Source organism: Achromobacter sp. D10, from assembly GCF_035282245.1.
Classification (GTDB): domain Bacteria; phylum Pseudomonadota; class Gammaproteobacteria; order Burkholderiales; family Burkholderiaceae_B; genus Achromobacter; species Achromobacter insolitus.
Genome location: NZ_JAYJLE010000006.1, coordinates 1 through 330,855, shown reverse-complemented (window position 1 = coordinate 330,855; position 330,855 = coordinate 1). Strand labels below are relative to the sequence as shown.

Here is a 330,855-nt window from a genome sequence, read left to right as displayed (position 1 = left end):
GCCGATGTTGCCCAGGCCCAGCACCGCGGTGCCGTTGGTGATCACGCCCACCAGGTTGCCGCGGCCGGTGTACCGGTACACATTGGCCGGATCGGCCACGATTTCTTCACAGGCTGCCGCCACCCCGGGCGAATACGCCAGGGCCAGGTCCCGCTGGTTGACCAGCGGCTTGGACGCCACGACGGAGATCTTCCCCGGGGTGGGGAACTCGTGATAGTCCAGTGCTGCCTGGCGGTCCGATTGCGTATTCATGGGGCAGAGCCTCCTAGTCTTGATATAGGAAAAATTCTAGGCTCCAATACATAATCAGATCATTCAACTTTAATATTGTTCCATAACCTTTATCTTATGCATTGCCTATGACAGCCTTTGATCCGGACCTCGTCATCCGGAAACTGACCTCGCGGCTGAAAATGCGCCATCTGGTCTTGCTGCTGCAGATCGAGCAGCACGGTTCGCTGACCCGGGTGGCCGAGCACATGGCCACCAGCCAGCCAGCCGTGACCAATGCCCTGGCGGAACTGGAAAGCATGTTCGACGTGCCCCTGTTCGAACGCTCGGTGCGCGGCATGACACCGACGCCCCTGGGCGCGGTGGTGCTGGCGCGGGCCCGCGCCCTGGTCCACGATCTGGGGCACCTGGTCCAGGAAATGGAAGCCGTCGCGGCCGGCCACGCGGCCCATCTGCACATCGGCGTCATTCCTTTCGTATCCGGGCAGATGCTGTCGTCCGCCATCGGGCGCACGCGGCCGGCGGGCCGCCGGATCACCGCCACCATCCACGAGGGCCAGGGGCCGGCGCTGCTACGCCAATTGCGCGACCATACGCTGGACATGGTGGTGGGCTGGGCCACGCCCTCGGTGGACATGGACAACCTGGGTTTCGAGGTGCTCTACCACCAACAGCCGCGCCTGATCGCCAGCCGCCGGCTGGCTGCCCGCCTGGGTCGCTCGCGGCTGGAATGGAACCGGCTGGCCGACCTGGACTGGATCCTGGGCACGCCCGACAGCCCGATCCGCGAACAGGTTTCCGAGATCTTCCTGCGCGCAGGCCTGGCGCCCCCGACGCCCTCGGTACAGAGCGACTCCTCCAAGCTGATCGGGGAAATGATCGTGGCCAGCGACCGAGCCGTCGCCATCCTGCCCGCCGACATCGCCGACGAACTGGTGCGCATTGCGGGAGCGGCCATCGTGCCGTATTCCTTTGACTGGACCCTCCCGCCTATCGCGCTGTTCACGCGCGCGGACGGACTGCGCCGCAACGTGGACGCCCTGTTCGCCGCCGCGCTGCGCGAGGCCTATACCAAAGGCGCGCGCCCGCCCGCCTGAACCGCGCCAGCGCCGGGAAAATTGCCAACAAATGCAAATGCGCTCGCTCTGCGGCCGCACGCCCTCCTATACTTCCCGCGCCAAGCAACAAGCAGGAGGGCACGCAGTTTGTTCACACTTCCGCCTATCAACCCGGGCCGCGGCGCGATCGCCCTCGTCATGTTCGCCGCGCTCGCCGGATTGTCCGGCTGCAATTCGCTGCTGAACGAAGGCACGGGCGCCGCGGCCGGTATCGCCGGCACCGCCATCGCCAACAAGGTCACGGACAACGCCACGGTCGCCACCGGCATCGGCCTGGGCGTGCAAGCCGGCGCCAAGGCCGCGCTGGCCTACGCGCAACGCAAGACCCGCGGCGAAGAGCAGGATGCCATTGCCATGGCGGCGGGCCCGCTGGCGGTAGGCAAGGTGGCCAACTGGCAAGTCAAGCACCAGTTGCCCATCGAAAGCGACGCCCGGGGCCAGGTCACCGTCAGCCGCCTGATCGGCGGGGTGAACCTGGAATGCAAGGAAGTGGTCTTCTCGATTGATACGCCCGCCGACAAGGCCGGCGCCGATCCCCAACGCGAGTTCTACGTCACCACCGTCTGCCGCGACGGCGAGCACTGGCGCTGGGCCAGCGCCGAACCCGCCACGGCCCGCTGGGGCTCGCTGCAGTGAGGCGCGCCGCGAGTCTGCTGGCGCTGGGCGCCTGCCTGGGTCTGGCCGGCTGCCAGAGTTCCTCGATCGGCGGGGCGACCGGCGCCGTGGTCGGCACGGTCAGCGGCGCCGCCACCGCCAATCCGGTAGCGGGCTATGCCATCGGCGTCACCGTGCAGGCCGCCGTGGACGCCACCGTGAAATACGTGCTGCGCGAATGGAAGAACGACCAGCAGAACGTCATGGCCAACGCCGCCGGCGCGCTGGCCGTCGGCGAGGTCCGCCAATGGGAAATCCGCCATGCGCTTCCAGTGGGCAACGAGCGCGGCAGCATCCAGGCAGTGCGCGACATCGCCACACCGCTGGCCCATTGCCGCGAAGTGCTGTTCACGGTGGAGCAGAAGGATGCCCCCGCGCCCGCCTACTCCAGCATGATCTGCCAGCAGCCGGGCGGCCAGTGGAAGTGGGCCGCGGCCGAACCCTCGGTCGCTCGGTGGAACGGGCTGCAGTAGCCTGAACGCCGACCGGCTTGATCCCCCCGCGATGCGCGGGCGATACTGCATGCCAGCCCCACCCCCATTCCCGCCCATGAATCCAGGCCAGTTCGTCATGCAACGCAGTGCGCTCGCCGGCGTGCAGGCCGTGGCCGCGCACAGCCGACATGCATTCGCGCGCCATACGCATGAGCAATTCGGCATAGGCGTAATGCGCCTGGGCGCCCAGGTCTCGCACAGCGGCCGCGGGCAGGTCGAGGCCGGCCCCGGCCACGTCATCACGGTAAACCCCGGCGAAGTGCATGACGGCGCCCCCATCGGCGATCACGGGCGCGCCTGGCAGATGCTGTACCTGGATCCCGAGGTCATTGCCCAGGCCGCGGCCGAACTGGACGCAGGCAGCCAGAGCTACGAATTCGAACATCCCGCGCAAGACCGCCCGGCGCTGGCGCGCGACGTCCTGGCGCTGTATGCCGAGGCCACCGCCGGCGCCGCGCCTCTGGCTTGCGAAGCGCTGCTGCTGCGCATCCTGGCCCAGGCGCGCGACCGCGACGCGGCGCGCCTGGCCCCCCGCCCACGCGCCGCGCCCGACGCCATCCGCCACGCGCGCGCCCTGATCGACGATGACCCGGCCGCCTTGTTGACGCTGGCCGACCTGGCCGCAGCCTGCGGGCTGAGCCGCTATCAGGTGCTGCGGGCCTTTGCCCGCGAAACCGGCCTCACGCCCCACGCGTATCAGATTCAGCGCCGGCTGCTGCTCGCCCGCAGCCTGATCCGCCGGGGCTCGTCCCTGGCCGACGCCGCAGCCACGGTCGGTTTCGCCGACCAGAGCCATATGACCCGCCTGTTCGTGCGCGCCTATGGCGTGTCGCCGCGCCGCTACGCGCTGGCCGCCGGCTGAGCGCTGCAATTTCGTTCAAGACCCGCCCCGGACCGGTCGCTTAGCCTGTGCGCCTTACTCCTATCGGGCGCGAATCGGGTCATGAACAATCGCATGCAGGGCTATTGCTATCTGGCGGCGGCCATGGTGCTGGTAGGCAGCACGGTGGCCGCCAGCAAGATCATCGGATCGGGCTTGCCGCCCTTCACCGCGACCGCCTTGCGCTTTGCCATTGCCCTGCCCTGCTTCATTCTGCTGATGGCATTCACCGGCGCGCGCCTGCCACGGCTGTGCTGGCGCGACTGGCTGCTGCTGGCGGCCCAGGCCACCGCCGGCAGCGTGGGCTACACCACGTTGCTGATCGCCGGCCTGCAACGCGCGTCGGCCGTCGATGGCGGCATCATCCTGGGCACCCTCCCGCTGGTTTCCGCCGCTATCGCCATCGTGCTGCTGGGCGAACGTCCGGCCAAGGCCACGCTGGCCGCCATTGCCGCAGCGGGCTTGGGCGTCTGGCTGATGATGCGCCATTCAGCCGATACGGGCGGCGCGCACTCGTTATCCGGCAATGCGCTGATCCTGGGCGCCGTGCTGTGCGAAGGGTTGTTCATCCTGCTCAATAAACGGCTGCGCCAGCCGGTGGCGCCGCTGGCCTTGTCCACGCTCATGACGGGTTTCGGCCTCGCGTTCTCGGCGTTGGCAAGCGTGGCGGAAGCCCCCTGGAACCTGTCCTTGCCCCTGCCGGCCCTGACGGCGGTGGCCTACTACGCGCTGGTGCCCACCGTGGGCGGCTTCCTGCTCTGGTACGCCGGCGCGGCCCGCGTGCAGGGCGCCGAGGCCGCTTTGTTCACCGCGCTGGCGCCGGTATCGGCCGTGGCGCTGGCCGCCGGACTGCTGGGTGAATCCTTGGCCTACGCGCAGGTGGCGGGCATGGCCTGCGTGCTTGGCGCAGTGATGACGCTGGCCGGGTCCGGCATCCGTACACGCAGCAGACAGGCCGCCGCCGCAGCGCAGGCTCGTCACGGCGATGGAGCCCGCGCGGATCCTAGCCGCGGCTGAACGCCAGAGCGAATTCGTCGGAAAAGATATCGGCCAGAGAACGGCGCAGCGCGGCCGCCCGCTCGGGGCCGTAGGCCGACTCGAAGCGGCGCTGCGCCTCCTTCCACAACCGCCGGGACTCCGCCAGCTTGGCGCGGCCGGCATCCGTCAGGGCCACCCGCCGGCTGCGGCCATCCAGGGGATCGCGCGACATCTGCACGTAGCCATCGCGCTCCAGCGGCTTGAGGTTGTGCGCCAGCGCCGACCGGTCCAGCACCATGATCCGCGCCAGGTCCGTCATGGACGGCGTGCCTGCGCGCGCGATGTGCACCAGGATGGAATGCTGCGACACTTTCAGGCCGCAGGGCGCCAGCACCGTGTCGTACAACTGGGACACGCGCCGTGTCGCCTTGCGCAGCGCGGCGCCGTTGCAGACGAGCGGGTCGGGCGCAATGGAGGCGGCGGGGACGGAAGGCTGTTCGTCGGACATGACAGGCGCAATAAGTGTTGGGCGGCAAGGACTAAACGCTACCGCCGGGCCGGGTTCCAGTCTAGCCCAATCTTGACTTTTATTGGCATATGCACGTAAATATCCGGACGCCATCCTCAGGCTTCCTGCCATGTCCGCGTCCCCGCCTCCCCGCCCCGTCAACGCGCGCCTGCACGCCATGCTCCATGCACCCATCGCGCCCACGCTGGCGCGGCTGGCATGGCCGAATATCCTGATGATGCTGGCGCAATCCTCCACCGGCTTGATCGAAACGTGGTTCCTGGCCCGCCTGGGCACGCCCGTGCTGGCGGGGGTCGCCCTGGTGGTGCCCGTGCTGATGCTGATGCAGAACATGTCGCAAGGCGCAATGGGCGGCGGCATCTCGGCTGCGGTGGCCCGGTCCCTGGGCGGCGGCCGGCAACGCGAGGCCGACCAGCTGGTGCTGCATGCCGTGGTGCTCAACGGCTTATTGGGCCTGGGCTTTTGCGCGCTGTTGCTGCTTGGCGGTCCGCGCCTGTACCGAGCGCTGGGCGCGGAAGGCGAGGCGCTGGAGGCGGCCTTGGCCTATTCCGACGTCATCTTCGGCGGCATCGTCCTGATGTGGCTGATGAATGCGTTCGCCAGCGCCATCCGCGGCACCGGCAATATGCTCGTGCCCGGCGCCGTAATCTGCGGCGGCGCCCTGCTGCTGATCCCGCTATCGCCCTGCCTGATCTTCGGCTGGGGACCGTTTCCCGCCTTGGGCGTGGCCGGAGGCGGCTGGGCGCTGGTCATCTATTACGCCCTGGGCACGCTGATCCTGGGGCTGTACTGCGCCAGCGGGCGCAACGCGGCGCGCCTGGTGCCCAGCCGCCTGTATCCGGGCCTGATGCGCAACATACTCAGCGTGGGCGCGCTGGCCACCATCAACCCGCTCTTGACCAACGCCCTGGTGGCCCTGACGGCAGCGCTGGTTGGCGCATATGCCGGCACGGCCGCGGTCGCCGGCTATGGCATCGCGGTCCGCCTGGAATACCTGCTGATGCCCATTGCCTTCGGACTCGGCGCGCCCATGGTGGCGATGGTGGGATCCAACATCGGCGCGGGCCAGCCCGAACGCGCGCTGCGCATCGCCTTGACCGGAGGCGCCATGGCCTTTGTGCTGGCCGAGACCATCGGACTGGCGGCGGCGTTCTTCCCCGAGGCCTGGCTGCGCCTGTTCGGCGCGCAGGACCATATGCTGGAAGCCGGCGCCAGCTACCTGCGCACCGTCGGCCCGGTCTACGGCTTCTTCGCCCTGGGCTTCTCGATGTACTTCGCTTCACAAGGCGCGGGCCGCCTGAAATGGCCGCTAATCGCGGGTTTCCTGCGCTTGCTGCTCGCCATCGGCGCCGGCGCCATCGCCTTGCGCCTGACGGGATCGTTGAGCCTGTTCTTCGCGATTGCGGCCGTGGCGATGTGCGTCTATGGCCTGGTCATCCTGGGCGCCATCGCTTCAGGCTCCTGGTTCGATCGCGCGCCTTTGCGCAAGCGCGGACTGTTCGCGCGCCCCTAGCGCGCTATGGCGCCGGGGCGTCGCGCAGGGCGTACGCCACCAGCTCGGCCGCGTAGGCCGGCAGGGTGTCGCGCACGCACAGCACCAGGTCGCGCGTGGCCCAGTCATCGGCCAGGGCTACACGCCGCACGCCCGCCGTCCGGCCATAACGCGCCGCAGCCACGCGGGGCACGATGCCTATGCCTACTCCCTGCCCCACCATCCGGCACACGGCGTCGAAGCTGCGCAGCCGCACACGGTACGACAAGGCCTTGCCGCCTCGGCGCGCGTGATGCGCAATGTGTTCCTGCAAGGCGCTGCCCTCGACCAGCCCGACAAATTCCTGGTCAGCCACATCAGCCAGCAGCACCGACGGGCGTCCGGCCAGCGCGTGGTCCGGCGGCACGATCAGCGTCAGCGGGTCATGGCGAAAGGTTTGCGTGGTGAGGCCGTGCAGGTCGGCGGAATCCGCCAGCACGCCGATGTCGCAGGTGCCCGCGCGCAACGCGTCGGCAATCTCATGGCTCAGGCGTTCCTCCAGGTCCACTGAGACGCGGGGATGGTCCTTGAGAAAAGCGCCCAACACCGGCGGCAGGTATTCGCTCAACGCCGTGGTGTTGCACAGCACACGCACATGCCCCTTCAATCCCTGCCCGTAGTGGTCCAGTTCGCCGCGCATGCGGTCCATCTGCGCCAGCACCACGCGCGCGTGGTGCGCCAGTGTGCGGCCCGCCGGCGTGGGCTCGACCCCGCGCGGCTCGCGCAGCAGCAGCGGCACGCCCAGCGTGTCCTCCATGCCGCGTATGCGTTCGCTGGCCGAGGCCAGCGTCATATGGGAACGCCTGGCCCCCGCCGTGATGGAGCCGGTTTCCTGCACGTTGAGGAACAGCCGCAGATCGGTGAGATCGAATCGCATGCCCAAAGCGTAGCACGCGGACCCTCAGGCCCAACCATAGGGTCGCTATGCAATTTCCCGATATGAGCTTCACTTCCGGGGAAGGACAATGAATCCCAAGCACCTATTTTCCGGGGAAAATCCATGAAAACCTTGAATCCGCGCTCCGCGTTGGCGCACCGGTCCGCCCTGGCCCTGCTGGCGTGGGCCTTGCATGGCTCAGGCATGGCCGAAGCCAGCAGCCTGGACCCGCACACAACGCCGGCACAGAAATACGCGCTTGCGTTGGAGGCCCAGACCGTGGGCGACTACGCCGCCATGGCGCAATGGCTGCGCGCAGCCGCAAGCGACGGCCACGCCGCCGCGCAGCGCATGCTGGGAATTGCGCTGCTCGGCGGACCGGCGTTGTACGGGGAATCGGTGCGCGCCGACCTGTGCGAAGGGCGACGGTGGCTATTGCTGGCCGCACGCCAGGACGGCGCCGCTACGGACGACGTAGCCTATGCGCTGTTCGGCCGGCCCCGCACGGGCCTCACCGCCCACTGCGAGCCAGCATGAATTTTCCTGATCTGCTTCCCGGCGGCACGCCAGCGTTGATCGCGATCACCCTATCCGTGTTCATACTGGCCGGCGTGGTCAAAGGCGTCGTGGGCCTGGGCTTGCCCACCATCTCGATGGCCATGCTGGCGCTGGTCATGGCTCCGGCCCAGGCCGCGGCGCTGTTGATCGTGCCCTCCCTGATCACCAATCTCTGGCAGGCCCGGCCGTGGCCCACGCTGCCGCGAGTCTTGCGCCGCATCGGCGCCATGCAGGCGGGTGTCTGCGCAGGCACCATAGGCGGCGCGCTGTGGCTGGGACCGCCTTCGGGCCAGTGGGCAAGCGTGTGCCTGGGCCTGGCACTGGTGGCCTATGCAGCCTGGGGCCTGTTCGGCTCGCCCCCCAGCGCGCCGCAGCGTTACGCAGGACTGACGGGTCTGGCGGTCGGAGCCGTCACCGGCCTCATCACGGCCGCGACGGGGGTGTTCGTGATTCCCGCCGTGCCCTATCTGCAAGCCCTGAACCTGGGCAAGGACGGCCTGATCCAAGCGATGGGCATTTCGTTCACGGTGTCCACCGTGGCGCTGGCCGTGGGCCTCGCCATCAACGGTGGCTACTCGCCCGAGGCGGCCGGCGCATCCGTGCTGATGCTGTTGCCCGCGCTGGCCGGCATGGCGCTGGGCACCTGGTTGCGCGGCAGGATGTCGCCGCAGGTATTCAAGCGCTGCTTCATGGTGAGCCTGGCGCTGCTGGGCGCCTATCAGGCCGCCCAGGGCTGGGCCGCCTGATACCGGCAATCACGCGGCCAAACGCCTTTCGTCCACGAAGCCGATCGACACGGACATCTCGCGCCAGCGCGCCAACTCCTGCTGCACCGACTGGATCTTGGCGCGGGCCTGATCGAAGGCATCGCGTCCCAGGAACAGGTGCAGGGGCGCGTACTGCGCTTGCGCCGCGTTGATCAGCGCTCGCGCCACCTTGGCGGGGTCGCCATCCGAGTCGCGCGCCGGTGCATTGCGCGCCGCCTGTTCGGGCGCGTCGCCCCCTCCCGCGGCCGCATGCATCGCGCCCGGATACACCAGCGACACCCGGATGCCGAAAGGCTCGGTCTCCGCCGCCAGCGCTTCGGTCAGGCCGCTGACCGCAAACTTGGCTGCGCTGTAGGCGCCCCAATCGACGCGGCCGCCATCGAATCCGAGAATGGACGAGATGTTGAACACATGCCCGCTGCGCTGCGCGCGCATGTGCGGCAACACAGCGCGGATCACGTTCAGCGTGGCGAACACATTAATGTCGAAAGTGCTGCGCAAGTCTGCATCCGGCAAGCTGTCCAGTGCGCCCCGCAACCCATGGCCCGCGTTGTTCACCACCACGTCCAGCCCGCCGAAAGCCGCAACCGTGGCGTCCACGGCGCGCCGCAGTTTGCGCTCGTCCGCCAGATCCACCGTCAGGGGCAGGAACTGGCCTTCCAGCTTGACTCCTACCGCGTCCAGCAGCGCATCGCCGTCCCGCGACGTCGCCGCCACCTTGTGGCCCAAGTCCAGCAGCATCTTCACCAAGACCAGGCCCAGCCCTGAGGATGCGTCCGTCACAAACCAGATTTTTTCGGTATTCATGCGATTCCTTCCCTTGCGTGCGCTGCCGCCTACGCGCCCGGCAGCGTGGCGGAGGCGGCGCGTCCGCCATGGACGCACCGCCTCGACCTCGGAAGAGATGGTAAGAATCGCAAGCCGGCGCGTACAGGCTCGTTCTTGCGTGAAACCTGCCTATTCCTGCAACGCTGTGTTCCGCGCTCAGCCCAGCGCGCTGCGGTAGTGCTCGCTATCGAAGGCGGGCGCGCTCGCGGTCCGCGGCGCGGCCGGCTGCTCCACCGCCGTGCCAGGCGTTTCCACGCCGAAGAGCGAGAGTTCCGCGTTGACGAGTGCCAGGATGAAATTTGCCATGATGATTCCTTGGATATTGCGTCCAGACCCACGCGGGCCGCGCAGGTCTTATATGAGGACATGCCTGCCATGGTGCGGGCCTGGGAGCACGCCGTCCATTTGCTTTGTTCAATGGCGGCGATTGACGGCATGCAAGCCTGGAGGCGCCCAAGGCGGGAATGACGGATAATTCGGATGTTTTCCGCGACACTGCGGGAAGCGGCACTGTTTTTTTGGGCCTTGCGCCCGCCCGCATTCGGAGTCAGTCATGCATCGCGGTATCGAGGCGATCGAAAAATTCATGGAATCCGTCGGCCTGGCCTGGCACCCCGGCTCGACCGAACGCGCCGAGCTGAAAGTCAGCTACCGCATCGGCAACACCCGTCCGCTGGGCATCGACCGCACGTTGGTCGAGTTCCATTGCGACCCCAAGCGCGCCAAGGTCTGGGTGCCGGAATTCTCGCGCACCAGCTTCCACCAATGGTTCGAAGTGCCCTACCAGGAATTCGAGTTCACGCCTGGCGGCTCGATGCTCAAGATCAAGGCCCCGGCGCGGGGCAATGCTCCGCCCTACACCGTGGGCATCAAGCCGCTGGCCTGACCCGGCCGCCGTCTGGCGGCGCCTACGACAGTTGCTTGTACATGATGGTAGTTCCGTCCAGCTTGGCGGCGTCATGCGGATCGCGGCTGAATCCCGGTATCACTCCCACCGTCTGGTAGCCCTGGGACGCGTACAGCGGCTCGGCGCTATCACCTGTGCGCGTGTCCAGCGTGAGCAGGCTGCGGCCCTGGCACCGCGCCATGGATTCCGCCTCCGCCAACAAGGCGCGCGCAATGCCGCGGCGGCGGAAATCCGGATGCACCAGCAACTTGCGCACTTCGGCGCGGTGCGGCTGATTGGGCGGTGTATCCCAATCCAGCTGCACCGATCCCGCCACGCGTCCGTCCTGCCGCGCCACCCACAGCGCCGCCTTGCCCCCGGCGACCGCCGGCAGCACCTTGGCGCGCCAGAAAGCCTGCGCGTCCTCGGAGGAGTACGGCAGCACGAAGCTGACGCTGGCGCCACCCTGCACACAGGCACGCAGCAGTTCGGCCAAATCGGGCACGAGGGCGTCGGCGGACTGCGCCGACAGCAGTATCAATTCGGGATTCGGATAGGACATGGCGGGCTCAGACAATAAAGAGCAGATAGCGGGCGCCGCAATGCGGCGGGGTTGAGAATTCGCTGGCGCCGAACAGCTGGTAGCGCAGGCAGTCGCCCTGCGACAGGCTGTGCGCCTGCCCGTCGACGGTGATGGCCAGTTCGCCTTCCAGCATCAGCAGGTGATGTTCCAGTCCCGGCCGGGGCGAGCGCTCGTATGCGATGCGCGCGCCGGGCGCCAATTCGCACGCCAGCACCTCGCCCGCCAATTGCTGCGCGGGCGGGGACACCGAGCGGCGGCGAAAGCCGGCGCTGCCGTCGACCCACACGGTTTGCGCCTGCTGGGGCACCAGCGGCACGAAGTCATCCTCGACCATGAGCATCAGGCGCGACATGGTCAGGCCGTAGGCAGAGCACAGCTTGCCCAGGGCGCTGGCGGTGGGACTGACTTCCGCGTTTTCCAGGCGGGACAAGGTGGCGCGGCTGAGGCCCGCGCGAGCGGCCAACTCGTCCAGGGACCAATTGCGTTCCTGGCGCAACGCCTTGAGCCGCCCTGCGATGCGGCGGTCCAGATCGGCTTCGGATATCGGGTTGTTTTCCATATAAGAGAATTTCTCTCAAATACGGAAAATCGTCAAGATCATTGTGAGTAGGCGCATTGGACAGGGCCAAATCGAGCCCGCGCCCCGATTTCGGCACAATACGGGTCATGCACCTGGCCAAACCCCTGATGATGACCACTCTTTGCCTGAGCCTGCTGAGCGGCTGCGGCTTGCCGCCGCTGGACAACCGCAGCGTATCCCGCGCCCTGACGCCCGAGGCATCGCAAGATACCGCCCTGGGCCGAGCCATCGCGCCGCTGGCAGCCGGGCATCCCGGCAAGTCCGGCATCCATCCCCTGCCCGACGCCTATGATGCCTTCGCCGCCCGCATGCTGCTGGCGCGCGCCGCCCAGCGCAGCCTGGACGTGCAGTACTACATCTGGCACAAGGACATGACGGGCACCATGTTGCTGGAGGCGCTGCACGAAGCCGCCGACCGCGGCGTGCGCGTCCGGCTGCTGCTGGACGACAACGGCACCTCCGGACTGGACGAAGAACTGTCCGCGCTGGACGCGCACCCGAACATCGAGGTGCGGCTGTACAACCCCTTCGTATTGCGCTGGCCCAAGCCGCTGGGCTACGTGACGGACTTCCGCCGGCTCAATCGCCGCATGCACAATAAGTCCTTCACGGCCGATAACCAAGCCACCATCATCGGCGGCCGCAACATCGGCGACGAATACTTCGGCGCGGCCAGCGGCGTGCTGTTCACCGACCTGGACGTGCTGTCCATCGGCGCCGTCGTCAACGATGTATCGGTGGATTTCGACCGGTATTGGGCGAGCGACTCGGCCTATCCGGTAGACCGGCTGCTGAAAAAGACCGACCCGGGCGAACTGGACGAACTGGAACAGGCCGCGGCGCGGGTCGAGCGATCTCCGGAAGCCGCCGCTTATGCCGAAGCCATGCGCAAGCTGCCCTTCATCCAGCAACTGTTGCGCGGCGAACTGACGCTGGAATGGGCCGATACGCGCATGGTCAGCGACGATCCGCGCAAAACACTGGGCACCGCGCCGCCCGAAGCAATGCTGCCGCATCAGCTGCATGAAATCCTGGGCACGCCCACCACCGATCTCGAACTGGTGTCGCCCTATTTCGTGCCCACCGCCGTCGGCACCGAGTCCTTCGGCCAAATGGCGCGTAGCGGCGTCAAGGTCAAGGTCCTCACCAATGCGCTCGAAGCGACGGACGTCGCCGTGGTGCATTCCGGCTACGCCAAGCGCCGCAAGGACCTGCTGGCCAGCGGCGTGGAACTCTACGAAATGAAGCGCATGGGCGCCGAAGTCGAACGCAACAAGAGCATGGGCCCCTTTGGCAGCTCGGGCTCGAGCCTGCACGCCAAGACCTTCGCCGTCGACGGCAGGCGCATCTTCGTCGGTTCCTTCAACTTCGACCCGCGCTCGGCCAAGCTCAACACCGAGCTGGGCTTCGTCATAGACAGCCCCACGCTGGCGCGCCACATCGCCGACGCCTTCGACAAGGACATCCCCAGATCCGCCTACCGCGTCTGCCTGGACGACAAGGGCCAGCTCTATTGGCTGGAACAGCGCAACGGCGACACCATACGGCACGACACCGAGCCCGGCACCACCGTGTGGCAACGCCTGTCGGTCTGGTTCGTGTCGCTGCTGCCGCTGGAACCGCTGCTGTAGGCTGGCATGACTACCAACCTGGACCTGTTTGGCGAAGACGGCGACGACGGCGCCGTACAAGGCGGACGCGTCGTGCTCGGTCCGCAATCCTTGGTGCTGCGCGGCTTTGCCCTGCCCATGATGGACGCGCTGCTCGCCGGAGTCGATGCGGTGGCCGCGCAGGCGCCCTTCCGGCACATGGAAACCCCCGGCGGCTACACCATGTCAGTGGCGCTGACCAATTGCGGGCAGCTGGGCTGGACCAGCGATGCGCGCGGCTACCGCTATACGCGCACCGATCCGCTCTCCGGCCAACCCTGGCCCGCCATGCCCCCGGCCTTCATGCTGCTGGCGCAGGCCGCCGCGGCCGAGGCCGGCTTTGCCGGCTTCGAGCCGGACGCCTGCCTGGTCAACCGCTATGAGCCAGGCTCGCGCCTGTCGCTGCACCAGGACAGGAACGAACGCGACTACGGCGCGCCCATCGTCTCCGTATCGCTGGGCATACCCGCCATGTTCCTCTTCTGCGGCGAGCAGCGCGCGGACAAGGCCAGCCGCACACCGCTGTTCCATGGCGACGTGGTCGTGTGGGGCGGGGTCGACCGGCTGCGCTACCACGGCATCATGCCAATCAAGGATCTGCCGCATCCGCGGCTGGGCAGCCAGCGTATCAACTTCACCATCCGCCGCGCCGGCTGAGCGCGGCATGAGGGTTCCCCGCGTCTGGCCGGGCGCAAGCGGCGGCTCTACTATTGCGCACCCCTCATGCTCCGCCTACCGGATTCCCATGCGCACACGCACCGCCCTGGCTTTGCTCTGCACCCTCGTATCGGCGCCTTCCTGGTCGGATGAACCGCCCGCCCTGATCGAAAATTCACTGGGCATGACCTTTGTCCGCGTGCCGGCCGGCAGCTTCCAGATGGGCAGCGACGAGACGCCCGAGGCGCTGGCGCGCGACTATCCGCTCTACCCGCCGGACCGCTACGCCCAGCTATCCGATGAAGCGCCAGTGCATACGGTGCGCATCACCCGCCCGTTCTACCTGGAACGCACCGAGGTCACCGTGGGCCAGTTCCGCCGCTTCATCGAGGCGTCCGGCTACGTGCCGGAGTCGGAGGCCGACGGCACGGGCGGCTATGGCTACAACCCGCAGTACGACCCCGACAAATCCGAGCGCGGCGATGCCTTCGAAGGCCGTGACCGCCGCTACTCCTGGCGCAATCCGGGCTTCGCGCAAGGCGACGACCATCCCGTGGTCAACATCAGCTGGAACGACGCCACGGCGCTGGCGCGCTGGCTGACCCAGACCGAAGGCAAGGTCTACCGCCTGCCCACCGAGGCAGAATGGGAATACGCCTGCCGCGCCGGCACACGCACCCGCTACCAGAATGGCGACGATCCCGCCGCCATGCCCGACGTCGGCAACGGCTTCGACGCCGACGCCGCGCCGCTCTGGCCCAAATGGCAGACGCATGCCTCCGCCCGCGCCGACGGCCATGCCTTCACCGCCCCGGTCGCCAGCTACGCGCCCAATGCCTTCGGCCTGTACGACATGCACGGCAATGCCTGGGAGTGGGTCTCGGACTGGTATGGCGAGGACTACTACGCGCATTCCCCTGTGGATGACCCCCAGGGCCCCGCCAGCGGCAACGTGCGCGTGCGGCGCGGCGGCTCCTGGCATACCTGGGCGCTCTACACCCGCGCCTCCTACCGCAACTGGAACACCCAGGAAACGCGCTATCCTCTGGTGGGACTGAGGCTGCTGCGGGAGGCCGATTGAAACAAGACTGGATACTGCGCGCCGCGCCCTCGGGCCAGCTGGAGCGCATCGAGGCCTATTTCGGGGGCTCCGGCTATGGCATGCACCGCCACGACACCTACGCCATCGGCCGCACGCTGTCGGGCGTGCAGAGCTTCCACTACCGCCGCGGACTGCGTCACAGTTTGCCCGGCGGCACCATCGTGCTGCATCCCGACGAAGCCCACGACGGCCAGGCAGGGACAGAGGCCGGTTTCCACTACCGCATGATCTACGTCGAGCCGGCACTCATCCAGCAGATCCTGGGCGGACGGCCGCTGCCGTTCATCCCGGGCGGCATCTCGGCCGATCCGCGCCTGTACGCAGCCAGCGCCAGCCTGCTGCGGGACACGCATGATCCGATCGACCCGCTGCAGGAAGACGACGCGCTGTACGAGCTGAGCCATGCCCTGTACGCCGCGGCCGGTGGCAAGCCCGGGCGCCGCAGCGCCGACTACGCCGCCGCCGAGCGCGCCCGCCAGTACATCCACGCCTCCCTCGAACAGTCCATCACCCTAGACCAGCTGTCAGCGGCCGCGGGCAAGGACCGCTGGAGCCTGTCGCGCGACTTCCGCGCGCTGTTCGGTACCAGCCCCTATCGCTACGTGATGCTGCGCCGCCTCGACCAGGCGCGGCACCTGATCGCCGCCGGCATGCCGCTGGCGCAAGCGGCCGCCGCGTCGGGCTTCACCGACCAGAGCCACCTGACGCGCCGCCATGCCCAGACCTACGGCATGGCGCCCGACCGCTGGCGCCGGATGCTGCGCCGCTGAGCCGCCAGCCCCCACGCGCAAGGCTGCACGATCGTACAAGACGGCGCCCGCCCGGCCTTCTATCCTGGGGTCTGCTCAACCCCGCCCGCAGGCCGCCCCATGCCCGATATCCTTCCCATCAACTTCGCCGAAAAACTGGCGCTGTTTTCCGAACAATGGATGCCCAAAGTCGTCGCGGAGATGAACGACTACCAGTTCAAGCTGGTGAAAATACAGGGCGAATTCGTGTGGCACAGCCACGCCGACACCGACGAAACCTTCATCGTCATCGAGGGCCATCTGCGCATCGAACTGCGCGAGGGCCACATCGACCTGGGCCCCGGCGAAATGGCCGTGGTCCCCAAGGGCGTGGAGCACAAGCCCTGTGCGCCCAAGGAAGTCAAAATGCTTTTGATCGAGCCGCGCGGCGTACGCAACACCGGCGACCAGGGCGGCGATCGCAGCGCCCCCAATGACGTCTGGATCTGAGTCCGCCGCCATCTGCTAAGGTGTAAGCCCATCAGGAGCAAACCATGTCCAAGATCATGCTCGTCACCGGCGGCGGCCGCGGCATCGGCGCCGCCGTCGCCAAGCTGGCTGCCCGCCGCGGCTACGCGGTGGGCGTCAACTACCATTCCAACGCCGACGCCGCGCGCGCGGTGGTCGAGGAAATCGTGCGAGGCGGCGGCCGCGCCGTCGCGCTGCAGGCCGACGTCTCGCAAGAGGACCAGGTGCTGCGCATGTATGGCGAACTGGACCAACAGCTGGGCCGCATCGATGCGCTGGTCAACAACGCCGGCATCCTGGAGCAGCAGATGCGCGTGGACCAGATGAACGCCGACCGCCTGCTGCGCGTGCTGTCCACCAATGTGATCGGCGCCTTCCTGTGCGCCCGCGAAGCCGTGCGCCGCATGTCGACGCGGCATGGAGGCCAGGGCGGCGCCATCGTCAACGTGTCGTCCGCGGCGGCTCGCCTGGGCTCGCCCAACGAGTACGTGGACTACGCCGCATCCAAGGGCGCCATGGACACGATGACCATCGGCCTGTCCAAGGAAGTCGCGCCCGAAGGCATCCGCGTCAACGGCGTGCGTCCCGGCACCATCTACACCGATATGCACGCCAGCGGCGGCGAGCCAGGCCGCGTCGACCGCCTGAAGGGCGTTATCCCGCTGCGCCGCGGCGGCACGGTGGAGGAAGTGGCGGGCGCCGTCATGTGGTTGTTCTCGGACGAAGCCGGCTACACCAGCGGCTCCTTCATCGAGGTGTCCGGCGGCAATTGAGACGCCGCGCCAGACTTATTTGTTGTCGGTGGCAATGACGCTGGCCTCCTTTCTGGCGGCAATGCGCGCCTCGACGCGCCGCAGCACCGCCAGCACGAATAGCGCCATCACCGTGCTGACCACGGCGGTCGCTTCGCGCCCCATGCCCGCCGCCACGCCAATCGCGGCCGTCATCCAGATGCCGGCCGACGTCGTCAGCCCGCGGATCTCGCGCTCATCGCTCAACTTGATGATGGCGCCCGCGCCCAGAAAACCGATGCCGGCAATCACGCCCTGCAGCACCCGGCTCAGGTCGCCGACCTCCATGCCGCCCTGCAGCGGCACCAGCACGAAGATCGCGGCCCCCAGCGCCACCAGCATGTGGGTACGCAGGCCTGCGTCCTTGCCGCTGCGTTCGCGCTCGTAGCCCAGCATGCCGCCCAGCAGCATGGCCATGCCCAGGCGGAGCACGATGCGGGTCGCCTCCCCGACATCCGGAATGTCGGCGAATTCGCTGCGCACCGTGGACCAGATTTCCAGCCAGATTTCCGTCATCGCCGGCTCCTCGTGGGAAAGAGTCGGGCCAGCATAGCAGGCGCCACGACGCTGCCGCCATGCTGCGCACGCACTGGCACATGTAGGCACAACTGGTTTACAACCGAGCTGGCGTCACGCGGCGTCGCGGACGAAACTGACCGGAGGGTTTCATGGATTTGCAGCTAGGCGGTAAACGCGTGCTCATCACGGGCGCATCCAAGGGCATCGGCCTGGCATGCGCCCTCGCCTTCGCCCGCGAAGGTGCCGAACCGATACTGGTGGCCCGTGACGACGCGGCGCTCGGCGCGGCGGCCCAGGCAATCCGTGAACAGACCGGCAAGCAGGCGCGAGCCGTCACGCTGGACCTGGCGCAGGCCGGCGCCGCCCAACGCCTTGCCCAGGAAGCGGGCGACATAGACATCCTGGTCAACAACGCCGGCGCAGTGCCCGGCGGCGCCCTGGACCAGGTGCAGGACGAGCGTTGGCGCGCCGGCTGGGAACTGAAGGTCCACGGCTACATCGATCTGGCTCGCCTCTATTACCCGCGCATGCGCGACGCCGGAGCGGGCGTGATCGCCAATATCATCGGCATGGCGGGCTCCGCCCCGCGCGCCGACTACATCTGTGGGGCGGCGGCCAATGCATCGCTCATCGCCTTCACGCGCGCGCTGGGCGGGGATGCTCCGCGCCACGGCGTGCGGGTCTTCGGGGTGAACCCCTCGCGCACCCGCACCGACCGCGTGCTGACGCTGGCCAAACAGCGGGCTCAGGCGCGCTGGGGAGATGAAAACCGCTGGCAGGAAACGCTGTCGGACCTGCCTTTCGGCCGGCTGATGGAACCCGGCGAAGTGGCGGACATGATCGTGTTCGGCGCGTCCCCGCGCGCGGGCTATCTGAGCGGCACGGTGATCGATCTGGACGGCGGCGAACAGTACGCGCGCTGAGCGGAGGCCGGCGCGCCCGGACCTAGGCCGCCGCCCGCCAAGCCGCCAGCAACCCCGGCAGCGCGTTCATGTCGGTGAACACGTGGGCCACGCCCACGTTGCGCAAGGCCTCGGCGCCGCTATGGCCGTTGGCGTCCGGGCTGTAACCGAATACGGTGGCGCCAGCGGCAACCCCGGCCGTGGCGCCCGTCACCGTGTCTTCCACGATGGCACACCGCCTGGGATCGACGCCCAGCGCCTGCGCGGCCGCCAGGTACACGTCCGGGTAAGGCTTGCTGCGCGGCATTTCATGGCCGCTGAAGACCCGCTCGCGGAAGCAGTGGGCAATACCGACCTTGGCCAGCTGCAGTTCCACCTTGCGGCGGTCGGCTCCCGAGGCAACGGCAATGCGGCCGTCCAAGGCCACATGCAGGGCCCGCACCGCATCCGGCGCGCCGGGAATCTCGACCAGGTCCCTGTCCAGCGCCTCGTTGCGGCGTTGGCGGAACTGGTCGAACCACTCCGGCGTGATCGTGGCGCCCGTGCGGGACTCGATCAGCGGCAGTTCGTCCCTGACGGCTTTGCCCGTGAAGATCTGCATGGTTTCCGCATGCGTGATGCCCCAGCCCAGTTCATTGAGCATCTCGGTCAGCACACGGCTGGTGATGGGTTCGGAGTCGACCAGGACGCCATCGCAGTCGAACAGCACGGCATCGAAGGGAAAATCAGTCATTGCAGAGGGCTTTGGGGTGTCGAGGAAGCCGGTAAGCATACTTGAACCAGCTTCCGTGCCCTTCACTTATATTGCATTTTAAATAGTCAAAATGCAAAATAAGCGGCATGACCATTTCCGCCACGCCCCGCCACGCCGCCTTCACCCTTGATGGCATCCGTTACACCTATCTCGACCTGCCCGGCATGTACGGGGCGGAATACTTCCGGCTGCCGGTAGTGCTGCGGCTGCTGCTGGAAAACGCGCTGCGCAATATGGGGGACGCGGAGCGCGACGCGGCGGCCACGGCGTTGTTCGGGTGGCTGGAGCGCGGCACCAGCGAAGCGGAAATCGCCTTCCTGCCCGGACGGGTACTGATGCATGACACGACCAGCACCCCCGCGCTGGTCGATATCGCCGGAATGCGCGATGCCTTGGCCGAGGCCGGCGTGGACCCCGCGGCGCTGAACCCGGTGCTGCCGGTGGACGTGTCGGTCGACCATTCGCTGGCCGTGCAATCCTATGCCCGCCCCGACGCGGCGGCGCTGAACCTGGACCTCGAACTGCAGCGCAACGCGGAGCGCTACCGGTTCCTGCGCTGGGCCTCCAAGGCCTTGTCCAACGTGCGCATCCATCCGCCGGGCACGGGCATCATGCACACCATCAACCTGGAACAACTGGCCACCGTGGTCTGCGGACAGGAGGGCCCCGATGGCGTCGCGCTGCATCCGGACATGATGATAGGCACCGACAGCCATACGCCCATGGTCAACGGCATCGGTGTGCTGGGCTGGGGCGTGGGCGGGCTGGAAGCCCAGACGGTGATGTTCGGCATGCCCACCCTGCTGCGCATTCCCGATGTGATCGGCGTGCGCCTGACCGGCGCATTGGCGGCCGGGGTCAGCGCCACCGACCTGGCGCTGACCGTGACCCAGCGCCTGCGCGAGATCCAGGTTTCCGGAGAATTCGTGGAGTTCTTCGGTCCGGGCGTGGCCACGCTGCCGGCGGGCAGCCGCTGCGTGGTCGCCAATATGGCGCCGGAATATGGCGCTACCACGGGCTATTTTCCTATCGACACGGAAACGCTGGCCTATCTGCGCCAGACGGGCCGGCCCGAGTCGCTGATCGCACAGGTGCAGGCCTACGCCGAACGCGTCGGCATCGCCTTCGATCCAGCCGCCGAACCGCGCTATAGCCGCATCATCGACATCGCGCTGGAGCAGGTGCAGATGCATGTAGCCGGGCCCCGTCGGCCGCAGGACCTGCATCCCTATGGCCATACCAAAGCGATCCTGGCGGGACTGGCGGACACGCCAGCGGCGTCCGCCGGCGCCTTGCCTCGCCACGCGGTCGCGATTGCCGCCATCACCAGCTGTACCAACACAACGGACCCGCGTCTGCTGACGGCGGCCGGCCTGCTGGCGCACAAGGCGCGCCATGCCGGCCTGCGCGTGCCCGCCTGGGTCAAGACCTCGCTGGCGCCGGGATCGCCGGCGGCCGCGGCCTATCTGGCGCGCGCCGGCCTGCTGGAAGACCTGTCCGCCGTGGGCTTCGACATCGTGGGCTACGGTTGCACCACTTGCATCGGCAATTCCGGGCCCCTGCCCGACGCCGTGCGCGAGGCGATGGCGGCCGGCGCGGTCCACCCGGTAGCGGTGCTGTCCGGCAACCGCAACTTCGCCGGCCGCATACACCCGGACCTGGACCTGGGCTTCCTGATGTCTCCAGCGCTTGTCATCGCCTTCGCGCTGGCGGGCGATGCCGAACGCGACCTCAGCCGCGACCCCGTGCAGACCGCGCCCGATGGCCGTCCCATCCACTTGCGCGACTTGTGGCCCGGCAACGCCGAGATCGAGGCCGCGCTGGCGGCGGGCCAGCAGCCTGCCGACTACCGCGCGGCGTTCCAATCGGCCAGCGCCAACCCGGCATGGCAAGCGCTGGACTCGCCGGACTCGCCGCGCTTTCCCTGGAACCCGGCCTCCACCGCGTTACGCCGCCCGCCGTTTGCGCGCACCGAAGAGGCCAGCCAATTGGGCCGCTACACCGCGCATCCCCTGCTGGTGCTGGGCGATGACGTGACGACCGATCATCTGTCTCCCGCCAGCGCCATTCCGCCGGACAGCCTCATCGCCGACTTCCTGGTGGAGCGCGGCGACGACCGCAACGACCTGAACGTCTTCGCGTCGCGCCGCGGCAACTGGCAGGTGATGCTGCGCGCAGCCTTCTACAGCAAGAGCCTTGTCAATCTGCTCTGCCCCGGCGCGCCGGTGGGCCACACGCTGCACGCCCCAAGCGGCCGGGTGGAGCCGATCTGGGAGGCCGCCGGCCGTTACGCCCGGGCCGGCCAGCCCGTGGTGCTGGTCGCAGGCGAACGCTATGGCACGGGATCCTCCCGCGACTGGGCGGCCAAGGGCCAACGCCTGCTCGGCATCCGGGCGGTGCTCGCGGTGAGCTTCGAACGGATCCACCGCTCCAACCTGATCGGCATGGGCGTCCTGCCCCTGCGCCTGCCTGCCGGCGTCACGCCGGCCACGCTGCGGATCCGCCCGGGCGACCGGATCGAGATAGACGCCCAGGCCGCCGCCCTATCGCCGCGCATGCCCGTGGCGGTGCGCATCCTGCGCGCCCATGGCGCCATCGAGACGCTGCAGGCTACCGCCGCGGTTGAAACCCGGCTGGAAGTCAGGCTGCTGCGCATGGGCGGCGTCATTCCCGCTATCCTCACGGACACTCTCCATTCCGCCGTCCGCAACACATGAGCGTCCACACCAATACCGTCGCCAGAATCCTGACGCTGATCGAGGAAGACCGCCTCTGCGCGGGCGCGCACCTGACCGCGCAGAAAATCGCGGACCGGCTGCGCCTGTCGCGTTCGCCGGTGAACGACGCGCTGGGTATCCTGGAGCAACGCGGCATCGTCTCGCGCAAACCCAACCGCGGCTATTTCCTGGAACGGGACCACGACACGCTGGCGGATCTGCGCGAGAACCTCGCACCGCCTTCCGTGGACGACATCGTCACGCACAGCTACTTCAAGCTGGCCGATGAACTGCTGCGGGGGGCACTCCCCATGCAGTGCAGCGAGGCCCTGCTGCGCGCGCGCTATGGCCTGTCGACGGCACAGACCCAGGCCTTGCTCGCTCGCATCGCGCAAGAAGGCTGGGCGGAGCGCCGGCCCGGCTACGGCTGGGAATTCTCTTCCATGCTGACCACGCCCGACAGCCTGCTGCAATCCTATCGCCTGCGCTTGGCGCTGGAACCCGCAGCGCTGTTGGAACCCGGCTTCCGCATCGAAAAACACGTGCTGGCGCGTTGCCGCGCCGCCGAAAAACACCTGCTGGACGGCGGCATCCGTACCGACACCGCCGACCAGTTGCATGAGCGCGGCGTGCGCTTTCATGAGTCTCTGGTGGAAGCCTCGGGCAATCCATTCTTCATCGACGCCATCAAACGCGTGAACCGGGTGCGCCGGCTGCTGTCGTACCGCTCCATGCAGGACCGCCGCCGCTACAAACAGCATTGCGACCAGCACCTGGCCATCCTGGATCTGCTGGAACACGAGCGCAACGAGGAAGCCGCCGCCGCGCTGGCGGACCACCTGCGCAGCACCCTGGACAATCTGGCGCGGATCAGCGGGCTGCTGGCCTCCTAGTTCAGCAAGAGACAAGCAAGATACCGTCAGAAGTCCATCGACGCGGAGAGCATCAGCGTGCGCGGCACGCCCTGGGAAATCGTGCCGTACGAAGCCACGCCCGACCAGTAGGCCCGATTGAATACATTGACCACATTGGCCCGCAGGGTGAGGTCCTTGCCATAAACCTTGGTGGCGTAGCGCGCCCCCACGTCGAAAGTGGTCCACGACGGCACCGACTGGGTGTTGGCCTGGTTGATGTACTCGCTGCCGGTATGCATCACGCTACCCGTCAGGGTCAGGCCCGCCACCCAAGGCGTATCCCATTCCGCCCCCAGGTTCACCGACACCTTGGGCACGCCCACCGGCCGGTTGCCCACCACGGCGCTATTGCCGGCGCGTGTCAGTTCCGCATCCAGCAAAGTCACCCCGCCCAGCAAGCGCAGGCCGCGCCATGGCTCGCCGGCCAGATTGAATTCCAGACCGCGATTGCGTTGCTCGCCGTCCACGCCGTAAACGCCATTGGTCAACTGGCCGCTGGGTTTAGTGATCTCGAAGGCGCTCAGGGTCAGCATGGCGCTGTCCAGATCCACCTTCACGCCCACTTCCTTTTGCCTGGCCTTGTAGGGTTTGAAGACCTGGCCCGCATTGGAGGCCGTGGCGGGCGCCACGTCGCCCTTGCTCAAGCCTTCGATGTAGTTCGCATACAGCGACACATTGCTCCAGGGCTTGATGACGATGCCAGCAAGCGGCGTGGTCGCCTTTTCGTCATAGCTGACCGTGCGGGCGCCAGTCGCGGCGTTGAAGTTACGCGATTCGATACGCTGCTGGCGCACGCCCAAGGTCAATTGCGCGCGCTCATCCAGGATGCTGAGCGTATCGGCCAGCGCCAGGCCGGACAGGTCCGACGAGGCGATCTTGGGCACGCTGGCCGGCGCCGGAATATGTTGCTCAGGCCGCGTGATCGGATGGTAGATGTTGGAGGTAAGCGGCGTTCCCAGCACGCTGGCCTGGGAGTTCCGGTCGCTGTACAGACTGCCCATGAAGCTAATGGCATGACGCACGGGCCCGGTGTCCAGCTTGGCGCGCAGCCCGGCGTTATAGGTGCTGCGGTCGACCTGAAATCGGAAATTGTTCGGCGTGACGACGGTATCGCCGTCCGCGTTGACGATGGTCGGCGTCTGATCCGACAAGCGCGCAACGCTGGTATCCGAGCCGCCCGCGTCGGCAAATACCGTCAGGCGATCACTGATGTCGTACTCAATCCGCAGCAGCGCCGATTGGCCATCGGACTTCCACCAGCCCCAGGGCTGGGTAGCATTGCGCCGCCCGTCCGCCGCGTGGGGTACATCGATGCCCGCGGCCACCAGGAAAGGCCGCGTGGGAGCGTCGATCTTTTCCTGTTGCGTCAACAGGTCCAGAGAGGCGCGCAAGCGTTCGCCTTGATAATCCAGCGACAAGGCGCCGATGTCGGTGCGCGAATACAGGTTGTCCAGCGGGGTATCGCCCTGGCGGTGCATGCCGTTGACGCGCACGCCCCATTCTCCGTCCGTGCCGAACCGGCGGCTCAGGTCCACCCGCGCGCCGAATTGCGAATCCCCCGCATAGTCGGCGGACACGCGGCTCAGGTCCCGCGGCAGCGCCCGCTTGGGCACCATGTTGATCACCCCGCCCACCCCGCTGTTGGGCGACATACCGTACAGCAGCGCGGCCGGTCCTTTCAGGACTTCGATCCGTTCGATGTAATCGGTAAAGACGTGATAGTTGGGCGCTACGCCATAAACCCCATCAAAGGCGATCTCGCCCAGATTGCCTTCGCCGATGGGAAAGCCCCGGATGTAGAACGAGTCGGTCACCCCGCCTATCTGGCCGGTGAAACGCACCGAGGGTTCGACGTTCAATGCGTCGGCCAGCGTCACCGACTGGCGGTTCGCCATCAAGTCCGAGGTGTAGTTCGTGACATTGAAGGGCGCATCCATTACATCGCGGTTGCCCAGCAACCCCAGCCGGCCGCCCCTGGCAACCTGGCCGCCTTCGTATTCTGCCGGCAATGCAAAGGGGGCTGCCGCGCTGCCTGCCACGGTGACTGCCGGCAGCACGGTGGCCGACTCCTCCGCCCCCGCCGGTGGCAGCTTACGCAGCGAATAGGCGCCGCCGCCCTGTTCCGACAAGGCGTAGCCCGATCCGGCCAACAAGCGGGAAAAACCTTCCTGCACCGTATAAGCGCCGTCCAGTCCGTCGCTGCGCAGGCCCGACACCAATGCTGGATCGAACGACAGCGGCACTCCGGCAACGGCGGCAAAGCGGGCCAGCGCATCGCCCAAGGGTCCGGCGGGAATCGCATAGGACTTGCGCGCAACAAGGCTCGCGGCATCGGCAGCCAGCGCCTGAGGCAGAGGTCCCCCCGCAGCCAGCAATGCCAACGCCACGCCAGCAGCCCGCGCCATTGCCGCTGGCAACGCCAGGCCGGCAGTATCACGCGCCGGACGTGGCGAACGGGAGATTCGGGAAACCATGAAGCTATCCTTCGTAAGGGTCTGGGTGGCGCGCGATTCGCGGCGATTCACCCGGTACACCGGACGAAGCGAAAAAAAGTGTCAGTCGGTCCGCGATTAATTTGTAACGCCGGAGCGGGGAACGATCGTCGTCCAGTACGGCGTCATCCGGCTCACCCTCACGGGCAAGGTCTTTTCCAGCAACCGCAAGCTGGCATCGGTGTCGTTCAACGGGAACGCTCCGGACACGCGCAGCCCCGCTACCGACGGATCGCAGCGCAGTACGCCCGGGCGATACCGGCCCAGTTCGTCCGCCAGATCAGCCAGCCGCCAATTGCGGACGGCAAGCATGCCCTGCTCCCATGAAGCAGCCGAGGCGTCCGCCAGGACCGCAGGCTGCACCTCGCGCCCGTCGAAGACGGTTTGCTGTCCGGCTGGCAGCACCGTCGCGGCGCCAGCCGCGGCGATGGGCCGGATCTCCACCGCTCCCTCGAACACCGCAACAAGCACGGCGCCGCCTTGGTCACGCACCAGAAAGCGCGTGCCCAGCGCGCGTATGGCGCCTTGGGTCGTCCGGACGATGAAGGGGCGCCGCAGCTGCGGAGAATCGCGGCCGGTGGTAAGCAGGATTTCCCCGGCGCGCAACCAGACGATGCGCTGTTGCGCGGTGTAGTCGATATCGACCGCGCTGGCGGTATTCAGCATCAGCTGCGTGCCGTCGGCCAATTCCATGCGCCGCTGTTCGCCCGTGCCGGTGCGCGCATCCGCGCTCCACTCGCGCCAGGGAAGGTCGCGCCAGCCTAGCCATGCCGCGGGTCCCAGGATCAGGAGCCCGGCAAGCGCCCGCATGGCCTGGCGACGGCCCGGGCGATCCAGCCGCCGCAGGGTATCTCCCGCGATCCCTGGCGGAACCTGGCCGAATCCACGCAGCATTTCCTCGGCACGCTGCCAGGCCGCAGCGTGCGCCGCGCTGCGGCCGCGCCAGCGAGCGAACGCCTCTTGGTCGGACGGCGACAAGGTCTCGGACTGGAAACGCACCAGCCAGCCGGCCGCTTCCTTCAGGATGGCGGGATCGATCACGCCTCGACCTGGCTTGCAATCAGGCATGCGGTCAGCGCGGCCTGCATATGACGCTTGACCGTGGACAACGACACGCCCAGGCCCTGCGCGATTGCGTCATAGCCCATGCCGTCAAATTGCGACATCAGGAAGATTTCGCGAGTCTTGGAGGACAAGGTCCGCAGTGCCGCATCGACGGCGCGCAGCGTCTCCAGGATCAAGGCACGGGCCTCTGGCGACGGCGCCTCATGCTCCGGCAATTGCGCGACAGCCGCCAGATAGGCTTCTTCCAGCGCCCGGCGGCGCCAGTGATCCACCACCAGGCCCTTCGCGATATGGGTCAATAGCGCTCGCGGCTCGGTCCCTGCATCTGTTCTACGTCGACCGGCCATCAACCGCACAAAGGTGTCGTGGGCAAGGTCTGCGGCGTCGAAGGAATTTCCCAGTTTCTTGCGCAACCAGACCGACAGCCAGCCATGATGGTCACGATAGAGTTGCGCGACATTGTCGGCGGGAGGGGAGTCGGGCGAAGACAAGGCGCACCTGTCGATAGAATGCAAATAGGAACTGTTTTCATTCTATCGCATCCGCAACCGGCAATGGGCGCGTGCCGGCGCCGCTAGTAATCCATCGGAATGTGGCTCTGCGCGGCCCTCAGTTCCTGTATGTGGCGTTCGGCCTCTTCCTTCTCGACGGCGGGCGGCAAGGGCCGCCAGCTCACCATGTTGCCGGGCGTCTTCACCGGCATCCAGCCTAGCACGCTGTAGAGCGTGATGGCCGTGCATCCTGTGTCGTACCGCGTTTCGTAATAACCCTGCCGATCCGGCTTGGTATCGCCGGACATCCAATCCAACTGAGACATCCATGTCTCCTCATTCTGAAGCTTGTAGTCCCGCACCGGACGAACCGTCCCCGATGGTATAGCGGCTATTTCCGTCCGTGCTGCCACCTTGCGCCCGCTTTGCAATTCTTGATAGAGGGGAATCCCTGAGACGAGGCGAGGCGTCGATTGCTAAACCAGGAAATCCGGGGATAGGATGTGGCAAAACATTTTTACAAACCCAGGAGCGGAGAGATTCGCTTGCACGGACTCTGGGCGAACCGCCATGTCGAAACTGGCCCTGATGCGTTATCCGAAAGATCGGCTGGCCGCGCTGGCGGGCGCCAGCGCCTTGCGCGCCATACGCGAAGGCCTGCTCTGGACGCTGCCCTGCCTGTTGATCACGGCGCTCTTCCTCGTCCTGTCCGTCATCGCCCGCCAACTGGGCCTGCCCGCGGCCCTTGTCGACTTGCTGACCGGCGTCCACGACAAGCTATCGGGCATCATGCCGATCCTGGCGGGCACCTCCATCGGCTACATGCTGTCGTTCCGCCACCGCGTGCCGCACCTGCCCACCGCGTTCCTCTGCCTGTCCTACGTCATGATCGCCGAAGGCCTCATGGCGCCCTATCCCCAGGCCGCCGCCACGCTGGTGCTCTTCATCGCCATCATCTCGCCCCTGCTCACCGTGCCCTTGATGGCATGGCTGCACCGCCGCCGCTGGACCCAGCTGGCGCCCGACGGCGTGATCAGCGAAAACGTCCGTGACACGCTGAACATGGTGGTGCCCGGGCTGCTGACGGCCGGCCTGGTCGTGCTGGCGCTGTCGGCCGCGCTGCAGATCCCCGCCGTCGCGCAATTCAATATTCCGCTGGGCCTCGCCTCGCTGGATAGCCCTTTCACCTCGGGCGCGCTGATGGCGGGGCTCAACTCCCTGCTGTGGTTCTTCGGCATTCACGGCTATCACGCGCTCACGCCGCTGATGAGCGTGATGGATCAGGCGGCCATGCTGAATTCCGCCAGCCAGTCCGCCGGCTATGAAGGCATGTATGCCTTGAACAGCACATTGCTGGGCGCCTTCGTCTTCATCGGCGGATCGGGCGCAACGTTGTCGCTGGTGGCGGCCATCCTGGTGTTCGCGCGCAGCGAGCCGCTACGCGTGCTGGCATTGGCCAGCCTGCCGGTCGCGTTGCTCAACGTGAACGAGATCCTGCTGTTCGGACTGCCCCTGATCCTGAATCCGCGTTTGCTGGTTCCGTTCATCCTGGCACCAGTCACGAACGTCATCCTGGCGCTGGGCGTGGTGCAAATGGGGTGGCTTCCCTCCGCTTCGACGGCCCTGCCCCTAACCTCGCCCGTGCTGTTCAACGCCTATGTCGCCGCCGGCGGCAGCCTGGGCGGCGTGGTCCTGCAGATCGTGCTGATCGCCATCGGCACCTGCCTGTATGCGCCCTTTGTCGTCGCGCTGGAACGCCAGCGCCAGGAAAGCGGCACCGTCTACTTCAAATCGCTGGACACGACTTTCACCCGGCTGCAGGAAGAATCGTTGCTGTACGCCCATGATCCGGTGGTGCAGACCTACGCGGACCGCGCGCGCCGCAATGCCGAAAACACGCGCATCCGCGCCATCAGCCAGTACGACTTCCATCTGGAATTCCAGCCTCAGGTCTCCTTGCGCAGCGGCCTGTGCACCGGATGCGAAGCGCTGTTGCGCGCCACCGGCCCGGACGGCGCGCGGCAGGCCCCGCTGGAGTTCCTGCGCTGGCTCGCGCAGGCCGGACTGATGCGGGAAGTGGATCTATGGGTGGCCAGACAGGCGGTGCAGCAATGCCTGCAGTGGCGCAGGCATGATTTCGCGCTGCCGATGACCATCAACGTCACGGCTGGCACACTGACGTCAGAAGACTATCTGGAAAAGCTGATCAAGGTACTGGCGCAGGCCGACGGACAGATCTCGGTGGAACTGACCGAAGACGCGCTGGTGGAGGACACCCAGGCGCTGCACACGGCCTTCGACCGCCTGCATGCGATCGGCGCCCGGGTCTACATCGATGACTTCGGCACGGGCTATTCGGCCTTGAGCTACCTGCACCAGTTCGAGATCGATGCGGTCAAGATCGACCGCAGCTTCGTGGTGGCGCAAGACAGCGACAGGGGCGCGCTGGTCCTGACAGGCCTGCTGCGCTTTTGCGAAGCGCTGAACCTGCAGATCGTGGTCGAAGGCGTGGAAACCGACCAGCAGTTGAAGGCGCTGGAATCCCCTGCCGAGATCATCGTGCAGGGGTGGTACTACAGCAAGGCCTTGCCGGGCGGCAGCCTCATGGAGTACGCGCGCCGGCGGGAAGCCGCCGCGCCTACTTGATGCCGATGAACGGCAAGGCCGCGTTAGGCACCTGGGTGGTCGGCAACACGCCATCCCACTTTTCCACCGCGTTCAGGCTGACCAGATTGGTGTTGGCGGCCAGGGCTTCGGCCTTGGCGCGGATCGCGGCCGCTTCGGCGTCGCCGCGCATGCGGATGCCATCGGCCTCGGCAGTGAACTGTTGACGGCGCGCATCGGCTTCCGCCTTGGCCTTGACCACCTGGATCTCCGCGTTGATCATCGCCGTTTCCTTTTGCTGGCGGGTCGTCTCGATCTGCACCTGCGCCAGCATGCGCTGCTCGATCGAGTGCTCATAGGCCTGCGAAAAACCGACTTCCTCGATCTGCACGCCCACCACCTGCACCGGCGCGCCTTCCATCGTCTTGAGCACGGCCGTGTTCACGTCCTGGCCCAGCTTCTGGCGCTCCTGGATGGCGCGCACCGCGGTGTACTGGCCGAACACGTTCTTCACCGAGTCAGGCGTCTTGCGCTCCAGCACGCGCATCTGCAGGTTGCTGATCGTGCCGTACTCCGAGTACAGCTCGGCCACGTGTTCCGGCGGCACGCGATAGGTCACCGATACGCGCAGAGTGGCTGGCTGCTGGTCATAACTGTAGGCTTCCAGTTTTTCAAACACGAACGTGTGATCGCGCACCGATACCGTCATCACGTTGTCGATAAATGGCGTCTTGAAGTCCAGGCCCGGTTCGGACACGCGCACCAGCTTGCCGTTGCGCAGCACCACGCCGCGCTCGCCCTGATCGACCTGGAACCAGGAGTCGAAAGCCAGGAACAGGATCAGCAGGAACAGTATCGCCGTGATTACCGCAATCTTGAAACTGCGCGGCTTTACCGCGCCAATCGTCTTGACCATCTGGATGTCTGTCGGCTTCACTTCGAATCCCTTTCTGATTTTGAACGTTTACGGTCCGAGAGCACGGCGGCGATGCCGCGCGCCAGCAAATAGGCGACCACGGCCGCCCCAACCAAGATCAGGAAATACCTCATCGCGTGTTCCCCCCGGAAAATAAGCAGGGGATTCTATCGCGAGTGGAAGTCAAACGAATTGTGGCGATTGTTGCAGCAAGACCAACGCCACAACCATCGCAACCGACCTGCTCGCAAGAGCGCTTCTATCAGGTGTCGGGCGCGCCTGGCGACGCAACGCGGCGTCTAAAGTTCCTAGCATCAGGCCGCACACTGTTACGTCCCTGCGGCGGGTCTATCTGCTACCGTTGAATCGCCTCGCGCCGCGGCCCTGGCCCCGGCGCCCACGACGGAGACCGCGCATGCCACGTCCTTCCGAGTCCGCGCCGTTGATTGGCGTGATCCCCCCGTACATGCTGGATCGCCTGGCGCAGCATGCCGACTCGCGGGTCAGCATGCCCGCGGTCAAGACGCTGATCATCGACCAGCAACAGCGCAGCTTGCGCGAAATGGCGGTGCAGCCGCCACGCGCCAAGCCCGCTCGCCCCAAAAAGACGTCCCCCGCCGGCACGCCCCAGCGCGCCGTGCACGACGCTGCCAATACCACCACCCTGCCCGGAAAATTGGTGCGTGCCGAAGGTGCCCCCGCCAGCAACGACGTGGCGGTGGACGAAGCCTATGAGCACCTGGGCGCGACCTACAAACTGTTCTGGGACGTCTACGAGCGCCATTCAATCGACGGCCAGGGCCTGCCTCTTGTCGGCACCGTGCATTACGGCGAAGACTACGACAATGCCTTCTGGAACGGCGCGCAAATGGTGTTCGGCGATGGCGACGGCGAAGTGTTCAACCGCTTCACCGTCGCGGTGGACATCATCGGCCATGAACTCACGCACGGCGTAATCGATGCCGAGGCCGCGCTGCTCTATCAAGGGCAGTCCGGTGCGCTCAACGAATCCCTGTGCGATGTCTTTGGCGCGCTGGTCAAGCAATACACGCTCGGCCACGATGCGCGACAAGCCGACTGGCTCGTGGGCGTGGGGCTGTTCACACCCAAGATCCGCGCCCGCGCCCTGCGCTCCATGGCCGAGCCGGGCAGCGCCTACGACGATCCCCTGCTGGGCAAGGATCCGCAGCCCGCCCACATGGACAACTATGTGGACACGCCGAGCGACAACGGCGGCGTGCACATCAATTCGGGCATCCCCAACCGCGCCTTCTACCTGGCGGCCACCGCGCTGGACGGCCCCGCGTGGGCCGGCGCAGGCCGCGTCTGGTACGACGCACTCTGCGACAAGCGCCTGCGCCACGACGCCGACTTCGCCCAGTTCGCGAAGCTGACCGTGGCAGTGGCTGCGGAACGCCATGAGGCGGCCGTGCGCGATGCTGTCGCCCGCGCCTGGGCCGGCGTAGGAGTGAAGACATGATTGAACTGCCTTCGCTGGACCTGGCTCTCTTGGTGCGCCTGACCCGCGAAGGCGGGCTGGCCTATGTGCCCGCGCTGGCGCAACCGCGCAGCATCGACCTCGTGACCTGCCCTCCCGGCCTGAGACAGGAGGTCTGCGACGCCCTGCAACGATCCGCGCCTGTCGCCGTCCCGCGCTGCGCGGACGCTGGCGGCGACCAGCGCTACTTCCACGTGGAAGTCGTGTACGAAGGCGACGACATTGCGGACATCAGCTTCGACGTGCCGGAGACCGACGCGCCCGAGCCGCTGGTGCGTTTGTGGAAAAGCCAGGTCTAAGGGGTTTGAGCGCGGCATCGCGGTATCGCCCGATCTGGATGGCGCGGCCGGCGTATAAGCCGGTGGCCGCCATGGCCAGGCTCAGGACCGCGCACAAGCCGAGCGCCATGCTCCAATTTCCCTGGGCATCATGCAGCGTGCCTGCCAGGGCCGGGCCGCAGGCCGCGAACAGATAGCCGACGCATTGCGCCATGCCCGACAGCGCCGCCGCCTGCTGCGCATGGCTGGCGCGCAAGCCCACGAACGCCAGGCCCAGGATGATGCCGCCTCCCGTGCCCAGACCCATCAGGACGATCCACAGCGTCGCCCAGCCAGGCGCGGCGATAAGGCCCGCGAACGCGACGAACGAGGCCACGGCCGAGCAGAACGCGGCGCTGCGCTGATCCTTCAAGCGCCGCACCACCGGAGCCAGGAACAAGGCGGGAACGGCCGACATGAGTTGCAGCAGGCCGTGCAATGCGCCGGCGCGTTCGGCCGTATAGCCGGCGTCGCGCAAAATGGCCGGCAGCCAGCTCACCCCCACATAGAACACGAAGGAATTGATGCCAAGGAACAGCGTCACCTGCCACGCCAGGGCAGAGCGCCACAGGCGGTCGCCATGCGGCGCATGCGCCGTGCTTGCCGCAGGCGCGGTGTGCTTGGCCAATTGCGGCAGCCACAGCAAGGCGCTGGCCACCGGCACCAGCAGCAGGCAGCCCGTGGAAAATCGCCACGTTGCCTGGGACAGGTCCGCCAAGGGTATGGCAATGGCGGACGCCAGACCCGCGGCCAGGCTCATGGTCAGCACATAGGCCGAGGTCAGCCCCGCGACCTGCTGGGGAAAATCGCGTTTCAGCAAGCTGGGCAGCAGCACGTTGCCGATGGCAATGCCGGAGCCGATGACCGCCGTGCCCAGGAACAGGCTCCAGGCCGGCCCCAGCGTGCGCACGACAATGCCCGCTGCCACAAGCAGCATGGCCGCGAACAAGGTGCGCTCCAGGCCGTGGCGGCGCGCCAGGCCCGCCGCGAACAGCGACACCACGGCAAAGGCTAGCAGCGGCAAGGTAATCAGCATGCCGGCAGCCGTGGCGCTCAGCCCCAGCTGTTCGCGGATCATGCCGGTCAGCGGCGGCACGCCGGTAATGGGCGCGCGCAGCGCCATGGACATGCAAAGAATGCCTGCGATCAACAGGATTGGATTGCGGACGGGATGTTGGGTAGGGATGGGATGCGAATTCATGCCTCAAGCTTACGCATCGCCTCCTCAGCCGAATTTCGAGATAATGACAACTTATCCTTAAATTCAGCCAACCCGTTCCTATGCATCGACTGGATGAGCTCGCGCCGTTTTTCGATTCCGATATCGACTCGCAGTGGCCCTATGCGATGCGCGTGCACGCGGACGAAAACGACCAGGAGTCCCCGCCCCATCGCCACGCCATGGGCCAGCTGGTGCTGTCCATGCAGGGCGGCGTGACCTGCTCGGTGCCCCAGGGTTTATGGATGGTGCCGCCGCAATGCGGGGTCTGGATTCCAGGCGGCGTGCCGCACAGCAACCGGGTCACGCAAAACGGCCGGGTGTGCTTCTTGTTCGTGCCTCCTGACGCGCCCGGCCTGCCGCGCCAATGCTGCACGTTGGCCATCACGCCCTTGGTGCGTGAGCTGGTCGCCCATCTGGCGGACCTGGCCCCGGAAGAGACGGCAACTGCCGCCAACCGGAAGCTGGCCGAGGTACTGGTCGAGCAATTGGCACGCATGCCGGCAGAGCAGTTGCATCTGCCCATTTCGGACCATCCGCGCCTGCGCGAAATAGCCGACGCCCTGAACGTCAACCCCGCCGATCGCAGCACCGTGGCGCAATGGGGCAAACGCGTCGCCATGAGCGAACGCACGCTGGCGCGCCTGGTGCAGCAAGAGCTCGGCATGAGCTTTGGCCGCTGGCGCCAACAGATGCACATCATCCAGGCGCTGCAACGGCTATCCGCGGGGGTCTCGGTCCAGCGCACGGCGGATGACCTGGGCTACGAATCCGTCAGCGCCTTCATCACCATGTTCCGCAAGGCCTTGGGCAAGACGCCCGCCCGCTATTTCGCGGATAAGGCGGACGGGCTCAATTGACGGCGGGCGGATAGTCCAGCTCGCCCGACTTCATCAGGCCGCGCATGTGCGCCTCGCGCATTTCCGCGGCCGCCTGTTCACGGGTCTTGTCAGACACGGATCGCGGCGTCGGCGGATAGTCCAGTTCGCCGTAGGTGACCAGCCCCGCCGCGCGCGCGGCGTCGAGTTCTTCGCGCACCTGCTGGCGAGTTTTGGCTGCGCCCATCGGCAGGTCCACCGGATACTCCTGTTCGCCGTAGGTGACCAGGCCGGCTGCCTTGGCCTCCATCAATTCGGCGCGCACCTGTTCGCGGGTCTTGTCTTCTGCGTGCGCCACGGCGGCGGCAAGCGTCATGCTCAGCGCCAGTGCGGAGAGTCGGAATGTATTCATGAAATCCTCTGCGGTTAACGAGTGCTGCATTATTCGTTCGCCGCCCGGCCCGGATAAATCCCGCAAGACGCAATCCAAGGTTGTGCCGCGCGCAAGCCTCGTCGCGCCCGGCGCCGCGGCGTTCAGCCTTGCGCTGGACGCAAGGGTGGGTTGAGCCGCGCATGGTTTTTCCCGTCCCTGCATCTCCCTAGACTGAGTAGCTCCTGTTATCCAAGGACGCTATTCCATGTTGTCTTCTTCATCTCCAGGCGGGAGCGGCCAGCGATCATGACGGCCGCCGCTCCTTCCGCCCCGCCCGCCGCGGCGGCCTTCGGCTGGCGCATCCTGACCGGATTGCTCGGCGTGCTGCTGGCGGTGATTCTCGCCGGGCTCAACGAAAACGTGACCAAGATGGCGCTGCCGGACATCCGCGGCGCGCTGGGGCTCAGCTACGACCAGGGCACGTGGTTTGTCGCGGTCTACGCCGCGGCATCGGTATGCGCCATGGCGTTTGCCCCCTGGTGCTCGGTCACGTTTTCATTGCGCCGCTTCACCCTTGCAGCGCTGGCGGGTTTCGCGCTGTTCGGCGCGCTCTGCCCGTTTGCGCCCAACTTGCCCGTGCTCTTGATCTTGCGCACGCTGCAGGGGCTAGCCGGCGGCGCGCTGCCGCCCATGCTCATGACCGTCGCCCTGCGCTTCCTGCCCCCCGGCATCAAGCTTTACGGACTGGGCGGATACGCCCTGACCGCCACATTTGCACCCAGTCTGGGCATCCCGCTGGCCGCCTTCTGCACTGAAGTGCTGGGTTGGCGCTGGGCCTTCTGGCTGATCGTCGGTCCCGCGGCGCTCGCCGGCTACGCCGTCTGGCGGGGCCTGCCCCAGGATCCGCTCAAGCTCGATCGCCTGCGCCTGTTCGACTGGCGCGGCTTCCTGCTGGGCGCGCCGGCGCTCTCCATGTTGGTCATCGGCCTGTTGCAGGGCGATCGGCTCGACTGGCTGAATTCACCGCTGATTGCCGTGCTGCTGGGCGGCGGCGGCGCGCTGATGGTGCTCTTCATGATCAACGAATGGTTCCATCCGCTGCCGTTCTTCAAGATCCAGCTTTTGCGCAACCGCAACCTGAGCCATGCCTTGCTGACGCTGGGCGGCGTGTTGATCGTGCTGTTGGGCGTGATCCTGATCCCTGCGACATTCCTGGCGCAATTGCGCGGCTACCGCCCGCTGGAAACCGCGCCGGTGCTGCTGACCATGGGCCTGCCGCAGTTGATCGCGCTGCCGCTGGTGGCCGCGCTGTGCAACCTGCGCCAGGTGGATTGCCGCTGGGTGCTGGCGGCCGGGCTCGGGCTGCTGTCCTTGTCCTGCCTGCTGGGGTCGCAACTGACGCCCATCTGGTCGCGCGAACAGTTCTACCTGCTTGAAGCCGTTCAGATCTTCGCCCAGCCCATGGCCGTTATCCCGCTGCTGATGCTGGCCACCGGCGGCCTGGCGCCGCAGGACGGTCCCTGGGCCTCGGCCTGGTTCAACACCATCAAGGGCTTCGCCGCCGTGGCCGCCACCGGCCTGCTGGACGCCCTGACCACCTCGCGGCGCAACTACCACTCCAGCATGCTGGCAGACCAGTTGGGCAATTTTCCGCTCCGCGCGGAGGGCGAAAGCGTGGCCGCGCTATCGCGCCGCATCCAGGAGCAGGCCGCCGTGCTGACCTCCGCGGACCTTTATCTGTGCATGGCCGGCGTGGCCGTGCTCCTCATCCTGCTGATCCCTTTCGTCGCCACCCGGATCTACCCTCCGCGCGCAGCGACCTGAACTCGAGTCAATACCATGCCTTTTCCTCTTTCACGCTCTTCTCTTCCACGCGCCGGCGCCCTGGGCGTGCTGATCCTCCTGGCCTATGCAGGCTGGTCATGGTCCGCCACCGGCACCGCCGAATCCACCGACGACGCCACCATCGTCGCGGATCACACCATCGTCGCGCCTCAGGTCTCCGGCTTCATCGACGCCGTGCTGGTCGACGACAACCAGGTCGTCAAGCAGGGCCAGCTGCTCGCCCGCATCGACGACCGGGACCATCAAGCGGCGTTGGCAGCCGCAAGCGCCGACCTCGCGGTGGCCGTTGCACGCTTGTCGGACGCGTCCGCAACACTGGAACGCCAGCAGGCCGTGATCGACCAGGCCATGGCGGTCACCCGCGCCGACCTCGCGGACATACGCTATGCCGAGAGCGAGGCCCAGCGCCACCGCAGGCTGGCCAGCGCAGGCGCCGGCACGCAGCAGGCCTTTGAACAGGCCAGGAGCCGGCTCGACATGGCGCAAGCGCGCCAGGCCGAGCATACGGCCACGCTACAGGCCGCGCGCAAGCAGCGCGAGGTGCTGGCGGCCAATCGTGAAGCCGCGCAGGCCGGGTTGCTGCGCGCGCAAGCCCTGAAGGATCGCGCCGAGCTCAATCTGTCGCACACGCAGGTCGTGTCCCCGATCGATGGCATTGTGGGCCGGCGTTCGCTGCGCGTGGGCGCCTACGTCAGCCCGGGCACGCCGATCCTCGCCGTGGTGCCGCTGCAGCAAGCCTATGTGGTGGCGAACTTCCGCGAAAAGCAGTTGACCCGCATGCGTCCGGGCCAGCCCGCGATCATCACCGTCGACGCTTACCCGGATGCTCGCCTGCACGGCCGGGTGCAGAGCATCGCGCCGGCGACGGGCGTGAGCTTTTCACCGGTCGTCCCGAGCAATGCCACCGGCAACTTCACCAAGGTAGCGCAACGCCTGCCCGTCAAGATCGTGCTGGATGGGCCGGCCGAAGGCGCGCCGCCGCTGCGGGCGGGCATGTCCGTCGAAGCCGTGGTCGACACAGGCGCCGCGGCAGAGGAGTCCGCACGATGAGCCCACGCCTGCTTGCCAATGTCGCGCTGGTCTGCGCCCTGCTCGCGGCGGGGGGTTGCGCCGTGGGACCTGACTATCAATCGCCTCAGCCGCAATTGCCCGCGCAATGGCGGATGCCCGATGCGTCCGCCGCGGCCAGCGTCCCCGTCTCGCAAAGCGTAAACACATCCTGGTGGGACAGCTTCGGCGATCCTGTCCTGAGCGCGTTGATCGCCGAGGCGACCGACGCCAACCTGGATATACGCATTGCCCACGAGCGCCTGCTGCAAAGCCGCGCGGCGCTGCGCGTAACCGAGGCCGACAGCCTCCCCGGGATTAACGCCGGCGCAAGCTACAAGCGCGGCCAGAACAGCGAGGTCGGCCTGTCCGACCCCTCCGGACGCCGGGGAAAGTCCTCGTTCAATCTTTGGCAGGCTGGCGCGGACCTCAGCTGGGAACTGGACCTGTGGGGCCGCGTGCGGCGCGAAGTGGAACAGGCTGGGGCCCAATCCCAGGCGGCGCTGGAGGCGCAACGCGGCGTGGTGCTTGCAATCCGAGCCGAAACGGCGCGCAACTACATCCTGCTGCGCGGCGCGCAAAACCAGCTCGACGTACTGCGCCAGACACTCGCCAACGCCGAACGCAACCTCGCGCTCACCCAATTGCGCCAACGCGAAGGCGTGGCCACCGAGCTGGACGTGTCGCAGGCCGACGCGCAGGCCGCGGCCATCGAGGCCGCGGTGCCGCCGCTGGCGCTGCGCATCGACCAGTTGATGAATGCGCTGGCGCTGTTGCTGGAGCAACCGCCCGGCGCGCTGCGGGAACGCCTCGCGGCCATGGCCCCGATACCGGGCGGCCCGGTGCAAGTGCCCGTGGGATTGCCCAGCGAACTGGCCGAACGCAGGCCCGATATCCGCCGCGCGCAAGCCAATCTGCATGCGGCCGTGGCGGCGATCGGCGTGGCCGAGGGAGACTTCTATCCCCGCATCACGCTCTCAGGCAACCTCGGCCTGCAGGCGCTGCAGCTGCGGGACCTCGACACGGACAACGCCGGCATCTTTGGGGTCGGCCCAGCGCTGCAGATTCCGATCTTCCAGGGAGGCCGCCTGCGAGGCCGTCTGCGGCTGCGCGAATCGCAGGCTCAGGAGGCCGCGCTGCTGTATCAACAAACGGTACTCAATGCCTGGCACGAGGTCGATAACGCCATGACCGCCTATCAGGCGCAACAGTTGACCCGGACCAGCCTGGAGCGCGCGTCCGAAAGCGCCCGTCACGCGCTGCTCAACGCCCAACGCCAATATGCCGCGGGCGCATCGGACTTCGTGAACGTGCTCAGCGCGCAAAATGCGGTCCTGGCCAGCGACCAGGCCCGCGTGTCCACCCAAGCCGCGGTGTCCCTGGTGCTGGTAGACCTGTACCGGTCGCTGGGCGGCGGCTGGGAAGCAGCCGCCGCCGGCCTCAGCCCTGCTTCGGCCCCGCAACGATGAACAGCCGCGGGAACGGCAGCAACACGGTGCCGTCGGCCATCGCCGGATACGCCTCTTCGATCAGGGACTGATAGCGGGCCAGGAAACTGGCCTGCCCGGCCGCATCCAGACGGTCGAGATAGGGTCGCAGCGCGGTGCCCTTGAACCATTCCACCACGGCCGCCGCGCCGGCAAGCGGATGGTGATAGGTCGTACGCCAAACGTCGAGCAAGCCGCAATGCGGTTTGAGCAATTCGTAGTACCAGGCGGCGCTGTGCCGCGGCGGATGCTTGAAGCCCCCGATAGCGGCCGCCCAGGGAGCCTCGCCGGCTACCTGGCGCGCCAGCCGGTGCGCGGGCTCCTCCAGATTGTCGGGGGTCTGCACCGCCAGGCTACCGCCTAGCGCCAGCTTGCCGACCAGGCGGGGATACAGCGTCGCGTGGTCTGGCACCCATTGCAGCGAGGCATTCGCCAGGATCACATCGTAGGTGTCGGCGGGATCCCACGCGGCGATGTCCGCGAGTTCGAATTGCATCGTCGGCAGGCGCTTCCTGGCGGTCTGGATCATGTCCTCCGAGCTGTCCATGCCGCTGACCTCGGCATTCGGGTATCGGCTCGCCAACACCTCGGTGGAGTTGCCTGGGCCGCAGCCCAGGTCCACCGCGCGCCTGACCTGCTGGTTGGGCAAGGCGGCGACCAGGTCCCGCACCGGGCGGGTGCGTTCGTTTTCAAAGGCGGAATACTGTTTGGCGGACCAGCTGGTCATGACGGCTCCTTGCGGCATAGGGATTGCCCAGCACTCTACGCCGGCCGCATGGACGCGACAAATCCCAAAAAATGCGCCCGCCATATCCATCGGATATGGCGGGTGTGTCAGAACGGGACCTGAGGGTTACTCAGCCGCCAGCTCCCGCTTGGAAGCGTCCGCCCGGGTTTTCCACAGCGAGAACAGCACGCCGCCGAGGATCAGGCCGAAGGTTACCGACAAAGACAAGGCCGCCGGCACCTTGCCGATGAAGCCGACCAGGAAGATCTTGCCTCCAATGAACACCAGCACCAGGGCCAGCGCGTACTTCAGGTAGTGGAAGCGGTGGATCATCGCGGCCAATGCAAAGTACAGCGCGCGCAGGCCCAGGATGGCGAAGATGTTGCTGGTGTACACGATGAAGGGGTCGGTCGTGATGGCGAAGATCGCCGGCACGGAATCCACCGCGAACAACAGGTCCACGAATTCGATCAACACCAGCGCCAGCAACAACGGCGTGGCCCAGCGTACCTTCTTGGACGTGGCGGGATCGGTCTCCATCACCCAGAACGCGTTGCCGCGCAGCCCTTCCGTGACGCGCATGCGGCGCTTCAGGAACTTCAGGATCGGGTTGGAAGCGATATCGGGCGTCTGGTCCGCGATCATCCACATCTTGATGCCGGTGAACACCAGGAAGGCGCCGAACAGATACAGCAGCCAGCCGAAGTTGCTGACCAGGGCCGCGCCCAGGCCTATCATGATGGCACGCAGGACGATCACGCCCAGGATGCCCCAGAACAGCACGCGGTGCTGGTACTGGCGCGGGATCGCGAAGAAGCTGAAGATCAGCGCGATCACGAAGACGTTGTCCATCGACAACGACTTTTCGATCATGAAGCCCGTGTAGTAGGCCATGCCGCTGGCGGCGCCCATCTGCCACCAGACCCAGGCTCCGAAAAGCAGCGCCGCGGTGATGTAACCGGCAGAAAGCAGCAGGCTCTCGCGCACGCCGATCTCGCGATCTTCCTTGTGCAGCACGCCCAGGTCAAAGGCCAGCAAGGCGACCACGATGCCGATGAATAGCAGCCAGCTCCAGGCCGGTGTACCGAAGAAATCGGCGGAGAGTAAGGTGAGCAAGGTGTCCATGATGTTCCCGCTTGTGTTCGAAGGGGCTCATGATCCAGATCCTGGCCGCATGGAGAAATCAGCCTGAAAGTGAGTTAAGGTTCGAAAAAACCGAAGTGATTCCTGCCATGCTCAATTATCGACACCTGTACTACTTCTGGATGGTCGCCAAGGAAGGCGGATTTTCCCGTGCTGCCGAAAGGCTGGACATGGCAATCCAGACCATCAGCGCGCAAGTGCGCGAACTGGAAAAGAACCTGGGCCACCAGCTGCTCAAGCCGGCCGGTCGCGGCGTGGCGCTGACCGACGCGGGCGAAGCCGCGTTCGCCCGCGCCGAAGAGATCTTCCAGATCGGCCAGATGCTGCCCCAGGAGGTCCGCGCCGCCGCCACCAAACCCGTCATACGCCTGTCGGTGGGCCTGTCGGACGGCATTTCCAAGCTGGCCGCGCAAGCCCTGCTGGGCCCGGTGCTGCACACGCCGGACCTGCGCCTGACCTGCCACGAAGGCGAGGTCGAGGAACTGCTGGGCGAACTTGCCCAGCATCATCTGGACCTGGTGCTGGCCGGCCAGGGCGCGCCGGCCAACCCCAACCTGCGCTTGACCAGCGACCGCCTGGTGTCGTCGCCCGTGGACTGGTACGGCCCCGCCAAGCTGGTGCGCAAGGCGGACACGCAGGATTTCCCGAACTGCCTGGAACGCCTGCCGGTACTCCTGCCCACCGGCCATTCCGTGCTGCGCCAGACGCTGGACCGCTGGTTTTCCGAACAAGGCATCTATCCCAACGTGGTCGGCGAATTCGAGGACAGCGCCCTCATGTCGGTATTCGCGGCCCGCGGCCTGGGCGTATTTCCGCTCAGCCGCCTGGGAGGCGGGGACATCGGCGTGTTGCGCGGCTTGCGCCCCCTGGCGCGGTGCGACGACGTGCACGAGGAAATCCACGCCATCCGCAACCGCCGCGGACAGCACCATCCGCTAGTGCAGATTGTCCTCGCCAAGGCAAAAACTTCGGTTTTTTCTTAATGTTTGTCACAACCACGCTGGTTTTTCAGAAATAGAATCCGCCTTATCGTGGACCCTCTTTTGAAATATCGGAGTACCACCTCAATGAAAAAGATCATCTGGCTCGCCTTCGCCGTGCTCGCCGCGCTCTGGACCGGGCTGGTTGCGCTGACGCTGCAGCTGACCAACTGGGTCCTGTCGACCATCGCCACGACCCAGGTGCCCGGCACGGCGCTGGACACGTCGCAATGGGTGCCGCCTGCCTGGGCGGCCGCCTGGGTCGACCCCGCCTGGCTGCAGACGCTGCAATCGGGCCTGGTCTGGGCCGCGCAGGGCCTGAATCAGGTGCTGCCCTTCGCCGGCAGCCTCGGCACGCTGATCTCGGTGCTGGCATGGATCTTCTGGGGCTTCATCATCGTCGGCCTGCTGGTGCTGGCGCTGATCCTTCACTGGCTGGCCGGCAAGCGCCAGCAAGACCCGGCGCCTGGCCGCCAAGTGGTGTAATAGGGCAGCAACGCGGCAACCCGGCGCGCTGCAGTCTCTAGGAGCGTGCCGTGTCCACCGTCCATTCCCCTGTCCCGATGTTGCTGGCGGCCCTGCTCGCCCTGGCCGCCACGACCGCGCAAGCCCACCCCACGCGCGCCGCGTACGGCGTCGAGGTGTGCACGGTCACGGGCACCTCCGGGGAATACAGCGTGCGCGTGCGCAACACGGGGACCGCCCCCCTCGCCCGCGCCGAAGTCAACGGCGTCAGCCTGGACTCCAGCGGCCACCCCGCCGGACCGCTCACCGTCAACCTGACCGATATTCCCCCCGGCAAGTACAAGACCGCGGTGCTGGGACGCCCCGGCAATGGAGCCGCGTTGGTCAGCATTGCCACCTACGTGACCGCCAACGGCACTGAAACCCATCAGCAGGATCTGTTCGCCGGCAAGGTGGCGCATGTCTCGCCGGGCTCCGCCTTGCAGTACACGCTGGCACCCCTGGCCGTGCGCGGCTGGACCGTGGCCTACGGCACCAGGCAGGATCCCAAGCTGGAAGCAGGCAGCGCCGTGCTGCTGATCTATCCCGTCACCCTGGGCAAGAAGCGGGACGCGACGCGGCCGGATGCGGGGCGCGCGCCTGCCGACGTGGTGCCGCTGGCGCCCTGCGGCGCGGCCAAGGCATCCTGAGCCTGCTCAAGTTCCGCTGAGCAGGTCGCGTTCGTTCAGGAGCGCGTAGACGATTTCGGGCCGGTTATCGAAGCCGCGGCGGATGGCGGCGGGGATTGCCGTTCGTGTCTTGCGGCACAAGCCGGGCAGATCGTCGAGCTGGATCGCGATGCCGCGCGACGTGCGCACCTCGTTATCGCTGGGAATGATGTGGATCACGATCCCCAGCTGCGCGTGGATGCGTCCCTGCATGGCGCGCAGGTCCTCCAGGCTGGAAATGTTCTCCAGCCGCGCCACCAGGCGCTTTTCCTCTTCCTTGGTCAGCCGGAGCACCCGGATGTCCGCCGAGGGATCGGCAAGCAGCCGGTCACGGTCGCACACGCATGCGCCCGGCGGGCATTCTTGGCGGATGGGAAACGGAAAATTCATGGCGGGCGGCGCGCGTCGCTGCAATCTTGCGTATCCTGGAATTCTACCCAGGATCTCCTGCCGCCTGCCCGGCGGCAAGTCCTGGTTTCCCCGCAAGCCGCTGCGGCATAATGCCTCACCGAATTTACGGCGCGGAGGCTGCCCGCATGAAAGGTTTCCTGTCCATGGCCGCACTGGTCGCCCTGGCCGCGTTGAGCCAGGACGCGGCCGCGCGCGATTACTCCTATACCGTCCGGCCCGGCCTGCCCGCGGTCGTGACGATTACCGACTTGCCAGGGCAGCGCCTGAGCGCCCGCATCGCCGATGGCCCGGCGCAGGAAATCGCGAACCTGGGCGGCGACGAGGAGGTCGACCAGTTCCAGGACGTGGACGTGGACCATGACGGCTACCGCGACTTCGTCATCGGCCAGACTGGTGGCGGCACGCAAGCGATATCGCGCATATTCCTGTACCGGCCGCAGAATGGGCGCTACCAGGAAGTAACACATCCCGATGCGGCGGCCAGTCCCTGCCACGGCTTCGTCAACCCGGATTTCGACGCCGCCAAGCCCGTGTTCTCCGTGGCCTGCCGCTACAGCGCCGACACCTACGGCTTCGAGGTATACCGGGTGTGCCCGGACGGCTCGGCCCAAGCCGTCTCCTGGACCCGGCGCGAGGGCGAATCCGAACAACGCGTCCCGCATCCCGGCTCCAAGGGTGGCAATTGCGGGCAACGACCCGGTCGCTAGCGGCCACGGCCGCTATAGTTGCGCTTCCGCCTTCCAGGCTCTACGTCCGAGGACACCCCTGCCGTGCTGATTTTCCACAACCCCGTCCATGAAAAACACGCCGGCCGGCAGGAAATGTTCCGCGGCAAGCTCGTTCCCTGCCATGAAACCCCGGCGAGGCTGGAGTTCGTGCTGCAGGCACTGCATCAGCGCGGCATCGGAGAGTTGCGCGCGCCGTCGGTGGTGGACCTGGACCTGGTCAAACGCGTGCACACGCCGCGCTATGTGGATTTCCTCGCCCGTGCCTGGCACGATTGGATCGCGCTGGACCCCGCCAACGCCGCGCTGGATATCCTGCCCTCGATCTGGCCCGTGCGCGGCTTTCGCCACGATATCGAACCCACCAACTTTGCCGCGCGTGTCGGCCTGTTTTCGTTCGATAGCGGCTGCCCGCTGACCGCTGGCACCTGGGAGGCAGCCACCGCAGGCGCCGCCTGCGCCATCGACGCAGCGCGCGCCGTATCCGCCGTGGGCGGCCCCCGCGCGGCCATGGCGCTCACGCGCCCGCCCGGCCACCATGCGGGGCCGGATTTCTTCGGCGGCTATTGCTTCCTGAACAACGCGGCGCTGGCGGCCCAGGCGTTGCGCGACGCCGGCGCCGAGCGCGTTGCCATCGTGGACGTGGACTACCACCACGGCAACGGCACCCAAAGCATCTTTTACGAACGTGCCGACGTGCTGACCGTGTCGGTCCACGGCGATCCGACCACGGAGTATCCCTTCTACCTGGGCTACGCCGACGAACGCGGCGCGGGCGCGGGCACGGGCTGCAACCTGAATCTGCCGCTGCCCGCAGGCACTGGTTTTGCGGCCTGGACACAGGCGCTCGAGCAAGGCTTGGCCGCCGTCCGCGCCTTCAAGGCCGATGCCGTCGTGATCGCGCTGGGCGTGGATACGTATGAAGGCGATCCCATTTCCAAGTTCCGGCTCCAGAGCGCCGACTACCTGCGGGTGGGCAGCCTGCTGGCCAGCCTCGGCCTGCCTGCCGTCTTCACGATGGAGGGCGGCTATGCCGTGGCGGACGTCGGTATCAATGTAGCCAACGTGCTGGAGGGCTACGCCGCCTGAGCGCTTGCGCACATCCGTTGCCACATTGCTTCCACCGCGGGACGCGAATCGGCCCGATCCTTGAACGCCAGGATCGATACCTCGATGTCCCACAACCGGCTGGCCAGCGGTGCAAGATCCGCCGACGCCAGCCGCTCCAGGGCGCTATCCGCCAACCAGGCAACGCCCAGCTCCTGGGCGGCCATGTCGCCCAGCACGTCCGACATTTCGGCCTCGAACACGCGCACGCCGTGCAACGGCGCCGCGGCGCCTTCGATGGCGGCGTCGATCAGCCGCCCGAAGTAGACATTGGCCGAGTACATCAGCAAAGGCACGGGGTGGGCAGCCGTGCCGGGCAGGTCCAGGCCCGTGCGCTCGATCAGGGCGCGAGCGGCGTAGGGCCGTATCAGTTCGCGGCCCAGGGTCACGCAGTCATAGCGCGCGGGATCCAGCGGCAGAGGCTGGGCGACCTGGTGGAAACAGACCAGGAAGTCCGCCGCGCCCGAGGTAAAGGCCGACACGGTATCGTGCACATTACCCGTCTGCAGGCTGCAACTGAGCAGCTTGCCTTCGCTCCATGCCTTCCACCACTTGGGCAGGTGTGCGGTTGCCAGCGCGTACGAAGTCGCCAGGCGCAGCTGGTTCTGGGCCGGCACCCCCGCAATGCCCGCCCGCGCTTCCGCCAGCTGGTTGATCAACTCTATCGCCGCGCCGCGAAAGCGCTCGCCCGCTTCGGTGAGCTGGGTCGGGAATGCCGTGCGGTCGATCAGTCGCGCCCCCGCCCAGTTCTCCAGGCTCTGGATGCGGCGGCTGAACGCGGCCTGCGACAGATTGCGCGCCTCGGCGGCACGCGTGAAATTGCGCACCTCCGACAGCGTGATGAAGTCCTGCAACCACCGGGTATCCATAGTGCTCCTTGCGTCATGCGTAATCCGCATCGGCCATGCGCGCGGCGCATCGGCGCGCATGCTTAGTTCGCATTGGACGATGCCCGCGCCCTGCCCGACACTGCGGCCATCGGTTCCGCATTGGAGCCGACACGCCACGGAGTGTAAACATGGATGAAACCCTGCGCGCCGCCGCCCGCGAATACCTCGTACGCTACGGCGGCGATACCTTCCCCAACCTGTTCACGTCCGCCCGCGGCGCCATCGTGCGCGACGATACCGGGCGCGAGATCCTGGATTTCACCTCGGGCCAAATGTGCGCCACCATCGGCCACAACCATCCCGCCATCGTCGAAGCCGTGCACAAGGCGGGCGAAACCGCCTTCCACTTCTTCAGCGGCATGATCCCCGAAGCCGTGGCCCAGCTGGCGGCCACCGTGGCGCGCGACTGGATGCCCGCCGGCCTGAGCAAGTCCATCTTCGTCAACACCGGTTCGGAAAGCAACGAGATCGCCCTGCGCATGGCCAAGATGCACAAGAGCGGCTTCGAGATCCTGGCCATTGGCGGATCCTGGCACGGCGTGACCAGCGGCGCGGGCTCGGTATCCTACGCAAGCGACCGCAAGGGTTATGGCGTACCGCCGGCCGGCGTGTACGTCATGCCGGAGCCCAACGCCTACCGCCCCTATATCGCCGGCATGGACGCCGAGCAATCGGCGCTGGCCTGCCTGGAGATCGGCCTGAAGATGTTCGACATGGCTTCCGCCGGCAGGCCGGCCGCCATCATCGTCGAACCCGTCATCAGCGCGGGCGGCGTGCTGGTGCCACCCAAGTCCTATATGCAGGCGCTGCGGCAGGCGGCCGATGCACGCGGCATGCTACTGATCTTCGACGAAGCGCAGACCGCCTTCGGCCGCATCGGCTACCGCAGCGGCGCGGAGTACTTCGGCGTCACCCCCGACATCATGAGCGTGTCCAAGACACTAGGCGGCGGCCTGCCGCTGGCCGCCGCCGTGACCACGCCCGCCATTGAACAAGACGTGCACGAGAAGGGCTTCACCTTCTATACCAGCCATGTCTCCGATCCGCTGCCGGCCACCGTGGGCCTGGCCGTGCTGGACACGATCCAGCGCGAAGGGCTGATCGAGCGCGCGCGCACGCAGGGCGACTACCTGCGCCGCGGCCTGCTGGAACTGCAGCAGCGCCACGAAGCCATCGGCGACGTGCGCGGCCTGGGACTGCTGCTGGGCGTGGAACTGGTGCGGGACCGCAATACCCGCGAGCCCTATCACCAGCTCGGCGCCCTGACCACGCAGCGCTGCTTCGAACTCGGCCTGTCCATGAACATCCGACGCCGTCCCGAACGCGGCTCGGTGTGGCGGATCGCGCCGCCGTTGACAGTGAGCAATGCAGAGATCGACCGCGCCATCGCCATCCTGGACCAGGCCCTGACCGAGAGCCTGGACAAGATCGCCAGGCCGGCGGCAAGCCACGCCTGAAGGCATCCCTCCGCAACCCATCCGGCGCCGGCCCGCCCGGCAGGAGAACGACATGCACCGACGCACATTCGCCATCTGCGCCCTGGCGCTGGCCGCCGTATCCAGCCAGGCGCTTGCCGGCCCCACGCTCGACACCGTCCGCAAGCGCGGCTACGTGCAATGCGGCGTGTCGACCGGCATACAGGGATTTTCGGCGCCCGACAGCAAAGGAACCTGGCACGGACTGGACGTGGATATGTGCCGCGCCATCGCGGCGACGATCTTCAATGATGCGACGAAGTACCGCCTGACGCCGCTCACGACGCAGGCCCGCTTCACCGCGCTGCAATCCGGCGAGGTCGACGTACTCACACGCAACGTCACGCCCACGATGGCCCGCGACACCACGCTCGGCCTGCTGAGCGTGGCGGTCAACTACTACGACAGCCAGGGGGTCATGGTATCCAGCAAGCTTGGGGTCAAGGCGCTGCGCGAACTGGACGGCGCCACCATCTGCGTGCAACCGGGGACCGTGACCGAACTCGATCTCGCGGACTGGTTCCGGTCTCAGTCGCTGCGCTTCAAGCCCGTGGTCATCGAAAAATACGATGAAATCGTGCGCGCCTTCTCGGCGGGACGCTGCGACGCCTTCACTTCGGACAAGTCGCAACTGGCGGCTTCGCGCATGACGCTGGAAAATCCCGACACCTACGTGATCCTGGACGAGAACATCTCCAAAAGCCCGCTCGGCCCCATGGTGCGCCAGGGCGACGACAACTGGGTCAACATCGTGCGCTGGTCACTCAACGCAATGCTGGAAGCCGAGGAATTCGGCATCACCTCATCGAACGTCGACGCGCAGCTCAAAGCCAACAGCCCCAACGTGCAGCGCATCCTGGGCGTTACCCCCGGCATGGGGCGCAACATGGGCGTGGACGACAAGTGGGCGTACCACATCGTCAAGCAGGTGGGGAACTATGGCGAAAGCTATGAGCGCAACCTGGGCATGAGCAGCCCGATGAAGCTGCCACGGGCGCTGAACGCACAATGGCGCGATGGCGGCTTGATGTACGGCTGGCCGGTGCGCTAGCCGGCGCTTCGGGAGACCCGGCCGCGCCCGCGGAAGATCCGCGGGCGCGGCCTTTTTCAATCCCGCGTTTCCAGAACCTTGTTGACTCGCAATGCCACCAAGGTGCACGCCGCGCCCGACAGCAGGTAGATGCTGACCGCCACCAGTCCAAAGCGCGCAGACAGGCCCAAGGCGACCAGCGGCGCGAACGCCGCGCCGATCAGCCACGCCATGTCGGAGGTCAGGGCCGCGCCCGTGTAGCGAAAACGGCGCGTGAAATTCGCGGTGACGGTGCCCGAGGCCTGGCCATAAGACAGCCCCAGCAGCACGAAGCCCACCAGGATGAAAGCGTCCTGCGCCTTGGGCCCGCCGCCCAAGAGCCACGGCGTGAACAGCGCAAACACGGCGATCAACGCGGCCAGCAGGCCCAGCGTGGTGCGCCGACCGATGCGATCGGCCAGCCAGCCCGATGCAATGGTGCCCAGGATGCCCAGCACGGCGCCTATGATCTGCACGACCAGCACGTCCTGGATCTGCTGGGTCGCGCTTACTGCAATCCACGACAGCGGGAATACCGTGACCAGATGGAACAGGGCATAACTGGCCAGCGCCGCAAACGCGCCAATGAACAGGTTGTAGCCTTGCTCGCGCACCATCTGCGTGGTGCTGATGGGTTCGAGTTCGCCCTCTTCCAGCAATTGCGTGTATTCCTCGGTCACCACCAACCGCAGCCGCGCAAACAAGGCCACCACGTTGATCGCGAATGCCACGAAGAAGGGATAGCGCCAGCCCCACTCCAGGAAGTCGGCTTCGGTCAGCGTGACATGCAGGAAGAGGAACAGCGCGCTGGCCACCATGAAGCCCACCGGCGCGCCCAGCTGGCCCAGCATCGCATACCAGCCCCGGCGATTGGGCGGCGCATTCAAGGCCAGTAGCGAAGGCAGGCCGTCCCAGGACCCGCCCAAGGCCAGTCCCTGCAGGCACCGAAACACCGCCAGCAGCGTGATCGCGTGCGCCCCGATGACGTTGTAGCCGGGCAGGAAAGCCATGCCCACCGTGGCCGTTCCCAGCAGGAACAAGGCAATGGTGAGCTTGGTCGCTCGCCCCCAGCGCCGCTGCGCGGCCATCGACAGTGCCGTGCCGATGGGCCGCATGATGAACGCGAACGAGAAGATGACGAAGGACCAGAGCGTGCCTTCCAGCCGCGGTTCGAAGGGGAAGAAGACCTGCGGAAACACGAGCACGCAGGCAATGCCGAACACGAAGAAATCAAAGTACTCGGAGGCCCGTCCAACCACCACGCCCACCGCGATTTCCCCTGGCGCCACCTTGGCGTGGCTGCCGCCGCCGGCCGCGGGGAATGATGGAGCATGACCGGGATATTGCGTGGTGGTCGCCATGTGAATGCTCGCTGAAAGGAGGTTCGGAACAGCCTGGCCTACGATCCTGAAACACACCTGCGCGCCCGGAGCCCATATCGCGCAGAGCCGCCCCGTTATTGGTATGCAGCCCTGGTCCGCGCGCCTTGCCCTGCACATTTTTGTTCTTTTTACCCTAGATTTTTCGCGGCTTCCAGCGTAGTGTTGCGTTTACTTCCCACGGTTACGTTTCGGGGTATGGTCATGCCGTCCTTCCCAAGGTTCCGCGGATTGGTCATGGTTGCCGCTCTGCCATTGCTCGCCGGATGCAATGCGGTCCTGCTCTCGCCATCAGGCGACGTCGCGTTGCAGCAGCGGAATCTGATCATCATTTCAACCGGCTTGATGCTGCTGATCATCGTGCCGGTGATCTTCCTGACCTTCCTGTTCGCGTGGCGTTACCGGGCCAGCAACAAGGATGCGCACTACGACCCTGAATGGAACCACTCCACGGTGCTGGAGCTCCTGATCTGGGCGGCGCCGCTGCTGATCATCATTGCGCTGGGCGCGCTCACATGGGTCAGCACGCACCAGCTGGATCCCTACCGCCCGCTTGCACGCCTGTCCGAGGGCCGCGAAGTGCCGCCCGACACCAAACCGCTGGTGGTGGAAGTGGTGGCGCTGGACTGGAAGTGGCTGTTCATCTATCCCGAGCAAGGCATTGCGGCGGTGAACGAAATGGCGGCCCCCGTGGACCGCCCGATCCAGTTCAGGATCACGTCGTCCACGGTCATGAATTCCTTCTTCGTGCCCGCGCTGGCGGGTCAGATCTACGCCATGCCTGGCATGCAGACCACGCTGCACGCAGTGATCAACCATCCCGGCGAATACGAAGGCCTGTCCGCCAACTACAGCGGCTCGGGCTTTTCGGGCATGCGCTTCAAGTTCCACGGTGTGGACCAGCAGGGCTTCGACAAATGGGTGGCCAACGCGCGCGCGTCCAACGCCGCGCTCGACCGCGAGGCCTATCTGAAGCTGGAACAGCCCAGCGAGCGCAACCCGGTGCAGCTCTATGCCTCCAGCGCGCCCGGCCTGTTCGAGGCGATCGTCAACCGCTGTGTCGAGCCCAACCGCATGTGCATGCGCGACGCAATGGCCATCGATGCGCAAGGCGGCATGGGCATACCCGGCGCGCTCAATGTCACGACGCTGGATGCGGAAACGCGGGAGCGCCTGGGACTGACGGGCGCGCCGCGCAAGTATGTGGGCGCGATGTGCACTGCCACCGAAGGACTGGTCCTGTAGCGGATCGCCGGCGACCGGCGATCCGGATGATGCAAGGGCTTCGTGAAATTGTGGTCTTTTTGCTGGAATCGAAATGCCTGACCAACCAGACCTCACCAAGCTGATCTTCGGTAAGTTGACCTGGGAAGCCATTCCCTTGCACGAACCGATCCTGCTCGTCACCTTCATCATGGTCGCCATCGGCGGCATCGCGGTGCTGGGGGCCATCACCTACTACGGAAAGTGGGGCTATCTGTGGCGCGAATGGTTCACCAGCATCGACCACAAGAAGATCGGCATCATGTACGTCATCCTGGGTATCGTGATGCTGCTGCGCGGCTTCGCCGACGCCATCATGATGCGCCTGCAGCAGGCGGTGGCGTTCGGCGATTCGATGGGCTACCTGCCGCCGCACCACTACGACCAGATCTTCACCGCGCACGGCGTGATCATGATCTTCTTCGTGGCCATGCCGCTGGTCACGGGCCTGATGAACTACATCGTGCCCTTGCAGATCGGCGCGCGCGACGTGGCCTTTCCGTTCTTGAACAACTTCAGCTTCTGGATGACCACGGGCGGCGTGATCCTGGTCATGATGTCGCTGTTCGTGGGTGAGTTCGCGCGTACCGGCTGGCTGGCGTATCCGCCGTTATCGGGCATCATGCAGAGCCCCGACGTGGGCGTCGATTACTACATCTGGGCCTTGCAGATAGCGGGGGTGGGAACGCTGCTGTCCGGCGTCAACCTGCTGGTCACCATTGTCAAGATGCGCGCGCCGGGCATGACGATGATGCGCATGCCCATCTTCACCTGGACCGCGCTGTGCACCAACGTGCTGATCGTGGCCGCCTTCCCGGTGCTGACCGCGGTGCTGGCGCTGCTGTCGATGGACCGCTATGTCGGCACCAACTTCTTCACCGCGGACTTCGGCGGCAACGCCATGATGTACGTGAACCTGATCTGGATCTGGGGCCACCCCGAGGTGTACATCCTGATCCTGCCGGCGTTCGGCATCTTCTCCGAGGTGGTTTCCACCTTCTGCCGCAAGCGCCTCTTTGGCTACGCGTCCATGGTGTACGCCACGGTCGTGATCACGGTGCTGTCGTACCTGGTCTGGCTGCACCATTTCTTCACCATGGGGTCCGGGGCCAGCGTGAACTCGTTCTTCGGGATCACCACCATGATCATCTCGATCCCGACGGGCGCCAAGATCTTCAACTGGCTGTTCACCATGTACCACGGGCGCATCCGCTTCGAGGTCCCGATGCTGTGGACCCTGGGCTTCATGGTGACCTTCGTGATCGGCGGCATGACGGGCGTGCTGCTGGCCGTGCCGCCCGCCGACTTCGTCCTGCACAACAGCCTGTTCCTGATCGCGCACTTCCATAACGTGATCATCGGCGGCGTGCTCTTCGGGCTGATGGCCGGCATCACGTACTGGTTCCCAAAGGCTTTCGGCTACAAGCTGGATCCGTTCTGGGGCAAGTGCTCGTTCTGGTTCTGGCTGGTAGGCTTCTACGTCGCCTTCATGCCGCTGTACGTACTGGGGCTGATGGGCGTGACGCGCCGCGTAAACCACTTCGAGGACATGTCCCTGCAGATCTGGTTCCAGGTGGCGGCCTTCGGCGCGCTGCTGATCGCCTGCGGCATCGCCAGTTTCCTGATCCAGCTAGTGGTCAGCTACCGTCGGCGCGAATCGCTGCGCGACACCACCGGCGACCCCTGGGACGCGCGCACCCTGGAATGGTCGACTTCGTCGCCGCCGCCCAACTACAACTTCGCCTTTACGCCGCGCGTGCATGACCAGGACGCCTGGTGGCAGATGAAGCAACACGGCTACGTGCGGCCGCAGCAGGGCTTCATCCCCATCCACATGCCCAAGAACACCTGGGCGGGCATTGTGCTGGCGGGCATCAGCGTGGTCATGGGCTTCGCGTTGATCTGGCACATGTGGCCGCTGACCGTGCTGTCGTTCGCGGCGCTGATCCTGGTGTCCATCGTTCATACCTTCAACTACAAGCGCGACTACTACGTGCCGGCCGAAGAGGTCGTGCGCGCCGAAGACGCCCGCACAAGGTTGCTAGCGAAAAATGTCTGATACCCTGGCCCCCAACCTGCCCGGCGGCGCCGCGCCGCCCGCGGAGCCCGTGTTCTACGTCCCGGGCGAACACCACCCCAAGAACGGCACCCTGCTGGGATTCTGGGTGTACCTGATGAGCGACTGCCTCATCTTCGCCTGCCTGTTCGCGACCTACGGCGTGCTGGGCCGGAACTATGCGGCGGGCCCCTCGGGGGCTGATCTGTTCGACCTGCCGCTGGTGGCGGTGAACACCGCGCTGCTGCTGCTGTCGTCCATTACCTACGGTTTCGCCATGCTGGAGATGCGGCGCAACCGCGTCGGCGCGACCCAGCTATGGCTGGCCGTGACGGGCATCCTGGGACTCGGATTCCTGTCTCTGGAACTGTATGAATTCGCGCACCTGATCCACCAGGGCGCGGGCCCGCAGCGCAGCGCCTTCCTGTCGTCCTTCTTCACGCTGGTCGGCACCCACGGGCTGCACGTCACCTTCGGGATCGTTTGGCTGGTGACGATGATGATCCAGGTCCAGATGCACGGGCTGATCCCGGAGAACCGCCGCCGCCTGATGTGCCTGTCCATGTTCTGGCACTTCCTGGACTTGATCTGGGTGGGCGTCTTTACCTTCGTGTACCTGATGGGAGTGCTGCCATGACCGCGCACCTGAATCATCCGGCCGATCACGGCCACGGCGGCCATGACCACCACGACGACGATGACGGCGCCGCCCACGGCACGCTCAAGAGCTATGTCACCGGCTTCGTGCTGGCCGCCATCCTGACGGCCATTCCTTTCTGGCTGGTCATGAACCGGGTCTTCTCCGAATCCCGCACCACCGCGCTGGTGATCCTGGCGTTCGCCGTGGTGCAGATCGTGGTCCACATCGTCTACTTCCTGCACATGGACACCAAGTCCGAAAGCGGCTGGAACATGTTGGCGTTAATATTCACGCTGGTGCTGGTCGTAATCACGCTCAGCGGATCCATCTGGATCATGTATCACCTCGACTCCAATATGATGCCCATGTCCACTCACGACATGCGGAAAATGCCCTGATGGCTGCAGTAAACGACTCTACTTCCGGCGACACCTCCTCCCGTAATCCGCGCAGCAAGACGACCCTGGTCATCCTGGGGCTGCTTGCGGTCGCCATTTTCGCGGGCCTTTGCGCCCTGGGCACCTGGCAGGTGCACCGGCTGGCCTGGAAACGCACCCTGATCGCGCAGGTCGAACAGCGCGCCCATGCCGCGCCCGCGCCGGCTCCGGCCAAGGCTGAGTGGCCCGCCCTGACTTCCGACAACGCCGAATACCGCCGCGTCACGGCCACCGGCACCTACCTGTACGACCGCCAGACCCTGGTACAGGCGGCAACCGAACTGGGCAGCGGCTACTGGGTCATGACCCCGCTGCAATTGCCCGAGGGCGGCACGGTGCTGGTCAACCGCGGCTTCGTGCTGCCCGAATGGCGCAAGAGCAAGTCCGCCATACAACAAGCGCCGGAACAGGCCAGCGTCACGGGCCTGCTGCGCATGGGCGAGCCCGGCCATGGTTTCCTGCGCAACAACGACCCTGCCACCAACCTCTGGTACTCGCGCGACCTGCCCGCCATCGCGGCGGCGCGCGGCCTGACCGACGTGGCGCCGTACTTCATCGACGCCGACGCAACGGGCAAGGACGGCAGCGGGCGCACCGCTCCGGTGGGCGGCCTGACCGTGCTCAATTTCCCGAACAATCACCTCAGCTACGCCATCACCTGGTACGCGCTGGCGGCCATGGTGCTGGTCGGCGCATTCATCTTCGTGCGCGAGGAAAAGCGTTCGCGCCGCAAGGGCTGATCCGGCCGGCCGCGGCCGGTGTCCTACAATGGGGGCCGGGAACAGTGCTGGGCGTCATGCTCGGCGTGCTGTTCCCTTTTGTTTTTTACACCCCCTCAACAGGAGTCCCCAAGGATGAAAAAGACGCTGCTCGCAGCCGCAATGTTCACCACTTTTGCAGGCGTTGCTCAGGCAGAATCGTCGGTAACTCTCTATGGTGTCATCGACACCGGCATCGGCTACAACAAGATCAAGGGCGATGGATACGACGGTAGCAAGATAGGCATGATCAACGGCATCCAGGCCGGCTCGCGCTGGGGCCTGCGCGGCGCCGAAGACCTGGGCGACGGCCTGCGCGCCGTGTTCAAGCTGGAAAGCGGCTTCGACTCCGCCAACGGCCAGCGTGGGCAATCCGGCCGCCTGTTCGGCCGCCAGGCCACCATCGGCCTGGCCAACGACGCCTGGGGCACGCTGGAGTTCGGCCGCCAGGCCACGGTGGGCTCGAACTACCTTGCGGACATCGATCCCTTCTATACCAGCTACACCCAATCCAACATGGGCCTGGGCTTCAGCGCCGCCAACACCATGCGCTGGGACAACATGGTCATGTATAAGTCGCCTTCGATGAGCGGCTTCGAATTTGGCGTGGGCTACTCGTTCAATGCGGACGACACGGTCGCGGACCAGACCGGCTTTCGCACCGCCGACAACACCCGCGGCATCACCGCCGGCCTGCGCTACGTGCAAGGCCCGGTGAACGTCACGCTGACCTACGACCAGCTCAACGGCTCCAACCGCGGCACCATCGACCACGACGCCACGCCGCGCCAGTACGCGCTGGGCCTGTCCTATGACCTGGAAGTTGTGAAGCTTGCGGCCGCCTACGGCCGCACCACCGACGGCTGGTTCGTCGGCCAGGACCTGCCGGCCGGCACGCCCTTCAGCGATGAATTCGGCACCAACCGCTTTGTGGATGGCTTCAAGGCCAACTCCTATATGCTCGGCGCCACCCTGCCCATGAGCAGCGCCGGCAGCCTGTTCGCTTCGTGGCAGCACGTGTCGCCGAACAACGACAAGCTGACGGGCGGCGACACCAACATGAACGTCTGGAGCGTGGGCTACACCTACGACCTCTCCAAGCGCACCAACCTGTATGCCTACGGTTCGTACGGCAAGGACTATGCCTTCATCGACGGATTGAAGAGCACGGCCGCCGGTATCGGCGTGCGCCACACGTTCTAAGCAAGACGGCGGAGCGGCTGCGGGGCCGCCTCCGCCCACGCTTGCGGATAAACCGCTACCCGTGCAATCTTCGGGAAACACGCGTCCCTCATGATCGGCCATCTTTGACACCAGATCCCGATACGGACCATGCTCCCGAAATCCCGCCCCTTGCACGCCTTCCCGCTCTATCGACAACGCCTGCTGCGCGCGCTGGCCGCGGCCTTGCTGCCGCTTGCGCTTGCAGCCTGCAACGGCGGCGACGGCGACGATGACGACGAACCCGTCGCCGTCGCACCGCCGCCCGCAGAGGAAACCCCGCCGCCTGCCGAGACCCAGCCCCCGCGCAATACGGCCTATCTGGAGGCCAAGCCGGGCGACGTGATTCAGGTCCGCATCGAGGAATTGCACCCTACCCAGGCCGCCATTGGCTACGATCAGATCTATTACAAGCTGGGCCGCTGGCAGGGCGACTTCGAGCGCCCGACCTGGGCCGACAAGCCGGTCCAGCAACTGGACTACCTGAATCGCACCGTCGGCAAGAAGTTCGACGACTACTGTGAAGACATGGGCGGCACCGAGCGCGCGCAAGCCTTCCAGACCATCGCCGAGGCGCGCGCCGCGCGCCTGGACCTGCCCGCCACCTACGCCTGCAAGGACGCTCCCGGCACCCATGCAGCCAATCTCAAGACGGTGGTAGTCGGCTGGGACGGCAATCTTTACCTGACCGATGGCCACCACACGTTCTCGTCACTGCGCGAAATTGCGGACGGCGGGCCCAAGCTGCCAGTCTGGGTCAAAGTGGACGCCAACTACAGCAGCCTGCCCAACGCGACAGCCTTCTGGCAGCGCATGGTCGACGAACGCCGCGCCTGGCTGCGCGACGGCCAAAACCAACCTATCACGGTAGACCAACTGCCTGCGCGGCTGGGACTGCCCAATGCCCAGGAAGCCGGCGGCATGCAGGAAGACCGCTATCGGTCGCTGGTCTACTTCACCCGCGACATCGCCTACAGCAACGGCAACCTGCCGGAATTCGCCGAGTTCCTGTGGGGCGACTGGCTGCGTCGCCAGGCGGCGGGCGGCCAGCTTCCGGGATTGGACCAGTACAAGATGATGGCGCCGGCCCTGCCCGCGCAGATCCTCGCCGTCAGTACGCTGGACAAGAGCCTGGCCGCCGCTGGCGCGAATGACAGCTATGCCGCCGCGGTGCGCGACGCGTCCCTGAAGATGGCTGCGCTCAAGGACACCGACATCGTCTTCGGCGACCGCGATGCTGCCGGCCTGGGGCGCATTGCCCTGGCGCCCGATGCCGCCAGCGGTTCGCCCACCAAGAAAGCGCGCGATACCCTGGAGGAATTGCCGCGCAATGATGCCAAGGCCGACGGCAGCCCCCGAGGCGCCGGCAAGCTGTGGTTCGCGGTGAACTACCGCAACTGCGGCAAACCCGCCGCCGGCAGCTGCTGGGGCTGGTAGCAGGCCATGCCGGCCACGCGGCCCTAGGCGTCTATCTGCATGGCGGGCCGGGCCTGTACCCGGCCCAGCCAAGCCTGCACATGGGGGTGCGAACCCACCCGGGCGCCTAGATAAGCGCTATAGCCGATCACCGAACCCACCACCAGGTCGGCCAAGGAGTACGCGGCGCCCAGTATCCAGGGCCCGCGCGACAGATGGCCGTCCAGCACCTCCAGCAAGGTATCCACATCCCGTAGAACGCGCTCCGCCTCGGCGCCGCCAGGCGCGTCCTCGCCCTGCGTGGCGAGGTACAGACGCATGACAGCCGCGCCATAGCTGACATAGGACCAGGCGCACCATGACATCGCCAGCAAACGTTCCGGCGTATCGGCGGCGGGCCACAGGCCGCGCTCCACGCCGTAGCGCTCTCCCAGCCACAGCTGGATCGCCAGGGTTTCAAACAGGGGAGCGCCGTCCACCGTCAACGTCGGCACCTTGCCATTCGGATTGAGCGCCAGGAATTCCGGCCGGCGCTGTTCCCCTGCCCTGATGTCCACTTTGACACGCTCGTGCGGCACGGCCAGTTCGGCGAGTGCGCTGGCCACCGGCGTCGCGCTGGACATGGGGTGCCAATAGAAAACGATAGACATGGGCAAATCTCCAATTCAATCAAGGGATAAGCGTCGCGGCCCCTGCCGCTGACTACGGGAGCCACTGTAGAGTCCATTGCGGACAGATTCCGCCCTCAATATGGGTTAAGGTGGCGTCATGCTTACCTCCAGCAACCGTCTCCTGCGCCTGCTGTCCCTCCTGCAGACGCGGCGCCATTGGGCCGGCACCGAGCTGGCCGCCACGCTGGCCATCCACCCTCGCACGCTGCGGCGCGATATCGACAAGCTGCGTGAACTCGGCTACCCCATCCATGCCAGCAGCGGCGTGGCCGGCGGCTACGCCTTTCGCGCGGGCCATGCCCTGCCGCCCCTGCTGCTGGATGACGACGAAGCGCTGGCCGTGGCGCTTACGCTGCGCACGGCGGCCACGGGCACGGTGGGAGGCATAGAGGAAACCGCGCTACGGGCGCTGGTAAAGCTGGAGCAGGCCATGCCGCAACGCCTGCGGCGCCGGGTGGATGCCCTGCGTTCCGCCATCGTGCCGATACCGCGCGAAGGCGCCGCCGTCGACGCCACGCTGCTGGCGACGCTTGCGGCCGCATGCCGCGACCAGTTGCGGGTCGGCTTCGATTACGCGGACGCCAAGGGCCGCGCCAGCACCCGGCAGGTCGAACCGCAAGGATTGGCGCACACTGGATATCGCTGGTACCTGGTGGCCTGGGATCCGGCGCGCGAGGACTGGCGCACCTTCCGCATCGACCGCATCGCGGGGGCTCCGCAAGTCGGCGCGCATTTCGTGCCGCGGCCTCCACCCGAAGGCGGCGACCTGCGCGCATACGTGTCGCGGTCGGTGAACATGGCGCCTCACCCCGAGCCCGCGCGCGTGATCCTGCACGCGCCGCGCGCCGTCATGGCGGCCCGCATTCCGCCTGGGGCCGGCCAGATCGATTCCCTGGATGCGGCCCGCTGCCTGCTGCAATGCCCCGTGCAATCGCTGGACGCGCTGGTGTATTGGCTGATGGCGCTGGACGTGGAGTTCGAAGTGCTGGCCCCCGCTGCCTTGCAGGAGCGCCTGCAACGGGCGGCCGACAGGCTGGCGCGCAGCCTGCAAAAAAACCCCGCCTCCGAAGCAGCGGGATAAGGGTCGGATTTGGCTGTTTTTCGGCCGATCCCACCCTGTGTATTTCGCCGGCAATTCGAGTATCTTGGCTGCTTTCCGGAACATTCCAAGAGCACCCCATGAGCAACGTTACCAACGCCAGCCTGGCCTCTGGCGCCACGCCCGACGCCGACGCCTTCCTGCAATTCCTGGTCAACCTGGTCAACAACGGCAGCCAGATCGAAAGCATCGGCGTCACCCTGCAAATGGGCGGCATGCTGGTATCGGGCTCTATCGTGTCCGGCGCGGAATACTTCGACAGCTTCGCAGCCAGCTTCACGGGGTCGCTGAACACGCTGGACGAAACCACCCGCAAGGCCGTGCACGCCTCGCTGGCCGAATTGGGGGACGTCTTCCGCGTCCCGCAGCCCGCGGATCCGCTGCCGAATTACATCCACCTGGCCGACGCGCTGTTCTTCACCGCCGACGGCACTCCCGTCGCCGGACAGCCGACCCTCTGGCGCGGCCGTACCAGCGCGGTCGACGGCTTCATCCTGGGACGCCTGCAAGCGGAGTCCATCGGCTGAAATGCTCAGGTAAGCGCGGCAGGCCGGTTCAGCGCACGAAACGCTGCTCGACCACCACGCTGCCCCATTGCCTGCCTTCGGATTCTTCCGCCAGCTTGAAGCCCGCGGCCTCGTAGAGATGCCGGGCCGCATCCAGGCCCTTGAAGGTCCACAGATAGGTCTCGTCGTAATGCGCATCGGCAAAGGCCAGGGCCCGCTCAAGCAGGGCGCGGCCCACGCCCATGCCGCGCAGTGACTCATCGACGATGAACCAGCGCAGGTGCGCCTGGCGAGCCGCAAGATCGCCGTCGATGACGATGGAGGCCAGCGCCCTGTCATTGTCCACGTACAGCCAGATGTTCTTGCCCGCGGCGGGCAGGCTTTCGGCGAACGCCGCCAGCCCCGTGGCCACCTTGCGCTCGAAATACACTCCGAAACCCGCGGTTTGCGCGTAGTAGCGCGCGTGCAGGCCGGCCACGTCGCCGATGCAGCCGGGCAGATAGCCTGCGTGGATCTGCTGGTCGATGCCGCCCGCCTCGGCAACCGGCGCCGTGTTGGGATTCTCGTGCGACAGGGCGTCCGCATAAAGGGAGAGAAAACGGATCAGCGACTGCTGGTCCGGCGGCGCCAGTTGCCGCAAGGCGCGCGACACCTGGTCGGTGGCGAACTGGTCGATCTGCGCGCGCAGCTTGTTCCCCGCCGCGCTCAGGTACAGCCGGGACGAGCGAGCGTCTTCGCTGTCCGCCTCGCGGGTGAGCAGCCCCGCCGACTCCAGCTTGGCCACCTGCCGGCTGGTATTGGACTTGTCCAGCCGGAGGATGGCCGCCAGATCGCGCGCCTGAATGCCCGGTTGCAGGCCGATTTCGATAATGGCGTGAACCGCGGACGGCGCCAGCTCGCTGCCCGCCAGCGAGCTGCGCATGAAGCCCAGCTCGCGCACCAGTTTGCGGGAAAACTCCCGCAGGTCCCGGATGGTCTGCTCACGGGATTGGATGGGAACATCGATCAGGTCCATGGCGCGCCTCTAAAGTTGCGGTTCGCAACCAATATACTTGCGAGGCGCAACCAATTCAATCTTTTTCGCGCGGCCCCCGGCGGAACTGATCAGGCCCTATCCGGGCCGCTTGAACCGGGCCCGCGCCGTTTCGACCGCCTGGCGGCAGATGCAGCCGCTCATGTGATCGTTGACCATTCCGACGGCCTGCATGAAGGCGTACATGGTCGTCGGACCGACAAAGGTCCAGCCGCGCTTCTTCAAGGCTTGCGACAGGACCGTCGACGCCGCCGAGGTCGGATTGCCATTCCAGTAGTCCAGGTCCACCTTCGCCGGCCTGTCTTGCGCGGACGGCTCGTGACGCCAGAGCCAGGCCGCCAGCGACCCCGTTTCTTCGGCCAGGGCACACGCGCGCTTGGCATTGTTGATGGCGGACACGATCTTGCTGCGGTTGCGCACAATGCCCGCGTCGCCCATCAGCCGCTCGACGTCGCGCTCGGTGTAGCGCGCCACCCGCTCGAAATCGAAGTCGTCGAAGGCCGCGCGGAACGCCTCGCGCTTGCGCAGGATCGTGATCCACGCCATGCCCGCCTGAAAGCCTTCCAGGCAGATCTTTTCGTACAGGCGGCGGTCGTCCGCCACCGGCCTGCCCCATTCATGGTCGTGGTAGTCCGGCATGGACGGCTGCCAGAAGCAGCGCGTCACGCCCTGCCCGTCCGTGATCAAGCCTGGGTTGCCGTCGTGCATTTCGTTCGTCTTCATGAGGCGGCTTACTGCTTGCCCGGCACGGGGCAGCTCAGGTCGCCTTCCTCGCATTTCAGGTAGGCTTGCAATTCTTTGGTGCGCGCCTGCGTCAGCTTGTCCAGGCACGTGCTGAGCACCATGGGATAGGCGCTGCCGCCGGACGTGCTGCTGGACGCGAAAGCGCATTCCGCGTCGCGGAAGAATAGCCAGGCCTTCTGGGCGGCATGCAGACGGGTCGTTGCGTCCCTGTCATTCTTGAGACGCGCCGTCACTTCCTTGTAGGCGGCGTTCAGGGCGGCATCGGACTTCCGGTACGCCTGATCGGCGCACAGACTCATGTCCGTCTGCGTGGCCGCGTTGCCGCAATCCAGCGCCTGCGCCTGCGCACTTGCGGCCAGCGCAAGCGCGGCGGCGGCAGTCATGATGGCGATACGCATGGAATTCCTCCTGTGTGGCTGGTGAACGGAGAAAGTGTCGCATGGAACAATGGCCGCTCGCAGCGGCGACCCCGCCGCCGGTGGCCTAAGATGGCGGCTATGAAGATCCAATTGCTCTCAGACCTGCACCTTGAAACCGACCCAGACTTCCTGGCACGGCCCGCGCCGGGCGCGGACCTGCTCGTGCTGGCCGGCGACATAGGCTCGTACCGCCGCGGCTCGCGCATGACCACGGCAGACTTCGGCCTGGGCAGCTACTCGCCGCACAAGGGCTGGCCCACGCCCGTCCTCTACGTGCCGGGCAACCACGAGTATGACAATGTCGATTTCGACGAAACCCATGCACGGCTGCGCGAGCTTTGCCGCGAACTAGGCATCCACTGGCTGGAACGCGAAACCCTGGTCATCGATGGCGTGCGCTTTGTCGGCACGACGTTGTGGACGGATTTCGACGCGCTGGCCGCGCCTGGCGACACGGTAGGCGCGGCCTTGAAAAAACGTGAAAAGGCATTCCGCGCCGCCAACTTCTATCTGGAGAAGGCCGAAATGCGCCGCAACGGCGCGCCCTTCATGGCCGAGCAGATGCGCGAACAAGGCCTGCTCTGCCAGCAGTGGCTGCAAGACGCCCTGCGCGCGCCCCACGACGGCCCGACCGTGGCTATCACGCACTTCGCGCCGACGCTGGCGAGCGCCGATCCGCGCTATGGCGTCACCCCCGGCACCGCAGGCTTCTGCAACGCGCTGGACGCCCTGCTGCCCCTGGCCGAGGTCTGGATGCATGGCCATCTCCACTGCCCGCAGGACTATGTGAAGAATGGCTGCCGCATCGTGGCCAACCCGCTGGGCTATGCCAAGAAGGACGAGCAGCAGGACTTCGCGCCGGACCGTCTGTGGGAAGTGGCATCTAGAACCTGAGGCTGGCGCTCAAGGCATAGGTGCGCGGGTCGCCGGCCTTCACGTAGTCCGGGGACTGGTACAGCCAGTAGCGCTTGTCGGCCAGGTTGTTGATGCCCGCGCGGAACGTGGTCTCGTAACCGTAGATACGCGTGTCGTAGGTCGCGCCGATGTTGACGATGGCGTAGTCCGATACCTGGACCGCGTTGGACGCCCCCAGCATGGTGCTGCCGGTGTACTTCACGTCGGCCCTCAGCTTGAGGCCCGGCAGTTGCGGCACCGAGTATGCGACCTGGGCGGCGGCCACGAATTTCGGCGCGCCCGCGACGCGATTGCCGGTGAAACTGGATCCTTTCTTGTATTCGCTGTCCAGGAACATCAGGCTGCCGCCCACGTTCCAGTTTGTGGCAATGCGCGTGGAGGCGCCCAGTTCCAGCCCCTGATAGATGGACTTGCCGTCCTGCACCAGTTCATTGGCGGCGTTCGTGTACTCCGCTTTTTTCTCGATGCGAAAGAGCGCCGCCGTGGCGGCCCAGCCATCCTGGTTGGTCTTGATGCCCAATTCGTATTGCTTGCTCTTGAGCGGGTCCAGCAGCGCGCCGTAGTTGGCATACGTATTGCCCACGGACGAGCCCGGCTCCAGCGATTCGATGTAGCTGGCGTAGGCCATGGTCTGGGGCGTGATGTTGTACATCAGCGCCACCGTCGGCGTCAGCACCCCGCTCTTGTCGTAACGCGAATTACGCGCTCCTGCCGCATCGAAGCCGACCTGTTCGTAGTCGGTGTAGCGCAGGCCGCCCAGCACGGACCAGCCGCCGGTCAGGTCTATGGTGTCGCTCGCGAACAGCGCCTTCTGCGTGATCTCTGCGGCGCGGTATAGGTCCAGGCTGCCCTCGCTGTAATAGGTGTTGGTGTTCTGCGCACGCAAATTGCCCGTGCCTTGCAGCTGGTACACGCCGTTGGCGCTGTAGTCGTTCTTCTGCTTTTGCCAGGACGCGCCCGCCACCACCTGATGCTTCAAAGGACCGGTGCTGAACCTGCCTTCGACCATGCCTTGCCATTGGTTGTAGGCGTAGGCCTCGCCGTAGTCCGAGCGGTAGTCCTGGTAATCGCCCGCCTGGTTCTGCAAGAACAGCACCGATTCATTGCGGCGCGTGCGGGTGGAACTGTAGCTGTAGTCGGTGCGCACCGACCAATCGGAAGACAGCTGGTACTTCAGCCCGGTGGAGTAAAAACGGAATTTGTTGTCGGCATATGGCCCCTCGCCCACCAGCCTGCCGTTGTCGTTGCGCACCGGCGAGGGCAGCTCCGAGCCCGCCATCTGGCCGGCGTAGATGGTGGGCTCCTGCCCGATCGCCTTGCGGTCCTGGTAGATGGACTGGAAGTCCCACGTCAGCTTGTCGGTCAGGCGCGCGTCCAGCGCCAGCGACACCGAATCCCGATACAGCGAGCCGCCGTTATAGGTATTGCCCTCTTCATGCGTGGCGTTCAGGCGATAGCCGAAGCGGCCGTCGCCGCCCACGCGCCCGCCCAGATCGACGTGTTCACGCAGGAGGCCCTTGGACACATAGCCCAGCTCGATGCTGCGCACCGGCTCGTCGGTCGGCTTCTTGGTGACATAGTTGATCAGTCCGCCCGGCGAACCGAAGCCGTACATGAAACCGGATGCGCCCTTGAGCAGGTCGATCTGTTCGAAGTGCTCGTAAGGCAAGGTGGTGACGTAGCTAAGGAAGGGCTTGCCGTCGATGCGGTAGGAATTCTGCCAGTCCAGCGGCAGGCCGCGCACGCTCAGGTAGCTTGCCCAGGCGCCGTAGGAGGCGCTGTTGTCGGTGACGGATGCGTCCAGGGCGAACACGTCGCCCAGCTTGCGGACCTGCCGTTCCTCGATATCCGCGGCGGTGACCACGGCCGTGGAAAACGGTGTCTCCAGCTGGCTGCGGTTGCCCAGCGCCCCGCTGTTCACCGGCGCGGACAGATGTTCCAGCGTGTCGTCCACCGATGTCGCGTTGACGGTCACGGCGGGCAACTGGGCTACGCCCTGGGCATCCCCTGCGTCATTCGGAGGCGCCGCCGCGGCGGCCTGGGCATGGACACCTGCGGAGTGGGCCATGCCCAGGGTCAGGGCTAAGGCATAGGGCGCAACGGCATGCCGCGCTTGCTTGCGCGCGCGGCACTTCCTGACGGAAGCGGAACGGACCACGTTGAATTCTCCAGAGCGGGAGGGGAAGAAATGACGAATTTTATAAATAGGACTGATTCGCAATTATATTATCAACCGCGAACACCCTCATTCCGCTCTGGTGCTGCGATCACTGCTTGGACGTTTTCTCCAGCTGGTTGCGCAGCCGCTCCTCCTGGGCGCGCAGTTCGGGCGTGAATTCCTCGCCAAAGTCCTCGGCTTCGTACAACGGGCGGATTTCGATGTCGGACGGGCCGGGCATCGGATTGGGACAACGCTTGACCCATTCGATCGCCTCTTGCAGGGACGCGCACTCCCAGATCCAGTAGCCGGCGATCAATTCCTTCGTTTCGGCGAAGGGGCCGTCTATCACCTGCCGGCTGCTGCCCGAAAAGTGCACCCGCGCTCCCTTGGAACTCGGTTTCAGCCCATCGCCCGCCAGCATCACGCCCGCCTTCACCAGCTCCTCGTTGAACCTCCCCATGTCGGCCAGCAACTGCTCGGTGGGCATCACGCCGGCTTCGCTATCGGCAGTCGCCCTGACTTGAACCATGAATCGCATCTCGGTCTCCTTGTGTGGATGGTGGAACTTGCATGCTCCATCCACACGACGAACGGCGCCAGGCGAAATCGACAACGGCCGCGAAAAAAAATGTATCCGCTGCCGGATCCCGCATTTTCGCGCCCATGAAAAAACCCATGACGCCCCGGGGAGCATCATGGGTCCTCGCCAGACTGGCGGACAGAGAGGATCAGCGCATCAGGGCGCCGGATTCGGCTGGCGGGTGTGGATCTTGTCGATGGCTTCCAGCACCTCGGCCGACAGGGTCACGTCCACGCTGTCGATGTTCTCCTTCAACTGCTCCAGCGTCGTGGCGCCGATCAGGTTGCTGGTGACGAAGGGACGCTGGTTGACCCAGGCCAAGGCCAGGTGCGTAGGCGAGATGCCGTGCGCGCGCGCCAGTTCGACGTACGCGCGGGTGGCGGCCTCGGCCTGCTCGTTGCTGTAGCGGGTGAAGCGGGTGTAGAGCGTCAGGCGGGCGCCGGCGGGGCGCGCGCCGTCCAGGTATTTGCCGCAAAGCATGCCCATCGCCAGCGGCGAATAGGCCAACAGGCCCACGTCTTCGTGGTGCGAGTACTCAGACAGGCCGATCTCGTAGACGCGATTGAGCAGGCTGTAGGCATTCTGGATGGTCGCGATGCGCGGCAAGCCCTTGTTTTCCGCGTGGCGCAGGAACTGCCCGACGCCCCAGGGCGTTTCATTGGACACGCCGATGTGGCGTACCTTGCCGGCCCGCACGAAGTCCTGCAGCACCTCCAGCGTTTCCTCGATCGGCACGGTGTGGTCGTCCTTGACCCAGGGATAGGACAGCTTGCCAAAGGTGGCGGTGCTGCGGTCGGGCCAGTGCAACTGGTACAGGTCCAGATAGTCCGTCTGCAGGCGCTTGAGGCTGGCGTCCAGGGCGGCGGTCAGGTTCTTGCGGTCCAGGTGGGTCTTGCCATCGCGGATGTGGCCGGGACGCTTGGCGTCGCGCACGGGGCCCGCCACTTTGCTGGCCAGCACAATGTCATTGCGACGCTTGCTGCGCGCGAGCCAGGTGCCAATGTAGGTTTCGGTCAGGCCTTGCGTTTCGGGTTTGGGAGGCACCGGGTACATCTCGGCCACGTCAACCAGATTAATGCCCCGTCCCAGCGCGTAGTCCAATTGCTGGTGCGCCTCGGCTTCGGTGTTCTGCTCGCCCCAGGTCATGGTGCCCAGTCCGATCAGGCTGACATCCAGGTCGGTACGGCCGAGTTTGCGGTATTTCAATTTCTGCTCCGTGCGGTGTCGCTTACAAGGGAAGCGACACCTTACTCCAAGACGCGCCCCGCAGGACCGGCAACAATGCCCGGCTCCGGGTTATTCGCCCCTTGCCCGTCCCGATCCTCTCGGCATACGCTTTATCCCCAAATAACTACAGGAAATCAACGTGCTGCGGGACATCGATGAAACCTACGTCTTTTTCATCTGCGTCATGGTTTGCCTGGCCATCATCGAGTTGGGCTTCCGGCTGGGACGCAAGCGCCGCAGGGCGTCCGACGACGCGGCCAAGACCCACATCGGCGCGCTGCAGACCGCCCTGCTGGGCCTGCTGGCGCTGCTGCTGGGTTTTACCTTCGCGATGTCCGTAACGCGGTTCGAGACACGCAAGAACCTGGTGCTGGAAGAGGCCAACGCCATCGGCAATGCCTACTGGCGTTCGCAACTGCTTCCTGCCGCCGCCCGCGAGCCCATTGCGAAGCTGTTGCTCGAATACACGACGACGGCGCTGGAGTTCAGCGACGCCGACAACGATAAGCAGCGCCTGACGGCAGCCAGCGCGGAGTCGCGCCGCATCGAACGCCAGATCCGCGCCACCGCGGCAAGCGTGCTGGAAAATCCGCCTTCGATTTCGACCGTCATGTTCATCCAGGCCATCAACGAGATGGCACAGGTCAATGAAAAACGCCGAGTTGCGCTGGAGAACCACGTACCCGAACCCGTCTTCTACCTGCTTTTCATCGTCACCGCGGGCGCGATGGGGTTCATCGCATACGGAACCGGCCTGCACAAGCGCAGGCGCATCATCTCGACCGGCCTGTTCGCCACGCTTATTTCGCTGGTCCTGACGTTCATCCTCGATATCGATCAGCCGGCCACCGGCGTCATCATGGTCAGCCAGGAAAGCATGGTGCGGATGAAGGCGACGCTGGAGCAAGAGCGCTAGGCCAGCAGCCCGCGCCCCGGCTCCAGGCGCATCAATACTGGTAACGCATCGTCAGCATGGCGCTGCGCCCCGCCGCCCAGGCTCCCTGGCTGTAGAACCCGATCTGGCTGTAGTACTTGCGATCGAACAGGTTGTTCACGTTGAGCTGGGCGCTGAGGTTGCGGTTGAAGCGGTAGCGGGCCATCAGGTTGGTGATGGCGTAGCTGCCCTGCCCGACGCGCTCGTCGCCATTAGGCCCGCTGGCGATGGTGTAGACCTGACTTTGCCAGTTGACTCCACCCCCCACGGTCAGCCGGTACCAGTCGCCGGGCAACTGGTAGGTTGTGAACAAGCGCACCAGGCTGCGCGGTTGATCGGTCTGGATGGCATTGCCGTTGCCGTCGCGGGCGGTCCAATGCGACCAGCCAGCGGCCAGGTTCCAGCCCGGCATCACCTCGCCCGAGACTTCCAGGTCAAAGCCGCGGCTGCGGGTGCCCTGCGCCGCCGTATAAGCCTGGTTGACCGTGCCCGGCACCATGTGGCCGGGGTCCACCTGGGCCACATTGTCCTGCTCCACCTGGAACACGGCGGCGCTGGCGTTCAGCCTGCCTTCCAGGAATTCGCCCTTGATGCCGGCCTCGTACGACTTGCCTTCCAGCGGGTCCAGCCAGTTGCCGCTGCGGTCCTGATAGCTCTGCGGATTGAAGATTCCGGTATAGCTGACATAGGCCGTGTAGTTTTCGTTGAGATCGTAGAGCAGGCCGGCATACGGAATGAACTCGCTCTTGTCGAACGCCTGGGCGTCGCCTCCGCCAAAGCCGACGGAATCCGTCTTCCAAGTGCTGTAGCGGCCACCGACGATGAGCTTGAGCGGATCCGCCAGATTCAGGCGCAGCGCGCCGTACCAGCCGGTTTGCTTGGTGGTGTAGCGGCTGGCGGTGGTGGCGGAATCGCTCCAGTCGGGCTCGGGATATGAGCCATTCCAATCCAGGAAGTTGCCCACCGGCGCCACGGACAGTGCCGAACGGTAGTCGAAATCGGCGTACTGGCGGTTGAAGCTTGCGCCCACGACGGCCTCGTGCCGGCGCCCGAACAGCGTGAACGGGCCCGAGGCCTTGAAATCCACGCTGTTCTGCTTGCGGTCGCCCAGGTACCAGGCGGGCGACGCTCCCATGCCCAGGCCGGTTTCGCGGTCGGGCCACCCGAACAGGTACAGCAGCTTCGCGTCCATCTCGTTCTTGGAGTGCGAGGCCACCGCATTGACGGTCCAGCCATTATCGAAGCGGTGCTCGAGATTGGCGAACGCACCTTGCGTCGTGCTGCCCCACGACGTCCAGTCGGCGCCGGTGTTCAGCGAGCGGCTCCAGTCGGTACGGCCACCGTCGGCATACCAGAGCGGGAAGCCGCCCCAACTGCTGCGCTTCGGGTCGTTGTCCTGGTAGTTGAAGCCCAGGCTGAGCGTCGTGCGAGACGTGATGTCCGCATCCACGACGCCGTAGAAGATCTTCTTGCGGTTCTGGTAGCCATCCAGGTAGGAATGGCTGTCCTGATAGGCCGAAACGATGCGCCCGCGCACGCTGCCCGCCGTGTTGAGCGGCGTAGACAAGTCCACCGTGGCCCGGTAGGTATCCCAGTTCCCTGCGCTGACGCTCATGTCCGCCGTGAATTCGCGGCTGGTGGCGCGCTTGCGCACCAGGTTGATCGACGCCGACGGATTGCCCGCGCCGGTCAGGAGCCCCGTCGCCCCGCGCACTACTTCGACACGATCGTAGATGATGGGGTCCAGCGCGGACTCCCCCGCGGCATAGCCGGTGTCGAAACTCGTGGGGATGCCGTCATACATGTAATTGCTGATGCTGAACCCGCGCGAGTTGAATGAATACCGCTCGCTGTCGAAGTTCTGCACCGAGATGCCCGGCGTGCTGGCCATCACGTCCACCAGCGAGAGCATGTTCTCGTCCTCCATGCGCTGGCGCGTCACCACCGTGACCGACTGCGGGGTTTCTCGCAAGGTCAGCGGCAATCCCGTGCTGGCGGCGGTAGCACGCGGCGTATAGGAGCCGGTGCCTTCGGTGGTCGTGCTGTCGGCGTTGCCGATCACCTGCACCGAGGGCAAGGTGGCCACACCCTCCTCCTGCGCGGCGACCGCGCCGCAGGCTAATGCCATCAGCACCAGGCACGGCGTGCGCCGCAAGACCAGGCGTGGACGCGAGGAATGAAGGCGGCGCGCAGGCCGGACGTGTTGCATGTTGGCTTCCTTTCCGATGTTGAGCTAACAAATCGGAAGAAAGTGTAATGCAAACGATTCTCAGGCGCTTTTGCAAATAAAGGACCGGGTTGTTTGGACGACTCGGCCGCCAGAATGACAACTGGCGCGGCCACCTGCGCGGCCGCGCCAGAAAATCCGGCGCTCTTGGCGCGACGCGCGTCGCGCCCGTATGCCCGTATGCCCGTATGCCCGTATGCCCGTATGCCCGTATGCCCGTATGCCCGTCAGCCCGCCTTGGCCGCCGCCGCCAACACCGGCGCGGCGGACTCGCCCGTGTCCGCACAGGCCGACGGACTGCGGTCGGCCAACGCTTCCAGGAGGTCGGCCGATGGCACGAAGAACAGGCCGCCCGTGACCGCGTGGCTGAAATCGAGCAGCCGGTCGTAATTGCCGGGCGGGCGTCCGACGAACATGTTCTCCAGCATCAGTTCGATGGGACGCGGCGAACGCGCATAACCGATGAAATAGGTGCCGAACTCTCCCGCGCCCGGCCGGCCGAACGGCATGTTGTCGCGCAGGATCTTCAGTTCCTGGCCGTTTTCCTCGATGGTCGTCAGGGCGCTGTGCGAAGACGAGGGCTTGATGTCGTCGTCGAGTTCCACGTTGGACCATTTATGGCGGCCGATGACCCCTTCCTGGCCTTCGACGGTCAATGCGTTCCAGGCCGCCATGTCGTGCAGGTACTTCTGCACCAGCACGTAGCTGCCGCCGGCGAACTCGGCGTCTTCGTCGCCGATGACGGTGAAGTCGACCGCTTCCCGCCCTTCGGGGTTTTCGGTTCCGTCGACGAAGCCGATGATGGCGCGACGATCGAAATAGCGGAAACCATGGACTTCATCCACGACGGTGACGGCATCGCCCAATCCGCCCAGCAGCAGGGTCGCAAGTTCGAAACAGAAATCCATCGAGTCCGCGCGGATGTGCAGCAGCAAGTCGCCGGGCGTGGCGACGGCCAGGCGCTCGCCCGAACCGAATTCGCGGAAGGGATGCAGCGCGGCCGGTCGCGGCGCACCGAAAAGCGTGTCCCAGGCTGTGGAACCAAACGCGGTGACACAGGAGAGGTTCTGCTCGGGCGCGCGCGTGGCCACCGTTCGGACCACGCCCGCGATGTCGGCGCACCAGCCGCGCACGGTGTCGGCCGCGGCGGCACCGTCATTAAGCGTGGCAACGATGAAAATCGCGTGTCGGGTAGTCGGATTGTGTACGGCTTGGGGTGCGGATTGACGGTCTGACATCGGATCGGGAACCTTGAAAAACGGGCGCGCTGGCGCGGGAAAAGCGAGTCCAATTCTAAGCTCGGACGATGACTGCGTGAACCCGGCCCGCTACGGCACCGCCCTCAGCCACTCGCTCACCACATCCAGCACGATGCGGCTCTGCTCGCGATGCGGAACGTGGCCGCAGTTTTCCAGCAGCACTGGGCGCGCGCGCGCAAGCGCCACGATTTTGTCCTGATGCAGCGGCGAGCCGTACTCGTCCATTTCACCGTGCAAGGCCAGCACGGGACAGCGGACCTGGCGCAGTTGCTCGTCGAGATTCCAGTCGGCGAAGCTGGGCGACAGCCACGTATTGATCCACGCGCCCAGCACCCATTCGGCTTTTTCGCCGTGGTACTTCTTCAGGCGGTCCAGTTGCCCTGGTTCCGCGAAGTTCTGCCTGGCCGCGCGGATGCCTTCCAGCGTGCGGTCTTCAGCGTACATCTGCGCCGACTCCGTGATCAGCGCCTGGCAATCGTCGCCATACACGCCAGCGCTGCAAACCGCCATGCCGCCACCCACACTGTGGCCGAACGCCACGAACGAACCAATGCCCAGTTCTTCGCGCAGGCGACGAAAACCGCCTTGCGCCTCTTCTGCAACGAAGCCCGGTTCGAACACCGCGTCGTTGGGATCGGACCGGCCGAAGCCAAGACGGTCGTAGGCGATAACGCTGCGTCCGGTCGCCTGCGCCAACTGTTCGGGGAAATCCCGCCACAGCTCCACGCAACCCAGAGAATCATGGAACATTACGATCGGCGCTCCGGCCTCGTCCTCCCCGGCGGGGTCCCAGCGGCGCGCGAAAAGACGCCCCTCGCTGGTCTGCACGTAGACATCCTGGCTGGTAATGGCAAGCATGAAATCGTCCTGGGAAAAGAGCGGCAACGCGCCGCGGCAACATGCTCCGATTATAGGAAAGCCGCCGCCCCTAGCTCAGTCCGGACACGATGCCCGCCGCGATGATGAGCAGCACCAGTCCCGAGATCACGGCGTAGGCGTAGTCGCGTTCGCGCAGGAAGATCGCCAGCATCAACCCCACCCGCGCCACCGGCAACAGGATGAAGAGGGCCACCCCGGCCTTGACCAGCTCGAGCCCGAAGCCGGGCCCGGGCAAGCCGGCCTCCCCTGGCCGGGCGAACTCGAACGCCATGCCCGCGGCGATGAGGGCCGAAGCGATCCAGGTGCCATACCACAGCAGCGCCGCGATGATGCGGTCGCGCCGTCCCGGGTTGTCCGCCGCGCGCGTCATGCCGGGCCTCCAGGAAACTGCACGCCCAGCGCGCTCAGGAACATTTGCACCGCCAGCAGGGACAGCACGATCACGAAGAAGAGGCGCAGCTTGTCCGCGGGCAAGCCCATCAGCAGGCGGGCGCCGAGCAGCGCGCCCGCGACCGAGCCCAAGGCAACAGGACCCGCGATGCCGATGTCGATGTCGCCGCGCACGAAGTAGGCGCCCGCGCTTGCCGCGGCCGTGACGCCGATCATGAAGTTGGACGTGGCCGACGAGACTTTGATAGGCAGCCGCAACGCGGCGTCCATGGCGGGAATCTTCAGCACGCCCGAACCGATGCCGAGCAAGGCGGAGATCAGGCCGGCGCCGTACATCAATGACAGGCCCAGCGGCACGCGGCCCACCCGGTAGTGCACCTCGCGCCCCAGCGCGGGGTCGGGAAAACTGGAATGCAGACGTAGCGCCGTGGCCCAGCCACGGGCGTCGGACACGGCTGCCGGCGCCTCGCGGCGACGCGCCAGCATCTGCCGCGCGGACACGGCCAGGATGGCGGCAAACAAGCCATACAGGAAACTCGTGGAGACCACGCCGATGAGGAACACGCCCGTCAACGCGCCCAGCGTGGTGGCGGTCTCCAGGACGATGGCCAGCCTGACGTTGGTCAGGCGCCCCTTCAGGAACGGCGCAGCGCTGCCGCAGGAACAGGCGATCACCGAAATGATGCTGGCGCCGATGGCCACGTGGATATCCACGCCGAACAACAGCGTCAGGATGGGCACGATGAAAATGCCGCTGGCCATCCCGAGCACGCCGCCCAGCGCGCTGGCGCCAAAGGCGGCGGCGAACAGCCAGAAGATCGTCGATGTCTCCATGGCCGCCAGCTCAATCCCGCTTGCGCGGCAGCCGGGACAGGCGAGTGGTGAACCGGATCAAGTCACCGCGGTAGTACAGCTTTTCATAGTCGACGGGGCGCTGTCCCTCGCTGTAAGAGGTGCGCTCGATAAGAAAGATGGGGCTGCCGGGCTCGACCCCCAAGGCTCTCGCCACGCGCTCGTCCGCCGTCACGGCTTCGAGCTGGTACTGGGCCTCGATCAGCGGGAGGTCGTAGCGCAGTTCCAGCAGGTCGAAGATGGGTTCGGCTTCCAGGTCATTGCTGGCGACCTTTTCGCCGATGTCCAGCGGCAGATAGGTTTCATCGAACGACATGGCCACGCCATCGGCCAGGCGCACGCGCTCAATGCGGTAGACCAGCGCGCCGCGCGCCACGTCCAGCTGGCGCGCCACGTCCTCGGTGGCAGGCACCGGCCGCTTGTCCAGCAGGCGCGCCGTCGCGTGGCGGCCAAGCTCGGTCATGTCTTCGACGAACCCGCTCAGCGACGTCAGCGCCTGGGTCAGCTTGGGTTCCGTAACGAACGTGCCCTTCCCGCGCCGGATTTCGACCAGACCGCGGGCAACCAGGTTTTCCACCGCCTTGCGCACCGTGGTGCGGCTGACGGTAAAGCGTTCGATCAGCCGGTCTTCCGTGGGCAACTGGCTGCCGGCCGGCAGGATGCCGGCCGCGATTTCCGCGGCCAGCGCCGCTTCCACCCGGGCGTAAAGAGGAGCATGTTCGGCGTCATTTTGCATAAGTCATCATAACATCATGATGTCATGATGATGCAACCCTCAAATCGCGTTACGGATGCCGAGGCCGGCAACTGGTAGTCTTCGCAAGCCTGCTGGCGCCTCCCGCGCCAGCGTCCACTCTCAAGCGAGACACGAAATGAGCAGTTTCATGCACAGCGCCTCCGTACCCGTCCTGACGCAAATGCTGTCGGCCCTGTCCGACGTGCTGAAGAAAGCCGAAACCCACGCCACGGAAAAGAGCATCGATCCGCAAGCCTACCTGGGTGCGCGCCTGTTTCCCGACATGTTCCCCTTGTCGCGCCAAGTGCAGATCGCGTCGGATTTTGCCCGTGGCATCGCCTCGCGCCTGGCTGGCGCGGAAGTGCCGTCCTGGCCGGACAGCGAAGCCAGCTTCGCCGGTTTGCAAGCCCTGATCGCCAAGACGCTGGAGCATCTCGCCTCGTTTGATCCCGAACAATTCGAGCAGAGCGAAGCCCGAGAAATCGTGCTGCGTCCCGGCACGCCGAAGGAAAAGAAGCTGAACGGCAGCGCCTATCTGCTGCACTATGGCCTGCCGCAGTTTTTCTTCCATGTGACCACGGCCTACGACATCCTGCGCCACAACGGCGTGGAAATCGGCAAGCGCGATTACATGGGCAAGTATTGATGGGGTTACGCGGGCCCCGCGCAACGGGGCCCGCGCCCGGCTACTCCGCGTAGCCGGGGTTGCGGCGATCCAGGCGGCGCAGCAGACCTGGCCAGGCCAGCATGGCTTTGTGCGCGCGGTCGGCCTGCGACTCCACCGTCGCATTCTTCAGGATGTCGGGCGGAATGTAGGTCAGCTCGCCGCCGGCCTGCGCCCGCACCTGCACCATGCAGGCGGCTTCCAGCCGGTGCATGGCCTGGAACGCTTCGGCCATGCTCTGCCCCACGGTCAGCAGGCCGTGGTTGCGCAGGATGAGATAGGTGTTGCTTCCCAAGTCCCGCACCAGTCGCGGCTGCTCCTCGGGGTTGAGCGCCAGCCCCTCGTAATCGTGGTAGCTGAGCGAACGCAACACGATGAACGCGAACTGCGACAGCGGCAACAGCCCCGCCTTCTGCGCAGACACCGCCACGCCATTGATGGAATGCGTGTGCAACACGCACATCGCGTCCTTGCGCGCAGCGTGGATACAGCTGTGGATGGTGAAGCCGGCCGGGTTGATGTCGTACTCGGACTCCATGACCTTGCGACCGTCCAGGTCGATCTTGACCAGGCTGGACGCCGTGATCTCGTCGAACATCATGCCGTAGGGGTTGATCAGGAAGTGTTCGGTCCCCGGCACCTTGGCCGTGATGTGGGTGAAGATCAGGTCATCCCAGCCAAACAGCGCCACCAGGCGGTATAGCGCTGCCAGATCCTTGCGCACCTCCCACTCTGTTGCGCTGACCCGTTCACGCACGCTGGCGCCCGTCTTGCCTACCGTATCCATGTTGTCTCCCAGTCTTGATGATTGTCCGCGGCGGCTGCGCGGACGCTATCTGGCACTTTATTCGTTTTGCCCGCAGCAGGCACGGACGACGGCCAAGGGGCGGTCATCTCGGCCCCGCGGAGCGGCCTGGACCGCCCTTCACCCAAAAAAAGGGCGCCCCGCTGGCGCCCTGCTTATTTCCTGCTGCGTCCTTGCCGCTTACTGCGGTTCGATCTTCGCGTCGACCGCGCGCTGGGTCCAGACCTGGCGCTGCGATTGCGCAAAGGCCTGGTGCTCGGCCAGCGTGTTGGGCGAGACCTGCATGCCCAGGGATTCAAAGCGCTGCAAGACATCCGGCTCGCGCAGGATGGCTGTGACTTCCTGATTCAGCTTCTGCGCGATGGCATCGGGCGTCTTGGCCGGTACCGCCACGCCGACCCACACCACGAGGTCGAACTTCTGGTAGCCCAGCTCGGCCAGCGTCGGCACGTTCGGGAATTCCTTGGCGCGCTCGTGGCCGGTGTAGGCCAGGCCACGCAGTTTGCCTGCTTGCATAAAGGACGTGACGACGGACAAGTCCGCAAACAGGTAGTCGACGTGCCCGCCCAGCAGGTCGGTCACGGCGGGAGGCTGGCTCTTGTAGGGCACGCCGTTGGCGGCGGCGCCCGCCACGGTGTTGAATGTGGCGCCCGCGATCTGGCTGGTGGGCGAGCCGTATGCGTAGTTCAAGGGCTTGGCCTGGGTGGCCTTGACGAGTTCCTGCAGCGATTTGTAGGGCGCGTCCTCGCGCACCACCAGCATCATCGGAATGGTGGCGATACGGACCACGTGGGTGAAATCGCCCGTGGGGTCGAACGGCAGCTTCCGGAACAGCGCCGGCGTGGCCGAGTGCGTCGAGCTGCTGGTGAGGATGAGCGTATAGCCATCGGGCTGGGCGCGTGCCACGAACGAGGACCCGATGGTGCCGGACGCGCCGGGCTTGTTCTCGATAACCACCGGCACGTTCAGGCGGGGCCCGAGCTTTTCGGCGATGATGCGCGCGCTGGTATCGGTTGCGCTGCCTGGCGAGAACGGCACGACGATGGTGATGGGCTTGTCGGGATATGCGCCCTGAGCCAACGCCGCGGACGGCAGGCCGCCAGCCAGCGCAGTCAGGACGGTGAGGCTGCCGGCGGCCAGCAGGCGGCGGCGTACGCCAAACGGTCGGATCATGCTTGTCTCCTGTGAGGGGCCGCGGGTCGGCCTCTTGAACTCTGACCGTATGATGCTTGCGACCCGCTTATCCCAACAAGGGACTAATTTTCATAGACTTATTCCAAACTGGGATTAATTACCTTCGGCTTGGCGCTGCCGCAGATAATCCTCGGTGGCCTGCAGAAAGGCCGATGCCGCCAGCGACAGCCGCGCGTTGCGGCGCTGGATGAGCCAGAGTTCGTGCCCGTGCTTGCGCGCGCCGTCGATGGCCAAGATGCGCAGGCCCAGCTGCCGCGCCAGGTCGCAGGCATACCCGGGCACCACCGTGATGCCCAGGCCCGCGCCGACCAGCTTCAGCGCCGAGGTCAGCATGCCGGCTTCGATACGGTAGCGGAATTCCAGGTTCAGGTCGGCCGCCACGCGGTCCAGGCTCCGCCGCACGCTGTACACGTTGCGCAGCATGATGTGGTCGTGGGCGGCCACGTCGGCCCAGGACACGGAACGCTTGCGCGTCAGGGCGTGGCGTGGCGCGCACACCGCATACATGGTGTCGCGGTAGATGACCCGCGTGGCCAATTCTTCCGAAGGGGTTTCAACCGAAACAATGCCGAAATCGGCGCGGCCATTGCGCACGTGTTCGATGGTGTCATCGGTGGAGAGCTCGAACAGGTCCAGCTTCACGCTGGGATGGGCGCGGTGATAGTCGGCCACCACGTCGCCCAGCAGGCCGACCATCATCAGGGGCGACGTCGCCACGCCCACCGTGCCGCGTTCCAGCGTGCGCAGGCCCGACATGCTGCGCTCGGCCGCGCGCACGGTCCCCAGGATTTCCTGGGCGTAGGCGTAGAAATCCGCCGCGCCGTCGCAAGGCGTGACACTGCGGGTGGAGCGTTCGAACAGCGGCTGGCCGACCTCGGCCTCGAGTTCCGCGCAGAGCTTGCTGACGGCCGATTGGGTCACGAAGGCCGCGCGCGCGGCCGCCGTGAAACTGCGCAGTTCGTAGAGCGCGCAAAATACGCGCAATTGCTTGAGAGTGATGTTCATGGTCGAAGTCGCCGCCAGGCGCCGCCGGCCATGCCGGCCTCAGCGCGCAGGCTTGAGCATATCGCGATCGGCGTCCTGGCGCGGCGCCTGGCGCTTGATCTCTCCGGGCGTGCGCGAGAAGCGCACCGGAATGCCTGCTGCCATCAGCGGCCCTTCGGTCGGATGCTCCACGGGCTGGAAGAACCCCGTCGCCCGCAGGTGCGGATCATCGAACAGGGCTTCCGGCGTGTTGACGCGCGAATGCGGGATATCGGCATCGGCCAGCAGCGCCAGCCACTCTTCGGTGCCCCGCAACGCGACGATATCGGCCAGGTCCTGGTAGAGCTCGTCGAAATGCCGGGCGCGCGCCGTTGCGTCGACGTAGCGCGGGTCCACCGCCAGGTCGGCGCGTTGGGCCAGGGCGAAAAAGCGCCCCCACTGCGCGTCGGTGTAAGGCAGCAAGGCCAGATAGCCATCGCGGGTGCGGTAGGGACGCCGTTGCGGCGACAACACGCGGCTGTAGCCCATGGGCCCCAGCGGCGGCACGAAACTGTGGCCGCTCATGTGCTCGACCAGGGTGAAGGAAACCAGGGTTTCGAACATGGGGACTTCGACGGCCTGCCCCTCTCCCGAACGCTCGCGCTCGTATAGCGCCATGGGAATGGCGTAGGCCAGCGTCAACCCCGCGACCTTGTCGGCGAGGATGGTATTCACGTACGCTGGCGCGCCGCTGTTGCGGCCCTGCAGGTCGGCCAGGCCGCTCATGGCCTGGATGATGTCGTCAAAGGCCGGGCGCGCCGCATACGGGCCGTCCTGGCCGAAGCCCACTGCGGAGCAATGGATCAGGCGCGGGTTGCGCGCGCGCAGCGTGGCGGCGTCCAGGCCCAGCCGCGCCAGGGCCGCGGGACGCACGTTGGACACGAACACGTCGGCCCCGTCGATCAAGCGCAGCAGGCTGTCACGGTCGGCCGGCGTTTTCGCATCCAGCGTCACGCTGTACTTGTTGCGGTTGAGGTTCAGATAGGCCGGCCCCATGCCCGGACTCATCGCCGGGGCCGAAGTGCGGAACACGTCGCCTTCGGGCGATTCCACTTTAATGACCTCCGCCCCCATGTCGGCCAGGATCTGCGTGCCATACGGCCCCATGGCCACCGAGGTCATGTCGATGACGCGCACGCCCGCGAGCGGGCCAGCCATTACTTGGCCTCCTGGTGTTTCTTGCGGTTGACGAAGGGCGCCATGTAGCGGCGCGGCTCGTCGGTAGTGAAGGCTTCACCGAATGCCGCCACGCTGCGGTCCAGGCCGGCTTCGACCGTGGATTCGCTCCAGTAGCGCAGCAACGCCTTCTGCGAGCGCACAGCGATCGGGCCGCTTTCCGCGATGGGCGCCACCGTGCGTTCGACCAGCGCGTCGAGCGCCCCGGTCTCGCTGACGAACTCCAGGAAGCCCCACTGGCGAGCCTGCGCCGCATCGACGGTCTCCCCGGTGAGCAGCAGCCAGTTGGTGGGACCGGGGCCGATGATCGCCGGGAGCAGCACGGCATGGATCACCGATGGGATGCCCACACGCACCTCGGGCATGCCGAACACGGCGTCCGCCGACCCCAGGCGGATGTCGCAAGCCGCGGCCAGTTCCATGCCGGCCCCCAGGCAGAAGCCCGGAATACGGGCGATGGTCGGAACAGGAATTGCGGCGACCGCGTCGCACAGATCGCGCAGTCGGGTGATGAATTCGCGCGCCCCCTGAGGCTCGAGTTCGGCCATTTCATAGATGTTGGCGCCGCCCACGAAGGCGCGCTCGCCCGAACCACGGATAACGACCGCGCGAGCATCGTCCTGGGCCGCGATCCAGCGCGCGGCCTCGGTCAGGCTCAGCGTGACCGTCGAGGCCAGGATGTTCAGGCTCTTGGCATCGTGGATCTGCAGGGTGTAGACACCGCGCTCGTCACGGGTCACGAGGGCATGGGCAAAGGCAGGGATAGGCGCAGTCATGGAAACTCCAGCTAGGGTTATGGCTACCGATGCTAAGGGCGAGGTTTCATCACAACAAACGAGTAATTTTCATGAAATAAGTCTGGAATGGAATAAATACTGAAGCCCGCCTGGCTTGGGTACGATAGCCGCCTCTTGCGGGAGTCGCACCATGGGTATCACGCTGCGCCAGCTACGGGCCTTTTGCGCCGTGTATGAGCTGAAGAACTTCACCCGCGCCGCCGAGGCGCTCAACCTGACGCAATCCACGGTCAGCAAGCTCTGCTCCGAACTGGAGAAAGCGATAGGCATGGCGCTGTTCGAGCGTTCGGCGCGCGGGGTGGAATTGCTGGAGGGCGCAGCCGAGCTGTATGCCTACGCGCAGGAAACCTTCGGCTCCCTGCGCGCGGCCGAGCGCAGCCTGAGCAGCCTGGCCGGCCTGGAGCGCGGCGAGGTGTCCATCGCGGCTTCGCCCATCATGATGCATACCCTGATCGCGCCGGTGGTCACGCAGTTTCACGCGCGGCATCCCAACATTGTCTTCGACCTGCACGAGCTTACCGGCGACGAGGTCACCGAGCACGTGCTGCACGGCAGGGCCGATCTGGGCCTGGTAGCGATGGAGAGCCAGGACCCCAGGCTGGACTGCCGCATCGTCTATCGCGGCCCTATGTACGCCGTGGTGCCGGCCAGCCACCCCTTGGCGCGACACGACCAGGCGCGCTGGCGCGAGCTCGCCCGCTACCCGCATATCCTGTTGCGCGGCACGTACACCGTGCGCCGCAAGATGGACCAGATTCTTCAGGACCAGGGACTGACGGTGCGCAGCGTGGCGCAGACAGGAAGCCTGACCACCGCCTTCGCCATGATCCGCGGTGGCATGGGCATCACGGTCATGCCGGGCTATGTCCGCAATGTCTGCCAGGAAATGGGCCTGAAGGCGCTGTGCATCGCCGACCGGCCGCAAGCCCTGCACGAACTGTCCATCCTGCGCCGGGCCGACTACCGGTTGTCGCGCGCGGCCGCCGCATTTCTCGCCGCCTTCGAAGCGCACCTCGGTGAACAGGGACAGCCCGCAGCGGCCAACGATTCATCGCTTTCTTGAATGCCTTCATGACAATTAATCAATTGTTTGCATGATGGACCGCTTCCATCATTAGCGCGTCGAGGTCCACACCCCGCGCGCTATCCGGCCCAACGGTCGCCTCGACGCCATAACCAAGCAGGGCAAACCAGCCCGCAGGACGAGGAGACCCCGACATGACATTCAAGCCTGGCCTGAAGCAGCTGCTGACGCTGCTCGCCGCCCTTCCCGCCATTGCCGCGGCCGACACCTATCCGGCCAAGCCCGTCACCTTGGTGGTGGCGTATGCGCCCGGCGGCATGACCGACATCCTGACCCGTCGCATCGCGGCCGATCTGCAGACCCGACTGGGCAAGCCCTTCGTGGTGGAGAACAAGCCCGGCGCAACCGGTCAGATCGCCACCGAGTATGTATCGCGGCAGAAGCCCGACGGCTACACCATCCTGGTGGGCGCGACGAGCCACGTCATCAATCCCGCCATGAAGAAGCTGCCCTACAACGCCCGCAAGGACTTTGCTCCCGTGGCGCTGCTGGCCGTCAGCCCCAATTTCCTGCTGGTCAACGCCAACCAGGGCATCAAGACCTACGCGGACTTCAAGGCTTACGCGCAGAAGCAGGCTTCGGTGCCCTATGGCACGGCCGGCGCCGGCGGCGCCCCCCACATCGTGGGCGAACTGCTGCGCTCGCAAAGCGGCCTGCCGCTGATGCATGTGTCCTATCGCGGCGCGGGTCCCGCCATGACGGATCTGGTATCGGGCCAGGTGCCCTTCGGCATGGCCGAGTCCGTGACGGCCAATGCGTACCTGCAATCCGGCAAGATCGTGCCCCTGGCCATCGCCTCGGCGCAGCGCCAGCCGCGTTATCCCGACGTGCCCACGCTCAACGAGCTGGGATACAAGGGCTTCGACCTCAGCACCTGGGTAGGCGTCTATGCCCCGGCCGGCACACCCGCCGACATCGTCCAGACGCTGAACAGCGAAATCCGCAAGTCGGTCATGCAACCGGCCACCCAGGAATACATCCGCTCGACCGGCTCGGAGCCCGGCGACATGGACCTGACCCAGTACCAGAAGTTCGTCAGCGACGAGATGGACAAGTGGCAGGCCGTCATCACCCAGGCCGGGGTCAAGGATGAGTGAGGTCCGCATCGGCTCGCTGTCGCCGGAAGCCTATTTCTCCGAGGCGCTGCGCGCGGGACGCCTGGAAGTCCAGATGTGCCGCAGCTGCGGACTCTCGTTCTTCTTTCCGCGCACGCACTGCACTCACTGCCGTTCGCAGGAATACGCCTGGCGTCCAATGCGTACCGGTGCCACGCTGTATTCCTATTCGGAAATCCCGGCCACGCCGCAAGCGCCCGCGCGCAACGTGATCCTGGCCGACATGGACGAAGGGTTCCGCATGATGTCCACCCTGCTGGACGAAGGCGAACTGCGCATCGGCATGCGGCTGACGGCCAGGCCTGATCCGCAGCGCGCCCGGGTGGTCTTCGGACCGGAGGCGCCATGACGGACTGGAACAAGAGCCTGCGCGGCGCCATCGCCATCACCGGCTGCGCCACGGCAGGCATCGGCGATGCCGGCGGCCTGAACGACCTGGAAATCACCTCGTTGGCCGTGCATGCGGCCGTGCGCGATGCCGGACTGCGCATGGACGACATCGACGGCCTGATGAGCGCCAGCCTGTCCTCGTCGATGTGGTTGAGCAAGCTTTCGGAATACCTGGGCCTGTTTCCGCGCTTCATGGACAGCACCCAGATAGGCGGCGCATCCTTTGTGGGTCACCTGCTGACGGCCGCAGCGGCCATCCAGGCCGGCCTGTGCCGCAACATCGTGATCGCCTATGGCGCCGCCCCGCGCGGCGGCAATGGCGTTTCGGCGACCTCCGGCGCCCGCGCGCGGCTGGATCCGTTTCCCTACGAAGAGCCTTTCCAGCCATTCAATCCGCCCACCAGCTACGCATTGGCCACGCGTCGCCATATGCACGAATACGGCACCACCCGAGAACAACTGGCCGAGGTGGCGGTGGCCGCGCGCGCCTGGGCGCGGTTGAATCCGGAAGCCTACAAGCGCGAGCCGCTGTCGATCGACGATGTACTGGCGGCGCGCGTAATTTCCTCGCCGCTGACCGCGCGCGACTGCTGCCTGGTGACCGATGGCGCAGGCGCCATCGTGGTCACAGCAGCAGGACGCGCCAACACGTCACGGCCCGTGTACGTGCAAGGCACGGCCATGGCGCACTCGCATCGCCAGATCGCCTGCATGGCCGACCTGACGCGCACCGTGGCGGGCCAGAGCGCCGGCCTGGCGCGCGAGCGCGCCGGCGTGGCGCTGGCCGACATCGACCTGGTGCAGCTCTACGACGCCTTCACGATCAATCCCATCCTGTTCCTGGAAGACATGGGATTCTGCGACAAGGGTGAAGGCGGCGCATTCGTGTCGGGTGGGCGCATCGCCCCCGGCGGCGAACTGCCGCTGAACACCAACGGCGGCGGACTTTCCTGCGTGCATCCCGGCATGTACAGCATGTTCGGCCTGGTGGAAGCCGTGCGCCAACTGCGCGGTGAATGCGGCGAACGGCAGGTGGCAAAGGCGCGCACGGCGCTCGTGCACGGCAACGGCGGGGTGCTTAGCGCCCAGGCCACGACCGTGCTGACCAATTGGATGGACTGAAGGAGATTCAACATGCTGGAAGGAAAAGTGGTGGTCGTCACGGGCGCGGCCAACGGCATCGGTCGCGCCGCGGCCCTGGCACTGGCCGCTCAGGGCGCCCGCGTCGTGGTCAATGACCTGAACGTTTCGCTGGACGGCACCAGCGCCTCGCAGAGCACGGCCGCCCAGGTCGTTGAGGACATCCGCGCCACGGGTGGCGAGGCCATCGCCAACGGCGACTCGGTCGCCGAGTACGCAAGCGCGCAGCGCATCATCGAGGCGGCTGCCGATACCTATGGCCGGGTGGACGCCGTGGTGAACAACGCCGGCATCGTGCGCGACAAGATGTTCCACAAGCTCACGCCGGAAGACTTCGATGCCGTGGTCAAGGTGCATCTGTATGGCTGCTTCAACCTCAGCCATGCCGCGGCCCGGCATTTCCGCGAACAGGGCGGCGGCAGCCTGATCAACATGACATCCAACTCGGCGGTCATCGGCAATCGCGGCCAGGCCAACTATTGCGCCGCCAAGCTGGGCATCGTGGGCCTGTCCAAGGCCATGGCGCTGGACATGGCCGCGTTCAACGTGCGTTCGAACTGCATCGCGCCGCTGGCCTGGAGCCGCATGACCGAGACCATCCCGGCCAAGACCGAGGAACAGGCGCGCCATGTCGAGAAGATCCGCCGCATGGGTCCCGAGACGATCGCGCCGCTGATCTGCTATCTGGCGTCGGACGCCTCGTCCGATGTGTCGGGACAGGTGTTCGCCATTCGCTTGAATGAAATCTTCCTGATGAGCCAGTCCCGCCCTGTGCGCTCGGTACACCGCTCGGACGGCTGGACCACCGAGAGCATCGCCGAGCACGGCATGGCAGCGCTGCGCGCGTCGTTCATGCCTCTGGATACGTCCGCCCAGGTGTTCGCCTGGGATCCGGTCTGAGGCTGCCATGGCGCTGGACTATCGCAGCCTGAAGTCCCACGTCTTCGCGCCCCAGCGCCAGACCTATGGCGAGGATGCCTGCATCCTCTACGCGCTGGGCGTGGGCGCGGGCCTGTCCGAAGACGCCGCCGTCGGCGATGAAACCCGGTTCATCTATGAAAAAGGACTGCGCGCCTTGCCCGCCATGGCCTGCGTGCTGGCCTATCCCGGCTTCTGGATGCGCGATCCCCGCCATGGCCTGGACTGGAAACAGGTCGTGCACGGCGAGCAGCGCATGCGCTTTGCGCGCCGCCTGCCCACCCGCGCCGAAGTGGTATGCCAGATGCAGGTCTCCCGCATCGCGGACAAAGGTCCAGGCGCGTTCGTCGTAACGCGGCGCACGCTGAACGACGCGGCCACGGGGCAGGAACTGGCTCTCATCGAACAATTGAACATCTGCCGCGGCGACGGCGGCTACTCGGGCGGCGACGCCGCGCTCAGCGATACGCTGGCCGCACCCATCGCCGCGCCGCCAGCCGCCCCGCCGGACAGTGTCATCGTCCTGCCTACCTGCCGCAACCAGGGCGCCTTGTACCGGCTTAACGCCGACCGCAATCCGCTGCACGTGGATCCGGCCAGCGCGCGGCAGGCCGGCTACGAGCGCCCTATCCTGCACGGCGCGGCGCTGCTGGGCATGGTCAACCGCGCCCTCGAGGCCGCTTTGCGCAAGCTGCCGGATCTGCGCCTGGGCGAACTGGACCTGCGCTTCATGGCGCCGGTGTATCCCGGGCTGGATGTTGCGGTATCGCTGTGGGGGCAGCCGGAGGGAGTCGCCCTCGCCTGCCATCAGGCCGGCGCCCTGTGCGCCCAAGGCCGCGCGGCCTGGGCAGAGGAGAAACAATGAAAGACAAGACATGCGCCAACGTGGAAGAAGCCCTGCGCGGCGTGGAATCCGGCGCGGTGATTTTCGTTGGCGGCTTCGGCGGTTCGGGCATCCCGGCGCGCCTGCTGGCCGGCCTGCTGGCCAAGCGCGACGTGAACGACCTCACCCTGATCAACAACAATGCCGGCGCGGGCGAAACCAGCTTTCTAGCCCTGGTGGCCTGCGGCCGCGTCAGCCGCATCGTCTGCTCGTACCCACGCATGCCGGGCAACGATGTGATACGCCAGCGGGTGCAGGCGGGTAGCCTGGCAGTGGAAGTCATGCCCCAGGGCACGCTGGTCGAACGCATCCGCGCCGGCGGCGCGGGCATGGGACCGTTCTATTCCCCTACGGGCTACGGCACGCCCCTGGCGGAAGGCCGGGAGACCCGCGTATTCGGCGGACGCGGCTACGTGCTGGAGCAACCCCTGCGGGCCGACTTCGCCTTCATCCGCGCGCATCGCGCCGACCCGCTAGGCAATCTGGTCTACCGCCGCGCCCAGCGCAATTTCGGGCCGGTCATGTGCATGGCCGCCCGCAGCACCATCGTCGAGGTCGACGAAATCGTACCCAGCGGCGCGCTGGATCCCGACACCATCGTCACGCCCAGCCTGTTCGTGCATCGCCTGTTGGGGAATCCGCAATGAAACGACTGTCACGCGAAGAACTGGCGGCCCTGGTCGCCAACGACCTGCCCGCGGGCGCCGTCGTCAACCTGGGCATAGGCATGCCTACGCTGGTCACCGACCGCCTGGACCCGGCTCGCGGCGTGCAGTTGCACAGCGAAAACGGCATCCTCGGCATGCGCCTGCTGCAAGCGCACGAGACCGCGGACGGCGACCTCATCAACGCCAGCAAGCAATCGATCGCGCTGACCGAGGGCGCGGCCATCTTCGACCACGTCTATTCCTTTTCCATCATGCGCGGCGGCCACATCGACATCACGGTGCTGGGCGCCTTCGAAGTGTCGTGCCACGGAGATCTGGCGAACTGGTCGCTGGGCGCGGACGACCCCATGCCATCGGTGGGCGGGGCGATGGACCTGGCCGTGGGCGCGCGCAATGTCTGGGTCATGATGGAAGCGCTCACCCGCGAGGGCGCGCCGCGCCTGCGCGATCGCTGCGCCCTGCCGCTGACGGGCGCGGGCGTGGTCGGACGGGTCTATGCCGACATCGGCGTCTTCGACGTGCGCAATGGCGCCTTCGTCCCCCTGGCGCTGGTGGACGGCCTGCCGCCTTCCGGGCTGGACCGCTGGATCGATGCCCCCGTGCGCATCGAAGGCACGCCGCGCGTCCTGCATCCCAACTCCTGATTCCTTTCCGCCATGATACGCACTGAACATTTTCTCGAAGACGCCGAGTCCTGGCTGCGCACCGCGCTGGCGCAGTTGCGCCGACAGTATCCGGTCACCGACTCGCACACCCAGGAATGCCGCCAGGCCTGGAATCGCATGCTTTGCGAAGCCGACCTCATCGCGCTCACCTGGCCACGCGAATACGGCGGCCGCGAACTCAGTACCGCGACCCTGATCGCCTTTCACGAACTTTGCGCGCGCCTGCACGCACCGCAACCCATCAACAGCATCGCCCACGCAATCCTGGCGCCGACCCTGCTGCGTTTCGGCACGCCCGCGCAAAAAGCCCAGTTCCTGCCTGGCATCCGGCAAGGCAGCGAGATATGGTGCCAGGGCTACTCCGAACCGCAAACCGGCTCCGACCTGTCGTCCGTGCGCACCCGCGCCAAGCCGGACGCGGCCGGCTGGCGCGTCAGCGGCCGCAAGATCTGGACGACCCAGGCGCATCTGGCCAAGTGGTGCTTCGCGCTGGTGCGAACCGATCCCGACAGCCGGGCCCACCGCGGCCTGAGCTTCATGCTTATCGACATGCAAGCCGAAGGAGTGCGGGTCGAACCCATTCGCCAGATGACGGGCGAAGCCGATTACAACGAGGTGCTGTTCGACGCGACGCCCATCCCAGAGGGCCGCATCCTGGGCGAAGCCGGCGAAGGCTGGCGCATCGCCATGGCCGCCGCCGAGTACGAACGCGGTATCTACTTCATGCCACGCGTCGTCCAGCTGGAAGATGAACTGCGGCAACTGACCGGCGCGTTGGCGCAGGCTTCGCTCGCGCAGGCCGAGCTTGCGGCGCAGGAACATCGGGTGCGCGAGCTGGCCGATATGTGCCAGGTCATACGCTGGCGCGTGGACCGTGTACTGCGCCAGGTTGCCGCCGGCCACACCCCCGGCATCGACGGCGCGATGCTCAAGCTGCTGTGGAGCGAAACCCGGCAACGGATCTGGGAACAGCGCGTGGAACTGCTGGGCGAGGCCGCCATCCTCGGTCCGCAGGCTGACGCGCCCTATGCCGGCGCGGCCAGCGTGCTGCGCGAATTCCTGTGGTCGCGCGCCGAGACCATCGTGGCCGGCACCTCGGAAATCCAACGCAATATCGTGGGCGAACGCCTGCTCGGCCTGCCCAAGGACAGAGGACAACATGCATAGCGAAATCGGGACACTGCTGTCCTCCACCTTCGGCCGCCTGCTGGAACAACAGCATCCCGCCGCCTACGCACGCCGCGCGCTCGCCGCGGACCACGACGCCCAGCGCGCGCTTTGGAAAGAGCTGGCCGATGGCGGTTGGCTGGAAGCCGGATCGGAAGCATTCCAGGCCGAGTACGGTCCAGGCATCCAGCTCATGGGCGAATGGGCCGGCCGCGCCCTGCTCACCCTGCCGTATGGCGCGTCGGCCTTTCTGGCCAACGCCTTGCTCGAGCGCGTCCCCGCCCTATCGGACGTCGTGCTGGACCTGGCCGCGCATCCGGCCAGCATTCGCTGCGATCGCAACGGCGACGAACAGGGATGGATCGACGCCTATGGCCCGACGGCGCAATACCTACGCCTGAGCCGTCAGGACCAGGGCTGGCTGCTGGCGCGCTACGACCCGGCGGCGCTCGAAGCCGTCCAGGGCCTGGACCCCACGGTCGCGCTGGCTCGCCTGCACGGACCGGCCGTCGCGCAGGCCGAGCTGCCCACCGCACAGGTCCTGCCCGTACTGCAGAATCATCTGGTCTTTCTGCTGGCCCAGTTGACCGGCACGGCGGGGGCGTCGCTGGACCTGGCCATCGCCTACGCCAAGGAACGCGAACAATTCGGCCGGCCCATCGGGCAATTCCAGGCGATCAAACACGCCCTGGTCGACGCCTGGACCGGCCTGGACAACAGCCGCTACGCCGTGGAAGCCTTGCTGGCGGCCCGCGCCGCGCCCGATCCTGGGCTTGCGGCGCTGGCCTCCCGGCTCGCCGCCAGCGCATCGCGGCGCGCCGTGAAGCTCGTGATCCAGGTGCACGGGGGCATCGGGTTCTCCTGGGAACATGATGCCCAGCTGTACCTGAAACGCGCTTACCGGCTGGCAATCGAGGCCGAACGCCTGGCCACGCTGATGCAGGACTAGGCCACCACCCAGCGCCCGCCAGGCCGGGCGCCGTTAACATAGCGGCTTCGACAGCCGCTTTTTTCGTGCGGATTCCGCGCGGCGTCGTCGCGCCCGCCCCTATCCTGCATCCGATGAGCCCCGCCCCGCCGCCATGCATGCCCGACCGACTGGCGTCCTACTACTGGAGCGGCAATACCCTGCGCAGCCGCAGCGTCAGCAGCGCGGTGCTAAGCACCACCTTGGACCTGCCCGCGCCGCCCCCGCGTGTGCTCGCCGACTGGGACCGGGAGATGGCGACACGCCTGTTCCTCGAACCCGGCGACGTGGAACAGATGCCCTTGGCGCGCACGCAGGCACGCTGGCCCGAGTACGGTCAGTGCCCGCAAGCCATGCGCCAGTGGACGCGAACACTGGGGTTGCCCGGCGTGCTGGATACCGCCGACACGGCCCTCATGGCCTGCCTCGGCGCCCGCTACCACCATGACGCCGCGCAATATGGCTGCGCCGCCTTCTGCAACCTGTTCTTGAGCGAAGACCGGGGCCTGGACGTGCACTTCCCAGGCACCGGCCTGCGCATTCCGCTGCAGCGCGGCACCGCCATCATTTTCGATACCGGCCAGCCCCATGGCGTCATCCCGCGCCGTGGCACGGGCTTTCACGAGGCCGATTTCGCGGGCGGCCTGGATCTGGCGCAACTCTTCCTGACCTGGGAACTGCCTATCGACGACGCGCGCGTCGCCGGCGCGCTCGGCATCGCCTTCGACATCGATCCGGCGACCGCGGCACGGCTGGACGAGGAGCAGGTACGGATGGACGGAAGACGCGTGGAAGTCGATCCGGCGTCCGGGCGGTGGCTAGCGAGCGACTAGCGTTGCCGCGCAGAAATAGCGCGCCCTATGAGCAGCCCAGGGTCAGGATCCTGGCAGCGCCGCGCCCATGGCAGCGAACAGGCCGCCGCATACTTTGTTGAAGCGCCGGCCTGCGCGCTCCAGCCAGGGACGCACACGATTCGCCAGCCGCGCCAGCACATACTCGACCAGGAACTCGACCACCACGAAAGTGGCGGCCATGATCGCGAACTGCGTGTAGAGACTACGGGTCGGATCGATGAACTGCGGCAGGAACGCACCGTAGAACAGCAGCGCCTTGGGATTGGAGATGGCGGACAGGAGCCCTTGGCTGAACATGCGCATGCCACGTGCGCGCGGCATGTCGGGCGCGGGCTGCAACTGCACGCCTGGCGCGCGCCAGAGCTGGATGCCCAGCCAGATCAGATAGGCGCCCCCCGCCCACTTCAGCACTGTCAATGCAGGCCCCCAGGCCTTGAGCAAGGCGCTGATGCCCAGCATCGACAAAGCGATTAACGCGACAAAACCGACCGCGCCGCCAGCGATGGTGCACAAGGCCTTGCGATGCCCGTGCAGCGCGCCGTGCGTAAGGGCGAGCAGGGTATTCGGTCCTGGAGTCACCGACAGGCCGATGACCGCGACCAGATAGATAAGCCAGCTATGCAGCGCCATGGCGGAATGCGTGAATGATAAGGAAGCGGCCAGTCTAGTCCGCGGCGGCGGGGCTGCGCAAATTCGCCTGCCCGGGCAGCCGGCAGGCTCCGGGCGACCAGGGAAGGCATGCTGTGTACCGCCGCATCCGAAACGTTCCATTCGCTGTGCCAATAGTTGTTATCAAGACAGCAAGATAGTCACGTATCCCCATGATTTACATGAATTCTTTCTCTATCAAGAGCCTGCGGCGGGCGCGCGCGTTTTTTTTTGCCGCCGCAAGGCTTCGGTACGTGGATTCCCGTTGATAGACTGCCCTCGCCTGTCATCTTTTTGTAAGGCCTGCCGAAAATTGGGTGCAAGACCAACCCCAGGAAGCGGCTGTAAATCACAAGGTCGGAGGATCTATCCATGAAGTTCTTGTCTCGCGGAATCGGCCGCGCGGTTCTTTCCATCAGCTTGTTGACGGGCGTGACGGCAACCTGGGCGCAGTCGCCGCAAACGACGCCGCGCGACCTGGCTGCGGAAGAACGCAACCGCGAACTGGTGCTGGCGTTCTATGACCGCTTCTTCAATAAGCATGAGGTCTCGGAAGCGGCGAAGGTCGTTGCGGACGACTACATTCAGCACAACCCGCACGTGCCGGATGGCAAGGCGCCTTTCGTTTCCTACTTCACGGAGCTGTTCCAGAAGAATCCGGACGCCAAGGCCAGGATCGTACGCTCGGCCACGGATGGCGACCTGGTGTATTTGCATTCGCATTCGACTCGCGACGCCAATGATCGCGGGCGGGCGGTGGTGGATATCTTCCGCGTCAAAGACGGCAAGATCGTCGAGCACTGGGACGTCATCCAGCCCGTCCCGGAAAAGGCCGCCAACGACAACACCATGTTCTAAGCGCTAAGGACAGGCACGCCTGCGCCTGCCTGTCCGTCCAGCGCCATCCAGGACCGGCGCTGCTTGTTCCCAGTCAGGGTCGCGGAGCTATTGAAATCGGTACTTGGCGAGGTCGTCGCCATTGATCCAATGATCGAACCGCTGCACGTCGAACTCCGACGGAACGCTGAGCCTGCGCTTGCTTGCGGCCTTGTTCACTTCCCGCACGCTGATTCTCGCGTCTTTGATGATCGTGGCGAACATATTGCATAGCTGCGCACACAGGCTTTTCTGGTAAGTAAACAGCATCTGCGCCGGCAAGTACCGGTCGCCGCGGATGTCGTACAGGCGCAGTTCGTGCGAAGCCCGCCGATAACCGACTCGCAAGCGCAGGTTGGTATAGCGGGTCGGCCAGTCCATCAGCGCCAGCTGCACGTCGGAATGCGCCTCCCATCCTTCGAACCGACGTTCCGATACTGCCCTTTGAATGCGGAGCCACAAGCGTTCAGGATCGTCGGTTTCCAGGATGATCATGGCCCAGGTCTTCAGTCGATACGATTTCAGTACCGTTTTGCACCTTAGCCGGGATTTGCGCGCGCGGCCGGCGACGCGCTGGCGGGCGGCGCGCCCACGATGATATTGGCGACATTGACGGCGTTCTGCTCCGAACCCATGCCTATGTCGATCACGCCGTTGGCGACTTGCCCCCCAATGCGGGGCAGTTCGACGAATTGGTTGTCCACGGTGAACAAGAACCAGTTTCCGACATTGCGCCGGGTGATCTCGCTTAGCTTTCCTGCCCCTTCCGGCGTGAACTGCAGGCGCAGGAATGCCGCGCCTTCCTTTGTCTTCATCGGAATCACGCTGGCCAGGTCCGCTCGCGTCAAGACCGGCGCGGGCTGCATGTAGAGCACCTGCCCCCTGACGCGTATGGCTTGAAGCTGCGCGGCGGGCTTGGCGTGGACCAGGCGGAAGTCCACGGTGGGCGCCGCCTGCGGCTGGGCCGCCGTCGCGGGTGCCGGCGCGGCGGCGGCCGCCTGCTGCGGTTTCAAAGGCTGGCAGGCCGCCAACAGGGCCGCGGACGTAGCTACGAGCGCGAGACGTAGAACGGTTTGCATAGGTATGTGATTTTTCAGCATCGATAGACCGGCGGAAGTTTCAAGCCGGTATGGGGTGGTCAATAAAGAAAGTGTGGTTGATCTTGGCGGCCGGCTAGCCTGCCTGCGCCGAAGCGCAAGTCTCGGGCTTCCAGTGGAATTCCGAGCTCAGTCCGTTCTTGTCGAACAGCACCTTGTACTGGCAGGCTTGCTCGCCACCGGCCGTAGGCAGACGGAACACGTAGTCCCATTCCCTCACGCCCCATATGCCTTCCCGGAAATGGGGCGTGCCAAGCAGGTAGTACAACTCGGTCTTGCTCATTCCAGCGCGCACGCTGTGCAGGTTATCCAGATTGGGCCGGATCCCGCCCTGCGGCCGGGCCGACGCCGCGTCGGGAAATACCGGATCGGCGGTGGAACCCGCGGCATCGATACGGCTCAGGTTGCCGCAACCCGCCAGGCTTGCCAGCGCGAGCAACGCGGCCATGGGCGCCAGGCGGCGGTAGAAGGAGTGCATGGGTTGCTTCATGAAAGTCAGGTCTCGGTTGCCATTGGGAACGCAAGCGGCGCGAAGGCGGCTCACCACTGATAGCCCACACCCACCGAGGCGCCGTAGTCGCCGCGGGAAGAGCTGCTGGCCAAGCCCTTGACCACCCATCTGCCGTTGTCCGAAACCGTCGACAGGCCCATGGCAAAACCGCTTTCGCCGCGCCAGGTGCCGCCGCCCATGCTGAACATGCTCTTGCCCGGAAGGTAAGCCTGGGGCAAGGCGGACATGGCCATGGCCGACGCGACGCCGGCGCTCAAGCGGTTGTCCTGGCGGCGCAGGTCTCCCTTGACGCTGGCAATCTGGTTGCTGAGATTGCCTTCCACGTCTCTGAGCTGGTTTACGTTGACGGCATCGGTGCCTGCCGTGCCCGGCGCGACATTGACGATCTGGCGTTCCGCGCCTGCCGCGCCCACGGATACCGTGTCGTTGCGATCCGCCACTGAACCGGCGCCCAACGCCACCGAATTGTTTGCCTCGGCCTTGCTGCCGTTGCCCATCGCGGTAGCGTTTTCGCCGCTGGCCTTGGCGCCGCTGCCCATCGCGGTGCTATTGCTGCCCGAGGCCGTCGCGCTGTTTCCGATGGCGGTGCCGTTGTTGCCCGAAGCCACCGCGCCGGCACCGCCCGCCACCGAACTCTGTCCTTCGGCCCTGGGCGCCACGTTGCCCGCGTCCTGACTGACTTGGAACATGCCGTCCGAGCCGTTCTTGAGCTTGGTCACGTCGCCTTCCACCTGTGCTACGCGGCCATCCAGTTCGTTGACGGTATCGCCAATTTCCACCACGGATTGATTGACGTCGCCGATGCGCTGGTCGGTGTAGTCGTTCGCCGCCTTCACCGCGCCGTCCAACTGGCGCAGGTTCACGGCATCGGTCGCGTTGCGGCCGTCTGCCACGTTGCTGACGGTGCGCTCCGCGCCAGGGGCGCCCACTGAAACCGTGCCTGCGGTATCGTTCTGCGCGTTCGAGTACTTGCCCGTGTAGGATTCCGCGCCCCGGTCGGCGATCGACCCATCCCCCAGCGCAACATCGCCTTGCCGGTTGGCCTGCGCGCCTGCGCCGATGGCCACCGTTCCGGCCGCGCCAGCGGCGGCCTCGTTGCCCATCGCGATCGAACCTGCGCCAGCCGCGACGGCAGCGGGGCCCACGGCCACGCTGCCGGCTCCGGTCGCCTGCGAATCAGGCAAGGCGCCGCCAGCGCCGCCGTTGGCGTGGAAGTACTTGATGCCCCCACCCGTATTGATGTTCTGGACGACCTGGCCCAGGCTGTCGACAGCCTGGTTGGTTGCGTACAGCTGAGACCCATTGATGGCGTCCAGACTGTCCGCGGCCACTCGCCCAGCCGCGACGTGCTGGATCTGCCGAGGCGCGTCCGCGCTGCCAACGCTTACAACGTCGCCGGCCGCCGGATTGCCGCCCGCATAGAGATACTCCACGCCGTTGATGATGCCGCGCTGCGTCGGCGTTGCGGCAACCGCCATCGAGCCCCGGCCCAGGATCACGGCCCCGTCCAACCCCGCGCCAACCGTCACGCCGCTGCCGATCACAAAGGCGTCCGCCGACGCGATCGTGTTGTCGCTGCCGTAGGCATACGAGCCGTTGCCACTGACCGAATTGCCGCTGCCGATGGCAGCCGAGCGGGCGCCGGTCGCGGAATTTCCGTTGCCCACGCTAAGCGCGCGCTCGCCGGTAGCGACCGCCCCGATGCCCGCCGCCAGCGCTCCCGCGCCGGAGGCGCCGTCGTTGTTGGCATTCGCCTGACGTTGCCCGTTATCGTTGATGCTGTAGTAACGGGTCTTGTTGGTTTCTATGGACTGGTTCAACTGATCCACGTTGACCGCGTCCGTGCCGGCCGTGCCGGCCGCCACGTTGTGGATCTGCGAGCCGCCCGTCCCGGAGGGGTTCAGGGTGACGCTGCCGTAGTTGATGGTGCCATCCGCATTGCGGTCGTACTTCACCGCTCCGGCATCCAGATCGTTGACGCTTGCCGACACCGCTTTCAGCTGGCTCACGTTCACTGCATCGGTATCCGTCGCGCCCGCCGCCACATTGGTCAGGCGGCGTTCTGCGTTCGCACTGCCCACGCTGACCTCGCCCACCGGTGTAATGCCCGCTATCGTCGCCGTGCCCGGGTTGTACGCCGCCGTGCCCAGCGTCGCGCCATCGGCCACCGCGTTCGCACCCAGCGCCACGCTCCCGGCGTGGCTGGCGTTCGCTTCACGGCCCAAGGCCAGCGCGCTCTCGGCCGTGGCCGTCGCGTTGTAGCCCACCGCCGTGCTGCCCTGGCCCTGCGCCGACGCATCACTTTGCGTCAACCCGGCCTCGTTGGTGCGCACGTAGCGGATGCCCATGCCATTGGCGTCCGTGTTCGCCTGGCTCGTATCGCCGGCAATGTTGGTGATCGTGTCACCGATCTGCGCCACGTTCTGGTTGGTCTCGTTCAGCTGCGAACCATTGACGGCTTCCGTGCTGGTCGGGCTCAGTTCGCCCGCCGCCACATTGCCTATCGTCGTCGGTGCGCCGCCGGGGTTCAGCGTCACACTCTCGTAGTTGACCGTGCCGTCCGGGTTGCGGTCGTACTTCACCGCTCCGGCATCCAGATCACTCACGCTCGCCGCGACCGACTTCAGCTGGCTCACGTTCACCGCGTCACTGTCGACCGTACCCGCCGCCACGCCGGTAATCTGCCGGAACTTTCCCGTGGCCGCGTCGCCCACGGATACCGCGGCCAAGGTGCTTTGCGTGGCATTTACCGCCGCCGCGCCTTGGGTGGCAGGAACATATCCAGCAACACCCGCCTGGGTCGCCGCCACAGAGCCGGCACCCAGTGCCACACCGCCCGCTGCCGTCGCGCTGCTACCGGCGCCCAGCGCCACGCTTTGTTCCGCGGCGGCGTTCGCCTTCGTGCCGAGCGCAACGGCATCGGCCAACTGGACGCGCGAACCCTCACCCATGGCGATGCCGCCCGGCGCGTTCTGCTCGACGATGGCGCCATTGCCGATGCCGATGCCGTCTTCACCATTCACCACGGTGTTGGGGCCGATCGCCACGGATTGTTCACCCGCTGCGAGCGAGTCTTCCTGCGTGGAGTTCGCATGGAAGTAGCGCGTGCCCGTGATGGTCAAGGACGTCATGGCGCCCGTCAGCTGGCGCACCGTGACGGCGTCGTGATCATCGGTACCATCCGCCACATTGGTGATCTGACGGTACGTCGTGCCGCTGCCCACCGAGACTGCGCCAAGCAGCGTGCGGTCGGTCGTATTGAACGGCACCAAAGCGCCGCCACCGCCCACCACGATGCTGCCGTTGGAGGGCGTCAGTGCGCGGTCGGCGACGGATCCGGTGCCCAATGCAACCCCGCCAACGATAGTGGACCTGCTCTCCCGGCCCAAGGCCAGCGCGCTCTCGGCCGTGGCCGTCGCGTTGTAGCCCACCGCCGTGCTGCCCTGGCCCTGCGCCGACGCATCACTTTGCGTCAACCCGGCCTCGTTGGTGCGCACGTAGCGGATGCCCATGCCATTGGCGTCCGTGTTCGCCTGGCTCGTATCGCCGGCAATGTTGGTGATCGTGTCACCGATCTGCGCCACGTTCTGGTTGGTCTCGTTCAGCTGCGAACCATTGACGGCTTCCGTGCTGGTCGGGCTCAGTTCGCCCAACGCCACATTGCCTATCGTCGTCGGCGCGCCGCCGGGGTTCAACGTCACGCCCTCGTAGTTGACCGTGCCGTCCGGGTTGCGGTCGTACTTCACCGTGCCGGCATCCAGGTCACTCACGCTCGCCGCAACCGACTTCAGCTGGCTCACGTTCACCGCATCGGTGTCCGTCGCGCCCGCCGCCACATTGGTCAGGCGACGTTCTGCGTTCGCACTGCCCACGCTGACCTCGCCCACCGGTGTAATGCCCGCTATCGTCGCCGTGCCCGGGTTGTACGCCGCCGTGCCCAGCGTCGCGCCATCGGCCACCGCGTTCGCACCCAGCGCCACGCTCCCGGCGTGGCTGGCGTTCGCTTCACGGCCCAAGGCCAGCGCGCTCTCGGCCGTGGCCGTCGCGTTGTAGCCCACCGCCGTGCTGCCCTGGCCCTGCGCCGACGCATCACTTTGCGTCAACCCGGCCTCGTTGGTGCGCACGTAGCGGATGCCCATGCCATTGGCGTCCGTGTTCGCCTGGCTCGTATCGCCGGCAATATTCGTGATCGTGTCACCGGCCTGCTCAACAGCCTGGTTGGTTGCGTAGAGCTGCGAGCCGTTAATGGCGTCCGTGCTGGTTCCACTGATGCGGCCTGCGGCCACATTCGTGATTGTGCGTTCTTCGCCGGCAGCGCCGACGCTCACGGTGCTGGACGGCGCCGTGCCCGCGAAAGAGTACGTGGTCCCATTGATGACGACTTGGGATGTCCCGACCGCAGCCGCCGTGGCAGAACCGGCCCCCAGGGCCACGTCGCCAGCGTTGGAGGCAATCGCATTGCTGCCCAACGCAACGCCGTTCAGCGCCGCCGTCCTGGCGGTGTCGCCCAAGGCAAGCGAACCAGCCGCCGCCGTCTGAGAGGCGTTGCCCAACGCTACCGACCCTTGCCCGATGGCCTGGTTGCCGCTGCCAATGGCTACCGCGCCCTGCGCGGCGCTGTTGCCGGCCGCGTCACCCGCCGCAATATTGTTCTGGCCCAGCGCGACCGCGCCGTCGCCATTGGCGGTGTTCGGATCGCCCAGCGCAACTGCTCCGTTGCCGATGGCAGTCTGATCGCGGCCGATGGAGACTGCACCGCCAGACGCATCGCCGGCATTCGCCGAGGTCGAGCCCGAGCCGATCGCGACGTTTTGGCCATCGGCCCCGGTCGTCACGCCATTGCCGATGGCAATATTGTTGCCCCCCGTGCCAGCCGCGGTTGCCGCGGCGGAGCCGATGGCAATGTCATTGTCGCTACGCGCGGCGGCCTGGGTTCCTGCTGCGAAGGTATTGTTGGCCGATATGCCAGCACCGGCCTGATTGCCCAGGGCAATATTGTTGTCGCCCGTCAAATTGCTGCCTGCCGCCGGCCCCATCGCGATGTTGTTGCTGCCGGTGACGTTCACCCCCGCGGAGATCTCCGCAGGGTCGCAATCCATCAAGGCGCTGCCTACCAAGAGTATGCCTCCGGAGCCATTACATTGGGAACCTACGCCGCCAATAGCGATATTGGCATCGCCTGTCACATTGCTGCCCGAATAGGCTCCACCGGCGAAGTTCGCGGTTCCCGTGACGTTGTTGCCCGTCGTGCCTCCGATTGCGGTGTTGTTGGCCCCCGCCACATTCGACCCCGCGCGTTCACCTACGCCTGTGTTGCGATAGTTGCCCGCCTGGCCGTTCGCGCCCGCCGCGCCGCCGACATACACGTCACTTTCGCCATGGGCCTCGGAATACTCGCCAACGGCGACTCCGCCAGCTCCGATCGAGCGCGCGTTGTAGCCCACGGCAACACCATTGATGGACTGGGCCGTTGCGCCCACGCCGGCCGCGATCGAATTCGCACCCACAGCCCCGTCATTGTTGTAGTTGCCCTGGATCAGGCCGCCATCGTTCACGCTGTAATAGCGCGTTCTGGCATTGTCGAGTTGGCTGACATTGACGGCGTCGCCTGCGTCCGTGCCTGCCGCGACGTTGGTGATCTTCCTGTTGCCCATGTCGATGCCAGTACCGGAGAGCACGGGCCCACCATTGATCGACACGCTGTCGAAGGTCGGCGTCGCCGAGGTCGAGACCGTGATCTCGGAGCCGTTCTGCGTCAGCTGGATGTTGTTGCCGCCGGTGACCGTCATGGTCGAACCCGGCTGAATCGCCGTGGCACTGGTTCCGGTGGCATTGCCCGCGGTGGTCAGCGTCCAGCCCTGGTTCAAGGCATTGATCGCATCGCCGATGTTCGTCTGGTTGCCGCCAGCGATATTGAAACTCGGCGGCGCGACCTGACCGGTCGCGGGGTCGTAGCTTGAGCCCGCTCCGATGGCAGCCGCCGTGCTGTTGCCGAGATTATTGACATTGGTGCCGAGCGTGCCGACAGCCTGATTGGTGGCATAGAGTTGTGAACCGTTGATGGCGTCCGTGCTGGTCTCGCTCAGTCTGCCTGCGGCCACGTTCGTAATCGTGCGTTCTTCGCCCGCGGCGCCCACGCTCACCGTGCTGGACGGCGCCGTGCCCGCGAAGGAATACGTGGTGCCATTGATGACGGTCTGGGATGTCCCGACCGCCGCCGCCGTGGCGGAGCCGGAGCCCAGGGCCACGTCGCCGGCATTGGCGGCCACCGCATTGCTGCCCAGCGCAACGCCATTCAGCGCCTCCGTGCTTGCGCTGTCGCCCAGAGCAATCGAACCGGCGGCAGCCGTCTGCGAGGCATTGCCCAGCGCGACCGAGCCTTGTCCGATAGCCTGATTACCGCTGCCGATGGCTACCGCGCCCTGCGCGGCGCTATTGCCGGCGGCATCGCCAGCCGCCACATTGTTTTGCCCCAGCGCCACCGCGCCGTCGCCGTTGGCCGTGTTCGGATCTCCCAGCGCGACCGCGCCATTGCCGGTGGCTTTCTGATCTCGGCCGATGGCCACTGCGCCGCCGGACGCATCGCTGGCGACCGCGGAGGTGGAACCCGAGCCGATCGCCACGTTCTGGCCTTCGGCGCCAGTGGTCACGGCGTTGCCCATTGCGATGTTATTGCCGGCCGATTGCGCCGACGTCGCCGCGTCCCGGCCGATGACGATGTCGTGTTCGCCGCGCGCGGCCGCGCCATCTCCCAGCGCCACGCCGTAGGCCGCGTTGTCATAGGCCCGCGCGCCGCGCCCCACGGCAATGCCGGAAGCCGCATTGGCATCGACGGTGGATTCACCGCCCAGGGCGATCCCGTCCTGCGCCGCCGACGATGCTCCCCTGACCTGATTGCCGCCCAGCGCCACCGCGCCGCCGCCGGTGGCGCGCGCGCCGGCATAGGATCCCGGCACACCGCCGCCGCCGATGGCCACGGCATTGAGGCCGGAGGCCGCCGAGAAGTTGCCGATGGACGTGGCGGCGCCGCCGCTGGCGTTCGACGAATTGCCGATAGCCGTCGCGTTGCGCGCCGTCACAGCCGCGAAATTACCTATGGCCGCACCGTAATGGGCTTCGGCACGGGCCGAGTTTCCTAAGGCCACGGCATCCTCGCCCACGGCCCGGCTACCGCGGCCGACCGCGACGGCGGCCAGATTGCTCGTAGTGCCGTTAGCCAGGCTATCCGCCCCAATGGCGACATCCCCATTGTTGACCGCGCTGGAGCGCACGCCTATAGCGATAGCCTCGCCGCCCGTAGCCCGAGACTGCCCTGCGATTGCAACCGCATTGCTGCCGGAAGCCTGGGCACCTGATGCTGCGGTGTTGGACGAGTTGTTGCCGCCAATCGCCACCGCGCCAGTACCCGTGGCACGTGTCCACTGGCCCAACGCGGTCGCGGACGGGCCCGAGGCCACGGCCTGCATACCGACCGCCGTCGAGCGAGCGGCACCAGAAGCCGAAAAGCCCAGAACGACGGCACCGGAACCTGTAGCCGTGGCATACGGCCCCAGGACCTGGACACCAGAAAAGCTACCGCCATCGGCACCACACCCGATGACGTTGGACCAGACGCCCGTGCCATCTTTGGGGCCCACCACCCCGTTACGGTTAGTGCCATCTGGCGCAAGCCCTGACGTCGCGTTCTGGCACACAGACTCACTCGGACCGTATATCGTCGCCTGCGCATCCGGAGGCGCAAAGAACATTCCTCCTACGAGTATTCCTGCCAACGCCCATACCGGAGGACAAAGTCCCAGACGATTTCTTGAGGTTTTTCCACGGGCTGTTGTGTTCTCGCTGACAGCAATCCAAGCTCCGATGGACTCACTCCAAATCGACCTGTAAACCTTGTTCATAGATACTCTCGTTGTTACTCAATCGACATGCCATCCGAAGCCGCCTCATTGCCCTACCCCGACAGCTTTCAAGCCGAGGCAGGACAACCGCATAAATCAGCAAGAATTCAACGAATTAATGCGGTTCGGTACGCCCGGTTAACATGGGAAAAACAGTGCCGAGGTTACCCGTTGGGCCTACCCCCAAACAGGCATTCCGCCCAATAGCAAATATCGGTTCTCACCGCACCCACGTTCAGTCCTTGTTCAGTAGAATCTGGCGCTGGCATTCGACGCGGAAACCGACAAAAGACCGCGCCCACCCGGGACCGATATGCCGCCAGCAGGACAGGCACGCTGACCATCCACGCGGCCTCCAGTACGGCCCGCCTTCACCTGCAAGGCGGCCTTGCGCGACCCGCGGCGATCTTGATCAGACGCCTCGCCCCACTGCTTTCCCCAATCTCAACTCGCACTGTGGGCGTGGCCTGCGGTTTTCCATATGCGTCGAACTTACGGGACAGGCTCCCGCACCCATTGCAAGAAACTCCACTGGACTACGCGCGGTTCCGCATGGACTTGCTAGCAATGATGCGCATCTATGTGCGCGTGGTCGAACGAGGAACCATGTCCGCCGCCGCAAGGGACCTGGACCTGGGACAACCGGCGGTAAGCGAGCGCATAGACAGGCTGGAGAAATTCCTGGGAGTCAGGCTGCTGACACGCAGCTCCCGCACCCTGACCTGCACGCATGAAGGTCGCGCGTTCTACGAAAACAGTCGCGAATTGCTTCAAGCAGCAGACAAGGCGGTCCACTCGCTCGCGCAGATGGATCACACGCTGAACGGTACGATCCGGATCGCGTCGGCACAGTGCTTCGGCGAAATCGTGTTGCCGCGCGTACTGCTGCGCATGCAGGCGAAGTACCCCGAGCTGAAAATAGACCTCGTCCTGAATGACGCCATCGTCGATCCGCTGACGGAGGGCGTGGACATCTCCTTGCGCCTGGGCAGGCTGACCGAAGGCGCCTACATCGCCTATCCCCTAGGCATCGTGGAGCGGATGCTGGTCGCGACACCCTCTTACCTGAGCAGGCACGGGAACATCAACAAACCGGCCGATCTTTCCAGGCACCCGTTCATCCGCGTGAAGGGCGTGTTCAATAACGATCACATGCCATTGAGCGGCCCCGACGCCTCGGTAGACAGTGTCCGGATACGTACCATAATGACGACCAGTCATTGGCGTCCCATGTACGAGATGATCTCGGCAAGCAGCGGTATCGGCGTGGTGCAAAAACCCGCATGCGCAGCAGCGCTGCAGCAAGGCAAACTGGTGCGCCTGTTGCCCCAATACGCCGTCCCGGCGTTTCCATTGAATGCCCTGGTGCCCGCGCAGCGCCCTCTATCGCCGCGCATCACCCGCATCATCGAAGTGCTCCGCGACGAAATCCCCCGCGCCCTGCTGAAGGAGGACAAGGCGTCCCTGTTCAGTTAAGGCGACGCAAGCGCGGCAGCTCCCGCAGGAACTCGGCAACCTCCAACGGCGGGGACAGCAAAAAGCCCTGGCCGATCTGGCATCCCAGGGCAGTCACCAGTGCCAGGCCTTCCGGATTTTCTATCCCCTCGGCCACCGACCTCAGCCCCAGGTCGCGGCTCAACTGCAAAGCCGAAACCAGCACGGCGCGAGCCGCCGGATCGCGAGCCGCCCGGCGCACGAACCTGGAATCGATCTTGAGTTCGTCGAAGGGCAGCCGGGTCAGCAATTCCGGCGTCGAATTGCTGATTCCAAAATCGTCCATCGATGCCCCAAAGCCATGAAGACGCAAGAGATTCAGGGCCGTTGACAGGCTCAGCAGATCATGCGCGGGCATGTCCTCGGTCAACTCCACTGTCAGGCGTTTGGAGTCCAGGCCCAGTCTGTCGAAATCCCCTATCAACTTGGGTACGAGTTGTGGTGTGCAAAGCACATCGGCCGACACGTTGATGGCGATGCGCAAGTCCTCGCCGTTGCGTTGCAACCAGGCGATCACCATTGCGCTCAATTCGGCAACATGGTGGAACAGCGCTTGCGCCATGCCGCAGCGGTGCGCAAGCGTTACCGTGACGATCGCGGGCACATGGCCTATCCGTTCATGACGCCACCGCACCAACGCTTCCGCGCCAATCAGTTTACGGGAGGTCAGGTCGTACTGCGGTTGCAGCACGATGCGCATGGCGCCGGGTGTATGCAAGCCGCGATGCAGGTCCGCGGCCTTCAAGCTGCTGTAGCCATCTCGCCCGCGCGCCTCCAGGCCTCGCTGCGGAGCGCTGAATATCCCGCGCAGGGTTTCCAGCACGCCGGACACCCGCCCCTCCCTGCGCACGATCCGCACATCCAGGCCCTGGTCGCGCGATATCTCTGCATGGCGCGCCAAGGTTCCGTATGCGATGTCCCCCTGCAGCAACACGATGACAGGCTGTCGCCGCAGTGCATTGGCGCCACGTTCGCAGGCCTGCCTGACGCTGGCCGGCACCCGTATCCCATCGGCGTTCAGGCCACTGACCTCGGCCACAACCACTCGCACTCCCCCTCCGTCCAACAACACGTCGAGCTGGCCCAACGACTCGATCCAGGAATACTCCATGCAGGCGGAAGCAAGGATGCGATCAAAGAGGCGTATCGCGACCTTATCGGCCAATACCAGCAAACGCGGACTGTCTATTGCAGCATGCATCTTGGGAGGACACCTTATATACGGCATGCATGCACGCTCCGCGGCGTGCTTGCATCGTCTTTTAGCCGACAGTAACCGCAAGCGCCCCTTGCAACCTTCAAGGAATTCCGATTCCTGCTATCGGACCAAGCCACACCCACCCGACGTCCGTCTGTTCCCGATACCGAACATCGGACCGTGCTGCTTGTTCTCGCCACACCTGGCCACTAGGATCCGTATACATCGATCTGCTGCATTACCCCTCGCTGGAATCCTGCCTTGAGCCCTGATAACATCCCGGCGACCTCTCCCCCCTGGACCACAAATGGATCGGCGCCGGCCACGCCCACCAAGCACCGATCCAGCGTCATCTGCGACGCCTGCTACACGCAAATCATCGAAGGCGCGAAGTCGCCTCCCCATGCCGGCCTGGTTTTCCGGGGCAACATGCCCGCGACCAGCTACACCGTGAACGGACGCAGCGGCGTCTTCAAGAATTTCTGCTGCCTTACCTGCAGAACCATCCTGCTGCAATACGTCGACAACTGGGACAACCCCGGCGGCTTCAGACTCGCGCCGTAGGCCTTGAATCCCTGCCCGCGCTTCCAACGTCGTTCATCGGACGGTTGGCGGCTTCGCTTGCGCCGGCTTACGAAGACGCGCCGGAACTTTTCGGGCAAGCATCGATCGTTACTTGGCAATGCGCCTTGGAGCGATGCAACACACGGAGGAATTTTTTTGAACGCAGAACGAACTTCATACATCGATACGCCCGCGCGCTATGGCCGCATCACCCGCTTTTTGCATTGGTCCATGGCGGTCCTGTTTGCCTGGCAATTCACCAGCGCGTTGCTGCGAGTGTTTGCCGAAGACAGCGCCATTGAGCAGTTCTTCTGGGGTACCCATGCCTCGACGGGCACCTTGCTCATGGCGCTGGCCGTGGCTCGCGGGGCGTGGGGACTCATCAACTTCAGCCGACGCCCCGCTGCAGGCAAAGGCATGCTCGGCCTGCTCGCAGCGGGCGGCCACCTGGCGCTCTATCTACTGATGATGGCCGTTCCCGCCCTGGCGCTGCTCCGCTCCTATGGCCGCGGCCGGGGACTGTCGGTGTTTGGCGTGCAATTGTTCGAGGCGCGGGGCACCGAGATCTCGACGCTCATGACACCCGGCAATGCCCTGCACGGCGTGCTGGGCTGGACGCTGCTGGCCCTGGCCTGCGCGCACATCTTCATGGCGCTGGTGCATCGCTATGTGTGGAAAGACCAGGTATTGGCACGAATGGCGGGCCGCCCTTCTCTCTCGTAGGTCCGGCAAGGGCTGGCCCGCGGCGTGTACGCGCGGCCGCCCTTTTCTTGCAGCGGCCGCAAGCGGCGCCCGGCTCAGCGGCGGAAGCCGCCCCCATGGAAGCCGCCGAAGCCGCCACCCCAGCCTCCCCGGCCGCCCATGCCGCGCCCCTGCCAGCCGCCGCCTTCGGCGCCGCCCATCCCACGGTCCCGCCACCCACCGCCCTGCCAGCCTCCGCCCTGCATGCCCCGGTCTTGCCAGCCGCCGCCCTCCGCGCCACCCATGCGTTCGCCGGAATAGTCGCGCGCCTGGCGCTGGCCGTTCAGATAGTTGCCACCCGACTGCGCGCCAGGCTGCACCGCTTGCCAGCCCGAGCTGGTGTGCTGCTGCCAGCCGTTGTCCGTGTGCTCATAGACGTTGCCATTGCGATCGGCGTATACGTTGCCGTTGTTCCACGCCATGCCGCTGTCCGTGTTGCGGTTATAGGTGGCGCCGCGGCGGTCCACGCTGCTGGTCCCCTCGCCAGCCGTACCGGTCGCCGTGGCGGAAGAGATAGTCGTGCGGCCGGTGTTTGTATTCGTACGCACATCCTGGCGGCCGGCGGCCCATTGGCCATCGTCGTTGGCGACCACTCCCGCGCGGCCGGCGCCGGAAGCCCCCGTCACCGGATTGGTGTAGGCATCGCGCCTGCCCGCGGCCGCATTGCCGGTGTACTCGTTGTAGGCCGCGCCGCGCGTGCCTTCGAAGGCCGCGCCGGTCTGCGGGTTGTAGCCCTCGGCGTGGGTCCCCTGCCATTCAGTGCCCGTCCAGCCATTCCAGCCGGCCGCGTGCGTGACCACGCCGGAACCACCCCAGGCGCCATAGACGTCCACCTGGTTCACGTTGACCCCGCCCCAATAGGGCGCGCCCCAATACGGCCCCCAGTAGGGAGCCGCGCCGCCCCAGGTTTCGCCGGCGACAAAGCCAAAAGCAAAGCCGGTCGCGGTGGCGAAGGCCGCGTCGTAACCGTAGCTGGGCGGATAGCCTACCCACGTGTCCTGCACGATGACCGGCGGATACGCATAACCCGTGCCGTACACCACCGTGCCGTCGGGACTGGCCACCACGCCCATGTAGCCCGGCGTATAGCCGAACACCACGCTTTGCGGGGTGGAGCCGTATACCTGCACATAGGTGACGTAGTGCAAGGGGGAACTGACCGGTATCGCGTAGATGACGGCCGGCACATGATCGGCCACGCGCCAGGGGCCCATCGGAGAGTCCGCCACGAACCACACCGCGCGCGACAAGGCGTAGTAGCGTCCTTCGGCCTGGATCACCGGCACCGGCGAGTTGGCCGCGTAGTAAAGCGCCGTGCCCGGGATGGGCCGCAGCGTCGGCGAACCGCCGGCATACTCGACCTGCAGCTTCGCCGCGCTGCGAGACACGGTGGCGGTCTGCGGAATGGTCGAGGCGATGAGCGCCTCTTTGGCTTGCGGCGTGCCCGGCACCGATGCCAGTACACCCGATTGCGGATCCTCGGCCGGAATCCGCGCGAAGTCACGCGGCAACTGCTTGCCCGGCACATAGGACCAGGGGCCGTCCAGGCTGGCGCCGCGGAACCAGCGGCCAGACACCAACAGGTAATAGCGGTTGTCGCCCGGATTCATGAACAGGGCGTGGTCGGCGTTGGCCACCGACAGAAGCGAAGTACCCGGCACGGGCCGCATTTCGGGCTGGCCCACGGTCACCAGCAATTCGGCGGGCACGGTCGACACCGCGATGGCCGGCGCGCGATGCGGCGGCTTTCCTCCATGCGGCAGCATCGGATCGGGCGCAGCCTTGCGGCGCGCGGCGTCAGCGGCCGCAAGCAACGCCGTGGGCGGCTGCGGCAGGTCCGTCCACGGACCGTTGACGCCGCCCGCTTCGTACCAATGCCCGGCCGCTTCGAGGAAATAGCGGTCCGCGCCGTTGGCCAGCATCAGCGCGCGCGTATTGACCACCCGGCGCCAGCCCGCGGCCTCGGGCAGGTCGGCCAGCACGGGCTCGCCGTCGATCAGCACCAGGACGGTGGGCACCGTGCGATAGACGATGCGCGGCGGCGCGTTGTCCACCGGAACCGTCTTCGTGGCCGGATTGTTCTGGGACAGGGTGTAGCTTAGCTGCAGCGCATCAAGCTTCGTGACCACTCCCTTGGCGGGCAGGCGGGCTTCGAGCTGGCTGCGCAGCCTGGCGGCTTCCTGCGGCGCCGTGGGAACCTGCACGCGCTCAATCCGAAAGTCCGACAGGTGCACCAGCCCGGCAGGCTTATTGACCTCGGCCCGCGCGGAAAAATCGGCCACGCCATAGGTCGGGCTACCCTTGGCGGCGCCGACTGCCACCGCCATCCGGCCCGAAATACGGTCGGCACTCCAGGTATCGATCTGGGGCTGATAGAGCTCCACCCGCGTGCCGTCGGCAGCCTCGAAGCTGCGCGGCCATTGCAGCGAACGTGCGGCCTCCTCCTGGGCGTCGGATTGGGTGGACGCCGATTGCGTCGGGGTCTGTCCCTGCCCTTGGGCCAGTACCGCGCCGCCGGGCATCAGGCTCGCGCCGGCAACCACGCCAGCCACGGCCAATGCGAGGGCGAGGCGTGAAAGACGCCCCGGCGGACTCGCGGACACGAACGGCGTTGTCGGGGATCCATGCACGCGCCACAGTCGGGTCAGGCTATACATCTCGCGCTCCTCGTTGCGGGCCGCAGCCGCCAGTCGGGCCCTTGGCCACTCTGATTTCCCGCAGCGCCGCCGCTGCGGGCCATGCGTCAGCCGGCCTCTCTGCGAGGCGTCCTGCATGCGCCGGCTTCTGAATAAGCAACAGAACGTTAACACCGCTGAAAAGCTATTGCCCGCTTTTATCAGACCTTCTATAAAACATCTCACCAGGGCTGCTACTTTTGCCCGATTGCCTTTCCGCTGCAATCCAACTAGAAGCGCGGCGCAACGCCCGCCACACGCCGGCACTCCCGCGCGTTGCGCCTACGCCCGGACCCTTGCCCGAGGCGCTCTGGCCGTCTCTCGAAGACTCTCCTGCTGCAAGCACACGTCGCCTAGTAGCCGTGGAAAGGAGCAGTTCATGGCGCCTGCCCTGAATCATCCCGGGGTGTATATCCAGGAAACGCCCACTGGCGCGCAGACTATTGCCGGCGTGCCCACGTCGGTAGCCGCATTCCTGGGCACGGCCATGCGCGGACCGCTCAACCGACCGGTCCGGATCCTGGATTTTGCCAGCTACGAACGCGAGTTCGGCGGGCTGGCCGAGGATTGTGACCTCGGCTATGCGGTGCTCCAGTTTTTCCTCAACGGCGGCGCCGAGGCCTGCGTGGTGCGCGTGGCCCCGCCTGGGCTGAACGGCGCACAGGACGCGCACGCGGCCTTCATCGGCCAACCTGCGCAGCGCCTGGGCCTCCATGCACTGGACGAAGCCCATCCCTTCAACCTGCTATGCCTGCCTGGCATCACGCACGCCGGCGTGCTTGCCGATGCCGTGTCCTACTGCAAGAAGCGGCGCGCCTTCATGATCATCGATGCACCGCCACAGGCGGCCGACGCCGCCGCCATGGCCACCGCCGTCATGGGTTCGGCGCTACCCAGGTCCGATCAGGCCGCCGCATATTTCCCCTGGATTCAGGCGACCGATCCCCTGCGCATCGGCCAGCGCCGATTGACGCCGCCCTGCGGCGCAATCGCCGGCCTGTACGCGCGCACCGATGGCAATCGCGGCGTCTGGAAAGCGCCGGCCGGCATTGACGCCAGTCTTGCCGGGGTGCTGTCCCTGGCCGTCACGGTCAGCGACGACGAGAGCCGCAACCTGAATACGCTGGGTGTCAATTGCCTACGCACGTTCCCCGGACGCGGCACGGTCTGCTGGGGTGCGCGGACCCTGCAAGGCATGGACCACTTCGCTTCGGAATACAAGTACGTGCCAGTGCGCCGCCTGGCGCTCCATCTGGAAGAATCGCTCTATCGCGGCACGCGGTGGGCCGCCTTCGAACCCAATGACGAACCGCTCTGGGCGCAGATCAGGCTGAACGTCGGCGCCTTCATGAACGCATTGTTCCGCCAGGGCGCGTTCCTGGGCGGCACGCCGCGCGACGCCTATCTGGTCAAGTGCGACGCGGAGACCACCACGCAACATGACATCGATAATGGCGTCGTCAACATCCTGGTGGGCTTTGCCCCGCTCAGGCCGGCCGAGTTCGTCGTCATCCGCGTGCAGCAACGAGCGGGACAGACTGAAGGACCGCAGCCATGAACGTGCCCGCCGAACCGCGGATTCTGGCGCTGTGGGACACCGGTAGCGAGAGCCGTTCCCACGCACTGGTACAGGCATCCGCAGGCGCCGAGGCGCTGGCGCGCGAAACCGGGCTGACGCTGCATCGCGTCGACCTTTCTCGCATCATCGGCAAGTACATCGGGGAAACCGAAAAGAACCTGAACCGCCTGTTCGAGTCCGTGGAGCAAGGCGGCGCCATCTTGCTGTTTGACGAAGCCGACGCACTCTTCGGCAAACGCACGAACGTCAGGGACAGCCATGACCGCTACGCAAACATCGAGGTCAGCTACCTGCTCCAACCCATAGCACCGTACCTCGGCCAGGCGTCCGGGGCCGCGGGCCCGAAGTCCAACGTGGACAGCACGTTCCTGCGGCGGCTACGCCTTGTTGTCGTGTTTCCGGCTGCCGCGCCGGATCCCCGCGCGCGCATCTGGCGCCGCGCATTCCCGGCCGCCGCCCCCGGCGCCGAAGTCACCATGACGCGCCTGCTGCAAGCGGTCCGCGCCGAAGCAACCCCACATGCCCGGCCCTTGCCTGGCACCAAGCTGAGAGAACATCCATGAAACCCGTCATCAATGAGTATGTCCGCGAGCTCAGCCACCCTGGCTACGACGCGGCCCAGCGCAATGCCTTCGTCGCTGCCATGGTTAGCAGGCGGCTGATGCGGCGCACGGAGGAGCAACGCGAGGCGGGCGAGGCCGATGCCGCGCTGGCAAGCGCCCTCGGCGACAATGCCACGGGCTCTGACGCCCGCGCCGACAACGGCAAGACTTGAGTGCTGCGCCGCTGCAGGATGACCCTGCGACCGCTACGGGCGCCGCGCGCGCGGACAAGCCCGCCCGGCCGCCACGGTATCATCAGGCCTGTTGCGCCGGCTTGCTCCTCCAGGGGCAGCTGGCGCTGCCATTCCCGCCCACATCCTGCAAAACGCGATGACCCCATACATCTCGGCCGGCATTCTGCTATCAGGCGTTTTCGCCGCCATCGCCTACCGCAGGAAGCGGCAGCGCGCGATGGACACAGCCGGCCGGCGCCTCGGCAGCGATCTGGTCGCGGGCGGCGCGCTCTACGGCGTGGCCGCGCCTCCAATCGGCGGCGCAGGCGTGGTCATGGGCCTGACCGCCGCAACCCGTGATCCCGAGACCCTGCTCATGCTGGTCTACGCCTTGCCCTGGTTCTACATTTTCGGCTTTGTACCCGCATTGCTGTGCGGGGTCGTGGCCGGCGCGCTGCGGCCGGCGCATCCGTCCTGGCGCGCATGCGCCGGGATGGCGCTGGTCGGCGCCGTCTATGGCTTCGTTTTCCTGCTCGGTTTCATTTCCCACAACAGACCATGGCAGGAGGAACTGGGCTTCCCCCTGACCGTGGGCGCCGCGCCCGGCGCGGTGAGCGCCTTCCTGTGCGCGCGCTTGTTCTATGGCAGGCCGGGCGGCCGCGGCGCGTCCGGCGGCAACACTCCGCAATCGGCGATGCAATAACGTCCCAATGTGCCATCACGGCCGGCCCTCAACCCGCTTCGGCGCGTCTGCGCGGCAGGTCGTTCAACAGGCTTTCCAGTCGGTCGAAATCCATGGGCTTGACCAAATGGTGATCGAAGCCTGCATCGCGTGACCGGCGCAGGTCTTCCTCCTGCCCCCATCCCGTCATGGCAATCAGCACAATGTCGGCGGCCAGCGGGCCGGCCCGCACCCGGCGCGCGACCTCGTAGCCGTCCATGCCCGGCATGCCGATATCCACCAGCATGACATCGGGCCTGAAACCGTCCAGCATGGCCAACGCGGCAGGTCCGTCGCCCACGCTGCGGACGTCGGCGCCCAGCGCTTGCAGCACCATGGCGGTGGTGTCTCCCGAGTCGGGACTGTCATCGACCACGAGGATGCGGCCCAGCGAGCGGGCTGGCGACGCCTGGACCGTGCGTGGCAGTGTCGCCGCAGCCGCGCCCATGGCCGGCAAATGCACCAGGAATTCAGACCCGGCGCCCGGGCCCGGGCTGCGTGCCTCCACCCCGCCCCCATGCAGCTCGACCAGGCGGCGGACCAACGTCAGGCCGAGGCCCAATCCGCCTTCTCCCTGCACGCGATCGACTTGCGTGAAAGGCTCGAACACCGAGGCCAGCATGTCGGCGGGAATGCCACGGCCGTTGTCCCGCACCGACATGAGCAGATTGCCGTCGGCCTCCCGGCTGGCGCGGATGCAAATCTCTCCGCCCCGATCGGTGTACTTGACGGCATTGTTCAATAGATTGGAAACCACCTGCGCCAGCCGCACGGCATCGGCCTCTACCATCAATGGCTCTTCGGGCAGATCGACGCGCAGTGTGTGCCCCTCGGCCTCGACCGATTCCCGGCTGGCCTCCAGGGCATGGCGCAGCACTTCGCCCAGATCCACCGGAGCCTTGCGCAGCAGGATCTTGCCCTTGGTGATCCGGGAGATATCCAGCAGGTCGTCCACCAGGCGCGCCATGTGGCTGACCTGGCGAGCCAACATATCGTGAACACGGCGTGTCCGCTCATCGCCGGCGCCGGAGAGCCGCAGCATGTGCAAGCCGTTGTGCAGCGGTGCAAGCGGATTGCGCAGTTCGTGCGCCAGCATGGCCAGGAATTCGTCCTTGCGGCGGTGCGCGAGGCGCAGTTCCCGTTCCGCGCGCATCAACTCGGTAATGTCCTGCACGACGGTGCACGCGCCGACCAGCTCGCCGTTCTCGGTGCGCAAGGGTGCGGCGCTGACGCGCATCCAGCGTTCCTGCCCATCCTCGGCCAGGTACTGCATTTCCGTGCCCGGCATCACCATTTCGCCGCGCAGTGCGCGCTTGCCGGGCCAGTTCTCGGGCGGCACGGGGTCGCCGTGTTCGTCCCAGCCGCTCCAGCGCGCGGCCAGTTCGGGACGCGCCGAGGGCACGGCATGAGGCGCGCAGCGTTCCATGAGCGCATTGGCCAGTATCCACTCGCCGCTGGCGTCGCAGACGCCCACGCCCACAGGCAACTGATCGATAATCGCCCTGAGCCGCCGTTCGTTGGCCCTGAGCGCCGCATAGGCCTGACGCCGCAGCATCGCAAGGCGCAAGTGCGCATCGACGCGCGCCTGCAGCTCGCGCGCGGCAAAGGGCTTGATCAGATAGTCGTCGGCGCCCGCCTGCATGCCTTCCACGCGGGCCTCTTCGCCGGCGCGCGCCGACAGCAGGATCACCGGAATCGCGCGCGTGCGCTCGTCACTGCGCAGGGCCTGCAACAGGCTCAGCCCGTCCATGCCCGGCATCATCACGTCGGAAATCACCAGGTCGGGCGGTTCCTGGCGCGCGCTCCGCAGCGCGGATGCGCCGTCGCCCGCAAGCCGCAGCGCATACTTGGACGACAGCAGGCCGTGTAGGTAATCGCGCATATCGGCGTTGTCATCCGCGCACAGCACGACTGGCCGTCCGCTTTCTGCCGCGCTGGACGGCGGCGCCTCCGCGGGCGCTGCCGTCCAGCGCGCCGCTTCCTGCAGATAGGGCGCGCCTGCGCCCGCCGTCGTTGCCGCCAACGACGCCGCCACGGGCGGCGTCATGGACTTGCCGCCCTTGGGCAGCGTAACGGTGAATATGCTGCCCACGCCTGGCTGGCTTTCGACGGAAATCGAACCGCCCAGCAGCGTGACCAGCTCGCGGACCAGCGCCAATCCTATCCCCGTGCCTTCGTGGGTTCTTGCGGCCGCGCTTTCGACGCGATGGAAGCGTTCAAAAATCCTGGGCAGCTCCTCGCTCGCAATGCCGATGCCGGTGTCGCGCACCGACAGCGCCACACTGGAACCGCGATCGGACAGGATGACCTCGATGGAACCTTGCAGGGTGTACTTGAACGCGTTGGACAGCAGGTTCAGCAGGATTTTTTCGTACAGGTCGCGATCCAGCCACACCGCATCCCGCAGTTCGTCACACTGCACGCGCAGCGTCAGTCCGGCAGCCTCGATCATGGAACGGAACGCGCTGGCATGTTCCATCGTTGCACGGACCAGATCGGTGGGACTTGCGCGCGCCGCGATGGCGCCCCCCTCGATACGCGAAAAGTCGAGCAGGGAATTGACCAGCTTCTGCAGCCGCAGCGCATTGCGATGCAGCATCTGCAACGCACCCCGGTCCAGTTGCCCGCCCTGTTCGCCCAGCGCCTGTTCCAGCGGCCCCAGGATCAAGGTCAAGGGCGTGCGGAATTCGTGGCTGACATTGGAAAAAAAAGTCGTCTTGGCCTGGTCCAGCTCTGCCAGGGCCTCGGCCCGCCGGCTCTCCTGCTCATAGGCCGCAGCGTTGGCGATCGTGCTGGCGGCGTGGTGCGCGACCAGATCGAGAAAATCGCGGTAGGCGTCGTCCAGCGGACGCCGCGAGCTCACGCCCAACACCATGATGCCCGACACGGATCCGTCAGCGGTCCAGCGCATGGGCACCACGCGTGCCCACTGTGCCGGATCGTCCCAGGGGCCGCCGGGCAGTGCAAGCCCCAGCGGCGCCAGCGCGATGGTCTGCGGCAGGGCCGCCTGCGCCACCGCGTCCAGCGGCCAGGCTGCGGGCGCCATCGCCGCCGGAGCGTCCACGCCCGTGGACGCGAGCAATTCCGTCCCGCCATCGCCGCAGCGGTAGATGAGGCAGAACGGCACGTCCATCCGGCTCTCCGACATCACCGCGCACAGGCCTTCGGCAGGCGCCTTGAGGCCGTGCGCGCGCAGAGGCTGCGCGCCAAGCTTGCGCAGTATTTCCAGCCGTCTTGCGCTGACGATCTTTTCAGTTGTTTCGGTACAGGGGCAGAACACGCCCTCCACCGTTACGCCGTCCGCGGCCAGGATGGGACCATAAGTAAACGTGACATAGACTTCTTCGCGCGGGAGATCACGATCGAAAAAATACTGCGCGTCGTGCGACCACGTTGCCTGGCCGCTCTGGTATACCCCTTCCAGCATGGGGCCGATGGAGCCCCAGATTTCGCTCCAGCAGACCTGCCCTGGCTGCATCAGCGCGGCCGGGTGCTTGTTGGCGCCCAGAAAGGGGATGTAGGCGTCGTTGTAGAGGATACGGAAGTCCGCTCCCCACCAGATCAGGATGGGGAAGCGCGAACTCAGGCACAGGCTCAGCGCCGTGCGCAGGTTCTGCGGCCAGGTGCCGGGCTCGCCCAGCGGGGTCTTGCTCCAGTCCAGTTCGCGCAGCCGCTGCGCCATTTCTCCGCGCTCGGGCAAGAATTCCAGACTTGACTCGGATGTCACGGCCTTTCCTATTTTGTGGAACAGAGGTGGTCGCGCATGCGCGACTCCCGGAGAGGCGCGGCCACTTGATGATATCCCACGGCGGAAAGGCGATTCGAGGCAAGTCGCAACTGAAGTAACGAGTTGCCTCAATGCCGCAGCGCGGCCGCCAGCCCCCTTACTTCTTCCAGTGCGCCAGCCACGCCGCGTTCGGCCAACACCTGCGCCAGCCGTGAACCGACAACCACCAGATCGGCGTATCGGGCGACAAGCCGGGCTTCGTCGGGCGAGCGCACGCCAAACCCGGCGGCCAGGGGCAGCCGGGTGTGCGAGCGCAAGCGATCCAGGTCCTGCGCGATGCGGCGCTCGTCCGGCAGATCCGCGCCCGTCGTCCCGGCCAGCATGATGTGATAAACAAAACCGCTGGCGTCGTGCAGCAATGCGGCCAGCCGGGCATCCTCGGAAGTCGGCGCGGACATGCGGATGAGATGGATGCCGTGCGCGCGCGCTTCCCGGGCGATATCGCCGGCATGCTCGATGGGCAGATCGATGATGATCAGGCCGTCCACACCCGCGGCGGCGGCGTCTTCGATGAAGGACGCCACGCCATGACGCAGAATGGGGTTTAGATAGCCCATCAGCACCACCGGCGTGTGCGCGTCCGTCTCGCGAAACTCGCGCACCAGGGCCAGCGTGCGCTTCAAGGTCTGGCCGCCCGCCAACGCGCGCACGTTTGCCTGCTGCAGGACGGGGCCGTCGGCGACCGGATCGCTGAACGGCATGCCGAGTTCGATCATGTCGGCGCCCGCCGCGCGCAAACCGCGCAGCAGTTCCAGGCAGGCGCCTGGATCGGGATCGCCCGCGGCAAAATAAGTGACCAGGCCGCTGCGTCCGGATTGGCGCAGCGCCGCAAGGGTTTGGTCCAACCGAGTCATGCCGCCACCTCGCCAAATTGCGTAACCGTGTCCATGTCCTTGTCGCCGCGTCCGCTGAGGCACACGACAAGAATCTCGTTGCGCGCCATCTGCGGCGCCAGCTTGCGCATATAGGCCAACGCATGCGCGCTTTCCAGCGCGGGCAAGATGCCCTCCCTGCGCGTCAGCCAATGAAAGGCCGCCACGGCTTCCGCGTCCGTGACGGACACATAGTCCACGCGCCCACGGTCATGCAACAGGGCGTGTTCGGGGCCGACGCCGGGATAGTCGAGTCCGGCCGAAATCGAATGCGCGTTCACGATCTGGCCGTCGTCATCCTGCAGGTAATAGCTGCGGCAGCCGTGCAGCACGCCTTCGTGGCCCGCGCTGATGCTGGCGGCGTGCGCCCCGCTGGCCAGGCCCAGACCGCCGGCTTCGACGCCGTACAGGCGCACGTCCGCCAGTTCAAGGAAGGGATAGAAGAACCCCATCGCGTTGGAGCCGCCGCCCACGCAGGCCACCATGGCGTCGGGCATACGGCCGGTCTTGGCGGCGATCTGCTGGCGCGTCTCCGCGCCGATGACCTTCTGGAATTCGCGCACCAGCCAAGGATAGGGGTGTGGGCCAGCCCCCGTGCCCAACAGGTAGTAGGTAGCTGCGGGATTCGCGATCCAATCGCGCAGCGCCTCGTTCATCGCGTCCTTCAGCGTGGCGGTGCCGGCATGCACGGCGCGCACCTCGGCGCCCAGCATATGCATGCGCCGCACGTTGACAGACTGGCGCGCCATGTCTTCGGCGCCCATGTACACCACGCACTCCAGGCCGAACAAGGCGCAGACCGTCGCCGTCGCCACGCCATGCTGTCCCGCGCCCGTCTCGGCGATGATGCGGCGCTTGCCCATGCGGCGAGCCAGCAGGATCTGCCCCAGGCAGTTGTTGATCTTATGCGCGCCGGTATGGTTCAGGTCTTCGCGCTTCAGATATACCTGCGCGCCCCCAAGCTCCTCTGACACGCCGCGAGCCAGGAACAGCGGGCTCGGCCGGCCCACATAGTCGGCCAGCATGCCGCGATAGCTATGCCAGAAGTCCTCGTCGGCCAGCGCTGCCTTGAACTCGCGTTCAAGCTCGTCCAAGGCGGGGACCAGCGTTTCGGGCATGTAGCGCCCGCCGTAGGGGCCGAATTGGCCATGGCTGTCGGGCGCGGCCGGATGGATGGAGGATGGCATGGGGCTAAGGTTCCATGAACAGGTAGTAAGGATTTTTCCTTATGCTATCTTCATGGAAAATTTATTTGAATCAATGATTTATTAATCATCAATGTAAGTTGAACTAACAGATTTCATGAGACGCCTACCCTCCCTCAATGCCCTGCGATTCTTCGATAGCGCGGCCCGCCAAGCGAGTTTCACGCTGGCGGCGAAGGAACTGTGCGTGACCCACAGCGCTGTCAGCCAGCAGATCCGGCAATTGGAAGAATGGCTGGGCTGCGCGCTTTTCGAGCGCCGCGCCGCACGCGTCCAGCTGACGGCGGCCGGCTTGAGGCTGCAACAGGCGGCCCACGATGCCTTCGATCTGCTGGAGCGACGGTGCGACGAACTCAAGCGCAGCACGCAGCCGGCGGAACTGACGGTGGGAGCACCGGCCAGTTTTCTCTCCAATTGGCTGATCCCGAGGCTCGAACGTTTCGAAGCCCTGCATCCGGCCATCCGCGTCAGGCTGCAGACGGCGGCGGATCCCGCCTTGCTGAACACGCAGCGCGTGGACGCCCTGATCCTGGCCGGACGCACATGGCCGCAAACGTGGGATGTGACTCCGCTTTTCGCCGAGACGATAGGCCCGGTCTGCACGCCGGCCCTGGCTGCGCGTATCCGCAGCCCTGCCGATGTGCTGGACGCGCCGCTGCTGCACACCAGTTCACGGCCCGACGCCTGGAAGGATTGGGCAGCGCTCCAGGGCATCGCGCTGGCCCCGCGACAGCCGGGGCGCGAATTCGACCATCTGGGCCACATGCTGGAAGCCGCCGCCGCCGGCCTGGGCATGGCCATCGCGCCCGCGGTGCTGGTGGAGTCCGAGCTGCATCGCGGCAGGCTGGCCGCCCCCTTGGGCTTCGTAGAAAGCGGCGCGGCATTCAGCCTGTGCCTGCGCAAGGATGCGGCGCGGCCCGATGGCGCGCACGAGCGCTTGCGCGACTGGCTGCTGGCCAGCGCCGGGCTGGATCTCAGCCCGTACCAGGGCGATAAGGCCGCGGCCACGCAGGGCCGCTAGCGCCAGGGGCCGACCGCGCCGCAGGCGGGGCCTCTACCGCCCCCATTTATTGCAATCCCCCGCCGCTATACTGGACTTAACTCAATACCCTTTACGCGCCGCGCCTTTTCTGCTGCGCCCCGTTATGTCCGTCTTGTCGTCCATGCTGCGCCCCGTTGGCCGGGCGCTATTTTGTGCCTTCGCCACCCTCCTCTACGCCCATGCGTTCGCCGCGCCGCCAACGCTGGCGCAATGCCACGGCATCAAGGATCTGGCTTTCGTTGCCCATCTGGACGACGACCTGCTGTTCATGAACCCCGACATCGCTTCCAACATCGAGGCGGGCGGTTGCGTGCGCCTGGTGTATCTGACTGCCAGCGATGCCGGCGAAGGCGACGGCTACATGCTGGGACGCGAGCGCGGCGTGCGCGCGGCCTATGCCTATATGGCGCACCAGCCCGATGAATGGAAGGAAGACGCCGGCACGGCGGGCGGACGCCGCATCGCGCGCTTCACCCTGAAGGGCAACCCGCGCGTGCAGCTTTGGCACATGCGCCTGAAGGACCCCTGGCTGGGCAAGGGCTGGGGCAGCCTGACGCCGCTGAGCCGCACCGAATCCGAACCCGGACAGAACGTCGACACACTCGGCCCTTATGCCGAGTCCTATACGCGCGAGCAGCTGATCGACACGCTGGCCGACCTGATCCGCCAGTATGCCCCGACCACGGTGCGCCACCTCGACGACACGATCGCCGTCCCCTACACGCAATTGTGCTGGCGCTGCGCCGGTCACGGGCATCCCGACCACATCGCCAGCGCGCGGCTGGCGCGCGAGGCCATGTTGCGCGCGCCCGGCAACTACGCCGAGATGGGCTATGTCGACTACCCCAGCCAGGAACGCGCCACCAACCTGACCGAAGCCGAGATCGCCAACAAGTCGCTGATCTTCCAGCACTATGCCTGGAACGACTATCACTATTGCGCGGGCCCCACCGGTTGCAAGGAACCCGCCGGCCCGGCGGCCGCCTGGGTGCAGCGCGCCTATTACGTATCGCGCCAGGACATTGCGCCGCAGCTCTACCCGGACGGGCGCGGCGGCCTGGTGGTGTTTGCGGCCGGCGAGACCAACGGCGCCGTCAACCGCTGGGATGCCGGCCAGCGCCGCTGGCAAAGCCTGGGCGGCCGCACCAGCGGCCCCCTGGTCTCGTTCACGCATGCGGACGGCACGGCCGGGCTGATGGCTCGCGACCCGCTGGGCGGCGTATGGGCCAACAAACAACGCCACGACGGCACCTGGCAAGGCTGGCAGGCCCTGGGCGGCCTGCGCGTGACCCAGATACCCGCCGTGGCGCCGCGTGGCGAAGCCGCCGCCGTGGCGCTGGGCTACGACGGGCTGCTGCACTGGATCACGCCGTCCGGCGTCGACGGCAGCTGGAGCACCTGGCAGGACCTGCCGCCGCTTGAAGGCGTGACCGGCTCCCCGGCTGCTGCGCTGGGCGGTGACGGACGCTACGTCATCTTCGCCGTCACGGGGAACGGCGAACTCCACTACACCCGCCAGTTGCCGGCGGCCAAAGGCCAGCTTCCCGAATGGCAGGACTGGCGCCGCGTGCCCGCCCCCCAGGCCGCCGGCGGGCTGGCAGCGATCCGCAACCACGAAAACCGCGTCGAACTGTACTTCCGGCAGCGCGGCAACAACCATCTGACCCGCCTGATGGAAACCGGCGATACCACCGACCTCAATATGGACTGGAGCGCGCCGACCGACATGGGCGTGCCCTACATCGGCCGCCCCGCCATCAGCGCCGACGCCACGGGCAATGTCATGGTCGCGCTGCTGGAACGCGCCGGAGGACAGCTCTGGCTGGTGGAGCACGGCAGGCCGGCCAAACTGGACGCCGAAGCCGCATCGCCGCCTGCGATCAATCTGGTCAATGGCACGCTTTACATTGTGGCCCGCGCCACCGGCGGCCCGCAGCGCTACGAAGTACTGTCGCGCCACGAAGGCAACTGGACCCGCGGCCTGACGCTGGAAGGCGTGCCGTCCGCCGGCGGCGGCCCCTTCGAGGCAGTGGCCGCCCGCCCCGTGGACCTGCCCAAGCTCGGCGCCAACAACGCCAACAATGCGGCCGTGGTCCGGCCGTCCGCGGACGATCCGGGCGCGCTCAGCGTGGGACGCATGCCGACCCAGGCTTCACAGGCAGCAACCCCCACGACGGTCCGATAATCCGTTTGGTCTTGTCATCCTTCGTTACCGGAGAGAAAATTCCGCCTAGCCGCGCGGTCCAGCCCGAGCGTGCATGAAGCGCCATGTCGCCGCAGGGGGAACCGCAAGTGAAGGATGCTGGCCAGTACCAGACACACGCCGCCACCGTGCTCGAACCCAGTCCCGCATCGGACTGGCTTTACCACTGCGCGATGAGCCTGCTCAAGCTGCCGGCCGACGACGCCATATCGGAACAGCTGGCGTACATGGGCGAGACCTCCGACGTGGACCGGTCCTGGATGATCGAATACCGCCCGGACATGCTGCGCCTGCGCAATACCCACGAATGGTGCCGGGGCCAGACCGAGCCTTTCGTCGCCGAACTCCAGGACGTGCCGACTACGCTGATCGCCTGGCTGCACAAGTTCATGATGAAGGGCCAGGCGGTTGCCATACATGATGTCAACGACCTGCCCCGCACCGCGCGCGCGATCCAGGTCGAGTTCCAGCGCCAGGGAAACAAAAGCGTGCTGAGCGTGCCGGTTTTCCATGACGGAAAGCTCTACGGCATCATCGGTTTCGACACCACCGTCCGGCACCGCAACTGGTCTGCCGGCGAAGTCGGCGCCCTGTTCCAATGCGCCAACCTGATCGGACAAGCCAAGTACGGAAACGGCCGCGATCCCCACCGGCCGCGCCATGACAGCGCCGCCTCGGTGATCTATCTGAGCATGCGCGGCGTGGTCCGCGGTGTGCTGCCCGAAACCATCGTGGGGGTGCGCTCCGCGGGAAACTACAGCGAAATCTGGCTTGAAGACGGATCCATGGTGCTGGACTCCCGTGCGCTCGGCATATGGTCGACCCTGTTGCCGGAGAAGACCTTCTTCCGGGTGCACCGGACCGCCATTGCAAACGCGCTGCATGTCATGGACGTGGACCGCAGAAGCGTGGACAAGTGGCTGATCAGGATGCGAGCGGTGGACGAAACCTGGCCAGTGTCCCGGTCATACCGCAAGCCGCTGCGCGAACGCATGGGTATCTGAATCCAGCCCGCCGGCCACGACGCCCCGTCAATATGCAATTCGTCATGCCGGCATGTTGTTTCGTCCTTGGAGAAGTGGCCGCGCATCGAGTTTTTGGGATCATCGCGCATGCGGAGGAAATCCCCGTTCCTCAAGCTACCTGGAGAACCGCATGCCGACGTCCCGCATCCTGTCGCGCCTCACCATACTGGCGCTGAGCGCCGCCTGCGCCCTGGGCGCAAGCCAGGCGCGGGCGACCGACCTTGCCTTGCAGGATGCCGTCTCCATGGCAGGCATGCAGCTGTATCTGAATTCAGGCGCGCCTGGGTTGATCATCGCTGCGGTGCGCGGCGATGACGTGGTGGTCCAGGGTTATGGCGAAACCGCGCCCGGCAGCGGCGTCGAGCCCGACGGACGATCCATTTTCCGGATCGCTTCCGTTTCGAAAGTATTTGCGGGCGACGTGCTGGCGGCGCTGGCGGCCAAAAACAAGCTCAGGCTGACCGATCCCCTGGCGAAATATGCGCCGGAGAACGCCAAGGTGGAAAGCAACGGCCGCCCGTTGACGCTGCTGGACCTGGCCACGCATTCCGCCGGCCTGCCCCGCGAACTGCCCAATCCCGATGCTAAGCCGTCCGACAACCCGTTCGCGGCGTTCGATCGCGCCTATTACTGGAAATGGATCGGTAGCCACAAGCCGGCTTATGTGCCCGGCACCACCACGCTGTACTCGAACCTGGGGTTCGGGCTGCTGGGCGATGCGCTGGCCAAGGCCGGCGGCGCGGATTATTCGACGGTGCTCGCGGACGAAGTCCTGAAGCCGGCCGGCATGGCCGACACCACCAATGCGCTGTCGGATGCTCAGAAAAAGCGCTTGATGACCGGGCTGGACCCGTTCGACAAACCGGATCCCAACGCCCCAGTCCCCGACGTGATGTACGCCAGCGCCGGCATCTACTCCACCGCCGATGACATGGTGCGCTGGATGCGCTGGCATCTGGACGGCGCCAGGCAGGCCAGGGAGGCAGCCTTGCTGGCCCACACCTTGTGGCTGCCTTATGACGGGCTGAAATCCGTCGTGGGCACCGAGGTCACCGATGCCGACGGCATGGGGCTGGGCTGGGTCGTGACCCTGCCGCGCAACGGCACCCCCTTGCTGCTGGGCAAAAGCGGCGGCCTGGGCGGCTTCATGTCCTACGCGGTCCTGTCGCCCAACCGGGGGCTGGGCGTATTCGTCGTCGCCAGCCGCGTGAACTTCGCCATGTTCGGCAATATCCATTCCCAGGTGCGCGAATTGGCGGCAGAGCTGGCGCGGTGAAAAGATTTTGTCGGACGCTGCGCAAAGCCGCGGCGGCAGCGCTGTTGAGCGTGGCTGCCCAGGGTGCCGGCGCGCAGGAAGCCCGGGATATCTTCAAGACGGAGATTTTCCTGACCCCCTACAGCGAACTGGGCGACGGCGGCGAAACCTATCCGCAGTTAAACGGCCGGTTCCTGCTGATGACCGGCTACACCGGGTTCTTCGGCGTGCAGGACGATAACGGCCAGCTCCCGCGCTCGCACTGGAGCAGCGTCCAGCCCACCGCGGAAGCCGCCCTGGTCCTGCAGCTGACGCGGCAGTTTTCCATCCGCACCAAGGCGACCTTCAATTCGTCCACCAACGACACCAAGGACAATGCCTTCTCCGACCTGGGCGTGGACCTGGACAATCTGTTCGCCGCCTACACCGCGGACAACTACGCGCTATATGGCGGCAAGATGGACCTGGGCTTCGGCGACGCCTGGCATGTGGTCGACGGCTTGTACACAGGCTTTAACGAAAACTCCGAGTTCCGCGGCTCGATCGGGCTGGGCGGTCGCTACACCCTGGGCACTTCTGGCAGCGGAACGCATTCCGTGGCCGCCATTCTGTTCAAGCGCGACAACACCGCCATGAACCATCGGCTGAGCCTGGACGGGGGCCTCATCGGGCCCGATCAACCCCCGATGTTCAGCGACCAGCTGAAGTCCTTCATTCTTTCCTATGATTTCCGCGACCTGCCAGGGCTGGAGGGCCTGTCTGGCGGGCTGGATGCCGGCCGGCTGCACCTGGATCCCCAGCAGGGAAAAAGCGCCAACACGGTGTCGGCGCGCCTGCGCTACGACGCGCCCGTGGGCCGCGCCTGGAACCTGAGCTGGTTCAACGAGGCCACCTATTCCAGCGCCTTTCGCGGAGCGCCCGTGTCCAACGGCAACGGCGTCACCTCCCTATCGCTGTCGCGCGACCGCTGGCAGTTGACCGCCACGGCGGCCGTGCGCAAGCTGTCCGGCAACGGCCAGGAGCTGGCCCGATACGGCTTGCAGGACGATACGGATTGGGGCATTTCAGGCGCGGTCACTTACGTCACTCCCATTGGTTTCATCGTGCAGGCAGGAGTCACGCATCAACGCGACCAAACCTTGCGCATCAACCAGGGCGTTTTTCGCATCGCTTATCAAGCAGGATTCTGAGGCCATCATGAACAGCAGACACACGCTCATTGCCGGGGTATTCGTTCTTGCACTGGGCGGCGCTACGCCAGCCTGGTCACAGCCGGTGACCATCGCCAACGCCCCCAACCCGCCCGCCGACGCGGTGGCCATTCCTGCCGGAAGCAAGGAACGCGCGGTGCAGGAACTACCGCGCGTCGTCGCGGAAATCATGAAACGCAGCCACGTCCCGGGGATGGCGGTCGCGGTGGTCATCGATGGCAAGACCGTGCTGACGCAGGGCTACGGCACGCGGGAAGTGGGCAAACAGGCGCCCGTGGATGCGCACACCGTGTTCCAGATCGCCTCGATCTCAAAATCGCTCTCGGCGACAGTCGCGGCCATCGAAGTGTCCCAAGGCAAGGTCGCCTGGGACGATCCCGTATCGCGTTACTTGCCGGACTTCAAGCTCGGCAATGCCTATGTGTCAGAACACGCCACCATCGGCGACTACTTTGCCCACCGCTCCGGCTTGCCGGGCACCGCCGGCGACGATCTTGAAGACCTGGGCTTCAGCCGCAACGAGGTCCTCGCCCGTCTGCGCCTGCTGCCGCTGGACGCATTCCGCACCTCTTACCACTACGCCAACTTCAGCACCACCATAGGCGCGGAGGCAGTCGCCAAGGCCGCCGGACGCCCCTGGGAAGCGCTTGCCGACGAGCAACTCTTCAAGCCGCTGGGCATGAAATCCACCAGCTACCGCTACCGCGACTTCGAAGCTCACACCAACCGCGCCGTGCTGCACGCCTATCAGAACGGTCGGTTCGTGCCGGCGGGCCAGCGCGATGCGGATCAGCAAGCGCCCGCGGGCGGCGTGTCCTCCACGGTCGTCGACCTGGCGGAATGGCTGAAGCTGTTGCTGGCGGACGGACAGTACCAAGGCAAGGCCATGATCTCCCCTGCCGCCCTGCTGCCCGCGCTCTCTCCCCAGGCATTCAGCGCCCGCGCGCACGACCTGGACTCGCGCTCGGGCTTTTATGGCTATGGCTTCAACGTCAACACGGAGCTGGGAGGGCGTCCTTCCATGGGGCATTCCGGCGCCTTCCTGATGGGAACAGGCACTACCTTCAGGATCGTGCCGTCCGCCGGCATCGGCATCGTGGTGCTGACCAATGGCGCGCCGGTGGGCGCGGCGGAATCCGTCGCTGCCTCGTTCATCGACACTGCGCTGTACGGCAAGCCCACGCGCGACTGGTTTGCCGCCTACAACGGCGCCATGAAGGCATTCTTCGAGCCCCAGGCTGATCTGTCCGGTCAGGCCGATCCTGCCAGGCCCGCGGCGCCGCAAGCGCTGTCGCAATACACGGGGCGCTTCGACAATCCCTATTACGGCCCCGCCGAGATCCAGGAGGCCAACGGCGCCCTGACGCTGGTATTGGGTCCGAAAGGCATGCGCTTCCCCATGCGGCACTGGGACGGCGACACTTTCGCCTTCTCGCCGGCGGGCGAAGCCGAGCTGGTCGCGTCCCTGGCGTCCCTCTCCTTCGGCAGGAGCCAAGGGCAGGTCCAGGACTTCGACATCAAGTTCTACGGCGACAACGGCCTGGGACGCTGGACCCGCAAGTAGTCTGCGGGGCCGCCTATCAGAAGCGATAGGCGGCCCGCAGGGTCAGGGACTGGTCGCGGTATTGGCCGTTGCCGCGCAGGCCGTACTCTGTCTTGACCTCCACGCCCTTGCGGGTCACGTATTCCAGCCCCGCCGACAGATTGCCGTAGGTCTTCGGCATGCCGGACCGCAGCGTGAAAGGCACCGCGCCTGGACCATTGAGCTGCATGGTGGTGACCACGTCGCCCCCGCTGAGAAAGCTCATGCCGCCCGCTACGTATGACCGCAAAGTCGCGCCGTTGGCAAGATCCTTGCGTCCACCCAGCTCTATCATGGGCGTGGCCATGAACGAGGTCGTGTCGTTTCCGCGCACCTTCAGGTTGAAGGCTCCAGCCCCCTGTTCGCCATAGCCTTCCTGCCGGACATGGTTTACATCGAAATCCACGTACGGACGCAGGTACCACGAGGGCTGACTGAATTCGTAGGCGGTGCGCAGCCGGGCGGCAAGAAAGGAAGATTCCGGCTTGCTTTTGGCCACGCCATCCAGCGTGCCGCGCGACATCCTGCTTTTCTCCACGCCGCCGTGGACGGCAACGGATACCTGCCACGGCGCATTGTTGTACTTCAAGGCCAGGCCGCCCGCGTAGGTGTCGCTATTGCCCGAAAGGTCCGAGGCCGAGGTGGTCTTGCCGTAGGCGTAGCTCAGCGACCCGCCCAGGAACCAGTTGGTGGCGATTTCCCGTTGTGCGCCCAGCGTGAGCGTGCTTTGGCGGACGCGGTAGCCCTCGTCGTCCGACGTGGACTTGCGCTGCGTCCAGTTGGTGTCCAGCCGCGTCCAGACGCAATCGCCTTCGCGCAGGATCGTGCTTTCACCGACGAACGTCGGACAACTCATCATCCGGTTCAACGATGCGTAGGACGCGTGCATCTGGTTGGCAGCGCGGGCAAACTGGCCATCATGGGCAATGCCGTTCAACGCATCGCGGTACTGCTCCGCGCTCTGGATTCCCGTGAATTTGTCGAAGGTGGACGCATCGCTCTTTTTTCCCTGGTCCCACAGCGCCTGCAGCGAATTCGCGATCCTCGCGCGATCGGCGTTGAGCGGGAACGCGGCGGGAGTAAAGTCGGCGTCGACGGAAATCAAGGGATCGCGCAAGCCCGCCCCCCCGTTGTTCTTGAGCGTGTATTGGAACAAGGGGCTATCGCTTGCGGTCGCGGGCGTGCTGTTCTGTTCGGCGTCGAAATGGCCGATGCCCAGCCACACATTCTTTACGGGATTGCGCAATACCGGCCTGACGGTGCCGGCCAGGGTCGATGGACCCGAGACCGAAATGAAGTCGCTGTTGTGGCCGCCAAAATCCAGGTCCGGCCGGTAGGTCCCCGTGTGGTTCAACGTGCCCGTGATGCGCGTGGCCGTGAACACACCCGGGCCGCCGGGGTTCAGGATGCCGGCGCTGGCCAGGTCGCCCTGGAATCGCGCGCCGCTGTATAGCGCGGCGCCCGGGTTGTTGTTGAAGGTGCTGCCGGGACCCATCAGCACATCGCCCGCCACGATCCCGTTGTTATTGACGACGGCAGCGCCGGCCACGTCGATCGCCGTCTTCGCCTGAATGACGCCGGCGTTGGTGATGGTGGTGCCAGCAAAAGGCGTCACCGCCAGGATGCCTGTTCCAGAGGTGCTGTCGGCGCTGACCAGCGCGTTCTGACCCAGGTTGACCGAAATGGCCCGGCCGCCCCCATAGGCGCCGTTGCTCAGCGCGACCACGGCCGGCGAACTTCCGCCGGAGGCGATCACCTGTGCCGCATGGCCGATGTCTATGCTTATCGGCCCGCCGTAAGCCGGATCATTGCCCGGGGTGCTGTATTGGTAGAGGACGCCATCCTTGAACACGCCGCCTCCGCCCACGCTCATTGCCAGGATCGCGGGCGCGTTCGAGCCTGAGGTCTGGACCGTTCCTCCCGTGCCGACGGTCACGTTAACCGCGCCGCCGTTGCCCTTGCCGCCGGTGAGGCCGGCATTCTGTACGAGGCCGGCCGAGGATTGCGAGAAAGACTGGTCGCCCGCCAATCCGCCGCCCCCGCCCACGCTCTGCGCCAATATGCCGGCAGCCCCCCGGCCCGAGGTCGCCACCCGGCCCGCGACGGACACATTGACGGTGTTGCCGTCGCCCCCTTGCGCGGGGGAAGCAACGGATTGCAAGGCCACCAGGCCTGCTTGCGTCGCCAAGCCTGCGATGCCCCCTCCGCCGCCCACGCTTTGCGCGACGATGGCATGCGAATTCGTGCCGGCCGTGACGATGCTGCCGCCCACGTCCTGAGTCACCGTAACGGTCCCTGCGGGGCCTGCCATTGGCGCGCTCGAACCGAACCTGATGCTCGCCGCGTTCGCGGCGGGTCCGGCACCGTTGTCTATCGTGACAAGCCCACCGCCCCCGCCGACACTTTGCGCCAGCACGCCGAACGACAGCGCGCCACTCGTGGCGATGCTGCCGCCCGTGTTCGTAACCGTGACATTGCCGCCTGCACCGTTCACGTTGCTGGCAAACGGGCCTCCCGCATCGGTCGCGGTGCTGCCCAGCCGGATATCTACGCCGCTGAGGATCACGTTGGACGACACTGCGGCCACGCCGCCGCCACCGCCCACGCTTTGCGCGAGTATCCCCGGCGCATACACGCCTTGCGTCACGATGCGGCCGAGGTTGTTGGCCGCATTTACGGAACCGGCGGACAACTGGCTCGCGCTGAATCCACTGTAGCTGTCTGACGGATAGTCGCCGCCCACGTTGATGGAGAGGGTGGCGGTCTGCGCAATGGCGGCGACGCTCGCATTGCGCATGGCCAAGGCGCTGACGCCCCCGCCTCCGCCCACGCTCTGCGCCAGGATCCCCGCCGAACCATTCCCACCGGTCGCGAGCGTCCCCCCGTGGACCACGCTTGCCGCGCCTCCCGCGCTCGTCTTCATGCCCTGCCCCGGATCTCCCGCGGCGCCCAGGGCTAGCGTCGATGAGGCCTGGCTCCACAGGAACAGAGGCTGGTCGACCATCGATATGCCGCCACCTCCGCCGACGCTCTGTGCAAGGATCCCAGGCGCTTGACTGCCCTGCGTCGTGACCCGGCTGGTCGAGGCGCTGGCATCGACTGTGACCGCGCCGCCCGCGCCGCTGGCTCCCGCCAGGCCGCCGTTGCGCACATTGATGAGCCCGCCCAGCAGAGACCCGCCCTTCGTCCCCAGAATATTGATGATGCGCGTGATCCCGTCGATGATCGCGGGCGCCTGGCCCCCCGCGCCGGCCGACACTGCCGCCTGCAGATCCTGGCCGCTGGCAGCGCTTCTGCCGCCGCCTCCGCCTATGCTTTGGGCGACGATGCCGGCCGAACCATTGCCCTGCGTCGCGATCGTTCCGGTGTTTGTGACGATCGCCGGATCGGAGGCGGTGCCGCCACCGGTGCCCGCCGCGCCGCCGTTGCCGCCGGTCTGATGCGTAATGTTCGTTTGCGGCAGCGCCACGGTAAACAGATCCTGCACGCCCGATTCGGCCGCCTTGATCAACGCATCGATGCTGGACAACAGCGTGGACGCCCCCGCGGAATCGATCGCCCCGGCGTTGCCGCCCCCGCCGCCCACGCTCTGCGCAAGAATGCCGGGCGCGTGATCGCCCGCCGTGGCAATGGCGCCGTCATTGCGCACACTGAAGGCGCTGGCCGCATTCCCCGCCCCGCCGTTGCCGCCGGTCGTCACGCCGACGGACAGGCTGACGGCCTTGCTGAACGCGAGTTGCGGCCCCTTCTCCAGCCAATCGGCTGCCTTCGTCAACAAGCCGGCCAGGTTACCTGGCGCGCCCAGGATGTCATTGAATGAGCTGGCGTCATGCATCTGGACTATGCCGCCGTTGCCGCCGCCCCCGCCTATGCTTTGCGCGACGATCCCGGCCGCTCCGACGCCCGCCGTCGCGATGATGCCGGTAACGTCGTTTCCGGCTTGCACGGGGCCGCCGCTGCCGCCTGGGCCTCCCTGCCCGCCATGCTGGACGGTCAATTGCAGATTGATCAGCGAATTGCCGATGACTGGCGTCTTGACGGGCGCCAACACGCCGCCGCCATTGCCGCCGCCTCCGCCGATGCTCTGGACCAGCACGCCATTGCTGTGCGCGTCCAAGGTATGGATTCCCCCCTGGTTCATAACCAGGATCGTGCCGCCATCGCCAGCCCCTTGGCCCGCGCCGCCGTTGGAAACCGCCAGCGTGACCGCCCCGCTCGGGTTGTCGCCCAGTTGCGGCGCAATCGTGACGACGCGGGAGTTTGCCAAGCCGCCGCTGCCGCCGCCTCCGCCTATGCTTTGGGCCAGCACGCCATTGCTGTGCGCGCCCTGCGTCGTAATGACGCCCTGCCTGGCCTGCGTAAACAACACCGTGTTGCCGGAGCCGCCGCTACCGCCCTTGCCGCCGGTCGCCAGCGCCACGTTGAGTCCCACGCCCACCCCCACCGCATTGGCCGAGCCGCCGCTGCCTCCCCCGCCGCCGATGCTTTGCAACACCACGCCGGAGGCATTGCCGCCCCGGGTCAGGATTTTTCCTTGTGAGGAAAACTGGATCAGGCCGCCGTTGCCCGCCGCCCCTCCAGAGCCGCCGATGGCCACCGACGCGATGACGCCGGTGCTGTTCGCGTCGCCGCCCACCCCGCCGCCGCCGCCGATGCTTTGCAGCAGCACGGCGGCGCTGTTGTCGCCCGAGGTGTCGATGCCGCCGCTGTTCGACATGGCGATGCCTCCGCCGGCGCCGCCCGTTCCGCCGTGCCCTCCGCCCACGGCGATGATCCCGTTGCTCGAGGACGCCAGCCCGCCGCCGCCACCCGCGCTATTCGCGATGACGGCGGCGGCGTCGTTGCCATAGGTGCTGATGGCGCCTGCATTGGTGATGGTGATCGCTTGCCCCGCGACGGCGCCCGCGCCGCCATTGCCTCCCGTTCCGAATGCGCCGCTGGCGCCGCCGGGACCACCCTCTCCGCCCAGGACGCTGGCCACGATGCCCTTCGCGCCCACGGTGTCATTCGTGCCGACCGTGATCGAGCCCGTGTTCGTGATCGTGATGGCGCCTGGCGATCCGCCCGCGCCTCCATCGTGGCCCCCCGACCACGAGCCATTGCCGCCGTTGCCGCCATTGCCGCCCTGGGTCAGCGCATAGATACCAATTCCGCGATTGCCATCGGCCAGGATCGCGCCGCCGTTGTTGATGGTGACCTGGCCGGCGTTGCCTCCCGCAGCCGCCTTGGTGTCGGTGCCGTTGGCGGTTGACGCATTGCCGCCGAGGGAGCGGGCGATCACGCCATGCACCCCATCGCCGTGGCCAGCGACGGACACGCCCGCCGATGACGTGAACGTGACCGCCGAGGCATCGCCGCCACGCCCGGCATCGCTGTGCCCGCCGAAGTCCCCCGTGTGTTCAGCCGCGCCGCCGTTTCCGCCCGACGAGATCAGGCCGACCCCCGCGCTGACGTCGCCCGGCCCCGGTCCGCGCGCGGTCACCGATGTCGTGCCTTGCAGGATCACGGCCGCCAGGCCGGCGCCACCGCCATGGCCGGATGTGTACGCCCCGCTGAAGCCATCGGCGATGGCGCTGTCCGTTCCCGCCCCGCCCCAGGACTGGACGGCGATGCCGAAGCCCGTGCCCGATACCGTCACATTGTTCAGCGTGGCACGGGCCTGATGCCCGTCGCCGCCGATGCCGTAGCCGCCATTAGGCCCGTCCGCATTGCCCCACAGGCCGCCGTTGCCTCCGGTCGAATACAGGTCTATGCCGCGGCCCGCGGCATAGACCGTGCTGGCTGCCAGGGTGTAGTCGATGATCCGCCCGCCGCCGCCATTGCCGCCCCAGTGGTTTTCGTTTGCGTCCCTGCCGTTACCCCCGTTACCGCCGCTGACGTCGATCAGGATGCCGGTCTGGCCCGGCGCGCCGGCGCTGATGCGCTGGTTGCTGTCCGTCTGCACGAAGTCGCGCTGTCCCCATTGCCCGTCGTGGCCGTTATTGGGATGGCCGCCACTGGAACAGCATGTGCCGTCGGCGCCGCGCAACTGATAGGCCAGCGGCGCCGTCTGCGCCGATGCCGGCCGGCCGAAGACGTACACCGTGGAAAGTCCTGCCTGCAACAACAACGCCAGCCAGGTAAGCCGCAGACCGTTGCGGCCGGGCGTCGGAAAGTCTTGCGCGGAATTCATGGCGGCAGTTGCAGCAGAAATGGGCAGATTGAGAAATTCGCCGTTCGCCGCCCGCGGTACAAGCCCAAGATGACGAATCAACCATTCCGTCTGATGAGTAGCCGACGCCCGCGGCCCCGGATCCCGTGCCGCTACAAACCTTTGAGTTACATCAAGGTTTGACCGGCGAGCGCCACCGCGGGCCGCCGCCCCTGCGCCATAATCAGAATGCAGCAGCCCCTCAGCGCTGCGCGGGGCTTCCCGGCCTCTTCGGTTTCCCTTACCTCGATCAGGCGGACCCGGCATACATGCAAAGACTTATCCTCCCGCTGCCCGGCAATGAAGGATTCGCCAAGCGCCTTGCCGCCCTGTGCCAAGGCGAACTCGGCGCCGTGGAAACCCGCCAATTCCCCGACGGTGAAAGCTACGTGCGCCTGCATGGCGATCCGCGCGGACGCGCGGTCGACATCGTCTGCACGCTCGCCCGTCCAGACCCGCGCTTCCTGAGCCTCGTGTACGCGGCCGACACCGCGCGCGAGCTGGGCGCGACTCAGGTCAACCTGATTGCGCCCTATCTGGCCTACATGCGCCAGGACAAGCGATTCCAGGAAGGCGAAAGCATCAGTTCGCTGTCGTTTGCCCGCCTGGTGTCCTCGACCTTCGACCGCTTGCTCACCGTCGACCCGCATCTGCATCGCCACCCCACGCTGTCTGCGCTGTACACCATACCCACCACCACACTGCACGCCGCCCCGCGCCTGGCCAGCTGGATCGCGGCCAACGTGCAATTGCCACTGATCATCGGACCGGACGAAGAAAGCGAGCAATGGGCCGGCTCCATCGCCGAGCGCATCGGCGCGCCGCACGTGGTGCTGCGCAAGACCCGGCAGGGCGACCGGCAGGTCGACATCGAGGTCCCCGACCTCTCGGCCTGGCAGGATCGCACGCCGGTCCTGGTGGACGATATTGCCTCGTCCGGCCGCACCCTCGTCGTGGCGGCCGGAAAACTCGCCGGCATGAGGCCGCCGCAATGCGTGGTGGTGCATGCCCTGTTCGCCGAGGATGCGTGGTCCCAGGTATCCGACTGCTTTGAACGCGTCGTTTCCACTGACGCCGTGCCTCATCCCAGCAACCGCATCGAACTCGCGCCGCTGCTGGCCAACGCGCTCTTGCGCGATTTGCGCGATTGACCACCCGATTTCAAAGGAACCCGCGATGACGCTCCGCGAGCATTGGCTTTCCGGCCATGGCCCGATCCAACACCGCGCCGACACCGTCGAGCGCGTCGACGCGCTGGTGCGGCGGCTTGCCGCCAGCGGCCGCCTTGCCCACCAGGACGAGGCCTACGCCATGCTGGCCGCCGCCGACAGGCTCTGCTGCGCGGCGATGAACGTCGTGGCGCACATGACCTATGCGCGCCGCATCGCCCTGGACGGCGCTTCACTATCCGCCGATGACTTCAAGCCCAATCCCGAAGGCCATACCGGCGGCTCGCTGAATATGGTGCCCGCCTTCGTCGCCTATCTGCTGGCCAATGCGTTGACGGGCAAGACCCGCGGCTGGCTGATGGGCCAGGGACATTGCGTGGCCGCCATCGAGGCCGTCAACGCCTTGACCGGCGACGTCTCGCCTGCCCAGCGCGGCCGCTACGATCGCAGCGAGGCGGGACTGGCACGGCTGATCACGGACTTCTATTCCTACGCCATCGACGCGCGGGGACTGCCTGCCGCGCCGTTGGGCAGCCATGCCGGCCCCAATACCGCGGGCGCCGTGTCCGAAGGCGGCTACCTGGGATTCGCCGGCCTGCAATACGTGCACATGCCGCTGCCGGGCGAAAGCCTGGTGGCCTTCCTGAGCGACGGCGCCTTCGAGGAACAGCGCGGCTCGGACTGGGCTACACGCTGGTGGCGCGCCGAGGACTGCGGCCAGGCCGTGCCCGTCATGATCCTGAACGGACGCCGCATCGAGCAGCGCACGCAGATCGTGCAGGAAGGCGGCGCGCACTGGCTGGCCGAGGACCTGCGGCACAATGGCTTCGATCCGCTCATCGTCGACGGCCGCGATCCAGCCGCCATCGCCGGGGCCATCCTGGCTGCCGAAGAGGATCTGGCCGACAAGCTCGCGGCGGCGGATTTTCAATATCCCGCCCGGCTGCCCTACGTCATCGCCGAAACCGAGAAGGGATTCGGCTTTCCCGGCGCGGGCACCAACGCCGCGCACAACCTGCCCCTAGGCGACAACCCTCACACGGACAGCGCAGCCCGCGCAGCGTTCAACGCCAGCGCGGCCCGGCTATTCGTCCCTGGGCCCGACCTGGACGCGGCGCTGGCCGCGCTGGCCAATCACGCTGCACAGCAACGCCCGCTGGAAAGCGGGCATCCCATGGCGCACCGGCACCCTGAAGCGCCGGCCCTGCCCGAGCCCGCCTGGGAGGCCGCGGGCTCCCAGGGCAGCGCCATGGCCGCGCTGGACCGCTGGTTCGTGGAACTGGTGCGCGCCAATCCTCGCCTGCGGGTGCGCATCGGCAACCCGGACGAACTCGCCAGCAACAAGATGGGCGGCACGCTGGCATTGCTGAAACATCGCGTCGATCATCCCGAGGCCGGCGTCGCCGAAGACCGGCATGGCGCCGTCATCACTGCGCTGAACGAAGAAGCCGTGGCTGCCGCCGCACTGGCGAACAAGGCCGGCCTGAATCTCATCGTGAGCTACGAAGCCTTCGCCGTGAAGATGCTGGGGCTGCTGCGCCAGGAGATCATCTTTGCCCGCCGCCAGAAAGAGCTTGGGCAGGCGCCGGGCTGGCTGTCGGTGCCGCTGGTGGTCACTTCCCACACCTGGGAGAACGCCAAGAACGAGCAGTCGCATCAGGATCCCACCATCGGCGAGGCCTTGCTGGGGGAAATGTCGGATACGTCCCGCGTGCTTTTCCCGGTGGACGGCAACAGCGCCGCCGCGGCGCTGCGCGCCGTCTATGCGCAGCGCGCCCAGGTCGCCTGCATGGTCGTATCCAAGCGCGACAGCGCGCAGCGCTTCGATGCTCAAACGGCGCAAACGCTGGTCGAACAGGGCGCGGCCCACATCGCGGGCGATCCGACGGCCAGCGCACTGCAGTTCGTCGCCATTGGCGCCTACCAGCTTGAAGAAGCGCTGAAGGCCCGCGCCCATCTGGCGCGTCTGGGCCATGAGTGCTGCGTGTCGGTGGTACTGGAGCCCGGCCGCCTGCGCGTACCGCGCGATGACCTCGAATCCGCCTTTGTCCTGTCCGACGCCGCCGTGCACGCGCTCTTCCCGCCCGGCATGCCGCGCGTGCTGTTGTGCCACACGCGTCCGGAACCCATGCTGGGCGTCCTACGCCGCCTGGACGGCGGACCGGCGCTCACCCGGGCGTTGGGCTACATCAGCCGGGGCGGCACGCTGGACGTGCCCGGCATGCTGTTCGCCAACCGCTGCACTTGGGCCCATGCCGTCGACGCCGCGGCTGCCGTCGCCGGCTGGCGCCGCGAGGACGTGCTCGATACGCCGAGGCTGCTGGCTATCGACGGCAGAGGCAATCCCGCCGACCTCGCCCATCCACTCTGAAGCCGCACAAGGAAAACCATGCTCGCACTCACCTGCCTGGGCGGAGCCGGCACCGTCACAGGATCCAAACACCTGCTGAGCCACGCAGATACCCACCTGCTGATTGACTGCGGCCTGTTCCAGGGCCTGAAGAACCTGCGGGAACTCAACTGGCAGCGTCTGCCATTGGCGCCCGCCGATATCGATGCGGTGGTCTTGACGCATGCCCACCTCGATCATTGCGGCTACTTGCCACGGCTGGTGGTAGAGGGCTTCAAGGGCAAGATCCACGCCACGCCCGCAACGCGCGACGTGGCCGAGCTGATCCTGCTGGACAGCGCCAATCTGCAGGAAAAAGACGCGGACTTCGCCAACCGCAAGGGTTTCTCGAAGCACAAGCCGGCGTTGCCGCTCTACCGCGTGGTCGACGCCGAGCGCGCGCTGGCGCGTTTTTCCGACGTGGCGCTGCACCAGGAAACCGTCCTGCCAGGCGGCGCGAAACTCACGCTGCGCCGCGCCGGCCACATCCTGGGCGCGACGACCGCGCAGGTCGACATCGGCGGCATGCGCGTGGTGTTCTCCGGCGACCTGGGGCGCTACAACGATCCGGTCATGCATGATCCCGAACCCGTGCCACGGGCCGACTACATCGTCATCGAATCCACCTACGGCAATCGGCGCCACGATCCGGCCGACCCCATTGAAGCCCTGGGCGCCATCATCGAGCGCACTGTGCAGCGCGGCGGCACCGTCGTCATACCCGCGTTTGCAGTCGGCCGGGCGCAGACCCTGATCCATGCGCTCTGGAAGCTGCGTCAGGCGGGCAGGCTGCAGAACATTCCGGTCTACCTGGACAGCCCCATGGCAACCAGCGCCACTGAACTGCTGGACCGTCACGCCGCAGAGCACAAGTTGTCTGCGCGCGAATACGAGGCGGCCTGCTCCGCCGTGACCTACGTGCGCGACGTCGAGGAATCCAAGGCGCTGTCCGCCAACCGCTATCCCAAGGTCATCATCTCGGCCAGCGGCATGGCAACCGGCGGCCGGGTGCTGCACCATATCGCCGCCTTTGGCACAGACCATCGCAACACCCTGCTCTTCTCCGGCTTCCAGGCCGCGGGCACGCGCGGCCGCAAGCTGCTCAACGGCGCCACGGAAACCAAGATCTACGGCCAGTGGACCCCTATCAATGCCGAGGTGGCCGAACTGCCCATGCTGTCGGCCCACGCGGACAGCGATGAACTGATGCGCTGGCTGTCCGGATTCCATGAGGCTCCCCGTCGGGTCTTTATCGTCCATGGCGAACCCGAAGCCTCCGAAGCGCTGCGCGAACGCATCGAGCGCGAACTGAACTGGCATGCCACCGTGCCGCTGCAGGACCAGAGGTACGAGCTGTGAGCAGCATTCCCGAATTGAAGCCGCCCGCGCTGCGCGCCACGCGCATGCGTCTGCATGCGCAGCACCAGCCCATCGCGCTGATGCGCGCGGACTGCCACGTCTGCCGGTCCGAGGGACTGGCTTCCCGCTCGCAGGTCCTGATCACATCCAATGGCCATGAAGTCCAGGCTCAGCTGTACCAGATCGACAGCGACCTGCTGGCGCTGGACGAAGTGGCGCTGTCCGAGGAAGCCTGGGATGCCTTGGGCATCCGCGACGGCGACAGCGTGCACGTGCGGCACCCGCCGGTGCTCGAATCCCTGGCCGGCGTGCGCCAGCGCATCTACGGACGCCGCCTGGGCGAGGAAGATCTGGCCGCCATCGTCCGCGACGTCGTGCGCGGCCGCTACACGGACGTGCACTTGTCGGCTTTCCTGACCGCCACGGCCACCCTGCCGCTGAGCATCGACGAGACCATTTTCCTGACCAAGGCCATGGTCGAGGTCGGCGACCGCCTGAGCTGGCAAGCCCCCATCGTGGTGGACAAGCATTGCGTGGGTGGACTGCCCGGCAACCGCACCACGCCGCTGGTGGTCGCCATCGCCGCCGCCAATGGCCTGGTCATGCCCAAGACCTCGTCGCGCGCGATCACCTCGCCCGCGGGTACCGCGGACACCATGGAGATGCTGGCACCGGTGGAGCTGGGTATCGAACGACTGCAGCAGGTCGTGCAGGCCGAGGGCGGCTGCATCGCCTGGGGCGGCGCCATGCACCTGAGCCCGGCCGATGACATTTTCGTGCGCGTGGAGCGCGAACTCGACATCGACACCGAAGGCCAGTTGATCGCCTCGGTGCTGTCCAAGAAGATCGCAGCCGGCGCCACGCATGTCGTGATCGACATACCGGTAGGTCCCACGGCCAAGATCCGCAGCCGCGAGGCGGGCGAGCGCCTCGCCGGGCATCTGATAGAAACGGCCGCTCATTTCGGGCTGACTTTGCGCTGCCTGTACACCGACGGCAGCCAACCCGTGGGCCGCGGCATCGGTCCGGCCTTGGAAGCCCGCGACGTCCTTGCCGTCCTGCGCAACGAAGCGGACCAGCCGCAAGACCTGCGCGAACGCGCCGCCCTCGTGGCGGGCGCCGTGCTGGAAGTCGGCGGTGCGGCGCCGGCCGGACAAGGCATTGCCCTGGCCCTGCGGACTTTGGACAGCGGCCTCGCCTGGGAAAAATTCAGACGAATCTGCGCCGCCCAGGGCGGGCTGCGCGAGCCGCCCCGAGCTGCCCACGTCGAACCCTTGGCCGCGCTGCAGGCCGGCCGCGTCACCCATATCGACAACCGCAAGCTTTCACGCCTGGCCAAGCTGGCCGGCGCACCGGAACGGCCCGCCGCGGGAGTGTCCCTGCACGCACGACTGGGCGACGAGGTGGCGCGCGGGCAACCCTGGCTCTTTCTCCATGCGCAGACCCGCAGCGAAATGGCCTACGCGCTGGAGTACGCGCGGCACGCCGGGGATATCGTGACGATAGAAGCCTGAGGCGGGCGGCACAGCCATCCGCCATGCGGCGACACGCTTAGAAATCCATCGAGGCGGAAAGCATGAAAGTGCGCGGCGCGCCCAGGGCCAGGCTCGACAACTGCGGCATGCCCCAATAGGCTTTGTTCGTCAGATTGTTGACGGCCGCCCGCAGCACGATCGGGCGGTCGGCCACCTTGGTTGCGTAGCGCGCGCCCACGTCGTAGGTCGTCCGTCCCGCCACCGATAGCGAATTGTCGGCGCTGATGTACTGCTTGGACACGGCGGTCGCGTTGGCTGTCAACGTCAGGCCCCGCACCGCCGGCACATCCCACTCCACGCCCAGCTTGCCCTGGAGCTTGGGGATGCCGGTGGCCTGCTTGCCCTCGTTGGCGGCGATGGCGGTCTTCGTTACCTTGGGATCGATGTACGCCACCCCTCCCATCAGGCGCACGCCGCGCATCGGCTCGCCGAAGAAGCCCCATTCCACGCCCTGGTTACGCTGCTCGCCGCCGAACGAGAAAACGTTGGTGACAGGGTCCGTGTAGCTGCTGGGCCGTTTTATCTCGAACAGGCTGACGGTATGAGAGAAGTCCCCCAGATCGACCTTGACGCCGACTTCTGTCTGCTTGGTCTTGTACGGCGGGAACAGCTGCCCCGCATTGGCCGCGGTGACCGGTGCCGTCTGGCCCTTGCTCAAGCCTTCGATGTAGTTGGCGTAGACCGAAATATTGTCGGTCGCCTTGATCAGCAGCGCGGCGGCGGGCGTCGTTGCGCTGGCGTCGTAGCGGCTGGTCCGCGCCCCGGTCGTAACGCTGTAGCTATCGGTACGGACTTCCTGCCGCCGCGCGCCCAGCGTCAGCTGCACCCGGTCCTCTGCGAAAGACAAGGTGTCCGCCAGGCCGTAACTGACCAGGCGCGTCTTGCTATGCAGTATCGGCGGCCAGCTGGTGTCGGGAGCCGGCCCCCAGACCGGGTGGTAGATGTTGGTCACCCAATCCGCCCCAGGCACCGTTCTGCGGCCATAGTCCCGCTGGTTGTCCGAATAGTAGGTGGCGTTCAGCACCCACTGGTGCTTGATGCCGCCGGTCTGCAGCTTGCCGCGCAAGCCGGCCTCGCCCGACGTTTTCTTCACGTTCATGTTCAGCTGGCCCATCGAGGTGCGATAGTCGCCCGCCTCGTTGAACACCTGCGCCACCATGGCGCCATTGTAGGTGTACTCGGACCGGCTCTTGCCTATGGCGGCGTAGGCCATCAAGTTGTCGCTGACGTCGAACTCGCCGCGGATCATGGCGGCCCTGTCCTGGTTCTTCACATAGGCCCAGTCCGGATTCAACAGGGTTTCAGGCTTGGGCGGCTTGGGCACGCCGATGCCGGGCGCCAGGTTGATGCCGCGGGTCACGCCGTCCACGCGCTCATCGCTGTCGTACATGTCAATGGAAATGCGCGCCCGTTCGCCGCGCCAGTCCAGGCCCAGCGCAGCCAGCTGCGCCTTCTTCTTCTGGTTATCGACCGGGCCGTCGCCATCCCTGTAGACGCCATTGAAGCGCAGGCCGAACTGCTGGTTCTCGCCAAAGCGCCGTCCCAGGTCCAGGTGTCCGCCGAACTGCGAATCGGACATGTAGGTCGCGGTCAAGCGCGTCAGGGGCTCCGCGCCCGCACGCTTGGGCACCAGGTTGACGGTACCGCCGACGGAACCGCCTGGCGGCATGCCATTGAGCAAAGCCGACGGACCTTTAAGCACTTCGATGCGCTCGAACATTTCCGGCGTGGTCCGGTAGTACGGCGCCATGCCGAACAGCCCGCCAAAGGATATGTCGGTGGTGCTGGAACTGAAGCCACGGATCGAGTAGTTCTCGCTCCATGCCCCCGTCACGCCGTTGCTGAATACCGAAGGATCGGTCCGGGCGATCACGTCAGTGATGTCCTGCGCCTGCAGGTCCTCGATGTACTTTTCCGTGTAGCTGATGACGGAAAACGGCGTCTCCATGGAATCCTTGTCACCCAGGAAGCCCACACGCCCGCCATAGGTAACCTGTCCGCCGGCATAGGGCGTGGCCGGCGCTTCGGCCTGCCCCGTGACCGTCACCGTCGGCAGGGTTTTGACCGCGGCCTCGGCAGCTTCCTGGGCCCAGGCGGAAGGAGCGGCGCCCAGCGTCAGTCCGAACAAGGCCGCGGCCAGATGGTTGGGGGAAAAGATGGGGTGTGCGTGGCTGGCGTGCGATGAAGGACGTGCGACGCGGCCGCGATGGCGACGTTTGCTCATGGAATGCTCCGTTCGGTTGAGCGATGGGTCGCCTGCCATATCAGGCGACTGGGAATCATTTACATATGGACCGGCAACTTCCCCCGATCCCGGCACTGATATCAGTGCTGATAGGCCTTGATGACGTCGTCGATGATCAGCTTCAGCGAACTCACGCTGGCGGCCGTGACATACCAGGCCTCGGCATCGGCAAAGACCACGCGGCCGTTCTTCCAGGCCGCTGTCTGCCGCAAGAGCGGGTTGCCCAGCGTCTCGGCGTTGAGGACGGGCCGGCGCTCCATCACCGCCGTGCGATCCACCACATACAGAATGCCGGGGTTGGCCTGCTGGATGAACTCGCTGGAAATGGGCTGGCCGTGCAGTCCGGAGTCGGCTGCGGGGCTGGCGGACTTGACGCCAAGGGTCTTGAAGACAAAGCCGTAGCGGGACTGCTCGCCAAAGGCGCTGAAAGCGCCGTTGTTGTGCAGCACGACGAGCGCCGTCTCGGGACGGCCGTGCACAAGTTCTTTTGCCTGGCGGACCTTTGCATCCAGCTCCGCCACCTGCTGACGGGCGAGATCTTCCTTTTCGAAGATCCGGCCCAGCGTCAGGAGATGGTCCTTGATGACCTCGATGTGGTTTGCCTGACTGTCCCGATAATCCACGTCGAAATGGATCGTGGGCGCGATCTCGCTGAGCTCCTTGTAGTGGTTCGCCTGCAGCGAGGTAATCAGGATCAGATCGGGTTTGGCCGCGTGCACCCGCTCCAGGTTGGGCTGGACAATCGCCCCCATGTCCTGCACGTCGACCGCGTGCCGGTACTTGGCCAGAAAGTGAGGCACGAAGTCCTTGGGCATGCCGACAACCTGGACGCCGAGCTCGTCCAGGTTATCGACTTCGTTCATGTCCAGCGCCACCACGCGCCGTGGCAGCTTCTCGATGACGGTCGTTCCCAGCTTGTGCTGGACGGTGATGCTGGCATAGGGCTGCCGGGAGGAAGAACTCCCCGCCGGCTCTCCCGCTGCCTGGGGTGGTTTGGCGGCTTCCTGGCCGCAGCCCTGTAGGGCGACCATTGCGGCCAACACCAGGGCCGGCGCCCAGGGCCTGTGTTTGGTGATCATTTCAGTTCTCCAGGGGGATTGAAGTAGTTGCACAGGCGCCCGCGGTCGCCTTGCATAATCTCGAAATCCAGTCCGTACAGTTCCCCCAGCTGATCCGCGGTCACGACTTGCGGTACGGTCCCCGCGCGATGCACCACGCCGCGCTTCATTGCGACGATGTGGTCGGAATAGCTGGCCGCGAAATTGATGTCGTGCACCACCAGGATTACCGTGCGGCCGTGCTCATCGCACAGGCGGCGTAGCGCGCGCATGATCTGAACGGCATGCTTGATATCGAGGTTGTTCAAAGGCTCGTCGAGCAGCAGGCAATCCGTCTGCTGGGCGATCGTCATGGCCAGGAACGCCATCTGGCGCTGCCCGCCGCTGAGTTCGTCGAGATAGGCCGCGCGCAGCGGTTCCAACGAGAGGAATGCAATGGCCTCGCCGATCACGCGGCGGTCTTCCTGTGTCAACGCGCCGCGGCTGTATGGAAACCGTCCGAAGGCGACGAGCTCCTCCACCGTCAGCCGCAGGTTGAAATCGGGCGATTGACGCAACGTGGCCACGCGCTTGGCGTAATCCCCGATACGGATGTCCGACACCCTGGCGCCCTCGATCAAGATCTCTCCCTGGCTGGGTTCCAGCAGCCGCGCGGCCATCATCAGCAATGTGGTCTTGCCCGCGCCATTGGGGCCGATGAGCGAGGTCAGCCGCCCAGCGGGAAACTGCACGCTGACATCGCGCAGAACCGTCTTCGGCCCATAACTTTTCGAGAGATTCTTGATCGTGATCATGCGGTGCCCCGCGAGCGTGCCATCAGCGCCAGGAACCAGGCGCCGCAAACCAGGTTGACCAGGATGCCGACGCTGGTTCGATAGTTGAAGAGATGTTCAACCGCAAGCTGCGCCAGGATGAAAATGCCGACCGCGATCGCGCAGCCGGCGGGCAGCGTAGCTCGATGCCGGCGCGTGCGCGTCAGGGCATAGGCAGTGTTGGCGACGAAGATGCCCATGAAGGCGGTGGGTCCCAGCAGGCTGGTCGACACTGCGACCAGCACCGCAATCAGCGCCAGATGCAGCCGCAAGGCGCGCTGATAGTCCACACCCAGGGAGATGGCCTGGTCGCGTCCCAGCGAGATCACGTCCAGCGTCGGCAGGGTCTTGATGCCGGCCAGGCACACCGCCGCGACGGCGATCGCGGAAACCAGCAACTGGCCGGATTCCGCCTTGTTGAAGGAAGCCTGGGTAAAGCCAAGCAAAATGGAGAATTCGCCAGGGCTGGTCTTCAACTGCACGAACTGCGTAAAGGTGCCGATCACCATCGTCAGCACCAGTCCCACCAGCAGCAGGAAGTACACGTTCTGCCTGCCATCGCGGAATAGCCAGCGTTGGATGATCCACGAATAGCCCAGCATCAGCAGCACGGACAGGGAGAAGTGCCCGTTTGCGCCCAGCAGGACCAGGCTCTGGGCCCCCATGGCCAGGATCATCAGGGATTGCAGCAACAGGTAGACGGCTTCATAGCCCATGATGGACGGCGTCAGGATCCGGTTGCCGGTGATGGTCTGGAACACGATGGAGGACCACGCAATGCAGACGCCACCGATAAGCATGGCCGCAAGCCGGGCAAGCCGCCTGGGAATGATGTAGTCGAAGTCCAGGTTGGAACGGAACAGCAGGAAAACCACGGCCAACGCGATGACCGCCACCCATACCGTATGCCGGGGAAGCGCGCGCATCACCGGTGCCTCCAGAAGATCAGCACGAGGAACAGGATGCCACCCACGCCACCCGCGGTGAGGCCGATGGGCACCTCAAATGGGTAGATCAGAAGGCGGCCCAGGATGTCGCAGGCCAGCAGCAGCGTAGCGCCTCCCAGCGCGACGATGGGCAAGGTGCGGCTCAGGTTGTCGCCAGAGCGCAGCGCGACCAGATTGGGGATGACCAGCCCCACGAAAGGGATTGCCCCGACGGTAATGACCGTGGCGGACACGGTGACGGCCACCAGGATCAGCCCCAGCGCGACGGTAGCCGGATAGTTCAGGCCCAGGCTCGCCGCCATGCCTTCACCCATGCCCAGGACGGTGAAGCGGTGCGCGTAGAGATAGGTCAGCGCAACGATAGGCAGGATGAGGTAAATGATCTCGTAGTTGCCCTGCACGATCCTGGAGAAGTCGCCCAGCAGCCAACCCTGCATGCTCTGCATGATGTTGTTGCGATACGCGTAGAACTCCGCCAGGGCGCTCAGCACGCCGCCATACATCAGACCCATGACCGGCACGAGCACCGTATTCTTGAATTTGACGCGGCGGACGACGGCGACGAAGACCAGGTTGGCCGCGAAGCAGAAGCCCAGCGCGAATAGCATCCGTGCAGCCGGCCCGGCGGCAGGCATCGACAGCATCGACACCAGGATGCCGAGTTTGGCCGCATCCAGTCCGCCCGACGTTGCCGGCTCGACGAATTTGTTGCGCACGATGTGCTGCAGGATCACGCCGCACACGGCCAGGCCGATGCCTGTCAGCACCAGCGCCGCCAGGCGCGGTAGCCGGCTTGCGGTCAAGGTGAGCCACGCATCGCCCGATAGCGAGAACAGCTGCGGCCAGGCGATCTGGCGCGCGCCCACCAGCAGCGACGCGCCGCAAAGCACGATGAACAGACCGACCAGGCTGACACGCATCAGGAGCGCGCCCCTGCAATGCGCCAGCCGCGGGCGGCCTTGCGCTGATCCAGGAATTGCGCGTATAGCCCCTGGCTCTCACGCAGCGCCGCGGGCGTGCCTTGCTCGGCGATCCGTCCGTCCTCAAGCACGACGATCTGGTCGGCCATCGCCACGGTAGAAAGCTGATGCGCGATCACCACGAGCGTGCGCTCCCCGCGCAGGCGCGCCAGAGTGCCGGTGATGATGGCCTGGTTCTCCGTATCCAGCGCCGCGGTCGCCTCGTCCACCAGCATAATGGGGGCATTGTTGAGCAGCGCACGCGCGACGGCGATGCGTTGGCGTTCGCCGCCGGACAGGCGCGCGCCGCCCTCGCCTACCTGCGTGTCCAGCCCTTGCGGCAGGCGCGCGGCGACGCAGTCCAAGCCGGCCTGGCTTGCGGCTTCCATCAACTCGGCATCGCTGCAGTCCGGCCTGCCGGCGCGGATGTTGTCGGCGATGGATCCCGTGAACAGGTAGTTGTCCTGGAAGACCTGGCTGATCTGGCCGGCCAGCCTCGAGCTGGAAATCTGCCGCACGTCCACGCCGCCAACCAGCACGCTGCCCTGGTTCACGTCGAAGAAGCGCGCGATCAGGCGCGCCAGCGTGGTCTTGCCCGAACCGGATGCGCCGACCAGGGCAATCATGCTGCCCGGTTCGATGCGCAGATCCACGCCTCGCAGTACCTCCGGCTCGCTCTCCGCGTAGCGGAAATGCACATTGCGCAATTCGATCGACGCATCGCGCGGTTCCAGTGGCGCGTCGGGCTCGGGCAGCGGCTGCACGGCGTACAGCGCTTCGATGGCATCGAGTTGTCCGCGCGCGCCGCGCAGCACCTCTCCATAGCCGGCCACCTCCAGCAACGAATCGATGTAGCGGACCGCGAGCAGAAGCGCGACGATCGCGGCCACGATCTGTCCAGGCGCCAACGGTCTACCCAGGATGCCGTCGAGCCACCAGGCCGCGGCGGCCAGCAGGACGGCAAAGACGGCCTGCACGGCCGCGAGGTTGAGAACGGCCGCCCCGGCCGACAGCCAGATCAGCCGAGCTCCGGACTGGCGCTGCCGCTCGACAGCCTGTTCGAGAAAGCGCGTGCTCCCGCCCTCGCCATTGAAGGCGCGCAGCACCGACTGGGCCTGGGCGAACTCGACCATGCGCTGGCTGGCATCGGCGAAGCGCTGTTGGAATGCCTCGTCCGCGCGCCGCGCCAGTCTTGCCGTGAGCGCCAGGACGCCGGCCAGCAGCGGCAGCGCCGCCAAGGCGATCAGGCCCAATAGCCAGTGCTGCGCAAACAGGGCGACGACGAGCACCGCGGGCGTCACCACCCCGACGATGACGGGCGTAAAGACATGCGCGGGGAGCTGGGCCACGGACATCATTCCCTGCGTGACGACGTGTCCGAGACGGGCCGTGTTCTGCGGTGTGAACCAGCCCACGGGCAGGCGCGCCACATGGTCGCCGAGACGGTGGCGGGCGTCTTGCAAGATTGCGACGCCCACCCGCACGCCGGCCCGCTCCACATGGCGCCGCAGGCCCCAGCAGACCGCTACGCCGGCCAGCAGCGCGCCCAGCCACGGGGCGGCAGCCTGCACGTCTGCCGCAAGCAGATGCGCGAGCAGCGGCACCAGCGCGGTAATGGTTAGCCCGCAAAGCACGCCATAGGCCACGGCCATCCGGCCATAGCGGCGCAGCACGGATGCGTCCTGGCCAAGCAGCAGCATGAAGATCTTCAGCATGCGGCCACCTCTTTGTCCTCGGAAGTTTCATAGCCGCCTTGCGCCCAAAGCCGCGCATAGCTGCCGCCTTGCGCGAGCAACTGTTCGTGTCTGCCTTGTTCGACAATGGCGCCGTCCTCGACGACGAGAATGCGGTCGGCGTGCATCACCGTATCCAGCCGGTGCGCGATCACCATCACCGTGCGCCCCCGGGCGAAGCGGGACAGCGCGCCCTGGACTGCCGCCTCGTTGCCGGCGTCGGCCCCGGCCGTGGCCTCGTCCAGCACCAGCACGGGAGGATCCAATAGCAAGGCTCGCGCGATGCTGGCGCGCTGGAGTTCGCCGCCGGATAGCTGCGCGTCCTCGCCGATCACCGAATCGTAGCCGCGCGGTAGCGCCAGGATGCGTTCATGGATACTGGCGCTGCGCGCGGCGTCCTCGATCTCTTGCCGGGTGGCGGAGGGCCGGCCCAGCGCGATGTTGTCGCGCACGCTGGCATGGATCAGGCGCACTTCCTGCAATACGAAGCCAACGCGCCGGTAAAGCTGCGCGCTCTCGATTCGCTTAAGATCTGCGCCGCCCAGCGTGATACGCCCTTCATCGGGGTCGAAGAATCGCAGCAGCAGCCGCGCCAGCGTGGATTTGCCCGCGCCCGAAGGACCGACGATGGCGGTGACAGTGCCGGGTTCCAGGGTGAAGCTGATGCCGGACAGCGTCCGGCGCTCCGCGCCATAGGAATAGCCCACGTTCTCGAACCGGACTTCATGGCCCTCCGGGATCTGCTCCTGGCCGGGCGCCAGGGGCTCCAGTACCGGAGTCTCCAGCAGCGCCTGCACCCGCTGGGCGGCGCCCACGGCGCTGCCCAGGTCATGCAGCAGCGTATGCAGCAACAGCACCGGCGCGCATATGCCCGGCGCCACCAGCGCAAACGGCAGCACGTCCACGGGCGCCATCCAGCCCAGCCCGACGAACAAGGCGCCCGCGGCCAGCACCACGCCCAGCACGGTGACCGGCGCGATCATTGCATGGGCGTGCGCCATCGCCGCCACCAGCGGACGAGTAAAACTGGCGAAAGCTGCGGCAAAGGCGTCGACGGCCTCGCGGTAGCCGCGATGCGCCTTGCCCGGGTCGCCGAACGCCTTGACCACGGGCATGCCGCCCACGAACTCGACCGTTGCGCCATTCAGGCGCCCGAGCCGTTCGACAAACTCCTGCATGTTCGCCCCCCCGGCCTTCATGGCCCGGCGCAGGAACAGGAAGAAGCCGGGGAACGGCAGCATCGCCAGCAACGCCAGGCGCCAGTCCTGCACGAACAGGTAGATGACCGCAATCGCGATGCCGCCCGCGGCGCGCCCAACCGCCGTGTAGAAATGCGCGGTCAGGCTGTGCAGCGTGCCGATGTCGTCCTGCATCGCCTGCTTGACCTCGCCCGACGCCCGGTCGGTGAACCATCCCAGCGACACCTGCGACAGCCGCTGCGCGGCGGCCAGGCGCAGGTGGTGCGTAAGACGGTTATCGGCCAGATGGGCCGTCAATTCGCCGGCCGAGATCAGCGCCATGCCAACGAACATGGATGCCAAACTGGCAATGACAGTCCACCAGATTCCAGGCCAGGCGTGCGCGCCTGCGGAAGGCTCGGCGCCGGCGAGGGCGATACGGGCAATGTGCGCAATTCCCGCCAGCGGCACCAGGGTGAGCATGGTGCCCGCCGCGGCCAGCGCTGCGGCGGCCATCAATTGCCTGCGTATCGGGGCCAGCACCAGGCCTAGCGGACCGGGTTTCCCGGGTCTGGCTGCGGTCGCTTCAGAACTGCTCATGAAATCAACTTATCCAGATGTTGGTGATAATTATTTGCATCACTATAAACTAAATTTCCGAATTAGTTGCATTACACTAAACTAAATAAATCGGGCCGGGTTAAAGTGCAGGTTGAATGACGCCACCCAACCAGGAACAGCCATGACACCGCCAGAGCGCCGCCCCGCGCGGGGACGCCCTCCTACGATCACCCGGGAACGTATCGCCGATGCAGGCATAGCAATGGGCCTGCCGAACATCACTTTCGTCGGGCTCGCGGCGGCGCTGGGCGTCAGCCATATGGCGCTGTACAAACACGTGCCCAGCCTGGAGGAACTCAAACGCCTGGTCGCCGAAGAGATCTTCAAGCGCTGGCAGATACCGCAAGCCTGTAGCACCGACCGCGGCGAACTGAAGGAATACCTGACCATGTTCGCCGCGTCCGTGCGGGAGTTCGTCAAGGCGCACCCAGGAGTCACGCCGTACGTGATCCGCAGGCTGGCGGCCACGCCGTCCATGCTCGCGAAGATCGACGAGCAACAGCGCCATATCGCCAGCGCCTACGGCATTTCAAGGGAGCAGTCCCGCATCCTGCTGGCGACCGTGGCCTTTCACGGCATGGCGGTCGCCGACACGGTGTATTCGGTCGCCGGGCTGGAGCCGGTCGTGGACGCGGAACGGACGGCGGAAGAATCCGAGATGGAAGTGGAATTGGACCAGGGCATGCAGGCGCTGATCGTCGGCCTGCTAGCCACGCTGGCGCTTGAAGATCCTCCACGCGGTTCCGCATAAGGACCTGGGTTGTTGTCCGCAAGACCGGGGCGTCGTCGGCTCGCTTTCATATGCAAATAAAAAGCATTATCATGAAAGCCCTCCCGACCTCGCGCCATGCCATCACGTCCCCCCCGCCCGCAAGGCTTCCTGGCCTACTACGAAGAGCTGCTTGCGGTCTGGACCCGGAAGTTGGGCTGCCGCGATGCCGCGCGCGATCTCGCGCACGATGCCCTGGTCAAATGCCTGGAAACCGATCCCGACCGCGTGACGCAGCCCCGGGCCTATCTGCATCAGGCCGCGCGCAACATGGCTGTGGACAATTTCCGCCGGACGGACGGGCAGGAATGGGTACCGCTTGATACCATAGCCGGCCATCCCAGCACCTGGGGCGATCCCCTCGCCCAGGTCCGCACCGAACAACTGAGCCTGGCCTTGGAAACCGCGCTGGCCGAGCTGCCGCTCAAGTGCCGCCAGGTATTCATCTGGCAGCGCCTGGAAGGCCTGACGCAAGCGGAGATCGCGGAACGCATGGGCCTGAGCAAGAACATGGTCGAGAAGTACATGATCCGCACCGCTCTGCATCTGCGCGAACGGCTGGGAGCCTATGCCCCGAACTGACAATCCGCTCCGGGCGTCCGACGCTGGCGTCGATTCCGTCCGCAATGCAGCGGCGCGGTGGTTCGCGCGCGCGCACTCAGGCGAATGGAGTGCCGCTGCGCAGGCCGAGCTCGATGCCTGGCTCGCCGCGGATCCGCGCCACGCCGCCGAGTACCAGATGCTGGAATCGATCTGGCAGGCGGCGGCCGCCCTGCCCGAGGACCGGCTGCGCGCGCTGGCGGAGGAACCCCGACGCGCGCAACGTCCGGCGCGGCGGCGGGCGCTGGGACTGGGGCTGTGCGCGTTGATGGGGGCCATTGCGCTAGGCCTCTGGCAGCACGCCGATCCCGTGACGGAATACCGTACGGCTGCAGGAGAACGCCGCAGCGTCACGTTGCCCGACGGCTCCACCGCTGAATTGAACAGCCGCAGCCGGATCGAGGTCCGTTTCGACGGAGCCCGGCGCCTGGTCCTTCTGCAAGAGGGCGAAGCCCTGTTCGCGGTGGAAAAGGATGCGGCGCGGCCCTTCGTCGTGGATGCGGGGCTGGGCAGCGCCAAGGTGACCGGCACCCGTTTTGACGTAAGCCGCGACGCGGATCAGCTGCGCATCGTGGTGGAGTCGGGCTCGGTCGAGGTGGCCGGCAGCGCGGACAAGACCGCGGTTGCCGTCCGCGCCGGCAGCGCGGTTCGCATCGATGCCGAGGGCCGTGCCGGCCAGGTCCGGGACTATCCCGTGGCCGCCGCGCTCGCCTGGCGCCAGGGTCAGATCGTGTTTGCCGATACAGACTTGGCCAGCGCCGTGCGCGACGTCTCGCGCTACCGCCCGCAGCCCATCCTCCTGGCGCCACACCAGGGATTGGAGACGCTGCGTCTGACCAGCGTGTTCCAGACCACCGACACCGACGCCTTCTTGACGGCGTTGCCGCGCATCCTGCCCGTCGCGGTGCGACGCCTGCCCGGCGGCCAGGCCGAAATCGTCGCGCGCTGACTCGGGCGGCCATCGCTGTTACAAAAAAAGCCGCCGCGGCGTTCAGGTATTTTCTGCGTATTGCGTCTTCTTCCTGATAACCAGGCGGGCATCGTGCCCGCCTACATGCTTCAGGAGCACAGGAAGTGGATCGCAAATCATGGGGAAGGCGCGCGCGGATGCGCGGCCTGGCAACGACGGCGCTGGCGGCGGTGCTGATGACGGGCGCCGCGGGCGCCCTGGCGCAGGCCGCACCGGTAGCGATCAATATGCCCGCGCAATCGTTGGACCAGGCTTTGCGCACGCTGGCCCAGGCTCATGGCTTGCAGATCTTCTATGCGCCGCAGACCGTCGCGGGCATGCAGGCGTCGGCCATCTCCGGAACGATGACGCCGCAGCAGGCGTTGTCCGCGCTATTGAAGGACCAGGCCCTGCGCGTGCGCCAGGACGGCGCCGCAACCATCATCGAGCCGGAAAGCGCGGGCCAGCCCCAGGTGATGGCGCCCATCGAGGTCTCCGCGTCGCGCACATCCAGCAATCTTGTCAGCCCCGTGCAGCAAACCATCGTGCTGGAGCGCGATGCCCTGCAGGAACTGCGCACGGGTTCTGACAGCCTGGCCACCGTGCTGTCCAAGACCGTGCCCGGCATGGCCGACTCCAGCCGCACCATGACCGATTATGGCCAGACGCTGCGCGGCCGCGGCGTGCTGGTGCTGGTGGATGGAATCCCGCTCAACACAAACCGGGACTCGTCCCGCAACCTGGCGAACATCAACCCCGCCACCATCGAGCGGATCGAAGTGCTGCGCGGCAGCAGCTCGATCTACGGCGCCGGCGCGACGGGCGGCATCGTTTCGATCACTACCCGGCCTGCCGGCGGAGAGCCCGTATCCGAGACGACCGTGACCGCCGTCAGCCCGCTGAGCCGGCTGCGCGCCGACGGACTGGGCGGGCAGCTGCAACAGCACTTCGCCGGCAGCCAGGGCAAGCTGGACTATGCGCTGGACCTGGGCGCGCGCCACAATGGCGCCTCCTATGACGCGCAAGGCAGGCGCATCGCGCCCGAGCCCAGCCAGGGCGACCTGTTCGACTCCAACATCTACAGCCTGGGCGGCAAGCTGGGACTGCGCATCGACGACAAGCAACGCCTGCAACTGTCCGCCAGCTACTACAACGCAGACCAGGACTCCGACTACACCTCGGACCCCTCCGTCGGCCGCCTGCCACCAGGGTCGACACGCGCCCTGCCCCTGGACGGCCTGCAGCTGGCCGACCAGAACCAGATCCGCAACACGCTGTTGAATCTGGAATACGAACACCTCGACGTGCTGGGCAGCAAGGTCACGGCCCAGATGTACTACCGCAACTACTTCACCCGCTTCACGCCCTTCGACGCCCGTGCCGTCGTCACGCGCGGCAACAACGTGGACCAGGTGACGCAGAACACCAAGGTATTCGGCAGCCGGCTGACCGTAGACACGCCGCTGGGCGAGCAATCCAAGGTGCTATGGGGTGCGGACTTCAACCAGGAACGCAGCGATATGCCGATCGACATCTTCGATCCCGCGGCCTACGACCGCAGCGGCGGACGGGTATTCAACAGAATCGGCAGCCTCACCTACATGCCCGAGTTGACGACCCGCAGTACCGGTCTCTTCGCGCAGCTTGAACACCGCTTCGACGAGCAGTGGTCGGTGCAGGGCGGCGCGCGCTACGAATACGCTTCCGCCCGGTTCGGCGATTTCGTGCCGCTGTCGCAACTGCGCGTGCCCTCGCCTGCCACTGTCCAGGGCGGCTCCGTCAATTACGACGCCTTGCTGTGGAACTTCGGCGTCGCGTACGCTCCGGCGCGCGGCCAGGAGATTTACGCCAACTTCAGCCAGGGCTTCCAATTGCCCGACATCGGCGTCCAGATGCGCAATGCGCGTCCCGGCTTCGACATCGGCTCCTCTGACCTGCAGCCAGTCAAGACCAACAACTACGAGCTGGGTTGGCGCGGCGGCGCCGGCAACACCTCGGCGTCGCTGGCGGTGTTCTACACCACGTCGAAACTCGGCGACGTGCAGAGCTTCAACAACGGCCTGATCCTCACGCGCACCGAAGAACGTATTTACGGCGTCGAAGGCACCATCGACACCACCACCGACGACGAGAAGTGGGGCGCCGGCGGCACCTTCACCTGGATGAAGGGTCGCGAGCAACCGGATGGCGGCAGTTGGCAAGGCATGACCGGCTACCGCATTCCACCGCTCAAGTTGACGGCCTATCTGCAGTACCGGCCGAACGAACGCTGGAACGGCCGGCTGCAGGCCAACTACTTCGGCGCGAAGGACTACCGCCTGGATGGAAAGGAGAGCTTCGGCCGCAGGGATGTCGGCAGCTATTTCACGGTGGACCTCATGGGCCGCTATCAGCCCGACCCGCGCAACACCTTCATTCTGGGCGTCGAGAACCTCTTCAACCGCGATTACTACCCGCTGTACAGCCAGCTGTTGCGCAGCAACACCAACACCAGCCGGCTCCCGGCCGCGGGAGCCGTGCTGACGCTGACCTACCAACACCGGTGGTGACGCGCCATCAGGCGATCGGCCATTTCGGCAACCTGGCCTTGCGGTAGGTCAGGCTGCGCCAGTCCGGGCTGGCTGAGCCGGGCGCCGCCACATAAAGCACCGCCTTGGCCAGCGGTGCGTACTTGGCGTGGAAATGGTGAGCGGACTTCACCACGATCAATCGCTGCGCGCTCAGGTCGCACCCTAGCTGCGTGAACAGATCCGTGTGATACGCCTGGGTGCGCAGCGAAACCAGCGCGATCAGGATGCCGTCCACGTCGACCAGCGCGCAGTCCCCCAGGGCGATGCGGGTGTTGGAATTGCCCGTCATGGTCATATCGGCATGCGTGGCCACGACCCGGCAGCGCGCATCCACCGGGCTGCCGGACAGCGGGCCCACCTTGCCGCCGATGCGCAGGTCCAGCACCGCGCCGGGGCCTGCGTCGAAGGCAATGCGGGCCGCTACTGGATCCCACATGGGACCGATGGCGGCATTGCGTATGCCGCGCTCTCGCATCCTGGCGAGCAGGTAGGTGGAGTCGCCCGCAGCGCCGCTGCCGGGATTGTCCGAGCGATCGGCCAGCACGACGGGACCGTCGCCGAAAGCCAGCGCTTCGTCCAGCGCCTGATCGACGCTACGGTACGGCACCATGAGCTGTTCACGCATGGCGATGAGTTCGTCGGCCAATTGGCGGGCCAGCGCTTGAGCGCGGGCGGCATCGCCGTCGGCATAGACCAGCACCTTGGTGCCCATTTCCGGCACGTCGCCGGTGGCAAAGCCCTGCGCCGCCGAGATCGACAGGATGCCGTCGCGGCCTTCCAGCGCCTTGATGCGGCTGACGAAGCCCTGGGCCGGTTCGCGGGTAGTGTGCATAGGCACGATCATTTCGCAGTCGACCAGCGCGGCCACGGGCCGCGTGCGGCCGGCCTGCGCGTCCAGGCACAGGGCCAGCAGGTCTTGGGCTCGCTCCAGCACATCGATGTGGGGATACTCCTTGAACAAGACCAGTACCGTGGCCTGCTGCACCATCAGCGGGCTCAGGTGTGCATGCGGATCCAGCTCCGCGCCGACCACGACGTCGGGGCCGACGATCTCGCGCACGCGGTGCAGGATGTCGCCTTCGCAGTCGTCATAGCCGTCGGCGACCATCGCGCCATGCAGGCCCAGCAGCACCATGTCCACCGGCAGCGCCGCGCGCAGGTCGGCAAGCAACTCATCCCGCAGTGTCTCGTACGCGGCGCGAGTGGTCGTGCCGCCCGGTTGCGCGGAGGCCACCAGCCCCTCGACCAGCGTCCAACCCATTTCCCGCGCGCGCTGCCGCGCCGCCCACAAGGGTCCGGCATAGAAGGTCATGTGATCGGGATGCGTGCCCGCAGGCAGGTATTCCCGCGATTTGAACGCGGCAAGGCCGGTCGGCAAGGGCGAGAAGGTATTGGTTTCCGTGGCGAGGGCGCCAGTGAAAATGCGCATGAGGCGGCTCCAGGGCGCGGTGCGCCGTTCAGGGCAGGAAAACACCGGACCGCGGCTGGCCAACGGAACCGGAACGGATCCTGATTCTGGGCAAGTCAGCGCAAGCCAACAAATTCCAATTCATGAACTGTCCATAACCTTTCATATCCGTTGCGCACAGCCTTCCGGGCGCCCTATCGTTTTCCCTTAAAAAAGGTCCATCTGCACGCTTTTCGCCGCGATTTCCCCCGAAAAACCGCACACCATAACCTTGGGTTATCCATGGACTCACGTTAGCTATTTGTGCCGCGCTTGTGTGCCGCCGATGATCCGCGGTACGGAACGCAAGGCCCCCTTTTTCATGTGGCGGCAATGACGGTCTTCCGATCCATACAAGGGGAAATCTATGTCGTCGTACTGGAACGCCGCGCGCACCGCGGCGCATGCTCCAGCCTGTCGCGGAGCACGGCCATGAAAATCTTCAGCGCCGGCCTGGGCACGGAAACCAACACTTTCGCCCCCATGCCCACCAGCCTCGCCTCCTTCCAGGACCGCGACTACTATCCGGCGGGCACGCATCCAGACACGGTCACCTTTGCCGGAGCGCCACTTTACGTGGCCCGCCAGCGAGGCCGCGAGGCCGGCTGGACCTTGGCGGAAGGCCTCGTCACCTCGGCCCAGCCAGGCGGCACGACGACGCGGGCCGCCTACGAAACTTTGCGAGATCAGATCCTGGCCGACTTGCGCGCGGCGCTGCCGGTGGACATGGTGCTGCTGGGCCTGCACGGCGCCATGGTGGCCGACGGCTATGACGACTGCGAAGGCGACATCCTGCGCCGCGTGCGCGAGATCGTCGGCCCCGACGTCGTGGTCGGCGCGGAACTGGATCCGCATGCGCACCTGAGCCCGCTGATGGTCGAACAGGCCACGATCCTGGTGCTCTTCAAGGAATATCCGCACACGGACATCCGTGAACGCGCGGAAGACCTGCTGGCCCTGTGCCTGGACGCGCAGGCCGGCCGCACGCGGCCCGTGGCCGCGCTGGTCGACTGCGAAATGATCGTGCCTATGCACACTACCCGCGAACCGGCCCAGGGCTTCGTCAGCCGCATCAAGGCGCTGGAAGGCCGCGACGGCATCCTGTCGATCTCGGCGGCGCAGGGCTTTGCCACCGGCGACGTGCCGGAAATGGGCACCAAGGTGCTGGTCTATGCCGACGGCGATGCCGCCCGCGCTCAAGCGCTGGCCCGCCAATTGGCCGACGAACTCATCGCCATGCGTGAACAGCTCATGGTGCCGTACCGTAGCGTCGATCAGGCGCTGGACGAAGCGCTGGCCTTCGGCGACGGCCCCATCGTGCTGGCCGACCGCCCCGACAATCCCGGCAGCGGCGCGCCGGGGGACGCTACCTTCGTTTTGAGGCGCATGCTGGAGCGCGGCGTGACAAACGCGGCGCTGGGACCCATGTGGGACCCGGTATCCGCGCGCATTGCCTTCGACGCAGGCCCCGGCGCGGTGCTGGACCTGCGCATCGGCGGCAAGGTCGGCCCGCTGTCCGGCGATCCGCTGGACCTGCGCTGCACGGTCAAGGCCATACACGCCGAACTCGTAATGACGGGCCTGTCGGGCGCGCCGGCCGCCATGGGCGATTGCGCTCTGGTCGAAGCCCAAGGCATCGAGATCGTGCTGACATCGCTGCGCAACCAGGCCATCAACATGGACCTGTTCACGCAGCTCGGCTGCGATCTGGCCGCCAAGCGGATCGTGGTCGTCAAGTCCGCCCAGCATTTCCACGCCTCGTTCTCGAAAGTCGCGCGGCACATCATCTATGTCGGCGGCAAGGGCGTCGCCACGCCCGACTGGAAGACGCTGACCTACCGCAATATCCGGCTGCCCAAGTGGCCGCTCTAAGACCCCGCCGGCGCGCCGACGCCGGCAAATCCACCAACACGATGGGAGCCTAGCGCGATGAAAAAACGCCTGCTTTGCCTGTTCTCGACGGCCACGCTCGGCCTGGCCTTCACCTTTGGCGCCGCGCCGGCGCACGCGCAGCAGGCCAAGACCCTGCGCATCGTGCCGCACGCCGACCTGAAGGTGCTGGATCCGACCTTTACCACCGCCTACATCACGCGCAACTTCGGCTACATGGTGTACGACACGCTGTTCGCGATGGACTCGCACAGCAAGCCGCAACCCCAGATGGTCGAAAAGTACCAGGCCAGCGACGACAAGAAAACCTGGACGTTCACGCTGCTGCCCGGCCTGAAGTTCAGCGACGGCCAGGCGCTCACGACCGCGGACGTAATCGCGTCGCTGCAGCGCTGGTCCGCGCGCGACAACATCGGCCAGGCCATTACGCGCGCTGGCGGCAAGTGGGAAGCCGTGGACGACGCCACCTTCAAGCTGACGCTGGACCAGCCGTTCGACCTGGTACTGGACGGCCTGGCGAAGGTGTCCAGCTATCCCGCCTTCATCCTGCCCAAGCGCCTGGCCTCGCAGCCCGCCGACCGCCCGCTGACCGAAGTCGTCGGTTCCGGCCCCTACGTCTTCAAACGCGCCGAATGGGTGCCCGGCAGCAAGATCGTGTTCGAGCAGAACCCCGCCTACGTCGGACCCAAAGCGCAAGCCGATGGCCTGGCGGGCAACAAGACGCCGAAGATCCCGCGCGTGGAATGGCGCGTGCTGCCCGACTCCAACAGCGCCACAGCCGCGTTGACCAATGGCGAAGTCGACATGATCGAGCAGGCGCCCGCCGACTACATCGATGCCTTGCGCGGCAACAAGAACGTCAAGATCGGCGTGATGGAACGCGCCCAGGGCTACATCATCCTGAACCAGTCCATGCCGCCCTTCAACAATGAGAAGGCGCGCCAGGCCGTCGCGCATCTGGTGGACCAGGACAAGTTCACCGCGGCGATGGGCTATCCCGACGACCTGCGCATGAAGTATTGCGCCACGGTCTTCATCTGCGGCGGCCCCCACGACACCACCGCCGGCGCGGCGCCCTATGCCAAGCCGGATCCGGCCCTGGCCAAGAAGCTGCTGGCCGAAGCCGGATACAAGGGCGAAAAGGTCGTGATCCTGCTGCCCACCGACCTGGCCTACCTGAACTCCGCTACGCTGGTCGCGATTCAGGCGCTGCAGGACATCGGCGTCAATCTCGACATCCAGTCCATGGACTGGGCGACGCTGACCGCCCGCCGCGCCCGCAAGGAACCCATCGACAAGGGTGGCTGGAACATCTTCCTGTCGGCCGCCTCCGAGTTCAACGTCGATTCGCCGATCAGCAACACGTATCTGGGCGCGGTATGCGGCAACAGCCTGCCCGGCTGGCCCTGCGACAAGAAGCTGGACGAACTGCGCGCCCAGTGGATTGCCGCGACCAGCTCGGACGAACGCAAACGCGTCCTCGACCAGTTCCAGGAACGGGCCTACGAGGCCTTCCCCGCGATTTCGGTGGGCCAGTACTCGCGGGCCTTTGCCTCGCACAACAGCCTGAAGAACGCGGACAAGATCTGGAGCCTGCCGAACCTGTGGGTGCTGGACAAGTAGTCCGCCGCCGGCACCATCGATACGCGAGACAACTATGGGTTACATCATCCGGCGAGTGCTCGCCATCGTGCCGGTCATGGCAGTGGTGGCGGTGATCGTCTTCCTGCTGATCCACCTGTCGCCCGGGGACCCGGCGGCGCTCATCGCCGGGGACTTCGCCTCCGCGGAAGACATCGCCAAGCTGCGTGTGGCGCTGGGCCTGGACGAGCCGCTCTGGCGGCAGTTCGGGCTATGGGCCGGCAAGCTGCTGCAAGGCGACCTGGGCACGTCCATTTTCACCCACGTGCCCGTGACCCAGCTGCTGGCGCAGCGGGTGGAACCCACCTTGTCCATCGCCGCGCTCACGATGCTGGTCTCCATCATCGTGGCCGTGCCACTGGGTGTGCTGGCCGCCTACCGGGCGGGCACCTGGATCGACCGCCTCGTCATGCTGTTCGCGGTGCTGGCGTTCTCGGTGCCGGTGTTCCTGGTGGGCTACCTGCTTATCTATGGCTTCGCCATCAAGCTGCAATGGCTGCCGGTGCAGGGCTACGTCAGCCTGTCCGAGGGCGTAGGCCCCTGGCTGCGCAACCTGACGCTGCCCTGCATCAACCTCGCGCTGGTGTACATCGCGTTGATCACCCGCATGACCCGCGCGACCGTGGTGGAGGTGCTGCACGAGGATTACATCCGCACGGCGCGCGCCAAGGGCCTGGCCGTGCTGCCTGTGCTGGAGCATGCGCTGCGCAACGCCGCCATCCCCATCGCCACCACGGTGGGCGTGGGTATCGCGCTACTGATCGGCGGCGTGGTCGTGACCGAAACGGTGTTCGCCATCCCCGGCATCGGCCGGCTGGTCATCGACGCGGTCCAGCACCACGACTATCCGGTGATCCAAAGCGTGCTGCTGCTATCGGCGGGCACCTACGTGCTGATCAATCTGCTGATCGACCTCAGCTACCGGCTGTTCGATCCTCGCATCCGCTACTGAGCCGGGCAGGAAAAAATCATGTCAGAAAGTTCGATTTCGTCCAACGCTCCCGGCGCGCCCATCGTGCTGCACGAGGCGCTGAGCGCCAGCGGCCGCCGCTGGCGCTGGGTACGCAAGCACCCGACCCTCATCCTGGGCCTGGCCCTGCTGCTGATCGTGGCGGGGCTGGCGATCGCAGCGCCGTGGATAGCCACGCATAACCCCATCAACATCAATCCCCTGCAGCGCATGAAGCCGCCCTCGGCCGATCACTACTTCGGCACGGATGCGCTGGGCCGCGACGTGTTCAGCCGCGTGGTCTGGGGCGGCCGCGTATCCCTCGTGGTCGCCATCGTGGTGGCGCTGATCGCCACCGCGGTCGGCGTGGTGCTGGGCCTGCTGGCGGGCTTCGTGCGCTGGGCCGACGCCATCATCATGCGCATCATGGACGGCATGATGGCCATACCCGACATCCTGCTGGCGATCGCCCTGATGGCGGTGATCCGCGCCAGCCTGACCACGGTGATCATCGCGATCGCGATCCCGCAGGTACCGCGCGTGGTGCGGCTGGTGCGTTCCCTGGCGCTCACGCTGCGCGAGCAGCTGTACGTCGAAGCCGCGCATGCCGTGGGCACGCGCCTGCCCGTCATCCTGCGCCGCCACGTTCTGCCCAACATGGTCACCCCGCTGGTGGTGCAGGCGACGTTCATCGCCGCGACCGCCGTGCTGACGGAAGCCGTGCTGTCTTTCCTCGGGGTCGGCGTGCCGGCCCAGGTTCCCAGCTGGGGCAACATGATGGCCGACGCGCGCAACTACGTGGCCGTGGCGTTCTACACCATCCTGTATCCCGGCATCCTGCTGGCCATTACCGTGCTGGCGATCAACCTGATGGGCGACGGCCTGCGCGATGCGCTGGACCCGCGCCTGACCAACCAACGCTAGGAGCACGCCATGGCCATATCTCCCGCCGCCGTCGCCCCTGGCGACGTGCTGCTCGAAGTCGACAACCTGCGCACCTACTTCGATACCGTGTCGGGCACCGTTCGTTCGGTGGACGGCGTGTCCTACCAGGTGCGGGCCGGCCGCACGCTGGGCGTGGTCGGCGAATCCGGCTGCGGCAAGAGCGTCACGGCACTGTCCATCCTGCGGCTGATCCCGACCCCGCCCGGACGCTATGCCGGGGGCCAGATCCGCTATCGCGGCACCGACCTGCTGGGCCTGACCGAAAAGCAGATGCGCCAGATCCGCGGCAACCGGATTTCGATGATTTTCCAGGAGCCGATGACCTCGCTGAACCCCGTGCTGACGGTGGGCCGGCAAATCGCCGAAACCGTGATGCTGCACCAGAAGCTCGGCCGCCGCGAGGCCTACCGCCGTGCCGAGGAAATGCTGCGCCTGGTGCAGATTGCCGAGCCCGAGCGGCGCGTGCATGAGTATCCCTACCAGTTGTCGGGCGGCATGCGGCAACGCGTGATGATCGCATTGGCCCTGGCCTGCAATCCCGAAGTGCTGATCGCCGACGAACCGACGACCGCGCTGGACGTGACCATCCAGGCGCAGATCGTGGATCTGCTGCGCAGCCTGCAGCAGAGCCTGGGCATGGGCATCGTGCTGATCACCCATGACCTGGGCGTGGTGGCCGAATGCTGTGACCGCGTGGCCGTCATGTATGCCGGCCGCAAGGTAGAGGAAGCGCCCGTCACCGAATTGTTCGACCGGCCCCTGCACCCGTATACGCGAGCGCTGATGGCATCGATGCCGTCGATGAACACAACCACGCAGCGCCTATCCGAGATCCCCGGCATGGTGCCCGCGCCCAGCGAGCTGGGCAAGGGCTGCAGCTTCGCGCCGCGCTGCGCCTACGCCACCGAGCGCTGCCGCGCCGAAGCGCCCGAGCTGATGGAACACGGCAGCGACCATGTGGTCGCCTGCCATGAAGCGGCGCGCGTCGCCGCGCAACCCGCCCCGCAGGCGGCTTCGGCGACGCCTGGCGACGCCCTGACTGGAGTCCGAGCATGAGCGCCCGCAACGAGCCCGCCGCCCCGGCCACGCCCTTGCTGGACGTGCGCGACTTGAAAATGCACTACCCGGGCGCGGGAGGCTGGTTCAAGCCGCGTCGCAAAGTCATCCAGGCCGTGGACGGCGTATCCTTCACCGTGGCCAAGGGAGAAACCCTGGCGCTGGTGGGCGAGTCCGGCTGCGGCAAGACGACCACGGGCAAATCCGTCCTGCGGCTGATCCAGCCGACCTCGGGATCCGTGCGGCTGGAAGGCGAAGAGATCCTGGCCCTGACTCCCGAGCAGATGCGCAGCCGCCGGCGCGACATGCAGATCATCTTCCAGGATCCGTATGCCTCGCTGAATCCCCGCTTGACCGCGGGCGAGATCGTCGGCGAACCCTTGCAGAACTTCCCTGCCTCGGGCGGCCGTTCGCGCGCGGACGAGATCGCCTGGCTGTTCTCGAAGGTCGGCCTGCGTCCGGAGGCAATGAAGAAATTCCCGCATGAATTCTCCGGCGGGCAACGGCAACGCCTGGGGATTGCGCGCGCGCTGGCCTTGCGGCCCAAGCTGATCGTCTGCGACGAACCCGTGTCGGCACTGGACGTGTCGGTCCAGGCGCAGGTCATCAACCTGCTGATGGACCTGCAGGAAGAAATGGGCATCGCCTATCTGTTCGTCGCGCACGACCTCGCCGTGGTGCGCCACATCAGCCACCGGGTTGCAGTGATGTACCTGGGCCGTATTGTCGAAGTTGCCGACCGCGACACGCTGTTCTCGCGGCCGCAGCATCCCTATACCGAGATCCTGCTGTCCGCGGTGCCGGTGCCGGATCCGCACAAGCCCGCGCAACGCAAGCTGCTGCAAGGCGACCCGCCCAGCCCGGCGAATCCGCCAAGCGGTTGCCGCTTCCACACGCGCTGCCCGCTGGCCCAGCCCTTGTGCAAGGAAAAGCAGCCTGTCCTGACGCAACGCCCTGGCGCCTCGGACGCCGGGCAACACTGGGTGGCGTGCCACTTCCGATGAACGCACCGCGCCTGCTGGCGGCCCCCCTGCCAGGCAACGATCCCGTCTTTGGCCGCGGTATTGCCGAGTTGCGCGCGGCCATGGACAGCGGACGCCTCGGCGCCATGGACCTGGTGCGCGCCTACCTGGCGCGCATCGCGGCCCACGATCAGGCCGGGCCCACGCTGAACGCGGTGCTGGCGATCAACGGCCAGGCGCTGGCCGAGGCCTCGCTACGTGACGCGGAAAGGCACGCGGCAAATCGCCGCGAGACGGTGCTTGGCCCTTTGCATGGCATTCCGATCCTGTTCAAGGACAACATCGATACCGCCGGCATGCCGACCACCGCGGGCTCGCTGGCGCTGGCCGCTCGCCGGCCGCAACGCGATGCCGACGTCGTGCAACGGCTGCGCGAAGCCGGCGCCGTGGTACTGGGCAAGACAACCCTGCATGAACTGGCTTGCGGCATCACCAATGTTTCTTCCCTCTCCGGCCGCACGCGCAACGCCTACGATGCCTCCCTGGTACCGGGCGGTTCCAGCGGTGGCAGCGCCGTAGCGGTGGCGTCCAGTTTCGCGGCAGCCGCGATAGGCACGGACACCAGCGGTTCGATCCGCATTCCGGCGGCGTTCAACCAGGTATGGGGGCTGCGGCCCACGGCCGGACGGTACAGCACCGCTGGCGTGGTGCCGCTGTCGCCAACACTGGACACCGTCGGCCCCATGGCGCGCCGCCTTGGCGATCTGGAAATCCTGTGGGCCGCGATGACCGGCGCCGAACCGCCACGGGAAGAAGACCCGCGGCAAGCATCCCGCGTTTGGCGCATCGGCACGCTGGACGCCCTTTTTGGGTCCGCCCTGGCGGAAACAGAGGTGTCCGGGCACGTCCGCACAGCGCTCGGCGGCTGGCGGGCCGACGGCGCGCACGTCCAAGCCGTTTCCCTGCCTCTGGAAGACGCGCGGCTGGCGGCCGCCAACATCACCGGCTACGAATTCCGCGATGCGCTGGCGCGTTGCTTGCGCGACGCGGATCTGCCTGTGCAGAGCCTCACCGACATCCTGGATGGCGGCTATCCGCATCCCGAAGTCACCGCCCTGCTGCGCGAACGCGACGCCATGCGGGACCCGGATGGCAGCGCGCGCCTGGCCGTGCTTGGACGTGCTCGGGCGCTGCGCGACGAAGTGCTGGCGGCGATGGAGCACGGCCAACTGGATTTGCTGGCCTATCCCACCGCAAGGGGCGCGCCGGCACGGCTGGGCGAGCCGCAGCGTGGCGGCAACGGCCTGCTTGCGGCGGTAACGGGACTGCCGGCCTTGAGCGTGCCCATCGGCTTTACGGCCAGCGGCGTCCCCGTCGGCCTGGAGTTGCTGGGCCCCGCAGGCAGCGAGCGCCTGCTGTTGGACGCTGCGCGGCGCTTCGATGCTTGCGGGTCCAAGTAAATCCCGGCTTCCCTGAGGCGCGTCATTCCGCCTGTATGCCCGCCTGCTTCACTTTTTCGCCCCAGACCTTCAGTTGCTGCGCCACGAAGGGGCCCAGCTTCTCCGCCGGCGCCGGCGTGGGTTCGGCCCCCATCTGCGTCAGCTTCTGCTTGACCTCCTCGGAAGACACGACGGCGTAGAGTTCGTCGGCCAGGCGCTTGCTGACGGGCGCCGGCATGTTGGCCGGCCCGAAGATGCCGACCCAGGCCGCCAGGTCGAAACCCGGCTGCCCCAGGGCCTCGGACACGCTGGGCAGGTCCGGCGCCAACGCGCTGCGCTTCTCCGTGGTGACCGCCAGCGCCTTCAGGCTGCCGGCCTTGATCTGCCCGGCCGCCGAAGCCAGATCCACGAACATGAAGGTGGAGCGGCCGCCGATAATGTCGGTCATGGCCTGCGGCGTGCTCTTGTACGGAATGGCCGCGGCGCGCATCGAAGTCAGCTTGTCGAACGACGCGGCCGAGATCTGCCCGGTGCTGTTGCCATAGGCGTAATTGACTTTGTCAGGATTGGCCTTGCCGTACTTGAGCAGGTCCTGCACGCTGGACACGCCAAGCTTGTCGCTTACCACCAGCACGAAGGGGAAATTGCACACCTGCGCCAGGGGCGTGAAGTCCTTGACCGGATCGTAGCGCAGGCTCTTGTAGAGGAACGGGTTGGATGAATGCGTGGTGTTGGTGGCCAGCATGATGGTATAGCCGTCAGGCTGGGAACGCGCCACCAGATCGGTGGCGACCTGCCCCGACGCCCCCGGACGGTTCTCCACGATAACCACCTGGCCCAGCCGCGTCTGCAACCGCTCCGCGATCATGCGGGCGACGATGTCGCTGGCGCTGCCCGGCCCGAAGGCGGTGATCATTTTGATGGGCTGCTGGCTCGGGAAGTCGGCGGCCGCGGCGGCCGACACCGCTCCCAGGAAAATAGCGGCGGCGGCACATAGCCGTCTTGCTGCGGAATGCATCATCTCAGTCTCCTTTGGTGAAACGCCGCCCGTCTCAGCGGGCGGTCGCATGGGGTGCACTACGGCATGTCGGGCGCCCCCGCCAGTACGCGCAATGCCTGTTTCAGATGCGGACGGTCCAGCATTTCGCCATCCAGCTGCAACGTTCCCACGCCTGGCGACTGATGAAACGCGGCGACAATCCTGCGGGCCTTTGCGATCTCGTCCGAGGAAGGCGTGAACGCCTCATTGATGATGGCGATCTGGTCCGGGTGGATGGCGATCTTGCCCAGAAAGCCCGCGCGCCGGGCGCGCTTGGCATCACGGCGCAAGCCTTCGGCATCGCGAAAATTCGCGCAGATGGTGTCGATGGGAATGACCCCGGCCGCCTGCGCGCCAAGCAGGCAAAGAGAGCGCGCCAGCCGGTAGCTGAACTCGTACTCGCCATCCTCTTCCCGGTTGCTGATGGCTCCCACCGCGGCGGCAAGGTCTTCCGCGCCCCAGGTCAGGCCGCGCAAGCGCGCGCTGCAGTCCACGTAGCTGCCCAGGTTGAACATGGCTGCCGGCGTCTCCGTCGCCACGGGGATGATGCCGATTCCGCCGATAGGCAGTCCTTCGCGGGCCTCCAGGGCGCGCAGATAGTGATCCAGGGTGACGATGTCCGCCCGCCCCTCGCACTTGGGCAGCAAAATGCCGTCCGGCGCCGCGCGCACCACGGCAGCCAGGTCGTCCAGGGCCAGGCCTGAATCCAGCGGATTGACGCGCACCCACAGCGCCGGGCCCGTCTGGGGACGCGCCTGCAGGTACTCCCGCACCATGCCGCGAGCCTGCGGCAGGCGCGCCGCGTCCACCGAGTCTTCCAGGTCCAGCACCAGCGCGTCGGCGCCGCTGGCGGGCGCTTTCGCCAGCTTGCGCTCGCTGTCGCCCGGTACAAACAAAAGAGAACGCATTGCCATGGCTACCTCATCGTCCGTTGAAAACAGGCGGGCGGCGTTCGGCGAACGCCTGCACGCCTTCCGTCACATCTTCCGAGCCCTGCAGCACCCGCAGGAAAAGTTGCTCCATGCGCAAGCCTTCCGTCAGGCTCAGGTCTCGGCTGCGCACAGCCAGCTCCTTGGCCGCCTGCACGGCCAAAGGCGCGTTGGCGGCAAGGCGCCGCGCGTAATCCATCGCCGCCGCCATCAGGCGGTCCTGGGCCACGATGGCGTTGACCAGCCCCCAGCGCTCGGCGCGCTCGGCATCGAAGGCATCGCCGAGCAAGAGCAGTTCCATTGCAATGGCGTGCGGCAGCTGCCGCGCGATGCGTTGAGTGCCGCCGTTGGCGGGAAAGACGCCGCGCTTGACTTCGGTCAGGCCAAAGCTCGCATGGGGCGCACAAACGCGGATGTCGGTGGCCAGCAGCAAAGTCATGCCTCCGCCCAGGCAGTAACCGTTGACGGCGGCAACCACCGGCTTCCAGACCTCCAGGCCGCGGTTCAGCAGCTGGCCGCTTTGCGTCGTCGCCAGCGCGGCCAGCGAAGGCGGCGCGCCCACGAAGGATTTGAGATCGGCTCCGGCGCAGAAGGCCTGGTCGCCGGCTCCGGTGATGATTGCGGCCCGGATCGACGTGTCGTCGCGCACCCTGCACCAGGCGGCCGACAAGGCGTCGTAGTGTTCCTGGTCCAGCGCATTGCGGCGTTCGGGCCGGTCTATGGTGATGCAGGCAATGGCGTCCTCGACCTCGAATCGGATAGGCATCAGCGTGGCTCCTGCGCGCGGGGGAAATCGCGCTGTATGGCGGCGTCGTCGTAACCCAGCTCGCGCAGGACATCCTCGGTATGCGCGCCCAGCAGGGGCGGCGGCGCGCTCGGCCGGGGCCGCTGTCCATCGAAGCGCAGCGGTTGCGACACGACGTTCAGGCTGCCGCGCGCGGGATCATCCAGCGCGTGGACCATGCCGCTGGCCTGCGTATGCGGATGTGCGATCAGTTCTCCCAGGCTGTGTATCGGCGCGCAAGGGATGCCCGCGCTTCCAAGCCGAGCGATCCAGCGCTCGCGCGTGTCCGTCAGCAGGATCCTGCCCACTTCCTCCAGCACCTGCGGCCGGTGGGCGACGCGCTGCGCATTGCTGGCGTAGCGCGGGTCCGAGGCCAGGTCTTCGCGACCAGCCTCGTTGCAGAAGGCCCGCCACAGCGTGTCGTTGGCCACGCCCAGCAAGAACGGCCCGTCGCTGGCCTCGAATACCTGGTAGGGACACAGCGACTCGTGTGCCGAGCCCCAGCGGCGCGGCTCCGTGCCACGCTCCCAGTAGCTCTGCATCACGTATCCCATGAAGCCTACCGCGGTGTCGAACAGCGAGGCTTCGATCTGGCAACCTTCGCCGCTGCGCTGGCGGCGCAGCGCGGCAGCAAGGATGCCGATGGCCGCATGCATGCCGGTGGCCTGGTCGATGGGGGAAATCGGGCTGCGCACCGCGGCGCCCTCTTCCTCGCCCGTCAGCGCCATCATGCCGCTGAACGCCTGCAGAATGACGTCATAACCCTTGGCCTGGCTAAGCGGCCCTTGCGTGCCGAACCCGGAAATACTGCAATAGATGATTTCCGGACGCAGTTCGCGCGCGCTGGCGTAATCGATCCCCAGCTTTCTGGCCACGCCAGGCCCATAGCTTTCCACCACGATATCGGCGCTGGCGATCAGGCGCCGGACGGCCTCCCGCCCGGCGTCAGACTTAAGGTCCAGTACAACGCTGCGTTTGTTGCGATTGGCGCTGAGGAACACCGTGCCATCCTCGCCGCGAAACGGCGGCCAGCGCCGGGTATCGTCGCCGCCCAGCGGTTCGACCTTGATCACCTCGGCGCCCATGTCGCCCAGGTACTGCGTGCACAGCGGGCCAGCGAGCACCTTGGAAAAGTCCACCACCCGCATGCCGGAGAGCGCATCCATCATGTTTGGCTCCTGCTCAGAACGCGACCTGGTCGCGGCCCTTGGTCTGGATCATGGCGCGTGCCTCGGCCGGGCTGGCGATCTCCAGCGACAGCGCTTCCAGGATGCCGCGTATCTTCGATACCTGCTGCGCGTTGGACGCGGCGAGCTGCCCGCGGCCCAGGTACAGGCTGTCCTCCAGCCCGACGCGCACATTGCCGCCCAGCAGCGCGCTGGCGGTCACGAAAGACATCTGGTGGCGCCCCGCCGCCAGCACCGACAGGTAATAGTCGTCGCCGAAGAGCCTGTCCGCGATCAGCCGCATGTGCATCAGGTTGTCGTGGTCCGCGCCTATGCCGCCCAGGATCCCGAAAATGCATTGCAGGAAGAACGGCGGCTTAGCCAGTCCGCGGTCCACGAAGTGAGCCAGGTTGTAGAGGTGGCCCACGTCATAACATTCGAATTCAAAGCGCGTGCCGTTGTCGGACATGCTCCGCAACCCACGCTCGATCTGGCTGAAGGTGTTCGACAGAATGAAATCCCGCGTCATCTCCAGATAGGGCTTTTCCCATTCGTGCTTGAACTGGCTGATGCGTTCGCCCGCTCCCGAGATGTTGAAATTGAGCGAGCCCATGTTCATCGACGCCACTTCCGGCTTGGCCCAGAGCGCCGGCGCCAGCCGCTGCTCCAGCGTCATGCCCAGGCCGCCGCCCGTGGTCAGGTTGATGATGGCGTCGGTGCGCGCCTTGATGTCTGGCAGGAACTGCGCGAAGCGCTCCGGCGTCTGGTCGGGCTGGCCCGTCTTCGGGTCGCGGGCATGCAAGTGCACCATCGCAGCGCCCGCTTCGGCCGCGGCCACCGCCTCGTCGGCGATCTGTTGCGGCGTGATAGGCAAGTGCGGCGACATGGACGGCGTATGGATGGATCCCGTCACAGCGCAGGTGATGATGACCTTCGGCGATTTACGCATGGCTGGCCTCCTTGAATTCGGATCAATAGGATTTCGGCAGGCCGAGCACTTTCTCGGCGATGTAGCAGAGGATCAGCTGCGGCGAGACGGGCGCGATGCGCGGCAGCATGGCCTCGCGCAGATAGCGTTCGACGTGGTATTCCTTCGCATACCCCATCCCGCCATGCGTGAGCACGGCCGTCTCGCAAGCGCGGAACCCGGCCTCGGCGCAAAAGAACTTGGAGGCATTCGCCTCCGCGCCGCAGGGCCGCCCCTGGTCGTACAGCCAGGCGGCTCGCCGGTACAGCAACTCGGCAGCCTCCAGGTCCACCCAGCGCTCCGCCAGCGGGTGCTGTATGCCTTGGTTCTTGCCAATGGGACGGTCGAACACCACTCGCTCAGCGGCGTAGCCCGCGGCCTTGCGCAAGGCCGCGCGTCCCAGCCCGGTCGCTTCCGCCGCCAACAGGACGCGTTCGGGATTGAGGCCGTGCAGGATGTAGGAAAAGCCCTTGCCTTCCTCGCCGATGCGGTCCTCGACCGGGACCTCCAGCCCGTCTATGAACAATTCGTTCGAATCCACCGCTTTGCGGCCCATCTTCTCGATCTCCCGCACGCTGACGCGGCTGCGGTCGAGGTCGGTGTAGAACAGGCTCAGCCCGCCGCCGGGCTCCGTGACCTGGTCCAGCGGCGTGGTGCGCGCAAGCAGCAGGATCTTGTTGGCCACCTGCGCCGTGGAAATCCATATCTTCTGGCCGTTGACCACATAACGGTCGCCGCGGCGCACCGCCTGGGTACGCAGCTTCAAGGTGTTCAGGCCGGTGTTCGGTTCGGTCACGCCGAAGCATGCCCGCTGTTCTCCGCTGATGATGGGCGGCAGCCAGCGGGCCTTCTGCTCCTCGCTGCCATGCACGACCACCGGGTGCAGGCCAAATACATTCATGTGGATCGCGGAGGCGCCGCTCAGGCCCGCGCCGCTGGCAGACACGGTCTCCATCATCAGCGCGGCCTCCAGGATCCCCAGGCCGGCGCCGCCATAGGCCGCGGGCATGGCTACGCCCAACCAGCCCGCGCCGGCCATTGCCCGGTAGAAATCCTCGGGAAAACCGCCCTCCCGGTCGCGCTCCAGCCAATAGTCGTCGTCAAAGCGCGCCACGGTTTCCTGCACGGCGCGCTGGATCGCCAACTGGTCTTCGTTCAGGGAAAAGTCCATCGCGCGCGTCCTCAGGCCTGGGGTTGGCGCAGCATCAGCGCGCTGCGGCGGCATGACGCCACCAGTTCATTACGCTGGTTGAACGCCAGGTGCTCGAAGATGACGATGCCGTTGGCGGGGCGCGACTTGCTGTCGCGCAGTTCCAGCACCCGCGACTCCGCGCGCAAGGTATCGCCCGCGAAGACCGGCAATGGAAAGCGCACCTCGTCCCAGCCCAGATTGCCGACCGTGGTGCCCAGCGTGGTGTCCCCCACCGAGATTCCCACCATCAATCCCAGCGTGAACGCGCTGTTCATCAAAGGCCGGCCGAACTCGGTCGTCTTGGCGTACTCGGCGTCCAGGTGGATGGCTGCCGGATTGTGCGTCATCGTGGTGAACAGCACGTTGTCGGTCTCGGTGACGGTGCGTCGCACGTCATGCACGAAACGCTGGCCGACATGGAACTGCTCGAAGTACAGCCCTGCCATTCTTGTCTCCTTGGCGGTGTGTCCCGCAGTCGCGGCAAGCCGGTAGCTACGCTTGCGTCTTAATTTACGCTACCATACTGTATGCATGCATACAATATAAGTAAGAACCCGAGGAGACCCCAATGCCCATCAATCGCCAGGTCGTCCTGACGTCTCGCCCCCACGGCATTCCGCAGGCGGAACATTTCGCCATTCGCGACAGCGCGCTGCCGGCGCTGCAGCCCGGAGAACTGCTGGTCAGGAACCTCTATCTTTCGGTCGACCCGGCCATGCGCGGCTGGGTCAACGCCGCCGCCAACTACTCCGATCCCGTCGCCTTGGGCGAGGTAATGCGCTCCTTCGCCGTGGGCCGGGTCGTGGAATCGCGCCACCCGGACTATGTCGCGGGCATGCACGTCATGGGCATGTTGGGATGGCAGGACTACGCAGTCACGGATGGCAGGCCCATCCGCCGCATCGTGCGTGAAACCGATCTGCCCTTATCCCTGTCGCTCGGCGTGCTCGGGCTGAACGGCATCACCGCCCATTTCGCGTTGTCCACGCTGGGACGGCCACAGCTCGGCGAGACCTTGGTCGTCTCCACCGCGGCCGGCGCAGTCGGCTCCATCGTGGGCCAGCTTGGCCGGCTGGCTGGCTGCCGCGTGGTGGGCATCGCCGGCGGCGAGGAAAAGCGCCGCATCTGCCTGGATGAATTCGGCTTCGACGCCGCCATCGACTACCGTGCTGGTGATCTGGCCCAGGCGCTGACGCAGAGCTGTCCCGACGGGGTCGACGTCTACTTCGACAACACCGCCGGCCGTATCAGCGACGCCGTGCTGCCGCGCATCAACCGCCACGCGCGCATCGTGGTTTGCGGCACCGCCGCCATCGCCAGCTGGGATCCCTGGCCCGAAGGCCCGCGCGTCGAACGCCACCTGCTCAACAAGGCCGCGCAGATGTCGGGTTTTCTGGTCTGGGACTACGAACACCGCTACGAGGAAGCCGTTGCGCGCCTCGCTCCGCTGGTGCGCAGCGGTGCGCTACGCTATCGGGAAGAAATACAGGAAGGCCTGGAAAGCGCCCCGGGAGCCATCGCCGACCTCTACGCCGGCCGCAACCTCGGCAAACGCCTTATCCGCCTGACCTCCAACGATGAATGAACCTATGGCCAACAAGGCTGAAAAAAGCAGCTCCACCCCCGAACGCAACGTGTCCGAAAACTGGGATCAGCGCCTCGGATTCCTGATGCACGACGTCTCCCGGCTACGCCGCAAAGTCTTCGACGAAGTCATGAAGCCCGAAGGCATCACCCGTTCCCAGTGGTGGGTGCTGGCCCATCTGTCACGCCATGACGGCATGTCGCAAAGCGACCTGGCCGATCGCCTGGACCTCGGCCGCGCCGCATTGGGCGGTTTGATCGACAGGCTGGAAGCCATGCGGCTCGTGCGTCGGGGCGCCGACGGCCAGGACCGCCGCGCCAAGCTGGTCTTCCTGACCGAGGACGGCGTGGCCATGATTGAACGGATGCGCGGCAAGAGCGACCGCATGAGCGAAGCAATTCTTGAAGGCTTGAGCCAGGCGCAACGCCACCAGCTGGCCGACATGCTCAGCCTGGTAAAGGCGAATCTGCTGGCTTTCGGCAAGCCCCTGGATTGAGAGCCGGGCCGGCGAGTCACGCCGCCGCCTCTTCCAGGATCCAATCGATAAAGGCCCGGACTTCGGGACGCTGCGCCGCGCCGGGACGGCTTACGGCGTAATAGGCGAAGCGCGAGGGCCAGGGCTTGTCCAGCACCTGCACCAGCCGTCCGGCGGCGATTTCCTCCTGGGCATGGGCTGCCGGCACCAGCGCAAGGCCCTGTCCCGATTCCGCCGCGCGGATCAGCAGAAAGTCATCGTCGAACGCATTGCCGCGCTGCGCCCGGGGATCCTGGGCAACGCCGTGCGCGCTCAACCACAGCGGCCAGTCGGCGCGGTCCGCGTCATGCAGCAGCGGGTAATCCAGGCAGTCCGCCGGTTCTGCCAGAGTCACGCTGGCGGCCAGCCCTGGCGCGGCCACGGGCACGAGCACCGGCGCCATCAAAGGCACCACGTCCAGCCCGGGATAGTCGCCCAGCCCATGGCGCAGGGCGACGTCCACATGGTCGCGCCGCAGATCGACCAGGGCGGGCGTGGCTTCCACCCGGATTTCTATGTGGGGATGCCTCTGCTTGAATCGTCCCAGGCGCGGAACCAGCCACGACGCCGCAAACGTCGCCACGGTGCTGACCGTCAGGCTCTGCCGCGCCTTCATGGCTTCAAGCATGTCCACCGCCTTGTCGATCTGCGCGAACGCGGCGCTCAGCATGGGATAGACATCCGCGCCTGCCTCCGTCATGCGCATGCCATGGCGTTCGCGCACCAGCAGCGCAATGCCTAGCCGTTCTTCCAGCAGGCGGATCTGTTGGCTGATGGCGCCGGGCGTGACATGCAAGGCCTGCGCAGCGGCCGTGATGCTGCCGCGCTGGCTCACCTCGACAAAAGTACGCAGCGCCTGCAGGGGAAGCGTCGCCGTCATTTTAGGTTTCCTAAATTCAATATTGAGAAATGATCGCTGTACTCGCCAAATAGACAAAAGCAGAATTCCAGGACTGCAGCAGATCCCGAATATTTAGCAAATCTAAATAGGCAAGCATATGTTGAATCTATACACCGATAGTTCGCCGAATGGCTACAAGGCCACGATTGCCCTGGAGGAACTGGGGCTGCCTTACCGCCTGCATCATGTGCGCATCGCCGAGGGCGATCACCGCCGGCCGGAATTCCTTGCGCTGAATCCGCATGGCCGCATCCCCGCCCTGACCGACGAAGACACCGGCGTCGTGCTTTTCGAGTCCGCGGCGATCCTGCTGTATCTCGCCGAAAAGACCGGGAAGCTGCTTCCCGCCGACACCCTGGGCAGGTGGGAAGCGATCAAGTGGCTGCAATTCCATTCTTGCAGCGTCGGCCCCATCATCGGACAGCGCGTGCATTTCGACGTGTTCGACAAGTCCGGCAACGCCGCCGCAATCGAACGCTACCGGCGCCTGACCGACGACGCACTGGCGGTGCTGGACCACCGCCTGGCTGAACACCACTATCTGGCTGGCGACACGTACTCCATCGCCGACATTGCGCATTTCGGCTGGAGCCATATCGCGCGGGTGATCGAATTCGACTTCAGCCATCACCGGCACTTGAGCGCATGGCACGAACGCGTGGCCGCCCGCCCCGCCGTCAGCCGGGGCATCACCCTGCCTGCGGCCGCAACCGGCGCGTGACGACCAGAAGGACACCCGGCATGGATACCACTCAATCGCGCCTGGACACAGCGGGCGCATCGTATTTCGCGTTTTCCGCCCATCCCGGCTATCGGCGCATGTTCGCGCCCGGCCGCCTGACACTGGGCATCTTCCTGCCACTGCGCTTCTTTGAAGGCAGCATGGCGGTGCTCGCAGGCCAGGCGGAACTGGTGAAGCAGATCGATCGGCAGGAGTTTGCCGCCGTATGGGTGCGCGACGTGCCCTTGTTCTCGCCGTCCTTCGGGGATGCGGGACAAGTGTTCGATCCGTTCACGTACCTGGCGTTTCTGGCGGGACACACAAAAAAGATCGCGTTGGCGACAGGCAGCGCCATCTTTGCCCTGCGCCACCCCATCGACCTGGCCAAGGCGTCGAATACGATCGACCAGTTGTCGGGCGGCAGGCTGGTGCTGGGAGTGGCGTCGGGGGACCGGCCGGTCGAGTTTCCCGCTTACGGGCTGGAGCATGACGAACGCGGCGCGCGTTTCGCCGCGGCGGTGGCGTACTTTCGCCAGTTGATGCGGCCCGGGCCGCTGGAAATCGATTCGCCGCTGGGACGCTTCAACCGCGCGGAGTTTCTGCCCAAGCCCGCCGCTGGCGTCATTCCGGTGATCGTGACCGGCTCGTCGGGGCAGCCGCTATCGTGGATCGCCGAACATGCCGATGGCTGGCTGACCTATCCCGATGCCACGCATACGCCCCAGGGGCCGCAACGCCTCGCGGAAAAAATCCGTGCCTGGCGCGCCTTGATACCCGACGGGGGCTTCCGGCCGCACATGACCAACGAGTGGCTGGATCTGACGGACGATCCGGACCATCCGCGCACGCCGTTGCACAACGGATTCGTACTGCGCACGGGTAGAAAGGGTCTGATCGCCTTGCTGGAGGAATGGCAGGCGGCCGGCGTCAACCACGCCGCCCTCGGCATCCAGTTCTCGCAGCGGCCCGCGGCAGAAGTGCTGCAAGAACTGGCGGAGGAAGTGCTTCCGCTTTTTCCTTCACACCCGGGCCCGCCCACGCTGCCGGCCTCGTGGTAGCGGCACGCGGCCGCAAGCCATGAACGGGGGCCGCTACGCTATCCTTGACGGTTTTCATCCCGAAGCCCGCCATGGCGCAGCCCTCCGCCCGCATACTTGAAGGAACCATCGATCAGATCCGGCTCGCCGTGCCCGTCGTGCGGCGCGATGCTTTCCTGCGCATCGGGCCAGACAGCGTCATCGCCGCCGGACTCGAAGCGTCACAGGTCAATCAGCTGCAGCGCATGCATGAGCAGGGGATCCCGCTGCGCGTCGGCGTGATGGACGGCGATGACGGCCAGCTCGTCTTCTCCTGGGCTGTTCCCGCAAGCGGGGAGCCCATTCCACCCCGCTACTACCAATCGTTGAAACGGCGGGGATGGCGCGAGGTTGCCATCGGCACGGCGGTGGGCGCGGCATTCCTCTGGCTGGCGTGGCTGCTTGGCATCGGCAGCCTCACGCGGGTGTTCCTGATGGTCTTCGCCCTGGTCGTCGCCCTGGTGGCGTTGATGGTGGCCGGGTCTGCTTTGCATGGTCTTTGGCACAACCGCCGCGACCGCCCGCTGATCCTGGCAAGCGAAGCGCTGTTCGATCCCCGGCGCAAGCCCAAAGCCGCCACCGCGGGCCCGCCGCCCAAAAGGCCACGGCTAGAGCCGCTGTCGCAAGAGGACGATGGCGAGCCGCCCATCGCGCAGGTGCGGGGCCATATTTCAGGCCTTACGCACGAAACGCGGCAGGTCCACAAAGGGCCCAACTATGGCATCTATCGCTATACGGTCAATGGCGAGAACTTTGTGCTGCTCGCCCAGGAATCCTTCGGTGACGCGCTACCCTTCCTGGCCGAGGATGACCGCGTCGACATGGCGGTGCGCGCGGCCCCGGCCCATGACGGCCAGCGCGTCGTTTATGCGCTGCGTAATCTTGAAGACGGCCGTTGCTACATGTGCCACCGCTTCCATGGCGGCGAGCAAGGCAAGGACACGCCCATCCGCGTCGGCATGTCCCAGCGCGCGCGCCTGCTCAAGTTGATGGGCGGACTGATGCTGACAGCCTGGCTGTTGGTGGTCGGCCTGCAGTACTTCGCCGGCGCGGACGATCGGTCGTCACAGGATTTTCCGGAGTTGGCCACGTTCCTGCTGGTGGCTTTCTTGGTCGTCTGGATGGCTTTTGCCCTGCCTCTGCTGTGGCTGGACACGCGCTGGCGCATGGGCAAGCCCACGCGGCGCCAGCGGTTCACGCAACGGATCTATGCGCTTCTGCAACTGGGCATGCCTTTCGCGCCATCGCAACGCGTCGAAGACGTGTAGCGCGCGCAGGCCTCAGTTATCCAGCAACTTCACGGTTTGCGGGTTGTAGCCGAAGTATGCGCCGCCGCAGCCCGTATAGGCTTGCGCCGCGGGGGGCAATCCGGTGGCGCGTACGAAGAGTTCTCCTCGCGCGCGGATCTCCTTGTAGCGCTCGGCCGCCACCGTTCCGTCAGGCAGGAAATACAGACGCACGCGCAACAGGCCTTTGTCCGGATCTTTTTTGCTCGCCGCAGTGAAGGCTGGCACGGTAATCGTCGCCTCGCGCCAGGCCCCGGGCGTCTCGATCGTCTGCCAACGTACCCGCACGGGTTGATCCAGATCCAGCAAGACCGGGCTGCCACCGCGCATGGGGTCGCAAGGCCGGGACAATAGGCTGCGCGCGGCGTACGAACCCATGTCGTAGGACTGGCCGTTGATCTCCACCCTGGCGATCGTCTGCTGCGTGAGATTCTCCAGGCCGAACAGGGCCAAGCCGGGAATGCCGGCAGCCTCCATCTGGCTCTCGGTCGTGCCGGCAAAGCGCGCGATGCCCGGCGCGACCTCGACGTGGTCCGCATAGTGGTAGTACTGATAGACCACCAGCGCGGCCTCGCCGTACGCAAACGCCGAAGGCAGCTTGCCCAGATCCGGATACGGCAGCCGGCGCAGCGGCAGGGAAGCGGCGGGCTCTCCATCCTGGCTGGAATACACGTAGCGATCCACGCCATCTCGCAGGCGCGCGCCCACGTAGGGGAACAGGTCGCCAGACGCGGATCCGGGGTTCGGATAGCGGTGAAGGTTCAGGAACATGCGTTGCTCAGCAGATGCGGGTTCCAGATACCGCGATGCGCCGGAGGATATGCTCCCGCCGCGCATGTCCGGCCAGATGACATGGCCGCTCAGGTTGACGTGCGTTTCCTGGATCGCGGGGTTCGATTCCCGGAAGCTGTCCCGCCGGCTCCGCTCGATGGAGTCGCTGATGGGGACGATGGAAAGCGCGGACAACGTGGGCAGGAACAGCAGCGCATGGACGCGCCCCGGCACTTGCCCCTTGTCGCGCACCATGTACACGATCCAGCATAGCGCCAACAACACCGCCAGCGGTCCGCCCAGGATCACCCCGTAGCTCAGCAGCGCCTGCGCCCCCCAACCCAGGTTGTCGGCGGACACGAACACGATGCCCAGGAATGCGAGCAGGCTCGCCAGCAGGAGCGAGACCGCGATGCCAAACCAATAATCCCGGAACTTCTTCAACTGGATCGTCCTCGTCGGTTGCGACATGGCCGAGTGTAGACGGTCAGGGCGTCGCATGGCATACGGCCGCCATGAGCCGGGTCCGGGAATTCCAGCTTGCGATAGTTCACGGCCTGGGCGATGCTAGGTCTCACCTCAAGCGTTTCCGCCCGGAGCCCCATCATGTCGCTTGCGCTTTACGGCCACCCGTTCTCCTCTTACACACAGAAGGTGCTGATCGCGCTGTACGAAAACGGCACCCCGTTCGAGTTCCGCTGCATCGGTCCCGAAACCCCGCAGCACGCGGCGGAATGGCTGCGCCGCTGGCCCTTGCACAAGTTTCCCTTGCTGGAGGACGGGGACCGCAATATCGCCGAGACCAGCATCATCATCGAACACCTGCAACTGGAACATCCCGGACCGCAGCGCTTGCTGCCCGCCGAGCCCAAGGCGGCGCTGGAAGTGCGCTTCCTGGACCGGTTCTTCGACCTGCACGTCATGAACTGGACGCAGCATGCGGTGGGCGGCGCGCTCTCCGGCGACGAAGCCAAGCGCCGCGAAGCGCTGGCGCTGGCCGTGGAAAAGCTGGAGGTCGCCTATGCCTGGCTGGAAACCCACCTGTCCGGCAGGGCCTGGGCGGCTGGCGAAGCCTTCACACTGGCGGACTGCGCCGCCGCGCCCTCGCTCTTCTATGGCGACTGGACGCACCGCATTGCCGAGACGTATCCGGTGTTGCGCGCCTATCGGGCGCGCCTGTTGGCACGCCCCTCGTTCGCGCGCGCGGTGGAAGAAGCGCGGCCTTATCGGCCGCTGTTTCCATTAGGCGCGCCGGACCGGGATTGAATCCAGTCCTGGATCCGTAATGGACCCGTCGGACGTCACTCGTTGCCCGCGGCCATGTCCCATACCTTCTGCGCAATGGGATTCTTCTGTTCCTCGATGATGTGCGCCATCAAGCCCACCGAGCGGCCGATCATCGTCAGCGCCTTGCCCAGTTCAGGCGTCAGGCCCATGTCCAGGACGATGGCGCCCTTGGCCCCCGTGGCATTCAGTGGAATCTTGCGACCCGACTGCCGGGCGGCCGCGGCCGCCAGTTCCACGGCAAAGCGCGAGTAGTTGCCGTAATAGCCGCAGTCCTTGGCGATCTCGAACATCTTTTCGCAGCGAGGATCGCCGTCCACGTGTATCGGGTGCCCGACGCCGGGAATCTTGCGTTTGGCCGCCTTGTTGGCCTTGACGCATTCTTCGGCGTAATGGCGCAGCTCGACATCCGTGTAGCGGTCCTGCTTAGGCAGCGCGTCGCGCAAAAAGCGCGCCGCGTATTCGATCACGCCCAGAAAGCGGCTGCCGGCGCCCAGCAGCCCGGCTGCCAGTGCGCCTTGCATGGCCTCGGGCGCGCCGTGCAGGGTCAACCGGGCCGACAGGGCGCTGGGCGTGAGGCCATGGTCGGTAGCGCTGACCAGGAACAAGTTGAGCATGGTCTTGAGCTGGGGCGTGGGGAACTCGCCCAGCAGCTCCAGGGCCAGCACGTCGATGAAGTCGCGCTTGAACAGGTCGTGCACCAGGTCATGGCCACGCACCAGAATGGTATGGGCGTCGCCGCCTCCAATCTTGCTGTCGAACATCTGAAATCTCCGTAATCTATTTGGGCGGTCTGCTATTCAATGACGGCGTCCAGGGCCACCACGCCCCTGCCTTCGTCCAGCACGACCAGCGGGTTGACCTCCAGCGATTGCACGCCGTCTCCCAGGGCGCTGAACAAGGCGGCAATGCGCCGCACGGCGTCCACCAGAGCCTGCCTGTCGCGCGCCGGCAGGCCGCGATGGCTGGCCAGGCGCTTTGCAATGCGCGTCCGGTCAAGCGCGCGTTCGATCTGGGCGCGACTGGCAGGAAGATGGCAGCGCGCCACGTCGGCCTCCACCTCCACCCACACGCCTCCCGCGCCCACCGTCAGCACCGGACCGAAGACCTCGTCCCGATGCAGGCCCACCAGCATTTCCACGCCATCGACCACCATTTCCGACACGAGCACGCCGTGGATGGCCGCGGACGGCACCTGATGCCGCGCCGCATTCGAGAGGATGCGTTCAAAGGCGCCACGGACCTCGGTTTCATCGCGCAGCCCCAACTGCACTCCGCCGATCTCGCTCTTGTGCAGCACGCCGTCCGCCACCAGCTTCAGCGCCACGGGAAAGCCGATGGCGCGCGCTGCCGCTGCCGCCGCGTCGGCGGTGGCTGCCTGGGATTCCCGCGGTGAACGCACTCCGTACTGCCCCAGCAGCGCCTTGGCCTGCGCCTCGTTGCAGGGGAACTGAATAGCGGGCGCCGCGACTGGCAGCCCCGCGGGCGGGGCATCCTGGGCATCGTCCCGGCCCTGCTCCGCGTACCCGCTGACGCGCTTGAGCGCCAGCATTGCATTGCGCAAGCTGTAGAAAGGCGCGAAGCCCTCCTCGATGAGCAGATCGTGGGCCGGCCCGCGCCGGCTGCTCATCCAGACGGGCACGAAAGCCTTGGCGCCGCCTTGCGCAACGGCCAGCATGTTGCGCACCAGGCCCTCGGTGCTGGCCGAATAGTTGGAGGTAATGGGATAGAGCACCGCGTCAACGCCGGGATCCGCGAACAGCGGCGCCAGGCAGCGCCGGGCCAGGTCCGGATCCACCAGCGCCTTGGTGGTCAGGTCCACCGGATTGCTCAGGGCAGCATAGGCAGGCGCATGGCGCGCCATTTCGGCCACCGTGCCATCGGCCAGCACCGCCATGGCCAGGCCGGCTTCGCCCACCTTATCGGCGGACAACACGCCCGCGCCGCCCGACGACGAATACACGCAGATGTTGCGCAGGCTGCGCACCCCCACCCGCGACATCAGGCTGGCCACATCCAACAGCTCGTCCAGGTCCTCCACGCGGATGACGCCGTACTGCGAGAACACTGCATCGTTGACAGCATCTTCGCCCGCCAGCGATGCGGTGTGCGACTGCGCCGCCTTCTTGCCGAAATCCGAGCGGCCGATCTTCAACGCGATCAACGGCTTGCCCGCTCGGCGCGCGGCGGCCGCGGCCGCGATGAAACGGGGGCCGCTGCGTATGCCTTCCATGACTGCGCAGATCAGGTCGGTGCCGGGGTCCTGCGCCAGCCAATTGATGAAATCAGCGCTGTCGAGGTCCAGCTCATTGCCAGTGGAAAACCAGCGCGAAAAACACACGCCGCGCTCATTGCCCTGCATCAGCGACCGGCCCAGTCCGCCCCCTTGCGTCACCAGGCCGATGCGCGAGAGCCTGCCCGTCCTGCCGTCGTTGCGAAATTCAGTGGAGAAGGTCAGGCCCAGGCGTGGCGCCAACATGGTCATGCCCGCGCAGTTGGGCCCGTACAGGCGCATGCCGCTGCCCTGGGCCACGGCCAGCATCTCGGCCTCGACCGTGCGCCCCGCGACGCCAAGCTCGGCGAACCCGCCCGTGAACACGATGACGTAGCGCACGCCCTTCTCTGCGCAGGCGCGCAGCGTGGCAACGGCGGACTCGGCCGGCACCAGCAGCAAGGCCACATCGATGCCCTGGACCGGCACCGCCGCCACGCTGGCGTGCAAGGGCTTGCCGAAAAGCTCTCCGCCCTTGGGATTGACCAGATGCACCTCGCCGTCGAAATCCGAATGCTCAAGCACGTTGACCACCGTGGTGTGGCCCAGCGTGCCCGGCGTGGTGGACGCGCCCACGATCATGACCGACCGCGGCTGCGTCAGCGCCACGAGATCGTCGAAACGGACGTCGGGATCGAACTGGGACGGACTCACGCTCATTTCGCCTCCTGCCGGCATTTCATCAGGGTGGTCCATTCCGACTCCACCACGATCTCGCCATTCTGGTTCTTGACCGTGCGCAGCATGGTCACGCGGCCCGTGCCGGGACGTTTCTGCGACAGCGCCTTTTCGCCGATGCTCAGCTCGACGTGGATGGTGTCGCCGATAAGCACAGGCTTACGCCACTGGCAACGCAGTTCCGTCAAGGCCAGGCGGGTACCATCCATCAAGCGGTACACGGGCATGCGAGTGGTCAGCCCCGAGGCGATGGCCAGGGTCAGCATGCCGTGGGCGGCGCGCTGGCCGAAGGGATGGCTGGCGGCGAACACCGCGTCCGTATGCAGCGCGTTGTAGTCGCCGGACAAGCCGGCAAATTGCACCACGTCGGCTTCGGTGACCGTGCGGCGCGGGCTTTCCCAGCACTGCCCGGAAGCCAGATCCTCGAAGTACAGGCGACGGCCCAGATGCTCGTCCAGATCGAATGGCGTGCTCATGCGTAGCGTCCTCCGGTTACGTGCACGGTCTCGCCCGTGGTGAAGCCGGCCAGCCGGGACGCCAGGAAGGCAACCGTGGCGGCCACGTCCGCGGGGTCTCCCAGGCGGCCGACCGGCGTGTTGGTCTTGGCGCGTTCGGTCAGCTCTTGGTAGTCGGGCCGCTTCTGCATGCGCGGAGTCGAAATGACGCCGGGGGCAACCGCATTGGCGGTAATGCCAAACTTGCCGGATTCCAGCGCCAGCGACCGCGTGAAGCCGATCAGGCCGGCCTTGGCGGCCGAATAATTGGTCTGCCCGGGATTGCCCAGGTGAGCGCGCGAAGCAATATTGATGACGCGGCCAAAGCGCTGTTCCATCATCAGCGGCAGGACCGCCCGCGAGCAATGGAAGGCCCCCTGCAGCGTCACGTCCAGCACCGCGTGCCAATCTTCCTCGGACATCTTGGTCAGATAGCGGTCGCGCGCGAAACCCGCGTTGTTGACCAGGATGTCGACTTTTTTCCAGCGCTCCACCGCCTGCTGCACGGCTTGGCCCACATCGTCCTTGTTCGTCACGTCGGCGCGCACGCCCAGCACCTGACCGCCCAGGGCCGACAATTCCTCGCAGGCGGATTCGATCGCCGCTTCATTGGCGTCGCACACCACCACGTTGCAGCCTTCCTGCACGAAGCGCCTGGCCATTGCCATGCCCAGCGTGCCCGCGCCGCCCGTAATGAATGCGGTGCAACCGTTCAATTCCAGATCCATGATGCCATTCCATTCAAGTTTCAATGTTCCTGCCGCGCGCGGCCCGGCTGGGCCCGGCGGTCAATCGACCTGCAACCGGGCTTGCTCCACCAGGGTCTTGGCGCCGGCTCTTTCCTTGGCCCAGAACGCCGCGAAGGCTTCCGGCGAGCTCCCCACCAAGGGCGTGTATATGCGTGCAAAGCGCTCCCGTACTTCCGGCATTTGCAGCGTTTCGCGCAGCGCAGCGGAGAACTTGTCGACGATGGGCTGGGGCGTCCCGGCCGGCATGACCACGGCCTGCCAGGTGGTCACCTTGAAGCCGGGCACACCGGACTCGGCTACGGTCGGCACGTCCGGCATGTCGGACACGCGCTGGTCGCCGCTGACCGCCAGCGCGCGCAGGGCGCCTTCCTTGATGAAGGGTGCGGTGGTGGAGCGGCTGTCCACCATGAAGGACAAGCGTCCGGCGATCAGGTCCTGCAAGGCGGGCGCGCTGCCCTTGTAGGGCACGTGCGTCATGGGCGCGCCCAAGGCCAACGACAGCGCGGCGCCGGCCACGTGCATGGAGCTGCCATGGCCAGCCGATCCATACGACAGTCCTGAGTCCGGCTTCCTGGCGGCCTGCACCAGGTCCTCCATGGTCTGAAACGGCGACGACTTCGGCACCACCACGACCAGGGGCGAATCGGTCAATTGCGTCACCGGAACAAAAGCCTTGCCGGGATCGAGTTCCACTCCCTTGTAGAGATAGGTATTGATCGCCAGCGGCCCCACATTGGCCCACAGCGCGGTGTAGCCGTCAGGCTCGGCCGTGGCTACGGCCTGGTTGGCGATGTTGCCGTTGGCGCCCGGCTTGTAGATCGGCACCACCGGCTGTCCGAGCTTTTTCGAAAGCTCGTCCTGCACCATCTTGAAAGCGATGTCCGACGCGCCGCCCGGTGCAAAACCGATGACCATGCGGATGGGCCTGTCCGGCCACGCGGCATGTGCGGCCGCGGCCAGCATGCAGGCCGCGAAGCCCGAAGCCAGCTTGACGATGAATTTCATGTTGTCTCCGTTGCTAGCCGCTGACGCGCTAGATGGTGGTGTCGTACTTGACGTTCTTGAGTTGCGTGTTTTCGTAGATGGCTTCCAGCCCGCGTTCCTTGCCGATTCCGGACTGCTTGTAGCCGCCGAACGGCGCGTCGAACGACGTGCGCAGGCCGGTATTGATGGCGACGCTGCCCGACTGCAGGCCGCGCGCCATGCGCAGGGCCCGGCCCCCGTCGCGCGTGTACAGCACCGCGGCCAGGCCGTAGCGCGTGTCGTTGGCAATGCGCAGGGCCTCTGCCTCGTCGCGAAAGCCGATAAGGGACTGGACCGGGCCGAATATCTCGTCCTGCGCGCTTTGCATCCGCGCATGGGAGTTCAGCAGCAGCGTAGGCGGCACGAAATAGCCTCGGGCCGTATCGGCTTCCAGTTTCATCTGGCCGTAGCGCGCAGGTAGCGCGCCTTCTTCCGCCGCCAACCCCACGTACTTCTCGACCCGCTGTTTCTGCGCGGCGCTGACCAGGGGCCCCATCTCGGTGGCCGGGTCCGTGGGTGCACCGATGCGCACGGCGTCCAGGCGCTGCTGCAACAAGCCCAGGAACTCCTCGCGCACGGATTCCTGCACCAGCAACCGCGTGCAGGCAATGCACACCTGGCCGGAATTCTTGATGAGGTCCCCCGCGGCCACGGCGACCGCCTTGTCCAGCGGCGCGTCCTCGAACACGATCAGCGGTGACTTGCCGCCCAGTTCCAGCGTGACCCGCTTCACGTCGGCCGCCGCGGCCGCCTGGATGCGCGCTCCCGTCACCGTGCCTCCGGTAAACGAGACCCGCGACACCAGCGGATGGGTGACCAGCCGCTCGCCCACCGTGGCGCCCGGTCCGTTGACCACGTTGATGACCCCCGGCGGAAATCCCGCTTCCTCGAACAGCCGGGCCAATGCCATGCTGGATAGCGGCGTCACCTCCGACGGTTTGAGGATCACCGTATTGCCCGCGGCCAGTGCCGGGCCGAGCTTGTTGACCGTGAGGGTCATCGGATAATTCCACGGCATGATGAGCGCGCACACGCCCAGCGGCTCGCGGATCGTGAAATTGAGCACGTCGACGTTGCCCACGGGGATGGTCTCGCCGCGCAGGGCCGGGATGATGCCCGCGAAGTACTCCAGCGATGCCGGCATGCCCTTGAGCGAATCCAGCGAATGCGTGATGGGCTTGCCCACGTTCAGCGTTTCGATCCACGCCAGCTTTTCTCGGTCACGCTCGAACAGCTCGGCCAGCCGCCGCAACAGCTTGCCGCGGTGGGCAGGCGTGGTGCGGCGCCAATGCGTTTCGTAGGCGGCGTGCGCGGCTTGCACCGCGGCGTCGACGTCGGCCGCCGACGCCTCATGCACGCGGGCAAGCACCTGCGCCGTTGCAGGATTGAAGGTATCGAACGTGCGGCCTTCGGCGCCTGCGCGCCAGCTTTCCCCGATCAGCAGATCATAGGGACGGGAATCAATGACATCCATGCGGGCGCTCCTTACGCGGCCATTTGCAGGTATAGGGATTGGATTTCTGCGGGCGCGAGGACCCTCGGATTGATGGGCATGGAAGCGCTCAGCATGGCTTGGCTTGCAAGCAAGCCAGCATCCTGTTCCGACAGCGTCAAATCCGCGAAACGCAGCGGAATACCCGCCAGCCGCGCCAGAGACTCGACCGCTTCGATCAGCGCCGTGGCGTCCTGGTGATCGTTGCCTGTGGCGGCGATACCCAGGGCGCGCGCGGCCGCGGCGTAGGGTGCGGCGGCGGTCTGCGCCGTATGGCGCGCCACCACGCTGAAGATCGGACCCAGTACTTCCGCATGCGCCATGTGGACGCGCGACTCCAATGGCGTGCACATGGCGTGCACGGCGTCCACCTTGCTCATGCCGATGGCCAGCCCCGCCATGTAGGCGCCCATCTGCATGTCGGCGCGCGCGCGCAGACTGTCCGGCACGCGCAGCACGTCGGGCAGCGCCCGCATGCACAGGCGCAGTGCCTGCAGCGCCATCGCCTTGCCAACCGGCGATGGATCGGTATTGATCCACGCGCCCAGCGCATGCAGCACCGCGTCGAAGCCGCCTTGCGCTGTGGGGCGTGGCGGCAGGCTGAGCGTCAAGTCGGGCTGCAACGCCACCAGGGACGGCCGCGCGCGATTGGAACGGATCAGCCGTTTGCGTCCGTCGTCGCCCTGGATCAGCGCCGCCGAACTGCTTTCGCTGCCAGTGCCCGAGGTGGTGGGAACGGCAATAAAGAGAGGATCGGCCGCGTGGGCAGCGGCGGCCAGCCAGGCCTGTCCGCTGGGCTCCTGCAGGTCCTCGGCATCCAGTCCGCCCGCCAGGCAGGCGTAAACCGCCTTGGCCACGTCGATGGCGCTGCCGCCGCCGACGGCCATGACGGTGGCGCAACCCAACTCGCGGGCCGAGCGCAGCGCGGCCCGCACCTGCGCCATGGCGGGATTGGGCACTACCCCGTCATAGACGTGCCATTGCAGTCCTGGCACGGCCGCAAGCGCCGCCTCCACGCGAGCGCCCACCGCCCCCCAGGTGCCGGCGTCGGTCACCACGAGCGGTAGCCGCAGGCGCGTGCCGGCGGCAGCCAAGGTCCGCGCCAGGGCATTGGCGCCCCAATGGCAAACGCCCGGCCAGGCCATCACGCCCTGGGCCTGGAGCGCACAATCCTGCTCACCGCTCACATCGTCCTCCTGATCTTGCATAATTTGCTATGCGAATTTATAATTCATTTAGTGAATTGATCATAAAAAAGGAGCTTGCCCGTGTCAAGAGCCTCATCCCGCGCGCCCAAGCAGGACGCCACCGAAGAATCCGCCGAACCCGACCGCCAATTCGTCACCGCGCTTGCTCGCGGGCTGGACATCCTTCGCTGCTTCAGCGCCGAACGGCGCATGCTGGGCACGACGGAATTGGCCCATCTGACCGGCCTGGCCCAGCCCACCGTCTGGCGCCTGTGCCATACCTTGCAGAAAACAGGGTTCCTTGCTGCCGTGCCCGGCAAGGACAAGCTGCAACTGGGCATCGCCGCCATTGCGCTGGGCGGCTCGGCGCTGGCAGGCCAAGAAGCGCTGGACGTCATCCGGCCCATGCTCCAGGCCTTGGCAGACCGCTATCAGGTGGCTGTGGCTCTGGGCCGGCGCGACGGCGACAGCATCGTCTACCTCCTACGCTGCCAGGGGAACTCGCCCCTGCTGATGAACCTGCGCGTGGGTTCACGCATTCCGCTGTTCCACAGCGCGATCGGCTGGGCTTACCTGGCCTGCTGCTCGGCCGAGGAACGCGACGCGCTGCTGCAGGAAGCCCGCGCCTCCGGCAAAGCCGGAGACACGGCGGAACAGCAAGCCATCGCGGACGCCATCGCGCTGTACCCCGAACGCGGCTTCGTCTATCACGAGCGTCCCGCCTATCAGATCAACACAGTCGCCGCCGCGATCGACCTGCCCGCCGGCGAACGCTATGTCGTCAGTTGCGGCGGTCCCGCGGCGCTGCTGCCCCGCGCACTGATGCTCGATGAAGCCGGCCCTACGTTGCAGCAGCTGGCGCGCGAACTCCAACCCATACTGCTGATGGGGAGGCATGTGTGACGCCGCCCCTCGCGCCGGCCCGCGTCCCCGCCATTCCCCAAAGCTGGCCCACCCGCATCACGGAATTGATGGGCATACGTTGGCCCTTGCTGCTTGGCGGCATGATGTGGCTGTCCGATGCGCGCCTGGTAGCGGCCATGGTGCGCGCTGGCGGCATGGGATTCATTACCGCGCGCAGTTCGCGCACGGATGAAGATTTCAGGCAGGCGCTGCGCGACTGCGCCGCGCTGACGGACGGCCTGCCCTTCGGCGTCAATCTCACGCTGTCGCGCCGCGCCGCCCGCAATGACGCCATGCTTACCCGCCTGCGCATCGCGCTCGACGAAGGCGTACGCCTCTTCGAAACGGCGGGGCTGCCGCCCGCTCCCTTGCTACCCGCCATACGCGAGGCCGGCGCCATCGTCATCCACAAATGCGCGCACGTGCGCCATGCCGTCGCCGCGCAGAACATGGGCGTGGACGCGATCACCCTTGTCGGCATGGAAGAAGGCGGCCACCCCGGCAGCAACCAGCTGCCAACTTTCCTCAACGGCGCCTACGCCCTTGAACAGCTGCACATTCCGCTGGCGCTGGGCGGCGGCATCGGGCATGGGCGGCAGATCGCCGCGGCATTGGCGCTGGGCGCCGATGCGGTGGTCATGGGCAGCGTCTTCACGCCAGCCCAGGAAACGCCTGCGCATGACGCCTATAAGCAACGGGTGGTCGCCACCAACGAACACGGCACTCGCACCGTGCTTGGCGGCCTGGGCGACACCTGGCGCATCCTCGACAACGAAAACGCCCGCAAAGTCGCCGCCCTGGAACAGGCGGGCGCGAACAGCTATGCGGACTTCGGCGAGCTGATCAGCGGCGAACGCACTCAGGCGCTTGCCTATCAAGCTGGCCTGCACGAAGAAGGCATGCTGTCGATGGGCCCCGCGGTGGGCTTTGCGCGCGGCATCGAGCCCGTGGAAAGCATCGTGCGGCGGCTGCAGCAGGAATGCATGCAGGCCAGCGCGCGCTTCCGGCGCATGGTCGATTCCGCCTGAAGCTTCCCGCGCCAGCGGCGTCCTTCCCCCTCTCATCCCTGCCCCGCCCCCAAAGCGCGGCAGGGATTTTTCATTGCCGCGTAACGCGCGCTCTCTCGCCAATTCACAACCCTTATTGCGGCGTGAAAACCGGCGCAGTATTATCAATTCATTAAACGAATTATTAATTCGTTATGCGAATTAAAAACGGACCAGGCAAGAGTCCGTCCCGCGCGTCGCGAGCGCGTTCAATCCAAAAAAACAGGAGACAGGAATGGAGTTCAGCAAGATGGTTGCGGCAGTTCTGCTGGCCGCGGGCTTCGCAACGGCGGCCTCCGCCGCGGAATGGCCGGACAAGCCGATACGCGCGGTGATCGGGTTTGCGCCAGGAGGACCTTCGGATATCGCGTTCAAGATGATGCAGGACGAGCTCAGCAAGAAGCTGGGCCAGCCCGTCATCCCGGAATACAAGCCTGGCGCCAACGGCAATCTGTCGCTGCTGGCCGCGGCCAGCGCTCCCGCCGACGGCTACACCATCCTCTGGACCAATGCGGCCACCATCGCCGTCAATCAGTACCTGTACAAGGACCTGAAGGTCGATCCCGCCCAGGCCTTCGCGCCCGTCGCCCAACTGACGGATTCGCCCCTGGTGGTCGTGGTACCCAAGGATTCGCCCTACAAGACCATGGCGGACCTGATCGCGGCCATCAAGGCGGACAAGCAGGCCACGCTGACCTATGGCTCACCGGGTTACGGCAGTTCGGCGCACACCGCGGCGTCCTCCCTCGCGCTGGCCCTGAACACCAAGCTCACGCACGTGCCGTACAAAGGCAGCGCGCCCGCGCTGCAAGACCTGATCGCCGGACGGCTGACGTTCATGATCGACAGCCGCTCCAGCTCCCTCCCCTACATCAAAGACGGCATGCTGCGGCCCCTGGCCGTCAGCGGCGCCACCCGCGTCAAGGATCTGCCAGACCTGCCCACCATCGCCGAATCCGGCGTGCCCGGCTTCAAGGTCACCACCTGGCAGGCGGTGGTCGTCCCCACCGGCACGCCCAAGCCCATCATCGACAAGCTCGCGCGCGCCCTCGAAGACACCGCCGCCATGCCGATCGTGCAGGAACGCTTCGAACGCATCGCCACGCCGCTGGTCAGCAGTTCGCCCGAGGCGTTCGCCAAGTTCTGGGCGGAGCATCGCGAGGCCACCCGAGACCTGGTGGAACGCGCCAATCTGAAGATGGAGTAAGGGCATGAGCAACATTGACCTGACGCCAGAACAAGAAGCGCTGCGGGACAGCATCCGCCGCTTCATGCAGGCGGAAGTCGTGCCCATCGTGGCGCAGCACGAGAAGGCGCGGACGTTTCCGTTCGACCTGATGCCCAAGCTGGCGGAACTTGGCTACCTGGGCGGCAACCTGCCGGAAGAGGAAGGCGGGCACGGCATAGACATGCCGACGTGGGCCATGATGATGGAAGAGCTGGGATACCACTGGCTCTCCTTGCGCACCATCGTCAACATCACCAACGGCTCCATCAAGCGCCTGGCCGCGCACGGAACGCCCGCGCAAAAGGAGAAGTACCTGAAGCCGCTCATGGCCGGCCGCCTCAAGGCCTGCACCGGGCTGACGGAACCGAATACCGGCTCCAATATCGCCGGCATCCAGACCCGGGCCGAGCTGGTCGGCGACGAATGGGTCATCAACGGCCGCAAGCTATGGATCACCAACGGCTGCGACGCGGATTTCGTCATGGTGGTTGCGCGCAGCTTCAGCCCTGCCTGCGAAGGCAAGCTGTCTACCTTCATCGTCGAACGCGCGCTTGCCAACTATGACGTCCGCAAGCTCGACACCATGGTGCTGCGCAGCACCGGCACTGCCGAGTTGGGTTTCACGGATGTGCGCATCCCGAAGGAAAACCTGGTCGGCGTTGAGGGCGCGGCGCTCTCCGGCACGCTAAAGGGCCTGGACGCCGCGCGGCTGAACATCGCCATGGGCGCCGTTGGCGCGGCGCAGGCAGCGCTGGATCTGTCCACCGACTACGCCAGGCAGCGCGAGCAGTTCGGCCGCCCCATCGGCAGCTTCCAGCTCGTGCAAAAGCATATCGTCGACATGACGGTTCGCGTCGAAGCGGCGCGCGCCCTGGGCATGCGCGCCGCCCACGCGCTGCAAGCCGGCAAGGACGTGCGCCAGGCCTGCTCCATCGCCAAACTCTACGCAACCGAAGCCGCCCACGAAGTGGCAAACATGGCGTTGCAAGTGCATGGCGGCCTGGGCTATTCGGAGGAGTATCCGATCGAACGCATCTTCCGCGACACCCGCGGCGGCATGATTCCGGAAGGCACGACGGAGATCCAGACCCTGATCGCCGGACGCGAGATCCTGGGCATGAACGCCATCAGCTAGGCGGCGGACGCGGCTGCCATCCCCGTTCGGGAGCGCAGCCGCGTTGCTCAGGCATCCCCCTCGTAATTGACGATAAAGTCCGGCGGCAATGCCGGGCCCCACACGTACAACGAATCCTCCGGCGGATAATCTCCCGACGGCCACTGCTGCCCTTCGGCGATGTAGTCGATGTCGTATGAATACTCCGCGTAGCTGCCCCAAGGATCGCGCACATAACGGAAGTAGTTGGAGCCCAGTACATGGCGGCCCACCCCCCAGCCCTCCGCGTAACCCGCCGCCCCCATCTGCTCCATGCCCAGTCCCACCGCATCGATGGACGGCACGCACCAGCTGCTGTGATGCAGGCCCAGGCCATGGGATTTGGCCAGCGCGATCAGATGATGGTCGCTGCCGTGCGGACTGTGAATGAAGGCGATCACATCGCCCGAAATGTCCGACACACGCAGGCCGAGCGCGTCGACGTAGAACCGGGTCGCGCCGACCACGTCGGCGCTGAACAGCAAGATGTGCGACAGGTACAGCGGCTTGACCTGGCGCACCTGGCTGCGCGCAGGCGCGCGGCCGGCGTTGCCGCTGGCCTGGCGCGGTTCTTGCGGCGCGGGAGCCGATGGCGAGGACTTGCGGGCGATCCGCAGCTGCAAGGCCAGCCCGTCGGGAGCCTCGATCCAGAGCCCGCCGGGATCGGCGCCCGGCGGCGCGGCGATGCGCGCAATGCCCTGGCTGTCCAGGTGCGCGGCGAAGCGCTCCGCGTCGCTGGCGTGGATCCCCATGCTTAGCCACAGCAGGCGTTTGCGGTCCCCTTGCCGGATACGCGCCCAGCGTTGCGGATGACCATGGGTGTAAAGCGCCAGGTATTCGCCTTCATCCCGCACATCCAGGCCGAAGTTCGAATAGAAGCGCCTGGCCTCTTCGATATCGGGAACGCTGAACACGAACTCATCCACCGAGTGCACGGCGAGCGGCGCTGTCTGCGCATTCGATTGCATGTCTGTCTCCAGGAATCTTGTTCTGTTTTGGCCCGCATGCCCTGCATTTACTGCTCGACGGCTACTTTCCGCGCCAGGCCTTCATACAGGGCCGTCTCCGTTGCATAGAAGTCGCGCATGTCCGCCAGAGTATTCTGCGCGGCCAGCTCCATTCCGGTCGAAACAACATACTCGCGAAACGCTGCGTCTTCCATGGCCTGGACGATCGCGCGGTTAAGGCTGGCGACAGTCGCATCCGGCGTCTTGGCCGGCACCAGGAAGGCTATCCAGGTCCCGTATACGAAATCCCGCAGCTTTACGCTGGACGCCGAGAGGGACGGAACTTGCGGCAACTTTGGGCTCGGCGAGGCGCCAGTCGTGCCGTAGGCCCGTATGCGCCCCGACTCGATCAGGTCCAGCGTCGAGCCGCCCAGGGGCAGGAAGCTCAACTCTATCTGTCCGCCCATCAGATCCTGCGTGACCGGCGGCACACCGCGATAGACGACATGATTAAGTTTGAATTCACTTTGCCGCGCCCATTGCTCCCCCAATAAGTGAATCATCGAACCCGGGCCGATATGGCCGAAGTTCAGCCCCTTGTCCCCCTGGTTCCGCGCGAGCTGGGTCAGTTCATCGAGGTTCCTGGCCGCAAGCGCATTGCTACCGGTCAGGATGTAGGGCAGGCGCGCCACCACCGCCACGGCGCGCAGGTTTTCGGCCCGATACTTCACATGCTGCATCGTGGCAGGCGTCAGGATGGGTTCGGTCTGGGACGCGATCAGCAACATGCGCCCATCCGCCGGCGCGTTCAGGACCCGTTGCGTGCCGATCGAGCCGCCCGCCCCAGGTTGATTCTCCACAATGACGGTTCTGCCCAGCGCGGCCTGCAGCAGCGGCTGCAGCTTGCGAGCGACACCATCCGTGGGATTGCCCACCGGTTGTGGAACGACAATGGAAACAGGCGGCGCGTCGGCCTGCGCGTGCCCAGGAGTGAACGCCAGGACGCCGATCAGGGACTGCAGACATGCGGCAACGCCGCTAAGCAACGCTCTCATTGCTGGCCTTTCTGGTTGGACTCGTTGGACGGTGAGACGCCGCCGGCGATCAGTGTCCCGCTAACGTCGTCACTCGAGTTGAAGGCGTGAAACCATAGGGCCGAATTGGGCGAACTGCCCTTTCAGCAGTGCGCTCATCTGGTCGGGGCTGGACCCGCTTGGTTCGGCCCCCAGCTCGGCAAGACGTTGGCGGATCGCGGGCTGCTGGACGGCACTGGCCACCGCCTCGCGTATACGCGCCACGACAGCATCGGGCGTCTGGGCCGGCACAAGTAGACCGTTCCATCCCTCGGTGTCGATGCCGGTAAAACCCAGCTCACTGGCTGTGGGTACGTCAGGCAGGGATGGCGAACGTTGCGGAGACGTGACGGCCAGCGCAGTCAAGGAGCCGGCCCGGATGTCGCTCAACGATGAAGACAACTGGTCGCCGCCCATCTGGATGCGGCCCGCAAGCATTTCACTCTTCAGGGGCGCCGCGCCCTTGAACGGCACGTGCGTCATGGCGGCGCCGGTCTGCTCCTGGAACCATACGCCGAATACGTGGATGTAGGAGCCTGGGCCCGTCGAACCGTAGGCGTAGTGGGTGGCGGGATTCTGCTTGAGCAGGTCCGCGAACTCGCGCAGATTGCGCGCCGGCACCGAAGGCGTGGACGTGATGACCAGCGGCACGTTCGCCACCACGCTCACGCTGCGCAGGTCGGCCAAGGGATCAAAGTTCAGCCGCTTCGCCCCCTGCGCCACCAGCGCGGCCAGCGGGTAGGAGATATTGGCCATCAACAGCGTATAGCCGTCTGGCGCCGCCTTTGCGACGGCATCGGCGCCTAGCAGGCCGCCCACGCCCGGACGATTCTCGACCACCACCGCTTGCCCCAGCTGCTGCGACATAGGCGTCGCGATCAACCGCGCGATCAGGTCGGTGGTCCCGCCTGCCGCGAACGGCACCACGATCTTCACGGGCCTCGCCGGCCAGTCCGCGGCGCTGGCCACGCCCAGACTGGAGGCCAGCCCGGCCGCCAACAGCAGTTTCGCCCAGCGCCGGCGCGCGGGACTCGTCACGGATCGGTTCACAACGGAAGCTACGGTACGCATGTCTGGAATTCCTGGAAGGGAGCGGGGCTGCGCACCTCGGCGCCATGAATGGCGCCGAGGCCTCTGGATGCGTGGCGAACTGCCTAGGCGGCGGAGACTTCGTCGCGGATGCGGTTGCGCAACACGCCGATGCGTTCAATATCGACTTCGACGGTGTCGCCGTCCTTCATGTACAGCTTGGGTGTGCGGCCGAAGCCGACGCCCGCGGGTGTCCCGGAAAAAATGATGTCCCCGGCCTGCAGGGTGATGGCCTCGCTGACCGTCGAGATCACGGTGGCCACGTCGAACAGCATGTCACGGGTGTTGGACGACTGCATCGTCTCGCCATTGAGGCGGGTCTCGATCCGCAACCCGCTTCCGCCCGCCGGCAACTCGTCCGCCGTGACCACGTATGGCCCCCAGGTACCCGTGCCGTCGAAGTTCTTGCCCACCGTCCATTGCGGCGACTTGAACTGGTATTCGCGCACCGAGATTTCATTACCCACGGCGTAGCCGAACACATGGTCCAACGCCTGTTCCTTGGAAATCCTGCGCCCGCCCTTGCCCAAGACCACGACCATCTCGCCCTCGAAATCCAGCGTATCGCTGAGCGCGGGACGCTCCACGACGGCATCGTGGGCGCCCAGGCTCGTCGACACCCGCAGGAAAAGCGTCGGGTAATCAGGCTGCGCGTACGGGCTTTCCTTGGTGTGGTCCGCGTAGTTCAGGCCGACACAGAGAATCTTGGGCGGTTCGATCGAGGGCGATAGGAAGGTCGCGCGGTCGGGATCGACGAACTGCGTGGCCGCGGCGGCCAGGCGTTCCAGGTCTGCCAGCGTCTTGCCCTGGCGCAGCAGCGCGCCCAGGTCGGTGCCGGGAGCGGCAAGCAGCGCCAGGCGGCCTTGCACGAGAGCGGCGGCGCACGGCGCGCCGTCGATTTGTAGGGTGGCCAGTTTCACGTGATCTCCTGATGGTGAGGGCTGACCGAAGAATATGTAATCCTAAAAATATATATATTCTGGTTTTCCCTGGATAACTTGAGCTTCATAGATAAAAACCTTATCGTTTCGCATGACTTCCGCCTCGACCCCATTCCGGACTGCGGCATCGGCCCTGGCCAATGACATCCGCGCAGACATCATCACGGGCCACCTGCCCCCAGGGGCACGCCTGCGCATCAAGGATCTCTGCGAACGCTACGACAGCGGGGCCATCCCGCTGCGGGAAGCGCTCTCGCGCCTGGCCACCAGCGGATTCGTGGTCGCGGAGGACCAGCGCGGCTTCCGCGTGGCCGACGTCTCGGCGGAAGAATTGCTCGACATCACCGAAACCCGGATCCACATCGAATGCGAAGCGCTGCGCCGCGCCATTGCGCGCGGCAGCCTGGACTGGGAAGAGCGATTGGCGGGCGCGCACTACCGCCTGAGCCGCCTGCCCCTGCATGCGCCCGACGGATCGGGGCTATCCGCCGAATGGGAACAAGCGCATTCCGCCTTCCATTCGGCACTGATCAGCGGCAGCGATTCGAAGTCGCTCATTGCTATCGCCGAACTGCTGCGCGATCAGACCGCGCGTTACCGCTACCTGTCCGTGCAACGCAATACCGGTGCTAAAAGCGCAACGGCCCCGAAGAAGGGCAAGGAACGCAACGTGGCTGACGAGCACCGGCAACTGCTGGAAGCCGCGTTGACCCGCGATGCCGACACCGCCGCCGAACTGCTGGCCCAGCACTTGCGCCAGACAACACAATTGGTACTGGCGCAGATTCCCAGCCACTAGGCACAAGGCCGGCCTCTCCGGCATTCCTTCATCGCAATCCGCTCGCAGGGCTTGACACTGCACGTCCAGCCCACAACCTACCAATAGTAGGTTACTATTGGTAGGTTAACTATCAATGGAGTGGATACGCCATGCACGCGCTCATCGTTGTCGCACACCCCGATCCCGCCTCGCTCACTCATGCGGTCGCAAGACAGCTAGCGGAAGGAATTTCCGCTTCCGGCTCCGGGCATACTTTCGAGATCGCGGACCTGACCGCGGAAGGATTCGACCCCGGTTTCACGCAACGGGACGTGCTGCTCGCCCAAGGCAAGGCAGAGCCGCTGCCGGAAATCGCCGCGGAGCACGCGCGCCTGGAACGCGCGGATGCCCTGGTACTGGTCTATCCGGTGTATTGGTGGTCTTTTCCGGGGCTGCTCAAGGGTTGGATAGACCGCGTCTTCACGCAAGGCTGGGCCTACGACGATACGGACGGCAAGCTGGTCAAGAAACTGCAGCGGCTCAAGGTGCATCTGATCGCCCTCGGAGGTGCTAACCAGCGCACCTATGCCCGCCACGGTTACTTCGGCGCGATGAAAACCCAGATCGACCACGGCATCTTCGGCTACTGCGGCGCCAGCGTGGCGACGTCGGAACTGCTGCTGCCGTCGGACGCCGGCTTTCCCGCCGCGCACCTCGCTACCGCCCGCACGGTGGGCGAGAAGGTTTTCGCTTCGCGTGCTGTAATCCGCGAGGAGGTAGTCGAACCATGACCATACAAACACCGGGCGCCGCCAAAGCAGCCACTCATCGCCGCTTGTCCAAGGACGAGCGGCAGCGCCAGCTGCTGGACGTCGCCTGGAAACTGATCCGCGACGAAGGCACCGACGCCCTGACCCTGGGACGACTGGCCACGGAAGCGGGCGTCACCAAACCCGTTGCCTATGACCACTTCGCCACACGCAACGGGCTGCTGGTCGCGCTGTATCAGGACTTCGATGTCCGCCAGACGGCGTTGATCGACGCCGCCATCGCCGCCAGCAAACCCGTCCTGAAGGAAAAGGCCCGGGTCATCGCATCCGGCTACATAGAATGCGTCATGACCCAAGGGCGTGAAATTCCCGGCGTGCTGGCGGCCCTGGGCGGCTCGCCGGAACTGGCTGCGGTCAAACACCGGTACCAGCAGGCCTTCATCAAGAAATGCCAGGCCATCCTGGCGCCTTACGCCGGCCCGGCCGGCATTCCGCCCGCCAGCATGTGGGCGATGCTCGGCGCGGCCGACGGCCTGGCGCATGCCGCCGTCACGCATGACATCAGCGTGGAACAGGCGCGCGACGAGTTGATGGAGACCATCCAGGCAATGGTCAAGCGCAGCAAGTCATCCGCAGCAAGCGCATGAACGTCAGCGAAAAGCGGGCGCCCCCAGTCCCTCACCGCAAGGGCATCGCCACCGGGCGCAGCGGGGCGGCATCGCCGCCTCGGATCTTGAGCGGTCCGCCGATGAAGGCAAATTCATAGACCTTGTCGCGCGACAATTCGTCCAGGGCCGCCAACTCGATGATGGGCACGCCCTTTTGCGCCAGCAGATAGGTATGCAACGGCACATAGTCGTCGGCGACCTCGGAGGGGAAAGTCTCGAAGCTGAGATTGTCCGCGCCCAGGATCATGGCGCCTCCTTCCTCGACCAGATAGCGCGCCGCGTCCAGCCCCATGCCCGGCGGCTTGGCCATGTAGGCGGCGGGATCGTTGTACAACTTCATGCGGCCCGTGCGGATCAGGACGATGTCGCCTTCGCGCAGCTCGGTCTTCTGGCGCGCCAAGGCAGCCTTCAAGTCCTGTCGGGTGATGCGGTATTGGTCGGGCAGCATGTCCACCCCCTTGAGCGCGGCCACGTCGATCAACACGCCACGCGCCACCAACGGCGGGAATTTCTCGATCCCCGTGCGCTTCCAGCCGCGGTCGCCCAGATGCTCGTCGGCGCGAAAGCCATTCCAGATCTTGCCATGGATGCCGAAATGGTTGAGCGCATCGATGTGCGTGCCCGTGTGGCTGTACATCGAGAATGCCGTGCCTGTGTAGCTGCGCATGGCATTCATGTCCTTGCCCACGCCCATCGGGTCGTCCACTTCCGTGCCACGCGGGGTGTGCGTCATCCAGAACTGATAATGCGGATCGCCGGCGTCCTGCCAGCTGGGCATCCCCACGTAGTACTCCGTGGCCAAGTCATAAACCTTGCCGCCCGCCACGCGCGACATGACGGCGGCGCGCGACTCCGGCGTGATCAGATTGAGGCGGCCGATTTCATCGTCCGGCCCCCACGGACTGATGCCAACCTCCTGCCCCGGCGCGGGCGGCCGCGCGGGCGCGCCGTGTGCGAGAGCGTTGAAGCTGATGGCGGCGCCCAGCGCCAGGCCGAGCAATTTTTGGGTGTAGCGGATAGTCATGGTGCACCTTGTGCGTAGTTCCCCGTGCAGGGACGAGAAGAAGAAAGAGAATGAGGAAGACGTGCCAGCGATCAGACCGGGGCCGGAGCCGGCATCAGCGCCAGCAACCTGTCCCGCAGCTCGACGGTCGACATGGTGCGCAGGCGGGCGCGGTGCGGGCCGGCGATCAGCGTGGGGATGGAATCGATGGCCATCCGTGCAGCGGCCTCGCGGTCGGCTTGCACGCGCTGCAATGCCATAGGGCCGTGCATGTGGGCGGCGAACTCGTCACGGTCATGGCCGAGTTCAGTGGCGATGTCCAACAGCACGGCGCTATCGCCGACGTTGCGGTGCAGACTCAGATGCGCGTGCTGTATCGCATCGAACATGTCCCAGTGGCCCGCGTCGCCGCCGAGCAGGTGCGCGGCCTGGCATGCCAGGGCGCCCGCCATGCCGCTGGGATAGTCGAACGGTTCGGCGCGCATGCCCTCGACGTCGATGCGGGGCTGGTCGTCGTGGCGGGCGCAGGCTTCCCAATGGCCCAGGATCACCTGCTTGGCGCGCTCCATCGAGCCAAACACCTGGCACATCTGTTCGGGCGTATCCTGCAACACAAAGCTGCGCTGGCGCACGGCGATGCCCAGTTCGGCCGCGACCTGGCGCAGGCGGGGAGACATGACATAACACCAGCCGCAGACCACGTCGTGGAAGAAGTCCACGGTCAGCGGCGCGGAAGAGGCGTTGTCGGGGGTCGAAATCATGCTGGCATCCATCTCGTTTCAATGGACGCCAGCTTAAGGATGGGCCGGCGCGGGAGTAAGGTGTCCGCCGGCAGGACTTTATTCGCTGGCCGTTAAGAATCGCCGCGCATGGCGGCGGGCAGATGCTCCGCCAGAAAATCCACGAAGGCCTTGACCTTGGGCTGCAGGTGGCGACTGGTCGGATAGACGGCATAGACATGGCGCGGCGCGGCCGGCCGGTCCGGCAGCACGCGAACCAGCTTACCCCTGGCGATCGCGGGCGCGGCCAGAAACGATGGAAGCGCGCCGATACCCAGCCCGTGTTCCAGCATGTCGCGCAGCATCAGGCTGTTGTTGACCTGAACCAGCGCGGAACCGGCCAGCGGGTCCGCCCGCGCGCCGCCGTCTTCGTCCGGCATGGTCTCCGGCCCCTCGGCCAGGGTATAGCTCAGGACGTCATGCCCATGCAGCGCTTGCACACCGTCCGGCCGCCCGCGGCGGTCCAGGTATGACGGCGCCGCGCAGAGCACCTGCGTCAGCGACGCCAGCCGACGCGCAATCAGCGTGGAATCATCCAGCTGCGCCCGCAGCCGGATCGACACATCGAAGCCCAGTCCCACCGCGTCGACCAGACGGTCTTCCATCGCCAGGTCCAGCCGCAGCTCGGGATACTGGCGCAAAAACCGCGCCAGCAGCGGCGACAGCACGCTCAAGGCAAAGGACACCGGCGCGTTCACGCGCAGCCGTCCCGCGACCAGCCGCGATTGCTGCTTGACCGACCTTTCCAGGGCATCCAGCTCATCAAGCAGCCGGCAGCATTCCGCGTAATAGGCAGCGCCCGTGTCGGTCAGGCTCATCTTGCGGGTGGTCCGTTGGATAAGCACCGCGCCCAGATGGGCTTCCAGCGCCCGCAATTGCTTGCTGAGGCCGGCGGACGACATATCCAGGTCCTCGGCCGCCTTGGCTAGGCTGCCCATTTCCACGATGCGCCGGAAGGCGCGCATGTAGTTGAAGGTGTCCATGAAGGCAGGAACGAATGATGACGAAGCCGGGATTCTGCGGGGAATCGCCACAATCGCCAAACCTGATGTCGCTTGCCACCCGCCGCAGCCCCCAAAACCGCGCGCGCCTGTGGAGGGCAGGACTGAACGACACATTTAGTTTCAACGGTTCATAAGTCCATAACAATGAATAGGGCATATTGCTCCCCGCCACTGATATGCCTTTCCGGCTTTCAGGCGTGCACATGATTCCCTTAACGCACTGGAGACCTGAATTGCCGACTTTCAAGCAAGCTTGCGCCCTTGTTTCACGCCAAAAGGCGGTCTTGGCAGCCGCCGTCCTCGCCCTGGGCAGCGGCGCCACTCTTGCGCAGCAGGCAGCGCCCGGCCAGATGCCGAGCCTGGCCGCCCTGAGCGGACAGATGCACGCGGCCGCGGAGTACTGCAATGCCTATCCGGCCGCCCAGCTTGACCAGATGAAGCAACAGCAGAAAACCGCTGCAGGCGCCCAGGGTCTCTCGGCCGCGGACTTTGATTCCGCGTTTGCGCAGGCCTACACCACCACCAAAGGCCAGTTGGCCACGTTGAGCGCAGCCGACAAGGAAAAAACCTGCTCGCAGCTAAAGGCCATATCGGCGGCGCGCCCGCAATAACCGGCCTTTTCGACAGGTCTGACCGTCTCCGCCTGCCCTGTGAACAGGCGGAAGCGCGGCGCCCACGAGGCGCCGCGTTGGCGGCGCAGAACACTGTGGGAGACCACGGGCCTTTATCATCGGATCTACGGCGGCGTTGCGATCGCGATCGCGCACCGCTTTTCTTGGCCCAGATCACAGGAGACTCTCTAGTGGTTAGATCCGCAACGACAGCATCAATTTCTTTCCTGCCCCCAAGACATGCCACCAGCTTCTGGCGGCGCCGACGGGAGAGGCCCTGGCTGGCATTCCTATTGCTGGCGGCGATGCTGTGTTGCCTATCCTACTCCTGGCCAGCGCAGGCTGCGGGACTGCTGCAACCGTCCGCAGCGGCGGCGGCGCCCTCCTCCGCGCTGACCCCGGCGGCGCTGGCCGATCTGCTGGAAAATCCCGACGCGCGCAAAGCCCTGGTGGACGAGCTGCGGGCCCAGGCGGCGGGAAGCAAGCCGCCGGCATCCTCCCGCTCCGCCACCGCCGCTCCGGCGCCCGCGCTGCCGGCCGAGCCCGGCCTGCAGGAACGCATGGCCGACAATGTGCAGCACTTCCTGACCGGCCTGGCCACCGATATGGGCCAGGGCGTCGAAGACATGCGCGCGCTGGCGTCGGGACACAGCCTTCGGATGGACAGCGGCGCCGCGGGACATGCGCTGCTGCCCCTGGCGCTGGCCGCGGCGGCCACGATCATCGCCTTCGTTTTGCTGCGGATGATCGCCATGCTGATCTACACCCGGATCGACCGCTGGGTGGCACGGCAGGGCAACGAGCCCGAAGCGCCACCGAAGCGCGGCGCGCCTGCGTCCGTGCGCGCACTGTACCGGCGCGTGGGCGCCATCGTGGGAGCCGTGGCCATCGACGCGGGCGTGGTGGTGCTGGCCGCCATGGCCGGCGGCGCCGCTGCCCTGTGGGGCACGCCGGGGCGCGGGGCGCTGGACGCGCTGGCCGCCGTTTTCCTGCGAGCCTTCGTGTCAGTGGAGATCGTCAAGGTATTGATCCGCACGGTGTTCGCCGTCAGGCATCCCCATCTGCGCCTCCTGCCCATGAGCGATGACCTGGCCGCGTATTGGGCCAACTGGCTGCTGCGCATCGCCACGGCGGCAGGCTACGGCACGCTGCTGATCGATCCGGTCGTGTCGGCCTCGCTGTCTCCCGCCCTGGGCCGGCTGGCCAACCTGCTCATCATGCTGGCGGTGTATGTGTACGCCGTGCGCGTCATCTGGCGCAATCGCCAGTCGGTGCGGGAACGCCTGGACCGCCGGGCCGCAAGCGCCACCACTTTCATGGGTTCGCGGCTGCATTTCCTGTCGCGCGTGTGGCACGTGCTGGGCATAGGCTACTTCACCATCCTGCTCGTGGTCAGCCAAGTGGACCCGATCAACGCGCTGCCCTTCATGGCCCGCGCCACGGGGCAAACGTTGCTGGTGATTGGCGTCGGCAGCCTGCTGATCCTGCTGCTGAACACGGTGCTGGCCAAGCCGATCCGGCTGCCCGCGGATCTGCGCCGCCGCCTGCCGCTGCTGGAGGCGCGCGTGAACGCCTACGTGCCCGCGACGTTGAAGCTGTTCGGCCTCATCATCCGGGTCGTGCTGGTGCTGCTGGTCCTGGACGCGTGGCGGGCCTTCGACCTGTCGCGGTGGCTGGCCTCGGACGCCGGAGGCGCGGCCATCAAAATGACGGTGAACATCGTCATCGTGCTGCTGATCGCGGCGCTGGCCTGGACCGTGATCGCCAGCATCATCGAACACCGCCTCAGCCAGAGCGAGGGACGCGGCATGCCCAGCGCGCGCGAGCGCACTCTGTTGGCCTTGTTCCGTAATGCCTCGCTGATCGTCATCGTGACGATGACGCTGATGGTGCTGCTGTCGCAGATCGGCATCGACGTTGGGCCGCTGATTGCAGGCGCCGGCGTGGTAGGCCTGGCCATCGGCTTCGGCGCTCAGAAACTTGTCCAGGACATCATCACGGGCGTTTTCATCCAGCTGGAAAACGGCATGAACGAGAACGACGTCGTGCAGGTCGCGGGCGTGTTCGGCACCGTCGAGAAAATGACGATACGTTCGGTGGGCATACGCACGCTGGACGGCGGCTATCACCTGGTGCCCTTCTCGTCCGTGGACGTGGTGGCGAACCACATGCGCGACTTTTCTTACCACCTGGGTGAGTACACCATCGCGCATCGCGAAAGCGTGGACGACGCCATCGTGCACCTGCGCGCCGCCTTCGCCGAGCTGATGACCGATACGGTGCTGGGGCCAGAGATCCTGGAAGACATCACGGTGGCCGGCGTCACGGCGGTCAACGAAAAGGGCGTCACCATACGGATCCTGATCAAGACCACGCCAGGCATGCAATGGGCCGTACAGCGCGGCTACAACCGGCTGCTGAAAAAGCACTTCGACGCGGCCGGCATCGAACTGCCTTACCCGCACACCGTGGTGTACTTCGGCCAGGACAAGCGCGGATACGCGCCGCCCGCCAATGTGTACGTGCAGCCCGGGCGTCCCAGCACAGGCGAGGACGCGCCCGCCGCCGGACATACTCGCCGGCCCCTGGAGCCGGCGCCCCGCGGCGAGGACTCAGCCGAGGTGCTGGGCAACGAGCTGGAGGCGCGCGAGGAAAGCGACATGCCCCGCGCATGAGGACACGCCCGGCAGCGACGGCGGGCCGCCGCCCCCTTAGGCGGGACTGGCGGCCCGCCTACTTCCCGTACGTCGATATCACCGCTTCCAGCGGCACATGACCTTTGCACAGCCCCGAGTACACGGGCTGTTCACCGGCTTCCACCGCCATGGCGTACTTGACCGCCGGGTCGTTTTCCAGACGTTGACGCAGCTTTGCCAGTTTGGGCCAACGGGACGAAGCGGCGACCTGATGAAAATCCAGCCAACGCGCGACCCCGACCAGCAAGGCATCCGCCAGTGTCGGACGGTCGCCCATCACGAACGGGGTGTCGCCCAGCATTGCCTCCAGCTTGTCGTGCCGCTCGATCACGCGTTGCGCCCCCCACTCGCGCAACGTCTTCTGCAATGCCGGGTCCGGCGGATCCATTTCCAGGGCGACCCAGTGCGGCGTAAAGGCGCCCGTGAAGCCTGTATTCAGGAAAGCCATGAACTGGTGCATGCGGTCGGACTCTGGAGAGAGCGGGTCAAAGCTGATTCTCCGCTCGCTGTCCCGGTTCTCTATCCACCGCGCAATCGCCATGGTTTCCGTGAATACTGCGCCGTGTTCGCTGACGAATGCGGGCGTCTCATGACGCGCGTTGATCCGCGCGTACGAAGGCAGCCGCATTTCGCCCAACATGTCCACGCGGCACAAGCGATAAGGTTTGCCCAGCCACTCCAGCGCAGCGACGAGCCCCATGGAACTTCCTAGCGGAAATCCGTATACAAGAATGGGTTCCAAGATGATTTTCTCCGTAGAAGATGGTCACGCTGCGCAGCGCAATGGATTCTACGGATCTGATGGGCCAAGTAAACTACGCACATTTTTGTGACCATGGCTCGTCAATGAAAGACCTGGTTTCGCGCTGCCCTATTGAAGAGGTCATGCAGATCCTGAGCGGCCGATGGCCGACGCTGCTGATCTATTACCTCAAGGACGGCACCAAGCGCTTCAGCGACCTGCGCCGCGACAATCCGACGATCTCCCACCGGATGCTGACGCTGGAGCTACGCAAGCTGGAACTGGCCGGTATAGTCCAGCGGACCGATTTCGACGGCTATCCGCGGCGTGTGGAATACGACCTCACGCCGTCGGGCAAAACGCTCGTCCCGCTGCTGGGGGCACTGGGCGATTGGTGGGACGAGGCCGCAGCAGCGTCCGGGGACGCTCGCTGACCGGACCTGCCGCCGTCACGCCCCAGGATCCTGGCCGTCCGCTTTGCCCGTGCCGATCAGATCCACCAAACCATCCGACAAAGTACCGCGCCAGACCAGGTAATCGTGGCCGCCCGCCACCTCGCGGTGCGTCACCAGATAGCCCTTGGCCAGCAGCACGTCCCGCAGATGCCGGTTGGTTTCCAGAATGCCCGGCTGGCCGCCGCGCCCGGATTCGAACAAGCCTGCCCCGAGGAAGAAGCGCACCGGCAACTTGCGCACGGCGACGAATTGCCGCGTCAGCCACTGGTCCTCTTCGCCCGCCGGTGACCACCAATAAGAACCGGACTGGCTGAGCACATTGCCGAAGACCTCCGGATGACGAAGCGCGGCATAGGCCGACGCCAGTCCGCCATAGCTGGATCCCCCGATGACCGTGCGCGCGGCTGGCGCAGCAATGCCCTGCTTGCGCGCCCAAGGCATCAGCTCTTTGGCCAGGAAGTCGGCGAAGTCCGGATTGGGCGGCAATTCCTGGCTGCGGGACTCAGCAGTGGGGTTGTCGATGAGCAGCGCCGCAGTGGGGGGAATGACGCCTGCGGCGATCATGTTGTCCAGGATGGTGGGCGTGGGTACCCGGCCCAGATAGGCGCCGGCGTCAAACAGCACCAGCACGTGGTTGTTCGCGGCATCCGGCTGCCAGCCCGCGGGACGGTACAGGTGAATCTTGCGCGTGTTCTGCAGGCGCTCGCTGCGCAGCTCCAAGGTCTGGACCGTGCCTTGCCGCACACCCGCGCGGGGCTCGACCCAGGGTTGTGGCGGCGCATCCGCCAGTTCCACCATGGAGTTGGTCTGAAAGGCATCGACGCCCCGCTGCGGATAAGCCTTCGGGTTGTATGGATCCGCCTGAGCCGTGGCCAGGATGGCCCGGCGCCGCGCCATCCCGGACCCCGGAAGCTCCGGCACATCGGGCGCCAGGCGGTACGACAAACGCGTGGATCTGGGCACGACGAAGCTCGCGTACCAGACGTCCGAATCGCCCAGGCGCGCCAATTGCGCGTGGTCCGACGACGGTCCGCCAAACAGGCGCACGTTGCGTTCCGCGCCGCGCCACAGGAATGTGACGCGGTCATGCTTGGCGTCCACCGCTTCGACCAGCGGCGCGCCTTGCCGAGCCACCTCTTCCCAGAAGGAATCCGTGGTTCCCCCCTGGGCCAGCGTGGCCGCGAGCGCGGCCAGGCGCGGGCTGTCGAGCGTCGACATTGGCGCGCGCTGTTGCGCCAGGGGCAGACGTTCCGTCACGGCCCATCGGAACGCCCCCTGCCCCTGCGCCCGTACGGTGTAAAGACCGTCCGCGGGCGCCACCAGCATCAAGCCTCCCGCGGGCTTCTCCTGGTCGCTCAGCCGACGCACATGACGGCCGGCGCTGTCCAGAAGATCCAGGGTCACGCCGGCATCCGCCGCCCAGGTACCCGCAAGGAACTCTCCCTTTTGCAGGGATATCCGTTCGTCCACGCGGCCCTGGGTGGGCACGGTGCCCTGCTTGGACTGTGCTGCCGCCATGCCCGGCGCGAGCCCAGCCATCGATACCGCCAGAGTCGCCGACGCCATCCACTCCCGCCATTCCAACCTATTCTGCTTACGCATATGCATCCATTCAGTTATCCACAATGCTGCCGTGTTCACGCGCGCGGCAGCCGCTATCCCTCGCGGGCCGCAAGCCGCCGGGGGGCCCATGCGCTATCTGGCGCTCCTTTCCCGATCCGACGCGCGCTCACGGCCGCCATCCAGCCAAAACCCAGCGCAGCCGCCAACGCCGTCGCATCCACGCCCAAGGCCGCCGCCGAGGTGTGCGCCCATAGCCCGGACGCGGGAAACAGGCCGCCCGCCAGCGAGGTCAGGGGAATTGCCAACGTCAACGCGGCCGCCGCCCATAGCAGGTGAACCCCCGCCACGGCGCCCCCGCGCAGAAAGGCCCAGGCCACGCAGGTAAAGAACGCGGCGTAGTACAGCCCCTGGAGCCACGCGTTCAAATCACCGACATGCCCGTTCAACCATTTGGCGGCAACCATCATCAACGAAATGCCGCATACGCATCCCAGGCAGATGCCGACGGTGGCCGAGGCCATCAGCCTCGTGTCGAGCCGCTGCACCGGGATTTCACCGGTCTGCCGATTGGCGCGCTTGCGGCGCGTTTCAATCCAGAGCAGATTGCCGCTGTAGAACAGCCATGCGCCCGCGAGCCCAAGCAGGAAGTAAAGCCACTGCACCGCCACGCCGCCAAAGGACGCCATGTGCAAGGCGAAAAAGCTGCTGATCCAGAGATTGGGCGCATCCTGCCCGCCAGGCAGGTAATCCCGATTGAGCACCTTGCCGGTATAGGGATCAAGCGCTACAAAGCCGCCCCGCGCCCTGGGCGAAACCGCGCGGTCGTCCTTGCCCCACACGCGCACCACGGCGCGCGCGCCGGTGACTTGCTGGTACTGCAGCGTATCGGGCTCGAAACCCGGCACCAGGCCGCGAACCTCGGCCACCAGCTGCTGGGGTGTCAGCATGGTTGCGGGATTGCGGGTGTGCACCGCCTCACCGCCGCCCCCGGACCGTTGAAAGACCGACTCCAGCTTGCCTTCGTACATCAACTTGTCCTGCAGGTCGTAGATGCCGTCATGAAACGCAAACACGACAGAGCTAAGCGCCATGACGATGTGAAACGGCAATGACACGATGCCCACCACGTTGTGCGCATCCAGCCACATGCGTTTCAAGTTCTTGCCCACCCGCAAGGCAAAGAAGTCCTTGACCAGCGAAGGCAGCAGCACGATCACGCCCGAGACCAGCGCAAGCGCATACAGCGACGCGACGATGCCCATGAACCAGCGGTTGGGATCACTGTCCACGGGCAGGCCCACCACGCGATGGAGCACGTCGATGAACGGCATCAGCCCGCTGGGCGCGGAGGGCTCCAGCTTGAGTTCTCCCGCCGGATCCAGGTATGCCACGTAATGACGCACTGACGACTCGTCATGGTCGTCGGCGTGTGAGTCTCGGACTTCCCAAGCCAAGCGGGCCGGCACGTGCTCGGCGTCCTGCAGATGGATGCTGAAGCCCTTGGCCACGTCCGGCCGCGCCTCCACGGTTCTGGCGATGAGGGCCGGCACCTCGTCCAGCGGCACAAGCGGCACCGCGGCAGGCGGCGTCGCCCAACGCGTCAACGGGTCCTTGAACACGGTCAACGCGCCGGCATAGAAGGCGATGAAGAGCGCCATGCCTGCCAGGATGCCCGTCCAGGTATGGACCGATTTATAGATGCGTATGTAGTCGGCTCTCATGATTGCGATTTCCCCTCAGATCGCCTTGGCAAGGAACAGCCCGCCATAAAGCAGCGCGCACGCTCCCCCCAGCCATATCCAGGCGCGCAGGCCGCTGGCGAAGAAGTACACGGTGCTGGCAATGCCCAGCCAGACCGGCGGCACCAGCCACATGGCAAGCTGCGATCGCGTCGCCAACGGAATGCCTGCCGTCACCGCCGCCAGCGCAGCGCTGGCTCCCATGGCCAGGGCGAAGCCGAGCAACACGCCCGCAAGACTCTTGGAGATCCAGTCGCGCCGGATCGGCGCGGGCTTAGCTGGCTTCATGCGTATCGGTTCCGTGCAAGCCCGCCAGCACGCCCAGATAGGGAATCAGGCAGAAGAACAGCATCAGGGCCGTGCAAAACACGAATACGGCAGCCACGATGGAAAATGCACGCAGGCAGCCCCAGCCACCCAGCGCCAGCAACAATACGCCCGCGATGCGGGCGGGCAGGATCGGCCACGACGCAGCGCCCCATTGTTGGTTCGGCGAGGCGCGATAAACACAGAAGCAGCCCAGAAACAGGCTGGCCAGACTGAGGACGATGATAGTTGCCATGGTCATCCCTGGATGAAATGCGCGGTCGGTCTCCGCCCGCCCTCGGGCCCATGACGGCAGCCCGAGACACCCGGCGAGCGGGACGCACCGCCGGCGTTCAGAAGCTGATGCTGGCGGAAGCGGTGACGGTGCGGGCGGGTCCGAGCGTCGCGATCGGCGTCGTGTCGCTGAAGCTCCCCGCGTAGTAGTGCTTGTCGAAGACGTTGTTGACGTTCAGCCGCAGCACCACGTCCTTGCCATTGACCTTCGTGGCGTAGCGGGCTCCCAGGTCCAACTGCCCCCAGCCGGGAATCTCCAGCTTGTTGGCCGCATCTGCGTACTGGCTGGACGTCGCTTGCACGCGGCCGCTCAACGTCAGGCCAGGCACCCAGGGCGTGTCCCATTCCAGCCCGGTATTGGCCTGCCAGCGCGGCGCTCCCACCGCGGTGTTGCCGTCATAGCGGCCGTATGAGGTCTTGACCTGCGTGCCTTGCGTGTACGTGACGCCTCCCAGCACGCGCACGCCGGGCACCAGTTCGCCGAAGGTGTTCCATTCCACGCCGCGCACGCGCTTCTCGCCGCCGTCCGCATAGGTCGGATTGGCTGCGGAGCCCTCCGTGACCAGCATGGGCTTGTCGATCTGGAACAACGCCAAGGTATTGGTGAACGTGCCCGCGTTCCACTTGACGCCCACTTCCTGCTGCTTGGTTTTGTAGGGAGCAAACACCTGCCCGTAGTTGCTTGCCAGCGTGTCCGTAACGCTGTCGCCCTTGCTCAAGCCTTGCACGTAATTCGCGTACAAGGAGACATCCGGTCCCCAGGGCTTCACGACGATGGCCACGGCTGGCGTCACGGCATCTTCGTCGTAGCGGGACGTCGTCTTGCCTGTCTTGTCGAAGTTGGTGGTCTTCACGCGTTGGTTGCGCAGGCCGCCGGTCAGGAGCAGCTTGTCGTCGAAGAACGACATGGTGTCCACTAGAGCCAGGCTGGTGAGCGTGTTTTCCGCGGTCTTGGGCGCGCTACCCGGCACCGCAGGCATGACCGGCGTGATCGGGTCGTAGATGTTGGACTTGAAGGTCGATGGCGTACCCGCGGCCGACCCGTCCTCCAGTTTCAACAATGAGGCCTGGAGCACCAGTTCGTGGCGCACGCTGCCCGTGTTGAAGCGCGAGCGCAGGCCCGCTTCGGCCGAAGTGGCGTCCGTGTATGCGCGCTGCCCGACCATGTTGCCGGTGAAATTGCCATTGGCGTCGATCTGCCGCGCGTGGGTGCCGTTGATCAGCCCCGATTGGTGGCTGTCGCGCTTGCCCAGCCCCGCGAAGGCCGACACCCTGTCATTGAAACGATACTCGGCGCGCGCCACCACGGCGTTGCTCTGGATATTGCCGTAGCCGGTGCTGAACTGATTGATACGGGGATCGGGCGCGTCGGGCACGACCGAACCGCCGAACCAGAACATGGCGGGCGAGCCGCCCGAGAACGACTCCTGGCTATGGTAGGCGTCTATCGACGCGCTCAGGGCGCTGCCTCGAAAGTCCAGGCCGGCCGAAAGAAACTCGCGCTTCCTGGACTGGCCGTCCAGCGTGGTGGCGCCGTCGCTGAAAGAACCATTGACGCGGGCGCCCCATTCATTCGCGCTGCCGAAGCGGCGTCCGGCATCAACTGTCGTACCCAACTGGCCGTCCGCCTGCCAATTCACGCCGAACGTGGCATTGGGCGTATCGTCCGCCCGCTTGGGCACCAGGTTGATCGTGCCGCCCACCGCGCCGCTAGGCGCCATGCCGCTAAACAAGGCGTTCGGCCCCTTCAGCACCTCTACCCGTTCGACGAATTCCAGTGGTGTGCGGCCCATGGGCGCCAGCCCGTACATGCCGTTGATCGCCACATCGTTCTGGTTGACGTCGAAACCTCGAATGCGGAAGTTTTCGTAGGCATGCCCGCTCGATGTCGTGAACCGTACCGAGGGGTCGTTCGCCATGACGTCCGCGAGCGTGCGCGCCTGCTGGTTCTGGATCAGTTCGGAGGTGTAGCTGGTAACGTTGAAGGGCGTGTCCATGACGTCCTGATTGCCCATCATGCCTAATCGCGCGCCCTGCGCCACTTGCCCTCCGGCATAGGGCGCCGGCAGTTCCTCGTCCGACACCGTGCCCGCAGTCACCGTGACGGGCTGCAGCGTCGTGGTTTGCGCGGCAGTCTGGGCGCTGACGCCGGCGGGAACCATCAATGACAAGGCAACTGCCGGACTGAGCCATTGAGCGCGCCGCGTGAGCGCCAACTGTGTTTTCTTAGACAAGATTCACCGCCCCAAAACGTAAATGAGAATGCGTATCAGAGGAATTATATGTCTATGAAAGCAGATGTAGGAAGCCGCTCAGCGTCAAAAGCTGATACAGGACAAACTTCATGAGGTTGATCTGCGGGTGCACCGAGGGCGCGCCAGTCAGCGCCCGGCCGGCGCCCGGGTGAAACTTTTTTCCTTAATCGGGCGGTAACCCGCCCTGAACGAAAGAACATTCTCCCGGAACGTTTGTATTATGGAATCGCCATAAGCCAATGGCCGCGATGACTAACGTTGGCAAGCCATGTCCGAAAAAATCCGCCGCTATCCTTCCCTTTCCCATTGGGGCGCATTCACTGCGGTCGTCGCGGACGGCCGCCTCGTCGATTGTGAACCCTTTGCCCGCGACTGCGCCCCGTCGGACATCCTGCGGTCCATGCCGGCCATGGTGCATTCCCCGCTGCGCGTGAATCGCCCTGCCATTCGCAAGGGGTGGCTGCGCGACAGGCACCTGAGCGACGGAAACGAACGTGGGCGCGACGGCTACGTGGAGGTCAGTTGGGACGTCGCGCTCGCCGCCGTCCATTCGGAGCTCCAACGAGTGCGGTCCGAACATGGCAGCGAGGCCATCTTCGGCGGTTCATATGGCTGGTCGTCGGCGGGGAGGCAGCATCATGCGCGTACCCAGACGCACCGCTTCCTGAATGCCGGCGGCGGCTGCACCAACCAGGCGGGAAACTACAGCTGGGGCACCGCGCAATTCCTGTTGCCCCACGTGATCGGCAGCTACACGCCCGTGACCGGACGCGTGACGGACTGGAACAGCGTAACGGCCCACACACGGCTGTTCATCGCATTCGGCGGCATGCCCCTGCGAAACACGCAGATCACCTCGGGGGGGGCCGGCGACCACCCTGTGTCCGGACAGCTCGAACGCGCACGGGAAGCGGGTGTCGAATTCGTCGTCATCAGCCCTACCCGGCGGGACGTGCCCGCCGGCCTGGAAGCGCGCTGGATACCCATCCGGCCGAACACCGATGCCGCCTTGATGCTGGCAATGATGCAGGCGCTGATAGCCGACGGCATCCACGATGAAACGTTCCTGAGAACCCACTGCGTCGGCTTCGATGCCCTGCGCGCGTACCTCGAAGGAAAAACGGACGGCATTCCCAAGACCCCTGAATGGGCGCAGGCAATCTGCGACGTGCCCGCCACGGTCATCCGCGAGCTCGCGCGCGAGGCCCGCAATGTACGTTCGATGCTGACTTGCGCCTGGTCACTGCAGCGCGCCCACCGGGGCGAACAACCCTACTGGGCCTGCATCGCGCTTGCGGCGGCCCTGGGGCATATCGGCATGCCCGGCGGTGGCGTGGCGTTCGGCCATGCTTCCATGAACGGTGTCGGCAACCCGCGCATGGAGATTGCAGGCCCCGCCATGGAATCGGGGCGCAATCCGACCGGCTCGGTTATCCCCGTGGCCCGCGTCACCGACATGCTGCTGCACCCCGGACAGGCTTACGAATTCAATGGGCGCGAAAGCATTTATCCCGATATCAAGATGGTGTACTGGGCGGGCGGCAATCCCTTCCATCACCAGCAGGACCTGAATCGTCTGAGCCGGGCATGGGCCAAGCCACAGACCATCGTCACGCACGAGATCTGGTGGACGCCCATGGCGCGCCGCTCCGACATCGTGCTGCCAGCCACCACGACCCTGGAAAGAAACGACATAGGCGGATCGACGCGGGACCGCTACGTATTCGCCATGCATCAGGCATTGGCTCCGATTGGCTCCAGCCGCAATGATTTCGACATTTACCGGGAGCTGGCTGCGCTTGGCGGCTATGAAGAGGCCTACACGCAAGGCCGCGACGAGATGGCGTGGATACGGCATATTTTCGATTCCATGAGCAAAGCGTGGCGTGACAGCGGTTGCGAGGCGCCTGAGTTCGACGCATTCTGGGACCAGGGGTATGTGGCCATTCCCGAGCCCAAGCAGCCCTTCGTGCTGTTCGAGGACTTCCGCCATGACCCCGCGGGCCATCCTCTGCGCACGCCATCCGGCCGTATCGAGCTGTATTCGGAAAAGATCGCGGGCTTCGGCTATGCGGATTGCCCGCCCCACCCCGCCTGGCTGGCGCCAGCGGAATGGCTGGGATCGCCAGTGGCCGCCCGCTGGCCGCTGCACCTGCTTACCCCTCAACCCGCGGGCAAGTTGCACTCCCAGATGGATGGCGGCAAGGCCTCGACGGATCTGAAGATCAAAGGCCGTGAAGCACTGCACATCTCGCCCGCAGATGCCAAAGACCGGCGCATAAGCCAGCATGATCTCGTCAAGGTGTACAACGACCGGGGCGCCTGCCTGGCGGTGGCGGTGATCGACGCGGATCTTAAGCCGGGGGTCGTGATGCTGCCGACGGGCGCATGGTTCGACGCCGTGGACGAAGGACTGGAAGTCCACGGCAACCCGAACGTGCTGACGATGGACGTGGGCACCTCGCGGTTGACTCAAGGCAGCAGCGCCCAGTCGGCGCTGGTGGAAGTGGCGCCCTGGAAAGATGCCGCCCCGGTAGTCCGAGCCCTCGAGGCGCCCGCCATCACCGAGCTGGCGCACAACGCGTAGCTATCCGTGGTCCCGGCGTGTGCCGGGACCGCGTGGTTACCGCTCCCTGCCTATATCACGATGGCCGGGCCGGTTTGCATACCCCGGAGACTGGCCTCATTCCGCGGTGATGTTCGCTTTCTCGATAATGCTGCGGTATCGCGCCGTCTCGGACTGGATGTATTTCTCAAAGTCCGCGCTGTTCCTGTAGCCGCTTTCGAAGCCCAGGTTCTCAAGCTGCTCTTTCATGCTTGGAGCCGTCATGACCTTCTGCGCGGCCGCATCCAGCTTTTGGCGGATGGGCTCTGGCAGCTTTGCGGGCGCCCACAGTCCATACCAGGAATAGAACTCGAAATTCTTCAGCCCTTCTTCCTGCATCGTGGGCACGTCCGGCAGCAATGGACTGCGCTTGCTTCCGGTCACCGCCAATGCGCGTATCTTGCCTGCCTTGGCCATGGGCAGGGAGGAGAGCATCGGATCAATCAGCGCCTGGACCTGTCCGCCCGCCAAGTCGCTCAAGGCGGGGCCTCCGCCCTTGTACAGGACGATGGGGATCTGCAGATCGGACAGACCCGCTTCATAGGCGAATTGCGCAATGGCGAGATGCCCCGCCGAGCCGAAACCCGTCGTTGCGAAGCTGTACTTGGCGGGGTCGGCCTTCACGGCGCCGACGAACTCCTGCACCGTCTTTGCCGGAACCTTGTTGCTTACACTGAATATCAACGCGCCTTGGGCGAGGCCGCTGATGGCGGTGAAGTCCTTCACCGCGTCGAAGGTCATCTTCTTTTGGTAAAGCAACGGATTGATGTTGTGGATAGACGCATTGAGATAGAGCGTATAGCCATCGGCCGCCGAACGTGAAACCACGCCGGCGCCTACCATCCCGGACGCTCCCGCCCGGTTGTCCACGATGATCGACTGCTTCAATTCCTCGCCCAGTTTGACGGCGAAGATGCGGGCCAGGCCATCCACGGATCCCCCGGGCGGATGCGGCACCACGATGGTAATCGGGCGGCTGGGATAGGCGGCGTCGGAATTTGCTTGCGCATGCGCGGAACCCATCAACATCAAGCCGCCAACGGCGGCGACCAGGGTTTTTACGCAATTACGGCGGGAGTACGGATAGGGCTTTCGCATGACAGCCTCATTGAAGATGAATGAAGGTGTAAACAGCGGTCCCGCCGCCGGCAACCCGGTGTCCACCGGATTGCTCAGAGGCTGGGAAACGCAGGCAGACTAGTAGGTGCCTGGGTAGGCGGCTCCGTCTATCAATATGTTCTGGCCGCAGACATAGCCGGCCTGGGCGGAACACACGTAGGCGCAAAGCGCGCCCAATTCCTCGGGCTCTCCGTAGCGCCCCGCCGGATTGCCTGACCCCCGGGTTTGCCAAAGTTCGTCAAACGACTTTCCGCCCGGTTCCAGCATGCCCTCGATGTGGCGTCGCTGAGCATCGGTCGCAAAGACGCCGGGCAGAAGGTTATTGATGGTGACGTTGTACCGAACCGTCTGGCGAGCCAGACCGGCAACGAATCCCACCAGGCAAGACCGGGCGCCGTTGGACAAACCCAGTTCGAGCTGGGGTGTCTTGACGCTGCGTGAGACGATGTTCACGATGCGCCCGAAGCGGCGCTCCATCATTCCATCCACCACTCGCCGAATCATGTCTATCGGCCCGAGCGCCATGGAATCCAGGGCGTCATGCCAGTCGGCCTGGGTCCATTGGCGAAAATCGCCGGGTGGCGCCCCATCGGCGTTGTTCACCAGGATGTCGGGACCGGGACAAGCCGCGAGAGCCGCCTCCCGGCCCGCATCCGTCGTGATGTCGGCAACCACATACCGGACCGGAGCCCCGGTCGCGGCGGTCAGCTCTGCGGCGGCCGTTGCCAGCGTGCTTTCGGTGCGCGCGGCGATGACCACGTCAACGCCTTCACTTGCCAACTGCGCAGCGCACGCGCGTCCCATTCCCTTGCTGCCACCAAAAACAAGCGCGCGGCGCCCTCGAATTCCAAGATCCATGGATTCCCCCTGTCGAACCCTGCGCCGTTCAAGCGGCTTTCAGCGCCGGAGAGCTCCAGCCATATTTCTTGTCGAGTTCCAGGTCCTTGATCACGCGCAGCCCCTTGAGCAGCGCCTCGCCTTCCAGGCCGCGCAACGGCTTGCGCAGGTCGCCAGCGGGCAAGCCCACGGCTTTCATCAAGGACTTGATGGCTACGGGATTGATCGCCGAGTAGGAGTAATGCAGCAATTGCAGATTGCGCAGATATGCCTCGCGGAAGCTGGTGCTCACCTCGGGCGACGTCCAGGGCTTGGAGATCAGCGCCAGCTCCGCCGGCGCGATATTGCCCGTCATGTTGGCGGTACCGTGGCCGCCCAGGCTCATGGTCGGCACGACCAGGCCCAGGTTCGGCGAATCGCAACACATCACCGACACGTCGGGCGCGCCGCGCAACACCTGCGCCACCTGTCCCACCCGGGTCGTGGATTCTTTATGGACCACGTAGTTCGGATGCTTGAATATGCGCAGCAGCTGGTCCCAGTGCAGATCGCTCTTGACGCGAGGCGGGTTGTTGTAGATGCCCAGCGGCAGGTCCGTGGCGTCCGCGACCTCAAGGAAGTAATCCTCGATATCCGCCTCCGACGCGCAGATGTAGGCCGGCGCCGCCAGGATGGCGCCATCCGCGCCGTTTTCCCGCGCAAAGCGCAGATAGTCCTTGGTCGTCTCCGTATTGTTTCCGGTGCAACCATAAAACAGCTTCATCTTGCCCGTCTTCATCTTCGCGGTCTTGGCGATGATGTCGTAGCGTTCCTGTTGCGAAAGCATGGACACTTCGCCCGTGGATCCCATGATGAGCACGGCGCTGGTGCCGTTGTCCTCATGAAACTTGAGAAGCTCGCGGAAAGCTTCGAAGTCGGCGCTGCCGTCTTTATTGAACGGCGTGATCAACGCCACGAAAGAACCGGTGAGTTTCATCTTGCTCATGCTTATTCCTTTGACTGTCAGGTTGAGAGAGTGCTTTTGAATATTCCGGCTATGCGGCGGTAGGCTCGGCGGCTTGCAGCAAGGATTTGCGGGCGGCCAGGGCTGCCAGCCCCCTGTTCAGGTCGGCTATCAGATCCTCGGGGTCTTCCAGGCCCACGTGCAAGCGCACCGCTTTGCCTGTGTACGGCCAGCGCGCCCCATGGTGCTTTCCCGGCGTGAACGGAATGGCCAGGCTTTCATATCCGCCCCATGACACGCCAATGCCGAAATGCTGCAAGGCATCGACGAAGGCAGCCACGGACTCATCCTCGCTTGCGCGCAGCACGACCGTGAACAAGCCGCTGGCGCCCCTGAAATCGCGCTTCCAGAGAGCATGGCCAGGATGCGAGGGCAAGGCGGGGTGCACCACCGCCTCGACCTCCGCCTGCTGCTCCAGCCACTGCGCGACGCGCAGCCCGGACGCCCAGTGCCGTTGCAAACGCACGCCCATGGTGCGCAGCCCGCGCAGTGCAAGATAGATATCGTCGGGTCCCGCGGTCTGGCCCATGTATTGCGTCGTCTTCTTGACTTGCGCCCAAGTGGCCTCATTGCAGGTAACCACGCCCAGCATGGCGTCCGAATGGCCCACGATGTACTTCGTCGCCGCGTGGATGGACACGTCGACGCCGTGCTCGAACGGCTTGAAGAACAAGGGCGTCGCCCACGTGTTGTCCATGACGACAAATGCGCCGTGGGCATGCGCAACGGCGGTGATGGCCGGAATATCCTGGATCTCGAGGGTTTCGGAGCCCGGCGACTCGACATACACGACCCGCGTATTGGAGCGCATGACAGAATCGATGTTCTTGCCGCAGCCCGGATCGTAGACCTCCACCTCGACGCCGAGCCGGCTGAGCACGTGGTCCAGGAATGAACGCGTGGGCGAATAGGCGCTGTATGTCACCAGCACATGATCGCCCGCCGAAAGCAGCGCGGTCAGCGTCGTGACTATGGCTGCCAGCCCGGAGGGAAACGCGAGCGATCGGTGTCCGCCTTCCAGCGCCGCAATGGCTTCCTCGAACGCATGCGTGGTGGCGGTTCCGTAGCGGCCGTAGGTGGTGGCTCCCGGCTCTTCCGCGGCGCGAGCACGCTTCATTTCTTCCCACTCCGCCATCGAACCCGCAAGAATGGTGGATGCTCGGCAGATCGGCGTGTTCACCAGGCCGCCGAATCGCTCCGGATGCCGTCCGACTGTGACCAGTTGAGTATCTTCCTTCATGACTTTCAATCTCCAAGAATGGGCGGCCTGAACACGGTCAATTGCCGCTGATGTTCTGGAGTAGTCTAGGAGCGGGTCCGGAGAAAACTTTTCGATTCTGAGTTCCCGGACGTCCAAAAAAGAGAATATTTATCTCCGCCTCCGGCAATGCAGGCATGGCTTAAAGGTAGTCCAGCGGGAGCGCCGTGGTGTACTTGATTTCTTCCATTGCAAAACTCGAGCTGACGTCGAAAAGCTCTGCAACCTGGATGAGTTTCTTGTAGACCAGATCGAACCCGGCGATATCCGGCGCCACCACCTTCAGGAGATAGTCGGTATCGCCACTCAAGCGATAAAACTCCACCACCTCGGGCATATCCTTCACGCCGAGCGAGAATTTCCGCAACCACTGCAGGTCGTGGCATCCCGTCTTTATCGACACGAACACCGTCACGCCAAGGCCGGCCTTGCAACGGTCCAGCAGGCAGACCTGCCGCCGGATGAGGCCGGATTCCAGCATGTGCTGAATGCGCTTCCAGCACGCCGTCGGCGAGAGATGCACTCGCTCGGCGATGTCGTTGTTCGACAGACGTGCATCATTCTGGAGAAACTCGAGGATGCTGCGATCTTTCTTGTCCATAGCGTTGAGCTGCGATCAGCTATTTGACTTAGCCGCGCGGCAAGGCGCTCGGGGACCGGCCCCAAAATGCGGCATCACATCCGACCACCGCAATGCAATACACGGCGGTCAACCTGGAACCCATTTTATGTACGGAATACCGTCGCAACGATACAATTCATAGGCTTAAACTTATAACTATATTTATAAGTTGACCGCCTACAGGAGTAGCCATGAAAGAGGTCAATCTCACCCTCACACAGACCTTTTTCCTCGCGGCCCAGGAAGGCACGTACTCGGCGGCCGCTCGCCGGCTGAACATTTCCTACCAGTCCGTGGCCAACCACATCCGGCGTCTAGAACAGCGCGTCGGCGAGAAACTCATCGTCGCCAAGCGCGGCGCCAAGTCCATCTCGCTCACGCCCCGCGGCACCAGTCTCTATCGGCTGCTCGAGCCCGAGTTCGATGCCATGCTGACGCGGCTCGGCAGCCTGATCGACAAGGAACGGCCGGTCATTCGTATCGGCATGCCGCAGGCGATTTTCTTCTACCTGCTTCCGCCCGTGCTGACGGCGTTCCGAAAATTCCACCCCAATGTTGAAATCGTCGGCTACGAACGTGATGTGTCGTTGCCGGACCTGATACACAGCGGTTCGCTGGACGTCTGCCTGAGCGAACGCTACTTCGGCAACACCGTCATGTCGCAACGGGTGGTCTGCCACTATCGGCCGGCGCTGGTATGCCCTGCCGGCTGGCCGCTGCCAGCCACCGAAGCCGCGGTACCCAAGTGGGCTCTCGGAAGGCCGCTCATCACCTATGAACCGGGGCAGATGTTGCGCAACATGGCATTGGAGTATCTGTCGGTCGACAATGAGCGGCCCCGGGTCGTCGTGTCGACGTCGACCAGCGCAAGCGCCAAACGATGCGTCGACGAAGGCCTGGGCTTCGCCTTGCTGCCCACCTGGTGCATAGAGGAAACCGACAGCCGCATCCAGTGCGTCGCCCTGACCAATACCCCGAAGATTCCCATTTACTTCGGCGAGGCTACGTATCTGCGTTCCAATCCCTTCGTTCAATCGATGTACAGGCTTTGCCTGGATGTGCTGGCGAAATCCGTAGAAGAACGCGCGAACCGTTGCAAGCCTCTCAAGGCGCGCAAAGCGACTGCGCGCCCCGCGGCCGCCATACGTTGACCTGAAGTTTTTTTCCTATTGCGGCAAAAGGGGACCGATAAAAGGAAATAATTTTTCCTGTCGCGTCTCTTACGCTTGCGAAAGTTCACCGCTTCGCAATCGCAACCGGCCTCCAGGTCGATCAAGAAATAGGAACCCATGAAGATCCTCGTCCTAGGCGCCGGCGTGGTCGGAATCTCCACGGCCTATTACCTGACCCGCGCGGGCCACGAGGTGGACGTCGTGGAGCGCCACCCCGGCGCGGCGATGGAAACCAGCTTTGGCAACGCCGGGGGACTATGCCCCAGCTTTGCCGCGCCGTGGGCAGCGCCTGGAATGCCAATCAAAGTGTTGAAGATGGCATTGAAGGCCGATGCGCCCGTCCGCTACTCGCTTTGGCCCGAACTGGCAAGACTGCGCTGGACGCGCCTGTGGCTCAAGGAGTGCAATGCGCCACGATTCCGGGTCAACAAATTGCGCATGCAGCGCGTGGCGCACTACAGCCTCGCATGCCTGCGGGAACTCATGGCGGAAACCGGCATTGCATTCGACTTTCACGCCGACGGCGTCCTGCAGCTTTTCCAGACCAAGGCAGAATGCCAGTACGGCGATATTGCGGCCAGCGCCCTCAAAGAATTTGGCATCGCCCACCATCGGTTGGACAGGCATGGCGCGATCGCCGTGGAACCCGCCTTGCGGGACGCGACGATCAACATCGAAGGCGCGCTTCATCTGCCCTCCGACGCGTCGGGCGACAGCCATCTCTTCTGCCAGGCAATGACGGCATGGCTGCGGAACGCCGGGGTGCGATTTCACTTTGGGACCGAGGTCAGGCGTTTGCTGAAAGAAGGCGGCCGCATCGTTGGAGCGGAAACTTCAGCCGGCGCGCTGAAAGCGGAAGCGACCGTCGTCGCCATGGGCAATCAGGCGCCCGCGCTCGTCGCCCCCCTGGGGATCAAGCTGCCGGTGTACCCGCTCAAGGGATTTTCCATCACGGTGCCCGTGATAGACGGCGAGCAGGCGCCGAACATGTCGGTGATGGATGAACACAACAAGATCATGGTTTCCCGCTTGGGCAACAGAATCCGCGCCGCCGGCATGGCAGAACTGGTCGGCCACGATCTGTCGCTGGATCCGGGCCGCAAAGCCGTGCTGGTCCGTGCCGTGCGCAACATGTTTCCAAACGGCGTCGACTACGAAAACGCCAAATTCTGGGCGGGCCTGCGTCCCATGACACCGGACGGCCCGCCGATTCTGGGCCTGTCGGGCTGGGACGGGCTGTTTCTCAACAGCGGACATGGGTCGAATGGATGGACACAGGCTTGCGGCACGTCCCGCGTGGTTGCGGACCTCGTGTGCGGACGCAAACCCGCAATCGATCTGGAAGGGCTTACCATCGGCCGCTTCAGCTAGACGCGCCCCGCCACCCGCGCGGAATGGATGGCGATCCCTGCCGGCCCTGCTTCTAGAGTTGATCCAGCCTCAGTCGTTCCACCAGGTGATCGACAAACGCGCGCACCTTGGCGGGAGGGAGTCTGTTCTCCTGCCACAACGCGTGAATAGGCACTGGCTTGGGCTCGAAATCCTCGAGTATGGTTTCCACCTGGCCCGCATCCAGCAAGTGTTTGATCTGCCACAGCGGCGAATAGCCGATGCCCAGCCCGGCGCTGACGGCGCGGTAGATTGCCGCCATCGTATTGGTACGGAAGGGACCGCGGACTCCCACCGCGCGCCGCTTCCCGTCAATCTGGAAAACCCATTGGCCGGGATGTTGATCGACGGTCCTGACAATGCAGGCGTGCTGGCGCAATTCCGACGGATGCGAGGGGCGGCCATGCTGCTCGAAGTAGGACCTCGCGCCAAATACGACCCGCCGCAAGGTTCCCAGCCGCCTTCCCTGCAAGCCTGAATCGGGCAGGTCGGCAATACGCACCACCAGGTCCAGGCCAGCACTGGACAGATCGGTAAACGAATCCGTCAGTTGCAGGTCGACTTCAACTTGTGGATAGGCTTGCATGTATTGCGCGATGACCGGAACCAGGAAGTCCGGACCGAACAGGATCGGCGCTCCCACGCGCAACAGGCCGGACGGCGCCGTCCGGCGATCGGCGACCTCAAGCCGCGCCTCGCCGATCTCCGCTACCGCCGGCTTCACACGCAAGAAGAATGTCTCCCCGGCTTCGCTGAGCGCGCAATGCCGGGTACTGCGGTGTACGAGCTGAACGCCGACATCCTGTTCCAGCGCAGCCAGGGAGCGGCTGACAGCTTGCAGCGAACGGTTGAGAAGGCGCGCAGCCTTTGTCAGGCTCCCGGTTTCAGCGATATGGATAAAGGCTTCAAGGTCTTCGAGGCGGCTCATTATTATCTCGAATAACGTGATTTAGATTCACATTTTGCACTTATTGTTTCGACAATACCGAGAATCTACACTGCCCTCGATCGTTCATCCATCCCGAGGAGAAACCAGTGGGCAGCGCTCAACCCATCGTTCTGGTCGTTGGGGCCACCGGCAAATTTGCAAGCCTGGTGGTTCCCGAATTACTGCGGCGCAAGGTCGCAATCCGGGCTCTCGTGCGCGATGCGGCGCGGGCAGCGGTTGCCCGCTCGCTCGGAGCGAGTGAGGTGGCCATCGGCGACCTCCGCAATATCCACAGTCTTGCCGAGGCAACGCGCGGCGTAGATGGCATTTTTCATATCGGCCCCGCGTTTACTGCGGACGAAGCCGCGATGGGCGTGGCGCTGGTTGCCGCGGCACAACGCAACGGCGTGCGGAAATTTGTCTTTTCGTCCGTCATCCAGCCGACGAACACGCGCCTTGCCAATCACGCCAGCAAGATACCCGTAGAGGACGCCCTATACGCGTCACGGCTGGAATATACGATCCTGCATCCTGCCAATTTCATGCAGAACATAGGCTTGGCCTGGCCATCCATCCGTGACCATTCCTGCTTCGGCGAGCCTTTTCCCAATGACGCAAGAATCGCGCGCGTGGACTACCGGGATGTCGCGGAGGTCGCCGCGATCGCATTGACGGAAGACCGGCTTGCCTTCGCCACGCTGGAGTTGTGCGCCGGCATGTTCGACCGCATGGACATCGTAGCCGCCTTGTCGGACGCGCTGGGTTATCCGGTCACTGCACGGCAGCCTGAATTCAGCGCATGGGCGGCCAACGCCCGTCTGCCTTATGGCGACGAGCAGATCGTGTTGCTGTCAAAAGTGTTCGATCACTACCGGGCCGTTGGACTAGGGGGCAACAGCCTCGCCTTGACCGCCGCGCTCGAACGGGAACCGCGCTCGCTCCGCGCGTACATCAAAGACCTGGTCGCGGAGAAAAAGTCTGACCGCCAGGATAAGGATCATTGAAATGCCAAAGCTCCCTCAAGGCTATGCCCGCTTTCTCATGCCACTGGTACTTTCAGTGTTCATGTCGGCCATTGTTTCGGCTGTGGCGACCGCCACAAGCGTCGGCGTGGGCGCCGATTTTGTCCTCAGTTGGCCCAATGCCTGGGGCGCCTCGTGGATCGTCGCGTTTCCTAGCCTGCTACTCCTGCTGCCCGTCGTGCGCCGGATCGTCGCCTGGATGGTCGTCCAGGCATAGCGCCGCCCCCGGCCCCGAGGTGGCCTCGCCCCCGCTATCCCGCGGCGGGCCAGGCAAGCATGGCGGCGTCGATGATCATATTCAGCTTGTCCACGGAGGCGCCGTCACGGGCCTGGATGGAAAGCCCTTCGAGAACGGTGGTGTAAAAGGCCGCGAGCTGGCCGACATCCGCCGAGGAATCAAGGTCTCCCGCTGCAATACCTTGCGCAAGGCGATCTCTCAGCATCGTTTCGCCATTCAAGCGGTTTTCTGCAAGAAACGCGCGCACGCTCTCGTTCTCGGGAGCGCCAAGCAAAGATGACAATACGATCATGCAGCCGCGCGGCCCCTCCTCGACGACATAGGCTCGCGCGTTAGCCCGCAACATGGTTTCGACGGCTTCGCGGGCTGTGCCGGCCTTGACAAGGCTCTGCGACGTCGCACGGCCCTCGAGGCGATCGTAAAGCTCAACGGCCTCACGGAAGATCTCTTCCTTGCAGCCAAAGGTGGAATACAGGCTGGGCTTGTTGACGCCCATGGCTGCGACCAGGTCCTGGATCGACGTGCCTTCATAGCCTTGCGTCCAGAAGGTTCGCATGGCGGCAAGCAAAGCCGCGTCCCTGTCAAATTCCCTGGGCCGGCCGATTTTCGGCGCCGGCGCCGATTTTGTTTTGCCACCGATACTCACGATTCAATTATCCGCAGACCCGCTACGCCTATCCCTATCAGCCCCAGGAACAGCAGCTTGGCCGATGACATGTGCTCGCCGAGCAGCAATGCGCCGAAAGCAGCCACGCCAAAGGCGCCTATACCCACCCAAATGGCATATGCGGTGCCAACGGGAAGATGCTTGAGGGCCAAGCCGAGCAGGACCAGGCTTAGCATTGCAACACTAACACCGATCACGCTGGGCCAAAACCTCGTCAATCCGTCAGCCTGCTTGAGCGCCAATGCCCAGACGATTTCGAGCATGCCGGCCAGTGCCAATAGTCCCCAGGCCATCTGAATCCTCACAGTTGTCCGCTTCGGCCAGCGGCTTGCGTTTGGTCCCTGCGCCGCTACGCCGTGAAGCCGCCATCAATGGCCAGCGCAGATCCCGTGATGAACTGACTCTCGGCCGCTGCAAGATATGCGACGGCTGCCGCGATTTCCTCGGGTTTGGCGTATCGCTTGATCGCCATGAGCTCCAGTTCGGCCGCGACCGTCGGACCGTCGGCCGGATTCATGTCGGTGTCGGTCGACCCAGGATCGACAATGTTTACCGTGATGCCGCGCGCACCCACCTCGCGCGCCAGCCCCTTGGTAAAACCGATCAGCGCGGATTTGCTCATCGCATAAAGCGTCACCCCACCATAGGGCACGCGCTGCGCAAAGCACGAGCCGATCGAGATAATGCGCCCGCCGGAACCCATGTGGGCAAGTGCCGCTTGAGAGGCCACGTACACCGCTGCGGCGTGGATCGCCAATGCATCGTTGATCTCCTGCAGCGTGGCGTCCTCGATAGGTCCTGAAGGAAATACGCCCGCGCTGTTGACGAGTATGTCCAGCCGGCCGAACTCACTGGCGGTCTGATCCACCGCTGCGCGGACCGCGGCCATATCACGGCTATCCGCCTTGACGCCGAGGACCCGGCCCCCGGTGCCGCCCAGCTCCTGGACCAGGTCTCTGGCCGCCTGCTCCGACCTGGCGTAAGTAAAGGCCACATCCGCCCCCCTTTGCGCCAAGCGCCGCACGATAGCTGCGCCAATGCCACGCGTCCCTCCCGTGACCAGAGCAATCTTGCCTTGGAATTCCATCTTGACGCCCCTTTTATACCGATCGGTTAAAAATAGGCTACGTGAACTGGCATTCGCCGTCAAGACTTGCCATGCAAGCTGGGAAAAAGGCCGGAAGCTGGCGTTGCCCTCTGCGCAGAACCGGTCAGGCACTGTGATTGCTGACGCGCAAGGCCCACGCCCACCAGATCGATCCGCATCCCGAGGAGGCCCACATGACCGCGCATGTCCAGCACCGCCGCATCCGCGTCGACAACATCGACACCTTCTACCGCACAGCGGGCCGGCCGGACGCGCCCGCCATCCTGCTGCCGCACGGATATCCCTGTTCTTCCTACGAATTCCGCAACCTGATGCCCCGCCTGGCGGACCGCTGGCTCCTGGTCGCACCTGATTACCCCGGTGCGGGCTACAGCGCCACCCCCGATGGCTTTGATTACAGTTTCGATGGCTATGCGGTCTTCCTGGATCGTTTCGTCAAAACGCTGGGCCTGGACCGCTTTGCGCTCTACCTGCACGACTTCGGCTCACCCATCGGGGCGCGATTGGCCATGCTGGCGCCACACCGGGTGACCGCGCTGATCATCCAGAACGGGGACGTGCCATACGAAGACGCCTTGGGCCCCAAGTACGCGGACATCGAGGCCACCTGGGCGTTGCCGCCAGCGGAAATGCGCCTGGCCATTGGCGACAGCATTACCGAAGCGAGTTTTCAGGAAGAGTTCCTGAACCATGTCCGGCCAGACATCGCCGAGAGAATTTCGCCAGACCTATGGACGCTGCACTGGTCACTGATGACGGCACGCCGCAAGGAGGTTGCCATCGACCTGATCGCCGGGCTGAAACAAAACCGGTTCTGGTTCGCGCAGCACCGGCAATACCTGGCCAAACACCAACCGCCGACACTGATAGTCTGGGGCCCGCAAGACCATTACATGCCCGAAGCCTCGGCCCGCGCCTATCTGCGCGACCTGCCGGATGCGGAGCTCCACCTGCTGGACGGCGGCCATTGGTTGTTGGAGACGCATCTGGATGAGGTGGCCACGCTGATACGGACATTCCTGCAACGGGTGCCAGCTGCAGGCGCGAATGGCCGCAACGCGTGAATCAGCCGCCCGCCGCGCCGTTTCGTGGTGGCGTTCCAGCCCCGGCCATGCACCTACTGTGCCGGTGACAGCTTGGCCGCCTTGGCCGCCGCCGCGTACATCGGAATCTCCTGGGCCATGGTATCTGCCAGGGTTTTCGATGCGCTGCCTACGGGATCGATCCCCAGTTCCAGCAGGCGCTCCGCCACGGCTGGATCGCGCACGGCGGCGGACACGGTGGCCTGCAGCTTCTCGATGACGGCCGGCGGCGTGCCCGCAGGAGCGTACAGGGACGACCAGAACGACATCGCGAAGTCCGGCGCTCCGGATTCGCTCACGGTAGGAACGTCAGGCAACAAGGTGAAGCGCTTCGCCCCCGTAACAGCCAACGCCTTCAACCGGCCGCTGCGGATCTGAGGCAGCACGGCCGCGGTATCGATCAACGCAAAGTCGATCTCATTGGCCAGCAATGCCGCGACCACGGCGGAGTTCCCTTTGTAGTTGACGACCTCCGTCGCCAGGCCGACACGCTTGGCGAAAATTTCGGTGGCGAGCTGGAACGAGTTCGCGCCCGAGCCTGCAAACAATGGCTTGCCGCCCTTCTTTCCCTGGCCGACCAGGTCCGCCACCGAGCGCGCCGAGCTTTCCGCCTTGACGGTGAGGATCATGGGAATGTCCCCAACCAGGGAGATCGGCGCAAAATCTGCGACGGGATCGTAGTCCAGGTTGTTGTAGATGGCCGGATTCACGGTCATGCCGCTGCTTGGCCCCACCAGCAAGGTGTAGCCGTCCGGCTCTGCCCGCTTGACGGCGCCGATGGCAATGGCGCCGCTGGCGCCGGGCCGGTTCTCCACGATGAAGGGCTGGCCCAGGCGGCGCTGGAATTGCTCGGCCATCAGGCGGGCAAGGATATCGTTGCCGCCACCTGGCGCGAAACCCACGATCATGCGCACGGGCCGCGCCGGATATTCTTGCGCAGCCGCATGACAGGCTGACACCGCGAGCAAAGCACCCATCCAAATAGACAAAAGCCGTTTCATGCCACGCTCCATTCGTTGAACATAGTGCGCCGTTACTGGGGAATGCACGGATGGCCCATTCTCCACCGCCTCGCTACATTGCGCATGACCCAACGTGCCAGCCAATGCCGCTGGCAGCGACAGCACGCGACGGACCCCGGAGCCGAGATGGCACCTGAATGGCACAACTGGAGCACCCTCGATCACGGCCAGCACGCCCTGGCGTTCTGGCAGGACGCGGTCTGCGCCGGCGTGCTCGACTCCGAATTCCGCGCCGAACCGGACGCCGGCTTCGCCGGCACGATGTCGAGCCAGAACCGCGCGGGGGTCCGGCTGGTGAACTTCGCAAGCTCCCCGCACATGATCCGGCGTTCCCAGCGGCAAGTCAGCCGTCTCAATGGCGATCACCTCATGCTCAGCCTGCAATTGCAGGGCAGCGCCGTGATGGCCCAGGGTGACGAGCAGCTGTGCCTGAGGCCGGGAGAATTCGGGCTGCTCGATACCGGATCCGCGTTCGACATCACGTTTCCCGAAGCGACCTCGCGCCGGCTGGTCCTGCTGCCGCGCCACGCCTTGAGCGCGCGCGCTCCTGGCCTGCGGCGTCTGCGCGCTCCGGCGAGCCTGCCGGCCGACATGCCGTTCGCGCCCGTGCTGGCCGAAACCATGCGCTTGCTGACAGACACCGGCGTCAAGCTGCAAGACCGAACCGTCGACACGCTGCTGAATACCGTCATCGAGATCGTCGCCCTGCATTGCGCAGCCATCACGGACGCCGCGGCGCCCCCCTCTACCGAACTGAGTTTCGTCGGCATCAAGCGCCACATCGATACGACGATCGCGGATCCTGGCCTGTCGCCCGCGACGGTAGCCGCCGCGTGCCGCATTTCGGTCCGCACCCTGCACCGCCTGTTCGCTCGGCACGCCCAGCTGTCATTCGAGGCGTACGTGGTCCAGGCCCGCCTGGCGCTCGCGCATGAACTGCTGGCGGCCGGCAAGACCCGTACAGTCAGCGAGGCCGCCTTCGCCTGCGGCTTCAACAATCTCTCCCACTTCACGCGGCGGTTCTCCGAGCGCTACGGCGAATTGCCCGTCAATCTCCTCAAGCTGGGGCAGACGCGCAACTGACGCCCTGGGCGGCGTCCGCTGGCGCGCTGGGCACAGCCCGGCATTCCTGGTGGCGACAGAATGAGCTTCATCCCGGCCCCGGCCGGCAAGCCTCAGTCGCCCCATGCCCAAGACCATTACCATCCACCGCCAGGAATCCGTCCGCGCCGCCGCCGAGAGTTGCGTGCACTTCGGCTTCTGCACCGCAGTCTGCCCGACCTATGTGCTCGATGGCGAAGAGCTCGACTCGCCCCGCGGCCGAATCGCATTGGCCCGCGAGATGCTGGACAGCAATGATGCGCCCAGTCCCGCCGCCGTGCGGCATCTGGACCGCTGCCTGTCCTGCCTGTCATGCGAGACCACTTGCGCGGCCGGCGTCTCGTACCACGCCATCATCGACGGCGCGCGCGAACACATCGAGAAAGCCAAGGTTCGTCCGCTGACACAGCGTTTGCTGCGCACTGCGCTGGCTCGCCTCCTGACGACGCCCACGTTGCTGCGCCCCGCCGCGGCCATGGGCCGCTTGCTGCGCGGCGCCCTGGGCCGCCTGGGCGGGCCGCTGGGTGCCTTGGCCTCGCTGTCCGCCGCCCCCGCCCTCGCAGCGCTCGCACCGCGAACCGTAGCGGCCCCGCAGCCGCCCGCCAACCCGACGCGCCGCGTGGCGCTGCTGGACGGCTGTGCCCAATCGGTGCTCGGCGCCGAAATCAATGCTTCCGCCACACGCCTGCTCACGCGCGTGGGCATCGAGGTCGTCAGCGTGCCCGGCGTACAGTGCTGCGGCGCGCTCGAACTGCACATGGGACGGCGCGAGGCCGCCACCCGGCATATGGAACAGGCGGTCCGCAGTTGGTCGGCCGCGTTGGAAGCCGGACACATCGACAGCATCATCAGCACCACTTCAGGCTGCGGTTCGGTGATAAAGCGCTATGAGGAATTGCTGTCAGACCGTCCCGCCCTCTCGGCCCAGGTACGCAGAGTGGTCGAAGCCACCCAGGACATCACGCAGATTGCCGCCGGCCTGCCGCTGACCGCCACCGGCGCGGCGCTACGCCTGGCCGTTGCTTATCACGACTCCTGTTCGCTCAAGCATGGCCTCAAGATCGAGCGGCCGCCGCGCAGAGCGCTGGGCAAGCTGGGGATCGAGGTGCGGGACATCGCGGAATCGCATCTGTGCTGTGGCTCGGCGGGCACCTACAACATCCTCGAACCCGCCATTTCAGACCGTCTGGGACAACGCAAGGCGGCCCACGCCTCGGCCAGCCAGCCAGACGTAATCGCCGCCGGCAACATGGGATGCCTCGTGCAGATCTCGCGCTACACGCCAGTGCCCGTAGCCCATACGGTCCAGTTACTGGACTGGGCCACGGGCGGCCCGCCCCCCCGCGGCCTGGAGAACTTCCAGCCCCCGCCGCCGCTGGCGGCAGACGCTCCAACGCCGGCGGCCACGCCGGTTCCGACAACCGCCGGCAGCGGCGATCTTCTGTGGTGAACGACGAATGCCCTCCAATGACCCTATCGTAGATTTCGCCAATGCGGCCGCGGCCGAGCTAGGCGCGGACGCCATCACATTGGGCGAGGACGTCCTCGGCCGTTACGGCGAACATACGCTGCCCGGCGCCGACGTGCGGCCCGGGGCGGTCGCCTACCCGGACTCGACCGAGGCGGTGCAGACGCTGGTGCGACTGGCGAATCGCTTCCGGGTTCAGCTCTATCCCATCAGCAATGGCCAGAACATCGGCCTGGGCACCCGCTCGCCCATTCGTCCCGGCCAGGTGGTGGTGGACATGGGACGACGCATGAACCGCATCCTGGAAGTCAACGAAACGCTAGGCTATTGCGTGCTTGAGCCGGGGGTGAGTTTTCGCGCCATGCACGACGAGTTGCGACGCCGGGAAAGCAAGCTGATGATCTCGCCGACGGCAGGCCCCTCGCAGGGCAGCATCCTCGCAAACGCCCTGGACAAAGGCGGCGGCAGCGGCGCCTACGCCGATCATTTCGGCATGAGCTGCGGCATGGAGGTCGTGCTGGGAAATGGCGACGTGATCCGCACTGGCGACGGCAGCCTGACCGGTTCCTCGCATCCCAACTGGCATGTTTCCAAATACAGCTTCGGCCCGACACTGGACGGCTTGTTCTCTCAATCCAACTTCGGCATCGTTACCCGCATGGGCATGTGGCTCATGCCCCGACCGCCGCATATCGAACCCTTCTTCTTCACCTTCCCCGACGACGAAGATCTGGGCGAGATCGTTGAACGCATCCGCCCGCTGAAGCTGAGCAATTTCGTACCGACGCTGATCCGCGCCACCAATGACCTGTATCTCCTCTCCTCGGCGGCCACCCATCCGGAATATGCAGCCAACGGGGGCAAGCGCGCGCTGACCGACGAAGGCCGTGCCGCCCTGAGACGGCAGTATGGCCTGGGATCGTGGACCGTATCGGGGGCTGTGTACGGCGCCAGCCGCGCCGCCGTCCAACCGCAGATCGACCGCATCGCCCAGCACTTCCTGGCCTCGGGCAAAGGACGCCAGATCCCCATGGAGGAAGCGGAAGACATCGGTCCGCTGCACATCGCCATCAATTCCAACACCGGCGTGCCGACCGACAGCGAATTGAAGATGCTGGGCTGGCGTCCGGGCGGCGGCGCGATCTGGCTGTCGGCGGGATCGCCTGTCGCTGGTGACATCGTCAACGCCCTGCAGGCGCAGGCGCGCCGCATTTGCCAGGACCACGGACTGGAGTACCTGTTGTCCAACGTGTGCGGCGCGCGATTCGCCCGCGCCATCCACGCGATCATCTACAACCGCGAAGACCCCGACGAGGCCGCCCGCGCGGACGCCTGCTACCGGGCGCTGGGCAAGCTGTTCGCCGATCGCGGCATCTTCGTGGGCCGCGCACCGACCATGTACCACGGGTTCCACCAGGCCCAACGCATGCCGGAAGTGGTGCGCGCCTGCGCGTCGATTAAATCCGCCCTGGACCCGAACGGGGTCATCGCTCCCGGCAAATACGGCATCGAATGAGGTGGGGTGCCCGGGATCGCAGCATCCCGGGCGCGCGGGCCGGGGCGCGGACCAGGTCCGTCTCACGCCGGATGTCGACATTCAAGCATCGGGCGCTGAAAATCCGCGCTCTGCCCTACAATGCGTGGGCGCACGAATCCCCAGATGCTCCCCGCCATAAGATGCCCCAGCCGCTGCAAAACGCCAATCTCCTCAAGACCCTGCCCCTGCAGATCGCGGATCTGCTTGCCGAACAGATCGCCGATGGCCAATGGGCCCCCGGCGACCGGCTGAGGGAAACGGAGCTTGCGTCCACCTACGGCGTCAGCCGCGCCACCGTACGCGAAGCCCTGCGCCTGCTGGAGATCCGCGGCCTGGCGACGATCCGTCCGCAACGCGGCGCGTGCGTCACGCAGCTGTCCGCCAAGGAAATCCTGGACCTGTACGCGGTGCGCGCCGCCATGGTGTCCACCGCATCGCGATTGGCCGCGGAACGTTGCACGCCTGCCGAGGCCGACATCCTGAAAGGCCGGTTGCGCCTGCTGGCGGACAATATCGGCGAACCTGCCGAATACACGCGGCACAGCCGTGAATTGGTCGAGTACATCGCCAGCCTGGCGGACAACGCCATCCTGGCCAGTTACGCGAGCGACATCGCCAAGCAAATTGGCCGCTACGTCCGCATCAGCCTCGCCACCCTGGAGCGGCGCGAGCGTTCCCTGCGCGCCTGGGAAGAAACGATCCAGGCCATCACCACACACGAGCCCGAACGCGCCGCCGCCTGCCACTACCGGTTGGCCGTGCAAAATCGCGACGCCGTGCTGGAAGAACTTTCCCGCACCGGCCAGGCCTGACCCCCCTTGCCGCCGACCCACTTAGCCATTAAAGTACAAATGTCGACATTTAGAATGATGACAACCAACAAGGGGACAACCATGTTTTCACTCCACCGCCGCCTGACGGCCGGCCTTGCCGCCGCGCTTTTCCTGGCCGGTTCCTCGCAGGCCCTGGCCGCGCCGGCACCGGTCAAGTTCGAAGCGCCCTTGCGCATCATCGTGCCGTTCAGTCCGGGCGCGCTCATCGACATCATTGCCCGCATCTATGCTGAAAAGCTGGGGCCGCTGCTCGGCCAGCCAGTCGTCGTCGAGAACAAGCCGGGCGCGGGCGGCCTGGTCGGCGCCCAGCGCACGCTGAACGAACCGGTGGACAAGAACACGATGCTGTTCGTGTCCTCGTCATACGTCGTCATCCCCGCGGTCAACGAGAAGATGCCGTACGACACGCTCAAGGATTTCTCCGGGATCGCGACGATCGCCTCCTCGCCCACCCTGATCGTGCTCAACCGCAAGAGCCCCTACGACAAGCTGCAAGACTTCGTCGAGGCCGCTCGGCGTCCGGATGCCCGTTACACCTACGGGTCCGCGGGCGTGAATTCCGCGACCGACCTGGTGGGCCGCTACTTCAATCAGCAAGCACGCGTCCATCTGGAGCACATCCCCTACAAGGGCGTGCAAGAAGGCGTGGCGGAAGTGGCGGCGGGGCGCGTCGACGTGTCCTTCCCGCCCATCGCTCTCGCCCTGCCCTTTATCCAGTCGGGCCAGTTGAAGGCGCTCGCGGTCACCAGCCCCAAGCGTTCCGCGCTCCTGCCCGATACGCCCACGGTCGCCGAGATCGGGCTGGGCGATTTCGACTACAGCATCTGGTACGGGGTGGTGATGAATTCCCGGACGTCCCCCGCCGTGAAACAGGCGTTGGCCGACGCGATCGCGCAAGTCAGCCGCGACCCAGCGGTCCAGGAACAGCTGACGCGCCAGGGCCTGGTACCAGACAACCGCCAGCTCAAGGACTTCGACGAGTACATCGCGCGCGAGATGGACAAGTTCAACAAGATCCTTAAGGCCACCCCCTAATCGCAGTGCATCCAAGGAGAATCACATGAAGAACATGACGGGCGGCCAGGCGGTCGTCGCAGCGCTCGGCGCCCAGGGCACGGACCACGTATTCGGCCTCATCGGCTCCGCGGGCATGGAGATATTCGACGCTCTCTACGATGCGCGGGACATCCGCTTCATCGGCGTGCGCGACGAACGCACTGGCGTGCACATGGCCGACGGCTACGCCCGCGCTTCGGGCCAGGCGGGCGTATTCCTCGCCGGGCAGAACGGTCCGGGCGCGACCAACCTGGTCACGGGGCTGGCCCAGGCCCATGCCGCGTATTCGCCCGTGGTGGCGCTGGGCGGCTCGCTGTCCTCGGCCCATATCTATCGGGACGCGTTCCAGGAAGTCGATCAGCAGTCGCTGTTCAAACCCATCACGAAAAAGACCTACACGCTTACCCAGACCGTCCGCATTCCCGAAATGGTGGGCGAGGCATTCAGGACTGCGCTGTCGCCTCGGCGCGGCCCCGTCATGCTCAACCTGCCGCGCGACCTGCTGGCCGATACGCTCGAAACCTCGGCCTACGGCGCGATCGAACGCGCTCAGATATTTGGCTCGTTGACGGCGCCCCGCTCGCTGATCGAACAGGCTGCCCAGATGCTGGCCCAGGCCGAGCGCCCCCTCATCATCGCCGGCGGCGGCGTCAAGAACAGCCGCAGCCAACGCGCCGTGCTGGAATTGGCCGAACGCCTGAACGCCCCGATCGCGATGTCTCCCGGCCATGGCGACGCGGTTTCCTGCCATCATCCCCTGTATGCCGGTCAGGTGGGCCCGCGCGGCAACGTCGTGGCCTCCAACCTGGCGAAGCAGGCCGACGTGATCCTGGCACTGGGCACGCGCCTCGGCTTCAACACCACGTTCTACCAGCGCGACAGCCTGAACCCCGAGGCCAGACTGATCCAGGTGGAAATCGAACCCACCGCCCTGGGACGCTTTTTCCCGCTGGACGTCGGCATCCTGGGCGATGCCGACACCGTGGCGCGCGACCTCTTCGATGCGCTGCAAGGACTGCCCGCCACTCCGCGCACGACGGCATGGGCCGAACAGTTCGCGGCGCAACGCGCCGTGCTGCTGAAGCAACGCGATGAAGCGGCCGGCGCGGGCGGCAATCCGTTGCAGCCCGGCTTCCTGTTCAAGACGCTGCGCGACGTCGCGCCGGACGACGCCATCTACACCATGGATGCGGGCACGCTCTGCCTGCAGGCCACCGACCAGCTGCGCTACGCGCAGACGCCCGCGCTGTTCACGCCGCTGGACTTTGGCCTGGTCGGCTTCTCATATGCCTGCGGCCTTGGCGCCAAGCTGGCCCAGCCCGAACGCACCGTCATCAGCCTGATGGGCGACGGAGGCTTCGGCATGGCCTGCAGCGAAATCGGCACCGCGGTCGCCAGCGGCATCAACACCGTGTGCCTGGTCATGAACAACGGCTGCTGGGGCGCGGAAAAGGCGTACCAACGCGACTTCTTCGGCGAGCGCTACCTCGGTGCGGACCTGCCTAACCCGCCCTATGACAAGCTCGCCGAGCTGTGGGGCGCGCAGGGCTTCCGTGTCGAGCGCGCGGCCGACCTCGCGCAGACAGTGGACGCCGCCATACGCTGCGGCCGCCCCGCCGTCGTCGACATCCAGGTCGATCCCAACGCCCTCTACAGCTTCCGTAGGGACTCCTTCAAAAACCGCGCGAAGTGAACATGACAGCAGAACAGTTCGACTACATCGTGGTCGGAGCAGGATCGGCAGGCTGCGTGGTGGCCAACCGCCTCAGCGCTTCCGGCAAGCACCGCGTGTTGCTCCTGGAAGGCGGCGACGAAGACCGCAACATATGGATCCACATCCCCTTGGGGGTGGGCAGACTGCTCACCAACGAGAAGGTGGTCTGGCCCTTCAAGACCGAGCCGCAGGCCAACCTGGCCGGCCAGCAGATTTACTGGCCGCGCGGCAAGGTATTGGGCGGGTCCAGCTCCGTCAATGGCATGGCCTACGTCTGGGGCGATCCGCTGGAATACGACAGCTGGGAAAGCCAGTTCGGCATCAAGGGCTGGGACTTCCCGACCCTGTTGCCGTATTTCGGCAAGATCGAAACCAACCCCTACTCGCGCAACCCATTGCGTGGCCAATCCGGCCCGATCCGTATCACCGACCGCGCATCGCGAGATCCCGACCGGATCTCCGACGCCTACATCGCCGCCTGCCGCGAGTCCGGCATCGCCCCCACCGACGACTACAACGCGGGTAGCTATGAGGGCGTTCGATACCTCGAGCAGAGCGCGCACGCGGGGCGGCGCTGCAGCGCCGCCGTCGGCTATTTGCGCCCGGCGCGGCAACGCGCGAACCTGGTCGTTCGCACCAATGCCTTCGTGCGCCGGCTGCGTTTCGACGGCATGCGGTGCACAGGCGTGGAATACGACTGGAACGGAGCCTCGCGCACGGGCTACGCGCATCGCGAGACGGTGCTCTGCGCAGGCGCGGTGCAATCGCCGCAGCTCCTGGAGCTGTCCGGTATCGGCGACGAGCAGCGCTTGCGTTCGCTGGGCATCGGCGTGGTGCGCAACCTGCCGGACGTCGGCGAGCACATGAGCGATCACCTCCAGGTGCGATGCACGTATCGTTCGTCCATCCCCGAGACGATCAACGACATCATGCGCAGCCCCTTCTACAAAATGAAGGCCGGGCTGCGCTATCTCTTCGCCCGCAAAGGCCTGCTGGCGGGCACCTCATCGACCGCCCACGCCATCACCCGCACGTCCGATGCACTGGCGCATCCGGATGTGATGATCCGCATCTACCACATCAGCGGTAAAGACCGGTACTCGCGCGACGGCGTGGGAGGCATAGACAAGTTTCCTGGATTCTCCATCGGCGGATTCATGCTGTATCCGCGCTCGCGCGGCAGCATCCACGCCGTATCGGCGGACCCCAGGGCCGCGCCGGCCATCAACCCGAACTATCTGCAGGACGAGCATGACCGGAGCACTGCGGTCGCCATGCTGCGCCTGATCCGCGACATTGCCGCCCAGCCGGCGCTGCGGCCCATCATTGTCCAGGAAGAGCGGCCGGGCGCCGCCGCCGTCTCCGACGCAGACCTGCTCGCCTATGCCCGGCAGACCGGACAGACGGCATGGCATACCGTGGGTACCTGCCGCATGGGCCGCCCCGGCGAATCCGTCGTCGATGAAAGGCTCAAGGTACATGGCCTGCAAGGGCTGCGCGTGGCGGATATTTCGATCATGCCCACCATCGCGTCTTCCAACACGAACGCGCCCGCCATGATGATCGGCGAGCGCGCCGCGGAATTCATTCTCGCCGATGCCGCCGGCGGCTGACCCCTTCGAGGACCTCGCCATGCCAGACAAGCAACGCTCCCGCATTCCCACCCCCCAGTGCGAAGCGCACATCGCCAAGGGCGACTGGAATCCGCTCTGGGACCAGCTGCGCGAGCTGGACCCCGAATTCATGGAAGCCTACCTGGCTTTCCGCAGCGTGCCGCAGCGCAACGGGCCGCTGCCCCAGAAGTACAAGGAGCTGATATTGGTGGCCATCAACGCCGCCACCACCCATCTGTACGGCCCGGGCGTGCGGCGTCACATGCGCAACGCTCTCAAGGCCGGTGCCACTCGCGAAGAGCTGCTCGAGGCGATACAGCTGACCACCGTCATGGGCATCCATTCCTGCAACCTGGCGATTCCCATTCTGATGGAAGAGACAGACGGTCAGCGCCCGGCCTGATGCCATGAAACGCGCAGGGACGCCTGCGCGGGGCGGAGCCGTAACGCCCGCCCCACTCCTGCCCGCGCTCCTCCCCCCTGAAGCTACCGCAGTCCGCCATCGCGACAAGCGGATCTTCCCGCGCACCTGCGCCCAGCAACCCTCCCCCCTCGCAATGAAACCCGCAACGCCATCTCAAAGGGCCAAAGGGTTATCCCCCATTGCTCGCCCTATTTTTATACATACAATCCATTTTTAATCGTCATGTCATTTTTGAATTTGACGTCATAAAGCCGCGCAGCGCATCGGCGATGCCGGTTTCCCCCAACGAGCAGGAGTTGTGCCGATGTGCAAGATCCACATTGAAAACCGGGGCGCAGTGCGGCTCCTGACCATCCAGAACGAGCGGATACGCAATGCCTTTAGCGGCTCCATGGCGGAAGACCTGCTGGCCGCCTTCGACGCCGCGGAAACCGATAACAGTGTGCGTGTCGTGGTGGTGACGGGCGCGGGCGACCTCGCTTTCTCCAGCGGGCATGACTTGAAGGAACTGGCTTCCGGGCAGCACGCCCAGAGCACGGTCGGCGAGGCCCCCTTCGTGCGTCCGTTGACCATGCAAAAGCCCGTCATCGCGGCCGTCAACGGCCATTGCTGGGCCGCGGGTTTCATGCTTGCCCTGTCCTGCGACCTGCGCGTCGCCAGCGAAAACGCCGTCTTCGGTTCACCCGGCGCGCGCCTGGGCATCCTCCCGGAAGGCGGCCAGCTCTATCGCCTGCCGCAACTGATTCCACCGGCTCGCGCCTTGACCATGATGCTGACCGCCGAACCCATGGATGCGCACGAAGCCACGCGCTGCGATCTCGTCTCGCGCCTGGTTCCCACCGGCCAGGCGCTGGCCGCCGCCATGGAACTCGCCGAAACCATCGCCCAACGCTCACCCGCCGTCGTGCGCGCCGTGAAAGTCGGCCTGAACCTGGGACTGTGGGAAGGCAGCGAAAAGGCCGCGCAATACGAAGCGGAGATGGCCTTGACATTGCATCGCGGCGCCGACGCCCAAGAGGGCATCGCGGCCTTCCTGGAAAAACGCGCGCCGCGCTTCAGCGACGCGCCCTGATCCCGCCTTGATCCATCCAACCTCGGAGCTTGCAACCAACATGGCGTCGACCCACTCTCTGCACCGACTGTTCGAACCCCGTCACGTGGCCCTGTTGGGCGTATCCCGCGACACCGGCAAGGCCGGCTACAAATTCCTGCGCTCCCTGCTGGACGCCGGCTACCAGGGAAAAATCTCCCTTCTGGGCCGGCAGGCGGGCGAGCTCGAAGGCTTGCCCATCCATACCAGCGCCGACCAGCTGCCTGGCGACATCGACGTCGCGTTCAACCTCCTGGGCCCCGCCCAGACGCCCGAGGTGCTGAAGGCGGTGGCCGCGCGCGGCGCGGCGTTCAGCGTCGTGTTCACCTCGGGCTTTGCCGAGATGGGCGCCGCCGGCGCCGCCCTGCAGGAAGACATGGTGCGCGCCTGCAACGCCCATGGCATGCGCATCGTGGGACCGAACTGCATGGGACTGTTCAACCTGCACCTGGGCCTGAACCTCACCGAAATCAGCCCGCTGCCTGTCGGCCCGATCGCCATGGTCTCGCAAAGCGGCAACGTCGGCGTCACGCTCTGGGACCAGGCGCGCAAGCACGATGTCGGCTTTTCGTGCTTCGTGGGGTTCGGCAACCAGGCCGACATCCCGATGCACGAATACATCGACTACCTCGGCCAGCACGAGCCCACCAAGGTCATCACCGTCTATCTGGAAGGGCTGCGACCCGGCTCGGGCGACGCCTTCTTCCAGACCTGCGCGCGCGTCAGCCGCGTCAAGCCCATCGTAGTGCTCAAAGGAGGCCGTACCGATGCCGGGCGGCGCGCCGCGGAATCACATACTGCCTCGCTGTCCTCCTCCGAACGCGTCTACGCCGCGCTGTTCGATGAAGCCGGCATCGTCGAAGTGGAGCAGATGGAGTTGATGCTGCCGGTGGCCGAGGCCCTGATGCGCTGCCCGCCCATGCGCGGCGACGACGTCGCCATTGTGGGCTCCGGAGGCGGCCATTCCACCGTCTGCACGGACGAGGTCGAATCGGTCGGCCTGCTGGTTCCGGCGTTCTCGGACGGTCTGCAGGAAGAACTGGGACGACGGCTGCCCGAGTGGGCGCCGAAGCGCAATCCGGTCGATATGACTGGCGCCTACACCAAGGACCCCAGTCTCTTCGCCACGCTGACCGAGCTCGTCATCGAGCGCGACCCGCGCTTCAGCGCCGCGGTCAATTACGGACTGTACGGCCTGTGGAAAGACGGCCAGGTCGCCGAAGACAGCAAATACGACTATGTCAGCGCGGCGCCGCTCATCGGGCAGCTGCAGACCCGGCTGGACCGCCCCATCATTTTCTACACGCCTTACGCCGACCGCCCCCACGCCTCCTTCACGGCCATGCGCGAGGCCGGCGTGCCCTGCCTGGAATCCGTTGCCGCCGTCGGCGCCGCCCTGGCCGCCCTGCGCAAGCGCGGCCGCTTCCTGGCGCGGGCCGCCGAGGCACCCGCGACTACGCCTCGCCCTCCCCTGCGGACCGGCAGCAACCCGGCGCCGGAAGACTACGCGACGGAAGTGGGTGCGTATGCACTGCTGGCGCGCCATGGCGTCAAGACTCCCGAAGTGCTTACCGCGCAGACGCCCGCCCAGGCGGCGGCCCTGGGCGACAAGCTAGGCTACCCCGTCGTGCTAAAGGCCGTGCTGCCCGGCGTGGCGCACAAGAGCGACGTGGGCGGCGTGCGCACGGGTCTGGGCGACAGCGGCGCGCTGCTGCGCGCAGCCGAACAGATGGCGGTGGACGTCGAGCGGGCCCTGGGCGCCAGCGCCTTGGCGGGATACATGGTGACGCGCGATCTAGGCCGCCGCCGCGAGCTGATCGTGGGCGTGCGGCGCGACGTCTCGCTCGACACGTTGGGCCTGATCGGCCTGGGCGGCGTGCTGACCGAGGCGCTGGACGACGTGGCCGTCTGCCTGCTGCCCGCGACGCCTCAACGTGTCGAGCGCGCCCTGGCGCGGCTCAAGAGCGCACGCGCCTGGGGCGCCTTCCGTGGCGAACCCGCGGTACCGGCCGATGCCATCGCCGAACTGCTCAACCGCCTGCAGTCCGCAGTGCTGTCCGACGACGCCATCGACAGCGTCGAATGCAACCCCGTCATGGTCGTGGATGCCCAGGTCATCCCAGTCGATGCCGCCATCGCGGCGCACAACAAGGAGTGAACGTGAACATCGCAATGCCTTTGCAGGAAATGCGCGACGGAGTGCTTACCCTCACCCTGAACCGTCCTGAAAAACTGAACGCGCTGACGCCAGAGATCTACACCTTCATCGGCGACCAGATCAACCGGGCCAGCGACGATCCCGAATGCGTGGCCATCGTGCTGCGCGGCAATGGCCGCGCCTTTTCCTCGGGCTTCGACCTGAAGCTCGAAATGGGCGAACGCACGCACGAGGACAAGCTGCATGCGCTGCACGAAGTAGCCAACCGCGCGCGCTGGGCGGTCTGGAACTGCAAGAAGCCGGTCATTGCCGGCATACACGGCTACTGCATGGGCGGCGCGTTCGAACTGGTCCTGCCCTGCGACTTCACCATCGCCACCGAAAGCTGCCGCCTGGGCGAACCCGAAATCCTCTTCGGCGCCGGCCCCGCCTTCATGATGGTGCCCTGGCTGGTCAACCACAAGATCGCCAAGGACATTCTCCTGACCGGCCGGCAATTCACCGCGCCGGAGGCGCTGCGCATGGGCATCGTCAGCACGGTGGTGCCCGACGATGGCCTGGATGCCGCGATCGACGGCCTGACGCAGACGTTGAGCAGGCTGCCGTCGGCCGCGTTGCGCATCACCAAGGTTGGAATCAACCGCGCCTACGAAACCATGGGCATGGCTCCGCACATCAATAGTTGGGTCGAAGCGGCCGCCTATCTTTCCTATATCGACGACGCGGCGCGCAGCGAATTCCAGAAGCGCGTCATGCAAGACGGCCCTGGCGCGGGCATTGCCTGGCGCACCAGCTACTACAAGACCGGCAACGCCTCTTAGGAACCGGACGGCATGATCCACCTCATCGGAAAACAACTGTTGCTGGGATTCTGCGTGGTGATCACGGCGATCACGCTCACCTTCTTCATGGTGCGCCTGAGCGGGGACCCCACCACCCAGATCCTGCCGCAGGACGCCACCGCCGAACAGCGCGCGGCGCTCCAGCGCGACCTGGGGCTGGATCAGCCCGTCTCTACGCAATACTTCCGCTACATCCTGGGCGCGGCTCGCGGGGAATTCGGACACTCCTACTTCGATGGGGACACCGTCACCGCCATCATCATGCGCCGCCTGCCCAATACGGCCTTGCTGGCTGGCGCGTCGCTTGCCGTGGCGCTCGTCCTCGCCATCCCTTTGGGTGTGCTTGCCGCCACGCGGCGCGGCGGCCTGCTGGACCGGTCCGTGCAGGTCGTCAGCGTCATCGGCGCATCAGTGCCCTCCTTCTGGATGGCGCTGCTGATGATCCAGATCTTCGCCGTCGGATTGGGGTGGTTTCCGACCTATGGCATAGGCAGCTGGCAGAACCTCGTGCTGCCCACGGCCACATTGGCCCTTTATGTGTTCCCCGGCGTCGCCCGCCTGACCCGGTCCTCCATGCTGGAGGTCCTGCCGGCCGGCTACGTCAGCGCCGCCCGCGCCAAGGGCATGCCAGAACGCCGCGTCATTTTCCGCACCGTCATGCGCAACGGCATCGTGCCGGTACTGGCCCTGATCGCCCTGGAGATCGGCACGCTGTTCGGCGGGGCCGTCCTGACCGAAACCGTATTTTCCTGGCCCGGCATCGGCAGGCTCGCCATTGAATCGATCCAGCGGCGTGACTATCCCATCATCCAGGGCGTAGTGGCGTATGTCGCCGTCATCTTCGCCCTGATCACGGTACTGGTGGAGATCGTAATCCGCATGGTCAACCCGAGACTGAGGCAGCAATGATGAAGAACACAATGACGATGGGGCCGCTGCACGGCATGCGGCGCGCGCTGGCGGGGCAGCCCGTCATCATCGTGGCCGCCGCGTTGTTCATGGCGCTGGTGCTGGCAGCGGCGATAGCCGGCGAAGCGATGACCCCGTACGACCCCACCTACCAGGACCTGGGCGCCCGCCTGCTTCCGCCGGGCGCGATAGGGCCGGAAGGCCGCTACTGGCTGGGCACCGAGGCACTGGGGCGGGATGTTCTCTCCATGCTGATCGTCGGCGCGCGCCCCGCCCTGTTCGTGTCCGTCGTGGCCGTGTTCCTTGCAGCCGCCGTGGGCATCTGCGCCGGCGTCTGCGCCGGCTACCGCGGCGGCCGTCTTGCCGACGCGCTGCTGTATCTCTCGAACATTCAGCTGTCGTTCCCGTTCTTCCTGCTCGCTATCACCATCGTCGGCATCCTGAGGCCCAGCGTTCCGCTGGTCATCGGCGTGATAGCGCTCGGAAGCTGGGTGCCATTCGCCCGCGTCACGTACTCGGACACCACGCAAATCAAGGGACTGGAGTACGTCGAAGCGGTGCACGTGATGCGCGGCACCACCCTGCGCGTGCTGGCCCGCCACATCCTGCCGAACGTGCTGCCCAATGTGCTGGTGCTCGCCACCTTCGCCCTGGGAACCGCCATCGTCATGGAAAGCGGCCTGAGCTTCGTCGGCCTCGGGGTGCCTACCGACACGCCCACTTGGGGCCGCATGCTCAGCGAAGGGCGCGACTACATGCAAACCGCCTGGTGGCTCACCGTGCTTCCAGGTGGGTGCATTTTCCTGCTGGTCCTTTCCATCAATGTGCTGGGCGAGCAGTTGCGGGATTACTCCGATCCCAAGTTGAACCGGGACTGATGCCCGGCCACAGCCTGCCTTCTTTTCACCAATCGCAGCATCCCACTCCAAATCCAAGGGGATTCGCCATGAAGATGTCCGCATTGTCCGCAGCCACCAAATCGCTCGAGGCCAGCGCGCGCTGGTGTCGCAACGGCCTGATTATCTCTGCCCTGCTGGCGGGGCCGGCCGCCCATGCCGCTAGTGACGCGCAAGTCCGCATCGCGCTCAGTGGCGGCATCGATCTGCTGGATCCCAGCCGCACCGCCAACGGGCCTGATGTGGCCATCATGACCCAGATCTACGAGACCCTGCTGGTCCTGGATAAAAAGACCGGCGAGCTCAAGCCTCATCTGGCCAAATCGTTCGAGCTGAAGGAGCCCACGCTGTGGGAATTCAAACTGCGCGACGACGTGAAATTCCATGATGGCACGCCGTTGACGGCGGCGGACGTGAAGTATTCGCTGGAACGCCTGCTTACCCCCGCGATCAACTCGCCGCACTATTCGCAGATCGCATCGATCTCCGAGGTGAAGGTCGTGGATGACCACACGGTGCAGATCCGTACAAAAACGCCCGATCCACTGCTAGGCCGGCGCATGCAGCCTATTGGCGGCAGCGGCCGCGTGTTCATCGTTCCGAAGCACTACTTCGAGACGCATAGCAACCAGGAAGTCAACGACAAGCCCATCGGGACCGGCCCATACAAACTGGCCGAATGGCGCAAGGGCACCTCCCTGACGTTGGAACGCAATCCGGACTACTGGGGGCCGGCGCCCGATGTGGCCCGCGGGCGCTACACCTTCATCCCCGAGAACTCGACGCGCGTCAATGCCCTGCTGCAAGGCGACGTGGACATCATCCAGCGGGTTCCGATGTCGGACGTGGAGCGCATCGAAAAGGCCGATAACGCCAAGATCGTGGCCAGCATGAACGGGCTGGTCCAGACGTTGCTGCTCGATTCGCGCAAGCCCCCTTTCAATGACCTGCGCACGCGCCAGGCTTTCGTCGCCTCGCTGGACATCAACAATATCGTCACGCACCTGCTGGGCAAGTACGGCAGGGTGCTGGCGGTGCCGCTGGCGCCGAACGTGGTCCAGGTCGACCAGAGCATCCAGCCCTATCGCCCCGACCGCAAGCTGGCCAAGCAATTGATGGACGGCAAGAACATCGCGCTCAACACATACACCTCGGACGGGCGCTATGTGGCGGATCGCGACATCTACCAGGCCATCAACGCCCAACTGGGATCGACCGGCTTCAAGATCACGCCGCAAGTCATGGAATGGGGCCGGCTGATCGGCATGATGCAAAGCCGCAGCGCCGGACCGTTCTACATCATCGGCTGGGATTTCGGCGAAGGAGACGCCAGCAAGATGAATTCCTTCCTCAATTCCAATTCCGCGCTCAGCGTCACGGCCGACCCGGAATACGACAAGCTCGCGCAAGAGGCCAGCGCTGAAATGGACGAGGCCAAGCGCACCGAACTCTGGAAGCAGGCCCAGAAGCTGGTGCACGACAAGTACTACATTGCGGCGGTCTGGCAGGCGGCGTCCGTCTACGGCTTCTCCAAGAAACTGCAATGGGAAGCACTGGACGGCGACAACTTCGATCTGGCCACCGTGAAAGTGATCCAAAAATGAAGGCAATGTCCATGCCATCCAGCCCCGCCGCACCGCTGCTGTCGGTCTCGGCGCTGAACGTGGCGTTCCGCGGCGCGGCGGGCGATGTCCAGGTGGTCCGGGACATCGACTTCAAAGTGCGGCGCGGTGAAATCTACGCCATCATCGGCGAGTCCGGATCGGGGAAATCCACCCTGGTCCAGGCCGTGATGGGCCTGCTCCAGGGGCAGGCCCGGACTGCCGGCCGCATCGAGCTGGATGGCGAGGACATCCAGGCCCTGCCCGCGCGGGCCAGGCGGCGGCTGTGCGGCGAGCGCATGGCGCTGATCAGCCAGGACGCTCTCGCCGCGCTGAATCCCTGCACGACCGTGGGCTACCAGATCGCGGAAACCCTGATGGTGCACCGAGGCACGCCCAAGCAGGAAGCCTGGCGACGCGCGGTTGAATTGCTCGGCCTGACCGGCATCCCCTCGCCCGCCGAGCGCGCGGGTCAGTATCCGCACCAGTTCTCCGGCGGCATGCGTCAGCGCGCCTTGATTGCCATGGCGCTGGCGCTCGAACCCGACCTGCTGATCGCGGACGAACCGACCACGGCACTGGACGCCACCATCAAGGCGCAGATCCTGCAGCTATTGCTGCGCCTGCGCGACCAATTGGGCATGGCGATCCTGATCGTGACCCATGACATGGGGGTAGTGGCCAAGATGGCGGACCGCATGCTCGTGATGTATGCCGGGCGGGCCGTCGAGACGGGGCCGGTCATGGAAGTGTTCGACACCCCTTCCCATCCCTATACCCGCGCGCTGCTTGCGGCCATGCCGCGGCTGGACCACACGGGAGAACGGTTACAGGCCATTGTCGGCGCCCCGCCGTCGCCGCAACGGCTGCCTCCGGCCTGCGCCTTCCATCCACGCTGCCAGATGGCGGTGCCGCGCTGCGCCCAGATAGCGCCGCCGGTCATCCGGTTCGGTGATGGCAGGGAATCGCTTTGCCATTTCACTCTCGAGGAGATCGCGCATGCACAGCCCGCTTGAACCGGTCACGCCAGGCGCGAATGCGGTGCCTGTCCTGCAGGCTCAGGATCTGGGCCGCACCTACCGCATTACCCGGCCCTGGCCTTCCGCTGCGTTGGAACTCGACGCGGTCAACCATGTCAGCCTCTCGCTGGCGCGCGGCAGCACGCTGGGCGTGGTGGGCGAATCCGGCTGCGGCAAATCCACGCTTTCCCGCATGCTGGTAGGCCTGCTGCAGCCAACCAGCGGCACGCTGCGCATCGAAGGTCAGGACATTTCACGCCTCAAAGGCCAGCGCTGGCGGGAAGTAATGCGCGATGTCCAGATGGTGTTCCAGTCGCCCTACACGGCGCTCAACCCGCGGCTGAAGATCGGGGAAATCGTGCGCGAGCCGCTCGATATCCACGATGCCCAGCTGACGCGCGCCGAGCGCCAGGACCGCGCTCTCGCCATTCTGGAAAAAGTGGGGCTCAACACCGATCACGCCCGACGCTATCCCCACGCGCTGTCCGGCGGGCAACAACAGCGCGTTGGCATTGCGCGCGCACTGGTCCGACCGACCAAGGTCGTGATCTGCGATGAGCCGGTCTCCGCACTCGACGTGTCGGTCCAGGCACAAGTTATCAACCTATTGCGAGACCTGCAGGCCGAGCTGAAAGTCTCCTACGTATTCGTGTCGCATGATCTCAGCGTCGTCGCCAATATCGCCCAGGACATCGCCGTCATGTACATGGGTCGCGTGGTGGAACTGGGTGCGGCGCGCGACGTTCTGGGCTCCCCGCGTCACCCTTACACGCAGGCCCTGGTCGATAGCGCCAACACGCCCGATCCCAGGCATGAACGTCAACGCAGTCCGCGGGTCCTGACCGGCGAGCTGCCCAACCCGATCAACCCGCCCACCGGCTGCCGCTTCCGGACGCGTTGCTGGATGGCCCGCGAGGCATGCGCACAATCGGCGCCTGAACTGGTGTCCCGCTCGGGCTCGCCCCAGCGCGTTGCCTGCCATTTCGCCTGAAACCCCATGGCAAGGAGATTGCCTTGAATGCACAATCCGCAGCCGCATTGAGAGTGGCCGTAATCGGTGCCGGCGTCATGGGCGCCATGGCCGCGTGGCGTCTGGCGCGGCGCGGTGTTCCTGTCACGTTGTTCGAGCAATATGCGCCCGCGCACGACCGGGGCGCGGCCGGCGGCGATACCCGCATCTTTCGCGTGGCCTGCAAGGAGGGCGCGTCGCACGTGCCCCTGATCCGCGCTGCCCTGCCGCTCTGGCGCGAGCTGGAAGCGGTATCGAATCGGTCGTTGCTGAACCAGACGGGTGTCGCCTCGATCGGCGTTGCTGAACACGAGAGCATGCGCTCGACACTGGCTACCGCCCGCGCGTTCGACCTGCCGCTGGAGGTGCTGGGCGGCAGCGAGGCCGCCAGGCGTTATCCGCAATTCCATATCGGGAAACAGGAATGTCTGTATCTGGATCCCGAGGGCGGCGTGATCCGCGCCGACCATGCCGTGCTGGCGGCCGTGGCGCAGGCGCAGGCACACGGCGCCGAGCTGCGCGCCGGCACCACGGTCCAGGCGCTGGAGCCCGATGGCCAGGGCGTGACGGTGCACGCCGAAGGGGCCCCGGAGCGGTACACGCATGTGATCGCCGCGCCGGGCGGCTGGGGTTCAGGACTGGCCGCCTTGTCCGCGCAGCCCCTGATCCCGCGGCGCATCGCGTTGTCATGGTTCGCCGCCCCCGACATGGCGCCGTTCTCCGACGAACGCGCGCTGGTCATGATGCGCGTGTTCCCGGACGGCTATTTCAACTGTTTTCCCTCCACCGACGGTGCCACCCTGAAAGGCAGCTGCAATGCCGGCGGATGGCCCGCCGTGCAGAACCCCGACGCGTTGCCCCGCGACCTGCCGGCCGCCGAGATGGTCCGGCTGCGCATAGCCGCCGCGCAGAGCCTTTGCGGCATCTACCCCGATCCGGTCCGCACCGGCATCTACATGGACGCCTTCACGCCCGACGGCGAAGGGTTGCTGGGCGCGCTGGATCCCGCTCGCAGGCTCATCGTCGCCTGCGGCTTCTCCGGCCATGGCTTCAAGTTCGCGCCGGCGATCGGCGAAGCCGCCGCTCGTCTGGTGCTGGAAGGCCAGGCTGGCCTGCCCGTCGCCCATCTCGATCCCACCCGCTATCAGCATTGAGGAACCCCGCTTGGAATACACCCAGACCTACATAGACGGCTGCTGGCAGGCCGCTACCGGCACCGCGACAAGCGATGTCGTGGACAGCTACGCCGAGACGCGCTTCGCCGTGCTGCACACGAGTTCCGCGGCGGACGTCGATCAAGCGGTCGCCGCCGCCCGTAACGCCTTGCCCGGCTGGACCGCCTTGCCCGCCGCGCAACGCGCCAGCCTGATGCGCGCGGTGGCCAATGCCCTGGAGGCCCGCGCAGACACGCTTGCCGACGCCATCATGCGCGAGACCGGCATGCCTGCCAAACTCGTCAAGCGCATCCAGGTCGCGGCTCCCATTTCTGCGTGGCGCCGCTACGCTGATCTGTGCGAGCACGTGACCGCCGAATCGCGCATCGGCCATTCCATTGTCCGCCGCGTGCCAACCGGCGTGGTGGCCTGCATCACCCCTTGGAACTACCCACTGCACCAGGTCACGGCCAAGGTCGCCGCGGCACTGGCGGCAGGCTGCACCGTAGTGCTCAAGCCCTCCGAGATCGCGCCGCTCAGCGCCTTCCTGTTGGCCGAGGCGATAGCCGAAGCCCACCTTCCCGCAGGTGTCTTCAACCTGGTGCACGGCTCTGGCCCGGAAACCGGCCAGGCGCTGGCTCGGCATGCGGGCGTCGACATGGTGTCCTTCACCGGGTCCACCCGCGCGGGGCGCGAGATCGCAGCCGCGGCCGGCTCGGGGTTGAAGCGCGTCAGCCTGGAGCTGGGGGGCAAATCCGCGGCGATCGCGCTACCGGGCGCCGATCTGGCCACCGCCGTCAAAGCCACCCTGGCGAGCTGCTTTCTGAACTCGGGCCAGACCTGCTCGGCCTACACCCGCTTGCTGGTCCCCGCAGGCGACTACGCCAAGGCCTGCGAACTCGCCAGCCAATACATTGGCGCCTACGTCATGGGCGATCCTGCGGATGCAGCGACACGACTGGGGCCGCTGGCCAGCGCCCAGCAGCGGCAGCGGGTCCAGGCCATGCTGCAGCAGGCCCTGGCCGCGGGAGCCCGAATCGTCGCGGGCGGCCCCGATGCCTGCCCCGTGCCCCAACGCGGCTACTTCGTGGCGCCGACGGTACTGGGAGCGGTCGCGTCCGACGCGGCCATCGCGCAGGAGGAGGTATTCGGCCCGGTGCTCGCGCTGCTGCCCTACCAGGACACAGCGCAGGCAATCGCCCTCGCCAACGGCACCCCCTATGGCCTTGCCGCCGCGGTCTGGGGCGCTACCGCCGAGCACGCCTATGACGTCGCCAGGCATCTGCGGGCCGGCCAGGTCGAAATCAATGGGGCGCCATTCAATCCGGATGCGCCATTTGGCGGCTTCGGCCAATCCGGCATGGGGCGCGAGAACGGCCCCCACGGGCTGGAGGAATTCACGGAAACCATCTCTTACCAGCTTCCACCCGACTATCCCGGCTTGCAGCAGCCTTCCGCCTGAAAGGACCCCGCATGGAATATGCAGACATCCAGTACCAGCATTCCAGCTGGACCGCGCTCATCACGCTGAACCGGCCCCAACAGATGAACGCCCTGACCCGCAGGCTCGAGGCCGAGCTGCGTCATGCCATCGACCGGGCCGACGCCGACCCCGGCGTCCGGGCCATCGTGCTGACCGGCGCGGGCCGGGCCTTCTGCGCCGGCATGGACATGGGCGAACTGGCGCAGTTGCCACCGGAGGACATCCGAGACCCAGCGCGGATGCGTCCGTTCGACATGAGCCGGCGCCCCGACTACCAGACGCGCTACTCGTACTTTCCCGCCTGCTCCAAGCCCATCATCGCCGCGGTCAACGGCGCGGCGGCGGGGTTGGGCCTGGTGATGGCGCTGTACAGCGATTTCCGCTATGCCTCGCCGCATGCCGTCTTCACGACCGCCTTCGCGCGGCGCGGCTTGGTGGCCGAGCACGGCACCGCCTGGATCCTGCCTCGGGTCGTCGGCCACGCCTGCGCCATCGACATGCTGATGAGCTCGCGCAAGGTCGCCGCGGACGAGGCGCTGCGGCTGGGGCTGGTGCATCGCGTCGTGGAGGGAGATGCCTTGTTGGAAGAGACGCTGGCGTTCGCCGAAACCCTCGCCACGGAGGTGTCTCCCAGATCCCTGCGCGTGATGAAGCGGCAACTCTGGGAAGCGCCGTTCCAGGACCTCGCCGGCGCCGTGCGGCTGGCCAACGACGAAATGGTGGACAGCCTGCGCAGCGCCGACTTCCAGGAGGGCGTCGCGCACTTCGTCCAGAAGCGCCGGGCGGCGTTTACGGGACAGTAAAATGCGGCTGCGGCGGCCTCGCCGGCGCCTATCGGGCGACGGCGACGGGCGACCCCAGTGAAAGGACATGGCGTGACACAAAACAAGACAATCGCGGGCCAGAAGGCGGAGATCGATCCGCACGACGACATACCCACGTCTCTGCGTTTCGAGGAGATGCTTGGCCACAAGAGCCTGGATCGCTCCCTGCCCAAGCGCGAGCGCACCCGCTATCTTTTCCTGACGATCACCGCGCGCTGCGTGCAGGAAGAACCCCTGCGCAATCCCACGGTGGAGTTCGTGCTGGACCAATCCGGACTGTCGCGCGGCACCTTCTACAACCACTTTAAGGACGTGGACGACTGCATCTTCGAGATGTTGAGCCTGTTCCTTGAGTACATCGAGTCGGCCCGTGTCAGCAACTCGCGCAACCTGTCCACCTATGAGGCTATCCTGGAAGCCAACGACTGGTATTGCCGCGCGTACGAAGCGAACGCCAACCTGTACGCCGCCGTGCACCGCAACGCGGCGATCACCAGGCTGCGCGAAGACCGCAACGCCAACTGGACGATGAAAGTGCTGCACGTCTCCGAGCGCCGCCGCGGCCGCGCGTTCACGAAGCTGCAGCGCCGGGAGTACGCGGGCATGATCCGCATCCTGATCACCATGACCATCGACACGTTGCGCGAACGCTTCGTCAATCACGACACGCTGCTGACCGAGGCCTTCCCCACCGCCAGCAGCCTGGCCGCCAAGGTGAGCGATCTCTGGTACCGCACCATGGCCGAGTACGAAGCGCTGGACTAGCAGGGCGCGCGATTTCGCGCATGCCAGGCCCTCCTCCATGGTGTATGATTCATCTCTTTCTTGCGAATGCGAATTACTTTCGTTCGCAGCACCTAGACAGAGGGGCCCCACCGCCGCGGGCTTGAACAGGAATGAAGGCTGACGGATACGGTGCGGCACCGTCGATGGACGTGATCTACGGCGATCACCACGAATGGCTCCAAGGGTGGCTGCGACGCCGTCTGGGCAATGCGGCGGACGCCGCCGACCTGGCCCATGACGCCTTCCTGCGCCTGCTCAGCAAGCCGGCCTCGCAGGGATTCAAGAGTTTCCCGGAAGCGCGCGGCTATTTGCGCGCCATGGCCAATGGCTTATGCGCCGACTTATGGCGCCGCCGTGAAGTCGAACAGGCATGGCTGGACACACTGGCCGCGCGCCCCGAATCGTTCGAGCCCTCTCCCGAGCAGCGCGCGTTGATCATCGAAGCGTTGATGGAGATCGGCACGCTGCTGAGCCGCTTGCCGCACAAGGCCGCCACCGCCTTCATCATGGCACAGGTGGACGGCGTGCCTTACCGCGACATCGCCCAGACCCTCGGTGTGTCGGAACGCATGATCCAGAAGTACATTGCTCAAGGCATGTTGCAGTGCGCATTGATTGATGCGGGGCTGGGCAGGTAGACGGATGGGGCTGCCGTCAAGAAACCTGCCGGCCGACAGCGGAGCCGCGCCCTCGTCGGGAAGCGCGCTGAAAGCCGATTTCGACAGCCTGCAACAGGCCGCCGATTGGTTTGCCTTGCTGGGCGCGGATGGCGTGACCGATCAGGACCGGACCGCATGGCAGGCCTGGCTGCGCGAACGCGCCGAGCATGCGACCGCGTGGCATCACATCGAAGCCGTCAGCCAGCGGTTCGAGCCGCTGCGTCCAGGCGGGGCCAAGGCTGCGCTGGCAGGCGCCGCCGTGGCGCGCAAGGGCGCGCTGAAGCGGCGCCAACTGCTGGGCAGCAGCGCCATCGCCCTCGGCACGAGCGTATTGGGCTGGCTGGGGTGGCGCTATACACCGCTGCGCGATCAGGCGCTGGCGTTTACGGCAGACTACGCCACGGGCACGGGAGAGCGGCGCGCCCTGCTGCTGGCAGACGGATCGAGAATATGGTTGAACGCCCGAAGCGCGCTGGACGTTGATTACCGCGACTCGGCGCGGTGTTTGATACTGCGGGCGGGCGAGATCCTGGTCGAAACGGCACGCGACCGCGCGCAACGGCCGTTCTATGTCGAATCCCGCTTTGGACACATGCAGGCATTGGGCACGCGCTTCAGCGTGCGCCAGACGGAAAGCCAGATCCAGCTGGACGTCTACGACGGCGAAGTGGCGGTACGCAACCATGCCCGCGCGTCGGTGAACGTAACGGCAGGCGGCCAAGCCCGCTTCGACGCCGACCTCATCGTGTCCACCGCGAGCGCCGACCCCGCCCGCGAAGCGTGGAGCCGGGGCGTGGTGGTCGCCGACAACCTGCCCCTGAAAGTGCTCGTCAATGAACTCGGGCGCTACCGCAAGGGCTATCTGGGCGTGGCGCCGGAAGTCGCCGACCTGCTCGTCATGGGCGTATTCCCCGCCGACGACTCCGACCGCGCGTTGGACATGCTGGAACGCAATCTGCCCGTGCGCGTGCAAAGGCCGCTGCCGTGGTGGACATCGATCGTCGCGCGCTGACAAGATTTTTTTTGAAAATCAGTTCGGGTTTTTGAATCTCATCCGATTTACGGAATGAGAGAAGATCAGATCGACGCGTCGATGACCTCCCTCTCGCTGCCCACCACCACGCCTTGAGGGACTTCCGCCTTATGCTTCGCCGCCGTACCCGCTTCTGCGCCGACCGCGCGCCCAACACTACCCCGCGTCTTGCTGTGCGGCCCCTGGCGCTTACGTTGCACCTGGCCATTGCCGGCCTGATCGGCGGCGCAGCGGCCTGGGCGCCGACGGCGCAGGCACAAGCCAACGAGGTCCGCGACTACGCCATCCCGGCCGGGCCCTTGACCGCCGCACTGAATCAACTGGCCGCGGACGCCGGCGTATTCCTGACCGCGCCCGGCGCGCTCACGCAAGGCAAGACCACCGCCGGCCTGCAAGGCCGCTACCATGTGCAGGCCGCCTTTCAGACGCTGCTCCTGGGTTCCGGCCTGCAAGCCGTCCGGCAGGCAGACAACACGTACACGCTGCGCGCGGATAGCGCCAACGCGAATGCGGCGACAGTTCTGGAACCGGTCGCCGTGTTCGGCGACTTCGACGCCCCCGTCAGCGAAGGCACAGGCAGCTACACGGTGCCGGTCAGCAGCACCGCGACGAAGATGAATCTGTCCATCAAGGAAACGCCGCAGTCGATCAGCATAATCACTCGGCAGCAGATCGAGGATCAGCAGCTCAACAGCATGACCGCCGTGCTGAATCAGACGCCGGGCATCACCATGTCGCAGGACGGCGGCGAACGCTTCAACATCTATTCGCGCGGCAGCGCCATGGATACCTATCAATTGGATGGCGTGACCACCACCCAGGTGAACCAGTCGCGCACCATGCCCAGCACGTTGCTCGACATGGCGCTGTACGACCGCGTGGAAGTGGTGCGCGGCGCCACCGGCCTGATGACGGGCGCCGGCAGCCCGAGCGGTACCGTCAACCTGATCCGCAAGCGGCCCACGCACGAATTCCAGGCTTATGCACAGGTGGGAGCCGGCTCATGGGACCTGTATCGCGCTGAAGCCGATATCTCGGGCCCCTTGGGCAGCAACGGGAAATTGCGTGGCCGACTGGTGGCCGCCAAGCAGGACAACCATACTTTCATGGACGCCTACACCCAGGACAAGGACGTCCTGTACGGCGTGGTCGAAGCCGACCTGACGGATACCACGCTGCTGCGTTTCGGCATCGACCACCAGCGGTACAAGGCGACGGGCGCGCCCGGTGTCCCCTTGATCTTCACCAATGGCCAGCAGACGGACTTCACGCGCTCGACGAGTTCGGGCGCGCGCTGGATGTACGACGAGTTCAAGACCACCAATTACACCGCGGCCTTCGAACAGGCCTTGGCGCATGACTGGCAGTTCAAGGTCGCCGCCAACTACATGGACGTGGAACGTTCCAATTTGAACGGCTCGTATCGGGTAGGGTCGGGCCGCTCATTCCTGGACCAGGCCACGGGCAACGCGGGCATGCTGGCCTACCGGGCTGGCGCGACGCAAACCCAGACCGGCGTGGACGTCACGATCCAGGGTCCCTTCGAGCTGGGCGGACGGACGCATGAATTCATTGCGGGCTTCAACTTCCAGAACTACGAGAACAAGCACAAAGGCTGGGACGTGGGCGTGTCCACGGTCGATTTCTACACCTGGGGCAACAACATGGCGAGGCCGGGCGACACCGGCACCGTAGGTGAGATCTTCAATGTGAAGTCGCGCCAGAGCGGCAGCTATGCCGCATTCCGCCTTAACCCCATCGATGACGTGCATCTGATTCTGGGCGCGCGGCGGTCCGACTACAACTACGATTATCACTATGAGAGCCCGACCGACAATTTCCTGCAAACCTACACCATGCGCGCGCGCGGTGAGATCACTCCCTACGCCGGCATCGTCTACGACCTGACGCCCGAGCAATCGGTCTACGCCAGCTACACCGACATCTTCCAGCCGCAATCCTCCCAGGACCGCAATGGCAACGTACTCGACCCCATCGTAGGCAAGAACTATGAGATGGGCTGGAAAGGGGAATTCCTTAACGGTCGCCTGAATACCAGCGTGGCGATATACCGGTCCCAGAAGGACAACGTCGCTGAGCTGGATCCGGGCTACACGGTACCGGGTACGGAAAACGCGGCGTACCGCGCGGCCAAAGGCGCCAGAACGACAGGTATCGACCTGGAAGTGGCCGGTGAAATCCGGCCGGGCTGGAACATGCATGCGGGCTTCAGCCACGCAAAAAGCGAAGACGCGCAAGGCGCGCAATTGCTGACCCAGCTACCGGTCAACACATTGCGCCTGTGGACCACGTACCGGCTGGGCGGAACCTGGAACGGGCTGACGGTAGGTGGCGGCCTGGACTGGACGTCGAAGACTTCGTTGTACTTCAGCCGCTATGACAGCACGGTCAAGCAGGACGCGTACACGGTGGTCAACCTGATGGCGCGCTACCAGTTCAACAAGAAGCTGGCGGCAACGTTGAACGTCAACAACCTGTTCGACAAATCCTACTACCAGGGCATCGGCGGCAGCTACGGGCATTACGGCTCGCCACGGTTCGCGAGCGTGACGCTGCGCTACGATTTTTGACCGACCAGGACGTCCTAAGCCCTCTTTCTCTAGTCCGTGCAGGGCGGAATGATCTTCCGCTCCATCAGCACCTTCAGCCAGTGCTTGACGCAAGCCTCTGTGTCGCAGGTCTGGGTGAAGCCGGCCTGCTTGATCTTCACCGTGCTGACAAAGGCGGGCGGCGGCGGCGCTTTCAGGCCGTAGCCGAACCGGGCGTCGGCGGAGTAATGGGATTCGCCCAGGATTTGGGCCATGCTCAGGGACCGCAAGCTATGCTGCTTGACGATATCGTCCCACAGCCTCGCGCGGGTGGGCAGATACTCGGCCAGGCGGACGGGGCGGTCCGGGCCTGCTTCGACGCGCAAGAACTCTGCGAGCGACGGCCACAAGTCGCGCCAACTGAAGACCTCGCCATTCGTGAGGTTGAAGTGTTCGTTCCAGGATTGCGGATTCTCCGCGGTCCAGACGCCCGCATCGCCGATGAGACGCACATCCACGGCTTCGCGCGGATAGGATATGTGACCGGGATAGCCGAACGGCTTGCCCTCGGCGCGGCATATCGCCGCATAGACACCGATGACCGGTACGGTATTCATGGCTACGCCCACGTTCGGACCGACCACGATCGTGGGACGGAATATCGTCCAGCCGAAGCCGCAGCGCGCCGCTGTTTCGCGGATGTAGTCTTCCTGGAACCAGTACGAGTTCGGATGGTTGTCCCGGGGCTGGCGCTCGCGGGCGGGAACGCGGATGGGGTGCAGGTGTACGCCATAGGCCTTGGTGCCCTGCAGTACCGTGACATGGCGCAGACTACCGGTGCGGGTCAGCGGGTCGATCACGTTCCTGATCATGCTGAGGTTGGTGGCCATCTGCTCCGGATCCTGCCAGCCCGCAATGAGGCCGGGCTTTTCATAGACGGCCGCATAGAACACATGCGTGACTTGCGGCAAGGACTCGAAGGCGCGGCGGCAGGCGTCGGCGTCCTGCAGGTCCAACTGCAGATGGGTGAACGGCCGTTGGCTGAAGATTTCCGGACGGCGTCGGGAGACGGCGACGACGTCCCAGCCGGCGTTCAGGAAGGAGTCGATGGCGGCGGAGCCAACCAGCCCGCTGGCCCCGGTGACGATAACGGTTCGCGACATGATTCCCTCAGTCCATCACAAGGTTGATCTGCTTGAATAGCTCCTTGAAGCGCACGTACTCATCCGCCATGCGCTTGCCGAAGGCCGCCCGGCTGTCCGCGGACGGCACAATGCCCAGGCCGGCGAACTTTTCTTGCGTTTCTGGAGTATTCACCGCCTTGATGATCTCGTCGTGGAGGCGATCCAGGATGGCCTGCGGCGTACCGGCGGGCGCCACGATTCCGTACCAGGCGACGCTTTCGGCGCCCGGCAGGCCGGCTTCGCCAACGGTGGGCACATCCGGCAGCAGCGGCGAACGTTTGGTGTCCGCCACGGCCAGGGCGCGCAGCTGGCCGGACTTGACGAACGACAGGATGGGCGGAACGCCGCTGATGACCATTTGGGTGCGCCCGCCCAGGGTGTCGGTAATGGCATCGCTATTGCCCTTGTAGGGCACATGCAGGATTTCGGTCTTGGACAAGTGCTGGAACAACTCGCCTGCGATATGGCCGCTGGTGCCAACGCCCGCCGAGGCGTAATTGACCTTGTTAGGATTGGCCTTGATGTAGGCAATCAGTTCCTTCAGGTTCGTCACCGGAATCGACGCGTTGACCAGGATGACGTTCGGTCCCGTAGCCACCAGGGCTACGGGCGCCAGGTCTTTGAGCGGGTCATAGGGCATCTTGCTGCGGGCATTGGGATTGACGGTTATCGGCCCGGCCGAGGCGAAGCCGATGGTGTAGCCATCCTTGGCGGACTTGGCGACGAGGTCGGTGCCCAGGTCGCCGCCGGCGCCTGGCTTGTTCTCGACGATCACCGGCTGGCCGAGTTGCTCGCCCAAAGGCTTGGCAACCAGGCGGGCAATGATGTCGATGGAGCTGCCCGGCCCAAAGGTGGCGATCAGGCGGATGGGACGCGCGGGATAGGAATCGGCGGCCTGCGCGCTCGTAACCGCGGCCAGGCACAGCGCCAGCCCGGCAATCAATCGGAAGAAAATCATGATGTTGTCTCCGGTATACGTGTTTTTTTGCGTGAATGGTGTGCGTGGGATGCAGGTCAATCCATGTGCGAGTACATCGGCTTGCCGGGATGCGGCAGACGCGCGCGCAGGATGACGCCCTGCTCCGCTTCGGTGATGTACAAGCTGCGCATGTCGTCGCCGCCGAATGCGACATTGGTGCTGCGCATGCCCGCGCAGGACCGGATGCGGTAGAGGGGTTCGCCCAAGGGGCTGAACAGCCATACAGTGCCCGCCTGGGCATGGACGACCGCCAGGTTGCCAGCGCAGTCCAGGGCCATGCCGTCCGGCCCGGCTGTACTGCCGGACAGCTGGATGAAGCGACTGGCTTTCTTCATCTGGCCGCCGGGTTCCAGCCGCAGCGCATAGATCGCGTTGTCGTGCGTGATGGCCACATAGAGCACATTCTCGGCTTTGTTCATGACCAGGCCGTTGGGCCCTGCCAGGCCATCCATCAACAGATCCACCGTCTTGCCGTCGGCGCGCAGGCGGAACACGCGGCCGGTCGGATTCTCCAGGGCGCTCTCACCCTGATCGGTGAAGTACAGGTCGCCATTGGATGCGAAGAACAGGTCGTTCAGGCCCTTCAGTCCTTCACGTTGCACGTGCTGCAGGTATGGCCGGATGCTGCGTGATTCCGGATCCAGGAGCATCAGCCCGTGCAGGTGATCGGCGACGAAGATGCGTCCGTCTCGATGGATTTTCAGGCCGTTGGGCTCGCCTTCGTAGCTGACGATGACCTCAAAGTTGCCTGCCGGGTCCACGCGCAGGATCCTCCCATGCGCCAGATCTACGCACCAGAGATTGCCGGCGCGATCGAAGGCCGGCCCTTCCAGGAAAGAGTGCATCTTTACGTGGCGCGCTGCCAGCCAGCTCGAATGCTGTTCGGTCAGGTGCAGGGATTCGGGCAGCCGGGCGAATACCTCGGTGCCCATGGGTTCAGCGGGAGGATACATTGCGGGTCCTTTCAGGATTGCGGTTGATCGGCCGAAAGCTCGATTCCCAGCATCAGCGAGCTGAGCGACTTGCCGTGCGGATCCAGGCGCAGTGAGCGCGTGACCCCGCCGGACAGCACGTTCGGAATAACGAAGTTCAGCGCTTTCAAGCTCTCCACCTCGTAACGACGCACCTTCCCTGCCCCCAGGTGCGCGAAAGCCTGTTCGACGCGTTCGGCGGTAAGCGCCTGGCGCAGCACCCGCCAACCTTCGTCGTCGTAGGCAATGACGGCGATGCTCGAGGTATTGCCCTTGTCGCCAGCACGCGCATGCGCCAGGTCGTAAACCAGAATGCTCATGGTCGAGCTCCCAAGGTAATCACTTCCGGGGTGACCCAATCGCGCGGGATCAGCAAGGAATCCACGGCGATAATCTCCTTCGCCCCCAGGTTGACCGGGCCGCCTGCGCCATAGGGTCCCTGCATATTCAGCTGCCGCACATGGTCGCCGAGCAGGTGGGCGCTCTTTCTGTCGGGGCAGCGCGCCGCGACCCGCAGCCGCACCTCGTAGGGATGGCTGGCCAGCGCTTGCGCGTGGTCGCCATGCAAGCTGCTGATGCCGATCAAGTCAACCTGGATTTCGCTGGCCACGCCGCCATCGAGACGGAACCGTTCCTTCACGGTGTCGGCCGCCAGCCGGGCCCGGGCAATGGCGTTCACGCCCGCGTAGGCGACTTCTCCCGTGCCTATCCAGCCGTCGAAGTAACCGACCACGACCTTATAGCTGTCGGTACGTGGCGCGGCGTGAATGCCGCGCACCGCCACCCGATCGGCGCTCCGCTCATCGAAATGCAGGCCGTCCAGATTCAGTACGCAATCCGGCGTGACATAGGCTCTCGGGTCGTGAATTTCGTACAGAGCCTGCTCGGCACAGGTCATGCGGTCCAGGCGGCCGCCAGAGCCGGAAGGCTTGCCTATGTAAAGCTCGCCGTCGCTATAAAGGTCGGCATAGGGATACGCCAGCTCGGCCAATCGCGGAACGTCCTTCTTGCCGGGGTCGGCGAAGTAGCCGCCGGTGATCTGGGCAGAGCATTCCAGCAGGTGGCCCATGATGGTACCGGCCGCCAGCCTGGGCAGGTCGTCGTAGTCCCAACCGTGGTGATGCAGGGCCACGCCCAGGAACAACGAGGGATCGGCGACTCGGCCAGTCATCACAACTTGCGCACCGGTGGCCAACGCATCGCGGACGACATCGGCGCCCAGATACGCGTTCGCGGAGGCAAGCTGCGGCAGGATCGCTTCCAGCGGCAGGTCGCGGTCCATCAATCGTAGTTCTGGGTGCTGGCGCACTCGGTCAGCGACGTCGTCGCCGACGATGGCGGCGCATTTCAGGTCGCCCCACCCCATGTCGTGGCCGATGTCCAGCGCGGCCTGCGCGGCGCCGGCCGGATTGGCCGCGCCCATGTTGGACACCAGCCTCACGCCTTTTTCCCGGCACGCGGGCAGAAAGGCACGCATGCGCGCCTGCAGCATCGGGTTATAGCCGTGAGCCCCATCGTGCTTGCGCGACAGCGTTTCGCGCGCGATCGTCCGCTCGGCCAGGCACTCGCACACCAGATAGTCGATATCGCAGTCTTCCAGCAATGGCATGGCGGGGCCGATGCGGTCATCGGCCATGCCGGCGCCAACGCCGATGCGCAGCCGCTTGCGCGGTTCATTCATGTCTGTCTCCGTCCTTACGGTCCAGCCCAGTATGGTGCGAGTTTCCTGATCTGGAAATTGATATATTTATATCTTGGTGATAACTCATACGCATTACCTACGCGATGACCCTGACCATTTCCGAATTGGAAGCCGTGCTGTTGGTGGCGGAGACGCTCAACTTCCGCATGGCCGCCGAACGCGCTCATATCTCGCAGCCGGCCCTGAGCCGCCGCGTGCAGGCCGCGGAGCAAAAGCTTGGCGCCCGGCTGTTCGACCGCGACAAGCACGGCGTCGCGCTTACCGCAGCCGGCGCGGAACTGATGCCCATTGCGATGCGCATGCTGTCGGAGTTCCGCGACTCCCTCAGCGATCTGTCAGAGTTCATTGCGGGACGTCGCGGCAGCATCAACGTCTGGGCGCTGCCCTCGGTAGCCTCCGCCTTGCTGCCCGCGGCGGCGCGAGCCTTCCAGAAGTCGCATCCCCAGGTGCGGCTCAATATCCACGCCGTCTCCGCGCGCCAGATCACGCAGGCCGTGTCGGAAGGCACCGCCGACATCGGCATATCGATTGAAGTGCCCGACCAGCCGGCCAGCGTGACCTTCTCTGCGCTGCTGCAAGAAAAATTCGTGTTGATCTGCCCCGTCGACGATCCGCTGGCGCGGAAAAAGCGCGTGGACTGGAGTGTTTTCGCGGACCGTCCCTACATCGCGAGCGGTCCGGCCAGCAGCATTCGCCAGGTTACCGACAGGATTCTTGCCGCCTCGGGGCGGATGCCGGAGATGAACTACGTGGCCGACAATATTTCGGTGGTGGGCGCGATGGTAGCCGCCGGTGTAGGCATCGCGGCCGTGCCGCAGTTGGCTCTGCGCCTGATGGATGCCACGCGCCTATGCAGTTTGGCCCTGCATTCGCCCGTCGCATCTAGGGAGATCGGCATATTGCTCAAGAAGCAGCGCTCGTTGTCGGCAGCGGCGCTGCATTTCCTGGACACCTTGCGACGGACGGATCCGGACTAGGATCGCGCAGGATGGGCTGGGGGTTTAGCGCATCGTCGAAGTGCAGCAAAGCTTCACAAACACAAGTTCGGGGTCGTTGTCATCCAGATTTTCGATCTGACCGCTTTCGACAAAGCCCACGCGCTTGAGCAATCGGCGCATTGCCATGTTCGAAGTATTTGTTGACGTAAACAGCTTCCCTCGCGATTGCGCCTCCAGCGCTCGCAGGATTGCGGTAGCCACCCCGCGGCGTCGTGCCGAAACCTTCACGACGATCAGCGGGATGAAGTCGTTCTCGAAAAAGGACCGGTTCAATACCCCGTAACCGATCAGCGCCGAAGCATCCTCGGCTTCTACCGCGACCCAGCATTGGCGAGCAGCCACCGCATTGGTGATAAACGTCCTCCTGCCCTGTTCCCGCCTGGCGATCGGATCCAGCGCGATGATCAGATCGATGTCTTTACAAGAGGCTGGTCGGACGTTCGTTTCGGAGAGCATGGTCGACACGCATCGGACTGGGAAAACGGTGAGTCTATCGTGTCAGGGATGCCGGGGCGGGTTTCAAGCCGAATCCGAACGCTTACTGCCGGATATCGGCTGCTTTGATGCAGAGTTACGCGCCCTGCCCCTGTCGTGCGCCCATCATCGAGCGAGACAAGCGACTCGCGGCGGCCAGGACAGGCTCCTTCAGTTCGAGCAACACGCTTTCGCTCAGGCGCGAAATCGGGCCCGAAATGCAGATCGCTCCTTGCAGCGTCCAGTTGATGCCGTACACGGGCGCCGAGATGCTGGACACTTCGGCGTCGCGCTCGCCCAAGGACAACATATAGCCAGCGCGACGCACCGATTCATAGGGCTCACCCGGTTCCCCCGAAAAAGCCAGCAGCACCCGCCCTGGGCTGCCCAGTTCCAAAGGCAAAGCCGCGCCCACACGCACGTGGTGCCGGATCGATTTAGGTCCTTCGACGCGCGCCATGCAGATGCGTTGCTTGCCCTCTCGCACGTAGAACGTGGCGCTCTCCCCGGTGGCTGCCGACAGTTCGCGTAGCACCGGCTGCACGACTTCCACGACGTTGAAAGTGGCCTGGTAGCAAGCGCCCAGCCAGCCAGCGGCGCGGGCGAGCCGCCAGGTTCCGTCAGCGCGTTGGGCCAGGTAGTCGTCCATGGCCAGCGTGCGCGCCAGGCGGAGCACGGTGGAACGGTGACAGCCGGTACGCCGGCTCAGTTCGGCGAGCGACAAATGAGTGTCGTCCACTCCGAACGCCGCCAGGATGCTCATCGCGCGGCGCACCGCTACGACGCCTTCTTCAGCCGCGGAAGTATCGGCCTCAACTTCTATTGAATCGTTCATGGTGCGCAACATGTTTCACTCTACGGACTTGCATTGTATTCCGTGGAACACGGATCGACAATGCTTTCACCAAAAACAGATATGGAGACAAACAATGAAGCAGATCGCGCGTGTGCTGGCGGGCCTGGCCCTGGTGTGCGTCAGCGGGCTGAGCGCAGCCCAGAACTACCCCGACAAACCCATCCGGCTGATCGTCCCCTTTCCTCCTGGCGGCGGCACCGACGTACTGGCGCGGGAAGCCGCGATCAGGGTGGCGGCCAACACCGGCTGGAACATCGTTACGGAAAATCGGCCTGGATCGGGCGGCAACATCGGCGTGGATGCGGTGGCCAAGTCAGCGCCGGACGGCTATTCGCTGGTCCTGGGCCAAACCAGCAACCTGGCGATCAATCCCACCCTTTATGCCAAGCTGCCCTATGACCCCGAAAAGGACCTGAGCGCCATCGGTCTGATCGCCGATGCGCCGCTCGTGATCGTGGTGCCGGCCAATTCGCCGCTGAAGTCATTCGACGACATGATCGCTGCGGCGAAAGCCAAGCCCGGCGTCCTGAACTTCGCGAGTTCGGGCAACGGGACGGTGGCGCATCTGGCCGCGGTGCAACTGCAGAACGCGGCCGGCATCAAGCTCACCCATATTCCCTACAAGGGCGCTGCGCAGGCTTCCAACGACCTGATCGGCGGCCAGATCGATATGTACCTGTCGTCCGTGCCCACGCTCATCGGCCACGTGCGCAACGGCAAGATGCGGGCGCTGGCCGTGACCTCGGCGCAGCGCGTGCCGGACATGCCTGACGTCCCCACCATCGCCGAACGTGGCTTTCCCGGCTTCGAAGCGGTGACGTGGTTCGGCCTGGCGGCGCCCGCCGGCACTCCCAAAGACATCGTGCAGCGCCTGAATGCCGAGTTCAACAAGGCGCTGCAGACGAAGGAGCTGGGCGTGAAGTACCAGGAGCAGGGCGCGCGCGTGCTGACCAGCACGCCGGAGGAATTCGCCAAGCTGATCCATGACGACCGCATCCGCTGGGGAAAGATCGTCCAAGACTCGGGCGCAAAGGTCGAGTGATCGGCCATGCAGGCCCGCCATCTCCAATCCAGCAGCAGCGCGCAGCCGGCCATTGCAGTGCCGGTCGGCGCGTGCGCTTGGCTCATCCGCAACGCTGGCACCAAGCCGGCCTGACTTCATCGTTTTTCTACTCCAAACAGGAAACACTCATGGCCAATCAGGACATCATCAAGGACTTCCCCCGCGTAGGCGCCGACGTCGTGCGGCGCGCCGCGGAACTGCAACCCGCTATCCTTGCCGACGTGGCCGGCCGGCGCGGCGCGCTCAATGGCCGCATCCGCCCCCTGCATCCCGGCATGAAGGTGGCCGGCACGGCGCTGACGGTCGAAGTGCGCCCGGGCGACAACCTCATGATTCACGCTGCGATTTCCCTGGCTAAGCCTGGCGACGTGCTCGTCATCGACGGCAAGGGTGACCTCAGCTCGGCCCTGATGGGCACCATCATGATGAACGCCTGCCGCAAGCTGGGCATCGCCGGCGTGGTGATGGACGGCGCCGCCCGCGACACGGTCGAGATCATCGAAATGGACTATCCGGTGTTCGCCGCCGGCACCAATCCCAACGGCCCGACCAAGAACGTGCCCGGCCGCATAGGCCACCCCGTGTCGGTCGGCGGCGTAACCGTCCATCCCGGCGACTTCGTCATCGGCGACGCCGACGGCGTGGTGGTGGTCGAACGCGAAAAACTCGAAGGACTGCTGCCCGCCGCCGAGAAGAAAGTGCGCGACGAAGCCGCTCGCATCGCCGCCATTCAGACGGGCGACACCGAAGCCAAGTGGCTTGACGCGGCCCTGCGCGCCGCCGGCGTCCTGAAGGAAGGGGAATCGCTGTGAACGCTGCCGCCACGGACAAGCCCGTGATTGTTGTGACCGCGGCAGACCTGGCGCCGCAGGCGCTGGCGCTGTTGCAGGACTTTGAACTGGTCTTCGCCGGCAAGACCCCTACAGAGGAAGGCGTCGCGACGCTGTGCCGCGAGCAGAACCCCGTCGCCATCATCGTGCGTTACGGCAAGGTGGGAGCGGCCGCGATGGACGCCGCCCCCGCATTGCGCGTGATCTCCAAGCACGGCAGCGGCACCGACACCATCGACAAGGCGGCGGCCGCCCAACGCGGCATCCAGGTCGTCGCCGCGGTGGGCGTGAACGCTGCCGCCGTCGCGGAACAAGCCCTGGCGCTGCTCCTGGCCTGCGCCAAATCGGTCGTGGGACTGGACACGCGCATGCGTGCCGGCCACTGGGACAAGTCCACCCACAAAAGCCTGGAGCTGGGCGGCAAGACCATCGGCCTGATCGGCCTGGGCGCCATCGGCCAGCGCATGGCCGCCATGGTTCACGGGATGAATATGCGGGTGATCGGATTTGATCCGTATGCGAAAAACCTGCCCGACTACATCGAAAGCGTGCCGCTGGACGCCATCTGGCGCGAATCCGACGTGGTGTCGCTGCACTGCCCGCTTACCGACGACAATCACGGCATGGTCAATGCGTCGACGCTGGCGCAATGCAGGCCCGGCGTGATCCTGGTGAACACGGCGCGTGGCGGCCTGGTCGACGAGGAAGCGCTGTTGCAGGCGGTGCGCTCGGGCCACGTCCAGGCCGCGGGGCTGGACAGTTTCGCCGTCGAGCCCATGACGGCCGACCATCCCTTCCAGCAGGAGCCGCGCATCGTCCTGAGCCCCCACATCGGCGGCGTGACCAGCGCGGCCTACGTCAACATGGGCGTGGCGGCGGCGCGCAACGTGCTGGAGGTGCTGGCCCGCGACAAGGCGCAGGCCTGAGGAGACCCGTCATGACGCAACGATGGAAACACGCGCCGGCCGGCAGCAACTGGGGCGAATTCGGCCCAGACGATCAACGCGGCCGCATGAACCTGGTGGATCGCGCCAAGGTCCTGCAAGGCGTCGCCGAGGTACGGGAGGGGCTGACGTTCTGCCTGTCGCTGCCGCTGGATGTTCCGGGCGGCATGGCGCTGAACCCGCGGCGCCTGCCTCCGCAGCGCTACGCCACGCTGCGCGACGGCCCGAGCGCCGGAGTCCAGGGCTTTTGCTGGTCGTATGCGTCCGAAGACCCGCTGCTCACCGACGTGGTGTGCGACGACGTGCTGCTCATGAACACACAATACTCGACCCAATGGGACAGCCTGGCGCACATGGGCAGCCGTTTCGATGCCGACGGCGACGGCGAGGCCGAAGCGGTGTTCTACAACGGCTTTCGCGCCGGCGCCGAAATTCGCGCAGCGGACGAAGACGCGCTAGCACCGGCGGACTGGGCCCGCTTTCCCGGCCCTGTCGCTGGCGCGCTGGGCATCGAGCAGTTGGCCGAGCACGGGGTGCAGGGCCGAGCCGTGCTGATCGACCTGGAGGCCCACGTCGGCCGCACGCGGACCGCCGTCGGCTATGAGGCCTTGATGCGGATCCTGGATACGGATGGCGTGCAGATCGAAGCGGGCGACATGGTTTGCCTGCACACCGGCTTCGGCGACACGCTGATGGCGATGAACCGTAAGCCCGATGTGGCACGGCTGCATGCCACGGGCAGCGGCCTGGACGGCCATGACGAGCGGCTATTGCAGTGGATCGTGGACTCGCGCCTCGCCTGCCTCATCGCCGATAACCCCGCGGTGGAGCTGGTACGGCCGGTCGACCTGAGCGGCGCCGTCACCCCGCTTCGTCGCCCGCGCCTGCCTTTGCACGAGCACTGCCTGTTCAAAAACGGCATCCACCTGGGCGAGCTCTGGTGGCTGACACCCCTGGCGCGCTGGTTGCGCGCGCACTGGCGCCACCGCTTCCTGCTGACCGCGCCGCCGCTGCGGCTCCCCGGCGCGGTCGGGTCGCCCGCCACCCCCATCGCCACCGTCTGATTCCCCCCCTTAACCCATCGGGCGTAGCGGCCGGCACAGGCTGCGCGCCTTCCCGACGAGGAGACACTTCGTGAAAAGCATCCGCATCCTGCCCGCCGTGCTGGCGTTCTGCGCCGGCGCAGCCGCCGCCCAATACCCCGACCGTCCGCTCAAGCTGGTCGTCCCCTACTCCGCCGGTGGCGCCGCCGACGCCCAGGCCCGCCTGGTGGCGCAAAAACTGGGCGCGCGACTGGGCCAGACCGTGGTGGTCGAGAACAAGCCCGGCGCCAGCGGCACTATTGGAGCGGCCAGCGTGGCGCATGCCGCTGCCGATGGCTACACGCTTCTTTACGACGCTACCGCGTTCGCCATCAACCCGTCGCTTTACAAGAAGCTCAGCTACGACAGCCGCCGCGACTTCCAGCCTGTGTCGCTGGTCAGCCTGACGCCGAATCTGCTGGTGGTGCGGGCCCAGGCGCCATACCAGCGCATCGAAGACTTGACCGATGCCGCGCGCAAGGGCCACCTGACCTATGGCACGCCGGGCCAAGGCACGGCGCAGCACATCGCCGCGGCCTGGTACGCGCAAGGCAACAAGCTGGAACTCACGCATGTTCCCTACAAAGGCGGCGCGCCGGCGCTGACCGACCTGATGGGCGGGCAGATCGACATGATGTTCAGCAACATGGCGGCGTCCTACCCTCTGGTCAAGAGCGGCAAGCTGCGTGCGCTGGCCGTAACCTCGCCCAAGCGCGTGGACGCCCTGCCCGACCTCCCCACCGTGGCCGATAGCGGCGTGCCGCAGTACTCGGTGTACGAATGGAACGGTGTGTTGGCGCCCGCCGGCCTGCCGGCCGATGTGGCGGCACGCATCGAACAGGAATTGCGCGCCACGCTGCAGGACCCCGCGCTGCGCCATAGCCTGCAGGAACTGGGCGCCGAGCCGGTCGGCTCGACGGCCACCGAATTCCAGGCCTTCCTGGACGAGCAGATGGAACGCGCCGCCCACATCCTCGCCGAAGCCGGCATCCACAAGGAATGACGCGGCGTCCAGCCGCGTCCCCGGGCATACGGGGACCGGCCATGCAATCAAGCTGTCCATCCTGGCACAACAATAGAGGAAGACAAATGACCTACCGTGTTCGAACCTTGCCCGCTGTCCGGCGCGCCGCGCTGGCGCTGGCTGCCGTCCTGCCCCTGCTTGCCTGCGGCGCTGCCCGCGCCGCCGACGCCTGGCCCAGCCGCCCAGTGCGCGTGGTGGTCCCCTATGGCCCGGGCGGCGCGGTCGACGTGGCAACGCGCAAGATGGCGCAGATGTTGTCGACGCAGACCGGCCAGAGCTTCATCGTGGAGAACAAGCCCGGCGCCACCGGCACGATCGGCGTGAGCCAGGTCGCCCGCGCCGCGCCCGACGGCTACACACTGCTGGCGAACGACACGACCTATCCGCTGCTGCCCCACATCTTCAAGCAACTGCCCTTCGACCCGGCAAAGGACTTGCAGCCCATCTCCGCCTTCGTTTTCGCTCCGATGGCGCTGGCCGTATCGAAAGACAGTCCCTATCGCAAACTGGACGACCTGATCGCCCAGGCGCGGGCCAAGCCAGACACGATCACCTATGGATCCGGCGGCCCCGGCACCACTCCCCATTTCGCCGCGGAAGGCCTTGCCCTGGCTACGAACGTGAAGTTCATGCACGTGCCGTTCAAAGGCGCGGCCGAGGCCACGCAGGCAGTGCTGGGCAAGGTGATCGACTTCCAGTTCGCTTCGACCACGGGCGTCATGGGTCCGGTGCAGGGCGGGCAGTTGCGCCTGCTGGCCGTCACCGGCGACAAGCGCCTGGCGGTGCTGCCTGAAGTGCCGACCTTCGCCGAGGCTGGCGTGAAGGACTTCGGCGTGGTCAACTGGACGGGCCTGTGGGCGCCCAAGGGCACCCCCGCGGAAGTCACGGAGCGCCTGCAGCGCGAAGTCGCCAAGGCCATGAGCTCGGAAGAAATGCAATCCTTCGCCACCAAGATGGGCGCGGAACCGCGGGCGGCCGATGCCGCCGAGTTCGGCCGCATCCTGGCCGCCAGCGGCGCGATGTGGGGCGACGTGGCCCGCAACATCGGCTACGACGCCAAATAGGTAGGAGACGCCATGTTCTTTCTGCATGCGCCCGCAGTGGCGCAATTCGATGTCTGGTCGCCCATGCCCGATCGCTTCCGCCGTCCCGAACGCAGCGATTGGGCGGACGCCAACCGCGGCGGCGTGCCCGTCGATTCCTTTCTGGAAGGCCCCGTGTTCGACCGGCAGGGGAATCTCTACGTGACCGACATCCCCTGGGGCCGCGTGTTTCGTGTCAGCCCGGATCGCGAATGGTCGCTCGTTGCCGAGTACGACGGCGAGCCCAACGGGATGAAGTTTCTGGACGACGGCAGGATTCTCATCACGGATTACAAGAACGGGTTGATGGCACTGGACGTCGCGAGCGGCCGGGTGACCCCTTACCTGGCCCGTCGCAACAGCGAGAGGTTCAAGGGCGTAAACGACCTGGTTTTCGACGCCCAGGGCAATCTGTACTTCACCGACCAGGGCCAGAGCGGCCTGCACGACCCTACAGGCCGGGTGTATCGCTTGCGGCCCGATGGCCAGCTCGACTGCCTGCTCCACAATGTGCCCAGCCCCAATGGCGTGGCCCTGTCGCCGGACGGCAAGGTTCTGTACCTGGCGGTAACGCGCGGCAATTGCGTCTGGCGCGTACCACTGATGTCCGACGGCAGCGTGAGCAAGGTCAGCCAGTTCTTCACCTCCTACGGCCCCAGCGGGCCGGACGGCCTGGCCGTCGACCGCGAAGGCAATCTGCTGGTGTGCAACCCCGGGCTGGGCTACGTGTGGCTGCTCAACCACCGTGCCGAGCCCCTGAACATCTGGCGCAGCTCGCTCGGCATGTCGACCACCAACCTCGCCTTTGGCGGAGACGACGGGCGGACGCTGTTCTGCACGGAATCGGTCTCGGGTACGATCTTGACTGCTCGTGCCCCCCATCCCGGAGCCAGCCTATATTCCGCGACCGGCGCCCCCTAGCCTCGGCCTGGCAGTCGGCCAGATGGGCGTCCGGCACTAGGCTGCGCGCGGCCAATGGCCGCCCAGGCTGTCCGGCGGTGCCGATAAATGCTTGCGTCAGGAGCGGTCGATCGGATTTGGCACTGGCCGGCCCGCGTAGAACGCCTCCAGATTGGCAAGCACCATATCTTCCTGAGCGTCTCGGGCGCTGGTGGACGCGAAGGCGATATGTGGCGACAGAATCACATTGGGTGCGTGAAGCAGCCGCTCAGGCACGTTTGGTTCGTTCTCGAAAACATCGAGCGCGGCGCCGGCTATCGTGCCCTGTTCCAACGCTTCGGCCAGCGCATCGGAGTCAATCAAGGAACCTCGCGCCACGTTAATAACGTGTCCGCGCGGGCCAAGCGCAGCAAGAACGGAAGCGTCGACGACATGGCGATTGGATGAGTCGGCCCGGGCGGCAATGACGAGGATGTCTGACCATTCCGCCAACTCCCTGACACTTGCCTTATAGGAATATGGCGTGTCCGACTTGGGGGTACGGCTGTGGTAGGCGACCTCCATCTCGAAAGCCGATGCCCGCAAGGCAAGCTTTCGGCCGATCGCACCCAGGCCATAGATGCCGAACCGCGCGCCAGTCAGTCCCTGCACGGCGGGCATGCTGACCAGGCTATTGCCGGCCCAGCGGCCTTCCCGCACGTAACGATCCGCCGCGACGATGTTGCGCGTGGCGGCCAGCGCCAATCCCATGGCGAAGTCCGCCACGCTGGATGCATTTGCGCCAGGGCTGTGCGTGACGGCCAGCCGGCGCCGGGCCGCAGCCTCCAGGTCGATGCCTTCGAACCCGGTTCCGAAGAAAGAAACGATGCCAAGTTCCGGGAGTGCCTCGATCAATGCACGATCCGTCTTCAGACCGCCTTTCGTTATGAGGGCGCTCACACCGGCCGCGCCTACTGGCAAAGCCTCGGGGCTGGAGTATGGCAGAGGCCCCACCACGTTGTAGTGTTTGCCGAGCAGGGATTTAAAGCGCTCAGAGAAATCGCAGGCGAGCAGGACGGTGGGCTTGGAAAAAGGCATGATTTTCGTACGGAAGTGTTGCGTTCGCCTATCGTAGAACGATTCGGTGGGCGGGTGATTTCCCAGCTTGCCGGGTAATGGAACAACGCTTCATGTCTTGTCCCTGACGGTACAGGAAGCGCGGCAATAGGTTTCGATGCCGTGCAGATCCACCTCAAACCCCAAGCCGGGCGATTCGGGTAGCGAGAGAAAGCCGTTGCTGATCCATCCACCATAGGTGGATGTGGATCGAAGCGGATTGTGGTTGACGTCCAACTCCAGGAATGCTCCACCCGCAGCGGCGAGCACATGCGCCGATGCAATGGCGGCGATGTGGGTTCCGAACGAATGGGGGCAGAACTGCTTGTTCGAAGCGACGGCCCGCAGCCCGACTTCATGGACTCCGCTGACTCCGCCCCATTTCGCGACGTCAGGTTGGATGATGTCGAGCCAGGACATGGCCTCGGCGAATTCGTCGGCAGCGGCGAGGTTCTCGCCAGCGGCAACCGGAAGCCGCGTCATGGCCTTGAGCGCCTGCCATTCGGCGGCAGGACGCTCCGGCCCCAACGGCTCCTCGATCCAGGCGAAATCACCGTCCTCCAGTTGCGCCAAAGCCCGCTTGGCTGCGGCAAGGTCCCAGCCGCAATTTGCATCGAGCATGATTGATTCCGTTGGATGCAGCCCGCGCTGCTGCCTCAGCAACAATGGGATGGTTTTGGCGTCGTCGAAACCTGCCTTGAACTTGAACGCCATGAATCCCGCCTGGCGAAGGATATCCAGTCGAGCGGGCGATGTATCGGGAGCCAGCCCGCTTGCGTAGCACCGCATGCGGGCTTGCGTACCGCCCAGCACGCGATAAAGGGGCAACCCCAAGCGTCTTGCCTGGAGATCCCACAGCGCCGTGTCTATGCCCCCCAGAATCTGGGCGACGGGCCCCCGCTCGCCCGCCAGGCGAACGATCGGCAGGAGCACTCGGTGCAGTTGGGCGACCGCCCGCTGCACGTTTTGAAACGTGGTTCCCACCAGCGCCGGAGCGGCAAACTCGCGAAGAAGGTTAAACCGATGCAAGGCGCCCGAGGCCGGCATGCCGGCCCACACTTCGCCCCAACCGCAGGATCCGGAGGAATCCTCGATCTTGATCAGCACGACGCCACGTTCGCTGCGCACGCCAAAGGACGACGCGATCGATTCCGCTGGCGCGATGAACGCGAAAAGCGATACGGCGGTCACGGTCGTGGTTGGAAGCTCCGCGACCGCCGTGGCTGCGGTCGGCGGCGGCGACATGGGAGGCTTGCTCCCATCCCGGCATGGCAACGCAAGCTCAGACATGTCCATACTTGGCGAGGGCGTCCGACAGCGTAAGGCCTTTGCCTAGCTCGGCGCGTAGCCGGACTTCCTGCGCGGTCAGCCGTTCGGCCTCGACCAACACTTCCTGCACATGCTGTGCGGGAATAACGATGGCGCCGTCGGCATCGGCAAGAATGAAGTCGCCGGGGCTGATGGGTACGAGCAGGCTGGTGGCGCCTGCCAGGTAAACGGTCTCGCGGAATCCGGTAACGCGCCAGCGGCCGATGGATTGCGTCGGGGTCCGGTACTTGGCGAAGATTGGAAAGTTCATTTTGTCCAGCCAATGGATGTCGCGGATTCCACCGTCGATCAAGGCGCCCACCGCTCCCCGCTCCCGCATGCCCAGAGCGATCAATTCCCCGAAGTAGCAAACGCCTTTGCCATCGCCGCTCCAGACGGTTACTTCGTCTTCCGATACCTGCTGGCAGGCCTGCATTTTGTGTTCGTCTCCGCCCAGCGGGCCGGGAACCATCTGGCCGCGGATGGTAAACGCCCATCCAGCCAGCCTGTCCTGGCCGGTGTACTGCCGGAATTCCGGGGCCAGACTTTGGTCCATCAGGCCCATGGTATCCATGACGTCAGCCACATTGGCGGTGTCAACCTTCAGATATCGCGCGCGCACCTCGCGTCGCGTTTGTGCATCGATAGTCATGCTTGCTCTCCTTCAAATGACAGGAATCAGTCCGCCATCCACGCGCAGCGACGTTCCCGTGATGTAGGACGCGCATCGGCTGGCAAGAAACACTACGGCGTTGGCGTACTCGTCCGGCTCCCCGTAACGACCGGCCGGAATTGTCGATGTGCTGTTGGCGGCCACCGCCTCGGGGGTCAGTCCGGCCGCTTTGGCCCGAGACTGGTCAAGCATGGCTATTCTTGGCGTGGCTATCCGGCCCGGGATTGCCACATTGACCGTTACCCCGTCCTTAGCCACTTCCTGCGCAAGCGATTTCGACCAACCCACCAACGCAAGCCGCAAGGAATTGGAGGCCGCAAGACCCGGTATCGGCGTAACCACGCCGGACGACGTGGACGTGATCACCCGTCCCCAACGTCGCGCCTGCATGTCCGGGACGACGAGCCGGGTCAGCCTCATCAATGACAGCACCATCGAGTCAAAATATCCCCGCCATTCATCTTCGGTGATGTCGCTGGTCAGGCCGGGCCTGGGTCCGCCGGAATTGTTCACCAGGATGTCTATCGGGCCGATGTCCTTCTTCAGTTGAGCCAACTTGCCTTCGACGGCCCCCACATCCGAAAGGTCCCACGCCACCGGATGGGCGACGCCGCCTGTGTGCGCGATTGCCGCAGCGGCCCGCTCGGCTGACGCAAGGTCGAGATCAGCCAGGATCACCCGACACCCTTCGCGCGCCAGCGCTTTACCTATGGCGCTACCCAGGCCGCCGCCGGCACCCATGACCAGCGCGGTCTTGCCATCAATTCCCAAATCCATTATTCGCTCTCCTGCTGTAACTCTGGCGAGGCCGCCACTACCTTTCTCCAAGCTTCCGAGTCCGCCTGCCAAAGCGCCTGAAATCGCGTGGCGGAGGGCTCGCCTGGCAGGAACGAGGAAGCCGCCATCTGCTGCACGACTGCCGCGTCCTGAAAAACCCTTTCGATCGACGCAGATATGCGTTGAATCCGGTCTGGCGGCACGCCCTTGGGCGCGAACAGTCCGGCCCAGGTCGTCACCACATAGCCTGGCAGCCCGCTTTCACCCACTGTCGGTATGGACGGCGTCAACGCAAAGCGTTCGGCGCCCGTCATGGCAATACGTCGCGCCTTCCCGGAGGACACCACGGGCTCCGTCGATGGAACGCTTTCGAAAAGAATGTCCGCGTCGCCAGCAGCGACGCCCAGGGCTGCGGCGGGGCTGCCATTGAAAGGCACGGCGTAGATATCGACGCCGGCCATCTGCTTGAAAAGCTCCAGCGATACATGCGATGCGCTACCCACCGAAGCAAACGCGCCGACCAGCTTCCCAGGCTTGTTTTTCGCTGCGGATATAAGGTCAGACACGGTGCCCAGGCCCGATTTGGCACTGACGATCAAGCTGAAATCGGTCCGGTAGATCTGGCTGACCGCCAGAAAATCGGCCGGCAGCGACCCGGCTTGCTTGGGATGGACGTGGGGGCTGACCGCCATGGTGCTGGACGGAGCAAGCAGCAACGTATATCCGTCGCGCGCACTCCGGAGCACTTCGCGCGCTGCCAGCAAGCCATTGACTCCAGGCCGATTCTCAACAACCACGGACTGTTTCAGTTCGGCCGCAAGGCGCGCCACCACGAGGCGTCCGCCCACATCAGGCGTGGACCCGGGAGGCGTCGCCACGACGATACGGATAGCCTTGGCCGGATAGGCTTCGCTCTGCGCGAACGCGGTCGGCGCGGAGAGAGCGAAAAATGCAGACAAAGCGATGGAAGCGAAGCGCATGTATGGCTCCATATGAATTGACAGCAACCCTTCAAGAGTCGGGGAAACCTTCGTGAATACGTGCTTGCCCGCCTGAGTCGCACAAGGCTTCGCAGCGTCAGGGCGCCGCCGTCGTGCTTGCAAGAAATTTACGCGGGTGGGATCATCGCGTCCAATATCGTTCAACATCAAAGCGATACATGAAACATATACCTTCCGCAATCCCGGATCTACGCGTTCTGCGTCAGTTCTTGGCGGTTTCCGAGTACGGGAGCCTGCGCAAGGCGGCAGAGATGTTGCAGATGTCGCAGCCTCCGCTGAGCGTAGCCATGCGGCAGTTGGAGCAAACCGTGGGAACCCAGCTATTCGCGCGTTCGGCGTTGGGCGTGCAGCTCACCGCTGCGGGGAACGTGCTCAAGGCCGAGGCGGAAAAGCTGATCGCGCATGGCATCCGCGCCTTCGAAATGGCTCGCGCGGTCGGGCAAGGGGAACTGGGAGAGGTAAGAATCGGATTCATCACCTCGGCGATGGTTGACCTGTTGCCAGCGGTGTTGGCCCGCTTTTCGTCGTCTCACCCCGGAATACGACTCCGGTTGGTCGAGGGCGTCTCGATCGAAGTCGCTTCGATGGTGGACGAAGGCAAGGTCGACTTGGGGGTATTGACGCCGCCCGTGCCATATCCCGCCGCAAGCACGCACTTTCAGGTTGCACGCGACCGCCTCGTGGCCCTGCTGCCTCGCGGGCATATGCTTGCCTCTCGCAAAGCAATCCGCCTGGAAGCGCTCAAGAATGAGCGATTCGTATCTTTCTCGACTACCCGTGTTCCCGCGTTTCACCAGCGCATCACCGGAGCGTGCCTTGAAGCGGGATTCCAGCCACAGATCGTCCAGGAAGCAGCCCATATCCACACCATCATCGCACTAGTCGCCGGAAAGCTCGGAGTGGCCCTGGTGCCCGCGACCGCCGCACGCTCCGCCCGGAAAGACGTGATCGCAGTGCCGATAAGCGACCGCAGTAAGTTGCTCGATACGAGTCTGGAGGTTGTCTACCTGGAGGAGTCTCTTACTGCCGCCGGCCGGGCTTTTCTTGCCCACCTGCAAGTACCAGGATCGGAACTGAAGCAAGGCTCGTGACGCGTTCTTCCCGCGCTGCGCCAACGGCGCGCGCGCGCAACTGGCCACAACCGCCGTCCACATCCTGCCCCGCGCTGTTCCTTACCTTGGTCAGCACGCCACGGCTCTGCAAATAGCGGACGATCTCGCGGATTCTCTCGGAATCGGGGCGCTGGTAGTCATCCCCTTCGAGACTATTGAAGGGGATGACATTGAGCACGCCATACTTGCCCTTGAGCAGATGCACAACAGCATCGAGTTCGTCATCGCCGTCGTTGATGCCCTTGAGCAGCGTCCATTGATACTGGATCGGATAGTCGGTGTCGCGAGCGTACTTCTCGCCGAGTTCAATGAGTTCTTCCGGCCGGATTTTCGGCGCGCGCGGCAGCAGGTGTTCGCGCAGGGCGGCTTTGGTCGTGTGCAGCGACAGCGCCAGTGCGGGCTTGACGCGTTGTCGCGGCAGGGCTTCGAACACGCGCATGTCACCCACGGTCGAGAAAACGAGATTCTTGTGGCCGATATTGCCTTCGGTGCCGAGCAGGTCGATGGCCTCAAGCACGTTGTCGAGGTTGTGCGCCGGTTCGCCCATGCCCATGAAGACGACTTTCTTGACCGCGCGCAGCCGCCGCGCCAGCACCACTTGGGCAAGGATCTCCATGCTCGTGACCTGGCGGATCAGGCCACTCTTGCCGGTCATGCAAAAGCGGCAGCCGACCGCGCAGCCGACCTGGGTGGAGACACAGAGTCCGTCGCGCGGCAACAGCACGCTTTCCACCATCTGCCCGTCGGCCAGTTCGACCAGCAGGCGCGAGCCATCGTTGCCCGCGTGTTCTGACCGGACGCGCGCCAGGCCGTCCAGTTCCGCCGTCAGGGCGGGCACGGCTTCGCGCAGCGCCAGGGGCAGAAAGTTCTCGGAGCTCCGCCGTCGCGTGCCGGCGTCGAGGGCTTGCCCTTTCAGCCAGACGCGCACGATGCGGCCACGATGGACAGGCAGGGCGCCGAGAGCGGCGAGGCGTTGGTCGAAGTCGGAGTAGCGCATGGGGCGCGAATTTTACTCTGCGCCAGCAAGGGGCTCTCAGTCCCGCCGGCCAAACAGCATGGTTAATCCAAACAACGCCCCCAGCCCGCCGACGACGGCGAGCGACAGGGATGTCTCACGCAAGCCAAGCGCCATGATCGCCGAGCCCGTCCCCAGAATGGTAATCAGCAAGCCCACCAGACGTCCGCCCGTGGAGCCATAGAAATGCTTGCGGCGCGCCACCAGCGTACCGGCCGGCTGGCGTTTTTGCCACGCCGCCAACGCGTGCTCGAACTCGCGCAACAGACGTTCACGCCTGGGCAGATCGACCGCGCTGACCAGTAAGGTCGGCAGCCCGGGGCGGACCAGCTTGAGATAATCGTCCGTGCCCCAACTGGACAACTGGGCGTAAAGGACCGGAGCGCGGCGCGAAAACTCCAGCCCCTCGGGCGTCACCTTCACGACATTGCGCGTTGGAAAGCCTCTGAACGCCACCAGGGGCGGCAAAAGCAACCCCAGCACCGCCAGCACGGCCGCCAGGCCGAGCGGCCCGCGGTTGAACACCACCAGCATGAAACCGCCCGCAGCCAGGGCGAAGGCCAACGGCACCGATAATTGGTGCCATCGGGTATAGACCGACGCCTGGATCCCTTCGTTGCTAACCATGCTTGAGCCAATTGCGCATCGACTTCCTCGGGAATGGGTGCCGAGCAAGCGGCAACAAGCGCAATCATACCGAGAGCATCGGTCCGACGTCTGCGGTCTCGCACGCCACGGAACAGGCGCAGTCCGCAGGTGTAACGCCGCTGGGGCTCCTAAATGGCGCGCAGCACATCAATGAATGCGCGGCTGAAGGCAGGAATATCGTCGGGCTTGCGGCTGGAGATGAGCATACCGTCCACGACGACCTCCTCGTCCACCCACCGCGCCCCGGCATTGCGCAGATCATCCTGCAACGACGGCCAGCTGGTGAGTGTGCGGCCCTCTACCACGCCTGACGAAATCAACAGCCAGGCGCCATGGCAGATCACGGCCACGGGCTTGCCGGCGTCGAACATTGCCCGTACCAATTCCTGGGCCTTGGGATGCATGCGGATTTCGTCGGCGTTAACCACACCACCGGGGAGCAATAGCGCGTCGAAAGCCCCGGGTTCGGTAGCCGCCTGCAAAAATGTCAGGTCCACGGGAAAGCGGTCGCCAGGCTTGTCGTGATGCATGCCCAGAATGGGGTCGGTACGCGCTGACACCAAGACGGTGCGAATCCCCTCGGTTTGCAAACTATGGCGTGGGCCGGTCAATTCCACTTGCTCGAAGCCATCGACGGCAAGTATCGCTACGGTGAGATCGTTCAGTATTGCCATGTTGGCTCCCGGTGAGTGGCCCCCTGAAAGACGGCAGCGGGCGGGCCGGGTTGCGCTGCCGTAGTGACTGCCATGCCTTGGCATGCCGACTCCATTCAGCAAATGCCGTGCCGCCGCTGCGCAGCAATTTTTGTGCCGCCTGCATGCTAGGGCGGCGACGCCCAGCCCTCGCGCAAGGCGCTGGCAAATCCGCCCTCCACCCGCGAGTAAGGACGCGCGCTGGTGATCACTCGCGGCAAGCAGGACCACGCGATGCGCGCCCCGTCTTGCTCGAGCCTGTCGACCAGCGCCTGGTCTTCGCTGCACGCAAGCGCCGCAAAGCCGCCGATGCGCCGATACGCATCAGCCTCGATTCCCAGGTTCGCGCCATGCACATGGCGATGGCCGTCGCGATCCTGATAGCGCTGCGCGAACCGCTTGCGGGCTGACGAGGCGTGCGCGCCATGCGCGCCCCATCCCGACACTCCCACCGTGCCGCACACCACCTCGGCCCCCAAGGACAGCTGCGCCACCAGCCAGCCAGCGGACACGCGGGTGTCGGCGTCGGTGAACGCCAGCCAGCGAGCGCCCGCATTCAGCAAGTGCTGCGCGCCCGCCGCCCGAGCGGCGCCCACATTGCGTGCCCGGATGCTGAGGCAGTGCACGGGCCAGGCGGCCGACAGCGCGGCCGTTCGATCCGCGCAATGATCCAGCACCACCACAATGCGCACCGCTTCCGCATGCAGACTGGGATGCCTGGCCGCGCGCGTGGCGGCGCGCAGGCAGGCGGCGATGCAGTCTTCTTCGTCATGCGCCGGGATGCAGATTCCGATCATGGCTCGTTTCCTCCGCTTGCCTGCGCCAGAGATCCATGCGGAACTCGGCCTCCAGATGGTGGGATTGCAGCGCTAGCCCCGGCAGCGCCGCCATGGCCTCGTGCAGGGCATCGGTCGACTGGAGCCGGTCATGAAATGCCTGCCGCCAATGGCAGGCAACGAGCTCGCCGCCGTGCGCCAGGGTCGCATCGAGTGCGCTGAGAAACTGCGCCAACGCCGCGTCGTCCAGGTAGTACGCCAGCTCTGACACGATGATCAAATCGAACCCCCCGGGCGGCGCCGGCGGCCAATGGCGGGGCAGGTCCAGGACCATGATGTCCACATTGCTGATGCCATCCGCCGCCAGACGCCCGCGGCAATGGCCTATGGCGGCGATGGACACGTCCACCGCGCAGAGGCGTGAGCAACGCCGCGCCAGAATTCGCGTCAAGTCACCCGCGCCACATCCGGGCTCGAAGGCATGCAGATAGGTTTCGCGGCCCAGCATGGCCAGAAGCAGCGCGCGCTTGCGCCGCTCATACCAAGCGGTCCTCACGTGCCAGGGATCGGCTTGCGCACGGTAGAGCCGCTCGAAGTGCTCGCTCATAGCGCCCATGACGTGTCCTGTCTGAGAACGACCGCGCCGTGCGCTGCCTGGTCACGCTCCGCGTGGCTTTGTCGAATGAATACCGGCAGGTCGGCCATCAGCTGCGCAAACGCCGCGTCGCGGCAGAGCGGCCCTGCCCCAAGAGCCCGCGATGCGCGCTCCAGAACTTGCGATGCGGCCGACTCCACGGCGAGCCGGGCGCGCGCGCAGGCCAGTGCGCAATCGTCTTGCGGATGCGCATCAATGTGGCCGGCGGCGTCGCGCAACGCCGCGCGCGCCTGAACCATGGCGACGTCCACGGCGCCCAGGTGCGCCAGTCGATGGGCGTCGCACGATCCGGCAGAGAACGCCGGCGACAGTGCTGCGCGTAGTGCATCGGCGACGTGGTTCAAACCACCGTACCAGCAGGCAGCGACCCCCGCCCCTCCATGCAGAAAGCCCGGCCGACGAAGATAGGCACCCGGCGGACCGACCGCGACGCCGACGGCCTTGTCGAAGATCACGTCCACGCTCCCCGAGGCCCGCATGCCAACGGCGTGCCAGCCCTGATTCGTGATCGTCACGCCCGCTTGATCCAGGGCCACGGCCGCCAGGCAGGATTCGCCGTCGGCGTTCCAACCGCTTACCACGGCATGGCTCAGCGACGCCGCGCCTGAGCACCACGCCTTGACTCCACTCAACGTGGCCGAGCCGTCTGGCATGGACAGAATGGTTACGCGGTGATCCGGGGGCTCCGCGCACCAGACGCCCCATAGCCGATGGTCATGCGCGACGTCGGGGATCGCCGACGCGGCCATGGAGGGCACAGTACGGGACGGCGCGGGAACGGATAGCTCCGCCAGGATCGCCAGCGCATCGGTGTGTCCCTCGAATAGCTTGGCCAGGCTGAGATCCACCGATGCCACGCAGGCCAATGCCTGCCAGCGGCCCAGGGTGTCGCCCTGGCCCGGTAGAGGCAACTGGTCAAGATCATGGTCCACCAGCATGCGCAGCGCGAGGCCGGGATTGCTCGGCTCGCGCACCCGGGCCAGAAGCAATTTCAGCGCATGCAAGGGAGATTCCAATAAGGAAACCGAACCAGGCAGATCAGTCATGGGAATTGACGAAAGGCAATGGTGATACGGAGCATGCGGATCAGTTAGCAAGCGCCGTGCCCGGGACGCAAAGTAGGCCCTGGAGATTCAACAATTTGTATGGGCCTTGGCGGTAGAATCTGCCCGTCTGCAGGGGTATGGCGCGCAATTTCTCACTGCCAAACCTCGTCTTCGGTCCCGGCGCGCAAGGTGGAATCGAGCTATGTGATCTCACACTCGCCGAAATCGGGCTGATGCTTTTCGTGGCCCCCCACGGCTATCGTTCGTTTGTCTTTGCCGGGCCCACGAGTAGTGAATGAAGCTGCTGAAGCAGCGTTTTGAGGAAATGATGAATTTTTGGGTCCCTGTAATCTTCGGTACGTTCAAGCTCCTCGTGTTGGGTACGGGCATGTTCCTCGCCATTAAGTCGCATTACGACGGCGAGAAAAAAGAGAAGGCGGAGAAGGAGAAAAAAGCGCAGTAATGGAGACCTCGCGGCTATCGGGGAGGTCTCAGTTCGTGTGCATGCGCGCTCGCAGGAACCTGGGCGCGCCTTTGGCCGCCACATCGCAAGGCTGCGCATTTACCTGCTGACGGCTGGCCGCTGGCAGCACGCTCATAACGTCATGGTCGGCTGGTCTTCGATCCGGAAGAACAGGGGGCTCGGCCCCATGAAGCCCGTCCCGTCCAGATACTCGAACTCGACGCGCTGCCCCGGCGAGGCTGCCTGCCCGAAGTGCTCGACCCGGTACATCGCGCCTCCGATGCGATAGTTGTGAACCAGCGTGGACGCGCCCGAGTTGGTCGTGCGCACGCGATACGTCACGGCTTCCTCGACCAGGCCGCGCACCCCATGCTTGTAGCGAGCACGCTTCAACCTGGGACTGCGCATGCCCAGGACGAGCCCCATCAGCACGAAGAAGCCGGCCAGCGGGATCAAGGGCCCCAGGAACAGGCTGCCGGCCAGCGGCAACAGGGCGAGCGCATAGAAGAACTTACGCACGCCCAGTTCTTCCTTGCGCACGGCCCCGCGGTCGGCATCGCTGACTTCCTCGACCGAATTCCAGGCCTGCGCGCTCGTCGGGTATTCGGCCCGCAGCAGTACGGGCGGCGCGTCGGGGAGCAGCGTCAGCAGATGCAGGCGAACCGGCAGATCCGTCAGCGCCGCGGCAGCCATGGGCCGCGCCCCGTCGCGGGTGTCCCTCGTGATCTCGTTCCAGAACGGCAGAGCCACATCCACGCGCTGCTCGCCAGCAGCAAGAACATCAAACCAGCGAACACCGCCGTCAGCGATCTGCCACTGCGGCCGCGGCGCAGCAGCAGCATGTCCTCCTCGGAAAGGGGTTCTTCCGTGACTTGCACGGGCGCAGTCATCCTCGCGTCGCCCGTTCGGCCAGTCGCTGCGTCATGTCCTGCTGGCGCTGCATCAGATCAGCGATCTGCTCCGCATAGAGGTCCGTGAGATCACCGCTCAGCGGCTCCGAATCGGTCAAGTCATCGATCACGACGACTGTCCCCTCCTGATCCACGCCCCAGATCCGGCTGCCATCACCCACGATCTTCAGCAGGGGCAGGACGCCGTGCAAGCCCGCCTCGGCGAGCTGGCGCTGCTGGGCCGATATGCTGGCCCATTCAGGTAGTTCCGGAGCGTCGATGCCCAACAGCACCAAGCCTCGCCAGAAGGTCCAGGCCGGCCCTACCTCGAACTCTTTCGCATGCGGCCAGACTTCCTCGCGCGCCATCACGCACAAACCGTTGGTGCGCTGGCAGAAGGCCGCAAACGCCGCCGGCAAGGGGAAACCGACGGCAGCCTCAAGGCGGGCGATCGCTTCCGCGTCGGGCGCGGGCGCGGCCACAACCTCGAAATACTCGGAATCCACGGGATCCAGGATCTCCCATATGCGTTGGTGAAACTGTTCGGCGGTCATGGTCATGCAAGTTTCCTGAATCAAAGACAAGTCCCGGTTCGCCGCAAAGGCGGGAACCTCAAGGGCGCCCACTCCATTTGGCGGGCTATCGGCGTTGCCGCGCCTCGGCGCGACGCCGCCCGACGTGCATCAGCGTCATGCCCGAGATGGCAAGCGCGGCGCCGATGAACAGGTTCGCAGGCGTGGCCTCGCCCAGCCAGAGGCTCGAGAACAGCACGCCGAAGACGGGCACCAGCGTGATGTAGCCGGAAGCCGCCCCGGCGCCCAGCGCCTTGACCCCTTCGAAATACCACGCGTAAGCGATCGCGGTGGCGCCGAACGCCAAGGCCAGCAGGCTGCCCCAGGCGCTGGCGGGCGCCTGCCCCAGTTTTTCCCAGGCGGGCGTACCCTCTACGATCAGGCTGGTCAGCAGCAGCATGAGCGCGCCGATAACAGTGGTGACTGTTGTCGTGGTCAAGGCGTCCACACCCTTGAGCACCAGTCGGCCGATCAACGTATAGGCCACCCAGCATGCCACACAGCCAAGCAACAGCAGTTCACCGATGCCCACCCCAGTGCCAGTCTGCGAGCCACCGCCGCCAATGGCGATATACGCGCCTACGGCCGACAGGACCATGCCGGCCAGGATGGCGGGATTGAGGTGCTCGCGGAACAGAATCGCGGCCAGCAGCAGAGTCGCGCCTGGATTCAGGGTCACCACGATAGCGGCCTTGCCGGCGGGCACCAGTTGCAGGCTCAACATGAAAAAGCTGGAGTAGCCGAAGACACCCGTCAGGGCAGCCGCGGCCAGGCCAAGCCATTGATTGCGGGACAGCGACTTCAGGCCCCGCAGCGCCGAAGCGCGATGCATCCACAAGACCAACGCCACACTGGCCAACAGGAATCGGAGGCTGGCCGCGGCCAGCGGGGCCATCGACTGGGCGACGACCTTGCCCCAGGACCACGACGCGCCCCATAGCGCTGCCATGCCGACCAGGCGCAGGTGCGTGGTCATCAACGTGTTTTTCATGTGTGCTTCGATGGTGAGCGGCGGAGATCGCACGAGGGAGCCGTGCAAAGACAACGCGTCGAGGTCGCCAATCCGTGGCAGCCGTCAACGCCCGTGCGAGATTTTAGCTGGCCGCGGCAAACGTGCCGCCGGCCAGGAGATCGCAAGGGGGGGGCTGCGCTGCATTCCGGAATTCCTGCTCCGGTCGCAACCGCTCAGTCACTCAGTGAGCCAAATCCCAAATCGAAGGGGATCCGGCGCATGCCAACGTAGCACTTCGATGTTTTCTCAAGGCCGCAGTGCAATGCCGCTGGCGATCACCTTGAGATCCGCGCCTTCCTTATCCATGCTGGCAGCGAACACGGGTGCATCCTCGTACGTGTCCGTGGTGAAGAACTGCTTTTCCATCACTTCCCGCAGTTCCGGATCGCGCATGGACTTCTCAGTCGCCTCGCGCAGCACCTGCACCACGGCGTCCGGCGTGTCATTGGGCACGGCCAGCCCGCGCCAGGTTCCCAGAACCAGGTCCATATTCCGCTCGCGCAGCGTGGGCGTATTGTCCAAGCCTTTGATCCGCTTTTCCGACATGACGCCCAGGGCCCTGAGCTTGCCCGAATTCACATAGGGAATCACCTCCGGCGCGCTCGCGATCACGGCATCGATGTGCCCGCCCAGCAAACCGAGCAGCGCCGGCGCTCCACCCTGGTAGGGAATGTAGTTGAACGTGGCCTTTCCCTTCTCGGCCAGCGCTGCCGAAGCCATGTGCCACATCGACCCCTGGCCCGCGTTGCCGATCTGGATGTTGGCATCGGGCTTGCGCGCCTGGGCCAGGAAGTCCTCGATGCTGGCATACGGAGAATCGCTGCGCACCACGATCACCGCCGGGTCCGCGTTCAGTTTGGCTATCGGGCGCAACGCATGCTGATCAAACTTGGCCAGGCCGAGGTGATGCAGGAAGGTCAACTCCACCGTCGTCAGCGCCACCTTGTAGCCGTCCGGCTTGGCGCGGATAACTTCCTGCCAGCCGATAACGCCGGCCGCGCCGGGCTTGTTGACGATGACGATGCCCTGGGGCAGCACCTTGGCAGCCGCCTTGGAAAAAGCCCTGGCCATGACGTCCGCGCCGCCGCCGGCCTGGTAGGGCACGACCAGCTGGATCGGATGCTGCGGATAGTCGCCGGCCGCAGCCAGCGCAGGCGCCGCGGCCAGCGCCAGCATGGCCATGCCAGCAAGCAGCTGCCTGCGGCGCGCCGGCACCGATGTCTTCGAAAGGGATTGGTGCATGAGAGTCTCCAGTTTTCTTATGTTCAGGAATCGTTGTCAGGCGGGCAGCAGGATGGATGCGTCCACGTCCCGTATGTCGGTCTTTCCGCAGAACGCCATCGTCAGGTCGAGCTCCTTGCGGATGATCTCCAGCGTCCGCGCCACGCCCTGCTCGCCCATGGCGCCCAGGCCGTACAGCATGGCCCGGCCGATATAGACGCCCTTGGCGCCCAGCGCGACGGCCTTGAGCACGTCCTGACCGGAGCGCACGCCGCCGTCCATGTGGACCTCGATGTCCGAGCCCACCGCCTGGGCGATCGCCGGCAGCGCGCGGATCGAGGACGGCGCACCGTCCAGCTGCCGCCCGCCGTGGTTGGACACGATCAGGGCATCGGCGCCGCTGGCCACCGCCAGCCGCGCGTCCTCCACGTCCTGGATGCCCTTCAGGATCAGCTTGCCTTTCCACAACCGGCGGATCCAGGCGATGTCTTCCCAGCTCAACGCCGGGTCGTATTGTTGCGAGCTCCATTCGGCCAGCGAGGTCATGTTGTCGACGCCGTCGACGTGGCCGATGATGTTGCCGAAGGTATGCCTGCGGGTTCCCAGCATTCCCAGGCACCAGCGCGGCTTTCCGGCCATATTCAGCAGATTGAGCAAGGTGAGCCGGGGTGGCGCGGAGAGGCCGTTCTTCAGGTCCTTGTGGCGCTGGCCGCTGATCTGGAGATCCAACGTCACGACCAGCGCGGAGCAGCCCGCGGCGGCGGCCCGTTCGATCAACCGCTGGACGAACTTGCGGTCGCGCATCACGTACAGCTGGAACCAGAACGGATGCCCGTCCGTGCCCTCGGCCACGTCCTCGATGGAGCAGATGCTGACCGTAGACAGCGTGAACGGCACGCCGAAGGCCTTGGCCGCGCGCGCCGCCAGGATTTCGCCGTCGGCGTGCTGCATGCCAGTCAGGCCCGTGGGCGCGATGGCCACCGGCATCGCCACGTCCTGGCCGACCATGGTGGATGCCACGGAGCGGCGCGAAAGATCGCGCGCCACCCGCTGGCGCAACAGGATGCGCTGGAAGTCCGCGGTGTTGGCCCGGTAGGTGCTTTCGGTCCAGGAGCCCACATCCACATAATCGTAGAACATGCGGGGCACGCGCTTTTCCGCCAGCGCGCGCAGGTCCTCGACGCAGGTGATGGTTCGCTTCATGCGTCCTCTCCCTTGGCGCCGGCCCGTCCCATTTCGTACAGGCGGATGAGGGATGCCGAATCGGCAAGCGCTCCGCCCGCTTCGACGTAGCGCGAAAACAGCCTCGCTGCCTCCTCCACCATGGGCAGATCGCAACCCGCCTCGCGGGCGTGCGCCTGCACCGCCGACATGTCCTTGGCCAGCTGGCGCGCATAGCCGATAGGGGGATCGAAACGCCGCTCAAGAATGCGCGGGTAAAGTTTCTGCAGCAGCACGCTGTCCGCGAACCCTCCCTTCAGGCAGTCGGGCAGCCTTGCCGCGTCGATGCCGGACGCCTCCGCCAATAGCACGGCCTCGCTCATGAGCGCGAAGCCCGCACCGACGATGGCCTGGTTGATGATCTTCGCTGTCTGTCCGGCGCCGACAGGTCCCATGAGCGTCACTTGGCTGCCCAGCGCCTGTAGCACAGGGCGGGCCTGCTCGAAATTCTCCGGGCTCGCCCCCGCCATGATGGTGAGCTGACCATCGCGCGCAGCTTGCGGTCCCCCGGACACCGGCGCGTCCACCCACCCCATACCTGCCAGCCGCCTTGCGTGCTCCGCCAGCGTCCGCGTGGTGGCGGGCGCGATCGTCGAGAAATCGACGATCAGCTTGCCCTCGCCGCCGTCCGCCTGGACGATGCCCTGCGGGCCCCGGGTGCAGAAGTCGACCGCCCCGTCGTCCAGCACGCACATCAGCACCACGTCGCTCTGGCGCGCGACCTCGGCTGGCGATGCCAGCGCAATGGCGCCCGCCGTTTCCACCGAGGCCAGCCTCTCGGGCTCGCGGTTCCAGACGAATACCGGATAACCCAGGTCTCGCAGGCGCAGCGTCATGGCTTCGCCCATCAGGCCGATGCCGATAAAGCCGATGCTAGGGAAATTCATGTCAGATAAGCTCTCTTGCGGCCAGATTGCGCATCAGCGCGCCGATGCCGAAGGTCCAGGCCGGCAGGCGATTGCTCAAACCGACCCGGTTGAACAACCCGCCCAGCCGGGCACTGTAGATGCACACTGCGTCGTCCACATGGTGGGTAAAGCCCGCGCCGGGCGCGCCGCGGTCCTCCGTCGGGGCGAACATGGTGCCGCAGAACAGGAAAATGCCGTCCGGATACTGATGGTGCGCGCCCATGGCGTGCGCGACCAGGCTCTCGGGCGAGCGGCTGATGCACTGCATAGAGCTGCTGCCTTGCAGGACGAAGCCGTCGGCGCCTGATATGGTCATTTGTACGTCGGCAGAGGCGATGTCGCGCAGCGTGAAGCTTCTGTCCAGCAAGCGCACGAACGGTCCGATGGCGCAGGACGCATTGTTATCCTTGGCCTTGCCGAGCAGCAACGCGCTGCGCCCTTCGAAGTCCCGCAGATTCACGTCGTTGCCCAGCGCGGCTCCCACGATCTCGCCGCGCGAATTCACCGCCAGCACGACCTCCGGTTCCGGATTGTTCCACTGCGATTCCGGATGCAGGCCGACGGCGGCGCAGTGGCCCACCGAGGACAGCGGCGCCGCTTTGGTGAACACTTCGGCATCGGGCCCGATGCCGACCTCCAGGTACTGCGACCACAAGCCCTTGCCCGACAACATTTCCTTCAGTTTGCGCGCCTCGTCGGAACCGGGCTCGATAGCCGATAGGTCCTCGCCTACGATGGCGGTCATCGACGCCCGGATCGCATGGGCCTTGGCGGGCTCGCCGCGGGCCTGCTCTTCGATCACGCGCTCCAGCATGCTTGCCGCGAAGGTGACCCCTGCCGCCTTGACGACCTGCAGATCGCAGGGCGCCAACAGATGCGGATGCCGCTGATCGCCACCATGGCGCAAGCTGCTCTCCAGCCAATCCTGCACCGGCCCCAGGTCCGCGCCCTGCGCGTGGGCTGCCAGCGCCAGGCGGTCTTCACGCTCCAGCAGGGCGGACAGCGTGGGCACCTGGACGCTCAGGTCAACCAGGCGGCCATTGCGCACCGCGACCACGCAGGGGCCCTCCAGGCTGCCGTCCGCGCCCCCGGGACGCCACACCCTGCCCACCAGCGCGGCTGCGGCCAGGTCTTCGGGAAGGGTGCGTTCAATTACGAATTTATCCGTGTTCATCTTCAGACAGTCACATTTGCATCACGAATCACCTGGGCCCATTTGGCTTTCTCGCTTGCGATGAACGAAGCGAATTGCGCCGGCGACCCACCGCCGTCTTCCGCGCCGAGCGACAGCAGCTTCTCGGCTACCGCCGGCACTGCCAGCGCGTCATTGATATCCCGGCTCAGCGCCTGGACCAGGGCATCGGGCATGCCACCCGGTCCCACGATCCCATACCAGACCCGGGCATCGAAACCCGGATAGCCGCTTTCGGCGAGCGTGGGAACCGAAGGCTGCGCCTGCGCGCGCCTGAGACTGGTCTGGGCGATGGGCACCACCGCCCCGCTCTGGACCTGGGGCGATGCCGACGCCATGGTTTCAAAGCTGTAGTCGATCTGGCCGCCGATCAAATCGGAAATCATGGGCGCCGATCCCCGGTAAGGAATGTGCAGCGCCTTCACGCCCGTGCGCAACTGGAACATTTCCAGTGCCAGGTGTTGTATCGAGCCCGCGCCCGCCGAACCGAAACTCACCGAGCCGGGGCTTTCCTTGCAGCGCCGTACGATGGCCTCCAGCGTCTGCGCGCGCTGTTCCTTGCGACAGATGAGCAGGCAGGGCGTGGTTCCCACCAGCGTAATGGGTGTGAAGTCGCGCTCGACCACATAGCCGATCTTGGGGTACAGGCTGGGCGCCACCACGTGGTTGCTGAAATTGGTCATCAGCAAGGTCGTCCCGTCGGCTTCCTGCTTGGCCACGTACTCGGCTGCGATCACGCCCGCCGCGCCAGTCTTGTTCTCTACGACGACGGTGCGCCCCCAACGGCTGCCCAGCTGCTGCGCCAGAACCCGCGTGACCACGTCCGTCCCGCCTCCGGGCGGAAAGCCCACCACGATACGGATGGGGGCCTTGGGCAGCAGCTCGCCCGCGCTGGCGGCCCTGGCCATGCCGTGCATGGCGGCAAGCCCCGCCGCTACCAGAAATTGGCGTCGTTGCATGTCTCGTCTCCTTGGTTTCCTGCTCCGCGCCTGCTTCTTTGGTGAGGTCCGGATGGCCTCCTCAGGCTGTGGTCGAAAAAAGTATAGGAGCCGCCATTCGGCCCAACAACGTGGAATATTTCAGGCGATAGACAAGTTTTTCTCATGCACCGCTAGCTGAGTTTTTCTTGGGCAGACACCCAATTTTTCTCGGTTGAGCGCGTGGACCGCGCTTCCTACACTTTTCGCATGCGATGGCAACTTCGCCCCACCCGATACAAGGCATTCGATCCATGGAAGACGCAATCCTCCTGTCCCGAGACGAACAACAGATCGTCACCCTCACGCTGAACAATCCGCTCAAGATGAACGCCATGAACCTGGAAATGTGGCAAGGCCTGGGCGACCTGATGCAGGAGCTGGATGCCGACGACGCGGTGCGCTGCATCGTGGTGCGCGGCGCGGGCGAACGCGCCTTCTCGGCAGGCGCCGACATCGAGGAGTTCCCCCGCACCCGGCTGAACAAGGCGCAGGCCATGGCCTACGGCAAGGTGACGCACCGGGCCATGCAGGCGGTCTCGGCCAGCCGGCATCCCACGCTGGCCGTCATCCAGGGCGCCTGCGTGGGCGGCGGACTGGAACTGGCCTCGGTCTGCGACATGCGCGTATGCGGCGAATCCAGCCGTTTCGGCGCTCCGATCAATCGCCTGGGCCTGGTGATGTCCTATGGTGAACTCGGCGGCCTCGTGACCCTGGCGGGCCCCGCCGTCGCGTTGGAAATCGTGCTGGAAGGCCGCGTGTTCGACGCTGCCGAAGCCCTGCAAAAAGGCCTCGTCAACCGCGTGGTGCCCGACGCCTCGGTATTGGAGGAAGGCTACGCCGCCGCCCGACGCATTGCCGCGGGCGCGCCGCTGGTGGCGCGCTGGCACAAGGATTTCGTGCGGCGCCTGGCCCAGCCCCACCCCCTCACGGACTCGGAACAGCAAGTGGCCTACGACTGCTTCGAAACCGAGGACTTCCAGATCGGCTACCGCGCCTTCCTGGCCAAGCAGCGCCCTGCCTTCGTCGGCCGCTGAGCCACTCCGCCCACTCTTCCCTTCTTTACGATAGCGATGACTCTTCCTCTTTCCCGAATCCGCGTACTCGACGTCAGCCAGATCATGGCGGGCCCCTATTGCTGCATGCTGCTGGGTGACATGGGCGCCGACGTCATCAAGGTGGAAACGCCCGGCGTGGGCGACCAGACGCGCCGCGCCATGGGCTTCAAGCTCAAGGGCGAGGACAGCGGCGGCTTCATCGCCCTGAACCGCAATAAGCGCAGCGTGGAGATCGACCTGAAGAATCCGCAGGGGCTCGAAGCGTTCTACGAACTGGTGCGCAGCGCGGACGTCCTGGTGGAGAACAACCGGCCCGGCGTTGCCGCTCGGCTGAAGATCGACTACCCCAGGCTGCAAGCCATCAATCCACGCCTGGTGTATGCCAGCATTTCCGGCTTCGGGCAGACGGGCCCCTGGGCGCTGCGCCCCGGCCTGGACTTGATCGCGCAGGCCAGCTGCGGCGCAATGAGCGTGATGGGCGAGCCCGGAGGCGAACCCATGAAGTCCAGCGTACCCTTCGCGGACCTGGGCGCGGCGCTGTTTGCCGCCTACGCCATCCTGAGCGCCGTGATCGGCCGCGGAGAAACCGGCCTGGGCCAGTACATCGACGCCTCGCTCTTCGAAACCGCGCTCGGGCTGTCGATCTGGGAAACCGCGGAATTCTGGGGCACCGGCCGGGTACCCTCGCCCCTGGGCAGCGCCAATCGCATGAGCGCTCCGTACCAGGCGATCCGCGCCGCCGATCGCCACCTGGTGATCGGTGCCGCCAATCCCAAGCTGTGGGCGGCCCTGTGCGCAGTGATCGATCGGCCCGACCTGCTCGCCGACCCGCGCTTCCGCGACAACGTGGAACGTCTCAAGAACCGGAAGGCGCTGATCGCGTTGCTGGAACAGGAGTTCGCCCGCCGGCCCGCCGCCGAATGGGTGGACCTGCTGCTGGCGGCCGGTGTACCGGCCGCGCCCATACAAAACTACGAGGAAGCCCTGGACTGCGAGCAGGCCCGGGCCCGTGACATGGTCGTGGAGGGCGAGCATCCCGTCGAAGGCAAGGTCAAGATGCTGGGCTTTCCCGTCAAGCTGCGAGGCACGCCGCAGCAGATCCGCCGCGTCGCGCCCTTGCTCGGCGCGCACACCGCAGAGGTCTTTTCCGAGCTGGGACTCTCGGCCGAGCGCATCGAGCAGCTGCAGGCAGCCGGCGCTTTTGGCGCTCGGGACAAAGCCGCCGTAGCCGCATAAGCGGTACATTCCATCGATCCTCCGCGGCCTTACCCCGCCATGACTCCTGCAGACAACGACATTCCGGCGTTCATCGACGCGCACCAGCACTTCTGGGACCTGGACCGAAATCCCTATCCCTGGCTGCAGGGCGAGACCGTCGAAGGTTTCCGCTATGGCAGCTACGAAGCGCTGCGGCGCAACTACCTGCCGGAAGACTTCGCGGCCGACACCCGGGGGTGCGCGCCGACCGCCACGGTCCATATCGAAGCGGAGTGGGATCGCCGCGGGCCGGTAGACGAAACCCGTTGGCTGACCGGGCTGGCGCAGCACCATCGACGCCCGTCGGTCCTGGTTGCGCACGCCGATCTGGGCGCGCCGGACGCCGGGCAGGTCTTGGCGGCCCAGACCGCGTTCTCCATGGTCCGCGGCATCCGCCACAAGCCCGCCGTGTCGCCACGGGCGGCCGACGCGCGCCGCGGGCAGCCCGGATCGATGGACGATGCCCGCTGGCGCGAAGGCTATGCGCTCCTGCAACGCTTCGGCTTGTCGTTCGACCTCCAGGCGCCATGGTGGCATCTGGAACAGGCACTGGAATTGGCGCGCGATTTTCCGGTCACCACGCTAATCCTCAACCACACCGGCCTGCCTTCGGACCGCAGCCCGCAAGGACTGGCAGGCTGGCGCAAAGCGCTGGAAACGCTGGCCCTCGCGCCCAATGCGGCGCTGAAGATATCGGGATTGGGCCAAGTCGATACGCCATGGTCGGCGCAGGCCAATATTCCATTGATCCGAACCGCTATCTCCATCTTCGGCGCGGAGCGCTGCATGTTCGCCAGCAATTTCCCGGTCGACAGCCTTGTCACCAGCTACCCCGCCATCGTGGCGGCCTTCGCCGAGGCCATCGCGCCCCTGGCGCCCGCGGAACGGCATGCGCTGTGGGCCGGCAATGCGGCCCGCATCTATCGGATTGGCGCCCACGCGCAATGAGCGGCGGCCCGGCCCGCCGCTAGGCGGGAGTGTCGCGAGCCAGTTCTTCGCGCATCCAGTCGACAAAGGCCGCAATGCGTGGATCTTCCAGGCGATTGCGCGGGAACACCAGGTAGTAGGCGAATTCGACGGGCAGGCTGTGCTTCGGGAACAGCCGCACCAGTTTGCCGGATGCCAGGTCCTGACTCACCCAGCTCTTCTTCACCAACGCCACCCCCTGCCCATCGATCGCCGCATCGATCACCAAATGGCTGGGCCAGAACGAAGGTCCGCGGGTGGCATCCAGGTCATGCACGCCCATGTGCGCCAGCCAGGTGCCCCAATTCGGGTTGCTGACGTCGTCGTAGGTGCTGTCGTCGTGCAGCAGCACGTGGTAGCGAAGGTCGGCGAATTCATGGATGGGATGCGGCCCTTGCTGGAGAGCGGGGCTGCAAACGGCGAACACTTCCACGGGCAGCACCAGTTCCGAGTGCAGTCCGGCGTACACGCCGCGTCCGTAGCGGATTTCCATATCTACGGCATCGCGGGAAAAATCCGCCATCAGCTTGGAAGTGGAGACCTTCAGGTCCAGGTCCGGATGTTGACGGCTGAAGCGGCTCAGCCGCGGGATCAGCCACTTGACGGCAAAAGTCGGTGGCAGATTGATCTTGAGCAGCGAGGTGCTCTTCTCGCGGTGCAACTGATAGGTAGCGACCTCCAATTGCCGGAACGCCTCCTGCACGCCCGGCAGGTAAGCCTTGCCCGCCGGGGTGAGCGTAAGGATCTTGGAGTCGCGCACGAACAAGGCGATGCCCAGGTTCTCTTCCAGCGACTTGACCTGATGGCTGACCGCCGAAGACGTCACAAACAATTCTTCGGCCGCTTTGGTGAAGCTCATGTGTCGCGCCGAGACCTCAAATGCGCGCAGCGGATTCAAAGGGGGGATTTTTCTAGCCATAGGAGAAGCGCGCATCCATCCGGAGTTGCAAAAAAAGTCGCTCATTGGGCGCCAATGAGCGACTTTACATGGCCTCATGCGAGCCGCGGCCGACTGCGGCGCCGCCGCGTGACTCGTGACCGGATTCTACCCCTGCTTCAGGGCTGCTCCATCGCGCCATCGACCAGGCGCCACACGCCCTGCGGATTCGCCTGCTGCAAGGCAGCCGGAAGCAATTCGTCGGCGATGTCCTGGTAGCAGACCGGCCGCAGGAACCGGTCTATGGCGCTGCTGCCCACCGAGGAGTACATGGCATTGGAGGTAGCCGGGAACGGCCCGCCATGCACCATCGCGTGGCAAACCTCGACGCCGGTCGGAAAGCCATTGGCCAGGATCCGGCCGCACTTGCGTTCCAGCACAGGCAGCAAGCGGCGCGCGGCGCTGTGATCAGCCTCGTCCAGGTGCAGCGTCGCTGTGAGCTGGCCTTCGAGCAGATCGGCCACCTGCAGCAGTTCGTCGAGGCTGCGCGCCTTCACCACCACGGACGCGGGGCCGAACATTTCGGCCTGCAGCTCGGGCGTGCGCAGCAGGCGCTGGGCATCCGTCACGTACAGCGCTGCCTGGGCGGCATTGGCCTGGCCGCCGACCTGCGCGCCGCTGGCCACTCGCTCCACACCTTCCAGAGCGTCCACCTGCGCGCGGCCGCTCTCATAGGCGGCGTGGATGCCTGGCGTGAGCATGGTCTGCGCCGCCTTGGCGCTCAGCGCCTTGCCGGCCGCGGTCACGAAGCGCTGCAGATCGGGTCCGTCGATCGCCAGCACCAGGCCGGGATTGGTACAGAACTGGCCGGCGCCCATGGTCAGCGAGTCGGCAAAGCCCTGGGCCAATGCCTCGGCCCCCGCCGACAGCGCCCGCGGCAGCAGGAACACGGGGTTGATGCTGCTCATCTCGGCATAGACCGGAATCGGCTCGTGGCGGCTGTTGGCGATGCGCAGCAGCGCCAGGCCGCCCTGGCGCGAACCCGTGAAGCCGACCGCCTTGATGCCGGGGTGCGCGACGAGCGCCTCTCCAATGTTCCTTCCCGCGCCGATCAAGAGGGAGAAGACGCCCTCCGGCATGTCCAGCCGCTCGGCCGCCTTCTGTATGGCCCGGCCGACGAGTTCCGAGGTGCCCAGGTGCGCGCTATGCGCCTTTACGATGACTGGCGCACCCGCCGCAAGCGCGGAAGCGGTATCGCCGCCGGCCACGGAGAAGGCCAGCGGGAAGTTGCTGGCGCCGAACACGGCCACCGGGCCCAGCGGGATCTTGGCCAGGCGCAGGTCGGCGCGTGGAGCCGGCTGGCGCTCGGGCTGGGCCGTGTCGATCGTGGCGCGCAGGAAATGCCCGTCGCGCACGACCTGCGCAAACAGTCGCAGTTGGCCGGCGGTGCGCGCGCGCTCGCCGGTCAGGCGGGCCACCGGCAGGCCGCTCTCGGCGTGGGCTCGCTCGATCAGCGCATCGCCCAGCGCCAGGATCTCTTCGGCAATGGCCTCTAGGAACGCGGCGCGGCGCTCCAACGGCAGATTGCGATACGAGTCGAAAGCGCGGGTCGCCAGATCCACGGCTCGCTCCACGTTCTCGCGCGAGCCCAGGCCGAATTCCGGCTCCGGGATCTCGGCATTGGCCGTGGGATTGAAAGCACGCTGGCTTCCAGCCTGTCCGCGGATGGCTGCACGGCCGATCAGCATTTCTCCAGTGAGTTGCATGGGATAGGTTTCCTGTTGGATGGTTGGAATGGGAGTTTGTGGTGGATTCAGTCGTCCAGCGGCTGGCCGCTACGGTCGCGCGCCATGGCCACGGCCCCGATGGAGACCACTGCGCAAACGGCGAGGAAGAGCACCACGGGCACATAGCTGCCGCTGAAATAGGCGATCAGCGCTGTCGCGATCAGCGGCATGGGGCCGCCGACGAGCGCGGCGCCGATCTGGTAGCCGAGCGACATTCCGGTGTAGCGGATCGAAGCCGGAAACGCCTCGGCCAGCAGCGTCCCGATCATGGCCCCGTAGCTGGCCCAGATGATGCCCAGCCCCACGACGATGGCCAGCGCAGCCGCAGGGACGGACTTCTGGTCCAGCAGCCAGAAATACGGGAAGATCCAGGCAAGGAACGCCAGGCTGCCCAGAATGAAGACCTTCTTGCGGCCGATCCTGTCGGACAGGTAGCCGAAGAACAGCATGAAGGGGAACGCGATCAGCGCGCAGACCAGCACGATGTTCAGGATGGTGGAGCGTGCAAACCCGTGGTCCATCATGTAGGAGACGGTGAAGGTTGCGTAGAGGAAGAAGGTCGAGGTTTCGATGACCTTTGCGCCGATGGCGATCAGCACCTCGCGCCAGTGATGCTGCAGTGTCTCCTTGAGCGGAATGCGCGCACTGCTGCGGGTAGCCTGGATTTTCTTGAACGAAGGCGTCTCGCCCACGGCATTGCGGATCCACATGCCGATCAGCACGAGCACGATCGAGCCCACGAAGGGAATGCGCCATCCCCAGGACAGGAAGGCTTCCTCGCTCATGCTGGCGCTCAGCATGGACGTGATGATGTTGCCCAGTGCCAGGCCCAGCACCGCGCCCGTCTGCGGCACGGCGCCATAGAAGCCGCGCTTGGTGCGCGGCGAGTACTCCACCGCCAGCAATACGCCGCCGCCCCACTCGCCGCCCAGCGCCAGGCCCTGCAACAGACGCAATATGGTCAGTAGTATGGGCGCGGCCAGGCCGATCTGCGCGTAGTTGGGCAGCAGCCCCATAAGCACGGTGGACAGGCCCATGATGGACAACGTCATGGCCAAGGTCTTCTTGCGGCCGACGCGATCGCCGATATGCGAAAAGATCACGCCGCCCAGCGGCCGGATGAGGAACGCCAGCGCGAAGGTCGCCAGCGCCAGCATCTGGCTCACCAGCGCGTTGTCGCTGGGGAAGAACTGCTTGGCAAAAATGATGGACGACATCGTTCCATAGAGGAAGTAGTCATACCATTCGATGGTGCTGCCGACGGCGCTCCCGAAGAGTGCGCGGCGACGCTCGGCGTCCGGAACCATGGTCTCCTTGGAGCTCATGGAATCCAGTGCGTTTAAAGAGGTGCTGCTCATGTCTCCACCTGCTTCTTTCTATGTTTGGCTATGGTTTCGTCATGCACGCCCATGAGCGGCCCGGCTGCGGCCGCCTGGGCATGCGTGGAATTCACATCGATTGCCGCAGCATCTCGACGTAGTCCGCGGCGGACGCTTCCCGCGGGTTGGTGCGGTGGCTGTGATCGGCCAGCGCGCCCTGCACGATGCGGTCGAACAGCGCTTCGTCCACGCCGAGCTGCCCCAGGCCCGTCGGCAACTGCAGTGCGCGGGACTTGGCAACCAGCGCATCCTCGATCGACACCGAAGCCGGCAGGCCCATGGCCTGCGACAGGCGCGCGATCTTGTCCTCGCGCACCACCGATTCGGCGCCGCGGTTGTAGCGGATCACCGCCGGCAGCAGGATCGCGTTGAGCGTGCCATGGTGCAGCTTGGGATTGATGCCGCCCAGCGAATGGCTGAGGCTGTGCACGCATCCCAGGCCCTTCTGGAACGCCAGCGCGCCCTGTAGCGAGGCGCTCATCATGTTGGTGCGCGCTTCGATATCGGCAGGCTCGTGAAAAGCCCGCTCGATGTGGCGCCAGGCTCGCCACAGGCCGTCCAGCGCGATGCCGTCCGCCGGCGGGTTGAAGGCCGGGGCCAGGAAGGTCTCGATGCAATGCGCGATTGCATCCATGCCGGTCGCCGCCGTCAGTCCGGCGGGCAGGCCCAGCGTAAGCGCCGGATCACAGATCGCCACCTTGGGAATCACATACGGAGAGAGGATGCCGACCTTGCGCCCGTCGTCGAGGATGATGATGGCGCCACGCCCGACTTCGCTGCCCGTGCCTGCGGTCGTCGGAATGGCGACTATGGGCAGCGTGGCGGCAGTGATGCGCTGCAGCCCGCCCTCGATCAGCGCGAACTGGCGCAACGGCCCTTCGTGGCGGGCAGCCACGGCCACCGCCTTGGCCAGGTCGATCGACGAGCCCCCGCCCACGGCGACGATACCGTCGCAGCCACCGGTCTTCAGGGCTTCGACACCCGCGCGGACTGCCGATTCGGACGGGTTGGACGGCGTCTCGTTGAAAACTGTGCCCGGCTGGCCGAGCACGGACTGCACCTTCTCGACGATGCCGGCGGCTTGCACGCCCTTGTCCGTCACGATGCAGGGTTTCGCAATACCCAGCTTGTCGCAGACCTCTTTCAGTTCAGCCAGGGCGCCGGCGCCGAAACGCACTTCGGTCACGTAATTGATCAAAGCCATATTGCCTCTTCGTTAAAACAGTTTGCGAAGGGCAGTCTAGGGAGGCGGCCGATTTCGGTACACTGACAGCTTGCGATAGAGATATAACTTTTATTCATAGTGAATCCCGCGCCGAGCCTGAATTCCGTGATGTCGCGGCTGCACGCGAAGCAGTTGCGGCTGCTCATCGCCATCGAGGAAAGCGGCTCCCTGCTTGGCGCGGCGGACAAGGTCGGACTCACCCAGCCCGGTGCGAGCAAGGCCTTGCGCGAGCTGGAACAGACCTTCCAGGTCGAACTCTTCGCACGCACCAACCGAGGGTTAATACCTAATGAAGCCGGAAAGTGCGTGTTGCGGTTTGCGCGACTGATCCAGGCCGACATCAATAACCTGAGGTTTGAGCTGGAAGCGATTGCCAGCGGCGCGGGCGGCCGGCTGGCGATCGGGACCATCATGGGCGCGGTGCCCCTGCTGACCGACGTGATCTCCGACCTGCTCCAGCAGCAGCCGCGCACGACCGTGGAAGTGGTGGAGGACACCAGCGAAACCCTGCTGGACCTGGTGGACCGCGGCCGCCTGGACGCGGCCATCTGCCGCTCCTCGGTAAGCAGGACGCCGGACATTTACGAATCGATCTTCATCAAGGACGAATCACTCTCGGTGATTGCCAACGTCGACCATCCCGCCATGGGATCGGAATCCGTCGAGTTGACCGACCTGCAGGACAGCCGCTGGGTGGTCTACCGCGCCCACATGCCCATGCGCCGGCTGCTGGAACGCGAGTTCCACGAAGCGCAGCTCAACTTCCCGCTACACCTGGTCGAGACCACGTCTACGCTCACCACCCTGTCCCTGCTCAGCCGCAATACCGACCTGGTGGCCCTGGTGTCCGACGACGTGGCGAACTACTTCTGCCGCCACCACCTCGTCGGCGTGCTGCCCCTGCACCTCAAATCGCGCAGCGAACCTTATGAGCTGGTGCTGAGAAATGGCGCGCCACGCAGCCCCACGCTCAACCTGTTGCTGGAATCCCTGAACCGCGTGCTGACCGCCGGCTCGCTCCAGGGCTGACCCGAGGTTCCGCCTCGCTCAAGGGAATTCGACGGCAGCCGCCAATATGTAACAGCGCGCCTTCCCCCCTTGAACCCTAGAACATCATCCCTATAATTAGCACTCGACACCGGTGAGTGCTAACAGCGTTCCCGGGCCTAACCGATCATTTCCTTCTCTTTTTTTGCAACAGGAGTTCCTCATGGCCTTGCGTCCCCTGGGCGATCGCGTGATCGTCAAACGCCTCGAAAACGAGCGCAAGACTGCATCGGGCATCGTTATCCCCGACAGCGCCGCCGAAAAGCCCGATCAGGGTGAAGTCGTGGCCGTCGGCCCCGGCAAGAAGACCGAAGACGGCAAGATCCTGCCGGTCGACCTGAAGGCTGGCGACAAGGTGCTGTTCGGCAAGTACGCCGGCCAGTCCGTGAAGGTTGACGGCGAAGAGCTGCTCGTCATCCGCGAGGACGAAATCCTCGCCGTGGTCCAGTAAACCCCGCCTCAAACGAATTTTCGAAGGAAGCTAAGAAATGGCTGCCAAGCAAGTATTGTTCGGTGATGACGCCCGCGTGCGCATCGTCCGTGGCGTGAATGTCCTCGCCAACGCTGTCAAGACCACCCTGGGCCCCAAGGGTCGCAACGTCGTGCTGGAGCGCTCGTTCGGCGCCCCGACCGTGACCAAGGACGGCGTGTCCGTCGCCAAGGAAATCGAACTGAAGGACAAGTTCGAGAACATCGGCGCCCAGCTGGTCAAGGACGTCGCCTCGAAGACCTCCGACAACGCCGGTGACGGCACCACCACCGCCACCGTGCTGGCCCAGGCCATCGTTCAGGAAGGCCTGAAGTACGTTGCCGCCGGTTTCAACCCGATCGACCTGAAGCGCGGCATCGACAAGGCTGTCGCCGCCGCCGTCGCTGAACTGAAGAAGCAATCCAAGCCGGTCACGACCAGCAAGGAAATCGCCCAGGTCGGCTCGATCTCCGCCAACAGCGACACCTCCATCGGCCAGATCATCGCTGACGCGATGGACAAGGTCGGCAAGGAAGGCGTCATCACCGTCGAAGACGGCAAGTCGCTGGAAAACGAGCTGGACGTCGTCGAAGGCATGCAATTCGACCGCGGCTACCTGTCGCCCTACTTCATCAACAACCCGGACAAGCAAGTTGCCGCGCTGGAAGATCCGTTTGTCCTGATTTTCGACAAGAAGATCAGCAACATCCGTGACCTGCTGCCCGTGCTGGAACAAGTTGCCAAGTCGAGCCGTCCTCTGCTGATCATCGCTGAAGACGTCGAAGGCGAAGCCCTGGCTACCCTGGTTGTGAACAACATCCGCGGCATCCTGAAGACGACCGCCGTCAAGGCTCCTGGCTTCGGCGACCGCCGCAAGGCCATGCTGGAAGACATCGCCATCCTGACGGGCGGCACGGTGATCTCCGAAGAAACCGGCATGTCGCTGGAAAAGGCCGGTCTGGCTGAACTGGGCCAAGCCAAGCGTATCGAAGTGGGCAAGGAAAACACGACCATCATCGACGGCGCTGGCGACAGCAAGTCGATCGAAGCTCGCGTCAAGCAAATCCGCGTCCAGATCGAAGAAGCCACGTCCGACTACGACCGTGAAAAGCTGCAAGAACGCGTGGCCAAGCTGGCCGGCGGCGTTGCCGTGATTCGCGTTGGCGCTGCCACCGAAGTCGAAATGAAGGAAAAGAAGGCTCGCGTCGAAGACGCCCTGCACGCCACGCGCGCTGCAGTGGAAGAAGGCGTTGTGGCTGGCGGCGGCGTTGCTCTGCTGCGCGCCAAGCAAGCCATCGCTGACCTGAAGGGCGACACGCCTGATCAGAACGCCGGCATCAAGCTGATCCTGCGTGCTGTGGAAGAGCCGCTGCGCACCATCGTCACCAACGCCGGCGAAGAAGCCAGCGTGGTCGTCAACACCGTGCTGAACGGCAAGGGCAACTACGGCTACAACGCCGCGACCGGCGAGTACACCGACCTGGTCGAGCAAGGCGTGCTGGATCCCACCAAGGTGACCCGCACCGCCCTGCAGAACGCCGCTTCCGTCGCCAGCCTGCTGCTGACCGCCGAAGCTGCCGTGGTCGAACTGGCCGAAGACAAGCCCGCTGCTCCGGCCATGCCCGGCGGCATGGGCGGCATGGGCGGCATGGACTTCTAAGTCCAGCCCTCCTTGCAAGGCCTCCCCGGCTCCGGCCGGGGAATGCAGTATCCCGAAAAACCCCCGGTCCTTCGCCCCGGGGGTTTTTCTTTTCCCGCGCAACGCAGCCTCACTAGCAAACACGTTTGCGCACAATCTGCGGGTTTCGCCGCGGCGCATGCGTCCCTACAATGAAGGCTCTCCAAGAAAGAGCCGAGCCCCATGCGTTTTCCGAAGACCCTGTTGCGTACGCTGCACCCGTCCGAAATCGGCGGGCTGCTGATGGACTCCGCCAAGCAGTGGTCGACCCATCGCGCGTCGAGCAAAGGCGCGGCGCTGGCGCTGTACATGGTGTTTTCGCTTGCGCCCATGCTGATCCTGGTGATCGCGGTGGCGGGCGCATTCTTCGGCGAGGACGCCGTGCGCTCGGAGTTGTTTTCGCAGCTGCGCGACCTGACCGGCGAACGCGGCGCTGAAGTCATCCAGACCGTGCTGGCCAGCGCCCATGAATCGGGCAAAGGCTGGATCGCGGCCCTGATCTCCATTTTTGTGCTGATCTTCAGCGCCACCACGGCCTTCGCGGAACTGAAGGCCAGCCTCGACGAACTATGGGAGGTCTCGGCCAACCAGAAAGGCGGGCTGCACGGCATGGTCCGCAGCCGCATGCTGTCGTTTGGACTGGTGCTGGTGCTGGCGCTGTTCCTGTTGATCTCGCTGACAGTGAACGCCGCTCTCGGCGCCGCGCGCACCTACTACGGCGATTTGTGGACGGCGTCGTCGTTCGCCTTGGTGGCGGAATGGATCTCCAGCCTGTTTTCGTTTTCCATCGTGGTGGCGCTCTTCGCGGTCATATATAAGCTGCTGCCCAGCGCCAGGATATCGTGGCCGGACGTGATACCCGGAGCCATCGTGACGGCGGCGCTGTTCCTGGTGGGCAAGTGGGGCATTGGCCTCTACCTCAGCCGCGGCGCGGCCGTGTCCGCTTACGGCGCGGCGGGATCGCTGATCGCGCTGCTGCTGTGGATCTACTATTCAGCGCAGATCTTCTTCTTTGGCGCGGTGTTCACGCGCCAGTTTGCGCTGCGGTTCGGCAGGAAAAACCCGCCCGGGACGGCCACGGTGGATTCAACCGCCGCGCCCGGCTCCTGAACGCCGCACCGTCACGTCGCGGCGCCGTCCTGTTGTTCCAGCCCTGCCATCAGGCGCAGGCATTTCAGGAACACGGGCCGCAGGTCCTCCGGTATGGGCGCCAGCACCTCCGCTTCCACGGCGGCATCCTGCGGCAGGATGCGCGCCAGCAACGCAACCCCCTCTTCCGTGATCTCCAGCGCGTAAGCCCGGCCGTCCTGCGCTGAGCGCTTGCGGCGCACGTAGCCCTTCTTGGTCATGCGGGCAATCATCTCGGCGAAGGAATTGCGGTCCAGCGCGATCAGTTCGGCGATCCGGTTCTGCGTTGCGCCCGGATTCTGGTAGACGGTGATCAGCAGCGCCTTCTGGCGCGGCGTCAGGTCTTCATCGGGAAAGGCCTGCGCAAACAGGGCTTCGGCGCGGAAATGGGCGCGACGCAGCAGATGGGAGGCGACCTGGGTCAGGTCGAACGCCTGCAAGGCCTGGGGAGCGGCCTGCTCGGCACGGGCGGGTCTGGCGTTGGCGGTCATCGGGCTTCCAAGGGATACGCCTGGCGATTGTAGGCGCTGGCATGGACAAAAACGGCCATGGAGGGAGACCTTGCGCTTCTTTTGATCCGCCAATATAGTACGTATACGTATTTATTTTACATCCCCACCGAGTGCTGGACATGACGATCCGACAATTGCGCAACTACATCGACGGCCGCTTCGAAGACGGCGCGTCCACCTTCAACAAGCACAGCCCGGTGGATGGGCGGCTGATCGCACACGTCCACGAAGCGGGCCGCGACCAGGTGGACCGCGCCGTGGCGGCTGCGCACCGCGCTTTGCCGGCCTGGGCGGGATTGCCGGTGGCTGCGCGCACGGATTATCTGCTGGCGCTGGCCGATGGCATCGCTCGGCGCTTCGACGACTTCCTGCAGGCCGAGATCGGCGACACAGGCAAGCCGGTGGGCTGGGCGGGCAAGATCGATATCCCGCGCGGTGCGGCGAATTTCCGCGCCTTTGCCGAGCTGGCGCGCACGCTGGACATGGAAAGCTACATGACGGACACCCCGGACGGCAGGCAGGCGCTGAACTATGCCTACCGCAAGCCGCTGGGCGTGGTGGGCGTGATTTCCCCGTGGAATCTGCCGCTGCTGTTGCTGACCTGGAAGGTGGCGCCCGCGCTGGCCTTCGGCAATACGGTGATCATGAAGCCATCCGAAGTCACGCCCTCCACGGCCACCCTGCTGGCTGAAGTGGCCCACGAAGCCGGCCTGCCAGCCGGCGTGCTGAACCTGGCGCATGGCTTCGGTCCGGCTTCGGCGGGGGAATTCATGACCACGCATCCTGACATCGACGGCATCACTTTCACGGGAGAGTCCGCGACGGGCGCCGCCATCATGCGGGCCGTAGCGCCCGGCGTGAAGCCGGTGTCCTTCGAGCTGGGCGGCAAGAACGCCGCGCTGGTGTTCGCCGACGCGGACTTCGACGCTGCCGTGGACGGCGTGACGCAATCCGTGTTCGCCAATTGCGGGCAAGTCTGCCTGTGCACCGAACGCGTCTACGTCGAACGTCCGATCTATGAACGCTTTGTCGCGGCGCTGGCGGCGCGGGCCGAAGCCTTGCGCATCGGCTGGCCCATGGACCCCGCCACCGAGATGGGGCCGCTGGTGTCGCGCGAACATCGCGAAAAAGTGCTGTCCTACTTTGCTCTGGCGTGCGAGGAAGGCGCAACGGTCGTGACCGGTGGCGGCGTGCCGGCGTTCGGCGACGCGCGCGATGACGGCGCCTATGTGCAACCCACGATCTGGACCGGCCTGGCGGAGGACGCCCGCTGCATCAAGGAGGAGGTCTTTGGCCCGGTCTGCCATGTGGCGCCTTTCGACACGGAAGACGAAGCCATCCGCCTGGCCAACGATACGCGCTATGGCCTGGCCGCCGCGGTATGGACCCAGAACCTCGCGCGCGGACACCGCGTGGCCCAGGCCATGAAGGTGGGGCTGGCCTGGGTCAATTGCTGGTTCCTGCGCGACCTGCGCACGCCGTTCGGCGGCAGCGGGCTGTCGGGGATCGGCCGCGAGGGCGGCCGCCATTCGCTGCATTTCTATACCGAACCCACCAACGTCTGCATTAAGCTCTGACCCACCCCACGCAAAGGAAGATGCGATGAATCCGTCCCAGCCCCAATCGGACCCAGCCGGCAGCACCGCCACCGTCGTCGCCGGCAAGGCTACGCCGCGCGGCAAGTATCCGCACATCAAGCGCGCCGGGGACTTTCTTTATGTCTCCGGCACCAGCTCGCGCCTGCCCGACAACCGCATCGCCGGCGCCGAGGTCGATGCGATGGGCACCGCCACGCTGGACATCCAGGTACAGACGCGCGCCGTCATCGAGAACATCCGCGATATCCTGGCCACGGCGGGCGCCACGCTGGCCGACGTGGTCGAGATCAGCACCTTCCTGGTCAACATGAACGATTTCGGCGGCTACAACAAGGTCTATGGCGAGTACTTCGACTCCGATGGCCCGGCCCGCACCACCGTCGCCGTGCACCAGCTGCCGCACCCGCAGCTGCTGATCGAGATCAAGGCGGTTGCCTACAAGCCGCAGGCGCGCTAGCGGCCCATGGCGGACTTCCGCATCACGCCCAACGCGCTCAGCCGCAAGCTGAAACTGCACCAGCTGCAGATCTTCGAGCGCGTGCTGGCCTGCCGGTCGCTGTCGCGCGCCGCGAGCGAACTGCACCTGACCCAGCCCACCGTCACCAAGGCCATCCACGAAATGGAGGCCTTCTTCGGCACCACCCTGTTCGACCGCTCCAATCGCGGCGTCACCCCGACGGAACTGGCCATGGTGCTGGGCCGCCGCGTGCATGCCATGATGGCCGAGATCCGCTACATGGCCGACGACATCGACGCCGTGCTGGGCGGCGCCAGCGGCCACGTGGTGGTGGGCACCCTCATCGCCGCCTCTGCCAAACTGCTGCCCGAAGCCATCGCGCGCCTCATGACCGCGCACCCCGGCATCCAGGTCAGCGTGCGCGAGGGACCGACCGCGCAACTCTTGCCGGCGCTGGCGACAGGAGACCTGGACATCGTGGTCGGCCGCCTGCCGGGCGCCGACATGGCGTCCATCTCTGGCGTGGCGGTCGATCATCACAAACTCTACCGGGAAGAGCTATGCCTGGTGGCGCGCGCCGCCCATCCCCTGGCCGGCGCGCCGCCTGCGGCACTGGCCGACCTGGCCGACCACATCTGGATCCTGCCCGCCCCCAGTTCGCCGCTGCGCGCCTCGATAGAACGCAGCTTTCTCGACGCCGGCCTGCGCCTGCCGACCCGGCATGTCGAGTCCCTGTCGCTTTTGACCAATATCGGCGTACTCATGCACAGCGACGCGCTGGCGCTGTTGCCCTACGACGCGGCGGCGCCGTTCCTGTCCATGGGCATGCTGGCCCGCCTGCCCACCGATGCCTTCGGCGCCTTTGGCGACGTGGGCTACTCGGTCCGCGCGGACCGTCCGATGACGCCGGCCTGTCAGCGCCTGGTGGATTACCTGAAGCAAAGCGCGGCGCAGCGCGTCGAGACCGGGGGCCGGCACACGACCTAGGATTATCCCGCCATAGACATCAGGCATGGCCGACCGCGTAATTTCTATTGTGCAGACCCGCCAGGTCCCGCCTAGACTTCACGCTATGGGGCGGCCTCGGTTCGCCCCCAGACTTCCGGAGATCCCGATGCCCGCCTATGGCCCGCCGTTGAATTTCCAGCGCTGGATTGACGATCACGCCCATCTGCTCAAGCCGCCGGTCGGCAATCAGCAGATCTGGCAGGACGCCGACTTCATCGTCACCGTGGTCGGTGGCCCGAACCACCGCACCGACTACCACGACGATCCGCTGGAGGAATTCTTCTACCAGTTGCGCGGCAATGCCTGGCTGTCGCTGTGGGTGGACGGCAAGGCGGAACGCGTGGACCTCAAGGAAGGCGACATTTTCCTGTTGCCGCCCCACGTGCGTCATTCGCCGCAAAGGCCCGAGGCCGACAGCGCCTGCCTGGTCATCGAACGCCAGCGCCCGCAAGGCCTGCTGGACGGTTTCGAATGGTACTGCCCGTCCTGCGGCAGCCTGGTGCACCGCGTGGAGGTGCAACTCAAGAGCATCGTGACCGACCTGCCACCGCTGTTCCAGGCCTTTTATTCCAGCACCGAAAAGCGCACCTGTCCCGGCTGCGGCGAGATCCATCCGGGCAAGGGGCATGCGCCCTCCGCTCAGGCGGCGCCGGCCTAGAGGCCTTTTCAGCCAGACCAGCCTTGCGGCAAGCCGCCGCACGCCCGACCGACTTCCTTTCTTTTGCACATGACCCAGAAAATCGACATGCACGCGCACTTCTTCCCGCCGATCACCCGGCAGGAAGCGGCGGCGCTGGACCCCGTCAACGCGCCCTGGCTGCGGTTGGACGGCGACGGTTCGACCGGCCAGATCATGGCGGGCGACCGCGCGTTCCGCCCGGTGGACGCCACCTTGTGGGACCCGGCCCTGCGCCTGCGGCAGATGGACCGCAACGGCGTGGACCTGCAGATCCTGTGCGCGACGCCCATCATGTTCGGCTATTCCTATCCCGCGCAGGCTGCCGCGGACTGGGCGGCCCGCATGAACGACCTGGCGCTGGAGCATTGCGCGCATGCGCCGGCGCGCCTGAAGGCGCTGGCGCAAGTCCCGTTGCAGGACCTGGAGCTGGCCTGCAAGGAAGCGTCGCGAGCCCGCGCCGCCGGCCACCTGGGCGTGCAGATCGGCAATCACGTCGGTCCCCGCGACCTGGACGACGAGACCCTGGTGCAGTTCCTGATCCACTGCGCCAACAATGACATTCCGGTGCTGGTGCACCCCTGGGACATGATGACCGACGGGCGCATGAAGAAGTGGATGCTGCCGTGGCTGGTGGCCATGCCCGCGGAAACGCAGCTGGGTATCCTGTCGCTGATTCTCTCCGGCGCCTTCGAGCGCATACCGCGCAGCCTGAAGCTCTGCTTCGCCCATGGCGGCGGCAGCTTCGCCTTTCTGCTGGGGCGCGTGGACAATGCCTGGCGCCATCGCGACATCATCCGCCAGGACTGTCCGCAATTGCCCTCTTCCTACACCGACCGCTTCTACACCGATAGCGCGGTGTTCGATCCGCGCGCGCTGCGCCTGCTGATCGACGTAATGGGAGAAGACCGGGTGTTGCTGGGCTCGGACTACCCCTATCCGCTGGGCGAGCAGGAAGTGGGCAAACTGGTGGCGAACGCCGGCCTGCAGCCCGAGGTGCAGCAGAAGGTCTTGAGCCGCAACACGATGGAGTTCTTCGGCCTGGCCCGCTGATACTTCTTGCGTAGGCGGGACGGCTGCGCTCAGGCCTCGCCGTCCAACGGCATAAACGCCGGCAGCGGGAGCCCCAACCTGGCGCTCCACTCGGCCATTTCAACCTTCAACGCCGGCGGCACCGGAATCCCCCCGGCCTGGCGCTGCGCCTGCGAGGCCAGTTCGGGATCGCCCGGCATGCGGGGCGATCCGGGCTGCGCCGCCAGTTCGGCCGCCATGCCCGCCGCCACGGCAGCCAGTACCGCACCGCCCGCGAACCGGGCGGGATCCATGACGATAAAGAACGCCCCCAATTCGCGCGGACGATCCAGCTGCTCGTACATGGGACCGATGTGCGGTCCGTAAGGATTGCCGTTGAGCGGCCCGCACAAGAGCTCGATCATCATCGCCAGGCCGTAGCCCTTGTGGCCGTAGTCGCCGCCCAAGGGCGTCAAGGCGCGGACACGCTCCGCGTCGGTCACGCTACGCCCCTCGGCATCCAGCGCCACCCCCGCGGGCAGTTCCACGCCGTCGCGACGCGCATTCATGACCCGGTTCCACGGGATTGAAGTCGTCGCCATGTCCAGGCATAGCGGCTCGCCGCCCTGCCTGGGGAAGGCGAAGGAAATGGGATTCGTGCCGAAATACGGTTGCCAGCCGCCGAATGGCGCGGCAATGGAATCGGAATGCGTGAAGGCGATGCCGATCAGTCCTTCCTTGGCGGCCGCGCGCGTGTACAGGCCGATGGCCCCGCAATGCGAGGAATCGCTGACTCCCACGGCGCTCACGCCTGCTTCTCGCGCCAGCGCCATCGCGGCCGCATTGGCTCGGTGAGCCACCACGATGCCGTGGCCCCTGCCGCCATGCACCTGCGCGGTCGCCGGCCCGCTCTGCTCGATACGGATTTGCGGCCGCGCCAGGATGGAGCCATGGACGACCCGGTTCAGGTAATGCGGCAGCCGCGCGATGCCATGGGAGTCGATGCCCCACAGGCTGGTCTGCGCCAGGCTGGATGCCAGGCACTGCGCGTCGGCCGCGCTGAAATCCAGGGCCCGCAAGCAGGCTTCGGCCCATTGCCGCCACTGCGCCGCGTCCACGTTTTCGCGCCTGTCCATGCTGCGCTCCTTATCGATGCAAGCGGCATGCCGCCTGAGGTCATGCGGCCGACACAGGCAAGGGTGCGCCCGCCTGGGCCGTGTCCCGCTCCAGGGCTTCCAACGCGCCCAGCACACCCAGCGTCCGCAGCCGCTCCCACTGCACGGCCAGCACTTCGACGAAAGCAGGCTTGCCGCCCAGGTCCCCGAAAACGGGCCGGAACCCGGCCACCACCATGGCGCGCCGGTGCGCCGCCTGCGACGGGGCCGAGGCCGTGGCGGCCACTTCTGCGCGCGCCAGCAGCTTGGCCAGCGCCTCGGCTAGCGGATCCTGTATGGAATAGGTGTTGCCCTGCTCGTCATATCCGCGCAGATAGTGCAGCCACGCGGCCACGGCCAGGGTCAGCCGGGCGAAATCCTCTCCGCGTTGCTTGCGATCGCGAATGGCAGCGAGCAGGCGCTGCGGCACCTTCTGCGAACCATCCATCGCGACCTGCCGGGTGAGGTGAGGCAGCGCCGGATTGGACACGCGCGCCAGGAAGCGCTGGCGATACTCATCCAGCCCCGATCCCGGAACGCCGCGCAGCGTGGGCGCAAGCTCCAGCCGCATCATGTCGTCGACATAGCGGCGCAGCGCCGGCGTCGCGGCGGCCTCGCTATTGGTGCGCAGACCCAGCATCGCGCCCAGGTACGCGAATGCGGAATGCGGCGCGTTGACCATGCGCAGCTTCAGGCGCTCGTATGGCGCGGCGTTGCGCACGAAGTTCGCGCCGGCCGCGTCCCAGGCTGGCCTGCCGGCCGCGAACTTGTCCTCGATGACCCAGTTTAGGAAGGGCTCGCCCACGACCGGCCAGGCGTCCTCGAATCCCAGGCGCGCTGCCACGCGCGCGCGGTCTTCATCCTGCGTGCCCGGCACGATGCGGTCCACCATGGAATTCGGAAAAGTGCAGTTGTTGTCGATCCATGCGGTCAGGCCCACGTCGACCCGCAAGGCGAAGGCCAGCACCAGGCTGCGCAGCGTGTCGCCGTTGGCGTGCAGGTTGTCGCAAGACAGCAGCGTGACGGGAGGCAGGCTGCGTTCGCGCCGCAGCGCCAGGCCGTACACCAGGATGCCGATGGTGCTGCATGGCCTGACCGGATGCGCGAGGTCGTGCACGATGTCCGGATCATCCCAGCGCAGGTGGCCGGTAGCGGGTTCGTGGCTGTAGCCCTTTTCGGTGACCGTCAGGCTGACGATGCGCGTCTGGGCGGACGCGATGCGTTCCAGCACCGCCTGGGGGTCTTCCTCGGCCACCACGACCCGCAGCACCGACCCGACCACCCGCAGTTGCTCGCGCTCGTTCCCTTCAGGGTCGGCGTCGCGCAGCGCCAGGGTGTACAGACCGTCCTGCGGCGTCAGCGCATCGCGGGTGGCGGGGCTGCGCAGCGAAACGCCCACGATGCCCCAACTCAGGTCCCCGCTTGCCGCCATGGCCAGGTCTGTCACGACCGCCTGGTGGGCGCGATGGAAAGCGCCAATACCCAGGTGCACGATGCCGGGCGTCACCCGGCTGCGGTCATAGGCGGGAGATTCCACATCTTCGGGCAGATGCGGGAGGGACTCCGAGTTCAAGCGTTCGAGCATGGATTACCAGTGCCATAGTGCGCCATCATGCGCCTGCCGGTTGACTGGCAGGTAGGCGCGTTGGTAGGGATATCTGGCGGCGAGCTTTTCGTCGATGTCGACGCCATGGCCCGGCGCGTCGCCAGGGTATAGCATGCCCTGGCTGAAGCTGTAAGCATGGGGAAACACTGCGTCGGTTTCGTCAGTGTGCCGCATGTACTCCTGGATGCCGAAATTGGGCACCCACAGGTCGAAATGCAGGGCCGCGCCCATGCAGGCAGGCGACAGGTCGGTGGCGCCGTGGCAGCCGGTGCGCACCTGGTATAGGGAGGCCAGATCGGCGATGCGGCGCAGATGCGTAATGCCGCCCGCGTGCACCACCGTGGCGCGGATGTAGTCGATCAGCTGGTGTTCGATCAGATCCTTGCAGTCCCAGATGGTGTTGAAGACCTCGCCCACGGCCAGCGGCGTGACGGTGTGCTGGCGGATCAGGCGGAAGGCTTCCTGGTTTTCCGCCGGCGTGGCGTCCTCCATCCAGAACAGGCGGTACGGTTCCAGCGACTTGCCCAGCCGGCCGGCTTCGATGGGCGTCAGCCTGTGGTGCACGTCGTGCAGCAGATGGGTCTCCCAACCGACCGCATCACGCACCCGCTGGAACAGGCGCGGCGCATGGTCCAGGTATTTCTCCGTGGACCAGTCGTGCTCGGAAGGCAGCGAGGCGTCGGCCGGTTCGTAGAACATGCGGCCACGGCCTACGCCGTACACCGAGTTCAGCCCAGGCACCCCGCTCTGGGCGCGGATGGCCAGGTAGCCCATTTCGCGATAGCGCAGCACCTCGTCCACGGTTTCATCGATGTCGCGGCCATTGGCGTGGCCGTAGACCATGACGCCCGAACGGCTCTTGCCGCCCAACAACTGGTACAGCGGCATGCCCGCCGCCTTGGCCTTGATGTCCCACAACGCCGTGTCCACGGCGGCGATCGCGGACATGGTGACCGGTCCGCGCCGCCAGTACGCGCCACGGTACAGGTATTGCCAGATGTCCTCGATCTGCTGCGGGTCGCGGCCGATCAGGCAGGGAATCACGTGTTCGGTCAGGTAGGCCGCCACGGCCAGCTCGCGCCCGTTGAGCGTGGCGTCGCCGATGCCGTACAGGCCTTCATCGGTCTCGATCTTCAAGGTGACGAAGTTGCGGCCCGGGCTGCAGACGATGACGCGCGCTTGGATAATCTTCATGAATGGTCCTGTGTAAGGCTGAAAATTCCTGGCGGGAGCCGGACGCCTACATCACCGCGCCCAGCTGCCAAGGCACGAATTCGTTCTGGCCGTAGCCGTGTTCCTCGCTGCGCGTGCGCCGTCCCGAGGCCGTTTCCAGCATCAGGCGGAATATGCGCTCGCCCATCTCGGCCACGCTCTGCGCGCCGTCCACCACTTCACCGCAATTGATGTCGATATCGTCGGACTGCCGCTGCCACAAGGCCGTGTTGGTCGACAGCTTCAACGACGGCGCGGGCGCGCAACCATAGGCCGAGCCGCGGCCGGTGGTGAAGCAGATCAGGTTGGCGCCTCCGGCGACCTGGCCGGTGGCGGAAACCGGGTCGTAGCCTGGCGTATCCATGAATACCAGCCCACGCTCGCGGACTGTCTCGGCATACTCATACACGTCCGCCAGGCGGGTCGTGCCGCTCTTGGCGATGGCGCCCAGCGACTTCTCCAGAATGGTGGTCAGCCCGCCCGCCTTGTTGCCGGCCGAAGGGTTGTTGTCCATTTCGGCATCGTTGCGGGCACAGTAGTCCTCCCACCAGCGCAGCCGCGCCAGCAGCTTGGCCGCGACCTCGGGCGTGGCGGCGCGCCGCGTGAGCAGATGCTCTCCGCCGTAGATCTCCGGCGTCTCCGACAGGATGGCGGTACCGCCGTGGCGCACCAGCAGGTCCACGGCGGCGCCCAGCGCGGGGTTGGCGCTGATGCCCGAATAACCGTCGGACCCGCCGCATTGCAGGCCTACGGTCAGCCTGCTTGCAGGGACGGGCTGGCGGCGCGCGCGATCGGCCTGCGCCAGCATGGCCTGGACCAGTGCGATGCCGTGCTCCACCGTCTTGCGCGTGCCGCCGGTCTCCTGAATGTTGAAGGTGTGCAGCAATCCGTTTTCGCGCAGCCCTTCCTGCTCCATCAGGCCGCCGATCTGATTGGTTTCGCAGCCCAGGCCCAGCACCAGCAGGCCCGCAAAATTGGGATGCCTGGCGTAGCCGCCGAGCGTGCGACGCAGCACGCGCAGCGGCTCGCCTTCGCTGCCGGTGGCGCAGCCCGCGCCATGGGTCAACGCCACCACGCCGTCCACGTTCGGATAGGCAGCCAGCGCGTCGGGGTGGATGTCGCGGCGGAAATGGTCGGCGATGGCGCGCGCAGCCGTGGCGGAACAGTTCACGCTGGTGAGAATGCCGATGTAGTTGCGGGTGGCCACGCGGCCGTCGGCCCGCAAGATGCCGTCGAATTGCGCCGGCGTTTCGACGTAATCGGTGGCGCACGCTTCGGCGCCCACGGCGTAGTCGCGCTCGAAGTCGGAGAACTCCAGGTTCTGCGTGTGCACGTGCGAACCCGGCGCGATGTCGCAGCGGGCCACGCCGATCACCTGGTTGTAGCGGCGTACAGGCTCCCCGGCGGCGATAGCGCGCGTGGCCACCTTGTGCCCAGGCGGCACCAGCCCGCGCACCGTGACGTTCTCGCCGGCCAGGCGTGTGCCGCCGGCCAGCTGGCGCCTGGCGATCACCACATTGTCCGCCGGGTGGATGCGTATGACCGCGGTATCGGTTTCAGACATGGATGGCTCCTGGCGCGCGCGCCGCTAACCGTCGATCAGCGAAGGATCCCAGGCGTGGACGCGCTGGCGCTGCTCGCCCAGCCCCTCGATGCCCAGCCGCATCTCGTCTCCCGCCTTCAGGTACACGGGCGTAGGCTTTTGCCCCATGCCCACGCCCGGCGGCGTGCCGGTGCTGATCAGATCTCCCGGGTACAGGGTCATGAAGCGGCTTACGTACGACACCAGCTGCGCCACGCCGAACACCATGGTGCGGGTACTGCCATTCTGATAACGCTTGCCGTTGACATCGAGCCACATGCCCAGCGCCTGCGGATCGGCGATCTCGTCGGCGGTGGCCAGCCAAGGGCCAACCGGGCCGAAGGTGTCGCAGCCCTTGCCCTTGTCCCACGTGCCGCCGCGCTCGATCTGGTATTCGCGCTCGGACACGTCGTTCACCACGCAGTAACCGGCCACGTGGCGCATGGCATCGGCTTCGCTGACGTAACGGGCCCGCTCGCCAATAACCACGCCCAGTTCGACCTCCCAGTCGGTCTTGACGGAGCCCTGCGGCAACACCACCGGATCGTTGCAGCCCACCACAGCCGAGGTAGGTTTCATGAAAATCACCGGTTCGGCCGGCACCTGCAAGCCGGACTCGGCCGCATGATCGGCGTAGTTCAGGCCGATGCAGATGAACTTGCCCATGCCGCTCCATGGCGGGGCCAGGCGGCCCGGCCGATCCACCAATGGCAGGCTGGCCGGGTCCAGCTCGCGCAGCGGCGCCAGCCCGGCAGGCGTGAGCATGGCGGCGGCAATGTCCGGCACGATCGCCGACAAGTCCCGCACCTGCCCGCTGGCGTCCAGCATCCCCGGTTTCTCCGCGCCTTTCGCGCCATAGCGCAACAATTTCATCGTATGTTCCTCATGTGTGTTGTGAGTATTCAGTTCGACCAGCCGCCGTCGATAACCTGCGCCGTGCCGGTGGTGAAGGCGGATTCGTCGCTGGCCAGATACACCGCCAGCAAGGCAATTTCCTCCGCGCTGCCAATGCGCCCCATAGGCTGACGGGCAACGAAGGCGGCCTCGACAGAGGCCAGCGTCTGCCCGCCGGCTTGCGCCTGTGCCTCGATGCGCTGGCGCAGCGAAGGCGACTCCACGGTGCCCGGGCAGATGGCGTTGCAGCGTATGCCCTGGCCCACGTAATCCGCGGCCACGGACTTGGTCAGCCCGATCACCGCCGCCTTCGTGGCGCCGTAGACGCAGCGATTGGGCGCGCCCTTGATGCTGGAAGCCACCGAGGCCATGTTGACGATGGAGCCGCCGCCGCGCGCCAGCATACCGGGCAGGCAGGCGCGGATCATGCGATACATCGACTTCACATTCAATTCGAACGAGAAGTCCCAGGCCTTTTCGTCGCAGTCCAGAATGGTCCCGGCGTGGACGAAGCCGGCGCCGTTGAACAGCACGTCCACCGGCCCCGCCTCGGCGGCCAGCGCGCCGATCGCGCCGGCGTCGGTCACGTCCAGCGTCCGCCGCCGGCATCCCGCCAGCGTCTCCAGCGCCTCGCCATTGATATCCAGCGCCAGCACGTCGGCGCCTTCGCGGACGTACGCCTCGGCCACGGCGCGGCCTATGCCCTGGCCTGCGGCGGTGACGATGGCGATCTTGCCTTGCAGCCTTCCAGTCATGACGTTTTCCTTTTTTACTTGGCCATGCCCATGACGGTGGGCAGCCAGAGCGTGATCTGCGGGACGTAGGTGATGGCAATCAGTGCCAGGAACAGCGGCACCAGCCAGGGCAGGATCGCAACGGTGGTCCGTTCCACCGACAATTTCGAAACGCGCGCCAGCACGAACAGCACCATGCCCATGGGCGGATGCAGCAGTCCGATCATCAGGTTCAGCGTCATGATCAGGCCGAAATGGATCGGGTCGATGCCCAGCTTGAGCACGATGGGCAGCAGGATCGGCACCAGAATGGTGATCGCGGCGATGGTGTCGATGAAGCAACCCACGATCAGGATCAGCACGTTGGCCATCAGCAGGAACACCCACTTGTTCTGCGTGACGCTGAGAATGCCGTCGGTCAGCGCCTGCGCGGCCTGGGTGGTGGTCAGCAGCCATGCGAACACCGAGGCGGCGGTCACGATGAACAGCACCGACGCGGTGGTCTCAATGGTGTCGAACGTAGCCTTGGCGAGCGTGCGCAAGGTCATGGAGCGATAACGCACCAGCCCCAGGAACAACGCCCATATCACCGCGGCCACGGCGGCCTCGGTGGGCGTGAACCAGCCTAGCGTCATCCCGCCGATCAGGATCACAGGCGCCATCAACGCCATGACCGCCGAGAAGTTGTAGCGCCAGTCCAGCGCCAGCAAGACGGCAAAGGCGATGGCCGCGGCCAGGTTGGCCGACATGCCGGCCAAAGTCATGAGCCAGATCGCCAGCGGGAACGCCAGCACGATGCCGACTTCCAGCGTGGCGCCCCCCAGCCGCTTCCAGTCGAAGGACACGTCGCCGCCCCAGTTGTTGCGGCGCGCGTAGTAGGCCACGGTCAGCATCATCAGCACGGTCAGGACCGCGCCGGGAATCAGGCCGGCCAGGAACAGCGAACCGATGGACACATTGGCCATCATGCCGTAGATGACGAAAGGCAGCGACGGCGGAATGATGGGACCCAGCGTGGCCGAGGCCGCCGTCACGCCCACCGCGAACTCGGTTTCATAGCCATGGTCCTTCATGGCCTTGATCTCGATGGTGCCCAGGCCCGCGGCATCGGCGATGGCGGTGCCCGACATGCCGGCAAACACCACCGAGCCGATGATGTTCACCTGCCCCAACCCGCCGCGCATCCAGCCCACCAGCGCCACGGCGAAGTTGTAGATGCGGCCGGTAATGCCGGCGATGTTCATCAGGTTGCCGGCCAGGATGAAGAACGGCACCGCCAGCAGCGGAAATGACTCCACGCCCGCAATCATGCGCTGCGCCACCACCACGTCGGGCACGCTGCCCGAGATCAGCACGAACAGCAGCGACGCGCCCGCCATGGCCACCGCCACCGGCAGGCCAAAGATCATCAACAGAAGAAAGGTCCCGATCAGTATGCCCATGTCTCGCTTCCGGTTGTCGTTGTCGGATTCCGGGTGCTGTCCCGGCTAGTCCTGCGACTCGTAGGCCGCGGGGTTTTCCAGGATGGAGTAGCCCTGGCGCCAATTGCACATCGACACCTGCACGGAACGCAGGAACATCAGGACAAAGCCCGCCAGCGCCATCCAATAGACGTAGGCCTTGTTCCAGAAAAGCGTGGTCATGGGTTCGTCGCCCACCAGGGTGATGTAGCGGTACGTCAGCCACACCGCATAGCCGAAGAACGCCGTGCGCAGCAGATCGATGACGGTGGCCAGCGCGCGGCCGACGGGGCGCGGCAGGTAGCGATACAGGAAGTCCACCTGGATGTGGCGACAGGTGCGCACGCACATGGCCGACCCGATGAAAACGACCCCGATCAGGCAGTAGACGGCAAGCTCCTCGGTCCATGCGTAGGAGTCATTGAGCACGTAGCGCGAAAAGAACTGCAGAAAGACCAGGAGGGCCATCGCCCAGAATATGCCCAGGCAGATCCAGTCCTCGGGTTGGTAGCCAGCCAGGCTGACCTCGTGGTGGTCTGCCTCCTCGAAACTATGGACGATATCCTCCGCCGTGGCCGGCGGGGGCTGTTGCCCGGCGGGCCGGACAGGATTGGTGCTGGCGGCCGCCATGACGGCGGCCTTGGCATCGGAATGCATGGCGTTCCCCTTGTGCGCAATCGGACGGGGCGCTGCGGAGCCGCCTGAGCGGCCCCGGGCGCGCTCACTTCACGGCCTGGATCCGTTCCCAATCCGATTTTTCGTAGCCGTATTGCTTGAACGGCACTTTCTCCAGCACGGTGTCGCGGAAATCCTGCACGTTCACTTCCGCCACGTTCAGGCCGCGCTTGCGGAACACCTCGACCATCTTTTTCTCGCTTTCCGCGACCTCGGCGGACGCCTTCTCCGCCGCCTGCTGCGCCACTTCGGCGAAGATTTTCTTGTCCTCGTCGGACAGGCTCTTCCACAACTTGCCGGAGATGACGGTGTTCAGGTGATCGACGATGTGGCCCGTGAGAATGATGTTCTTCTGCACTTCGTAGAACTTCTTGGCCTCGATGGTGGTAAGCGGATTCTCCTGCGCTTCCACGGTGCCGTTCTGCAAAGCCAGGTAGACCTCGGCGAAGGCGATCGGCGCGGTGTTCGCTCCGCAGGCACGCGGCATGGCCAGATAGGCGGCCACATCGGGCACGCGGATCTTCAGCCCCTTCATTTCGGAACACTTGGTGAAGGGACGGTTGGACGTGGTCTGCCGTGTGCCGTAGTAGGTGGTGGCGACGATATGGTTACCGCTCTTTTCGTCGTAGCCCCGCGTGAGCTCTTTGTAGATGTCACTCTTGGTGTAGGCGATCAGGTGCTCGGGATTGCGGAAGATATAGGGGTAGTAGGTGACGCCGATGCGGGGAAAGCTCTTGGCCGCGAAGCTGGACCCCGAAATGATCATGTCCACCGTGCCCAGGGTCAGGCCCTGGTTGATGTCGTTTTCCTTGCCCAGCTGCGAAGCGGGGTACACGTCGATCTGGTAACGGCCATTGGTGCGTTTGCCGATCTCCTGCGCCGCCCAGACGGAAGCGGTATGGAAGGGTTCGGATGTCTCGTACACGTGGGCCCATTTGAGCTTGGTCTGCGCCAGCACGCTACCGCTGGCGGCGAGCGCCAGGGCGGCAACCAGCGCCTTGACGGCGTTGCCTAGGTTCATGTCGTCTCCTCGTTGTTTTTCGGATGGCCGGTCTGGCAGCCCTTGCCGGGCCGCCTGCGGGTCATGCTTCAACTACAAGTTGCACCTTGGTACTGCGACTGCGATCCGCCGCCAGCTCGAAGGCCTCGAATGCCCGCGACAACGGCAACTGCGCGCTCATCAGGGGCCGCACGTCCACCTTGCGCGTACGCAGGTAAGAGACCGCCCAATCGAACTCCTCGCCCGCGCGGAACGCGCCGACATAGTCGAGCTCCCGCGCCATGATGTTATTGGCGGGAAACGCGATGCCCTCGGCGGGCAAGGTTCCCACTTGCACGATGCGGCCGCCGCGCCGCGTCGCTCCCAGGCAGGTCGCCAGTGCCGCGGGGCTGCCTGCGGCCTCGATGCTGACGTCGGCGATATCGGCCAGTTCGGCTGGCGCGAGCAGGTCGCTGCGCAAGGCCTCGTCGGCGCCGACCCTGCGTGCCATGTCCAGCGGCCGGTTCGCCACATCCATCACGGTCACGCGCGCCGCGCCCGCGAGCCTGGCGGCCAGCACGGTCATGCAGCCTATGGTGCCGCCGCCCGTCACCAGCACGCTCTTGCCCATCAGCGGCCCGGCTCGATTGACCGCATGCAGGCCGATGGATAGCGGCTCGGCACAGGCGATCTCGCCCAGCGACACGTCTGCTTCCGGCACCGGCGTGAGCTGACGCTCGCCCATTACGAAGCGTTCGCGAAACATGCCTTGCACATGGGGATAGATGCTGGCGCTGCCCAGAAAGCGCATGTTGCGGCACAGGTTGTCGCGGCCGGCGCGGCAGTAATCGCAGCCGCCGCAAGGATGGGAAGGGTTGATGGCGACCCTCATGCCCGGCTCCACCGAGCGCACGGCCTCGCCGATCCGCAGGACGACGCCCGACGCCTCGTGGCCGGGGATAAGGGGTTCGCGGATGACGAAGGCGCCCACGCGGCCATGCAGGAAATAGTGCAAATCGGATCCGCAGATGCCCGCAGCGCCCAGTCTCAATTCCACGTCGTGCGGCGCCAGCGGCGCGACCTCATCCGGTTCCAGGCGCAGGTCCCGCGCCCCGTGGATACGACAGGCCAGCGTCATGGCGACTTCCTCCTTGGCGTTCCGAGCGGGCGGCATCCGCGGGCGATGCTCATGGTTCCAGCTGCTCCCGGTTGTCGAGTTGCTGGACGGGCGCATCGGCGCCGGGCCAACTGGCGGTAAGGCGATCGTGGGAGCAGGCCAGATGGTGGTGCATGGCGGCGCGCGCGCCGCGATCGTCGCCTGCGCGGATGGCGTCGATCACCTTGCGGTGCTCGGCGATGGCGCAAGCCCAACTCGCGGGATTCTCGAAGTAGTCGCCCAACTTCACGGACAAGGGGTTGTGGCGTTCGTCGAACAGCTCGCTCACGACGCGCACCAGCACGGCGTTGTTGGCCATCTCGGCGACGCGCAAGTGGAACAGGCGGTCGCCACGAATGGGCACATTGCCGGCCAGCGCCTCGTCTTCCATGGTCCCGACCGCTTCGGCCAAGCCGTCCACCAGCGCGGGTGTGTTGCGCAGCGCGGCCTGCGCGGCCAGTTCGCCCTCGATCACCTGGCGGGCACGTATGGTTTCCAGGGGACTCTCGGCCATCAGGCTGGCGCGCGGTGCCCCGGCCAGGCTTTGCACATAGACGCCTGAACCCATGCGGACTTCCACCCAGCCCTCCACCTCCAGCGCGATCAGGGCTTCGCGCACGGATGGGCGGGACACGCCGAGCTTGAGCGCAAGGTCGCGTTCGGGCGGCAGGCGCGCGCCAACCGGAAACTCGCCCGCCTCGATCAGCAACCGCAGCTGGTCGGCGATCTGGCGGTACAGGCGGCGAGGTTCGATGGTCTGGATAGGCATGGACTGCAGGAGAAAGGTGAGGATCGAGCCAAAAGGTAAAGTGGCCTTACCAATTGACCAAAATCTTGCGCCGACCGGTGATGCGTCACAATTAGGGTTTGCCCAAAGACGCGCGCGATACCCTCACGGGCAATGCTTATCTGTTAAAAAGCCGCCACACCCAGCCCACTTTCCGCACCCATGTCACCGAATCCGCATCATTCGCCCTACAAGAGCACCGGCGGCCTGCGTCGCATCCTGAACGCGCTGCGCTACTCCCTGCAGGGCCTGAAGGCCGCAATCAAGTACGAGGCGGCCTTCCGCCAGGAACTGGCCCTGGCCGTCTTGATGATCCCGGCAGCGTTCTTCCTCGGCCGGACGACGGTCGAAGTGTTTTTCCTGGTGGGCACGGTGATCATGGTGCTGGCGGCAGAGCTACTGAACTCCGCCATTGAAGCGCTGGCCGATGCGCTGTCGGTCGAGTCGCACCCGCTGCTGGGGCGCGCCAAGGACCTCGGCAGCGCCGCCGTGATGCTGCTGCTGATCTTCGCCGGCACGGTCTGGGTGGGCGTTGCCATCAGCCGTTTCGTCATGCATTGACACGGCTGGTCATCTCCCCGGAGATGCGACGCTACTTATACTGGAAGCCATGATGCCTAGATCGACGCCCGACTCCACTGAGCGCATTGTCATCGTCGGCGGCGGCGCGGGCGGCCTGGAATTGGCCGCCAAGCTCGGCCGCGTGCATGGCCGCCAGCACATTACGCTGGTCGACAGCCGCCCCTTCCATATCTGGAAGCCTTCGCTGCACGAGGCGGCCGCGGGCACGCTGGACATCCACCAGGAAGGCCTGTCCTACCTGATGCTGGCCCACATGAACGGGTTTTCGTTCGCGCAGGGCCGCCTGGAACAGGTCGACCGCGAGCAGCGCCGCATCACGCTGGACGCCGTGAACGATGCCCAGGGCCTGGAAGTCCTGCCACGCCGCGAACTCGCCTACGACACCCTGGTGCTGGCCCTGGGCAGCACCTCCAATTTCTTCAATACGCCCGGCGCGGCCGAACACGCGGTCACGCTGGACTCCACGGAAAACGCGGAGCAATTCCGCCTGACCATGCTCAAGGCCATGGCGCAGGTCGACCTCGCCAAAGTCCGCAATCCCTCGGCCCGGCTGGACCTGGTGATCGTGGGAGGCGGCGCCACCGGCGTTGAACTGGCCGTGGAACTGGTCGAGGCCAGCCATGTGGTCAGCGCCTACGGCCTGCCCAATTTCCGCGCCGAACGCGATCTGGCCATTACGCTGGTTGAGGGCGCGCCTCGCATCCTGTCGGCCCTGCCCGAGAAAATCTCGGTGGCGGCCACCAATCGCCTGACCGAGCTGGGCATCCGGGTGGAAACGTCCTGCCGGGTGTCCGAGGTCACCGCCGACAGCGTCAAGACGGCCGACGGCCGCGAATTCCCGGCCCAGCTGTGCATGTGGGCGGCAGGCATACAAGGCCCCGCTCTGCTGGCCGACCTGGACCTGCCGCTGAACAAGGTGGGCCAGCTGGAAGTCAACGAACGGCTGGAAACCGCCGATCCGCACATCCTGGCCCTGGGCGATTGCTGCGCGGCGCCCTGGCGCGAGGGCCGCACCGTCCCCGCCCGGGCCCAGGCCGCGCACCAGGAAGCCGACTACCTCGCCAAGAAGCTCACCGCGCGCCTGCGCCATGCCGCCGAACCCACCGGACCCTATGTCTACGAGGACCACGGCTCATTGGTGTCGCTGGGTCAGGACGCCGGCGTGGGCAGCCTGATGGGCAAGCTTGCCGGACGGGGATTGTTCGTAAGCGGTACACTGGCACGCCTGATGTACATGAGCCTGCACCTGATGCACCACAAAGCGGTGCTCGGCATCTCGCGTACCGCCTCCCTTGCCCTGGCCCGCCTGCTCATGCGGCGCACGCGCCCGCGGGTCAAACTGCACTGAACTCCCATGAATTTCCTGCAAAAACTCGAACACGCCTGGACCACCAGCAACTCGCTCCTGCAAGTCGGGCTGGACCCCGATCCGCAGCGCTTCCCTCGCGAGCTGCAGGACAAGCCGGACGCCATCTTCCAGTTCTGCCGCGACATCGTGGACGCCACGGCGCCCTACGCCTGCAGCTTCAAGCCGCAGATCGCCTACTTCGCCGCCCATCGCGCCGAAGAGCAGCTGGAAGCGCTGTGCCTGCATATCCGCGAAAAGCATCCGGACCTGCCTATCGTGCTGGATGCCAAGCGCGGCGATATCGGCTCCACCGCCGAAAACTATGCCCGCGAAGCCTACGAACGCTACCAGGCGCATGCGCTGACGGTCAGCCCTTACATGGGCCTGGATTCGGTCGAACCGTACCTGGCTTGGCGCGACCGCGGCGTGATCGTGCTGTGCCGCACCTCGAATCCGGGCGGTTCGGACCTGCAATTCCTGAACATGGACAATGGCGAGCCGCTGTATCTGCACGTCGCGGGCCTGGTCGCCGACAAATGGAACGCCAACGGCCAATGCGGCCTGGTGGTTGGCGCCACCTTCCCGAATGAGCTCGCCGCCGTGCGCCAGCGCATCGGCGACGCGGTGCCCCTGCTGGTGCCCGGCATCGGCGCCCAGGGCGGCGACATCACCGCCACCGTGAACGCGGGCGCCAACGCCGCCCGCAACGGCATGATGATCAACTCGTCCCGCGCCATCATCTACGCCAGCGGTGGCGATGACTGGCGTGAAGCCGCCGGCGAAGCCGCCAAGGGCCTGCGCGACGCGATCAACGCGGTGCGCTGATCTTCGCGGCATGGGGGCTTGCCCCCCTGCCGCCATGCGGTTCTTCTTTAGCGCCGGTTGACGGACGCGCCCAGCAATTCCAGCAACCCGCGCAGCGCGTAATCCACCGCCGCCTGGCGCACTTGCGCGCGGTCGCCGGGAAACACATGCGTCACGGCGCGGCTGCTGATGCCCTCCCCAGCGCGCAGCGCGAAGCCAAAGCACACCATGCCCACCGGCTTGCCGGGCGTTGCCCCGCCCGGGCCTGCGATGCCGGTCGTGGACACCGCCACGTGCGCGGCAGGGGATGCCAGCAGGACGCCATTGGCCATCTCCAGCGCAACCGGCTCGCTGACGGCGCCGAAATGGTGCAAGGCGTCGGGCGATACGTCCAGCTCGGACACCTTGGCCTCATTGCTGTAGGTGACGAAACCGCGTTCAAACCAATCGCTGGAACCCGCCACCGCCGTCATGGCTCCGGCCAGCAGGCCGCCCGTGCAGGATTCGGCCGTGCCCAGCATCCAGCCCTTGCGCCGCAACGTCTCGCCCAGCCGCTCGGCCAACGCCAGCGACGTGGCCTGAGCCAGTTGTTCGGCCGACAGATTGGGCCGGGTACTTTCTTGTTGTCCGCTCATCCCAAGACTCCTGTGCGCACGACCAGCGCCATGACCAGCAAGGCGTATGCCGCCGCGACGATATCGTCCCACATCACGCCGAAACCGCCCTTGATATGGGCGTCGAAGAACTTGATGGGAGGCGGCTTGACAATGTCGAACGTGCGGAACAGCACGAACGCCAGCGCCTGCGGCAACCAGCCGGCCGGCGTCAGCCACAGCACCAGCCAGAACGCCACCATCTCGTCCCAGACCATTCCGACATGATCCGATTGCTGGAGTTCACGGCCCACGCGATGGCAAGCCCAGCAGCCGTACAGAAACGCCAAGGCCAGGAACGCGCCGATCGCCAGATCCGACGCCGCGGGCGCCGCGGCGACCCAGATCGCCCAGGCCAGCAGAGTGCCCCAGGTGCCCGAGGCCGGCCGGATCAGGCCGCTGCCGAACCCGAACGCGATGAGCCTGCCCGGATCGCGGCAGACCCAGGACAAGGACGGGTATGCGGTCCGGGCGCGGTCGCGCATGGAGGTGGGACGGGTGTCGGTCGGAGCCATGGTTCAGGGATGAAAGCGCGGAGGATCAGGCCGCGGGGAAGTGATCAAATCCGGCGGGCAGCTCGGCCAAAGGCTGGCCCTGGCTGTCGAGTACCGCCAAGCCGGCCTGCGCCTGCGTCTGCCCGATGCAGGTCACGCGCGCGCCGGCCGTTGCTGCCGCGGCCAGCACCGCGTCGCGCCGGGAGGCGGGCGCGGTGAAGCATAGCTGGTAGACGTCCCCGCCGCCCAGCACCGCGCGGCGCAGCAGCGCCTCGTCCAGCGATGCGAGGGCCCCGGCCACGGGCATCTGCGCGTAGTGCAGCGTGGCGCCCAGGCGGCTGGCGTCCAGGATGTGGTTCAGGTCTTGAAGCAGGCCGTCGGATATGTCGATGGCCGCGTGGGCGACGCCGCGCAGCGCCAGACCCAGCGCCACTTGCGGCTGCGGCCATTCCAGCGCGCCGCGCGTTGCCGCGAGCATGGCCGGATTGGCGGGATACTGCCCGTCCAGCAGCCGGTAGGCGACATCCGCCGCCCCCAACTCGCCCGAAACCCAGATGTCGTCGCCAGCCTGCGCACCGTCGCGGCGCAAGGCCTGTCCGGCAGGCACCGCGCCGAACACGGTGACGCTGATGGCAAGATCATGCGCGCTGCGCGTGGTGTCGCCGCCGATCAGCGGGCAGCCATGAGCGGCCGCCAACGCATGAAAGCCTTCCGCAAACGCCGCCAGCCAGGGCTCGTCCAGCCGCGCCAAGGCCAGGCCCAGCACGCACCCGATGGGACGCGCGCCCATCGCCGCCAGGTCGGACAGGTTCACCGCCAGGGCCTTGTGCCCCAGCGCCTTCGGATCCACGTCGGGAAAGAAATGGCGGCCTTCCAGCAGCAGGTCCGTGCTGGTAGCCACCTGCTCGCCGGGCGGCACCGGGAACAGGGCGCAATCATCGCCCACGCCCAGCAAGCCCGTGGGGGCCGCGCGGGTGAAATAGCGCGCGATCAAATCAAATTCGGACGCCAAGGCAACTCCGCAGTCCGGCGCTGCTGGCCGGCATTGAATCCCACGGGGCTTACACCCCACAAATCATGCGGCGCTCTCATACAACGGGAGAGGCCGCCCGCTCTGCCTCTGGCAAGAAAGAGGTGGTCCCATCAAAACGGGGCCGCGCGGATCCGGCCCCGCCGGTCCGCAGCGGCGCCCCCCCGGAGGGGGAAGCGCGCAGCGCTTCGGGGGGGCTACCTCTTATTCACCTCGTGCGCGCGCACGTCGGCAGCCAGCTTGTCGAGCACGCCATTGACGAACTTGAAGCCGTCGGTGCCACCGAACGACTTGGCCAGTTCGACGGCTTCATTGATGGCGACCTTGTAGGGCACTTCGACGTGATGAATCAGTTCGAAGCTGCCGATCAGCAGGATGCCATGCTCGACAGGCGACAGTTCGGCCAGCGGGCGGTCGACGTAGGGCGTGAAACGCTCGCGCAGGGTGGGCGCTTCGCGCAGAACGCCATGCAGCAAGGTCTTGAACCACTGCGCGTCGGCCTCGGAAAAATCCTCGGTGTCGCGCAGATGGGCGTCGATCTCGCCGGCGTCCTGCGTGCCTTCGCCGCCGCGCAGCAGCCACGCGTACACGCCCTGCAGGGCGAATTCGCGTGCGCGGCGGCGCGCGCTGCGCGCGTTGGCGCGAGCCTGCGCCGCGCTATCAGCGCTGGTCGTCGTCTTCTTCGTCGTCAAAATCTTCGTCCTCGTCTTCGTCGTCTTCGTCGTCTTCGTCGTCTTCCTCGGGTTCCAGGGCCGCTACCAGGTTGGCCATTTCAACGGCGACCTGGGCGCAATCGCGGCCCTTGCCGGCGGCGCGCGCCTGCGCCTGCTCGTCGGTATCGACGGTCAGCACGCCATTGGCGACGGGGATGCCGGTTTCCAGGGAAATACGGGTGATTGCCGTGGCCATTTCATTGCTGACCACTTCAAAGTGATAGGTTTCGCCGCGGATGACCGCGCCCAGCGCGATCAGGGCGTCGAATTCAAACGTTTCGGCCATATGGGACAGGGCCACGCCCAGTTCCAGGGCGCCCGGAACGGTGACGACCATCACGTCGCGCTCGTCCACGCCCAGTTCGGCCAGTTCCTTCAGGCACGCCTCGAGTTCGGCCTGGCCGATTTCCTCATTGAAGCGGGCGCGTACGATGCCGATGTGCAGCCCTTCGCCGTTCAGGTCGGGGGTAAGGATGTAAGGGTTCATATGTCGGCCTTCAGTGTGTTGCGGGAGTATTCGGAGGGTCGCAATCGTAACCCGTAATGGTGAGCGAGAAGCCCGCCATGCTGGGCATCTTGCGGGGCCGGGCCAGCAGCTTCATCTGGCCCACGTTCAGGTCACGCAGGATCTGCGCGCCAATTCCGTAGGTGCGCAGGCCGTAACGGTCGGTCTTGCCCTGGTCGGCCTGCGCCTTCGGGTCATTCCAGCCGGCGATCTGGCCAAACAGATGTTCCGTGGACGATTGGCAGTTCATCAGCACCAGCACCCCGGCAGGCGCGGCCGCGATGGCCTGCAGGGCCTGCGCCACCCCCCAGCTGTGCGGGCTGGCGCCAGTGTCCAGTACGTCCAGCACGGAGGCCGGCTCGTGCACCCGCACCAGCGTCTCGGCGTCGGGAGTCACGTTACCATGCACCAGCGCCAAATGGGCGGAGCCGGTGGCGGCGTCTTCGTAGGCAACGGCCTCGAATTCGCCCCACGCCGTCTGCATGGTCCGCTTGCCAACGCGTTTGACGATGGATTCGTGTTCGCTGCGGTACTGGATCAGATCGGCGATGGTGCCGATTTTCAGGCCGTGCTCGCGGGCGAACTGCACCAGGTCCGGCAGGCGGGCCATGGTGCCGTCGGGTTTGAGGATTTCACAGATCACGGCGGCGGGCGTCAGGCCGGCCATGGCGGTCAGGTCGCAACCCGCCTCCGTGTGGCCTGCGCGCACCAGCACGCCCCCAGGCACCGCGCGCACCGGGAAGATGTGGCCGGGCTGGACCAGGTCCGAAGGCTTGGCGTCGCGCGCCACCGCCACCTGGATGGTGCGGGCGCGGTCGGCGGCCGAAATGCCGGTCTCGACGCCTTCGGCGGCCTCGATGGACTGGGTGAAGTTGGTGCCGTAACGCGTGCCGTTGCGGGCCGCCATCAAGGGCAGGTCCAATTGGCGGCAGCGGTCTTCGGTCAGGGTCAGGCAGACCAGGCCTCGGCCGTGCGTCACCATGAAGTTGATGGCTTCAGGCGTGATGAATTCGGCGGCCATGACCAGGTCGCCTTCGTTTTCACGGTCTTCTTCGTCAACCAGGATGACGATACGGCCGGCGCGCAGCTCGGCGATGATCTCGGCAACCGAAGCGATGCCGAAGGATTCCGGCTCGGAGCCGGGCAAAGGGGACAACTGGACGGACATGGCAGGCACGTAAACCAGGCGGGAAAGCCCGGATTTTACCGCCCCTCGAGGCGGAAGCCCTATACGGCCCCGCAGGCCCCGCCAGCCGGGGGCGTCCGGTAAACTTTCGCCCGGAGACCACCCCTTAAAAATCCAGCCAAGGAAACCCCACATGCAAGCCCTTGCGGCCATGCCTTTGACCGTCGCGGCGGCCGTCCGCGTCGTGCTGACCGACATCGACGACACGCTGACCACCGAAGGCCGCCTGCCGGCCGACGCCTACGCGGCGCTGGAGCGCCTGGAACAGGCCGGTATCCAGGTCGTGCCCATCACCGGCCGTCCGGCCGGCTGGTGCGACCACATCGCCCGCATGTGGCCGGTGCGCGCCGTGGTCGGGGAGAACGGCGCGTTCTACTACGCCTATGACCGCCAGGCCCGCCGCATGACCACGCACTACTGGACGGATGCCGCCTCGCGCCAGGCCAGCCGCAGGAAGCTGGACGCCATCCGCGACCGCGTCCTGGCTGAAGTCCCCGGCGCCGCCGTGGCCAGCGACCAGGACTACCGGGTGGCCGACCTGGCCATCGATTTCTGCGAGGATGTGCCCGCCCTGCCCGATACGGCGATCACCCGGATCGTGCAGATTTTCGAAGAAGCCGGCGCCCAGGCCAAAGTCAGCTCCATCCACGTCAACGGCTGGTTCGGCGACTACGACAAGCTCACCATGACGCGCACCATGTTCCAGCGCGAATTCGGCGCGGACGTGGCGACCGCCCTGGACAGCACCCTGTTCATCGGCGATTCTCCCAACGACGAGCCCATGTTCGCCTACTTCCCGATTTCGGTCGGCGTGGCCAACATCCAGGCCCAGTTGCACCGCCTGACGCACCGCCCCGCCTTCGTCGCCGCCTACCATGGCGGCGCGGGCTTCGTGGAAATGGCCGACCGGCTGCTCGCAGCGCGGTCCTCCCAAGCACAGCCGGCCTGAGGTCCGCATACCGTGGCGACATCCCATACCGCTTCATCCACGGCCGCAAACGACGGCCGCCGCAGCATCCAGTCGATCGAAGTCGGGGTGCCGCTGCTGGCCGCCCTGGTCGACGCCGGCAAGCCCCTGACCCTGCGCGACCTGGCGGCCGGGGCCGGCATGACCTCGGCCAAGGCGCATCCCTACCTGGTCAGTTTCATCCGCGTCGGCCTGGTGCAGCAGGACGCCATCACCGGGCAGTACGAACTCGGCCCCTTCGCGCTGCAAATGGGGCTGGTCAGCCTGCAACGCCTGGACCCGGTGCGCGTCGCCATGCCGGAAATCGCCAAGCTGCAGTCGGAGATCGGCCACACCCTGGGCATCGCCGTGCTCGGTTCGCACGGCCCCACCATGATCCACATGACCGAAGCCAGCTACCCGGTCCACGTGAACATGCGCAAGGGCACAGTGATGTCCATGCTGCATACCGCCACCGGCCTGGTATTCGCGGCCTGGCTACCACCCAAGGTCAGCGAACACTACATCGCGCGCGAAGAAGGCGATACCGCCGTCATCGCCAGCATGCCGCCGCCGCGCAAGGCCTCGCGCGCCAATATCGAGGCGCAGCTGGCCGACATCCGTGTGCACGGCATGGCGCGCGCGCTGGGCAATCCGCTGCCGGGCGTGGACGCGCTATCGGTGCCGGTCTTCGACAACACCGGCAATATCGCCCTCGCCCTGACCAGCCTGGGCCCCACGGGGCTGTTCGACGTAGCCTGGGATGGCGCCATCGCCCGACCGCTGCTGGCCTGCGCGCAGGAAATCTCGCGCAAACTGGGCTATCGCAGCTGAACGGCCGAATTTCGCGCAAAAAAGAACATCAAACGAACAAAACGAACAAAAGACGAAAAGAAAGGCAGGGACTTTCCCGAGTGCGTCCCCTCCTCTTCCATGTTTGAATTCAGGTTGAATTAAGTGACACGTCACACAAACAAAGAAAGAGGAGACACAAGATGCAAGCTCTGCGCCTGCTTCAAGCGGCTACGCTGGCCGCCTTCGCCCTGGGAGCGTCCGCCGCGCAAGCCGCCGACACCTGCGCCAACCGCGGCGACCTGGACCAGATGTACTGCGACGCCAACAAGGATCTGGTGGCCGACACGCCCACCGATCCGGCCAAGCTGAAGACGCCCTCCACCCTGGTGTTCACCTACACCCCGGTGGAAGACCCGGCGGTCTACGAAGACATCTTCAAGCCCTTCACCAAGCACCTGTCCGAATGCACGGGCAAGCGCGTGGTGTTCTATCAGGTGCAAAGCAACGCCGCCGAAATCGAAGCCATGCGCTCGGGCCGCCTGCACGTCGGCGGCTTCTCGACCGGCCCCACGGCTTTCGCGGTGAACATCGCGGGCGCCGTGCCGTTCGCCGTCAAGGGCTACGCCGACGGTTTCCAGGGCTACAACCTGATCGTCATCGTCAAGAAAGACAGCCCCTACCAGAAGCTGACCGACCTGAAGGGCAAGAAGCTCGCGCATACCGCGCCCTCGTCGAACTCCGGCCACATGGCGCCTGTCGCGCTGTTCCCCAAGGAAGGCCTGACCCCCGACAAGGACTACAAGGTCATTTTCTCCGGCAAGCATGACCAATCCGTCATGGGCGTGAATTCCGGCGACTACGACGCCGCGGCGGTCGCGTCGGACGTGTTCAAGCGCATGGTCGAACGCGGCCAGGTCAAGGAAGCCGACTTCCGCGTGATCTACAAGAGCGAGAAGTTCCCCACCTCGTCGTTCGCCTATGCGCATGACCTGGAGCCGAAGTTCCGCGACCAGATGCTCAAGTGCTTCTACGACTACCGCTTCCCGGCGGAAATGTCGAAGGCCTTTGACGGCGCGGACCGCTTCTATCCGGTTACCTACCAGAAGGATTGGGCCATCGTGCGCCAGGTCGCCGAATCCGGCGGCGAGAGCTTCAACCGTGCCGCCTACGACCGCGAATCCGCCAAGAGCAAGAAGTAATTCCGTATGACGACGTCGCTACGCATTTCCGGCCTGGTGAAGGAATACCGGGCCGGCCGGCCGGTACTCAACGGCATCGACCTGCAGATCGCGGGACAAGGACTGACCGCGATCATCGGCCCCTCGGGCACCGGCAAAAGCACGCTCCTGCGTTGCATCAACCGGCTGATCGAACCCACCAAGGGCGAGATCGTGCTCCAGTCGCAGGATGGGTCCGTGGACCTGGCCCGCGTGCGTGGCGCGTCGCTGCGCCGCGCGCGCCGGCGCATCGGCATGGTGTTCCAGGAATACAACCTCGTCGAACGCCTGACGGTCATGGAAAACCTGCTGACCGGGCGGCTGGGCTACACCTCTGCCGTCAAGGCCTGGATGCGCCGCTTCGAGCCCGAGGACATCCAGCATGCCTACAAGCTGCTGGACACCGTGGGCCTGGCCGGCTTTGCCGATCAGCGCGCCGACGCCTTGTCGGGCGGCCAGCGCCAGCGCGTGGGCATCGCCCGCGCACTGATGCAGCGCCCGCAGCTCCTGTTGGCCGACGAACCCACCTCCTCGCTCGATCCCAAGACTTCCGTCGAAATCATGGAACTGCTGTCCGAGCAAGGCAATGCCACGGGCATTCCCGTCATCGTGAACATCCACGATGTCGAACTTGCCCGCCGCTACGCCACCCGCATCGTCGGCATGTCCGGCGGACACGTGGTCTATGACGGCGATGGCCAGGGACTGGACGCCACCATGCTCAAGACCATCTACGGAGGCGAGTCTTGGCTGGAATGATCCAACCCAAAGGGGCCCGCCCCTTCGCCATGTCCGGACGCGCCAAGGCCGGGATGCTGTTGCTCCTGGCCTACACGCTGTACGCCGGCGCGCAGCTGGACTTCAGCTGGGCGCGCTTTGAAACCGGCATGGGCCACGCGTCCACGTTTCTTGCGCGCATGTTTCCGCCCAATTTCGAAAAGCCCGCCACTTTGTGGAAGGGCATCGCGGAAAGCCTGGAAATCGCGGTGCTGGCCTCGGTGCTTGGCATCATCATCGCGCTGCCTGTCGGCCTGCTGGGCGCGCGCAACCTGATGCCCACCTGGGTGTCCTGGCCTGCCCGCGCCATCGTGGCGCTGTGCCGCGCGCTGCATCCCGTCATCGTCGCCATCCTGTTCGTCAAGGCCGTGGGCTTCGGCGCGCTGGCCGGCATCCTGGCGTTGACGGTCGCGTCGGTCGGCTTCATCGGCAAGCTATTCACCGAGGCCATCGAGGAAATTTCGCTCAAGCAAGTAGAAGCCGTGCGCGCCACGGGCGCCTCGTTCGCGAACGTCATCATCTTCGGCGTGTTGCCGCAGGTGTTCGCCCGCTTCATCGGCTTTGCGACTTACCAGTTCGACTCGAACCTGCGCAACTCCACCATGGTGGGGATCGTGGGCGCGGGCGGCGTGGGCGGCACGCTGTTCTCGGCGTTCCAGCGCTTCGACTATGACTTCGTCAGCGCCATCCTGCTGACCCTGATCGCCATCATCATGCTGGGCGAAATCCTGGCGGGCTTCGTGCGCGCCGTGTTCCTGGACAACCTGGGCTTCGAGCGCATCCTGCAAGGCCGATTCAGCGGCGCCCGCGGCATCGGCGGCAGCACGACGGCCGTCAAGCGCCGGGCGGAGGTGGACGAATGAACGCCCACGCCTCTACCTTGAACCCCGCAGGCTCGCCGCGCGTCTGGCAACGCTACAGCATGGGCCAGCGTCTGCTGCGCTTCGCGCTCTACCTGCTGGTGGTCGCGGCCATTGTGCAGGCCATCCGGGGCGTGGAGATCATTCCGGAGTTCCTGTACGACGCGCCCGAACAGATGGCCGACCTGTTCCAGCGCATGTGGCCGATAGACTGGGCTTACTACCCGGAAGGCGTGCACGGCGCGCTGATCGAAACGCTGCACATCGCCACGCTGGGCACCATCCTGTCCGTGGTGATGGCGGTGCCGGTGGGCCTGCTGGCGGCCAACAACCTCACGCCCAGCAAGACCGTCAACATGCTGGCCAGGTTGATCCTGGTTTCCAGCCGCTCGGTCAATTCGCTGGTGTGGGCGCTGCTGTTCATCGCCATCTTCGGACCGGGCGCGCTGGCCGGCACGCTGGCCATTGCGTTCCGCTCCATCGGCTTCGTCGGCAAGCTGGTGGGCGAAGCGATCGAAGAGGCGCAACGCGGCCCCATCGAGGCCGTCACCGCCACCGGCGCCAGCAAGGCATCGGTAATCTGGTATGCCTATTGGCCGCAGATCCGTCCGGCCTTCTGGTCCATCGTGCTGCTGCGTTGGGACATCAACGTGCGCGAATCGGCTGTGCTTGGGCTGGTGGGCGCAGGCGGCATAGGCATGGCGCTGGACACGGCGCTGAACCTGTTCCAGTGGGACCGCGTGGCCCTGGTGCTGGCCGCCATCTTCGCAGTGGTCGTGGTGGCCGAAATCATCATTACGCAGGTCCGCAAACGCATCCTCTGACGCGTCCGCGAGCCCTCAACCGCGTTCCTTTGCTCCGCCCGGAAACGGGCGGTTTTTTTTTGGAGGGAGATTTGCATGCGGCAGGCACGGCCTGCCGCCATGGACCTGGGCGGCGCCTGCCGGGCGCCGCCCCTCCCGGCGCAGGCGGCTCAGAAACGGATGTTCAAGCCGGCCCTGACCCCGTGGTCCTGCGTCGAGCTGGCGAGCTGGCCCTGATAGGACAAACCGAAAGTCGCCCGCGACGTGATCTGAACGTCCACGCCCGCCTCGATCACGGCGCTGTCTTTTGCGATGGGCACCCCCGCCACGGTAAAGGAATTTCCGGCCGACAAAGTTTGCGCCGCAACCGGATTGACGTCGCCGAAGGCATGGCGCCAGCCCAGCGATCCGCGCGCCGCAGCCTGCGCGCCGGCCAGCTCGAAGCTGGACGAGGCGCGCGTTCCCAGCGTCGTAAACGTGGTGTCGGTAGTCTGCCCCTTTGCGCGCAGAGCGGCAGCGCCACCACTCTCGGTATAGCCGTCCGTCTTCAGATTGACATACGCCACGTTCGCAAACGGCTCGAAGGACACCGAGGACGTATCGATGCGATAGCTCAGGTCCGCGAATACCTGCGCCGTGCGGCCGTCGTAATTGGCCTTGAGCCGGTCAGTGAAGCTAGGGATGGAGACCGACCTGCGGGTCGTGATGTCGTGCCAGCTGTAGGCCACGCCCCCCCGCAGGCCCAGCGCGCCCCACTGCCCGCCGCCATAGGCCCCGAGGTGATAATTGTCGCTGTTCCCCGACGATGCACGGTCCTGCACATCGAAGTCCGTGCGGCTGTAGCCCGCCATCATGCCGAGGCGCCAGGCATCGGACACAGGCGTATCGGCTCCCATCAGAAAGCCCCCGGTCGAGCTCTTGACGCGCGCGGCATTGCCGTCGCTATCGATATGACTCCAGGAACCCATGGCCTGGATCCAGCTGGCCGGCCCCTTGGCCGTGGCCGGCGCCAGGCGCTGGCCGCTACCGGCGGAAGCGAGAACCGGCGCGGAGGATGCCGCGACACCCCCGACAGCCGAACGCAGGCGCTCGCCGACCGCGTCGCGCACATAGCGGCTGTCCTGCAGCAACACGGTTTTGGCCGACGCGTGAATCTCACCCGACAGCTGGTCGAAGCTGGAGCGAAGCAGCCCCTTGTCGTCCGGCATTTTGGCAATCGCGTCGTAGACTTGATGTCCGCGCGCAATGCCTATGCTGTCGATGGCGCCCGCGGAAGCCCGCTGGTTGCGCGTGGCCGCGGCTGAAATCATGGCCTCATCGTTGCGCGCCAGATCCAGCGTGACGCGCCGCCCGTCATAGTCGTAGGCAAGCGTCGGCTTCAAAAAGGCGAAGTCGGACGTGACTGCGTCGAACTCGCCCGACAGCGCGCCATCCGCGGCGAGGATCGTGTAGCTGGAGCGCAATCCATAGTTGCCGTTAGCGCCGATATGGGCCACCGAGCCGCCATTGAGCGCCGCGCTGCCGGTGACGCGCACCAGATCGGCGTCCGCGCCTGCGGGATTCGCTTCAACCTCGAAGCGCGCGCCAGGCTGGACCACAAGATCTCCATCGACGGTCAACGTGCCGATCGAATTGCCGGGAGACAGGATGCCGCCGGGCGCGACCGTGACCGTCGAGCCCGCGCCGGAGCCGATGGTGCCCGAACCGCCGAGCACACCGCCCGCACCGATGCTGATCGATCCGCCCAAGCGTCCATTCAGGGCCAGCCGGCCGCCATTGATCGTGGTGCTGCCGGAAAAGCCCGAACTGTCGCCCGTCAGGCCCAGCGTGCCGGCGCCGTTCTTGATGAACGCGCCGTTGCCGGAGATCGCGCCACCATAGGCTGCGTCCACCGGTTGCTCGAACACGAGTGTGCCGCCGTTGTCGACGTTGCCCCGAAGCGAGCCTGCATTGGCAATCAGTGTGCCCGCCAAGATGCGCGTGTCGCGGTAGGTGTTGCCGGCATTGTCCAGGCGCAGGGTGCCGGCGCCCGCCTTGATCAGGTCTGCGCTGCCCGCCACCGTGCCGGCCAGGCCCAACAGCGTCCCGGCAGCCACGTCGAAACGGCCTGCCTGCACGAGCGTGATGGCGCGCAAGGTGTCGAAGGAGCCGGT

The 330,855-nt window shown here is 65.8% G+C and carries 305 protein-coding genes and 2 pseudogenes; 160 read left to right on the top strand and 147 right to left on the bottom strand.

What is annotated here, in order from left to right; translation table 11 throughout:
• Nucleotides 1-252, bottom strand: a pseudogene (locus VCS63_RS19300) (NADP-dependent malic enzyme); the annotation flags it as partial.
• 107 nt (nucleotides 253-359) lie between these two features.
• Between VCS63_RS19300 and VCS63_RS19295 the strand changes: the two are divergent.
• The 5 genes from VCS63_RS19295 to VCS63_RS19275 all read left to right on the top strand — a co-directional run bounded on the left by VCS63_RS19295 (nucleotide 360) and on the right by VCS63_RS19275 (nucleotide 4,394).
• Nucleotides 360-1,328, top strand: coding sequence for a LysR substrate-binding domain-containing protein (locus VCS63_RS19295; RefSeq protein ID WP_042794903.1), 969 nt, complete (start codon nucleotides 360-362; stop codon nucleotides 1,326-1,328).
• Nucleotides 1,329-1,487: 159 nt separating this feature from the next.
• The gene (locus VCS63_RS19290) at nucleotides 1,488-1,985 is read left to right on the top strand and encodes a hypothetical protein (protein WP_376785090.1); all 498 of its coding nucleotides are present in this window, start codon (nucleotides 1,488-1,490) and stop codon (nucleotides 1,983-1,985) included.
• Entirely contained in the window at nucleotides 1,982-2,476 is a 495-nt protein-coding gene (locus VCS63_RS19285) for a hypothetical protein (protein ID WP_175200758.1), read from the top strand. Before VCS63_RS19290 ends, VCS63_RS19285 begins: the two co-directional genes overlap by 4 nt.
• A gap of 76 nt (nucleotides 2,477-2,552) precedes the next feature.
• Nucleotides 2,553-3,359 (top strand): AraC family transcriptional regulator, encoded by an 807-nt coding sequence (locus tag VCS63_RS19280; protein ID WP_104653748.1) that lies wholly within the window; start codon nucleotides 2,553-2,555, stop codon nucleotides 3,357-3,359.
• Nucleotides 3,360-3,440: 81 nt separating this feature from the next.
• Complete coding sequence (locus VCS63_RS19275; protein WP_323880758.1) at nucleotides 3,441-4,394, top strand: DMT family transporter; 954 nt, start codon at nucleotides 3,441-3,443, stop codon at nucleotides 4,392-4,394.
• On the opposite strand, the gene VCS63_RS19270 is transcribed toward VCS63_RS19275, so the two are convergent.
• Complete coding sequence (locus VCS63_RS19270) at nucleotides 4,381-4,863, bottom strand: MarR family winged helix-turn-helix transcriptional regulator (protein ID WP_042794906.1); 483 nt, start codon at nucleotides 4,861-4,863, stop codon at nucleotides 4,381-4,383. The genes VCS63_RS19275 and VCS63_RS19270 overlap by 14 nt on opposite strands.
• A gap of 130 nt (nucleotides 4,864-4,993) precedes the next feature.
• Here VCS63_RS19270 and VCS63_RS19265 point away from each other — a divergent pair, with 130 nt between their 5' ends.
• Entirely contained in the window at nucleotides 4,994-6,397 is a 1,404-nt protein-coding gene (locus VCS63_RS19265) for an MATE family efflux transporter (protein ID WP_323880756.1), read from the top strand.
• Between the two features lie 4 nt (nucleotides 6,398-6,401).
• On the opposite strand, the gene VCS63_RS19260 is transcribed toward VCS63_RS19265, so the two are convergent.
• On the bottom strand, nucleotides 6,402-7,292 hold the full coding sequence (locus VCS63_RS19260; protein WP_042794907.1) for a LysR family transcriptional regulator: 891 nt from the start codon (nucleotides 7,290-7,292) through the stop codon (nucleotides 6,402-6,404).
• Nucleotides 7,293-7,415: 123 nt separating this feature from the next.
• Between VCS63_RS19260 and VCS63_RS19255 the strand changes: the two genes are divergently transcribed.
• Together VCS63_RS19255 and VCS63_RS19250 are read left to right on the top strand one after the other, a co-directional pair.
• Nucleotides 7,416-7,829: a hypothetical protein gene (locus tag VCS63_RS19255; protein ID WP_063640222.1), complete on the top strand. Its 414-nt coding sequence runs from the start codon at nucleotides 7,416-7,418 to the stop codon at nucleotides 7,827-7,829.
• Complete coding sequence (locus VCS63_RS19250; protein ID WP_112966167.1) at nucleotides 7,826-8,596, top strand: sulfite exporter TauE/SafE family protein; 771 nt, start codon at nucleotides 7,826-7,828, stop codon at nucleotides 8,594-8,596. The genes VCS63_RS19255 and VCS63_RS19250 overlap by 4 nt, the downstream gene beginning before the upstream one ends.
• Nucleotides 8,597-8,605: 9 nt before the next feature.
• On the opposite strand, the gene VCS63_RS19245 is transcribed toward VCS63_RS19250, so the two are convergent.
• Nucleotides 8,606-9,424 (bottom strand): SDR family oxidoreductase, encoded by an 819-nt coding sequence (locus VCS63_RS19245; protein WP_323880754.1) that lies wholly within the window; start codon nucleotides 9,422-9,424, stop codon nucleotides 8,606-8,608.
• Nucleotides 9,425-9,601: 177 nt separating this feature from the next.
• Nucleotides 9,602-9,751, bottom strand: a complete 150-nt coding sequence (locus VCS63_RS19240; RefSeq protein ID WP_164793141.1) for a hypothetical protein — start codon at nucleotides 9,749-9,751, stop codon at nucleotides 9,602-9,604.
• A gap of 247 nt (nucleotides 9,752-9,998) precedes the next feature.
• On the opposite strand from VCS63_RS19240, the gene VCS63_RS19235 reads away from it, so the two are divergent.
• Nucleotides 9,999-10,331 (top strand): hypothetical protein, encoded by a 333-nt coding sequence (locus tag VCS63_RS19235; protein WP_063640219.1) that lies wholly within the window; start codon nucleotides 9,999-10,001, stop codon nucleotides 10,329-10,331.
• A 22-nt stretch (nucleotides 10,332-10,353) separates the two neighbouring features.
• On the opposite strand, the gene VCS63_RS19230 is transcribed toward VCS63_RS19235, so the two are convergent.
• Nucleotides 10,354-10,893, bottom strand: a complete 540-nt coding sequence (locus VCS63_RS19230) for a GNAT family N-acetyltransferase (protein ID WP_042794910.1) — start codon at nucleotides 10,891-10,893, stop codon at nucleotides 10,354-10,356.
• Between the two features lie 7 nt (nucleotides 10,894-10,900).
• Nucleotides 10,901-11,473 carry a helix-turn-helix domain-containing protein gene (locus tag VCS63_RS19225; protein WP_042794911.1) on the bottom strand — a complete coding sequence of 191 codons (573 nt, stop codon included), beginning with the start codon at nucleotides 11,471-11,473 and terminating at the stop codon, nucleotides 10,901-10,903.
• 107 nt (nucleotides 11,474-11,580) lie between these two features.
• Here VCS63_RS19225 and VCS63_RS19220 point away from each other — a divergent pair, with 107 nt between their 5' ends.
• The 6 genes from VCS63_RS19220 to VCS63_RS19195 all read left to right on the top strand — a co-directional run bounded on the left by VCS63_RS19220 (nucleotide 11,581) and on the right by VCS63_RS19195 (nucleotide 16,931).
• On the top strand, nucleotides 11,581-13,125 hold the full coding sequence (locus VCS63_RS19220) for a phospholipase D family protein (RefSeq protein ID WP_088607763.1): 1,545 nt from the start codon (nucleotides 11,581-11,583) through the stop codon (nucleotides 13,123-13,125).
• 6 nt (nucleotides 13,126-13,131) lie between these two features.
• The gene (gene alkB / locus VCS63_RS19215) at nucleotides 13,132-13,800 is read left to right on the top strand and encodes a DNA oxidative demethylase AlkB (protein ID WP_323880752.1); all 669 of its coding nucleotides are present in this window, start codon (nucleotides 13,132-13,134) and stop codon (nucleotides 13,798-13,800) included.
• Nucleotides 13,801-13,888: 88 nt separating this feature from the next.
• A complete protein-coding gene (locus VCS63_RS19210) occupies nucleotides 13,889-14,881 on the top strand; it encodes a formylglycine-generating enzyme family protein (RefSeq protein ID WP_253636705.1) in 993 nt (330 codons plus the stop codon).
• Nucleotides 14,878-15,672, top strand: a complete 795-nt coding sequence (locus VCS63_RS19205) for an AraC family transcriptional regulator (RefSeq protein ID WP_323880749.1) — start codon at nucleotides 14,878-14,880, stop codon at nucleotides 15,670-15,672. The genes VCS63_RS19210 and VCS63_RS19205 overlap by 4 nt, the downstream gene beginning before the upstream one ends.
• 99 nt (nucleotides 15,673-15,771) lie before the next feature.
• Nucleotides 15,772-16,140 carry a cupin domain-containing protein gene (locus VCS63_RS19200; RefSeq protein ID WP_042794914.1) on the top strand — a complete coding sequence of 123 codons (369 nt, stop codon included), beginning with the start codon at nucleotides 15,772-15,774 and terminating at the stop codon, nucleotides 16,138-16,140.
• Nucleotides 16,141-16,184: 44 nt separating this feature from the next.
• On the top strand, nucleotides 16,185-16,931 hold the full coding sequence (locus VCS63_RS19195) for an SDR family oxidoreductase (RefSeq protein ID WP_149063914.1): 747 nt from the start codon (nucleotides 16,185-16,187) through the stop codon (nucleotides 16,929-16,931).
• A gap of 15 nt (nucleotides 16,932-16,946) precedes the next feature.
• On the opposite strand, the gene VCS63_RS19190 is transcribed toward VCS63_RS19195, so the two are convergent.
• A complete protein-coding gene (locus VCS63_RS19190) occupies nucleotides 16,947-17,465 on the bottom strand; it encodes an MgtC/SapB family protein (protein WP_042794916.1) in 519 nt (172 codons plus the stop codon).
• 152 nt (nucleotides 17,466-17,617) lie between these two features.
• Here VCS63_RS19190 and VCS63_RS19185 point away from each other — a divergent pair, with 152 nt between their 5' ends.
• Complete coding sequence (locus tag VCS63_RS19185) at nucleotides 17,618-18,391, top strand: SDR family oxidoreductase (protein WP_063640214.1); 774 nt, start codon at nucleotides 17,618-17,620, stop codon at nucleotides 18,389-18,391.
• 22 nt (nucleotides 18,392-18,413) lie between these two features.
• Here VCS63_RS19185 and VCS63_RS19180 read toward each other — a convergent pair whose 3' ends face one another.
• A complete protein-coding gene (locus VCS63_RS19180) occupies nucleotides 18,414-19,103 on the bottom strand; it encodes an HAD family phosphatase (RefSeq protein WP_323880745.1) in 690 nt (229 codons plus the stop codon).
• A 107-nt stretch (nucleotides 19,104-19,210) separates the two neighbouring features.
• Between VCS63_RS19180 and acnA the strand changes: the two genes are divergently transcribed.
• The gene (gene acnA / locus VCS63_RS19175; RefSeq protein ID WP_323880743.1) at nucleotides 19,211-21,841 is read left to right on the top strand and encodes an aconitate hydratase AcnA; all 2,631 of its coding nucleotides are present in this window, start codon (nucleotides 19,211-19,213) and stop codon (nucleotides 21,839-21,841) included.
• Nucleotides 21,838-22,734: a GntR family transcriptional regulator gene (locus tag VCS63_RS19170; RefSeq protein WP_076815232.1), complete on the top strand. Its 897-nt coding sequence runs from the start codon at nucleotides 21,838-21,840 to the stop codon at nucleotides 22,732-22,734. The genes acnA and VCS63_RS19170 overlap by 4 nt, the downstream gene beginning before the upstream one ends.
• Nucleotides 22,735-22,760: 26 nt before the next feature.
• On the opposite strand, the gene VCS63_RS19165 is transcribed toward VCS63_RS19170, so the two are convergent.
• From VCS63_RS19165 to VCS63_RS19150, 4 genes are all read right to left on the bottom strand, one after another.
• Nucleotides 22,761-25,229 carry a TonB-dependent receptor gene (locus VCS63_RS19165; protein ID WP_164793137.1) on the bottom strand — a complete coding sequence of 823 codons (2,469 nt, stop codon included), beginning with the start codon at nucleotides 25,227-25,229 and terminating at the stop codon, nucleotides 22,761-22,763.
• A 96-nt stretch (nucleotides 25,230-25,325) separates the two neighbouring features.
• Nucleotides 25,326-26,315, bottom strand: a complete 990-nt coding sequence (locus tag VCS63_RS19160) for a FecR domain-containing protein (protein WP_042794920.1) — start codon at nucleotides 26,313-26,315, stop codon at nucleotides 25,326-25,328.
• Complete coding sequence (locus VCS63_RS19155; RefSeq protein ID WP_063640209.1) at nucleotides 26,285-26,803, bottom strand: sigma-70 family RNA polymerase sigma factor; 519 nt, start codon at nucleotides 26,801-26,803, stop codon at nucleotides 26,285-26,287. Before VCS63_RS19155 ends, VCS63_RS19160 begins: the two co-directional genes overlap by 31 nt.
• A gap of 83 nt (nucleotides 26,804-26,886) precedes the next feature.
• The gene (locus VCS63_RS19150) at nucleotides 26,887-27,129 is read right to left on the bottom strand and encodes a hypothetical protein (RefSeq protein WP_042794921.1); all 243 of its coding nucleotides are present in this window, start codon (nucleotides 27,127-27,129) and stop codon (nucleotides 26,887-26,889) included.
• A gap of 244 nt (nucleotides 27,130-27,373) precedes the next feature.
• On the opposite strand from VCS63_RS19150, the gene VCS63_RS19145 reads away from it, so the two are divergent.
• Nucleotides 27,374-29,449, top strand: a complete 2,076-nt coding sequence (locus tag VCS63_RS19145; protein WP_323880741.1) for a PTS sugar transporter subunit IIC/EAL domain-containing protein — start codon at nucleotides 27,374-27,376, stop codon at nucleotides 29,447-29,449.
• On the opposite strand, the gene VCS63_RS19140 is transcribed toward VCS63_RS19145, so the two are convergent.
• Nucleotides 29,442-30,323, bottom strand: coding sequence for a prohibitin family protein (locus VCS63_RS19140; protein WP_042797309.1), 882 nt, complete (start codon nucleotides 30,321-30,323; stop codon nucleotides 29,442-29,444). The genes VCS63_RS19145 and VCS63_RS19140 overlap by 8 nt on opposite strands.
• A 415-nt stretch (nucleotides 30,324-30,738) precedes the next feature.
• On the opposite strand from VCS63_RS19140, the gene VCS63_RS19135 reads away from it, so the two are divergent.
• Complete coding sequence (locus VCS63_RS19135; protein WP_104653752.1) at nucleotides 30,739-31,803, top strand: M4 family metallopeptidase; 1,065 nt, start codon at nucleotides 30,739-30,741, stop codon at nucleotides 31,801-31,803.
• A complete protein-coding gene (locus tag VCS63_RS19130) occupies nucleotides 31,800-32,120 on the top strand; it encodes a protealysin inhibitor emfourin (RefSeq protein WP_063640206.1) in 321 nt (106 codons plus the stop codon). Before VCS63_RS19135 ends, VCS63_RS19130 begins: the two co-directional genes overlap by 4 nt.
• Here VCS63_RS19130 and VCS63_RS19125 read toward each other — a convergent pair.
• Nucleotides 32,053-33,339 carry an MFS transporter gene (locus tag VCS63_RS19125; RefSeq protein WP_164793134.1) on the bottom strand — a complete coding sequence of 429 codons (1,287 nt, stop codon included), beginning with the start codon at nucleotides 33,337-33,339 and terminating at the stop codon, nucleotides 32,053-32,055. The genes VCS63_RS19130 and VCS63_RS19125 overlap by 68 nt on opposite strands.
• A gap of 80 nt (nucleotides 33,340-33,419) precedes the next feature.
• On the opposite strand from VCS63_RS19125, the gene VCS63_RS19120 reads away from it, so the two are divergent.
• Nucleotides 33,420-34,217: an AraC family transcriptional regulator gene (locus VCS63_RS19120; protein ID WP_042794924.1), complete on the top strand. Its 798-nt coding sequence runs from the start codon at nucleotides 33,420-33,422 to the stop codon at nucleotides 34,215-34,217.
• Here the strand turns inward: VCS63_RS19120 and VCS63_RS19115 are convergent.
• Entirely contained in the window at nucleotides 34,210-34,587 is a 378-nt protein-coding gene (locus VCS63_RS19115) for a DUF4148 domain-containing protein (protein WP_323880738.1), read from the bottom strand. The two genes, VCS63_RS19120 and VCS63_RS19115, sit on opposite strands and share 8 nt — an antisense overlap.
• 267 nt (nucleotides 34,588-34,854) lie before the next feature.
• Here VCS63_RS19115 and VCS63_RS19110 point away from each other — a divergent pair, with 267 nt between their 5' ends.
• Genes VCS63_RS19110 through VCS63_RS19100 form a run of 3 tightly spaced genes read left to right on the top strand, consistent with a single transcriptional unit; the run spans nucleotide 34,855 to nucleotide 38,909 of the window.
• Nucleotides 34,855-36,372 (top strand): MFS transporter, encoded by a 1,518-nt coding sequence (locus tag VCS63_RS19110; RefSeq protein ID WP_323880736.1) that lies wholly within the window; start codon nucleotides 34,855-34,857, stop codon nucleotides 36,370-36,372.
• A gap of 15 nt (nucleotides 36,373-36,387) precedes the next feature.
• Entirely contained in the window at nucleotides 36,388-37,443 is a 1,056-nt protein-coding gene (locus tag VCS63_RS19105) for an HlyD family secretion protein (RefSeq protein ID WP_323880735.1), read from the top strand.
• On the top strand, nucleotides 37,440-38,909 hold the full coding sequence (locus VCS63_RS19100; RefSeq protein ID WP_323880733.1) for an efflux transporter outer membrane subunit: 1,470 nt from the start codon (nucleotides 37,440-37,442) through the stop codon (nucleotides 38,907-38,909). Before VCS63_RS19105 ends, VCS63_RS19100 begins: the two co-directional genes overlap by 4 nt.
• Here the strand turns inward: VCS63_RS19100 and tam are convergent.
• Together tam and VCS63_RS19090 are read right to left on the bottom strand one after the other, a co-directional pair.
• Nucleotides 38,881-39,654 (bottom strand): trans-aconitate 2-methyltransferase, encoded by a 774-nt coding sequence (gene tam, locus VCS63_RS19095; protein WP_323880731.1) that lies wholly within the window; start codon nucleotides 39,652-39,654, stop codon nucleotides 38,881-38,883. The two genes, VCS63_RS19100 and tam, sit on opposite strands and share 29 nt — an antisense overlap.
• A 126-nt stretch (nucleotides 39,655-39,780) precedes the next feature.
• Nucleotides 39,781-40,779 (bottom strand): TerC family protein, encoded by a 999-nt coding sequence (locus VCS63_RS19090; protein ID WP_042794930.1) that lies wholly within the window; start codon nucleotides 40,777-40,779, stop codon nucleotides 39,781-39,783.
• 107 nt (nucleotides 40,780-40,886) lie between these two features.
• Between VCS63_RS19090 and VCS63_RS19085 the strand changes: the two genes are divergently transcribed.
• The 3 genes from VCS63_RS19085 (at nucleotide 40,887) to VCS63_RS19075 (ending at nucleotide 42,931) form a co-directional block, all read left to right on the top strand.
• Entirely contained in the window at nucleotides 40,887-41,780 is an 894-nt protein-coding gene (locus VCS63_RS19085; protein ID WP_042797311.1) for a LysR family transcriptional regulator, read from the top strand.
• A gap of 84 nt (nucleotides 41,781-41,864) precedes the next feature.
• Nucleotides 41,865-42,263 carry a hypothetical protein gene (locus tag VCS63_RS19080; protein ID WP_042794931.1) on the top strand — a complete coding sequence of 133 codons (399 nt, stop codon included), beginning with the start codon at nucleotides 41,865-41,867 and terminating at the stop codon, nucleotides 42,261-42,263.
• 50 nt (nucleotides 42,264-42,313) lie between these two features.
• Nucleotides 42,314-42,931: a hypothetical protein gene (locus tag VCS63_RS19075; protein ID WP_104653755.1), complete on the top strand. Its 618-nt coding sequence runs from the start codon at nucleotides 42,314-42,316 to the stop codon at nucleotides 42,929-42,931.
• A gap of 6 nt (nucleotides 42,932-42,937) precedes the next feature.
• Here the strand turns inward: VCS63_RS19075 and VCS63_RS19070 are convergent, their stop codons facing one another.
• Nucleotides 42,938-43,339 (bottom strand): hypothetical protein, encoded by a 402-nt coding sequence (locus tag VCS63_RS19070; RefSeq protein ID WP_042794933.1) that lies wholly within the window; start codon nucleotides 43,337-43,339, stop codon nucleotides 42,938-42,940.
• A 146-nt stretch (nucleotides 43,340-43,485) separates the two neighbouring features.
• Between VCS63_RS19070 and VCS63_RS19065 the strand changes: the two genes are divergently transcribed.
• Entirely contained in the window at nucleotides 43,486-44,067 is a 582-nt protein-coding gene (locus VCS63_RS19065; protein WP_323880729.1) for an XAC2610-related protein, read from the top strand.
• Nucleotides 44,068-44,130: 63 nt separating this feature from the next.
• Nucleotides 44,131-45,174: a histone deacetylase family protein gene (locus VCS63_RS19060; RefSeq protein WP_323880727.1), complete on the top strand. Its 1,044-nt coding sequence runs from the start codon at nucleotides 44,131-44,133 to the stop codon at nucleotides 45,172-45,174.
• Here the strand turns inward: VCS63_RS19060 and VCS63_RS19055 are convergent.
• The gene (locus tag VCS63_RS19055) at nucleotides 45,162-46,061 is read right to left on the bottom strand and encodes a LysR family transcriptional regulator (protein WP_076815257.1); all 900 of its coding nucleotides are present in this window, start codon (nucleotides 46,059-46,061) and stop codon (nucleotides 45,162-45,164) included. The two genes, VCS63_RS19060 and VCS63_RS19055, sit on opposite strands and share 13 nt — an antisense overlap.
• Nucleotides 46,062-46,210: 149 nt before the next feature.
• On the opposite strand from VCS63_RS19055, the gene VCS63_RS19050 reads away from it, so the two are divergent.
• Together VCS63_RS19050 and VCS63_RS19045 are read left to right on the top strand one after the other, a co-directional pair.
• Nucleotides 46,211-47,539, top strand: a complete 1,329-nt coding sequence (locus VCS63_RS19050) for an aspartate aminotransferase family protein (protein ID WP_042794935.1) — start codon at nucleotides 46,211-46,213, stop codon at nucleotides 47,537-47,539.
• 52 nt (nucleotides 47,540-47,591) lie between these two features.
• Complete coding sequence (locus VCS63_RS19045; protein WP_042794936.1) at nucleotides 47,592-48,608, top strand: amino acid ABC transporter substrate-binding protein; 1,017 nt, start codon at nucleotides 47,592-47,594, stop codon at nucleotides 48,606-48,608.
• Nucleotides 48,609-48,664: 56 nt separating this feature from the next.
• On the opposite strand, the gene VCS63_RS19040 is transcribed toward VCS63_RS19045, so the two are convergent.
• Nucleotides 48,665-49,987 carry an MFS transporter gene (locus VCS63_RS19040; protein ID WP_175199653.1) on the bottom strand — a complete coding sequence of 441 codons (1,323 nt, stop codon included), beginning with the start codon at nucleotides 49,985-49,987 and terminating at the stop codon, nucleotides 48,665-48,667.
• A 222-nt stretch (nucleotides 49,988-50,209) separates the two neighbouring features.
• Between VCS63_RS19040 and cyoA the strand changes: the two genes are divergently transcribed.
• The 7 genes from cyoA (at nucleotide 50,210) to VCS63_RS19005 (ending at nucleotide 57,817) form a co-directional block, all read left to right on the top strand.
• Nucleotides 50,210-51,250 carry a ubiquinol oxidase subunit II gene (gene cyoA, locus VCS63_RS19035; protein WP_063640234.1) on the top strand — a complete coding sequence of 347 codons (1,041 nt, stop codon included), beginning with the start codon at nucleotides 50,210-50,212 and terminating at the stop codon, nucleotides 51,248-51,250.
• A gap of 73 nt (nucleotides 51,251-51,323) precedes the next feature.
• Nucleotides 51,324-53,327 carry a cytochrome o ubiquinol oxidase subunit I gene (gene cyoB, locus VCS63_RS19030; protein ID WP_063640193.1) on the top strand — a complete coding sequence of 668 codons (2,004 nt, stop codon included), beginning with the start codon at nucleotides 51,324-51,326 and terminating at the stop codon, nucleotides 53,325-53,327.
• Nucleotides 53,320-53,961, top strand: coding sequence for a cytochrome o ubiquinol oxidase subunit III (gene cyoC / locus VCS63_RS19025; protein WP_063640192.1), 642 nt, complete (start codon nucleotides 53,320-53,322; stop codon nucleotides 53,959-53,961). Before cyoB ends, cyoC begins: the two co-directional genes overlap by 8 nt.
• Nucleotides 53,958-54,362, top strand: coding sequence for a cytochrome o ubiquinol oxidase subunit IV (cyoD, locus tag VCS63_RS19020; protein ID WP_042794939.1), 405 nt, complete (start codon nucleotides 53,958-53,960; stop codon nucleotides 54,360-54,362). The genes cyoC and cyoD overlap by 4 nt, the downstream gene beginning before the upstream one ends.
• A complete protein-coding gene (locus tag VCS63_RS19015) occupies nucleotides 54,362-55,141 on the top strand; it encodes an SURF1 family protein (protein ID WP_175200741.1) in 780 nt (259 codons plus the stop codon). The genes cyoD and VCS63_RS19015 overlap by 1 nt, the downstream gene beginning before the upstream one ends.
• Before the next feature lie 114 nt (nucleotides 55,142-55,255).
• On the top strand, nucleotides 55,256-56,362 hold the full coding sequence (locus VCS63_RS19010; RefSeq protein ID WP_112966181.1) for a porin: 1,107 nt from the start codon (nucleotides 55,256-55,258) through the stop codon (nucleotides 56,360-56,362).
• Nucleotides 56,363-56,491: 129 nt separating this feature from the next.
• Nucleotides 56,492-57,817 carry a ParB/Srx family N-terminal domain-containing protein gene (locus VCS63_RS19005; protein ID WP_063960257.1) on the top strand — a complete coding sequence of 442 codons (1,326 nt, stop codon included), beginning with the start codon at nucleotides 56,492-56,494 and terminating at the stop codon, nucleotides 57,815-57,817.
• 23 nt (nucleotides 57,818-57,840) lie between these two features.
• Here the strand turns inward: VCS63_RS19005 and VCS63_RS19000 are convergent, their stop codons facing one another.
• The gene (locus tag VCS63_RS19000) at nucleotides 57,841-58,446 is read right to left on the bottom strand and encodes a glutathione S-transferase family protein (protein ID WP_063640188.1); all 606 of its coding nucleotides are present in this window, start codon (nucleotides 58,444-58,446) and stop codon (nucleotides 57,841-57,843) included.
• A gap of 118 nt (nucleotides 58,447-58,564) precedes the next feature.
• Between VCS63_RS19000 and VCS63_RS18995 the strand changes: the two genes are divergently transcribed.
• Together VCS63_RS18995 and gvpU are read left to right on the top strand one after the other, a co-directional pair.
• Entirely contained in the window at nucleotides 58,565-59,548 is a 984-nt protein-coding gene (locus VCS63_RS18995) for a helix-turn-helix transcriptional regulator (RefSeq protein ID WP_063640187.1), read from the top strand.
• Between the two features lie 98 nt (nucleotides 59,549-59,646).
• The gene (gvpU, locus tag VCS63_RS18990; protein ID WP_187639862.1) at nucleotides 59,647-60,093 is read left to right on the top strand and encodes a gas vesicle accessory protein GvpU; all 447 of its coding nucleotides are present in this window, start codon (nucleotides 59,647-59,649) and stop codon (nucleotides 60,091-60,093) included.
• A 28-nt stretch (nucleotides 60,094-60,121) separates the two neighbouring features.
• Here gvpU and VCS63_RS18985 read toward each other — a convergent pair whose 3' ends face one another.
• The 3 genes from VCS63_RS18985 to VCS63_RS18975 form a co-directional block, all read right to left on the bottom strand.
• Complete coding sequence (locus VCS63_RS18985) at nucleotides 60,122-61,087, bottom strand: bifunctional helix-turn-helix transcriptional regulator/GNAT family N-acetyltransferase (RefSeq protein WP_149063898.1); 966 nt, start codon at nucleotides 61,085-61,087, stop codon at nucleotides 60,122-60,124.
• Between the two features lie 96 nt (nucleotides 61,088-61,183).
• Complete coding sequence (locus tag VCS63_RS18980; protein WP_323880720.1) at nucleotides 61,184-61,828, bottom strand: DNA-3-methyladenine glycosylase I; 645 nt, start codon at nucleotides 61,826-61,828, stop codon at nucleotides 61,184-61,186.
• An 8-nt stretch (nucleotides 61,829-61,836) separates the two neighbouring features.
• Nucleotides 61,837-62,247 (bottom strand): lysozyme inhibitor LprI family protein, encoded by a 411-nt coding sequence (locus VCS63_RS18975; protein ID WP_112966184.1) that lies wholly within the window; start codon nucleotides 62,245-62,247, stop codon nucleotides 61,837-61,839.
• Between the two features lie 99 nt (nucleotides 62,248-62,346).
• On the opposite strand from VCS63_RS18975, the gene VCS63_RS18970 reads away from it, so the two are divergent.
• Nucleotides 62,347-63,162, top strand: a complete 816-nt coding sequence (locus tag VCS63_RS18970; RefSeq protein ID WP_042794948.1) for a metallophosphoesterase — start codon at nucleotides 62,347-62,349, stop codon at nucleotides 63,160-63,162.
• Here VCS63_RS18970 and VCS63_RS18965 read toward each other — a convergent pair.
• The 3 genes from VCS63_RS18965 to VCS63_RS18955 all read right to left on the bottom strand — a co-directional run bounded on the left by VCS63_RS18965 (nucleotide 63,152) and on the right by VCS63_RS18955 (nucleotide 67,130).
• Nucleotides 63,152-65,251, bottom strand: coding sequence for a TonB-dependent receptor (locus VCS63_RS18965; RefSeq protein ID WP_323880765.1), 2,100 nt, complete (start codon nucleotides 65,249-65,251; stop codon nucleotides 63,152-63,154). The genes VCS63_RS18970 and VCS63_RS18965 overlap by 11 nt on opposite strands.
• 199 nt (nucleotides 65,252-65,450) lie before the next feature.
• The gene (locus VCS63_RS18960; RefSeq protein WP_042794950.1) at nucleotides 65,451-65,882 is read right to left on the bottom strand and encodes a YciI family protein; all 432 of its coding nucleotides are present in this window, start codon (nucleotides 65,880-65,882) and stop codon (nucleotides 65,451-65,453) included.
• 198 nt (nucleotides 65,883-66,080) lie between these two features.
• Nucleotides 66,081-67,130, bottom strand: a complete 1,050-nt coding sequence (locus VCS63_RS18955; RefSeq protein ID WP_323880715.1) for an NADP(H)-dependent aldo-keto reductase — start codon at nucleotides 67,128-67,130, stop codon at nucleotides 66,081-66,083.
• Nucleotides 67,131-67,290: 160 nt separating this feature from the next.
• On the opposite strand from VCS63_RS18955, the gene VCS63_RS18950 reads away from it, so the two are divergent.
• Nucleotides 67,291-68,067 carry a DUF4239 domain-containing protein gene (locus VCS63_RS18950; protein WP_042794952.1) on the top strand — a complete coding sequence of 259 codons (777 nt, stop codon included), beginning with the start codon at nucleotides 67,291-67,293 and terminating at the stop codon, nucleotides 68,065-68,067.
• Between the two features lie 31 nt (nucleotides 68,068-68,098).
• Here the strand turns inward: VCS63_RS18950 and fhuE are convergent, their stop codons facing one another.
• From fhuE to VCS63_RS18920, 6 genes are all read right to left on the bottom strand, one after another.
• Nucleotides 68,099-70,294: a ferric-rhodotorulic acid/ferric-coprogen receptor FhuE gene (fhuE, locus tag VCS63_RS18945; protein ID WP_063640182.1), complete on the bottom strand. Its 2,196-nt coding sequence runs from the start codon at nucleotides 70,292-70,294 to the stop codon at nucleotides 68,099-68,101.
• Between the two features lie 245 nt (nucleotides 70,295-70,539).
• Nucleotides 70,540-71,550, bottom strand: a complete 1,011-nt coding sequence (locus VCS63_RS18940; protein ID WP_323880714.1) for a Dyp-type peroxidase — start codon at nucleotides 71,548-71,550, stop codon at nucleotides 70,540-70,542.
• A gap of 90 nt (nucleotides 71,551-71,640) precedes the next feature.
• Nucleotides 71,641-72,429 carry an alpha/beta fold hydrolase gene (locus VCS63_RS18935; RefSeq protein WP_063640231.1) on the bottom strand — a complete coding sequence of 263 codons (789 nt, stop codon included), beginning with the start codon at nucleotides 72,427-72,429 and terminating at the stop codon, nucleotides 71,641-71,643.
• A gap of 70 nt (nucleotides 72,430-72,499) precedes the next feature.
• Nucleotides 72,500-72,820 carry a DUF1634 domain-containing protein gene (locus VCS63_RS18930; RefSeq protein ID WP_042794955.1) on the bottom strand — a complete coding sequence of 107 codons (321 nt, stop codon included), beginning with the start codon at nucleotides 72,818-72,820 and terminating at the stop codon, nucleotides 72,500-72,502.
• A complete protein-coding gene (locus tag VCS63_RS18925; protein ID WP_323880712.1) occupies nucleotides 72,817-73,674 on the bottom strand; it encodes a sulfite exporter TauE/SafE family protein in 858 nt (285 codons plus the stop codon). The genes VCS63_RS18930 and VCS63_RS18925 overlap by 4 nt, the downstream gene beginning before the upstream one ends.
• A gap of 10 nt (nucleotides 73,675-73,684) precedes the next feature.
• Nucleotides 73,685-74,428: a GntR family transcriptional regulator gene (locus tag VCS63_RS18920; RefSeq protein WP_076815281.1), complete on the bottom strand. Its 744-nt coding sequence runs from the start codon at nucleotides 74,426-74,428 to the stop codon at nucleotides 73,685-73,687.
• 136 nt (nucleotides 74,429-74,564) lie between these two features.
• Here VCS63_RS18920 and VCS63_RS18915 point away from each other — a divergent pair, with 136 nt between their 5' ends.
• Nucleotides 74,565-75,074: a DUF1993 domain-containing protein gene (locus tag VCS63_RS18915; RefSeq protein WP_323880711.1), complete on the top strand. Its 510-nt coding sequence runs from the start codon at nucleotides 74,565-74,567 to the stop codon at nucleotides 75,072-75,074.
• A gap of 40 nt (nucleotides 75,075-75,114) precedes the next feature.
• Here VCS63_RS18915 and VCS63_RS18910 read toward each other — a convergent pair whose 3' ends face one another.
• From VCS63_RS18910 to VCS63_RS18890, 5 genes are all read right to left on the bottom strand, one after another.
• On the bottom strand, nucleotides 75,115-75,879 hold the full coding sequence (locus VCS63_RS18910) for a class II aldolase/adducin family protein (RefSeq protein ID WP_042794959.1): 765 nt from the start codon (nucleotides 75,877-75,879) through the stop codon (nucleotides 75,115-75,117).
• Nucleotides 75,880-76,077: 198 nt separating this feature from the next.
• Nucleotides 76,078-77,070 (bottom strand): Bug family tripartite tricarboxylate transporter substrate binding protein, encoded by a 993-nt coding sequence (locus VCS63_RS18905; protein WP_063640177.1) that lies wholly within the window; start codon nucleotides 77,068-77,070, stop codon nucleotides 76,078-76,080.
• Nucleotides 77,071-77,184: 114 nt separating this feature from the next.
• A complete protein-coding gene (locus VCS63_RS18900) occupies nucleotides 77,185-78,096 on the bottom strand; it encodes a LysR family transcriptional regulator (RefSeq protein WP_042794961.1) in 912 nt (303 codons plus the stop codon).
• Between the two features lie 39 nt (nucleotides 78,097-78,135).
• A complete protein-coding gene (locus VCS63_RS18895; protein ID WP_323880709.1) occupies nucleotides 78,136-79,272 on the bottom strand; it encodes a CoA transferase in 1,137 nt (378 codons plus the stop codon).
• Nucleotides 79,272-80,066: an enoyl-CoA hydratase gene (locus tag VCS63_RS18890; RefSeq protein WP_042794963.1), complete on the bottom strand. Its 795-nt coding sequence runs from the start codon at nucleotides 80,064-80,066 to the stop codon at nucleotides 79,272-79,274. The genes VCS63_RS18895 and VCS63_RS18890 overlap by 1 nt, the downstream gene beginning before the upstream one ends.
• A 151-nt stretch (nucleotides 80,067-80,217) precedes the next feature.
• Between VCS63_RS18890 and VCS63_RS18885 the strand changes: the two genes are divergently transcribed.
• From VCS63_RS18885 to VCS63_RS18835, 11 genes are all read left to right on the top strand, one after another.
• On the top strand, nucleotides 80,218-81,150 hold the full coding sequence (locus VCS63_RS18885; protein WP_323880708.1) for a LysR family transcriptional regulator: 933 nt from the start codon (nucleotides 80,218-80,220) through the stop codon (nucleotides 81,148-81,150).
• Between the two features lie 155 nt (nucleotides 81,151-81,305).
• Nucleotides 81,306-82,268, top strand: coding sequence for a Bug family tripartite tricarboxylate transporter substrate binding protein (locus VCS63_RS18880; protein WP_042794965.1), 963 nt, complete (start codon nucleotides 81,306-81,308; stop codon nucleotides 82,266-82,268).
• Nucleotides 82,261-82,635, top strand: a complete 375-nt coding sequence (locus tag VCS63_RS18875) for a Zn-ribbon domain-containing OB-fold protein (protein ID WP_063640174.1) — start codon at nucleotides 82,261-82,263, stop codon at nucleotides 82,633-82,635. The genes VCS63_RS18880 and VCS63_RS18875 overlap by 8 nt, the downstream gene beginning before the upstream one ends.
• On the top strand, nucleotides 82,632-83,798 hold the full coding sequence (locus VCS63_RS18870) for an acetyl-CoA acetyltransferase (RefSeq protein WP_042794967.1): 1,167 nt from the start codon (nucleotides 82,632-82,634) through the stop codon (nucleotides 83,796-83,798). Before VCS63_RS18875 ends, VCS63_RS18870 begins: the two co-directional genes overlap by 4 nt.
• Before the next feature lie 12 nt (nucleotides 83,799-83,810).
• Nucleotides 83,811-84,716: an SDR family oxidoreductase gene (locus tag VCS63_RS18865; RefSeq protein ID WP_042794968.1), complete on the top strand. Its 906-nt coding sequence runs from the start codon at nucleotides 83,811-83,813 to the stop codon at nucleotides 84,714-84,716.
• A 7-nt stretch (nucleotides 84,717-84,723) separates the two neighbouring features.
• Entirely contained in the window at nucleotides 84,724-85,599 is an 876-nt protein-coding gene (locus tag VCS63_RS18860) for a MaoC/PaaZ C-terminal domain-containing protein (protein ID WP_063640171.1), read from the top strand.
• Complete coding sequence (locus VCS63_RS18855) at nucleotides 85,596-86,264, top strand: 3-oxoacid CoA-transferase subunit A (protein ID WP_042794969.1); 669 nt, start codon at nucleotides 85,596-85,598, stop codon at nucleotides 86,262-86,264. Before VCS63_RS18860 ends, VCS63_RS18855 begins: the two co-directional genes overlap by 4 nt.
• Nucleotides 86,261-86,929, top strand: coding sequence for a CoA-transferase (locus VCS63_RS18850; protein WP_042794970.1), 669 nt, complete (start codon nucleotides 86,261-86,263; stop codon nucleotides 86,927-86,929). Before VCS63_RS18855 ends, VCS63_RS18850 begins: the two co-directional genes overlap by 4 nt.
• Before the next feature lie 12 nt (nucleotides 86,930-86,941).
• Nucleotides 86,942-88,117 carry an acyl-CoA dehydrogenase family protein gene (locus VCS63_RS18845; RefSeq protein WP_112966191.1) on the top strand — a complete coding sequence of 392 codons (1,176 nt, stop codon included), beginning with the start codon at nucleotides 86,942-86,944 and terminating at the stop codon, nucleotides 88,115-88,117.
• Nucleotides 88,110-89,066, top strand: a complete 957-nt coding sequence (locus VCS63_RS18840) for an acyl-CoA dehydrogenase family protein (RefSeq protein ID WP_104653760.1) — start codon at nucleotides 88,110-88,112, stop codon at nucleotides 89,064-89,066. The genes VCS63_RS18845 and VCS63_RS18840 overlap by 8 nt, the downstream gene beginning before the upstream one ends.
• Nucleotides 89,067-89,203: 137 nt before the next feature.
• Complete coding sequence (locus VCS63_RS18835; RefSeq protein ID WP_323880706.1) at nucleotides 89,204-89,917, top strand: hypothetical protein; 714 nt, start codon at nucleotides 89,204-89,206, stop codon at nucleotides 89,915-89,917.
• A 42-nt stretch (nucleotides 89,918-89,959) separates the two neighbouring features.
• Here VCS63_RS18835 and VCS63_RS18830 read toward each other — a convergent pair whose 3' ends face one another.
• Nucleotides 89,960-90,568 carry a LysE family translocator gene (locus VCS63_RS18830; RefSeq protein WP_323880704.1) on the bottom strand — a complete coding sequence of 203 codons (609 nt, stop codon included), beginning with the start codon at nucleotides 90,566-90,568 and terminating at the stop codon, nucleotides 89,960-89,962.
• A gap of 390 nt (nucleotides 90,569-90,958) precedes the next feature.
• Here VCS63_RS18830 and VCS63_RS18825 point away from each other — a divergent pair, with 390 nt between their 5' ends.
• Entirely contained in the window at nucleotides 90,959-91,444 is a 486-nt protein-coding gene (locus tag VCS63_RS18825) for a nuclear transport factor 2 family protein (protein WP_323880703.1), read from the top strand.
• An 87-nt stretch (nucleotides 91,445-91,531) separates the two neighbouring features.
• Here VCS63_RS18825 and VCS63_RS18820 read toward each other — a convergent pair whose 3' ends face one another.
• The 5 genes and pseudogenes from VCS63_RS18820 to VCS63_RS29765 form a co-directional block, all read right to left on the bottom strand.
• The gene (locus tag VCS63_RS18820; RefSeq protein WP_112966195.1) at nucleotides 91,532-91,957 is read right to left on the bottom strand and encodes a hypothetical protein; all 426 of its coding nucleotides are present in this window, start codon (nucleotides 91,955-91,957) and stop codon (nucleotides 91,532-91,534) included.
• A 44-nt stretch (nucleotides 91,958-92,001) separates the two neighbouring features.
• Nucleotides 92,002-92,541, bottom strand: a complete 540-nt coding sequence (locus VCS63_RS18815) for a SecDF P1 head subdomain-containing protein (protein ID WP_323880702.1) — start codon at nucleotides 92,539-92,541, stop codon at nucleotides 92,002-92,004.
• A 94-nt stretch (nucleotides 92,542-92,635) separates the two neighbouring features.
• On the bottom strand, nucleotides 92,636-93,049 hold the full coding sequence (locus tag VCS63_RS18810) for an outer membrane protein assembly factor BamE (RefSeq protein WP_323880701.1): 414 nt from the start codon (nucleotides 93,047-93,049) through the stop codon (nucleotides 92,636-92,638).
• 50 nt (nucleotides 93,050-93,099) lie between these two features.
• The gene (locus VCS63_RS18805; RefSeq protein WP_323880699.1) at nucleotides 93,100-100,536 is read right to left on the bottom strand and encodes a YadA-like family protein; all 7,437 of its coding nucleotides are present in this window, start codon (nucleotides 100,534-100,536) and stop codon (nucleotides 93,100-93,102) included.
• 342 nt (nucleotides 100,537-100,878) lie between these two features.
• A pseudogene (locus tag VCS63_RS29765) lies at nucleotides 100,879-100,968 on the bottom strand (ESPR domain-containing protein); the annotation flags it as partial.
• 552 nt (nucleotides 100,969-101,520) lie between these two features.
• Between VCS63_RS29765 and VCS63_RS18800 the strand changes: the two are divergent.
• Nucleotides 101,521-102,444: a LysR family transcriptional regulator gene (locus VCS63_RS18800; RefSeq protein WP_323880697.1), complete on the top strand. Its 924-nt coding sequence runs from the start codon at nucleotides 101,521-101,523 to the stop codon at nucleotides 102,442-102,444.
• Here the strand turns inward: VCS63_RS18800 and VCS63_RS18795 are convergent.
• On the bottom strand, nucleotides 102,437-103,663 hold the full coding sequence (locus tag VCS63_RS18795) for an EAL domain-containing protein (protein ID WP_323880695.1): 1,227 nt from the start codon (nucleotides 103,661-103,663) through the stop codon (nucleotides 102,437-102,439). The two genes, VCS63_RS18800 and VCS63_RS18795, sit on opposite strands and share 8 nt — an antisense overlap.
• A 258-nt stretch (nucleotides 103,664-103,921) precedes the next feature.
• Here VCS63_RS18795 and VCS63_RS18790 point away from each other — a divergent pair, with 258 nt between their 5' ends.
• Nucleotides 103,922-104,224 carry a hypothetical protein gene (locus VCS63_RS18790; protein ID WP_112966198.1) on the top strand — a complete coding sequence of 101 codons (303 nt, stop codon included), beginning with the start codon at nucleotides 103,922-103,924 and terminating at the stop codon, nucleotides 104,222-104,224.
• 156 nt (nucleotides 104,225-104,380) lie between these two features.
• A complete protein-coding gene (locus VCS63_RS18785) occupies nucleotides 104,381-104,947 on the top strand; it encodes a cytochrome b (protein WP_112966199.1) in 567 nt (188 codons plus the stop codon).
• A 74-nt stretch (nucleotides 104,948-105,021) separates the two neighbouring features.
• Here VCS63_RS18785 and VCS63_RS18780 read toward each other — a convergent pair whose 3' ends face one another.
• On the bottom strand, nucleotides 105,022-107,622 hold the full coding sequence (locus tag VCS63_RS18780; protein WP_323880693.1) for a carbohydrate-binding family V/XII: 2,601 nt from the start codon (nucleotides 107,620-107,622) through the stop codon (nucleotides 105,022-105,024).
• A gap of 397 nt (nucleotides 107,623-108,019) precedes the next feature.
• Between VCS63_RS18780 and VCS63_RS18775 the strand changes: the two genes are divergently transcribed.
• From VCS63_RS18775 to VCS63_RS18760, 4 genes are all read left to right on the top strand, one after another.
• A complete protein-coding gene (locus VCS63_RS18775; RefSeq protein WP_323880691.1) occupies nucleotides 108,020-109,198 on the top strand; it encodes a phage tail sheath family protein in 1,179 nt (392 codons plus the stop codon).
• Nucleotides 109,195-109,782 carry an ATP-binding protein gene (locus VCS63_RS18770; protein WP_323880689.1) on the top strand — a complete coding sequence of 196 codons (588 nt, stop codon included), beginning with the start codon at nucleotides 109,195-109,197 and terminating at the stop codon, nucleotides 109,780-109,782. Before VCS63_RS18775 ends, VCS63_RS18770 begins: the two co-directional genes overlap by 4 nt.
• Nucleotides 109,779-109,994 carry a hypothetical protein gene (locus VCS63_RS18765; RefSeq protein ID WP_042794975.1) on the top strand — a complete coding sequence of 72 codons (216 nt, stop codon included), beginning with the start codon at nucleotides 109,779-109,781 and terminating at the stop codon, nucleotides 109,992-109,994. Before VCS63_RS18770 ends, VCS63_RS18765 begins: the two co-directional genes overlap by 4 nt.
• A gap of 157 nt (nucleotides 109,995-110,151) precedes the next feature.
• Nucleotides 110,152-110,697 carry a hypothetical protein gene (locus tag VCS63_RS18760; protein WP_063962257.1) on the top strand — a complete coding sequence of 182 codons (546 nt, stop codon included), beginning with the start codon at nucleotides 110,152-110,154 and terminating at the stop codon, nucleotides 110,695-110,697.
• A 28-nt stretch (nucleotides 110,698-110,725) separates the two neighbouring features.
• On the opposite strand, the gene VCS63_RS18755 is transcribed toward VCS63_RS18760, so the two are convergent.
• The 3 genes from VCS63_RS18755 to trpB form a co-directional block, all read right to left on the bottom strand.
• Nucleotides 110,726-114,442 (bottom strand): ATP-binding protein, encoded by a 3,717-nt coding sequence (locus VCS63_RS18755; RefSeq protein WP_323880687.1) that lies wholly within the window; start codon nucleotides 114,440-114,442, stop codon nucleotides 110,726-110,728.
• A 128-nt stretch (nucleotides 114,443-114,570) separates the two neighbouring features.
• A complete protein-coding gene (trpA, locus tag VCS63_RS18750; protein WP_063640161.1) occupies nucleotides 114,571-115,356 on the bottom strand; it encodes a tryptophan synthase subunit alpha in 786 nt (261 codons plus the stop codon).
• On the bottom strand, nucleotides 115,353-116,561 hold the full coding sequence (trpB, locus tag VCS63_RS18745; protein WP_323880686.1) for a tryptophan synthase subunit beta: 1,209 nt from the start codon (nucleotides 116,559-116,561) through the stop codon (nucleotides 115,353-115,355). The genes trpA and trpB overlap by 4 nt, the downstream gene beginning before the upstream one ends.
• 115 nt (nucleotides 116,562-116,676) lie before the next feature.
• Here trpB and VCS63_RS18740 point away from each other — a divergent pair, with 115 nt between their 5' ends.
• From VCS63_RS18740 to VCS63_RS18715, 6 genes are all read left to right on the top strand, one after another.
• Nucleotides 116,677-117,600 carry a LysR substrate-binding domain-containing protein gene (locus VCS63_RS18740; protein WP_323880685.1) on the top strand — a complete coding sequence of 308 codons (924 nt, stop codon included), beginning with the start codon at nucleotides 116,677-116,679 and terminating at the stop codon, nucleotides 117,598-117,600.
• 124 nt (nucleotides 117,601-117,724) lie between these two features.
• Complete coding sequence (locus tag VCS63_RS18735; protein ID WP_063962262.1) at nucleotides 117,725-119,806, top strand: PIG-L family deacetylase; 2,082 nt, start codon at nucleotides 117,725-117,727, stop codon at nucleotides 119,804-119,806.
• An 83-nt stretch (nucleotides 119,807-119,889) separates the two neighbouring features.
• Nucleotides 119,890-120,828 (top strand): GAF domain-containing DNA-binding protein, encoded by a 939-nt coding sequence (locus tag VCS63_RS18730; protein WP_323880684.1) that lies wholly within the window; start codon nucleotides 119,890-119,892, stop codon nucleotides 120,826-120,828.
• 151 nt (nucleotides 120,829-120,979) lie between these two features.
• Complete coding sequence (ampH, locus tag VCS63_RS18725; RefSeq protein WP_112966208.1) at nucleotides 120,980-122,125, top strand: D-alanyl-D-alanine-carboxypeptidase/endopeptidase AmpH; 1,146 nt, start codon at nucleotides 120,980-120,982, stop codon at nucleotides 122,123-122,125.
• Nucleotides 122,122-123,294 (top strand): hypothetical protein, encoded by a 1,173-nt coding sequence (locus VCS63_RS18720; protein WP_232033800.1) that lies wholly within the window; start codon nucleotides 122,122-122,124, stop codon nucleotides 123,292-123,294. The genes ampH and VCS63_RS18720 overlap by 4 nt, the downstream gene beginning before the upstream one ends.
• Before the next feature lie 7 nt (nucleotides 123,295-123,301).
• The gene (locus VCS63_RS18715) at nucleotides 123,302-124,879 is read left to right on the top strand and encodes a serine hydrolase (protein ID WP_323880683.1); all 1,578 of its coding nucleotides are present in this window, start codon (nucleotides 123,302-123,304) and stop codon (nucleotides 124,877-124,879) included.
• Between the two features lie 16 nt (nucleotides 124,880-124,895).
• On the opposite strand, the gene VCS63_RS18710 is transcribed toward VCS63_RS18715, so the two are convergent.
• Nucleotides 124,896-131,069: an autotransporter outer membrane beta-barrel domain-containing protein gene (locus tag VCS63_RS18710; protein ID WP_323880681.1), complete on the bottom strand. Its 6,174-nt coding sequence runs from the start codon at nucleotides 131,067-131,069 to the stop codon at nucleotides 124,896-124,898.
• 287 nt (nucleotides 131,070-131,356) lie between these two features.
• Between VCS63_RS18710 and VCS63_RS18705 the strand changes: the two genes are divergently transcribed.
• The 4 genes from VCS63_RS18705 to VCS63_RS18690 are packed head-to-tail and all read left to right on the top strand — an operon-like array spanning nucleotide 131,357 to nucleotide 137,518.
• A complete protein-coding gene (locus VCS63_RS18705) occupies nucleotides 131,357-132,238 on the top strand; it encodes a ribose-phosphate pyrophosphokinase (RefSeq protein WP_323880679.1) in 882 nt (293 codons plus the stop codon).
• A 25-nt stretch (nucleotides 132,239-132,263) separates the two neighbouring features.
• Nucleotides 132,264-134,627 (top strand): xylulose 5-phosphate 3-epimerase, encoded by a 2,364-nt coding sequence (locus VCS63_RS18700; protein ID WP_323880677.1) that lies wholly within the window; start codon nucleotides 132,264-132,266, stop codon nucleotides 134,625-134,627.
• A gap of 18 nt (nucleotides 134,628-134,645) precedes the next feature.
• Nucleotides 134,646-136,004: an MBL fold metallo-hydrolase RNA specificity domain-containing protein gene (locus tag VCS63_RS18695; RefSeq protein WP_042794983.1), complete on the top strand. Its 1,359-nt coding sequence runs from the start codon at nucleotides 134,646-134,648 to the stop codon at nucleotides 136,002-136,004.
• Nucleotides 136,001-137,518 carry a thymidine phosphorylase family protein gene (locus tag VCS63_RS18690; protein WP_238914165.1) on the top strand — a complete coding sequence of 506 codons (1,518 nt, stop codon included), beginning with the start codon at nucleotides 136,001-136,003 and terminating at the stop codon, nucleotides 137,516-137,518. The genes VCS63_RS18695 and VCS63_RS18690 overlap by 4 nt, the downstream gene beginning before the upstream one ends.
• A gap of 37 nt (nucleotides 137,519-137,555) precedes the next feature.
• Here the strand turns inward: VCS63_RS18690 and VCS63_RS18685 are convergent, their stop codons facing one another.
• The 7 genes from VCS63_RS18685 to VCS63_RS18655 form a co-directional block, all read right to left on the bottom strand.
• Nucleotides 137,556-139,763: a TonB-dependent siderophore receptor gene (locus VCS63_RS18685; RefSeq protein ID WP_323880675.1), complete on the bottom strand. Its 2,208-nt coding sequence runs from the start codon at nucleotides 139,761-139,763 to the stop codon at nucleotides 137,556-137,558.
• 101 nt (nucleotides 139,764-139,864) lie between these two features.
• A complete protein-coding gene (locus VCS63_RS18680) occupies nucleotides 139,865-140,863 on the bottom strand; it encodes a siderophore ABC transporter substrate-binding protein (protein ID WP_112966214.1) in 999 nt (332 codons plus the stop codon).
• Nucleotides 140,860-141,636, bottom strand: a complete 777-nt coding sequence (locus VCS63_RS18675; RefSeq protein ID WP_063640150.1) for an ABC transporter ATP-binding protein — start codon at nucleotides 141,634-141,636, stop codon at nucleotides 140,860-140,862. The genes VCS63_RS18680 and VCS63_RS18675 overlap by 4 nt, the downstream gene beginning before the upstream one ends.
• Nucleotides 141,633-142,580: an iron chelate uptake ABC transporter family permease subunit gene (locus VCS63_RS18670; protein WP_323880673.1), complete on the bottom strand. Its 948-nt coding sequence runs from the start codon at nucleotides 142,578-142,580 to the stop codon at nucleotides 141,633-141,635. The genes VCS63_RS18675 and VCS63_RS18670 overlap by 4 nt, the downstream gene beginning before the upstream one ends.
• Entirely contained in the window at nucleotides 142,580-143,521 is a 942-nt protein-coding gene (locus VCS63_RS18665; RefSeq protein ID WP_112966216.1) for an ABC transporter permease, read from the bottom strand. Before VCS63_RS18665 ends, VCS63_RS18670 begins: the two co-directional genes overlap by 1 nt.
• A complete protein-coding gene (locus VCS63_RS18660; protein ID WP_323880671.1) occupies nucleotides 143,521-145,275 on the bottom strand; it encodes an ABC transporter ATP-binding protein in 1,755 nt (584 codons plus the stop codon). Before VCS63_RS18660 ends, VCS63_RS18665 begins: the two co-directional genes overlap by 1 nt.
• Nucleotides 145,269-147,071 (bottom strand): ABC transporter ATP-binding protein, encoded by a 1,803-nt coding sequence (locus VCS63_RS18655; RefSeq protein ID WP_323880669.1) that lies wholly within the window; start codon nucleotides 147,069-147,071, stop codon nucleotides 145,269-145,271. The genes VCS63_RS18660 and VCS63_RS18655 overlap by 7 nt, the downstream gene beginning before the upstream one ends.
• Nucleotides 147,072-147,294: 223 nt before the next feature.
• Between VCS63_RS18655 and VCS63_RS18650 the strand changes: the two genes are divergently transcribed.
• The 4 genes from VCS63_RS18650 (at nucleotide 147,295) to VCS63_RS18635 (ending at nucleotide 151,959) form a co-directional block, all read left to right on the top strand.
• A complete protein-coding gene (locus tag VCS63_RS18650; protein WP_254604462.1) occupies nucleotides 147,295-147,843 on the top strand; it encodes a TetR/AcrR family transcriptional regulator in 549 nt (182 codons plus the stop codon).
• Between the two features lie 96 nt (nucleotides 147,844-147,939).
• On the top strand, nucleotides 147,940-148,443 hold the full coding sequence (locus VCS63_RS18645; protein WP_042794992.1) for a sigma-70 family RNA polymerase sigma factor: 504 nt from the start codon (nucleotides 147,940-147,942) through the stop codon (nucleotides 148,441-148,443).
• The gene (locus tag VCS63_RS18640; protein WP_323880667.1) at nucleotides 148,430-149,410 is read left to right on the top strand and encodes a FecR family protein; all 981 of its coding nucleotides are present in this window, start codon (nucleotides 148,430-148,432) and stop codon (nucleotides 149,408-149,410) included. The genes VCS63_RS18645 and VCS63_RS18640 overlap by 14 nt, the downstream gene beginning before the upstream one ends.
• A gap of 158 nt (nucleotides 149,411-149,568) precedes the next feature.
• Nucleotides 149,569-151,959, top strand: coding sequence for a TonB-dependent receptor (locus tag VCS63_RS18635; RefSeq protein ID WP_323880764.1), 2,391 nt, complete (start codon nucleotides 149,569-149,571; stop codon nucleotides 151,957-151,959).
• Between the two features lie 7 nt (nucleotides 151,960-151,966).
• Here VCS63_RS18635 and VCS63_RS18630 read toward each other — a convergent pair whose 3' ends face one another.
• Nucleotides 151,967-153,409 (bottom strand): M81 family metallopeptidase, encoded by a 1,443-nt coding sequence (locus tag VCS63_RS18630; RefSeq protein ID WP_323880665.1) that lies wholly within the window; start codon nucleotides 153,407-153,409, stop codon nucleotides 151,967-151,969.
• Between the two features lie 450 nt (nucleotides 153,410-153,859).
• Between VCS63_RS18630 and VCS63_RS18625 the strand changes: the two genes are divergently transcribed.
• From VCS63_RS18625 to VCS63_RS18595, 7 genes are read left to right on the top strand one after another with little or no spacing between them, the layout of a single operon-like run.
• Entirely contained in the window at nucleotides 153,860-155,299 is a 1,440-nt protein-coding gene (locus VCS63_RS18625) for a M81 family metallopeptidase (RefSeq protein WP_323880663.1), read from the top strand.
• A gap of 57 nt (nucleotides 155,300-155,356) precedes the next feature.
• A complete protein-coding gene (locus tag VCS63_RS18620; protein WP_042794996.1) occupies nucleotides 155,357-156,940 on the top strand; it encodes an ABC transporter substrate-binding protein in 1,584 nt (527 codons plus the stop codon).
• 34 nt (nucleotides 156,941-156,974) lie between these two features.
• Nucleotides 156,975-157,910 (top strand): ABC transporter permease, encoded by a 936-nt coding sequence (locus VCS63_RS18615; protein ID WP_042794997.1) that lies wholly within the window; start codon nucleotides 156,975-156,977, stop codon nucleotides 157,908-157,910.
• 18 nt (nucleotides 157,911-157,928) lie between these two features.
• Nucleotides 157,929-158,831: an ABC transporter permease gene (locus tag VCS63_RS18610; RefSeq protein WP_042794998.1), complete on the top strand. Its 903-nt coding sequence runs from the start codon at nucleotides 157,929-157,931 to the stop codon at nucleotides 158,829-158,831.
• 9 nt (nucleotides 158,832-158,840) lie between these two features.
• The gene (locus tag VCS63_RS18605) at nucleotides 158,841-159,908 is read left to right on the top strand and encodes an ABC transporter ATP-binding protein (RefSeq protein WP_063642722.1); all 1,068 of its coding nucleotides are present in this window, start codon (nucleotides 158,841-158,843) and stop codon (nucleotides 159,906-159,908) included.
• Nucleotides 159,905-160,912: an ABC transporter ATP-binding protein gene (locus VCS63_RS18600; protein WP_042794999.1), complete on the top strand. Its 1,008-nt coding sequence runs from the start codon at nucleotides 159,905-159,907 to the stop codon at nucleotides 160,910-160,912. The genes VCS63_RS18605 and VCS63_RS18600 overlap by 4 nt, the downstream gene beginning before the upstream one ends.
• On the top strand, nucleotides 160,909-162,330 hold the full coding sequence (locus VCS63_RS18595; protein WP_063642724.1) for an amidase: 1,422 nt from the start codon (nucleotides 160,909-160,911) through the stop codon (nucleotides 162,328-162,330). The genes VCS63_RS18600 and VCS63_RS18595 overlap by 4 nt, the downstream gene beginning before the upstream one ends.
• A 22-nt stretch (nucleotides 162,331-162,352) precedes the next feature.
• Here the strand turns inward: VCS63_RS18595 and VCS63_RS18590 are convergent, their stop codons facing one another.
• Genes VCS63_RS18590 through VCS63_RS18560 form a run of 7 tightly spaced genes read right to left on the bottom strand, consistent with a single transcriptional unit; the run spans nucleotide 162,353 to nucleotide 168,832 of the window.
• The gene (locus VCS63_RS18590; protein WP_162726385.1) at nucleotides 162,353-163,330 is read right to left on the bottom strand and encodes a Bug family tripartite tricarboxylate transporter substrate binding protein; all 978 of its coding nucleotides are present in this window, start codon (nucleotides 163,328-163,330) and stop codon (nucleotides 162,353-162,355) included.
• Between the two features lie 56 nt (nucleotides 163,331-163,386).
• Nucleotides 163,387-164,262, bottom strand: a complete 876-nt coding sequence (locus tag VCS63_RS18585) for an HpcH/HpaI aldolase/citrate lyase family protein (RefSeq protein ID WP_063961820.1) — start codon at nucleotides 164,260-164,262, stop codon at nucleotides 163,387-163,389.
• 7 nt (nucleotides 164,263-164,269) lie between these two features.
• Nucleotides 164,270-165,043 (bottom strand): enoyl-CoA hydratase/isomerase family protein, encoded by a 774-nt coding sequence (locus tag VCS63_RS18580; RefSeq protein ID WP_063961819.1) that lies wholly within the window; start codon nucleotides 165,041-165,043, stop codon nucleotides 164,270-164,272.
• Nucleotides 165,043-166,230 carry a CaiB/BaiF CoA transferase family protein gene (locus tag VCS63_RS18575; protein WP_149063868.1) on the bottom strand — a complete coding sequence of 396 codons (1,188 nt, stop codon included), beginning with the start codon at nucleotides 166,228-166,230 and terminating at the stop codon, nucleotides 165,043-165,045. The genes VCS63_RS18580 and VCS63_RS18575 overlap by 1 nt, the downstream gene beginning before the upstream one ends.
• 13 nt (nucleotides 166,231-166,243) lie before the next feature.
• Nucleotides 166,244-167,176: a 3-keto-5-aminohexanoate cleavage protein gene (locus VCS63_RS18570; RefSeq protein WP_112966229.1), complete on the bottom strand. Its 933-nt coding sequence runs from the start codon at nucleotides 167,174-167,176 to the stop codon at nucleotides 166,244-166,246.
• 22 nt (nucleotides 167,177-167,198) lie between these two features.
• Entirely contained in the window at nucleotides 167,199-168,365 is a 1,167-nt protein-coding gene (locus tag VCS63_RS18565) for an acyl-CoA dehydrogenase family protein (protein ID WP_323880657.1), read from the bottom strand.
• An 11-nt stretch (nucleotides 168,366-168,376) separates the two neighbouring features.
• A complete protein-coding gene (locus VCS63_RS18560) occupies nucleotides 168,377-168,832 on the bottom strand; it encodes a MaoC family dehydratase (RefSeq protein ID WP_042795003.1) in 456 nt (151 codons plus the stop codon).
• Nucleotides 168,833-168,954: 122 nt separating this feature from the next.
• Between VCS63_RS18560 and VCS63_RS18555 the strand changes: the two genes are divergently transcribed.
• Nucleotides 168,955-169,971 carry an NADP-dependent oxidoreductase gene (locus VCS63_RS18555; RefSeq protein ID WP_323880656.1) on the top strand — a complete coding sequence of 339 codons (1,017 nt, stop codon included), beginning with the start codon at nucleotides 168,955-168,957 and terminating at the stop codon, nucleotides 169,969-169,971.
• Between the two features lie 4 nt (nucleotides 169,972-169,975).
• Nucleotides 169,976-170,467 carry a MarR family winged helix-turn-helix transcriptional regulator gene (locus VCS63_RS18550; RefSeq protein ID WP_063642730.1) on the top strand — a complete coding sequence of 164 codons (492 nt, stop codon included), beginning with the start codon at nucleotides 169,976-169,978 and terminating at the stop codon, nucleotides 170,465-170,467.
• A gap of 16 nt (nucleotides 170,468-170,483) precedes the next feature.
• Here the strand turns inward: VCS63_RS18550 and VCS63_RS18545 are convergent, their stop codons facing one another.
• Nucleotides 170,484-171,365 (bottom strand): LysR substrate-binding domain-containing protein, encoded by an 882-nt coding sequence (locus tag VCS63_RS18545; protein WP_042795006.1) that lies wholly within the window; start codon nucleotides 171,363-171,365, stop codon nucleotides 170,484-170,486.
• Between the two features lie 118 nt (nucleotides 171,366-171,483).
• Here VCS63_RS18545 and VCS63_RS18540 point away from each other — a divergent pair, with 118 nt between their 5' ends.
• The 3 genes from VCS63_RS18540 to VCS63_RS18530 all read left to right on the top strand — a co-directional run bounded on the left by VCS63_RS18540 (nucleotide 171,484) and on the right by VCS63_RS18530 (nucleotide 174,451).
• Nucleotides 171,484-172,107 carry a glutathione S-transferase family protein gene (locus VCS63_RS18540; RefSeq protein ID WP_280133584.1) on the top strand — a complete coding sequence of 208 codons (624 nt, stop codon included), beginning with the start codon at nucleotides 171,484-171,486 and terminating at the stop codon, nucleotides 172,105-172,107.
• A gap of 98 nt (nucleotides 172,108-172,205) precedes the next feature.
• Complete coding sequence (locus VCS63_RS18535; RefSeq protein WP_323880762.1) at nucleotides 172,206-173,165, top strand: LLM class oxidoreductase; 960 nt, start codon at nucleotides 172,206-172,208, stop codon at nucleotides 173,163-173,165.
• A gap of 71 nt (nucleotides 173,166-173,236) precedes the next feature.
• Nucleotides 173,237-174,451, top strand: coding sequence for a hypothetical protein (locus tag VCS63_RS18530; RefSeq protein WP_323880652.1), 1,215 nt, complete (start codon nucleotides 173,237-173,239; stop codon nucleotides 174,449-174,451).
• Nucleotides 174,452-174,463: 12 nt separating this feature from the next.
• Here the strand turns inward: VCS63_RS18530 and VCS63_RS18525 are convergent, their stop codons facing one another.
• Nucleotides 174,464-175,711, bottom strand: a complete 1,248-nt coding sequence (locus tag VCS63_RS18525) for a hypothetical protein (RefSeq protein ID WP_323880650.1) — start codon at nucleotides 175,709-175,711, stop codon at nucleotides 174,464-174,466.
• 135 nt (nucleotides 175,712-175,846) lie between these two features.
• Between VCS63_RS18525 and VCS63_RS18520 the strand changes: the two genes are divergently transcribed.
• Nucleotides 175,847-176,506, top strand: a complete 660-nt coding sequence (locus VCS63_RS18520; protein WP_063961815.1) for a glutathione S-transferase family protein — start codon at nucleotides 175,847-175,849, stop codon at nucleotides 176,504-176,506.
• A gap of 35 nt (nucleotides 176,507-176,541) precedes the next feature.
• On the opposite strand, the gene VCS63_RS18515 is transcribed toward VCS63_RS18520, so the two are convergent.
• From VCS63_RS18515 to VCS63_RS18485, 7 genes are read right to left on the bottom strand one after another with little or no spacing between them, the layout of a single operon-like run.
• On the bottom strand, nucleotides 176,542-177,288 hold the full coding sequence (locus tag VCS63_RS18515; protein WP_112966233.1) for a citryl-CoA lyase: 747 nt from the start codon (nucleotides 177,286-177,288) through the stop codon (nucleotides 176,542-176,544).
• A 32-nt stretch (nucleotides 177,289-177,320) separates the two neighbouring features.
• Nucleotides 177,321-179,492, bottom strand: a complete 2,172-nt coding sequence (locus tag VCS63_RS18510) for an acetate--CoA ligase family protein (RefSeq protein WP_301882038.1) — start codon at nucleotides 179,490-179,492, stop codon at nucleotides 177,321-177,323.
• Nucleotides 179,453-179,950, bottom strand: coding sequence for a MaoC family dehydratase (locus tag VCS63_RS18505; protein WP_063642735.1), 498 nt, complete (start codon nucleotides 179,948-179,950; stop codon nucleotides 179,453-179,455). Before VCS63_RS18505 ends, VCS63_RS18510 begins: the two co-directional genes overlap by 40 nt.
• The gene (locus VCS63_RS18500) at nucleotides 179,947-180,696 is read right to left on the bottom strand and encodes an SDR family oxidoreductase (RefSeq protein ID WP_063642736.1); all 750 of its coding nucleotides are present in this window, start codon (nucleotides 180,694-180,696) and stop codon (nucleotides 179,947-179,949) included. The genes VCS63_RS18505 and VCS63_RS18500 overlap by 4 nt, the downstream gene beginning before the upstream one ends.
• A gap of 60 nt (nucleotides 180,697-180,756) precedes the next feature.
• The gene (locus tag VCS63_RS18495; RefSeq protein ID WP_164793101.1) at nucleotides 180,757-181,722 is read right to left on the bottom strand and encodes a Bug family tripartite tricarboxylate transporter substrate binding protein; all 966 of its coding nucleotides are present in this window, start codon (nucleotides 181,720-181,722) and stop codon (nucleotides 180,757-180,759) included.
• Between the two features lie 28 nt (nucleotides 181,723-181,750).
• Complete coding sequence (locus tag VCS63_RS18490; RefSeq protein ID WP_082884753.1) at nucleotides 181,751-183,214, bottom strand: aldehyde dehydrogenase family protein; 1,464 nt, start codon at nucleotides 183,212-183,214, stop codon at nucleotides 181,751-181,753.
• An 11-nt stretch (nucleotides 183,215-183,225) separates the two neighbouring features.
• The gene (locus VCS63_RS18485; protein ID WP_323880646.1) at nucleotides 183,226-184,440 is read right to left on the bottom strand and encodes an iron-containing alcohol dehydrogenase; all 1,215 of its coding nucleotides are present in this window, start codon (nucleotides 184,438-184,440) and stop codon (nucleotides 183,226-183,228) included.
• A 60-nt stretch (nucleotides 184,441-184,500) separates the two neighbouring features.
• Here VCS63_RS18485 and VCS63_RS18480 point away from each other — a divergent pair, with 60 nt between their 5' ends.
• From VCS63_RS18480 to VCS63_RS18465, 4 genes are all read left to right on the top strand, one after another.
• Complete coding sequence (locus VCS63_RS18480) at nucleotides 184,501-185,322, top strand: IclR family transcriptional regulator (protein WP_063642739.1); 822 nt, start codon at nucleotides 184,501-184,503, stop codon at nucleotides 185,320-185,322.
• Nucleotides 185,319-186,350, top strand: coding sequence for an NAD(P)H-dependent flavin oxidoreductase (locus VCS63_RS18475; protein WP_082900662.1), 1,032 nt, complete (start codon nucleotides 185,319-185,321; stop codon nucleotides 186,348-186,350). The genes VCS63_RS18480 and VCS63_RS18475 overlap by 4 nt, the downstream gene beginning before the upstream one ends.
• 253 nt (nucleotides 186,351-186,603) lie before the next feature.
• A complete protein-coding gene (locus VCS63_RS18470) occupies nucleotides 186,604-187,575 on the top strand; it encodes a Bug family tripartite tricarboxylate transporter substrate binding protein (RefSeq protein ID WP_042795015.1) in 972 nt (323 codons plus the stop codon).
• A 4-nt stretch (nucleotides 187,576-187,579) separates the two neighbouring features.
• The gene (locus VCS63_RS18465; protein ID WP_323880644.1) at nucleotides 187,580-188,731 is read left to right on the top strand and encodes an acyl-CoA dehydrogenase family protein; all 1,152 of its coding nucleotides are present in this window, start codon (nucleotides 187,580-187,582) and stop codon (nucleotides 188,729-188,731) included.
• A 47-nt stretch (nucleotides 188,732-188,778) separates the two neighbouring features.
• On the opposite strand, the gene VCS63_RS18460 is transcribed toward VCS63_RS18465, so the two are convergent.
• The 4 genes from VCS63_RS18460 to VCS63_RS18445 form a co-directional block, all read right to left on the bottom strand.
• Nucleotides 188,779-189,717 carry a VOC family protein gene (locus tag VCS63_RS18460; RefSeq protein WP_063642740.1) on the bottom strand — a complete coding sequence of 313 codons (939 nt, stop codon included), beginning with the start codon at nucleotides 189,715-189,717 and terminating at the stop codon, nucleotides 188,779-188,781.
• A gap of 47 nt (nucleotides 189,718-189,764) precedes the next feature.
• A complete protein-coding gene (locus tag VCS63_RS18455) occupies nucleotides 189,765-190,751 on the bottom strand; it encodes a Bug family tripartite tricarboxylate transporter substrate binding protein (RefSeq protein WP_253636652.1) in 987 nt (328 codons plus the stop codon).
• 69 nt (nucleotides 190,752-190,820) lie between these two features.
• On the bottom strand, nucleotides 190,821-191,840 hold the full coding sequence (locus VCS63_RS18450) for a Bug family tripartite tricarboxylate transporter substrate binding protein (RefSeq protein ID WP_082884756.1): 1,020 nt from the start codon (nucleotides 191,838-191,840) through the stop codon (nucleotides 190,821-190,823).
• 83 nt (nucleotides 191,841-191,923) lie between these two features.
• Entirely contained in the window at nucleotides 191,924-192,778 is an 855-nt protein-coding gene (locus tag VCS63_RS18445; protein ID WP_063642741.1) for a fumarylacetoacetate hydrolase family protein, read from the bottom strand.
• Nucleotides 192,779-192,890: 112 nt separating this feature from the next.
• On the opposite strand from VCS63_RS18445, the gene VCS63_RS18440 reads away from it, so the two are divergent.
• From VCS63_RS18440 to VCS63_RS18430, 3 genes are all read left to right on the top strand, one after another.
• A complete protein-coding gene (locus VCS63_RS18440; RefSeq protein WP_042795018.1) occupies nucleotides 192,891-193,598 on the top strand; it encodes a GntR family transcriptional regulator in 708 nt (235 codons plus the stop codon).
• 131 nt (nucleotides 193,599-193,729) lie between these two features.
• Complete coding sequence (locus VCS63_RS18435) at nucleotides 193,730-194,350, top strand: NAD(P)H-dependent oxidoreductase (protein WP_323880642.1); 621 nt, start codon at nucleotides 193,730-193,732, stop codon at nucleotides 194,348-194,350.
• Nucleotides 194,347-194,976 carry a TetR/AcrR family transcriptional regulator gene (locus tag VCS63_RS18430; protein WP_042795020.1) on the top strand — a complete coding sequence of 210 codons (630 nt, stop codon included), beginning with the start codon at nucleotides 194,347-194,349 and terminating at the stop codon, nucleotides 194,974-194,976. Before VCS63_RS18435 ends, VCS63_RS18430 begins: the two co-directional genes overlap by 4 nt.
• A 31-nt stretch (nucleotides 194,977-195,007) precedes the next feature.
• Here VCS63_RS18430 and VCS63_RS18425 read toward each other — a convergent pair whose 3' ends face one another.
• From VCS63_RS18425 to VCS63_RS18415, 3 genes are all read right to left on the bottom strand, one after another.
• The gene (locus VCS63_RS18425) at nucleotides 195,008-196,021 is read right to left on the bottom strand and encodes a cyclase family protein (protein WP_063642744.1); all 1,014 of its coding nucleotides are present in this window, start codon (nucleotides 196,019-196,021) and stop codon (nucleotides 195,008-195,010) included.
• A gap of 71 nt (nucleotides 196,022-196,092) precedes the next feature.
• Nucleotides 196,093-196,773: a DsbA family oxidoreductase gene (locus VCS63_RS18420; RefSeq protein WP_108912891.1), complete on the bottom strand. Its 681-nt coding sequence runs from the start codon at nucleotides 196,771-196,773 to the stop codon at nucleotides 196,093-196,095.
• 80 nt (nucleotides 196,774-196,853) lie between these two features.
• Nucleotides 196,854-197,762, bottom strand: coding sequence for a LysR family transcriptional regulator (locus VCS63_RS18415; RefSeq protein WP_076815374.1), 909 nt, complete (start codon nucleotides 197,760-197,762; stop codon nucleotides 196,854-196,856).
• A 305-nt stretch (nucleotides 197,763-198,067) separates the two neighbouring features.
• Here VCS63_RS18415 and VCS63_RS18410 point away from each other — a divergent pair, with 305 nt between their 5' ends.
• The gene (locus VCS63_RS18410) at nucleotides 198,068-198,394 is read left to right on the top strand and encodes a hypothetical protein (RefSeq protein ID WP_042797333.1); all 327 of its coding nucleotides are present in this window, start codon (nucleotides 198,068-198,070) and stop codon (nucleotides 198,392-198,394) included.
• 305 nt (nucleotides 198,395-198,699) lie between these two features.
• Nucleotides 198,700-201,069, top strand: coding sequence for a mechanosensitive ion channel domain-containing protein (locus VCS63_RS18405; RefSeq protein ID WP_323880639.1), 2,370 nt, complete (start codon nucleotides 198,700-198,702; stop codon nucleotides 201,067-201,069).
• Nucleotides 201,070-201,127: 58 nt separating this feature from the next.
• Here VCS63_RS18405 and VCS63_RS18400 read toward each other — a convergent pair whose 3' ends face one another.
• The gene (locus tag VCS63_RS18400; protein WP_076815376.1) at nucleotides 201,128-201,832 is read right to left on the bottom strand and encodes a glutathione S-transferase family protein; all 705 of its coding nucleotides are present in this window, start codon (nucleotides 201,830-201,832) and stop codon (nucleotides 201,128-201,130) included.
• Nucleotides 201,833-201,936: 104 nt separating this feature from the next.
• On the opposite strand from VCS63_RS18400, the gene VCS63_RS18395 reads away from it, so the two are divergent.
• A complete protein-coding gene (locus tag VCS63_RS18395; protein WP_175199605.1) occupies nucleotides 201,937-202,266 on the top strand; it encodes a winged helix-turn-helix transcriptional regulator in 330 nt (109 codons plus the stop codon).
• Between the two features lie 15 nt (nucleotides 202,267-202,281).
• Here the strand turns inward: VCS63_RS18395 and fes are convergent, their stop codons facing one another.
• From fes to VCS63_RS18370, 5 genes are all read right to left on the bottom strand, one after another.
• A complete protein-coding gene (gene fes, locus VCS63_RS18390) occupies nucleotides 202,282-203,889 on the bottom strand; it encodes an enterochelin esterase (RefSeq protein ID WP_323880637.1) in 1,608 nt (535 codons plus the stop codon).
• A gap of 53 nt (nucleotides 203,890-203,942) precedes the next feature.
• Complete coding sequence (locus VCS63_RS18385; protein WP_323880636.1) at nucleotides 203,943-205,571, bottom strand: PepSY-associated TM helix domain-containing protein; 1,629 nt, start codon at nucleotides 205,569-205,571, stop codon at nucleotides 203,943-203,945.
• A gap of 15 nt (nucleotides 205,572-205,586) precedes the next feature.
• Nucleotides 205,587-205,877, bottom strand: coding sequence for a hypothetical protein (locus VCS63_RS18380; RefSeq protein WP_063642752.1), 291 nt, complete (start codon nucleotides 205,875-205,877; stop codon nucleotides 205,587-205,589).
• A complete protein-coding gene (locus VCS63_RS18375) occupies nucleotides 205,864-206,151 on the bottom strand; it encodes a hypothetical protein (protein ID WP_164793085.1) in 288 nt (95 codons plus the stop codon). The genes VCS63_RS18380 and VCS63_RS18375 overlap by 14 nt, the downstream gene beginning before the upstream one ends.
• A 97-nt stretch (nucleotides 206,152-206,248) precedes the next feature.
• Nucleotides 206,249-208,423, bottom strand: a complete 2,175-nt coding sequence (locus tag VCS63_RS18370; protein ID WP_308023580.1) for a TonB-dependent receptor — start codon at nucleotides 208,421-208,423, stop codon at nucleotides 206,249-206,251.
• A gap of 289 nt (nucleotides 208,424-208,712) precedes the next feature.
• Between VCS63_RS18370 and VCS63_RS18365 the strand changes: the two genes are divergently transcribed.
• Nucleotides 208,713-211,031 (top strand): molybdopterin-dependent oxidoreductase, encoded by a 2,319-nt coding sequence (locus VCS63_RS18365; RefSeq protein WP_323880633.1) that lies wholly within the window; start codon nucleotides 208,713-208,715, stop codon nucleotides 211,029-211,031.
• A gap of 96 nt (nucleotides 211,032-211,127) precedes the next feature.
• Here the strand turns inward: VCS63_RS18365 and VCS63_RS18360 are convergent, their stop codons facing one another.
• The 5 genes from VCS63_RS18360 to VCS63_RS18340 all read right to left on the bottom strand — a co-directional run bounded on the left by VCS63_RS18360 (nucleotide 211,128) and on the right by VCS63_RS18340 (nucleotide 215,867).
• Entirely contained in the window at nucleotides 211,128-212,147 is a 1,020-nt protein-coding gene (locus tag VCS63_RS18360; RefSeq protein ID WP_042797338.1) for a Bug family tripartite tricarboxylate transporter substrate binding protein, read from the bottom strand.
• 99 nt (nucleotides 212,148-212,246) lie between these two features.
• A complete protein-coding gene (locus VCS63_RS18355; RefSeq protein ID WP_042795043.1) occupies nucleotides 212,247-213,026 on the bottom strand; it encodes an SDR family oxidoreductase in 780 nt (259 codons plus the stop codon).
• 28 nt (nucleotides 213,027-213,054) lie between these two features.
• Complete coding sequence (locus VCS63_RS18350; RefSeq protein WP_042795044.1) at nucleotides 213,055-213,990, bottom strand: 4-hydroxy-tetrahydrodipicolinate synthase family protein; 936 nt, start codon at nucleotides 213,988-213,990, stop codon at nucleotides 213,055-213,057.
• 49 nt (nucleotides 213,991-214,039) lie between these two features.
• A complete protein-coding gene (gene metC, locus VCS63_RS18345) occupies nucleotides 214,040-215,248 on the bottom strand; it encodes a cystathionine beta-lyase (protein WP_323880631.1) in 1,209 nt (402 codons plus the stop codon).
• Between the two features lie 160 nt (nucleotides 215,249-215,408).
• The gene (locus tag VCS63_RS18340; RefSeq protein WP_042795046.1) at nucleotides 215,409-215,867 is read right to left on the bottom strand and encodes an Lrp/AsnC family transcriptional regulator; all 459 of its coding nucleotides are present in this window, start codon (nucleotides 215,865-215,867) and stop codon (nucleotides 215,409-215,411) included.
• A gap of 212 nt (nucleotides 215,868-216,079) precedes the next feature.
• Here VCS63_RS18340 and VCS63_RS18335 point away from each other — a divergent pair, with 212 nt between their 5' ends.
• A complete protein-coding gene (locus VCS63_RS18335; RefSeq protein WP_042795047.1) occupies nucleotides 216,080-217,039 on the top strand; it encodes a LysR family transcriptional regulator in 960 nt (319 codons plus the stop codon).
• Between the two features lie 138 nt (nucleotides 217,040-217,177).
• Nucleotides 217,178-218,431: a D-amino acid dehydrogenase gene (locus tag VCS63_RS18330; protein WP_112966242.1), complete on the top strand. Its 1,254-nt coding sequence runs from the start codon at nucleotides 217,178-217,180 to the stop codon at nucleotides 218,429-218,431.
• A 52-nt stretch (nucleotides 218,432-218,483) separates the two neighbouring features.
• Here the strand turns inward: VCS63_RS18330 and VCS63_RS18325 are convergent, their stop codons facing one another.
• Nucleotides 218,484-219,377 carry a LysR family transcriptional regulator gene (locus tag VCS63_RS18325; RefSeq protein ID WP_042795048.1) on the bottom strand — a complete coding sequence of 298 codons (894 nt, stop codon included), beginning with the start codon at nucleotides 219,375-219,377 and terminating at the stop codon, nucleotides 218,484-218,486.
• Nucleotides 219,378-219,484: 107 nt separating this feature from the next.
• On the opposite strand from VCS63_RS18325, the gene VCS63_RS18320 reads away from it, so the two are divergent.
• Together VCS63_RS18320 and VCS63_RS18315 are read left to right on the top strand one after the other, a co-directional pair.
• On the top strand, nucleotides 219,485-220,381 hold the full coding sequence (locus VCS63_RS18320; protein ID WP_323880629.1) for an NmrA family NAD(P)-binding protein: 897 nt from the start codon (nucleotides 219,485-219,487) through the stop codon (nucleotides 220,379-220,381).
• Nucleotide 220,382: 1 nt separating this feature from the next.
• Entirely contained in the window at nucleotides 220,383-220,616 is a 234-nt protein-coding gene (locus VCS63_RS18315) for a DUF2798 domain-containing protein (RefSeq protein ID WP_323880628.1), read from the top strand.
• A 34-nt stretch (nucleotides 220,617-220,650) separates the two neighbouring features.
• Here the strand turns inward: VCS63_RS18315 and VCS63_RS18310 are convergent, their stop codons facing one another.
• The 3 genes from VCS63_RS18310 to VCS63_RS18300 are packed head-to-tail and all read right to left on the bottom strand — an operon-like array spanning nucleotide 220,651 to nucleotide 222,391.
• Nucleotides 220,651-221,283 (bottom strand): TetR/AcrR family transcriptional regulator, encoded by a 633-nt coding sequence (locus VCS63_RS18310; RefSeq protein ID WP_323880626.1) that lies wholly within the window; start codon nucleotides 221,281-221,283, stop codon nucleotides 220,651-220,653.
• On the bottom strand, nucleotides 221,280-221,597 hold the full coding sequence (locus VCS63_RS18305) for a DMT family transporter (RefSeq protein WP_042795052.1): 318 nt from the start codon (nucleotides 221,595-221,597) through the stop codon (nucleotides 221,280-221,282). The genes VCS63_RS18310 and VCS63_RS18305 overlap by 4 nt, the downstream gene beginning before the upstream one ends.
• A 56-nt stretch (nucleotides 221,598-221,653) precedes the next feature.
• Complete coding sequence (locus VCS63_RS18300; protein WP_323880625.1) at nucleotides 221,654-222,391, bottom strand: SDR family oxidoreductase; 738 nt, start codon at nucleotides 222,389-222,391, stop codon at nucleotides 221,654-221,656.
• Nucleotides 222,392-222,585: 194 nt separating this feature from the next.
• Here VCS63_RS18300 and VCS63_RS18295 point away from each other — a divergent pair, with 194 nt between their 5' ends.
• A complete protein-coding gene (locus VCS63_RS18295; RefSeq protein ID WP_416379203.1) occupies nucleotides 222,586-223,476 on the top strand; it encodes an alpha/beta fold hydrolase in 891 nt (296 codons plus the stop codon).
• Nucleotides 223,477-223,529: 53 nt separating this feature from the next.
• Here VCS63_RS18295 and VCS63_RS18290 read toward each other — a convergent pair whose 3' ends face one another.
• Nucleotides 223,530-224,402: a Bug family tripartite tricarboxylate transporter substrate binding protein gene (locus tag VCS63_RS18290; protein WP_232033863.1), complete on the bottom strand. Its 873-nt coding sequence runs from the start codon at nucleotides 224,400-224,402 to the stop codon at nucleotides 223,530-223,532.
• Between the two features lie 240 nt (nucleotides 224,403-224,642).
• Between VCS63_RS18290 and VCS63_RS18285 the strand changes: the two genes are divergently transcribed.
• The 23 genes from VCS63_RS18285 to VCS63_RS18175 all read left to right on the top strand — a co-directional run bounded on the left by VCS63_RS18285 (nucleotide 224,643) and on the right by VCS63_RS18175 (nucleotide 252,316).
• Nucleotides 224,643-225,599: a helix-turn-helix domain-containing protein gene (locus tag VCS63_RS18285; protein ID WP_063642762.1), complete on the top strand. Its 957-nt coding sequence runs from the start codon at nucleotides 224,643-224,645 to the stop codon at nucleotides 225,597-225,599.
• A gap of 103 nt (nucleotides 225,600-225,702) precedes the next feature.
• Entirely contained in the window at nucleotides 225,703-227,067 is a 1,365-nt protein-coding gene (gene glcF / locus VCS63_RS18280; RefSeq protein ID WP_149063832.1) for a glycolate oxidase subunit GlcF, read from the top strand.
• A gap of 7 nt (nucleotides 227,068-227,074) precedes the next feature.
• The gene (locus tag VCS63_RS18275; RefSeq protein WP_149063831.1) at nucleotides 227,075-228,601 is read left to right on the top strand and encodes an FAD-binding oxidoreductase; all 1,527 of its coding nucleotides are present in this window, start codon (nucleotides 227,075-227,077) and stop codon (nucleotides 228,599-228,601) included.
• A gap of 161 nt (nucleotides 228,602-228,762) precedes the next feature.
• Nucleotides 228,763-229,434: a GntR family transcriptional regulator gene (locus VCS63_RS18270; protein ID WP_162726386.1), complete on the top strand. Its 672-nt coding sequence runs from the start codon at nucleotides 228,763-228,765 to the stop codon at nucleotides 229,432-229,434.
• A gap of 81 nt (nucleotides 229,435-229,515) precedes the next feature.
• Complete coding sequence (locus tag VCS63_RS18265; RefSeq protein ID WP_164793062.1) at nucleotides 229,516-230,490, top strand: tripartite tricarboxylate transporter substrate-binding protein; 975 nt, start codon at nucleotides 229,516-229,518, stop codon at nucleotides 230,488-230,490.
• Between the two features lie 25 nt (nucleotides 230,491-230,515).
• Nucleotides 230,516-232,204, top strand: coding sequence for a thiamine pyrophosphate-binding protein (locus VCS63_RS18260; RefSeq protein WP_149063830.1), 1,689 nt, complete (start codon nucleotides 230,516-230,518; stop codon nucleotides 232,202-232,204).
• A gap of 2 nt (nucleotides 232,205-232,206) precedes the next feature.
• Complete coding sequence (locus VCS63_RS18255) at nucleotides 232,207-233,838, top strand: GMC family oxidoreductase (protein ID WP_323880618.1); 1,632 nt, start codon at nucleotides 232,207-232,209, stop codon at nucleotides 233,836-233,838.
• A 19-nt stretch (nucleotides 233,839-233,857) separates the two neighbouring features.
• Entirely contained in the window at nucleotides 233,858-234,241 is a 384-nt protein-coding gene (locus VCS63_RS18250) for a carboxymuconolactone decarboxylase family protein (protein ID WP_042797343.1), read from the top strand.
• Between the two features lie 325 nt (nucleotides 234,242-234,566).
• Nucleotides 234,567-235,334, top strand: a complete 768-nt coding sequence (locus VCS63_RS18245; RefSeq protein ID WP_042795057.1) for an enoyl-CoA hydratase/isomerase family protein — start codon at nucleotides 234,567-234,569, stop codon at nucleotides 235,332-235,334.
• A gap of 40 nt (nucleotides 235,335-235,374) precedes the next feature.
• Nucleotides 235,375-237,510, top strand: coding sequence for an acetate--CoA ligase family protein (locus VCS63_RS18240; protein WP_323880616.1), 2,136 nt, complete (start codon nucleotides 235,375-235,377; stop codon nucleotides 237,508-237,510).
• Between the two features lie 2 nt (nucleotides 237,511-237,512).
• Nucleotides 237,513-238,331, top strand: coding sequence for an enoyl-CoA hydratase/isomerase family protein (locus tag VCS63_RS18235; RefSeq protein WP_042795058.1), 819 nt, complete (start codon nucleotides 237,513-237,515; stop codon nucleotides 238,329-238,331).
• Nucleotides 238,332-238,343: 12 nt separating this feature from the next.
• A complete protein-coding gene (locus VCS63_RS18230) occupies nucleotides 238,344-239,261 on the top strand; it encodes an ABC transporter permease (RefSeq protein ID WP_042795059.1) in 918 nt (305 codons plus the stop codon).
• Nucleotides 239,258-240,139 carry an ABC transporter permease gene (locus VCS63_RS18225; protein WP_082900576.1) on the top strand — a complete coding sequence of 294 codons (882 nt, stop codon included), beginning with the start codon at nucleotides 239,258-239,260 and terminating at the stop codon, nucleotides 240,137-240,139. Before VCS63_RS18230 ends, VCS63_RS18225 begins: the two co-directional genes overlap by 4 nt.
• Nucleotides 240,140-240,207: 68 nt before the next feature.
• The gene (locus tag VCS63_RS18220) at nucleotides 240,208-241,761 is read left to right on the top strand and encodes an ABC transporter substrate-binding protein (RefSeq protein ID WP_233461724.1); all 1,554 of its coding nucleotides are present in this window, start codon (nucleotides 240,208-240,210) and stop codon (nucleotides 241,759-241,761) included.
• Nucleotides 241,762-241,772: 11 nt separating this feature from the next.
• Complete coding sequence (locus VCS63_RS18215) at nucleotides 241,773-242,774, top strand: ABC transporter ATP-binding protein (protein ID WP_223306376.1); 1,002 nt, start codon at nucleotides 241,773-241,775, stop codon at nucleotides 242,772-242,774.
• On the top strand, nucleotides 242,758-243,768 hold the full coding sequence (locus tag VCS63_RS18210; RefSeq protein WP_112966256.1) for an ABC transporter ATP-binding protein: 1,011 nt from the start codon (nucleotides 242,758-242,760) through the stop codon (nucleotides 243,766-243,768). The genes VCS63_RS18215 and VCS63_RS18210 overlap by 17 nt, the downstream gene beginning before the upstream one ends.
• A gap of 23 nt (nucleotides 243,769-243,791) precedes the next feature.
• On the top strand, nucleotides 243,792-244,940 hold the full coding sequence (solA, locus tag VCS63_RS18205) for an N-methyl-L-tryptophan oxidase (RefSeq protein ID WP_323880611.1): 1,149 nt from the start codon (nucleotides 243,792-243,794) through the stop codon (nucleotides 244,938-244,940).
• A 10-nt stretch (nucleotides 244,941-244,950) separates the two neighbouring features.
• Complete coding sequence (locus VCS63_RS18200) at nucleotides 244,951-246,402, top strand: aldehyde dehydrogenase family protein (RefSeq protein WP_323880610.1); 1,452 nt, start codon at nucleotides 244,951-244,953, stop codon at nucleotides 246,400-246,402.
• An 11-nt stretch (nucleotides 246,403-246,413) separates the two neighbouring features.
• On the top strand, nucleotides 246,414-247,226 hold the full coding sequence (locus tag VCS63_RS18195; protein WP_063960560.1) for an enoyl-CoA hydratase: 813 nt from the start codon (nucleotides 246,414-246,416) through the stop codon (nucleotides 247,224-247,226).
• 72 nt (nucleotides 247,227-247,298) lie between these two features.
• On the top strand, nucleotides 247,299-248,012 hold the full coding sequence (locus VCS63_RS18190) for a TetR/AcrR family transcriptional regulator (protein ID WP_042797347.1): 714 nt from the start codon (nucleotides 247,299-247,301) through the stop codon (nucleotides 248,010-248,012).
• Between the two features lie 131 nt (nucleotides 248,013-248,143).
• Nucleotides 248,144-248,671, top strand: a complete 528-nt coding sequence (locus VCS63_RS18185) for a sigma-70 family RNA polymerase sigma factor (RefSeq protein WP_063642765.1) — start codon at nucleotides 248,144-248,146, stop codon at nucleotides 248,669-248,671.
• 4 nt (nucleotides 248,672-248,675) lie between these two features.
• Nucleotides 248,676-249,704, top strand: a complete 1,029-nt coding sequence (locus tag VCS63_RS18180; protein WP_323880606.1) for a FecR domain-containing protein — start codon at nucleotides 248,676-248,678, stop codon at nucleotides 249,702-249,704.
• A gap of 131 nt (nucleotides 249,705-249,835) precedes the next feature.
• Nucleotides 249,836-252,316, top strand: coding sequence for a TonB-dependent siderophore receptor (locus VCS63_RS18175; RefSeq protein ID WP_323880605.1), 2,481 nt, complete (start codon nucleotides 249,836-249,838; stop codon nucleotides 252,314-252,316).
• Nucleotides 252,317-252,345: 29 nt separating this feature from the next.
• On the opposite strand, the gene VCS63_RS18170 is transcribed toward VCS63_RS18175, so the two are convergent.
• Genes VCS63_RS18170 through VCS63_RS18150 form a run of 5 tightly spaced genes read right to left on the bottom strand, consistent with a single transcriptional unit; the run spans nucleotide 252,346 to nucleotide 257,089 of the window.
• Complete coding sequence (locus tag VCS63_RS18170) at nucleotides 252,346-253,437, bottom strand: SDR family oxidoreductase (protein ID WP_323880604.1); 1,092 nt, start codon at nucleotides 253,435-253,437, stop codon at nucleotides 252,346-252,348.
• A gap of 7 nt (nucleotides 253,438-253,444) precedes the next feature.
• A complete protein-coding gene (locus VCS63_RS18165) occupies nucleotides 253,445-254,416 on the bottom strand; it encodes a Bug family tripartite tricarboxylate transporter substrate binding protein (RefSeq protein ID WP_042795065.1) in 972 nt (323 codons plus the stop codon).
• A gap of 56 nt (nucleotides 254,417-254,472) precedes the next feature.
• Nucleotides 254,473-255,390 carry an SMP-30/gluconolactonase/LRE family protein gene (locus VCS63_RS18160; protein WP_063960557.1) on the bottom strand — a complete coding sequence of 306 codons (918 nt, stop codon included), beginning with the start codon at nucleotides 255,388-255,390 and terminating at the stop codon, nucleotides 254,473-254,475.
• An 11-nt stretch (nucleotides 255,391-255,401) separates the two neighbouring features.
• On the bottom strand, nucleotides 255,402-255,728 hold the full coding sequence (locus VCS63_RS18155; protein WP_042795067.1) for a hypothetical protein: 327 nt from the start codon (nucleotides 255,726-255,728) through the stop codon (nucleotides 255,402-255,404).
• Nucleotides 255,725-257,089 (bottom strand): acyclic terpene utilization AtuA family protein, encoded by a 1,365-nt coding sequence (locus VCS63_RS18150; protein ID WP_042795068.1) that lies wholly within the window; start codon nucleotides 257,087-257,089, stop codon nucleotides 255,725-255,727. Before VCS63_RS18150 ends, VCS63_RS18155 begins: the two co-directional genes overlap by 4 nt.
• A 104-nt stretch (nucleotides 257,090-257,193) precedes the next feature.
• Between VCS63_RS18150 and VCS63_RS18145 the strand changes: the two genes are divergently transcribed.
• Nucleotides 257,194-258,087: a LysR family transcriptional regulator gene (locus tag VCS63_RS18145; RefSeq protein ID WP_042795069.1), complete on the top strand. Its 894-nt coding sequence runs from the start codon at nucleotides 257,194-257,196 to the stop codon at nucleotides 258,085-258,087.
• Between the two features lie 24 nt (nucleotides 258,088-258,111).
• On the opposite strand, the gene VCS63_RS18140 is transcribed toward VCS63_RS18145, so the two are convergent.
• Nucleotides 258,112-258,564, bottom strand: coding sequence for a GNAT family N-acetyltransferase (locus VCS63_RS18140; protein ID WP_112966263.1), 453 nt, complete (start codon nucleotides 258,562-258,564; stop codon nucleotides 258,112-258,114).
• A 115-nt stretch (nucleotides 258,565-258,679) separates the two neighbouring features.
• A complete protein-coding gene (locus tag VCS63_RS18135; protein ID WP_238913976.1) occupies nucleotides 258,680-259,429 on the bottom strand; it encodes an IclR family transcriptional regulator in 750 nt (249 codons plus the stop codon).
• Nucleotides 259,430-259,511: 82 nt separating this feature from the next.
• Between VCS63_RS18135 and VCS63_RS18130 the strand changes: the two genes are divergently transcribed.
• The 7 genes from VCS63_RS18130 to VCS63_RS18100 all read left to right on the top strand — a co-directional run bounded on the left by VCS63_RS18130 (nucleotide 259,512) and on the right by VCS63_RS18100 (nucleotide 266,384).
• Entirely contained in the window at nucleotides 259,512-260,480 is a 969-nt protein-coding gene (locus VCS63_RS18130; RefSeq protein ID WP_042795071.1) for a Bug family tripartite tricarboxylate transporter substrate binding protein, read from the top strand.
• A gap of 149 nt (nucleotides 260,481-260,629) precedes the next feature.
• Complete coding sequence (locus tag VCS63_RS18125) at nucleotides 260,630-261,313, top strand: RraA family protein (protein WP_042795072.1); 684 nt, start codon at nucleotides 260,630-260,632, stop codon at nucleotides 261,311-261,313.
• On the top strand, nucleotides 261,310-262,257 hold the full coding sequence (locus VCS63_RS18120; protein ID WP_323880601.1) for an NAD(P)-dependent oxidoreductase: 948 nt from the start codon (nucleotides 261,310-261,312) through the stop codon (nucleotides 262,255-262,257). Before VCS63_RS18125 ends, VCS63_RS18120 begins: the two co-directional genes overlap by 4 nt.
• 11 nt (nucleotides 262,258-262,268) lie before the next feature.
• On the top strand, nucleotides 262,269-263,339 hold the full coding sequence (locus VCS63_RS18115; protein WP_323880599.1) for a cyclase family protein: 1,071 nt from the start codon (nucleotides 262,269-262,271) through the stop codon (nucleotides 263,337-263,339).
• A 70-nt stretch (nucleotides 263,340-263,409) separates the two neighbouring features.
• A complete protein-coding gene (locus tag VCS63_RS18110; protein WP_112966267.1) occupies nucleotides 263,410-264,360 on the top strand; it encodes a Bug family tripartite tricarboxylate transporter substrate binding protein in 951 nt (316 codons plus the stop codon).
• 86 nt (nucleotides 264,361-264,446) lie between these two features.
• Complete coding sequence (locus tag VCS63_RS18105; RefSeq protein WP_301881903.1) at nucleotides 264,447-265,445, top strand: Bug family tripartite tricarboxylate transporter substrate binding protein; 999 nt, start codon at nucleotides 264,447-264,449, stop codon at nucleotides 265,443-265,445.
• A gap of 12 nt (nucleotides 265,446-265,457) precedes the next feature.
• On the top strand, nucleotides 265,458-266,384 hold the full coding sequence (locus VCS63_RS18100; RefSeq protein ID WP_301881899.1) for an SMP-30/gluconolactonase/LRE family protein: 927 nt from the start codon (nucleotides 265,458-265,460) through the stop codon (nucleotides 266,382-266,384).
• Between the two features lie 96 nt (nucleotides 266,385-266,480).
• On the opposite strand, the gene VCS63_RS18095 is transcribed toward VCS63_RS18100, so the two are convergent.
• The 5 genes from VCS63_RS18095 to VCS63_RS18075 all read right to left on the bottom strand — a co-directional run bounded on the left by VCS63_RS18095 (nucleotide 266,481) and on the right by VCS63_RS18075 (nucleotide 271,196).
• The gene (locus VCS63_RS18095) at nucleotides 266,481-267,440 is read right to left on the bottom strand and encodes a 2-hydroxyacid dehydrogenase (RefSeq protein WP_323880597.1); all 960 of its coding nucleotides are present in this window, start codon (nucleotides 267,438-267,440) and stop codon (nucleotides 266,481-266,483) included.
• 90 nt (nucleotides 267,441-267,530) lie between these two features.
• Entirely contained in the window at nucleotides 267,531-268,703 is a 1,173-nt protein-coding gene (locus VCS63_RS18090; RefSeq protein ID WP_190278622.1) for a mandelate racemase/muconate lactonizing enzyme family protein, read from the bottom strand.
• 37 nt (nucleotides 268,704-268,740) lie between these two features.
• Nucleotides 268,741-269,418: an RraA family protein gene (locus tag VCS63_RS18085; RefSeq protein WP_104653792.1), complete on the bottom strand. Its 678-nt coding sequence runs from the start codon at nucleotides 269,416-269,418 to the stop codon at nucleotides 268,741-268,743.
• Nucleotides 269,419-269,430: 12 nt separating this feature from the next.
• Nucleotides 269,431-270,216, bottom strand: coding sequence for an SDR family oxidoreductase (locus VCS63_RS18080; protein WP_149063812.1), 786 nt, complete (start codon nucleotides 270,214-270,216; stop codon nucleotides 269,431-269,433).
• On the bottom strand, nucleotides 270,216-271,196 hold the full coding sequence (locus VCS63_RS18075) for a tripartite tricarboxylate transporter substrate binding protein (protein ID WP_323880595.1): 981 nt from the start codon (nucleotides 271,194-271,196) through the stop codon (nucleotides 270,216-270,218). Before VCS63_RS18075 ends, VCS63_RS18080 begins: the two co-directional genes overlap by 1 nt.
• A 179-nt stretch (nucleotides 271,197-271,375) precedes the next feature.
• Between VCS63_RS18075 and VCS63_RS18070 the strand changes: the two genes are divergently transcribed.
• Complete coding sequence (locus VCS63_RS18070; protein WP_323880594.1) at nucleotides 271,376-272,308, top strand: LysR family transcriptional regulator; 933 nt, start codon at nucleotides 271,376-271,378, stop codon at nucleotides 272,306-272,308.
• Here the strand turns inward: VCS63_RS18070 and VCS63_RS18065 are convergent.
• The 6 genes from VCS63_RS18065 to VCS63_RS18040 all read right to left on the bottom strand — a co-directional run bounded on the left by VCS63_RS18065 (nucleotide 272,238) and on the right by VCS63_RS18040 (nucleotide 277,119).
• The gene (locus VCS63_RS18065; RefSeq protein ID WP_104653795.1) at nucleotides 272,238-273,326 is read right to left on the bottom strand and encodes an RNA methyltransferase; all 1,089 of its coding nucleotides are present in this window, start codon (nucleotides 273,324-273,326) and stop codon (nucleotides 272,238-272,240) included. The two genes, VCS63_RS18070 and VCS63_RS18065, sit on opposite strands and share 71 nt — an antisense overlap.
• 36 nt (nucleotides 273,327-273,362) lie before the next feature.
• Entirely contained in the window at nucleotides 273,363-273,971 is a 609-nt protein-coding gene (locus VCS63_RS18060; protein WP_323880592.1) for a hypothetical protein, read from the bottom strand.
• 149 nt (nucleotides 273,972-274,120) lie between these two features.
• Nucleotides 274,121-274,666 carry a type 1 glutamine amidotransferase domain-containing protein gene (locus tag VCS63_RS18055; RefSeq protein ID WP_112966284.1) on the bottom strand — a complete coding sequence of 182 codons (546 nt, stop codon included), beginning with the start codon at nucleotides 274,664-274,666 and terminating at the stop codon, nucleotides 274,121-274,123.
• Nucleotides 274,667-274,812: 146 nt separating this feature from the next.
• Nucleotides 274,813-275,481, bottom strand: a complete 669-nt coding sequence (locus VCS63_RS18050) for a glycosyltransferase (protein ID WP_323880589.1) — start codon at nucleotides 275,479-275,481, stop codon at nucleotides 274,813-274,815.
• Entirely contained in the window at nucleotides 275,453-276,076 is a 624-nt protein-coding gene (locus VCS63_RS18045) for a class I SAM-dependent methyltransferase (RefSeq protein WP_323880587.1), read from the bottom strand. Before VCS63_RS18045 ends, VCS63_RS18050 begins: the two co-directional genes overlap by 29 nt.
• Complete coding sequence (locus VCS63_RS18040) at nucleotides 276,064-277,119, bottom strand: acyl-CoA dehydrogenase (protein ID WP_416373255.1); 1,056 nt, start codon at nucleotides 277,117-277,119, stop codon at nucleotides 276,064-276,066. The genes VCS63_RS18045 and VCS63_RS18040 overlap by 13 nt, the downstream gene beginning before the upstream one ends.
• Before the next feature lie 337 nt (nucleotides 277,120-277,456).
• On the opposite strand from VCS63_RS18040, the gene VCS63_RS18035 reads away from it, so the two are divergent.
• Complete coding sequence (locus VCS63_RS18035; protein ID WP_164793032.1) at nucleotides 277,457-277,624, top strand: hypothetical protein; 168 nt, start codon at nucleotides 277,457-277,459, stop codon at nucleotides 277,622-277,624.
• Between the two features lie 132 nt (nucleotides 277,625-277,756).
• On the opposite strand, the gene VCS63_RS18030 is transcribed toward VCS63_RS18035, so the two are convergent.
• The 8 genes from VCS63_RS18030 to VCS63_RS17995 all read right to left on the bottom strand — a co-directional run bounded on the left by VCS63_RS18030 (nucleotide 277,757) and on the right by VCS63_RS17995 (nucleotide 285,599).
• Nucleotides 277,757-278,380 carry a hypothetical protein gene (locus tag VCS63_RS18030; RefSeq protein WP_323880585.1) on the bottom strand — a complete coding sequence of 208 codons (624 nt, stop codon included), beginning with the start codon at nucleotides 278,378-278,380 and terminating at the stop codon, nucleotides 277,757-277,759.
• A gap of 130 nt (nucleotides 278,381-278,510) precedes the next feature.
• Nucleotides 278,511-279,074 carry an SMI1/KNR4 family protein gene (locus tag VCS63_RS18025; protein ID WP_175199590.1) on the bottom strand — a complete coding sequence of 188 codons (564 nt, stop codon included), beginning with the start codon at nucleotides 279,072-279,074 and terminating at the stop codon, nucleotides 278,511-278,513.
• A gap of 79 nt (nucleotides 279,075-279,153) precedes the next feature.
• A complete protein-coding gene (locus VCS63_RS18020; RefSeq protein ID WP_323880583.1) occupies nucleotides 279,154-280,077 on the bottom strand; it encodes a DMT family transporter in 924 nt (307 codons plus the stop codon).
• 267 nt (nucleotides 280,078-280,344) lie between these two features.
• Nucleotides 280,345-281,340 carry a tripartite tricarboxylate transporter substrate binding protein gene (locus VCS63_RS18015; protein WP_082900571.1) on the bottom strand — a complete coding sequence of 332 codons (996 nt, stop codon included), beginning with the start codon at nucleotides 281,338-281,340 and terminating at the stop codon, nucleotides 280,345-280,347.
• Nucleotides 281,341-281,376: 36 nt separating this feature from the next.
• Nucleotides 281,377-282,522: an alpha-hydroxy acid oxidase gene (locus VCS63_RS18010; RefSeq protein WP_042795085.1), complete on the bottom strand. Its 1,146-nt coding sequence runs from the start codon at nucleotides 282,520-282,522 to the stop codon at nucleotides 281,377-281,379.
• On the bottom strand, nucleotides 282,519-283,427 hold the full coding sequence (locus VCS63_RS18005; protein ID WP_323880582.1) for an NAD(P)-dependent oxidoreductase: 909 nt from the start codon (nucleotides 283,425-283,427) through the stop codon (nucleotides 282,519-282,521). Before VCS63_RS18005 ends, VCS63_RS18010 begins: the two co-directional genes overlap by 4 nt.
• A 1-nt stretch (nucleotide 283,428) precedes the next feature.
• Nucleotides 283,429-284,622 carry a fumarylacetoacetate hydrolase family protein gene (locus VCS63_RS18000; protein ID WP_323880581.1) on the bottom strand — a complete coding sequence of 398 codons (1,194 nt, stop codon included), beginning with the start codon at nucleotides 284,620-284,622 and terminating at the stop codon, nucleotides 283,429-283,431.
• A gap of 2 nt (nucleotides 284,623-284,624) precedes the next feature.
• Nucleotides 284,625-285,599 carry a Bug family tripartite tricarboxylate transporter substrate binding protein gene (locus VCS63_RS17995; protein ID WP_042795087.1) on the bottom strand — a complete coding sequence of 325 codons (975 nt, stop codon included), beginning with the start codon at nucleotides 285,597-285,599 and terminating at the stop codon, nucleotides 284,625-284,627.
• A 272-nt stretch (nucleotides 285,600-285,871) separates the two neighbouring features.
• Between VCS63_RS17995 and VCS63_RS17990 the strand changes: the two genes are divergently transcribed.
• Genes VCS63_RS17990 through VCS63_RS17980 form a run of 3 tightly spaced genes read left to right on the top strand, consistent with a single transcriptional unit; the run spans nucleotide 285,872 to nucleotide 288,880 of the window.
• Nucleotides 285,872-286,654 carry an enoyl-CoA hydratase-related protein gene (locus tag VCS63_RS17990; RefSeq protein ID WP_042795088.1) on the top strand — a complete coding sequence of 261 codons (783 nt, stop codon included), beginning with the start codon at nucleotides 285,872-285,874 and terminating at the stop codon, nucleotides 286,652-286,654.
• 36 nt (nucleotides 286,655-286,690) lie between these two features.
• Nucleotides 286,691-287,911, top strand: coding sequence for a CoA transferase (locus tag VCS63_RS17985; RefSeq protein WP_323880578.1), 1,221 nt, complete (start codon nucleotides 286,691-286,693; stop codon nucleotides 287,909-287,911).
• Between the two features lie 39 nt (nucleotides 287,912-287,950).
• Complete coding sequence (locus VCS63_RS17980; RefSeq protein WP_323880576.1) at nucleotides 287,951-288,880, top strand: amidohydrolase family protein; 930 nt, start codon at nucleotides 287,951-287,953, stop codon at nucleotides 288,878-288,880.
• Nucleotides 288,881-288,899: 19 nt separating this feature from the next.
• On the opposite strand, the gene VCS63_RS17975 is transcribed toward VCS63_RS17980, so the two are convergent.
• The 4 genes from VCS63_RS17975 to VCS63_RS17960 all read right to left on the bottom strand — a co-directional run bounded on the left by VCS63_RS17975 (nucleotide 288,900) and on the right by VCS63_RS17960 (nucleotide 294,145).
• Nucleotides 288,900-289,817, bottom strand: coding sequence for a transcriptional regulator GcvA (locus VCS63_RS17975; protein ID WP_323880574.1), 918 nt, complete (start codon nucleotides 289,815-289,817; stop codon nucleotides 288,900-288,902).
• 137 nt (nucleotides 289,818-289,954) lie between these two features.
• Nucleotides 289,955-291,541, bottom strand: a complete 1,587-nt coding sequence (locus VCS63_RS17970) for an aldehyde dehydrogenase (NADP(+)) (RefSeq protein WP_323880573.1) — start codon at nucleotides 291,539-291,541, stop codon at nucleotides 289,955-289,957.
• A 47-nt stretch (nucleotides 291,542-291,588) separates the two neighbouring features.
• Nucleotides 291,589-292,920 (bottom strand): MFS transporter, encoded by a 1,332-nt coding sequence (locus VCS63_RS17965; protein ID WP_042795092.1) that lies wholly within the window; start codon nucleotides 292,918-292,920, stop codon nucleotides 291,589-291,591.
• A 91-nt stretch (nucleotides 292,921-293,011) separates the two neighbouring features.
• Nucleotides 293,012-294,145 carry an iron-containing alcohol dehydrogenase gene (locus VCS63_RS17960; protein ID WP_076815456.1) on the bottom strand — a complete coding sequence of 378 codons (1,134 nt, stop codon included), beginning with the start codon at nucleotides 294,143-294,145 and terminating at the stop codon, nucleotides 293,012-293,014.
• Nucleotides 294,146-294,274: 129 nt separating this feature from the next.
• On the opposite strand from VCS63_RS17960, the gene VCS63_RS17955 reads away from it, so the two are divergent.
• From VCS63_RS17955 to VCS63_RS17940, 4 genes are all read left to right on the top strand, one after another.
• A complete protein-coding gene (locus VCS63_RS17955) occupies nucleotides 294,275-295,195 on the top strand; it encodes a LysR family transcriptional regulator (RefSeq protein ID WP_076815458.1) in 921 nt (306 codons plus the stop codon).
• Between the two features lie 181 nt (nucleotides 295,196-295,376).
• On the top strand, nucleotides 295,377-295,664 hold the full coding sequence (gene groES, locus VCS63_RS17950; protein ID WP_006221616.1) for a co-chaperone GroES: 288 nt from the start codon (nucleotides 295,377-295,379) through the stop codon (nucleotides 295,662-295,664).
• A gap of 37 nt (nucleotides 295,665-295,701) precedes the next feature.
• On the top strand, nucleotides 295,702-297,342 hold the full coding sequence (gene groL / locus VCS63_RS17945; RefSeq protein ID WP_042795093.1) for a chaperonin GroEL: 1,641 nt from the start codon (nucleotides 295,702-295,704) through the stop codon (nucleotides 297,340-297,342).
• A 201-nt stretch (nucleotides 297,343-297,543) separates the two neighbouring features.
• Nucleotides 297,544-298,470 (top strand): YihY/virulence factor BrkB family protein, encoded by a 927-nt coding sequence (locus tag VCS63_RS17940; protein WP_042795094.1) that lies wholly within the window; start codon nucleotides 297,544-297,546, stop codon nucleotides 298,468-298,470.
• A gap of 11 nt (nucleotides 298,471-298,481) precedes the next feature.
• On the opposite strand, the gene VCS63_RS17935 is transcribed toward VCS63_RS17940, so the two are convergent.
• Nucleotides 298,482-298,979: a MarR family winged helix-turn-helix transcriptional regulator gene (locus VCS63_RS17935; protein WP_063642803.1), complete on the bottom strand. Its 498-nt coding sequence runs from the start codon at nucleotides 298,977-298,979 to the stop codon at nucleotides 298,482-298,484.
• A 140-nt stretch (nucleotides 298,980-299,119) separates the two neighbouring features.
• Here VCS63_RS17935 and VCS63_RS17930 point away from each other — a divergent pair, with 140 nt between their 5' ends.
• The 5 genes from VCS63_RS17930 (at nucleotide 299,120) to VCS63_RS17910 (ending at nucleotide 303,792) form a co-directional block, all read left to right on the top strand.
• Nucleotides 299,120-300,577: a 2-hydroxymuconic semialdehyde dehydrogenase gene (locus VCS63_RS17930; RefSeq protein ID WP_323880568.1), complete on the top strand. Its 1,458-nt coding sequence runs from the start codon at nucleotides 299,120-299,122 to the stop codon at nucleotides 300,575-300,577.
• Between the two features lie 25 nt (nucleotides 300,578-300,602).
• Nucleotides 300,603-301,055, top strand: coding sequence for a RidA family protein (locus tag VCS63_RS17925; protein ID WP_042795096.1), 453 nt, complete (start codon nucleotides 300,603-300,605; stop codon nucleotides 301,053-301,055).
• Between the two features lie 6 nt (nucleotides 301,056-301,061).
• On the top strand, nucleotides 301,062-302,042 hold the full coding sequence (locus VCS63_RS17920; protein ID WP_323880567.1) for a LysR substrate-binding domain-containing protein: 981 nt from the start codon (nucleotides 301,062-301,064) through the stop codon (nucleotides 302,040-302,042).
• Nucleotides 302,043-302,169: 127 nt separating this feature from the next.
• On the top strand, nucleotides 302,170-302,721 hold the full coding sequence (locus VCS63_RS17915; protein ID WP_042795098.1) for a 3-hydroxyanthranilate 3,4-dioxygenase: 552 nt from the start codon (nucleotides 302,170-302,172) through the stop codon (nucleotides 302,719-302,721).
• Between the two features lie 69 nt (nucleotides 302,722-302,790).
• The gene (locus tag VCS63_RS17910) at nucleotides 302,791-303,792 is read left to right on the top strand and encodes an amidohydrolase family protein (RefSeq protein WP_323880566.1); all 1,002 of its coding nucleotides are present in this window, start codon (nucleotides 302,791-302,793) and stop codon (nucleotides 303,790-303,792) included.
• Nucleotides 303,793-303,821: 29 nt separating this feature from the next.
• Here the strand turns inward: VCS63_RS17910 and VCS63_RS17905 are convergent, their stop codons facing one another.
• From VCS63_RS17905 to VCS63_RS17855, 11 genes are all read right to left on the bottom strand, one after another.
• A complete protein-coding gene (locus tag VCS63_RS17905; RefSeq protein WP_323880564.1) occupies nucleotides 303,822-304,886 on the bottom strand; it encodes an Ldh family oxidoreductase in 1,065 nt (354 codons plus the stop codon).
• Between the two features lie 40 nt (nucleotides 304,887-304,926).
• Nucleotides 304,927-306,489: a mannitol dehydrogenase family protein gene (locus tag VCS63_RS17900; RefSeq protein WP_323880562.1), complete on the bottom strand. Its 1,563-nt coding sequence runs from the start codon at nucleotides 306,487-306,489 to the stop codon at nucleotides 304,927-304,929.
• Between the two features lie 3 nt (nucleotides 306,490-306,492).
• On the bottom strand, nucleotides 306,493-307,704 hold the full coding sequence (gene manD / locus VCS63_RS17895) for a D-mannonate dehydratase ManD (protein ID WP_042795102.1): 1,212 nt from the start codon (nucleotides 307,702-307,704) through the stop codon (nucleotides 306,493-306,495).
• A 46-nt stretch (nucleotides 307,705-307,750) separates the two neighbouring features.
• The gene (locus VCS63_RS17890) at nucleotides 307,751-309,286 is read right to left on the bottom strand and encodes a UxaA family hydrolase (RefSeq protein ID WP_164793018.1); all 1,536 of its coding nucleotides are present in this window, start codon (nucleotides 309,284-309,286) and stop codon (nucleotides 307,751-307,753) included.
• 24 nt (nucleotides 309,287-309,310) lie between these two features.
• The gene (locus tag VCS63_RS17885) at nucleotides 309,311-310,177 is read right to left on the bottom strand and encodes a fumarylacetoacetate hydrolase family protein (protein ID WP_042795105.1); all 867 of its coding nucleotides are present in this window, start codon (nucleotides 310,175-310,177) and stop codon (nucleotides 309,311-309,313) included.
• Nucleotides 310,178-310,206: 29 nt separating this feature from the next.
• Nucleotides 310,207-310,953, bottom strand: coding sequence for an SDR family oxidoreductase (locus VCS63_RS17880; protein ID WP_076815469.1), 747 nt, complete (start codon nucleotides 310,951-310,953; stop codon nucleotides 310,207-310,209).
• Between the two features lie 14 nt (nucleotides 310,954-310,967).
• Nucleotides 310,968-312,374, bottom strand: coding sequence for a TRAP transporter large permease (locus VCS63_RS17875; RefSeq protein ID WP_063642811.1), 1,407 nt, complete (start codon nucleotides 312,372-312,374; stop codon nucleotides 310,968-310,970).
• Between the two features lie 45 nt (nucleotides 312,375-312,419).
• The gene (locus VCS63_RS17870) at nucleotides 312,420-313,049 is read right to left on the bottom strand and encodes a TRAP transporter small permease (RefSeq protein ID WP_323880558.1); all 630 of its coding nucleotides are present in this window, start codon (nucleotides 313,047-313,049) and stop codon (nucleotides 312,420-312,422) included.
• A 64-nt stretch (nucleotides 313,050-313,113) separates the two neighbouring features.
• Nucleotides 313,114-314,088: a sialic acid TRAP transporter substrate-binding protein SiaP gene (locus VCS63_RS17865; RefSeq protein WP_042795107.1), complete on the bottom strand. Its 975-nt coding sequence runs from the start codon at nucleotides 314,086-314,088 to the stop codon at nucleotides 313,114-313,116.
• Between the two features lie 61 nt (nucleotides 314,089-314,149).
• A complete protein-coding gene (locus VCS63_RS17860) occupies nucleotides 314,150-315,184 on the bottom strand; it encodes an L-idonate 5-dehydrogenase (protein WP_323880556.1) in 1,035 nt (344 codons plus the stop codon).
• A 49-nt stretch (nucleotides 315,185-315,233) separates the two neighbouring features.
• Nucleotides 315,234-315,971, bottom strand: a complete 738-nt coding sequence (locus VCS63_RS17855) for a FadR/GntR family transcriptional regulator (RefSeq protein ID WP_042795108.1) — start codon at nucleotides 315,969-315,971, stop codon at nucleotides 315,234-315,236.
• A 180-nt stretch (nucleotides 315,972-316,151) separates the two neighbouring features.
• On the opposite strand from VCS63_RS17855, the gene VCS63_RS17850 reads away from it, so the two are divergent.
• From VCS63_RS17850 to pyrF, 3 genes are read left to right on the top strand one after another with little or no spacing between them, the layout of a single operon-like run.
• Nucleotides 316,152-316,550 carry a diacylglycerol kinase gene (locus VCS63_RS17850; RefSeq protein WP_042795109.1) on the top strand — a complete coding sequence of 133 codons (399 nt, stop codon included), beginning with the start codon at nucleotides 316,152-316,154 and terminating at the stop codon, nucleotides 316,548-316,550.
• A gap of 49 nt (nucleotides 316,551-316,599) precedes the next feature.
• Complete coding sequence (locus tag VCS63_RS17845) at nucleotides 316,600-317,919, top strand: NAD(P)/FAD-dependent oxidoreductase (protein ID WP_063642812.1); 1,320 nt, start codon at nucleotides 316,600-316,602, stop codon at nucleotides 317,917-317,919.
• Nucleotides 317,920-317,925: 6 nt separating this feature from the next.
• Nucleotides 317,926-318,744, top strand: coding sequence for an orotidine-5'-phosphate decarboxylase (gene pyrF, locus VCS63_RS17840; RefSeq protein ID WP_042795111.1), 819 nt, complete (start codon nucleotides 317,926-317,928; stop codon nucleotides 318,742-318,744).
• Nucleotides 318,745-318,791: 47 nt separating this feature from the next.
• Here the strand turns inward: pyrF and VCS63_RS17835 are convergent, their stop codons facing one another.
• From VCS63_RS17835 to ribBA, 6 genes are all read right to left on the bottom strand, one after another.
• Nucleotides 318,792-319,358, bottom strand: coding sequence for a CinA family protein (locus VCS63_RS17835; RefSeq protein ID WP_063642813.1), 567 nt, complete (start codon nucleotides 319,356-319,358; stop codon nucleotides 318,792-318,794).
• Nucleotides 319,355-319,861 carry a phosphatidylglycerophosphatase A gene (locus tag VCS63_RS17830; RefSeq protein ID WP_175200875.1) on the bottom strand — a complete coding sequence of 169 codons (507 nt, stop codon included), beginning with the start codon at nucleotides 319,859-319,861 and terminating at the stop codon, nucleotides 319,355-319,357. Before VCS63_RS17830 ends, VCS63_RS17835 begins: the two co-directional genes overlap by 4 nt.
• Nucleotides 319,862-319,916: 55 nt before the next feature.
• The gene (gene thiL / locus VCS63_RS17825; RefSeq protein ID WP_323880554.1) at nucleotides 319,917-320,882 is read right to left on the bottom strand and encodes a thiamine-phosphate kinase; all 966 of its coding nucleotides are present in this window, start codon (nucleotides 320,880-320,882) and stop codon (nucleotides 319,917-319,919) included.
• Between the two features lie 215 nt (nucleotides 320,883-321,097).
• Nucleotides 321,098-321,592, bottom strand: coding sequence for a transcription antitermination factor NusB (nusB, locus tag VCS63_RS17820; RefSeq protein WP_042795114.1), 495 nt, complete (start codon nucleotides 321,590-321,592; stop codon nucleotides 321,098-321,100).
• Entirely contained in the window at nucleotides 321,561-322,100 is a 540-nt protein-coding gene (gene ribH, locus VCS63_RS17815) for a 6,7-dimethyl-8-ribityllumazine synthase (RefSeq protein WP_323880553.1), read from the bottom strand. Before ribH ends, nusB begins: the two co-directional genes overlap by 32 nt.
• A 10-nt stretch (nucleotides 322,101-322,110) precedes the next feature.
• On the bottom strand, nucleotides 322,111-323,286 hold the full coding sequence (gene ribBA, locus VCS63_RS17810) for a bifunctional 3,4-dihydroxy-2-butanone-4-phosphate synthase/GTP cyclohydrolase II (RefSeq protein ID WP_323880551.1): 1,176 nt from the start codon (nucleotides 323,284-323,286) through the stop codon (nucleotides 322,111-322,113).
• A 151-nt stretch (nucleotides 323,287-323,437) separates the two neighbouring features.
• Here ribBA and VCS63_RS17805 point away from each other — a divergent pair, with 151 nt between their 5' ends.
• From VCS63_RS17805 to phnE (VCS63_RS17780), 6 genes are all read left to right on the top strand, one after another.
• Nucleotides 323,438-324,253, top strand: coding sequence for an HAD-IIB family hydrolase (locus VCS63_RS17805; protein ID WP_042795119.1), 816 nt, complete (start codon nucleotides 323,438-323,440; stop codon nucleotides 324,251-324,253).
• A gap of 12 nt (nucleotides 324,254-324,265) precedes the next feature.
• Nucleotides 324,266-325,084 (top strand): IclR family transcriptional regulator, encoded by an 819-nt coding sequence (locus VCS63_RS17800; RefSeq protein WP_063642815.1) that lies wholly within the window; start codon nucleotides 324,266-324,268, stop codon nucleotides 325,082-325,084.
• A gap of 161 nt (nucleotides 325,085-325,245) precedes the next feature.
• Entirely contained in the window at nucleotides 325,246-326,244 is a 999-nt protein-coding gene (gene phnD / locus VCS63_RS17795; protein ID WP_063642816.1) for a phosphate/phosphite/phosphonate ABC transporter substrate-binding protein, read from the top strand.
• Between the two features lie 6 nt (nucleotides 326,245-326,250).
• A complete protein-coding gene (gene phnC, locus VCS63_RS17790) occupies nucleotides 326,251-327,021 on the top strand; it encodes a phosphonate ABC transporter ATP-binding protein (protein WP_042795121.1) in 771 nt (256 codons plus the stop codon).
• Nucleotides 327,018-327,902, top strand: coding sequence for a phosphonate ABC transporter, permease protein PhnE (gene phnE, locus VCS63_RS17785; protein ID WP_063642817.1), 885 nt, complete (start codon nucleotides 327,018-327,020; stop codon nucleotides 327,900-327,902). The genes phnC and phnE (VCS63_RS17785) overlap by 4 nt, the downstream gene beginning before the upstream one ends.
• On the top strand, nucleotides 327,899-328,723 hold the full coding sequence (phnE, locus tag VCS63_RS17780; protein ID WP_042795123.1) for a phosphonate ABC transporter, permease protein PhnE: 825 nt from the start codon (nucleotides 327,899-327,901) through the stop codon (nucleotides 328,721-328,723). The genes phnE (VCS63_RS17785) and phnE (VCS63_RS17780) overlap by 4 nt, the downstream gene beginning before the upstream one ends.
• Before the next feature lie 149 nt (nucleotides 328,724-328,872).
• On the opposite strand, the gene VCS63_RS17775 is transcribed toward phnE (VCS63_RS17780), so the two are convergent.
• Nucleotides 328,873-330,855: autotransporter domain-containing protein (locus VCS63_RS17775; protein ID WP_323880549.1), on the bottom strand; the 1,983-nt coding region annotated here is incomplete at its 5' end.

What these genes read in the sequence shown, in the direction of transcription:
- VCS63_RS19180 (WP_323880745.1), bottom strand. Translation starts at nt 19,103, where the DNA reads ATGACTGATTTTCCCTTCGATGCCGTGCTGTTCGACTGCGATGGCGTC.
- VCS63_RS18360 (WP_042797338.1), bottom strand. Translation starts at nt 212,147, where the DNA reads ATGCGAAAGCCCTATCCGTACTCCCGCCGTAATTGCGTAAAAACCCTG.
- VCS63_RS18825 (WP_323880703.1), top strand. Translation starts at nt 90,959, where the DNA reads ATGAAGTTCTTGTCTCGCGGAATCGGCCGCGCGGTTCTTTCCATCAGC.
- cyoB (WP_063640193.1), top strand. Translation starts at nt 51,324, where the DNA reads ATGCCTGACCAACCAGACCTCACCAAGCTGATCTTCGGTAAGTTGACC.
- VCS63_RS18615 (WP_042794997.1), top strand. Translation starts at nt 156,975, where the DNA reads ATGGGTTACATCATCCGGCGAGTGCTCGCCATCGTGCCGGTCATGGCA.
- VCS63_RS19270 (WP_042794906.1), bottom strand. Translation starts at nt 4,863, where the DNA reads ATGTCCGACGAACAGCCTTCCGTCCCCGCCGCCTCCATTGCGCCCGAC.
- VCS63_RS18430 (WP_042795020.1), top strand. Translation starts at nt 194,347, where the DNA reads ATGACCATACAAACACCGGGCGCCGCCAAAGCAGCCACTCATCGCCGC.
- VCS63_RS18180 (WP_323880606.1), top strand. Translation starts at nt 248,676, where the DNA reads ATGGGGCTGCCGTCAAGAAACCTGCCGGCCGACAGCGGAGCCGCGCCC.
- VCS63_RS17910 (WP_323880566.1), top strand. Translation starts at nt 302,791, where the DNA reads ATGACCCAGAAAATCGACATGCACGCGCACTTCTTCCCGCCGATCACC.
- VCS63_RS18820 (WP_112966195.1), bottom strand. Translation starts at nt 91,957, where the DNA reads ATGATCATCCTGGAAACCGACGATCCTGAACGCTTGTGGCTCCGCATT.
- VCS63_RS18925 (WP_323880712.1), bottom strand. Translation starts at nt 73,674, where the DNA reads ATGGAGACATCGACGATCTTCTGGCTGTTCGCCGCCGCCTTTGGCGCC.
- VCS63_RS18505 (WP_063642735.1), bottom strand. Translation starts at nt 179,950, where the DNA reads ATGAGCACGCCATTCGATCTGGACGAGCATCTGGGCCGTCGCCTGTAC.
- VCS63_RS18700 (WP_323880677.1), top strand. Translation starts at nt 132,264, where the DNA reads ATGACGCTCCGCGAGCATTGGCTTTCCGGCCATGGCCCGATCCAACAC.
- VCS63_RS17850 (WP_042795109.1), top strand. Translation starts at nt 316,152, where the DNA reads ATGTCACCGAATCCGCATCATTCGCCCTACAAGAGCACCGGCGGCCTG.
- VCS63_RS18260 (WP_149063830.1), top strand. Translation starts at nt 230,516, where the DNA reads ATGAAGAACATGACGGGCGGCCAGGCGGTCGTCGCAGCGCTCGGCGCC.
- VCS63_RS18905 (WP_063640177.1), bottom strand. Translation starts at nt 77,070, where the DNA reads ATGATCCGACCGTTTGGCGTACGCCGCCGCCTGCTGGCCGCCGGCAGC.
- VCS63_RS19225 (WP_042794911.1), bottom strand. Translation starts at nt 11,473, where the DNA reads ATGGAAAACAACCCGATATCCGAAGCCGATCTGGACCGCCGCATCGCA.
- VCS63_RS18680 (WP_112966214.1), bottom strand. Translation starts at nt 140,863, where the DNA reads ATGATCACCAAACACAGGCCCTGGGCGCCGGCCCTGGTGTTGGCCGCA.
- VCS63_RS18140 (WP_112966263.1), bottom strand. Translation starts at nt 258,564, where the DNA reads ATGCTCTCCGAAACGAACGTCCGACCAGCCTCTTGTAAAGACATCGAT.
- VCS63_RS18960 (WP_042794950.1), bottom strand. Translation starts at nt 65,882, where the DNA reads ATGCGATTCATGGTTCAAGTCAGGGCGACTGCCGATAGCGAAGCCGGC.
- VCS63_RS18420 (WP_108912891.1), bottom strand. Translation starts at nt 196,773, where the DNA reads ATGGATGCCAGCATGATTTCGACCCCCGACAACGCCTCTTCCGCGCCG.
- cyoC (WP_063640192.1), top strand. Translation starts at nt 53,320, where the DNA reads ATGTCTGATACCCTGGCCCCCAACCTGCCCGGCGGCGCCGCGCCGCCC.
- VCS63_RS18335 (WP_042795047.1), top strand. Translation starts at nt 216,080, where the DNA reads ATGAAAGAGGTCAATCTCACCCTCACACAGACCTTTTTCCTCGCGGCC.
- VCS63_RS19125 (WP_164793134.1), bottom strand. Translation starts at nt 33,339, where the DNA reads ATGAATTCGCATCCCATCCCTACCCAACATCCCGTCCGCAATCCAATC.
- VCS63_RS19245 (WP_323880754.1), bottom strand. Translation starts at nt 9,424, where the DNA reads ATGAATACCGAAAAAATCTGGTTTGTGACGGACGCATCCTCAGGGCTG.
- VCS63_RS17920 (WP_323880567.1), top strand. Translation starts at nt 301,062, where the DNA reads ATGGCGGACTTCCGCATCACGCCCAACGCGCTCAGCCGCAAGCTGAAA.
- VCS63_RS18145 (WP_042795069.1), top strand. Translation starts at nt 257,194, where the DNA reads ATGACCCTGACCATTTCCGAATTGGAAGCCGTGCTGTTGGTGGCGGAG.
- VCS63_RS18470 (WP_042795015.1), top strand. Translation starts at nt 186,604, where the DNA reads ATGGAGTTCAGCAAGATGGTTGCGGCAGTTCTGCTGGCCGCGGGCTTC.
- ampH (WP_112966208.1), top strand. Translation starts at nt 120,980, where the DNA reads ATGCCGACGTCCCGCATCCTGTCGCGCCTCACCATACTGGCGCTGAGC.
- VCS63_RS18380 (WP_063642752.1), bottom strand. Translation starts at nt 205,877, where the DNA reads ATGAAGCCAGCTAAGCCCGCGCCGATCCGGCGCGACTGGATCTCCAAG.
- VCS63_RS18880 (WP_042794965.1), top strand. Translation starts at nt 81,306, where the DNA reads ATGACATTCAAGCCTGGCCTGAAGCAGCTGCTGACGCTGCTCGCCGCC.
- VCS63_RS18875 (WP_063640174.1), top strand. Translation starts at nt 82,261, where the DNA reads ATGAGTGAGGTCCGCATCGGCTCGCTGTCGCCGGAAGCCTATTTCTCC.
- VCS63_RS19290 (WP_376785090.1), top strand. Translation starts at nt 1,488, where the DNA reads ATGTTCGCCGCGCTCGCCGGATTGTCCGGCTGCAATTCGCTGCTGAAC.
- VCS63_RS18575 (WP_149063868.1), bottom strand. Translation starts at nt 166,230, where the DNA reads ATGATGGATGCGCTCTCCGGCATGCGGGTGGTGGACTTTTCCAAGGTG.
- VCS63_RS18175 (WP_323880605.1), top strand. Translation starts at nt 249,836, where the DNA reads ATGCTTCGCCGCCGTACCCGCTTCTGCGCCGACCGCGCGCCCAACACT.
- VCS63_RS18510 (WP_301882038.1), bottom strand. Translation starts at nt 179,492, where the DNA reads ATGGACCACCCTGATGAAATGCCGGCAGGAGGCGAAATGAGCGTGAGT.
- glcF (WP_149063832.1), top strand. Translation starts at nt 225,703, where the DNA reads ATGCCCAAGACCATTACCATCCACCGCCAGGAATCCGTCCGCGCCGCC.
- VCS63_RS18315 (WP_323880628.1), top strand. Translation starts at nt 220,383, where the DNA reads ATGCCAAAGCTCCCTCAAGGCTATGCCCGCTTTCTCATGCCACTGGTA.
- ribBA (WP_323880551.1), bottom strand. Translation starts at nt 323,286, where the DNA reads ATGTCCGTCCAGTTGTCCCCTTTGCCCGGCTCCGAGCCGGAATCCTTC.
- VCS63_RS18100 (WP_301881899.1), top strand. Translation starts at nt 265,458, where the DNA reads ATGTTCTTTCTGCATGCGCCCGCAGTGGCGCAATTCGATGTCTGGTCG.
- VCS63_RS18530 (WP_323880652.1), top strand. Translation starts at nt 173,237, where the DNA reads ATGGCGCAGCCCTCCGCCCGCATACTTGAAGGAACCATCGATCAGATC.
- VCS63_RS18340 (WP_042795046.1), bottom strand. Translation starts at nt 215,867, where the DNA reads ATGGACAAGAAAGATCGCAGCATCCTCGAGTTTCTCCAGAATGATGCA.
- VCS63_RS18195 (WP_063960560.1), top strand. Translation starts at nt 246,414, where the DNA reads ATGGAATATGCAGACATCCAGTACCAGCATTCCAGCTGGACCGCGCTC.
- VCS63_RS18060 (WP_323880592.1), bottom strand. Translation starts at nt 273,971, where the DNA reads ATGGTTAGCAACGAAGGGATCCAGGCGTCGGTCTATACCCGATGGCAC.
- VCS63_RS18170 (WP_323880604.1), bottom strand. Translation starts at nt 253,437, where the DNA reads ATGTCGCGAACCGTTATCGTCACCGGGGCCAGCGGGCTGGTTGGCTCC.
- VCS63_RS18835 (WP_323880706.1), top strand. Translation starts at nt 89,204, where the DNA reads ATGCCCGACCGACTGGCGTCCTACTACTGGAGCGGCAATACCCTGCGC.
- VCS63_RS18160 (WP_063960557.1), bottom strand. Translation starts at nt 255,390, where the DNA reads ATGTATCCTCCCGCTGAACCCATGGGCACCGAGGTATTCGCCCGGCTG.
- VCS63_RS18885 (WP_323880708.1), top strand. Translation starts at nt 80,218, where the DNA reads ATGGGTATCACGCTGCGCCAGCTACGGGCCTTTTGCGCCGTGTATGAG.
- VCS63_RS18620 (WP_042794996.1), top strand. Translation starts at nt 155,357, where the DNA reads ATGAAAAAACGCCTGCTTTGCCTGTTCTCGACGGCCACGCTCGGCCTG.
- VCS63_RS19250 (WP_112966167.1), top strand. Translation starts at nt 7,826, where the DNA reads ATGAATTTTCCTGATCTGCTTCCCGGCGGCACGCCAGCGTTGATCGCG.
- VCS63_RS17880 (WP_076815469.1), bottom strand. Translation starts at nt 310,953, where the DNA reads ATGACTGGAAGGCTGCAAGGCAAGATCGCCATCGTCACCGCCGCAGGC.
- VCS63_RS18610 (WP_042794998.1), top strand. Translation starts at nt 157,929, where the DNA reads ATGTCAGAAAGTTCGATTTCGTCCAACGCTCCCGGCGCGCCCATCGTG.
- manD (WP_042795102.1), bottom strand. Translation starts at nt 307,704, where the DNA reads ATGAAGATTATCCAAGCGCGCGTCATCGTCTGCAGCCCGGGCCGCAAC.
- VCS63_RS17960 (WP_076815456.1), bottom strand. Translation starts at nt 294,145, where the DNA reads ATGGCTTTGATCAATTACGTGACCGAAGTGCGTTTCGGCGCCGGCGCC.
- VCS63_RS18150 (WP_042795068.1), bottom strand. Translation starts at nt 257,089, where the DNA reads ATGAATGAACCGCGCAAGCGGCTGCGCATCGGCGTTGGCGCCGGCATG.
- VCS63_RS18810 (WP_323880701.1), bottom strand. Translation starts at nt 93,049, where the DNA reads ATGAAGCAACCCATGCACTCCTTCTACCGCCGCCTGGCGCCCATGGCC.
- VCS63_RS18305 (WP_042795052.1), bottom strand. Translation starts at nt 221,597, where the DNA reads ATGGCCTGGGGACTATTGGCACTGGCCGGCATGCTCGAAATCGTCTGG.
- VCS63_RS18290 (WP_232033863.1), bottom strand. Translation starts at nt 224,402, where the DNA reads ATGATCGTGGGTTTCGCGCCAGGTGGCGGCAACGATATCCTTGCCCGC.
- VCS63_RS19295 (WP_042794903.1), top strand. Translation starts at nt 360, where the DNA reads ATGACAGCCTTTGATCCGGACCTCGTCATCCGGAAACTGACCTCGCGG.
- VCS63_RS18600 (WP_042794999.1), top strand. Translation starts at nt 159,905, where the DNA reads ATGAGCGCCCGCAACGAGCCCGCCGCCCCGGCCACGCCCTTGCTGGAC.
- VCS63_RS19090 (WP_042794930.1), bottom strand. Translation starts at nt 40,779, where the DNA reads ATGGACACCTTGCTCACCTTACTCTCCGCCGATTTCTTCGGTACACCG.
- VCS63_RS19105 (WP_323880735.1), top strand. Translation starts at nt 36,388, where the DNA reads ATGCCTTTTCCTCTTTCACGCTCTTCTCTTCCACGCGCCGGCGCCCTG.
- VCS63_RS19120 (WP_042794924.1), top strand. Translation starts at nt 33,420, where the DNA reads ATGCATCGACTGGATGAGCTCGCGCCGTTTTTCGATTCCGATATCGAC.
- VCS63_RS18355 (WP_042795043.1), bottom strand. Translation starts at nt 213,026, where the DNA reads ATGGATCTTGGAATTCGAGGGCGCCGCGCGCTTGTTTTTGGTGGCAGC.
- VCS63_RS18890 (WP_042794963.1), bottom strand. Translation starts at nt 80,066, where the DNA reads ATGACTGCGCCTATCCCTGCCTTTGCCCATGCCCTCGTGACCCGTGAC.
- VCS63_RS18245 (WP_042795057.1), top strand. Translation starts at nt 234,567, where the DNA reads ATGTGCAAGATCCACATTGAAAACCGGGGCGCAGTGCGGCTCCTGACC.
- phnE (WP_063642817.1), top strand. Translation starts at nt 327,018, where the DNA reads ATGATCCAACCCAAAGGGGCCCGCCCCTTCGCCATGTCCGGACGCGCC.
- VCS63_RS18125 (WP_042795072.1), top strand. Translation starts at nt 260,630, where the DNA reads ATGGCCAATCAGGACATCATCAAGGACTTCCCCCGCGTAGGCGCCGAC.
- VCS63_RS17990 (WP_042795088.1), top strand. Translation starts at nt 285,872, where the DNA reads ATGGAAGACGCAATCCTCCTGTCCCGAGACGAACAACAGATCGTCACC.
- VCS63_RS18935 (WP_063640231.1), bottom strand. Translation starts at nt 72,429, where the DNA reads ATGCTTGCCATTACCAGCCAGGATGTCTACGTGCAGACCAGCGAGGGG.
- VCS63_RS17965 (WP_042795092.1), bottom strand. Translation starts at nt 292,920, where the DNA reads ATGAGCAGCACCTCTTTAAACGCACTGGATTCCATGAGCTCCAAGGAG.
- VCS63_RS18425 (WP_063642744.1), bottom strand. Translation starts at nt 196,021, where the DNA reads ATGACTATCCGCTACACCCAAAAATTGCTCGGCCTGGCGCTGGGCGCC.
- VCS63_RS19055 (WP_076815257.1), bottom strand. Translation starts at nt 46,061, where the DNA reads ATGGATACCCGGTGGTTGCAGGACTTCATCACGCTGTCGGAGGTGCGC.
- VCS63_RS18375 (WP_164793085.1), bottom strand. Translation starts at nt 206,151, where the DNA reads ATGGCAACTATCATCGTCCTCAGTCTGGCCAGCCTGTTTCTGGGCTGC.
- VCS63_RS17845 (WP_063642812.1), top strand. Translation starts at nt 316,600, where the DNA reads ATGATGCCTAGATCGACGCCCGACTCCACTGAGCGCATTGTCATCGTC.
- VCS63_RS17935 (WP_063642803.1), bottom strand. Translation starts at nt 298,979, where the DNA reads ATGACCGCCAACGCCAGACCCGCCCGTGCCGAGCAGGCCGCTCCCCAG.
- VCS63_RS18485 (WP_323880646.1), bottom strand. Translation starts at nt 184,440, where the DNA reads ATGCAAGATCAGGAGGACGATGTGAGCGGTGAGCAGGATTGTGCGCTC.
- VCS63_RS18845 (WP_112966191.1), top strand. Translation starts at nt 86,942, where the DNA reads ATGATACGCACTGAACATTTTCTCGAAGACGCCGAGTCCTGGCTGCGC.
- VCS63_RS19265 (WP_323880756.1), top strand. Translation starts at nt 4,994, where the DNA reads ATGTCCGCGTCCCCGCCTCCCCGCCCCGTCAACGCGCGCCTGCACGCC.
- VCS63_RS18455 (WP_253636652.1), bottom strand. Translation starts at nt 190,751, where the DNA reads ATGAGAGCGTTGCTTAGCGGCGTTGCCGCATGTCTGCAGTCCCTGATC.
- VCS63_RS18330 (WP_112966242.1), top strand. Translation starts at nt 217,178, where the DNA reads ATGAAGATCCTCGTCCTAGGCGCCGGCGTGGTCGGAATCTCCACGGCC.
- VCS63_RS18010 (WP_042795085.1), bottom strand. Translation starts at nt 282,522, where the DNA reads ATGAAGCGAACCATCACCTGCGTCGAGGACCTGCGCGCGCTGGCGGAA.
- VCS63_RS18525 (WP_323880650.1), bottom strand. Translation starts at nt 175,711, where the DNA reads ATGTCGCAACCGACGAGGACGATCCAGTTGAAGAAGTTCCGGGATTAT.
- VCS63_RS19085 (WP_042797311.1), top strand. Translation starts at nt 40,887, where the DNA reads ATGCTCAATTATCGACACCTGTACTACTTCTGGATGGTCGCCAAGGAA.
- VCS63_RS18460 (WP_063642740.1), bottom strand. Translation starts at nt 189,717, where the DNA reads ATGCAATCGAATGCGCAGACAGCGCCGCTCGCCGTGCACTCGGTGGAT.
- VCS63_RS18780 (WP_323880693.1), bottom strand. Translation starts at nt 107,622, where the DNA reads ATGTATAGCCTGACCCGACTGTGGCGCGTGCATGGATCCCCGACAACG.
- VCS63_RS18230 (WP_042795059.1), top strand. Translation starts at nt 238,344, where the DNA reads ATGATCCACCTCATCGGAAAACAACTGTTGCTGGGATTCTGCGTGGTG.
- VCS63_RS17865 (WP_042795107.1), bottom strand. Translation starts at nt 314,088, where the DNA reads ATGAACCTAGGCAACGCCGTCAAGGCGCTGGTTGCCGCCCTGGCGCTC.
- VCS63_RS18045 (WP_323880587.1), bottom strand. Translation starts at nt 276,076, where the DNA reads ATGGGCGCTATGAGCGAGCACTTCGAGCGGCTCTACCGTGCGCAAGCC.
- VCS63_RS18000 (WP_323880581.1), bottom strand. Translation starts at nt 284,622, where the DNA reads ATGAACACGGATAAATTCGTAATTGAACGCACCCTTCCCGAAGACCTG.
- VCS63_RS19280 (WP_104653748.1), top strand. Translation starts at nt 2,553, where the DNA reads ATGAATCCAGGCCAGTTCGTCATGCAACGCAGTGCGCTCGCCGGCGTG.
- VCS63_RS18895 (WP_323880709.1), bottom strand. Translation starts at nt 79,272, where the DNA reads ATGGCTGGCCCGCTCGCGGGCGTGCGCGTCATCGACATGACCTCGGTG.
- VCS63_RS19000 (WP_063640188.1), bottom strand. Translation starts at nt 58,446, where the DNA reads ATGTCTATCGTTTTCTATTGGCACCCCATGTCCAGCGCGACGCCGGTG.
- VCS63_RS18865 (WP_042794968.1), top strand. Translation starts at nt 83,811, where the DNA reads ATGCTGGAAGGAAAAGTGGTGGTCGTCACGGGCGCGGCCAACGGCATC.
- VCS63_RS17885 (WP_042795105.1), bottom strand. Translation starts at nt 310,177, where the DNA reads ATGAAATTGTTGCGCTATGGCGCGAAAGGCGCGGAGAAACCGGGGATG.
- VCS63_RS18440 (WP_042795018.1), top strand. Translation starts at nt 192,891, where the DNA reads ATGACTTCCGCCTCGACCCCATTCCGGACTGCGGCATCGGCCCTGGCC.
- VCS63_RS17870 (WP_323880558.1), bottom strand. Translation starts at nt 313,049, where the DNA reads ATGCATTCCGATGCCAAGGCCGCCGTCATGGCGGCCGCCAGCACCAAT.
- VCS63_RS18870 (WP_042794967.1), top strand. Translation starts at nt 82,632, where the DNA reads ATGACGGACTGGAACAAGAGCCTGCGCGGCGCCATCGCCATCACCGGC.
- VCS63_RS18020 (WP_323880583.1), bottom strand. Translation starts at nt 280,077, where the DNA reads ATGAAAAACACGTTGATGACCACGCACCTGCGCCTGGTCGGCATGGCA.
- VCS63_RS18795 (WP_323880695.1), bottom strand. Translation starts at nt 103,663, where the DNA reads ATGCATGCTGCAATAGACAGTCCGCGTTTGCTGGTATTGGCCGATAAG.
- VCS63_RS19190 (WP_042794916.1), bottom strand. Translation starts at nt 17,465, where the DNA reads ATGACGGAAATCTGGCTGGAAATCTGGTCCACGGTGCGCAGCGAATTC.
- VCS63_RS18080 (WP_149063812.1), bottom strand. Translation starts at nt 270,216, where the DNA reads ATGGATTTGGGAATTGATGGCAAGACCGCGCTGGTCATGGGTGCCGGC.
- acnA (WP_323880743.1), top strand. Translation starts at nt 19,211, where the DNA reads ATGACCATTTCCGCCACGCCCCGCCACGCCGCCTTCACCCTTGATGGC.
- VCS63_RS18515 (WP_112966233.1), bottom strand. Translation starts at nt 177,288, where the DNA reads ATGTTCGACAGCAAGATTGGAGGCGGCGACGCCCATACCATTCTGGTG.
- VCS63_RS17985 (WP_323880578.1), top strand. Translation starts at nt 286,691, where the DNA reads ATGACTCTTCCTCTTTCCCGAATCCGCGTACTCGACGTCAGCCAGATC.
- trpA (WP_063640161.1), bottom strand. Translation starts at nt 115,356, where the DNA reads ATGACTCGGTTGGACCAAACCCTTGCGGCGCTGCGCCAATCCGGACGC.
- VCS63_RS18075 (WP_323880595.1), bottom strand. Translation starts at nt 271,196, where the DNA reads ATGCGCTTCGCTTCCATCGCTTTGTCTGCATTTTTCGCTCTCTCCGCG.
- VCS63_RS18595 (WP_063642724.1), top strand. Translation starts at nt 160,909, where the DNA reads ATGAACGCACCGCGCCTGCTGGCGGCCCCCCTGCCAGGCAACGATCCC.
- VCS63_RS18630 (WP_323880665.1), bottom strand. Translation starts at nt 153,409, where the DNA reads ATGCGCATTTTCACTGGCGCCCTCGCCACGGAAACCAATACCTTCTCG.
- VCS63_RS18580 (WP_063961819.1), bottom strand. Translation starts at nt 165,043, where the DNA reads ATGCCTATCCGATTCGAGGTCGAGGACGCCATTGCCTGCATCACCATA.
- VCS63_RS18985 (WP_149063898.1), bottom strand. Translation starts at nt 61,087, where the DNA reads ATGGACCTGATCGATGTTCCCATCCAATCCCGTGAGCAGACCATCCGG.
- alkB (WP_323880752.1), top strand. Translation starts at nt 13,132, where the DNA reads ATGACTACCAACCTGGACCTGTTTGGCGAAGACGGCGACGACGGCGCC.
- pyrF (WP_042795111.1), top strand. Translation starts at nt 317,926, where the DNA reads ATGAATTTCCTGCAAAAACTCGAACACGCCTGGACCACCAGCAACTCG.
- groES (WP_006221616.1), top strand. Translation starts at nt 295,377, where the DNA reads ATGGCCTTGCGTCCCCTGGGCGATCGCGTGATCGTCAAACGCCTCGAA.
- VCS63_RS18635 (WP_323880764.1), top strand. Translation starts at nt 149,569, where the DNA reads ATGCGCGGCCTGGCAACGACGGCGCTGGCGGCGGTGCTGATGACGGGC.
- VCS63_RS17925 (WP_042795096.1), top strand. Translation starts at nt 300,603, where the DNA reads ATGAATCCGTCCCAGCCCCAATCGGACCCAGCCGGCAGCACCGCCACC.
- cyoA (WP_063640234.1), top strand. Translation starts at nt 50,210, where the DNA reads ATGCCGTCCTTCCCAAGGTTCCGCGGATTGGTCATGGTTGCCGCTCTG.
- VCS63_RS18065 (WP_104653795.1), bottom strand. Translation starts at nt 273,326, where the DNA reads ATGCGCTACTCCGACTTCGACCAACGCCTCGCCGCTCTCGGCGCCCTG.
- VCS63_RS18570 (WP_112966229.1), bottom strand. Translation starts at nt 167,176, where the DNA reads ATGCGTAAATCGCCGAAGGTCATCATCACCTGCGCTGTGACGGGATCC.
- VCS63_RS17940 (WP_042795094.1), top strand. Translation starts at nt 297,544, where the DNA reads ATGCGTTTTCCGAAGACCCTGTTGCGTACGCTGCACCCGTCCGAAATC.
- VCS63_RS18830 (WP_323880704.1), bottom strand. Translation starts at nt 90,568, where the DNA reads ATGGCGCTGCATAGCTGGCTTATCTATCTGGTCGCGGTCATCGGCCTG.
- VCS63_RS19220 (WP_088607763.1), top strand. Translation starts at nt 11,581, where the DNA reads ATGCACCTGGCCAAACCCCTGATGATGACCACTCTTTGCCTGAGCCTG.
- VCS63_RS18970 (WP_042794948.1), top strand. Translation starts at nt 62,347, where the DNA reads ATGAAGATCCAATTGCTCTCAGACCTGCACCTTGAAACCGACCCAGAC.
- VCS63_RS18405 (WP_323880639.1), top strand. Translation starts at nt 198,700, where the DNA reads ATGCTGTGTTGCCTATCCTACTCCTGGCCAGCGCAGGCTGCGGGACTG.
- VCS63_RS19130 (WP_063640206.1), top strand. Translation starts at nt 31,800, where the DNA reads ATGATTGAACTGCCTTCGCTGGACCTGGCTCTCTTGGTGCGCCTGACC.
- VCS63_RS18765 (WP_042794975.1), top strand. Translation starts at nt 109,779, where the DNA reads ATGAAACCCGTCATCAATGAGTATGTCCGCGAGCTCAGCCACCCTGGC.
- VCS63_RS18415 (WP_076815374.1), bottom strand. Translation starts at nt 197,762, where the DNA reads ATGGACACCTTCAACTACATGCGCGCCTTCCGGCGCATCGTGGAAATG.
- VCS63_RS19275 (WP_323880758.1), top strand. Translation starts at nt 3,441, where the DNA reads ATGAACAATCGCATGCAGGGCTATTGCTATCTGGCGGCGGCCATGGTG.
- VCS63_RS17830 (WP_175200875.1), bottom strand. Translation starts at nt 319,861, where the DNA reads ATGCGCGACCGCGCCCGGACCGCATACCCGTCCTTGTCCTGGGTCTGC.
- VCS63_RS17955 (WP_076815458.1), top strand. Translation starts at nt 294,275, where the DNA reads ATGTCGCGGCTGCACGCGAAGCAGTTGCGGCTGCTCATCGCCATCGAG.
- VCS63_RS18585 (WP_063961820.1), bottom strand. Translation starts at nt 164,262, where the DNA reads ATGGCAATGCGTTCTCTTTTGTTTGTACCGGGCGACAGCGAGCGCAAG.
- VCS63_RS19050 (WP_042794935.1), top strand. Translation starts at nt 46,211, where the DNA reads ATGGATGAAACCCTGCGCGCCGCCGCCCGCGAATACCTCGTACGCTAC.
- cyoD (WP_042794939.1), top strand. Translation starts at nt 53,958, where the DNA reads ATGACCGCGCACCTGAATCATCCGGCCGATCACGGCCACGGCGGCCAT.
- VCS63_RS18900 (WP_042794961.1), bottom strand. Translation starts at nt 78,096, where the DNA reads ATGAACATCACTCTCAAGCAATTGCGCGTATTTTGCGCGCTCTACGAA.
- VCS63_RS18035 (WP_164793032.1), top strand. Translation starts at nt 277,457, where the DNA reads ATGAAGCTGCTGAAGCAGCGTTTTGAGGAAATGATGAATTTTTGGGTC.
- VCS63_RS19170 (WP_076815232.1), top strand. Translation starts at nt 21,838, where the DNA reads ATGAGCGTCCACACCAATACCGTCGCCAGAATCCTGACGCTGATCGAG.
- VCS63_RS19200 (WP_042794914.1), top strand. Translation starts at nt 15,772, where the DNA reads ATGCCCGATATCCTTCCCATCAACTTCGCCGAAAAACTGGCGCTGTTT.
- fhuE (WP_063640182.1), bottom strand. Translation starts at nt 70,294, where the DNA reads ATGCAACACGTCCGGCCTGCGCGCCGCCTTCATTCCTCGCGTCCACGC.
- VCS63_RS17905 (WP_323880564.1), bottom strand. Translation starts at nt 304,886, where the DNA reads ATGGACAGGCGCGAAAACGTGGACGCGGCGCAGTGGCGGCAATGGGCC.
- groL (WP_042795093.1), top strand. Translation starts at nt 295,702, where the DNA reads ATGGCTGCCAAGCAAGTATTGTTCGGTGATGACGCCCGCGTGCGCATC.
- VCS63_RS18275 (WP_149063831.1), top strand. Translation starts at nt 227,075, where the DNA reads ATGCCCTCCAATGACCCTATCGTAGATTTCGCCAATGCGGCCGCGGCC.
- VCS63_RS18965 (WP_323880765.1), bottom strand. Translation starts at nt 65,251, where the DNA reads ATGGCCCACTCCGCAGGTGTCCATGCCCAGGCCGCCGCGGCGGCGCCT.
- VCS63_RS18800 (WP_323880697.1), top strand. Translation starts at nt 101,521, where the DNA reads ATGGACTTGCTAGCAATGATGCGCATCTATGTGCGCGTGGTCGAACGA.
- VCS63_RS19195 (WP_149063914.1), top strand. Translation starts at nt 16,185, where the DNA reads ATGTCCAAGATCATGCTCGTCACCGGCGGCGGCCGCGGCATCGGCGCC.
- VCS63_RS17975 (WP_323880574.1), bottom strand. Translation starts at nt 289,817, where the DNA reads ATGGCTAGAAAAATCCCCCCTTTGAATCCGCTGCGCGCATTTGAGGTC.
- VCS63_RS18450 (WP_082884756.1), bottom strand. Translation starts at nt 191,840, where the DNA reads ATGCGTACCGTAGCTTCCGTTGTGAACCGATCCGTGACGAGTCCCGCG.
- VCS63_RS18695 (WP_042794983.1), top strand. Translation starts at nt 134,646, where the DNA reads ATGCTCGCACTCACCTGCCTGGGCGGAGCCGGCACCGTCACAGGATCC.
- VCS63_RS18090 (WP_190278622.1), bottom strand. Translation starts at nt 268,703, where the DNA reads ATGTCGCCGCCGCCGACCGCAGCCACGGCGGTCGCGGAGCTTCCAACC.
- VCS63_RS18550 (WP_063642730.1), top strand. Translation starts at nt 169,976, where the DNA reads ATGGCCAACAAGGCTGAAAAAAGCAGCTCCACCCCCGAACGCAACGTG.
- VCS63_RS19235 (WP_063640219.1), top strand. Translation starts at nt 9,999, where the DNA reads ATGCATCGCGGTATCGAGGCGATCGAAAAATTCATGGAATCCGTCGGC.
- VCS63_RS18565 (WP_323880657.1), bottom strand. Translation starts at nt 168,365, where the DNA reads ATGGACTTTTCCCTGAACGAAGACCAGTTGGCGATCCAGCGCGCCGTG.
- VCS63_RS18545 (WP_042795006.1), bottom strand. Translation starts at nt 171,365, where the DNA reads ATGACGGCGACGCTTCCCCTGCAGGCGCTGCGTACTTTTGTCGAGGTG.
- VCS63_RS17875 (WP_063642811.1), bottom strand. Translation starts at nt 312,374, where the DNA reads ATGGGCATACTGATCGGGACCTTTCTTCTGTTGATGATCTTTGGCCTG.
- VCS63_RS18675 (WP_063640150.1), bottom strand. Translation starts at nt 141,636, where the DNA reads ATGATCACGATCAAGAATCTCTCGAAAAGTTATGGGCCGAAGACGGTT.
- VCS63_RS18435 (WP_323880642.1), top strand. Translation starts at nt 193,730, where the DNA reads ATGCACGCGCTCATCGTTGTCGCACACCCCGATCCCGCCTCGCTCACT.
- VCS63_RS19260 (WP_042794907.1), bottom strand. Translation starts at nt 7,292, where the DNA reads ATGCGATTCGATCTCACCGATCTGCGGCTGTTCCTCAACGTGCAGGAA.
- VCS63_RS18650 (WP_254604462.1), top strand. Translation starts at nt 147,295, where the DNA reads ATGGGCCTGCCGAACATCACTTTCGTCGGGCTCGCGGCGGCGCTGGGC.
- VCS63_RS18920 (WP_076815281.1), bottom strand. Translation starts at nt 74,428, where the DNA reads ATGCAAAATGACGCCGAACATGCTCCTCTTTACGCCCGGGTGGAAGCG.
- VCS63_RS18855 (WP_042794969.1), top strand. Translation starts at nt 85,596, where the DNA reads ATGAAAGACAAGACATGCGCCAACGTGGAAGAAGCCCTGCGCGGCGTG.
- phnE (WP_042795123.1), top strand. Translation starts at nt 327,899, where the DNA reads ATGAACGCCCACGCCTCTACCTTGAACCCCGCAGGCTCGCCGCGCGTC.
- VCS63_RS18105 (WP_301881903.1), top strand. Translation starts at nt 264,447, where the DNA reads ATGACCTACCGTGTTCGAACCTTGCCCGCTGTCCGGCGCGCCGCGCTG.
- VCS63_RS18775 (WP_323880691.1), top strand. Translation starts at nt 108,020, where the DNA reads ATGGCGCCTGCCCTGAATCATCCCGGGGTGTATATCCAGGAAACGCCC.
- VCS63_RS18710 (WP_323880681.1), bottom strand. Translation starts at nt 131,069, where the DNA reads ATGAATTCCGCGCAAGACTTTCCGACGCCCGGCCGCAACGGTCTGCGG.
- VCS63_RS19240 (WP_164793141.1), bottom strand. Translation starts at nt 9,751, where the DNA reads ATGGCAAATTTCATCCTGGCACTCGTCAACGCGGAACTCTCGCTCTTC.
- VCS63_RS17890 (WP_164793018.1), bottom strand. Translation starts at nt 309,286, where the DNA reads ATGTCTGAAACCGATACCGCGGTCATACGCATCCACCCGGCGGACAAT.
- VCS63_RS18490 (WP_082884753.1), bottom strand. Translation starts at nt 183,214, where the DNA reads ATGGATGTCATTGATTCCCGTCCCTATGATCTGCTGATCGGGGAAAGC.
- VCS63_RS18655 (WP_323880669.1), bottom strand. Translation starts at nt 147,071, where the DNA reads ATGAGCAGTTCTGAAGCGACCGCAGCCAGACCCGGGAAACCCGGTCCG.
- VCS63_RS18605 (WP_063642722.1), top strand. Translation starts at nt 158,841, where the DNA reads ATGGCCATATCTCCCGCCGCCGTCGCCCCTGGCGACGTGCTGCTCGAA.
- VCS63_RS18500 (WP_063642736.1), bottom strand. Translation starts at nt 180,696, where the DNA reads ATGGATCTGGAATTGAACGGTTGCACCGCATTCATTACGGGCGGCGCG.
- VCS63_RS17930 (WP_323880568.1), top strand. Translation starts at nt 299,120, where the DNA reads ATGACGATCCGACAATTGCGCAACTACATCGACGGCCGCTTCGAAGAC.
- VCS63_RS18740 (WP_323880685.1), top strand. Translation starts at nt 116,677, where the DNA reads ATGAGACGCCTACCCTCCCTCAATGCCCTGCGATTCTTCGATAGCGCG.
- VCS63_RS19165 (WP_164793137.1), bottom strand. Translation starts at nt 25,229, where the DNA reads ATGGTTTCCCGAATCTCCCGTTCGCCACGTCCGGCGCGTGATACTGCC.
- VCS63_RS18660 (WP_323880671.1), bottom strand. Translation starts at nt 145,275, where the DNA reads ATGCTGAAGATCTTCATGCTGCTGCTTGGCCAGGACGCATCCGTGCTG.
- VCS63_RS19150 (WP_042794921.1), bottom strand. Translation starts at nt 27,129, where the DNA reads ATGTCTCAGTTGGATTGGATGTCCGGCGATACCAAGCCGGATCGGCAG.
- VCS63_RS18645 (WP_042794992.1), top strand. Translation starts at nt 147,940, where the DNA reads ATGCCATCACGTCCCCCCCGCCCGCAAGGCTTCCTGGCCTACTACGAA.
- VCS63_RS18070 (WP_323880594.1), top strand. Translation starts at nt 271,376, where the DNA reads ATGAAACATATACCTTCCGCAATCCCGGATCTACGCGTTCTGCGTCAG.
- VCS63_RS18850 (WP_042794970.1), top strand. Translation starts at nt 86,261, where the DNA reads ATGAAACGACTGTCACGCGAAGAACTGGCGGCCCTGGTCGCCAACGAC.
- VCS63_RS18015 (WP_082900571.1), bottom strand. Translation starts at nt 281,340, where the DNA reads ATGCACCAATCCCTTTCGAAGACATCGGTGCCGGCGCGCCGCAGGCAG.
- metC (WP_323880631.1), bottom strand. Translation starts at nt 215,248, where the DNA reads ATGAAGGAAGATACTCAACTGGTCACAGTCGGACGGCATCCGGAGCGA.
- VCS63_RS18270 (WP_162726386.1), top strand. Translation starts at nt 228,763, where the DNA reads ATGCCCCAGCCGCTGCAAAACGCCAATCTCCTCAAGACCCTGCCCCTG.
- VCS63_RS19255 (WP_063640222.1), top strand. Translation starts at nt 7,416, where the DNA reads ATGAAAACCTTGAATCCGCGCTCCGCGTTGGCGCACCGGTCCGCCCTG.
- VCS63_RS18005 (WP_323880582.1), bottom strand. Translation starts at nt 283,427, where the DNA reads ATGAATTTCCCTAGCATCGGCTTTATCGGCATCGGCCTGATGGGCGAA.
- VCS63_RS18535 (WP_323880762.1), top strand. Translation starts at nt 172,206, where the DNA reads ATGTTCGCGCCCGGCCGCCTGACACTGGGCATCTTCCTGCCACTGCGC.
- VCS63_RS18625 (WP_323880663.1), top strand. Translation starts at nt 153,860, where the DNA reads ATGAAAATCTTCAGCGCCGGCCTGGGCACGGAAACCAACACTTTCGCC.
- VCS63_RS18295 (WP_416379203.1), top strand. Translation starts at nt 222,586, where the DNA reads ATGACCGCGCATGTCCAGCACCGCCGCATCCGCGTCGACAACATCGAC.
- VCS63_RS18225 (WP_082900576.1), top strand. Translation starts at nt 239,258, where the DNA reads ATGATGAAGAACACAATGACGATGGGGCCGCTGCACGGCATGCGGCGC.
- VCS63_RS18520 (WP_063961815.1), top strand. Translation starts at nt 175,847, where the DNA reads ATGTCGCTTGCGCTTTACGGCCACCCGTTCTCCTCTTACACACAGAAG.
- VCS63_RS18760 (WP_063962257.1), top strand. Translation starts at nt 110,152, where the DNA reads ATGACCCCATACATCTCGGCCGGCATTCTGCTATCAGGCGTTTTCGCC.
- VCS63_RS18215 (WP_223306376.1), top strand. Translation starts at nt 241,773, where the DNA reads ATGCCATCCAGCCCCGCCGCACCGCTGCTGTCGGTCTCGGCGCTGAAC.
- VCS63_RS18395 (WP_175199605.1), top strand. Translation starts at nt 201,937, where the DNA reads ATGAAAGACCTGGTTTCGCGCTGCCCTATTGAAGAGGTCATGCAGATC.
- VCS63_RS19045 (WP_042794936.1), top strand. Translation starts at nt 47,592, where the DNA reads ATGCACCGACGCACATTCGCCATCTGCGCCCTGGCGCTGGCCGCCGTA.
- VCS63_RS18860 (WP_063640171.1), top strand. Translation starts at nt 84,724, where the DNA reads ATGGCGCTGGACTATCGCAGCCTGAAGTCCCACGTCTTCGCGCCCCAG.
- VCS63_RS18910 (WP_042794959.1), bottom strand. Translation starts at nt 75,879, where the DNA reads ATGGATACGGTAGGCAAGACGGGCGCCAGCGTGCGTGAACGGGTCAGC.
- VCS63_RS19100 (WP_323880733.1), top strand. Translation starts at nt 37,440, where the DNA reads ATGAGCCCACGCCTGCTTGCCAATGTCGCGCTGGTCTGCGCCCTGCTC.
- VCS63_RS19140 (WP_042797309.1), bottom strand. Translation starts at nt 30,323, where the DNA reads ATGGTCAAGACGATTGGCGCGGTAAAGCCGCGCAGTTTCAAGATTGCG.
- VCS63_RS18085 (WP_104653792.1), bottom strand. Translation starts at nt 269,418, where the DNA reads ATGACTATCGATGCACAAACGCGACGCGAGGTGCGCGCGCGATATCTG.
- VCS63_RS18560 (WP_042795003.1), bottom strand. Translation starts at nt 168,832, where the DNA reads ATGGCAGGGCTGTACTTCGAGCAGTTCCATGTCGGCCAGCGTTTCGTG.
- VCS63_RS18930 (WP_042794955.1), bottom strand. Translation starts at nt 72,820, where the DNA reads ATGACGCGCGCGGCGGACAACCCGGGACGGCGCGACCGCATCATCGCG.
- VCS63_RS19040 (WP_175199653.1), bottom strand. Translation starts at nt 49,987, where the DNA reads ATGGCGACCACCACGCAATATCCCGGTCATGCTCCATCATTCCCCGCG.
- VCS63_RS18670 (WP_323880673.1), bottom strand. Translation starts at nt 142,580, where the DNA reads ATGCGCGCGCTTCCCCGGCATACGGTATGGGTGGCGGTCATCGCGTTG.
- tam (WP_323880731.1), bottom strand. Translation starts at nt 39,654, where the DNA reads ATGACCAGCTGGTCCGCCAAACAGTATTCCGCCTTTGAAAACGAACGC.
- VCS63_RS19070 (WP_042794933.1), bottom strand. Translation starts at nt 43,339, where the DNA reads ATGAATTTTCCGTTTCCCATCCGCCAAGAATGCCCGCCGGGCGCATGC.
- VCS63_RS18250 (WP_042797343.1), top strand. Translation starts at nt 233,858, where the DNA reads ATGCCAGACAAGCAACGCTCCCGCATTCCCACCCCCCAGTGCGAAGCG.
- trpB (WP_323880686.1), bottom strand. Translation starts at nt 116,561, where the DNA reads ATGCCATCCTCCATCCATCCGGCCGCGCCCGACAGCCATGGCCAATTC.
- VCS63_RS18665 (WP_112966216.1), bottom strand. Translation starts at nt 143,521, where the DNA reads ATGCGTGTCAGCCTGGTCGGTCTGTTCATCGTGCTTTGCGGCGCGTCG.
- VCS63_RS19185 (WP_063640214.1), top strand. Translation starts at nt 17,618, where the DNA reads ATGGATTTGCAGCTAGGCGGTAAACGCGTGCTCATCACGGGCGCATCC.
- VCS63_RS17900 (WP_323880562.1), bottom strand. Translation starts at nt 306,489, where the DNA reads ATGCTCGAACGCTTGAACTCGGAGTCCCTCCCGCATCTGCCCGAAGAT.
- VCS63_RS19080 (WP_042794931.1), top strand. Translation starts at nt 41,865, where the DNA reads ATGAAAAAGATCATCTGGCTCGCCTTCGCCGTGCTCGCCGCGCTCTGG.
- VCS63_RS19210 (WP_253636705.1), top strand. Translation starts at nt 13,889, where the DNA reads ATGCGCACACGCACCGCCCTGGCTTTGCTCTGCACCCTCGTATCGGCG.
- VCS63_RS18590 (WP_162726385.1), bottom strand. Translation starts at nt 163,330, where the DNA reads ATGATGCATTCCGCAGCAAGACGGCTATGTGCCGCCGCCGCTATTTTC.
- VCS63_RS19135 (WP_104653752.1), top strand. Translation starts at nt 30,739, where the DNA reads ATGCCACGTCCTTCCGAGTCCGCGCCGTTGATTGGCGTGATCCCCCCG.
- VCS63_RS17835 (WP_063642813.1), bottom strand. Translation starts at nt 319,358, where the DNA reads ATGAGCGGACAACAAGAAAGTACCCGGCCCAATCTGTCGGCCGAACAA.
- VCS63_RS18300 (WP_323880625.1), bottom strand. Translation starts at nt 222,391, where the DNA reads ATGGAATTCCAAGGCAAGATTGCTCTGGTCACGGGAGGGACGCGTGGC.
- VCS63_RS18025 (WP_175199590.1), bottom strand. Translation starts at nt 279,074, where the DNA reads ATGACCATGACCGCCGAACAGTTTCACCAACGCATATGGGAGATCCTG.
- VCS63_RS18540 (WP_280133584.1), top strand. Translation starts at nt 171,484, where the DNA reads ATGTTGAATCTATACACCGATAGTTCGCCGAATGGCTACAAGGCCACG.
- VCS63_RS18050 (WP_323880589.1), bottom strand. Translation starts at nt 275,481, where the DNA reads ATGATCGGAATCTGCATCCCGGCGCATGACGAAGAAGACTGCATCGCC.
- VCS63_RS18815 (WP_323880702.1), bottom strand. Translation starts at nt 92,541, where the DNA reads ATGCAAACCGTTCTACGTCTCGCGCTCGTAGCTACGTCCGCGGCCCTG.
- VCS63_RS18255 (WP_323880618.1), top strand. Translation starts at nt 232,207, where the DNA reads ATGACAGCAGAACAGTTCGACTACATCGTGGTCGGAGCAGGATCGGCA.
- VCS63_RS18705 (WP_323880679.1), top strand. Translation starts at nt 131,357, where the DNA reads ATGCAAAGACTTATCCTCCCGCTGCCCGGCAATGAAGGATTCGCCAAG.
- VCS63_RS19160 (WP_042794920.1), bottom strand. Translation starts at nt 26,315, where the DNA reads ATGCCTGATTGCAAGCCAGGTCGAGGCGTGATCGATCCCGCCATCCTG.
- VCS63_RS19145 (WP_323880741.1), top strand. Translation starts at nt 27,374, where the DNA reads ATGTCGAAACTGGCCCTGATGCGTTATCCGAAAGATCGGCTGGCCGCG.
- VCS63_RS18555 (WP_323880656.1), top strand. Translation starts at nt 168,955, where the DNA reads ATGCCCATCAATCGCCAGGTCGTCCTGACGTCTCGCCCCCACGGCATT.
- VCS63_RS18805 (WP_323880699.1), bottom strand. Translation starts at nt 100,536, where the DNA reads ATGCAGGCCGTGGCCTCGGGCCCGTCCGCGACCGCGTTGGGCCAGTGG.
- VCS63_RS18715 (WP_323880683.1), top strand. Translation starts at nt 123,302, where the DNA reads ATGAACAGCAGACACACGCTCATTGCCGGGGTATTCGTTCTTGCACTG.
- VCS63_RS18185 (WP_063642765.1), top strand. Translation starts at nt 248,144, where the DNA reads ATGAAGGCTGACGGATACGGTGCGGCACCGTCGATGGACGTGATCTAC.
- VCS63_RS18165 (WP_042795065.1), bottom strand. Translation starts at nt 254,416, where the DNA reads ATGATTTTCTTCCGATTGATTGCCGGGCTGGCGCTGTGCCTGGCCGCG.
- VCS63_RS19005 (WP_063960257.1), top strand. Translation starts at nt 56,492, where the DNA reads ATGCTCCCGAAATCCCGCCCCTTGCACGCCTTCCCGCTCTATCGACAA.
- VCS63_RS19115 (WP_323880738.1), bottom strand. Translation starts at nt 34,587, where the DNA reads ATGAATACATTCCGACTCTCCGCACTGGCGCTGAGCATGACGCTTGCC.
- VCS63_RS18770 (WP_323880689.1), top strand. Translation starts at nt 109,195, where the DNA reads ATGAACGTGCCCGCCGAACCGCGGATTCTGGCGCTGTGGGACACCGGT.
- VCS63_RS18465 (WP_323880644.1), top strand. Translation starts at nt 187,580, where the DNA reads ATGAGCAACATTGACCTGACGCCAGAACAAGAAGCGCTGCGGGACAGC.
- VCS63_RS17805 (WP_042795119.1), top strand. Translation starts at nt 323,438, where the DNA reads ATGCAAGCCCTTGCGGCCATGCCTTTGACCGTCGCGGCGGCCGTCCGC.
- VCS63_RS18940 (WP_323880714.1), bottom strand. Translation starts at nt 71,550, where the DNA reads ATGTCAGACCGTCAATCCGCACCCCAAGCCGTACACAATCCGACTACC.
- VCS63_RS18365 (WP_323880633.1), top strand. Translation starts at nt 208,713, where the DNA reads ATGTCCGAAAAAATCCGCCGCTATCCTTCCCTTTCCCATTGGGGCGCA.
- VCS63_RS18915 (WP_323880711.1), top strand. Translation starts at nt 74,565, where the DNA reads ATGAGCAGTTTCATGCACAGCGCCTCCGTACCCGTCCTGACGCAAATG.
- VCS63_RS18995 (WP_063640187.1), top strand. Translation starts at nt 58,565, where the DNA reads ATGCTTACCTCCAGCAACCGTCTCCTGCGCCTGCTGTCCCTCCTGCAG.
- phnD (WP_063642816.1), top strand. Translation starts at nt 325,246, where the DNA reads ATGCAAGCTCTGCGCCTGCTTCAAGCGGCTACGCTGGCCGCCTTCGCC.
- VCS63_RS18095 (WP_323880597.1), bottom strand. Translation starts at nt 267,440, where the DNA reads ATGCCTTTTTCCAAGCCCACCGTCCTGCTCGCCTGCGATTTCTCTGAG.
- VCS63_RS18975 (WP_112966184.1), bottom strand. Translation starts at nt 62,247, where the DNA reads ATGCGTATCGCCATCATGACTGCCGCCGCCGCGCTTGCGCTGGCCGCA.
- gvpU (WP_187639862.1), top strand. Translation starts at nt 59,647, where the DNA reads ATGAGCAACGTTACCAACGCCAGCCTGGCCTCTGGCGCCACGCCCGAC.
- VCS63_RS18685 (WP_323880675.1), bottom strand. Translation starts at nt 139,763, where the DNA reads ATGAGCAAACGTCGCCATCGCGGCCGCGTCGCACGTCCTTCATCGCAC.
- VCS63_RS18135 (WP_238913976.1), bottom strand. Translation starts at nt 259,429, where the DNA reads ATGTTGCGCACCATGAACGATTCAATAGAAGTTGAGGCCGATACTTCC.
- VCS63_RS19065 (WP_323880729.1), top strand. Translation starts at nt 43,486, where the DNA reads ATGAAAGGTTTCCTGTCCATGGCCGCACTGGTCGCCCTGGCCGCGTTG.
- VCS63_RS19230 (WP_042794910.1), bottom strand. Translation starts at nt 10,893, where the DNA reads ATGTCCTATCCGAATCCCGAATTGATACTGCTGTCGGCGCAGTCCGCC.
- VCS63_RS18155 (WP_042795067.1), bottom strand. Translation starts at nt 255,728, where the DNA reads ATGAGCATTCTGGTTTACGACCTGGCGCATGCGCGTGCTGGCGACAAG.
- phnC (WP_042795121.1), top strand. Translation starts at nt 326,251, where the DNA reads ATGACGACGTCGCTACGCATTTCCGGCCTGGTGAAGGAATACCGGGCC.
- VCS63_RS18840 (WP_104653760.1), top strand. Translation starts at nt 88,110, where the DNA reads ATGCATAGCGAAATCGGGACACTGCTGTCCTCCACCTTCGGCCGCCTG.
- VCS63_RS18730 (WP_323880684.1), top strand. Translation starts at nt 119,890, where the DNA reads ATGTCGCCGCAGGGGGAACCGCAAGTGAAGGATGCTGGCCAGTACCAG.
- VCS63_RS18350 (WP_042795044.1), bottom strand. Translation starts at nt 213,990, where the DNA reads ATGAGCAAGATGAAACTCACCGGTTCTTTCGTGGCGTTGATCACGCCG.
- VCS63_RS18325 (WP_042795048.1), bottom strand. Translation starts at nt 219,377, where the DNA reads ATGAGCCGCCTCGAAGACCTTGAAGCCTTTATCCATATCGCTGAAACC.
- VCS63_RS19015 (WP_175200741.1), top strand. Translation starts at nt 54,362, where the DNA reads ATGGCTGCAGTAAACGACTCTACTTCCGGCGACACCTCCTCCCGTAAT.
- fes (WP_323880637.1), bottom strand. Translation starts at nt 203,889, where the DNA reads ATGCGTAAGCAGAATAGGTTGGAATGGCGGGAGTGGATGGCGTCGGCG.
- VCS63_RS19110 (WP_323880736.1), top strand. Translation starts at nt 34,855, where the DNA reads ATGACGGCCGCCGCTCCTTCCGCCCCGCCCGCCGCGGCGGCCTTCGGC.
- VCS63_RS19010 (WP_112966181.1), top strand. Translation starts at nt 55,256, where the DNA reads ATGAAAAAGACGCTGCTCGCAGCCGCAATGTTCACCACTTTTGCAGGC.
- VCS63_RS18265 (WP_164793062.1), top strand. Translation starts at nt 229,516, where the DNA reads ATGTTTTCACTCCACCGCCGCCTGACGGCCGGCCTTGCCGCCGCGCTT.
- VCS63_RS18130 (WP_042795071.1), top strand. Translation starts at nt 259,512, where the DNA reads ATGAAGCAGATCGCGCGTGTGCTGGCGGGCCTGGCCCTGGTGTGCGTC.
- VCS63_RS18220 (WP_233461724.1), top strand. Translation starts at nt 240,208, where the DNA reads ATGAAGATGTCCGCATTGTCCGCAGCCACCAAATCGCTCGAGGCCAGC.
- VCS63_RS17995 (WP_042795087.1), bottom strand. Translation starts at nt 285,599, where the DNA reads ATGCAACGACGCCAATTTCTGGTAGCGGCGGGGCTTGCCGCCATGCAC.
- VCS63_RS18735 (WP_063962262.1), top strand. Translation starts at nt 117,725, where the DNA reads ATGTCCGTCTTGTCGTCCATGCTGCGCCCCGTTGGCCGGGCGCTATTT.
- VCS63_RS18115 (WP_323880599.1), top strand. Translation starts at nt 262,269, where the DNA reads ATGACGCAACGATGGAAACACGCGCCGGCCGGCAGCAACTGGGGCGAA.
- ribH (WP_323880553.1), bottom strand. Translation starts at nt 322,100, where the DNA reads ATGAACCCTTACATCCTTACCCCCGACCTGAACGGCGAAGGGCTGCAC.
- VCS63_RS17855 (WP_042795108.1), bottom strand. Translation starts at nt 315,971, where the DNA reads ATGCCTATCCAGACCATCGAACCTCGCCGCCTGTACCGCCAGATCGCC.
- VCS63_RS18980 (WP_323880720.1), bottom strand. Translation starts at nt 61,828, where the DNA reads ATGAAGACGAACGAAATGCACGACGGCAACCCAGGCTTGATCACGGAC.
- VCS63_RS18285 (WP_063642762.1), top strand. Translation starts at nt 224,643, where the DNA reads ATGGCACCTGAATGGCACAACTGGAGCACCCTCGATCACGGCCAGCAC.
- VCS63_RS17970 (WP_323880573.1), bottom strand. Translation starts at nt 291,541, where the DNA reads ATGCAACTCACTGGAGAAATGCTGATCGGCCGTGCAGCCATCCGCGGA.
- VCS63_RS18640 (WP_323880667.1), top strand. Translation starts at nt 148,430, where the DNA reads ATGCCCCGAACTGACAATCCGCTCCGGGCGTCCGACGCTGGCGTCGAT.
- VCS63_RS18240 (WP_323880616.1), top strand. Translation starts at nt 235,375, where the DNA reads ATGGCGTCGACCCACTCTCTGCACCGACTGTTCGAACCCCGTCACGTG.
- VCS63_RS18495 (WP_164793101.1), bottom strand. Translation starts at nt 181,722, where the DNA reads ATGAAATTCATCGTCAAGCTGGCTTCGGGCTTCGCGGCCTGCATGCTG.
- VCS63_RS17980 (WP_323880576.1), top strand. Translation starts at nt 287,951, where the DNA reads ATGACTCCTGCAGACAACGACATTCCGGCGTTCATCGACGCGCACCAG.
- VCS63_RS18055 (WP_112966284.1), bottom strand. Translation starts at nt 274,666, where the DNA reads ATGGCAATACTGAACGATCTCACCGTAGCGATACTTGCCGTCGATGGC.
- VCS63_RS17915 (WP_042795098.1), top strand. Translation starts at nt 302,170, where the DNA reads ATGCCCGCCTATGGCCCGCCGTTGAATTTCCAGCGCTGGATTGACGAT.
- VCS63_RS17860 (WP_323880556.1), bottom strand. Translation starts at nt 315,184, where the DNA reads ATGACGCTGGCCTGTCGTATCCACGGGGCGCGGGACCTGCGCCTGGAA.
- VCS63_RS18210 (WP_112966256.1), top strand. Translation starts at nt 242,758, where the DNA reads ATGCACAGCCCGCTTGAACCGGTCACGCCAGGCGCGAATGCGGTGCCT.
- VCS63_RS18385 (WP_323880636.1), bottom strand. Translation starts at nt 205,571, where the DNA reads ATGAGAGCCGACTACATACGCATCTATAAATCGGTCCATACCTGGACG.